Here is a 461,373-nt window from a genome sequence, read left to right as displayed (position 1 = left end):
GCCTGGTCCCGGTAGCGGCCGGGGTCGTCGGAGGTGGAGTGGGGTTCGACGCGGTAGGTGAGCGCCTCGATGACCGTGGGGCCGCCGCCCGTGCGGGCGCGCTCGACCGCTTCGGCGGTGGCGGAGTACACGGCGCCGACGTCGTTGCCGTCGACGAGGACACCGGCCATGCCGTAGCCCTCGGCGCGCGCCGCGACGGAGCCGCCCGCGACCTGGCGTTCGTTGGGCACCGACAGGGCCCACTGGTTGTTCTGGCAGAGGAAGACGACGGGGGCGGTGAACACGCCCGCGAAGTTCATGGACTCGTGCACGTCGCCCTCGGAGCTGGCGCCGTCGCCGAAGTAGGCCATGGCGACGCCGTCGCCGCCCCGGAGCCGTTCACCGACCGCCCAACCCACGGCGTGCGGGACGGGACCGCCGACCACCGCGTTGACGGCGCCGAAGCGGGACTCCATGACGTCGTAGAGGCCGCCGTGCCACAGGGCGCGGTGGGTGGCCATGTAGCCGACCATCTCGACCCCGTAGGCGAGGGCGGAGGCCATCTCGCGGTAGGTGGGGAAGACGAAGTCGCGGGTGGGGTCCAGCGCGCTGGCGCTGCCCACCTGCGCGGCCTCCTGTCCCCGGACGGAGACGTAGGCGGGGAAGACGCCCTGGCGCTGGAGCGCGATCGCCTCGGTGTCCAGGTCGCGCGCCGTACGCATGGCGCGGTACAGCTCGCGGGTGAGTTCGGGTCGCAGGTGCTCCACGGTGATGGCGCCCTGGCCCGTGGGCTCTGGGGTTGGCATGTCGAGCGGCTCCCAACGTGGCCCCGCTCGCGTGGTGGCGCGACCCGGGCTCGGGGTGGTCACGGTCTGCCTTTGATTCTCCGGACAACTGGACAGTTTCGCTAGATACGACCGTACAGTCGATACGATCGCGAACGTGGGACCATGTTTCGTTCGTAGATGTCCAAGATTCACCCCCTCGAACAGGGGAAAACGACACGCAGTGCCAAACATCACGAATCACCATCAACACCACCATCCTCCCGGCCCAGCCGAGGGACTCCCGGAAGCCGCGCACAGGAGTCGTCGTATGCCCGGACAGTCACGACAAATATGCGGAGAATGGGTGCCAAGACAAGATTTTCTGGCGGATTATGGCGGTTCGGGTGTAGTTACTGCTCAGTCAGGGAAACCCCCGACCTACTCCGTGCGTCAACCATGAGTACAGTCGGAACTTCTCCGCCACTCCCCCGTTTGGCGGATCCCACCAGAGGTCCGTGCGCACGAATCCCCCGAAACCCCCCACCCCGACCCGAGCACCACGGAACGCGCGTCCGTCATCTCTCCGACCGGCTTTTCCCAGCTTCCTGTCAATGACGACAGCACGGAGCAGAGCCCTGCGACAAGAGCACACGAGGAGCACGCACATGGCCATGGGCGAACAGCACAGGAACGGCCGGCGGCCGGACACGACCGACCAGACCATTCTGAGCGCGCTCGCCAAGGACGCCCGGACCGGCATCACCGAGATCGCCGCGCTGGCCAACGTCTCCCGAGCCACGGCATACAACCGGATCAAGCGCCTCACCGACGAAGGGGTCATCCGCGGCTACTCCGTGGTGACCGACCACTCCAAGATGGGGCTCGGTGTCACCGCGCTGGTGCTCATCTCCGGCAGCCAGCCCGACTGGCGGGCCAACCGGGAGATCCTCTCGTCCTACCCAGAGATCGAGTACTGCTGGTACGTGGTGGGGTCGGCGGACATCGTGCTGCTGGTCCGCGTCGCCAACACCAACCAGCTGCGCGACCTGATCCTGAGCCGCCTCCAGTCCCTCCCCGGTGTGACGTCCACCCAGACGCTCACCGTCATCGACGAGGTCGTACACCGACCGGTCGTGGAGCCTTCCGAGGGGGGCGAGTGACCCCGCCCCTCCCCCGGATCATCCCCTGACCACCACGGCGACCGCGGCCATCAGCTCGGACAGCAGTTCCGAGCCGCGCGCGCGGCTGGCAGCGACGTCGCCGTCGACCCCCGACACCACCTCGGCGTAGGCCTTCAGTTTGGGTTCGGTGCCCGAGGGACGCAGCGTCACCCGCCCCCGCGTCCCGCCGAGCTCGAAGCGCACGGCGTCCGTCGGCGGCAGACCCTCGTGCCCGTCGGCGAAGTCCACGACCCCCGACACCCTCAGGGGGCCGAACGCGGCGGGCGGTTCGGCGCGCAACCGCCGCATCGCCGCGGTGATCTCCGAGAGGTCCCGTACCCGGACCGACAGCTGGTCGCTCAGGTGCAGGCCGTACCTCCGGGCCTGGTCGTCGAGGAGGTCCACCAGCGTGCGGCCCCGGCTCTTCGCCTCGGCCGCCAGCGCCAGCGCCACGAGCGCCGCGCTCACCCCGTCCTTGTCGGCCACCGGTCGGCCGTCGTCCCCGCCCACGCAGTAGCCCAGCGCCTCCTCGTAGGAGAACACCCTGCGCTGGCCGGGCGCGCCCGCGCGCGCCAGCCACTTGAACCCGGTCAGCGTCTCCTCGTAGTGCACGCCCCGGTCCCGGGCGATCGCGCCGAGCAGGCTGGAGGAGACGATCGAGGTGGCCACCACCCGGTCGGCCCCGACGGTGTGGTCGAGCACGTACTCGGAGAGCAGTCCGCCCACCTCGTTCCCCGTGAGGAGGCCGTAGCCGGGGACCGCCAGGGCCAGCCGGTCGGCGTCGGGGTCGTTGGCCACCACCAGGTCCGCCCCGTGGGCCTCCCCCGCCGCCAGGGCCAGGTCCATCGCGCCCGGTTCCTCCGGGTTGGGGAAGGCGACCGTCGGGAAGTCGGGATCCGGCTCGAACTGCTCGGAGACCACCACGGGCGGGGCGAACCCGGCCCTGCCCACCGCCTCCACCAGTACCCGGCCGCCCACACCGTGCAGGGGCGTGTAGACCACCGAGAGCTCCCGGGGGCCGTCCGGGACCAGCGCGGTCACCGCGTCCAGGTACTCCGACACGGCGTCGTCGCCCAGCACCTCCCAGTCCTCGCCCAACGGCAGCGCGCCGACCGGCCCGACCGCGTCGATGGCGGCGGAGATCTCGGTGTCCACCGGGGAGACGATCTGGCTGCCCGCGTCGTCACCGGACCCGCCCACGTACACCTTGTACCCGTTGTCCCGCGGCGGGTTGTGGCTGGCGGTCACCACGATCCCGGCGTCCGCGCCCAGCCGCCGCAGCGTGTACGCCAGCACGGGCGTGGGCAGCGGGCCGGGCAGCAGGGTCACCCTGTGCCCGGCCCCGGTGAGGACCGCGGCGCTGTCCCGCGCGAAGTCGGCCGACCGGTGCCGTGCGTCGTGACCGATCACCACGTGTCCGGGCGCCGCCCCGAGCCAGGCCGCGATCCCCGCGGCCGCGCGCATGACCACCACGCGGTTCATCCGGTTGGGCCCGGCCCCCAGCGCACCGCGCAGCCCGGCCGTGCCGAACTCCAGCCGCGCCGCGAACCGGTCGGAGAGGTCGGCCAGGGCCTCCCCGTCACCGACCTCGACCCGGGCCAGCAGCGCGCCCAGTTCCCCCCGTGTCTCGGGGTCGGGGTCCTGGTCGAGCCAGTCCCTGGCCTGGACGAGGAGGGCGGAGTCGGTCATGGGGATCTCCTGTCTGGGTGGTGGGGCACCCGGGTGGGGCACGGGCCGAGAGGCGTTCTAGAACCTCTTGACGATGTCCGCGAGCAGGCGGCCCACGGTGGCGGCGGAGTCGCGTCCGGTGGCGAGGACGTCCTCGTGGTCGAGGTTGGCCCCCTCCAGCCCGGCCGCGATGTTGGTGACCAGGGACATCCCCAGTACGCGGGCCCCGGCCTCGCGGGCGGCGATGGCCTCCAGGACCGTGGACATGCCGACCAGGTCGGCTCCCATGGCGCGGAGCATGCGGATCTCGGCGGGGGTCTCGAAGTGCGGGCCGGGCATGGCCGCGTACACGCCCTCGGGCAGGTCGGGGTCGACCTCGCGGGCGACGGCGCGCAGCTCGGCGGTGTAGGTCTCCGTGAGGTCCACGAAGGTCGCGCCGGTCAGCGGGGAGCGCGCGGTCATGTTCAGGTGGTCCGCGATGAGCACCGGCGAACCCACGGCGTAGTCGGGGTTGATGCCGCCCGCCGCGTTGGTGAGCACGATGGTCGTGGCACCCGCCGCGACGGCGGTGCGGACGTTGTGCACGACCGCGTCCGTGCCGTGGCCCTCGTACAGGTGGGTGCGGCCGAGGAAGGCGAGGGTGTTGCGGTCGCCGTCCACGATGCTGCGGAGCGTCCCGCTGTGGCCCTCCACCGCCGGGGGAAGGAAGCCGGGCAGTTCGGAGGTGGCGAACTCGTGCTTGGAGTCACCGAGCAGGTCGGCGGCGGGCGCCCACCCGGACCCCATCACCAGGGCCACGTCGTAGCTGTCCACACCGGTGCGCGAACGCAGCTCGGTTGCGGCCTCCTCGGCGGCGGCCTGGGGTGTGCGAGTCACTGGGGTTTCTCCGTTCGTCGGTACCGCTGGTGCGGTTCGGGGTGGGTTCCGGTCTCCAGGGGGCGCGACATCACTTCCTGGGGGCCCGCGCCTCCGGGGACGACCGTGCCGGTGAAGTCGAAGCCCGAGGCCTTGTAGACGCGCTGCGCCGTCTGGTTGGCCTGGTTCACGCAGAGCACGATCTCCTCCGCGTGCGGCGCGACCTCGCGGGCGAGCGCGTCGAGCAGGGGCGCGGAGCACGAGGCCCGGCCGACGCCCCGGCCCTGCCATTGTGGCGTGACGTAGTAGGCGCGCAGCAGCACCGCGCGTTCCGGCGCGTCGACCAGCGCCGACTGCAGGATCCGATCCAGGACCCCGAACCCGGCGCAGGCGTCCCGGGCCCGGTCGGGGCCGGTGATCGGCCCCTCCAGGGCGACGATCGCGTACGGGAAGCGTTCGGGGTCGCCGTCCGCGTCCGGCAGGGTCCGCGCGGGCAGCCCGGTGAAGCGCAGCTGCTCGGGTGGCAGGTCGTGCCCGAGCGCGGCCTCCCTGAGCAGGGCGGCCTCGGCCGTTCCCGTGTCCAGCCGCACCAGGCGGATCTGGGAGGCGTCCCAGCGCCCCGCCGCCCTCCTGCGCGAACCCCGCCAGCGCGTCATCGGTGTTCCGGCAGCTGCGGCACGGGGTGGGAGCCGGTCTCCACCGGTCGGGTGAACACGCTCTGCATGCCGTGCTCCCCGGCGTCGTGGCGGCGGCCGTTGGGGACGAACCCGGCCGAGCGGTAGGTGCGCTCGCCCATGTCGTTGCCGTCGTTGACGCACAGCGCGATCCGGGTGGCCCCGGGCGCGATCGCCGCCACCAGGAGGTCGAGCAGCGGCGCGGAGCAGGCGGCGCGGCCGATCCCCTTGCCCTGGTGTTCGAGGGGGACGTAGAAGGCGCGCAGCTGCACGGCGTGCTCCGGGTCGTCGACGAGGTCGCGGAGCTGGCCGACCCGGTCGATGACACCGAAGCCGACGCAGGCGTCCAGGACGGCGCTCCGGTCGGTCAGGGGTCCGTCGTTGAGGACGATCGCGAACGGGTGCCGCGCGGGGTCGTCGTCGGCGCGGGGCAGGGTGTGCACCGCCTCGTCGATGAACCGGCGCTGTTCGGGGGCGACCCGTTGGCGGGGCAGGACCTCGCGCAGCAGGGCCACCTCGGGGGTGGTGCGGTCCAGGCGCACCAGGCGCAGCCCGGGGACGCGCACCGGTTCGGGCGTGTGCGACTCGCTGGTTCGGGGTTCGGCCTGCTCGGGGGTGTTCGCTGACACCGTTCCTCCACTCGGCTGTCGGACCGTGCCCGCCCCCGGAAGGTGGGGGCGGGCCGGACCGTCAGTCTTACACCCCGACCGGATGCCAGACCGTCTTGGTCTCCAGGAAAGGGGTCAGCCGGGAGGTCCCGGGGTCGGCGCCGAGCCAGGCGTCCTCCCCGCCGTCGGCCTCCGGGCCGGGGCGCAGCACCCGGGTGAGGGTGGTCGCCGCCGACCTCTCGAACTCCACGGCGTGTTCCCCCGCCCCGGCGAGGTCCAGGGCGTTGACGTCGGCGTGCGCGGCCAGGTGCGGGCCGATCTCGCCCGCGGCGCCGGTGATCAGGTTGACCACTCCGCCGGGCAGGTCGGAGGTGGCCAGCACCTCGGCCAGCTCGACGGCGGCCAGCGGCGCGGCCTCGGAAGTGACCACCACGGCCGTGTTGCCGGTGGCGATCACCGGGGCGACCACCGAGGTCAGGCCGAGCAGCGGGGCGTCCTGGGGCGCGAACACCGCGACCACGCCGGTGGGTTCGGGCGCGGAGTGGTTGTAGAAGGGACCGGAGACGGGGTTGGCCCCGCCGAGCACCTGGGCGAACTTGTCGGTCCAGCCCGCGTAGTAGACCCAGCGGTCCACGGCGGCGGACACGGTGCGGTCCGCCTGGTCCGGGGTCACTCCCCCGGCCTCCACGAGGCGTGCCGCGAACTGTTCACGGCGCCCCTCCAGGACCTCCGCGACCCGGTACAGGATCTGGCCCCGGTTGTAGGCGGTGCGCCCGGACCAGCCGCCGAAGGCCTTGCGGGCCGCGACGACGGCGTCGCGCGCGTCCTTGCGGGAGGCCTTGGCGGCGTTGGCGAGGTGGGTGCCGTCGGCTGAGGTCACGGGGTAACTCCTGCCGGACTCCGAGCGGGGGAAGGCCCCGCCCACGTAGAGCTTGTAGGTCTTGCGGACCGCGAGCCGCGCCGGGACGGGGGTCTCCGCCTCGGTGCCCCTGCTCTTCTTCTTGCTGCCGCGCCGCTCAGCCAAGGTAGGCCTCCAAACCGTGGCGGCCGCCCTCGCGGCCGTATCCCGACTCCTTGTAGCCGCCGAAGGGGCTGGTCGGGTCGAACTTGTTGAACGTGTTGGACCAGATCACACCGGCGCGCAGGCGCTCGGCGGTCCAGAGCATGCGCGAGCCCTTCTCGGTCCACACTCCGGCGGACAGGCCGTAGGGGGTGTTGTTGGCCTTGGCCACGGCCTCCTCCGGGGTGCGGAAGGTCAGGACCGACAGCACCGGGCCGAAGATCTCCTCGCGGGCCACCCGGTGCGCCTGGGTGACGCCGGTGAGCACCGTGGGAGCGAACCAGTAACCGCGCTCGGGCAGGTCGCAGGCGGGGGACCAGCGCTCGACGTTCTCCTCGTCGGCGGTGGCGGTGAGCTCGCGGACCCGCTCCAGCTGGGCGGCGGAGTTGACGGCCCCGATGTCGGTGTTCTTGTCCAGGGGGTCGCCCAGCCGCAGCTTGGCGATCCGCTCCTTGAGCCGGGGCAGGAACTCCTCGGCGACGGACTCCTGGAGGAGCAGGCGCGAACCCGCGCAGCACACGTGGCCCTGGTTGAAGAAGATGCCGGTGACCACGCCCTCGACGGCCTGGTCGATGGCCGCGTCGTCGTAGACGATGTTGGCGCCCTTGCCGCCCAGTTCCAGGGTGACGCGCTTGTCGGTCCCGGCCACGGCGCGGGCGATCTGGCGGCCGACCTCGGTGGACCCGGTGAAGGCGACCTTGTCGGTACCCGGGTGCTCGACCAGGGCCCGGCCGGTGTCACCGGCGCCGGTCAGGATGTTGACCACGCCGGGCGGCAGGTCCGCCTCCTGGCAGATCTCCGCGAAGACCAGCGCGCTGAGCGGCGTGGTCTCGGCGGGCTTGAGCACCACGGTGTTACCGGTGGCCAGGGCCGGGGCGACCTTCCACGCGAGCATGAGCAGCGGGAAGTTCCACGGGATGACCTGGGCGGCCACGCCGAGGGGCCGGGGGTCGGGGCCCAGACCGGCGTGGGCGAGCTTGTCAGCCCAGCCCGCGTAGTAGAAGAAGTGCGCGGCGACCAGCGGCAGGTCGACGTCGCGGGTCTCCTTGACGGGCTTGCCGTTGTCCATCGTCTCCAGGACGGCCAGTTCGCGCGAGCGCTCCTGGATGATCCGGGCGATGCGGAACAGGTACTTGCCGCGTTCGGCGCCGCTCATGCGGCCCCACACGGTGTCGTGGGCGCGGCGGGCGGCGGCGACGGCGCGGTCGACGTCGGCCTCCCCGGCCACGGCCACCCGGGCGAGCTCCTCCTCGTCGGCCGGGTTGAGCGTGGTGAGGTACTCACCGCTCAGGGCCGGGGTGAACTCGCCGTCGACGAACAGGTCGTAGGTCTCGCGCAGGCTGACGACGGAGCGGGACTCCGGTGCGGGCGCGTACTCGAAGATCACGGCTCAGTCCTGCGTGTAGTAGTCGGGGCCCGGGTAGGTGCCGGTGGCCAGCCTGGTGCGCTGCATGAGCAGGTCGTTCAGGAGGCTGGAGGCGCCGATGCGGAACAGGTCGGGGGTCAGCCACTCCGGCCCGGCGGTCTCGTTGACCAGGACCAGGTTGCGGAGGGCGTCCTTGGTGGTGCGGATGCCGCCCGCGGGCTTGACGCCGACACGGCGGCCGGTGGCGGCGTGGTGGTCGCGCACGGCCTCCAGCATGACCAGGGTGACCGGGAGGGTGGCCGCCGGTGACACCTTGCCGGTGGAGGTCTTGACGAAGTCCCCTCCCGCGCGCATGGCCAGGTGGGAGGCCCGGCGGACGTTGTCGTAGGTGACCAGCTCGCCGGTCTCCAGGATGACCTTCAGGTGGGCGTCGCCGCAGGCCTCCTTGACCGCGACGATCTCCTCGTGCACCTTCAGGTAGTCGCCGGAGAGGAAGGCCCCGCGGTCGATGACCATGTCGATCTCGCTGGCGCCGTCCGCGACCGCGCGCCGGGTGTCGGCCAGTTTGACGTCCATGGGGGCGCGTCCGGCGGGGAAGGCGGTGGCGACGGAGGCCACGCCGATCCCGGTGCCGCGCAGCGCCTCCACGGCGACGGCGACCATGTCGGGGTAGACGCAGACCGCGCCCACGTGCGGCACGGTGCGGTCGGTCGGGTCGGGGAGGGCGGCCTTGGCGCACAGGGCCCGGACCTTGCCGGGTGTGTCGGCGCCCTCCAGGGTGGTCAGGTCGACCATGGAGACGGCCAGGTCGATGGCCTGGGCCTTGGCGGTGGTCTTGATCGACCGGGTGGACAGGTCCTGGGCGCGGGCTCGGGCGCCGACCTCGTCGACCCCCGGGAGGCCGTGCAGGTAGGCCCGGAGCGCTCGGTTGGTCGTCGCCTCGGGCACGGATGCGGTGTGGGGCACGGGCACCTACAGCTCGTCGGTTCAGGTGGGGCCGTCCGCTGCTGCCTGCGCGAACGGCGTGTCCTCTCGACGCGGGGTGGGTGTCCCCCGCCGTCAGGCAGTCACCATAACCCTGGGCCGGTCCGGCGTCAGTCCCCGGCGGGTGCGCGCCCCGAAGGTTGGAGAAGACTCCAAGGGAACACGGTCTTCGAGCTCGTCCATTCCTCCAATCCTGGGCGGGGAAAGCCCGAAAAACGAGGTTTCGGCCGGGCGGGACGGAGCACCCGGACCAGCTGCGGTCTAGACCGGACCACTCCCCTGGGTGGGGCGCGAACGACCCGATCCGGGGCGCGCTCGGAGGGCCCGGCCCGGGTCCTCGCCTAGTCTGGAGGCATGGCGGAGTTCCGGATCAGCAGTGACGACAGGCAGGTCGACCTGCGCAGAATGGCCACGGCGCTGGCCGAGTCGCAGGGGTGGGCGCGCGAGGACGTGAGCATCTGGGACAACCGCCGGGGCGAGGTGATCGTGACCATCGACGACTCCCTGCTGCGCAAGCCCGAGGCCGACCCCCTGCACCGGCCCCGGCACACCCCGCACGCGGTGCACGACGCCTGTGAGCTGCTGCGCCGTGAGGACGCCTCCCTGCGCGGCGTGGGCTTCGCCGCCCTCAGGAACGAGAGCGCCCGGTTCTTCTCGGCCGGGTGGACCCTGGCCGACCTCCAGCACGCCCTGGCCCACCGTCCCGACGGGGTCGAGTGGGAGAGCGGCCCGGACTTCCGGGGCGCCCCCTGGTTCGCGCACCGGCTGTCGGCGTGGAAGACCCCGGACGGTGACATCCGGCCCTCGCAGTCGCAGGAGTCGGCGCAGCTGCGGGTGATCGGCCGAGCCGGGCTGCCCATGGACATCGGCCTGCCCGAGGACACCGAGCTGTCGGCGCGCCCCGTGGCGAGCCCGGCGGTGGCGCGTTCGGCCGCCGACGACGCCCGCCGCCTGATCCGGCAGAACACGCGCACCACCACCGACACCCTGGCGCACCAGGACCGCACCTCCGCGCACATCACCAGGCCCGAGGACCGGACCTGAGCGGGGGCGCCGCTCCGCGCCCCACGTCTCAGCCCCCGCCGGGCCCCCGCCCCCCGAGGTCGCCCCGGTCGGACCGGCCGCCCTCCACGAAGCCGACCGCGGCGTCCGCGAAGGAGCCGAGACCGGTCTCCAGCGGCCCGCGGCCCACGGCCCAGCGCCACAGGCTCGCGAAGACCAGCGAGCCGAGGACGAACAGTTCCAGGTACCAGGGGCCGCCGGCGGAGTCCTCCGGGTGCAGGGCCACGATGACCGCGAGGACCAGGATGTGCCCCGAGTAGACGGTCAGGGGCATCCGGCCCACCGAGGTCAGCGGGTACAGCAGGCGGGGCAGGAGCTCCGCGAGCACCATGCACACGACCAGCACGACCAGGGCCTGACCCACCGCTTCGAGGATCTCGAAGGTGGTCCCGGTGTGCGGGGTGTTCACCGCCAGCCACCACCAGGAGTCGGTGGGCACCTGGCCGCTGATGCTGTGGGCGTGGTCGGTCGTGGCGTACCGCAGGTCCTCCGCGTACGCGGGGTCCAGTGAGCCCAGCGGCCGACCTTCGAGGAAGGGGTTCTCCGCCACCGTCAGCCGGTCCAGGCCACCCAACGGGTACAGCAGGAACCAGGAGCCCAGGTAGCCCGAGGCCGCCGCGACGGCGCCGCCGACCGCCATCCGGACCCGCACCACGGAGGAGGTGAGGTCGGTGCGGCCCACCGCCATGCCCGCGATCACGAACACCATGAAGGTGATCGCCGGGTAGTAGCCGGTCAGGAGGAACTCGGTGAACGAGCTGACCGCACTGGTACGGATCCCTCCCGGGAAGTACTCCTGGCGGAGCAGGAAGGACACGACCGGCCCCAGCAGCGCCAGGGTGCCCGCCGCCGCCCACAGCAGGGTCGCGCGCGCCCGCAGCAGCGGCAGGGCCAGCACGAAGAACCCGGCGTAGTAGGTGAGGATGATCGCCACCGGCACGGCGAAGGCGTCCAGGACGAACCCGAGCAGCCCGATCAGCAGGGCGCGGGCCAGGATGCGGACGACCGCCCGGCGCAGGGAGTCGCCCTCGACGGGTCTGGTGCGCCCGGTCATGAGGGCCAGCGAGACCCCGGCGAGGAAGGCGAAGAGCGCGGAGGAGTTGCCGCGCACGAGGCTGTGCAGCTCCCACCCCTGTTCCTCCGGCAGCAGGCCGAAGGAGACGACCCCGAGGTGGACGGCGAACATCCCGAAGACCGCGAGCGCCCGCGCGGCGTCGATGCCGTCGATGCGGCGCCGGTCCGGGGAGGGCGTGCTGGCGGACGGGAAGCGGTCGGATCGGTTCTGTGGCACGTTGTCAGGCTACGCCCGGCTCTGTCCGGCGGCGAGCGAGGGCCACTCCTGGCCACGGGCCCGGTCCGGGCCCGGGGACGTGTTCCTCCGGGCCCGGACCTGGGCGGCGCCGACTGCGCCCACGGGGTTCAGTCGCCGACCAGCTCACTGAAGTGGTCCAGCGCCTCCGGGTTGGCCAACGAGTCGCGGCTGGCCACCTTCGCGGGGTCCTCGCCCATGAGGATGCGCTTGACCGGGACCTCCAGCACCTTGCCGGACAGGGTGCGCGGCACCGACGCGATCACGCGGACCCGGTCGGGCACGTGCCGGGGCGAGCAGTCCGTGCGGATGCGGCGGGCGATCTCCTTGGGCAGGTCGCCCTCCAGGTCCGCGCCCTCGCGCAGCACCGTGAACAGTTCGATGCGGGAGGATCCGTCCTGGTGGGGGACGTCCACGACCAGGGCGTCCACCACGTCGTCCAGGGCCAGGACGGCGCGGTAGATCTCGCTGGTGCCCATCCGGACGCCGCCCCGGTTGATGGTCGAGTCCGAGCGGCCGTAGATGACCGCGGTGCCCCGGTCGGTGATCTCGATCCAGTCCCCGTGCCGCCAGATGCCCGGGTAGACGGAGAAGTAGCTGTCCCTGAGCCGTTCGCCGTCGGTGTCGCCCCACAGGAACACGGGCATGGACGGGGCGGGCTCGGTGACCACGAGTTCACCGACCTCACCGATCAGTTCGTTGCCGTCCGGGTCCCAGGAGGCCACGGCCATGCCCAGCCCGCGCGACTGGATCTCGCCCTCGTACACGGGCAGGGTGGGGGTCCCGCCCACCAGGCAGCTGCAGACGTCGGTGCCGCCACTGGTGGAGAAGAGCCACAGGTCGTCACCGAACTCGTCGTACACCCAGGTGAACGCCTCGGGGCTGAGCGGGGAGCCGGTGGAGCCGATCGCCTTGAGGGCGGACAGGTCGCGGCCCCGCGTGGGGTGCACGCCCTCCTTCATGCAGGAGGAGAGGTAGCCCGCGCTGGTGCCGAAGACCGTGACCCCGGCCTCGGCGGCCAGGTCCCACAGGGAGCCCAGGTCGGGAGGGGGCGGCGTGCCGGTCCCGGCCCGGCCGCCCCCGGGATCCGCCGGAGGCCGACCGTGGGCCGGACTGCCGTCGTACAGGACGATGGAGGCCCTGGTCAGCAGCACGCTGACCAGGAAGTTCCACATCATCCAGCCGGTGGTGGTGAACCAGAGGACGCGGTCGTGCTCCTGGGCGTCCAGGTGCAGGTTCAGGTTCTTGAGCTGTTCGAGGAGGATGCCGCCGTGCCCCTGGACGATCGCCTTGGGCAGACCGGTGGTCCCCGAGGAGTACAGCACCCACAGGGGGTGGTCGAACGGGACCGGGGTGAAGGTGAGTTCGGCGCCCGCGCCGCTCTCGGTGAGCCGGTCCCACGGCAGCGTGCCGTCGAGGGTGGCCCCGGGGCTCAGGTAGTCGAGGAGGACGGTGTGCTCGACGGTGGGAAGCGCGGCGCGCAGCTCCTCCACGACCGGGCGCCGGTCGAAGTCCTTGCCCGCGTACCGGTAGCCGTCGACGGCGAGCAGGACCTTGGGTTCGATCTGGGCGAAGCGGTCGATCACGCTGCGCACGCCGAAGTCGGGCGAGCAGGAGGACCAGATCGCGCCGAGGGAGGCCACGGCGTAGAACGCGGCGGCGGTCTCGGGCAGGTTGGGCAGGTAGGCGGCGACCCGGTCGCCCTCCCCCACCCCGAGCTCACGGAGTCCGGCGGCGATCGCGGCGGTGCGTTCGCGCAGCTCGCCCCAGGTCCAGGAGTCCAGCGCGCGGAGCTCGGTGGCGTGCCGGACGGCGGTCTCGCCGGGGTCGCGGCCCTCGAAGACGTGCTCGGCGTAGTTGAGCGTGGCGCCGGGGAACCACCGGGCGCCCGGCATGGTGCGCTCGGCCAGGACCCGCTCGTACGGGGTGGCGGAGTGGACCCCGAAGTACTCCCAGACCGACGCCCAGAACCCGTCGACGTCGGTGACCGACCACCGCCACAGGGCGTCGTAGTCGAAGTCCGAGGCGGCGGTGGAGCCGCCGTCACCGAAGGCCTTGACCCCCTGCTCGCGCTCGGCCCACCGGGCGAACGCGACGATGTTGGAGGACTCGATCCGGTCCTCACCGGGCTCCCAGAGCACACGGGGCACGCTGCTCTCCGTCATTGCAGGCCTTCCCAATCGCGTCGCTGTGTGTTGCTGTGAGACACATCTAACAGCACACCATCATCGGCGTCACGGGGCGGCCCGGCCTAACGGGGGGCCGGGGCGGCGGGGAAGTCCGCAGGTCACCGACGGGTCGTCCGAATGTGGTCCGCCCACCCCCGGAGCGGGTTCACCGGGTGGGCGGGCCACATCGACCGTGTCCGGGGGCGGGGGTCAGCCGAGCTGGCGGACGGCGGCGACCGCGTCCGTCGGGGTGTCCACGACGAGCGCCCCGGTGGCTTCCAGGCGCTCACGCGCCATCAGTCCGCTGGCGACCAGGACGGGCTGGGCCCCGGCCTCACGGGCGGCACGGGCGTCGTCGTCGATGTCCCCGATGAGCACGACGCGCGCCGGGTCCAGGCCCTGCTGCTCCAGGTGGTGGACGAGGTGTTCGGCCTTGGAGTCGTGCTCGGTGTCGAACCTGCGTCCGTCGACCCGCGTGAAGTGGGCGTTCAGACCGCGTTCGGTGATGAGCGGCACCAGGTGCTCGTGGGTGGCCATGGACAGCAGGGACTGGGTCCGGCCGGTCCCGGCCCACTGGTGGAGGACGTCGGGGACGCCCGCGGCCAGCTCACAGGTGTGCAGGTACTCCAGGTAGCTGCTGTCGTAGGTCTTCTCGACGCGCTCCCACTCGCTCGCGGAGAGGCTCCGGCCGAGGAGTTCCTCGTAGCAGGGGATGAGGGGGCGGCGGAAGACGGTACGCCAGTGGTCCAGCTCGACCGGCTCACGGCCGAACTGGGCGCACACCGCGTTCACGGCGGCGAGGTTGGCGTGGTTGTCGTCCAGGAGGGTGCCGTTCCAGTCCCAGACGATGTGGTGGGTGTTCGGTTTCGCGGTAGTCATCTCAGCCATTGGGAGCACTGTACGACGCCGCGCCCCGTTCCCGGTATGCGTTCTCCGCCACCTCGCCGCCGTCCGCCCTGGCCGGGGCGGGTGTCAGCGCTGTGGCGGGCCGCCGTATCCGGTCCACTGCTGGGGGCCGGGGCGGGGGCCCGGCGGGAGCCCCGGGGGAGGGCCGGGCCGGGGGCCGGGATAGGGACCGTAGGGGCCGGGCTGGGCCCCCGGATGCGGTCCCGGGTAGGGGCCGGGGGGCGGTCCGGGATAGGGGCCGGGGTGGGAGCCGGGAGGGGGACCCGCCCCCGGGCCACCGCGTCGGGCCTCGCGCTCGGCCCTGCGGTCCGCCCGCACACGGCGCCCCTTGCGTACGGCCCAGACCCCGAGCAGGAGCATCAGGGGGAACACGACGATGATGAGCACGGGCAGCAGGATCGCCAGCACCGCGGCGAGGAAGCTGGTGACGTCCTCCAGCACGGAGACGACCGGGGCGCCGATGCCGAACGTGAGGGTGTTGACCACCAGACGGGACAGCGCCTTGGCCACGTGGAAGAACAGCGCGACGAGGACGCCGACGATCACCGCCCCCCAGCCGACGCCGCCCGCGACCGTCGACATGCCCGAGGCCTCACCGGAGATCTCGGTGATCTCGGAGAGCTGTACCGCCGAGGCCCCGGCACCGAAGGTGATCCCGCCCGAGGTGGGGCGGACCGCCGTCTGGAGCATGTCGTTGACGCTGTCGAGGGCGGGCACCTTGTCGGCCACGAACTCGACGACGAGCAGCACTCCGAGGATGACCAGGGTGACGGGGTGCGCCAGCCAGGCCCAGGCGGGGGTGAGCGGGATGAAATCGGTGTAGCGGGCCAGTAAGCCGAGGACCAGGAGGGGGACGTAGGCGTTCAGACCCGCCGCGGAGGCGAGGCCGAGGCCGGTCAGTGAAGCGAACATGGGGGCGTTCCTTCGAGCGTGCCGGGCAGGGAGGAGGCCGGGCCGGCACGGGGTCCGGCTCCGATCACTTGTACAGACGCGCTCGGGGGGTGGTTGGTTTTCGTTCAGGCCCGACTACTGTCGGTAGTTCTCGACCTCGGAGACCGGGCGGACACGGGCCTCGTCCGGGTCCTGGCCGTGCTCGCTGCGGGCCCGGCGCTGGCGGAGGAGGTCCCAGCACTGGTCGAGTGCCTCCTCGACCTCCTTCATCCGGCGGCGCTCCTGCGGTTCGAGCCCTCCCTGCGCGGACCGGAGCGTGTGCTCCTCGTCCATCAGGCCCCGGATGGTGGTCATGATGTCCTGCTCGGCGCTCTCGCTCATACCGTCATGGTCAGCGCGGCCCGGGACCGGGGCAAGGGCCCCGGTCCCGGATTGCCCAGGTCAGACCGAACGTTTACGCGAGGCCACGAAGGCGGCGACCGCGGCGCCGATCGCGGCCAGGCCACCGATGGGGAGCGCCGCGACGCTGGCACCGGTCACCGGCAGCGTGGGCCGGTCGTAGGAGGGCGGCTCCGGGTCGTAGCCGGGGTAGCCGGGATGGGTGGGCGACTCGCTCGGGCTCGGCGTCTCCGTCGGAGACGGGGTCGGGGACCCGGTCGGGCTGGGTGTGGGTGTGGGCGACGGAGACGGTGTCGGGCTGGGCGACTCGGTCGGACCCGGCGTGGGCGACGGCGTGGGGCCCGGGCTGGGCGACCCGGTCGGACTCGGCGTGGGGCTCGGGCTGGGCGACTCCGTGGGGCTCGGTGTGGGAGACGGCGTCGGGCTGGGAGTCGGCGTGGGCGACGGCGTCGGTGAGGGGCTCGGGCTCGGGGACCCGGTGGGTGACGGCGTGGGACTGGGCGTGGGGCTGGGGCTCGGGCTGGGCGACCCGGTGGGCGACGGTGTGGGGCTCGGCGACTCCGTCGGACTCGGCGTCGGGCTGGGCGTCGGGCTGGGCGACTCGGTCGGACTGGGACTGGGACTGGGACTGGGACTGGGACTGGGGCTCGGGGACTCGGTGGGAGTGGGGGTCGGAGTCGGCGTGGGCGTCGGGGACGGGGGCGCGGTCTCGTTGCAGTCGGTCCGGACGTCACCCAGAGTCATGTCGAAGAGCGTCACCGGGTCGCCCACCGGGTTGCCGTCGGCGTCCTGCCCCTGGACGACCGCCGTGTAGTCGGTGCGGGCGTGTCCGACGTAGGGGTCCTCGATCTCGTACACGTGCGTGATGGTGACGGTGACGTGTGCGTTGGTGATCCCGTCCCCGTAGGAGCCGGGGAAGTCGAGTTCGGTCACTGCGGTGCCGGAGGCGTTGGGCGCGGGGGCGTTGACGAGCCGTCCCAGGAACATGGGCGCGGTGGTCGAGTCCTGGATGATGATCCCGGCGGGCGGCGCGCACTGCACTCGGTTGTTCCAGGTGGAGACGGTGAAGATGCGGTGGTTGCCGTTGGGCTGGAGCGGACCCTGGTTGACCAGCGAGGCCGCTCCGCCCGCGGTCGGCGGGGGGACGTCCAGGTTGGTGAAGGCCCCGTTGGTGTTCGCCAGGGCCGACTCGGGGTCGCTCTGCACGTTCACCGACGCCGTGCCGGTGGCGGAGGTCAGGTTGTCGGAGATGTTGGAGCCGGGACCGGTGCTGATGTCCCACTGCTGGTTGCCGTTGCCGCTCACCTCCAGCTCGTTGAGGGTCCCGGAGACCGCTCCGCCGCCGTAGACACCGGGGTCCAGGGTGAGCCGCCCCCAGACGGAGGACGCGTAGGGTGTGGCTGGCTGGGCGGCCGCGTCACGGGCGCTGAAGGTCGCTCCGGCGGCGACGACCCCTGAGGCGAGCAGGACCGAGGCGACCATGGCCACACCGGTCCGCCGTAGGGATGAGGCACGTACCGCCGCAATCTGTGCAACCACCGATGACTCCGAAACTCTTTGAGGTCAATTAATTACTCAACGTGATGATAGAGCGCGGCGCCAGGCCACCCCGGCAGGCGGGTTTCCCACTCGCGGCAAGGTCCCGTCAACCAGGGCAAAACCGTGCCGGGCCCGCCAACGGCGGGGCGACCGACCCCGGCCGTCTGGGAAACTTCTCGTACGGCCTGGTTGGTGACAAATGGTTCGCCGGTCGACGGCCGGACGGGCGGAATAGACCGCGAAGCTCCCCGCTTGAATACCTTGAGGGGGTATTGTTATGGCAGCTGAGCAGGAACAACACGGAGACGGTGGCATGGCGGCGAACCACGGTTACAGCAACGACAAGCAGAGCCACATCAACCGGCTCCGCCGTATCGAGGGTCAGATCCGGGGTCTCCAGCGGATGGTCGAGGACGACCAGTACTGCATCGACATCCTCACCCAGACCTCCGCCGTCAACAAGGCGCTGCGCTCCTTCGCCCTGTCCATGCTGGACGAGCACCTGAAGCACTGCGTGGCGCACGCCGTGGCCAACGGCGGCGACGAGGCCGAGGAGAAGGTCCGCGAGGCCTCCGACGCGATCGCCCGCCTGGTCCGTTCCTGACCGGCGGCCCCACCGCGACCGGACCCGGCCCACCGGCCGCCCGCGCGCCGCACCAGGGCTAACGTACCGGTATGTCCCCCGAACATCCCCCTGAACACCCTCCCGGTCGAACCCTCGGGGGAGGTTCCGCCGACCCCCGGGCCACTGAGGAGAACGGGCACGCCCGCGCGCTGGAACGCCGTCTGGCGCTGCCGGTCCTGTTCTGCGCGGTGGTCTCCGTCCCGGCGGTCTTCCTCGGCATGTGGGGCGAGGGCCGGTGGGCCGAGTTCGGGAACCGGCTCAACTGGCTGGCCGGGCTGGTCCTGTGGGCGGAGTGGATCCTGCTCATCGCGCTGGCCGAGGACCGACTCGGCTGGTTGCGCACCCACAGGTGGAGCACGTTCGTGGCGGCGGTGACGCTGCCCGCCGTGGTCTTCGCGCTCGGGCCGGTCCAGGTCCTGCGCCTGGTGCGCACCGCCGGAACCCTGCGCCTGCTCCGTGTCACCCGGATCATCGAGGCCGGCGGCGTCCTGCGCCGCCGGATGGGACTGACCGGGACGCGCGGAACGGTGGTGGCCGCGGCCACCACCGCCCTGTCCGCCGTGTTCGTCGCCGCGGTCCTGGCCGATCCGACCTCGACCAGCCGCCGGTACGCGGAGTCACTGCTGTCCGACGCGGGCCCCTGGCCGGTCGCCCTGGCGGTCGTTGTCCTCGCGGGCGCCACCGCGCTCGTGGTCGTCCGCCGCCGACGCGGGACCCGCCTCCCCTCCCCCGCCGACGGCGGCGGGCGGAGCGGCGCCGATCAGTCCTCGCCGTAGCGCTCCCGCTCGTTGTCGAGCAGGCGGGCGCCCTCGGAACGCGAGGAGCCCTCGTCCAGGTAGTCGACGGCCTCGTTGGCCACGAACGACGACGGGCGTCCGTCGTCCGCGAACCCCATCCGGGACACCTCGCTGCCGAGGAAGGCACGGATGCCCCAGTTGGCGACGATCCGGGCCCGCGCGGTCCCGGACGGGACCGAGGCCACGTGGTAGCCGCGCGTGGCTGCCAGGGCGGGCAGACCGCTCAGGTCGAACTGCATGATCCTGGCCAGCGCGTCGCGTCCGCTCAGGTCCACGACCAGCCCCATGTCCCGGTGGCGGAACTCCTTCAGCGGCCTGCCGAGCACCGAGTTGACCACGTTCTCGGCGACCGTGGTGGCCTGCCTGCTGGCGTACTGGGCGGTGGGCGGGCAGTAGGCGCTGTCGGTGTGCGAGAGGTTGGGCACCGCGGCGGCGTCACCGATCGCGAACACGTCGGGCAGCCCGGGCACCGCCAGGTCGGTTCCGACCTCCAGCCGCCCGGCCTGGGTCGGTTTGCCGAGGGTCTCCATCAGCGGGCTGGGCGTGATCCCCGCCGTCCAGATGAGGGTGCGGCACGGCAGGGCGCGGCCGTCGGTGAGCACCACCTTGTCGGCGGTCACCTCCCGGACGCTGACCTTCATCTTGACCTCGATGCCGAGGCCTCGGAGCAGGTCGACGGCCTTGCGGCCGAGCCGGTCCCCCAGCTGGGGCAGGACCTTCGGCGCGATGTCGACGAGGTGCCAGCGGATGACCGAGCGGAGCTCGGGGTAGCGCTGGGCCGCCTCCTGGCAGAGCCGCATGAGCGACGCCGCGGTCTCCACACCGGTGTAGCCTCCGCCGACCACGACGAACCGGCAGCGCTCCTCCCGTTCGACCGGGTCGCGTGAGTCGTTGGCCAGTTCCAGCTGGGAGAGGACGTGGTCGCGCAGCAGCACCGCCTCGGCCAGGGTCTTCGCGCCGTAGGCGTGCTCGGTCAGGCCGGGGATGTCGAACTCCCTGGTCATGGAGCCCGGGGCGAGGACGAGCCGGTCGTAGCGGCAGGGCGCGAGTTCGCCGGTGGGCCGCCGCACGACCACCGTGCGGTCACGGGTGTCCACCCCGACGGCGTGGCCGGGGACGAGCCGGGTCTGCTTGGTGAGCCGGTGTACCGACATGACGACCGACTGCGGGGTGAGCAGCCCCGAGGCCACCTGTGGCAGCAGCGGACTGTAGAGCATGTAGTCGTGCGGAGCCACGAGGGCGATGTCCGCCGCTCCCGTGGGGATGCGTCGTTCCAGGTGACGGATGGTGTGGAAACCACCGAAACCCGATCCGACCACCACGATTCGAGGCCGAGACATAGGTACACCGCTCCTTCTTCGGGTCGGGGGCGGGACGCCTGCGCGTCTGTGGGCCGTCGATCGCGGGCGTACCCACTTCACCGCTGCCGAATGTACGGGGACGGTGATCGATTGCCCTCGCTCCCACACGAGTCGTTCCGGGGTCTTTGTCCGCCATTGGCACTTCCCCGGAAAGGCATACGCGGACTTCACGGGGGCAAGACCCACCTTTGGCGTTCTGACCCTGAGACTAGGTGACTATGTGTGGTCGTGCACTTACGGAACGTGCTGACCCGTGTCGCAGAGAGGGGCAAGGAACGCGTATGCGTGCCTTCACCAGGATCACCACCGCAGCGGTACTGGCCGGGGGACTGACCGTCGTCGGCGTCGGAGCGGCCCAGGCCGACCCGAAGGACGAGGTCGCCCAGCCCGCGGGGGAGGTCGCCCAGCCCGTGGAGGAGGTCGCTCAGCCGGCCGAGGAGGCCGCCCAGCCCGCTGGCGAGGCCGCCCAGCCCGTGGAGGAGGCCGCCGGTTCCGCCGACAGCCTCTCCCCTGCGGCGGAGGCGCTGCTCGCGGACCCCGCGGTCCAGGAGCTCCTGGCCGACGAGGAGGCCGTCGCGCTGCTCAGCGACGCCGACTCCCTGAAGACGATCCAGGCGCTCATGGAGCTGGAGGACCCGGCGGCCGCCCTGCAGGCGCTGGAGCTCCCGGCCGCGACCGACAACCTTCCCGTCAGCGCGGAGGAGGCCCCGGTCGCCACCGACGAGATCACCGGCCAGCTCCCGGCGGAGGCCCCGGGCACCGCTGACGTCACCCAGCCGGTGGAGGACGCCGTGGGCGGCGTCTCCCTCCCGTAGGGACGGACGCGGCGTGAAGGGGGCGGGTGGTCGTGGCCATCCGCCCCCTTCGCCGTACGCCCCGGCGGTCAGCCGCCGTTGACCCCCTCGGCCACACGGGCACCGATCCCGGGGTCGATGTCCCTCCAGTACTTCAGGGCGCGCTGGAGGACGGCCTCGTCGTTGACCGCGCTCACGTGGCCGACGATGTTGGAGACCAGCCGGTCCCGGGCGGCGTCGTCCATGACGTCGCGGATCAGTGCGCGCGGCTGGGAGACGTCGTCGTCGTCCTCACGCAGCCGGTAGGCCTCCCGGACCATCTCGGAGGCCTCCACCTTCCACCCGGCCTCCTCCACTCCCTGCTGGCGCTCCGCGTCGGGCCCGCCGTAGGAGTTCGGGTGGTAGACCTGCCCGGTGTCGGGGGCGTAGTGGCGCATCGCCCCGTCCTTGCCGTAGGAGCGCACCGGCGCGTGCGGCCGGTTGGGCGGGAGCTCGTCGTAGTTGACCCCGATCCGGTAGCGGTGGGTGTCGGGGTAGGAGAACATGCGGCCCAGCAGCATCTTGTCCGGGGAGGCGCCGGTGCCGGGCACCATGTTGGACGGCTCGAAGGCGGCCTGCTCGATGTGGATGAAGTGGTTGTCCGGGTTGCGGTCCAGGGTCATCCGCCCGACCTCGATCAGCGGGTAGTCGCCCTTGGGCCACACCTTGGTGAGGTCGAAGGGGTTGTACCGGTAGTCCGCCGCCTCGTCGATCGGCATGATCTGCATGCTCAGCGTCCACGAGGGGTGGTCACCGCGCTCGATCGCCTCGAACAGGTCGCGGCGGTGGTGGTCGGCGTCCTCACCCGCCATGCGGTCCGACTCCTCCTGCGTGAGGAAGTCGTTGCCCTGGTCGGTGCGGAAGTGGTACTTGACCCAGAAGCGCTGCCCCTTGGCGTTGATCCACTGGTAGGTGTGCGAGCTGAACCCGTCCATGTTGCGCCAGGTCCGCGGGACGCCCCGGTCGCCCATGAGCCAGGTGACCTGGTGCGAGGTCTCCGGGGACAGCGACCAGAAGTCCCACTGCATCGTGTTGTCGCGCAGGCCGGTGCGCGGGTCGCGCTTCTGGGACCGGATGAAGTCCTGGAACTTCTGGGGGTCGCGGACGAAGAAGACCGGCGTGTTGTTGCCGACCATGTCGAAGTTGCCCTCGCGGGTGTAGAACTTCAACGCGAACCCGCGCGGGTCGCGCCAGGTGTCCGGGCTGCCCATCTCCCCGGCCACCGTGGAGAAGCGGGCGAGCATCGGGGTCCGGCGTCCGGGCTGGAAGAGGTCGGCGCAGGTGTACTGGCTGACGTCGTTGGTCACCTGGAAGGTGCCGTAGGCGCCGCTGCCCTTGGCGTGCACGACCCGCTCCGGCACCCGCTCGCGGTTGAAGTGCGCCATCTTCTCGACGAGGTAGGCGTCGTGGAGGACGATGGGGCCGTCACTGCCCACACTCAGTGAGTGCTCGTCGCTGGGCGCGGGGATTCCCGCGTTGGTTGTGGTGCGCTCGGACTCCGGTCGCTTGTCGACCATGAACGATCTCCCCTTGTGGAAGTAGACGCGCGCGTCCCGGATGTCGGGTCCGGGAGACTCGTGCGCGGGTCTACCCGAGGGCAGGTCAAGACATGTGCCGCGGAGACTCAACTCACCCTTGGGGCGGGGTCCTCGGCGAGCAGCGCGGCGGAGCCCATCCGCAGGAGCAGGGCGGACATCGCGCCCCGGGAGAGCGGGCCCCGGCTGTGCGGGGTCGAGTTGAGCAGCCCGAACGCGGCGTGCACCGAGGCCCGCAGGTCGGCGCGCGGGGACGCGGGGCGCAGCTCGGAGAGGACGGCCACCCACTCCTCCACGTAGCCCCTCTGGAGACGGCGGACCCGGCGGCGGTCGTCGTCGGTGAGGTTGACCAGCTCGCGGTCGTGCACGGTGATGAGGTCCGGCTCCCCCAGGGAGAACTCGATGTGGCCGCGCAGCAGGGCCTCCAGGGCCTCCTCGGGGCCGTCCGCCCCGGTGACGAGTTCGCGCCCGCGCCGGGCGAGGCGCTCGCTGATGTCCACGAGGACCTCCCCGAGCAGCGCCTCCTTGCCCGGGAAGTGCCGGTAGAGCGCGGGCCCGGTGGTGCCGACGGCGCGCCCGAGGTCGTCGATGGTCACGCCCCGGTAGCCGTGCGCGGCGAAGAGCCGGGCCGCCGCGCCCAGAATCGCCGTTCTCCGCTCGCCCGTGGGCCGCTGCCCCTGGGTTCCCGTCGCCATCCGACCACCTCTCGCCGCCCGTCCGCGTGGCCCGTTCCACCCGGACCCTGGACACCCATGTTAGTAGTTACTAACATCACTCCTGTTAGTGAGCATTAACATCCCTCCACGAGAGGACACCATGAGCAGGGCACCTGTGCTCGGTTCGGCGGTCGACACCGCCGGTCCCGCGTTCGCCGCCAACGACGCCGCGAACCGCGCGCTCGCGCTGGAGCTGCGGGGGCGGATCGCGACCGCGGCCCTCGGCGGCCCCGAGAAGACCAGGGCGCGCCACGTCGAGCGCGGCAAACTCCTCCCCCGCGACCGCGTCGACCTCCTCCTGGACCCCGGCTCCCCGTTCCTGGAGATCGCCCCGCTGGCCGCCTACGGCCTCTACGGCAGGGACGGCCAGGACGCCCCCGGGGCCGGGATGATCGCCGGGATCGGCCGCGTGGCCGGGCGCGCCACCGTGGTGGTGGCCAACGACGCCACCGTCAAGGGCGGCAGCTACTACCCGATGACGGTCAAGAAGCACCTGCGCGCCCAGGAGGTGGCGCTGCACAACCGCCTCCCCTGCGTGTACCTGGCCGACTCCGGCGGGGCCTTCCTGCCCATGCAGGACGACGTCTTCCCCGACCGCGAGCACTTCGGCCGCATCTTCTACAACCAGGCCACCATGTCCCGGGCGGGCATCCCGCAGATCGCGGCGGTGCTGGGCTCGTGCACGGCGGGCGGCGCCTACGTCCCGGCGATGAGCGACGAGGCGGTGATCGTCCGCGAGCAGGGCACGATCTTCCTCGGCGGCCCGCCCCTGGTGAAGGCGGCCACGGGCGAGGTCGTCACCGCCGAGGAGCTGGGCGGCGGCGACCTGCACTCGCGGGTCTCCGGGGTCACCGACCACCTCGCGGACGACGACGCCGACGCCCTCACCAAGGTGCGGCGGATCGTCGACACCCTCGGCCCGCTGGACCCCCCGGCCTGGGAGACGCGCGCCCCGCGCCCGCCCGCGCTCGACCCCGGCGAGCTCTACGGGGTGGTCCCCGCCGACACCCGCACCCCCTACGACGTGCGCGAGGTCATCGGCCGCGTCGTGGACGGCAGCGAGTTCACCGAGTTCAAGTCCGAGTACGGCACCACCCTGGTCACCGGGTTCGCGCACGTCAACGGCCACCCCGTGGGGATCGTCGCCAACAACGGCATCCTGTTCGCGGAGTCCGCCCTCAAGGGCGCGCACTTCATCGAGCTGTGCGACCGCCGCTCCATCCCGCTGGTCTTCCTCCAGAACATCTCCGGGTTCATGGTCGGCCGCGACTACGAGGCGGGGGGCATCGCCAAGCACGGCGCGAAGATGGTCACCGCCGTGGCCTGCGCCCGCGTCCCCAAGTTCACCGTGGTCATCGGCGGGTCCTTCGGCGCGGGCAACTACTCGATGTGCGGCCGCGCCTACTCGCCCCGCTTCCTGTGGATGTGGCCCAACGCCCGCATCTCGGTGATGGGCGGGGAACAGGCCGCCTCGGTGCTGTCCACCGTGCGCCGCGACCAGATGGCGGCGCGCGGCGAGGAGTGGTCGGCCGAGGACGAGGAGGCCTTCAAGGCGCCCGTCCGCGACCAGTACGAGGAGCAGGGCAGCCCGTACTACTCCACCGCCCGCCTGTGGGACGACGGGGTCATCGACCCCGCCGACACCCGCGACGTGCTCGCCATGGCCCTGTCCGCCGCCCGCCACGCGCCCCTGGAGCCGGTCGGCTACGGCGTCTTCCGGATGTGAGGAACCCTTGACCACCACACCACACACCACCGCGCCGGGCGGGGGCGCCGCGCGCGTCCTGGTCGCCAACCGGGGCGAGATCGCGCTGCGCGTCATCCGCACCCTGCGCCGCATGGGCGTCAGCCCGGCCGCCGTGTACACCGACGCCGACACCGGGGCGCCGCACACCCTCGCCGCCGACGTGGCGCTGCGGGTGGACCACTACCTCGACGCCGACGGGATCGTCGCCCTGGCCCTGGAGTGCGGGGCCACCGGGGTGCACCCCGGCTACGGGTTCCTGTCCGAGAACGCCGGGTTCGCCCGCGCCTGCGTGGACGCCGGGCTGGTCTTCGTGGGCCCGCCCGCCTCCGCGATCGAGGCCATGGGAGACAAGATCCGCGCCAAGGACACCGTGGCCGCCGCGGGTGTGCCGGTACTCGGCGGGTTCACCGAGAAGCCCGGCCAGCCCATGGACGACGGCGACCTGCTGCGCGCCGCCGAGGAGACCGGCTACCCGCTGCTGATCAAGCCCTCCGCCGGGGGCGGCGGCAAGGGCATGCGGGAGGTGCGCTCCGCCGACACCCTGGTCGCGGACGCCGCGGCCGCCCGCCGTGAGGCAACGGCCTCCTTCGGAGACGCGACCCTGCTCGTGGAGAAGCTGGTCCAGCGGCCGCGCCACATCGAGGTGCAGGTCCTGGCCGACGCCCACGGCAACGTCCTGCACCTGGGTGAGCGCGAGTGCAGCCTCCAGCGCCGCCACCAGAAGGTGGTGGAGGAGGCCCCCTCCCCCCTGCTCACCGACGAGCAGCGCTCCGCCATGGGCGAGGCCGCCGTGGCGGCCGCCCGATCCTGCGGGTACGTGGGCGCGGGCACGGTGGAGTTCATCGCGGAGACCGGCCCCGACGGGGAGCTGTCCTACTCCTTCCTGGAGATGAACACGCGCCTCCAGGTGGAGCACCCGGTCACCGAGGAGGTCGTGGCCGTGCGCGGCGAACGCGGCGTCGACCTGGTGGAGCTCCAGATGCGCGTGGCCTACGGGGAGGCGCTGCCCTTCACCCAGGAGGACGTCTCCTGGGTCGGGCACGCCGTCGAGTCCCGCGTCTACGCCGAGGACGCGGACCGGGGCTTCCTGCCCTCGGGCGGGCCGATCCTCCTCCTGGAGGAGCCCTCCGGCCCCCACGTGCGCGTGGACTCGGGGATCGCCCAGGGCGGGGCGGTGACCTCGGACTTCGACCCCATGCTGGCCAAGGTCATCACCTGGGGCGCGGACCGGGGCGAGGCGCTGCGGCGGATGGACGCGGCCCTGGCCGCCCACACGCTCCTCGGTTGCGTGACCAACACCGCCTACCTGCGGCGGCTGTTGCGCCACCCCCGCGTCGCCGCCGGTGACCTGAGCACCGACCTCATCGCCACCGACCCCCCGGAGAGCGCCCCCGACCGGCTCCCCGCCGTGTACACGGCGGCCGCCCTGGACCACCAGCTGGACCTGGAGGGCCCGCCGGGCCCCGACCGGTTCGCCGTGCCGGACGGCTGGCGGATGGGCGGCCCGGCCTGGACGCCGTGGCGTCTGCGCGCGCCCGGGCACGACGCCACCGTGGTGCGGGTCCGGCGCGACGGCGCCGCCGGGCACTACCTGGTCCAGCTCGGGGACGGGTCCCCCGTCGCGCTGCGCGCCCACCGCTCGGCAGACGGGACCCGGCTCACCGTCACCGACTCCACCGGGACCGTCACCTACGCCCGCGCCGACGACCCGGGCACCGACCACCGCTGGCTGGGGGTCGGCGGCGCCGCGTGGAGCCTGCACGAGGAGCCCGTGGCCGCCGCCCTGCGCGAGGACGACGCCGCCGCCGACGGGACGGTGCGCAGCCCCATGCCGGGCACGGTGCTCGACGTCCCGGTCGCGGTGGGCCAGGAGGTCACCGCCGGGACCACCCTCGCCGTGGTCGAGGCGATGAAGATGGAGCACTCCGTGCCCTCACCCGTCGACGGGACCGTCGCCTCCGTGGCGGTCCGTCCCGGGGTGTCGGTGCCCATGGACGCCGTCCTGGTCACCGTCGAACCCCTCTCCGCGTCGGCCGAGGACCCGGCCGACGCTCCGACCACCCCCGAGGAGCAGCGATGAACCGCCACGAACTCTCGACCGAGCACGCCGACCTCCGGGCCGCCGTGGAGACCTTCGCCCAGACCGAGGTCGCACCGGTGATCGGTGACTTCTACGAGCGGGGCGCCTTCCCGTACGACATCGTCGCCAAGATGGGCCAGATGGGCCTGTTCGGGCTGCCGTTCCCCGAGGAGCACGGCGGCATGGGCGGTGACTACTTCGCCCTGTGCCTGGCTCTGGAGGAGCTGGCCCGGGTGGACTCCTCCGTGGCCATCACCCTGGAGGCGGGGGTGTCGCTGGGCGCGATGCCGATCCACCGCTTCGGCACCGAGGAGCAGAAGAAGACCTACCTGCCCAGGCTCACCTCGGGCGAGGCCCTGGGCGCCTTCGGACTGACCGAACCGGACGGCGGCTCCGACGCCGGGGCGACCAGGACCACGGCCCGTCTGGAGGACGGCGAGTGGGTGATCAACGGGACCAAGTCGTTCATCACCAACTCGGGTACGGACATCACGGCCCTGGTCACGGTGACCGCCGTGACCGGCAGGCGCGAGGACGGGCGGCCGGAGATCTCGTCGATCCTCGTGCCCAGCGGCACCCCCGGTTTCTCCGTGGGCCAGAAGTACTCGAAGGTCGGCTGGAACGCCTCGGACACCAACGAGCTGGTCTTCGAGGACTGCCGGGTGCCCGAGGCCAACCTGGTCGGTGAGCGCGGCCGGGGCTACGCCCAGTTCCTGCGCATCCTGGACGAGGGCCGTATCGCCATCGCGGCGCTCTCGGTGGGCCTGGCGCAGGGCTGTGTGGACGAGAGCGTGCGCTACGCCCACCAGCGGCAGGCCTTCGGCAACAGCATCGGCCGGTACCAGGCGATCCAGTTCAAGATCGCGGAGATGGAGGCCCGCGCGTACGGCGCCCGCCTGGCCTACTACGACGCGGCCTCACGGATGCTCGCCGGTGAGCCCTTCAAGAAGGAGGCGGCCATCGCGAAGCTGATCGCCTCGAACGCGGCGATGGACAACGCCCGCGACGCCACGCAGGTCTTCGGCGGCTACGGCTTCATGAACGACTACCCCGTGGGCCGTTTCTACCGGGACGCCAAGATCCTGGAGATCGGTGAGGGCACCAGCGAGGTGCAGAAGATGCTCATCGCCCGCGAACTCGGCCTGCCCGCGTAGCCGCCCCGATCCGCGGCCCCGGGGACAACGGCGTCCCCGGGGCCGTGTTCCCGTGTCCCGGGGCCGAACCTTTCGGGGTTCCGGCGCGTCAACCGTGCTGGAGCCCCTTCGTGTGTGACCACCCCGTCACTGGGAGAATGGGGCCCGCCATCGGACCCCCTACCCCCGAGGTTTCGACACCGTGCCACCCCCTCCCTCCGTCGGCTCCCTGTCCTCCGGGCCGCCCCAGCTGACCCCGACCGACGGTCCCGGGCGAACCGGCGCTCCCGGGCGGGAGGAGCGGGATGGGTAGGCCCGGGGACGCGGCCGTGCGGCCCCTGAGCGCCCACGACCCCGGGCGGCTGGGCCCGCACCGCCTGGTGGGACGGTTGGGCTCCGGGGGGATGGGCACCGTCTACCTGGCACGTCCCCTCTTCGGCTCCCCCGTCGCGGTCAAGGCCGTGCACCCCGAACTGGCGGACGAACCCGAGTTCCGGTCCCGGTTCGCCAGGGAGGTCGACACCCTGAGCCGGGTCCGCAGCCCGTTCGTCCCCGCCTTCGCGGGCGCCGATCCACGGGCCGAGGTCCCCTGGCTGGCCACCGCGTACGTGGACGGGCCCACACTCAGGGAGCAGGTGGAGCGGCGCGGCCCCCTGCGCGGAGGCACCCTGACCGGGCTCGCCGCCGGGATGGCCTCCGCCCTGGCCGACATCCACGCCGCCGGGGTCGTCCACCGCGACCTCAAACCGAGCAACGTCATCCTCTCCCCCGACGGTCCGAGGGTCCTGGACTTCGGTATCGCCCGCACCCTGGACGGCACCGCCCACCCCGGGTTCGCCGGCGTGATGGGCACCCCGGGCTGGATCGCCCCCGAACGCCTCCGGGGCGCGCCCGCCACGACCGCCTCGGACGTGTTCGCCTGGGGACAGCTGACCGCCTACGCGGCCACCGGACGCAACCCCTTCGGGCCCGGGAGCCCCGAGGCCGTCGTGCGGCGGGTGATGCGCGGTGAGGCCGACCTGGACGGCGTGCCCCCGGAACTGCTGCCGCTGGTGCACGCGTCCGTGAGCCCCCTGCCGGGGTACCGGCCGACACCGCACGAGATCCTGGGTGTCCTGGGCGACGGCCGCGGGGTACCGGACGCCGGGGGCGTGGCCACCCGCATCATGCGCGACGAGTGGTCCTCCCCCGGCCCCGTGGTCGCCGGGGCGCCGCGACACCGCCGAGTCCTGCGTCGGGGGGCGGCCGTCCTGGCGGTGGCCGCGCTCGTCACCGCGGGGGCGGTCGTGGGCGCGCGGCACGGCGGAGCGCAGCCCGACCGGATCGGGATGGCCGGGGCGGGCGGCGCCGGGGACGCGACGCCCGGGGTCGGTGGCTGGCCCCCTCCCGAGGCGACCGACGCGGCGACCAACGCCGGAAGCCGCAGCGCGGTGGAGCCCCGGAGCGGAGCCTCGGGCGAGGACGACGACCGGGCCGGGTTCACCCTGGGCGCTCCCGGCGACGGTGGTACCACGGTCCTGGTCTCGCCTCCCGAGCGTTCCCCGTCCGGCACCCTGGTCTTCCAGGGCGCGTTCGTCGTCGGCCCGGAGGGCGGGGAGGCGTACGGGTTCTCCGAGGAGCAGTTCAGCGTCCTCACCGAGGACGGGGAGTACTCCCCCGGCCGCTTCTTCACCGAGGGGGCCGACGACACCGGTGTCCGCTTCTCCGTGGCGTTCGAGGACGCCCCGGACACCGGTCTCCTCGTCGTCCGCGGGCACGGTTACGTCAGGGACGTGGCCGGAGCTCCGCCGGTCGGGGTCTGCTACAGCGTGACGGACGCGGAGTTCTCCGTCGACTACTCACGGTGCACGTGAGTTCCACGGCGGGCCGTCCCCCGAACGCGGTTGTCCCGGGGGCCCGCTGGCCGGTTCCGGACAGGCCCCCGACCGCGCCGCCGCGCGGGGTCGCGGGTCCGTCCGAGGTCGAGTCGCACCCTCGAGGCCTGCGGAGCCGCACCCCGACACCCGCCCCGGCAGCGGTTCCGCGCGTTCGGGAACAGTTCACCGCCCCGGCCCCGGGGTCCCGCCGTCGACGGCGCCGGGAGGGCGGGGAAGCGATGGTCACGGAGCGTGCGCGGACCCGAGCAGACGGGAGTACCGGCCCAAGGGGTGACAAGGGCCCTCCATCGGCACAGAATGGAGCCACACGGCCGGTGCGGGCCCCTTGAACCTCGGGCTCGCGGAGACCCGGCCCGCCACGGCGGGCCCGCCACGGGTCCCCCGGCCCCTCATCTTTTCCCCACCGGAGGAGACACCGGATGGAAGGCGCACTGTCCCTGATCGCCCTGGTCGCCGTCGTGGTGTCGGCCGGGGCCATCACGGTGGCCGCGCACTTTCGCAAGGAACGGGTCACCGAGCTCCAGGGGTGGGCCCGCGAGCACGGCTGGCACTACACCGAGCACCACCCGCGTCCCCTGGAGGAGGCGACCCTCCCGGCCGCCCTGCACGGCCGCGACCCGCGCGTGCGGCACGTGCTCACCGGACGGCGCGGCACCCACCTGGTCACCATGTTCGAGCTCACCCACGCCGAGCCGAACACGCGGCGAGGCGCGGGGAGCCCCCGGCGCACCCACCGTGTCGTGGCCGTGCACACCCCGGGCCCGGGTGCGGACCTGGAGATCCGGCGGCGCGACCTGGCCCGCACCGTGTCCCTCGACGCCAGCGGCGGGCCGGAGGAGGTCCGCCGGGCGTTCGCGGAGGCCTTCCACACCGTCGGCTCCGACGACCGCTTCAGGGAGGCGGTCCTGGACCACGACACCGTCTCCTGGCTGCTCTCGGACTGCCGGTCCCGCTCCTTCCCGGTGCGCTTCACCGGCGGCCACGCCCTCACCTGGGCGACCCTGCGCCTGGACCCCGACCGCGCCCTCGCCGCGGCGGACTACCTGATCGAACTGGTCAGCGGAGTCCCCGCCCGGGCCTGGGCACACGACACCGCCGGTTCCTGATCGGCGCCGCCGGTCACCGCCGTGACCGTGTGCGCCGTCCCGGGAGTGCGTCGCTGTCGGAAGGGGCCGATAAAATCCGGCGTACCCCAACGCACAAGGAGCAGTACCCCATGAGCGACCCCAACGCCACGCACCGCATCTCGCGCGCGGACCTGTTCCGTGACGACGAGGAGGAGGCCACTCCGGACCCCAACGCCACCGCGAAGATCTCCCGTGAGGACCTCTTCAAGGACGAGCAGAAGGACTCGAAGAGCCCGCGTGAGCGCGGCTGACCGGTCCCGCCCCGCCACGACGGAGCGCCCGCCCCCACACGGGGGACGGGCGCTCCTCTCGTCCTCGGGGGCGCGCACGCCCCGCGAAACGGCCCCTACGGGCGGCGCTCGCGGACGGCGGCGACGATCTCGGCCACCGCCTCGTCCACGGGCACACCGTTGTTCTGGGAACCGTCGCGGTAGCGGAAGGAGACCGCTTCCTTGCTGATGTCCTCGTCACCGGCCAGCAGCATGAAGGGGACCTTCTGCTTCTGGGCGTTGCGGATCTTCTTCTGCATCCGGTCGTCGCTGGCGTCGACCTCGACCCGGATCCCCTCCGCGCGCAGCTTGGCGGCGACCTCCTGGAGGTAGGGGACGTGCTCGTCCGCGATGGGGATGCCCACCGCCTGCACCGGGGCCAGCCAGGCCGGAAACGCTCCGGCGTAGTGCTCCAGCAGGACGGCGAAGAACCGCTCGATGGAGCCGAACAGGGCGCGGTGGATCATCACCGGGCGCTGACGGGAGCCGTCGGCGGCGGTGTACTCCAGGTCGAAGCGCTCGGGCAGGTTGAAGTCCAGCTGGATGGTGGACATCTGCCAGGTGCGGCCGATGGCGTCCCTGGCCTGCACGGAGATCTTCGGGCCGTAGAAGGCGGCGCCGCCCGGGTCCAGGACCAGTTCGAGCCCCTGCTTCTCGGCGGCCTGGCGCAGGGTGTCGGTGGCCTCCTCCCAGCTGGCGTCGTCACCGACGTACTTCTCCGGGTCCTTGGTGGACAGCTCCAGGTAGAAGTCCTCCAGGCCGTAGTCGCGCAGGAGCTCCAGCACGAAGGTGAGCAGCGAGTCGAGCTCGTCGGCCATCTGCTCGCGGGTGCAGTAGATGTGCGCGTCGTCCTGGGTGAAGCCCCGGGCGCGGGTCAGGCCGTGCACCACGCCGGACTTCTCGTACCGGTACACGGTGCCGAACTCGAACATGCGCAGCGGCAGCTCACGGTAGGAGCGCCCGCGCGCGTCGAAGATCAGGTTGTGCATCGGGCAGTTCATCGGCTTCAGGTAGTAGTCCTGACCGCCGTCGAGCTGCATGGGGGGGTACATGCCCTCCGCGTACCAGTCCAGGTGCCCCGACTTCTCGAACAGGGCGCTCTTGGTGGCGTGCGGCGAGTAGACGAACTCGTACCCGCTCTCCTCGTGGCGCTTGCGGGAGTAGTCCTCCATCACCCGGCGGATGATGCCGCCCCGGGGGTGGAAGACGGCCAGGCCGGAGCCGATCTCGTCCGGGATGGAGAAGAGGTCGAGCTCGGAGCCGAGCTTGCGGTGGTCGCGCTTCTCGGCCTCCTCCAGGAAGGCCAGGTACTCCTTGAGCCGGTCCTTGGTCTCCCAGGCGGTGCCGTAGACGCGCTGGAGCTGCGGGTTGGTCTCCTTGCCGCGCCAGTAGGCGGCGGCGGTGCGCATGAGCTTGAAGGCCGGGATCACCTTGGTGGTGGGGATGTGCGGCCCGCGGCACAGGTCCTTCCAGCACAGCTCGCCGGTGCGCGGGTGGACGTTGTCGTAGATGGTGAGCTCACCGGCGCCGACCTCGGCGGAGGCGCCCTCGGCGGCCTCGGCGGCGCCGCCCTTGAGGCCGATCAGCTCCAGCTTGTAGGGCTCGGTGGCCAGCTCGGCGCGGGCGTCGTCGTCGGAGACGGCGCGGCGGTCGAAGCGCTGCCCCTGCTTGATGATCTGCTGCATCTTCTTCTCGATGCTCTTGAGATCGGCGGGGGTGAAGGGCTCGGCGACGTCGAAGTCGTAGTAGAAGCCGTTCTCGACGGGCGGGCCGATGCCCAGCTTGGCCTCGGGGAAGAGCTCCTGGACGGCCTGGGCGAGGACGTGCGCGGTGGAGTGGCGCAGGATCGCCCGCCCCTCCTCGGAGTCGATGGCGATCGGCTCGACGGCGTCGCCGTCGGAGAGCTCCCAGGCCAGGTCGCGGGGCTCCCCGTTGACCAGGGCGGCGATCACGGCCCTGCCGTCCGCCTCCAGCGCCTGGCCCGCGGTGGTCGTGGCCGCCACCGCACGCGGGGTTCCGGCGAGGGTGATGTGCAGCTCAGACGCGGCGGACACGGTGACTCCTAGGGATTTACGTCGATGTCGTGGACGCGAACCGGCCCGCGTGGGTACGGGGCCAGGTGTTTCGCACCCCCGATGCTATCGGCTCCGGGATGGGGGTGCTTCTGGTTGTCCACAGGCGGGCCGGGCCGATCCGTCGGGGCCGCCGGAACGAACACCACAGGGCGGAACAGTCGCGATTCGGTCGTGGAATTCGGCCGCCCCAACGGTCGCGGGCGAAGAGGTGACACGACCGCCGACCCGCGCTCTGACGAGGACGAACCCACGCACATCGGAAGGTTCTGTCATGGATCATCACGTTTTCAGGGGTTTCCCCACAGGCGTCGGAGGAACCATTGATCCGACCCGCGAGATCGGTGACAATCAGCAGACATCCGATCACGACGACCCAGTCCGACCCGAAAGCATCAGTCGCATCGACCGAATACTGTGAGCGCATGTCACCGAGCCCACCGAGCGGGCCACCGGCCCCGGAGACATCCCCCACTCGCCATGCCCGAGTACGACGGTGGAGGCGCCTGCGCGCACGGCTCCGCCTGTTCCGCAGACGCATGCACACCCACCCGGCCCTGCACCTGCCGTGGCGCCTCCTGGTCGGGACCGTGGGCACCGTCGTCATCCTGGCCGGGGTCGCCATGCTGGTCGTCCCCGGGCCCGGGATCGCCTCGATCCTCCTCGGACTCCTGATCCTCAGCACCGAGTTCCGCTGGGCGCACCGGCTGCTGAGGCCCGCGCGCGTGTGGGCCCGCCGGGGTGAGAAGTGGGCGCTGAGGACCAAGGAGCAGCTCCTCGAGCGCCACCGCGAGCGCAGGGCGGCCAGGGCCGCGCGCCGTGGGCGCGCCGCTCCCCCGGACTGACCCGAATGGGTGCGGACCTTTCCGGGACCGCACCACCTCCGAAACCCGCACGGGGACGCATACGCGCACGTTGCCCGAGCTTGACCCGACCAAAACAAAAAAAGAGGGGCCCGGTTCGTGCGATACGAACCGGGCCCCTCTGCACTGTGGGCGATACTGGACTCGAACCAGTGACCTCATCGGTGTGAACGATGCGCTCTAGCCAACTGAGCTAATCGCCCCTGTGTGCTGCCCTGTCGGGCCTCGTCGGCCTGACAAGAAAAACTCTAGCGCATCTCCGGGAGTGTTCGACGCACGCAAACCCGCCCAGCGGGCACAAAGTCGCGTGATCGAGGTCACATATGCTGGTCAACGGGTTCCCACGAGGCTCCCCCATCAGCCATGATCCCCGCAACGAGTAGGAGTTCCCGCCCCCGTGGCCCCTCCCGTCACGACCGCGGATCGACCTCCGCGTGACACGGGCCACTCATCATGGGGAAATCTTTGGTTTCCCCTGGTCATTACAGTGACGAAGGATCGTGGTGCCGCCAGGCGGCGCGCTGGCCCCGCTGGGCGGGCAGCGAGATCTCCGGTCCCACCGACCAAGAAAGTTTCCGTACTCACGTCATAGTCCGCGGACAGCCGCGTAGGAGCGAGTGAGGCGGCAACCGGCCCGCGCCCCAGGACTCTGGGCCGGACGAGAAAAGGTTTGGCGAACATGAACAGTAGCGACACCACTGCCACCGCCGAGCTGGGCCTGCGACTCGTGGTCCCGGAGCGCACCGCGGTTCCCCTGGTCGCGCGACTCGACTACAGCGCTGACGACCCGTACGCGATCCGCGTCGCGTTCCACACCGGCGAGGACAACCCCGTCGAGTGGATCTTCGCGCGCGAGCTCCTCACCGTGGGCATCGTCCGCCCCGTGGGTGAGGGCGACGTCCGCGTGTGGCCCTCCAAGGACGAGAGCGGCGACCGCTCGGTCAGCATCGCGCTGTCCTCGCCCTTCGGCCAGGCCGAGTTCGACACCCAGGTCTCACCGCTGGCGGAGTTCCTCCACCGCACCTACGAGATCGTCCCGGCGGGCCAGGAGGGCCAGTTCGTGGACCTCGACGAGGAGATCCAGCAGCACCTCCACTCCTAGGGCACGCCCGGGAGGATTCGGAACGAAGGGAGGACGGCGCCGGGGCGCCGTCCTCCTTCTCATGCCGTCACGGGTCGATGTCGGCCGCGGAGCGCTCCGCGAACACGGCCATCGCCTTCCTGGTGACCGGGCCCGGCTCCGCCGACACCCGCCGCCCGTCGATGTCGAGGATCGCCTGGACGTCACGTCCGGTGGAGGTCAGGAAGGCCTCGGTGATCTCGGGGAGCCGCTCCATGGGGACGTCCTCCTCGTCACCGCCGAACCACTCCAGGACCAGTTCGCGGGTGATGCCCGCCAGCGGACCGGCCGACAGCGGCGGGGTGACCAGCCTGTCGTCGAGCACCACGAAGACGTTGCTGCCGGTGCCCTCGCAGAGGTTGCCCGCGATGTTGCGGAAGACCGCCTCGCTCGCACCCCGTTCCCGCGCGTACGCGAGCGCGCGCACGTTGTCCGCGTAGGACGTGGTCTTCAGCCCGGCGAGAGCACCGAACTCGTTGCGCGGCCAGGGGGCCAGGGCCACCTTCGTCGAGGGGGAGATCCCGGGGAAGGGACCCAGCGCCACGATGGCGGTCTGTTCGCCCTCGCCCCGGTCCGACCCCAGCGGCCCGGCCCCGTCCGTGACGGTGATGCGCACCCGTGCGTCGGTCATCTCGGGGTTGGCGGCCACCGCCTGGGCGACGCCGTCGGCGATCAGCTCCAGGTCCGGCTCGTCCATGCCCAGCCCCTGAGCGGAGCGGGCGAGCCGCTTCAGGTGGCGGGTGAGCGCGAACGGCCTTCCGTTCTGCGCGCGCACCGTCTCGAAGACGCCGTCCCCGACGGTGATCCCGTGGTCGGCCACGGGGATCCGCGCGTCCTTCTCCTCCAGCACGGCGCCACGACCGTGACCGGCGCCCGCGATCCACACCCTCATACCAACCCCCACGTTCTCTGGGCCCCTGGTCGGGCCGGTGACACCCCGAATCCTGCCACTTCCGGGCCCCGTCCCGCCGGGGTGACGCCCTACCCGCCAGGGGGAGGCCTGGCAAGGCCTCTGTCCGGCACCGGCCGCCGGTCCGGTGGTTCAACGGGTTTTCACACGGTGTCCACGCAGGTCAGAGCCTCCGATCGTGGGCGGTGGACCACCCGGAAACGATGGCTTGTGCCGGACAGATAAGTTACGAATGACTATCATCTGGGCAACGCTTATGCGGGACCAGTGGCAGCGTCCTCCCCTGCCGGTACACGCGTGCCCCTCGCCCACGACCGCACCAGACACAGCGAAGAGAGACATGACCCCACCGAGCACCGCCCGCGGCGAACTCAGCTGGCTGCTGGACGACCTCCTCACCCGCGCCTCGGGCACCCAACACGCCATCGTCCTGTCCACGGACGGGCTCCTCATGGCCACCTCCAGCGGGCTCGACCGGCCCGCCGCCGAGCACCTCTCGGCGATCGCGTCCGGGCTGCACAGCCTCGCGGGGGGAGCCAGCAAGCAGTTCTCCGCCGGGAACATCCGTCAGAGCATCATCGAGATGGACCGGGCCTTCCTCTTCGTGGCCGCCGCGGGCGAGGGCGCCTGCATGGCCCTGATGTCGGACGCCGACAGCGACGTGGGCCTCATCGCCTACGAGATGAACAAGGTGATCGAGCGGGTCGGCCAGTACCTGTCCGCCCCTCCGCGACCCGACATGCCGTCCTCCCCCGCACACGTGGAGAAGTAGCTCCTGCCGCCGAGGCGGGCCGGTCCGGCCTGCCACGGCAGGGCGCGGAAGCCCCTGGGGGAACCGATTTCGCACTTCCCCGAATCTTCCGCTAGAGTTCTTAACGCAGCGAGGGACGCGGCACCGGGAAGCCCCGGAGGCCCGCCGACACACTCGCCGCGCGGACGTGGCTCAGCTGGTAGAGCATCACCTTGCCAAGGTGAGGGTCGCGGGTTCGAATCCCGTCGTCCGCTCGAGACGATTCGCCTTGCGCCTCCCCAGGTGGCACAATCGGATCGGGTTCGGGGCAACACCCCGGGCACACGCGGACGTGGCTCAGCTGGTAGAGCATCACCTTGCCAAGGTGAGGGTCGCGGGTTCGAATCCCGTCGTCCGCTCGGAGTAAGGCACGCATGGGTGCCACGCGGCTCCCCCGTGCTTGCATGCCGGAGTGGCCGAGTGGTTGAGGCAAGGGACTGCAAATCCCTGCACACGGGTTCGATTCCCGTCTCCGGCTCCACGCGCACCACATTTCCATAAGGGCGATTAGCTCAGTTGGCTAGAGCACTACCTCGACACGGTAGGGGTCACAGGTTCGAGTCCTGTATCGCCCACGAGTCGGCCCGCATGGTCGGTTGCTTCGCAACCTCCGTGCGGGCCGCACTGCTTTCTGGGGGCACCCCAGACCACCAGGTTGTCGGACCAGTTCAGGGCATGTACCGGAGAGATCCGGCGCATGTCCTTCGCTGTGTCCGACCGTCACTCGCGCGCCACACGGGCGGAGGTCCCGGACGTGTTCGGAGGCGACCGAAGCGCCCCCCGTCGGCTGGAGGGGTTCGGTGCGCGCCTCCCACTCCGGGAAGCGCTCACCAAGAGCGGCCGAGGGCGTGACCGCCCGCGACGTCCGGTTCCGAGGCATGACCGCGGCCGCGTGACCGCTGTACCGTTGGCGGGTGGCGACGCGATCCTCGCGGGACCGCCAACCGGAGCCGGATTCGCCGTTGAGGGCTTCCTCGGGCCGAGAGGCACGACCAGGGCGGCCATCAAGGGCATCGGCCGCCCGCACGGTACGTGGCGGGCGATGAGGTACCGGCGTGAGAAGAGGCGGATTTTCCATGAGTTCCAGAGGACGGACCCCACCACCCCGAGGACACAGCCGGGAGGCGCTGGTCGCCAGCGCGTCTGAGCTCTTCGCCCGCAAGCCCTACAACGACGTCTACATCAGCGACATCGCCAAGGAGGCGGGCGTCGCGCACGGACTCCTCTCGTACCACTTCAAGGGAAAACGCGGCCTGTATCTCGCGGTGCTGGAGACGGTGCTGGACGACATCGTGGAACTGCACCAACCACGCGCTGACGAGAAGACACGGGAACAGCGCGTTCGAGGACTGTACCGGCGGCAGATCGAGTACCGGCGCGACCACTTCCACACCGTGCTCGCCATGATGCGGGCGGGCGCCAATGATCCTGAGGTAGAAGCGTTGTACGAGCGCGGCCGCCGTGCCGCGTCCGATTTCACCCGTGACGTCCTGAGCCTGGAAGGCGAACCGCCGCCCCTGCTGCGCGTCGCGGTTCAGGGACTGGCCGGGCTGCTGGACGAGGCGACGCTCAACTGGCTCACCCATGGCTGCGACCTCGAGGTCGCGGAACTCGAACAGCTCGTCTACACCGCCACGGTGGCCGTACTGAGGTCCGTGCAGACGGTCTCCCCGGGCATCGCTCCCATCGTCGAGGAACTCAGCGTCACCGCCTGAGAACGTGCCGTTCGCGCGACGAGGCGCGAGAGACAGGCGTCGGGACGTGATCCAGCGCACAGGATCCTCCCGGCGCCGATATTGACTTGAATTCAAGTCAAGCTCAGTATGGGGGTGGCACCACCACTCGTCCCCGAGAGCGCCCCCTTCTCTCCCCCCACCACCGACCTCGCCGCACCGACGCCGCGCGGCATCCCCCGAGTCGGATTCGTTCCGCGACAACTCCAAGGTGCGGCCCGCGACGACCCACCCCCGCAGGACCATGGCGACCGCTGGTGGTCTGGAGGGTTCCGAAGCGCGGCGCCTCAGAGCCGACGACGACTGACTATGGAGTGGACTCATGACGCACCCCCCTCAGGACTCCGCCATCCCCGGCCGCGTGGTCAACCTGGACCAGGCACGTGAGAGGCACGGCGACCGGGCCGACCACATGCTGCGGCTCCTCGCGATGGGCGACCCGCTGGCGGACGCCGTCATCCTCGAACTCGACGCGCTCGGCAAAGAGGGGCGCGAGACGCTCAACGCCGGTCTCGCCGACGGTCTGGCGAGCCTGACCGAGTGCCCGCCCGCCATCACCGCGCTGCTGCGGCAACTGGAAACCCTGCCTGCCTGGTTGGACCCCGACATACTCCCGCGCGGCGACGTCTCCGCGCTGTCGATCCCGGGGCTGTGGTTCAAACTGTCGGCGATCACCTCCGCTCTGGTGCACACCTACTCCTCCCCCGCGATCGCCAAGCTGCTGACCCAGACCGGGAGACTGACTTCGATGGCTCCCCGGCGGCTGGTCGAGACCAGCATGTGGGCGGGACAGGCCACCATGCCCGGCGGGCTCCTGCGCGGCGCGCCCGGATACCAGGCCACCGCGCAGGTCCGGCTGCTGCACGCGCGGATGCGGTCCGGCGCCCTCAAGCGCGGGTGGGACACGGCCGAGTGGGCCCTTCCGATCAACCAGGTGGACGTCGCCCGCACGTGGCTGGACTTCACCCTGTCGAGCTTCGGCGCCATGGCCGCGCTCGGCATCGAGCTGACCGTGACCGAGCAGAACACCCTCTACCAGTACTGGCACTACATCGGGTACCTGTTGGGACTCGATGACGAGAGCTTCTACCTGGACGTCACCGACCACGACAGCGCCCGGGAACTGGCGCACCTTCTCGACCTGACCATCGGCGCGCCGGACGAGAACTCGCGTGCCCTGACCGCCGCCATGATCGAGGCCCAGGTAGGAGCCCTGGCCGCCGCACCCAGGCCCCTCATGTCGCGCGCCGAGCTGACCGACCTCGTCCACGGGATCCTCCGGCGCACCTTCGGCGACGAACTCGCCGAACAGCTCGGCATCCCCGAGTCGGCGGCGTCCCCGTTCCTCTCGTTGACCGTGCTGGCCAACGAGAACGCACGGCGCTGGCAGACCTTCAGCGCCGAGGCCAACGCGCGGGCCATCGACGAGAACATCGCGGCCCAGGTGGCGGCCGTCGAGTCGGCGGGCGGGTCCGACGGGCCCACCTACCAGCGGCACGCACGGACCGGTACGGCCTAGTCCCACCGCGTTCGGTGCGTCCTACGCATGGCGGGGCACCGCGTCGAGGTGGGCACCGCGTGTCCTCCATCCGTTGTGAACCGTCCCCACGAAGGAGGGATCGACATGAACCACACCGCCGCCCGAATCGGAGCGGTCCTCTATGTGATCTGGGGGGTCGTGCACATCGCCGCGGCCTACGAGATACTCCGGCTCGGCCAGTCCCTGGACCCGGGCATGGTGCAGGCGCGCGTCTACCAGGACTCCTGGAACATCCTGATGGGCGCTCTCGCCTCCGTCGCCGTCGGGGCCCATGAACTGGCGCAACTCCTGGACCGGTTACTGGATCAACCTCGTTCTGGTGTCCCTGCTCGATGTCGCCTACATCGCCTTCGTCGTCGTACCCGGTCACACCCCGCCGTGGCCCGGCCTGGTTGGCCCCGTCCTCTGGGTGCTCGCAGTGATCGCGTCCACCGTGGGTATCGTCAGCGCCCGTCGCGGGGCCTCGGCAGCTTCGACAGGCCCAGCGGATCACTAGACGGTGCGCGGAGGACCCGCTCGGGGCCGGACCCTACCCGCGCGAGTCCCGGTCCCGCGGCGGCCGTTTTCCGCGTCGGATTGTTCGACCAGGGCGCTCCTTCTTTCGCGCACGACCGGCGTGACGGTCGGCGGGGTTCTCCGCCTGGCTGCTCCCCATTGCCAGCCCCGCCCACACAACCCGCCGTTTATTCGAGAACCACCTCTTCTGTCCCCGTGTCGAGAGAACCCGAATCCGGGGACGTGGAGTCCGCCCTGCACAGCCCGGTCCCGGACTCCCGTGCCCCGACCCGCTGTTTCGGTCCGCACACGTCGACCTCCGAGGCACACGGTCGGACGCCGGACTTTATTCGGATTGTCCACTTCCTGCATATTCCGCACTTCTACCGAAAGCACCAAACCCGACCAGATCGCCGTATCGCATTGACAAAGGAGGCAATGACTCATGATGCTTGACAAGAAAGGACTCTGAACGGATATACCAACGCCCGGCCGGACGGCGCCGGGCACCCTCGTCCGATTCCTCCGCGGTCCTTCCCAGTCAACCGAAAGCAGGAATGCCGTGGCAGACACCGGTGACGGTGCGAGGTCCGACCATGTGGGCGAACCGGTGCTGATCGCGGCCGCGGTGGCCGACCTGGCGTTCACCGGTGTCGGCGCGGCTCTGGGGAGAGCGAGGGCGTTTCTGGGCCGGTCGGACCTGCTGGAGCTGGCACAGGACGGCCGGGAGGAACTGAGGGAGCGGGGCCGGCTGGCGTTGCGACGGTACGCCCCCGCGTCCGAGTCCCACCTGGAGCTGCTTGCCCGGCGGGCCGCGTCCCGGCCCGGGCAGGGCGATGTCTGAGGCCGAGGAGCAGTCCCTGCTCCGCGACCGGGTGGACGCCGCGTTGCGGGAGTTCACCCGGCAGGAGACGGAACGGCTCCTCGCCATCGACGCCGACCTGTCGCCGGTGGCCGAGCAGTTGGCCGTGGCGGTCGGCGGCGGCAAGCGTCTGCGCGCCGCGTTCTGTTACTGGGGTTGGCGCGCGGCCGGGCAGCCGGACAGCGATGCCCTGGTCAGGGCCGCCACGGCGATGGAGCTGGTGCACGCCGCGGCCGTCGTCCACGACGACCTCATCGACGAGAGCCGGATGCGGCACGGCGTGCCGAGCGCCCATGTGGCGCTGCGCGCCGCGTTCGCCGGTCGGGCGCGGCCCCATGCCGGGGGACGCGCCCTGGCCCTGCTGACCGGGGACCTGCTCATGTCGTGGGCCGCCCAACTGTTCCTCGACTGCGGCCTGCCCGCGGCCTATCTGTCCCGCGCACGCGTCCTGTGGGCGGTCATGGCCAGGGAGCTGATCGCCGGGGAGTGCCTGGAGGTCCTCCGCACCGGCTCCCCGCCCGACACCGGCAGATCGCTCCAGGTGATCCGTTACAAGACCGCCAAGTACACGGTCGAGCACCCCCTGCGCATCGGCGGCGCGCTGGCAGGAGCACCGGGCACCCTGATGGAGGCCTTCACCTCCTACGGGCTCCCCCTGGGTGAGGCGTTCCAGCTGCGCGACGACCTGCTGGGACTCTTCGGAGACCCGGAGATCACGGGCAAGTCGAACCTGGACGACGTCCGTGGCAACCGGCCGACCGTCCTGCTCGCCGAGACCTGGTCGGCGGCCACCGGGGCCGAACGCCGGGAGCTGCGCGGCCTGCTCGGCCGACGGGGCCTGGACGGCGAGGGCCTGTCGAGGGTGCGGGCGATCACGCGACGTACCGGGGCCCTCGACCGCGTCGAGGAGATGATCGTCCAGCGCGTCCGGACCGCGACCGCCGTGCTCACCCGAGCGGACCTGCCGGACGAGGCCGCCGCAGCCCTGTCCCACATGGTGGCCTCGGTCGCGTCCCGCCGTTTCTGACCCGAAGGAATGCCATGACCCACACACCACGGAACACGGACGCGCTACGGCTCCTGGGGGACGAACTCGCGGACGCGACGGTGAGGGAACTGTTCGAACGCGGGGAGGTCGGAAAGTTCAACACCCTGATGCGCCACTTCTCCACCGTCGGGCAGGACCTGCCCGACGGACTCCCGGACGTCGCCCGTGAGTACCTGCGCGCCACCTCCGCGCCGCCGACCTGGGTCGACTGGGGTGAGATGGAGAAGGCACGGTCGTTCTTCCTGGACAACAACGTGCACATCTCCACCGCACTGGCCTTCTCCGCGATGCCCGCCTGCTACGTCATCCCACACGTGGCCAGGCTGCTCAGTGCCACCCACGCCCTGGAGTACCCCTCGCGGCGCATGGCCGAGACCGGACAGTTCGCCGTCTACCTGATGCGGCCCGACGCCTTCGAGGCGGGGAGCCGATTCGTCCCCGCGGTCCAGAAGGTGCGGCTGCTGCACGCCTCCATCCGCTACCACATGAGCCGTGAGGGCCGTTGGGACGTGGCCGCGCTCGGCACCCCGATCTGTCAGGAGGACATGATCGGCGGCCAGATGATGTTCTCCCTCCAGGTGCTGGACGCGCTACACCGCCTCGGCATCCACATGTCGGTCGACGGTGCGGAGTCCTACTTCTACGTCTGGCGCGTCGTCGGTGAGATGCTCGGCATCAGTCCCGACCACGCCCCGGCGGACCTGGAGGAGGCCCGGAGGTTCTCCGACCTGTACATGGCCAGGTACATGGGCCCCTCCGAGGAGGGGGCACGGCTGACCCGCCAACTCATCGACCTCTATGAGGAGGTCGTCCCGGGGACCCTCCTCGACCCGGTGGTCGCCGCCCTCATCCGCTACCTCATCGGTGACACCTGCGCCGACTGGCTCCAGGTTCCGCGCACCGGTTGGGACACCGCCGTCAGGCTCTCTCCCGCGCTGCTCGGCGTCCTCGAGCGCATCGAGGACCGCTCTCCGCTGGGCGAGTGGGCCCTGGACCGGCTCGGCCACCTCACCACCCGGTTCGAACTGAGCTCCCTCACCCGTGGCCGGGTCATGCAGTACGCCATCCCCGAGCAGCTGAGGGACGAGTACGGTGTCGCCTCCCGGACCAGGCGGGCGGACCGCTGGGTCCCGCCGTCCCCGACACCGTGGACGGGTTCGGCCCGGCGCTGAACGCGGCGTGGAGGCTCAGGGGGCGGTCGGACCGTCGGCGTGGTCTGTGACGACGCCCGTCGGTGCGGGCTCGGGCGGAGGCGGGTTCCCTTGGGAGCCCGCCTCCGTCGTTTCCGGGGTGGCCTTCGGGTCCTCCAGATGACCGAGGGGTGGCCCCGCCTGGCCCACGTGGTCCCGCCGCCCACGTCCGGTCCGATCCTGGCCCGCGTCTTCCCTCCGGAGCAGCCGGGCGGGTGGAGCGGACCGAGCGTGACAGGCGGCCCGGCTCTCCGGTCCACCCCGTGTTCCGCTGAACGACCTCCGAGCGGGTCGCGCCGGTCCCGACGCGGGTCAGGGCCAGGGCTCGTCTCACGCGCGGGTCAGCCTCAGGGCGACCCGTCCACGACCTCCTCTCCGGCGTCCTCGACGGGTCGCCCTCCGGAGGAGGGTTCGGCGGGTTGGGGGGCGGGGCGCGGGGTCACCAGCAGGGAGCCGAGCACCGCGACCGCGGTGTTCACGGCCAGACCGACGACCCCCGCGTGCACGCCGTACAGCGTGGGGACGCCCGCCAGCGCCATGCCGCCGGAGATCAGCGCACCGACGACCATGCCGTGCAGGACGGGACCGGCCGCCATCCGCTTCCAGTACAGGCCGACGATGAACGCCGGGGCGATCTGGATCAGCAGCTCGAACTTGAGCACGAAGATGTTGACCAGGAGCGTGGGCGGGTTCCAGGCCAGCACCAGCAGACCGCTGAGCGCGACGACACCCCCGAGCTTGCCCGCCAGCAGGACGGTCTTCTCGGCCGCGCCCGGAGCGAGGTGCTCCCGCACGATGTCCTTGGAGATGATGGAGGAGAAGGAGAGCAGGACCGAGTCGGCCGTGGACACGATCGCCGCGACCACGCCCCCGAACAACAGGATCATCAGTACGTAGAAGAATGGGTTGATCCCGGCGACGTCGTTGGCGATCATGCCGACGATCTGCTCGGACTCGGCGTCCGAGAGCCCCGGGTAGAGCCGGATGGCGATGATGCCGACCACGAAGACGAGCGCCGTGGTGATGAGGGGCATCCAGGCCATCCGGGCCAGCGAGCCCCGCAGGGTCGCCGCGCTCTCCGCCGCGTAGACGCGCTGGATCGCGTGCGGGTAGACGGCGGCCCCGATACCGACGAGCAGGAGCATCGACAGCCAGCTCACCGATCCCTCTCGCGTCGGGGTCGCCGCCTTGTCGGGTTCGGCCGTCACGACGTGGGCGAACGCCTCACCCAGCCCACCACCGACCAGGTAGAGCCCTCCCGCGACCAGAACCAGCACCCCCAGCAGCAGGGCGCCTCCCTGCATCACGTCGGTGAAGGCCACCGCGCGCATCCCGCCGAGCCAGGAGTAGGCCAGCATGACGATCACGAAGGCGAGCATGGCCACCTGGTAGGGCACCGTGCCGCCGGTGAGACCGGCGATGCCGTGCCCCATGGCCACGAGCTGTTCCAGCAGGAAGTTGCCCAGGGCCCACAGCATGAGCAGGGCGGCGACGAGGCTCACCGCGGGTGAGCCGAACCGGTGGCGCAGCCAGTCGGTGGGGGTGATGAACCCGTGCTCGCGCGCGACGCGGTGCAGGCGCGGGGCGAAGAGCAGGTAGCCCGCGATGACGACGGTCATGAACATGACCGACTGCCACCACGCGAACCCCGTCCGGTAGGCGGACGGCGCGTAGCCGATGATGTTGTTTCCGCTGTACTGCGTGGCGTACAGGGTGAAGAAGAGCACGAGGACGCCGAGGTTGCGTCCCGCGAGGTAGTAACTCTGCATGTCGTCGCGAACGCCCCTGCGGCCGCGACTGACCCAGAACCCGATGGCGAGCATCATGGCCGCGTAGGCACTCAGGACGATGATGCCGGGAGCCCCGGCGAAGGTCAGCTGGTCCATGTCGTCCCCCTCACTCCTCGTCCCGGCTTCCCCACTGGGTCCTACACACCCAGCTGAGGTAGCCGCACAGGACGACCGAGCCGACCACTGAGACGAGCATCCACAGGGGCACGCCCAGGACGAGCGGATGGACCGTTCCGGGCGGCCAGTACCAGGGGACCGACACGAGGACGATGGCGCCGAGAACGATCCAGATCCACGGCTTGCGGACCGGTTCCCGATCGTGGGGGGACGAGGGGTTCACTCTGCTCCTTCGGTGGTCGTTGACCTGTGCGGTTCCCCCGTACGCGGATCTGATGCACGATCGGCCCCGTGTTGCCCCGTGTTCGGCGTGCCGCGCCAGCGTTCGTCTTCGCCTACGGGCGTCCCCCGTCTCCCGTTCCGTGACGGACGTTGCGTCCGTGTGTCGGAAAGCGGAGACGTTTCCGCAACGCGCTCTCCCCTTGACTCCGACAGGTGCGGCCGACCGGCCCCACACCGTCTGGAGTCAGGGAGTCACCCCTTGCGCAAGTCCATGGGCCGTCAGGCGGCCATCTGCCTCGCGGGCGTCGCGGCGATCGGCGCCGTCCTCACCGCGGCGTCACCGGCGGCGGCGATCGTCGGCGGAACCCCCGTCGCGGACGGGCAGCTGCCCTTCGTCGCGAAGATCGAACTGCGGGAGCCGGACGGGACCTGGTCACACGTGTGCGGCGGTTCGTTGGTCGACAGCCGGGTCGTCGCCACGGCCTCGCACTGCCTGCCCGTCGACCCCCAGGACGAGATCCGGCTCGTCCTGGGCCGGACCGACGCGAACACCACCACGGGGACGGTGGTGAACGACGACCGCTTCTCCGCCTACCTCCACCCCTCCTTCACCGGACAGACCAACACCGACCTCGGCCTCGTCGTGCTCGACGAGGAGCTCCGGTACGACACCGCGGCCCTCCCCCGTCCGAACACACGACCGCTGCCCGGGGAACACCTCCAGGCCGCGGGCTGGGGAAGCACCGACGCCCAGTCCCCGGTCAAGTCGAGCCGGCTGCTCGGCGTGACGCTCCCGGTCACCGAATTCGACACGGAGGGAGGCATCGGGGACGAGGAGTTCCTCTGCGCGGGCACTCGGGAGAAGCGGGTCACGCACGGGGACAGCGGGGGGCCGCTGTACTCCGTGAGCGGCTCAGGCGAGGCCGTGGTGCACGGACTCGTGACCGGGGAGACGAGCACCTGTTACGGGCTCTTCACCAACCTGGCCGATCCGACCGTCTGGGGGCCGTTCCGGGAGCCGCTCGCCTCCCACGGCCTCTCCCACGTCCTGCCGTCGGCCGAGCCCGCTGGCGGCGAGGGCTGACGGAACTCTAATGCCCCGGAGGCCCGTACCAGGACGGTGCGGGCCTCCCCGTGTCCGCAGCCGGACCCGGAGCCCGTCACCATCGCCTCCGTGCGAAACCACGTGACCGCGGCCTGGTCGAGGATGGGAGGTGCTGTGGGGGTGTGGACGTGGGCTCGTGTCGCTTCACCCGACCTCCCGCTCCAGGATTCGGGTCGCCGTGACCGTCCCGTCCTCGGCCGACACCAGCCGCCCCAGGTCCTCGGCGCGTGCGGCGATTCCCGGTTCGGTGAGCGCGCCGGACAGCGCCGCGGCCAGGGCCTCCTCGGTCAGCCGTCCGCCGTTCACCGGGGCGGGGGCCGCCCCGGATTCGTGGACGCGGTCGGCCCAGAACGGCTGGTCACCCCAGAAGGGGCACACGACCTGGGGGCGCCCCGCGGCGGCCGCGGCCCCCGTCGTCCCGGCCCCCGCGTGGTGGACGACCACCGAACAGCGCGGGAACAGGCGTTCGTGCGGTGCGCGGTCGATGACCAGGAGATCGTCTCCGCTCGGGACCGCGTCGATACCGCCTCCCCCGACGGCCACGACCGCCCTCGTTCCCACGCGTCGCACGGCCGCCGCGATCAGGCGTCCCGTCGCGGCGGGATCGGCGGTGGGCAGGCTGCTGAACCCGACGAACACCGGAGGGTCACCGGCGGTCAGGAACGCCTCCAGCTCCGCCGACGCCTCCCACTCCCGGTCCGACGGAAGGGTCCAGAAGCCGGTGGTCCGCACCGACGCGGGGTAGCGGGCCCGCGCGGGCAGCAGGTTCCGGCTGAAAGCGTGGAGGACGGTGGCGTGGGTGCCGTCGGGCCGCCGTAGCGGGTCGTGGCGGCCGGGCCTGGCCGGGAGCCCCAGGCTCGCGCGGAGCCGGTCCGCGAGTCGGCGCTGGCCGCGCAGCGCCAGGGCGGTCATCCGGTAGCTCACCGGGATCAGGGCGTCGGGCACCCACCGGGGCCAGGGAACCCCGGGTGCGGGGAAGGCCCGGGTGGGCACCCAGGAGGGTTGCAGGGCCACGGGGACCGAGGGCACCCCCAGGTGTTCGGCGATGTGGGCTCCCGGCATGCCGGGGACGTGCACGACGACGTCGGCGCCCAGGTCGGCGGTCGCGGCCATGTCGGCGTACACCTGTCGCATGCGCGGCGTGATCTCGCGCAGCAGCGCCACCGTCTGGGCCGCGCCACGCGGGCCGCGCAGCCCCGTCTCCATCACCCCCTTCATCTCCGGATCGTCCATGAGGGCGTTGGGCCCGTCGTCCACCGGGTGGTAGGGCACGCCGTGCTCGGCGGCGAGCCAGGCGTAGGACCTCGGGCCCGCGACGGTGGCGGAGTGCCCGGCGGCGTTCAGGCCGAGGGCCAGGGCGAGGAAGGGTTGGACGTCCCCACGGGTGCCGTGGGTGAGCAGGAGGGCACGCACGTCTACCCCTTCCGGGCGGCCAGGCCGCGCGCGACGATGTCCACGAGCAGGTCCAGGGTCTGCGCGTAGGAGTCCGGGGCCGCCAGCCGTCGGGCGTTCACGGGCAGCAGCATGACGACCTGGAGTACGCCGATGACGGCGGGTGCGGGGGCCGCGATCAGGTCACCGCTGTCCAGGCGGTCGGTGACGAAGGCGTTGAGGGCGTTCACCGGGTTGTCGGGGGACCCCGTCAGGCGTTCGGGGTCGGCCCTGCGGGAGACCGCGTCCATCTCCTCGGGGTGCGTGACGAGCCGCCGGTACAGGGGGTCGGTGTCCAGAACCTCCAGGGTGGCGCGCAGGAAGCGGCGCAGCGCCTCCTCCGTGTCGGCGGTCGACTCCAGGGCGTCGTCAATGACCCTGCGCCTGACCTCGGCCGTCCGGAGCAGCATCAACTCCAGGTAGAGGGACTCCTTGGAGTCGAAGAACACGTAGAAGCTGCTCTTGGCGATGCCGACGGGGGCGACGAGTTCCTCCAGCGAGGTCTTGCGCAGCCCCCGTGTGGTGAAGAGCTCGCGGCCCGAGTCCAGCAGCGACCGGGTGATGCGGTCCTTCTCGTGTGGTGGAAACGCGGGTGGCACGTCGGTCCCCTCGGGTCGTCCTCCTGGTCATGAACATAAAAACATTCTGTACTTTTGTTTTCAAGAGGCCCTGGAGGCGGAGCGGGAATCGGAACTGAACCGAGATCCCTTCGATCCCGGCCAGCGGGTCGGGACGCGGACGTCCCCTACCGCCGTGAAGGCCCGCATCGCCCAGGAACGACCAACTCGCGGTCGGTTCAGATGCGCGCGCCGATGGCGGCGGCCCCCCGTGACAGCTCGGGCAACCAGGTGAGCAGCTTCTCCGCGCTGGTGACGTCGGTCGTCGTCACCAGGTTGATCGCCCCGGCGAGTGCCTTGTCGGCGTCGTACACCGGCACGCTCAGACTCAGCGCGCCCAGTTCCCGCTCGGACTCCGCGAGGTAGTAGCCGTCCTCACGCACTCCCCGGACGTCCGCCATCAGGTCCCGCTCCCCCTGGACCCGCCCTGAGGCCAGGGAGATCTCCGGGAAGCGGCGCACGTAGTCCTCGATCTCCTCGTCCGGCCAGGCGGCGAGCAGCACCTTCCCGCCGCCGACGTCGAGCGGCACCCGACGCCCGATCGGGAACTGGTAGCGGAGGGGGTCCGCTCCGCTGACGCGTGCGATGAGGATGCGCTCGTCCCCGGAGCGGACGTACACGGAGGAGGTCAGCCGCGTGGTCGCGGAGAGCTCGGTGAGCACCGGCGTCGCGATCGTGCTCACGCGGTCGTTGACCACGAAGCCGTGCGCCAGCCCCAACACCACCGGCCCGAGCGAGTACCCCAGGCGGCCCTGCTGGACGTAGCCGCGCCGCACGAGCTGGTTCACCGTCCGCTGGGTGGTGGCCAGGTGCAGGTCGGCCTCCCGGGCGATGTCGCTCAGCCTCAGCGGACCGCGCGCGCGTTCCAGGCATTCGAGCACGTCCAGCGCACGGTCGAGCGTGCGCCCCTGGTTCCCGCCTCCGGCGCCCATGCTCGCCTCGCCACTCCCTCGCTCGCGTTCCCTCGGAAAACTTTCCTCGCCCCCGGCCGGTGACCTCGGGGCCCGCCGGACACGGCGATCCAGCTCGCCGTCGCCCCCTCCAAGGTAGCGGAGAGGTTTCCGGCAGGTTGACACCGGAGAGAGCCGCAGGTCACACTCGCTATCAATCAACAAGAGAAACTATCACTCAATGATAGCTGGTGGAATGATGAAGGTAGCCGTCCTGGGACTGGGCGAAGCCGGCGCGATCTTCGCGGAGGCCTTCGCCGCCGCCGGTTGGCAGGCCGTCGGCTTCGATCCCGCGAGCACGGTACGGACGCCCGAGGGCGTCGACCGCGCCTCCTCGACCGCGGAGGCGGTGGCCGGAGCGGACGTCGTCCTGAGCCTGGCGACGGCCGCCCACGCGGTCTCCGTCGCCCGCGAAGCCGTGTCCGCGCTGCGAAACGACGCCGTCTACATCGACCTCAACGCGGCCTCGCCGCAGGTCAAGACGGATGTGGCTCGTACCATCGATGGCGCGGCCCGCGTGGTCGACGGGGCCCTCATCGGTTCCGTCGTCAAGTTCGGGCCGAAGGTCAACATCCTCCTCGCCGGACCCGCCGCCGAGGAGGCCGCCCGGGCGCTGGGAGCCGTGGGTTCGGACGCCGAGCCGATCGGCGGGACCGTGGGCGCCGCGTCGGGGCGCAAGCTGCTGCGCAGCGTGTTCATGAAGGGGCTGGGGGCACTGATCACCGAGGCCCTGGACGCCGGAACCGCGGCGGGCGAGGAGGAGTGGATGCGTGAGCAGGTGGCCGCCGCCCTCAGCGACGGACCCGCCGCGGTTCAGCGGCTGGACCACGGGACACGGCTGCACGCCGTGCGGCGCTCCCAGGAACTGGACGCCAGCATCGCCCTGTTGAACGAACTCCGGGTGGAGGCCCCCGTGAGCACGGGCGCGGCCGACCGTCACCGGTACCTGGCGCGCGTGACAGAACAGCCCGACGAAGGGCTGATCGACGCCTACGCGACGATCCCCACCGCCGCCATCGGGGACGCGCGGGACCGGCTCGGCTTCCTGTCCTCCAGGATCAGGCCCGTCTGGGCCGGGGCGCGGCTGTCGGGGCGCGCTCTGACGGTGCAGACGCGGCCCGGTGACAACCGCGCGCTGCACCAGGCGCTGACCGTCGCGCGCCCCGGCGACGTGCTGGTCGTGGACGGAGGGGGCGACGACTCCCGAGCGCTGTTGGGAGAGCTCATCGCCGAACGCGCCATCAACAGGGGAGTGCGCGGGATGGTGATCGACGGCGCGGTCCGGGACGCCGACGAACTGCGCGAACTCGGCTTCCCCGTCTGGTCCGCCGGGATCTCCCCGGCGGGCCCCTACAAGGACGGACCCGGCCACGTCGGTCGCACCATCGCGGTGGGCGGCGCGGTCTGTTCCCCAGGAGACATCGTGGTGGCCGACGGGGACGGCGTGTTCGTCGTGCCCCGCCTGGAGGCCGAGCGGACGCTCGGCGCCGCCCGGCTCGTCCTCTCCGACGAGGCCGAGCGCCGTGAGGCCATCCGGAGGGAACGCGCGTGAGGTCCCCCTCCCCCACCCGGTCGCTCCCCCGGAGTGACACCCCGCCCGTCCGCGGGCACCAGAGCTCCCCTCCACCGAAAGTCGACCCATGCCGATCGCGCTACTAGCCCTCGCGGCGTTCATCGCCGTGATCATCGTGTGGAACGTCGTGTTCAAGCGGAACATGGGCGAGGCCATGCTGCTCGGACTCGTCGTCACCGCCCTGTTCGCCGGAACGCGGGCACCGGCGTACCTCCTGGGCGGGCTGGCCGACGCCCTCACCCACGATGTGCTCTACGCGGCCCTGGCCTTCGTGTTCATGGCCTACCTCATCGACACCACGGGGCTGATCCAGAAGATCCTGGCCATCCTCAACTCCGCGTTCGGGCGCGTTCGCGGCGGTCCCGCGTTCATCGACACGGCCGGTTCGGCGGTCTTCGGGGCGCTGTCCGGGTCCAACTCCGCGAACACCGCCTCCAGCGGATCCTTCACCGGGCCCTGGATGGTGCGCACCGGCTGGACCCCCACCCGGGCGGCCACCGTGCTCGCCGGAAACGGCGGAATGGGCGCGGCCCTGCCGCCCAGTGCCTCGATGGTCATCATGATCGGCTTCGCCGGGGGGATGGTCACCACCGGCCAGGTGTACCTGGGTCTCCTGATCGCCGGGCTGTACCAGATCCTGTTGCGCATCGGTCTGATCACGTACTTCGTCCGCCGTGACGGGGTCCCCAAGGTGGACGAGCACGACCTGGTGCCGATGCGCACGTCGCTGCGTCAGGGTGCCGGTGCGCTGACGATCTTCCTCGGCGCGCTCATCCCGATCGCCGTCACCGTGGGTCCCCTGGCCACCTACCTGACCGAGTCCACGCCGCTGGGCGACGCGGTCGGCGACATCTCACTGCTGACCTGGATCCCCATCCTCATCATTGGCTTCTCGCTCCTCGCCGGACGGGACCGTCTCCCACGGACGGTGCGCGACTGGTCCCGTCTGCTGGACGGCGCCCTGCCGAAGTTCGCGACCATCGGGGCCCTGCTGTTCTTCGCGATCGCCGCGAGCGAGATCCTGGGGCGGCTGGGTCTCGCGGAGGACGTCAACGTCATCCTGGAGTCCCTGCCCGTCGGTTCCACGGTGATGGTGGTGGTCGTCGGCCTGGTGGTCACCCTGGTCGCCGGTCCGCTCTCGTCCACGGCCACCCTGACGGCGGTCGGTCAGATCTCCTTGCTCGCGCTGGTCGGGGTGGGGGTCGACCCGCTCCTCGCGATCATCGCGATCCTGGTGTTCGCCTCCACCGAGGGGGCCTCCCCTCCCGCCTCCGGCTCGATCTTCGTCGCCGCGGGCCTGACCGGGGCGCGGCCGGAGAGCACCTTCCTGCCGCTCATCGTCTACTACATGATCCCGATCTTCCTGATCGGCTGTCTGATCGGTTGGGGCGTCCTTCCGATCCCGGGGGTATGACCGTGCTCGCTCTCAAGTCCCGAACCTTCGGCGTGGTCCGCGCGCTGTTCAAGATCGGTCTCGTCTGCTGCCTGGCGCTCGGAGCGCTCCTGGTCCTGGGACAGATGGCCGGAGTCCTGCTCCAGCGTCCGGACTGGGTGACCGGCGCCTCCGACCTGCTGTTCGTCCCGAGCGTCGGCGCGGCGGCGGCCTTCGGTGTCCTCGGCTTCATCGGCAACTACCTCACGCCGGAGGGGCCGGAGCCCGAGGAAGACTGAGGTCGCGGAACGGCGGGGTGGGGGCGCACCGTCCCCCACCCCGCCGTCGCGACGTCCCGCTCACGCGCCGGGTACTCCGCCGACCCGCTTCCGGAACTCCCCTCAGCCCGTGAGCGCGGTGTCCGGATCGGTGATACCGAGCCGTTCCGCCAGCTCGTCGGCGCCGACACCGAACGTCTCCCGGATCCGTACTCCCTGGGCACCGACCTCGAAGACGCCGTGGTCCGTGTAGACGCGACCGACACAGCCGACCCCGGTGAGCGGATACGTGCAGAGCGGTACGAGTTTCGGCTGGGCGGAGCGGGTGAACAGGGGCATCATCACGTGGACCTCCCTGGCGCCGATGGCGAGGTCCATGGCACCGCCGACCGCCGGAACGGCGTCGGGTTCACCCGTGTGCCAGTTGGCGAGGTCGCCCTGGAACCCCACCTGGTAGGCGCCGAGGACACAGACGTCCAGGTGTCCGCCGCGCATCATGGCGAAGGAGTCGGCCTGGTGGAAGTACGCCGATCCGGGAAGCTCGGTCACCGGGACCTTGCCGGCGTTGGTCAGGTCGGGGTCGACGGCGTCGCCCTCGGCCCTCGGCCCCATGTTGAGCATGCCGTTCTCGGTGTGCAGCACCACCCCCGAGCCGGTCGGCAGGTGGTCGGCGATCCGGGTGGGCTGCCCGATCCCGAGGTTGACGAAGGCTCCGGACGGGATGTCGGCGGCGATGACGGCGGCCAGCTCGTCCATCGACAGGCGGTGGTCGGACCTCATCGGCGCTCCGGTGGAGGGATCGTTCGCGTGGGTCATCGTGCCCCCTGGACGGTGTGGCGACGGGACTCCACCTGGACGATCCGGTCGACGTAGATGGACGGGGTGACCACGGTCTCGGGGTCGAGTGCTCCCGCCTCGACGATCTGGTCGACCTGGACGACGGTCGTCGTCGCCGCCGTGGCCATGACCGGCCCGAAGTTGCGTGCGGTCCGGCGATAGGTGAGGTTGCCCAGCGTGTCCGCCCTGTGCGCGCCGATCAGGGCGTAGTCGCCCTTGATCGGGTACTCCAACAGGTATCTGCGACCGTCGATCTCACGTTCCTCCCTGCCCTCGGCCAGAGGCGTACCGATCGCCGTCGGGCAGTAGAAGGCGCCGATGCCCGCCCCGGCCGCGCGCATCCGCTCGGCGAGGTTGCCCTGCGGCACCAGTTCGAGTTCGATCCTTCCCGACCGGTAGAGACGGTCGAAGACCCAGGAGTCGGCCTGCCGGGGGAAGGAACAGACGACCCTGCGCACCCGCCCGGCCGCGAGCAGCGCGGCGAGCCCGACCTCGCCGTTACCGGCGTTGTTGGAGACGATCGTGAGGTCCTTGGCTCCCTGGCGGATGAGCGCCTCGATCAGGTCGAACGGCATACCCGCCAGTCCGAAGCCGCCGACGAGGACGGTGGCCCCGTCCTCGACCCCGGCCACGGCGGCGTCGGCGCTCTCGGCGACCTCCGCGCGGCTCATCGGACCCGCTCCGTGTCGGCGCAGTTCTCCAGGACGACGGCCAGCCCCTGGCCGACCCCGACGCACAACGCGGCGACGCCGTAGCGCTCTCCCGAGTCCCGCAGCACCTTGGCCAGGGTGGCGAGGAGGCGGCCGCCGGAGGCGCCCAACGGATGTCCGATCGCGATGGCCCCGCCCTTCTGGTTGACGATGGCGGGATCGATCCCCCAGGCGTCGAGGCAGGCGAGCGCCTGCACGGCGAAGGCCTCGTTGAGCTCGACCGCGCCCACCTGGTCCCAGCCGATCCCGGCTCGGGCCAGGGCACGGTTGGCGGCCTCGACCGGTGCGAAGCCGAAGGCCTGCGGCTCCAGCGCCATCACCCCCCGGCCAGCGACGCGGGCGATCGGGGCGGCCCCGATCGTGTCGGCGGCCCTCTCACTGCCCAGGAGCACCGCGGACGCGCCGTCGTTGAGGGGACTGGCGTTCCCCGCGGTGATGGTGCCGCCCTGCTCGGGTGAACGGAACACGGTCCTGAGCGTGGCCAGCACGTCGGGTGTGGACGCGGCTCGGATGCCTTCGTCGCGAACCAGGTCGGTCTCTCCCACCGGTGTCACCAGGTCGTCGTAGAAGCCTGACTCCCAGGCCCGGTGGGCGAGTTCGTGGGAGCGTGCGGCGAACCGGTCCTGACGCTCTCGGGAGATCCCGTAGCGCTCCTGGAGTTGTTCGTTGGCCTCACCGAGGCCCACCGTCCACTCCTTCGGCATGCGCGGGTTGACCAGACGCCAACCGAGCGTGGTCGACACGGCGGTGATGTCACCGACCGGGAACGGTCTCGCTGATTTGGGCAGCACCCACGGCGCCCGCGTCATCGACTCCACTCCACCGGTCAGTACGACCTCGGCATCGCCGGACTCGATCGTCCGGCTGGCCGCCATCGCCGCGTCCAGGCCGGACCCGCAGAGTCTGTTGACGGTGGTGCCCGGGACGCTGACCGGCAGTCCGGCGAGCAGCGCCGCCATGCGGCCGACGTTGCGGTTCTCCTCTCCGGCTCCGTTGGCGTTGCCCCACACCACGTCGTCGATCGCGGACCGGTCGAGCTCGGGCACCTTGGCGAGCGTCGAGGTGATCGCGGCCGCGGCCAGGTCGTCGGGGCGGACCCCGGCCAGCGCGCCGTTGAAGCGACCGAACGGCGTCCGTGTCGCGGCGTACAGGAATGAACTCATGGCACTGACGCTAGGTCCTGAGCGCGATATCCTGAAGTACTCATATCCCAGGCTATTAATATGGATCAGATATGGATCTGCGTCATCTCAGGTACTTCGTCGCGGTGGCGGAGGAACTCCACTTCGGTCGGGCCGCCGATCGGCTGCACATGGCCCAGCCGCCGCTCTCCCAACAGATCCGCCAGCTCGAAGCGGAACTCGGTGTCGAACTGCTGCACCGCACGACGCGTCGCGTCGAGCTCACCGAGGCCGGTCGCGTCTACCTGGATCTGGCGCGCGGGATCCTCGCCGACGTCGACCAGGCCACCCACCACGCCCGCCTCGTCGCCTCCGGCTCTGTGGGCCGCCTCGCGCTCGGATGTGTGGGATCAGCGACGTACAGCCTCCTGCCGACTCTCTCCCGCCGGCTTTCGGTCGAACTCCCGGGGGTCGAGTTCTCCTTCCGCGGTGACATGCTGGGCCCCGACCAGGTCGAGGCTCTGCGCAAGGGCACGATCGACGTCGCGTTGTTGCGCCCCCCGGTGGCCGACCGCTCCATCGTCGTGCACACACTGCGTCGGGACCGGCTGGTCGTCGCCCTGCCGGTGAACCACCGCCTGGCCCGGCGCGGGCGGCTGCGTTCCGAGGACCTCGCCGGTGAGGATCTGATCGTGCACTCCGCCGACCGCCGGTCGGTGATGTACGACATCGTCCTGGGCCTTCTGCGCGACGTGGGCGTCGAGCCGCGCATCCGCCACGAGGTCGGCGAGACCTCGACTCTGGTCACCCTGGTGGCCGGGGGTCTGGGTGTGGCGGTCGTGCCCGAACCCGTCACGGCGCTGGAACTCCACGGCGTCGCCTACCGGCCACTCACCGGGGCCGACGCGCACGTGGAACTCGCCGTCGCACACCGCGCCGACCGTTCCGAGCCCCACCTGGCACGCACCGTGGAGATCATCCGGGCGACGGTCTGAGGGGTCCGCGGACCGCTCCCACCGGAGGGACGCCGCCCACGCGGGCACGGAGACACACGGGCCCACCGGCGCGTGGACACGGGGCCTCGCGGCCCCGGGGGAAGGCCGCCGGACGACCGCGACACGGTGCCCGGACGCCGCGAACCACGACTCTCCTGGTCAGGCCCTCCCCGACGCGCACGGTCGGCTCCCCGCTGGCTCCACGGGGCCCTCAGGGCCTGTTCCGCAAGGGCTGCGTGGTGCCAGCGGTTCCTCGGGGTGCCCGTAAGCACGGTACGATGTGGTCGCCATGTGAACAACCGGAACACATCACGTCAAGGGGCGCCGGAGTGGACATCCAAGCAGTAGACCGGGTGGGAATGATCCTCGCACTGTTCGGTCCGCATCGTGAATCGGTGACTTCCACCGAAGCCGCCGACCTCATCGGACTCAATCGCACGACGACCTACCGCTATCTGACGTCCCTGGTCAACGCCAACGTGCTCGCCCTCCGCGACGACCGCACCTATGTTCCGGGGCCAGCGCTCGTGCAACTCGGCGCCTTCGCTCTCGGCCGACGCGACATCCTGCGCCTCGCCGTGGACCCGATGCAGACCCTGGCCCGCGACACCGAGATCACGGCGGTCCTGTCCCTCTGGGGCTCCTCGTCACCGGTCGTGGCGCACGTCGAGGAACCCCCGCGCCGCGAGATCGTCGTCTCCGTCCGGGTGGGCATGCAGCTGTCGACCGCCGCCGCGCAGACCGGCATCTTCCACACCTTCATGGCCGACTCCCCGAGCGTGGTGCGGGCCTCGCGGCAGCTCCCGAACGGGGAACGTGAACGGATCGAGCTTCTGGTGCGCGAGACGTCCGAGCGCGGGTACGCCGCTCAGGTCAGCACCCGGGGCATCGCCGTGCTCGCCACTCCCGTGTGGGACGAGCACGGCCTCGCGGCGTCACTCGCGCTCCTGAGCACCCGCGACGTGCTCGACGTCCACGCCGAGAGTGACGAACTCGCGGCACTCCGGAGTGCCGCGACCACGATCTCCCGGTCGCTCGGCGCGGACGACTGAACCGGTCAGCCGCGCTCCGCCAACGGTTCCCCCTGCCCCGGGCCCCTCGACGGCGTGCCACCGAGTCGTTCGACGTTCCCGAGCCGGCCGTAGGTCGGACCGGCCAGGCGTGAGGCCGGATCAATCATCGTGGTGTCGATCTTGAGGCCGTCCAACGCCGACGAGAGCACATGGAACCGCACGACCTCCCCCACCGTGAACTGCGCACCGGCCCGACCGAACTCCACCACACGCGCGAGCCGACACTCCAGACTCACCCGAGCGGTGGCCAGCCGGGGCACGCTCACCACGTCGCTCGGCTCGGTCCCGAGACCGAGGATCTCGGCTTCGTCGACGCCGGGGGGATGTACCTCCCCCGACTCGTGGACCTCCCTCCAGTGCTCCCATCCGGGGATGTTCACGACGTACTCTCCCCGCTCGGCGATGTTGCGAGCCGTGTCCTTGAACCCGCCCTCACGGCGACCGATGTTGATCCCGACCATGGGCGGATCGTTGGACACCATCGTGAAGGCGCTGAACGGCGCCAGGTTCGCCCTTCCGTCGCGACTCACGGAGGTCACCCACGCGATGGGGCGGGGAACGACGCAGCCCGTGAGCAGCCGGTAGTTCTCCTGGGCGCTCAACCCCGAGGGGTCGATCACGGTCATGTCATCAGGCATGGTCGGCGGCTTCCTGACGTACGGCGGCGCGGTCGAAGTCGTTGATGTCCTGGATCAACGAGTCGTCGTACAGGTCGGCGGGGTCCACCGGCTGGGTGAGCTCGCCCGCGTCGAGCAGGAAGTCCACGTTGGCCTGGAGCGCCTCCGGGTCGATCGCCCCGTACGGGTCGTCCTCGGCGCCGAGGTTGGCCAGTCGCGCTTCGAGGACGGAGACCGACGCGGCCAGGGCGACGTCGTCGTCGAGGCCCGAGGGGCGCGCCTCGGGGTGTGCGTCGAAGAGCAGTTCGACGGCGGCTTCGGGGTTCGCCTCGCTGAAGACCACGCCCTTGGCGATCGCGCGTCCGAGCTTGACGTACAGCTCGCGGTCCTCCTCCAGGTCACCGGTCCGGGCCGCGAGTCCGCCGCTCGTGAGCATGTCGGTCCCCGGGACCTCGATCTCGCGCAGCTCGATCCCCTGGTTCTCCAGCACCTGGAACGACGTGTCCAGCAGGGCCAGCGCGTCGACCTGGCCGTTCTCCACGGCGGTGGCCTGCTGGCCTCCCGTCCCGATCGCGACGAACGTCACGGAGTCCTCCGGTACACCCGCCTCACGCAGACCGACCTGGGCCTGCGTGACCGAGGCGCTCGCGAGGCTGATCGCGCCCACCGTCTTGCCCTCCAGGTCCTCGATCGACGTGATGTCGCTGTCCGCGGGGACTCTCAGGCCGTAGATGTTGTCCTTGTAGTAGGACATGAAGTAGGTCAGGTCGAGGTTCTTGCCGGGCTCACGGCCCAGGATCACCGGTTCGGGGCTGACGGCCCCGGTCGCCACCTGTCCGGTCGCGATCTGCTGGACCTGGGTCGTCGCGGAGTCGGCCAGGATGATCTCGACGTCCAGGCCCTCGTCCTCGAAGTAGCCCATCTCCTGGGACACCGCGATCGAGGCGATCCCCGCGTTCCAGGTCGGGGTCGCGAGCGTCATGGAGACCTGCTGGTCGCCGCCGTCGCCGCCCGACCCGCCACAGGCCGCGAGCAGGGAGGTGAACATCAGTACGGCGCCGCCTTGCAGCACCTTGCGGGACACACGTGTCATGGGCATGAGTCGTCCTTCGGTTCGAGGGGGTCAGTTTCCAACGGAGCGGGCGCGGTTCTCTTCGGACCAGAAGGCGAGTCGCCGCCCGCCGAGGACGACCGCGTAGTGCAGTACGAGACCGATGGTCGAGAGCACGACCAGAGCCGCGAACATGGTGGCCACGTCCAGCGAGGTGTTGCTGGCGATGATCAGGTAGCCGAGTCCGGCCTGTGAACCCACGAACTCCGCGACGATGGCGCCGATGACCGAGAGCACGACCGCCACGTCCAGGCCGGCGATGATGCTGGGGATGGCCGTCGGCAGGCGCAGCCGCGTGAGGACCTGCAGACGCGTCGCTCCGAAGGAACGCATCATGTTCACCTGGTCGCTGCTGGTGGAGTTGAAGCCGAGCGTGGCGTTGACGAGGATCGGGAAGAACGCGATGAGCGCCGTCGTGAGGATCTTCGACTCCATGCCGAAGCCGAACCAGACGAGGAACAACGGCGCGAGGGCCACCTTCGGCACGGTCTGCAGCACGACGACGATCGGCAGGACGATCTTCTCGGCCAGTCGCGAGGAGCTCACCCACACCGCGACGAGCAGTCCGGAGACGACGGCGATACCGAAGCCGTAGATGATCTCCTGCAACGTGACCCAGGTGTGGCGCAGGAACGGCCCGTCGGTGAAGCCCTCGACGAGCGCCTCCACGATCCGGGTGGGCGCGGGGAAGAGGATCACCGAGATGTCGAAGGTGCGGACCACCACTTCCCACACGGTGAGCAGGATGAGCACCGTGGCGCTCGACAGCAACCAGCCCGGAAGGTCGGAGAGCCTGCGACGTGTCTCGGTGTCCCCCGCCTCGCGACGCACTGTCAGGGTCTGCCCGGCCGAGGACGAGTCGGATGCGGTCATGGGGTGGTCACCACTTCGGCTGTGTCAAGAACGGTTCTGATGCGACGCGTGTAGTCGCCGAACTCGGCGGTGCTCACGACGTCGAGGGTGCGCGGACGCGGCAGGTCGATGTCGATGACCGCGCCGACGCGACCGGGGCGCGGGGTCATCACGACGACGCGGTCGGAGAGGAGCACCGCCTCGGAGATGCTGTGGGTGATGAAGACGACCGTCTTGCGGTCCCGCTCCCAGATCTCCAGCAGGTCCATGGTCAGCTGGTCGCGGGTCATCGCGTCCAGCGCTCCGAACGGTTCGTCCATCAGCAGGATCCGCGGGTCGTGCAGGAGGGCCCGGGCGATCCCGACACGCTGTTGCATCCCACCCGACAGCTGGTAGGGGTGGCTGGTGGCGAAGTCGGACAGTCCGAGCATCTCCAGGAGCTCGTGCGCCCGGCCTTCGTCGTGCCTCCGCCGGGAACGCCCCTGGAGGGTCGAGGGGACGAGCACGTTGTCCAGGACCGTGTTCCAGGGCAGCAGCAGCGGCTGCTGGAACACCATCCCGGTCATCGCTGACTCGTTGCGCGCTTCGGCCCGGTACCTGATGCTGCCCTCGGTCAGCGGCTCCAGGCCCATGATGAGTTTGAGCAGAGTGCTCTTGCCGCATCCGCTCGGTCCGACGATGGAGACGAACTCTCCGTCGGCGATGTCGAGGTGGAAGTCCTCGACCGCGACCGTTCCACCGCGATAGTGCTTGCTGATGTGGACGAAGTTCATGACTGGCTCACGCATGGAGCGACGCCTTTCCCGTGTGGTCCTCGGTTGCCCGCATGCGCCTGACGGCGTTCACGGCGGCTTCCGCGAGCAGTGTCGTGTCGGCTGCGCCGACGAAGAAGTCCAACGCCAGTTCACGGGCGCGTGCGGCGCCGTCCGGTCCTCCCGCCGCGCCTGCGGCGATCCCGTGTCTGCGAGCCGCGGTGACGACGGTGAGATCGGCGTCAGCGACGGTGCGTCCGGCGTCGAGCGCGAGGTCCGCGGCCCCGAGGAGGAGTCCGGTGATCCCGTCGACCGCGGCGATGTCCTCGACGGAATCCAGCGCGGCGAGCGACTCGATCTGCGCGATGACCTCGACCGGCCGGGACAGGTAGTCGGCTCGCGGGCCCTGCCCCCACACTCCGGCACGCGACGTCGCACCGGAGCCGCGCCGCCCCTCAGGAGCGAACCGCGTCGCGGACACGACCTCGGCGGCGGCCTCGGGACCGTCGACGTGGGGAACGACGATCCCGTCGGCGCCAGCGTCGAGCACCCGTTGCACGAAGGACGGCCCCTGGTCGGGAACCCGCACGAGCGCCCGCATGCCGTGCGCCTGGCCGACGGCGATGTGCCGGGCGATCGCCGACGTGTCCAGCATCGTGTGTTCGGCGTCGACGACGATCACCTCGACACCGGCGCGGGCGAGGATGGCCGTGGACTCCCAGGTGTCGAGCTTGACCCAGGCGGCCCACCGCGTGCCCTCGGACCTGTTCTCGCTGCTCATCGGAGTGCCTCCGGCCACGGGTAGTCATCGGCGTTGAGAACCCAGCCCGGACGGCGCGAGAAGTCCTCGCGCGGCCCGGCGAAGATGTCGACCATGCGGTTCTCGCCGGATCCGACCGCTTCGCTGGTGTGAACCAGCGGGGGCGGGATGATGGTCAACGACGGCCCACCGATCTCACGGTGGTGGTCGGGGCGCCACGCCGTGCGGTCGTTTCCCCACGCACGCCGGATGTGATGGACGTACTCGCCGGCGTCGACGAAGCTCAACTGCTCGAAGTCGTCGTGGGTGTGGGGGGACAGGGCGCGTGGGTCCCGCGGCCCGACACGCGGGTACAGCAGGTTCACCATGGCGTGACGGCCACGGAGGATGCGACCCAGGCGTCCCTCCTGCGGGGCGATGTCCTCGATGGCGTCGTAGACGCGGATCTCGGCGTCGCCCGACGGTGCGGGCCAGGGATCGGCGCGGACGCTGAGTCCGAGGCCGTCGGCGTAGGACTCGCCGTTGAGCGCCTGATCCAGCACGTCCGATGTGGCCACCGTGTGCAGACGCAGCAGCCGCAGCGCCCCCTCGACCTCGTATCGCCAGGGGCCCGGCTGGACCGTGATGACGCTCGTCGGTTCGACGGTGACCGCCTCCCGCGCGGTGCGCACCGTGAGGCGGCCCGGGGAGGGCAGGACCACCAGCATCGTCTCGTCGGCGTCCGCACGATCGACGGTGTCTCCGTCGGCGTGTTCGGCGTAGACGACGGCGGCGTTGGCGGCTCGTACCGTCCACAGGCGCCCGCCCCGTCCCGTGGTCCCGGTGGGGGCGAGCTCGCCGAAGTCGAAGTACTGCGGTTCGTGCGCGGCGTCGGCGTCGGGCCCGCTCGAAGCGGCCAGTTGGCTGCGTGGGTCACTCGCGAGGTATGCCATCTGTCAGCGCCTCTCGACCGGAGCGGGCCGTTCGTCTTCCAGACCGAGCAGGAAGGCGGCGTTGTGCGAGGTGACCTGGCGGAGCTCCTCGACGGACAGGCCGCGTTCGAGCAGGGCCTCACCGACGCGCATGAAGGCGTCGACGGGCATGGGGCGCCCTCGTTGTCCGAGGTCCGAGGAGAGCACCGTGTGGTCGGGGCCGATGGCCCGGATCCACTCGACCAGCAGTCCCGGGTCCCACTTGCGGTAGCCCTGGGGGTCGTACATGCCCACCTCGTGCTCGATGTAGCCGCCGAGGTCGGCCAGCTGGCGGCATCGCTCGACGTCGGCGTCGACGATGAAGTTCGGGTGGCTGAGGATCATGCGTCGTACCCCGCGCTCAGCCGCGGCGGCGAAGAGCTGGGCCGACTGGGCCGGTTCCAGATGGCCCGCCGAGAGGAGCACGTCCGCCTCCGCCACCAGGTCGAGGACCTCGTGGGCCGCGTCGAGGAGACGTCCCTCGGCGTCGACCACGTCGACGACCCGGTTGGGGATGTCGTAGTCGGACTCGGGGAAGCCGTGGTGCTCGTTCTCGCAGTGGCAACGGCTGGAGAAGGTGGGGAACCAGACCGCGCGGCCCCCCATCTGGAGCGACATCGCGACCGCGTACGGGTTGAGCCCACCCACCTGGGCGTTGAGGGCGATGCCGCCGAAGATCGGCGTCGCGACGTCGTCCAGTTCGCGGTGCATCGCGAGCAGGTCCATGACGGTGTTGTGGTGGTGCGACTTCACCAGGATGCCGCGCATGTTGAGGCGCTCTCCGTCGCGGGCCGCCTCCACGTGATCGAACTCCCGCGAGAAGGGGTTCGGTCCCGAGTGGCAATGCAGATCGACGGCTCCGTCGAGTGCCTCCGCGAGGGGCGGGAGGGACGTGAGAGTCATAGAGCACACCTCTGAGATCAGGGTCACATGTTCGTATTGAATCATCTATGTTCATATTGCGACTGTCAAGTGTGGGTGTGAGTTCGCCCCGAGACGGCGCGCGCGGCCCGCGCCCTCGCCGGGCTCGGACACGTTCTCGCAGCGTGCGGCCACTGCCTTGGCCGGACGACACCTCGTGTGGCGATGTCGACGCCGCGTAACCGAACCTCCCGGCTGCCCCCGTACCTCGTGGATGTGCGTGCGGGTTCCGCTCCCGCCCGCCAAGGCGTGTGGGGACGGCGGAACGGCGGGACACGGCGCGCTCCGGCCTCCGAACCGCCTCGACACGGTGGGGTCACGGGGAACAGCGAGGGACGTGTGAGGACGTCCGTGGGGCCCGGGCCGCGACCAGGTGGACCAACGCGTCCAACGGCGGTGTGGCACGATCGTTCGGGCCGGTCAGGCCCGCGAGGCCGCCGCCGGTGTCGAACACGGACCAGCCCCCGGAGCGAGGGAGTCGGCGGACCACGGCGGCCACCGCCGGGACGGACGTGCCGTGGCGGTCGCTGACGCCCGGACCGGGTGTCCGTGGTGGCCGACCACCCCTACCGTCCTCCCGAGGAAGCGGATCCGCTGGCCGACCGGCACCGACCCGGTGGTCGCCCCCCACCGCTCCCGGCGGCGGAGGAGTCCGCCCCGAACCGCTCGACGACCGGGCCGGGTCCCGGGGCACGCCCGGATCACGGCGGCCCACACGATCGTGCGGTGCGGCGCCCGCCCCGCCGTCCTACTGCGGCCGTCCGGTCGTCCTCAGGCGGGCTGCCCGACGACCGCCTGGCGGTAGCGGTCCACCACGGCGTGGGCGATGGCCGGGGCGGGGCACAGGGGGTCCGCCACCGCGTCGGCACCCGCGTGTGCCAGCCGGTCGTGGAACAGGCCCGGGGCCAGGAGCCAGCTGGCCACGACCACCCGACCGTGCCCGCGTTCGCGCAGTCGGGCGACCCGTTCGGCGACGGTGGGGCGGCCGGTGGCGATGAAGGCGACCTCCACCGGGGTACCCAGACGCCGGGAGAGGTCGGCGGCGGCCCGTCGAAGTTCGGCACCGGCGTGGGGGTCGGAGGTCCCGGCGCAGGCCAGCACCACGGCGTCGCCGGTCCGGTACCCGGCGTCGGCCAGACGGCGCACCGCGGTGTCCAGGACCGCCGGATGGCCGCCCAGCGCTGGGGCGACGACGGCGTCCGCGCGACCGCCCTCGGCCAGCTGGTGCGGGATGTCGGTGCGCACGTGGTAGCCCGACGCGAGGAAGGCGGGCACGACCACCAGCGGGCCGGGGGTTCGGGCCGCGACCTGGCCGACGGTGGGTGTGCGCACGTCGGCGAAGGCCAACCGGGCGGGCTGGCGTACCAGTTCGGCCACGCTCAGGGCCAGGGACCGGGCGACGGCGGTGCCGTGCGGGTCGCGGGTGCCGTGGACGGCCAGGATCAGGCTTCTGGGGCTCATCGCGTGGCGGGCGTGCCCGCCCGTCCTTCCTGTCGGGCGGATCAGGCGGTGCACTCCGGGGTGTCCAGGGCCAGGCGGTAGCCGCGCTTGACCACGGTCTGGATGATCCGGGGGTCGCCCAGGGCCGTGCGCAGCCGGGCGACGGCCGTCTCCACCGCGTGGGCGTCGGCGTCCTCGCCCAGGCAGGTGAGCAGGTGGGACCGGTCCAGGACCCGGCCGGGGTGGCGGGCCAGGGCACGCAGCAGCCGCATCAGGGTGGGCGAGAGTGTGTGGACGGCGCCGTCGACGAGGACGGCGTGGCCGCGCAGACGCAGGCGGTGTCCGGCCACCTCCAGCGTGGGGAAGCGGGCGGGCAGTTCCTCCGCGAGTCTGCGGACCTGGGAGCCGATCCGGGCCCGGTCCGGCCAGACCGTGGGGATGTCGTGGGCCATGAGCGGGCGGGCGGTGACCGGCCCCACGCACATGGCCAGGACGTCGCCGCGCAGCGCGCGCACGAGCCCGCCCCGCTGCCCGGTGGTGTGGGCACGGGCCAGCAGTCCGGCGGCGGCGGGCGCACTGGTGAAGGTGACCGCGTCCACTCCCCCGCCGGAGACGGCCTCGATGAGCCGGTCCAGCGCGTCGGTGTCCTCGGGTTGGGTCCAGCGGTAGACGGGCACCTCGACCACGTCGGCTCCGGCCATGCGCAGCGCGGCGGTGAAGTCCGGCAGGGGCTCGCCGTGCAGCTGGACGGCCACGCGCAGGCCCTGGACGCCCTGGCCGAGCAGGTGGTCCAGGACCTCGGCGGACGACTCCGAGGGCGGTGACCACTCCTCGGTGAGTCCGGCCGCGCGGATGGCGCCCCGGGCCTTGGGGCCCCGGGCCAACAGGCGGGAGGCCCGCATACCGTCCAGGAGTCCTTCGGCGGTCCCCCACGTCTCGCACGCCTCCACCCAGCCGCGGAAGCCGATGCCGGTGGTGGCCACCACGACGTCGGCGGGACGGCGGGCCAGTTCGTCGGAGACCGAGGCCAGGCGCTGGTCGTCGCTGAGCGGCACGATGCGCAGGGCGGGCGCGGCCACGACCCGGGCCCCCTTGCGGCGCAGCAGGGCGCTCATCTCGTCGGCGCGGCGCGCGGCGGTCACCGCCACGGTGAACCCGGCCAGCGGCGCGGTGGTGGCGGGTTCCCGTCCCGGAGGCGTGGTGGCGGGGGCGGTGTTCACGGTGTCTCCCCCTGGGTGGCGATCTGCACGGTGCCGCCCCGCTGGCGCACGGGCCAGGTGGTCAGGCGCGTGTCGCCGTCCAGCCCGGTCCCGGTGCGCAGGGAGTACACCTCCTTGAGCATGGGCGAGGTGACGGTGGGTTCCCCGCTCCGGTCGCCGACGATGCCCCGTGCGATGACGGCGGCGCCGGTGCGGGGATCGACGTTGTCCACCGCGTACAGGTGGTGGTCCCGGGTGCGAAAGAGTGCGGCCTGCCGTCCGTCGGGGAGCAGCACGGCAACGCCGTCCTCGACGCGCAGCAGGTGCGCCGGGCAGACGTCGGTCCAGGTCGTGGCCGGGGCGGTGGTGACGGTCATCGGGTGGCCTCCTGGGGTCGGCGGGCGGGCATGCCCAGGTTCACGGACGCGGAGTCGGGTACCCGCTGGTCGCGGGCGGTGGTGAAGCTGATGGTGGGGTCGGGCGTGTGGGGGGCGTTGGCGAAGGAGACGAACCGGGAGAGCTTGTCCGGATCGGCCAGGACGGCGGCCCACTCGTCGGTGTAGGTGGCCACGTGACGGTCCATGGCCTCCTCCAGTTCGGCGGCGACGCCCAGGGAGTCGTGGACCACGACGTCGCGCAGGTGGTCCAGGCCGCCTTCGAGGGACTCGATCCAGGGCGCGGTGCGCTGGAGGCGGTCGGCGGTGCGCACGTAGAACATCAGGAACCGGTCGATGTAGCGGATGAGGGTGGGCTCGTCCAGGTCACCGGCCAGGAGTTCGGCGTGGCGGGGCGTGAACCCGCCGTTGCCGCCCACGTACAGGTTCCAGCCCTGGTCGGTGGCGATCACCCCGAAGTCCTTGCTCCGGGCCTCGGCGCACTCCCGGGCGCATCCGGAGACGGCGGACTTGAGCTTGTGGGGCGAGCGCAGGCCCCGGTAGCGCTCCTCCAGGCGGATGGCCAGGCCCACCGAGTCCTGGACCCCGTACCGGCACCAGGTGGTGCCCACACACGACTTGACCGTGCGCAGGGCCTTGCCGTAGGCGTGTCCGGACTCGAACCCCGCTTCCACCAGGCGCGCCCAGATGGCGGGCAGCTGTTCCAGCCGGGCGCCGAACAGGTCGATGCGCTGGCCGCCGGTGATCTTGGTGTAGAGGTCGAAGTCGCGTGCCACCTCACCGATGACGATCAGTTTGGCGGGGGTGATCTCGCCGCCGGGGACGCGGGGCACGACCGAGTAGGTGCCGTTGCGCTGGATGTTGGCCAGGTGGCGGTCGTTGGTGTCCTGGAGGGTGGCCTGTTCGCCCTCCAGGATGTGCCCGTTGCCCAGCGAGGCGAGGATGGAGGCGACGGCGGGCTTGCAGATGTCGCAGCCGTGCCCGGTGCCGTGGGCGGCGATCAGGGCGGAGAAGGTGGTGACTCCGGTGGCGCGGACGATCTCGACGAGTTCGGCGCGCGACTGGGAGAAGTGTTCGCACAGGGCCTTGGACTGCTCGATGCCGGACTGGGCGAGGATCCGCTTGAGCATGGGCACGCACGAGCCGCAGCTGGTGCCCGCCCTGGTGCAGGCCTTCAGGGCGGGGACGTCGTGGTGGCCGCTGCCGATGGCCTCGGTGAGGTCGCCCTTGGTGACGGCGTTGCACGAGCAGATCTGCGCGCCGTCGGGCAGCGACTCGGCGCCCAGGCTGGCGGTGCCCTCGGGGGTGATCAGGGTGAGCGGGTCACCGGGCAGCGGGGAACCGACGAGGGGGCGCAGGGTGGCGTAGGCCGAGGCGTCACCGACCAGGGCGCCGCCGAGCAGGGTGGTGGCGTCGTCGGAGACCACGAGCCTGGCGTAACGGCCGCCCGCGGCGTCGTTGACCACGACGTCCAGGGCTCCGGGTGTGCGGCCGTGCGCGTCGCCGAAGCTGGCCACGTCCACCCCGAGGAGTTTGAGCTTGGTGGAGGTGTCGGCGCCGGTGAAGGTGGCCGAGCCGCCCAGGAGGCGGTCCGCGACGACCTCGGCCATCGCGTTGCCGGGGGCGATGAGTCCGTAGACGGTGCCGTCGTGGTTGGCGGCCTCACCGACGGCGTGGACCCGGGGGTCGCTGGTGGTGCAGGTGTCGTCGATGACGATGCCGCCGCGTTCGCCCACCCGGAGTCCGGCGGCGCGGGCGAGGTCGTCCCGGGGCCGGATGCCGACGGAGAACACGACCAGGTCGGCGTCCAGGTGGGTGCCGCCGTCCAGGGTCAGACGGGCGGCGCGGCCGTCCGGCGAGGGTTCGACACCGGTCGAGGCGGTGCCGGTGTGAACGCGCACGCCCAGGTCGGCCACAAGCGTGCGCAGCAGGGAGGCGGCCCCCTGGTCGAGCTGGGCGGGCATCAGGTGGGGGGCGAGTTCGACCACGTGGGCCTCCAACCCCAGCAGGCGCAGGGCGTTGGCGGCCTCCAACCCCAGCAGGCCGCCGCCGACCACCACGCCGGTGCGGGCGCCCCGCGCGGAGGCGGTGATGGCGTCCAGGTCCTCGATGGTGCGGTAGACGTGGCAGCCCGGGAGGTCGTGGCCGGGGATGGGCGGCACGAACGGGGTGGAGCCGGTGGCCAGGACCAGGCGGTCGTAGCGCAGTTCGCGTCCGCTGGCGGTGGTCACGGTGCGGCGGACCCGGTCGACGGCGGTGGCGCGTTCGTCGACGTGCACGTCGACGGCGGGGCCGGACAGGTCGCCCAGGGACAGGTCCCGGGCGCTGGCTCCGTCGAAGTAGGAGGACAGGGCGACCCGGTCGTAGGCCGTGCGGGGTTCCTCGCCCACGACGGTGACGTGCCAGCGGTGGTCGGTGTCGCGGTCCCGGAGGGCCTCGACGAGCCGGTGACCGACCATGCCGTTGCCGATGACGACGAGCTCTTCCATGGTGTGCGCGACTCCTCCTGCTGCGGGGGCGGACTGCCCTCAGGCAACCCTCTGGGTGTTTCCCTCGCGTCAGCCGACCGTGTCGCGGTTGTTTCGTTGTGCTGCCACCGCAGGTGGGGGATGTGTGATGCGCGGGCCCCGGGGCCCGACGCCGCGGACGGGTCCCGGGTCACCCCACCGGGGCGGCCCGCATCCCCGAGAGCAGGGCTCCCACGTCGCGCACGCACCCGCCGCAGCCGGTGGTGGCACGGGTGCGTTCGGCGACGGCCTCACGGGTGCGGGCCCCGTCCAGCCACGCCTTCTCGATGTCGGCGCGGCTGACCGCGTTGCACCGGCACACGGGCGCCTCCGCCGCGTCCGGGGCTTCGGGTACCGCGGTGGGCAGCCCTTGGAGGAGGGCGAGGCGGTCAGAGGGCACCGGGGCGCCGGTGTCGTAGAGCTGGGACAGGGTGGCGGCCGCCTCGGGGAAGCCCAGCAGCACCGCGCCCACCACCCGCTCTTGACGCACCGAGAGCTTGGCGTAACGGCCGCCGTAGGGGTCGCTGATGGTCACCGTCTCCAGGCCCGGGGCGTCCTCGTCCTCGTGGACCCGCCCGAACGCGGTCAGTTCGATGCCCTCGGCCTTGAGGCGGGTCAACGGCCGGGCCCCGACGTAGGTGGCGTGCGGCGCGGTCCCGGTCAGGCGCGCGGCCAGGACGGCGGCCTGTTCCCAGCCGGGCTGGACGAGTCCGGCACCGCCGCCGGGGTGCTGGGCGCAGTCGCCGACGGCGTGCACGCGGGGGTCGGAGGTGGCCAGCCGGTCGTCGACGACGACACCGTGGTCGACCGCGATCCCGGCCCGGGTGGCCAGTTCGGTGTTGGCGCGCACCCCGGCGGCGACCACCAGGGCGTCGCCGGGCAGGACGGTGCCGTCGTCCAGTTCCAGACCGGTACCGGGGATCCAGCGGGCGGCCGACCGTCGCGCGTGCACCGCCACGCCCAGGGCGGCGTAGCTGTCGGCCAGGACGCGCGCGGCCCCCTGGTCGATCTGACGGCACATGATCCAGGGGGCGGACTCCACGACCGACACCCGTGTCCCCCGGCCGACCAGGCCGCGCGCGGCCTCCAGGCCCAGGACACCGCCGCCCAGGACCACCACGGGTGCGCCGGGCCGGGTCAGGGCGAGGAGGCGCTGGCAGTCCTCCAGGTCGCGCAGGGTGTGCACCCCCTCCCCCGGGCCCTCGTCCGGGGCGCGTACGCCGGGGACCGGTGGGAGCGCGGCGCGCGCACCGGTGGCCAGGACGAGTTCGTCGTAGGGCAGGTGGGAGCCGTCGTCCAGGTCGAGGATCCGCCGCCGGGTGTCCAGGGCGGTGGCGGCCACGCCCGTGCGCACGGTGACCCCGGGGCCGCCGGGGGCGGGCAGCCGGATCTGTTCGGGGCCGTAGTCCCCGGCGAGCACTCCCGAGAGGAGGACGCGGTTGTAGGCGGGGTGCCGTTCGGCGCCGACCACGGTCACGCGCACGTGTTCCCCGGCCGGGTCCAGCCGGGCCGTCTCCTCCGCGAAGCGGGCGCCGACCATGCCGTTACCGACGACCACGATCCGGCGCGGGGTGAGCCCCTGAACGGTGTTCAACTGGTGCCTCCTGGCGTGGGTGCGCTGACCGGGCCGGGGGTCTCCCGGTTTCCCCGGCCGGGCGGGTCGGGTTCCAGGCGTACGGCGCTGACCTTGAACTCGGGCATCCGGCTGACGGGGTCCAGCGCCGGGTGGGTGAGGTTGTTGGCGGACTGCTCACCGGCGAAGTGGAAGGGCAGGAACACCGTGTCCAGACGGGCGGTGGGTTCCAGGCGCACCCGGGCGCGGGTGCGGCCCCGGCGGGAGGTGACGCGGGCCCAGTCCCCGGCGGCGAGCCCGGCGCGCGCGGCCGTGTCGGGGTGCACCTCCACGTACGCCTCGGGTTCGGCGCCGTCGAGTTCGGCCACACGGCGGGTCTGGGCTCCGGACTGGTAGTGGCCCATCAGCCTGCCGGTGGTGGCCACCAGGGGGTACTCGGGGTCGGTGGTCTCGGCGGGGGGCCGGTGGGCGACCGGGACGAGGCGGGCGCGCCCGTCGGGGTGGGCGAAGGAGTCCAGGAACGGGCGGGGCGTGGACCCGGTGGGGGTCCGGACCGGCCAGTACAGCGCCTGACCGTCGGCCAGGCGTTGGGGGGTGACTCCGGAGTAGTCGGCCGGGCCTCCGGCGGAGGCGCGGCCCAGCTCGGCCAGGACGGTGTCGGGGTCGGTGGGGAAACGTTCGGCGGGTTGCCCGAGCCGCACGGCCAGGGCGGAGAGGACCTCCAGGTCGGTCCACACCCCCTCGGGCGGGGCGGTGGCCCGGGCGCGGCGCAGCACGCGGCCCTCCAGGTTGGTCATGGTGCCGCCCTCCTCGGCCCACTGGGCCACGGGCAGGACCACGTCGGCCGCGGCGGCGGTCTCCGAGAGCACGAAGTCGGCCGCCACCAGCAGGTCCAGGGAGTTCAGGCGGTCGCGTACGCGGGCGGTGTGGGGGGCCGAGACCACGGGGTTGGAGCCGAACAGCAGGAGGGCGCGCGGCCCGTCGGGGGTGCCCAGGGCGTCGAGGAGTTCGAAGGCCGAGCGGCCCGGACCGGGCAGGGTACCGGGGTCCACGCCCCACACCCGGGCCACGTGTTCGCGTGCGTCCGGGTCGTCGATGCGCCGGTATCCGGGCAGCTGGTCGGCCTTCTGGCCGTGCTCGCGTCCGCCCTGGCCGTTGCCCTGGCCGGTGATGCACCCGTACCCCGAGCCGTGGCGGCCGGGCAGGCCCAGGGCCAGGGCCAGGTTGATCCAGGCCGAGACCGTGTCGGTGCCCTTGGCGTGCTGTTCGGTGCCGCGTCCGGTGAGGACGTAGGCCGAGCGGTTCCGGGCGGCCCGGCCCAGCAGGTCGGCGGCGGCGCGGATGCTCGCGGCGGGGACTCCGGTGACCTGCTCGGTGCGTTCGGGCCACCAGGCGGCGGCGTGCTCCCAGGCGGCGTCGAAGCCGGTGGTGCGCTCGGCGACGAACGGCTCGTCGCACCAGCCCCGCACGCGTGCCGCGTGCAGCAGTCCGAGGGCCAGGGCGAGGTCGGTGCCGGGTCGGGGAGCCAGGTGCAGGCCGCCCCGGTCGAGTGCGACCCGTGCGGTGGCCGTCCGGCGCGGGTCGACGACGATGAGGGCGGGCGCGGACAGGTGCCCCATCATCGGCGGCATGGTCTCGGCCGGGTTGGCCCCGGCGAGCAGGACCGCCTCCGCCTCGGCCACGTCCGTCAGGGGGAAGGGCATGCCCCGGTCCAGACCGAAGGCACGCGTGCCTGCGGCGGCGGCCGAGGACATGCAGAAGCGGCCGTTGTAGTCGATCTGGGAGCTGGCCAGGGCCAGGCGGGCGAACTTGCCCAGGGCGTAGGACTTCTCGTTGGTCAGGCCGCCACCGCCGAAGACCGCGACGGCGTCGGGGCCGGATTCGGCGCGCAGGGACAGCAGGCGTTCCGCCACGTGGTCCAGGGCGGTGTCCCAGTCCGTCTCGACCAGGTCGGAGCCGCGGTTCGCACGTATCAGGGGACGGGTGATCCGGTCGGGCACGGTGAGGAGCTCGGCGGAGGTCCACCCCTTGCGGCACAGTCCGCCCCGGTTGGTGGGGAAGGGAGCGGGCCGGACGGACAGGCGCCCGTCCGGCCCGGGCTCCAGGTTCATGGCGCACTGGAGTGCGCAGTAGGGGCAGTGGGTGGTGGTCATCGGGCCGCGACCGCGACGGGCTCGTCGGCGGGGGCGGTGCGTACGGGACGCCGCAGGTACACGGCCCAGGTGACCACGGCGCAGAGCAGGTAGAAGGCGCCGAAGGCGACGAAGGCGGGCGCGGTGGAGCCGGTCGCGGCGAACGACTCGCGGAATCCGACGTTGATGCCCACGCCGCCCAGCGCGCCGACCGCGCCGATCAGTCCGAGCATGGAGGAGGCCACGCGCTTGGTGCGGGCCAGGGCCTGCTCGCGGGGTTCCCCGGCGGCGATGGCGTCCTCGGCCCGGGCCGCGTAGATGGAGGGGATCATCTTGTAGGTGGAGCCGTTGCCCAGGCCGGTGAGGACGAACATCACCGCGAACGCGCCGATGAAGAGGGCCAGCTGGCTGGCCTGGACGGCGAGGACGAGCACGGCGGCGCAGGCGGCCATGGCGGTGAACACCCACAGGGTGACGCGGGCCCCGCCCAGGGAGTCGGCCAGCCTGCCGCCGACGGGCCGGATGAGCGAGCCCAGGACCGGGCCCAGGACGGCGATCCCGGCGGCCTGCACGGGCTCCAGGCCGAACTGGGCCTGGAGCAGCAGGCCGAAGGCGAAGCCGGTGCCGATGAAGGAGCCGAAGGTGCCCACGTACAGCAGCGACATGATCCAGAAGTGGTGGTCGCGGACGGCCGAGAGCTGCGCGGCCGCGTCGGCGCGCACGTGGACGAGGTTGTTCATCGACCGGTACGCCCACCAGGCCGACAGCAGGATCAGCGGCGCGTAGAAGAGCGGGACCAGGTACCCGGCGGAGGTGGTGAACAGGGCGATGACGGCCAGCCCGACCAGCTGGACGGTGGCGACGCCGATGTTGCCGCCGCCCGCGTTCAGGCCCAGGGCCCACCCCTTCTCCCGTTCGGGGAAGTAGGAGTTGATGTTGGCCATGGAGGAGGAGAAGTTGCCGCCGCCCAGGCCCGCGGTGGCGGCCAGGACCAGCAGTAGCCAGAAGGGGGTGTCGGGGTCGCGGACCAGGAAGAACGCGGCGACGGTCGGCACGATGAGCGCCAGGGTGGCGACGACGGTCCAGTTGCGTCCGCCGAAGACGGGCACGGCCAGGGTGTAGGGCACGCGCAGGACGGCTCCGACCAGGGTGACCACGGACAGCAGCAGGAACTTCTGCTCGGGGGTGGTGGAGAAGCCGTGCTCGGGGATCATGAACAGCACGAGCACGGACCAGATGCTCCAGACCGAGAAGCCGATGTGTTCGGAGGCGATGGAGGCCCACAGGTTGCGGCGGGCCACCCGGCGTCCCCCGTCGTTCCAGAACGCCTCGTCCTCGGGATCCCAGCGGGAGATCCAGCTCCTGCCTGTGCGTGGCGCGCGTGGGCCTGTTCCGGTCACGGCTGGTGCCTTCCTGCTTGACGGCGGTCGACGGAACCGAAGGTAGGAAGGCCGCGTTGCGGGGAGGTGTCCAGCCGTAAACCACGCGAAACAGTCGGCTCACCCGAAGGGCGCGGCCGTGGTGAGAACACCTGTCGGCGCTGGTGGAAGGTAGTGGTCCGAACACGCGACAGCAAGGGACATCGCACCCTTTGTGGGCGAAATCACCCCGGGGGGCAGGGTGAACGGCGGGCGGCGCGCTCGCGAACGCCCCTCCTTCGCTCCCACGCCCCGCCCCTCGGTCCCCCTCAGGACCGGCATCGCCGCCCCGGCCCCGCTCAGGCCTGCTCCGGAACCAGCCTCATCGTGGTCGAGCGGGCGTCCGCGCCCGTGATCTGGTTGACCGGTGCCGAGTCCGCCCCGTACTTGGCCCGGTAGGCGGCGTCGATCCGGTCGTCCAGGGAGTCGTCGGCGTCCTCGAAGCCGACGTCGGCCTCGACCCCGCCGGCGCTGACGTGCCCGGCAAGGTGGTCGCGGGTGCCCCGGTACCAGGAGGACCCGGGCCCGTTGACGGACCGGACGTAGAGCTCGTCGCCCTCACGCACCACCCAGATGATCCGGGAGCGCCGCAGCTCCCCGGCGTCGCCCCGGGAGGTGATCCGCAGTTCCCCGGCGCGGCCGATCCTGTCGAGCTGGTCCTCGGTCCACCCGCTCATGCGTGTCCTCCCCCGCTCGCGTCACACCACGTCCACCCCACCCTTTCCAGGGGCTCCCCGCCGGACACGGACCTTGACCCAACCTGTGCGGAGCGACGGCCGATTCTTGGGATCCGGGACGGGACGGGGTGTGGCGCCCGTGCGGGTGCTGGTGCCGGTACGCGAAAGGCGCCGCCGGGAGTCCCGGCGGCGCCTTTCCTTCGGCGTCAGTCCACGCCCGCGGCCTCCAGCGTGCGGGCGTCGGGGGCCTTGGTGAGCAGGCTCGCGACCACCAGGGCCAGCACGGCGGCGGGCAGCGCCACGATCACGCCGTTGAACCCGCCCGGGGCCCCGGCCAGCTCCCAGCCGATGGTGACGACGGTGCCCGTGATCAGGGCGGCCACGGCACCGGCCGTGGTGGCGCGCCTCCAGAACAGGACCGCCAGCACGGCGGGGGTGATCGCCGCACCGTAGATCGTGTACGAGTACATCTGGAGGTCGAGGACGGTCGGGAAGTACAGGCCCAGGGCGACCGCGATCAGGGCGATGCCGACGACGGAGAGGCGCTGCACGACCAGGGTGCCCCGCTCGCCGACCTTGCTCCCGCCGAACCTGGCGAACAGGTCGAAGGCGATGTTGGAGGCGCCGGAGAGCATGAACGACGAGCCCGTGGTCACGACGAACGCGACGGCGCCGGCCAGCAGCAGCCCGCCGATGAGCGTGGGCAGGTGGCCGTCGGTGGCCAGGCGCAGAACGGACTCGTCGCCGTTGATCCCGGGCATGAGCACGGACGCCGAGGTGGCCAGGATGATCACGGGGACGAACACGAAGAAGCTGGCGATGAGCATGCCCAGCGTGGAGTTGCGGGCGGAGCGCTCGTCCTGGGCGGCGGCCAGCCGCTGGTAGAGGTTCTGGTCGGCCAGCAGGAGCAGGAACAGCGGCAGGAAGTAGCCGAGCAGCTGGAGCGGGCTGAGGCCGCCGTTCGGGGTGCGGGAGGCCTCGGGCAGCCCCTCCCAGTACACCGGCAGGCCGCCGACCGCGACCAGGATCAGCGGTACCGCCACGATCAGCGCGCCGAAGACGAGGATCGCGGAGACGAAGTCCGTGTAGGCGACGGAGAAGAGGCCACCGGTGACGGTCAGGATCGTCACGACGGCGGCGACGACCAGCGCGCCCTGGGTCGTGGTGAGCGGGGTGATCAGGGAGAGGACGTAGCCGCCGCCGACGAACTGCGAGGCGACCAGGCCGACGTAGGCGATGGTGGTGACCACCGCCGCGACCGTGCGCACCCCGCTGCCGAAGCGGGCCTCCAGCAGTTCGGGCACGGTGTGCCGGGCCGCCCTGCGGATGCGGCGCGCGGCCAGCAGCAGGACCAGGATGCCCAGGGGCGTACCGGCGAAGAAGATCATGCCGGCCATGGGGCCGTAGTTGTAGGCGAAGTTCGCGCCACCGATGATCGTGCCCGATCCGACCCAGGTCACGACGAGGGTCGCGACCATGACGGGTGTGGACAGGCTCCGTCCGGCGAAGAGGAAGTCCTCTCCGGTGCGGAGCTTGGAGGACCGGGAGAAGTACAGGCCGATCCCGACCATCACCAGCAGATAGGCGGTGATGAGGACCAGGTGGGTCGTTTGCATGAGCTGCCTCAGGAGGGGACACGATGGGGTGAACAGCGGGTGAAGCCCGATGTAACCAGCAACGATGTCAACTATGCAATGCTTGTTGCATGTGGTGTGACTCAGATCACCTAGAACAGCTCGGCTCGCCGCCAGAGCTCCTCGGCCCGCCTGACCGACTCCAGCGCCGCGTCACCCCCGACCCTGGCCAGTTCCGCCAGCACCGCGTGCACGACCGCCATCGCCGCCGTCAGGGACGGGAACATGCCCACCCCCTCGCTCGGCACGGCGACGACGTGGTCGGCCAGCGCGCCCAGGGGCGAGTCCCGCCGGTCGGTGATCAGGGCGATCGCCACGGACTCCTCGGCCGCGATCTCCACCGCCCGGCGCAGCCCGACCGGGAGCATCCACAGGTCGCAGACCACCAGCAGGTCGCCCTCCCCCATCCGGGCCAGCGAGTTGGCCAGGGCGGTCCCCCCGGAGTCGTGGAGGCGCACGTCGTAGCCCATGATCCCGGCGGCGTGCGAGAGCTGCACGCCGGGAGCGGCGAAGGTGCCCGAGCCCAGGACCAGGGTCCTTCGCGCCCCGTGGATGGCGGCGGCCACGGCCCGCACCCGGTCGGGTTCGAGGGTCTGCTCCAGCAGCCCCAGGCTCTCCCGGTCCGAGCGCACCGCCGCACGCACCGGGTCGGTGTCGGAGCCCGCGTGCTCGGCCAGCACCTCACCCGCGCTGAGCGAGGCCAGGTAGCGCGAGCGCAGCTCGACGCGGAGGGCGGGCCAGCCGGTGAAGCCCAGCTGCTGCGCCGCCCGGACCACGGTGGCGACGTTGACCTCGGCCCTGGCGGCCACCTCGGCCGTGGTCGCGTAGGAGGCGAAGCGGGGCTCGTCCCGCAGGACGTGCAGCACCCTCTCGCTGGCCCTGCCCAGGCGCCCCCGCGCGAGCGTCTCCTCGATCCAGTCCGCCATCGGTCCTCCTCCGTTCGAGCGGTCCGGACCACCCGGGTCGCGCCAACCCCAGCGATACCACCCCCGCTCGACGACCGAGGCCCGATGCAACGTATATTGCATTTCGTCGCTGCGGATCGCCCCGCAACAGAGACCGTGCACCCGACCCCTGGAGGTTCCCCGTGTCCGACGGCCCCCGGCCCACCGCCTACACGAACACAGCCCTGCTCGACCCGGAGACCGGCACCCGCACCCCCGGGTCCTGGCTGCTCGTCGAGGACGGCCTCATCGCGGCGCGCGGCACGGGCGAGGTACCGGTCTCCGTGACCGACCGCGCGGAGACGGTCGACCTCGGCGGGGCCACCCTCATGCCCGGCCTCATCGACGCCCACGTGCACGTCACCGCCCTCAGCGCGGACCTCGGAGCGGTCGGTGACCACTCCCCCTCCTACGTCGCGGCCTTCGCCGCCAGGTCCCTGTCCGACATGCTCGGCCGCGGCTTCACCACGGTGCGCGACGTGGGCGGCGCCGACTGGGGTCTGGCCGAGGCCGTGGAGGACGGGCTCGTGGACGGCCCCCGCCTGGTGTTCGGCGGCAAGGCGCTCTCCCAGACCGGAGGGCACGGCGACTTCCGGCCGCGCGGTCGACACGGCACGGACCAGCACGGATGCTGCCCCGGCGCGGGCCTGGTCTGCGACGGCCCCGTCGAGTTCCGCAAGGCCGCGCGCGAACAGCTCCGCACCGGCGCGCACCACGTCAAGGTGATGCTCTCGGGCGGGGTCGCCTCCCCCACCGACCGGATCGACTCCACCCAGTCCTCGGAGGACGAGCTGCGGGCGGTCGTCGAGGAGGCCGAGGCCGCCAACCGGTACGTCACCGGGCACGCCTACACCGCGAGGGCGGTCAACCGCGGCCTGCGCCTGGGTGTGCGCTGCATCGAGCACGGCAACCTCATCGACCAGAGCAGTGTCGAACTGTTCGTGGAGCACGGGGCGTTCCTGGTTCCGACCCTGGTCACCTACCGCGAGCTCTCGCGCCAGGGCGCGCGCAACGGGCTGCCCGCCGAGAGCCAGGCCAAGGTGGACACGGTGCTGCACAAGGGGCTGGAGGCCCTGCGGATGGCGCACGAGGGCGGTGTCCGCCTGGTGTTCGGCACCGACCTGCTCGGCGGCATGCAGTCGCACCAGAGCGCCGAGTTCGCCATCCGCGGCGAGGTCCAGCCCGCCGCCGACGTGGTGCGTTCGGCCACCAGCGAGGCGGCGGCGCTGCTCGGTCTGGAGGGCGAGGTCGGCACGCTGCGCACGGGGGCCCGGGCCGACCTGATCGTCGTCGACGGCGACCCGCTCTCCGACCTCTCCCTGCTGGCCGAGCCCGAGCGGGGCGTGCGCACGGTGCTGCGCGGCGGTGTGACGCGACGCACCCGCGCCTAGCGGAGCGGGCCACGCACCCCGGTTCCACCACCGGCACGGCCCCGGAGGCGGGCACCCCCGTTCGCCTCCGGGGCCTTGGCGTGCACAGCCTCGGCCCCGGGCACGGTCCCTCCGCCGACGCCGTACGGCACCCCGGCCACGCGGCGTGCCGCCGGTCCCCCTCCCTCCCCGAACGCCCGACGCACAGGGCCTGGCGCCGTCCGACCGCTCCGACGACCGGCCCGCCCCGACCCCTCCCGGTGCGTCCGACACGCCCGCCCGCGAGGTCGGTACGTGGGGCGGCACCGGGGTGCGCGCTCCACTCGGGCGTGGACGCGTACGGGCCGCCCGCCCCGCTCCCCGCCCGCGCGTCGGCCCGACCCCGGCGCCCCACCGGGGTGGCGCCCCCGCTCCCACATGCGAGTACGCTCTTCCGGAGGCCCTTTCCAGCTCTTCGGCCCCGTGGGGCTCGACCGCTCTCACACCGACCCCCGAAGGTCGGTGGGCGAAGGTCGGACCACGAGCGGTGCCCGGTCCGTACTCCGGTCCGGAGCTGAGCGAGGGCCTCCTGAGTCAGTGCGCAGCCGTGCTGTCGACCTCGCCGGGCGCCGACTCGGTCAGGGGCCGTCCCAGCGGTGGCCGCCACCGACACCCGCGTCGCGGACTCCTTCCGCGGCGCTGTTCTCGTTCTCCCGGATTCCGTCCCGCTCGCCTCGACACCGACCGTCCCGCTGTTCCGTTCGGTGCGAGGGGCGCCTGTCGCCATGCGCGCTCCGGGACGGAGCTCCGGGTCCCGATCTTCCACCGACGAACAGGCGGTTCAGTCCCGTGCCACGCTCAACCGACCCCAGAACGGTCGTGCTCCACTGCCCACCGCCGTGCGACGCCCCACCCCGCGTGTCCCCCGTGACCGCGGCGCGGATCGATCGAAAGGTGTCGACACATGAATGACGCTCCGGCCGGGCGAAGAACCGTCGGGGTGGTCTTCTGGGCCTCCCTCGCGATCTCCGCCCTGTTCGTGGTCTGGGGCGTGGCCGCCCCGGAACACCAGATGTCCACGATGAACACCGCCCTCAACGGGATCACCTCCAGCTTCGGCTGGGTGTACCTGCTGCTCCCCCTCCTCCTGATCGCACTGCTGGTCTGGCTGGCCTTCAGCCGTTACGGACGCGTCCGCCTGGGCGCCGACGACGACCGCCCCGAGTTCGCCACGCACACCTGGATCGCCATGATCCTCTGCGCGGTGATGGGCATCGGTCTGGTCTCCTACGGCATCGCCGAGCCGATCTCGCACTTCGCGACTCCCCCGCACGACCTGGCCGAGCCGGGAACCCCCGGGGCCGCCGTCCTCGCGCTCCAGTACTCCTTCTACGACTGGGGCCTGCACGCCTGGGCGATCTTCGCGGTCTTCGGCCTCGCGCTCGGGTACTCGATGTACCGCAAGCAGCGTCCCGGCCTGGTCAGCGCGCTGTTCCGGCCGCTGCTGGGGCGGCACGCCGACGGCCCCGCGGGCAAGGCCATCGACGTCTTCACGGTGTTCGCGACCCTGTTCGGCACCACCACCTCGCTCGGTCTGGGCGCGCTCCAGATCGACAACGGCCTGAACCGCATCCTGGGCACGCCCACCGGTGCCACCACCCAGGTCGTCATCGTGGTCGTGGTCACGGTGCTGTTCAGCCTCTCGGCGGCCTCCGGGGTCAAGCGGGGCATCCGCTACACCAGCGAGGTCAACCTGTCGGTGGCCTCGGTGCTCTTCGTCTTCGTGCTGTTCCTGGGCCCGACGGCCTTCCTGGTCTCCCTCTTCCTGGAGTCCCTGGGCCAGTACGGCGGCGAGTTCCTGCTGATGAGCCTGCGCGGCCCGGCCTTCGGTGACACCGAGTGGCTCCAGATGTGGACCTACTTCATGATGGCCTGGTGGGTGTCCTGGGGCGCCTTCGTCGGTGTGTTCCTGGCCCGCATCTCGCGCGGCCGCACCATCCGCCAGTTCATCCTGGTCGTCCTCGGGATGCCCAGCCTGGCCTTCTTCGCCTGGTTCTCCGTGTTCGGCGGCTCGGCCATCGACCTGGACCTGAACCACGGCACGGACATCGCCGGGGCCACCGCGGCGGACCTGAACAGCGCCTTCTTCGTCACCCTGGCGGAGTTCCCGCTGCCCATGGTGACGTCGACGCTGGTGGTGATCCTGGCGGTGCTCTTCTTCGTCTCCGGGGCCGACGCCAACACGTACGTGCTGGGCATGCTCACCACACACGGGTCCATCCAGCCCCGCACGCCGATCCTGCTGCTGTGGGGCGCGGTGACCGGCGCCCTGGCGATCATCCTGCTGCTCTCGGGGGGCCTCAACGCCCTCCAACAGACGGTGATCGTGGCCTCGGCGCCCTTCCTCGTGGTCATCGTGGGCGTGGTGGTCAGCTTCCTGCGTGACCTGCGCACCGAACCCGACACCGCCGCCTGTGGGCACCACGAGCACACCGTGGCCCGGGCGGAGGAGCCGTCCCTGACGGAGTGACGGCGCGGCACGTCCGACCCCTCCTCGCCCCCGGGCGGCTCACCGCGAGCCCCGCCCGGGGGCGAGGGCGTCCCGGGCCGGGGACCCTCCGCCCTCAGACCTCCCCGGCGCCGTTCTCCTCAGCGCCCTGGAAGCGGTAGCCGAGGCCGGGTTCGGTGAGGAAGTAACGGGGGCGGGGCGGTTCGGGTTCGAGCTTCTGACGGATCTTGGTCATGAAGACCCGCAGGTAGTTGGTCTCTCGACCGTAGTTGGGCCCCCACACCTGCTTGAGGAGTTCCTGATGGGTGACCAGGCGCCCCCGGTTGCGCACCAGCACCTCGACGATGTGCCACTGTCGGGGGGTGAGCTGGACCTGTGAGCCGCCCTTGGTGACCCGTTGCGCCGCGAGGTCCACGGTGAAGTCCGCCGTCGTGACCACCGCCTGTTCGGGCGGTTCCACGTCACGGCGCATCGCCGCCCGTACCCGCGCGAACAACTCGTCCATGCCGAAGGGCTTGACGACGTAGTCGTCGGCCCCCAGGTCGAGCGCCTCGACCTTCATGGGCTCGGTGTCCCGGCCCGACAGCACGAGGATGGGGACGCCCGACCACCCGCGCAGGCCCTGGATCACCTCCAGGCCGCTCATCCCGGGCAGGCCGAGGTCGAGCAGGACGAGGTCGGGGCGGTGCTGGGCGACCAGGTTCAGGGCCTGCTCACCCGTGCGGGCGAAGTGTGCCGCGTACCCGCGGGCCCGCAGGTTGAGCTCCAGGGTCTTCAGCAGCATCGGATCGTCGTCGACCACCAGGACCGACGGCGAGGTGTGACGGGACTCTTTCATGCCGGACCGTTCTGTGCCGTTGGAGCTTGCCGCCGCGGGTCCACGATTCCGAGGACGGCGGGGAGGGTGCGGCCAGAGCAGAATCCCACAGCCGCACCCCGTACGAAGGACCGCGGTCAGGAGGAGGCCTCCTCCAGCGCGATGTTCAGGGTGAGGACGTTGACCCCCGGTTCACCCAGGACCCCGAGAGCGCGCGGGGTCGTGTGCCGGGCGACCAGTGCCTCCAGGTCCGCGCCGTCCAGTCCCCTGGCCTCGGCCACCCGCGCCGACTGGAGCGTGGCGTTGGCGACGGAGATGTGCGGGTCCAACCCCGACGCCGAGGCCGTCACGGCGTCGACCGGGACGGAGGCTCCGTCGTCCAACCCGTTGAGGGCGCGGTAGGCGTTCGCACGGTCCTCGACGCCGTCCAGCAGCCCCTCGTCGAGGGGGCCGAGGTTGGCGCCGCCGCTGTCGGAGCCGTCGTACGCGACGTCCGAGGGACGGGGGTGGAAGAACCGGTCGTCCTCGAACCCCTGGGCGAGCTGACTCGATCCCACGGTCCGGCCGTCGGCCTCGACCAGTGAACCGTTCGCCTGGTGGGGGAAGACCGCCTGCGCGACCCCCGTGACGACGAGCGGATAGACACCGCCCAGGGCGAGGGTGAACAGCGCGATCATCACCGTGGCGGTGAGGAGCTGGCGGATCATTTCAGAGCACTCCCAGAGCCGAGACGGCCATGTCGATGGCCTTGATGACGACGAACGGTGTGATGAGCCCGCCGAGCCCGTAGACGAGGATGTTGTGCCGCAGCGTGGCCGAGGCCGAGCGCGCGCGGAACCGGACCCCCCTCAGGGCCAGCGGGACGAGGGCGATGATGATCAGGGCGTTGAAGATCACCGCCGAGAGGATGGCCGACCGCGCCGACTCCAGGCCCATGACGTTGAGGGCGGCCAGTCCTGGCACCGAAGCCGCGAACATCGCCGGCAGGATCGCGAAGTACTTGGCGACGTCGTTGGCGATGGAGAAGGTGGTCAGGGCGCCTCTCGTGATGAGGAGCTGCTTCCCGACGCGCACGATGTCGATGAGCTTGGTGGGGTCGGAGTCGAGGTCGACCATGTTCCCCGCCTCCCGCGCGGCCTGGGTACCGGTGTTCATCGCCACGCCCACGTCGGCCTGGGCCAGCGCGGGAGCGTCGTTGGTGCCGTCTCCGGTCATCGCCACCAGGGCCCCGGCCAGCTGCTCCTCGCGAATCAGTTCGAGCTTGCGTTCGGGGGTGGCCTCGGCGAGGTGGTCGTCCACCCCGGCCTCGGCGGCGATGACCGCGGCCGTGCGACGGTTGTCTCCGGTGACCATGACCGTCCGGATGCCCATCGCGCGCAGCTCGGCGAAGCGCTCCCGCATGCCGGGCTTCACCGTGTCCTTGAGGTGGACCAGCCCGAGGGCACGCGCCGGTCGCCCTCGTTCGGAGACCTCCGCCACCGCCAGGGGGGTACCTCCGTGGTCCGCGATCCGCGCGGCCAGGTCCTGGTACTCCTGGGTGACCTCCCCACCGTGCTCCCGGACCCACCGGGCCACGGCGTCGGTCGCCCCCTTCCGCACCTGGCGTCCGTCCTCGTCGACACCGCTCATCCGGCTCTGCGCGGTGAACGGCACCGCCGTTCCCCGAGGCGTGCCGCGTCCGCGCAGGGACCGTTCCGAGGCCACCGCGAAGTCGACGATCGAACGGCCTTCGGGGGTTCCGTCCGCCAGGCTCGACCGGTGCGCCGCCTCGGCCAGGTCGGCCGGGGACACACCCGGCAGCGGGAGGAACTCGGCTGCCTGCCGGTTTCCCAGGGTGATGGTGCCGGTCTTGTCGAGCAGCAGTGTCGTGACGTCCCCCGACGCCTCCACGGCCCTGCCCGACGTGGCCAGCACGTTGCGGCGGACCAGCCGGTCCATGCCCGCGATGCCGATCGCCGAGAGGAGAGCTCCGATGGTGGTGGGGATCAGGCAGACGAGCAGCGCGATCAGGATGATCGTGTCCTGCCGGGCCCCTGAGAGGATCGCCATCGGCTGGAGGGTGACCACGACGATGAGGAAGACGAGGGTGAGTCCGGAGAGCAGGATGTTGAGCGCGATCTCGTTGGGGGTCCTGCGACGCTCGGCGCCCTCCACGAGAGCGATCATCCGATCCATGAAGGTCTCGCCCGGACGACTGGTCACGCGGACGACGATCCGGTCGGAGAGGACGGTCGTCCCGCCGGTGACGGCGGACCGGTCGCCGCCCGACTCCCGGATCACCGGTGCCGACTCGCCGGTGATGGCCGACTCGTCGACACTCGCGATGCCCTCCACCACCTCGCCGTCACCGGGGATGACCTCACCGGCCCCGACGACGCATTCGTCACCGATGTCGAGGTCGGTGCCCGCGACCGTGACCGTGGTCCCGTCGGGGCGCCGGACCCTCGCGGTCGTCCCGCTCCGGGTGGAGCGCAGGGCCTCGGCCTGCGCCTTGCCGCGCCCTTCGGCCAGGGCCTCGGCGAAGTTGGCGAACAGGACGGTCGCCCACAGGAACAGGGTGACCAGGGTCGCGAAGACGGCCTCCCCTCCGCCCTGCCCGCCCAGCGAGGTGAACAGGACCACCGTGGACAGGACGCTGCCCACGGAGACGACGAGGATGACCGGGTTGCGGACCAGCTGACGCGGGTCGAGTTTGCGTAGGGAGTCGATGAGGGCCCGGCGAAGGATCGGGCCGCTGATGAGGGCGCCGCGCCGTTCGGCGGGGGTGCGCGGCTTCGCCCCGCTGGCCGTGACCGGTGGGGTCTCGGTGCCGCCGGTTCCCGTTGTCTCTGGGTTCATGGGTGCGCTCACAGGGTGAATTGTTCGGCGATCGGGCCGAGGGAGAGTGCGGGCAGGAAGGTCAGGCCGGCCACGATGAGCACCACGGCGACGGTCAGGCCGGCGAAGAGCGGCGTGTGCGTGGGCAGGGTGCCGACCGTGGCGGGGACCGCTCGTTTACGCGCCATGGAGCCGGCGAGGGCCAGGACCGGGAGGATGAGCAGGAAGCGGCCGACCAGCATGGCGAGGCCCATCGTGATCGTGAACCACCAGGTCGAGGAGTCCAGCCCGGCGAAGGCCGACCCGTTGTTGTTGGCGGTCGAGGCGTAGCCGTAGAGGATCTCCGAGAGCCCGTGGGGGCCGCCGTTGTTGAGCGAGGCCAGGGCCGTGTCGTTGACAGAGGTGGCCGCGGCGAATCCGAGCAGGACCACGGGCATGGCCAGGACGTGGAGCATGACCAGGGTGATCTCCTTCGAGGAGATCTTCTTCCCCAGGTACTCGGGGGTGCGTCCGATCATCAGTCCGGAGATGAAGACGGTGAGGATCACCATGACGAGCAGGCCGTTGAGTCCGACTCCCACGCCTCCGGGACTGAGTTCGCCGAACATCATGTGCAGCATGGCGGCACCGCCGCCCGTCGGGGTGAAGCTGTCGTGCATGGCGTTGACGGAGCCGTTGGAGGTGCCCGTCGTGGAGGCCGCCCACAGGCCGGAGGCGGCGGGGCCGAAACGGCTCTCCTTGCCCTCCATGTACCCGCCGGGTTGGTCCGAGCTGATGGCCTGGTCCACGCCCAGGGAGTCCAGCCGGGGGTTGCCCGCTCCCTCGGCCCCCATGATCACGAGGCTCATCGTCGCCCAGACGGTGAACATGACTCCGAACACCGCCAGGCCCTGGCGCCGGTCGCGGACCATGTGCCCGAACGCGAAGGCCATGGAGAAGGGGATGACGAGGATCGCCCAGGTCTGGACGAAGTTGCTGAGCGCGGTGGTGTTCTCGAACGGGTGGGCGGAGTTCGCGTCGAAGAAGCCGCCGCCGTTGGTGCCCAGCTGCTTGACGGCGACCTGGCTCGCGGCGGGACCGCCGGGAACCGACTGCGTCGTCCCCTCCAGCGTGCTGACGACCGTCAGTCCGTTGAGGTTCTGGATCACGCCCTGGCTGACCAGGACGAGGGCCAGTACGAAGGACAGGGGGAGGAGGACGCGGGTCACCCCTCGGACCAGGTCGACCCAGAAGTTGCCGACGGTGCGGGAGCCACGTCGCGCGAGGCCCCGGATCAGGGCGGCCATCACCGCCATCCCGGCGGAGGCGGAGACGAAGTTCTGGACCGTGAGCCCCACCATCTGGGACAGGTGGCTCATCGTGGCCTCGCCCGCGTAGGCCTGCCAGTTCGTGTTGGTCACGAAGCTGACGGCGGCGTTGAAGGCCATGTTGGGTTCCAGGCCGGGCAGCCCCACGGGGTTGAGGGGGAGCATCCCCTGTGCTCGCAGCAGTGCGTACAGCACGAGGAACCCGACCGCGCTGAACGCCAGCAGCGAGTAGGCGTACCGGGTCCAGTGCTGCTCCTTCTCCGGATCGACCCGGCAGACCCGGTAGAGGGCGCGTTCGATCGGGAGGAGGAACCGGTCCCCGGGTGCGGGGACTCCCTCGCCGTATCCGTAGACCCTGGCCACGTAGCGGCCGAGCAGCGGGGCCGTGACGGCCAGTACCGCGATCAGCAGGGCGAACTGTGCCCACGCGGTCACGCTCATCAGAACCTCTCAGGGAACAGCAGAGTGGCCAGCAGGTAGAGGGCCAGGGGAAGGGACACCGCCAGGGCGACGGCTTCGTGCCAGAGCATCGGTTCACCGACCTCCGGTCTCGGGGCGGTGACCGGCGGTCTCGCCCGAATCGTGGAACCCCGACGGGGAGAGGGGATCCGCGCCGTCGGGATCGGGACCCAGCAGGCGTTCGCACCCGCGTGCGTAGACGGCGCAGAGTCCGATGGACCCCGCCCCCAGCAGGACCAACAGCAGGTCGGACATGACTCCACTTCCTCGTAGTCGCTCAAGGTGCACCGCGAAGCGGCACAGACGACTGTGCGTCCGCGCCGAGGCGAAGTACGTCCCGGTAACACCCTGTTAGCGCCGAGAGGAGGTGAATTAGCGGTCGCTTAGCGCGGATCGTCGGAACGGCCGCGCGCGACCGGCGAAGATGGAGGCGAGGGGGTGCGATGGTCGCGCGTGGGGGTCTGAGGGTCTATCTGGGAGCCGCGCCCGGGGTCGGGAAGACGTACCGGATGCTCGACGAGGCGCACCGTCGACGCGACAGGGGCGCGGACGTCGTCATCGGCCTCGTCGAGTGCCACGGGCGGGTGATGACGGAGGCCATGGTCGACGACCTGGAGGTGGTTCCTCGGCGACGGATCGTCCACCGGGGACGCGAGTTCGAGGAGATGGACCTCGAAGCGGTGCTCGAACGGGCACCGGAGGTGGTGCTGGTCGACGAGCTCGCCCACACGAACGTGACCGGCAGCCGCAACGACAGGCGTTGGCAGGACATCGAGGAGTTGCTGGACGCGGGGATCACCGTGCTGTCCACACTCAACATCCAGCACCTGGAGTCGTTGAACGACGTCGTCCAGCGGATCACCGGGGTGCGTCAGGGGGAGACCGTCCCGGACGCCTGGGTCCGCGCGGCCGAACAGATCGAGCTCGTCGACATGACGCCCGAGGCGCTGCGGCAGCGACTTTCCCACGGCGACGTGTACCGACCCGAGAGGATCGACAGGTCGCTGAGCAACTACTTCCGCAGCGGGAACCTGTCCGCGCTCCGGGAACTGGCGCTGTTGTGGCTCGCCGGGCGCGTCGACGCGGATCTCGAACGCTACCGGAGCGTCCACGGCGTCACCGAGCCCTGGGAGACCCGGGAGCGGGTCGTGGTCGCCCTGACCGGCGGGGCCGAGGGGGAGACCCTGATCCGACGCGCCTCCCGGATCGCGGAGCGCGGTCGCGGTGCCGATCTGTTGGCCGTGCACGTGGCCCGCAGCGATGGGCTCACCGGCGCGGACCCGGCGCTCCTCGCTCGCCAGAGGGTGCTCGTGGAGGATCTGGGCGGTACGTTCCACCATGTGCTCGGGGAGGACGTGCCCGAGGCGCTGATCGCCTTCGCCCGCGGGGTCAACGCGACCCAGCTGGTCCTGGGCACCAGTCGACGCGGCAGGGTCGCGCGCATGTTCAGCCCCGGGATCGGTGCCACGACCACGGAGCTCTCCGGGGCGATCGACGTCCACCTGGTCACCCACGAACAGGCCGGGATGCGGGTCCGCCCCCACCGGGAGGGCAACGTCCCGCTCCGACGCAGGATCGCCGCCTACGCGGCCACCCTGATCTCCCTCGCCCTGATCAGCGTCGCCAGCACCTGGCTGGGGAGTGAGGAGTACCTGGCCAGCGGCATCGTGCTGGTGTTCGCCGCGGTGACCGTGACGGCGCTGATCGGCGGCCTGTGGCCGGCTCTGCTGGCTTCCGTCGGCGGCTTCGCCGCGCTCAACTTCTTCTACACCGAGCCGTATCTCAACCTCTCCGTCACCCATCCGCTGAGTCTCCTGGCGCTGACCGGGTTCGTGGTCGTCGCCGTGTCGGTCAGCATGGTGGTCGACCAGGCGGCGCGTCGTACCAGGGAGGCGGCCCAGGCCAACGCTGAGGCCCATACCCTGGCCGTCGTCGCGGGCAACGTGCTCCGGGGCTCCCACCCGCTCAACGCGCTGATGGAACGTCTCGTCGAGACCTTCTCGCTGACCTCCGTCGCCCTGCTGCGCAGGAGGGCGGGGGCGTCGACCCGCCCCGACCAGCGGCACGACCCAGGTGGTTGGGAGGTGGTCACGTACCAGGGGGACGACCACCCGCTCGCGCCGCTTCCCGACGACACGGAGGTACGGGTGGACTCCGATCAGGTGCTCGTTCTCCGCGGACGCGAGCCCCGTGCCGCCGACCGCAGGATCATCGAGGCCTTCGCCGCGCAGACGGCCGCCGTCCTCCAGTACGAACTGCTCGAACGGGAGGCCGCCACCGCCCGGCCCCTGGCCGAGGCCGACCGGATGCGGACCGCCCTCCTGTCCGCCGTGAGCCATGACCTGAGGGCGCCGCTGGCCACCGCGAAGGCCTCGGTGACCAGCCTGCGGAGCCGGGAGGTCCACTTCGACGAGGAGGACCGGGACGGGCTGCTCGCCATGGCCGACGAGTCCCTGGACCAGCTGACCGGCCTGGTCACGGACCTGTTGGACATGAGTCGCCTCCAGGCGGGGGTGCTGGGTGTGACGATCCGGCCGTCGCACCTGCGCGAGCTGGTGTTCTCCGCCCTCGCCCAGGTCGGTGACGAGGGGCGAGGGGTCACGGTCACGGTCCCGGACGACCTCCCGGAGGCGGCGGCGGACCACGGGCTCGTGACCCGGGTCCTGGTCAACGTCATCGACAACGCGCTGCGGTTCAGCCCGCCGGACCGGGCCCCCTCGGTGGTCGGGGAGCACACGGGTGACCACCTGGAGATCCGGGTCATCGACCACGGTCCGGGAGTTCCGGAGCAGGAGCGGGAGCGGATGTTCGCCCCCTTCCAGCGTCTCGGTGACACGGACAACGAGAGCGGGCTCGGTCTGGGTCTGGCCCTCTCCCAGGGGCTGGCCGAGTCCATGGGAGGTTCCCTGGTCGCGGACTCCACCCCCGGCGGCGGGCTGACGATGCGTCTGTCGCTGCCGGTCTGGCGTCCCTGACCCGGGCGGCTGGACGCCGGGGGACGGCTCCTGTTCACTGTGATCGCCGTGGGGAAACCTCCTCGCACGCCGCGGCGACGTCCCGTCCCCTCCCCACCCCACTGGGAGACCCCCACATGACCCCCTCCCCCTCACCCGAACGCTCCGCCAGGTCCGTCGGAAGGCCCCGGCTCGACCGCCGCACCCTCAGAACCGACCTGCGCCACCTGCTCTTCGACGCGACCGCCGCCCTGGCCGTGACCTTCGTGATGTTCGTGGTCCTCTACCTGCGCGTCGAGGGCGGCACCTCGATGACCCTGGAGGTGATGCCCTTCCTCGCGGACGCCCAGCGGTACTGGCTGTACTGGGCCTGCCAGGCCTTCGGCTGGTCCGCCCTGCTGTGGGCCTGGATCACCGTGATGCTCGGCCTGCTGCGCGCCACCAGCCCGCTGCCCTCGTCCCCCGTGAACCACTCCCGGCTGGAGCGCTGGCACCGGGTCACCAGCGTCACCACCATCGGGCTGATGTTCGGCCACGCCCTGGCGTTCTTCCTCGAACTCCTCCGGGAGAACGCCGACGGCCTCGGTGCGTTCCCGCTGCTGTTCTCGGCCTTCGTCGACGTGTTCGTGCCGGGCGGGTACTCCTCGGGGACCGGCCAGGTCGCCATCCTGCTGGGGCTGATCGCCCTCTACCTGGCGATCCCGCTCAGCCTGTCCTTCTACGTGCGGGCCTGGACCGGGTCCCGGCTGTGGCGGGTCCTGCACCGGTTCGTCATCGTGGTCTACGTCCTGAGCGTGTGGCACACCCTGCTGTACGGCACGAACGTGTGGTTCGACGGCGCGTTCCGCACCTTCGTGTGGGCGCTCCAGCTCCCCGTGGCCCTGCTGTTCCTGGCCCGGCTGCTCACCCCGCTGCGCCCGGAGGAGCGCCTCACCCGGTCCGACCTCGCCCGGGGGCCGGTGCTCGCCGGTCTGGCCCGGCTCTGCGGCCGTCTCCTGGCCGCCGTCGGCGTGGTCGCCCTCCTGCTCGTCACGGTGACCGGCCGCGACGGCGGCCGGACCCCGGGGCAGGCGTCCGGGGACATGCTGGTCACCCAGCCGATGGTGTGGGGCGGTCTGGCCGTCCTGCTGACCGTGATGGGCGCGGTCGGGCTGGCGGTCCGTGCCTCCGGCCAGGAGAGCGCCCGACCCCGTAGTTCCTAGTGGGCGTGACGGCGGGGCGGAGGTGCCCTTCTCCGCTCCGCCGTCGTCACCGGCCGCCCCTCCTCACCCCTTCACGGCGCCCCGGGTGATGCCGTTGACGAAGCTGCGCTGGAAGGCCAGGTAGACGACCACGATGGGCGCGATCACGATCAGGCTGGCCGCCGAGAGCAGGGGGATGTCGGTCCCGTACTGGCCGACGAACAGCCCCAGACCGGTGGGCGCGGTGCGCAGGGCCGGGGTCTGCATCATCACGAGGATGAGCAGGAACTGGTTCCACGACCACATGAACACCAGCACCGACAGGGTGGTGATGGCCGGCCAGGAGATCGGGAGCAGCACCCGGGCGAGCACGACGCTGTCACGGGCGCCGTCCACCCGTGCGGCCTCCACCAGCTCCTTGGGGACCCCCGCGAAGTGCGACTGCATCCAGTACACGCCGAACGGCAGGAACAGGGCGACCTCGGCGAGGACCACCCCCGTGTAGGTGTTGGTCAGGCCCACCTCGCGCAGGTTGAGGTACAGGGCGATGACCAGCAGCTCCACCGGAAGCGTGAGGCCCAGGACGAAGCCGAGGGAGAGCACCCGGCCGCCCCACACCCCGAGGATCGAGAGCGCGTACCCGGCCAGGGTCGCGAAGCAGACCGTCAGCGGCACGACGCACGCGGCGATGACGAAGCCAGACCTGGTCAGCTGGTCGAAGCGTCCGGCCTCCCAGGCCAGCCGGAAGTTCTCCCACGACCACTGCTCCGGAACGCCCAGCCCGCCGACCGCGCTCCCGGTGGGGTGGAGGGCGGCCAGGACGATCCCGAGGAAGGGGAACAGCACCAGCACGGCGATCAGCGCCAGTACGCCGTGGCGCAGGACCGAGACGGAGACGTGTCGACGCATCACTTCTCCCTCGCGAGCAGTCGGATGACGCTGACCAGGGCGATGACCAGCAGGGTCAGGACCACGGCGAGCGCGCTGGCGGCGCCGATGTCGCCCTCGTTGAAGGCGAGGCGGTAGACCAGCAGCGCCGGGACGTTGGTCTGTCCGGCGGGGCCGCCGTTGGTGGTGACGTACACCAGGTCGAAGCTGGCCAGCGCGGCGATGGTGGTGATGACGCCCGCGATGCTGATCTCCTTGCGGAGCCCGGGCAGCGTGACGTGGAGGAACCGGCGCAGCCGTCCGGCCCCGTCGAGGGCGGCGGCCTCGTGCAGCGCCGGGTCGATCTTCTGGGCGCCGCTCATGAACAGGACCATGCACAGGCCGCTCATGCACCAGGTGCCGATCAGGCCGAGCGCGATCAGCGCGAAGTGGTAGTCGGCCAGCCAGGAGCGGGTCAGCCCGCCCAGGCCCACCGCGCCCAGGAACTCGTTGACGGCGCCGTCGCCGCTGTAGAGCCAGCGCCAGGTGGTGCCCACCGCCACGAGCGGCAGCACCTGGGGCAGGAAGTAGACCGTCCGGTAGAAGGTGGTGCCCCGGCCGCCCCGGGCGGTCAGCAGCCCCGTCATCAACAGGCCGACCGCGATGGGGACGAAGGAGAAGAAGACGATGAGCACGAGCCCGTTGCCGATCGCCCCGGCCAGGAGCGGGTCCGCGACGACCCGCGTGTAGTTCTCCAGCCCGGCCCAGGTCGGCGGCTGGACACCGTCCCACTCCAGGAAGGAGAAGGAGAAGGTGCTCAGCGCCGGGTAGATCGCGAAGCCGCCGTAGACGGCCAGGGCGGGCAGCAGGTAGAGCCAGCCCTTGAGCCCGGCCCGGACCCGCCTCCACCGACGCGGGCGCCCGCCCCCGGCGCCGTGGGTCGGCGCGGGGGCGGGCGTGGTGTGCGGGTGCGCTGGAGCGCTGTCACTCATGGTGGTTTTCCCATTCGGCCTGCAAGGAGGCGAGGAACTCCTCCGGGGTGGCGCTCCCCGAGATGAGCCCCTGGATCCCGGGGGTGAGCTGGTCGATCATGCCGGGTGTGGCGTAGTCGGGGAAGGGGACGATCCCCTCGTTGTCCGCGACCGTGGAGAAGCCGAAGTTGACCTCGTTCAGCAGCCCGTAGCTCTCGCTCGGCGCCTGGGTGTCCACGGGCATGAAGCCGGTGGCCAGCTGGATCTCGGCCGCCTCCACGCTGCTGAGGTAGTTGAGGAAGGCGGCGGCCACGTCCGGGTGCTCGGTGTGGGAGGACACGGCGTAGGCGACGCTGGCGCCGGAGGCGACCGGCGCCTGGTCCACGGCGGTACCGGGCATGAGCAGGAAGCCGACGTCGTCGCCCATCTCCGCCTCCAGCTCGAAGGCGGCCCAGTTGCCGGTCACGAGGAACATGCTGTCGCCGTCGACGAACTCGGCGCGCGCGTCGTTGTCCGAGGTGGCGTTGGCGCTCTCGGTGATGTACCCGGCCTCGACCCAGCGGTGGAAGGTCTCCGTGGCCTCGGCCGCCGCCTCGGTCTCGATCGTGGAGCCCTCGGCCCCGTACACCCAGTCCTTGTACTCGTTGTGGTCTCCGAGCCCGTTGAGCAGGGCGTTCCAGATCTGGAAGCCGCCCACTTCGAGGCCGCCCACGCTCATGGGGGCGACGTCGGCCTGGTCAGCGAGTTCGAGGGCCGCCTCGAAGTCCTCCAGGGTGGCGGGCGGTTCGGGGACCCCGGCCTCCTCCATGACCTCGGTGTTGTAGAAGACGCCCAGGACGGAGAGGGCTCCGGGGGCGGCGTAGAGGCTGCCGGTGGCGAACTCGGAGGCCTCGTCGTTGGACTGGAGGGGTTCCAGGCTCGCCTCGGGGAAGGACTCGTCCCAGCCGTAGGCCTCGGCGTAGGGGTCGAGGTTGAGGATGTGGCCGCCCGGGATGAGCGACCGCATGGCCCCGGGGTTGTACTGGGCGATGTCGGGGGCGTCGTCCGACGTCATCGACAGGCTGATGGTCTTCACGTAGTCCGTGAACTGGGTCTGCTGGAGCTCGATGTTCACGTTGGGGTACATGGCCGTGAAGCCCTCGACCAGTTCGTGGGTGGGAGGGTCGTCCGCGAAGGCCAGGGTCAGGGTGGCCTCCGCGTCGCTGATGTCGGTGGAGACGTCGTCGGGCGTGTTGTCCTGGGCGGAACCGCCGGAGAGGGCGGCGCAGGCCGTGAGCGTGAGTACGGCCGCCGCGCCCGCCAGCGAGAACGCGGCGGGACGCAGAACCTTTTCCTTGGGGGGCATCCTGAATCTCCGTTGATCCTTTTTGGTGGGGGGGTGCCGAACCTCCTGGGGAAACCGGCTCCCCAGGCCCCGGAACGGCGGGCGATAACAGGGAACTCCGGCGGGGAATTCGCAGGTCGGACGGGACTGACCGCCCTCACCCACCCCGACGCCGGAACGTGAAGCCTTGTACCCCAAGGCTTGTCCGGCCTCAGATCAGTTATGTACTGTACGTAACTGAATTCTCACGACGCAACTTGGATAACCTATATGTCCGCTATAGCAACAAATCCTCCAATTTGGGATTCAGTGGTGACCGGGTTGGTCACCAGGATTCTCGGCCCCGTTCATCCGAATGTCCACTTTCGGTCGCTCGACGCGCGGGAGAGGTCCTTCGAGTTCAGCGCCGACGCGGGCGCCCTCACCATCGCCGCCACCGACGCGCTGGCCGCCTCCGTCGGGCTGCACACCTACCTGCGGACCGTCTGCGCGGTGGCGGTCGGCTGGGACACCCCCCGGCCCCTGCCCGTCGCGGAGTTCCCGGACGCCCCGCCCACCCGGGGCGCCGCCGAGACCGAGCACCTCTACTACCTGAACTTCTGCACGCAGGGGTACACCTCCGCCTACTGGGGCTGGGAGGACTGGGAGCGGGAGACCGACTGGATGGCGCTGCACGGCGTCACCATGCCGCTCACCCTCCTCGGCCACGAGGCCGTGCTGCGCGACGCCTACACCGGGCTCGGGCTGGACGAGCCCACGGTCCTGCGGTTCCTCGGCGGCCCCGGCTACCTGCCCTGGCAGTACATGGGCAACCTGGACGGCTTCCCGGACCCGATGCCCTCCTCGTGGGTCGACGCCCACCTGGACCTGGCCCGGAGGGTCCTCGAACGCCAGCGTTCCTTCGGCATGGCCCCGGCGCTCCCCGGCTTCACCGGCCACGTGCCCCCCGAGCTCGCCCCGGGCCGGACCCGCACCCGCGACTGGCAGGGCTTCCGGACCCACGTCCTGGACCCCGCCGACCCCCTGTACGCCCGGGTGGCGGAGGAGGTCGCGCGTACCCAGGCCCGCCTGCTGGGCACCGACCACCTGTACGCCCTCGACCCCTTCATCGAGATGGTCCCCGTGGACGCCGACCCCGCCTTCCCCGGCGCGGTGGCCCGGGCCACCCTGGACGGCCTGACCGCGGCCGATCCTGAGGCTGTGTGGGTGCTCCAGGCCTGGCCGTTCTCCTACCAGCGGGACTTCTGGTCCGACGCCCGGGTGAACGCCTTCCTGGACGCGATCCCCGACGAGCGGGTACTGGTCCTGGACCTCTGGGCGGAGGAGGACCCGCAGTGGTCCCGGCTGGACTCGTTCGGCTCCAAGGCCTGGGTCTGGTGCGCGCTGCTCAACTTCGGCGGCCGGACCGACCCCATCGGAGACCTCCGGGGCGCCGTGGACGGGATCAACGCGGCCAAGGCCGCCGGGAACCGTCCCGTCGGCATCGGGCTGGCCATGGAGGCCACCCGGAACAACCCCGCCTTCTTCCAACTCGTGGCCGACCAGGCGTGGACCCGGACGGAGGACGTGGACCGGGACTGGCTGCCCGGGTTCGTCCGGGGACGCTACGGCGCGGACGCCGACCCGTCCCTCCTCACCGCCTGGCGGGCGCTGAACACCACCGTCTACGGGGCCGCGGACCTGCGGATCTTCCCCGAACAGTTCAACGGGGTGCTGACCGCGCGGCCCGGCTACGCGGACCTCGGCTCCCCCGACCGCGTCCGCGCGGAGGCCGCCGGTCTGGTCTGGTACGACTGGGCGGACCTCGTCGGGGCCTGGGAAGCTCTGGTGGGGGCGGCCGAGCGGAACCCCGGGCTCGCGGACGGCCCCCTCGGCGGCGACCTGGCCGACGTGGCCATGGCCGTCCTGTCCAGGGTCTGCGACCACCGGTACGCGGAGCTGGTGGAGGCGGCCGCCGGGCGCGGTGAGGTCCCCGAGGAGGGGGTGGAGCGGTTCCTGCGCGTGTTCGACGACCTCGACGCGCTCCTGGCCACCCGTCCCGAGTACCGGTACGCGACCTGGGAGGCCCGGGCGGAGGCCTGGGCCACCGACGACACCGAGCTGCGGGTCCTGCGGGACAACGCCCGGCGCATCCTCACCGTGTGGACCACGACCGGGGACACCGTGCTCGACGACTACGCAGCCCGGCTGTGGTCCGGGCTGGTCGGCGGCTACCACCGGCCCCGCTGGGAGGCCTGGGCCCGGGGTCTGCCCCGCGCCCTCTCCGACCGGTCGGCGGCGTCGGCGGAGCTCGACCGCCAGCTGACCGCGATCGCGGAGCGCTTCCTGGCCGAGGGGGCTCCGCGGACGCGGGTCCCGTCGGAGGGGATCGTGGGCCGCTCCCGTCTGCTCCTGGACCGTTACGGTTCCTCCACGAGTGGAGGACACTGACTGACCTCCACCTCTGCGAGGGTTCCCCTGCCACGAGAGGAAGCAGGGGAACGGACCATGCCCACCAACAACGCGACCGTGCTGGACGACCGGGCGCTCAACCGCGCCGCCCTGGCCCGGCAGGCGCTGCTCGAACCGACCGGGAGGTCGGCGCTGGAGACCGTCTCTCACCTGGGCGGACTCCAGGCGCAGGAACCGCAGGAGCCGTTCGTCGGGCTCTGGACCCGGATGCGGTCGTTCGAGGCCGCGACGCTGTCCGACCTGTTGGCCGACCGACACGTGGTGCGGGTCCACCTCATGCGGCGCACCGTGCACCTGGTCACCGCCGAGGACGCCCTCGCCTGGCGGTCCCGGTTCGGCGCCATGCTGCGCCAGAAGGTCATGGGGGTCTACCGGGACGACCTGCGCGGGGTGGACCTCGACGAACTGGCGGAGGCGGGCCTGGCGGTGATGTCCGACGGTCAGCCCCGCACGCTGACCGAACTGGTCGCGGCGCTCTCCCACCGCTGGCCGGAGCCGGGGCGGCGGCCACTGGGCGAGATGCTGGTCTCGGCCCTGCTGCCGGTGGTGCAGGCCCCGCCGCGCGGCCTGTGGCGGACCCGGGGCGGGGTGCGCAACGTCCTGCTGTCCTCCTGGCTCGGCCGGGAGGTCGACCCGCTCCCCTCGGACGGCTCCGACCCGCCCGGTCGTGCCCTGGTCCGCCGCTACCTCGCCGCCTACGGCCCGGCGACCTCCACCGACCTGCGCTCCTGGTGCGGGCTGTCCGGGCTGCCCGCGGCGGTGGCCGCCGTGCGCGGCGAACTGGTGTCCTTCCGCGACGAACGCGGCCGGGAGCTGCTGGACCTGCCCGACGCGCCGCGACCGGACCCGGGCACCGCGGCCCCGGTGCGGTTCCTGCCCGCCTTCGACAACGCCGTCCTCGGCTACCACTACCGGAACCGGATCATCGACGACGAGCACCGCGGCCTGTCGGTCGCCGGTGAACGCGTGGTGCTGGTGGACGGCCGCGTCTCCGCGACCTGGCGCACCGGGGACGGCACCGTGACGGTCACCCCGCTCCGCTCCCTGTCCCGGGACGACCGGGAGGAGGTCGCGGAGCAGGGGCGGCGGCTGGCCCTGTTCCTGTCCGACCGGGACAGCGACCGCGTCCGCGTCGAGGGTCCGTGAGCCCGCGCCCACGGGCTGGCGCCGCCGCCCGCGACCGATCCGGGGCGTCCGGCGGCCCCTCCTACCTCACTCTCAGCCGCCCTCGGTGAACCTCAGCCGGTACAGCGCGGAGACGGAGGTCGCGATGTCCCGGCACTGGGTGAAGTGCGGCTGGGAGTCCGGGTGCTGGATCGCCTTGTTGAAGTCCTCCTCGCTGGCCCACTGCGCGTAGTTGCACACCTTGGTGCCGTCGAGGCTGGCGTGCACGTTGGCCGAGACGAACCCGGGGAAGTGGCGCATGACGTCCTCCGTCGCCTCGTGCAGGAGTTCCACCAGCCTCTCCTGGTCGCGGGGGTCGACTGTGAAGGTGTTGACGAGCGCGACGAGGTCGCGGTCGGTACCGATGACGGCCATGGTGAGCTCCTTGTGTCGTCTTCGCCGTGGCCCGCGCTCTCCACCCCTTTCCGGATCACGTCCGGGCACGGCCCGTGACGACGGGGGAACCGTCCGGGGTCGTCCAGGGGCGCACCGGGCTCCGTCCGGGAATCGCGGCGCCGGTCGTCGGGGGCTGAGGGCGGGCCCGGACAGAATACGACGCCGCTGGTCAGGCGGCACGCAACGTCGCTGGGCGCGTCGGCACGACCGCGTACCCGGTGCCGGTGGACATCGGGGGACTTGCTCCGTCCTGTCCTCCTGTGTGCGCCCGCCGACGCGTCTCGCCCGCGCGTCACCCGCCCCGGCCGGACCCGCTCGCGGGCGATCCCGGCCGGGGCGGCGGGCCCTGCGTCAGCCCTGCTCGCCGTTGACGGCGAGCCTGCGCAGGGTCTGCTCCGAGGCGGTCGTCATCTCGTTCGGGACACCGAGGGAGTCGAGGAAGTCGGCGGTGGCCCGCACCTCCTCGCTGCGCCGGGAGGCGTGCTTGACGGTCCCGCTGAGAAAGCGGTCGACCAGCTCCGCACCCCCCGTGAGCTGGGCGGCCACCTGCTCGCGCACCCACTCCTCCGCCCCGGCGGCCCTGCCCGCCACAACGGCCTCGCACACCACCGAGGCGAGGGGCTTCATCAGGGAGCTGCGCAGGAGCTTGCGCGCCGTGGCCTCGCCCGGCTCCCCGGGCAGGGCCTCCACGTCGGCGCCCAGGGGCTCGCACACCCGCGCGACCTCGGGGGCGCCCGGGCCGCTGGCGATGAGGTCGGTGGCGGCTCCCCCGATGGTCATCGGGCCGAGGATGGCCACGTCCGCGAACCGGGCCCCGGTGCTGTGGACCCTCGCGCTGAGCGACCTCATGACGTCGGGGGTGGCGGAGGTGAAGTCGGCGTAGACGGTGTCCGGGGTGAGCGCCCCGAGGACGCTGTCCGCGACGGCCGGGGCGACGGAGGCGGAGGTGAGCACCAGCACCATGTCCGCTCCGGCCACGGCCTCGTGGGCGGACTCCGCGCGCCGGACCCCCTCGGGGGTGTCCGTGGGGCCGGGGTCGAAGCCGGTGACCTCGTGGCCCGCCCCGGTGAGCGCGGTGGCGTAGATGTTTCCGGCCTCACCCAGACCGATGACTGTGACGCGCATGGTGACCTTTCGTCGTGTGGGAGCCGACGACGGTCCGGTGCGGCGCACGGGTGCGCCCGCTCCGTCCGGTCGCCGCTCCGCCGTGGTCCGGCGGGCGGCGTTCCCGGTACGGGTCAGGCGCTGGGCCGGATCACGAGAGGGAGTGCCGCCCGCTGAGGGCGGAGGCTGCTCTGCGGAGTTCGGGGACGGCCTGACGCAGGCGGTCCTGGGAGGTGTGTTCGGAGGGTCCGGAGACGGAGAGGGCGGCGAGCGCCTCCCCGGTCGGGCCGGTGACGGCGACGGCCGCCGCGGCGACGGCGACGTCGCGCTCACCGATGGTCAGGCTGTGGCCGTCCCTGTCGATGTCCTCCAGTTCACGGCGCACGCGCTCGGGGTCGAGCAGTTCCCCTGAGGCGTTCGTGCACCCTTCCGACATCGCCACCACGGCGTCCCGCTCGTCCTTGGGCAGGTGGGCCGCGATGACCTTGCCGGACCCCACGAAGAGGGGGAACCAGCGGCCGATCGGAACCTGGTAGTGCAGTTGGGGGCTGCCGTCGACCCGCGCCGCGAGCACGCGCTCGAAACCGCTGCGCACGTACAGGGAGGAGGTCAGCCCGGTGACCGAGGTCAGGCTCTGCATGACGGGACGGGCCTGCTGGGTGAGCTGGTCGTTGACCAGGAACCCGTGGGCCATGCGCAGCACGGCCACACCCAGGCGGTAGGTCTGGTTCTCCGCGACCACGAGGCCCCTGCGCTGGAGTACCGCCAGCGACCGGAGCACGGTCGCCGGGTGCAGGTCCACCAGGCGGCACAGGTCCACCAGCCGCAACGGGGTGTCGCTGCGCTCCAGGGCCTCCAGGACGTCAAGGGCACGCTCCACACTGCGCACCGTGGGCTGGCCCGACGACTCTGCGGCCACTGCGGAACCCCTCAGACTATGGAGCTGGATGTCCCGCAAATGCTACAGGGAGGCGATCCGCGCCCGCGCCTCCTCCTCGCTGGCGCGCTTGCCCTCGGCTGCGGCGACGATCTCCTCCAGGCGGTGCCTGGGGATGACGGTGACTCCGTCGTCGTCGCCCACGATCACGTCACCGGGGTTGACCACCACGCGACCCACGGAGACCGGGACCTGGAGCAGGCCGGGGCCGTTGCGGTAGGGACCGGCCGGGGTGACGGCGCGCGCCCAGGTGGGGAAGCCGATGGCGCCGAGGTCGTCGGCGTCGCGGATGGCGCCGTCCACGACGAACCCGGCGAGGCCCCGGGCCTTGGCGCGCCTGCCCATGAGGTCACCGAGCAGGGCCCGGTGCGTGGCCGCCTGGCCGTCGATCACGAGGACGTCGCCGGGCGCCGCGGTGTCGATCGCCTCGTGGATGAGCTTGTTGTCGCCTCCGGCGGTCATCACGGTGAAGGCCGGTCCCACGACCTTCGCGCCCTTCCAGACGGACGAGATGGCAGCCTCGGCCACGTACAGGCGGTCGAGCACGTCACCGACGTTGGCCGCGGGCAGCGAGCCCAGGCGCCGGTACAGGTCTTCGGGAAGGGGCGTGGTCTGTCCCGTCATGGGATTCCTTTCGAGGGCACGAGCCGCCGAGTTCGCTCAGCGACACGACCAACATTTCACCTAGCGAAGTGACTTGTCAATGCATGAAATCCTGATCGCCTTTCGCGCTCAACCGGCGACCCTCGGTCACCTTCGGGGGCGGGGTGCGACCCGACCGAGCCGGGCCGCACCCCGCCTCGGAAGGAGGGACCGGGAGGGTCAGGCCGGGGTCTCCTGCTCGTCGTTCTGGAGGTAGGAGGCCAGGAACGCGATGACACCGAAGGTGGAGGCGAGGGTCACCGCGGGGACCAGCAGGTACTCCGAGGCCGCACTGACGAGCGCGGGCTGGGACAGGACGGTGCCCAGCAGCTGCCCCAGGACCAGGAGGATCGCGACGAGGAAGAACCCGGCGAAGGTCACCACGAAAAGGATCCGCAGGATGCTCAGTACGACGTGGCGCGCGGACTGCTTGCGTTCGGACATCAGGTGCCCCTTTCTGTTCGGGCGGACGGCGCCGTGCCGCCCGCCCCGGGCCGCGGTGGATCAGACGACGAAGACGGGCAGGATCCCCCAGCCCACGAAGCAGGCCAGGAGGATGATGGGCACGAGGTAGAACAGGATCAGCGGCACGAAGGTCCTCTCCGCCTTGACCTGCACGATTCCCGAGGCGATGAAGATCGGCGCGGAGGGCGGGGAGGAACCCTCGGTGGAGGCGGCCACCAGCGGCACGACCAGCGCGATCACCGGGTCCACACCCACGGCGACGAGGCTGAGGAAGGACACCTGGCCCACGGCGGTGAGAGCGGCGGTCGAGGTCAGGGGGATGGAAACGATCGCGACCAGGAAGACGGTCAGCGCCACCATGAGGACGGGCCCGGCGTTGAAGTAGCCCAGCACCTGCTCGACGTCCTCGGCCAGGCCGAGGTCCGCGAGCACACCGCTGGCGGCCATGGCGAAGATCAGCAGCGCGCCGATGGTGCCCAGGCGCGGCATTGCGGCGAGCACGAAGTCGTACCACTGGCGGGCGCTCCCGGGCAGTTCGCGGCGGCCGACGATGGCGGCGATGAGGATGATCAGGATCGGGATCCAGGTGATCAGCGAGATGTCACCCAGTGAGTCCCCGAGCCGGTCCGGCGCTCCGAGGTAGTCCGAGAGCGGACCGGTGGTCACCGCGATCGGGATGAGGGCCCCGAGGTAGATGAGGGTGGCGGGCCATCCGGTGCGCCACACCCGGCCGAGCGGCAGGCGGGCCTCGTCCTCGGCGGCCCGCACGCCGTCCACCCGGACGAAGACGAAGGCCACCACGAGGCGGTGCAGGACCTGGTAGAGGCCCGTGACCAGCAGGGCGAGGTAGATGTCCCCGGTCGAGACGGCGGCGCCCGCGAAGCCGAGCATGATCACCATGGAGGAGCTGGGAGGCAGGGCGGCGCCCATGCCGCCGTTGCCCGCGAGGACCGTGGCCGCGCGTGCCCGACTGAAGCCGTTGCGGACCATCCAGGGGCCGGTGACCGAGCCGGTGGAGGCGACGTTGCCCGAGTTGGAACCCGAGAGCGCCCCCATCACACCGGAGGCGACGACGTCCACGTAGGCGGGGCCGCCGCGCAGGCGCCCCAGGACCGCGTTGAGGATGTCGAGGATCTTGTTGATGAGGCCGGTGCGCTCGATCATGTACGCCATGAACACGAAGGCCAGCGCGGCGTAGATGACCTCGTTCGAGGTGGTGTTCACCAGGCCGGAGACCATCGCCCCGAAGAAGTCCCTGCCCGCGAACAGGCAGGTGGCGATGAAGCCGAGGAACATGGCCTCGCCCATGTTCCTCTTGAAGACGGCGCTCCAGACGATGATGACCGCGATGAAGGCGGCCAGGGCCAAGAGTGCAGAGGGCATGGGAGGCTCCCGGGCTCGGTGATGTGGGGACGGCGTCGCGGAGTACGCCGGCGGTGGCGCGGGCCGTTCGGTGGAGTCGAACGGCCGGCCCGGTGGGGAGGTCGTCCTCGCCCACGTGGTCGACACTTTTCACCTGGACGAAACAACGTTTCAAACAGTGAAGTGTAAGTTCGCTCTGTGAAGTGTGTCCCAGGTTACGTCGGACGTCAACCGTTCGCCTGGAATGTTCTGACCTGCGACGCAGCCGTCACACCGCGCGCACGGCCACGGGCGCGCCCAGGGCACACGTGGCGAGCGTCCCGCGGCGGTCCGACCGTCGACGCGGGGCGTTCGGGGGCCGGAGGCGGGGCGGGGAACCGTGCTCCCGCCTCCGGAGGAGGGGGCCGGGGGTCAGTCCGACCCGCGTCCGGCGATGCTCTCGGCCAGGGCCAGGGTGCGCAGCGCCGAGGCCACCACCGGGGCGTCGATGAAGCGACCGTCGGCCAGGGCGATCGCGCCGCCGCCGCGGACCGACTCGGCGGACGCGCCCTCGGCCGCCTCCGCGATCTGGCGGGCGCGGGACACCTCCTCCTCGGAGGGGGTGAAGGCGCGTCGGATCACCGGGACCTGACGGGGGTGGATCGCGGACCGGCCGAAGAGTCCGGTGTCCCGCCCGCGCAGGCAGGAGCGGTACAGGCCCTCGGTGTCCCGCACGTCGATGTAGGCCGCCATGCCCGGTGCCGCCAGCCCGGCGGCGGCCGAGGCGACGACGATGCGGGTCCGCAGCCAGGAGAAGGCCTCGTCCCCTCGGAGACCGAGCTCGGCGGTCAGGTCCGCCTCGCCCAGGGCCAACGAGCGCACGGCGGGGTGCGCCGCGATCTCCGAGGCGTTCTCCACACCTCGCGCGGACTCCAGGAGGCAGTCCACGGGGACGCCCTCACCGACGGCGTCGACGACGAGGTCGACGTCCCGCGCCGACTCGATCTTGGGCACCCGCACCCCGTCCGCTCCCCCGGCCGCCACGGCGGCGGCGTCGAGCGCGGCCCAGTCGCTGTGCGGCGCGTTGATCCGGACGTGCACACGCACCCCGTCGTCGACGGCTGCCGCCGAGCGCTCCTCCAGGAAGGCCCGCACGTTGTGCCGGGCCGCCTCCTTCGCCCGGGGCAGGACCGCGTCCTCCAGGTCCAGGATGACCGCGTCCGCCCCGGAGGCGACCGCCTTGGCGAAGCGCTCGGGCCGGTCGCCGGGCACGTAGAGCCATGTGACCAGGGGTGCCTGGACGGCGCTCATCAGATGACCCCCGCTTCACGCAGCCCGGACCGGGCCTCCTCCGAGTAGCCGAGCTCCGCCAGCACCTCGTCGGTGTGCCGGCCCTTGGGCGGGCCCACCCACCGGATCTCGCCGGGGCTCTCGGACATACGGAAGGGCACGTTCTGGATCGCCACGCTCCCGAGCTCGTCGTCCGGGACGTGCACGATCGTCTCCAGGGCCCGGTACTGCGGGTCGGTGGCGATGTCGGACGCGTCGTAGATGGGCGCGATGGCGGCCTGGGCGCGGTCGAACTCCTCGATCACCTCGTCCGCGTCGCGCGCGGCGATCCAGGAGCCCACGGCCTCGTCGAGTTCGTCGGCGTGCTCGTAGCGGGTGCGGCCGGACGCGAACCAGGGCTCGTCCACCAGGTCCTCCCGGCCGACCAGGCGCATCACGCGTTCCGCGATGGACTGGGCGCTGGTCGAGATCGCCAGCCAGCGGCCGTCCCGGGTGCGGTAGGTGTTGCGGGGGGCGTTGCTGGTGGACCGGTTGCCGGTGCGCTCCGGGATCGCCCCGGTCGCGTGGTAGGCCGTGAGCTGGGGGCCGAGGACCGTGAGGATCGGCTCGATGATGGCGAGGTCGATCACCTGGCCCCTGCCGGTCTCCTCCCGGTTGTGCACGGCGACCATGACGGCGTAGGCCACGGCCAGCGCCGCGATCCCGTCGGCCAGGGCCAGGGGCGGGAGCGTGGGCGGACCGTCCGGCTGCCCGGTCATCGAAGCGAAGCCGCTCATGGCCTCCGCGAGGGTCCCGAAGCCGGGGCGGTGGGCCATCGGCCCCTTCTGCCCGAACCCGGTGACGCGGGCGATGATGAGCCGGGGGTTGCGTTCGAGGAGCTTCTCGGGGGAGAGGTTCCAGCGTTCGAGGGTGCCGGGTCGGAAGTTCTCGATGAGGACGTCGGCCTCGTCCAGCAGACGGAGCGCGACCTCCTGCCCCTCGGGCTGGGAGAGGTCGAGCGTGGTCGTGCGCTTGTTGCGGGCCAGCATCTTCCACCAGAGCCCGACCCCGTCCTTGGTGGGCCCGTGGCCCCGGGCGGGGTCGCCGCGACGGGGGTGCTCGACCTTCACGACGTCGGCCCCGAAGTCGCCCAGGTAGGTGGCGGCCATCGGACCGGCGAAGAGCGTGGCCGCGTCGACGACCTTCAGGTTGCTCAGTGATCTCATAGCAAACAACTTATAAGATATATGAACAGGCGCAAGGAGGTCCCTGTGAAGCACCACACCCCCGAGGCACCGTCAGCCCCTGCGGGACACCGGCACCGGACCTCTCGGACGCGGCTTCACAACGGTGGGAATGCCTGGACCGGGAACCGCGGCGCGGCGTGGACCGGCGTCAGCGCCAGGAGTGCGCTCAGCGTCGTGGTGGTGACGCGCTAGCCGTCGTTCCGTGACCGGGAGACCTCAGGAACCTCGGCCGCCCCGTCGGTGGCTTCTCCGGAACGCGGATACGCGTCGCGCAGACGCTGCATCGTCCCCGTCACGACGGCGCGGACGTCCGTCTCGCGCAACGGGGCGGAGAACAGCGCCGAACCGAACGAGAGGCCCTCGATCAGGGCGAACAGCAGGAGCGCCTCGCGTCGCAGCGCCTCCTCGTCGACAACACGGTCGGCAAGCGCTTCGCGCAGCAGCGAGCGGATCAGCTCCTCGGCCGCGAGGGACGTCGCGGCGATGTCGGCCGCGAGCTCCGGGTCCGTGCGCGCCATGACACGGTATTCGACCAGGGCGATGTTCTCCTTGCACTCCTGGTCATTGGTCGGTGCGGCGAACGTGATCACATCCGTCATCCGCGTCACCGGGTCGTCGGACATCCTCGCGTCGCGGCGCGCGGCGCGCTGCATGAGGACGCCCAGCGTGAAGCGCATGACCTCGCGGATGGTGTCGCCGAAGTAGTGCCGGATACTCCCGATGGCCAGGCCGGTGCGTGCGGAGATCCGGGTGAGGGTCACCGAGCGGATCCCGTGCTCGGCGATCTCGTCGATCACGGCGTCAGCGACCTGCTCTCGGCGGACATCCGGGTTGGCTCTCTTCGGCATGACACCATCCTAGCCATTCTCTGGCATGCCCGTGCTACTTTGTTTAGCATGAGCATGCTAGAAAATTCTCGTGACGGCATGCGGCGGAATCATTTGGTCAGCACGGTCGGCGGTCAGAGACGACTCTCGACTCCCCTGACCAGGAACGATCCATCAACCGCCGCGGCACCCCACCTCTACGGCCGCGGCCTGGCACAGGAGAGACCCGTGCGATCACCTCGCCTCCCCCATCGACCCCGACACCTCGGCACCGTGTTCGCCGGGGCCGCCACAGCCGCACTGTTCGTGCTCACCGGTTGCACGCCCGACCCTCCTCCATCGGACTCCGGAGCGGACACGGACCTCGGCTCCTACCTGGAACAAGAGCTCGACTGGGGCGGATGCGAGGACACCGCGACGAGCGCGGCCGACGCCGAGCTGTTCGCGAACCCGGAGCTCGAATGCGCCTCGGTCGAGGTTCCACTCGACCACGACGAGCCGGACGGGGAGAGGGCGCGGGTCGCGCTCCTGCGCCTGCCCGCCACGGGCGAGGCCGAGGGCTCGTTGCTGATCAACCCGGGAGGCCCCGGAGGTTCCGGCACCACCCTCGTCGCGTCCACCCTGCCGCTGTGGCAGGCCAGCCCCGTCGCCGAGCGTTTCGACATCGTCGGCTTCGACCCGCGCGGGGTCGGGTCGTCCACCCCCGCCCTCGACTGCTACACCGACGAGGAGTACGACGCGGGCGACGCGCTGCGGTTCGGCGCGGTGTACGAGGTCACGAGCGCCGAGCAAGCGGCCGAGATCGCGCAGCGCTGCGCCGACGGCTCCGGCGGCGTCGAGAACCTCGTCAACGCCGGGTCGACGAATGTCGTGCGCGACATGGACCTCATACGCGAGGTGCTCGGCGACGAGAAGCTCACCTACCTCGGCTACAGCTACGGCTCCGAGCTCGGCGCCATGTACGCCGCGACCTACCCGGAGAAGGTCCGTGCGATCGTGCTCGACGGCGCCGTCCCGCCCGACCTGACGGCGAGCGAGTTCCGCATCTCCCAGTTCACCGGCATGCAGGCCCGGTTCGACGACCTCGCCGCGCTCTGCGCCGAATCACCCGGCTGCGTACTCGGTGCCGATCCCGCGACTGCGAACGATCGCCTGCACGAGATCGTCCAGCCGATCATCGAGACACCAGCGGCGACCGCCGATGGCCGAGCCCTCAACGTCTGGGACGTCTACCTCGCCATCTCCGGCGGCCTGTACTCGGAGGCGAGCTGGCCCGACGTCATCTCCGCCCTGACCGCGCTCGAAGCGGGGAACGCGGACGAGATGCTCGCCCTGCGCGACGCCTTCTACGCCCGCACGCCGGACGGCGCCTACGGCCTGGACACCGACACGAACCTCGCCGTGCGCTGCATGGACTGGCCCCGCCTGACGCCGGAGGAACAGACCGCGCTCGCACGCGAGCTCGGAGAGGCCGCGCCGATGTTCGACCTCGACGTGTTCACAGCGGGGAACTACCACAGCGAATGCGAGGCGTGGCCCGCACCGCCCACGAGCGACGAGCCCTGGCTCGCCGATGTCGAAGGCCTCCCTGAGACGCTCGTCGTGTCGGTCACCGGCGACCCCGCGACGCCGCACCAGGGTGGCGTCGCGATGGCGCGAGCCCTCGACGGAAGCCTGCTCACCGTCGATGGCAAGCAGCACGGCGCCTACCTCCTCGGCGGCAGCGAGTGCGTCGACGACGTGGTCAACACCTATCTCCTCGACCTCGAATCCCCACCCGCCGACGCCCGCTGCGCCCTCTGACGCGCTCGTCCCCCGGACTGTCCCCGCCGCGGTGGCGACGCGGTTCCCGATCCGGGCACGCCAACCCACCTCTAAGCTTGGTTCCATGAACATCGTGTCGACGGGGAGGTCCGCTCTTGTCCGCCTCTGGTAGCGGGGAGACAGCGGGGCTCCCGCGTACCAGGCGTCCCCCGACGAGCAAGGCCGAGTACGTACACGAGACGCTGCGGCACGAGATCGTGAACGGGGTCCATCCCCCCGGAGCCTCCGTCAACCAGGACGAGGTCGCCACCCGCCTCGGGGTCTCCATCACCCCCGTGCGCGAGGCGCTGCGCCGTCTGGAGAGCGACGGTCTGGTGACCTACCGCGCGCACCACGGAGCGACCGTCTCCGGGCTCGGCGTGGAGGCGGCCGAGGAACTCCGGCTCCTGCGCGCGTCGGTGGAGGGGCTGAGCGCGCGACTGGCGGCCCAGCGCGTCACCGCCGCCCAGCTGGCCGAGCTGACCGAGGTCCACGACCGCATGGTCGCCGGACGTGACTCGGCCGACTCCCAGGACCTGGCCCGGGACAGCCGCCTGTTCCACCAGATGGTCGCTGACGTGGGAGGCCCCGCCTTCCTGGGCGGACACGTCCGTTCCCTCCGGCGCAACAACCCCATCCTGGAGACCGTCTCGCGATGGAAGGACCCGGCCAAGGTCACCCTGTACCTGGACGCGCACGGGCGGATGCTGGAGGCCTTCGCGCAGGGGGACGGGGCCGAGGCCGAGCGTCTCATGGCCGAACACATCCTGGCCTCCCCCGGGGAGGACGGGACCCACTAGGACGTGTCCTCCGGGTGCTCGGGCCGTGGCGGGACCGCCACCGCCCCGAGCACCCGCCGACCGTCACCCTCCGCCGTGGACGAGATCCGCGCGAACCAGGACCGGGTCGCCGTCCGACCGGTTCAGCGACCTCGCGCGGCCGAGAGGTCCCTCACGTGAGACCCGTGCACACGGGTCGACACCGCCCCGCCCACGGGCGTTCCGAGCTGGTACACACCGGTACCCGCCGACCCTGACTTGTGAATTCCTGTGCTGATGACGCATCATGTCTTCGTGATCGCACATGTAAACGTTTCCATGCGGGTCGTCGGCCCCGGTGGCCACACCCTGGAACACGGCAGGGGCGGTGGTCCGGGGTGGTGAGCATCAAGGACGTCGCCGCCACGTCGGGGCTGTCCGTGGCCACCGTCTCCCGTGCGCTGAACGGGCACCCGTCCGTCAGCGACGGCGCCCGTCAGAAGGTCCTCGCCGCGGTCGACGCCCTGGGCTACCGGCCCAACGTCGTGGCGCGCTCCCTGCGCACCGACCGGACCGGCACCATCGGCCTGGTCATCAGCGACGTCCTCAACCCCTACTTCACCGAGCTCGCCCGAGCCGTGGAGGAGGAGGCCCGCGCCCTGGGGTTCAGCGTCATCATCGGCAACGCCGACGAACGCGCGGACCTGGAGGACCACCACGTCCGCAACCTGCTGGAACGCCGCATCGACGGCCTGTTGGTCTCCCCCGCCGACGGCCACTCCCCCAGCACCCTCGAAGCCGCCGCCGGGCCCACCCCCGTGGTCTTCGTGGACCGCTGGATCGCCGGGGCCGACGCCCCCGTGGTGCGCGCGGACGGCCGGGACGCCATCCGTGACCTGGTCGACCACCTGCACGCCCTGGGCCGCCGCAGGATCGCCGTCATCACCGGCCCCGCCGCCACGACCACCGGCCGCGAACGGCTCGACGCCTTCCGCGCGGCCCTGGCCGGTCACGGCCTCCCCCTCCCGGAGGCCTACGTGGGCCGGGGCGACTTCCAGGCCGAGAGCGGCCGCGTGGCCACCGAACGCTTCCTGGACCTGCCCGAACCGCCGGACGTCGTCTTCGCCACCGACAACCTCATGGCGCTGGGCGCCCTCGACGCGATCTCCGCGCGGGGCCTGCGCGTACCCGACGACATCGGGCTGGCCGCCTTCGACGACATCCCGTGGTTCTCCCACACCGACCCGCCGATCACCACGATCGCCCAGCCCACCGCCGAACTCGGGCGGGTCGCGGTCCGGGCCCTGGCCGCGCTCATCGCGGGCGAACCGGCCACCTCGACCGTCCTCCCCGCCCACCTGGTCGTCCGCCGCTCCTGCGGCGAGCCCGCCACGCCACTCCAGACAGGAGGAGCCGCACGTGAGTAGCCCGCACGAACTGCTGCGCATCGAGGGCGTACGCAAGGCCTTTCCGGGGGTGGTGGCCCTCGACGACGTCGGCTTCGACCTCCGCCGAGGCGAGGTCCACGCCCTCCTCGGTGAGAACGGGGCCGGGAAGAGCACCCTCATCAAGGTGCTTTCCGGAGCCCACCGGCCCGACCGGGGGCGCGTCCTCGTGGACGGCGCGGAGGTCGTCATCCGCGACGCCCAGGACGCCGCTCGCCTGGGTATCGCCACCATCTACCAGGAGTTCAACCTGGTCCCCGACGTGACGGTGGCCGAGAACATCTTCCTGGGCCGCCAGCCCCGCAGGTTCGGGCTCATCGACCACGGGCGGATGGAGGCCGAGGCGGCGCTCCTGCTGGACCGGGTCGGCGTGAACGTGTCCCCCCGCGCCAAGGTGCGCGGCCTGGGCATCGCGCAGCTCCAGATGGTGGAGATCGCCAAGGCGCTGAGCCTGGACGCCCGCGTGCTGATCATGGACGAGCCCACGGCCGTGCTCACCACCGGGGAGATCGAGCGGCTCTTCGAGATCGCCGGGCGCCTGCGCGACGAGGGCGTGGGGATCGTCTTCATCACCCACCACCTGGAGGAGATCGGCGCGCTCGCTGACCGCGTGACGGTTCTGCGCGACGGCCGTTCGGTGGCGCACGTGGGCGCCGACACCCCCGAGGACGAGCTCGTCCGCCTGATGGTGGGGCGCAGCATCGACGAACAGTACCCGCGCGAGCGCCCCGAACCCGGTGAGCCGCTGCTGAGGGTGCGCGGTCTGACGCGGAACGGCCACTTCCAGGACGTGGACCTCGACGTGCACGCGGGCGAGGTGGTCGGCCTCGCCGGGCTGGTCGGTGCGGGCCGCACCGAGGTCGCGCGCTCGGTGTTCGGCGCCGACCCCTACGACGGCGGCGAGGTCGAGGTGCTCGGCCGGGCCCTGCCCGGCGGGGACGTCAACGCCGCCATGCGGGCCGGGCTCGGTCTGGTCCCCGAGGACCGCAAGGGCCAGGGCCTGGTCCTGGACGCCTCCGTGGAGGAGAACCTCGGCCTGGTCACCCTCGGCCCGACCAGCCGGGTCGGGTTCGTGGACCGCTCCGGCCAGCGGGCGTCCGCCCGGCGGATCGCCGGTGAGCTCGGGGTCCGCATGTCCGGCATCGACCAGCACGTACGCACCCTCTCCGGCGGCAACCAGCAGAAGGTCGTCATCGGCAAGTGGCTGCTGGCCGACTCCAAGGTGCTCATCCTCGACGAGCCCACGCGCGGTGTGGACGCGGGCGCCAAGGTCGAGATCTACCGCCTGGTCAACGAGCTCACCGCCTCCGGGCACGCGGTGCTGATGATCTCCAGCGACCTCCCCGAGGTCCTGGGGATGAGTGACCGCGTCCTCGTCATGGCCCAGGGCCGCATCACCGGGGAGCTGGCCGCCGAGGACGCCACGCAGGACGCCGTGATGTCCCTGGCGCTGGCCGCCACCCCCCGAACCGACACGGAAGAGAACGGAGTGGAGGGCCCCCATGGCCACTGACACAGACAAGAGCGGCGGCGTCTGGCCCGCCGTGCGGCGTTTCCTGCTGGAGAACGGCGCGCTGACCGCCCTGGCCCTCCTGGTCGTGGTCATGTCGCTGCTGTCCGGCGACTTCCTCACCGCGCAGAACCTGCTCAACGTGGGTGTGCAGGCGGCCGTGATCGCGGTCCTGGCCTTCGGCGTGACCTTCGTGATCATCGCGGGCGGGATCGACCTGTCCGTGGGTTCGGTCGCGGCGCTGTCCGCGACGGTGCTGGCGTTCCTGGCCACGGTCGAGGGGGTGCCGGTCTGGTTGGCGCTGCCGCTGGCCGCCGCCACGGGTACCGCCTGCGGCCTGGTCAACGGCGCGTTGATCGCCTACGGCAAGCTTCCGCCGTTCATCGCCACGCTGGCGATGCTCTCCGTGGGACGCGGTCTGTCCCTGGTGATCTCCGAGGGCAGCCCCATCGCCCTGCCGGACTCCGTGGCCGCCCTGGGCGGTTCGATCGGCGGCTGGTTCCCCGTTCCGGTACTGATCATGGTCGTGATGGGCCTGGTCACCGCCGTCATCCTGCGCCGTACCTTCACCGGGCGCGCGATGTACGCGATCGGCGGCAACGAGGAGGCGGCGCGCCTGTCCGGTATCCGGGTCAAGCGCCAGAAGCTGGGCATCTACGCGCTGTCCGGCCTGTTCGCCGCGGTGGCCGGTGTCATCCTGGCCTCCCGTCTGGCCTCCGCGCAGCCCCAGGCCGCGCAGGGGTACGAGCTGGACGCCATCGCCGCAGTGGTCATCGGCGGCGCGAGCCTGGCCGGTGGCGTGGGTACGGCCTTCGGCACGCTGATCGGTGCGCTCATCCTCGCGGTGCTGCGCAACGGCCTGAACCTCCTGTCGGTCTCCGCGTTCTGGCAGCAGGTCGTCATCGGTGTGGTCATCGCCCTGGCGGTCCTGTTCGACACGCTGCGCCGCCGTTCCGGTGGTGGGGGCGGCGGCACCGGGGGCGGGGCTTCGGTGAGCAGGGGCCGACGCGGGTTCCAGCTGGCGATCGCGGCCGCGGTCACCGCCGTGGTGGTGGGCGCGCTGTCCTTCCTCGTCCCCAACTCCTCCTCCGACGGCCCTCGCGTGGGCATGTCGGTGTCCACGCTCAACAACCCGTTCTTCATCCAGATGCGGGACGGTGCCCAGGCCGAGGCCGACGAGGCCGGAGTGAACCTGGTGGTCACCGACGCCCAGGACGACGCCTCCCAGCAGGCGGACCAGATCCAGAACTTCGTCAGCACCGGTGTGGACGCGATGGTCGTCAACCCGGTGGACTCCGACGCCGCCGGTCCCCCGGTGGGCGGCGCCAACAACGCCGACATCCCCGTGATCGCCGCCGACCGTGGTGTCACGGACGCCGAGGTGGCCACCCTGGTGGCCTCCGACAACGTCGAGGGAGGGCGTTTGGCGGCCCGGACCATGGCCGAGGCGCTCGGTGAGGAGGGCCGGATCGTGGTCCTCCAGGGAACCCCGGGCACGTCCGCCAGCCGCGAGCGCGGCGCCGGTTTCGAGGAGGGCATCGCGGAGTTCCCGGACATCGAGGTGGTGGCCCAGCAGCCCGCCGACTTCGACCGCTCCAAGGGACTCGACGTGATGACCAACATGCTGCAGGGCAACGGGGACATCGACGGTGTGTTCGCGGAGAACGACGAGATGGCCCTGGGTGCCGCGGCCGCGCTGTCCTCGCGCGGCGAGGAGGCCGTGGTCATCGGCTTCGACGGCACCCCCGAGGGTCTCGAGGCCGTGGCCGACGGTGTTCTGCACGCGTCGGTGGCGCAGCAGCCCGCCGAGCTCGGCCGGACGGCGGTGCGCAACGCCATCGCCGCCGCCAACGGTGAGGCCCTGGAGGAGACCGTGATGGTCCCCGTCGAGGTCGTCACCGAGGAGAACGTCGAGGACTTCTCCTGACCGAGTAACGGCGTGACGGCATGAGGGAGGGCCCGGGGTGTGTGCCCCGAGCCCTCCGGCTTGTCCGTGTGCGCGTTACGGCCCCACTTCGGGGTCAGCGGCGAGCGGAGCGGAGAAAGGCGGACCACTCGTCGGAGGGGAAGGGGAAGTGACCCTTGGCCGGGTTCTTCGAATCCCGAACAGCAGCACCGCACGGCAGGTCAGCCACCTCAACACAGTTCTGACCCTGGCCGCTGTGACTGCTCTTCCGGAAGTCCGTAGGGACGTGCGCGACCTCGACACAGTTGGGTTCTTGCCCGCTGTAGCTGCTTTTGCGGAAAACCAGCTCGTTGCTCATCGGTCACTCTCTAGGGACGTGAGCACGTCGGTAATGAACCGGGCGCTCTGGGTGGTACTCAGTGCAGTGCCCTGGATATCGCCAAACGTGGCACTGTAGCGCGCAACATCCTTGGGCTGCTCGAAGAATACTGAATCCGTCACGGTACCGACATGGACGATCGGCAGCGCCAGGTGTTCGGGGAACTCCAGGATGCTGAACGGGGCAACCAAAGCAGCGTGAGAGCCTGCGGTGAACGGCAGTACCTGAACGTCCACGTTGGGCATCTTCGCCATGTCGAGAAGGTGCCCCAGCTGCTGGGACATGATCGACGCGTCACCCACCATCCGCCGCAGAGCTGCCTCATCCATGACGACTCGAAAGTGGACCGGGTTGATACGAGACAGGATCTCACGCCGAGTCATCCGAGCGTCTACACGGTGGGCAATGTCCTTCGCATCGGTGTAGCGCCCACCCTGGAACAGGGCTTCGGCGTACTCCGGTGTCTGAAGCAGCCCAGGGATGACCAACCCCTCGAAGCTACGGATGACCGAAGCCTCCGCCTCGAAATCCGGTAGAGCCTGCTCCCCAAAGACCTCCCGATACTTTGACCACCAGCCCCTCTCCTTGGCATCGCGCGCCAGAGCGTGCATAGCTAGGCGCTTTGAGGGGTCGCTGATCTCGTAAAGATCCATGAGCTTGTCCAGATCACCAGTGGTGATGCGACGAGTCTCAGTGGTCTCGATCTTGCTGATCTTGGACGCGGTCCACCCCAAGGCCTTGCCCGCCTGGGCAACCGTCAGCTTGGAGCGTTCGCGACCCTGCTTGAGCTCGGATACGAGCAGACGGAGCCTGAGGGTGGGGCTGTAAGGGATGCGCATGGGGCGAGCCTAGCCGAAAAACTCGACATTTTCCCGAATCGCTTGACTCTCGACAATGTCGAGTTGCAAGATGAGTGTGTAGCCAGTGACCGGCGTCTCACACACAGTGGCCAGGATCTCCGGTGCTCAGGCTACGTGGTGCCCCTTTCCCTCCGTAGGGAAAACGTGAAGGTCATCGGCCTTGCGGGCACTCCCTCGACCCACGTGCCGCCTCTTCCTGCGTCAGGAGTCTGTTCGTCATGCCCTTGCTCGCCCCCGTACCCCCGATGGCCCAGGTGACCATCGCCCTCCACGAACTGGTGCCCCACGCCTACCGGCACTACTTCAACGGCCGACCTGACCGCCCCCACTACCGGACCCGCCGCTACGACTTCGGTGCCTCCCCGCTCTTCCTCCCGCTGGTGAGGGCCTTCCTGAACACCTGCGCCGCCGAGCAGAGCCCCGACTACCGCTACCTGTTCACCCTCATCGGCTCCGAACTCGCCAGCAACGCCCTCAAACACTCCCGCTCCGGCCTGCCCGGACGCTCCTACCGGCTCCTGTGCGAACGCCACCGCGACGGACTCCGCGTCATCTGCCGCGACGACGGGGTCACCACCGACCGCAGGATCGACTACAGGGAACGCCACCACCTCACCGCGAACCCCGGCGGACTGGACCCCACCAGCGACTCCGGACGCGGACTGGCCATGATCGACGCCCTGGCCACCGACTGGGGCGACAACGGCCGCCCCGGCCACCGCGAAGTCTGGGGCTTCCTCGCCTACGACTTCGAGGACAGCGCCTGGCCCCACCTGACCCACTAACCCCACGCACGCACGAAAAAGGGCCCAGGAAAGCGCGCCAACGCTTCCCGGGCCCCCAACACAACCCCGAATTCCAGACCTAGCGAAGTCAGAAAGCAGGATCAGTGACGCATCCTATCCCCGCACCCCGACCCTCCAGCGACGCTCTCCGCCCAATCCCGCTCACCGGCCCGGCCTGCGCCTCCTGTGCCCACCGCTCCTGCCGCGACCGCCGTGCCGAGCACCTGCCCCGCCTCGGCGGGCACCTGGCCGAGTACCGCACCGAACACGACCTCGCCGCCACTCTCCAGGCCCGCAACCCGCACCTGATCATCTGGTACGGAGAGCGCACCGGCTCCTACTGGATCGCCAGCCCCACCGGCCTCACCGAGGTCCCCGACGCCCACAGCCTCACCCGTCTCCTGCCCCCACTCATCGAACTCTGGTAGCCGCGTCGCCTCCGCGCCCGGTTCAGGGCGCGGAGGCGACCAGGTGGGATTCCTCGTCCAGCCAGACCCGTTGGTACTCGGACGACACCGTGAGACCGAACCGGTGGTGCTCGGGGCGGCCCTCCCGCAGCCACCACCGGTAGGCGGACTCCAGCTCGGTGAACAGCTCGCGCGAACCGTGCTGGCGGACCTCGTAGCCGGTCCCCCGCTGGTCCGGGTCAATGAGCCAGGACGCCCAAGAGGCGGTGTCGGGGTCGACCAGATGAACTGTGAACCGGTGGCCGTCGGACTCACCGAACTCGACCCGGTTCAGCACGGAGGGCATACGCAGCCCGATGGCGAAGCTCGCGCCGAAGTCGTTGAGCGGCTCGTAGGGGTACAGCTCCGTCCGGGTGGTCGTGAACTCCTGCGCCTCGGGCCGGACGTAGGTCTCGACCACTCTCCTCGGCACGCGCTGGTCACGCACCCACATGAACGCCACGTCACCCCCGAACCGCCCCCGCGCCGTACCGTCCGGGCCGACCCGGAGTTCGGCCAGCACCCCGTTGTGGAAGGCGTTGCCCCAAGGGGTGAGGATTCGCCCGTCCGGCTGAGTCTGGGCAACCCAGTGGTAGGGCACCCGCTGGACGGCGGCGGTGCTGATCACCCGGTCGTAGGGGGCGCGCGCGGGCCAGCCCTGCATGCCGTCGCCGGTGACCACCAGGGGTGTGAACCCGGCTGACATCAGCCGAACCCGGGCGGTCTCGGCCAGCTCGGCGTCCACCTCGATACTCGTCACCTCGTCGTCACCGAGCAGGTGCGAGAGGAGGGCCGCGTTGTACCCGGTGCCGGTCCCGACCTCCAGCACCCGCATCCCGGGGAAGACGTCCAGGCGCCGCAGCATCTCCGCGACGATCGTGGGCTGGGAGGCGGAGCTGGTCGGATACCCGGGGCCACCCTCGGCGCCGTCGTCCCTCTGGGTGACGATCGGGATGTCGGCATAGGCCAGCTCGAACCACCGGGCCTCGTCCCGGGCGCGGTCCACGATCCCCCCGTCCGGGCCCGTGATCCGGTCCGGGAGGAACCGGTGCCGCTCGACCCCCTCGAACGCAGGACGCAAGTGCGCGGGCAGGTCGCCCACCCGCACGAGGCGGGCGACCAACTTTTCCTGTTCGGGAAGCACTACTCCACCGCCAGTTCCATCGGGGCTCGGAGGCTGCCGGTCACGGTTCTCCTCGTGGTTGTCGTTGCAAGGGTGACAAGAAGGCAGGGGCCGGGGATGTCAGAGGTGAACTCGCCGGGGGTCCAGCCCGAAGAGACCGCTCTCCCCGTTCCGGGAGCAATGTCGAGCAACCTCGTTGGAGTTCGGGTCGCGAGCGGCTTTCATGGATTGCGAAGCCAGGTGATCCCGAGATCGATCCTGGCCTTCACACACACGACCCCCTACCGCAGAGGAGGCCGCGATGAACGACGACGGCAACAACTAACGTGTTCGAGAACGGGGAAGGACAGTGATCCTTCCCCGTTTTCGTGTGCGTGATGCCAATGAGCGTCAGGGGTTGGCGTCCCTGACCCGCTTGGCGACGTCGGCGAGCCAGGTGTCATCGGCGCGGTGGTGGTCATGAGACGACAGGTACCCCTGGTACCTGTCGAAGTAGCCGTTGATTCGGGAAGCCACCTCGCGCCAGTCCTCCCCCGCGTTGCCCACGGTCCCGTGCATCGGGAAGAGCTTCGCGTGCGCGTGGTCGACCCCGTAGCCCTCGTACATGATTCCGGTGCGCGCCACGTCGGGGAAGGCCGCGTCCAGGCAGCGAGCGACCTCGCGTGCGGCCAGGTGCAGGGCCGTGTACTCCTGTGGGTCCAGGTCCACCACGTAGCTGGTGCGGTGGGCCTTGGGGATCACCACGGAGAACCCTTCGGTGTTGGGGAAGATGGACAGGAACGCCAGGTGCGTCTCGTCCTCCCAGATCCGGTGTGCTGGCGCCTCACCGGCCACGATCTTGCAGAAGACGCATTCAGGGGCGGATGGCGTGGGGTTCAACGTGCTCCTTGGGGTTGAGGCGCGGAAGGTCGGACATCCGCGCAGGTGGGGCAGGCGGGATTGCGCTCTGCGGTCTGCGTGTCGAGAGTCAGGTCGTGTGTCCACACGCCCATGCGCCGGTTCCGTGAAGCCGGTACTCCGAACCCGCCCAGGTGACGTAGGACGTCCAAGGCAGCAAGAGAAGACGCGAGCATGTTGACCGGGCCGTTGGACGGGGCCTGGTAGCGACGGTTGACGCTGCTGATCAGTTCAGAGAGTCCGGGATCGTCCACACGTGGGCGCGCGGTGAGCGGTTGGCAGTCCCAGCAGCCGGTCTCTCCGGGAAGCACGAGTGGCCCCCAGACCGCGATGTCGTTGACGTAGCAGGCGTTCAGCCAGGCCTGCCCTGACACCACACAGTGTTCGTTGACCAGACCGGTGATACCTGGTGAGTCGGCCGAGACCAGGATCAGATCGGCCTCAGGTAGGGCACGGAGCTTCTCCACATCAGGGATGCTCTCGACGATCGGGCGAACGTGGCAGCCGGAGTCGCGTCGCCGGAGTTCGCGTGCCAGCACCTCAGCCTTGGCCAGACCGACGTCGGCCTCAGTGAACAGGAACTGTCGAGTGAGGTTGCTCAGCTCCACGTGGTCGGCGTCCACCAGGGTCAGTTCACCCACCCCGGCGGTGGCCAGGGTCGCGGCCACGAGATTGCCGATTCCGCCGCAGCCGAGCAGGAGCACGTGGGACCCAGCGAGCCGACGCTGTGTCTGTTCGGCTTCGCCTCCAGACAGCTCGTAGAACAGGGCATGCCTGCTGTACCGGTCCGCCGGGTCGTAGGTGTGCTCGGAGACCAGACAGTTTCCGCCTTCCAAGGTGAGGAGCAGCGCTTGCGCGACGGACTCCCGCACGCGGCAGACACCGCGAAGGAAACCCAGAGCCTCGGCTCGTGTGCGGGGTTCGCGATGGTACTCAGCGAGCCGGACCAGAGGCTCCCACAGCGTCCGATCATTGACGGCCTGCTGGAGGGAACCGAAGCCCAGGTAGAGCGTTTCGCCCTGGACACCGATACGAACGTAGGGGGCGAGGATGCGTGGGACGTCGATCGTCCTGTTCGAGGAGTTCATGCAGCGGGCGCCTTTCCCGTCTCGGCAACGAGTTCGCCGGAGTGTTCAGCGCGAGCGTAGGCAGGACACGGGGAACACATGAGCAGATTGCTCGAAATTGCTCGCGCTGTCGGGGTCCAAGGCTGGCGCGGGTTCTATGTGATCGAAAGACTGGGATCCCCTCCTGCTACAGGAAAGGACCACCCATGAAGTTGCGAATGCTCGGCACGACGTCACAGGATGGCGGCTGCCCAACGCTCTACGAAACCGAGGCCGGTGACATCGTGGTGCAGGGAGACCGGTTGACTGACCCCGAGGCTCTGGAACAGTTGAGCGACGTGCTCGAAGGTGAGGAGTTCGTTGTTGTACCCCGCACGCTGCTGACCCGCTTCGCCCCCAAGGAGTGAGATGACCGAGATCATCAGCGGAGCGGACTTCACCGCGCTCTTCCGCAAATACCGTTACACCGCCTGGCGACTTGAGACACGCACGCACTACGGCAAGCTCAACGAGGACGAGCACTTCCAGCGATGGCTGGTCGGAGACGACACGGACATCAGCTGGTTCCGGCCGTGGTTGAGCATGATGCGCGAGGAACTGGCCACCGGAAAGCGCATGGAACGGGTCCGGCTGATCGACAACCCGCCCTCGGACTACCTGCGCTGGGAGCTGTGGGGAACCCCCTACAACCTCGGCGTGGGCGAGGACATCCGATACCTGTCGCGCGAACACCCCATCGTGGCCGAGCTACCCGACTTCGACTTCTGGGTCTTCGACAGCACCACCGTCGCGCGCCTCGAGTTCGACGGAGACCGGTTTCTCGGGGCGACCCTCAGCGAGGATCCCGAACTGCTGCTCACCGCCTTGCAGGCACGCGACGCGGCCTGGCACCACGCGCTGACCTTCACGAAGTACATGGCGTCCAGAGCCATATGACCGATTACCAGACCGCCCGCGTCTCCCTCGGAATTCGTCTGCGCGAACTCCGGGGTGAGGCGGGGCTGTCCGGGCGGGAACTGGCTGTGCGCTTGGGGTGGCACCCCTCCAAGGTATCGAAACTGGAACACGGCAAACAGACCTCCAACACGGAGGAGCTGCGGTCGTGGGCGCGAGTGTGCGGACGGGAAGAGGCCGCCGAGGGTCTGGTGGCGCAGCTGCGTTCCCTGGAGACGCACTACTCGAGCTGGCGGCGGCAACTGGCTGGCGGACACGAACCGAAGCAGCGGGCCTACAGCAAGCTCGACGAGCGCACTCGCCATTTTGGGATCTTCGAGTCCGTTTGTGTACCTGGGCTCCTCCAGACGGCCGAGTATACCCGGTTCATGTTTCGTAGAGGGGTACGCCTTCACCGGTCACCCGACGACGGCGCGAAGGCCGTGCGAGCGAGGATGGAGCGCCAAGCCATCCTCGACCTACCCGGTAAGACCTTCCAGTTTCTGTTGTGGGAGCCCGCGCTGCGACTGCGGTTGTGCCCAGCTGAAGTGATGATCAAGCAGCTGAACCGCATTGTCGCCGAGATCTCCCGAGAGCACGTGGAGATCGGTGTGATCCCGCAGCGTGCGGTGATGGACGTCGTCCCCTCACACGGCTTCTGGATCTTCGCTGACGACCGAGTCCTGGTGGAAACGATCGGCGCGGAGTTGTGCCTGACTGATGCCCAAACGGTCGCGCACTACCAGAAGGTGTTCAGGGAACTCGCCCGTTCAGCGATCTGGGGCGTTGAGGCGCTTCGGCTAGTGAAGGCTATCCGGCAGGATTTTGTCTCTGAAGCTGGTCGCAGAGGGCGAAGCAGCTGACTCACGGTCAAGCACCGGCAGTCACCTCGCGCTGGGCCCGGGGTTCTACCCCAGGCCCTTCTTCGAGTTCTTGGGGCGGGTCAGACGGTGGGGTGGGGGACGGCCGGAACCCGCAGGGGGCCGTTGATCAGCAGGGACGGGATCGGGGTCCGGACCCGTCCCTCCTCGGTGAGCACGAGCCCCGGCAGGGCCCCGAACAGCTCCTCCAACGCCACCCTGGCCTCCATGCGGCCCAGGTGGGCGCCCACGCAGTAGTGCGCCCCGTGGCCGAAGGACAGGTGTTCCTTCGCCTCGCGATCCGGGTCGAAGGCCTCCGGGCGGTCCGGGTTCAGGGCCGGGTCCCGTCCGGGGGCGCCGAAGGCCACCAGGATCGGCTCCCCCTTGCGGATGAGCACCCCTTCGACGTCGATGTCCTCGACCGCGTAGCGCAGCGGCACGTACTTGGCGGGCGGGTCGAGGCGCAACGACTCCTCCACCACCTCCTCGGCCGCCAGTGAACCCGCGACCAGGCGGTCGCGGTACTCGGGGTGCGCGAGCAGCGAGTGCACCGAGTTGGCGATGAGGTTGACCGTCGTCTCGTACCCGGCGCCGATCATGAGGAGGAGCGTGCCGACGAGGTCGGCGTGCGGCAGCGGCTCACCGTCGCTCGGAAAGATCAGGTCACCTGTGAGGTCCTCGGCGGGGTGGGCGCGCTTGTGCTCCGCGAGCAACTCCAGGCAGGTCAGCAGCTCCATCTGCTGGGCCACGACCACCTCCGGCTCGACGGTGGTGTCGACCACCGCGTCCATCACCGTGCCGAGCCGTTCCCGCAGGTCCTCGGGGACCCCGAAGAGCTCGCAGATCACCCACATGGTGAGCGGGCGGGCCAGGGTCGCCCGCAGGTCCACCTCCTGGCCGGGTTCGACCGAGGCGATGTCCGCGACCAGGACGCGGGCCCGTTCGCGGACGGTGTCCTCCATCCGGCGGATGCGCCCGGGAGTGAAGGCGGGGGTGACCTTGCGGCGCAGCCTCCGGTGTTCCTCCCCGTAGCGGTTGATGAAGCTCTCCAGGAACACCAGGGCCGCCAGTGGCCAGTCGTGTCCGACCTGGTCGTGGTCGGGCCAGTGCGCGCGGAAGTCCCGGGAGACCCTCGGGTCGCCCAGCAGTTCCCGGAGGAGGTCGTATCGGGTGATCGCCCAGGCGACCAGGTTCCCGGGGAGCTCCACACGGACGGCGGGCTCACGTTGGCGCAGTTCGGCGACCTCCTCGTGGAAGGCGGTGCCATCGGGGCGCAGACGGTACGGACAGCCGGAGTCGGGGGGTGCGATGACGGCCTCCTGCGGGCAAGGGGCGGCCCGGCCGCCGGGTGCGGCCGGTCTCACCCCTTGGTTCTACGTCGCCGGGGGCGTTCTGACAACGGTCGCCGGCTCCCAGGCCCGGTCCACCACGCGCACCAGCCCCCGGTCGGTGATCTTCACGCTCGGGGAGACCGCGAGAGTGAGGGTCGACAGGCTCATGAAGGCGTTGCGGTTCTCCCACCCCCAGGCGGCCAGCTCGGCGCGGAGCAGGCGGGAGGCCTCGGCCACCTCGTCGGCGGGCCGCTCCGACATGACCCCGCCGATGGGCAGGGGCAGGCCGGCGCCCGGCCCGTCCTCGCGGACCAGCCGCATGCCGCCGCCCCAGGTCACCACGTCGGCGGCGGCGGTGAGCAGGGCGTCCTCGGTGGTGGCCACGACGGTGAGGTTGTGGCTGTCGTGGGCGTAGGTGGTGGCGAACGCGCCCGCCCCGAGGTTCTGACCGACGACCGGGGCGAAGGCCACCCCGCCGTTCCCGGTGTGGCGCTCGAAGACCGCCACCACGGCGGTACGGCCCTGCCAGTCCACCACCCCGTCGCGGACCGGGAGCACCACCTCGTCCGGTTCGGTGTAGGTGTCCACGCCGTTCACCCGCATGGCGCGGAAGGCGTGGTCGCCGTCGGGCAGGTCCACCCGCCAGCGCGCGGTCCCGGTGTCGGGGGCGGCGATCCGGACGGTGGCACCGAACCGGTGGTCGGGCGCCGGACCGGGGCCCTCGACCGGGGCGCCGTCGCGGCCCACCACCCGACCGCCCGCGACGGTCACGACGGGGGTGAGTTCGGTGAGCGAACGCAGCAGCACCAGGTCGGCGCGCTTGCCGGGGGTGACGGTCCCCCGGTCGTCCAGACCCAGCCTGCGGGCGGGCTGGAGGGTGAGCGCCCGCAGCACCGCGATCGGGGGCAGTCCGCGTTCCAGAGCCACCGAACCCACCCGGTCCAGGTGGCCGGTGGTCACGATCGCGTCCACCACGATGTCGTCGGTGACCAGGCAGAAGTCGGGCAGGTGCGGCAGGTCGAGGAGCGCCCGCACCACCTCCGGAGTCAGGCACTTCTCCTGGAGCATGAGGAGCATGCCCAGGCGGGCCTTCTCCACGGCGACCTCGGCGGTGTTCTTGCAGTGGTCGGAGTCGATCCCGGCCCACAGGTACTCGCCCAGTTCCGCGCCGGAGAGGTTGGGGCAGTGCCCGTCCAGGCGCACGCCCCGGCGCCGGGCCGCGTCGATGATGGCGTGCATGCGGGGGTCGCCGTTGACCACCGCCCGGTAGTCCATGACCTCACCGAGGGTGGTGACGCCCTCCCACTCCAGCATCTCCGCGATGTCGGTGTCGTCGAGCCGCGCTCCGGCCGTCTCGAACCCGTCGAGCGCGGGCACGCACGAGGGCACCGCCCAGCGCATGGACTGCGCGGTGTCCCGGCCCTGCTCGATCATCCAGGCCTGCCCGTCGCGTCCGGCGACGTTGACGATCTCGTGGGCGTCCGCGAGCACGGTCGTGGTGCCGCGCGCCAGCGTGACCCGGGCGAACTCGGCCGGTGCCAGCAGCGAGCTCTCGATGTGCATGTGCGCGTCCACGTAGCCGGGCGCGACGACGAGCCCCGTGGCGTCGAGGGTCCGGTCGGCCTCCACCGGGGTCCCCGGGGGCAGCACCGCGCGGACGCGGTCACCGGTCACGGCGACGTCGGCCCGCCACACCTGGCCGGTGTGCACGGAGACGACCTCCCCGCCTCGGATGAGCAGGTCGGCGCTGAGCTGGGCGTGGGACATCGGTGTCGGGTTCCCTTCGGGTGGGCGTGTGCCTGGTTCAGGAGGCGGAGTGCGTGCCTGGTTCGGGCGAGTGCGGGTGCCGGGTCAGGCGGGGTGCCCGTGGCGGGCGATGCCCTCGGTGAGGAGGGCGGAGAACGCGTCGGCGTCGACGGTACGTCCCACGCGCACGTGGCGTGTCCGGTCGGGTGTGCGCACGTCCGCGACGAGGGCTCCCCGGGTGAGTTCGCCGGAGCACTCCACGGACGCGCTGCCCTCCTCCCAGCCGATCAGGTCGGGGTGGCTGACGGCGGCGACGGCCAGGGCGTCGTGCACGGGGACCGCGGGGACGCCGAACCGTTCCAGGTAGCGCACGGCGTAGGCGCGCAGGAGGTCCCCGGCGATCCCGGCGGTGCCGGGCAGGGTCGCCAGGTACTCGGCCTCGGTGAGCGGGTACAGCGCGGTGCGGGTGACGTCCAGGCCCACGATCCTCACCGGCAGGCCGGACTCCAGCACGTAGCGGGCGGCCTCGGGGTCGGCGTGGAAGTTGAACTCCGCCGCCGGGGTGACGTTGCCCTGGGCGAAGGCGGCCCCGCCCATGACGACGATCTCCCGGAACGCCGGTCCGGCCTCGGGGTGGCGGGCGAGCATCGCGGCGACGTTGGACAGCGGTCCGATCGCCACGAGGGTCAGTTCGCCCGGGGACTCCAGGGCGCGTTCGGCCAGCCAGTCCACGGCGTGACCCGGGGTCAGGGGCCGGGGCGGGGAGTCGGGCACCAGCCCGCCCAGTCCCCCGGCGCCGTGCATGGGTTCGTCCCGGATCCGGGAGGTGCGGGCGATCGGCCCGGCCAGCCCGGAGACCAGCGGGAGTTCGACGGGCGCCCCGGCCAGGTCCAGCACGTGGGCGGCGTTGCGGTTCACGTCGGTGAGCGAGACGTTGCCCGCGACCGTGGTCACCCCGCGCACGTCCAGGAGCGGTGAGGCCAGGGCGAGCAGCAGGGCGACGGCGTCGTCGACGCCGGGGTCGCAGTCGATCACGACGGGTGTGGGCACGGGTCCTCCTCCGTTGACGAGGTTCACCTGGCCACCTCCTCGGTGAAGCGGTCGAGCCAGGCCGACCGCTCGTTCGCCAGCAGTGCGAGGTCGCCCTGGTGGTAGCCGCTGGCGACGGGGTCCGTGGCCGCCTCCTGGGAGACCTCCTCCATGAGCGGGGTGGGTTCGGCCCCCAGCGCGACGGGTTTGTCGTAGAGGGCCTCGGCCATCCCCTCCTGGATCTCGGGCCGCAGCAGGAAGTCGGTGAAGGCCCGCGCCCCGGCCGGGTTGGGGGCTCCCTCCACCACCTGCACGGTGTTGGCGGTCATCACCCTTCCCTCGTCGGGGACAGCGAAGCCCACGGGCTGGCCGGCCTCCACCGACCCCATGGCGAAGTTGTCCAGTCCGGGCGCCATGGCGATCTCGCCGCGTTCCAGCAGGCTGGTGAGCTCGGTGGAGCCGGTGTAGAACTGGAGCGCGTCGGGGCCGATCCCGGCCAGCGCCTCGAACCCGGCGTCGGCGTCGGAGTGGCCGGAGCCGAAGTGCTCCCCCGCGGCGAGGACGAACATCGGGCCCGCCGACACGGAGATGTCGGGCAGCGCGTAGCCTCCCGCGGGCTTCTCCCAGAGGTCGTCCCAGGACTCGGGCGCCTCGTCCACCATGTCGGTCCGGTACATCAGGCCCAGGAGCTGGAAGGTGTAGGCGGGGCCGTACCCGTCGGGGTCCACGGCCCAGGGCTGGATGGCGTCGAGGTTGGGCACGTCCTCGTTGCTGACCGGGGCGAACAGCCCCATGTCCTTGCCGATCTGGGCGTAGTAGTCGGAGATCAGCACGACGTCGGTGTCGGGCCGCTCGGAGTTGATCCGCAGCTTGGTGAGGCGCCCGGCGTTGTTCCCGGTGTCCAGGACCACCCGGATGCCGGTCTCGGCCTCGAAGGGTTCGGCGACGACCTGCGTGAACTCCTCGGTGGCAAACGCGAAGGTGCTGACCACGAGGGTGTCGGGGTCGTCCTCGCGGACGGGTGCGCAGGAGGCGGCCACGGTGGCCAGGGCCAGCGCCCCGGCGAGGGTCGCGGTGAGGCGCGCGGGACGGTTCATCCGGTCACCTCGCTGGCGGGCAGCGCCACCAGGTGGCGGTGGGGCAGGACGATACGGACGGGGTCGCCGGGGCGCAGGTCGTCGCCGGGGTGCAGGACCCGCAGGGCCGCCCCCGGGCCCTCGGCCCCGTTGATGACCGCCTCGACCAGGCAGTTGCTGCCCTGGAAGGTGACCTCACCGACGGTGCCGTCCAGTCCGGTCTCCCCGGAGTCCTCGCGGGCGTCGCCGGAGAGCAGCCGCACGTGTTCGGGGCGGACGGTGACCGGTCCGTGCCCGGGCACCTCCGGGAAGTTGTCGTAGCCCAGGAACTCGGCCACGAAGCGGTTGGCGGGACGGGGGAAGACGTCCCGGGGCGACCCCTGCTGCTCCAGGCGCCCGTTGTTGAGGATGACCATCGTGTCGGAGAGCTCCAGCGCCTCGTCCTGGTCGTGGGTGACCAGGACGGCGGTCAGACCGGTCTCGCGCTGGACCCGCAGGAGCTCGCGCCGCATCTGCACGCGGAGCTGGGCGTCGAGGTTGGAGAGCGGTTCGTCCAGCAGCAGCACCGAGGGACGGATGGCCACGGCGCGCGCCAGGGCCACGCGCTGCTGCTGGCCGCCGGAGAGCTCGGCGGGCTTGCGGTCGGCCAGGTGGGCGAGGCCGACCAGGTCGAGCGCCTCCTCCGCGCGCCGCTTCGCCTCGGCGGAGGCGACCTTGCGGGTGCGCAGCCCGTAGCCGACGTTGTCGCGGAGCGTCATGTGCGGGAACAGCGCGTACGACTGGAAGACCATGCCGATGTTGCGCTTCTCCGGCGGGGTGCGGGTGGCGTCCACGCCCTCCAGCAGGACCCGCCCGGAGGTGGGCTGGAGGAACCCGGCGATCATCCGCAGGGTGGTGGTCTTGCCGCAGCCGCTGGGGCCCAGCAGGGTGGTGAACTCCCCCGGGCGCACGGTCAGGTCCAGGTCGGCGACGGCGGTGGTGCCGCCCTTTCCGCCCCGCGCCCCGAAGAGGTGGCTGACGCGGTCGAGTTCGACGACGGGTGTCATCTGTGTGTCTCCTTCTTCCCGGAGGGCGGGCTTCCCGGTCATCGACCGAAGACCTTCGTGAAACCGACCAGGCGTTCGGTGGTGAGGGCGACGGCGACGCTGAGCGCCAGGAGCAGCACGCTGACCGCCGCGACCACCGGGTCGAACGAGGACTGGACGTAGTTGAGCATCTCCACCGGCAGGGTGGCCACGCCCGGGCCGGTGAGCAGGAGGGACAGCGGAACGTTGTTGAGGGAGGTGATGAAGGCGAGGATGGTGGCCGAGAGGATGCCCGGCGCCATCACCGGCAGGGTCACCGTGAGGAAGGTGCGGACCGGGCCCGCGCCCAGCCCGCGCGCGGCCTCCTCCAGGCGTGCGTCGGCCAGCGCCAGCGAGGCCCCGACCACCCGCACGGTGTACGGGAGCAGCAGGACCGTGTGGCCGATGATCAGCGCGCCGAGCGCGGTCACCCGCATGCCCACCATGAGCTGCTGGAACAGGGCCAGGCCCAGGACCAGCTCGGGGACCACGATGGGGGCGAAGAACAGGTTCTCCATGATCCGGCGGCCGCGCGGGTTGCCCCGGTGCAGCGCCAGGGTCGCGGGGACGCCCAGGGCCAGCGCGATCACGGTCGAGACCGCGGCGACGACCATGCTGGTGCCGAAGGAGTCGATGAAGGGGCCGTAGTCCAGCGCGGCGGAGAACCAGCGCAGGGACAGGCCCTCCGGCGGGAACGCGAGGGTGCTTCCGGCGGTGAAGGCGACCCCGACCAGGATCACCACGGGGCCGAGCATCAGCACGAAGGCGGCCGCCGCGAGCAGGGAGAGGAACGGACGTCGCAGGATCATGAGGTGGTGCTCCCGATCTTGCCGAGCCGACCGGACAGCGCGCCGACCACCAGCACCAGGGCGGTCATCACCAGGGCGATGGCGCTGGCGGAGGGCCAGTCGAGGCTGACGTTGACCCGGCTGTAGAGCAGGGTGGACAGGAGCCGCTCGCGTGGGCCGCCGAGCAGCTGGGGCGTGGTGAAGGCGGTGACCGCGCCCGCGAAGACCAGGGTGCACCCGACCAGCGCGCCGGGCAGGGCGAGGGGGAAGACGACGTCGCGGAAGGCGCGGCCGGGTGAGGCGCCCAGGCCGCGGGCGGCCTCCTCCAAGCGGTGGTCCTGCTGGGAGAGGCTGGAGTAGGCGGACAGGATCATCAGGGGCAGGAACAGCTGGACCAGGCCGAGCACGATCGCGGTCTCGGTGTAGAGCAGCTGGACCCGGCCCAGGCCCAGGGCCTCGCTGATCTTGCTGATCAGGCCGTTGCCGCCGAGGACCACGATCCAGCCGTAGGTCCGCACGACGGTGTTGAGCAGGAGCGGGAAGATCGCCAGGGCCAGGAGTCGGCCGGGCCAGGGGCCGGGTGCCCGCGAGATGAGGTAGGCCACCGGGAAGCCCATGAGCAGGCAGAGGGCGGTGGTCAGAACCGCGACGCGGACGGTGCGCGCGATCACCGGGAGAAGGTAGGGGTCGCTGAGGAGGCTCCCGGTCTCCCGCGCGACCGTGGCGGGGTCACCGTCCGGCGGCCAGGCGAGGGTGGCCACGACGGGATAGCAGAAGGCGAAGAGCATCACGGCCAGCCCGGGGACGAGCAGGACCGTGACGGGCGGGCGTGGGAGGAGACGGCGGCGCGAAGCGACTCGGGCGGCCTCTGCGGTGGGTGACGGGCGGGACAATTCCACTCTCCCGGTCGCTGGCGGCGGTTGTTCGGTATTTGTTGCGTGTCTCATCTGCGATGACACCTGCAAGCGCTTCTGCAAGCGCTTGCAACACCGTAACCTTCAGGTGGGCACCCAGCCAACCCCACGGTCGCGATTGTGACCGGGGGCACTGTGACCTGCGAGGAGTGGGAATGGCGAGCTTGGACGACGTGGCCAGGGAGGCTGGCGTCTCGGCGTCCACCGTGTCGCGGGCGATGTCGCGGCCGTCGATGGTCGCCGCGTCCACCCTGGTACGGGTGCGCGACGCGGCCGAGCGCCTGGGGTTCCGCGCCAACCCGGCCGCCCGGGCGCTGACCACCGGGCGCAGCGGGTTCTTCGCCATGCTCGTCCCCGACCTCGACAACCCCTTCTACTCCACCACCGCCACGGCCGCCCAGGACCTGGCGGCCGAGAGCGGTCGGCGCGTGATCATCGCCGTCACCGGCGGCGACCCCGCCCGCGAGGCGGAGGCGCTCCACGAACTGGAGGATCGGGTGGACGGGTTCGCCGTGCAGTCCCCGGTGAGTTCGGCCGCCGATCTGAAGGAGGCACACGCGCGCAAGCCGGTGGTGGCGATCAACCGTCGCGTGCCGGGGCTGGCCTCGTTCACCGTCGACACCCCCGGCGGCCTAGGCGAGGTCTACGACCGCCTGGTGGAACTGGGACACCGCGAGGTCGCCTACCTCGCGGGACCGCCGAGTTCGTGGATGGACCGGCACCGGCGCGCGGAGCTGGTCGAGCACGCGGCCCGCTCCGGCCTGCGGGTACGGGTCCACGGCCCGGTGCGCCCGGCGTTCGCCGAGGGGGTGGCCGCCGCGCGCGGGATCGTCGACTCCGGCTGCACGGCCGTGCTGGTCTACAACAGCCTGCTCCTGCTGGGAGTGATGTTCGAGTTCGGCCGCCTCGGCGTGCGGGTTCCGGAGGACATCAGCGTCGCAGCGGCCGACGACATCGCCCTGGCCGACCTGCCGGGGCCGCCGATCACCGCCGTGCGCACCCCCGCCGACGAGCTGGGCCGCGCGGCGGTGACCGCGCTGACCGCGATGGTGGACGGGGACCGCGACGACCGGCCGAGGGGACGGCGGTTGCCGACCACCGTCCTGATCACCGACTCTCTGGCGCCGCCCCGTACGGCGTGACCGTTCCGACCCCACCGACCAGGCCGAAACCCGGGGCCGCACCGATCCCTCCCCCGCCCCTTTGCGGAGGATTACCGACATTCCTCCCCCGGAATGGCCTCTTGCCCGAATGAGTTGGGGGGATTCGCTTGCCCTTTCGATTTCCCGTGCCGCACTCTGTTGGATACCCCGAACCGGGGTGGCGGCCTCGAAGGCACCGCTTCCACCAGCAATGATGCCCTGACGGCCGAAAACGGGAAAGGGTCGGGAACTCCTCCCCCGACCGGCGCCGCCTCGATGCTCCGACGCGAAAGGCATTCCATGGGAACCAGCAGATCCCTCTCCAGACCCGCCGACCGCACCGCCCCCTCCTGAGAACGCCCCGGCTCCCGCGACCTCGCGCCAGGCCGGGAGCCGGGGTCGGGCGGCGGCGATAGGGTTGCGTTGCCGCGCACCCCCTGGGGTGCCAGGGGTCGGTGGGCACCGCCGGGCTACGCGACCCCGCCGTCTCCCCCGCCCGAGAGGAAGTGTCGTGCCGAGGCCGTTGCTCGCGGACGAGATCGCCCAGTCGCTCCTGGACCGCATCGTCGACGGTGACCTGCCCTCCGGTGGCAGGCTGCCCTCGGAGAACGAGCTGGGCCAGGAGTTCGACGTCAGCCGCCTGACCGTGCGCGAGGCGATCCGGACCCTCCAGGCCCAGAACGTGGTCGAGGTGGCGCGGGGGCGCGGCACGCTGGTACGCCCCGTGGACGAGTGGACCGGGCTGGAGGCGGTACTGCGCGCCACGGTGCGCGGGGGCGACGACCTCACCGCCTCGCTCCAGCTCATCCAGGTGCGTCGGATGATCGAGACCGGCGCCGCCGCGCTGGCCGCCGAGCACCGGGACGAGGCCGACCTCGCCGCACTGGAGGAGGCCCTCCAGGGGATGCGCGACGCCCACGCGCGGGGTGACCTCGCGGGGTTCGTGGAGCACGACATCCGCTTCCACGACGTGATCCTGTCCGCGACCGGGAACGTGTTCGTGGCCGTGCTGTTCGAGCCGCTGTCGCGGGTGATGCGCGAGAAACGCCGACAGACCTCGTCCATTCCGGCCATCCAGACCCACGCGATCGACGAGCACGGCAGGGTGCTGGAGGCGATCCGTTCCGGGGACCCCGAGACCGCCCGGCTGGCGATGGAGGACCACATGGCGCAGACCTCCCGCGATCTGCGCGAGCACGTCTTCGGCCTGACCGACTGACCAGCACTGGCGCACACACCGGCCACTCCACCCCCGAACGGCCTCGCCCACCGGCCCTCACTGACGATCAGCCCGAGCCCGGACCGTCCGCGCTCGGGTTTCTTGCCGCCCTCACCTGGTAATTCCTGTGACATCACGCTTGACGACCACGCCGTTTAACATAAGATGTCTGATGTCTTACAAGGGAGTTTCCATGGTCGATCCCCACGAAGTCCTCACCTCCGCCGGGGCACCGAGCCCCGTCTCCGCGTCCGCCGTGGCGCGGGAGGCCACCGCCGCCGGTTCCGTCATCGTCGTCCTCGACGACGACCCGACCGGCACGCAGTCGGTGCACGGTCTGCCCGTGCTCACCCGCTGGTCCGTCGACGACCTGCGGTGGGCGTTCGCGCAGGACACGCTCGCCGTCTACGTCCTCACCAACACCCGCAGCCTGGACCCGGCCGAGGCCGGGGCCCGCAACGCCGAGGTGGTGCGCAACGCCCGCGCCGCCGCCGGGGACCGACCGCTGGTCTTCGCCAGCCGGGGAGACTCCACCCTGCGCGGCCACTACCCGCTCGAACCCCGGGTCATCGACACCACCCTCCAGGAGCTGGGCGACCCCGGCGTCGACGGCGTCGTCATCGTCCCGGCCTTCCCCGACGCCGGACGCGTCACCGTCGGCGGCGTCCACTACACGCGCTCGGGCACGGAGTTCACCCCCGTCGCGGAGACCGAGTTCGCCCGCGACGCCACCTTCGGCTACCGCAGCTCCGACCTCCGGGCCTGGGTCGAGGAGAAGACCGGGGGCGCCGTACCCGCCGGCGAGGTCACCGTCATCGACCTCGCCCTGCTGCGCGGAGGGGACACCGACGCCGTCACCGCCCGTCTCCTGGACCAGCGCGACGCCGCTCCCGTGGTGGTGGACGCCGAGTCGGAGGAGGACCTGCGCGTCCTCTCCCTGGCCCTCATCGCCGCCGAACGCCGGGGCCGCAGGTTCGTCTACCGGGTCGGCCCGCCGTTCGTGCGCGCCCGCATCGGCCTGGAGGCCCGGGCACCCCTGGGCGAGGACGAGATCCGGACCGGCGCGGACGCCCCCGGCGGACTCGTGGTGGTCGGCTCCCATGTCGCTCTCACCACCCGCCAGCTCGCCGTCCTGGTGGACCGGCACCCCGGTGCCCGCGTGATCGAACTCGACGTGGACGACGTCCTCGACCCGTCCGCCCGCGAGGCCGCCGTGGCCCGCACCGTCGACGCGATCGTCGGGGGCCTGGCCGACCACGACGTCATCCTGCACACCTCGCGGCTGCTGCGCCAGAGCGACGACCCCGCCGCCAGCCTGGCCATCGCCCGGGAGGTCTCGGCCGCCCTCGTTCGCTGCGTGTCCGACACCCTCGCCCGCCGCGCGCCTCGCTTCGTGGTCGCCAAGGGCGGGATCACCTCCAGCGACGTCGCCTCGCTCGGGCTGGGCATCCACCGCGCCCTGGTGCGCGGCCCGATGCTGCCCGGCCTGGTCTCCCTGTGGGAGCCGGTCGGCGGTCCGGCCACCGGCATCCCCTACGTCGTCTTCGCCGGGAACGTCGGCGCCGACGACTCGCTCTCCGAGGTCGTCGACCGCCTCAGCGCCCTGTCCACCCGCACCGGAGACGGCACCCCCGTCACCGAAGCCACGAACACCGGAGTCCGACCATGACCACCAGCCCCGTTTCGAGCGTCGCCGTCATCGGCCTCGGCGCCATGGGCCTGCCGATGGCCGCCCGCCTGGCCGGGACGATGACCGTCCACGGCTGTGACATCGCCGCCGCCCGCCGCGACCTGGCCGCCGAGGCCGGAGTGGTGCCCTTCGAGCGCGCCGCCGACGCCGTCGCCGGGGTCGGCTCCGTGGTGCTGGTGGTGCGCGACGGCGCCCAGCTGCGCGACGTGCTCTTCGGTGAACACGGCATCGTCGAGGCCCTGACCCCCGGCACCGTCCTGGTCCTGACCAGTACCGTCGGGGTGGACACGGTCACCGCGACCGCCGAGGAACTGGCCCCGCGCGGCCTGCTCCTGGTGGACGCCCCGCTCAGCGGGGGTCCGGTCCGCGCCGGGGAGGGCGACCTCCTGATCGTGGTCGGTGCCACCCCCGAGGCGCGGGAGGCCGCCGACCCGGTGCTGCGGCGCCTGGCCTCGACCCTGAGCGTGATCGGTGACCGTCCCGGCGACGGCCAGGCGTTCAAGACCGTCAACCAGCTGCTGTGCGGCGTGCACATCGCGGCGGCCGCCGAGGCACTGGCCCTGGCCCGATCGCTGGGCCTCGACCCCGGGACCACCCTGGAGACGCTGGGCGCCGGCGCGGCCGGTTCGTTCATGCTGGGCAACCGCGGGCCCCGCATGCTCCAGGCCTACGAGGAGGAGGGCGCCGAGGTGCTCAGCCGACTCGACATCTTCGTCAAGGACATGGGCATCGTGACCTCCGCGAGCCGCTCCGTCGGACTGGCGACACCGTTGGCGGCCACCGCCGAGCAGCTGTACCTGCTGGGGCAGGGCCAGGGGCTGGGCTCCGCCGACGACTCCGCCGTGATCCGTGTCGTCGCACCCGAACCCACCGACAAGGAGTAGCGACCCATGGGCGCCCTCACCCTTCTGGGCATCGCGGCGGGCGGCATCGCGCTGCTGCTGGTGCTGATCATCCGTTTCAAGGTCCACGCGTTCGTGGCCCTGCTCCTGGTGAGCATCCTCGTCGGTCTGGTTTCGGGCATGCCCCTGGTCACCGTCCCGGCCACCGCCGACGCACCCGAACAGCTCGGCGTCATCGCCACGATCACCGCCGGTATGGGCGGGACCCTGGGTTCGGTGGCGCTGTTGGTGGCCCTGGGCGCGATGCTCGGCCGCATGATCGAGGTGTCCGGCGGCGCCGAGAGCCTGGCCGGGCGCTTCACCGGCTGGCTGGGGCCCAAGCGGGTCGCCGCCGCCCTCACCGGGGCCGCGCTGGTCCTCGCCGTCCCCGTCTTCTTCGACGTCGGCTTCATCATCCTCGTGCCGATCATCTACGGGTTCGCGAAGGCGGCCGGGGTCGACCCGGTCAGGTTCGGTCTGCCGGTGGCCGGGATCATGCTGGCGGTGCACGTCTCCGTGCCGCCCCACCCGGGCATCGTCGGCGGGGCCGCGCTGCTCGAGGGCGACATCGGTTGGATCCTGATCCTCGGCCTGATCGTCTGCACGCCGCTGGCCGTGATCGCGCACCACGTGTCCAAGCGGCTCACCCGCCGTGGGATTCCCATGCTGGCGGCGACCCGTGCTCAGTTCGAGGCGTTCGGCGGCGGAGCCGACGGCGACGCGGGGCGGGCCGGTTCCGGCGACTCCGGTGCCAACGGATCCACCGGGACCCTCAGCCGGACCGAGACCCCGCCCAGCGTGTGGACCGTCCTCGGTCTGATCCTCACGCCGCTGGCCCTGATCATGGTCGGCACGACCTCGGCGGCGGTCCTTCCCGAGGACCACCCGCTGCTGCCCGTGCTGTCGTTCGTGGGCGCCCCGGTCTTCGCGCTGCTGGTGGCCCTGGTGCTCGCGTACTTCCTGCTGGGGGTGCGGCGCGGGTGGTCGACCTCCCACATCGGTGAGGTCATGGAGGCCGCGCTGCCGCCGGTGGCCGTGGTCGTCCTGGTCACCGGGGCGGGCGGGGCGTTCGCCCGCGTGCTCACCGAGAGCGGGGTGGGCGAGGCCCTTGCCGACACCCTCGCCGGGACCGGCCTGCCGATCCTGCTGCTCGGGTTCGTCCTCTCGCTGGCGCTGCGCGTCTCGCAGGGGTCCGCGACGGTCGCGATCCTCACCTCCTCGGGGCTGCTCGCGGACATGACGCTGACCGGCGACTACTCCTCGATCCAGGTGGCGCTGATCGCGCTGGCCATCGCCTTCGGGGCGCTCGGGCTGTCGCACGTCAACGACTCCGGGTTCTGGGTGGTGACCCGCTACCTCGGGCTGTCGGTCTCCGACGGCCTGCGGACGTGGACCGTCCTGACCACGGTGCTGGGCGTGTCGGGCTTCCTGCTCGTCAGCCTGCTGTGGCTGGTCCTCAGCTGACCCTGGCGACACACCCCGGACGGGGCGGACCCGGTCCGCCCCGTCCTTCTACTGTGTTCCCATGCGCATCGATCTTTCCGGCACCACCGCACTGGTCACCGGTTCGACCCAGGGGATCGGGATGGCCGTCGCGGCCGTGCTCGCGGACGCGGGCGCCCGGGTCGCGGTGAACGGACGCCGCCCGGAGCGGGTGGCGGAGGCGATCGACACCCTGACCGGTCGGGCCCCGGACCGGGACCTGGTCCCCGCCCCCGGCGACGTCACCACCGAGCAGGGCGCGGACGCGGTGCTCTCCGCCGTTCCCGAGGTGGACATCCTGGTCAACAGCCTGGGGGTGTTCGGAAGTGCCCCGGCGCTGGAGATCAGCGACGAGGAGTGGCGGCGCTACTTCGAGACCAACGTGCTCTCCGCCGTACGGCTGATCCGCGCCACCCTGCCGGGGATGACGGAGCGCGGCTGGGGACGTGTGCTCAGCATCGCCAGCGACTCGGCGCTCGCGATCCCCGCGGAGATGATCCACTACGGGGCCTCGAAGACCGCGCTGCTCGCCGTCACCCGGGGCTTCGCCAAGCAGGCGGCGGGCACCGGGGTGACCGTCAACTCGGTGATCGCCGGGCCCACCCACACCCGCGGGGTGGAGGACTTCGTGTACGAGCTGGTCGACCGTGACCTGCCCTGGGATGAGGCCCAGCGCGAGTTCATGGTCCGTCACCGTCCGATGTCGCTGCTCCAGCGGTTGATCGAGCCCGAGGAGATCGCCAACATGGTGGCCTACCTGAGCTCCCCGCTGGCCTCCGCGACGACCGGCGCCGCCGTCCGGGTGGACGGCGGCTACGTCGACTCGATCGTTCCCTGAGCAGGCCCGGAACCCCGCCCGGCTCACTCCCTCCGGTTCACTCCCCCGTGAAGACGGGCCCGGTGCGGTTGAGGGAGGCGGTGACCCCGATCTCGTTGTCCTTGGTGTCGAACAGCCTGGTCTGTTCGATGATCTCCCGCTCCAGGGCGGAGGGCAGTGCGGCGAGCAGGTCCGCGCGGAGGGTGGCCTTCATCGAGCGCACCGCGAGCGGAGCGGACCGGGCGATGCGGCGGGCCTGGCTCACCGACTCCTCGCGCAGGTGCTCCTCGTCCACGAGGACGTCGGCCAGACCGATGGCGTGCGCCTCGGTACCGGTGATCCGGCGGGCGGTGTAGAACATGTCGGCGGCCTTCTGCTGGCCCACGATCCGTGGCAGGGAGACGCTCAGGCCGAACCCCTGGTGCAGCCCCAGCAGGCCGAAGTTGGCGTGGAACCGGGAGGAGGCGGCGGCCACCCGGAAGTCGGCGGCGCAGGCCAGACCGAGCCCGCCGCCCACCGCCGCTCCCTGAACGGCGGCGATCACGGGGATCGGCAGCGAGTACAGGCGCAGCCCCTGGCCGTAGATGGCGCTGAGCGTCCGCACCGGGGAGTCCCCGACCCCGCCGGAGGCGAAGTCCACCCCGGCGCAGAAGTTCCGGCCCTCCGAGCAGAGCACGAGGGCCCGGCAGTCACCGGCCGCCAGCTCCTCGGCGGCGTCCGCGAGCGCCGTGAGGACGTCGAGGTCGAAGTGGTTGTTCGGCGGGCGGTGGATCTCCAGGACACCGACGTGACCGTCGACGCGTACGGACAGCTCCTCGCTCATGGAGTGCCTTCCAGGTAGTGCGGGTCCCGGGCTGCGGGCCCGTTGTTCGGGGCGACCGGCGACGAGGGTATCGGGCGCGGCCGGGACCGGCGGTCACCGGGCGCGCGTTGTTCACCGTCCGCGCGGTCTCCAGTGACTAGCGTGACGACATGAGCAACGAGATCGACCCGACCACGCCGCCCAGCGGCACCGGCTGCCAGGAGTGCCTCACCGGGAACGGCTGGTGGGTGCACCTGCGCCGGTGCGCGGCCTGCGGGCACGTGGGCTGCTGCGACAGTTCCCCGGCCCAGCACGGCAGCCGCCACTTCGAGGCCACCGGCCACCCGATCGTCCAGAGCTTCGAGCCCGGCGAGGAGTGGTTCTACGACTTCCGCACCCAGCAGACGGGCGAGGGGCCGGAGCTGGCCGCGCCGACCTCGCACCCCCTGAACCAGCCGGTTCCCGCCCCGGCCGAGCGGGTGCCGTCCAACTGGCAGCGGCTCCTCAACTAGCCGACCACCACCGGCGCCCCGTCCACGACGGGGACGCCGGACCGACCCCTGGCGTTGATCTCGTGTCCGCACAAGATCATCCGGTCATGAACGTGGTCAAGGGGGCGCCGACTGGATCGACCGGCGGGTCGAGGGCGTGCGGCATGGGCGTGGACGCGCTCCTGGCCGACGGGACGACGAGCGCGAGGCCGCGCTGGCCCGGTTCGCCGCGCGGCGCCCCGGGACCTGCCCGCCCCGCGCCGCCGGGTGGTGCGGGTCGACGGCGGCGCGGGGACCGTGGAGGTGCTGGCGCGGTCCTGACCGGACGCGGTCGTCCGGGTCCGATCACCCGGTCCCGGACGGCCCGTCCCCGGCGTCCCGGCCCGGGGCCCGGTCGGCCCGGCGCCGTTCGAGGATGGCCAGGGTGCTCGCTCCCCAGCGCAGGTTCTCCTGCTCATGGGAGCGGCCCCGCTGGAGGGTGAGGTAGGGACCGACCCGCTCGGCCTCGCGCAGGTACCGTTCCTCGTCGAGGCCGTCGAGCATGCGGGCCGCGATGCGGTCGTAGCGTTCGAGCTTGGCGCGGCTGAGCTCCATACGGTCCTCGACGGCACTGATCACCGCGTCCACGTCGGTCTCGTCCACGGCCTGGAGCCGGACGAGCAGGTCGTCGCGGATGGCGGTGGGCCGGGCGGGCCGCCGACTGAAGGAGCGCAGCGTCTCGCGCCCGGCCTCGGTCACGGTGAACAGGCGTTTGTCGGGTCTGCGGTCCTGCCGGACGACGCGGGCGCTGAGCAGGCCCTCGCCCTCCAGGCGTTCGAGTTCGCGGTAGAGCTGCTGCGGGGTCGTCGACCAGAAGTTCGCGACCCCGGCGTCGAACCGTTTGGCCAGGTCGTAGCCGGAGGCCTCACCCTCCAGCAGCGCCGCCAGAACCGCCTCTCCCAGTGCCATCCAGACAAATTAGCACCCTGACCCCCAAAACGACGTGGAGGCGGCGGCGCGGTCGGGCCGTCCGCCGCCGCGCGCCCCCGCGCGCCCACGGCCACCCCCTTCCCGGACAGCCGAATCGCCCCTCTTCGGATGTGTTTCGGACACCCGAGAAGCGGACCTCTCTCCCTTTTCGCCCGGAAATCGCATCACGACGAGGACAGGGGTGGATCGTGCCGGAACCCGTACCTACTGTGAGGGTTCCTCCGGACCTCCGCACCACCGTAGGGAGACCGATCACGTGACCAGCGCACCCAGCATCCCCGACCTCCTCTCGCCCGAGTTCTCCGACGACCCCTACGCCGCCTACTCCCTGCTGCGTGAACACGAGCCCCTGCTGTGGCACGCACCCACCTCCAGCTACGTCCTCTCCCGGTACGCGGACGTACGGCGGGTCTTCCAGGACCGTGAGGGGGCCTTCTCCACGGACAACTACGGCTGGCAGCTGGAACCGGTGCACGGAAGGACCATCCTCCAACTGGACGGGCGCGACCACGCGACCAGACGGGCACTGGTCGCCCCCGCCTTCCGGGGCCGCGAACTCCGGGAGCGCTTCCTCCCGGTGATCGAGCGCAACAGCCGCGCCCTCGTCGACGCCTTCCGCGACGAGGGCCGGGTCGACCTCGTCTCCCAGTACGCCACCCGGTTCCCGATCAACGTCATCGTGGACATGCTCGGCCTGGACCAGAGCCACCACGACCGCTTCCACGACTGGTACACCGCGATCATCGCCTTCCTCGGCAACCTCACCCAGGACCCCGGGGTCACCGAGAACGGGCTCCGCACGAGGGACGAGTTCGCGGAGTACCTGCTCCCGATCATCGCCGAACGCCGGGAACGGCCCGGTGAGGACCTGCTCTCCCGGCTCTGCCAGGCCGAGGTCGACGGCACCCGGATGACCGACGAGGAGGTCAAGGCCTTCTGCAGTCTCCTGCTCGCGGCGGGCGGGGAGACCACGGACAAGGCGCTGTCCGGCCTGTTCGCCAACCTGGTCACCCACCCGGACCAGCTGGCGGCGGTCCGCGAGGACCGGTCGCTCGTCCCCCGCGCCTTCGTGGAGTCGCTGCGCCTCACCCCGCCGGTGCAGATGATCATGCGCCAGGCCAGCCGTGACGTGGAGGTCGGCGGCGGGACGGTGCCCGCCGGGGCCACCGTCACCTGCCTGATCGGCGCGGCCAACCGGGACCCCGACCAGTTCGCGGACCCGGACCGCTTCGACGTCTCCCGGCCGGAGCTCTCCGAGGCCACGTCCTTCTCCGCCGCCGCCGAACACCTGGCCTTCGCGCTCGGCCGCCACTTCTGCGTGGGCGCGCTGCTGGCCGAGGCGGAGGTGCGGGTGGCCGTCAACGACCTGCTCGACGCCATGCCGGACGCGCGCCTGGCCGGGGGCGCCACCCTGGTGGAGGAGGGCCTGTTCACCCGGGGCCTGCGCGAACTGCCCCTGGAGTTCTCCCCCGTTCCCAGGCCCACCGGCGCCCGCTGACCCCCGGCGCGTGCCCGGTGGGCGGACGGTCGTCCGGGGCGCATGGCTAGCCCGCGCGGCGTCGGCCCCGACCGGCGATGGGACTGTACCGGGCGGGGAGTTCGTAGAGTCCGCGCATCCACACGGACGGCCGCCACCGCAACTGGTCCGGCGGCACCCCCATCCGCACGTCCGGCAACCGGTCCAGGAGGGTCTCCACGGCGGTGCGGGCGATCACCTCCGCCACCTCGGGCGCGGGGAACGGGCAACCGTGCTCCCCGTGCCCGAACGACATCTGCGCCCGGTTGCTGCCGAAGATCCCCAGGTCACCGGTGTTGAGCCGGGGGTCCGCGTTGGCGGCGGCCATGCCGAGCACCAGCAGGTCGCCGCGCTTGATCCGGCGACCACCCAGTTCACAGGCCTGCACCGCCCACCGGCCGATGAAGTTCTGCGTGGGGGTGTTCTTCCACAGCACCTCGTTGAGCGCCTCACCGGAACTGCTGCGCCCGCCCTGGAGGGTGAGGGAGAAGTGGTCGTCCAGCAGCATCAGCCGCAGGGTGTTGCCGATCCAGTTGCCGGTGGGCGCCTGCGCCGCCGACATGATCACCAGGAGGTCGATCACCACCTCGTCGTCGGTCAGCCCCGCCGGGTGGAGCAGCAGCCGCGAGGGGATGTCGTCGCGCGGATGGGACCTGCGCTCGCCGACGATCCGCCGCATCCGCTCCTGTACCCGCTGGTGGGCCTGACCCGCGTCGGCGGTGACGTCGAGGGAGACGAGGATGTCCCGCACCAGCTCAGGGACCTCCTGCTGCGGCAGCCCGTACAGCCGGGCGATCACCCCCGCCGGAATGTGGTGCGCGTATTGGCTGACGAGGTCGGCCTCACCGTCCCCGGCGAAGTGGTCGATCAGGCCGTCCGAGACCTGCTCGCACAGGGTGCGCAGGTCGGCGCGGTCCGTGGCGTCCAGGGCGTCACCGATCGCCCCCGCGCGCCGCTGGTGTTCGGCCCCCTCCGCGAACATCACCGAGGGGGTCCACATCACGTACGGCATCAGTGGCCAGGCGTCGTCGATGTGGTCCCACATGTTCCAGCGGCGGCAGTCGCGGGCGAACCACTCGGGCCGGTCGGAGACGTGGTGCAGTTCCCGGTAGCCGAGGACGAACCACGCGGGGATGTCGCCGTCGAGGAGGATGGGTGCGACCGGGCCGTAGTGGCGGCGCATCTCCTCGTAGAGCGCCACCGGGTCGCAGGCGATGTCGGGCCCGTAGAAGCGCATGGCGTACTCGTGCTCGGGCGACAGGGGCGCGGGCCCTCGGGCGGCCGGGGGCACGACCGCCCCCGGGGCTCCCACGTTGTTGTTCACGATGACCTCTCCGGTGCGGACATGGGCGGGCGGTGCCGGGACAGATGGCGGACGAGGGTGACCAGGACGTCGCGGCTGGACTCGCGGCGGCGGGCGTCACACTCCAGCAGGGGGACGTCGTTGGACAGGTCCAGGGCGTTGCGCACGTCGTGCAGGTTCGGTCCCGGCCCGAACCGGTTGACCGCCACGACGAACGGGGTGTGGTGGTGTTCGAGCCGGTCGATGGCGTACCAGGAGTCCTCCACCCGGGCGGTGTCGACGAGGACGACCGCGCCGAGGCTGCCGGTGAAGATCTGTTCCCAGAGGAACCAGAAGCGCTTCTGCCCGGGGGCGCCGAAGAGGTAGAGGACCCGGGTGGCGTCGATGGTGATCCGGCCGAAGTCGAAGGCGGCCGTGGTGGTGCGCTTGTCGCGGACCGCGCTGAGGTCGTCGACCCCGTCGCTGGCCTGCGTCATGACCTCCTCGGTGCTCAGCGGGCGCATCTCGCTGACCGAGCCGACCAGGGTCGTCTTCCCCACGCCGAACCCGCCGACGATGACGATCTTCAGCGCCTGGCTCGCGGTGCTGGCCAGCGGGGGGCGTTCCGGGGCGGTCGCGGGGGTCGCGGGGGTCGCGCCCACCGACGTCAGCGGCGTGGTGGCCGTCCGTCCGTGGGCGTCAGAGTCGTTGAAGGGCAAGGAGCACCTGCTTCAGGGTCTCGGGGTCGTGCCGGGGTCCTCCGCGCGAGGGGAGGGACCGTACGGGTACGGGGTGCCGAGCGGCCACCGCGCCGGTGTCCAGCAGGTCGGTGAGCAGCACCTTCACGACGCTCACCGGAGCCCTGAGCTCCGCCGAGAGCTCCACCACGGCGGTGGGCCGGGCGCACAGCCGGAGGATGCTGGCGTGCTCGGACTGCATGTCGGGCGCGGGGCCGGACTCGGCCACCACGAGGGTGACGGCGTCCATGGCCGGGTCGTCGGCGTCACCGCGCCCCGAGGTGACCGTGTAGAAGCGGTCCGGTGACTCGGCACCGGAGGGGGCGCCCTGGGCGGGGGCACTGCGGCGGGGGGCGGTGTTCATCGGGACGGGTCCACCTCGTGGGGCCTGCGCCGGGGACCGGCCGTGAGGTGCCCGCCGATCCGGTCGACGAGCTGGTTCATGTGGCGGGCGACCACCCCCACCTTCGCCTCGAACCCGGCGATGACGGCCAGGTGGGCGCCCTCGCCCGCGCCGATGATGAGCAGGAGCCCGCCGCCGTACTCCAGCATGGCCTGGCCCGATCCGGTGCCGTCCCCGAACTCTGCGGAGGCGCTCAGGGACAGGCTCTGGACACCGGCCGAGATGGCGGCGAGCTGGTCGGCGCGGTCCACGTCCAGTTCCCGGGTGTGGCACATCCGGAGCCCGTCCCTGGAGAGCACCAGGACGTGGCGGATGCCCGGTGTCCGGTGCCGCAGGTCCTCCAACAGCCAGTCGAGGCTGGCGTCCGTCGTCGTCATGGGGGTCGCGGGGCGGTCGTCCCTGTGCCGCGGCGCCGGGCGCCCCTCCCTCCGTTCCTCTTCGTTCGGTGTGTCGTGGTGTGGGGCGGGGGCCGTGCTCATCGGCCGTCCTCCCAGAGGGTGCCCGGGCCGTTCTCCTGATCGTCGTCCTCGTCGTCACGGAAGGCGGCCAGCCGGGTGGGCAGCTCCCTGCGTGTCTCGGGGTCGAAGTCCCGGCGCCTGGAGGGGAAGAGCTGTTCGGGGTTCTCGCGGACCGCCTGGGCCAGGGTCAGGCCCCGGAACCGCTGCGGCATGTCGAAGACCGGCTCGGGACCGGTGTCCCCGCCGGATCCGGAGGCGGGCCCGGTTCCCCGGTCGGTCCCGGTGAAGGGCTCGTCGACGGCGTCGGAGAGGGGGTCGACCCGGGGCGCCGCGCGGCGGGCGGTGATCCGTCGGGCCAGCGGCGGACGGGCCGGGGTCGGCTCGGTCGCGGTCCGGGGCTCGGAGGCCGCCACCGGAATTCCGGACGCCGGGGTACCGTCCGCCGGGGTACCGGGCACCCGGGTTCCGGCCCCGGGGGCGCCGGGTGTCGGGATCCCGGTCACCGGGGTGTCCCCGGCCAGGACGTCGGCCCCCGGGCCACCCGAAGCGGGGACACCGACGGCGGGAGCGTCACCGGCCGCGGGCCGGTGCGCCGGGGGCTCGGGCGTCCGGTCGAGCGGAGTCGAGTGGGCGTCGCGGACGACCGAACCGGGCGTTCCGTTCACCGGGGCCGGGGCCGCGAGGTCGGGCCGCCGCGCGAGGTCGGCCTCCCTGGCCAGTTCCGCCTCCCGCGCGAGCTCCTCCTCCCTCTCCTTCTGGAGTCGGGGCGGCAGCGGCATCTCGTACGCGGTGACGAGGTTGGGCGGGATGAGCACGACCACTCCGGTGCCGCCGCGCGCGGAGGGCCGGAAGCTCACCTGGAGGTCGTACTTGTCCGCCAGGGCGCCCACCACGGCCAGCCCCATGCGCAGGCCCGGGAGGGTGGCCAGGGTGCGGGGTTCGTCGATGTAGTTCTCGGCCGCCCGGCGCTCCCGCTGGCGCAGGCCCCGGCCGCTGTCTTCGACGGTGATGGTGACCCCGCTGTCCTCCTCCTGCGCGTAGACGTTGACGTCGGTGCCGTTCGCGGAGAAGTTGGCGGCGTTGTCCATGAGCTCCGCGAGCACCTGGATGACCCCCTCCGCCGCGTAGCCGACCACCGCCGACCGGTGCGTGTAGTGCAGGCGGACCCGGCGGTAGGCCGTGATGCGGCCCTGGGCCCCGCGCAGGATGCTCTCCATGCCGATGGGACGGTTCCAGCGGCGCCCGGAGCGGCCCCGGGCGAGGGTCACGAACGCGTCCGCGAGGCGGCCGGTGCGGGAGACGTTGTGGTCGACCAGCAGGAGGTCGTTGAACACGTCCGAGCGGTCTCCGTAGCGGAACTCCAGGTCTCGGAGCTGGGCGAGCAGGGTGGTGAGGTGGGCCTGGACGCGCCCGCCGATGTTGGCCGCCGAGATCAGCGCGGTGGCGCTGCGGCGTTCGGAGACCACGAACTCCTCGATCAGGCGGGTGCGCAGGTGGGCCACGGCCGGGTGAACCTCACGGAGCTCCTGGGCGAGGACCTCCTCCGCGATGGTGCGGTCCTCGCGGACGCGGTGCACGATGAACGGCAGGGTGGCGTCCGCGAGGTCGGTGACCTCGTTCTCGATCGCCGTGCGCGCGGTACGGGCCTCGGTGGCGCGGCGCTCGGCGTCGGTGAGCTGGGTGGTGAGGGCGTGGGCGAGGCGGTCGACCGTGGGGTGCGTGGGCCGGGGTTGGTCGGCGAGCACCCGTTGCAGGGGCCTGCCCTCACGGGCGGCGTGGGTGAGGGCGGGCAGGAGGGCGTCGACGACCCATCCCGCCTCCTCCTCCAGGGTGCGCGCGCCCGAACTGACCCTGGTGCCGTGCGCGCGGGCGACGCGCGCCACGGCGGCGTGGTAGACGGCGGTGGCCACGGCGGCGCACAGCAGCAGCGCGGCCAGGCCGCCGACGAGGGCGATCACCGGTCGGGCCGGTTCGGGACTCTCGATCACCGTCCAGGACCATGCCGGGGCGGTCAGGGCGGAGGCGGCCAGGAGAGCGACGAGTGCCTGTTGGCCGGGGCGCGGGAGAGGGCGTTTCCGGTCGGACAGGTGTACTGCCATGAATGGGTTCCTCGCGGCTTTCCGTGCGGGTGGCGGATTCGTTGCCGTCGCACCCGCCCGTGTCACGTGCAGTGGATTTCACCCCGGATGACCCGGAGCGGCGGATGGATTTCACGTTAGTCCACCCCCGCTGGGCGCGGGGAGTTTTCCACAAGCGGGGCCCTCTGACAGCCCGAAGGCCCAGAAAGGACCTGTTGGACAATTCCTCCTTGATGGACATTTCCGCATTACCGCGTTCGCACGGAAAGCGAGACTCGTACCCTTTGTTCTTTCCCGTCTCGGAAAGGGTGGAGAGGGGCGAAGGATCCCGTGCGCCACCGTTCGTCCCGTGGGGAACGCGCCGCCGACAGGCCTCGGCCGGGGCCGGGGACCGGATCCCTCAGAAGGCCAGGAGGAGGACCAGGGCGACGGTCAGGCCCACGGTGAACGCGGCGCCGGTCCAGCGCCCGCGCCCACCGCCCTCCGCCGCGCTCCACGGCAGGGCGTGCCAGCGCGCCGCGCCCGCTCCCAGGGCGGTCGCGGCCAGGGCCGCGTTGACCCACCACAGGACCGCCGGGAGGTGCAGCCACCCCACCGCGAGCAGGATGTACGCGGTCAACAGGACCACGCCCGCGGACCGCCGGACCACGCCTCCGCGGTCGGGAAAGGCGTGCTCACCCTCCGCGCCGCGCGCGGACCGCACCATCTCCCAGGTGAGCGAGGCGGCGAACAGGGTCAGCACCACCCACACGACGAGGGCGACCAGGGTGTCGTTCACTCCTCCTCCAACAACAGGTCGAGGGCGACCGAGTCCACGCCCGCGGGGCCGTCCGCCAGCACGACCACGGCGCGCCCGCCCTCGCGGTCCAGGGCGACCATGGCCGCGAACCCACCGGTCATGCCGTTGTGCCAGGTCACCTCGGTGCCGTCGTGGTCGGTGACGAACCAGCCCAGGCCGACCCCGTCTCCCTGACCGTCGTCCCAGCGGGGTTCCAGGGCACCGGCACCCGGCGCCTCCCCCTCCAACAGGGCGCGGGCCAGGAGTCCCATGTCTCCGCCGGTGGAGTGCACGCCGCCCATGGGGGCCCAGGCGGCGTTGGCCGAGGGGGCGAAGGGTCGCCCGTTGGTGCCGTGCCCGACGGCCGCCTCGGCGGGCACGTCGTCGGGAGAGGCGGGGACGACCGTGCGCCCCATCCCGAGCGGGTCGAGGAGGCGTTGTCGGAGAAGGGTCTCGTAGTCGGTTCCGGAGGACGCCGCGAGGGCCTGGCCGAGCAGCGCGGCGCCGAGGTTGGAGTAGGCGAACCGGCCCGGGTCCGTGAGGTCGGCCCTGGCGGCGCTCCCGACCAGGGCGTCGACGTCACCGGTGTAGGGATCGCGGTTGCGGAGGTTGTCCAGGAACATGGTGGCCGAGGTCAGCACTCCCGGAGGGTTCCTGGGGAGTCCCGAGCGGTGCGAGGAGAGCTCGCTGAGGGTGACCGACGCGGCGGGCGCCCCGCCCAGGTCCAGCAGTGTGCCGAGTTCGGTGTCCGGGTCCACCTCACCGCGCTCGATCGCGTCGGCCAGCAGCAGCCCGGTCAGGGATTTGGAGACGGAGCCGATCTCGTAGAGGGTCGTCCCGTCCGCGCCGAAGTAGGCCTCCCGGACCCGGCCGTCGTCGACCTCCACGACGGCCGCCGTCGCTCGGGGGGCGTCCTCCAGCAGGGGGCGGGCGCGCTCGGCCAGGGCGGCGTCGCCGGCCTCCGAGGAGAGCGACGGGGGCGTGGGTCGCACGGCGAACCCGACGGCCAGGACGGCGACGGCCACGGCCGCCGCGGTCACCCTGGCCCGTGTACTGCTCCGCACCCGAGCTCCCCTCCTTCCTTCGTTCCGTTCGTCAGCCGCGCGAGGCGGTGAGGACCACCATCAGCGGGACCAGCCGCTCCGGCGGGATGGCGTAGTGGCCGCGTTTGCGGGTGACCAGCCAGCCCGCCGCGACCAGCAGGTTCACGTGGTGGTAGATCTGGCCGCTGGTCCCGAACTCCGCGCGCTCCTTCAGCCCGGCGACGGTGGAGGCGCCGGAGTGGACCGCGTGCAGGATGCTGAGCCGGACGGGGTGGCCGAGAGCGTCCAGGTTCCCGGCCAGCGCGGACCAGTCGAGGTTCTCGATGTCCTCGACGGAGCTCCCGTACTGCCACTGGACGGGTTCCGGTGCGCCCTCGACGGGGACGACGCCCGCGAAGACGATCGCTCCGTCGTCTCCGCCGCGTTCCTTGAGGGCCTCCAGGACGAAGAAGTGCTCGGCGTAGTTGGTCCCGGCGGCTGCGGTGTCCGCGCGACCGGGCCGCTCCAGCTCGGCTACCCGGGCCTCCAGGGCCGCGAGGCGCTCCTCCGTGCTGGCGTGGGGGGCGTGGTCTGGGGTGGGTTCTGGCACGCGCCCACGCTACACGATTCTACGTTGTTACGTAAAAACGAATCAGAGTGCGGCGCTCCGACGCGGGTGACGCCCCGGCTTTGCCCGATCCGGAGGAACCGGTTCCGTGCCCCTTACGCGCCGTGGTCGATGATGAAGGGGCGGAGCTGGTATCCGCCTGCTCGTGACACCAGAGAGGTCGCCCCCGTCAGACTCCTGGGCGACCGGCAGAGGAGCACCCATGCGGACACAGGCCAACGGTTGGCAGTTCTTCGTCGCCACGCTGCTCATCGTGACCGGGGTCATCAACGGGATCCAGGGCCTCGCGGCGATGTTCACCCCGGAGTTCTTCGTCGCCACCGAGACCCAGATGCTCATCATGGAGTACGGCGCCTGGGGTGTCCTGCTCGGCCTCTGGGGCGCGGTGCTCGTCGTCGCCGGTCTCGCGGTCCTGTCCGGCAGCACCTGGGCGCGGGCCTTCTCCATCGTCCTGGCCGCCCTGAACGCCGTCGCCCAGCTGGCCTTCCTGATCGCGATGCCGCTGTGGTCGGTGGTGGTCATCGCCATCGACATCCTGGTGATCTACGGTCTGACCGCCGGCTGGCCCATCGCGGTCAGCGACGAGGAGTCCGAACGTTCCCGGGACGCCAGCTACCGGGCCGGGTACCGCGCCGCCCACGAACGTCCGCACGCCGCGCCCCGACCGACCTCGTCGCCGGAACAGGGCCGTCAGCAGTCGACCGGCTGATCCGCCGCGCCTTCCGCCGCCCCCGCCCCGCAGGTTCGGGGCGGGGGCGCGTCGTGTCACCGGGCCGCGACGCGCACGGCGTCCGCGCTCCGGTCCCGGGTCGTCGTGAAGTCCGGATGCTCACCCGGTTCCTCCACCCGGGGCAGGTCCGACACCTCGTCGAGCACGATCCGCCCCGGCCGCGCGCCCAGCACGGATCCGTCGATAAGGGTGGGGAAGTACCGGCCCAGGGGTCCACGCGTAGCCCGGGAAGCCCTGTGGACAACCGGGTTCCCGCACCCCCCGGAACCTAGGATGGAAGGCATGCACACCCCCCACCCGCGTGTCCGTGTGTCCGCCTCCGTGATGTCCCATCCCTCCCGGACCGAGTCCGCGAGGGGGGTCGCCCAGCACACCGGCCTCGCGCTCACCGGGCTGGCCCCGGACCCCGAACCGGACGGCCCGCCCACCGCGCTGCGCAGCGCCCGGGTCGCCTTCGGCGCCGCCGCGCGGTACGACACCACCCACCACCTGGTCCTCCAGGACGACGTTCGGCTGGCCGAGGGCTTCGCGAGAACCGTGGAACACACCCTGGGCGCCCACCCGGGAGCCGCGGTGTCGTTCTTCGTCGAGTGGGGGTCGCGCACGGCGACCCTGGCCCGCTGGGCGGTGTTCACCGGGGCCGGGACCGTTCCGGTGGTCAACCCCTACGTGCCCACGGTGGCGTTGGCGCTGCCCTCCGCGCTCTCCGTCGAACTGGCCCGGTTCCTGGCGGACGAGGGCGTGGACGGGGAGCCCGACGACCGGGAGGTGCTCCGCTTCGTCCGGCGCACCGGGACGCGAGCGCTGGTCGCGGTGCCCACCCCGGTGGAACACGAGGAACTGCCCAGCCTGGTCGGGAACTCCGGGCACGGGGCGCGCCGTTCGGTGTGCTTCGCCGCCGAGCCGGTGGCGGCCCCCGTCGCCTCGGTCCTGGAACCGCCGCGCACGCTCCCCCACCTGAACTGGACCAACGGGGAGACCTCCCTCATCGACCTCGACCACGACGTCCCGGAGTCCCACGTGCCGCTGTCCCGTGCCCTGGCCGCCTGGGGCGCCGACGAGGGACGGACGGCGGCCGCGCTGGCCGCCAGCGCCGGAACGGGCCCGTGGACGCGGCTGGTTCCGGAGCCGCACCTGGGCTCGGTCTGGCGCACGGCGGTGGCCAACGGCGCCGTGCTGGAGGGCCGCTGGCCCGGGGTGGTCGGCGGGCTGCGCGACAGACGCGCGGAGACGGCGGTGGAGGGCTCGCTGGCCACGCTGGTCCCGGGAGCCCTTCGCGCCCTGGTCGACGTCGCCGCCCTGGCGGAACACCGGTCAGCGGTGGTCGACCTGACCCTGGACGCCCTGGAGTTCGGCGCCGAGTACTGCCCCGCGCCGAAGGAGGCCCTGTGACCGTACGCATCTCCTGCGCGGTGATGACCCACCCCCGCCGCGCCGACGCCGCCCGCGCACTCGCCCGGAGCCTGCCCGAACTCTCCCCCACCGTGGTCGTGGACCCAGTACCCGAGGGGGCGCCCTCCACCCTGCGGACCTCACTCGCGGCCTGGTCCGCCCTGCCGGACGGGGCCACCCACCACCTGGTCCTCCAGGACGACGCAGAACCCCGGCCGGGGCTGTACGAGGCCTTGTCCGCCCTGGTCAGCGCACACCCGGACCAACCGCTCAGCCTGTTCTGCGAATGGGGGTCGGCCACCGCGACCTCGGCCCGCTGGGCGGCCCTGGGCGGCTACGGGCTGGCGGAGTGCGTGGACCAGTACGTGCCCACGGTCGGGTTCCTGCTGCCCGCCCCGGTGGCCCGTGAGCTGGTGGCCACCGTCGACCCGCGGGGGCGGGAGGAGGAGCCCGACGACGAGGCGCTGGCCCGGTACCTGGAGCGCACCGGGCGCACGGCCCTGGTCACCGTGCCCAACCTGGTGGAACACGACGGCGACCTCAGTCTGGTCGGCAACGGCCACCGGATGGGCGTGCGCCGGTCGGTCCTGCTCCGGGAGGAAACGGATCCCGCGCCCGACACACGGGTGCTCCGCTCCCCCGCGCTGGTGCCCTTCGTGAGCTGGCGCAGGGCCCGGGCGTCGGCCGTCCACTGGGACACGGACCGGCGAAGACACCTGGGCCACCGGGGACACGTACGCGCGGCCCTGGCCGAACGGGGCCTGCCCCACGCCGACCTGGTCCGTGAGTTGGACACCTGGCTGACCACGGAGCCGGGGCGGCGGCTGGAGGGCGGGCTCGGGTTCGGTCTACCGCACGAACTGTGGCTGGCCGCGACCGCCACGGCCGTGTGGGCCCCGCTCACCGGGCGGGAGCTGGCCGGGCCCTCCGATCGCGCCAGGCGGGCACTGGCCACCCTGGCCCTTGGAGGTCTGCGCACAGTGGTTCCCCAGGTGCTCACGGACGAGGCGGCACGCGCGGACCTGTCCGCGCTGGTTCTGGCCGCCTTCGCCTACGGCGTCCGTTCACGGGCCACCTGAGGGAGCTCCCCGCCGGGCGTTTGGCCCGGCAGGGAACGGAGAACACTCCCTAGCGCTCCTTGGGGTGCAGCTGGCTGGTGACCGCGAGCCGGTTGTAGAGGTTGATCATGGCGATGGCGGACATCAGCGCGGCGAGCTCGGTCTCGTCGAAGAACTCGGCGGCCGACTCGTAGGCCTCGTCGGACACCCCGGTGCCGCCGAGTTCGGTCATCTCGTCGGTGAGGGCGAGGGCGGCGCGCTCGCGCTCGGTGAACCGCTCACCGGCCTCGTACCAGGTGGAGACCAGGAAGAGCCGCTGCTGGGACTCGCCCTCCTTGAGCGCCTTCTGGGTATGAAGGTCCACGCAGAAGGCGCAGCCGTTGAGGACGGAGGCCCGGAGCTTGATCAGTTCGAGCAGCTTGACGTCCAGGTGGCCCGCGATGACCAGGTCGATCTCGTCGAGCTTCTTGTAGACCTCCGGCAGCTTCTTCGCCCACACCACGCGCTTTTCGGACATGAGAACCGTCCCCTCGTCATCGGACACGCTGTCAAGCCAGATGCTACGACCCCGTCCCTCCGGACAGGGCCCAACCCCCTGAGGAGTCCTCCCCGCGCATGTCAGCACGCACCGACCGGACCCGCGTTCCCGAACCCCCCTCCACCCCGGCGGACCTGCCCCAGCGCCCGGGGCCGATCGCCCGGCGGATCGCGGGCAAGGCCCTGCCGCTCTACCTTTCCATGCTGTCCACCCTCGTCGGGAGCGCGGTCACCGCCGCGGTGCTGGGCAACACAGGCACCGTTGAGCTGGCCGCGTACGCGCTGGTGATCGCCGTGTTCAACCCGATGATCATGGTCGTGCACGGCACCCTGCGGGGCTCCATGCCCTTCTTCACGGAGAACGAGGACTCCCCCCGGGCGTTGGCTCCGGTGCTCCGTGACAGCCTGTGGCTCAGCCTGTTCCTGGGGATCGTGGGCGGACTGCTGATCCTCGCCGTTCCCATGGGCGCGCGCCTGGTCGGGGTGGCCGAGCCCACCGTGGCGGTACTCGGGTTCTACCCGCTGCTCATGGCCGGGTACGTGGTCCTGGCGGCGGTCAAGAACGCGACCACCGTGCTGCTGGTCGGGTTGGGGCACACCCGAGCGGTGCTGGCGCTGTCCCTGGTCGCCGTGGCCGTCTCGTTGGTGGCGACCCCGGCTCTGGTGCTCGGGCTGGGCCCCTTCCCGGCTCTGGGACTGTTCGGCGCGGGGGCGTCCATGCTCGTGATGAACGTGGTGACCGTGGGCCTGAACTTCGCGGTGGTCAGGCGCGGGACGATCCTGCGCGGGCACCGGATCGGGTTCGGCGCCCCCCGGTGGGCGGGGATCGGCCGGATGGCGAAGGTCGGACTGCCGACGGGTTCGACGCTGCTGATCAAGTCGGGATCGCTGAGTGTCCTGGCCGTCGTGGTCGCCCGGATCGGCCCCGAGGAGGCCGCCGTCCACCAGGTCGCCGTGGTGCTCGTGGGGATGGCCTTCATCTCCTTCGTCGGCGTGGGCCAGGCCACCGTCCCGTTCACCGTGCGGGCGGCCGGGGCCCGGGATCGGGCCCTGGTGGTGCGCACGGTCCTGTCGAGCTACCTGGTCTCGCTCCCGGTGATGCTGGTCAGCGGGGCGCTGCTGTGGTGGGCGGCGGGTCCTCTGGTGTGGCTGTTCACCGACGACCCCGGGGTGCACGCCGGGGTGGTCGCCCTCGTCCCTCTGCTGTGCCTCGTGGGCACCTTCGACGCCCTCCAGTCGGCGCCCAACTCGGGGTTGTTGGGGCTCAAGGACACCCGGCCCGCCATGTACGCGTTCGCCCTCGGCTACGGAACGCTCGTGGTGGCCTCGGTGCCCCTGGTGGAGCACGGTGGCCTGACCTCGCTGTGGGGCGCGAACGCGGGGGCCACCGCGTTCCTGGTGGTGGCACAGTGGTTCTCGTTCCTGCGGATGTCGCGCCGCGTCGTGCGGGAGCCGGAAGCCCCCGCCTGAGGCTCAGGCGGTACCGGTCCACTCGGTGAGGGCCGTACGCACCTGTTCGGCGGAGGGGCGTTCGGCGCTCCAGGCGGCGTAGCCGTCGGGGCGGACGAGGAGCGCGTCCGCCCCCTCCGGCAGGTCGCCCCCGACCCGCAGGACCAGCACGCGGTCGGCCCAGGGCTTGGCGGCCTCGGCCGAGGCCCCCACCCGGGTGGTGTCCACCAGGGTGAACCGGGTGGGATCCACCAGCTCGTACAACCGTGTGGTCTCCCCCTCGTGGACCAGTGGAAGGTCGTCAACGCGTCGGCCCACGGAGGGGGAGTCGTCCACCCGCTCCGGCCGGTCGTAGCGCACGCTCAGGCCGGAGACCAGTCGGCGCATCGCCGTGGACACCCGGCGGACCCGGACCAGACGGGGGACCAGATGGGGCCGGATCGCGCGGACCAGGCCGGGAGCCACCGCCATGCGCTGCATGAAGTCGGTGACGCGCAGGGTCTGGCGGCCCACCGGATGGCGTTCGTCCTCGTAGGTGTCGAGCAGCCAGCTGGGTGCCCACCCCCGCTCCTGGGCGACCAGCTTCCAGGCCAGGTTGGCGGCGTCCTGGATGCCGGTGTTCATCCCCATGGCGCCCATCGGGGAGTGCACGTGCGCGGCGTCCCCGGCAAGCAGGACCCGGCCCACGCGGTAGTGGTCCGCCTGACGGCGTTCGCTGAGGAAGCGGGTGGACCAGCTCACCTCGGCGACGCTGACCTCTCCGTCGGTGATCCGTCCCAGGGAGTCGTTGAGCTCCTCCTTGCTGACGGGCTGGTCGAGGGGCACGTCCTCGTGGCTCCGGTCCCAGACGATGGCCCGGTACCAGCCGTCCCCGTAGGGAGGCAGCAGCGCGAGGCCGTCGGCGGCCACGTAGGGGCTGATCGCGCGGGGCAGATCCTGGTCCGGGCGGACGTCGGCCAGCATGATGTGCGTGTCGTAGCTGCGCCCGCTGAACCCCACCCCGATCAGCGAACGGACCGCACTGTGCGCCCCGTCGGTACCCACGACGTAGGAGGCGCGTTCGGTGGACGGGCCCTCCTGGGAGCGGACGGTGAGGGTGACCCCGTCCTCGTCCTGGTCGAGCCCGACGACCTCCGCACCCCTCCTGATCCGGACCCCCAGGCGTTCGGCGCGGCGTTGGAGAAGGGTCTCGGTCCGGGCCTGGGCGACGGTGAGCACGTACTTGAACTGGCTCTCGGGGTGGTGCAGGTCCAGGACGACCTCCCGACCGCCCATGGTGACGCGGACCTGGGACACCGGGAAGCCCTGGTCGACGATCTCGTCAGCGATCCCGCGCATGTCGAAGAGTTCGAGGGTGCGCGCGTGCAGAGCGAAGGCGCGGGTCAGGTTGGACTCCTCGGCGCGCTTTTCCAGAACGGTGACGTCCGTCCCGGCCTCCGCGAGGTCCCCCGCGAGCATGAGGCCGGTGGGCCCGGCCCCGACGACGATGACGCTCATGCCGCTTCTCCTTACGGCGATTCAACGGTACTCTCAATACCGGAACTCCTAGTACCGATACTACGAGTACCTGAACCACAGTCAAGAGTCCGGGAGAGGAAATGCGCAAGGGACGAGGTGGCCGTCGCCCCGACCCGGCCGTGGACGAGGCCATCCGGCGGGCCACGGTGGAACTGCTTCCGGAGCGCGGGTTCGACCTGACCTTCGACGAGGTCGCCCAGCACGCCGGGGTGGGGCGCACCAGCGTGTTCCGCCGCTACTCCACCAAGCAGGAACTGATCCTGGCCGCCGCCGAGCAGATCACCATCGACCGGATCGAGGTCCCCGACACCGGTTCGCTCCTCGGTGACCTCACCCTCGCCGTGCGCGCCGTCCACCGGGTGTTCGAGGAGCCCGCCACCCAGGCCCTGGCCCGGCACGCCCTCGTGGCCGCGCTGCGGGAGCAGGCGGGAGCGGTCATCATCCGCACCCTGCTCGACCGGCGTCTGGATCTGGTCACCGCGCTGCTTGAGCGCGCCGTGGAACGCGGAGAACTCCCCGGAACCGGCCGGGCCCGACTGGTGGCGGACCTGCTCTCCGGGATGCTCATGACCCGCCTGGCCACCGGTCAGCCTCTCCCCGGCGAGCACGAGTGCGACGCGCTCGCCGCCGCCATGGCCACCGCCGCCACGACCTGACCCCCAACCCGTTCCGCACCATGATCTCGACCGAACCCGCAACGGTCTCCGGCCCCGGGCATCACGGGGCGGCAGGACCAGGGGCAGGGCACGACCAGTCCGGTCAGCAACGGGCTCGGCCCCCACCACCCGGCCAACCCCCGGCCCCTCAGTCCTCCCGGTCGCGGGCGTCGTGGGTGAGCAGCGCCAGCTGAATCCGGCCGGACAGGTCCAGCTTGGTCAACGCGCTCGACACGTGCGCCTTGACCGTGCCCATGGACATGTGGAGCCGGTCCGCGATCTCCGTGTTGGACAGCCCCTCGGTCACGGCCTCGGCCACGTCCCGCTCCCGTTCGGTGAGCAGGGCCAGCCTGGCCCGGGCGCGGTCGCGGTGTGTGGGCGCCTCGGAACGCTCCACCGGGTCGGCTCCGGCCACCCGGTCCATCAGCGCGCGGGCCACGCTCGGGGACAACACCGGCTCCCCCAGGGCGGCGCGGCGCACCGCCTCGACGATCCGCGCCGGATCGGTGTGCTTGAGCAGGTATCCGGCGGCTCCCGCGCGCAGGGCCCGCACCACGGTGGCGTCGGCGTCGAAGGTGGTGAGCACCAGTACCTGCGGCCCGGGAACCGGTCCCGCCCCTCCTGCCGAGCCCGATCTCAGCCGCGCGGTGGCGGCGATTCCGTCGACCTCCGGCATACGCACGTCCATGAGGACCACGTCCGGGCGGTGCTCGGCCACGGCGGCCGCCACCTGGGAGCCGTCCTCGGCCTCACCCACGACCTCGATGTCGCCGCCTCCGGAGAGCATCAGGCGCAGACCGGCGCGTACCAGGGCGTCATCGTCCACGAGCAGGACCCGGACCGGAGTGTTCACGGCCTCCACTATGGCACCTTTCGGCTGTGTTCCTCGGCGGACTCAGCGGGCTGCTCCACCTGCCAGGGCAACACGGCGGTCAGTTGGAACCGGCCCCGGGAGGGACCGTGTCTCAGGTGTCCCCCGTCCAGGTGTACGCGTTCAGCCAGGCCCACCAGCCCCGCCCCGGCTCCGGGGATCTCGCTGGCGGCCCTGCCGATCGGCAGCACGTTGCTGACCACGATCACCAGCTCGCGTCCGGGAGAGCCGGTCACCGTGACCGACACCTTCGCGCCCGGCGCGTGCTTCCGGGTGTTGGTCAGCCCCTCCTGCACCACGCGGTAGGCGGTGCGTCGCACCTGGTCACGCGGCTCGGCCCCCTCGGGCAGGTCAGAGGTGTAGGTGACCTTCTCCCCCGCGTCGACCGCCTCCGTCACCAGACGGGTCACGTCGGCGAGCCGGGGCTGGCGGGGCTCCTCTTCCTCCCCGGACAGGTCACCCGTGCGCAGCACGGTGAGGATCTCGCTGAGTTCGTCCAGCACCCGGTGCGCGTTGTCGCGGATCACCCGGACCGCCGCACCCACCTCCGAGGCCCTGAGCGGCGTGGCCTCCCCGGTCTCGGCCCGTTCGGTGCGGTAGGCCAGCGCCCCGGCGTGCACGGACAGCAGGGACATGCGGTGGGCGACCACGTCGTGCATCTCGCGGGCGATCCGGCGACGTTCGTCCACCCGGGCGGCGGCCAACCGTTCCTCCCTCAGTTCGCGTTCGCGGCGCACGTCCTCCCGCAACCGCTCGACCAGCCGCCTGCGGGAGCGGATGGCCGCACCCCACGCCACGTAGGCGCTCATCAACACCAGGATGACGATCGCGGTGACGACGGAGTCGCCGGTGGTGTCGGGCACCAGCGCGACCCAGGGCAGGCCGAGGACCACGGCCAGGAAGGCCCCCAGCACGGCCTGTGGCAGGGGGCGGTAGACGGCCAGCCCGATGATGGACACCGTCAGCGCGCCGATCACCGAGGTGGAGAACGAGGCGAGCAGGACGACGACCATCGCCACGGCCAACGGGTGGTCGCGACGCCACCAGAGGGCGGCGCAGGCCGGCGGGAGGCAGGCCAGGTCCAGCCAGAGGACCCAGGAGGGCACCCGGTCGGTCGGATGCAGGTCCGTGGCGTAGGAGGCGTAGCCCATCAACCCGAAGGCGCCCGCGGACACCACGAGGAGGATGTCCACCACGAGGTCGCGGCGGCTGCGGCGACTCGGCTCCATGTACCCCTCCCCCCTTTCGTGTCCTGACCGGCCTCCAGACTAGAACGGCGCGCCCGTCCGGCGCCTCGATCACCAGGCCAGTTACCAGCTGCTCGTGCTGGTCACCCGGCCAGCGGTTCTGTCCGGTCGGCCGATGCGTTCCGGGCGGTGTTCCCGGAGTATGGGCACCATGACTAGCCCTGACGTACCAGCACTCGAGCTGGACGGACTCACCAAGACCTTCAACGGGAACCGCGCCGCCGACCACGTGAGCCTGGCCGTGCCGCGCGGCGCCACGTTGGGTCTGGTCGGCCCCAACGGCGCGGGCAAGACCACCTCGTTGTCGATGGCGGTGGGACTGCTGCGCCCGGACTCCGGCACCGCCCGGGTCCTCGGGCTGGACGTGTGGCGGGACCCGATCGGGGCCAAGAGCCGTCTGGGCGTGCTCCCGGACGGTCTCTCCCTGCCGGAACGGCTCACCGGGGGCGAACTCCTCGACTACTGGGGGCGGCTGCGCGGTCTGGCCCGCGACGTCACCCGGACCCGTGCCGGGGAGCTGCTCCAGGTCCTCGAACTGGACGGCGCGGAACGCGACGGCGTGCTGGTCGCTGAGTTCTCCACCGGTATGCGTAAGAAGATCGGCCTGGCCACGGCGCTGCTGCACGCCCCGGACGTGCTGGTCCTGGACGAGCCGTACGAGGCGGTGGACCCGGTGTCGGCGCGGGTGCTGACGGCGATCCTGCGCCGGTTCACGGACGGTGGCGGCACCGTGGTGATCTCCAGCCACGTGATGGCCCTGGTGGAGCAGCTCACCGACCGGGTGGCGATCATCGCGGAGGGGCGGGTGCTGGCGGACGGCACGCTCGGTGAGGTCCGGGGCGTGGACGCGACCCTGGAGGACACCTTCGTCCGACTGGTCGGGGCCCGTGAGGTCGGGGAGGGGGATCTGGCGTGGTTGAACTCCTGATTCGCCTCAAGATCACCCTGGGGCGGCACAGCACCGTCGGCACGAGGTTCTTCTCCCTGGCGATGATCACCCTGGGGGTCGCGCTGACCTGGTACCTGGCGGTGGCGGCCACCTCCGACCAGGTCCGGTCGGGCCTGCTCATGCTGGCCCTCGCGGTCTGGGCCTGCGGATGGCTGCTGGGTCCCACGATCACCAACGGGGTGGGGGTGCTGCGGGCGCAGTACTTCACCCTGCTTCCGCTGGACCGGGACCGGGTGGGTGCCGGGCTGCTGGTGACGGCCTTCGTCGGCGCGGGCCCGCTGCTCACCCTGGTGGCCACGGCGACGGTCGCCTGGCACGCGTGGGCCTCGGATCCGGCCACGCTGTTCCTGGGACTGCTCGGCATGCTGGCGCTGCTGGTGCTCATGGTGTCACTGTCGCGTCTGGTGTTCCGGGCGTTGGGCGCGGCCATGCACAGCCGGATCGGGATGGAGATCGCCTCCCTGCAGTGGGGCCTGATCCTGGCCGGACTCTTCTTCGGGTGGCTGGTGGTCCAGCCGGCGTTCTCGGCCGTGTCGAGCCTGTCCCGGGAGGGGCTCCAGGGCACGGTCCTGACCGTGCTGTCCGTGGTGCCGACCTCCTGGCCGGTGCTGGCGGTGGACGCGGCCGCCACGGGTTCGTGGGGCGCGGCCTTCGGCTGGTTGGGCGGGCTCGGCGCACTGACCCTGGTGACGGTACTGGTCACCGTGCGCCTGCTGGCTCCGAGCGTGGCCCCCCGCGGAGTGCGGAGACGGTCGCGGCCGCTGGGCTCGCGGGTACTGCTCGGCGGTCGTTCGTTCCTGCCGGACACCCCTCTGGGCGCGGTGGTCGGCAAGGAGCTGCGTCAGTGGTGGCGGGACCCGTGGCGCGGCCTGGAACTGCGCGCCGCCCTGTGGACGGGCCTCATCATCGGGGTGATCGGGCTGATCGGCCACCTACCGCAGGTCGCCCCCTTCGCGGGGGTGGTGGCACTGTTGGTCATCGGTATGGGCGGCGCCAACCTGTACGGGCACGACGGCACCGCCCTGTGGCTGACCGTGGTCGGCCAGGGACGCGACACCCTCCGCGCCGACGTGCGGGGAAGACAGATCGCGTTCGCCCTGCTCGCGGGCCCGTCATCGGCGGCGCTGAGCGTGGTGGCCGTGGTCGCCTCCGGTGCGTACTGGGCCGTTCCTTACGTGGTGTCGAGCCTGCTGGTGTTCCTGGGGGTGACCGCCGGGCTGACCATCCTGTTGTCGGTGGTGGCCGTCACCCCGGGAGTGGACCCCCACCTGCGGGTGGACGCCAACGACGCCGGTGACAACCAGATCCAGGTGTGGATCACTCTGGTCGCCCTACCGTTGTTGTCGGCTCCCACGTTTGGGGCCCTCGTGTGGGCCGGTGTCCAGGGCGTGCCCTGGCTGGCCGTTCCGGTGGCCCTGGCCAACGGCGTACTGCTCGCCTGGCTGCTGGGCCGAACCGCCCACCGGCGTCTGGAGAAGCGGCTGCCGGAGACCTTCACCCGCATCCGCTACGGCAAGGCCGTGGCGGCGGAGTCCACGCCCCGTTCCGGCGGGGGGCTGCTGGACCAACTGGAGCGCGGCGCGCTGTCCACCAACGTGGACACCAAGCCCACCGGCTCCTGAGGGCCGGGGATTCACGAGACACCCACGGAAGAGCGGCGCCGGTGGTGGCCCCGGGCCACTACCGGCGCACCCCCGTCCAGGGCCCTGCCCACCGCTCGCGCCCATCCGGGTTTGCGCGCCCTCCCCCGTATCCACCGCCAGAGCTCCTCCCACGTCCACCGCACCGCCTGCCACACCCCGCACCACCTCCTGGATAGACCTTGCACCTTCGATCCTCCGGGAGCCCGCGACCCGCCACAAGCCCCGAGTCCGTGCCTGTGGACAACCGTCGTCACCGCCCTCCCTCCGGGGCGTTCCCACGCCCCAACCGGAACTCGGGGAACACCGGCCACCTTTCCCGAGCGTGCGAAACCCACGTTCTGGTCCGTGGACAACCTGTGGTCCCGGGCCACCCACCGCCCTCGGTTCACCGGAGCCCGGTCACCTCCCCTTCAGCAGGGCGCGAAGGCCGCGCCCCCCGCCCGCCTTCGGCACGCTCAGGGCACCGCGCGTGAGATTTGACCTGGTGCGCGCTCCAGGTCCTAGCGTGAGCCGCATGACCACGCAACAGAGCAGGATCGGCTCCGGATTCGGCATGCGCAGCACCGCGACCGACGTCCTCGACGGCATCGACCTCACCGGACAGGTCGCCCTGGTGACCGGCGGCTACTCGGGCATCGGCCTGGAGACCACACGGGCCCTCGCCGCGGCGGGCGCCCGTGTGGTCGTCCCGGCCCGCAGGCCCGAGTCCGCCAAGGAGGCGCTGGCCGGGATTCCCGGTGCCGAGACCGCCGCACTGGACCTGGCCGACCTGGACGGCGTGCGGAACTTCGCCGACTCCTTCCCCTACGACCGGATCGACCTGGTAATCAACAGCGCCGGGATCATGGCCAGCCCCCACGCCGTGGTCGGACCCGGCTGGGAGGCCCAGTTCGCCGTCAACCACCTGGGACACTTCGCCCTGGTCAACCGCCTGTGGCCCCGGCTCAGCGACGGTGCCCGGGTGGTTTCGGTCTCCTCCGGCGCACACCACGCCTCCGGTATCCGGTGGCAGGACCCGTGGTTCGCGGAGGGCTACGACCGCTGGCGGGCCTACGGACAGTCCAAGACCGCCAACGTCCTCTTCGCCGTGCACCTGGACCGGCTCGCTCGTGAGCACGGAGTGCGGTCCTTCTCCCTGCATCCGGGAGCGATCCTCACCCCGCTCCAGCGGCACCTCACCACCCGGGAGAAGGTCGACCAGGGGTGGATCGACGAGCAGGGCGACATCATCGACCCCACCTTCAAGACGCCCGAGCAGGGTGCCGCCACCCAGGTGTGGGCGGCCACCTCCCCGCAGCTCGCGGACCTGGGCGGGCTGTACTGCGAGAACTGCGACGTCGCCGAACTCCCGGAGTCGGCCGACCCCGCACAGGGCGAGGGCGGAGTGGCCGAGCACGCCCGCGACCCGGAGCAGGCCGAGCGGCTGTGGGCGTGGTCGGCCGAGCTCACCGGCGTCGACGCCTTCGCGCGGACCTGAGCCCGGGTGGGCGCACCCTCCCCTGGCGCCGGTGGACCTGACCAGCCCACCGGCGTCAACGCCTCCGCCAAGGCCCGAGCGCACGCGCTCCCGAGGGCCGGTGGGCGCGTCCGCCGAGCTCAGCGGGGTGAACGCCCTCGACCGCACCTGATTCCACCCGAGCCCGTTCGTTCCGGCTCCCCTGCCGGGCCCGGGCCCGTACTCTCCGAGGCCCGCACCCGTCCGAACCCATCGCGGGGCGCTCCGTCCGACGGGGCGCCCCGCGCACGGCGTCGGCCACCCCGGCGCCTGTGCCAGAGTTGATCCAGGGAGGACCAGCAGGAGGTACAGATGGCTCGGAAGGCCGACCCCGCAAGGCGACGCGAGGTCCTGGACGCCGTGATCGAACAGCTCGCGGACACCGGCATCAGCGGTTTCACGCTGCGCGGACTCGCCCAGGGGCTGGGGCAGAGCACCCGCGTGCTCACCCACCACTTCACCGACCGCGAGGACCTGCTCTCGGCGGTCCTCGCCCGGTTGGACGAGCGCCAGCACCGGTCGCTGCTGGCCACCAAGGGGTGGGAGGACGCGGCCGTCCCGGTTTCCGACATCGTCCGCGACTCCTGGCAGCGCAACCTCGGCCCGGAACTCCCCATGACCCGGCTCATCCGGGAGATCGAGGGGCTGGCCTCCGCCGGGCGCTTACCGGCGTCCAGTGCCGGGTTCCTGCGCGGGCGCGCGGAGTTCGTCGCCTCCTGCCTGACCCTGCGCGGCGCGCCGCCGGACCGAGCCCTCAGTCTCGCCACCCTGCTCAACGCGTCCTTCGGCGGGTTGGAGGCCGACTACCTGTCCACCGGCGACCTGGGGCGCGCCGAGGCGGGGCTGGACCTGCTGTGCGAGTGGATCGACTCCACCGCGCCATCCCGCTGATCGTCCTCGGCAATCACTCGCCGGACCGCACACGGACCCTCTCGTAGACCGGGGCCAGGCCGTCGAGGAAGGCGGTCAACGCCAGCTCGAAGCTGTCCTCGTCGATCTCCGCCGCGACCTCGGCCAGCCGGTGGGCCTGGGACAGATTCGGGTAGCGGTCCTGGTACACCCACACGTCGTCGTCGAATCCGCCCGCGAAGGAGTGCGTCGCCGCGCCCACCACCAGGTACTTGGTGGAGGCGCCGATCATCGTCGCGTAGCGGGGCGGCCAGCCCGCGCCCACGAGCCCGCCGTGCACGGCGTCGGCCCGGCGCAGCGCCTCCCCGCGACGGCCGGGTCCGGCGGCGATCACCGGGAGCAGATTGGGGTGCTGGGCGAGGGCCGCCCGGTAGGAACGGGCCCACACGGCCAGGCCCTCACGCCAGTCGCCGCCGCCGAAGGCCGACACGTCGATGTGCGTGGTGGCCTCCTCCGCGACCTCGCTGAGGAGCTCCTCCTTGGTCCGGTAGTGGCTGTACAGCGAGGCGGCCTGCACGGCGAGCTCCTGGGCGAGCTTGCGCATGGACAGCTGCTCCAGCCCGTCCCGGTCGATGAGCGTGAGCGCGGCCTGCCGGATGGCCGGTCTGCTCAGGATCGGTGTCTTGGGTCGGGCCACGGCGGGGCTCCCCTTCCGCGCTGCTCTCTTTCGCGCCGGGCCGTCCGGCGTCAGCGCTGATCATCGCACGGTGGCGCCCCGCCTCCCGTCGAACGCGACCGGTACCGCCACGTCTCCCGTCCTTCGTCCGACCCCTTGCGCCCGTTGACGAGCGCGGCGTACCCTCAAATAACCGAACAGCGTTAGGTTATCTGGGAGCAGCCGTGATCGATTTCTCACTGAGCGAAGAACAGCGCGCCATCCAGAGCTGGGTGCGGACCTTCGTCGAGCGGGAGCTCATGCCGCTGGAGAACGACGTGCTGCGCCGAGAACGCGAGGGCCACCCGCCCGGGCTGAACCACGAGGAGAGAACCCGGCTGCGCGCACTCGCCCGCAGGTCCGACTTCTGGGGCGTGTCCACCCCCGAGGAGTACGGCGGCATGGGTCTGGACGCCGTCACCGAGGCCCTCATCGAGACCGAACTCGGCCGGACCTTCCTCACCTTCAAGTTCGGCGGCGAGGCCGACAACATCCTCTTCCACGCCAACGAGGAGCAGAAGCGCACCTACCTGGTCCCCACGATCGAGGGTGAGCGCAGGTCCTGCTTCGCCATCACCGAACCCGGAGCGGGCTCCGACGCCAAGGCCATCCGCACACGGGCCGTCCGCGACGGCGACGAGTGGGTGATCAACGGCGAGAAGACCTTCATCACCGGCGGCGAGGAGGCCGACTTCGCCCTGGTCTTCGCGGTCACCGACCCCGAGAGGGGCGCCGACGGCGGTGTGACCTGCTTCCTCGTGGACCGCGACATGGGCTGGACCTCCGAGCCCATCGACACCATGGGCGAGCGCCGCCCCGCCTCCCTGGTCTTCCAGGACGTGCGCGTCCCCCACGAGAACGTCCTCGGTGAGGAGGGCAGGGGCTTCTCCCTCGCCATGAAGTGGATCGGCCGGGGCCGCTACCTGCTGCCCGCCCGTGCCCTGGGCGGCTGCGAACGTCTGCTCGACATGGGTATCGAGTACGCCAGAACACGGGAGACCTTCGGCGCGCCCATCGCGGACCGGCAGGCCATCCAGTGGATGATCGCCGACTCCCAGACCGAGATCGAGGCGCTGCGGCTGCTGGTGCTGCACGCCGCCTGGCAGGTCGCGCGGGGCCTGGACTCACGGCACGCGCAGTCGATCGCCAAGCTGTTCGGCGGCGTGAAGGCCAACGAGATCGTCGACCGCGTCATGCAGATCCACGGCGGCATGGGCTACACCCGGGAGCTGCCGGTCGAGCGCTTCTACCGCGACCTGCGGCTGCTGCGCATCTTCGAGGGAACCGACGAGATCCAGCGCCGCACCATCGCCCGCGACCTGCTCAAGGGCCACGTGAAGGTGGGGGCGACCCTCAGGTAGGGACGGGAACACGAAGGGGCCCGTGCCGCGCGTGGGAGCGCGGCACGGGCCCCGGTTCGCCCGCCCCCGCCCGGCTTCGGTGAACCCTGGCAGCCGGAGGAGCGGAGCGCACGGTCCTAGTTGACGTCGACCAGGTCGACGACGAACACCAGGGTCTCCCCCGGCTTGATGAGGGCACCGGCGCCGCGGTCGCCGTAGGCCAGGTTCGGCGGGATGACCAGCTGACGGCGGCCGCCGACGCGCATGCCCAGGACACCCTGGTCCCAGCCGGAGATGACCTGACGGGCGCCCAGCTTGAAGCGCAGGGGCTCGCCGCGGTTCCAGCTGGCGTCGAACTCCTCGCCGGTGGAGTGCGAGACACCGACGTACTGCACGCTGACGGTGCTGCCGTGCCCGGCCTGGTCGCCCTCGCCGACGGTGAGGTCGGTGATCTGGAGGTCCGCGGGCGGCGGGCCGTCGATGAAGTCGATCTCGGGACGCTCAAGCGCCATGGTGTGGGTCCCCTCGTTGAAGACGTGAACAGAGAGGCCCAGGCTATCGGTGGTGACCGATGGCCCGGACAGAGTGCGCAAAAGGGCCGGAAGTCGGGGTCCGCGATCCGGGAATCCGGGGACTCGGGGTACCGGCCGTCCACGACGGGACCGTCCCAGGGCGGAAGGCCCGGAGCGCCCGGCGGTCGGGCCCGGGGTCCGGGTCCCGGAGGCCCGAGGACAGAGGGGGGACTGGAGGCCCGGGGTTCAGGAACCCGTCGCGGCCCGGTCGGATGCGCTGCGGAGCACACAGAACTCGTTGCCCTCGGGGTCAGCGAGGACCACCCAGCCGGAGCCGTCCGCGTTGCGGTGGTCACCGACGAACGCGGCGCCGATCCCCAGCAGCCGATCCACCTCTTGTTCCCGGGAGGTCTCCGGGCGCAGGCACAGGTGCAGGCGGTTCTTGACCGTCTTCGCGCCGGGTACCTGGTTGAAGTGCAGCACCGGCCCCTCCGCCAACATCACCTGGGTCTCCGGCTCACCCGGCCGGTCCTCCGGATGCAGGGGGCGCCCGGTCACCCCGCTCCAGAACCGGGCCAGCTCGTAGGCGTCCGCACAGTCGATCGCGATGTTCAGCACCGAGGAAGTCATGGACGCCAGCATGGTCGGCCACCGCCCGGCGCGCCAGCGGATTTCGGCTCCGCGTCGGGAGGCCCGAGGTCACACCCGCGCGCGCCCGTGGTCCCCGACGGTGGCGGCGACGACGTGGCCGTGGCCCTCCACCTTGATCGGCCCGCTGTCGGCCTGGACGAACACGGACTCCCCCCGGCCGAGGGTGACCCCCTCACCGACCTCGGCGACCAGGTCCACGGTCCCGTGCAGGGCCAGGACCACCGTGGGCCCGTCGCCCGGCAGGTGGGCGGTGATCCGGCCCGGGCCGATCTCGTGGAGCGCGAACTCCGGGGCCGCCGGGCGGAACTCCCGACGGCCGTCCAGGAAGCCCGGCTGGGCGTACGGGATGGGCAGGACCGAGAAGTCCACCACGTCGAGCAGTTCGGGGGCGTCCACGTGCTTGGCGGTCAGACCGGCCCGGAGCACGTTGTCGGAGCTGGCCATCACCTCCACCGCGGTGCCCTGGAGGTAGGCGTGCATGTTGCCCGCCGGGAGGAAGAGGGCCTGGCCGGGCCAGAGCGTGACCCTGTTGAGCAGCAGCGCCGCGACCGCGCCCGGGTCCCCGGGGTAGCGGGTGGCCAGGTCGGTGACGATCTCCGTGTGGGGGCCGCGTCCGCCGCCACCCGACCACTCCCGGACGAACTCCTCGATCATCCGGCTCCGGTCCGGGGTGGGGAGGGTCAGCAGACGGGTGAGGGCCGCACGGAGCGCCGCGTGGGTGTCGCCGTCGGACAGGTCCTCGCGAAGGGCGGTGGCCAGGTCGTTGTCGAGCCCGATGAGGTCGGCAACGGTGGCGGCGGGTTCACGGAACCCGCACAGGGCCTCGAACGGCTCCAGAGCGAGGAGGAGCTCCGGCTTGTGGTGGGGGTCGCGGTAGTTGCGGTGGGGGGCGTCGAGCGGGATCCCCGCGCGCTCCTCGGCCTCGAACCCGGAGCGGGCTCGTGCGGCGTCGGGGTGGACCTGGAGTGAGAGCGGGGCCTCGGCCGCGAGGAACTTCAGGAGGTAGGGGAGGCGGGCGCCGAAGCGTTCGGCGGTGTGGTGGCCCAGCACGCGCCGCGGGTCCTCGGAGATGAGTTCGGGGAGGGGTCTGTCGCCGTCGTCGCAGTGCGCGGTGCTGGGGGCGCCGTGGTGGGCGCCCAGCCAGAGCTCGGCCTGGGGGGTGCCGTCGGGGTCGGTGCCCAGCAGACGAGGAATGGCAGCGCGTGCTCCCCAGGCGTACGGTCGTACCCGGTTGGTGAGCCTGTGCATCCGCTCCCCGCTTTCCCGTCGGCGTGTTCTCACCCCGTGGACGCTCCGGTGAGGTGTGAACAGTCTTGCCAAGAGAAGCCTCCCGGTCGACACGGCACGCCCCACATCTCGCGGTAGTGCACACTTCACCTCGCCAGTTGGGCAGGCACCCGTGGACCCGGCGCCCGGTGACGGCAACGAAGTTACTGGGAAGTAAACCACGTTCGAGGACACGTGAACAGCACCACACTGTCACCTTCCAGAGACAACTGACGGTGCCCTCCAGGGTGACTCATGATGCCATCCGCGTGACGAAGAGGCCCGCTCCGAAGGGGCCCGTCACCGCACGGATCCTCGGGATTCCGGTGGTCCTCACCACCCTGACTGGCCTGGACACCATGACCCCGGAAACCGACCGGGCACCCGGGAAAAACCGGATGCCCTCCAAGACCCCTGACCAGTAGGGTGCCCCGACCCGGGGACCACCAAGCACCAAGGAGCCAGCCCATGCGACTGCGTCGAGGCGGCACGGACGACACCGACGAAATCCTGCGGCTCTTCGACGAGGCCGTCGTCTGGCTCACCGAGCGCGGATCCGCCGGCCAGTGGGGCACCCGACCCTGGTCGGAGATCCCCGAGAGGGTCGAGATGGTGCGCGGGCTCGCCTCGGACGGCCTCTGGTTCGCCGAGATCGACGGGGCCACGGCGGGCGCCCTGGTCATCAGCGAGTCCGCCCTCGACTACGCGCCGCCCGCGGACGAACGGGAGGTCTACGTGCGCCTGCTCCTGACCGACCGACGGTACGCGGGCCGCGACGTCGGCGGCCGACTCCTCGACCACGCCCGGGACCAGGCCCGCGAACGCGGGATCTCCCTGGTCCGGGTGGACTGCTGGTCGGGCGGTGACGGCGCGCTCATCCGCTACTACGAACGCCAGGGGTTCACTCCGACCGTGCGCGTGCCGGTCGGGGACAGGGAGGTCCAGGTGTTCGAGGACCGCCTCCGACCCCACGACGGACGGAAGGCGGGCCTCAGCGGTCCCTGAGCACCCGGTCCGAGGCCTCGGTCAGGCGGTCGACGACCTGCTGGGTCAGCTCCGGGTCGGGGCTCCCCAGCCCGGCGATCGAGGACATGTACATGCCGTCCCCGGTGAGGCGGATGGTCTCGGCCAGCACGGGGTCCGTGAGCTCGGCGTGCAGAAGCTCACCCCAGCGGGTGAAGAGCTCCTTCACGAGGACGCCCGCCTCCGGGGGGATGTCCTCCTTGCTGCGCAGGGCCGCGATGACCGCCCAGTACAGCTCGCCCTCCACAGCGGTCTGCGGCAGCGACGTGCGCAGGAAGTAGCGGACCACGCCCTCCTCGCTCTCGACCGCCTCACGGAACTCCTCCTCCACCAGCGCGCGGACGCGCTCCATGAGGCCGACCATCATGGCCGACTTGGAGGGGAAGTGGTAGAGCAGGCCGCCCTTGGACACCTCGGCGGCGCGTGCAACCGCTTCCAGGGTCACCGAGGAATAACCTTCGGCGATCAGGATGTCTTGTAAGGCGTCGAGGATGCGATCCCGCGTGTTCGATGTACTCACGATTGACACTGTACCGGCTGGACGGTACTGTACCGGCTGGACGGTTGAAGAGTCCCGGATCGTGCCCGCACCACCGTGCCGCACCCCGGTCGACCAGACTTCCCGTCCACAGCCCGGTCAGCACCGACTCCCCACCGGGCCCGCGCCCTCACTCCGAAGGGCGCGCAACCCACAAGCGATGACGAGGGAAAGATGAGTTCCGCCGAGGCCGGAAACGGCGCCACCCACACGCACGGGGGCACCGGGTCCCCACCCGCACTCGCGGGCCCGCGCGAGTGGGCCGCACTCGCCGTCCTGGTTTTGCCCGTGGTGCTGATCTCGGTCGACATGACCGTGCTCGGCTTCGCGGTACCCGCCCTCAGCGAGGCGCTGCGCCCCAGCTCCGGACAGCTGCTGTGGATCATCGACATCTACGGCTTCATCCTGGCCGGACTGCTGATCACCATGGGTTCGCTCGGTGACCGGATCGGGCGGCGACGCCTGCTCATGATCGGTTCCGCGGCCTTCGGCGCCGCGTCCCTGCTGGCCGCCTTCGCGCCCAACGCCGAGACGCTGATCGTCGCCCGCGCCCTGCTGGGCGTCGCGGGTGCCTCACTGATGCCCTCGACGCTGTCGCTGCTGCGCAACATCTTCCTGGACCCGCGTCAGCGCCTGCTCGCCATCGCGATCTGGGCGTCGGGCTTCTCCGGCGGCGCCGCGCTCGGCCCGATCCTGGGCGGCTGGCTCCTGGAGCACTTCTTCTGGGGTTCGGTCTTCCTGATCAACCTGCCCGTGATGGCGCTGATCCTGATCCTGGTGCCCCTGCTGGTCCGTGAGTCCCGCAACCCGGACTCCGGCCGCATCGACCTGCTGAGCGTCGTGCTGTCGCTGGGCGCCATGCTGCCCATCGTGTTCGGCATCAAGAAGATGGCGACCGGCGGCCTCGACGTCCTGCCGATCCTCTCGCTGGCGTTCGGTCTGACCCTGGGCTACCTGTTCGTGCGCCGACAGCGCACGCTCAAGGACCCGCTGATCGACGTGCACCTGTTCCGTTCGCGCGTGTTCAGCGTGGCGGTGGTCACCAACCTGATGATCGTGTTCTCGCTGGTGGGGTCGTTGTTCTTCCTCACGCAGTACCTCCAGCTGGTGCTCGGGATCTCACCGATGCGCGCAGGAATCGTGCTGGTGCCGGGGCTGCTGCTGTCGATCATCGCCGGTCTGGTCGCGGCCCGGGTGGCCCGCCACCTGAGCCTGTCCACCGTGATCGGGGTGTCCCTGCTGGTGACGGCGGCCGGGTTCGGCGCGCTGGTGTTCACCCCGGCGGACGACGTGACCCGTGGTGTGACGCTCGTGGTCACGGCCTTCGTGCTGATCTCGCTGGGCACCGGCTTCGCGGAGACGCTCACCAACGGCGCGATCATGTCGGCCGCCCCGCCCAAGCGGGCGGGCGCCGCGTCCGCGATCTCCGAGACCGCCTACGAGATGGGTGGTGCGCTCGGCGTCGCGGTGCTGGGCAGTGTGCTGACCGCGTTCTACCGCGGCCACCTCACCGAGGTGGACGGGGTGCCCGAGTCCGCGACCGAGGCCGCCCGGGAGACCCTGGGCGGTGCCGCCAACACCGCCTCCGACCTGGGCGGGACCGCCGGTGACGCGCTGATGGACTCGGCCCGGCTGGCGTTCACCGACGGCATGCACCTGACCTCGGCCATCGCCGTGGTGATCGTGCTCGCCGCTGCGGCCCAGGCCTGGTTCCTGCTGCGCGGACACGGCAACCCGGCCGTGGACGCTCCGGACCACGAGACGGACCGGCGGGAGGCCTCCGAGGCCACCGCTCACGGCGAGTCCGACCGAGCTGGCGAGGTCGTCGAGGCCAACGAGGCCGCGAAGTAGCCTCCGTCACGCGAGATCCGGCCCCCGAGGGAGTTCCCTCGGGGGCCGACCCGTGTCTCGGGTCGCGGGCGGCCCGCCCGGAGGACCTCCAGCCGCCGGGGGTCAGGGCAGGCGCAGGAGCTCCACCTCACCGCCCGACCACCCCGGCGGCACCACCGCGTAGGCGTCGGCCAGGGCGGCGCCGCGCAGACTGCCCGGCCGGTCGTGGCCCACCGGTTCCGCGCGCCCCTCCCCCACACGCACCGCGACCAGGCGCGTGTCGTCGGGCCGGGAGCGCACGTCCCCGCCCAGAGCCGTCCTCGCCAGACCGCCGGTCGGCTCGGAGCGTCCGGACATCGCGCTCAGCAGCGGGACCAGCAGGGTGAGCGACGCCACGAGCGCGGCGTTCGGGTTGCCGGGCAGGCCCACGAACACGGTGCCGTCCCGGTGGGCGAGCAGTTGCGGGTGCCCGGGGCGGCAGGCCACCCCGTCCACGACCACCTCCGCGTCCAGCTCCCGGAGCACCCCGCGCAGATGGTCGGCGGGTCCCTTCGAGGAGGATCCGCAGACCACGACCACGTCGGTCCCGGCCGTGGTCAACGCCTCACCCAGGTCCCCGAAGCCGTCCCCCAGCATCCGGACCCGGTCCAGGTGCGCCCCGGCCCAGGTGAGGACTCCGGGCAGCAACGGGCCGATCGCGTCACGCACCACCCCGTCGCCCGGCAGGCCGTTCGTGGCGAGCTCGTCCCCGGTGACCAGCACGGACACCGTGGGCAGACGCACACCGAGACCGTCGTGGCCCAGGCTCGCCGCCAACCCCAGCACCGCCGGGGTCACCTCGGTGCCCGCCTCCAGCACCCGCTCCCCCGGCGCGGTCTCCTCACCCGACCACCGCACGTGCCGCCCGGGCAGGGCCTCGCCGTGCACCCGGCCGTCCACCACCTCGGCGTGCTCGTACGGCAGGACCGACTCGGTGCCCTTCGGCGCACGGGCACCGGTGGCGATCTCCACGGCCTCTCCCCGGCCCAGGGCGAGCCCCGCCACAGGGGCGCCGGCCAGCTGTGAGCCCACCAGCAGCCAGGGGCCCTCCCCCGCCACCGCGAACCCGTCCATCGCCGACGCGTCGAAGGCGGGCAGGCCCACCAGCGCCCTCAGGTCGTCAGCGAGCACACCGCCCAGCGCCCGCCCCAGGGGGAGTTCACGAGCGGGCGTGCGCGATCGCGCCCCGAGCTCGCGGGCCCGCTCACGCGCCCGCGCCCAGGGGGCGGCACCTCCGTGCCCTCCGCACGCCGCGCCGTCCGCCACGGGGATGTCCATGCCGCTCCGTTCACTCCGCTGCCCGGTGTGCCCCGGATCCGCCCGAAGCACCTGACGCGGACGCTACCCGCCCCGCGCACCCTCCCAGGGGAGCGCCGCACGACCCCGCCGAGCTCTGATTTGCCGTCTGTCGAATCTCCGGTAAAGTCTGTACCAGCAGCAAGGCGGGGCCAACGGAAACGGGGGCCGGGCCGGGCAGCACGCGGACGTGGCTCAGCTGGTAGAGCATCACCTTGCCAAGGTGAGGGTCGCGGGTTCGAATCCCGTCGTCCGCTCGGAGGAGACGCGGGGCGAGAGATCGCCTCACGTGTACTCGGTGGAGTGGCCGAGAGGCGAGGCAGCGGCCTGCAAAGCCGTCTACACGGGTTCAAATCCCGTCTCCACCTCCCAGTCTCACTGGGGCGATTAGCTCAGTTGGCTAGAGCACTACCTCGACACGGTAGGGGTCACAGGTTCGAGTCCTGTATCGCCCACATCACGCGAAAGCGGGTTCCCACGGGAGCCCGCTTTCGTCGTTTCCACGGTGGTGCGACCGCTCCCGGCGGGTGGAGCGCCCACCCTTCGCCTCCACCGGCTCCCGGTTCACCCCCAGCACACGCCGCTCCCTCTCCGGTGTGACCTTTTCCAGAACGCACTTCACCCCCGGTCCGACCTGGCCGAAAATGCCCGCTCGGGGAGCGCCCCTGTGCTCGCGCTCTTGACACATGGCTTGCTTGTAAAGCTATGGTTTACATATGCAAGAGCAATTGACTGGTGCGCTGCGGGCTCTGAAGGCGCGCATGGACGCGTTCCTCGCGTCTCGTGTCCTGACCAAGGACGACGACTGGGCCGACTCGATCGCGCGTGCCGTGGGCATGCAGGCGGCCGCCGACGACGTCGTGCGCGCCGTCGTGCAGCAGGCACGCCAGAACGGCGCCACCTGGCAGGTCATCGGTGACGCGCTCGGCGTGAGCAGGCAGGCGGCGTTCCAGCGCTACGGCAAACCGATCGATCCCAGAACCGGAGAACCCATGAACACCACGCCACTCCCCGGCGTCGCCGAACTGGCGGCCTCGGTGATCGCGAACCTCGCCGCCGGGCAATGGGCGCGCGTCACCGAGCGGTTGGATCCGACCATGCGCGACGGCCTGTCGGAGGACGCGCTCGCGGCCGCGTGGGCGCAGATCATCGGCCTCTCAGGGGCCTTCGAGGGACGCGGGGAGCCCGAGGTCAGCCGGGCCGGCGACGTGACGATCACGAACACGCCGCTCGCGTTCGAGGCGGGCGACTACACGGCGCGGATCGCCTTCCGCGACGACCGGACCATCGCCGGTCTGCACATCCTCGAAGGGCAGAAGTCGTGACCATCAGACCTGCGGACACCTCGCCCACGGAACGGGGCGGACCCCGTGTGAACAGCCGCGACCTGCGATCCATCGGCGTGTTCACCGCCCTGGCGTTCGCGCTCGCCTGGCTCCTCGCGCTCCCGCTCTGGTTCGGTGACGGACTCGCCAGCCCCTGGTTCACCCTCGTCGCCACCGCCACGATGACGACCCCCGCGATCGCCGCCCTCGTCGTCGTGTTCTTCGTGGAAAGGCCACGGCAGAAGGCCTGGACGCTCGGGCTGTGGCCGCTGAAACCGGCCCGGAGGGTGCTCGGCTACGGGGCGCTGGGGATCTTCGTGTCCATCGCGCTGGTCCTCGTGGCGCTGCCGATCGGCGCGCTGCTCGGGGTCTATCCGGCCGACTTCGCGAACTTCTCCGCGTTCCAGCAGGTCCTGGACGAGCAGGCGGAGGGGGTCGAGATCCCGATCCCGATCGGCGCCCTCATCGTCGTCCAGCTCGCGGTACTCCCCCTGGCGGCGTTCATCAACCTCATCCCGGCGCTGGGCGAGGAGCTCGGGTGGCGAGGATGGCTGCTCCCGAAGCTGATGCCGTTGGGAACGCTCCCGGCCCTGCTGGTCTCGGGCGTGATCTGGGGCCTGTGGCACGCCCCGCTCATCCTCCTCGGGTACAACTACCCCGACGCGCCGGGCTGGCTCGGCCTGACCGCGATGGTCGGCATGTGCGTTCTGGTCGGTGCGGTCTTCGGCTGGCTGCGGCTCCGGTCGGGGTCCGTGTGGCCCGCCGCCCTGGCACACGCCGCGTTCAACGGGGCGGGCGCGACCTACCTCCTCTTCGCGCGGGCGGGCGAGCACGTCGACACCACGCAGGCGACGATCCTCGGTTGGAGCGGGTGGATCGTCCCGCTCGTGCTCGTCGTGGTCCTCGTCGCCACGGGACAGTTCGCTCCCGAGAAGCGGCCCTCCCGACCGGCATGACGACCGGGCACCTCCGGGGGGCGAACCCCACCAGTGTGCGCCCAGAGTGGCGATTTTCGCAACTTGGCCGACGTTGCCAGTTCGATATACAGGCGTCGCGCTGGGCGGCCCTCGACGCGAGAAGTGCTTGGTGGCAGGCACTCTGGCAATCCCGACAACCGGTTATGACCGCATCGGAGGGCTCTGATGCGATTCCGACTGGTTGATTAGTCAGGCGCAACACAGTAGCTACTGGATGGCCCGTGTCCTCGAACCCGGAGGTGACCCGAGTCATCCGTTGGAACATCGACAACACAGTCTTCTGGCCCGCGCTGATCATGGTCGTCGGCTTCAGCGCACCGTTCGTGATCGCGCCGACGACGGGTGAACGCCTGCTCGGCGACGTCCTCTCCTGGCTCCAGTCCGACCTGGGCTGGGTGTACATGTGGTTCGTCGCCGGGCTCGCGGTACTGCTCGTCTGGCTCGTCTTCAGCCGGTACGGCCGCATCAGGATGGGCGGCCCCGACGACCGGCCCGAGTTCTCCACCCCCACCTGGCTCGCGATGATCTTCACCGCCGCGATCGGCGGCGGCCTCATGTACTGGGGCATCATCGAGTGGGCCCACTACCACTCCGCTCCCCCGTTCCAGTTGGAACCGCACGGAACCGAGGCCGCCGAGTGGTCGGCCACCTACCCCCTCTTCCACTGGGGCCCCACCGCCTGGGCGGTCTTCTGCGTTCCGACCCTCGCCCTCGCCTACGCCTATCACGTGCGCAGGATCCGTCGGCTGCGCCTCAGTGAGGCCTGCCGCGGCGTGCTCGGGGACCGCGTCGACCGCTGGCCCGGCCGCGTCATCGACGTCCTCTTCATCCTCGGGATGATCGGGGCCGCGGGGACCTCGCTGGCCCTGGCCGTGCCCACCATCGCGGAGGGCGCCTCCCGCATGTTCGGAGTCGATCCGGGCGCCACCCTCAACACCCTCGTCATCGGCATGTGGACCCTGCTGTTCGCGGGCAGCGTCGCCCTGGGGCTACACCGAGGCCTGAAGCGCCTCGCCAACCTCAACCTCTACCTGGCCGCCGCCCTGGGTGTCCTGGTCCTCGCGGTGGGGCCGACGGTCTTCGTCATCGACACCCTCACCAACAGCGTCGGGCTGCTCGCCCAGAACATCGTCCGGATGAGCACCTACACCGACCCCGTCGGCGGGTCGGGCTTCCAGGAGATCTGGACCGTCTTCTACTGGGGCTGGTGGATCTCCTACGGACCGTTCGTCGGCATGTTCTGCGCCAAGATCTCCAAGGGCCGCACCGTCAGGCAGATCATCATCGGCATGTGCGGCTTCGGAAGCCTGGGCTGCTGGCTCTCGTTCGCGCTGCTCGGCAACTCCAGCATGGCCTTCGACCTGAGGGGACAGGCGCCCATCGTCGACACGCTGGAGTCCGAGGGCGCGGTCCCGGCCATCTTCGCCACACTGGAGGCCTTCCCACTCAGCTGGATCATCACCCCGCTGTTCCTCCTGCTGTTGCTGGTCTTCCTGGCCACCACGCTGGACTCCGCCTCCTACATCATGGGCGCGGCGACCTCCCGTGACCTGCCGAACGACGTGGAGCCCTCGCGGTTCAACCGCGTGCTCTGGGCCCTCGTCCTCGCCGCCGTGTCGGTCTCGGTGATGTCCGCCGGAGGCACGGACGCGTTGCAGACCCTGTCGGTCGTGACCGCCTTCCCGCTGATCCTGGTCCTGAGCCTGGTGGCCGTGTCCCTCGTGCGCTGGCTCCGCGAGCACGACCACTGGGTCGCGCGGAGGGACTCAGACCGCCCGCCGGGCCCTCGGGAGACCGTTCCACAGCCCCAACGGGCGGGCGGCGGCCAGCATGACCGCGCACAGCGCCAGGCAGCCCAGGCCGAGCCAGAGGTTCCCGTACTCGACGGCGATCAGGGGGAACGACGCCGTGATCAGTCCGCCGCCGATGAAGGGGCTGACGAAGGGGGAGCGCAGCGCGAAGGCGCGGTAGGCGTTGGACCTCATCTGCGGATCCGCCGCCCTGAGCAGCATCAGGCCGATCGCGACGACACCCGTCTGGGCCCCGAACTGGGCGATGGAGTTCTCGGCCCAGTCATCGCGGAAGATCCGGGGACCCACGTGGAAGTAGATGAGGACGCTCGCACCGGCCATGGAGAGCATGACGACGGTCAGCGGGATCCAGTTCGCGAGCATGATCGGAACGGCCAGTGAGGCGACGGCCGCGACGACCAGGAGGTCCAGCGCGACCCCGGCGATGGCGTTGAGGGTCGGCTTGTCGACGAGTACACGGAGCCGGGTCCGGCCGACGACCAGCTGGACGAGGAGACCGCCGATCATCGCCAGGGGAAAGAGCGGCACCCCGGAGACGGCCTGGTCGACGAGGTACTTGAGCGCGTACCCGATCAGGATCGCGACGGCGATGAGTGAGCCGTGGAAGGCGAGGTTGCTCAGGGCCGAGGCGTGGAGCCGTCCGCTGGTCGTCTGGTTCGGATCGGCGTCCTCCAGGATGTCGGTCCGGTCGACCTGGCGCGCGGCCGCCTCGTAGGAGAGGTGGCCGCGCCTGGCGGCGATGTTGAGCAGCACGGTTCCCATGACGACCCCGTACACGAGCCCGACCGTGGCCGCGAAGAGGGCCAGGGAGGTGCCGTCGGGCCAGCCCAGGGCGGTCCACGTCTCGTCCATGCCCGCGGCGGTCCCGTGCCCTCCGGACCAGGACGCCTCGAAGATGGTCGAGAAGAGCTGGTTCGTCCCGAACAACGGCCCCAGGAGGGCGAAGACGAGGAGCGCGGGGACGGCGACCTGGACGAGGGTACTGAAGTACGACATCCAGATCTGGGCGCCCGCCTCCCTGGCCGCCTCCTTGAAGGGCGGGAGCCGCTGCCCCAGGAGCATCGGGGCGAACACGACCGCGATGAGCACACCGGCCATGGACGACCAGGTCGTCGACATACCGGCGGGGACGATGTCCAGGAAGTGCTGTCCGCAGACGAGGCCGAGGAAGCCGCCGATCAGGGCCGCGGGCAGGAACAGCCTCCTGGCCAGGGGGACGAACGCCCGGACGAGCAGGCCCAGGATGAGGAAGACGCCCAGGCTGGCCCCCGAGAGGAGGAGTGAGTTGAGCGCGTTGGAGTCGAACTCGATGAGCTCCGGCATGGGAACCGTCCTTTAGGGGATGCGGCTGAGGGAGAAGGGGGCCAGGGCCGGGGGCACGGTCCCGTGGAGGAGGAGGTGCGCGATGTCCCGGGAGGCGGCGGGGAGCAGGGCCCAGCCGTGCCCCGTCCACCCCGTGGCCAGGTAGAAGCCCTCGGCACCCGGGACCGCGTCGACGAAGGGGATCTGGTCGACCGTCGCGGTCTCGGGGCTCGCCACGTGCACGGAGACCCGCGTCAGCTCGCCGGCGGCGGGGAGGAGGGCCTCCAGTTGGGCGATGTTCCCCCGCACGTTCGCCTCCACCGGCTCGGCCCTGCCGGTGTCGGGATCGAACCGTCCCCGCCAGCCGCCGCTGAGCTGGATCAGACCGCCGTCCAGGGACTTGACGGAGATGAGGCGGCTGTCGTGGCCCACCAGGAGCGGCAGGGTCACGGCGTGTTCCGGCCTCAGGAGGACGACCTGCGGGTAGACGGTCCACGCGGGGACGACGTGGCCGAAGTTCTCCCGCACCAACTGTGGGACCGAGGCGTTCGCGGCCAGGAGGACGGCCCGCTCGGCCTCGAAGGTCCGGCCGTCCTCGGTGACCACGTGGGCGCGCCGACCCGGCTGCCTGGAACGCAGCGCGACCACCCTGGTGCCCTCGTGGATGACGGCGCCCGACCTCCTGGCGGCGTCGGCGTAGGCGAGGGTGGTCCGGTACTGGGCGGCGACCCCGTCCCCGGGCACGTGGAGTGCCGCGCGCACGTTCCCGGTGAGGCCGGGGATCACCTCCCGCACCCTGTCGCCGTCCCACACTTCGGTGGGGATCCCGAACCGTGTCTGCGTGTGCGCGTGGGCCTCGGCGGCGACGGCTCCGCCCTTGCCGCCCACCACCTCCTCCTCGATGAGGGAGACCGACCCGGTCCGCACGTATCCGGTCTCGGCGCCGAGTTCGTCGGCCAGCCGGGGCCAGAGCCGGTGTGCCTCGCGCAGGAGCGGTAGTTCCCTGAGGTCGCGGCGGTTGCCGCGCACCCCTCGTTTTCCGGGGCCGCCGGACGCTCCGCCGCCGACCCCGGCCGCCTCCAGCACCACGACCGAACGCCCTTGTGAGGCGAGGTGGTAGGCCACGGCACAGCCGTAGGCGCCACCTCCGACGATGACGTACTCCGCGATCATTCGTCCGCCTTTCGTCGCTGTTCACACGATGTGATGCAGCACACTGTAGGAGAACCTACATAAGGCGTCAAGATGTAGGAAAATCTTCATTGATGGTTCGCGTTGGCTCGCCGAACCGCTCACGGACATCACCTGAACTGGGATGACGTTCCCAACCGCCCCGGGCGAAGCCGCGTGCGTCCGTCGCTCGGTCCGGTGACACGAGAGCGGCGTCCCCGTGGGAGGCGCCGGGGAGGGTTCCGCCACGGGTCCGCGAGACGGCGAGGGGCCGACGGCCCGTGGTTGGCTAGCATTTCCGTGCGCCGTGCACCGTGCGCCGTGCACCGGCTCCGCCCCGCGCACGCCCCGGTTCGGTACCTCATCGAACCGTGAGACCGAGAGGACGCAGTGGCCTCAATGGAAGACCGCTCCGCTCAGGACCGGGACGACCTGACCCGCAGCGAACGCAACGTGGTCGCGTTGGCCGAACAGGACCCGCTCCGCTTCGCGACGAGTACCGCCGTCGAGATCGCGGACATGGCGGGCACGAGTGAGGCGACGGTGACGCGGGCGGCGCACAAGCTGGGCTTCGCGGGGGTCAAGGAGTTCAAGCAGGCGTGCGCCGGTCAGGTGGGTGCGGGTCAGACCCTGGGGGCCACGATCCGGGCCCGGCTGGAGTCCCTGGAGGGTCACGGCGAGGAGGTCTCCGCCCACGGCACCGCGCGCGCCGTCCTGGCCGCGTCCGCGCACGTCCTGCTGGAGTTCAGCGAGTCGTTCCCGAAGGCCGAGTTCGAGGAGACGGTCGACCTGGTCGAGTCGTCGGGGCGCACCGTCGTCTACGGGCTGGGCACCGGATCCCACGTCGCCGAGTACCTCGGTCTCGGCCTCCGGAGGATCGGTCTGAGGGCCCACGCCGTGTCCGGCAGCGGTCACACGCTCGCGGACGAGGTCCACTCCCTGGAGAGCGAGGACGTGCTGATCGTCGTCGCGCCACGGGTGCTGTTCAACGACATCGACAACCTGATCGCGGAGGCCGCGCCCAGGGTGGCGCGGATCGTGCTCGTCTCGCAGGCGCCCCCGTCGCCCCGCTCCCCCGCCGGGGTGCTGTACCTGCCCCTCCCGAGCACGGCGGGATCTCCGGCGTCGGAGATCACCGCCGCCTGCGCGGTGTCGGACTCCCTCGTCTCGGAGCTCGCCCGTCGCCACCCGTCCACGGCCATCCGGGCCCGGGACGCGTTGCAGCGACTGCGCGACAGGCTCTCCCCGGCCCGGACCACGTGAGGGAGTCCGGTGGACGCGGTCATCCCCCGTTGGACTGGCGGATCCCCTCACCGAGCGCCTCGAAGGTGTAGACGAAGCCGCCGTCCTCGCCGCTGACCGTCATGTAGCCGTCCGTCGTTCCCGGGGCGATGGCCAGGTTGGTGGCGGTGTCCAGTCCTTCCGCGTCCTCGGCGGGGACGCTCACCGTCGCCAGGTGTTCGCCCGTGGAGCTGTGGACGAAGATGCTCGGCTGCCCGTGGACGCCCTGGTAGACGTTGCCCTCCGCGTCGACGGCGTTGGAGTCGATCTGGCTCGTGCCGCCGTCGAAGTGGATACCCGTGTGCGCCGTCTCCACCTCGGTCCGGTCCTCGTTGAGCGCGAGGTGGTCGACGCGGTTCGCGGCGTACTGGCTGACCCACAGTCCGGAGAAGTCCTCGCTGAAGGAGATGCCGTTCGGCGCCGGGAGCTCGTCGGCCAGGACCGTGGCCTCGGCCGTGTCCCGGTCGATCCTGACGACCCTGCCCTGGGGGTCCCAGACGGGATCCGCGTGCCCCGTGGTGTCGCTGACGAACAGGTTCCCGTCCTCGTCGAACGCGAGGTCGTCGGGGAGCATCGGCTTCCCCTCGACCTCGCCGGAGAAGAACGTGACCGGGTCCCCGCCGTCGGGGGTGACACTGTCGATCTTCCCGCCGACGAGGTCGGTCAGGTACAACCGCTCGTCGTGGGGGCTGAACTGCGCGGAGGTGTACACGCTGGCCTCGTCGGTGAGGACGGCCGACACCTCCGACGTCTCGGTGTCCACCCTCAGGACTTTGGGTTCTCCGGCCGGAGCGGTGACGTCGACGACGAGGAGACCGCCGTCCGGGGCGAAGGTGGGCCCCTCCAGCAGGGTCATCCCGGTCTCCTCGTGGACCGAGGTCACCTGGACCAGCAGGGACGCGGTGCGCTCCTTCTCCGGGGCGGCCTCCGTTCCGCAGGCCGAGGTCGCGGCGACCAGGAGGACGGCCGTCAACGGTCCGGTCGCGACGGCGAACGGGTTCCTTCGTCGGTTCGGTTCCATGTCTTCCGTCCGCATCGTGGGTTTCGTCGCGCTGGTCGTGGTCACGGTGCCCCCGCGTCCCCGCGGTCGTGGACCAGGACCTCGTGGACACGGCTCCGCCGCCAGTCCTGGAGCAACCGGTGGAAGGCGACCGGCCCGGGACCGTAGGACTGTCCTCCGGAGTGACCGGCGCCCTCCCGGTTGTAGTAGCCGGGGGTGCACTCGCGCTGGAAGTCGACATTGTCGAGCACGTTCTCGCGGATGACGCGCCCCCAGTCGTCCACCGCGTCGGGGCGCGGCTCGACCACGCGGGCACCGGCCCGGCGGCCCTCCGCGATGACCGAGGCGATGTGTCCGGCCTGTTCCAGCAGGATGTGCGCGAAGTTCACGGACGTGGCGTTCTGCAGGGGGCCCAGGTGGAAGAGGTTGGGGAAGCCGTCGCTGTAGAAGCCGTGCAGCGTCCTCGGGCCGCGGCTCCAGGAGTCGAGCAGCGCCCGCCCGCCACGGCCCCTGACCGGGAGGGTCCCGGAGACCACCCCCGAGACGCCGACGTCGAATCCGGTCGCGAAGACGACGCAGTCGACCGGGTACTCGACGTCGCCCACGACGACGGCGTCCTCGGTCATGCGGGTGATGCCGCCGTGGTCCGCGGTGTCGACGAGCGTGACGTTGGACCGGTTGAAGGTCTGCAGGTAGTGGTCGCTGAAGCAGGGCCGTTTGCACATGTACCGGTACCAGGGTTTGAGCAGCTCCGCCGTGGCCGGGTCGTCCACGACCCGGTCCACCCGCGCCCGGATCTGGTTCATCTTGTGGGCGTCGGCCAGCTCCTCGACCCGCTCGCGCTCCTCGGGACTCACGCTGGTGTCGAGCGCCCCGGTGGTCAGCTTCCGTTGCAGGCGCGCCGTCGAGGTCCAGCCGTCCCGGGTCAGGTCCGTCTCGACCGGCTCACCGGAGACGAGGGCGAGGAAGTTCTCCATGCGCTCGCGCTGCCAGCCCGGTTCCAGGGAGGCGGCCCACTCCGGGTCGGTGGGTCGGTTGTCGCGGACGTCCACGGAGGAGGGCGTCCGCTGGAACACGTACAGGTGTTGCGCGTCGCGTCCCAGGTGCGGGATCACCTGCACTCCGGTCGCTCCCGTACCGACGACCGCGACGCGCTTGTCGGAGAGCCCGGTGAGACCGCCGTCCTGGTTGCCGCCGGTGTAGTCGTAGTCCCACCGGCTGGTGTGGAAGGTGTGGCCGCGGAAGGACTCGACGCCCGGGATGCCGGGGAGCTTCGGCTGGGTGAGGGTCCCGGAGGAGGTGATGACGAACCGGGCGCGCATCCGGTCCCCCCAGTCCGTCTCGACCACCCATTCCTCGGCCCGGTCGTCCCAGGTGAGAGCGGTGGCCCTGGTCTGGAACACGGCGTCGCGGTAGAGGTCGAAGGTCTCGGCCACGGCGACGGCGTGCCGCCGGATCTCCTCTCCCGGGGCATAGCGCCACCGGGGCACGTGGCCGACCTCCTCCAGCAGGGGCATGTAGGAGTAGGACTCGATGTCGCAGTGGATGCCCGGGTAGCGGTTCCAGTACCAGGTACCGCCGAAGTCACCGGCCTCGTCCATCATCCGGATCGACTCGAACCCCGCCTGCCGCAGTCGCGCTCCGGTCACGAGACCGCCGAAACCGCCACCGATCACCAGCACCTCGACGGCGTCGGTGAGTGGCGCGCGTTCGGTGCGGGCCGTGTAGGGGTCCTTCGCGTAGTAGCCGAAGTCCCCTGCGGCGGACCGGTACTGGGACGCGCCGTCGGGCCGGACGCGGCGTTCCCGTTCCCTGGCGTAACGGGCCCGTAGGCCCTGGATGTCGGGCTCCGCCGCGTCGATCGCCGTTCGCGTGTCTGGTGCTGTGCCCATGGGGCTTCCCAACTTCCTCGCCGGTGTACTGAAGGGGGCGCGAGCGCCGAACCGGCGGGGGCGACCGGAACGGGGGACGGGACCCGTGCCGGTCAGGGCGCGCGGGTCCGCTCGGGAGGCGGCGCGCCTCCGCGAAAAAAAGGTTAGCATCAGGCTAAGTATTCGCGTCAACCCCGTTCCCGACGGGCGAAGCTATCCTGATCGCATGGGACCAGACGCCACGGAGCAGGGAGAACGCACACGTGTCGTGCACGAGATCAGGACCCTGACCGCGACCATGGAACAGGCCTCGCTCCCCGCACAGGTCCAGCACCTGCTCGCGATGGACCTGACGATCCAGCAGCTCAAGGTCCTCATGGTCCTGGTCACGACGCGGGAAGGGGCGACCGTCCGGGGTCTGGCCGAGTCCTTCGGGGTGTCGATGGCCACCATGTCGGGCCTGGTCGACCGGCTCGCGTCCCAGGGCATGGCCACGCGCACGGAGGATCCGCACGACCACCGCGTCCGCCGCGTCCACGCCACCGGCGAGGGCTCCGCACTCGCCCGCCAGCTGGTGATGGAGCGCCCGGAGTTCCACGACAGCGTGCTCATGGGCCTGAGCATCGAGGACCTCCACGCACTCGCGCAAGGGATACGCGCCGTGAGCGACCGCTACGCCGAACTCGTCGGAGGGTCCGGCCCCACCTCGGAGGATCCGGCCCGCGGAGTCGACACCGCCCCCTGACGCCCGCAGGCCGGGCTCCCCTGCGCTCCAAGGACTGACACGGCCGGATTTTGGGCCGTGTTTCCTCTCCAGAGGCTCCGGGATCCTTGGAGGAGACCGGGTGTAGACGCGGGTCCGCTTCGCGGGCGACTCCATGTTCCGGCCGTACATCCCCCGTTGGAACCCCGTTGTCCCCGTGCTGGTCGTCCGGGTGCCGCACCGGTTCCGGCGATGATTACCCGTCCGCGCGGCAGGGCACGGCGTAGGCCAGGGGCGCATCTCCGCCCCTGGTCGCGAGACGCACCAGTACGCCTTGGACCACCGAAAGGAAGAGACGCCGGAAGGGAGAAGTCTGCCGTGACACTCGTAGACGCCCACATCCAGGATCGCTACCCCACCCGTGTGGACCCCGACCAGGGGAAGGGGTGGATCGAACGCCACGAACCGACCGTGTGGCCCGGGGTGACGGAGGGGCCCGCCACCACCGCCGAACTCGTCGCGCACGCCCGCGACGGTTTCCACATCCAGCGGGACCTGCTGTCCCCGCCGGAGGTCGCCGCAGCCCTGGACGAGCTCCGGGCGATGGTCGAGGATCCCGTGATCCGCGCCGACGAGCGCACCATCACGGAGCCCGCCTCCGACGAGGTGCGGTCCGTCTTCGACGCGCACCTGCTGAGTGACCGGATCGCCCGGCTCATCAGGGAGCCGCGCGTCCTGGACCACGCGCGCCAGATCCTCGGCTCGGACGTCTACGTCCACCAGAGCCGGGTGAACTTCATGCCGGGGTTCCGGGGCAACGGGTTCTACTGGCACTCGGACTTCGAGACCTGGCACGCCGAGGACGGTATGGAGGGCATGGCGGCGGTCAGCCTGTCCATCGGACTGACCGACAACCATCCGTTCAACGGCGGGCTGATGCTCATGCCGGGGGCACACCGCACGTTCGTGCCCTGCCTGGGACGCACTCCGGAGGACAACTACCAGTCCTCACTGAAGGCCCAGAAGGTCGGGGTCCCGCAGGAGGAGGACATCGCCGCGCTCGCCCGCGAGCACGGGATCGAGCAGTTCACCGGCCCGAGCGGGTCGGCCCTGTGGTTCGACTGCAACAGCATGCACGGCTCCGGCAACAACATCACGCCGTACCCGCGCTCGAACATCTTCGTGGTGTTCAACAGCGTGGACAACGCGCTGGTCGAGCCGTTCTCCGCGCGGGGACGCCGGCCCGGCTTCGTGGCCTCGCGCGACTTCACCACACTGCGCTCCTGATCCCCCGTGAGTGGCGCCTTGACCGGTACCGGTTCGCCGCGCATGATGCTGCGCCATGAACCATGACCCGACCGCTGCCGTCGTCGTCCGTGACCTGCGTGTCCGGCGCGGCGGCGGCGTCGTGTTCGACGGACTCGGCCTGGAGGTGGACCGGGGGGTGATCACCGGGCTGATGGGGCCCTCCGGATGCGGCAAGACCACACTAATGCGCGCGATCGTCGGAACACAGCGCGTCCAGGGGGGCAGCGTCACGGTGCTCGGCCAGGAGGCGGGGAGCGCGGGCCTGCGCCACCGCGTCGCCTACGACACCCAGGCGGCGTCGGTGTACTCCGACCTCACCGTCGAACAGAACCTGCGCTACTTCGCGAGACTGATCGGCGCCTCCCGGAGGGACGTGGGGCGCGTCCTCGACCAGGTGAACCTCCGCGACCGGGCCGGTCAGCGCGTGGACACGCTCAGCGGCGGCCAGGCCAGCCGGGTCTCGCTCGCGGTCGCGATCCTCGGCCGCCCCGAACTCGTCGTCCTCGACGAACCCACGGTCGGCCTCGACCCGCTGCTGCGCGAGGAACTGTGGGCGGTGTTCCGCTCGCTCGTCGCGGAGGGGGCGACGCTCGTGGTCTCCAGCCACGTGATGGACGAGGCCCTGCGCTGCGACCGGCTGCTGCTGATGCGCGACGGGCGCGTCATGGCCGACACCACGCCCGCCCGGCTGCTCTCCGAGACCGGGGCGGACGACCCCGACCGCGCCTTCCTGGCCCTCATCGAGAGGGAGGCCGGATGAACCCCGCGCGCACCTTCGCCACGAGCGGCCGCGTCCTGCGCCAGCTCGGCCACGACCCGAGGTCGATCGTCCTGCTGCTGGTGGCCCCGAGCCTGCTCGTCGGCCTCTTCGCCTGGCTCTTCACCGACACGTCGGTCTTCGACGACATCGGCCCGGCGATCCTGGCCCTCTTCCCGTTCGTGGTGATGTTCCTGATCACGAGTGTCACCACCCTGAGGGAACGCCGGTCCGGGACCCTGGAACGCCTCCTGTCGACCCCGATCGGCAGGTTCGACCTCATCTTCGGCTACGCGTTCGCGTTCGGGCTGACCGCGATCGTCCAGGCCTTCGTCACCGTGCTGTTCGCCGTGTACGTGTGCGGGCTCGACGTCGAGGGGCCGCTCTGGTCGCTGGGCCTGGTCGCGGTCGTCGACGCGCTGCTGGGGACCGCGCTCGGCCTCCTCGCCAGCGCGTTCGCGCGCACCGAGTTCCAGGCGGTGCAGTTCATGCCCCTGCTGGTGTTCCCACAGATCATCCTGGGCGGGCTCTTCATGCCGCGCGTCCGGATGCCCGACGTGCTCCACGCGATCTCGGACTGGCTGCCGCTGAGCCACGCGATCGACGCGGTGAACGCGGTGGCGGCCGGAGACGGGACCTGGGACGTGTACCGGCCGCTGCTGATCGTGTCCGCCTTCACCGTGGGCGCGGTCCTGCTGGCCTCGCTCACCCTCCGCCGCCGCACCCCCTAGGACCGAGCGCACCTCCCGAGGGGCGCGCCGGTGGCGAACTCAAGCGAATCACACGAAACACGAACAACAATTCACGCGAACGCGAATGAGAAAGTGCACATGCATCACCTCGCGATCATTTCCCTTTCCAACCAAGGCACCAGAGAGAAGAGGCTGGAGTCTTTCTTGACGCACACTAATATGCGATCCTCGGGAAGGGGGTTCCACGCGGTGAGGATTCAGTTGTGCGGCTACAGCTTCTGGGCAACGTTCATCTGTACTTCAACGACAGGCTGGTCGACCTTGGTTCCGGCCGTGAGCGGGAGCTCCTGACCTATCTCGCGCTCGCTGGCCGAACTCCGTTGCCAGCCTCGGAGTTGGCGGGCAGACTCTGGGTCACACCTCCTCCCACATATCGAAGCACCCTGCACACCTACATCACTCGGCTTCGGCGGCGCCTGGACACGGCAGGCATAGAACGAACCGTGTTGTCACATGGAGACAGCGGCTACCGGATCAGGTTCGAGCCAGAGAACATCGATTGGGCAAGGCAGGGAAGCCTTCGGGAACGCGCGCACGCACACCGCCGCAGCGGACAGCACGCGCAAGCCCGTGCTCTGCTACGAGAAGCGCTGGAGCTACGCAGGGACACCCCGCTCGCAGGGCTCCCGGGCCAGTGGGCGACACGGATGCGCCAGACGATGGAGCAGGCTCACCAGGAGATCCTCGCCGAGTGGGCCGAACTGGCGCTCGACTCCGGAGAAACCTCCGAGGTGCTGGACGTCCTGGACAGGGCGCTTATGCTCTACCCCACCAACGAAGCGCTGCACAGATTCGTCCTGCGTTCGCTCAGGTCCGCGGGCCGACCCGCAGACGCTTTGGTGGTATACCAACGGTTCAAGAACCGGCTCAGTGAGGAATTGGGAGTCGATCCCTCCAAAGATACACAGCGGGAGCTCGAAGAGATCCTGCACGCAACGAAAACTTTCCCCCAACCCAGGAACAGGGGTAAACAGGAAGAATTCGACACACCCCCGCCTCTGGACAACCTGGACAGGGACCAGAAACTCTTCCGTGGTCGCGAACCCGAGCTGGCTCTTCTGACCTCACGGTTACGCGACCGGGGATCGACCTCTCCGAACGTGTGGGCCATCAGCGGCATGGCCGGGGTCGGCAAGAGCTCTCTGGCGATGCGCGTCGCTCACCACGTCAAGAAGGACTTCCCCCAGGCCCGTCTGACCATGGACCTGCGTGGGAATCACGGGCACCTCGCTCCGCTGACCCCTTCGGAAGCACTCACCGAACTGCTTCGGCTGCTCCGGATCCCAGCGCAGCGTATCCCCGAATCCCTCGCCGAGCAGGTGGCGCTGTGGCGCGAACACACACGATCGATGCGTCTGCTCCTCATCCTGGATGACGCGGCCAGCGCAGAGCAGGTCGTTCCGCTACTTCCCGTGGGAGAGCAGTGCGCGGTACTGATCACCAGCCGCTTCCAACTCACTGGGATCAACGAAGCCGACCATCTGCCTTTGGGGCTTCCTTCCCTGGTCGAATCCGCCGAGATGTTTGCCGCGGCAAGCGGACGTCCGAGCCTGCTGTCAGCGGAAGACTCTCTTCTCCAGGACGTGATCACACGCTGTGGCCGACTACCACTTGCGATGCGCCTGACCGCGACCATGCTCCGTCTCCAGCCCTCCTGGACAACGAGATCGCTCCTGGAACGCCTGTCTGTGGGCGGGGGAGGCTTGGACGCGTTCCGTGTGGGCCAGCTGGATCTCGGTCGTGTGTTCGACCTCGCGCTGCAATCGGTGAGCGAAGAGGCACGACAGGCGTTCTCCCATCTCGGCCTGCACCCCACACGCATCATGAGTGGACCCATCGCGACAGCTCTCATCAGTGTCGACGAGTCAGCCGCCCGGGAGTCGCTGGCCGAGCTCGTGAGCGCGTGCCTGATCGAGGAACATCAGCCCGACCGGTTTCGACTGCACACCCTCGTGAAGGACCACGCTTCCAGCACCGTCAGGAAGGATCTGTCGCCCAGAAGGATTCAGGCCTCACTGGATCGCATGTACGGCTGCTACCTGGCTCGGTCCGAAGCCGCCGACGCGGCTCTGCACCCCTACCGCCCCGGACGCGACGAAGTCGAAACTGCTCGTGAGGCCCCACATTGGGACAGAACCCGCGCCGATTCCTGGTTCCGAAGTGAGCTCCCCAACCTGATAACTCTGGTCAGTGCATCGCGAGTGGTTGAACAGGGTCCGGTTGCAGCGGATCTAGCGCACGCGGTAGCCGAATACCTGGACGTCCATGGCCCATGGCACACCGCGCCGTCTCTGCATGAACGAGCCTGCCAAGGGTTGCAGGAAGTCGGTCCGGCCAGAAAGACAGCTCGCGGACACTTTGACCTGGCACGAGCCCTGCTTCGTACCGGCGAGGTGGAGCGATCACTTCAGCACAACCGGATCTCTCACCAACAATGGGGCCGAGCAGGAGACAGCTTGGGCCAGGCATGGGCCATCGCACACCAAGGGTTGATCCGCTACGTCCAAGGGCGTTACGGCCTGAGCCTGGAACTCCTGCAACGTGCCCTGGAGCGATTCGAGGTTCTTGGACACCGGGCCGGGATCGTCTTCGCCCTCCGCAACCGAGGGTTGTGTCACCTCGTCACCAGTGCCTTCCATGAGGCGGTAGCGGACTTCAGTGACGTCACACGGCATCTCGAGCGAGTATCCGACCCACCCGTGTTGTCAAACGTCCAGCTGAACCTCGCGGGAGCATTACAGCAGCTGGGATTTCACCATGAGGCGTGGTCCTTGTGCGAATCGGTTCGCGACTTCGCCCAAGTCAGTCTCGATGAGCGCAGAGAGGCTCTCGCATGGGCCAACATGGGTGATTTATCCCTAACTCGCCGCAACCCGGAGCAAGCCATCGCCTGCTCCAGTAGGGCTCTTTCCTGCCTGGATCGATTCCATGACCCGTGGACGAGGCTCGCCGTCCTGTCCACTCTGGGCGCCGCGTACGCCATGCAGAACAAGTGGGAAAGAGCTCGGTACCACTTCCAACAGTGCCTGGAGCTACGGAGCTTCGCTCCTCCCAACGTGATGTTCGACGTGCACATGGGGCTGGCGGAAGTCAATCAGGATCCAGACGGTCCGCGCCTTCGCATCGACCATCTCGAACAGGCTCTCCGTATCGCAGACGAACACGGTTTGCGCAAGCAACAGGCCCATGCCCTTCACATACTCGGGCAACAGCACCTGGCTCTCGGCGATACTGCCGAGAGCCAGGACAGACTCACGTCGGCCGCCGACCTCTACGAGGAGTTGGCGTCTCCTGAAGCCACCGTCGTCCGATCTCTCCTGGATGCCATTTCACCACTCTGAACCTCATAGGAACCGGAGCGCCCAGGGTGGCAGGACGCTAGCATAAGCCTCAGAGGAAACATGGCGACGAGTCGGTGAGGTACCGCTACACTCCACGTACACCAAAACGGGACGTCACAGATAACCGTGACGCCCCGTTCCTCATTGGACCCACCAATTAACCCTTGCGCATCCGACCAAAGAGAAGCAAGGGACTAGAAAGCGAACAATGAAGTTCATCATCATACCGATTCTTGCACTCAAAGCATACAGTTGGGCCTACGCATGGGCAGTTCAGCTTGCCTCTGTGGGGGTGCTTTCCTAGCTGAAGAGGGGCCCATCGGACACTCCAATAATGTTACTCCTGACACCTGCGGCCAACTGCGCCGCGGGTGTTTTTCGCGCCTCCAGTTCGAATTTAAGCTGGCCACAGTTGCATCGCCCAGGAATCGGCACATGCATCTCCCCTGACCCGCAGGGGACTATGACCTATCGGGGCTTGCTCGGGATTCCCAACATCAGGAAACTCGACTATCAGAAGAACGTGACGCTTGATCGCGGAATCATCCCTCTGTCAACGGAGCAACGTGGACCACTTCCATCAGACCAGTCATTCGTATCCTCACACGAGCAACCGGATCCACGGCGAGGTCAAAGGAATCGCCCTCCAGATCGGATCGGTCCACGGTGACATCCACCTGGAAGGCTCTCCCCATCCGACAAAAGCACGGCAACTTCCCTCCCCTCCCCCGGACTTCGTCCGCCGGACGTCCCTGGAGGCGCACATCGCGGCGGCAGTGGCGCGATCGCATACCGACAGGCGCAATGCACTCGTCGTGATCACCGGCCAGGCCGGAGTGGGAAAGTCAGCCCTGGCCACACGTTTCCTGCACGATCACCCCGAGCTGGCCGGGGACGGCCACTTCTTCGTCGACCTCCGGGGGTTCTCCCCAGGGCGGCCGACCGACCCCAACCAGGCGTTGGAGGGTCTACTCCACTCCCTGGGCATGGACCCCAAGTCGGTACCAACCGAAATCGGGGTTCGGGCCTCCTGGTGGCGGTCGGCTACGGCGGAGTCACGAGTGGTCCTCCTGCTGGACGACGCCCTCACAGCCGCTCAGGCCCGTGTTCTCCTTCCCGGTGGAACCGGAAACACGGTGGTGGTGACCTCCCGCGTGAACCTCAAGGGGCTGCACATGGATGGAGGCACGATCGTGCGGGTCCCACCCCTGCACCCCGACGAGGGGGTGGAACTCCTGAGGAGGAGGAGCGGTGAACCAGTTACCGATGACACGGACCAGGCCGCGATGCGTGACATCGCCCGAATGTGTGGTGGTCTGCCCGTGGCCCTGTGCGCCGTGGCCGTCTCCGAAGGTATCGATCGCTGGAGCTCCTGGACAGGGGTCGCGAGAGGCCTGAAGGAGTCCCAGGATCGCTTGGAAAGGTTGAACTCGTTCGGAGAACGGGTCGGTGTCGAGGTGTCGCTTCGCGGGGCTTTCGATCTCTCCTACGAATCCCTGACCACCAAACAGGCTCGCACCTACCATCGGCTCGCTTGGCACCCCGGCCCCGAGATCACCGCGCTGGTCGCCTCCTGTGTCACAGGTGACAGTCGTGCCGCCTGTGAGGAAGTGCTGCGAGATCTGGCACAACAGCACCTCCTGATCGAGCACGGCCCAGGCCGGTACCGCTTCCACGACCTCCTGCGCCTCCATGCCACGGAGAAGGCCTTCGAACACGAGAGCGCCGTGGCGAAGGGACAAGGGGTTGCAAGGCTCGTGCGAGCCTTCGCCAGGCTCTCCGTCGAGGCCGACGCGGTGCTGCGCCCCTACGCCGGTTCCCGGGCGTCGGTGGTCTCCACCGCGTTCACCGGTCCGGCTAAGGCCGCCGAGTGGCTGCGTACGGAGCAGGACAACCTGGTCGACCTGATTGAGTTGGCGCGACGCGACCAGCCCCAGGACGCCCTGCGACTGACGGAGGGACTGTGGCCGCTTTTCCTCCACCACGGCCAGGCTCTCACATGGCTGCGCGCCGGGGAGATAGCCATCCCGGCCGCGCGGGGTCTGGGTGACAACACTGCACTCGGTCGGCTGCTCAACAAGCGCGCCCTGGTCCACAGCCACTTGGGGAACGTTGGCGAGGCGATGCTCGACTTGGAGGAGGCGGAGCAGATCTGGTCGGACGAACGGGAGTGGAAGCGAGTGGCGCAGACTCGTCAAAGACGGGGCATCATGGCCTTCCAGAACCAGGACTTCCAGTCGGCCGTCGGCTACCTCCAAGACGCGCTGGAGGCGGACGAACGTGCTGGCAGCGTGCACAACATGGCCGTCACCCTGTACAGGCTCGGTCGTGCACACCTGGCCACGCGGTCTCCCGAGGAGGCGCAAGAGTACTTGGAACGAGCCCTGCCACTGCTGGGGGGCTCCCGCTACTACGAGGCCCGCGTACGGATCGCCCTCGGGTCCGTTCTCGTGGAACTGTCCCAAGTTGATCGAGCCCGCTGTGAGGCCGAGACTGCCCTGGCGGGGATGATCGCGCTCGGATCGGTGTCCGGCCAGGGAAAAGCCTGGGAGGCACTGGGTGAGATCAGCGAGAACCAAGGCGGAGTGACCGCCGCAAGAGCCGCCTACGAGAACGCCCTGGAATTGCTGACGGAGGGAGACCCAGCCCGTCGCAGGGTCCAGAGGAGGCTGGACGGGCTGGGATAGTTCACCAGCGGCCCACGGACAGGTGGACCGGGTGTGTGCGTGACAGGTCGCTCAGCTCGTCGGAGTCCAGACGTCCGGTGTTGGGGAAGAGCTCCCCGACGAACCAGCTCGCGTGGAGAACGGCGTCGTGCAGGGCCTGTGCCGGGTTGCCGGCGGCCAACCATCCGTGCAGGAAGGAGGCGAAGAGGGTGTCGCCCGCACCGACGGTGTTGGCCAGGGGCCGAGGGAGCGGAGTGCGGGCGCTGATCAGCATCCCGTCCCTGGTCCCCACCATCGCGCCTTCGGATCCGAGACCCACTCCGGCGATCGCACAGCCGGGGTAGGTCTCGAAGACCTCCCTGATCCACTCCCCGGGTGGGCAGGGCAGGCGCTCGTGTGAGCAGAAAAGGATGTCGGCGCTGTGCAGCCACGCCCGCTGTCCGGGCTGGTGGATGTCGGCGATGCGGTGCACGTCGACCGCGATCGGCACTCCCACACTGTGCGCGTGGGCGATGAGGGGACGAGAGAAGCCAACGTTGGTCAACACCGCGAGGTCCGCGTCCTGGACCACGTCACGGAACACCTGGGTCGGGTAGAGCGCGTCGTTGAGTCGGTCCAGGTAGGTGGAGGAGAGTTGGTGGCCCTCTTCGCTGACGAGACATATCGACAGGGGCGAGGAGGGGGTGTCCACACATCCGGGGCCGTAGAGACCCTCCTCTTCCAGTCCCGCCCGGATGGCCCGGCCGGGAACATCCTGGCCGACCAGGGTGCACAGGTCCACCCGATCGCCGAGACGGCGCAGGGTGACAGCGAGATTGGCGCCGACTCCACTGACTCCGGTGGTCATCTTCTGGGTCTCCACGCGCCGCCGCGGCTCAGTGAGATCGATGGTGCCCAGTGTCGCGGCCGTGCACAGGTTGGCGACTCCGGCGACGACGATACGGCGTTCGGTGCTCACAGGGACCTCCCCGGAATGTCGAGGGACAACGAGCGCAGGGGTCGTATGGCCACAGGTTCGTCGGGTTCGGGGATGTCCAACAGTTCGTAGAGCATCGCCCGGGTTCGCCGGGCGAAGCCACCAGGGTGGGAGCTGACCTCCTGGGAGAGTGACTTCAGGGCTTCCTGTTCCCCCTGCGTGAGCTCGCGCAGAAGATGGTCAAGGATCGGGAGGGTCTCCCTGGCGCGGGGCAGGGAGCGAAATGCTCGGCCCATGGGTGAGCCCGGGTCGACGTCCCCCGCCCCGCGCGAGTCCAGGAGAACGGGTCGCGAGAGGAGCGTCGCGTACAGGGATGTCGAACCGTGATCGCCGAGCACCGCGTCAGCGGCGGCCAGGACACTGGTCCACTCGGCGGTTGCTGGGACGACGATCAGTCCTGCATCGACCCAGGCCCGCAACCAGGAGTGCACCTGCCAGGTGCCGTGAGCCGCCCAGACGTTGGGATGAATCAGTAGTGCCACGCGGCACTGGTTCCCACGGGACTGGTCCATGATCCGCCGCAGGGCCTCGCGTCCGGATCCCAACAGGGAGGAAGGGCCCCAGGTGGAGGTGGCCACCACTAGCTTTTCCGTGGGGCCTACCCCGAGTTCGCTTCGGCAACGATCGCGCTGGCGCAACGACTCCAGGAGCCGGTCGACGGCGGCGTCGCCAACCACGCGTGCGCTGCCCACCGCTTCCGGACACACCCGGCTGAGACGTGTCCCCTCATGGGTGTGGGCCAGAGCCAGGCGAGCCGCGACCAGCTGTCCGTCTCGGACCAAACCCTCACGGGCCAGCCCGTAGGGCTGTCGGCTCAGCACCTGGCGCCCGTAGACGGGGACGGGGGTGAGCTTGTTGAACCCCACCCCGTGCGCGAAAAGCACGATCGGGGCGAGCACACGGTCCAACTCACGGCTGACACTGGTGGCCAACGCCAGGTCGAAGCGAGTGCGGATCGCCTGTTGCCAAGGCACCACCACCGCCTCAATGGCGCCCAGCCATTCCTGGACACCCGCGCCGAACACGGCGTGCGGGGCGATGGTGAACACCACCTGCACACGGTGGTCGGCGGCCAATACAGCGATGGGGTCCATGAGCCGCTGCGCGTCAGCGACCGTGTGTGCGATGGCCAGGACCCTCTGGCAGTCCGGCCAGGTCGTCCAGCGTTCCGGTTCCACCCCGACCGGCGTGTGTATCCACTCCTGCACTCTGTGCCTCCCTGAGTCCCGCCCACCGGATGTGGGCGGCTACTGGGAGAGTGCGTGACCTGCTTGGACAGAGGGCTGGACACCCGGCTGGACACGGACTGGACAAGCACCTGAACGCGCTGGTGAAGGTCGCGTCCGGGTGGGATCGGCCGTGAACCACGGCCGATCCCGTTCAGTGCGAGCCCCGGGCTAGAGGGCCGGGGTGGTCTCCACGACCGCGTCGGGGCACGTGTCCGCGACGGACGTCAGCGCGGCGAGCTCCGCCTCGTCGACCGACAGGCTCCAGCGGGTCTTCACGGTGGTCCACTCGGTGACGTACCGGCAGTGCGCCTCCTCCGCCGGGGGCATCCACTCGGCGGGGTCCCGGTCGGCCTTGGACCGGTTGGAGGCCGCGCTCACGGCCACGAGCGCCACCGGCTCGTCCAGGTCGTTGGCGAAGTCCCGGCGCTGGTTCGTGCTCCACTCAGACGCCCCGGAGTCCCACGCCTCGGCCAGCGGGACCATGTGGTCGATGTCCAGGGAGCGGGCCTCGGTGATGGTGCGGCCGTCGTAATAGGAGTGCCACTCGCCCCCGGTCAGTCTGCAGCGGTCCCCGACCTCCGGCGCGGTCTCGGCCTCCTCGATGAGGACCTCCGCGCGGGTGTGGCATCCGTTGCCGTCGGCGTCGACCCAGTGCGGGAAGAGGCTTCGGTCGTAGCCGGAACGGGACTCGTCCGCGACGGTGAGGGCGGAGATCGCGTCGGCCAGGGGCGTGGGCGCGGCGTACGCGGGGCTGGGGGCCAGGAGAGCGGCGGTGAGTGGGATGGCGGCGAGGGCTGCCAGGTGCGGGCGCATACGAAGGCCTTCCAGGTTGTTCACAGAACGTGTAGGTCCTGTGCCTGGGGGTCACGCGTCAAACCCGCGACCGCTCGATACACCCGAGACCGGCGGGACGGGTCGTGACCAGTACGGACAAGCCCGGCCTTGCGGGTGTGGTTCCGGTCGGCCCTCCCGACCCTGGGACTCCGGACCGTATCGGGCTCCCCGAGGGCGGTCCGGTACGGGGCCGAACGGTAGGGTCCGGCACAGGCACGGGGTGCCCCGGACACCGGGGCTGAGATCACACCCGTCGAACCTGCTCTGGATCGTGCTAGCGAAGGGATCGCCTCATGACTGGTTTCTGTGCTCTCGTGTGGGAGGAGACGGCGTCGACACGGGACGCCATCGACGCCCTCCCGTTCGTCCAGGGGATCGGGGACGGCACCCTGAGCCGGGAACGGTTCGACTACTACATGGTCCAGGACGCCCTGTACCTGCGCGGATACGCGCGTGCCCTGGCCACGGCGGCCGCCAGGGCGGACACCAGCGAGGAGATCGCGTTCTTCGCCAAGGCGGCGCACGGCGCGATCGCGGTGGAGAGCTCCCTGCACGAGGGCACCGTGGGCAGTGTCGCGGAGGACGTCCAGCCGTCCCCGACCTGTACCGCCTACACCTCGTACGTGCTTTCGCTGGCGCACACCCAGGGCTATCCCGAACTCGTGGCCGGGGTCCTGCCGTGCTTCTGGGTCTACACCGACGTCGGTGAACGGCTCATGGCCAAGGCCGGGGACCTCAGTGACCACCCCTACGGCGACTGGATCGCCACCTACGGGGACGAGGAGTTCGCCCGGTCCACCGAGCAGGTGAAGGCGATCGCGGACCGGCTCGCCGCCGGTGCGGGCGAGGCGACGGTCTCCCGGATGCGTGAGGCGTTCCGGAGGGCCACCACCTACGAGTGGATGTTCTGGGACGCGGCCTGGCGCCAGGAGACCTGGCGGCGCTGAGGCTCAGCGCTCCGGGACCGGGGTGAGGCGGAAGACGGGGATGACCCGGTCGGTCCGCCGCTGGTAGAGGGCGAAGTTGGGCCAGACCCCGCACAGACGTGCCCAGGCCCGGTCCCGGGGCGCCCCGGTGAGTTCCTCGGCCCGGACGGTCACCCCCCGCCCCGCCCCGCCGATCTCGGCCGTGCGCGCGGCCCTCAGGTTGAGCGCCCACGCGGGGGTGGAGTCGGCACCGAAGGCCGATCCGGCCACCAGGTGGTCCGTGCCGTCGGGGACGCACAGCAGGGGTGTGCGACGCGGTTGGCCGCTCTTACGGCCCCTGACGGTGAGCACGGTGTTGGGCAGCCCGGCGAGGTCGAGCAGACCGAGGCGCCCTCGGCTGAGGCGGTACAGGTTCCGGTCCAGCCAGGTGATCTGGGGCAGGAGTCGCGGTGTCCACGCGAGGGCCCCGATCCGTACGGCCAGGGGTGTGAGCAGGCCCATGTGCGCATCGTAGCCGTGCTGGGGGCAGCCCGCACTCCACGGTGACCCGCGGCGACACGCCTCACGGACTGGGATCCGCGCTGGGCGGGTGGAAGACTCCAGGCAGAGCCGTGACGTGCGCGGACGCTGCCGGAGGGGGCTGTCGATGGTGGAGGACGGGCTGGTCGCGCCGAAGGTGGTGGTGGGGATCGACGGGTCGCCCACCGCCTCGTGGGCCCTGCTCTGGGCGGCCGCGGAGGCCGACCGGCGCGGGTGGCCGCTGCACGTGGTGTACGCCCTGGCGATGCCGTTGGTGACGTCCCTCTACGCGGGGACCACCCGCTTCCCGCCCCCCGAGGAGGTCTCCGACCACGGCCGCCGGATCCTGGCCGAGGCCGGAGCCCACGTGCGCGGGCGCCACCCAGGGGTTCCCGTGGAGGAGGTCCTGGCGTTGGAGGAGCCGGGCGCCGCTCTGGCGCGGCGGACGGGCCCGGACGACCTCGCGGTGGTGGGTTCGCGCGGGCTGGGCGCGGCGCGGTCGGTGCTGGACGCCTCGGTGAGCGTCCGGCTGGCGTCCCGGGCGGAGTGCCCCGTGGTCGTGGTGCCCGGGACCGGGGCGGAGAATCCCGCGGTCCCGCCGCGCCGGATCGTGGTGGGGGTGGACGGGTCCGACGACTCCCGGCGCGCGCTGGCCTTCGCTCTGCGGGAGGCCTCGCTGGTGGAGGGCGGTTCGGTGGTGGCGGTGCACAGCTGGCAGGTCCCGTTGCCGCTCGACTCCCGTTTCCTGGACGAGGGCGAGTGGTACCCGCCGGACGAACTGTTGGACCGGAGGGCGCAGGAGTTGGTGTCGGAGATGCTGGCCCGGGTCGTGGACGACGGGACCGAGGGGGTGGCCGTCTCCGTGGTGCGTGGCGGGCGGGAGGCCTCCGAGGCCATCGTGGAGGCGGGTACGGCGGCGGACCTGATCGTCGTGGGCTCCCGTGGACGGGGCAGCGTGCGCGGCCTGCTCCTGGGCTCCGTGAGCCAGGGCGTGCTGCACGCGGCGACCGTCCCGGTCGCGGTCCTGCCGAGGCGCCCCCGTCCCCGCTGACCCGGTACGGAGCACTCGCCGGTCAGTGTGAACCCGCTCCCAACTGGTGTGACGTCCTCCGGGCCCGGGAACTACTCCGGGCCCGGAGTAGTTCCCTCCAGTGAAGGAACGCACCGACACCCGGACCACACCCCCTGGGGTGACCACCATGGGACCTCGGCACGAACGCCCCGGCTCGGCCGGGCACGGTCGGCGGCGCACCGCCGTTCCCTCGCCCCTCCCCCGTCACCCGAGGAACCCGATGCCCCAGCTCCACCCCGACCTGGCCCCTGCCCGCTTCCTGCCCACACCGACGTTCGGCCCCCGCACGGCGCGTCTGGCGCAGCGGCTCACCGAACGCATGCGGCCGGTCCGGACTCCGTCCGATCTCCTCGTCGAGGAGCACACGGTGCCGGGGCCCGAGGGCGCGCCGCCGCTCAACCTCCGGGTCTACCGGCCCCGGTCCCTGGAGGGCCCCTCCCCCGCGCTGCTGTGGAGCCATGGCGGCGGGTACCTGTTCGGCAGCCCGGTCCAGGACGAGAGGGGCAGCGTCGAGTTCGCCCGCGAACTGGGCGCCACCGTGGTGGCGCTCCGCTACCGCAAGGCCCCCCAGCACACCGCCCCGGCGCCGGTCGAGGACGCCCACGCGGCGCTCTCCTGGATGGCGGATCGGGCCGGACCTCTGGGGATCGACCCCGACCGCGTGGCGATCGGCGGCGCCAGCGCGGGTGGTGGCATCACGGCGGCCCTGGCCCAGATGTGCCTGGACCGGGGCGGACCCCGACCGCTGTTCCAGCTGCTCGTCTACCCGATGCTCGACGACCGCACCGCGCTCCGCACCGACCTGGACGAACGCGGCGTGCGCATGTGGTCCGCGGCCAGCAACCGGTACGCCTGGCGGTCGTACCTCGGCGCCGAACCCGGAGGTGCGGAGCTCTCGCCCTACGCGTCCCCGGCGCGCCGTGAGGACCTGTCCGGTCTGCCCCCGGCCTGGATCGGGGTGGGCACCCTGGACCTGTTCCACGACGAGGACCTCGCCTACGCCGAGCGCCTGCGCGCGGCCGGAGTCCCCTGCGCGACCACCGTGGTCCCGGGGGCCTTTCACGGGTTCGACACGTACCTTCCCCACGCGGAGGTGGTCCGGGAGTTCCGCCGCGAGCAGGTCGCGGTGCTGCGGGCGGCGTTCGGGTGAACACCTCCCCGTCCCTCGCGAAATGGTCCCAATACATCATTGAATGACGGCGAGACAGGGGACGTTGAGTGAATTCTCCTGGCCGATCCCGGTCAGGAGAATTCCTCGTTTCACCCCTGTGCGCACGTGTGCCTTCCGTGTTTTTCATTAACTGGCAAGTAACCACGCCGAACACGAAGGACGGCCATGACGCCTATCCCCCACTCCGGTATGGACAGACGCGCACTCCTGAGGACGGCGGCCCTGACTTCGGGGGCCGCGGTCCTCGGCGGTTCCCTCGGCGCCCTGGGCGCTGGCGGCGCATCCGCCGAGACCACCGACCTCGCAGCCCAGGCGGCGCCCGAGCTGTACTGGCGCGGCGCCTGGAACGCTCGTCCGCCGAGCAGCCCCATCCAGGTCCTGGCCAACCCGCCGCAGTACATCGTGGTGCACCACACCGCGACGGCCAACAGCACGAACTACACGCTCGACCACGCGCTGAACCTGTCCAAGTCGATCCAGAACTACCACATGGACAGCAACGGCTGGATCGACACCGGTCAGCAGCTCACCATCAGCCGCGGCGGCCACCTCATGGAGGGCCGCGACCGCACGCCCGAGTCGATCGCCGCCCGTCAGCACGTGGTCGGCACGCACGTGGCCAACAACAACAGCACGTGCATCGGCATCGAGAACGAGGGCACCTACATGACCCAGGGCCCGACCCAGGCCCTGACGAACACGCTGGTCGACACCCTGGCCTGGCTGTGCGGGGCGTACGGCCTCAACCCGGGCAGCGCGATCCGGGGGCACCGGGACTTCAACGCCACCGCCTGCCCCGGCGACGTGCTGTACTCCATGCTTCCCGAGCTGCGCAACAGAGTCGCCCAGACCATGCTGGCCCAGGGCATCCCGATCGCGGCCGAGCCCGCGGCCACCGAGGACGGCCCGACCTTCCCGCCGGTCCCCGACGACGAGCCGGACCACGAGTTCTACCACGGCCCGCTCCGGGGCCCGGACGACTTCTCACGCTGACGTCCACGTAGAGGACATCTCCCCGTTCGGTGTCGCTCTCGCCCTCCCACGGCGCCCGTCCGCCCCGGTCACCCGGGGTTGGCGGGCGCCGCCCCGTGTCCGGCTCCAGGCATGTCGATGAACACGGAGGGTAGTCAACTCAATACACTTTGCCGTGATCCCCGCGTGGCCGACCGTCCCCGACGGGGCCGCGCTGGCACCCACGACCTGAGGAGCACGGCATGCGGGCCACGAAGGTAGCCGACTGGGACGACCTTGAACCGCTCCGGCCCGCCCACGCACGGGTCTCCAACGTGGACCTGGCCGTGCTCCGCCTGCCCGGGTCCTCCGTGTCCGCCGACACCCCCACCCCCGGGTCCACCGCCTCCGGGGACGAGGTCCGGGTCCTGTTCGGCCGCTGCCAGCACCGGGGCGCGCTCATGTCCGACGCGACCGTGGAGGACGGGACCCGGCTCGTCTGCGGGGTCCACGGCTCCGCCTACGACGCGCGCAGCGGCGTCAACCTCTACTACGAGGGCGAGGACCTGGAGAGGTTCGAGGCCTGGGTGGAGGACGGCGGGGTCTGGGTCGACGAGGACGAGATCCGCGCCTGGGAACGGGACCACCCGCAGAACTTCGACCGCTCCGCCTACCAGGGCTCCTACGCCGACTTCGCGGGAACCCCGGACGAACCCTTCAACGACCGCATCCACCAGCTGGCCGAGGACGGGCTCACCCGGGTGGGCCACCACGGCGAGGTGGCGGCGATGGGCGTGCCCCGGGGCGAGCTGCCCTCCTGGGACGACCTCCAGATCGTCACCGCCGAACTCCACACGCCTCCCCTGCTCGACGACCACCCGGTGGCCACCAGCGTGGTGATCGGCCCGAACGCCCGCCGCCCGCTGGTCCTGGACATCCCGCTCCTGGTCTCGGACATGAGCTTCGGCGCGCTCTCCGCCGAGGCCAAGACCGCGCTGTCCCGGGGCGCCGAACTGGCGGGCACCGGCATCTGTTCGGGCGAGGGCGGGATGCTCCCCGAGGAGCAGGAGGCCAACGGCCGCTACTTCTACGAGCTCGCGTCGGCTCGGTTCGGCTACTCGATGGACAAGGTGGCCCGCTGCCAGGCCTTCCACTTCAAGGGCGGTCAGGCGGCCAAGACCGGGACCGGCGGTCACCTGCCGGGCAGCAAGGTGAGCGGGCGGATCGCCGAGGTGCGCGACCTCCCCGAGGGCGTTCCGGCGATCTCCCCGGCCCGCTTCCCCGACCTCGTCTCCGTCGCGGACTTCCGCAGGGTGGCCGCCGAGGTGCGGGAGGCCACCGGGGGCATCCCGGTCGGCTTCAAGCTGTCCGCCCAGCACATCGAACGCGACCTGGACGCGGCGCTCCAGATCGGGGTGGACTACGTGATCCTGGACGGTCGGGGCGGCGGCACCGGCGCCGCTCCCCTGCTGTTCCGGAACAACATCTCCGTGCCGACCATCCCAGCGCTGGCCCGCGCCCGGCGCCACCTGGACCGACTGGGCCGCCGCGACGTCACCCTGATCATCACCGGGGGCCTGCGGGTACCCGCCGACTTCGTCAAGGCGCTGGCCCTGGGCGCGGACGCCGTCGCGGTCGCCAACTCCGCCATGCAGGCCATCGGTTGCCTGGGCATGCGCGCCTGTCACACCAACAACTGCCCCGTGGGCATCGCCACCCAGCGGCCGCACCTGCGCGCACGTCTGCCCGTGGCGGAGGCCGCCGAGCGGCTCAACCGGTTCCTGCGCTCCTCGGTGGAGCTCATGCAGGTGATGGCCCGGGCCTGCGGTCACGACCACCTGGGCGGGTTCGAGCCCGACGACCTGGTGGCGTGGAAGCGCGATCTGGCCGACCTGTCCGGGGTGACCTACGGCGGTGTCTCCGTCTGAGCACGGCCCCCCGGACAGGAATCCGGCGGCGCCGAGTTTCCGACCCGGCACAAAAGGAACAGTTCCGCGCCCTCACGGATTTCGTCGAGGGTGAGACCCGGTCCTACAAATGCGCACCCAGGAAGTCGTCGATACTCTGCCGCGCGACCTGACTGGAGAATCCACCCCAGTTCAGGTCGAACATGTGCTCGGTCCACGGCAGTTCCACATGATGGTGGGGAACGCCCACCGAAGTGAGGCGCTCGGCCATTCGACTGTTGTCCTCGGTGCCGATGAAGAAGTCGTGGCCCGCGGTGATCAGCAGGGTGGGGGGACCGTCCGCGTCCACCTGACGAACGGGGGACATCGCCTCGTACTCCCGCGCGTGTTCCTCCGGAGGGCCGCCGACCATGCGCTCACTCGACTCCAGGAGCTCGTCCCCCACCGGTGACCGCCGCTGGCGCCAGGGCACCGGCGGAGCGTCAGCGGTGCCGTCCGTCACTGAGTACCAGGCGACGACCGCGGCCACCTCCGGAACCTCGGTGTCACAACTGGGCTCGGGACCATCCGCGTGCGCGGCCAGGAGGACCAGGAGTCCGCCTGCCGACTGGCCGTTGAGCGCGATGCGGTCGGGGTCGCCGCCGTACCGGGCGGCGTTCTCGTACACCCACCCCAGGGCGCAGCGTACGTCGGCCAGCGAGGCCGACCAGTCGCCGTCCGGGAAGAACCGGTAGTCCACGTCGAACACCACCCGCTGCCCTCCGCCGTCCGCGAGCCAGGTGTCCCAGCGGGGCAGCAGACTCTGCGGCAGGTCCGCCGCGCCTCCGTGCACGTTGACCACCACCGGCAGGCGGGTGTCCTCGGGGACCCCGCCCTCCGGCTGCCAGACGTCGAGCTCCAGCGGTTCTCCCGCCGGGGTGGCGTACTCGACCGTGACCGGTTCGCGGTCGGCCGTCGTGGCGAACCCGGCGGCGTACTGGAGCGGGTCCAGCCGCACGCCCTCGGCACGGGCCGTCCGCCAGACGGAAACCGAGGGGACCAGTGCCAGGACCAGAAGGAGCACGTTCGCCAGCGCGAGCACGAGCGCCCCCCGGGCACCACCTGAACGCATGGCCGCCAGGGCGAGTGCCGTTCCGCACAGGGACACCAGCGCGAACACCGCCGAGAACTCCAGCACGACCAGAGCGGTCTGCCACATCGCCAGGGTCGGGGGTGGCAGGAGGACCACCCCCGTCCCCGCAAGGGTCGTCAGGCACAGCGCGGTCGAGCCGGCGAGGAGGATCCGCGAGCGAGCGGAGGCGTTCTTGAGCATGTTCACACAACCTTAATACGTCCGTATCGATACGAACGTATCACTTCAGCGCAGCCAGCTCCAGACCCCCGACAGCCCTTGAACCCTGACACCGAAGGTCCCGAAGTACGCAGACCATGCGAAACGCCCCAGCGAAGAAGGAACCTACCCACGGGTAACCCCCACCGGCACCGAACTCGGCGCCGCTCGTTAGGGTTCCCGTGGCCCTGCCTGGGCACCGCTTCCCTGGAGTGGCGCCCCTGCGCGGCCACCGGCAGCACCCGGAGTACCGGCAACACCGGCGACGGCGCCGGCCCGTGCCGGTACCGCGTCACGGAGTCCAGGAGGCATCCGGCATGTTCGAGAAGATACTGGTGGCCAACCGAGGTGAGATCGCCATCCGCGCCCTGCGCGCGGGGCACGAACTGGGAGCCCGCACCGTCGCGGTCTTCCCCCACGAGGACCGCCACTCGCTGCACCGGCTCAAGGCCGACGAGGCCTACCAGATCGGTGAGCCCGGGCACCCCGTCCGCGCCTACCTGTCCGTGGACGAGATCGTCCGCGCGGCACTCGAGGCGGGCGCCGACGCCGTCTACCCCGGCTACGGGTTCCTGTCCGAGAACCCCGCCCTGGCCCGAGCCTGCGCCGAGGCGGGCATCACCTTCGTCGGCCCGCCCGCCGAGGTCCTGGAACTGACCGGGAACAAGGCGACCGCCATCGCGGCCGCCAAGCGGGCGGGCATCCCCGTCCTGGACTCCACCGCGCCCTCCACCGACGTGGAGGGCCTGGTCGCCGCCGCCGAGGAGATCGGGTTCCCGGTCTTCGTCAAGGCCGTGGCCGGGGGCGGCGGCCGGGGCATGCGCCGGGTGGACGCGCCCGGCGCCCTGCGGGAGTCCATCGAGGCGGCCATGCGCGAGGCGGAGACCGCCTTCGGTGACCCCACGGTGTTCCTGGAGCGCGCCGTGGTGGACCCGCGCCACATCGAGGTGCAGATCCTCTCCGACGGCGAGGAGGTGATCCACCTCTACGAACGCGACTGCTCCGTGCAGCGCCGCCACCAGAAGGTCGTGGAGCTGGCCCCCGCCCCCAACCTGGACCCGGACCTGCGCGAGCGCATGTGCCGGGACGCGGTACTGCTCGCCCGGGAGCTGGGCTACCGCAACGCGGGCACCGTCGAGTTCCTGGTGGGCAGGGACGGCCGCCACGTGTTCATCGAGCTCAACCCGCGCATCCAGGTCGAGCACACGGTGACCGAGGAGGTCACCGACGTGGACCTCGTGCAGTCGCAGATCCGGATCGCCTCCGGTGAGACCCTCGCCGACCTGGGCCTGTCCCAGGACGCGATCGTCCTGCACGGCGCCGCGCTCCAGTGCCGCATCACCACCGAGGACCCGGCCAACGGGTTCCGGCCGGACACCGGGACGATCAGCGCCTACCGCTCCCCCGGCGGCTCGGGCATCCGCCTGGACGGCGGCACCGCCGCGGCGGGTTCGGAGGTCAGCGCGTACTTCGACTCGCTGCTGGTCAAGCTCACCTGCCGGGGCCGCGACTTCGCCACCGCCGTGAGCCGCGCCCAGCGCGCGGTGGCCGAGTTCCGGATCCGCGGCATCTCCACCAACATCCCCTTCCTCCAGGCGGTCCTGGAGGACGAGGACTTCCGGCAGGGCCGGGTGACCACCTCGTTCATCGAGGAGCGCCCCCAGCTGTTGACCGCGCGTCCCTCCGCCGACCGGGGCACCCGCCTGCTCACCTACCTGGCCGACGTGACGGTGAACAAGCCGCACGGCGAACGCCCCCACCTGATCGACCCGGCCGCCAAGCTCCCCGCCGTCCCCGAGGGCGCCCCGCCCGCCGGGTCCCGGCAGCGCCTGCTCGACCTCGGACCCGAGGGTTTCGCCCGCTGGCTGCGCGAGTCCGAGACCCTGGGGGTCACCGACACGACCTTCCGCGACGCCCACCAGTCGCTGCTCGCCACCCGGGTGCGCACCCAGGACCTCCTGGCGGCCGCGCCCGCCGTGGCGCACACCCTGCCCGAGCTGCTGTCCCTGGAGTGCTGGGGAGGCGCCACCTACGACGTGGCGCTGCGCTTCCTGGCCGAGGACCCGTGGGAACGGCTGGCGGCACTGCGCGAGGCCGTGCCCAACGTGGCCCTCCAGATGCTGCTGCGCGGACGCAACACCGTCGGGTACACCCCGTACTCCACCGAGGTCACGAACGCGTTCGTGCGGGAGGCCGCCGCGACCGGCGTGGACGTCTTCCGGATCTTCGACGCCCTGAACGACGTCGAGCAGATGCGCCCGGCCATCGACGCGGTCCGCGAGACCGGCACCGGGGTCGCGGAGGTCGCGCTCTGCTACACCGCCGACCTCTCCGACCCGGCCGAGAAGCTGTACACGCTGGACTACTACCTGAGGCTGGCCGAGCGGATCGTGGAGTCCGGCGCCCACGTGCTCGCCGTCAAGGACATGGCCGGGCTGCTGCGCGCCCCGGCCGCCTCCCGGCTGGTGAGCGCGTTGCGCAGCGAGTTCGACCTGCCGGTCCACGTGCACACGCACGACACGGCCGGGGGCCAGCTCGCCACGTACCTGGCGGCGGTGAACGCGGGCGCGGACGCGGTGGACGGCGCGGTGGCGTCCATGTCGGGCACGACCTCGCAGCCCTCCCTGTCCGCGATCGTGGCCGCCTTCGACCACTCGGACACCCCCACCGGGCTCTCCCTGGACGCGGTGAACGAACTGGAGCCGTACTGGGAGTCGGTACGCAGGGTGTACGCGCCGTTCGAGGCCGCCCTGACCTCACCGACCGGCCGCGTGTACCACCACGAGATCCCCGGCGGCCAGCTGTCCAACCTGCGCACCCAGGCGGTCGCTCTGGGACTGGGCGACCGGTTCGAGGACATCGAGGCCGTGTACGCCGCCGCCGACCGCATGCTGGGCCGTCTGGTGAAGGTGACCCCCTCCTCCAAGGTGGTGGGGGACCTGGCCCTGCACCTGGTGGGCGCGGGCGTGTCACCCGAGGAGTTCGAGCAGGACCCGGACCGGTTCGACGTGCCCGACTCAGTGGTGGGCTTCCTCCGGGGTGAGCTGGGGGTTCCCCCGGGCGAGTGGCCCGAGCCGTTCCGCACCAAGGCGCTGCGCGGCCGTGGTGAGGCCCGCCCCACCACGCCGCTCAGCGAGGTGGACCGCGCCGGACTGGCGGAGGAGCCCCGCGCCACCCTGAACCGGCTGCTGTTCGCCGGGCCCACGAAGGAGTTCGAGGCGCACCGCGCCGCCTACGGCGACACCAGTGTGCTCGACAGCCGGGACTTCTTCTACGGTCTGCGCGAGGGCGAGGAGCACGTGGTGGACCTGGAGCCGGGCGTGCGTCTGCTCATCGGGCTCCAGGCGGTGAGCGAGGCCGACGAGCGCGGCATGCGCACCGTCATGACCACCCTCAACGACCAGCTGCGACCGCTGCACGTGCGGGACCGGTCGCTGGCCTCGGACGCGCCCGAGGCGGAGAAGGCCGACCGCGACGACCCCGCGCAGGTCGCGGCGCCCTTCGCCGGGGTCGTCACCCCGACCGTCGCGGTGGGCGACGAGGTCGCGGCCGGGGACACGGTCGCGACCATCGAGGCCATGAAGATGGAGGCCTCCATCACCACCCCGTGTGCCGGGGTGGTCGCGCGGGTGGCCGTCGAGGGCGTCCAGCGTGTGGAGGGCGGCGACCTGATCGTCCACCTCCGGTGAGACTCCGGGTGGCCGTCCCGACGGCGGCCACCCGCCGTCCCGCACGCGGAAACGCCCGCGCGGCGGGGGTTTCCGGGGGTCGGGGTGCACCGGACCGGAGGGACCGGCCAGACTGGGCCGTTCCACTCCCCACCGGATCGGAACCCCATGAACACCCCCTCGGCCCCCGACGGCATCGACGTCTCCGCCCCGCACTCCGCGCGGGTGTGGAACTACTGGCTCGGCGGGAAGGACAACTACCCCGTCGACCGCGAGCTCGGTGACCAGATCCTCGGCATCCACCCCGGGATCGCCGTCGACGCCCGCGCGGGCCGGGCCTTCCTGGTCCGCACCGTCACCCATCTGGCCCGTGAGGAGGGCGTCCGCCAGTTCCTGGACGTCGGCACCGGGCTGCCCACCCACCAGAACACCCACGAGATCGCGCAGGCCGCCGCCCCGGACGCGCGGATCGTCTACGTGGACAACGACCCCATGGTGCTCACCCACGCCCGGGCGCTGTTGCAGGGCACCGAGGAGGGCGCCACCGCGTTCGTCGACCACGACCTGCGCGACACCGAGCGGGTCCTGGAACGCGCCGGTGCGCTGCTCGACCTGGACCAGCCGGTCGGGCTGTCGGTCATCGGCACGCTCGGACACCTCCCCACCATGGAGGAGGCGGCGAGGGTCGTCCGCTCGTACCTGGACGCGCTGCCCTCAGGAAGCTTCCTGGTGGTGGCGGACGCGGTCCTGCCCGACCAGGGCAGCGCCGCCGACGCCCTGGACGAGTGGAACAAGGAAGCCGCGCTGGCCTACCGGGGCCACACCGTGGCGGAGTTCACGTCCTACTTCGACGGTCTGGAGCTGCTCACCCCCGGGGTCGGCCCAGCCCCGCTGTGGCGCCCGGAGCCGGTGGAGGTGGGCCGCGCCCCCGACACCGACATGTACGGCGCCGTCGCGCGCAAACCCTGACCGCCCGCGATCCGGGGCGGTCTTCTGTGGGGGTTTCATACGATGTAGACCGAATCGATCACGCGGGGCGGCCCGCGACGAAAGGAACCCCGGTGGTTGACGTACCCGAACGCGCCCTGGTCGTGATGGCCCACCCCGACGACGCCGACTTCTCCTGTGCGGGGACCGTGGCGGTGTGGACCCGGGCCGGAGCCGAGGTGGTCTACCTGATGGTCACCGACGGCGAGGCCGGTGGCGACGAGCTCACCCTGGAGAGCGCGGAGATCGCCGCCATGCGCCGCGAGGAGCAGCGCAGGGCGGCGGCCGAGGTCGGGGTCAAGGACGTGCGCTTCCTCGGCTACCCCGACGGGAGGGTGCAGGCCACCCTGGACCTGCGCCGGGACATCGCGCGGGTGATCCGTCAGGTCCGCCCCGACCGCATGGTCATCCCCAACCCCGAACGCGACTGGGACAGCGTCGCCGCCAGCCACCCGGACCACATGGCCACCGGCGTGGCCGCGTTCGACGCCGTCTTCCCCGACTCCCGCAACCCGCACGCGCACCGCGAGCTCCTCCACGAGGAGGCCCTGGCCCCGTGGACCGTCCCGGAGGTGTGGGTGACCGGCGGCCCCGCGCCGCACACCTACTCGGACATCACCGACGTCTTCGAGCGCAAGGTGGCCGCGCTGGCCGCGCACGAGAGCCAGATCGGCGACATCGACGAGCTGGAGCCCATGCTGCGCCAGTGGATGGGGGCCAACGCCACGGAGGGCGGGCTGCCCGAGGGGCGCCTGGCCGAGGTCTTCCGGACCGTCCGGACCGTCTGAGGCGTCTGCCGGGGGCCGAGGCCACCGGCCCCGCCCCCCGGCGGCCGAGGCGCCGGGGAACCACGACCTATCCTCGAAGGGTGACGAACACGTTCCACCCCAGCGGGGCGGCCGAGGCCGCCCGCCGTGTACGCGACGTCCTCGGCGCGGGGCCGGTGGTCGTACTGACCGGCGCGGGGATCTCGACCGACTCGGGCATCCCCGACTACCGGGGCCCGGACTCACCGCCGCGCAGACCCATGACCTACCAGGAGTTCGTCGGGGACGCGGCCTTCCGGCGCCACTACTGGGCCCGCAACCACGTCGGCTGGCGCCACGTGGCGGGGACCTCCCCCAACGACGGACACCGCGCCCTGGCCGAGCTCGAACGCGCCGGAATCGTGTCCGGGGTGATCACGCAGAACGTGGACACCCTGCACGACGCGGCGGGCAGCCGGAACGTCATCGACCTGCACGGCCGCTACGACCGCGTGGTCTGCCTGGGCTGTCGGACCGTGACGGGCCGCGCGGAGCTGGCCGTACGCCTCACCGCACTCAACCCGGGCTTCGCGGAGGAGGTGGCCGACGTCGAGGTGGCCCCGGACGCCGACGCCGTGCTGGCCTCCACCGCCCACTTCCGGGTGGCCGACTGCTCCGACTGCGGCGGGGTCCTCAAGCCGGACATCGTGTACTTCGGTGAGAACGTGCCCCGGCCACGGGTGGAGGAGGCCTACGCGATGGTCGACCGGGCCGCAGGACTGCTGGTCGTGGGCTCGTCGCTCACGGTCTTCTCCGGCCGCCGGTTCGTGAAGCGCGCCGTGGGGCAGGACCAACCAGTGGTCATCCTCAACCGGGGTGCCACGCGCGGTGACGACGCCGCGACCCTGACCGTGGGGTTGGGCTGCTCGGAGGTCCTGCGCGCGCTGGCGGACGACCACGCCGCACGTGAGGGTTCTCCGTGACGCCGCCCCCACCCGACGTCCCGTCAATGTGTACCAACCGGACGGTACAGTAACCCCGAGGGGCGACCCGAGCGCCCTCCACCGGCTCCTCCGGGCGGGGAGAACCACCATCCGAGCGCACACGGAGGTCCACGTGCCGATCAGCAACAGGAACATCCTCGTCTCCGGGGGCGGCGTGGCCGGAAGCGCGCTGGCCACCTGGTTGGCCCGGCGGGGTTTCCGACCCACGGTCGTCGACGTCGCCCCGGGGCCGCGCGCGGAGGCCTGCGCCGCCGAGGTCTCACGCCAGGGGATGGCCCTCCTGGACCGGATGGGCGCGGGCGAGCGGGTCCGCGCGCTCGGCTCCCCGGTCACCGAGGTCCGCACCCATGTCAGCGGACGCCGGGAACCCACCTGCGTTCCCGGGGACCCCGGGAACCTCGTCGTCCGACACGAGGACCTGGTCGGCGCCCTGCGGGAGGACGAGGGCCGCGTCGAGTACCTGCCCGGCGACGGCGTCACCGCGCTGAAGCAGGACGCGGACGGCGTCGACGTCACCTTCGCGCACGCCCCCGCCCGCAGGTTCGACCTGGTCGTGGGCGCGGACGGCCCGTACTCGCCCGTGCGGGGGCTCGCCTTCCCCGGCCCGGACGAGAAGCGCCTGCGCTACCTCGGCGCCAACACGGCGACCTTCGAGACCGACAACGTCCTCGGCACCGGCAACGCCACGGCCTGGCACGTGTGGCCGCACCGGGGCTGTCTGGTCACGGCCCTGCCCGGCGGCGACCGGGCCTCGGTGGCGCTGGTGGTGCGCGAACGCTTCCCGATCGACCCGGACTCCCTGGACCAGGAGGCCAGGCGACGGTGGGTGGAGGAGGCCTTCGGTCGGGACGGCTGGGAGATGCCCCGGCTGCTGCGGGCCGCGCGCGAGACCGACCTGCGCGTGGCGCCGTCCACCCAGGTGCGCATGGACGTGTGGGAGCACGGCCGCGTGGTGCTGGTGGGTGACGCCGCGTGCTCCCCCGACCAGCTGAGCGGGCAGGGGCCGACCATCGCGCTGATGGGCGCCCTGGCCCTGGCGGGCGAACTGGTGTTCACGGAGGGCGACCACGGTCGGGCCTTCTTCTCCTACGAGGCGGCACTGCGCCACTCCGTCCGGGAGGCCCAGACCGTGGCCCCGTACGTGGTGGACAGCGTGGCCCCGGAGGCGGGGCGCTACGAGACGTGGATCCGGGAGCGGGCCGAACTGGCCCTGGCCCGGGGCACCAGACTGATGGGGCGCCTCGGCATCCGACCGCCCGTGGACGCCGTGGGCGGGGAGTTCGCCCTGGAGCGGTACGCCGCGATACTCGAAGGCTGAGGTTCCGGGGCCCGCCCCACAGCGGGCCCCCGTTCCGGGGTGACGCACGGGTGCGCTACGATAATGATTATCGTTTCCATTCCAGGGAGGCCCCCATGACCGTGGCGACACCCCTGCGCGTGGTCGTGGTCTCCGGGTTGCACCGGCTGGCCCGCCGCGGCACCGTGGACGACCTCATCACCGCCGTCCCCGGCGCCGTGGCCCTCCACCACGACCTGGACGGGATCTCCGAGGGCGTCGTCCTCCGGCGCACCCGCAGCAGGTGGGGCGTCCTGGACCGCGCACGGGTCGACCTCGACCACCCGTGCGCCACCTGCGCCCTGCGCGAGGACCTCCTCCCCGTCCTCCTGGAGCTGGCCGAGCGCGGCGAGCACAGCCTCTGCGTCGTGGAGACCTGGGACGCGGTCGAACCCCGCTCCGTGGCCGAGGCCATCGCCGCCCGCGAGGAACTGCGTCTGGCCGCCGTGGTCACCGCCGTCGACGCCGAGCGCCTGCTCCCGGACCTGTCCTGTGTCGACGACCTCTCCGACCGCTCCCTGACCGTCGTCCCCGAGGACCGGCGGACCGTCGCCGAGGTCCTCTCCCGCCAGGTCGAGTACCCCACGGTGGTCGCCCTCCACGGGGACCGCCACCGGCACGAGGCCCGCGCGCTCGTCGAGCACCTGAACCCGGCGACCCTCGTGGTCCCGCCCGGAGGCGGCCTGATCGCCCTCACCGAGGGGCGCTTCCGCCCCGAGGTCGCCGCCAACCGGCTCAACCCGGCGTGGGCCCAGTACCGGGACCTCACCGACGCGAGGGTCAGCACCGTGGTGTGGACCCGCAGACGCCCCCTGCACCCGGTCCGCCTGCACGAGGCCCTGGAGCGGATCGTCTCCGCCGGGCTCCGTGGACGCGGCCGGATCTGGCTGGCCAGCAGGCCCGACACCCTGCTGTCCTGGGAGACCTACAACGACACCCTGGTGCTGGAGAGCGCGGGTCCCTGGCTGGCCGCCCTGCCCGGCGCCGCCCTCGACCTGGTCTCCGACACCCGTCGCGCCTCGGCCTCCCTGGACTGGGACCCGGTGGTGGGCGACCGCCGCCAGCACCTGGCCGTCACCGGCGTGGACCTCGACGCCGGGCGGCTCACGGAACTCCTCGACTCCTGCCTGCTCACCGACGAGGAGGCGGGCGGCCCCCTCACCGTGGACCCCTTCGCCGACGCGCTCTGACCGGCCGGGGCCCTCCGACGCCCCCGACGGACCCCATGGGAGGCGGACCCGTGCCGGTCGCGTCCGCCGCCTGACACCCACCGGCACCGAGAACGGGGCCGACCGTTCGTGATCCGGTCGGCCCGAAGGGTTCCCGGGGTTCTCCCTTCCCCGGGAGCCCCCACCCCCGCCCCGGGAACCCGCCCCCGCGCGTGGCCCGGCCAGGAGCCGCACCGGCTCCCCGCTCACTCCCTGGGCGGCGCCGTGCTGTCGCGCTGGACCAGGCGAGTGGCCAGTTCCATCCGCGTGGTCTCGGGCTCACCCCCGTTGACCAGGTCGAACAGCATGCGCGTGGCCATCTGCGCCATGTCGCGCAACGGCTGCCGGACGGTGGTCAGCGGCGGGGTCGCCCACCTGGCTTCGGGGAGATCGTCGAACCCCACCACCGAGACGTCGTCCGGCACCCTCAGGCCGCGTTTGTACAGGACCTCGTAGGCACCCCGGGCCATCTGGTCCGAACCCGCGAAGATCGCCGTCGGCGGCTCGGGCAGGTCGAGCAGGACCTCCGTGAGGTCCTTGCCGGTCCCGGCGAGGAAGTCGCCGTGGGTGACGTAGCCGTCGGGCACGGGGAGACCCGCGTCGCGCATGGCGCTGCGGTACCCGTCCACGCGGGCCCTGCTGCACATCACGTCCGGTGGGCCGGCGAGCATGGCGACGCGCCGGTGACCGAGACCGATGAGGTGCTCGGTCGCGGTCAGACCGCCGTCCCAGTTGGCGGCGCCCACCGCCGGGGTCTCCCGCGCGGGGTCTCCGACGGGGTCGACGAGGACCACGGGGATCCCCAGCGCGTCCAGCTGGTCCTGCTGCTGGGGGGAGAGCTCGGACAGCACCAGTACCACTCCGTCGGAGCGCCGGTCCTGGATGTTGTCGAGCCACCTGCGGCCGGGCCTGCTGCGCTTGCGGTCGTGCACGGCGGAGACCACGACCCCGAACCCCGCGTCGTGCGCGACCTCCTCGACCCCGGTGAGGATCTCCATGGCCCAGGGGCTGCCCAGGTCCAGGAAGACGAGGTCGATCAGACCGACCGGTCGGCGCTTGCGGTGACGCCGTTGCTGGTAGCGGTGCTGCTCCAGCAACCGCTCCACCTGGCGGCGGGTCTCGGCCGCCACGTCGAGATGGCCGTTGATCACCTTGGAGACCGTCGAGACGGAGACCCCCGCCTCACCAGCGATCTCGGCCAGCGTGGGGCGACTCTTCGCCATGTGCCTCCTCGTCGTCGAAGACCGGGTTCCGGTGGTTCGCTGCGCTGGATTCTATCCCGAAAGTTTTCGGAGTCGAACACCGCAACCTCCTCGCAATCCGAACTCCCCTTGACGGAGACACAGGGACAACTTAGCGTCAGCCTTCCCGAAAGCTATCGGAAACCTTTCGCAGACTTTCGGACCCCCCGGAACAACGGAAGAACGGTGTACACGCCATGAGTCGCACCCACCGGACACGTGTGATCGGCAGTACCTCGCTGGCCCTCTCCCTCCTCCTCGCCACCGGCTGCGGCACCTCGGGCCCGGGCGGCGCCGACACCGTGCAGGTCTGGGCCCTGGAGGACGCGGCGGTCAACGAGATCGTCGAACAGGGCATCGAGGCGCACAACGCGTCCCATGACGTGCCCGCCGAACTCGTCACCTTCGTCAACGACGCCTACAAGCAGCGCCTCCAGGTGGCGCTCGGCTCCCCCAACGCGCCCGACGTGTTCTTCAACTGGGGCGGCGGCAACCTCGCCCAGTACGCCGACCAGGGCCAGGTCCTCGACCTCACCCCGACCCTGGACGACAACCCCGAGTTCCGCGACGCCTTCCTTCCCAGCGTCCTGGACGTGGCCGCCATCGACGGCTCCTACTACGGCGTGCCCCTCCTCGGCGTGCAACCCGTCGTCATGTACTACAACAAGCCCGTCCTGGCTGCGGCCGGGCTCCAGCCCCCGCGGACCCTCGCCGAACTCCACGAGGCGATCGACGTCCTCCAGGCCGACGGCGTCACCCCGATCGTCCTCCCCGGGGCCCAGGGCTGGACCCAGCTGATGTGGTTCTCCTACCTCGTGGACCGGATCGGCGGCCCCGACGTGTTCCAGGCCGTCGCGGACCAGGAGGAGGGCGCCTGGCGGCACCCCGCCGTCCTGGAGGCCATGGAGACCTGCCAGGACCTGGTCGACCGGGGGGCCTTCGGCAACAACTTCACCTCCATCGACTACGACAACGGCAGCGCCTCCACCCTCCTGGCCACCGGTGAGTCCGCGATGTTCCTGATGGGCAGCTGGGACCTCGCCCAGCAGATGGATAACAACCCCGAGTTCGTCGAGAACGACGACCTCGGCTTCACCTCCTTCCCCACCGTGGAGGGCGGAGCGGGAGACCCCGACGCGATCGTCGGCAACCCCAGCAACTACTTCTCCGTCAACAGCGACAGCCAGCACGCGGAAGCGGCGACCGACTTCCTCGTCGAGACCCTGGCCTCCGAGGAGTACGTGGCCGAACTCATCAAGGAGGGCCAGGTCCCCGCCGTCGAGGGCATCGAGGACCAGCTCCAGGAAAGCGACCACGCCGAGTTCGCCACCTTCACCCACGAACTGGTCTCGGGGGCACCCACCTTCACCCAGTCGTGGGACCAGGCCCTGGCCCCCGCGGCGGCCGAGGCCATGCTGACCAACCTCCAACTGCTCTTCATCGGCGACATCACCCCTGAGGAGTTCGCCGAGGACATGGAGCAGCGGTGAGGAACTCCGCCACGGAGCGGCCCGGGTTCCTCTGGGTCACACCGGCACTGCTGTTCTTCGGCCTGTTCGGCCTGGCCCCCGTGGCCGTCGTGGGCTACCTCAGCCTCACCTCGTGGGACGGAATCGGCACCCCGCAGTGGGTGGGCCTGGCCAACTGGTCGGCGCTCCCGAGCGACGGCCAGGTCCGCGGCGGACTCACGATCACCCTGACCCTGACCGTCCTGTGCTGGGCGACCCAGACCCCGCTGGCCCTCGCCTTCGGCGTGTGGGCGGCCGGTCCCCAACGCGTCCGGGCGGTGGTGAGCGCGGTCTTCTTCCTGCCGCTGCTGTTGTCCACCGCGGCCATCGCCCTGGTCTGGAAGGCCCTGCTCGACCCGAGCTTCGGCATCCCCTCCCAGGTCAGGGAGTGGTTCGCGCTGAGCCACAGCAACGTGCTCGGAGATCCCGCACTGGCGCTGTACGCGATCGTGCTCATCCTGCTGTGGCAGTTCCTGCCGTTCCACATGCTCCTGTACCAGGCGGCCGCACGACAGGTGCCGCGATCACTCCACGAGGCGGCCGAACTGGACGGGGCCTCCGGCCTCCAGCGCTTCTGGCGCATCACCGTGCCGCAGCTACGGCACACGATCATCGCGTCGTCGGTGCTGATGCTCGTCGGCTCCATGACCTACTTCGAGACGGTCCTGCTACTGACCGCCGGAGGGCCGGGCAACGCCACCCGCATCCTGCCGCTGCACATGTACAACCAGGGCTTCGTCTCCTTCCAGATGGGCTACGCCAGCGCCATCGCCGTGCTGCTGGTGGTCCTGGGGACCGGACTCTCCCTGGCGGTGGTGCGGGTGACCGGCTACTCCCGGATGACCAGCCAGAGGGAGGGGATGTGACATGGCGTCCCGAACCGGCGCCCGACCGGCGTACGCCTCAGGGATCGGCGCCGCCCTGTGGCTGCTCGTCGTGTGCGTGCCCCTGTACTACCTCGTCGCCACGAGTCTGCGCGGACCGGGCGACTACCTGTCGCGGGGCCCGCTGTCCCTGCCCGAGTCACTCACCCTGGACAACTACCGCAACGCCTTCGAGGTCGGGTTCCTCGGCTTCCTGGCCAACAGCCTGATCGTGGCGTCCGGGGCGATCCTCCTGGTCCTGGTGGTGGCGGTACCCGCCGCGTTCGCGATCGTACGCGGACGCAGCCGCGCCGTCCGGATCAGTTTCACCCTGTTCCTCCTGGGGCTGGCGGTCCCGGCCCAGGCGGTGATCATCCCGATCTACCTGATCATCACCCGGCTGCACCTGTACGACAGCCTGCCCGCGATCATCCTGCCGACCGCCGCGTTCACCCTGCCGATCTCCATCGTCGTGCTCACCAGCTCGCTGCGGGACGTGCCCGGCGAACTGTACGAGGCGATGGCGCTGGACGGCGCCGCGACCTGGCAGGTGTTCCTCCGCCTGGTCCTGCCGCTGTCACGGCCGGGCGTGGTGACGGTGGCGATCTTCGTCGGCCTCAACGCCTGGAACAACTTCATCTTCCCGCTGGTGCTCACCCAGAGCGAGTCCAACCGGGTCCTTCCCCTGGGGCTCTGGGCGTTCCAGACCCAGTACGGCACCGACGTTCCCGGCCTGATGGCCGCCGTGGTGCTCTCCACCATCCCGATCCTGGCCCTGTACCTGTTCGGCCGGAGACACCTGCTGGGCGGGCTCGCCGCCGGATTCGGCAAGTAGAGGACCACCCCCACCCCGAAAGGCCGTGATGACGACCGCGACCATCACCAACCCGGTCCTGCCCGGGTTCCACCCCGACCCGTCGATCCTGCGGGTCGGCGAGGACTACTACCTGGCGACCTCGACCTTCGAGTGGAGCCCGGGGGTGCTGCTGCACCACTCCCGGGACCTGGTCCACTGGCGCCCCCTCGGCGGCATCCTCGACCACGACCGCCTCCTCGACCTCACCGGCCACCGTGACGGAGCGGGCGTGTGGGCGCCCTGCCTGTCCCACAAGGACGGGGTGTTCCACCTGATCTTCACTGACGTGGAGAACTACGCCGAGGGCTTCTGGGACACGCCCAACTACGTGACCACCTCTCCCACGCCCGACGGCCCGTGGAGCGACCCCGCGCCGATCCACTCGATGGGTTTCGACCCGTCCCTGTTCCACGACGAGGACGGCCGGAGCTGGGTGGTCACCAGCCTCATGGACTGGAGGCCCGGACACCACGCCTTCGCGGGGATCGTGCTCCAGGAACTGGACACCGAGTGGATGCGGCTCCTGGGCGAACCGCAGGTGGTCTTCGAGGGCACCTCGGCCAGGGTGACCGAGGCCCCGCACCTGTACCGGGAGAACGGGTGGTACTACCTGGTGACCGCCGAGGGAGGGACGCAGTGGGACCACCAGGTGACGGTCGCGCGGTCCAGGGAGATCACCGGCCCCTACGAGGCGGACCCGGCCGGGCCCATGCTCTCCTCCCGGGAGCACCCGTCACTGACCCTGCAGAAGGCCGGGCACGGAAGCCTGGTCAGCACCCCGTCCGGCGAGTGGTTCCTGGCGCACCTGGCGTCCCGCCCGCTCACCGAACGCGGCCGTTGCGTGCGCGGGCGTGAGACGGCCCTGCAACGCGTGGACTGGGTGGACGGCTGGCCCCGGGTCCGGGACGGGGTGCCCCACGAGGAGGTCGAGGGGCCCGACCTGGAACCGCACCCGTGGCCGGAGGCGCCCGCGAAGGACGACTTCGACGCCCCGGTGCTGCGCCCGGAGTGGAGCACGCTGCGGCGCCACGTGGACGAGGAGTGGGTCTCGCTGACCGAGCGCCCCGGCCACCTGCGCGTACAGGGCGGGCAGTCCCCCTCCGGCACCCGCAGCCCGAGCCTGGTGGCACGACGGGTGCAGCACGAGCGGTGCGTGATGGAGACGGTGATGGAGTTCTCCACCGACACCTTCCAGCGGATGGCCGGGCTGACCGCGTACTACAACATGCGGCAGTGGCACTATCTGCGCGTCGGCTTCGACGAGCAGGAGGGGCTGTTCGCCGGTGTGCTCAGCTCGGACCGGGGCCGGGTACGCGAGTCCGGTGACCGGGTCGACGTGCGGGGCTGGGAGCGCTTTCACCTGCGCGCCGTGATCGACGGAGCCGAACTGCGGTTCGCCCTCTCCCCCGACGGCCGGAGCTGGACGCCCGTCGGCGGGGTACTGGACGCCAGCATCCTGTCCGACGACTACGCCGCCGAGCGTGCGGCCGACGGTGAGACCGCCACCATCTGGGGCTTCACGGGCGCCTTCCTCGGTCTGTGGGTCCACGACCTGACCGGCACGGGCTGCCACGCCGACTTCGACCACGCCACCTACCAGGGATCCTGAGCATCGGGCGGGGAGTGCCGACGGGCACTCCCCGCACCTGCTCAGAGCCGGTCGAGCGCGTCGAGCTGCGCGGGGTTCAGGCGCAGACTCCGCAGCTCGTCGAGCAGACGCGCGAGTCTGCCCTGTGGAACCCGTACACCCGCGAGTGACGACAGATGTGGGCGCAGCGCGTCGGCGACGTGCCTCCGTGCCGTTGCGTCGGCGTCGGGAGCGAGTTCGACGAGAGCGTTGATCGCGGCGAAGAACGAGGGGGCGTCCTTCAGTCCGCCGATCGCGGCGAGGCCCTCCTCCACCACCGAGGTGTCCCCACCGGACAGGTGCACGACGAGGGTGGCGATGTCGGAATCGAGCCTGGCGGCCTCCGTTGACAGGCCCGACGCCCGGTGCACGGCGGCCAGGGCGCCGACCACCCCGTCAGCGGTCTCGGGCTCCCGCCACTGCTCGCGCAGGGATCGCACGAGATCCCGTTGGGTCCGCAGGCGTGCGATCCGGGCCTCGATGTCCGCCTCCACCCGGTCGAGGACGCCGTCAGCCGACGACTCCTCGTCCAGCGCCTCCCCGACGTCGGTGAGGCCGACGCCCGCCTCGACCAGGTGCCGGATCCGCAGCAACCGGACCAGGTCGTCGGCGGTGTACCGCCGGTACCCGTTCACCGTCCTCGGCGGCTCGGGCAACAGGCCGATCTGGTGGTAGTGGCGCACCGTCCGCACGGTCACCCCGGCCAGGTCCGCCAGTTCACGTGAGCGCATCTTCTCGGCCTCCTTGACTACGACGCTACGTCATAGTTTGGAATGGGCCGCATGAACAACCGAAGCGCACCCTCGTACGTCCAGTCCCTGCGGTCCAGGCCGCAGGTCTGGCGCACCCTCCTGGCCGTCACCACCGGCCTGGGAGCCCTGCTCGCCGTGCTCTTCGTCGCGGCCGTCCCGGCCGGGATCGCCCTGGACCGCCTCCTCGGGGTGGAGCCCTTCGACCCCGAGGACCCCACCGTCACCGTCGGGTTCTGGCTGGCGGGCAACCTGCTGCTCGCGGCGTTGATCCCCGTCTGCGGTCTGGCCCAGTGGGCGATCTACCGGGAACGCCCCGGGTGGCTGTCGTCGGTCGCGGGCCGCTTCCGGTGGCGGGTGATGGCCCGCGCCGCAGCGGTGGTGGTCCCGATCTGGATCGTCTACACCGTCGTGCTGCACCTGATCATGCCGTTCGGATCCCTCCAGCTGACGGCGGCGACCATCACGCTCGCTCTCGTGGCGATCGTGGTCGTCCCCCTCCAGTCGGCCGGTGAGGAGTACCTGTTCCGGGGGCTGCTCTTCCGCGCGGTCGGCGCGCGCTTCCGACGTCCGGGCGTCTCCCTCGCGGTCGCCACACTGGTCACCGCACTGGCGTTCGGCGCGATCCACGGTTCCCTGGACGCCTGGGCGCTGAGCTACTACGTCGTCGCCGGGGTGTGTCTGGCCCTGATGACCCAGCGCACCGGGGGTCTCGAAGCAGCGGTGCTGGTCCATGCCGTCAGCAACACCGTGCTGATGGTGTCTGTGATTCTGGCTGACCGCCTCGACGACGTGTCAGTGGTGACCGGCCCGGTCCTCGTGGTGCCGATGATCGTGATGGGCCTGGCCACGCTCGGCCTCTGGAAGCTGTCCCCGGGAAGAGAGCCCGCCACAGCTCTCCTGCCGTAGACCAGCCCTGAACAGCGGAGAGCAGTGCCGCTGTTGCTCCTACCAGGCACGCACGCAGGGCCACGAGCAGACTTGAGCACCCGATTAGCACAGACCGGCGCCAGGCCCATCCCCGCCTGCGCGGGGAGCATTCCAAAGGGCACCTGGCCGCCATCCTGGAACAGGGACCATCCCCGCGTGCGCGGGGAGCAGGACCGGGTCGCGGCGGCGTCGGCGTACTCGGTGGGTCCATCCCCGCGTGCGCGGGGAGCAGACTCACACCAAGAGAACCCGAAGCATGAGGCAGGGTCCATCCCCGCGTGCGCGGGGAGCAGGGGGGCGCGAGGCGTCCCGACCGGACGGGGTCGGGTCCATCCCCGCGTGCGCGGGGAGCAGGTACGTGGTCATGGGTGCTCCGTTCAGCTGTTGGGTCCATCCCCGCGTGCGCGGGGAGCAGATCTCCCTCCGCTTGAGCCGGGCGAGCTTCTTGGGTCCATCCCCGCGTGCGCGGGGAGCAGGGGGGCGCGAGGCGTCCCGACCGGACGGGGTCGGGTCCATCCCCGCGTGCGCGGGGAGCAGGTACGTGGTCATGGGTGCTCCGTTCAGCTGTTGGGTCCATCCCCGCGTGCGCGGGGAGCAGGGGGGCGCGAGGCGTCCCGACCGGACGGGGTCGGGTCCATCCCCGCGTGCGCGGGGAGCAGGTACGTGGTCATGGGTGCTCCGTTCAGCTGTTGGGTCCATCCCCGCGTGCGCGGGGAGCAGATCTCCCTCCGCTTGAGCCGGGCGAGCTTCTTGGGTCCATCCCCGCGTGCGCGGGGAGCAGTCATTCGCGCCCACATCTGGGAGAAGGACGCCGGGTCCATCCCCGCGTGCGCGGGGAGCAGGGGGCGCACGCCGCCAACATGGGCAGCATCCTGGGTCCATCCCCGCGTGCGCGGGGAGCAGCAGGAACCCGGACCCGGTCGCGGTGGTGGTGTGGGTCCATCCCCGCGTGCGCGGGGAGCAGATCGGTTTCCTGCCACGGTCGGCGCGCTGTTCGGGACCATCCCCGCGTGCGCGGGGAGCAGTACGACTCCCTCGAATGTCAGCGTCGTTCGTTTGGACCATCCCCGCGTGCGCGGGGAGCAGCGCGCCCATGTCGTCGGGGTCGGTGCCCTGGAGGGACCATCCCCGCGTGCGCGGGGAGCAGCTGTTCTGAGCGGCTCACGGATCCGACGCCTGAGGACCATCCCCGCGTGCGCGGGGAGCAGGCGCTGGTCTCGTCCTGGCAGTCTTCGCACAGGGGACCATCCCCGCGTGCGCGGGGAGCAGTCTCGTTGACCTGCGGCTCTGTGGCGCGAACCCATCGGAATCTGCAAGTTGTCGAGAAACGGACTCCGGCGACAAACACCCCAGAGGATCCCTGAGTTCACTCTCGGCGTTGGCATCGCCACCACTCTCCCGCATGGCACCGACCTTCAGACTAACCACCGAGCGCCAGGCTGACGCCCAGGGTGAGCATCACGACCGCGATGATCCCGTCCAGCACCCGCCAGGCGCCGGGGCGGGCGAAGACCGGGCGGAGCAGCCGCGCGCCGAAGCCCAGGGCGAAGAACCAGATGAAGCTTCCGGCCACCGCACCGGCCGCCCACCACCAGCGGGCCTCTCCGGTCTGCTGGTTGGCGACCGACCCGAGGAAGACCACCGTGTCCAGGTACACGTGCGGGTTGAGCCAGGTGAGTGCCAAGGCGGTGAGCACCGCTGCCCTGAGCCCGGTGGACCGGGTGGCCAGGGTCGTCGTGCCCCGTCCTGATTCGGGGGCGGGGGCGCTCGCCGCCGGGACCAGGACCTCGGCCCGCCCCGGCCGCAGCGCCCGGTGGGCCGCGAACAGGCCGTACACCACGAGGAAGCCCGCGCCGAGGAGGCGGACGACCACCATCGCGGTGGGCAGCGCCTCGACCAGGCCGCCGATGCCCGCGACACCGGCGAGGATGAGCACCGCGTCGGAGACCGCGCAGACCAGCACCACCGCCAGCACGGCGGAGGGCCTGCCGTCGATGCCGAGGCGGAGCAGGTACGCGTTCTGGGCGCCGATGGCCACGATGAGCGCCAGACCGGTGCCCATGCCCATCAGTGCGGGAAGAAGAGTCTCGTTCACCTGGAAAGCGTCCACCAGAAGACCCCGTGTAGTAAAGCTAAACTTTCTCAGATCTCCTTAGACTTCCTTATGACCGCACGTCAGGAGCGTACGATGCCCTTCCAGTTCGACCATCTGCGCACACTCACCGCCCTGGTGGAGGAGGGCACCTTCGAGGCCGCCGCCCGACGTCTGCACGTCACCTCCTCGGCGGTGTCGCAGCGGGTCCGGGCCATGGAACAGGCCGCGGGCCAGGTTCTGGTCCGGCGCACCAACCCGGTCCTGCCGACCGAGGCGGGCGACGCGGTGCTGCGCCACGCCCGTCAGGTGCTCCTCCTGGAACAGGAGGTGCGCTCGGAGCTCCGGGCCGTCGGCCACGAGCGGGGCCACGCGCGGGTGCCGCTGGCCGTGAACGCCGACAGCCTGTCCACCTGGTTCCTGGAGGCGCTCCCGCCAGGGCTGGCCGTCTTCGAGCTTCACCGGGAGGACGAGGAGCACACCACCGGCCTGCTGAGGTCGGGGGCGGTCATGGCGGCGGTGACCTCCACTCCGGAGGCGGTCCAGGGCTGCTCCGTGGAACCGCTCGGCAGCCTGCGGTACCAGGCCGTGTGCGCCCCGGAGTTCGCGGAGCGGTTCGGCGCCACCGACCCCGGGCGCCTCCCGGACGCGCCGATGGTGAACTTCGACCGCAAGGACGACCTCCAGGACCGCTTCCTGCGCGACCTCACCGGTGGGGGTTCACGGGGGCCGACCCACTACGTCCCGGCCTCGGAGGACTTCGCCCGCGCCGTGCTGCTGGGCTGGGGCTGGGGCGTGATCCCCGAGCAGCAGTGCGCCGAGGGCCTGGAGTCCGGGACTCTGGTGCCGTTGGCACCGGACCACCCGGTGGAGGTCCGCCTGTACTGGCAGCGCTGGAACCTGCGGTCACCGCTTCTTGACGAGGTCACCCGGCACGTGCGGGCCGGGGCCGCCGCACGCCTGCGTCCGGTCTGAACCTCAGGGCTTTCCCACGGTGCTCTCCCGGGGGACGAGGGCGAAGCCCGGCTGCACGCGCCTGGGCGGGATCGCCCCCTCCGTTTCGGAGAGGCGTTCCAGGAGCGCGTCCGTGGCGGCCCGGGCGATCGCCCTCTTGTGCGGGGCGACGGTGGTCAGGGTGGTGGTGCAGAACCGACCGTCCTCGATGTCGTCGAAGCCCACCACCGCCACGTCCTCGGGGATGCGCAGGCCGCGTTCGGTGAGGGTGCGCATGGCACCTATGGCCACGAGGTCGTTGTAGCAGAACACCGCGTCCGGGCGGACCCCCGAGTCCAGGAGGCGGGCCATCGCCTGGGCGCCGTCCTCGCGGGCGTAGCCGTCGGTGACCGCGACGAACTCGTCGCCGGTGGGCCGCCCGTGCTCCGTCATCACCTCGCGCCACCCCTGGAGCCGCAGGTGCGCGGTCTGGCGGGCGCGTCCGTGCCGGGCCCCGAGGAAGGCGATCCGCTGTCGGCCGATCTCCACCAGGTGGGAGGCCGCGGTGCGGGCGGCGGCGACGTTGTCGATGGCGACGTGGTCGTGGGGGGCGTCGTACTCGCGCTCCCCGAGCAGCACCAGGGGCGCGTCGCTCTCGCGGGCGAGCAGGTCCTCGTTCTCCAGCTCGATGGGGCTGAGGATGAGCCCGTCGATCACCCGGGCCCGCAGACCCTGGGCGAAGAGCACCTCCTGGTCGCGGCGCCCCCCGGTGTGGTCGAGCAGCACGATGTAGTCGAGCCCGCCCGCGTACTCGATGACGGCGTCCGCGAGTTCGGCGAAGTAGGGGTTGCCGAGCTCGGGCAGGGCGAGGGCGATCATCCCGGTCCTGCCCTTGCGCAGGTGGCGGGCGGTGAGGTTGGGGCGGTATCCGAGCTCGTCGATGACCCGCTGGACGCGCTGGCGGGTCTCGGGGGTGACGTGCCGGTAGCCGTTGACGACGTTCGACACGGTCTTGACCGACACCCCCGCCCGTAGCGCGACGTCCTTCAGGCTGATGCCCACTCGCTTCCCCTTCCGGGCCGCTGTACCCAGGGCCGTTGAGTTTTACATCGTTATACAACACGGGTGCGGTCTCTGCCCAGCGATGCTGACGGGCCCGTTTCCCCTACGTGGCGGAGCCTGCGTGTTCCCCGGATGTCCAGCGGGTTTCCCTTCAGGGTCTGGACAGGACTCGTTGATCGTGCTGTCATCTTGGCTAAGTCAGGTTTCCCACGTTGTAAAAGCGGGGGTGGCGCTGCCTCGTGCAGGTCCTCCCGCACCACTCGACACGGAGAACCCCCATGAGACGTCAACCCCCCGCGTCCCCGACTCCCGCACCGCCCCGCCGGACCGTCCGCGCGGCCGCCCCCGTTCTGGCCGCGTTCCTGGCCGCGTTCCTGACCGCCTCGGCGCTGACCGCGCTCCCGGCCGCCGCCTCGGCCGAACCCCGCCTGGAGACCCCCTGGACCTCGGAGGTCTCCCCGGACAACGCCCTGCCCGAGTACCCGCGCCCGCAGATGGTGCGCGAGGACTGGGAGAACCTCAACGGCCTCTGGCAGTGGGCCCCCGCCGAAGAGGGCGAGGACCCGCCGTTCGGAACCGACCTGGACGGGGAGATCCTGGTCCCCTACCCGGTGGAGTCCGCCCTGTCCGGCGTCGAGGAGCACCACGACCGCCTCTGGTACCGCCGCACCGTGGAGGTGCCGGACTCCTGGGACGGCGACCGCGTCCTGCTCAACTTCGGCGCCGTGGACTGGGACTCCGAGGTGTGGGTGAACGGCACCTCCGTCGGCTCCCACAAGGGCGGCTTCGACAAGTTCTCCTTCGACGTCACCGACGCCCTCCAGGACGGGGAGAACGAGATCGTCGTGGGGGTCCACGACCCCAGCGACGAGGGTGAGCAGCCCGTCGGCAAGCAACGGCTGGAGCCCGGCGGCATCTGGTACACCACCTTCACCGGGATCTGGCAGACCGTGTGGATGGAACCGGTCTCCGAGGCCCACGTCACCCGCCTGGACATCACCCCGGACGTACCCGGTGAACAGGTGGAGGTGGTGGTGAACGCCACCGGCGCCGAGGGCGCCAAGGCCACCGTCACCGTCCTGGACGACGAGGGCACCGAGGTGGGCTCGGCGAGCGGCGACCCGAACTCCGCGATCACCGTGCCGGTCCCGGACGCACGCCTGTGGAGCCCGGACGACCCCTACCTGTACGACGTGGACGTCACCCTCACCTCCGACGACGGCGACGAGGTCCACGACGAGGTCGCGGGCTACACCGGGATGCGCTCCATCGAGACCGGGGAGGTGGACGGGGTCCTGCGCCCGCTCCTGAACGGCGAGTACGTGTTCCAGGTGGGCACGCTCGACCAGGGCTACTGGCCGGACGGCGTCTCCACCGCGCCCACCGACGAGGCCCTGCGCTTCGACATCGAGTCGCACAAGGAACTGGGCTTCAACACCATCCGCAAGCACGTGAAGGTGGAGCCGGACCGCTGGTACTACTGGGCCGACCGGCTCGGCGTGATGGTCATGCAGGACATGCCCTCGATGTCGGGCGACCCGAGCCAGGCGGGGCGCGACCAGTTCGAGACCGAGCTGCACGCCCTGGTGGACGAGCACCGCAGCTTCCCGTCCATCGTCAACTGGATCGTGTTCAACGAGGGCTGGGGCCAGTACGACGGCGACGCCCGCCTCACCGACGAGGTCAGGGCGTCCGACCCCTCGCGCCTGGTCACCGGGGCCTCCGGCTGGCACGACACCGGCAACGGCGACATCGTCGACTCCCACATCTACGTCGGTCCGGGGGATCCCGCACCGGCGGAGGACGAGCGGATCTCGGTGCTGGGCGAGTTCGGCGGCTACAACCTGCCGGTGGAGGGCCACGAGTGGAGCCCGGGCGACGGCTTCGGCTACGAGGACATCAGCGACGGCCACTCCCTGGCCACCCGGTACGTCGGCCTGATGGCGGGCGTGCAGCGGCTGGAGCGCACCCACGGCCTGTCGGCGGCGATCTACACCGAGATCACCGACGTGGAGACCGAGCTCAACGGCTTCTGGACGTACGACCGCCGGGTGCTCAAGGTCGACCCGGAGATCGTCGCCGGGGCGCACGAGCAGCTGCTGGCCGGGGAGCCGGTCGGCGGCGTCGCGGACGTGCCCGTTGAGGAGAACCTGTCCCTGCGGGTCACCACACCCGGCCACGAGGACCGCTACCTGGCCCACGAGGGCGGGCTCGGCGTCACCGCCCCGGTGGGCGACGACAGCTCCGAGGCCGACAGGACCGCCGCCACCTGGCGGTTCGTGCCCGGCCTGGCCGACGACCAGTGCCTGTCACTGGAGTCGGCGGACCACCCGGGCGAGTACCTGCGGCACGCGGAGTCGCGGGTGAGCCGGGAGCCCGCCGACGGTTCCGGGCTCTTCGACCAGGACGCCACCTGGTGCGCGGTGCCCGGGCTGAGCGGCGAGGGGATCTCGCTGCGCTCCTACAACTTCCCGGACCGGTACCTGCGCCACTACGACTCCGAACTCTGGCTGTCCGGGGCGGGCACCGTCGGCGAGGACCGCGACACCGCCGAGCACTACGACCACGACACCTCGTGGTCGGTGGAGTCTCCCTGGGCTCCCTGACCGGACCCGCGTGACCCGACCCCCACCTCCCCGGGGCGCCCCTGACCCGGCGCCCCGCTCCCGCACCCCCTCCGCCGACTCCCCCAGTCGGCTTCCCCTCTATCCGGGCGGAGACCCGACATGAACGAACACCACACCCACCACACCGGCGCGGGAGCGCTCCCCCGACCCCGTCGGGTCCTGCTGGCCACCGCCGCCGTGGGCGCGGCGCTGGCCCTGGCGGCCACCGGCTGTGCCCGGGGCGAGGACGACGCCACCGCCGGGAACGCCGCCGCCGGGGACACCGAGGGCCAGGCCCAGGTCCTGGACGAGGCGGCCAGCGGGGGCGAGACCTGTGGCGCCGAGGACCACGGGATCGAGCCCTTCGACCTCACCGACAAGAAGGTCGGCTTCTCCCAGTCCGAGGCCGAGTCCAACCCCTTCCGCATCACCGAGACGCAGTCCATCAAGGACGAGGCCGCCGCCCGGGGGATCGACCTGATCACCTCCAACGCGCAGTCCGACTTCTCCCAGCAGATCAGCGACGTCCAGGACCTCATGTCCCAGGGCGCGGAGGTGCTGATCATCGCCCCGCTCAACTCCGACGGCTGGAAGCCCGTCCTGGACCAGGCGCGCGCCGACGCCGTCCCGATCATCACCGTCGACCGGCCCATCAACGGCACCGCCTGCGAGGACTACGTGACCTTCATCGGGTCCGACTTCGTGGAGCAGGGCCGCCGCGCCGCCGACCAGATGATCGACGCGCTGGGCGGCGAGGGCGAGGTGGCCATCCTGTTGGGCGCGCCCGGCAACAACGTGACCACCGACCGCACGAGCGGCTTCCTGGAGCGGATCGAGGCCGAGGCCCCCGGGATCGAGATCGTCTTCCAGCAGTCCGGCGACTTCACCCGCGAGGGCGGCCAGTCGGTGACCGAGCAGCTCGTCCAGTCGCAGCCGGACATCTCCGGGATCTACGCGCAGAACGACGAGATGGGCATCGGCGCGGTCACCGCGCTCAACGGCGCGGGAAAGGCGCCGGGGGACGTCCGGATCGTGACGGTGGACGGCACCCAGGCGGCGGTGGAGTACATCGTCGACGGGTGGATCTCGGCGGTCGTGGAGTCGAACCCGCGCTTCGGCCCGCTGGCCTTCGAGGCGGCCTCGGCCTTCGGCGCCGGTGAGGACGTCGGCACGCAGCTGATCATCACCGACCGCGAGTACGACGCGGAGAACGCCGAGGAGGAGCTTCCCCATGCCTACTAGGTCCGGCGGGGCGACCGGGCGCGCGGAGGGGGTGGGACGGTGACCGTTCCGGTCCTGGAGACCCGCGGGCTGACCAAGCGGTTCCCGGGCGTCCTGGCGTTGGACGGGGTGGACTTCGAGCTGCTTCCGGGCGAGGCGCACGCGCTGGTCGGAGAGAACGGCGCGGGCAAGTCCACCCTGATCAAGGTGCTGACGGGGGTGTACCGGCCCGACCAGGGCGAGCTGCGCCACCACGGGGAGCCCGCGCGGTTCGCCACGCCCCTGCACGCGCAGCGGGAGGGGATCGCCACCATCTACCAGGAGGTCGACCTCCTGCCGCTGCTGAGCGTGGCGCGCAACCTGTACCTGGGGCGTGAGCCGAAGCGGTTCGGGCTGATCGACTTCGCCCGGATGCACCGCGACGCCGCCCGGACGCTCGGGGACTACGGCGTGGACGTGGACGTGCGCCGTCCGCTGGGGACCCTGTCCATGGGCGCCCGGCAGATGGTGGCGCTGGCGCGGGCGGTGTCGGCGCGGGCCCGCGTGGTGGTTATGGACGAGCCGACGTCGTCGCTGGAGCCGCGCGAGGTCGAGACGCTCTTCGGGGTGATCGAACGGCTGCGTGAGGAGGGCGTGGCGGTGGTCTACGTGAGCCACCGCCTCGACGAGCTGTACCGGGTGTGCGACCGGGTGACCGTGCTGCGGGACGGGCGTCTGGTGCACCGGGGCGCGATGGCCGGCCTGGAACGGCTGCGGCTGGTGTCGCTGATGTTGGGCCGGGACATGGAGCGGGTGGAGCGCGAGGGCGCCACCACGTTCTCCGGGGGCCGCGAGGCGTGGTCGGGGACGCCCGCGCTGGAGGCCGAGGGGTTGGGCGCCCGGCACCGGCTGCACGACGTGTCGCTGACCGTGCGCCCGGGCGAGGTCGTGGGGCTCGGCGGCCTGCTGGGCTCGGGCCGCACCGAGACCGTGAAGGCGATCGCGGGCGCGCTTCCTCTGGACGAGGGCCGTGTCTCGGTGGTGGGCGTCCCGCTGCGGACGGGGTCCACGGCGGCCGCGATCCGGGCCGGGGTGAGTCTGCTGCCGGAGGACCGCAAGCACGAGGGCGTCGTTCCCGGCCTGTCCATCCGGGAGAACATCGCACTCGCCGCCATGCCGGGGCTGAGCCGGTTCGGGCTGGTGTCCGAGCGGGCGATCGACCGGGTGGTGGAGCGGTTCATGCGGCTCCTGCGGATCAAGGCGGTGGGGCCGCACCAGAAGGTGGAGGAGCTGTCCGGCGGTAACCAGCAGAAGGTGCTGCTGGCCCGGTGGCTGGCGCTCGAACCGAGGGTGCTGCTGCTCGACGAGCCCACGCGCGGGATCGACGTGGGCGCCAAGGCGGAGGTGCAGCGGTTGGTGGACGAACTGGCCGAGGAGGGCCTGGGGGTGCTGCTCGTGTCCTCGGACCTGGAGGAGCTGGTGGAGGGCGCCGACCGGGTGGTGGTGCTCAGGGACGGCGCCGTGGTGGGCGAGCTGGTCGGTGACGAGGTCACCGAGGACGCCCTGCTGTCCGCGATCGCCCGGGGCGGTGGGGAGCGGTGAACGACTCCCTGCTCGGGCGCCCCCGCGTGGACCGTGAACGGGTCCTGCTGTGGATGCGGGACTACGGCGTGTACGTGGGCGTGGCGCTGGTCGTGCTGTTCAACGTGGCGTTCACGCCGCACTTCCTGTCCTTCGAGAACTTCCGCACGCAGGCCGTGCAGGTCGCCCCGGTGCTGATCGTGGCCCTGGGCATGGCGCTGGTGATCGCGACCGGCGGCATCGACCTCAGTGTGGGTTCGGTGATGGCGCTGTCCGCCGCGATGATCTCGCTGTACCTGGGGTACGGGCCGCTGGTGGCCGTACTGGTGGCGGTGGGCGTGGGCGCGCTCGCCGGGGCGGCCAACGGTGTGCTGGTGGCCTTCGCCGGTGTCCAGGCGATCATCGTGACCCTGGCGATGATGATCGGCGGGCGGGGGCTGGCCCTCGTGCTGCTGCCGCAGTTGGACGGTGTCCGCAACCCGGACCTGCGGGAACTGGGTTCGGGGTCGTTCCTCGCCGTCCCCTACGTGGTGTGGATCGCCGCACTGCTGGTGGCGGCGGTGGCGTTCCTGGTGCGCCGGAGCGTGTTCGGCCGACGGCTGGTGGCGGTGGGCGGCAACCGGCGGGCGGCGGAGCTGTCCGGGCTGCCGGTGCGGCGGGTGCTGCTCGGCGTGTACGCGCTGAGCGGCGCCCTGGCGGCGGTGGCCGGGGTCCTGGTGACCGCCCGGTTGCAGGCCGCCGACCCGAACTCGGTGGGCGTGCTGATCGAACTGTCGGCGATCACCGCCGTGGTGGTCGGCGGCACCCCGTTGACCGGCGGGCGGGTGCGGATCGCCGGGACGGTGGCGGGGGCGGTGCTGATGCAGCTGCTGGTGGCCACGCTCATCAAGCACGACCTGCCGCCGTCGTGGACGCAGATGGCGCAGACGGCCGTGATCATCGGGGCCGTCTACCTGGCAAGGGATCGGGGGAGGACATGAGGACCACCGTGGACGGGGCGGGGCCGCGCGTGGGCGTCCGGGAGGCGGCCCGGGGCGGTGTCCCCTGGCGTGAGCTGGCCGCGCGGCACGGCGCCCTGGTGGTGCTGTTGCTGGTGGTGGCGGTGGCCGGGGCGAGCCTGGACGGTTTCCTGGCCCTGGGCAACCTGAACCGGATCGCCGTGAGCGCGTCGTTCCTGGCGGTCATCGCACTGGGCATGACGTTCGTGATCATCACCGGCGGGATCGACCTGTCGGTGGGCACGGTGTTCGCGCTCGGCGGGGTGCTGGCCGCGTGGGCCTCACAGTACGGGGAGCTGGCGCTGATGGCGGTGCCGCTGGCGGTGTGCGGTCTGATCGGGCTGCTCAACGGGGTGCTGATCGCGCGGGCGCGGCTGGCCCCGTTCATCACCACCCTCGCGACCATGCTGGGCGCGTGGGGGCTGATGCTGTCGGTGTCCGACGAGGGCAACACCACCTACCTGGTGCCGGACGGGCTGGCCCTGTCGGCGCTGGTGCACGGGAAGCTGTTCGGGGTGCTCGGGTACCCGTTCCTGCTGGTGGTGGCGGTGTTCGTGGTGGGCGGCCTGGTGCTGCGCCGCACCACGGTCGGCCAGCACGTGTACGCGGTGGGCGGTAACGAGCGGACCGCCGCGCTGATGGGCGTGCCGGTGGCGCGGACCCGGATCGCGGTGTACACGTTCTCGGGTCTGTGCGCGGGCACGGCGGGGGCGCTGAACGCGGTGTGGCTGGGCTCGGGCGTGACGATCTTCGGGATCGGCACGGAGCTCCAGGCGATCTCGGCGGTGGTGATCGGCGGGACCCTGCTGACCGGCGGTTACGGGTTCGTCGGCAGCACCCTGGTGGGGGTCCTGCTGCTGGGCGTCATCCAGAACGTCATCAACGCCGTCGGTTCCCTGACCTCGGCGTTCCAGGAGGTGGTCAGCGGCCTGTTCCTGATCACCGTGGTGCTGGTGCAGCGGCGCCTCAGCCGGGGCCGCGATCCCGGCTGAGCGGTCGGCGCGCGCGTGGCGTCCGCCGTTCCGCGCCCTGGGACGGCGGACACTACGCGGGGGTCCTGGGGCCGCTCTGGTCGTCGAGCAGACGCAGGTCCCGCACGGTGACCACGCCGAAGTGGAGCGCCTTGTCGATGAGGACCTGGGACCGCCATCCCTGACCCTGGCCGCCGCCCTCCAGCTCGACCTTGAACTTGTCCTTGAGGAGGTAGTTCACCTGGGCGTTCACGGCCGCGGTGCCGATCCCCAGGCGCTGCGCCACCTGGTTCTGGGTCGGGACCGGCGGGGAGAGGCCGCGCAGCCGGGGTTCGCAGAAGGCGACCAGGACGCGGTAGTAGGTGTGCCACCGGTCCATCCGGAAGCTGTTGGCCTCGGTGCGTTCGCTGGTGGTGTCCGCCCACCCGTCCTCGTCGGAGGCGCCCCTGGGGGAGAGGACGGCGCTGCACGCCGCCGGGGCCATCACCAGGAAGCTGTGCTCACCCGTCGCTCCCGGGATGCGCACCCGGGAGGTCTCGAAGGGCACCACCATGCCGTGGGTGTTCGGCTGGACCTGGACGTACCCGGCCGACCGCTCGGTGTTCTCCACGATGTAGGACTTGTTGGGGCTGAGGTTGCTGATCCTCCAGTGGTCCCCGTGTGAGGTGATGTCCCCGGCGTGCCGGTGCACCGCCCGGTCCCCGGCTCCGAGCCTCATGTCCACGTCGCGGTCGCGGCCGCCGCGCCCGAAGGTCCGGGTCTCCCCCGGGCTCAGGTGGTGGGTGTCCATGGGGGTGTCGCTCTCGTAGTCCTGTTGGACCGTGACGACCAGGTCGAAGTCGTCGACCGGGAACAGGTGCACGCTCATCTCGCCGTCTCCAGGGGGTCAGAGGAGAAGCCCCCGGGGGTCGGGGCCCGCCCCCGCAGGATACTGCGCGGGCCCCGACGGGCGCGGAGGGCGCGGGTCCGCGACCTCCGCCCCGCGCCGCCGTAGGTTGGTGGCGGCACCGCCGGGATCACCGAGCTCACCGAGGAGTATCCATGGGTCTGAACGCGACACCGGTCGACCTGGGCAGGTACGGCGTCTGGCTGCGCCACCAGGACCTCGACGAGGACGTCGCCGCCGAGATCGAGCGCCTGGGGTTCGGCGCCGTGTGGCTCGGCGGTTCCACCCCGGCCGATCTGGAACCGGCGGCCACGGCTCTGGCCGCGACGTCGCGGCTGGCGGTGGCCACGGGGATCGTGAACATCTGGGCGGCCCCGGCGGAGGAGGTCGCGGACGCCTTCGCGCGCCTGGAGTCCGCCTACCCGGGACGGTTCCTGTTGGGGATCGGGGCCGGCCACCGGGAGCTCAACGGGCCCGAGGCGGTCCGGCCGCTCCAGGGGATGGAGGACTACCTGGACGTGCTCGACCGCGAGGGCGTCCCCGCCGACCGGAGGGTGCTGGCGGCGCTGGGCCCGCGGATGCTCGCGCTGAGCGCCGAGCGGGCGGCGGGCGCCCACCCCTACCTGGTCACCCCGGCCTACACCCGGTTCGCCCGGGGCGTGCTCGGGGACGGGCCCCTCCTCGCCACCGAGCACAAGCTGGTGCTGGGCGCCGACCGCGCGCGGACGCGGGAGGAGGCCCGCCGGGGGATGTCGTTCTACCTCGGCATGCGCAACTACGCGGCCAACCTGGAGCGGCTGGGGTACACCGTGCTGGACCTCGCCGACGAGGGCAGTGACCTCCTGATCGACGACCTGGTCGCGCAGGGCGACGCGGACCGGGTGGCGGCGGCGCTGCGGGCGCACCTGGACGCCGGGGCCGACCACGTGGTGGCGCAGGCGATCCCCGGCGAGTCCGGCCTGCTCGGCTCCCTCTCCCGGCTGGCCCCCGCGCTGGCCTCCTGACCCGTTCCGGGCCGGGTCGCGCGGCGGTACCCGGCCCGGTCGGGGCGCCCTCGGCTCAGTCCCGGTAGAGGGCGGCCACCTCCTCCGCGTAGCGCTCCTCGACCACACGGCGGCGGAGCTTGAGCGAGGGGGTGAGCTCACCGGTGCCCGGCCCCCACTCCCCCGCCAGCAGCCGGTACCGCTTGACCTGCTCGGGACGGCTGAGCCGGGCGTTGGCGGCCGCCACCGCGCGCTTGATCTCCGCCAGTACCTCGGGGTGCTCGACCAGCCCCGCGCCCTCGGCGTCCAGCCCGCGTTCGCCCGCCCACAGCGGCGTCATCTCCGCGTCGAGGACGAGCAGCGCCACCAGGTAGGGGCGGGCGTCGCCGTGCACGAGGGCCTGGCCGACCAGCGGGTGCTCCTTGAGGGTGTTCTCCACCAGGACGGGCGGGATGTTCTTGCCGCCCGAGGTCACGATGATCTCCTTCTTGCGGTCGGTGATCCACAGGAAGCCGTCCTCGTCGACCCGGCCCACGTCGCCGGTGGCGAACCAGCCCTCCTCGTCCGTGGCGGGGCTGACCGTCCCGTCCGGTTGGAGGTAGCCCTCGAAGACCGAGGGCCCGCGCAGGTGCACCTCTCCGTCGTCGGCCAGCCGTACCTCGATGCCCCCGATCGGGCGGCCCACGGAGCCGAGCCGGTTGCGCCCGTCCTCCGGGGTGTTGAGCGTGGCCACGCCCACGGACTCGGTGAGCCCCCACACGTCCATGACGGCCACTCCCAGGGACGCCCAGAAGCGCAGCACGTCCACCGGCATGGGCGCTGAGGCGCTGGAGGCCAGGAGCACCCGGTCCAGGCCCAGCCGTGCGAGCAACGGGGTGAGCACGGCGGCGTGGACCTCCCGGTAGCGCTCCTCCAGTTCGGCGGGGACCTCCTCGCCGCGTTCCCTGTGGCCGTGGTAGTCGCCGGCCACCTCCCGGGCCGTCCCGACGACGGCGGCGATCTCCTCGGGCAGGGCGGCGAGGGAGGCGCGGACGCCGGTGGCCAGCTTCTCCCACACGCGCGGCACCCCCACGAAGTGCGGGGGCCGGATCTCGGGCAGGGCACCGGCGAGAGCGGCGGGGTCGGCGCACATCCAGACGTGTGAGACGCGGAAGAGCGGCAGGTAGAGGCTGAGCAGCCGTTCCGCGATGTGGGCGAGCGGGAGGTAGCAGACGTGGCTGGGGTGCTCTGGCAGGTCCACCGCGGCGTCGAGGGCGGTCGCCTGTGCGATGACCTGCCGGTGGGTGATGGCGGCCCCCTTGGGGTCGCCGGTGGTGCCGGAGGTGTAGACGACGGTGACCAGGTGGTCGGGGGTGAGGTCCCGCCAGCGGTCGGAGGCGCCGGAGGGCACGGTGTCGGTCAGTCCGTCGTAGGGGGTGTGGCCGCGTCCGGGATCGGGCCGGTCCAGCACCACGAGGGTTTCGAGCGCGGTGCCGGGGTCGTCGAGGAGCTTCTCCCAGTGGGCTGCGACGTCGGGGTCCTCCACCACGGCGAGGCGGGCACGGCTGTGGCGGCAGACGTAGCCGATCTGTTCGGGGGCGGCGGTGGAGTAGACGGTGGTGGGGACCGCCCCGGCGTGGACCAGGGCGAGGTCGGAGAGCCAGTGCTCGGGCCGGTTGCCCATCATGAGCAGGACGTGGTCGCCGGGCCGGACGCCGAGGGCGGCGTACCCCTCGGCCAGGGCGGCGACGGCCTCGCGCGCCTGTTCCCAGGTGAGGGTGGTCCAGGCGGTGGCGCCGGGTTCGCGCCAGGACAGGGCGGGGCGTTCGGGGTGCTCGCGTGCGTTGCGCAGGAGGAGTTCGGGGAGGGTGCGGTTCGTGGGATCGTCCGCGGTGCCGGGGGCGGAGGTCATGTGTGCTCCTGGGGCAGCTTCCTCGTATATGTGATCCAGAACACACGAGAGCCTAGCAGTCCGCCTATCCCCGGAAAGGGCGGCGAAGAGGCGCTTTCCCCTGATAGGACCGGCCCGAAACGGGTGCGGCGGGCCATCCCGGACCACCCCCCGCTCGGCCTCTCCGGGGAGCCGAATGCTACTGATAAGTAATATTCATCAGGGTAACCACTGGTAACACCCAGAGCCCCGCCCCCGTGTCCCCGCGTGACCCCCAAGGAGCCACTCCGTGCCCGACTTCTCCCTCCAGCTTCCCGAAGAGATCAGCGACGTCCGGGACTGGGCCCACGGGTTCGCCGCCGACGTCATCCGCCCCGCCGCCGCCGAGTGGGACGAGCGGGAGGAGACCCCCTGGCCGATCATCCAGGAGGCCGCCAAGATCGGCCTGTACTCGCTGGACTTCTTCGCCACCCAGGCCTTCGAGGAGAGCGGCCTCGGCATGGCCGTCACCATCGAGGAGCTGTTCTGGGGCGACTCCGGGATCGGCCTGGCCATCATGGGCACCGGCCTGGCCGCCGCCTCCCTGAGCAAGACCGGCACGCCCGAGCAGATCGGTGAGTGGGCGCCGCAGATGTTCGGCACCCCCGACGACGTCAGGGTCGCCGCGTTCTGTGCTTCCGAACCCGACGCCGGTTCCGATGTCTCCGCCATCCGCACCCGCGCGGTCTACGACCAGGCCAAGGACGAGTGGGTGATCAACGGCGTCAAGACCTGGGCCACCAACGGCGGCATCGCCCACGTCCACGTGGTGATCGCCTCGGTCGAGCCCGAGCTGGGCTCGCGCGGGCAGGCCTCGTTCGTCATCCCGCCGAACACCCCCGGCCTGTCCCAGGGCCAGAAGTTCGCCAAGCACGGCATCCGCGCCTCACACACCGCCGAGGTCGTCCTGGACGACGTGCGCGTCCCCGGCTCCTGCCTGATCGGCGGCAAGGAGAAACTGGACGAGCGGATCGCCCGCGCCAAGGAGGGCAGGCGCTCCAAGGGCCAGGCCGCCATGAAGACCTTCGAGGCGACCCGTCCGACCGTGGGCGCGATGGCGGTGGGCTGCGCCCGCGCCGCCTACGAGTACGCCCGGGACTACTCCGTCCAGCGCGAGCAGTTCGGCAGGCCGATCGGGGACAACCAGGGCGTGGCCTTCCTCCTGGCCGACATGGCCACCCGGATCGACGCCGCCCGCCTCCTCGTGTGGCGAGCCGCCTGGATGGCCCGCAACGGCAAGGACTTCACCAACGCCGAGGGCTCCATGAGCAAGCTCTACGCCTCCGAGACCGCCACCTACGTCACCCAGAACTCCCTGCGCATCCTCGGCGGCAACGGCTACACCCGGGACTACCCCGTGGAACGCTGGCACCGCGACGCCTCCATCTTCACCATCTTCGAGGGCGCCAGCGAGATCCAGAAACTCATCATCGGCCGCACCGTCACGGGTCTGCCGATCCGCTGACGCGAGGGTGAACCCGCTGGTGAGCGGGGAGGATGGGGACGAGGAGGTGAGGCCGGTGTTCGCATGGCCCGCACTCGGAGTCCTGGTCGGCATCGCCGTACCCGTCGCCGTCATCTTCCTGGTGCTGGGGATCTTCAGGATCGTCCAGCGCCAGGCGGAGAAGGCCGTCCGCTCTCCCGACTACTGGAAGCAGGTCCCCGACGGGACCGATCCGGCCGATGGGGACCGGTCCGAGGAGGTCGGGGAACAGGACGGATCCCGGGACCGGCCCGGCGACGACCGGTAGGCCCGGGGTCCGCCCCGGCCGCGGCCTACTCCTTGGAGGCGGTGGCGCCCCACCAGATGTTGACGTCGGAGTCGACCGCCCAGCGGTCGATGTCGCGCAGCTCCTCCTGGGAGAACTCCGTGTTCTCCACCGCCCGGAGGTTCTGCTCCAACTGCTCCACGCTGGAGGCGCCGACCAGCGCGGTGGTGACCGTGCGCGGCCCCTGGTCCCGCAGGACCCAGGAGATGGCCATCTGGGCGAGGGTCTGACCGCGCTCGGCGGCGATCTGGTTGAGCGCCCGGGCCCGGCCGAGCACCTCCTCGGTCAGCATGTTCTCCCGCCAGCTGGGCCGCCCCACCCCCGCCCGGGAGTCCGAGGGCACCTCACCGCCGAGGTAGCGGGACGTGAGCAGCCCCTGTGCCAGCGGCGAGAAGGCGACCACACCCATGCCCTCGTCCGACGCGGCCTCCAACAGACCGTCCTCGACCCAGCGGTTGAGCATCGAGTACGAGGGCTGGTGCACGATCAGCGGCGTGCCGAGGTCGCGCATGATCGCCGCGGCCCGACGGGTGAGCGACGGACCGTAGGAGGAGATCCCCGCGTACAGGGCCCGCCCGGACACCACCGCGTGGTGGAGGGCCAGCATGGTCTCCTCCAGCGGGGTGTCCGGGTCCGGCCGGTGGCTGTAGAAGACGTCGACGTAGTCGAGGCCCATCCGGGCGAGGGAGCGGTCCAGCGACGACAGGAGGTACTTGCGTGAACCGCCCCGCTGGTGCGGACCCGGCCCCATCACCCACCCGGCCTTCGTGGTGATCACCAGTTCGTCGCGGTAGGGGCCGAGGTCCTTCGCCAGGGCGCGGCCGAGGTTGGCCTCCGCGCTGCCCGGCGGCGGGCCGTAGTTGTTGGCCAGGTCGAAGTGGATGACGCCGAGGTCGAAGGCGCGGCGCAGGATGCGGCGCTGCCCCTCCAGGTCCCGGTCGTCACCGAAGTTCTGCCACAGTCCCAGCGACAGCCTGGGCAGGTTCAGCCCGCTCCTGCCGCAGGTCCGGTACTCCAGAGAGTCGTACCGGTCGTCGTCCGCCACGTACGTGCCCAAACTTCCGCTCCCCTTCCACCTGGTTCCAGCCACCGTCGAACAGCGTCGACGCTACTCGTCGATCGTCAGCTCGCCCATCCGGTCCCAGCCCTCGCCGTCGACCACGCGGCTGACGATCAGCGGGGTCTCCTTCAGCAGCGGCTTCATCGAGGCCAGCCCGGCGCGGAAGTGGTCACTGTTGACGTGGGCCTCGGCGGCACCGTCCTTGAACGCCTCGACGAGCACGAACTCGTCGTCGCGCTCGACGCTGCGGGACCACTCGAACCACAGGTTGCCCGGCTCGGCGCGGGTGGCCGCGGTGAAGTCGGCGACCGCGTCGAGGAAGCCGTCGACGGCCTCCGGTTTGGTCCGGAACTTGACGACGATCAGGATCATCCCGCATCTCCTTCGATGTGTGCCACGGGGCGCGCGGTCGTACCGCGCCCCTTGGTCGACCACTCTCCCAGAGCGCGGAGGGTCGGGGCCGCGACGGCCCGGGCACCGGAGGTGTTCGTCCCCTCACCCGGGTCCGTGGCCGACACCGCACGCGGGGAGCGGCCGTCGGTGCTCAGGCGCCGCCGAGGGTGGTGCCGGGCAGGCGGGTGGCGCGCCACTCGTCGTTGGAGACCTCGCGCACCTCCAGGGAGCCGAGGGTCTCCTCGGGGTGGACCATCTCGACGTTGGCGACCAGGGTCTCCCCGTTCAGGTCGGTGCTCACGGTGATCTCACCGACCTCGATCTCCTCGGCTCCGGGCAACCCGGCGACGTAGTCGGGGAAGGCCGCCACGCAGTCCTGGCCGTCGTCACCCTGGCCGACGATCGCCGCCTGGGCGCTCTCGTCCGCGAAGGTGCAGGCCAGCTCGCCGTCCCCGGCGACCAACGCGGCCACGAACCCCTCGGCCACGGTGCGGGCGGCGTCGGTGGCCTCGGCGGTGTCCTCCTCGCTGGGTTCGGTGGTGCCCTGGCCGTCCTCCTGGGCCGCCTCCTCGGCGGTCTCCTCGGCGGGGGCCTCGTCCCCTCCCGAGCAGGCGGTGAGCGCGAGGAACAGGGGCACGGCAGCACACAGCAGGGTGCGTCGCATGGGGGGGTCGCCTTCCGTGGACGGGCGGGGAGGACCGACGGCGGACTTCGGGGGAAGGTCGGCGCCGTCGACGCTTCCGGGACGCACCATTGTTACCGCATTCACCTGTTTGATGACCACGTGTGCGCGCACCCGGTTCACGCGCGCTCCCCTGACCAGGCGAAGCACGGACGTGGGTGCGGGTTCGGCTTGACCCCGCGCCGGGCAGCCCGTTCCGGCACGGCGAACGAGCGCGCTCACTCCGGGGAGCCGACCGGAAGGGGTCCCATGACCAACCCCGACGACGACCGCGCGATCCAGCGCGGGCTGGAGGGGCTGAGCCCCTTCGAGCTCAGGGACCACCTGATGGACCTGGCCGGGGAGTCCTCGCACAAGAGCGCCCACGCCATGCTCAACGCCGGGCGCGGGAACCCGAACTGGACCGCGGCCCCACCCCGTGAGGCGTTCTTCCTGCTGGGCCGGTTCGCGGTGCTGGAGTGCCGCCGCACCTGGAACGAGTGGCCCGCCGTCGCCGGGATGCCCGCGGTCGAGGGAGTCGGGGAACGCCTCCTGCTGTTCCTCGACCAGAACGCGGGCGAGCCCGGCGCGGACCTGCTCCGCCGCGTCCTCGACCGGGTGGAGGACCACCGCCGCGACGAGGTCCTGCACGAACTGGTCGACGGCGTCATCGGTGACGACTACCCGGTGCCCGGCCGCGTGCTGCCGTTCGTGGCGGAGTCGGTGCACGAGTACCTGGTCCGGGCGATGGGCGACCGCGCCCCGGAGACCCCCTACGACCTGTTCGCGGTCGAGGGCGGCACCGCCGCCATGTGCTACGTCTTCGACTCCCTCCAGGCCAACCGGGTCCTGCGGCGGGGCGACCGGATCGCGCTGATGACGCCGATCTTCGCGCCCTACCTGGAGATCCCCCGCCTGGACCGCTACGGCTTCGACGTGGTGGAGGTCGCCGCCTCACGCGGCACCGAGGGCGACTTCCACACCTGGGACTACGACGACGCCGAGCTGGACAGGCTGGCCGACCCGTCGGTGCGGCTGCTGTGCGTGGTCAACCCGAGCAACCCGCCCTCGGTGGCACTGTCCGAGCGCTCGCTGGAGCGTGTCCGCGACATCGTGGAGCGCCGCAACCGCGACCTGGTGATCGTCACGGACGACGTGTACGGCACGTTCGTGCGCGGCTTCACCTCGTTGTTGGAGGTGTGCCCGCGCAACACCCTCGGCGTGTACTCGTTCTCGAAGTACTTCGGGGCGACCGGGTGGCGGCTGGGGGTGATCGCCCTCCAACCGGACAACGTCGTGGACGACCTGATCGCCCGCCTGGACGGCGAGGACGCCGAGGCCGTGCGGCGGCGCTACTCCCCGCTGTCGCTGGACGTGCCGGGGATGCGGTTCGTCGACCGCATGGTGGCCGACAGCCGGTCGGTGGCGCTGAACCACACCGCCGGGCTGTCCACTCCCCAGCAGGTGCAGATGGCGCTGTTCGCCCTCTTCGCGCTCACCCACGCCGACGAGGAGTACCGCGCACCGGTCATGAGCGTCCTGGAGCGGCGGCTCGCGGCGCTGGCCGAGGGGTTGGGGGCACCCCTGCCCGAGGACCCCCGGCGCGCGGGCTACTACGTCGAACTCGACCTGCTGGCCTGGGCCGAGCGCCACTGGGGAGGCGAGTTCGCCGCGTGGATCCGCGCGAACCACGAACCGGTGGACCCGGTCCTGCGTCTGGCCCGGGAGGACGGCGTGGTGCTCCTCAACGGCGGCGGGTTCGACGGGCCGGAGTGGTCGGTGCGGATCAGCCTGGCCAACCTCGACCACGAGGCCTACGAACGGATCGGCCGCGTGCTCAGGGAGATCGGTGAGGAGTACCACCGGAGCTACACGGAGGCCACCGGTCGTACGTGAGGCTCCGGGCGGCGGCACGTTCCCCCGGAACCGGGGCTTGTCCCCGGGGGCGACCTCTGGTGATATGGGGGAGGGTGACCGGCATCACGGTATCCACTGGCGCACAGAGCACGCGCGGGCGTGCCACCGGCGGTTCGGCGCACGCTCCGGCGAGCGCGGTGCCGGTCCGGCGCGTGCGCCCGTGCCGGAGGTGACATGACGTACCGACTACGGGACGGCGCCCGCGGCGCCCTCGTCGCGGACCTTCCCCCCGCCCTGGGAAGCAGGCTCCGCCCCCTGGTGCCGCACCTGACGGAGGAGGCCGTGGAGGCCGTCCGGCGCCGGGCCGAGGCCCATTCCCAGACGTTGGAACCCGCGCACGTGGAGTCGGTCCGGACGGTGATCGCCGCCGCCGCGCACGCCTTCCTGGACCGGATCGAGGACGGATCGGGGTCCGTGCGCCACGCGGGCACGGAGGACGGCCCCGACTCCGAGGGCCCCGGGGCGATCGGGCGGACGTTCCGCGCGTTCGGTGCCGGGGAGGCCCGGCAGGGGCGCACCCTGGAGTGCCTGCACACCGGGATGCGCACGTCTGCTGCGGTGGCGTGGCGCCGCCTGGCGGGGGCCGACTCGATCGACCGGGACCAGATGGCCGCCTTGGGCGAGGCGCTCTTCGCGTTCCAGGAGGAGATCTCCACGGCCGCCGCCGAGGGCCACGCCCAGGTGCGGGGCGCGGGTGTGGAGGCGCTGCGGCGGCGCCGGTCCCGGCTGCTGGACGTGCTGCTGGCCGAGTCCGGGACGGAGCCGGAGGCGAGGGCGGTGGCGACCCTGGCGCGGGCGGCGCGGTGGCGGGTGCCCGAGCGGGTGGCCGTGGCACTGCTGCACCAGGAGGGATCGACCGGCACGCCGACACCGCCGTCGGACGTGCTGGTGGACCTGGACCGGCTGGAGCCGTGCGCGCTGGTGCCCGACCCCGAGGGCCCGGGCAGGCTGAGGTCGTTGGAGCGTTCCCTACGCGGGTACCGCGCGGTGCTGGGTCCGACCGTGCCCCTGGACGAGGCCCCGGCGTCGCTGGCACGCGCGCGTGAGCTGGCCGAGCTGGCACGGGCCGGGGTGGTGTCCGGGCGAGGGGTGCTGCGGTGGAGCGACCACCTGCCGGAGCTGCTGCTCTCACGGGACACGGCGCTGGTGGCGGAGCTGGCCCGGACGCGGTTGGCGCCGCTCGCCGGGATGCGGGAGCCGCAGCGGGAGCGTATGGCCGACACCCTGCTGGCGTGGTTGGAGTCGGGGTTCAACGCCAACGAGGCGGCGGAGCGGCTGCGTATCCACCCGCAGACCGTGCGGTACCGGATGCGGCAGCTGGAGGAGCTGTTCGGCGCCCGGCTCCGCGAGCCCGGCGCGCGCTTCGAGTTGGAACTGGTGCTGCGGGCCCGCAGGCTGCTGGGGCCCCTGGAGTGAGGGCATACCGAACAGTCGGGATGTTCCCCGCGCGGTGGGGTGCGGGGAACATCCCGGAGCTCAGCCCCGGGGAGCCAGGGCCCGTACCACCTCGGCCGGGTCCGTGCCGGGCGGGCCGATCGGGGCGATCACCGGGGTGTCCACCCCCGCCTCGGCGTAGGCGCCGATCCGCTCACGGCAGTACGCGGCCGGTCCGTGCACGACGAGGTCGTCCACCACCGAGTCCGGGATCGCCGCGAGCGCCCGCTTGCGGTCCCCCTCCTCCCACGCCCGCCACATGGGACCGAGCTCGTCGCGGCCCAGCCACTCGTGGAAGGCCCGGTAGACGGGCACGTTCAGGTACGCCGAGATCGCCCAGCGGCCGATCCCCCGCGCGGTCTCGGGGTCCGTGTCGGGCACGGCGAAGATCCGCGCCACGATTTCCTTGTCGTCGCCGAACTCGCGCACGATCGGGGCGACGGTGCGCACGTCCTCGGCGGACAGCCAGTTGAGGATGGCGCCGTCGGCCTCGCGGCCCGCCAGGCGCAGCATGCCCGGGCGCAGGGCGGCGACCAGGACGGGCGGGGCCTGCTCGGGGACGGCGCCGAGCGTGAACCCCTGGACGGAGAAGGTGTCGTAGTCCGCCCTGACCTTCCGGCCGGTCATCGCCTCGCGCAGGAAGCGCACGGTGTCGCGGACCCTCTTGTAGGGCTCCTCGAAGGGCAGGGAGTTCCAACGCTCCACGATCACGTTCGAGGAGGTGCCCACCCCCAGGACGAACCGGCCGGGTGCGGCGGCGGCCATCGTGGCGGCGCTCATCGCGAGGGTGGCGGGGCCCCGTGTGTAGGCGGGCACGATCGCGGTGCCCAGCCGCAGCCTCGGCGCCCACACGCTGGCCAGCGCCAGCGGGGTGAACGCGTCGGTGCCGTTGGCCTCGGACGACCACGCGTCGGTGTAGCCGAGGTCGGGGAGGGCCTCGAAGAGCGGGCGCTGGTCGGCCAGGGGGACGCCCTCGAAGGGAACGGTGATGCCCCAGCGGTCGGTCATGTCGGCTCCATGGGTCGGTGTGCGAACCGAACCGGATTCGGCCCGGTGTGGCACGACCGTACCCCCACGGACCGCCGCGCAGAAGACCGCGCCCGTGCCCGTCGACGCGTATGTTCGGAACAGGGCCCGCCAGCGGCGGGCCGGAACGGACGACACCGAGAACGAAGGAGGCCATCCCCGTGGCCAAGCCACCCTCTCCCTACGACTTCCTGCCCGTCGTCGACGCGTTCACCGTCACCAGCGACGACGTCAAGGACGGCCAGGGCCTGCCCCGGGCGCAGGTCAGCGGGATCATGGGTGCCGGGGGCGTGGACGTCTCCCCGCACCTGTCCTGGAGCGGGTTCCCCGAGGGGACCCGGAGCTTCGCCGTCACCTGCTTCGACCCGGACGCGCCCACCGCGAGCGGGTTCTGGCACTGGGCGGTCTGCGACATCCCCGCCGACGTGACCGAGTTGGCGACGGACGCGGGCAACGGTTCCGGTCTGCCGGAACAGGCCGTGACCCTGCGCAACGACGCCGGGAGCCACCGCTACATCGGTGCCGCCCCGCCCGCCGGGCACGGTCCCCACCGGTACATGTTCGCGGTGCACGCCGTGGACGTCCCGACCCTGGGCATCGACGCCGCCGCGAGCCCGGCGTTCCTCGGGTTCAACCTGTTCTCGCACGCGATCGGCCGCGCGGTCATCACGCCCACGTACGAGCAGGACTAGGTCGTGTTTTTTGGATCATTCCGCGCTCGCGACCACCAGGCTGCCTCTCGCTGCGCCGATGAAGCTCGGACAGCCAAACCCGGGCGGGCCCCCGCTGTGCGACACTGCGGAGCTTGCGTAGCAGCGCACAGTAGGGGCAGCTTCACTCCACGGCTTGCGAGAGATTGCCGGGCCCCCGCTGTGCGAGGCTGCGGAGCTTGCGTAGCAGCGCACAGTAGGGGCGACGGCCGCTCGCATCGATGGCGGCTCCGCCGCCACCGGCGAAAGCATCCAAAAAACACTCCCTAGGGAACCCCCGTCGCCGGAGGGCGGGTGACGCACCGAGCGCGTCACCCGCCCTCTGCCCTTCCTCCCGGGGCCAGTGAGTACACGCGCGAGCGACCCGTTCGGTTGTCCTGGCAACCGCATCCGGCCAATCCCGGGCCCCGGGGGCACTCCCGCGTCTAGGCTCGATCCATCCCCCGGCCCACTCGAATCTCGCTCGGAAGGGTTCAGCCGGTGCCACAGCAGACTTCGAGGAAACCGACCGTCGTGGTGACGACGGCGGGCTCCGCCCCCACACCCGGTACCATCCTTCACCTGCGTGAGAACGGTTTCCGGGTGGTGGCCACCGACGTGGACCCGGCCGCGCCCGGCCTGTACCTGGCCGACCGGGGCCGCCTGGTCCCGCCGGGGGACAGCGAGGCCTTCCTCCCCCGGATGAGGGCCCTGTGCGCCGAGGAGGCGGCCGCCGCCGTGGTTCCGCTGGTGGACGAGGAGCTGGTCCGGGCGGCCGACCTCGCCGAGGACGGCGTCGCCGTCCTGCTGCCCCGCCCGGGGTTCGTCACCACCTGCCTGGACAAGTACGCCCTCATGCGCCGACTGGAGGACGCCGGGATCGGGGTCCCCCGCACCTGGCTCGCCTCGGAGTGGCCGACCGGCGCCGCCGACCGCTCCCCGGGCGGGCTGATCGTCAAGCCCCGCCGCGGTCGCGGCAGTCGGGGCGTGCGGGTGGTCGCGTCGGCCCGCGACCTGGGCCGCGTGGTCGCGGAGAGCGAATACGCGGCCGACGAGCTGATCGTGCAGGAACGCGTCACCGGCCCCGAGTACACCGTGTCCGTCGTGGTGTGGCGGGACGGCGACGTCCAGGCGGTGGTGCCCAAGGAGGTCCTGCTCAAGCAGGGCGTCACCAGGTACGCGGTCACCCGGCGGCACCCGGAGGTCGTCCGTGCCTGCCACGCCGTCCAGAGCGCCCTGCGCGCGGACGGGCCCTTCAACGTGCAGCTGTGCCTGGACGAGCGGGGACGGCCCCGGATCTTCGAGATCAACCCCCGCTTCTCCTCCACCGCGGCTCTCACCGTGGCCGCCGGGGTCGACGAGATCACCGGCCTGCTCCGACAGGCCGTGTGCGGCGGCCCCCGGCTCACCGACGAGTGGCGGGAGGGGGTCACGATGGTGCGGCGCTGGACCGACGAGTTCATGTCCGAGGAGCGGTTCGCCTCCCACGGGATCTCCCCGGTCGAGGGGTTCGCCCCGCCCGGAGCGGCGCCCTCGGGTGAGCGGCCCGCCACGGTCCCGGTGCGGGTCCGATGAGCGGACGGCGGGAGCTGTCGGAGGCGCTGGCGACCGCGGTCACGGAGGTCGGCGGGCTGCTGCGCGCCTGGCGTTCGGACCCGGCCGCGCGGGACGGCGTGTGGGAGGGGAGCCAGTTCAAGGCCCAGGCGGACGCCAGGGCGCACCGGGCGCTCTCCCTGTGGCTCAACGTGATCGACGCCGGTATCCCTGTGGTGAGTGAGGAGGACCCGGGGTCGCTCACCCGGGACCGCCCGCCCCGGTACTGGCTGATCGACCCCATCGACGGGACCGCCAGCTACGTCCACGGGTTCGACGGCTACGTGACCCAGGCGGCGCTGGTCGTCGAGGGGCGCCCCGAGGTGGCGGCGGTCTTCGCCCCCGAGCGGGGGACCCTCTACACGGCCGTGCGCGGGCGGGGCGCCCGGCGCGACGGGAGACCGCTGCCCCCGCAGCCGCCCGCTCCTCCCGGCCGGGGCGTGCTCACCGACAACACCCCGGAGCCCTCCGGGGTGGCCCGGCGCGTGTACGACCGTTTCGGCTACGGCGGGTACCTGGAGAGCGGAAGCATCGCGCTGAAGCTCTGTCGGATCGCCGAGGGCGACGCCCAGCTGTTCGTCAAGGACGTCCCGGTGCGCGACTGGGACGTGGCCGCGCCGGGTCTGGTGCTGGCCGAGACGGGGGGTCTGCTGACCCGTCTGGACGGCTCCGGGTTCACCTATCGGGGGTCCTTCGAGCACACCGGCCTGGTGGGCGCGGCGGATCCGTCCACGTGCCGCGAAGTGTCCCGTTGGCTAGCGCTCTGACCTGCGATGAAACCACCCCGCCGGAGGTGGTTCGCAAACTGCTGGAACTGGGGTCCATGATCCCTTTCGCCCGCCGGACACGGCGCGTATCGTGTGGAAACCAACGCGCCTTTGGGGGTGGGAAGTGGAGGCCCAACGTCTGCCGCTGAACCAGATGCGCGCCTCGGACACCGAGCGGGACCTGACGGTCGACCGCCTCGCGGTGGCGTTCTCCGAGGGCCGTCTGGACCACGAGGAGTACGAGCGCCGCGTGGGTGCCGCCCTGAGCTCGGTCCTGGTCGGTGAGCTGCGCTCCCTGACCGCCGACCTCCCCGAACCCGAGATCCCGGTGCCGCCGCCGAGGGTCCACCGCGAGCGTCGCCCCGACCCCGAACCGGCCGGTGGGCTGGTGCCCTGGGAGGAGTGGGGCGAGGAGTGGCGCTGGTGGCTGGGCGTGGCCGGAGCACTGACCGGGGTCTGGGGCGTGGCCAGCCTGCTCGGCGGCGAGCTGGTTCCGTACTGGCCCCTGGTACCCCTGGGCATCTGGGCCGCGGTCCTGCTGGCCTCCGCCATATGGCCCAGCGAGGAGACCCCTCCCTGACCCGGCGGTCGCCAACGTCGTCTCCGGAGCTGCGGCCGGGTCTCTACCTCGCCCGGATGCAGCCGCGGCGCGGTCTCGGCCCCACCGTGTCCAGGCTGCGCGCGGTCACGGCCTCACCCGGATCCACCGGCCAGGCACTGTCACCGCCACGTTCGTGACCGAGTCCAGGCTGCGTGCGGTGACGACCTCGGCACGGCACGGCCACCGTCTGGTTCGTGACCGGAACCGGGATACCCGGTGGCGAGCTCGCCCGTGTCCAGGCTGTGCGCGGTCATGGCCCCACCCGGATCCACCGGCCAGGCACTGTCACCGCCACCTTCGTGACCGGAACCGGGATACCCGGTGGCGAGCTCGCCCGTGTCCAGGCTGCACACGCTGGCGACCTCGGCCCGGCACTGCCACCGCCTGGTTCGTGACCGGAACCACGGCGCGGGCGTCCGCCCGAACACGCGGGGGCAGTCCCACCGGCGTCGGGTTGTCCACAGGCACGAGTGGCGCGACTGGTGCTGGCTCGGGCCGTGGGGCGATACTCGACATATCGGGGGAGCATCGCCTCCGCCCGCACGGTGCTGCCCGGGGCGGGATCAGCCCACGGCGTGCAGCCAGCGCACCGGGGCGCCGTCACCCGCGTAGCGGAAGGGTTCGAGCTCCTCGTCCCAGGAGCGCCCGGTGAGTCGGTCGAGTTCGGCGGCGAGGTCGGTGCCCTCTCTCGCCGCGGTGGCCATGGCGGCGCGCAGCCTGCCCTCGGGAACGAGGACCTCACCCGCGGCGCTGGTGACGGCGGTGAACACGCCGAGGCTGGGCGTGTAGCTGTAGCGCATGCCGTCGCAGCCGGGCGACCCCTCTTCGGTCACCTCGAAACGCAGGCGCTGCCATTCGTTGAGCGCGGAGGCCACGGCGGCAGAGGTCCCCGGCTTCCCCTGCCAGTTGAGCTCGGCGCGGTGATGGCCGGGGGCCGCCGGTTGCGCGACCCAGTCGAGTTTGACGGGTACTCCAACGACACCCGCGACCGCCCACTCGACATGTGGGCACAGCGCCGCGGGTGCGGAGTGGACGTACAAGACGCCACGTGCGGACACCGAACCTCCTGATACGAACGAGTGCGCTTCCCCGACGCCCTCGTACTACGAGAAGGTTGCATACCCGCCTGAATGCCTTTTGCCCCATTGTGCCCCAATGGCACCCTGAGAACCATCTCGCACGCTGGTATTTTCCAGCGTTCCCACCGCACCCGGGACACCCAGTGATTAGCGTGTGGCCCAGGCGGCGACAGGGAGTCCGATCATAGTGGGGGCGGATGTGCCAGACCAGACTCAAGAGGGCATCCAGTCTCCGGAAACCCTCGACAGAAACGCCCATCAGCACTGTTCAGGGTATGTTTCTACCACTTCTTTGCCGGTTCCGGCCACAACCGGCCCCGTCCCGGCGCCGTCTCCCGATCCGGTCGAGCCCAGCGACGCCGAACTCGTGCTGGGCGCCTGCCACGGGAGGGCGGACGCGTGGGAGGCGATCGTGGACCGCCACCTCGCCATGGTGAACGCCATCGCGCGCTCGTACCGGCTCCCGCAGCAGGACCGCGAGGACGCCGTCCAGACGGTGTGGCTCCGCCTCAACCAGCACCTGACCCGCCTCCACTCCCCGCACCGACTCGCCGCCTGGCTGCGACGGGCCACGCACACGGCCTGCGACCGCCAGCGGCGGCACCGGCAGCGCTTCGTTCCCACCGATCCCGTCGACATGGACGGGTACGCCCACGACCAGGACGACCCCGAACGCCGGTACCTGCACGAGGAACGGCACGCCGCGCTCCACCGGGCCGTCGACGGCCTCACCGACCCGGTGGACCGCCGGGTCGCACGCCTCTACCTCGACGACTCCCCCGACGCCGGACCGATCTCCCACCGGACCACCCCGAACCAGCGGCGGCATCTGATCCGTCAGCTCCGCCGCACCCTTCGAGCGAACGCAGATCCGAGCGAAAGGCGTGCGTGAACCGTGCGGAACGACCCAGACCCACGTCAGGACCGAGCCGGTCGGGCCGCCGCGCTCGCCGCCTTCGACCGCTCCTTCGACGGGGCCAGGATGGCCAGAACCGTCAGTGACACGGTCCCCTCCCCGGAGCAACCGCTCCAGCGCGACGAGGAGGGAACCGCCCCGAGCGTGTTGACCTTCGACCTGGACGGCGTCCACCTGGACCTCCAGGTACGCGAACGCGGTGGGCAACGTGTCCTGTCCGGCCTGGTCAGGGGCGAGTTCGACCACGTGGACGTGCACCTCCGGCGCCCCGGCTCCACACTCCTCCTGTTCGTCCGGATGGACGGCCGCTTCGACACCGCCGTGCCCCCGGGGCCGTTGTGTCTGGTCGTGGACCGCCCCGGCCGCCCCCTGACGGTCACGGACTGGTTCACCGTCTGAGCCGGGGGCGCCGGGCGCGAGGGGAAAGGGAATCGGCCACGGTCCGAACCCCGTTTGGTCCGTGTGCCAACTCGCCGCCACGTGTCCGTCTTCGCCCGGGTTCGTCATACTCCGTGATCGCCAGGTTATCCACAGGTTGACGCGGGCCACTCCCGCCCGGCCGGGCGCGCTGCTATCACTGGAGTTGACCGGCCCCCTGGTGAAAGAAGGCTGTCGGACGTGCTCCCCCGCGCAACGCCCGCCCGCTCGACCACAAGCCCTCCCCCGGACGACGACCCACCGTTCCTGGCCACCGGACGCGCACTGCTGGCGCAGGTCACGCAGGGCGTGAGGTTGGCTCAGGCCGGACGCTGCGACCAGACCCTGGTCCTCCTCAACGACTCCCGAAGGCGCCTGCGCGGCCACCCCGTCTCGGAACTCGACCCGGTGCTCCCCGGGCTCCTCACCGATCTCGGCCTGGCCCAGACCCTCTGCGGACACTTCGGTCCGGCCGAGGACCACCTCAACGAGGCGCTCTCCCTGGCCGAAGCGCGCCGCCTCCCCCTGCTCGGGCTGGTGGCCCGGCACAACCTCGGCTGCCTCGACCTCTACCGGGGCGACACCGACACCGCCATCACCACCTTCCACGACCTCGCGCACCAGATGCCCGACGACCGCCAGGGCCCGCTGCGGGTGGACCTGGCCGAGGCGCTGCTCTCGGTCGGCCTGGTGGAGGAGGCCGGGCGCACCCTGGCCGAGGCCACCTGGCACGCGGACGAGGACAGCACCGCGCGCGTGCTGGTGGAGGCCAAGCTCCGCCTCATGGAGGGCGACCACCCCGGCGCGCTCCACCTCACCCGGCGGATCCGCGCGGGCCTGGGCCCGGGTTCGCTCTGGACCGGCCTGGCCCGTCGGCTGGAGCGCGTGGCCGACGGTGCCGCGCGGTGCCGTGTGCCGGCCCGCCGGGCCAGGGACCTCCTGGAACTCCGTGTGCCCGCCGTGGCGCCACCCCTCGACCGGAAGCCCGCGGAGTGCGGAGGCGGCCGTGGGACCGGCCACCGGAACGCGTGGGACGTCGCCGGAAGGCGTGGTCTGCTCACGGACGCGCGTCGGGCGCTGGACCGTCTCTCCGAGCGCGGCGCCACCGCGCCCGGGTCCTGGCTCGGAACCGCTGACCGCGACCCCCACGTGCTCCGGGCCGGACTGGAGACCTCCCTGCTCGCCGGGGATCCCGCGACCGCCCTGGAGTGGGCCGAGCTGGGCCGCACCTGGGCCGAGGGCCTGACACCGACCCCGGAGACCGCCTCCGCGCCCAGGATGGCGGACCCGACCGGCCACTACCGCCTGGCCCTGGGACGCGGCGCCGGTCCCGAGGCCCACCACCACGCGCGGCGCTGGGAGTCCGCGCACTGGCGGGCGCCTCGCACTCGGCAGGCCTCAAGCGAACACCGGCTCCCGGTACTGGAGTCGCTGTTGGAGCGCCTGGAGGGCCGGGCGTTCGTCCACTTCACGGTGGCCGGATCCGAGGCCGTCGCCCTGGTCGCGGTGGCCGGACGCGTCCACGCGCGCGGTCTCGGGCCGCTGGTGCGGATCCGTCGGGCGCTCGGCAGGTTCGTCCACGAGCGGACGCATCCACCCGGTCGCTCCGATCCCGACCGTCCGGTGCCGGGCACGGCGGCGCTGGTCTCGTCGACTCTGCTCGGCCCGCTCCTGCCCCTGGTCGGGGACCGTTCCCTGGTGGTGACGGCCGCACCGTACGCGGGCGACCTGCCCTGGGGACAGCTCCCGGGCCTGCGCGGGCGGCCGGTGCGCCTGGTGCCCACGGCGAGGTCCTGGGCGGAACGACCGACCGTCCGGCCCCGCCGGGACAGGGTCCTGCTGGTGTGCGGACCGGAGCCGCGCAGAGCACGGCTGGAGGTGGCCGCCCTCGCCAGGGCCCATCCGGGCGCGCGGGTCCTGGTCCACGCGGGCCGGGACCGGATCCTCGACGCACTGGCCCGATGCGACCTCGCCCACCTGGCCGGGCACGGGAGCGTCGGCGACCGCACGCCCATGCTCGACCGGTTCGACCTGCGTGACGGGCCACTGCTGGCCTGCGACCTGACGGCGCTCCCCTCCGCTCCGGCGCTGGCGGTCCTGTCCAGCTGCTGGGGCGGGCACGGCTTCGGCGGCGCGCCGGGGCGGCCGGGCGGGTTCGTGGGTGCCCTGCTGGCCCGGGGCACCCGCACGGTGGTGGCCAGTCCGGTGCCGGTGGACGACGCGCGGACCGAGGCGGCCATGCGTTCGTTCCACCGGGCGCTCGCGGACGGCGCCGAGGCGGCCGAGGCCGTGGCGGAGCACCTCGGCCACCTCGGCTTCTGCTGTTACGGGACCTGAGTGTCCGGGGCGCGGCGGTCCGTGTCACCGCCGCGCCCGGTCAGGTTCCTACCAACCGCGCTCGCGCCACTCCGCGAGGTGCGGACGCTCGGCGCCCAGGGTGGTGTCGCCACCGTGCCCGGGGTACACCCAGGTGTCGTCGGCCAGCGCTCCGAAGAGCCGCTCCGACACGTCACCGAACAGCGTCTGGAAGTCCTTGTCGGACCAGGTCTTGCCGACCCCGCCCGGGAAGAGGCTGTCACCGGTGAACAGGTGGGTGTGGCCTTCGGGGTCGTCGTAGCGCAGGGCGATCGACCCGGGCGTGTGGCCGCGCAGGTGGATGACCGTGAGTGCGCTGTCCCCGACCGGGACCGTGCCGCCGTGGGCGACCGGCTCGTCCACCGACACCGGCAGTTCGTCGGCGTCGTCGGGGTGGGCGACCGTACGGGCGCCGGTCTGGCCGACGACCTCGGCCAGGGCCTGCCAGTGGTCCTGGTGGCGGTGGGTGGTGACCACGCGGGTCAGCCCGTCCTCACCGATCAGCTCCAGGATTCGGTCGGGTTCGGCCGCCGCGTCGATGAGGACCGCCTCGCCCGTGCTCCGGCAGCGGAGGAGGTAGGCGTTGTTGTCCATCGGGCCCACGGCCAGCTTGGTGATCGTCAGATGCGGTAGTTGGCGCAGGTCGGCGGGGCCGCCGACCTTGGTATCTCCGGAGTAGCTCACCCGACCATTGTGGCCTGTCGCGGAGAGCGTAGGAACCCGGGTGGGACACCCGGTGATTCGGGTGTCCCACCTCCGGGGCCGAGCGGCGGCGGGACGGCGTCAGCGGGCCCAGCGTGGCGGGCGCTTCTCGAAGAAGGAGGCGCGGCCCTCCGCCGCGTCCTCCCCGGCGAAGAACTCGGCGGAGAGCTCGCCCATGCGGGTGAACACCTCGGTGCGGCGGTCCGGGGCGGCCTGGGCCCCGCCGCCGAGTTCGCCCAGGAGTTCCTTGGTGCGGGACAGCGCGCTCGGGGCCGAGCCGCGCAGCCCCTGGAGGACGGCGTCCAACGCCTGGTCCATGTCGCGGTCGGGAACGGCCTGGGTGATGAGCCCGGCCCTGGCCGCGTCGGAGGCGTCGAAGAGCTCCCCGGTGAGGAAGTAGCGGCTGAGCTGGCGCGAGTGCATGCGCGCCGAGACCGGGACGGAGATGATCGCCGGGACCACACCGATCCGCACCTCGGTGAAGGCGAAGGTGGCGCTCTTGGGGGCGAGGGCGATGTCGGCGGCGGCGACCAGGCCGATACCGCCCGCGCGGGCGGCGCCGTTGAGGGCGGCGATCACCGGCTTGGGACCGCCCATGATCTGCTCGAAGATCTCGGGGAGCTCCGGTGCGGGTTCGACCGGGGTCCCCTGGAGGGCCGCGCCGACCTCCTTGAGGTCCGCGCCCGCGCAGAAGACCGGGCCGCTGCCGGTGAGGACGACGCCCCGGACGTCGTCGTCGGCCATGGCGGCGGAGAGCGCCGCGGAGAGCTGGGAGCGCAGCCGCGCGGAGAGGGCGTTGCGGTTGCGCGGGGAGTCGAGGGTGATGGTGGCGATGGCCCGGTCGACGTCCGACCGTACGAGGGGGGCGTCGTCCGAGGGGTTCGGGGGCGTCGGGTGCTGCGTCATCGCGGGCTGACCTCTCTCCGTTGAACGCGCGCGGAGGCCACGGCGTCACTGGCGGCGGTACGCGCGGCGGTCCCGGGCCACGCCCACCAACGACGAGTCTGCCGGGTCCGTGTTACGGGCGAGCGCGCTGGTGTTACGTGCACCACACGCTAGCGCTCACGCCCGCCGGGGCTCCCACCCGCCCCACGGAACCACCGACGAGGCACCCCTCCCACAGGAGGCGGACAGCGGACCCGGCTGGGAGAGCGGAGGACCCGCCGTGCGGAACCCGGTTCATGGGAGCACCGGCTGGCTGGTTCGTGGATGGGGACGGGGTTCGCCCACCGGGTCCCGGCCGCACCGGACCGACCGACACCGGATCCCGGAGGGATGTCGGCGGCGGGCTTGGGCTGGCCGTTGACGACCATGCGCCCGACCGGAAAACGTCCACGCCCACGGCGTGGATGGTGGTGGCCAGGTCGCCTGTAGCCAGCGGCTGCGCCCCCTTCAACGGACACGGCGTGGGGAACCCGTGTTCCGGCGCCTCGACGCGGACGGGGCCGGGGCGCCCCTCCGAGGAGGTCGCCCCGGCCCCGCCGGGTGTGCTTCTGGCGTGTTCGCCGTGTCAGCGCCGCGTGGTCGCGGCGGACAGCGCGTCCGCGAAGTGCAGCATGGTGGTGACCGCCTCCGCACCGTCGGCCGCCTCGCTCACCCTGAGGGTGAGCGGCTCCGCGGTGAGGGCACCCGTGTATCCGTGGTCGAGCTCGCAGCTCTCGTCCGCGCAGGAGGCCGGTTCGAGGTCGATGTGCGCGACCGCGCCCCAGTTCACCGAGAGGTTCACGCTGAGCACCAGCTCGCTGGGCAGGCTGCCCGGCGTGTACTGGGCGGGGTTGGGAACCACCCGGGTCAGCGCCACCGACTGGATGTTGCCCAGCTGGATGCTGTCGGTCGTGGTGGAGGCGTGCGAGGTGCCGCCGGGTTCGGTGGGCGGGTGCTCGTCGGTGTGACAGACGACGAGGCGGGTGGCGGTCAGCAGCATGACGGTGATGTGCCGACGCATCTCCATGGCCGGGTCGAAGGTCGCCTCATGGTGCACGATGAACGCCTCGGCGTCCTCCTCGCCCAGGGTGGTCGCGACGGCGTCGATCACCAGAGCGGGGTAGTAGCCGCTCCGCTCGATCTCCAGGCGCCAATCCGTGGACACGGCACGTGTTTTCCTCATACCTCTATCCTGCCCCCTTCCGGCGACACTTCGCGACCGTCCGCCGAAACGTGAGACCCATTCCCTGATCAGAACGTCACCCCGCGCAGACGGCGCGGTCCCACGTCGGGGCGCACCTCGGGGGCCTCGCGCAGCCACATGCGGGCGCCCAGGACGTGCGCTCCGGTGGCGTTGACCAGAACCGGGTCCAGGTCCACGTAGCCGATCTCGGGGAAGGCCTCCACGAGGCGGGACACCCGGATCAGCAGTTCCTCCAGGGCCTCCACGTTGGGCTGTTCGGCCAGCGAGGTGGCCCCTGCGGGCAGCCCGAACAGCAGCGGGGCGGCCCGGACCGCGTGGATGAGGTCGGCCGCGTCCATGTCGGTCAGCGGCGCCAGCCGGAAGGCGCGGTCGTCGAGCAGCTCGGCGGTGACGTCCGCCAGCCCGAAGGAGACCACCGAGCCGAAGGACTGGTTGTCGCCCGCGCGCACCACCGTGGGCACGCCGGGCGCCGCCATGCGCTGGACCACCAGCTCCGCCTCGCCGCCGAAGCGGTCCTCCAGGGACAGGTAGGCACTCCGAACGTCCTCGGGGGTGCGCAGGTCGGCGCGGACGAACGTGCCTCCCGCGCGTACCCGCAGGTCGGGGGCGTCGGCCTTGACCACCGCGGGGTAGCCGAGCTCACCGGCGGCGACCACGGCCTCCTCGGCGGAGGTCACCTTGATGTCCGGGTAGGCGGCGATGCCGTAGCAGGCCAGGAGGTCGCGGGCGTCCTCGGAGGAGATCGCCGTCTCCTCGTCGTAACGGCGCTCGCCACCGAACCAGGCGACGTCCTCGTCGGTCGGCCCGGCCTTCTTGAGCGCGCGGCCGATGGTCGCGCGGGCCCGGGCACGGTCGATGTCGGGCAGCTCGGGGTGGCGTCCGGGCTTGCGGTTGCGCCACTGGGCGTACCGGGTGGCGTGGGCGACGGCGCGGACGGCGTCCTCGGGAGAGGGGTAGGAGGGCACCGATCCGTGCAGGGTCTGCCCCTGGTCACCGACGTGCCGCAGCTCCTCGGGGAGGCCCTGGCGCGCGAGGTAGGTGGTGACGATGGGCTTGTCCGAGTCCAGCGAGCGGGCCCGCAGCACGCGGGCGACGTCGTCACCGATGGGGTGCAGGGCCGGGACGAAGACCACCACGATCGAGTGCACGTCCTCGGCGGCCTGCGCGGCCCGGATCGCGGTGTCGAAGTCGTCGGCGGTGGCCTGCGGGCCCAGGTTGACCGGGTCGTGCGGCTTGAGCCCCTGACGGACCGCGGCGTCCTTGACCAGCAGCTCCAGGGAGTCGGAGTTGCCGATGATGCCCACGCGCGGCCCCTCGGGCAACGGCTGGTAGGCGAACACCTGGGCGGCGTCGAACATCTGCGTGATGTCGTCCACGCGCACGACGCCCGCCTGCTGGAACAGGGAGGTGACGGCGTAGTCGGGCAGGGCCAGGCCACCGGCGGCGTGCCCGGTGGGGGTGGTCCGCGCGGAACCACCGCTGCGTACGGCGACGACCGGCTTCTGCTTGGCCAGGCGCCGGGCCAGGCGGGTGAACTTGCGCGGGTTGCCCAGGGACTCCAGGTACTGGAGGACCACCTTGGTGGCGGGGTCCTCCTGCCAGTACTGCATGAGGTCGTTGCCGGACACGTCCGCGCGGTTGCCCGCCGAGACGAAGGTGGACAGGCCCATGCCGCGTTCGGCCACCCGCTGGAGGATGGCGCGGCCCAGGGCACCGGACTGGGAGAAGAAGCCGATGGGTCCCTGCGGCGGCAGGTCCGGGGAGAGGGTGGCGTTGAGCGAGACCGTGGGGTCGCTGTTGGCGATGCCCAGGCAGTTCGGACCGACCACGCGCATTCCTGCGGCGCGGGCGGTGCGCACCAGTTCGTCCTGGCGGGCACGCCCCTCGGGGCCGACCTCACCGAACCCGGAGCTCACCACGATCAGCCCGTGCACGCCCTTCTCGGCGCACTGTTCGACCACGTCGACGACGGTGTCGGCGCGCACGGCCACCACGGCGAGGTCGATCTGGTCGGGGATGTCCAGGACGGACGGGTAGGCGCGCACGCCCACGACGGCCTTGGCCTCGGGGTGGACGGGGTAGACGGGGCCCTGGAACTCGCCGCCGAGCAGGTTGCGCAGTGCGGTCTGGCCGATGGTGTGCGCCGTGCGGCTCGCGCCGATGACGGCGACGGACTCGGGGAAGAGCAGGCGGGCGATGGAGCGCGACTCGGCGCGCTGTTCGCGGGCCCGCATGACCTCCGTGGAGTCGTCCGTGGGCTGAAGGTCGAGGGTGAGGCGGATGACGCCCTCGTCGAAGGTCTGCTGCGCGGTGTACCCGGCCTCGCGGAAGACGTTGATCATGCGTCGGTTCTCGGGCAGGACGTCCGCGATGAAGCGGCGCACCCCGCGTTCGCGGGCGGCGGCCCCGATGTGCTCCAGGAGCACCGAGGCCAGGCCCCGTCCCTGGTGCCCGTCCTCCACGACGAAGGCCACCTCGGCCTCCTCGGGGGCGACCTTGTCGTACCGCACCACGGAGACCATGGAGTCGGAGATGGTGGCGACCAGGGCCACACGGTCCTCGTAGTCGACCGTCGTGAAGCGTTTCACGTCCCGGTCGGAGAGCTTGGGGTAGGGCGCGAAGAACCGGTAGTAGATCGTCTCCGGTGAGAGCCGGGAGTGGAACTCGCGCAGCAGGTCGGCGTCGTCAGGGGTGATGGGGCGCAGGTGCGCGGTGCCTCCGTCGGTCAGAACGACGTCGGCTTCCCAGTGGTTCGGGTAGGACTGCACGACAGCGAGACTAGACGACAATCGGTCGAATTCGGGGAAAGTCCATGCGGGGTCACCGAAATCGACCCCTCAGACAGGCCCCCGACGGGCCTCCGACGGGAGCCGGGTACCCTCCCGTACTCGCGGTGACGGGTGCGTGTGTCGTGGACGTTCCCGGGTTCCGGTTCCTCGACGCGGCCGGGGTCCCCGCCCTCGGAGTGTGCCCGACCCCCTTCCGGAGACGGACGGGCGTCCGAGATCACGCCGAGTGCGGATAGTCTTCCTGGGTGGGTCGAAAACCCCTGTGCGCAGGGCCTCACGACCCGCGGCGGCCCCTGCGTGACCGCGTGTCCCGGGCGCTGTCAGTTCGTTACCCGACACTGATCGTTAAGCTGTTAACGTCGTGCGGGCACAGATTCTCAAACCCTCGGTGGTGGCTGGCGAAATGACTCGAGTGGTCGTGATCGGTGATCTGATGACCGATGCCGTCGCGCGCGCGTTCCACCCGTTGGCCCGCGGCAGCGACACTCCGGCGTCGGTGATCATGTACGGCGGCGGTTCCGGGGCGAACATCGCCTCGTGGCTCGCGGTCGAGGGCACCGATACCACGTTCGTCGGTCGTCGCGGCTCGGACATCACCGGGCGCACCCGCGAGATGGAGCTCATGGGCTACGGCCTGGACTCCCGCATGGTGATGGACCCCGAGCGCTCCACCGGCACCTGCGTGGTGATGATCACCCACCGGGGCGACCGGACGATGCTGAGCGACCCCGGCGCCAACGCCCGTCTCCAGCCCGAGGACCTGCCCCGCGACGTGTTCGGCCCCGACGGCCACCTGCACGTGTCCGGGTACACGCTGATCAACTCCGACTCCCGCCGCGCGGCCCGGGTGGCCCTGCGCATGGCCCGGGAGAGCGGGATGTCCATCTCCGTGGACGGCGGCTCGCACGCTCCGCTGGAGCGCGCGGGGGCGGAGAACTTCCTCGACTGGACGCAGGGCGCGCGCCTGTTGTTCGTCAACGTCGACCAGGCCCGGGTGCTCACCGGCCGGGACGACGCCGAGGCCGCCGCGAAGGTGCTCACCGCCTGGTTCCCCAACGTCGTGATCAAGCTCGGCGAGGAGGGTGGGCTGTGGGCCTCCAAGACCCGCGAGGACTGTGTGAGGGCCCCGGCCGAGCCGGTGGACCCCTCCCCCGGTTCCGTCGGCGCCGGTGACGCGTTCATCGCCGGTTTCCTCCCCGCGTGGCTGACCGGGCGGCACCCCAAAGAGGCGCTGGGCCGGGCCAGCAGGCTGGCCGCCCGCGCGCTGCACCAGCCGGGCGCCCGCCCGGACCTGGGTGAGGGCGAGCCGGTGCGCCGTGGCGCGCCCCGAGGCCAGCGCCTCCGCTAGACCGTCGGTTTTCCGAGACCCCGCACCCCAGGGTGACGGGGTCTCGTCATGTCCGCCCCGGCGGCCCGGCGGCCCGCCAGGAAGACCGGTGGGCGCCCCCGAGGGCCTGCCTCGGCCGCACCGTGTACCCCGCTCTGGCGGACCGTCCAGCACCCGGGCGGGCGGACCGCCGGACTCTGCTGCCCCGTGAGCGTGGATCCCCGAGGGCGGGGCGGGTGCCCGGCTGGGACACCCGCACCCAGGCCTCCGGGTCACCCGCCCGTGGTGGACAGGGTCAGCGGCAGCACCTCCGGGGCGCCCGCCTTGCGCAGCAGGGCGGCGCCCACGGTCAGGCTCCACCCCGTGTCGGCCTGGTCGTCCACCAGCAGGATCGGGCCCGGGGTGTCTCTCTGAAGGTCCTCCACCCGCTCGGCCAGCGCGGGATCCACCACCAGCGCGTTGTACACCTGCTCCAGGCGCATCGCGCTGTTGTGGCGGCGGGGCCCCGGGCCCGTGGGGGTCCGGTAGGACAGGGAGCCGAGCGGCGTGAGACGGCCGAGTTCGGAGATCCGGGCGGCGAGGTCCCCCACCAGGGTCGGGCGGGAGAGCGAGGGCATCGCGACCACCCCGACCGGTCGGTTCTCCCATCCCCAGGCGGCGAGCACACGCACCACTCCCTGGAGGACGCGCTCGTCCACGGGGGTGTCCGGGGCGTCCTCGGCGAAGATACGGCGCAGCTCGGTACCCCAGCCGATGTCGGTGAGACGGCCCAGGGCACGCCCCTCCCCCGCCCGCAGGTTCTCCGGGATCTTGCCGGACAGGCCCACCCCGAGCGTGTTCATGCCGGAGGGCCACTGGCGACGCGGCGCGAGGGGCGTGCCGGGCCGGTCCAGGTGGTCGGCGGCGGCCTGACGGCGGCCGGTGTCGACGTCGGTGGTCCAGTACTGGCCGGTGCACACGTCGCAGCGGCCACAGGGTTCGGCGGCGGGGTCGTCGAGCTGTCGGCGGAGGAACTCCATCCGGCAGGTGTCGGTGGAGACGTAGTCGAGCATGGCGCGCTGTTCGCGTTCCCTGGCCGCGCTGACGGCGGCGTAGCGCTCGGCGTCGTAGGTCCAGGGCTCACCGGTGGCGGTCCAGCCGCCGCGCACCCGGCGCACCGCCCCGTCCACGTCCAGCACCTTGAGCATCTGCTCCAGGCGGGTGCGACGCAGGTCCACCCGGGTCTCCAGGTTGGCGGTGGACAGGGGCTTGTCGGACTCCGCCAGGGCCTGGAGGGTCTGGCGAACGGTGTCCTCCGGGGGGAAGGACAGCCCCGCGAAGTACTCCCAGATCCGGACGTCCTCGCGGCCGGGCAGGAGCACCACCTCGGCCCGTTCCACACCGCGTCCCGCACGGCCGACCTGCTGGTAGTAGGAGATCGGTGACTGCGGGGCGCCCAGGTGCACGACGAAACCCAGGTCGGGCTTGTCGAAGCCCATCCCCAGCGCGCTGGTGGCCACGAGCGCCTTCACCCGGTTCCCGAGGAGGGCGTCCTCGGCCAGCCTGCGCTCGTCGGGGTCGGTCTGCCCGGTGTAGGGCAGCACCTCCAGGCCCTGTTCGGTGAGGAAGCGGGCGGTCTCGGCGGCGGCGCTGACGGTGAGCGTGTAGACGATGCCCGATCCGGGGATCTTGGGCAGGTGTTCGGCCAGCCAGCTGAGCCGCGCGGTGGGGTCGGGCAGTTCGGCCACGCCCAGGCTCAGGCTCTCGCGCTCCAGGCTGCCGCGCAGGACCAGGGTGTCGGCCCGGTCGGCCCCGGCCTGGAGCTGTTCGGCCACGTCATGGGTGACGCGTTCGTTGGCGGTGGCGGTGGTGGCCAGGACCGGGACCCCGTCGGGCAGGTCGTGCAGGAGGGACCGGATGCGCCGGTAGTCGGGCCGGAAGTCGTGGCCCCAGTCGGAGACGCAGTGCGCCTCGTCGATGACGACCAGGCCCGCCCCTGCGGCGAGTTCGGGCAGGACGCGGTCCCGGAACTCGGGGTTGTTGAGCCGTTCGGGGCTGACCAGCAGCACGTCCACCAGGCCCTGGGAGACCTCGGCGTAGGTGGACTCCCAGGCGGTGGTGTTGGAGCTGTTGATGGTGCGGGCGCGGATGCCCGCGCGCTCGGCGGCGGCGATCTGGTTGCGCATCAGCGCGAGCAGCGGGGAGACGATGACCGTGGGGCCCGCGCCCTCGGCCCGGCGCAGGGCGGTGGCCACGAAGTACACCGCCGACTTGCCCCAGCCGGTGCGCTGGACGACCAGTGCCCTGCGGTGCTCGGCGACCAGGGCGTGGATGGCGGTCCACTGGTCCTCGCGCAGGCGGGCGGACTCGCCGGCGAGGGCGCGCAGGTGCCCCTCGGCGCGTTCGCGCAGGGCGCCGTCGGCGGCGGAGAGGGCTGGCTCGGTGGTGGTCGGCGCGTCGGGGACCGGGACGTCAGGCTGGGTGGGAGTGGCCATGACTCCTTGGTACCAGAGGCCGTGGGGGTGGACGCGGTTATCCACAGGTGACGCTGTCCCGGGGCGCCCCCCGAGCACGGATCTGCGCGTCGGCCCCGTGTGCAAGCTCTCAGCGGATCCGCCCCACCGGGCTCGTCGACGCCGTGCGTACGGCCCGCGGCCGCCCGGGCGTACCGAGCCTCGCGCCAGGTGCGCGGTGCCTTGGCCGTGCGGCCCGCGGCCCGCGGCGACCCGCGCGTACCGCCGCCCCTCCGCCGAAACCCGGGAGGGCGGTGGTAACAGAATGGGAACTTTCCCGTTATGTGGCATTGCGCTCACCGAGTGTCACCTGAACACTCGACGCCAGGGCTCAGGCCCTCACGATTGGGAGCGCTCCCGAATCCGGCGGCCCCCTTGAGAGAAGCACGAAAGGCAGACGATGGCGCAACCACGAAGCCGCCCCACCAGCGGCTTCCTCCCCCGTTTCCCCCGACACGCGCACCCGCGGCCCCGGACCTCCCTCGGTCTGCTCGCCGCCGCCTCCGCCCTCGTGGTCGGCGGCGCGACCCTCGCGGTCACCGGCGCCACCTCCGCCACCCCGGTCTCCGCCGAGGGCGCGGCCGAGGTCCCGGTCGGCTCCGGCAGCTACACCAGCACCCGCCCCGAGGGCGCCTCGGGCCCCTCCGACCTCAACGGCAATCCCGTCTCGCCCAAGGTCACCGACGACCACACCGGCCCGGCCCCCACCAACGAGTGGTGGTCCTCGCTGATCTTCCAGCGCTACCCCGACAACCCCCACGGCGAGAACCTCTTCGCCCACCCCCTGAGCTACAACCCCCACGAGGGCGGCCTCGACATGGGCTACCCCGACTCCCACCAGATGGTCGGTGACGACCTCAAGTACGAGTACACGGCCGTCTCCGACCTCACCCTGGGTGCCGCCGGACTCGACTCCCCCGACACCCGCACCGCCGACAGCGGAGACTGGACGGTCACCGCCCACTGGGAGGGCGGCGGGGCCCAGCTCCGGGTCACCATCGGTCAGGGCCTCCCCTTCGCCTACGCCGAGACCGAGGGCGCCGGGGCCGAGGTGACCTTCTCCGGCACCCCCGAGATCTGGCACGAGGACGGCTCCACCGTCGGCGCCACCGTGAACGGCAGGCACTACGCCCTGTTCGCGCCCTCCGACGCGCCCTGGTCCGTCTCCGGTGACACCCTCACCGCCGACACCGGCGACGACGGGTACTACTCGGTGGCCGTCCTGCCCTCACCCGAGGACCTGGACGCCTTCGCCCCCTACGCCCACTCCTTCGTCACCGGCTCGGTCGTGGAGTACGACTACGACGAGGCGGCGTCCTCCCTCACCAGCACCTACCGGCTGGAGACCGAAGCCAGGGAGGGCGAGGAGACCGGAACCCTCACCGCCCTGTACCCCCACCAGTGGGCCAACGTCACGGGCGACCTCACCGACCTCGCCTACGCCTCCCCCCGAGGCGAGATGAAGGTCTCCGAGGGCGCCTCCTTCACCACCGAACTCACCACGCAGGGCATCATGCCCAGCCTGCCCACCGTCGACGGTGCCGACCACGACCGGCTGGCCGCCCTGATCGACGACGTCCTCGCGGAGGAGGAGCTCTTCCCCGAGCCCGGCGACACCTACTGGGACGGCAAGGCCATGGGCCGCCTCGCGCAGCTCATCCCCATCGCGGACTCCATCGGCCACACCGAGGCCCGGGACGAACTCCTCTCCCTGGTCCAGGGGCGCCTGGAGGACTGGCTCACCGCCGGGGGCACCCGTCAGTTCCACTACGACGAGGAGTGGGGCACGATGCTCGGCTACCCCGACAGCTTCGGGGCCGCCACCGAACTCAACGACCACGACTTCCACTACGGCTACTTCGTCTCGGCCGCCGCCGTTGTCGCCCGCTACGACCGCGACTGGGCCAGTGAGGACGCCTGGGGAGGCATGATCCGCCTGCTCATCCAGGACGTGGCCGGAACCGACGGGGACATGTTCCCCCGCCTGCGCTCCTTCTCCCCCTACGCCGGGCACGGCTGGGCCTCCGGCCACGCCGGGTTCGCCGCCGGCAACAACCAGGAGTCCTCCTCCGAAGGCATGCACTTCGCCGCCGCCACCGCCCACTTCGGCGCGCTGACCGGCGACGAGGAACTGCGCGACCTCGGTGTCTACCTCCACACCACCCAGGCCTCCACCATCGCCCGCTACTGGCAGAACGCCGGCGGGGACACCTTCCCCGAGGACTACCCCGAGGACGTCGTGGGCATGGTCTGGGGCGACGGCGGCGACTACCGCATCTGGTGGGACGGCGGCCACGAGGAGCACTACGGCATCAACTACCTGCCCATCACCGCTGGCTCCCTCTACCTCGGGTACGACCCCGAGCACGCCGGGGTGATCTACGAGTCACTCGTGGACAAGCTCGGCGGGGAGCCGGAGATCTGGCGGGACATCCACTGGGCGCACCGCGCGCTCTCCGACGGTGACGACGCCCTGCGGATGTTCGAGGAGCAGTGGCAGACCTACGAACCCGAGGCGGGCGGCTCCAAGCCGCACACCTACCAGTGGGTCTCCACCCTCGCGGAGTTCGGCACCGTGGACGTGTCCGTGACCGCCGACACCGCCCACTACGCCGTGTTCGACAAGGGCGGGACCAGCACGTACACCGCCTTCAACCCGGGTACGGACCCGCTCACCGTCACCTTCTCCGACGGCACCTCGCTGGAGGTCCCCGCCGGGGAGACCGCCGTGACCACCGGCTGACGGCCCCTCCCGCCCCTCCTCCGCACGCCCTCCCGTGACCGGGTGTGCGGAGGAGGGCGCACCCGCGACACGCGAGTCGTGTTCTCCGTCCCCGGGTCCTCCCGGGGACGGAAAACCGTGTCGAAGACGGTGCGAAACCCCCCAGTCGCGCGACTCACACACGCCCAACCACGCGCCCCCGTACGTTTCAGTCCCTGGCACAGGCCAGAATTACGGACATGGCCCGTACTACTTCCCGTCCCCCCGAGGATCTCGCCGAGAAGATCATCGACATCGACGTCTCCGAGGAGATGCGCGGCAGCTTCCTGGAGTACGCGTACTCGGTGATCTACCAACGTGCTCTGCCCGACGCGCGTGACGGCATGAAACCGGTCCAACGGCGCATCCTGTACCAGATGAACGAGATGGGCCTCCGGCCCGACCGCGGCCACGTCAAGTGCGCCCGCGTGGTCGGGGAGGTGATGGGTCGGCTGCACCCCCACGGCGACTCCGCCATCTACGACGCCCTGGTCCGACTGAGCCAGTCCTTCGCCATGCGCGTGCCGCTGGTCGACGGCCACGGCAACTTCGGCTCCCTGGGCGGCGACGACGCCCCGGCCGCCATGCGGTACACGGAGGCCCGGCTGGACAGCGCCGCCGAGCTCCTGGTGTCCTCCATCGAGGAGGACGTCGTCGACTTCAAGCCCAACTACGACGGTCAGGAGACCGAACCCGAGGTCCTTCCGGCGGCCTTCCCCAACCTCCTGGTCAACGGCGCGTCCGGCATCGCGGTGGGCATGGCCACCAACATGGCCCCGCACAACCTGGGCGAGGTCATCGCGGCCGCCCGCCACCTGATCGCCAACCCCGAGGCCACCCTGGACGAGCTCACCGAGTTCGTCCCCGGCCCCGACCTGCCCACCGGCGGCACCATCGTCGGCCTGGACGGCGTCCGCGACGCCTACCGCAAGGGCCGCGGCACCTTCAAGACCCGCGCCACCGTCGCGATCGAGAAGGTGTCCGCGCGCCGTACCGGCCTGGTCGTCACCGAGCTGCCCTACAGCGTCGGCCCCGAGAAGGTCATCAGCCGGATCAAGGAGCTGGTGCAGTCCAAGAAGCTCCAGGGCATCTCGGACCTGAAGGACCTCACCGACCGCAACCAGGGCCTGCGCCTGGTCATCGAGCTCAAGAACGGGTTCAACCCCGAAGCGGTCCTGGAGGAGCTCTACCGGCTCACGCCGATGGAGGAGACCTTCGGCATCAACAACGTGGCCCTGGTCGACGGCCAGCCCCAGACCCTGGGCCTGCGTGAGCTGCTCGAGGTCTACGTCAACCACCGCCTCGACGTGGTGCGCCGCCGCAGCGAGCACCGCCGCAAGAAGCGCCAGGAGCGGCTGCACCTGGTCGCCGGCCTGCTCGTCGCCCTGCTCGACATCGACCGGGTCATCGCCCTCATCCGTGAGGCCGACGACACCGCCGCCGCGCGCGAGTCCCTGATGGGCGCCTACGACCTCTCCGAGATCCAGGCGCGCTACATCCTCGACACCCCGCTGCGCCGCCTGACCCGCTTCGACCGGCTGGAGCTGGAGACCGAGCGGGACAAGCTCGACCTGGAGATCGAGGAGCTCACCTCCATCCTGGAGTCGGACAAGAAGCTGCGCCGGGTGGTCTCCAAGGAGCTCAACGACGTCTCCAAGAAGTTCGCGACCCCCCGCCGCACGCAGCTGCGCGAGAGCGACGGGGTGGCCCGCGCCGCCGTCATCCCGCTGGAGATGGCCGACCAGCCCTGCCACGTGCTCCTCGGCGTCGACGGCCACATCGGCCGCACCAAGGGCGCGACCACGCCGCGCGTGTACACGGGCCTGCGCGCCAAGCACGACGCGGTCGAGGTCTCGGTCCCGACCACCTCGCGCTCGGACATCGGGTTCGTCACCGACCTGGGCCGGATGATCAGGGTCCCGGTGGTGGAGCTGCCCGAGCTGCCCGCTGACGGCGACGGAGAACCCGAGCGCCCGCCGCTGGCCGCCGGTCTGGGCGTCGTCGAGTTCGTGCAGCTCGACGAGGGCGAGCGGGTCGTGTCGATCGTGTCCATGAACACCTCCGGGCCCGGCTTCGTCGTGGGTACCGTCGGCGGTGTGGTCAAGCGGGTCGCCCCCGACTTCCCGCCGAACAAGGACGACTTCGAGATCATCTCGCTCAAGGACGACGACCGCGTGATCGGCGTCACCCAGCTGTCCACCGGCGAGGAGGACCTGGTCTTCATCACCTCCGAGGCCCAGCTGCTGCGCTTCTCGGCCTCCACGGCCCGCCCGCAGGGCCGTCAGGCGGGCGGCGTGGCCGGTGTACGGCTGTCCGAGGAGGCCCGCGTGCTGTGGTTCGGCGCGGTGCCGAGCCCCGAGGACTCGGTCGTGGTGACCGTCTCCGGCGGCGGCGACGCGCTGGAGAGCACCCTGCCCGGGTCCGCCAAGGTCACCCCCTTCGCGGCCTACCCCTCGAAGGGTCGGGCCACCGGCGGGGTGCGCTGCCACCGCTACCTGAAGGGTGAGGACACCCTGACGTTCGCGTGGGTGGGACGCGCCCCGGCCCGGGCGTCACGAGCCGACGGAAAGCCGGTTCGCCTGCCGGACCTGACCGAGCGTCGGGACGGCTCCGGAGAGGCCCTGACCAGTGCCGTCGTCACGGTCGGCAGTGGTCGGACCGACTCCGGAATCGCCCCTCCCGGATCCGGGGCCTGAGTTTCACGTGAGCCGTGCGCACGGGTGTGCTTATCTGTGTGCACGGCAGTCCATGCACCCATACGACACAGGGAGTCACTACAAGTGAGCGACAGCACCAACGTCACCCCTCCCCCCGGGGCCTTCGACGACGTGTTCGGCGCCAACGCCGACTACGCCGCCGACTTCTCTCTCACCGGTCTCAAACCGCTGGCCGCCCGGGGGCTGGCCCTCGTCACGTGCATGGACTCCAGGATCGAGCCGCTGACCATGCTCGGCCTCAAGCCCGGCGACGCGAAGATCCTGCGTAACGCGGGCGCCCGGGTCACCGACGACACCCTGCGTACGCTGGTGCTGGCCGTGTACCTGCTGGGTGTGGACCGCGTGCTGATCCTGCCGCACACCAAGTGCAAGATGGCGTCCGTGGAGAACGACGACGTCGTCCACGACCTCATCCTGAACGACTACGGGGTGGACACGCGCAGCCTGGAGTTCAAGACCGACAACGACCAGCTCGGCGCGCTCCAGCACGACCTTGAGCGCATCCGGCACCACCCGCTGCTGCCCAAGGGCCTGCCGGTGGCCGGTGCGATCTACGACGTGGACAACGGCAGGGTGACCCCGGTCGACCTCTAGTCCCGTGAGCACGCGACCGCCCCCGGCCGTACGGCCGGGGGCGGTCGCGTGTCGTTCCCCGGAAGGTGTCACCGGGGTCCGGCACGGGGATCACTCTGGTGGGTGGTGCGCACCACCGCCCCGGGCCCCGCACCCGCCTCGCCCATCCCCGGGAATGCCGCCCACCCCACGGCGGTTGTGACCCGCGTCGGTGGACACCCTCGAGAGGAGCACCGTGGAAGAGAGCACCTACGACACCTACAACCGAGCCCGCATGTTCATGGAGCTGGGCGACCCCATCTACGCCGCCCAGATCCTCGAACCCGTGGTGGAGAACGAGCCGGGCAGCCGCTCGATGTTGGAGCTGCTGGGTCGCGCCTACTTCCACTCCGCTCAGCTCAACAGGGCCGAGGCGGCCTTCCGCAGCCTGATCGAGCTGGACCCGGTGGACAACTGGGCGCACATCGCCCTGGCGCGCACGCTGGAGAGGCAGAGCCGCCACGAGGAGGCGGCCACCTACCGCCGGATGTACGCGGTGATGTCGGGCGGTTCCCTGGACTGACGGCTGGACCTTTTCGGGCCTCCGCTTCAGTGTTTTCCTTGCATCTCCGCTTCGCTTCGGCCCGGGGTTCGGCGCCTTTGCAGAGGGATTCTTCATCCTCGTCTACGCCTGGCTCGTTCCTCGCTGGCGGCTTGACTCCTCTTGCACCGTGCTGGCTGAAACCCAGACTCTCCGGCGCCGAACCCGAAGCGAAGCGGAGGCCCAAAGGGGTACAGGTACCCTCCTCACCATGGCTCCCATTCCAGACCCTGAACTGCCCTGGGTCGACCGGTGTTCCGACAGCGCCCGCTCGTGGGCGGACGAGGCGGTCCGCAGGGTGATCGCCGACGACACGCGTTCGGCCGACACCCATCTGCACGTGTTCCCCCTGCCCCCGGAGTGGGGCATCGACCTGTACCTGAAGGACGAGTCGGTGCACCCCACCGGCAGCCTCAAGCACAGGTTGGCGCGGTCGCTGTTCCTGTACGGGCTGGCCAACGGGTGGATCACCGAGGGCACCACGATCGTGGAGGCCAGTTCGGGTTCGACGGCGGTGTCGGAGGCCTACTTCGCGCAGTTGGTCGGCCTGGACTTCATCACGGTGGTCCCGAGGAGGACCAGTCCGGAGAAGATCGCGCTCATCGAGCGGTACGGCGGCCGGTGCCACTTCGTGGACAACCCGCCGGACATGTACGGCGAGGCCGAGCGCCTGGCCGCCGAGTCGGGCGGCCACTACATGGACCAGTTCACGTACGCGGAGCGGGCCACGGACTGGCGGGGCAACAACAACATCGCGGAGTCGATCTTCGAGCAGCTCGCCATGGAGCGCCACCCCGATCCGGACTGGATCGTGGTGGGCGCGGGCACGGGCGGCACCTCCGCGACCATCGGCCGCTACCTGCGCTACCGACGCCTGCACACCCGCCTGGCCGTGGTGGACCCGGAGAACTCGGCGTTCTTCCCCGGCTGGGTGACCGGCGCCGCCGACTACTCGACCGGCATGCCCTCCCGGATCGAGGGCATCGGCCGCCCCCGGATGGAGCCGAGCTTCGTTCCGTCGGTGATCGACCTGATGATGCCGGTGCCCGACGCCGCGAGCATCGCCGCGATGCGCCACCTGAACGACGTCACCGGCCGGTGCGCGGGCGGATCGACCGGCACCAACCTGTGGGGCGTGTGGCACCTGGTCGCCAGGATGCTCCGTGAGGGCCGCAAGGGCAGTGTGGTCACCCTGATCTGCGACGGCGGCGAACGGTACCAGCACAGCTACTACAACGACGCCTGGGTGTCGGAACGGGGCCTGGACCCCGGTCCGTACCGGGCGGCGATCGACCGTTTCCTCTCCGACGGCGTCTGGGAGCCTCCGAAGGCCCCCTGAGCGCGCACGCGAAGGGGCCCGCACCAGCCGGTGCGGGCCCCTTCGCGTGCGCGGGACGTCAGGCGTCGATGCGCTCCAGGTCCAGCTCCTGGGCGCCCTCCTGGATGAACTTGCGGCGCGGCGCCACCTCGTTGCCCATGAGCAGGTTGAACACGGACGCGGCCTCCTCCGCCTGCTCCACCCGGATGCGGCGCAGGGTCCGGTAGCGGGGGTCCATGGTGGTCTCGGCCAGCTGGTCGGCGTCCATCTCACCCAGGCCCTTGTACCGCTGCACCGGCTCCTTCCAGGAGATCTTGCGCTTCTCCAGGTCCAGCAGGGTGCGCCGGAGCTCGGCGTCGGAGTAGGTGTAGACGTACCGGTCCTCGGGCTTGGCCCCGCGCTTGCGCCGCACGTTGGTCAGCTCGATGCGGTGCAGCGGCGGCACGGCCGCGAACACGCGCCCGGCCTCCAGCATCGGCCGCATGTACCGGTAGATGAGGGTGAGCAGCAGGCACCGGATGTGCGCGCCGTCCACGTCCGCGTCGGCCATGAGGATGACCCGGCCGTAGCGGGCCGCGTCGAGGTCGAAGGTACGACCCGACCCGGCCCCGATGACCTGGAGGATCGCCGCGCACTCGGCGTTCTTGAGCATGTCCGCGACCGAGGACTTCTGCACGTTGAGGATCTTGCCCCGGATGGGCAGCAGCGCCTGGAACTCGGAGTCGCGGGCGAGCTTGGCGGTACCCAGCGCGGAGTCACCCTCGACGATGAACAGCTCGCTGTGCTCCAACCCCTCGCTGCGGCAGTCCACCAGCTTCGCGGGGAGCGCGGAGCTCTCCAGGGCGTTCTTGCGGCGCTGGGTCTCGCGCTGCTGACGGGCGGCCAGCCGGGCCTTGGCGGCGCCGACGACCTTCTCCATGACCGTGCGGGCCCTGGCCTTCTCCGCCTTCTTGGTGGAGGTGAGGAACTCGCGCAGCTCCTTGCCGACCACCTGGGAGACGATCCGGGAGGCCGCCGAGGTACCGAGGATCTCCTTGGTCTGCCCCTCGAACTGCGGCTCGGGCAGGCGCACCGTGACGACGGCGGTCAGGCCCTCCTGGGTGTCGTCCTTGGTGACCGGGTCGTCGCTGTTCCTGAGGAGCTTGGTGGCGCGCAGCTGGTCGTTGATCACCCGGACCAGGGCGCGCTCGAAGCCGTTGATGTGGGTCCCGCCCTTGGGCGTGGAGATCACGTTGACGAAGGAACGCACGGTGGTGTCGTAGCCGGTGCCCCAGCGCAGGGCGACGTCCACGTCCAGGCGGCGCTCGACGTCGGCGGGCACCATGTGGCCGGACTCGTCCAGGACCGGGACTGTCTCGGTGAAGTTGCCGGAGCCCTGGATGCGCAGGACGTCGCTGACCGGGTCGTCGGGGGCCAGGAAGGTGCAGAACTCGCTGATCCCGCCGTCGAAGCGGAACTCCTCGGTGTAGGGGGCCTCCCCCTCGGCGCGTTCGTCGCGCACCGCGATGGTCAGTCCAGGGACGAGGAAGGCGGTCTGGCGGGCCCGGTCGAGCAGGTTCTCCCGGGTGATCTCGGCGTCCTTGAGGAAGATCTGCATGTCCGGCCAGAACCGGATGCGGGTGCCGGTGATCTTCTTGGCGACCTTGCGGACCTGCTCCAGGCCGGACACCGGGGTGAACTCGGCGTCGGGGCCGGCACCGGCGAACCGTCCGGCGATGCCCCGGCGGAAGCTCAGGGCGTGGGTGTGGCCCTGGCGGTCGATCTCCACGTCCACACGGGCCGAGAGGGCGTTGACGACGGAGGCGCCGACACCGTGCAGGCCGCCGGAGGCGGTGTAGGAGCCCGAGCCGAACTTGCCGCCGGCGTGGAGCTTGGTCATGACCAGTTCCACACCGGAGAGCCCGGACTTGGGCTCGTCGTCCACGGGGATTCCGCGCCCGTCGTCGCTGACCGCGACGGATCCGTCGCTGTGCAGCGTCACGTCGATGCGCCCGCAGAAGCCGCCCAGCGCCTCGTCGACGGAGTTGTCGATGATCTCCCACATGCAGTGGGTCAGGCCCCGGCTGTCGGTGGACCCGATGTACATGCCCGGACGCTTGCGCACCGCTTCGAGGCCCTCCAGGACCGACAGGTGCCGAGCGGAGTAATCCTCGGGATCGTGGACGGCTGCGGTCAAGGCGGTCACTCGGACATCTCCTGCGTCTTGAGGGCCATCGTGGCTGTGCGGTGCGTGCCCTTTGTACCGCGCCGCACCGACTGTTGAGGGGGCCAGGCTACGGCGAGCCGGGGACTTTGCCGTGGCACGGCCGTGTGTGGGCGGGGTCGTGTCCCCCGGGTGCGGGTCTCCGGCGTCGACGCCGGGTCCGCCGTGACGGGCTCCACGCACCCGTGTGCGGGTCGGAGCGGACCGACATGGGGGTCGGACGGGCCTGCCCGCGCGAGACTACCACCTCTGGTGGATGCGACCTGGATACTCCCGTTTTCCGGGGATAGCCGGGCCTTCCCCAGGGGTACAACAACTACGAGGATGCGTGTCCGACGAATTTGCCCCATTGGGCACCAGACGGACACGAACCGGGCGGATTCCGCTGTCGGCGTACACGGGACCCGGTTGGGAACGTCTGGGTCGGGTTAGATGTTGTCAGAGGTGACTAACGCCGAGTATTGAGGATGGCGAAGTGACTGGAACCCTTGCCCCCACTCAGCCGCTGACGGCTGCTGACCGCTGCGACCGCTGTGGTGCACAGGCGTACGTCCGGGTGCTGCTGAACTCCGGCGGCGAACTCCTGTTCTGCGCGCACCACATGCGCAAGCACGACGACTCGCTCCGCAAGATCGCCTCGGACATCCAGGACGAGACGGACAAGCTCACCAAGAGCGAAAAGAACGCGGAAGAGCGTTAGCCACGACGACCACGAAACGTCGACGGCGGTCCCCGGATTCCGGGGGCCGCCGTCCTCGTTCCGGGGGTGCCCGGGACGGTGCTCGGCGGGGCCGGAGCGGTGCCTCAGTCGCTCAGGACCCGGTTGTGGTAACCGGAGACCTCCTCGAACCCCGCACCCCGGTACAGGCGCAGCGCGGCCTCGTTCCCGGCCACCACGCACAGGTAGGCCCGGCGGGCGCCCCCGTCGTGGGCCCAGGCGAGGAGGTCGCCGAGGATCGCCCCCGCCACACCGCGCCCGCGGGCGGCGCGGGCGGTGACCATCGAGCAGATCGCCACCGACTCCCCGTCCAGCACCGCGCAGCCCCGGCCGTCCCCGTCCTCGTGGACCCCGTAGCCCGTGGTCACCTGCCCGAGGATGCGCACCACACCCTCGGCCCACTCCGGTGACACACCCGTCTCCGCGAAGAGCTCCGTCCAGCGCGGCGTCGGGGCGTCCGAGACCCGGGTCCGCCCGGGGGCATCGGGACGCCCGGAGAGCTCCCTGGCCAGTACCAGCGTGGGCTCCACCCGCTCGTAGCCGTGCTCCGCCAGACGGGCGTCCACCGCCTCCTCCCCCGGCCACACCTGCACGCAGGGGCGCAGCCCGTGCTCGCGGTAGAACCGGGTGACCTCCGCGACATCGGCCCCGGGGTCCTCCACCAGGGCGCAGTTGGCCCGCTTGGTGAACCCCTCCGCGAGGCCGAACCGCCAGCCCGCGCGCGACTCGGTCCGGAAGGCGGGCCAGTCCCTGGACACCCGTTCCGCCCACGTGTGCATGTTCGCCCCTCACTGTCCCCGGTGTCGGAAGCGGCACATCCTATCCGGCCGTACACGCCCTACCATGGGCACGGTCCCACCTCACCCCTGACCTGGAGAGTCCATGTTCATCCTGCTCCCGCCCTCCGAGGGCAAGGCCACCTCCGGCGAGGGCCCCGCGCTGGACCCGGGTGCGCTCACCCTGCCGGAGCTGACCGAGAGCCGGGAGCGGGTCGTGACCGCGCTGACCGAACTCTGCTCGGGCCCCGAGGACGCCGCGCGCGAGGTCCTGGGCCTGTCGGTCTCCCAGACCGACGCCCTCAAGCGCAACCTGGACCTGACCACGGCGCCCACCCTGCGCGCCGCCGACCTGTACACGGGCGTGCTCTACGACCGCCTCGGGCTTCCCGGCCTGCTCACCGAGCACGGGGACCGGGTCCGGGACCGGGTCCTGGTGTTCTCCGGGCTGTGGGGCGTGGTGGGCCCCGCCGACCGGCTGCCGCCCTACCGCCTGTCCATGGGGGTCAGGCTGCCGCCGCTGGGTGCCCTCGGGACGTACTGGCGCGGGGCCATGACCGGCCCGCTCGGCGAGCTCACGCGGGACCGTCTGCTGGTGGACTGCCGGTCGTCGGCCTACGCGACGGCGTTCCGGCCGACCGGCGCCGCCGCCGAGCGGACCGTCGCGGTGCGGGTGCTGCGCGAGCGCGAGGTCGGGGGCGTGACCAAGCGGTCCGTGGTCAGCCACATGGCCAAGGCCACCCGGGGTGACATCGCCCGGGCACTGGTCAGTGAGGACGTCCGGGCGGAGAGCCCGGAGGAGCTGGTCGCGGCGCTGCGCGACCTCGGGCACACCGTGGAACTGCCGCCCGCCGCGAAGCCGGGCACGGCGCGCACGATGGACGTCGTCGTCCGCGACTGAACCGCACCCCCGGATCCACCGCAGGTCAAACAGGACGAACCGCGCGGATAACTGGACCAGACCACCTTTATGCCGCACCTACAGCACGTGGGGCAGCATGGTGCGCATCGGATGGAGATCGGACTCCGTGCGGGGACAGTGAGTGCCTGATGGCATGCGAGGGACACGCGGGCGTCGCCACACCCGTGAGCATGACAGGGGGCACGAACACCAGGCGCGCCCTCCCGATTCATCTCGGGAGGGCGCGCCTGTTCTGCTTCTCAGCCTGAAGCGTGGGTCTGCTCCTGGACCGGCTGACTAGTCCAGGTAGTCGCGGAGCACCTGGGAGCGCGACGGGTGACGGAGCTTCGACATCGTCTTGCTCTCGATCTGCCGGATGCGCTCACGGGTGACCCCGTAGACCTTGCCGATCTCGTCTAAAGTCTTCGGCTGACCGTCGGTGAGCCCGAAGCGCATGGAGACCACGCCGGCCTCGCGCTCGGACAGGGTGTCGAGCACCGAGTGCAGCTGCTCCTGGAGCAGGGTGAAGCTGACCGCCTCGCCCGGCTGGATCGCCTCGGAGTCCTCGATGAGGTCACCGAACTCGCTGTCGCCGTCCTCGCCCAGCGGGGTGTGCAGGGAGATCGGCTCGCGGCCGTACTTCTGCACCTCGACGACCTTCTCCGGGGTCATGTCGAGTTCCTTGGCCAGCTCCTCCGGGGTGGGCTCGCGGCCCAGGTCCTGGAGCATCTGGCGCTGGACGCGGGCCAGCTTGTTGATGACCTCGACCATGTGCACCGGGATACGGATGGTGCGGGCCTGGTCGGCCATCGCGCGGGTGATCGCCTGGCGGATCCACCACGTGGCGTACGTGGAGAACTTGAAGCCCTTGGTGTAGTCGAACTTCTCGACGGCGCGGATCAGGCCGAGGTTGCCCTCCTGGATCAGGTCCAGGAACAGCATGCCGCGACCGGTGTAGCGCTTGGCCAGGGAGACGACCAGACGGAGGTTGGCCTCCAGCAGGTGCTTCTTGGCGCGGCCGCCGTCCTCGGAGATCCACTCCAGCTCGTCGCGGAGCTCGAAGGTGAGGACGTCGTTCTCCTCGGAGAGCTTCTCCTCCGCGAACAGCCCGGCCTCGATGCGCTTGGCGAGCTCGACCTCCTGCTCCGCGTTGAGGAGCGGGACCTTGCCGATCTGCTTCAGGTAGTCCTTGACCGGGTCCGCGGTGGCACCGGCCGCGACCACCTGGGCGGCGGGGGCGTCGTCGTCATCGTCGTACAGGACGAAGGAGTCGTCGTCCTTGCTCGGCTTGACGGGAGCGCCGACGGTCTCGGGCTTGGCCGGCTTGGTCTCCTTCTCGGGCTCGGCCGTGTCCTCGACCAGCTCCAGCTCGGCGCCGGTGTGCTCGAGGTCGTCGTCCAGGCCCTCCTCGGCGAAGTCACCGGAGTCGGAGGCCAGTTCGAGGTCCTTCTTCGTGGACTTCTTGGTCGCCGTCGCCTTCTTGGCCGGGGCCTTGGCGGCGGGCTTCTTCGCGGCCGTGGTCTTCTTGGGGGTGGCCGCCTTCTTCGCGGTCGCCGCCTTCTTGGCCGGGGCCTTCTTCGCGGAGGAGCCCTCGGAGGAGTCGACGACGGCGGTGACCGTCTCCGGCTGGTCCTGGGCGGCCGCCGCACGGGCGGGCTTGGCGGCCCGGCTCGTGGTGGTGGTCGAGCGGGTTGTGGTGGTGCTGGACCGAGGAGCCGCCGGCTTGCGCCGTGTGGTCTTGCGCCGCGAGGAGGCCGACTCGGGGACGAGTACGGTCACGCCCTCCTTGGCGAGGCTGCGGAGCACGGACTGCGCCTGCGACATCGGGATTTCGGCCTCTTCGAAGGCACGGCGCACGTCCTCGGGCTCAAGAAAGCCCTGGGACCGCCCACGCTCGATCAGCTGCTGAATGACGGGCTCTTGCAGTGACTCGGACTGCTTCGAGCGAGTCGAACTGGCAGATGACACAAACACCTCTCGAACGGACGTGTGGCGAGAATTGATCGGACCCGGTGGTCCGGATTGGCCGGGACCGGGCACTGCACCCTCTCCCACCTGCGGCCTGGGATCGTCCCCACTGGGCGGGGAAGCCGTGGTCACCTCCGCTTCGCGGGGCGCGGCGGCTTCTTCACTGTAGGCAAAGCAATGGACTTGTTCGTACGGTCTACCGCTCCGACACGGAATCGATCACCGGAAGCTGAACGGCGAGCAGAGTGACATCATCGTCCTGCTCATACCCATCGAGCATGCTCTCAACAAGGTACTCCAGCATCTGCTGTGGATCGCCCACCACCTCGGGACGGGCCCTCGACGCGACCCTGACGAGCTCGTCCAGACCGGCGTCGACGGAACGTCTGCGGTTCTCAACCAGTCCATCGGAGTAGAGGGCGACAGTGTTACCGGGTTGCACGAAGAATTTGTGATGCCCCCTCGGAGAGCTGACGCCGAGCGGTGTGTCGGGCTCGGTGTCGAGCAGTGAGGGCCCGGCGTTCCCGGCGACCACGAGCGGCGGGAGGTGTCCCGCGTTGCTGAGGTCGAGCTGTCCGGTGACCGGGTCCAGGACGAAGTAGACCAGGGTTGTCACCTGATCCATTCCCTCTGTGGCCGTGAACATGCGGTCGAGACCGGTCAACACGTCGGCCGGTTCGGGCATGGAGAAGGCCAGGGCACGCAAAGCGTTACGAATCCGGCTCATTCCCGCGGCGGCCTGGATCCCCTTGCCCATGACGTCACCGAGGACCCCGGCGACGCGTCCGTCGGAGAGCGGGAAGGCGTCGTACCAGTCGCCGCCCACCTGCACGTGCTGCGAGCCCGACCGGTAGTAGGCGGCCAGGCGCACACCGGGCACCTCGGGGAGCTCCTCGGGCAGGAGGCTGCGCTGGAGCTCCTCGGCGGTGCCGTGCTCACGTTCGTAGACGATGGCCCGGCCGATGGCCAGGGCGCACTGCCCCGCGAGCGCCTCCAGGAAGACGCGTTCCTCGTCGGTGACGTCCCTCTGGGCCCTGAACGAGAAGCGCAGGGCGCCGATGGGGCGTCCGGCGGCCATCATGGGCAGCGCCACCCAGGCGCGCTCCCTGGTGCGTTCCAGCAGGTCCTCGACCTCGGGGGCGTGCTCCATCATCTCGCGCAGGTCGGCGGGGCCGGCGGCCAGGCGGGGAGCCCGCGCGGCCACGGCTCGGGCCGCGACGTCCGGGTAGTCCAGGGCGAAGCCGCGTTCGGGCAGGCCCACGCAGCCGTCGGCGGAGAGTATCCGCAGGCGCAGCCGGTCGCGGTCGAACAGGGCGACGGAGGTGTGGTCGGCGCCCACTCCGGAGCGGCCGATCTCGGACATGGCCTGGACGACCTCGTCGGCGGTGAGCGCCTCGGCCAGGTCGGAGGTGGCCTTCTGGAGGCGGGCGGTACGCATGGCCGCCTCGCTGAGCTGCTGGTTGAGGCGCTGACGGAGTTCGTCGGCCTCGCGCTCGTTGGTGATGTCCACCAGGGTGCCGACCCACTCGGCGGTCTCGGCACCGTCCATGACCGGGTTGGCCCTCGCCCGGTAGTGGACGTGGCCTCCCGCGCGGGTGCGCACGCGGAACATGGTGTCGAAGGGGGTGACGTCGAGGACGGCGTCGTCCCAGGCGCGTTCGACGCCGGGGCGGTCGTCGGGGTGCACGGCGTCCAGCCAGCCCCGGCCGAGGTAGGCGTCCAGGTCCTGGCCGGTGATGGCCCGCCACTGGGGGCAGTCCTCACGGACGTCGCCGCCGGACCCGGCCGACCAGACGATCTGGTTGCCCGCCTGGAGCAGGGCGCGCAGGCGCTGTTCCTCGCGGTGGGCGGCCCCGTCCTCGTGGTCGTGGGCGGCGATGAGGGCGATGTGCCGGGCGCCGTCGGCCGGGTCGTTGACCGGGAACCAGGTGAGGTCCCAGGTCTGGCCGGAGGCGGTCCGGTGGCGTCCGCGCACGGAGCGCCCGGTGTCGCGGACCTTGGCCAGGGAGGCACGGTGGGCGGTGGCCCCGGCGGGGTCACCGGCCTGTTCCACGGCCTCGTCGGGGGTGCGTCCCAGACAGCGGTCGGGGGTGCTGCCGAGGACGGAGGCCATGCGGGTGTTGATCGAGACGAAGACGTCGTCGGGACCCAGGAGCGCGAAGCCGATGGGGGCGTCGGTGAGGAGGGACTTCACCGCGTCCGGTAGTTCCGCCGCGCTGATTCTGGGAGGGGGAATGGACGTCTCGGCGCTCAACTGCTCGACACCTCCGGAACCGTCGGATTCCCCAGCCGGGTTTCGATGGGGGGTTTAGCTGGACCGCGTGGTCCCCTGTGCACCGTGCCCGCCACCCGCTCGCGGTGGCACTCTGGCGCGGGGTGCGCGGCGCCGATTCCGGTCGGGGGGCTCCGCGGCTCCCAGGAGTCACGCTCCATGACTCCTCTCGGCCGCTGTCACGGCTCAAGCATAAGACACACCCGCTGACGCGCAACGGCCGCCGGTGAGGGGGAGCCGCCGTGGACACGGAAGGTAAATGTTAGGCCACGGTGTCACCCCGGCACAGCCGACCGGGGGTCCTGCGGGCGTGTTTTCCCATAATTCACGATGGATGGTGAGGAGTCGCGGTTTGCGGAGAACCCAGCGAAACGGGAACGTTATATGTCCGAATAGTCCATTTATCCGCTATGACCTGCGGCGACGGAGGCCGCAGGGTAAACGGCAGCTCCCCCAGGTTTTATCAACAGCGTGCCGCGACGGGGGTTGACTGTCCGCTCAGAACAAGTGGAATAGGTGGAGGTCACCGTCCAGGCCACCATCAGCTAGGGGTTGAGCGAGAATGCTCCAGACCTTCCCGGTCCAGGATCTCAGACAGATCTCGGCACGGCTTCACGACGAGTTCAGCGGGCTGTCGCCCCGCTGCGTGGAGCGCTGTGTCAGCGACACCTGGCACTGCGCCGAACACCTGGGCATCACGGTCACACCGCACCTCGTCGAGCGGGTCGCCCGTGAGCACCTGGAGGCCATGGTGAACTCGGTGCCGCCCTCCACGGTCCGCAAGACCGTCCGCCGCCCGGGAACCACCCTGCTCACCGGCCACCGCGCGGTACCCGAACCGCGCTGACGCCGGTGGCACGACAGCCGGGCACGAACCCCATGGGAACCGCGCCCGGCTGTCGCGCCGCCCGCACACGGGAGCCCGCCGCGGGCCGTACGGTGCCGCGGCCCGCCACGTCCCCGCGACCGGCCCCTCCCGGACCGGTTGTCCACAAGCGGGAGCGGACCCGCTTCCCGCTGGCATACGCTTCAGTTCGTGCCATCCCCTTCACCCTCACCCACAGGCCCCGACGTCCCCGCCGCCGCCTTCGAGGAGATGCTGCGCGCGGCCAGAGCCCTGCTCGCCATGCGGCACCCGCTCGACGCGGAGCTCGCCTTCAGCGCGCTCCTGGGCTCCTGGTGGGGTGAACGGCTGCCCGGGGTGGACGTGGAGCGGCTGCTCGGCGAGGGGCTGATCACGCACGCCACCGCCTCCGGCAAACCGGCCGGGCTGGGCGTGCTGGCCGCGATCACCGCGCTGGGCACCTCGCCCTCCCAGCGGGAACTGGCCGAGCAGGGGATGATCGCCCTGCGCGAGCGCGGGCTCCAGGCACCGGCCTGGGCCGCCCAGCTGGGCGCGGTCTCCCCCGTGGCCGCCTACGTCAACGGCGACCGGTTCGGTGACACCGACGACGTCGTGTGCGTGTTCAGCCGGGACGCGCCCGACAGTGACGGCGCGATGCCGCCCGAGCACGCGCTCATCCTGGTCCTGGACCACAACAGCGGCGGGCTGCTCCGGGACGCCTGGGTCACCACCAAGGTGGAGCTGCTGCTGGAGCAGTGCCGCGAGCGGGCCGAGAACGACGACCTGGCCCGGTTCGAGCGGTTGGAGCTGAGCGAGGCGCGGTCCCTGCTCTCCCGAGCGCTGGAGCGCACGGAACGGGTGGTCACGGGTGCGGTGGCGGACCCCTCGACCGGACCGACCGTGGAACCGGTCGGGATCTCCGCCGCCGACCTCACCGGTGGGTCGTTGGCCTCGCACTTCGCGTTGGCCGTGTCCCGGGTGCAGCGGCTCCCCCTGCCTCCCGAGGGGGTCGCGGCCTCGCCGGTCCCCGTCTGGCGGCGCGACCGGCGCGCGGTGCTGGCCGCGCGCTTCCTCGCCTCGGACCAGGCGGCGGAGCTGTCGGACTCCTACGCGGCGAGCCGGTGCGCGGACCACATCATCGCGCACGGCTGTGACGTGGACTCGGGCCGACCGCTGCGCGTGAGCCCCCGCAAGGTGGAGTCGTTCCTGCTCCACTGGCTGCCCGGCCGGGTGGTGCTGCTGCCCGAGGAGCAGGAGGCCATGCCGCACGTCCTCGCCGCCTGGGTGCGCTGGGCCGGTGCCCGCTCCCAGCTCCCGGAGGTCGCCGTGGGCGCCACGCTGGACGCGGTGTGGGAGACCATCTCGGCCTTCGCCGCGACCTACCGGGACCCGGCCCGGCCCCTGGGACTGCGCCAGGAGGCGGTCCGGCGGCTGCTCCCCGACGGCGACTTCGCGTCCCTGGCCCGACGGATGTTCGCGTTCCCCCTGTTGGCCAGCGAGATCGTCACCGGCGCCCCGGAGGAGTTCGCCCCGGACACCTCCAGGGGCCGCAGGGCCCTGCTGAGACTGGACCACTACGGCGAGTACGAGGCCGCCACCCCGCACAGCGGCCGCCACCACTCCACCGGGCAGGACCGCTGGTACCGCCCGGTCACCGGCCTGGACCCCAAGCGGGAACGCGAGCTGGACCGGCACGAACGCCTGGCCAAGAGACTCTGGGACGGCCGTCCCGCCAACCTGTGGGCGGCGGCCCGCCGCATGCTCGACCGGGGCCAGGACCGCGCGACGGTGCTGGCCACCCTCACGGAGGAGCTGTTCAGCGCCACCAGTGAGAGCGACCTCCGCCGGAGACTCGACGCGCTGTAGGCGGCCCCGGGTTCCGGAAGGACGGGGTGCAGGGTACCGGGACCCCGTCCCACCCGCTCCCTTCCGGCGTCAGACGAGCATCCGGGACCTGAGGGCCTCCAGGGTCCCCTCGGAGAGCTTCAGGCCGTCGGCCACGTAGGCGTCGAAGGAGCCGTACACCTCGTCGACGTGGGCGAAGGCGGTGTCCAGGTAGGAGGCGCGGACACGGGTCATGGGCTCCACGTCCTCCCACGGGAGCTGGCTGTCCTTGGACAGCTGGCGCATCCAGTGGTCGGTGTTGGCCTGGCGTTCGTTGCTGATCAGGAAGTCCTCGGTGACCGCCGTGCGGTCGACCCCCAGGAGGGTGAGCAGCAGCGCCGCGCCCCAGCCGGTGCGGTCCTTGCCCGCGCTGCAGTGGAAGACGAGGGCCGTCGGCCCCTTGGCGGCGCGTTCGACCAGGTCGCGGTAGCCGTCCAGGGCTTCGGTGTCGAAGACGAGGGCGCGGTAGACCTCCAGCATGAACCGCTCCGCCGCTCCGTCACCGAACATGGCCCTGGCCCGGTCGGGGTCCGCGAGGAGGTCGACGAAGTTGGCGCCCGCGGCCTCCGCGTTCTGGACGCCCACGGCGGCGTACTCGGCGCCCTCCGGGACGACGTCGGGCAGGCGGTCGCGCTCGTGGTGGGTGCGCAGGTCGATCAGCTGGCGGATGCCGAACCCCTGGTACACGGGGAGGTCGTGGTCCGCGATGGTGTGCAGGGCGTCGGAACGGTAGAGGAGACCGCCGCGCACGGTACGGCCTTCCCTCGTGCGGTGGCCGCCGAGGTCACGGAAGTTGGGGGCACTGGAGAGGAGGAAACCGTCATTCGTCACGACGCAGACGATACCCACCGCCCCGGTGCCCCGTCACCCCGCGATTCCGGTCGGGCGGGCGCTCAGCCCTCGGTCCCGCGCATGGCCTCGATCTCCGTGCCCGCCTCCTTGACGTCCTTCGCGGTGTCCACACCGCGCCAGAAACCGTCGATCCGGTAGGCCGTCAGCTTCCCCTCCTTGGCCAGGTCGGGGAAGGTCGAGGACTCGTGGTCACCCTTGGTCGGCAGCAGCGGCGTCAGGCCCGGCTCGAACAGGTAGACGCCCGCGTTGATCCACACCGGCAGCAGCGGGCTCTGGGTGAAGCCCTCGATCCGGTCGTCGCCGTCGACGTCGACGATGCCCCACGTGGTGCGGAACTGGGCCAGGGCCAGGGTCCCGAGGCCGCCCCTGGCACGGTGGCGCCGGGTGAGTTCGTCCAGCGGGAACCAGGTGAGCACGTCGCCGTTGAGGGCGAAGTACGGGGCCCCGGGGTCGCGGAGCCCGGTCGCGGCGTAGCGCAGGGCGCCGCCCCGGCCCAGCGGCTCGTCCTCGACCAGCAGGGTGATCTCGGGGCCGTCCGGCCGGTTCTCCAGGTGCTCGCGCAGGACCTCGGCCTTGTAGCCGCACGAGACGACGACCTGCTCGACTCCGTGCGAGGCCAGCCACTCCAGCTGGTAGTCGATGATGGGCCGTCCGGCCACCTCCACCATCGCCTTGGGGCGGGTGTCGGTGTAGGGCCGCAGCCGGGTGGCCTGTCCTCCAGCGAGGATCAGCGCCTGCCTGACGGGGGACTCGGAGGATGTGGGTGCAGCGGTCATGTACTGGACAGTAGCAGGGCGGGGTCCGGGATTCCCTAGCTCTGCTGGGTCGCGTCGGAGTAGGCCCTGCGTACGTCCTCGCTGGTGACCACGGTCAGCTCGGCGGCGGTGGCCGACTCCCCCACCTCCTGGGAGACCCGCAGGTCACGGTGGGAGCAGGCCCGTTCGTAGAGGGACCGCGCGAAGCGTCCGTTGCCCAGTTCGTCGATCCACCCGGTCTCGCAGACGTGGGTGAAGATACTGTGCAGGTCCTCGCGGGCCGTGTCGTCGAAGGCGTCCCCGGTGCGCGCGGCCACCGTGTCCGCGATCTCGGACAGCTCGTCCGGGCTGTAGGACGGGAACCGGACCCGCACGTTGAACCGGGAGGACAGCCCGGCGTTGGAGGCCAGGAACCGGTCCATCTCGTCCGTGTAGCCCGCCAACACCACCGCCAGCCGGTCGCGGTCGTCCTCGGCCCGCTTGAGCAGGGTCTGGATGGCCTCGGCACCGAAGGCGTCGCCGCCGCTGTACCCCGGGTTGACCAGGGAGTAGGCCTCGTCGATGAACAGCACCCCGCCCAGGGCGCGGTCCACCAGGCGGTTGGTCTTGACCGCGGTCGCGCCCAGGTGCTCACCGACGAGGTCGGCGCGCTGGGCCTCCACCACCTCGGAGCGGCCCAACATGCCCAGGGCGGAGAAGACCCGGCCGAGCACGCGCGCGACCGTGGTCTTGCCGGTGCCGGGCGGGCCGGTGAAGACGAAGTGCCGCATGGGCGGCTGGTGGGGCAGTCCCTGCTCCTCGCGCAGGCGGGCCACGCGCAGCTGGGCGACCAGAGAGCGCACCTGCTCCTTGACCGGTTCCAGGCCGATCATCCCGTCGAGTTCGGCCATCGCCTCCTCCAGGCCGGGGGACTCCCCGAACCCCGGAAGACGCGAGGTCAGCTCGGAGTAGGCGGACTCGACGTCCGCCGCGTGCACGGTGACCAGGGCGTCGGCGGTGGGGCGGGGGGCGGGTTCGTCGCCGCTGGCCCCGGAGGTGACGACACGGACGTCCCGGGCCTGGGAGGCCTTCTCCACCATGGAGCGGGCGAAGCGGCCGTTGCCGAGCTCGTCGACGGCCTCGCGCTGCACGGTCTGGTCGAACCGCCGCCGGAGCGTGCGGGCGGCGTCGGGGTCGAGGAGGTCGCCGCGCTGGGCCACGAGGGTCTCCGCGATGCGGAACAGTTCGGCGGAGGAGTAGCTGGGGAAGCTGATGCGGGTGGAGAACCTGGAGGCCAGGCCGGGGTTGGTGGCCAGGAAGGCGTCCATCTCCTTCTCGTACCCGGCCAGGATGACGACCAGCTGGTCGCGGTCGTCCTCGGCCCGCTTGAGCAGCGTCTGGACGGCCTCGTTGCCGAACCGGTCGGCCTGGCCGTCGCCCTCGTTGACCAGGGAGTAGGCCTCGTCGACGAACAGCACCCCGCCCAGGGCGCTGTCGATGAGCTCGTTGGTCTTGATGGCGGTGGCGCCGAGGTACTCGCCCACGAGGTCGGCGCGCTGGGCCTCGACCACCCGGGAGGTGGGCAGGAGGCCGAAGGAGTGGAAGATCGTGGCGAGGGTGCGGGCGACGCTGGTCTTGCCGGTGCCGGGCGGCCCGGAGAAGACCAGGTGGCGCAGGGGGCGTTCCACGGACAGTCCGGCGTCGGCGCGCAGCCGGGCGGCCTCGATGGAGGCGGCGATCCCCCGGACCTGCTGTTTCACGGGGTCGAGGCCGATCATGCCCTCCAGCTCGGCCAGCGCCACGTCCACGGGGACGGGCTCCTCCTCCCCGTCGGCACCGTCGGCGGCGGCCGCGCCACGGCGCGGGGAGTCGGAGCCCCGGCCGCGCAGGCCCTGGGCGCCCGCCTGGCCGTCGGGACCGCCGGGGGTGCCGTTCCGGCCCGGCTTCCCGGAGGTGTTCCCCCGGGGTGCCTGGGTGTCCCGTGGCCCCGGCCCGGATCTGGAGGTGCTGTTCCTCCGCTTCTCGTCGTTCTCCCGGCTCTCCTTGGCCACCTGTCCGGAGGCGACCAGCCGCCAGAGCAGGCAGGCTCCCGCGGCGACGTAGAGGGCGGCGATCCCCGCTCCGGCGGGGAAGGGTTCGACGATCATGCCGAACAGTGCCACGGAGAACCCGGCGACCAGCCCGGCGGTGAGCGAGAGCAGGGCGGTGTGCCAGGCGGGGAACTCCCGGGCGCGACCCGCCGCGAGGACCACCAGGAGGGGCAGTGGCAGGACCAGCAGGGTGACGGGCTCGCCGGTGAGGGGGATCTGGAACAGCGGCACGGCGATGGCCAGCCAGACCACCGAGACCACGACGGTGAGGAGGGCGTCGAGGGAGCGCATCAGGGCCGAGAACGCCACCAGCGCCAGCAGCGTGCCGAGCAGGACGTTGAGCACGGGCAGGCTCAGGACGAAGGCCACGACGGCGGCCACCGTGAGCACGACCAGGGCCGCCACCAGGCGGCGCCCGAGCGGAACCCGGTGGTAGGCGGCGCGTAGGCGGTCCAGTCCCGAGGCGCGGTCCGGCTGCGCGGCGGCGGTGGAGAGCGTCTCGCGCGTCATCCGTAGCCCCTTCCTGCGTGGGGGTCGCGTGGTCGGCCCGGGGTGGGCCGGGGTCGGAGGGGGCCGACACCCGCGATCCGGCCGTGGGCCAGGTCGTCTTCCTCTGGGCCCGTGCTCGGCGGGCACGGTCCAGGAACAGCCTTGCCCCAAGTGGGGCCGGATGTCCAGTGCGGGGCGGCGTGTCGCGGGCCGCCCCGGCACGGATCAGAGCAGCGGGATCTGGCCGCCGAGAGCGGGGCGCACCCGGCGCAGGTGGCTCCATCGGGGCAGGTCGTCGAGGTAGGACCAGCTCATGCGGTGCTGGGGGGTGGGGCCGTGCTCGGCCAGGGTCGTGCGGTGCGTGGGCGAGGGGTACCCCGCCGCCCTCTCGAATCCGTAGCCGGGGTGCTCCTCGGCCAGCTCGGCCATGAAGGCGTCGCGGCGCACCTTGGCCAGGATCGCGGCGGCGGCCACGCTCACGCAGGTGAGGTCGCCCTTGACCTGGGTGCGCACGCGCCAGGGCCGACCGATGAAGTCGTGGCGCCCGTCCAGGATCACGGCGTCGGGGCGGGGCTCCAGCGCGTCGAGGGCCCGGCGGGCGGCCCGGTGCAGGGCCTCGGTCATGCCGACCTCGTCGATCTCGGTCGCCTCGGACCAGCCGAAGGCGTGGTCGGCCACCCAGGGTTCGATCTGCGCGGCGAGCTCGCGGCGCCGTTTGGGGGTCAGGCGTTTGGAGTCGGTGAGACCGGCGGGGGGCTCGCCCTCTCCGGGGATCGCGGCGCAGACCAGGAGGGGCCCGGCCCAGGCGCCTCGGCCCACCTCGTCCACACCGGCCACCACCCGTGCGCCGGAGGCGCGGAGTTCGTCCTCGACCTCGGAGGTCGGAGCGGGCGGCGGATCGCTCTTCGGGGAGGGGCTGTTCTTCGGGGGAGTCGTCGTCGGCACGCCACAACCCTAGGGCGGTCCGGTGACCTTCCGGGCCGGTTCGACGACGACCGGGGTGATCGGCCGGGACCCGGGCGGCGCCCTCCAGCCGGTCCGCCCGGTCTCGCGGCGGCCGATCCGGCGGGTTTTGCGCGACTCACCGAGCGTCACACCCAGTCATGGGGTGTGACGTTCGGTAGTTTCCGCTTGTTGGAACCGCCGTGCCGGGCCGCCGGGAGGAATGGACATGCAGCACACCAGGCCGAGAACACGGCCCGTACCCCCACCGCGCCTCCCGGCCCGCGCCGCCCCGAAGCGCCGGTCCGCGCCGCCGTTCCTGCACGGCCGCCTCTACGACGTCATCGCCGCGGCCACCCGGGTGGGGGTGGGCTGGGTGTTCGCGGAGTACGGGCTGGCCCTGCGCGGCCGGGTGGACCTGGTCGCGGACCGGCTGTCCGACTCCGGGATGCCCGCGGCCGGGCTCGTCGCCCCGGTCGTCCCGGCGCTGCTGGTCGCGCTCGCCGTGTCCTTCGCCGTGGGTCTGCTCACATGGCTGACCGGCCCGCTCCTGGCCCTGTCGGCCGTGGTCGGAACACTGACCACGACGGCCGCCGACCCGTCCCCGTTCGGCTCCTGGGGGGCGACCGCGCTGGTCACGGCCGTGTGCGTCCTGATGGCTGTCGGCGGGGGACGGTGGTCGTGGGACTACCTGGTCCTCTCACCCCGCCTTCGTGGGTCCCGGCCCGTCCGGCTCCGGGCCCGCTCCATGGCCCGGGGGAAAGCTCCCGCCATTTCGCCCCGTCGCCCCGAACACGCCCCGCCTCTGCTCTATCCTGTGGAGCAGGCCGCACCGCGTCGGCCGAATCGACTGTGACGCGGCCCGTTCGCGCCCCTCGGCCGCCCATCGGGCCCGCGTCGCCGTGACCCGGATTCGATGGAAGGAACGCCATGTCCGCCTCAGCTTCCGGCCCGAACCCTGACGGGTCCGTGGCCAAGCTGATCGAGATCGCCGAGAAGCCGACGCCGGGCCAGCGACTGATCAGCTGGGCCTCCCGTCCGCCCGGCCGCCTCTACATCCCCGCGTGCGCGGTGATCGGACTCGTCCTGCTCTTCGAGGACAGCATGCCCGCCGGGCACCTGCCCACGTTCGTGGTCGGCCTCGGCGGCGGCCTGCTCCTGGCCGGGATGGGCGCGCTCCGCCTGGGGATCGCGCTGGCGGTGGCCCGTCCGATGATCCGGCACTACTGGCTGCGGTGGATCTCCGCCCCGCTCATCGCGTTCGTGGCCCTGGGCCTGGCCGTCGCGGACGTGCCCCTCCAGACCCGCGTGCAGGCCTCCTCCGAACAGCTCCTCGAACTGCGCGACGCGGTGGCCGACCCCACGACCATCCCCCGCAACGGGGAGTGGACCGGCCTGTACGCCCTGCGCAGCGTGTCGGTGACCGGCGACGTCACCCACTACGAGGTGGAGAAGGCCGGGCTCCTCCAGCCCGCCGGGCTGGCGTACAGCACCGAGGAGATCCCGGTGGGGGTCTTCGTGCCAGGCCAGGGATCGCGGATCTACGAGCACGTCTCCGGCGACTGGTACGTCTGGGTGGACCACTAGAGCGGAGCGGACCCCCTCTTTACTCGGCGCTGTCCCGCTCCAACCTGGCTCTCACCCTCGACGTGTAGACATGGGTGCGTCCCCCGGGAGACACCCTCACGGTTCTCCCCCACGGCAGTCTCGCTACCCGAGAAGAGGAACCATGCGCGAGTTCGCGCTCACCCTTCACCTGCGTCTGCACGACTCCCTCACCGCGCTGCGCCGCGCCCACGCCGTCGGCGACGACGACCTGGCCGTCGCCCAGGCCGGTGAGGTCGAGGACCTGGTGGAGATCGCCGCACGGCACGGGATCGACATCGCCGGGTACTCGGCCCTGACCACGGCGAGCTGAGCCCGCACTCCCCCGGTACACACGCGAGGGCCCCGCCACCCCCTGGACTCCAGGTGGGTGACGGGGCCCCTCACGTTCCGCCGTCGCGTACGGTCGGCCAGCGGGGATCAGCGCTTCCCGCGACCGCCTCCGTACCCCTCACCGCGCTCGAACTGCTGACGCATCGCGGTGTCCTGCTGGCTCTGGTACTCCTCGGCCATCTGCTGCTGGCGTCCGGCGGCGGCCGCCACCGAACCCTGCACGCCGTCGAAGACGTCCTGCGCGGACGGGGCGCCCAGAGAACGGGAGGAACCGCCCCCGTTGTTGAGCACCTGGGGCAGCAGCTGGGCGGTGAGCAGCGTGGACAGCGCCGAGCCGTCACCGGAGCCGCCCTCCGTCTGGACCACGACCGGGCGCGGTGCCCGCTCGGCCAGCGCGGCGCCCACGTCCAGGCGGCGGCGGGCCAGCTCGTACTCCAGCACCGCCCGGTTGTCGCGGTAGGCGGTGGCCAGCCGGTGCTGCGCCTTGGCCTCGTTCTCGGCGGCGACCAGGTCGGCCCGGCCGCGCGTCTCGATCTCGTACCGCACCCGCTGGGCCTCGGTCTCCTGCTCCTCCAGCATCTGCGCCACGTCCTTGCGCGCCTTGTTGAGGGAGGCGTTGACCTCGACGATCTTGGCGTCGCGGGTCTTCTTGGAGCGCTCGATGTCCATGAGCAGGGTGTCGATGCGGCGCTTGCGCGTGAGCTCCCACTCCTGCTCGTAGGCGACCAGTTCCTTGGCGACCCGCTCCCGGGTGGCCAGGTGCTGCTGGTACTGGCTGGGCAGCTGCACGTCCGGGATGTTGCAGCCGGTGATGGTCACGCCGTACTTGTGTAGCTGGGCGTTGAGCAGGCTGCGCATGTCCTCGACGTTGGAGCCGCGCAGGTCGTAGGCGGACTCGGTGTTGACCATGCGGCTGCGCTGGCGGATGGCGTCCTGTACCGCGCTCGACAGCACCAGGTCGAAGTTGCTCGCGCCGATCGAGGTGACGAACCGGTACGGCTCCTCGATCCGGAACTTCAGGAAGAACTCGATCGACTTCAGCGGCACGTTCTCCCGGGTGGGGCAGGCCAGCACCGGGGCCGTGTAGGGGATCTCCGTGCGGGTGTCCACCACGAAGTCCACGCGCGACCACGGGTGCCACAGGTAGTGGCGGCCCGGTCCGATGCTCTTGGCGAACGCGCCGTACTTGGTGAGGATGCCGGTGGTGCCCTCCTCGATCTCCACGATCGCGCCGCGCCACCACCACAGACCGGCGGCGAGCACGCTGAGGATGCCGACGAACAGGGTGGGCACGGCCAGGGTGCCGTAGGCGAGGCCGGCCACGGCGCCGCCGAAGGCGACGTGCAGCGACATCATCAGGGCGGAGCAGATCGCGAACAGGCCGAACCAGACCAGGATGGTCCAGCGCAGGCCGCGGTTGTCGCGCGGTATGACCACGGGGACGATGGCGCCCTGGTCACCGCCGCGCAGCAGACCCGCGAGGTCGCTCCACGAGGCCAGGGACTCCTTGATGTTGGAGCCGCCGCCCGGGTTGAAGGGCTCACTCATCTACTGACCTCCCGGGTGCTGACCCTCGGAACCGCCCTGCGACCACGGGGGCAGCGGCGGGTCCTGCGGGTTCTGGAACGGTGCCGCGGAGGGCTCGGGCCCGTCGGCGGCGGACTCGGAGATGCGCTCGTCGATGGCGCCGTCGCTCACCGACTGGCGGATCTCCTCCACCAGGTCCTCTCCGGGGTCCTCGGCCGAGGGGCGGCGGCGCTCGTCCGCCTCGTCCTCGACGATGGCGCTGATCTCCTGCTGGCGCTCGGTGATGCGGGCGTTGATGGCGCCCAGACGCTCACGGATCGCGGCCATGTCCTCGTCGGAGAACAGGGCGGCGTCGGTCTGCCCGATGATCTCCTGGGCGATCCGCAGGTAGTCGACGCTGGCGCCGTCACCGGAACCGATCCGCAGCACCTGCGGGAGGCTGTCCGCGACCGACTCCAGCTTGTCCAGGAGGTTCTCCCGGAAGCGGTAGTTGAGGATCTCGGGGGCCTCGGCGGCGCTGACCGCGCGGATGTCCAGTGCCTGGGCCTGAAGGAGCGCGGCGTTGGCGTTGGCCTCGGACTCGGCCTCCACGAAGCGCTGCCGGGCCGTGGCGCGGGCCCGGTTGGTCTCGCGCTCCAGGGCGGTGTCCATCTGCGCCTGGTACTGGGCGATGTCGGCCTGGATCGCGGAGAGCGTCTCGTTGAGGGTGGCGAGCTCCTTGTTCAGGTCACCCTCGTTCTGCTCCTTGCGCAGCTGGAGCTCGTACTCGAAGGTGTAGGCGTCCTTGGCCACCCGGACCATCTCGGGCGCCGCCAGGTCCATCCGGTACTCCTGGCTGGAGGGCTCGGCATGGGTGATGTTGGCGCTCGTCAGAACCACGATTCCGCCGAACTGGCGGTTGAGGGCGTCCAGCAGGGCCTGGGTGCTCTCCCCGACCATGTCGTAGATCGCCGAGGCCTCCTGCTCGTAGATGAGGCTGCGGGTGGTCTCACTGATGGCGTTGTTGAGCTTCTCCTGGAAGCCGGGGACGCCACCCAGGGTGTAGACGAAGTCGGTGGCGTTCTCGATCTTGAACTGCACGAACAGGTCGACCGAGGCCTGGACGCCGCTCTTGGTGGGTGCCGAGCGGATCGGGGCGTTGAACGGGTACTCGCGTGTGGTGTTGACGATGTAGGAGACGCGCTTCCAGGGGTTGAACAGGGTGACCCTGCCCGGCTGGTAGAGGTTCTCCATCTTGCCGAAGCGGGTCACGATGGCCTGGCAGCCCTCGGGAACCATGACCATGCCCTGGCGCCACCACATGAAGCCGGTGACGGCCGCGGTGATGATCCAGTAGTGGACGCCGAAGAAGGGGTTGAGCAGGGGGTTGGCACCGGTGACCGCGGCCGTGGCGGCGGCGGTCGAGAACCCGATGACACCGATGACGACCAGGGCGATCGCGGGGAGCATCGTGACGAAGGTGCGTCCCCGGGGGATCACCATCGGGCAGATGACGTGGACGGGACCGCCCTGGCCGCGCTCGTAGTAACTGCGGTTGAGGGCCTCGCCCGCGTTGCTGAGCGAGGTGGTCTTCTGCTCGATCCGGGTGTCGACGGAGGCGCCCTGCTCACGTGCCGCGACGAAGTCCCGGGGATCGAGGCCGCCCTCCGAACTCTGACCGGACCGCTGACCGGTCACCTGGCCCGCGGCCTGTTGGACTGCGTCGGTCACGGCCTGACGCGGGTCGCCCCCCTGGGCGACCGCGCCAGCCGCGCCGCGCACCGTTTGCGCGAACGACATAGGCATGCACTTCCTTGTGGCGGAACGTCGGGAACTATCGGCTTCGACGTCGCGTACCGCGATCTGGTTCCAGGTCGGAGCGGGTTCATCGCGGGACAAACCGGTAGTGGTCAGCCCCTAGCTTGGCACGACGGCCAGCCGAAACCCATGGGTCGTGTCCCGAGCGTGACGCGGTGTCAGCCGCACGGTGACCCTCGCGCGCCGCATGGCGCACCTCCGTGGGCTGGGACTAGCCTCGTCATGACCGAAACACCCGGAACGGGGAGCCCTCCATGCCCGCAGTACCCAGTGCCGTCCTGACCACCGCCGGGCTGATCGGCGGCTACTCCGTGGCGCGCGCCACCGGAAACCGGCCCCTCGGCGGCGCGGTCCTGGCCGGGTTCGGCGCCGCGGCCTTCGAGACCACGCGCCGCAGCTCCGGCCTGGGCACCGCCATCGCGCTGACCGGCGTGTACGTGGCCGCCTTCGGCCTCTCGCACCCGCTGGCCAGGAAGGTCGGTTCGTGGCCCGCCGTCCTGGGGGTGACCGCGGCGACCGCCGCTGTCGCCGTGGCCTCCGGCGACCGTTCGGAGGCCTAGCGGCCGTGGATGTAGGCCTCCAGCTGGGCGCGGTCGTCCTCCAGCACCCGGAGGCGGCTCTTGACCAGGTCACCGATACTGACGATCCCGGCCAGCCGTCCCTGCGAGGTCACCGGGACGTGCCGGAACCGGCGCACGGTCATGCGTTCGCTGACCTCCTCGACGGTGTCCTCGGGGGTGCAGGTGACCACGTCGGCGGTCATGATGTCGGAGACGGGGGCGGACAGGACCTCGGGGCCCCGGCGCTCCAGGTGACGGACGACGTCGCGCTCGGAGACGATCCCGACGAAGGTTTCGCCCTCCGCGACGACGACGGCACCGATGTTGTGCCGGGCGAGTTCGGTGAGCAGCCGGGCGACGGTCTCCTCGGGGGCGACGCTCACCACCTCCGGGCCCTTCGCCCGCAGGATCGCGGCTATCAGCATGGGAACCACCTTCCGCCGGGGTTCCAAGGGTTACCCGCTCGCCTCCCCCGCCAACCACAGGTGTGGACCACGCCCCGGGACCGGCGTCCCGGGGCGGTGCGCCCGGTTCAGCTGCAGCCGCTTGTGGCGCCGCAGCCCTCGCAGGCGTAGCAGCTGCCGGACGGGCGCATCCTGGTCCCGCAGGTGGTGCACAGGGGCGCGTCGGCCATGAACCCCTCCGAGAAGTTCTCGCTGGGGTGGCCCTCCCGCGCGGCCGGTGCCTCGGTCGGGGCCGCCGACTGCGCGTACGACTCCACCTGGACGGCCGCCTGGACCGGGTCCTCGCCGTGGACCCGGGCCTCACGCTCCGAGGCGGAGAGCACTCCCAGGGCGGCCCGCTCCTCGTAGGGCAGGTGGTCCAGGGCGAGGCGGCGGAAGATGTAGTCCACCACCGACTGCGCCATACGGATGTCCGGATCGTCCGTCATGCCCGCCGGGTCGAACCGCATGTTGGTGAACTTCTCGACGTAGGTCTCCAGCGGAACCCCGTACTGGAGGGCGATGGAGACCGCGATGGAGAAGGCGTCCATCACCCCGGCCAGGGTGGAGCCCTGCTTGCCGAGCTTGAGGAACACCTCCCCGAGCCCGCTGTCGGGGTAGGAGCCCGCGGTGATGTAGCCCTCGGCCCCGCCCACCGAGAACGAGGTGGTCTCGCTCGGCCGCTTCTTGGGCAGGCGCCGCCGCACGGGCTTCGGCGCCTCCACGGTCTCCCCGGCCGCCCCCGAGGTGGACAGGGGCTGGCCCACCTTGCAGTTGTCCCGGTAGACGGCCAGGGCCTTGAGCCCGAGGCGCCAGCCCTCGTAGTAGATCTCCTCGAAGTCGGTGACCGTCGCCGCCTCCGGCACGTTCACCGTCTTGGAGATCGCCCCCGACAGGAACGGCTGGGTGGCCGCCATCATGCGCACGTGCCCCATGGGCTGGATGTACCGGCGCCCCATGGCGCAGTCGAACACCTCGTAGTGCTCCCGGCGCAGCCCGGGGGCGTCCACCACGTGCCCGTGCTCGGCCACGTGGTCGACGATCGGCTCGATCTGCTCGTCCTGGTACCCCAGGTTTCGCAGCGCCCGGGGGATGGCCTGGTTGACGATCCGCATGGACCCGCCGCCGACCAGTTTCTTGTACTTGACCAGCGAGAAGTCCGGCTCGATCCCGGTCGTGTCACAGTCCATCATGAACCCGATGGTCCCGGTGGGGGCCAGGAGGCTGGCCTGGGCGTTGCGCCAGCCGTGGCGTCCACCGGTCTCCAGGCAGCGGGCCCACTCCTGGGTGGCGGCCGCGTGGACGGGCTCCTCCAGGGTCCCGACGGTGCGCAGGTCGTCGTTGGCGGCCGAGTGCTTGCGCATCACGCGTTCGTGCGCCTTCTCGTTGCGCGCGTATCCCTCGTAGGGTCCGACCACACCGGCCAGTTCGGCGCTGCGGCGGTAGGCGGCGGCGGTCATCAACGAGGTGATCGAGGCGGCCACGGCCCGCCCGCCCTCGGAGTCGTAGGCGTGGCCGGTGGCCATGAGCAGGGCGCCCAGGTTGGCGTAGCCGATCCCCAGCTGCCGGTAGGCGCGGGTGGTCTCACCGATCCACTCCGTGGGGAAGTCCGCGAAGGTGATGGAGACGTCCATCGCCGTGATCACCAGTTCGACGAGGCTGGTGAACCCCTCGACGTCGAACGTGTCGTCCTCGCGCAGGAACTTGAGCAGGTTGACCGAGGCCAGGTTGCAGGACGAGTCGTCCAGACTGAGGTACTCACTGCACGGGTTGCTCGCGCTGATGCGGCCGCTCTCGGGGTTGGTGTGCCAGTCCTGGATGGTGCCGTCGTACTGGATGCCCGGGTCGGCGCACTCCCACGCGGCGCGGGCCATCCGGTGGAAGAGCTCCTTCGCGTCGACCGTGGCGACGACGTCACCCGTGGTGCGGGAGGTCAGGCCGAACTCGGAGCCGGTCTCCACGGCGCGCATGAACGCGTCGGACACGCGGACGGAGTTGTTGGCGTTCTGGTACTGGACGCTGAACATGTCGTCGCCGCCCAGGTCCACGTCGAAGCCCGCGTCGCGCAGGGCGCGGATCTTGTGCTCCTCACGGGACTTGGTCTCGACGAACTCCTCGATGTCGGGGTGGTCCACGTCGAGCACCACCATCTTGGCGGCCCGGCGGGTGGCACCGCCGGACTTGATGGTCCCGGCGGAGGCGTCCGCCCCCCGCATGAAGGAGACCGGGCCCGAGGCCGAGCCCCCGGAGGACAGCAGCTCCTTGCTGGAGCGGATGCGCGACAGGTTCACCCCCGCGCCGGAGCCGCCCTTGAAGATCAGCCCCTCCTCCTTGTACCAGTCCAGGATCGACTCCATCGTGTCGTCCACGGACAGGATGAAGCACGCGGAGACCTGGGCCTTCGAGGAGGTGCCGACGTTGAACCAGACCGGCGAGTTGAAGCTGAACAGCTGGTGGGCCAGGGCGTACTTGAGTTCGTGGTCGAAGACCTCGGCGTCCTGGTCGGAGGCGAAGTAGCCGTGCTCGCGGCCGGTGCTCGCGTAGACGCCGACGACGCGGTCGATGAGCTGCTTGAGGCTCCACTCGCGCTCCGGCGTGCCCACGGCACCGCGGAAGTACCTGCTCGCCACGATCTGGGTGGCGTTCACCGACCAGGAGGAGGGGAACTCGACGCCGCGCTGCTCGAAGTTGACGGTGCCGTCGCGCCAGTTGGTCATGACGACGTCGCGGAGTTCCCATTCGAGGGTGTCGTAGGGATGGACGCCCTCGGTGGTGTTGACCCGGGCGAAGCTCAGGCCCTTGCCCCCGCGCTGGGCCGTACCGCTCGTCTTTCGCGCCATGGCAGTGTCTCCCCCGAAGGTCATGCGCGGACCCGGCGGTGACCGCGCGGACGTTCATGTGTGTTCGGGGTGGTGCGGAGTACGGTGTCCGCCGTGCTTCCGCCCACCTCGCGGTGGCGTACCGGGTCCTACCCGGTGGTGTCGACCGCGGGCTCCGTCTGGCCCTCGCGGTCCTCCCGCAGGCTGGCGATCTCGGCCTCGAAGTCGGCGAGGCTCTCGAACCCGCGGTAGACGCTGGCGAAGTGCAGGTAGGCGACCTCGTCCAGGTCGCGCATGGGGCCCAGGATGGCCAGGCCGATCTCGTGGGCGGGCACCTCGGCCACGCCGCGGCCCCGGATCTCCTCCTCGACCTGCTGGCCGAGCTTGGCGAGGGCGTCCTCGGAGACGGGACGGCCCTGGCAGGCGCGGCGCACCCCGGCGATGATCTTGGTGCGGCTGAAGGGTTCGGTGACCCCGGACCGCTTGGCGACCATCAGCAGGACGGTCTCCTGCGTGGTGAAGCGGCGTTCACAGACGGGGCAGGTCCGGCGGCGCCGGATGGCCGCGCCGTCGTCGGTGGACCTGCTGTCGATCACCCTGGTGTCCGGATGACGGCAGAACGGACAGTGCATCCCGGTTCACCTGGCTTTCCTGTACCCGACCAACAACCCTAGGAGTCTACTTAACCACAACTTATTGACTACGGCCCCCGTGTCAACACCAGATGTTGTGGTCGAACCTAGGCGCTGGGGCGGACGCCCGCAACCCTGCCCACGGCGTGTCCCCAATCCGGGAACCGGGGCGGCCGAGGAACGGGGTTCGAGGAGGTGGAAACGGGGGGTGCGGCCGAGGAAGCCGAATCCCAGGATAAGGGGGCGCGGACGCGCGGCCCGACGCCCGCCACACCGAACCGCCGACCGAATTCCGCTCCCTCCCGAGGCCACGGAGTGGCGGCGGGGCACGGCGAGACGAACCCCATACCGGATCGCGCATTCCACGGACAACGGCCGCGGCGCGCGTGTACACACATAAGTGCGACCACCGGAAATCGGCTCCCGAAAACACAAAGGGAAATCCCTCCGCGATCCCGCCCACAGGCTCTCGAACGCTTGTTTGATATCACCGTGTGCAACGACTAAAGTTGACCTTGATTTCACACCGGCTTCGCCGTCCGGTCCGCGTGGCCGGTGACCGGCCACACACGCAGGCCCTGACCGAACCGAACACCGAGGAGGCCCGGCCGTGCCGGAGGAGAACCCCGGAGCCGTCGGCTCCGGACCCACCACCGTTCTTTCGCCCGTCGGCGATCCGGGCGCGTCCGTGCCCGACACCCCCAAACTCACCGCACGCCAGCAGAGTGTCCTCAACTGCATCCAGAGGTACGTCCGGGAACGGGGTTACCCGCCGTCCATCCGGGAGATCGGTGACACGGTCGGCCTGTCCAGCCCCTCCAGCGTGGCGCACCAGCTGAAGGTGCTCCAGCGCAAGGGGTACCTGCACCGGGACCAGAACCGGCCGCGCGCCGTGGAGCTGCGCACCCCCGGCCGGGAGGCCTCCCAGACCCTCACCCAGGAGGAGCTCACCGCCGACTCCACCCGGGCCGCCTCGGTCCCGCTGGTCGGCCGGATCGCGGCCGGTGGCCCGATCCTCGCCGAGGAGGCCGTGGAGGACGTCCTGGCACTGCCGCGCCAGCTGGTCGGTGAGGGCCGTCTGTTCATGCTCACCGTGGTGGGCGACTCCATGATCGACGCCGCGATCACCGACGGCGACCTGGTGGTGGTCCGTCAGCAGCAGACCGCCGAGAACGGTGACATCGTCGCGGCGATGCTGGACGACGAGGCGACCGTCAAGGTGCTGCGCCGCGAGCCGGACGGCCACGTGTGGCTGATGCCGCGCAACGACGCCTACGAGCCGATCCAGGGCGACGAGGCCACCATCCTCGGCAAGGTCGTCACGGTCATGCGCAGGGTCTGAGCGCGGATCCCCGAGCCGGGGGCGGTGGGCGGGCCGATACGCTGAGGGCGTGTCGACACCTGTCTCCGCCCCCGTGTCCCCTGCCCCGACCCGCACCCTCCTGGCCGCGATCCTGGCCGCCGGGACCCTGCTGGTCTCCGCCTGCGCGCCCAGCGACGGCGACGGGCCCGCCCTGCCCGGCTCCCCCGGGCAGGAGCGCGAGGTCTCCTTCGAGGGCGGCGGCTTCACGGTGCCCGGCACCTTCACCGCCCCCGCGAACGACGGGGGCACCGTCCCCGGGGTGCTCATCATCTCCGGTAGCGGCCCCACCGACCGGGACGGCAACGGCTACGGACGCCCCGAGGCCAACACCAACCTGAACCTCGCCCGCGTGCTGACCGGAGCCGGTGCGGCGTCCCTGCGCTACGACAAGTTCGGCAGCGCCGACCCTGCCGACCTGACCGAGGCCGAGGAGGAGGCCTTCGACCGACCGGTCGACCCCCTGGTCTTCGAGCAGCAGATGGCCGCCGCCTACGCGGAGCTGGTCGCCCAGCCCGAGGTGGACCCCGAACGCACCGTCATCCTCGGTCACAGCGAGGGCGCCCTGTACGCTCTGCGCGCCCATGAGGTCCTCGACGCCGAACCGGCGCTGGTGCTGGCCGCTCCTCCCGGCACCCGGATGCTCGACCTCATCGACCGCCAGGTGTCCGAGCAGGTCCGCACCGCCGAGGCCCAGGGCGGTGTCGGTGAGGTGACCGCCGCGAAGATGCTCTCCGACCTGCGGGCGGGGCGGGCCGCGGTGCGCTCGGGATCGGAGATGCCCGAGACCGACGCCACCGGGCTGTTCGACGCGAACGGCGCCGACTACCTCGCCTGGATCGACTCCTTCGACCCGGTCGAGCTGGCCGAGGAGCTGCCCGGGGACACACCGGTGCTGGTCCTGTGGGGCGACCGGGACGCCCAGGTCAACGAGGAGGAGATCGACCGGCTCATGACCGGTCTGGACGGCGCCCAGCGGGTCGACCTGGCCGGGGTCGACCACATCCTGCGCGAGTACGACGACACCCCGGGGGCCGCGGCCCTCGACGCGGACCGCGCGTTCTCCCCCGACGTCACCCCTGCGCTGGAGCGGTTCCTCGACGGCCTCTGGTAGCGGAGCCCGGCTACGGCCCCCCGGGGAACGGCCACCGCCCGCCCCGGCGAGTCACCGGGACGGGCCCCGGCCAGCGACCCGACCGACTCAGTCGATCGTCCTGACCACCCGTGCGGGGACCCCCGCGACCAGGGTGCGGGCGGGTACGTCACGGGTGACCACGGCGCCGGCGGCGACCACCGAGCCGTGACCGACGGTCACTCCCTCCATGATCTGGGCGGACGCCCCGATCCAGACGTCGTCCTCGATGACGATCGGGGCGTTGGAGATGTACTCGCGGCGCTCCGCGAGGGACAGCGGGTGCCCTCCGGTGATGAGGCTGACCTTCGGGGCGATCATGACGCGGTCCCCGATGCGGATCCCGCCCCTGTCCATGAACGTGCACCCCTGGTTGACGAAGACGTTCTCCCCGAACGTCGTGTTCAGCCCGTACTCGGTGAAGAAGGGCGGATAGACGGTCACCGAGTCCGGCAGCGGGCCACCGAACACAACCGAGAGTAGTTCCGCACGGCCTTCGCCGTCGCTGAAGGGCAGCACGTTGAGACGGGAGGTCGCGTCGGTCACCTCCGCGACGCGCTCCGCGAAGCGCGCGAACTCGGGTGTCCGGACATACAGGACCTGGTCTGATGGAGTGGGCATACGGCGATCCCAGCACCCGGAGCGGGCACGGTCAAACAACTCACGACCGGCCTGACACAACCGATGGTTGTGAACGTAGGCTGAAGCCGTGGATGTCGAAGCGCTGCGCACGTTCGTGTCCGTCGCGGAGGTCGGCCAGTTCCAGGCGGCGGCGGGCGAGCTCGGGATCAGCCAGCAGGCGGTCTCCAAACGGATCGCGTCCCTGGAGGGGCGCCTCGGGGTCTCGCTGCTGGTCCGAACTCCCCGGGGGTCCCGGCTGAGCCTGGACGGGCAGGTCCTCCTGCCGCACGCCAGGAAGGTCCTGGCCGCCGTCGCGCAGGCCGAGCGGGCCGTCCGCCCCGGTGTCCGGCCCCTGCGCGTCGACGTCCTCAACCGGCGCATCGCTCCGGCCCAGGCCGTCTACCGGTTCTACCGGTCCCGCCCCGGGATGAGCCTGGACACGGTCACCCTGGGCGACGAGAACGCGGCCCAGGCCACGCGGGCCGTGCTCGATGGCACCGTCGACGCGTCCTTCCGTGCCCTGTCGACGGACCGGGTTCCGGCCGGGATCAGCGCCGAACGCCTCCTGGACGCGCCTCTGGAGCTTCTGGTCGGGCCCGGCCACCCGTTGGCGAACGCGGCCCGGGCCCGGCCCTCGGACCTGGTCGGCCACCGTGTCTGGATCCCCGGGATCAGCCCGGGTACGGAGTGGGCGGAGTTCTACCGGTCCCTGTCCGAGGCCTTCGGTCTGAGCATCGACGCGCTCGGCCCCCACTTCGGTGACGAGGCCCTGATGGACGCGCTGGCCGAATCGGACTCGCTGGCCACCCTCGTGGGCGGCGGGGACCGGTACCTGTGGCCCCGGGGCCACGACCTGCGACGCGTCCCGCTGCACGGGCCGACCCCGGTCTACCCGCACATGCTGCTCTTCCGGACCGGGGACCGGCACCCGGTGCTGACCGCGTTACGCGACCACCTGCGCATCTCCGGGCCACGGACCCCTGACGACGCGTGGTTGCCGGACTGGGTGGACCGCTGACCACGCGCCGCGACGGCGCGCACAGCCGGGCGGCCGTGTTCCCGGAGCATTCAGCGTTCGCGTCGCCAGGCTGCCTCGCGCATCGCTGGCGGCTCCGCCGTCACCGGCGAGAGCGCCCGCGGAACACGTCCTAGTCGGCCTCGGGGTCGGGCAGCTGCTCGACGACGGCGCGGGCGAGGAGTTCGGCGTCCTCGGCCGCGTCCGCGCCCTCCACGGACCCGACCGCGTCGTAGTCGGTGGCGGCGGTGTAGCAGGACTCCACGTACAGGTTGGAGACCCGCACGCCCACGCAGCCCACCTGGAACGCGCCCTCCTCGACCCAGGTGAGGGCCTCGTCCCCCAGGCCGTCCACCGGCTGGGCGTCGTTCGCGCCCGCCGTGGAGCGCAGGGTGTCGGCGGCGGTCTCCGGACCGCCCTCGACCGGGGCGGCGACCAGGACGAGGGTGGCGGCGGAGGGCACGGACTCGCCCGCCCCCTCGGGGGTGGCCCAGCGGCACTGCCACCCCGTCCCGAAGGCGTCCTGCACGGTACCGACGGTCTCCTCGATCTCGCTCTCGTACCCGGGAACGAGCTCTTCGAGGGCCTCGGTCTCACCGATCCCGCACTCGGGCGCGGCCTCGAACGCGCCCTGTTCCACGCCGTTGCCCAGCAGGTACCAGGCGAGCCAGCCGGCGAGGGCGAGCACGGCCACGATCAGGACGACGAGCAGGGTCACGGCCAGGCCCCGGCTCTGCGGCGGTGCGGCACCGGGGTCCTCGGGCTGGCCGAAGGGCTGGGGTCCGGGATACGGGCCGGTCACAGGGCCTCCCCCAGCTGACCGGCGAAGGCCACGACGGTCTCCTCCGCGCGGTCGAAGGACACGGGGTCGTCGGCGTCCACCGCGCTGTAGGAGACGCGGACCAGCAGGTTGTCACTGTGGAAGGCGAGTTCGGCGGTGCCGGGGACCTGGCCGCGCCAGACCTCGGCCTCGGTTCCGGACCCCAGGACCACGGTGTCGCCGCGTGGCGGGACCAGGGCGGCCTGGGCCAGGGCGGCGGACTCGTCTCCGGTCACGGTCGGCTCGGCGGAGGCGTCGGTGAAGCGCGCGGACAGGTCCACCCGCAGGACCCCCTGCTCGTCGCCGCCGAGCCCGGCCGTGGTCCACACGCACGCGGTGCCGTCCCCGCCCGCCAGGGGCCCGCCGCCGTCCGACTCCAGGACCGCCCCGGGCAGCGCCTGGGCGATCGCGTCCTCGGGAACCACGCCGCACGGGGGCGCCGCGGCGTACGCGTCACCGCCCCTGGGTTGGTCGGGGTCGCCCCCGGCCAGCCAGAGACCGCCACCGACGGCGGCGGCGGAGACCACCACCGTGCCCGCCACCACGATCGCCGCCCGCACCCACGGTCGGGGTCCAGCACCCGTCACAGAGCCCACCCGGACACCGCCTCCCCATCAGTCGTCACGCCCAAGGTAGGGGGCGGTGGTCGCCACCGCGACCACCGCGCCGCGCGACGGATCACCCGACGACGATGTTCACCAGCTTGGGCGCGCGGACGATCACCTTGCGCACGGTCTTGTCACCGATGAAGCTCTGGGCCTTCTCCGAGGCCAGGGCCAGGCGCTCCAGCTCGGCGGGGTCGATGTCCGGGGACACCGAGAGCTTGTCGCGGACCTTGCTCTGTACCTGCACCACGCAGACGACGGACTCCTGGACCAGCAGAGCGGGGTCGGCCTCGGGCCAGTTGCCGACGGCCACCGAGCCGCTGCGGCCCAGCTTCTCCCAGCCCTCCTCCGCGATGTAGGGCGCGAACAGGGACAGGGCGACGGCCACGAACTCGGCGGCCTCGCGCACGGCCGGGTCAGCGGCGCCGGGGCCGGAGTCGATCGCCTTGCGGGCGGCCGACACCAGCTCCATGCAACGGGCGATGGCGACGTTGAAGCGCTTGTCCTCGACCAGCGCGGTGATCTGCTCGATGGAACGGTGCGTGAAGCGGCGCAGCTCGGTGTCGCCTGCGGCCGGGTCGACCCCGGGGGCACTGGCCGCACCGGCCTCGCTCATCACGCGGTAGGCGCGGTTGAGGAACTTCTGCGCGGCGACCACGGACACGTCCGCCCAGTCCACGTCCTCCTCGGGCGGGGAGGCGAAGAGCATGGTCAGCCGGACCGCGTCCACACCGTAGGCGTCGATCTCCTTGCCCAGGTCCACCCCGTTGCCCAGCGACTTCGACATCGCCCGGCCCTCGTTGATGACCTGGCCCTGGTTGGTGAGGCGGCGGAAGGGCTCGGTGAAGCCGAGCATGCCCATGTCGTACAGGACCTTGGTGAAGAAGCGCGCGTACATCAGGTGCAGCGTCGCGTGCTCCTTACCGCCGATGTAGTGGTCGACGGGACCCCACTTGTTCACCTCGTCGGTGTCGAAGGGGGCCGTGTCCAGGTGCGAGGAGACGTAGCGCAGGAAGTACCAGGACGAGTCCACGAAGGTGTCCATGGTGTCGGTGTCGCGCTCGGCCGGACCACCGCAGGACGGGCAGTCCACGTGCAGCCACTCCTTGGCGGCGGCCAGCGGGGAGATGCCCTTGGGGGCCAGCTCGGCGCCCTGGAGGTCGGGGAGCGTGACCGGCAGCTGCTCGTCGGGGACGGCGACCTCACCGCACGAGGGGCAGTGGACGATCGGGATCGGGGTGCCCCAGTAGCGCTGGCGGGACAGCAGCCAGTCGCGCAGGCGGTAGTTGACCGTGGCGTCGCCGGTGCCGCGCTCGCGCAGGATGCCGATGATGCGCTCGATGGCCTCGGTCTTGGCCAGGCCGTCCAGCGGGCCGGAGTCGCGCAGGACGCCCTCGCCCGCGGTGGCCACGCCGGTCTCGGCGGGGTCGGCCTCGCCGGTCTCGACCACGACCCGCACGGGCAGGTCGAACGCGAGGGCGAAGTCGAGGTCCCGCTGGTCGTGCGCGGGCACCGCCATGATGGCGCCGTGGCCGTACCCGGCCAGCACGTAGTCGGCGGCCCAGACGGGCATGCGCTCGCCGTTGACCGGGTTGACCGCGTAGCGGCCCAGGAACACGCCGGTCTTGGGGCGCTCGGTGGTCTGGCGCTCGATGTCGGAGAGCTTGGAGACGTCCGCGCGGTAGGCCTCGAAGGCCTCGCGCCGCTCGGGCGCGCACAGGTCCTCGGCCAGGTCGGCGTCGGCCGCCACCACGAAGAAGGTGGCGCCGTACAGGGTGTCCGGGCGGGTCGTGTAGACGGTGACCGGCTCGTCGCGGCCCTCGATCTCGAAGTGCACGTCGGCGCCGGTGGAGCGGCCGATCCAGTTGCGCTGCATGGCCAGGATCTCGTCCGGCCAGCGGCCGTTGTCCAGCTGGTCCATGTCGTCCAGCAGGCGCTGGGCGTAGTCCGTGATCTTGAAGTACCACTGGTTGAGGGCGCGGCGCTCGACGTCGGCGCCGCAGCGCTCGCACCTGCCCTGCACGACCTGCTCGTTGGCGAGCACGGTCTGGTCCTGCGGGCACCAGTTGACCAGGCCGTCCTTGCGGTAGGCCAGTCCCCGCTCGAAGAAGCGGGTGAACAGCCACTGGTTCCACTTGTAGTACTCGGGGTCGCTGGTGTGCAGGCGGTGCGACCAGTCCAGGGCCAGGCCGTAGCGGCGCATCGAGGAGGCCTGCGTCTCGATGTTGGCGTACGTCCACTTGTAGGGGTGGTCGTTGTTCTTGATGGCCGCGTTCTCGGCGGGCAGGCCGAAGGAGTCCCAGCCGACCGGGTGCAGGACGTTGTCGCCGCGCTGGAAGCGGTAGCGGCCGATCACGTCACCGATGGCGTACGCCTCCGCGTGGCCCATGTGCAGGTCACCGGAGGGGTAGGAGAACATGTCGACGATGTAGGACCGGGGACGGGTGTCGCCCGGGTCCGTGTTGGCCTCGAACGGAAGCTCGGCGGCCCAGCGCGCCTGCCACTTGTCCTGGAGGGCGCGGGCGTCGTAGGTGTCGCCCGTCGTCTGGTCGCCGTCTACCGCTGTCATCGCTGAGTGTTCCTTAGCCGGTTCTGGGTGTGTTGCCTTCAGGTTAGCGGCTGCGGTACCCGGCCGAAGACCGGATTTCCACCGTCCGGGACGCCCCCCGAGCCAGGGCCTCCTCACAGAGGGTGACCAGCACACCGGTGGTCTTTCGGACCCTCTGCCCCTCCACACCGACCGTCCGGTTTGTTACTCTGCCGTCAAAGTGGCGCAGAACACGCGATTCAGGTCACACCTGTCTCTCGTCTCACCGGTCCGGATTCACTTGTCTGCGGAGGCCCCCATGTTCAACCTGTCTGTTCTCCTCGAGGACGGCGCCCGTTCCGCGCCCGAGAAGGAGTGCCTGGTCTTCGGCGACACCCGGCTCAACTACGCGGTCACCGACATGATCGCCAACCAGGTGGCGAACCTGCTGGTCTCCAGGGGCATCCGTCCGGGCGACCGGGTGGCGCTGGCCAGCCCCAACCTTCCGTACTTCCCGTTCGTGTACTTCGGCGCGCTCAAGGCGGGGGCCGTGGTCGTCCCGCTGAACGTCCTCCTCACCCCGCGTGAGATCGCCTACCACCTGGAGGACTCGGGGGCCAGAGCGCTCCTCGCCTTCACCGGGACCCCCGACCTCCCGCTGGGACAGCGCTCCTTCGAGGCGTTCAACCAGGTGGACGGCTGCGAGATCTTCGTGGACATGCCCGCGGTCGCCGGGGCCACCGAGTCCACCATCGAGGGCGCGGAGACGATCTGGGCGGCGCTGGCCGGGCAGCCGGGCACCTTCGAGACCGTGCAGTCCGGGGCCGACGACACCGCCGTCATCATCTACACGAGCGGCACCACCGGAAAGCCCAAGGGCGCCGAGCTGAGCCACCAGAACCTGATGATGAACGCGGTGGTCGCCTCGGGCCTGGTCAACGCGCACCCCGACGGCCGCGACGTGTCCCTGACCGTCCTCCCCCTGTTCCACATCTTCGGCCAGACCGTGATGCTGAACGCGTCGCTGTACCGCCACGGCACCATGGTCCTCATGCCGCGCTTCGACGGGGACCAGGCGCTGGAGCTCATGCAGAAGGAGGGCGTCACCGGGTTCGCCGGAGTGCCCACCATGTACTGGGGACTGCTCAACGCCGCGCGGAACGCCGAGCCCGGCAGGTACGACCTGGAGGGCATCGCCGCCAACATGGTCGACGCCGTCTCCGGTGGTTCGGCCCTGCCCGGCCAACTGGCCGAGGACTTCACCAAACTCTTCGGCGTGGGCATCAAGGAGGGCTACGGCCTGTCCGAGACCTCCCCCGTGGCCTCGTTCAACAACCCCGCCACCGGAGCCAAGACCGGGTCCATCGGCCGCCCGGTCTGGGGTGTGGAGATGAAGCTGATCGACCCCGAGTGGAACGAGGTCGTCCGGGAGGGCGACCGGGAGCCGGTCGGGGAGATCGCGGTCCGGGGGCACCTGGTGATGAAGGGGTACCACGAGCGTCCCGAGGTGAACGCCGAGGTGATCAGGGACGGGTGGTTCCGCACCGGCGACATCGCCCGCCGCGACGAGGACGGCTTCTACTTCATCATCGACCGCTCCAAGGACATGATCATCCGCGGCGGCTTCAACGTGTACCCGCGCGAGGTCGAGGAGGTGCTGATGACCCACCCGGCGATCAGCCTGGCCGCCGTGGTGGGCGTGCCGCACGAGAGCCACGGCGAGGAGGTCAAGGCGTTCGTGATCCTCCAGGAAGGGGCCGAGGCCTCCGTCGACGACGTGATCGCCTTCTCCCGCGAGCGACTGGCCGCGTACAAGTACCCGCGCCAGGTCGAGTTCCGCGCTGAGCTGCCGATGACCTCCACCGGCAAGATCCTCAAGCGCGAACTGCGCGACGCCGGGTGAGCGTCGGGGTGGGGGCGCGGGTGTCCGCGCCCCCACCCCCCGCGCGTCCGGGCAGTACGGGGTGGTTCCGCCGCCTTCCAGTGGCGGCTACCCCTTGACGGCCCCCTGGACCAGGCCGGAGACCATCCAGCGCTGGACGAGGATGAAGAACACCATCACCGGGATGGTGATGATCGTCGAGGCCGCCATCACGTGCCCCCAGTCGTTGGCGTACTGGCCGAAGAACTGGCGCAGGCCCACGGCGACCGTGTAGTTCGTGCTCTGCGTCATGAAGGTGAACGCCAGCACGAACTCGTTCCAGGCGACGATGAACGAGAAGATCGCCGTGGCCACCAGGCCCGGGGCCACCAGCGGGAACAGCACCTTCCAGAACATCTGCGGCCAGGTCGCGCCGTCGATGTAGGCGGCCTCCTCCACCTCCTTGGGGACGGCCGCCACGAAGCCGCGCATCATCCAGACCGCCAGGGGCAGCGACAGCGCCACGTAGACGATGCTCAGCCCGATCACCGTGTTGAGCATCTGGAGGTCGCGCACCTGGATGAACAGCGGGATGACCAGCGCCTCCAGGGGCACCATCTGCACGATCAGGATCATCACCAGCACGGCGGTGCGGAACCGGAAGCGGAAGCGCGCCACCGCCACGGCCGCCAGCATCGACAGCACGCACGCGAAGGCCACGGTGATCCCCGCGACGGTCAGCGAGTTGCGCAGGTACCGGCCGAAGTTGGCCTCGGTCATGACGTACACGAAGTTGTCGAGCGTGAACGAGGTGGGCAGCAGTGCCCCGGTCCCGGAGGTCGTGCTGTCCGAGAACGCGCTCATCAGCATGAAGTACACCGGGAACAGCGTGAAGAACAGGAGCACGCTCACCCCGGCGGCCTTGCCGACCGAGCGCCAGACCCGCAGCGCGCCGCCCCGGCGCCGGGAGGCCCGGACCCGTTCCTCCCACGCTCCGGAGGACGTGTCGGCGGTGTGCGTGTCCAAGGGGCCTCCTCGTCCGGGCGGGGTTGGCGTCATCTCAGCTCCTCTTCCCGGAACAGCGCGCGCAGGTAGACGACCGTGATCCCCAGCAGGAGCAGCGTGAGCAGGGCCGCGATGGCCGAGCCCATGCCGAAGTCGTTCTGCCCGAAGGACCGGACGTAGGCCCACACGCCCAGGTTGAGCATCTGGGAGCCGCCGACGTCACCGCCGGGCATCAGGTAGATCTGCGCGAACACCTTGAAGTCCCAGATGGTCGAGAGCACCGTGACCACGGCGAACACCGGACGCAGCGTCGGGAACGTGACGTGCCAGAAGCGCTTCCACGCCCCGGCTCCGTCGATCCGGGCCGCCTCGTGCAGTTCCTTCGGCACAGTGAGCAGTCCGGCCAGGACCGTGACGGCCACGAACGGGAACCCGCTGTGCACGATGTTGAGCGTCACGATCGCGTAGAACCAGAAGCGGTCGGCGAACCAGTTGTAGCCGGACGGTTCGATCAGGCCCAGGGACTTCAGGGCCTGCGCCACGACCCCCTGGTCCACGTCGAAGATCCAGATCCACACGTAGGTGCCGCTGACGGCGGGCATCGCCCAGGCCACCATCACGCAGGAGACCACGATGACCCGCGTGACGGGTTTCAGGTTGGCCAGCAGCAGGGCGACGAGCGTGCCCAGCACGACGGTAGCGACCACCGCGACGACGGCGAACACGACCGTGTTGACCAGGACGACACGCCACAGGTACGGGTCGGTGAGCAGGCTGACGTAGTTTCCCAGCCCGACGAAGTCCGACTCCCCCGAGACCAGGTTGCGCAGCTTGAAGTCCCGGAAGGACAGCCACACGATCCGGCCGATGGGGAACAGCAGCAGTACGCCGATGACCCCGAGCGGGGGCACCAGCAGGGCCCAGGGCAGGAGGGCGCGCCGCCCCCTCATACCCAGGAGCGGCGCGCGTCGGCCGCCCTTGGGCGGCCGGACCGGTGTGGCGGGTGGCAACTAGTTTCCCTCGTTGAGGATGGTCTCGATGGACTCGGCGGCGCGGTCGGTGGCCTCCTCGACGGTCGCTTCACCGTTGAGGATGTCCTGCTGCATGCCGACGATGATCCCCTCGGCCTCCACCTGGGACCAGGCGGGGACGGCCGGGGTGCTCTTGCCCGCTTCCAGGAGCTGGACGGCGAACGGTTCGACCAGCGGGTCACCGGACTCGGCGTAGGCCTCGATCTCCGCGACACCGGCCGGGAAGAAGCCGCTCTCCTCGCCCCAGCGGTCGAAGTACTCGCCCTGGGTGAGGAGGTCGACGTACTCCCAGCCGGCCTCCTCGTTGCCGGTGCCCTCGAACACCGACAGCAGCGAGCCGCCGGCGAAGGAGTCCATGTACCCCTCGTCCTGGCCGGGCAGCACGAACGCGCCGAGCTTGCCCTCCAGGTCGGGGTTGGACTCGATGATGGCCTTGGGGTTGGAGCTGTTGGAGATGGCCATGATGGCCTCCTCGTCGGCGAGGGACTCCATGACGTTGATCTCGTTCCAGTTGACCGCGCCCGTGGTGGACAGGTCGTCCTCCAGGGAGAGGTTGGTGAAGAACTCGACCCCCGCGCGACCCTCCGGGGAGTTGATCGTGGAGGTCCACGTGCCGTCGGACTCCTGGACCGCGACCTCGCCGCCGCCGCCCCACACCCACGGCATGACCGAGTACTGGGCCTGGCCGGGCACCGGGAAGCCGATCATGCCGTCCTCGGCCTCAGCGAGCTCCGTGGCGGTCTCGCGCAGCTCCTCCCAGTTGGTCGGCTCCTCGTGGCCGTGCTCCTCGAAGATGTCCTTGCGGTAGATGACCGAGCGGATCGACGCGTACCAGGGCACCCCGTACGCGGCGTCGTCGATGACGCCCATGGAGTACATCTCCTGCTGGAACCTGGAGGGGTCGTCGACGTACCCGGAGAGGTCGTGCAGGGCCCCGGCGTCCGCGAACTCCGGGGTGAAGGTGGTGCCCAGCTCGACGACGTCGGGAACGGTACCGCCCGCGATGGCCGTGGAGATCTTGTTCTGGGCGTCGGCCCAGGGCACGAACTCGACCTCGACGTCGATGCCCGTCTGCTCGGTGTAGGTCTCGTTGACCGCGTCGAAGAAGGCGCTGGCGTCCGGGTTGGTCCCCTCCATGATCCAGACCTGGAGGGAGTCGGTGTTCCCGCCGCCGTCACCGCCTCCGCAGGCCGTCGCCGCAAGCACCAGGCTCAGTGCGGCTGCGGGAAGGGTGACGTACTCGTGTACTCGTCTGCGGGCCATCGGCTCGCCTCCCGTTCCTTTTCGAGGGTCCCCTGAGGGTTGGTAGGAAACCTACGTAAAGAAGGACGACTTGTGAAGTAAACCACTGCGACTTGTGTCTGACCTGTTAGGCAGGCGGTTCCAGTCGGCGTTTCCGATCGGCCGGGTGGTCACCGTCAGTCGCTCAGACCGGTCACCTGGCGCAGGGTCGAGACGAGTTCGGCGCGCTTGTAGACGGCGAGCCCGACGGCCGCGCAGAAGGCGGCGAGCATGTGCGCGAACACCATGCGGTCGCCCTGGGCGAGGCGCTCGGCCGTCTCCTCCTCACCGATCGAGTGGGCCTCCCACGCGGTGGACACGGCGAACTCCAGCTCCGGCGGGAGCATCTCCGCCACGGTGCGCGCCACGGCCTCGCGTGAGTCGGCGGGCTTCCACACCACACCGGTCTCCTGGACGCGGCGGCCGAGGAAGGCCGCGATCACCCGGAGCTCGGACATGACGTCCTCGACGTCGTCCGCCGCCCGGGGGATGACCCGGTCCAGTTCCTCGCGGTTGTGGTCCGCGTAGGCGCTGATCAGCGCGATCGCGGTCTCCCTGACGTGCTCCGGCAGGTCGTGTTCGGGTGTCGGGTCGCCCTGGGGCGCGTTGTCGTCGGAGGACACGGGGTGGGTCCCTTCACGGCTGCTGGATCTGACGGCTCCATGATGCCGCGTCGGCGCCGTTCCGTGGCGCAGGCGGGGGCCGGGGACGGGGGTGTCCGCGCAACGCGAACACCCCTGTCCGGGACGGCCCATGGACCGGCGGTCCCTCCGGGCGGTCGTGGCGGGCCGCCGTGGCGCGGTCAGAAGTCCGGCCGCAGGGGCATGTGCGCGTCGGTGCCGTCCAGCTTGACCCCCAGCATCTGGTGGAGCTGTACGACGTCCCGCTCGAAGCCCAGGACGCACCCGGCCATGTAGAGGCGCCACACGCGGGCGGTGCCCTCCCCCACCTCGGCGACGGCCCGGTCCCAGTCGCGCTCCAGGTTGGCGCCCCAGTGGCGCAGCGTCAGCGCGTAGTGCTCGCGCAGGTTCTCCTGGTGGCGGATCTCGAAACCGGCGTCGTTCATGGCGGTCTGGATCTGCGCGGGGCCCTCCAGCTCGCCGTCGGGAAAGACGTACCTGTTGATGACGCCCTTGGTGTTCATGGGCTTGAGGTTGTTGCTGGGACGGGTGATGCAGTGGTTGAGCAGCCGACCGCCGGGCACCAGTTTGGCGTTGAGCGAGGCGAAGTAGGGGTCCAGGTTCCGGGCCCCGATGTGCTCGGTCAGCCCGATCGAGCTGATCCGGTCGAAGCTGCCGTCCGGGACGTCCCGGTAGTCCATGTGCCGGATCTCGGCCAGCCCGGTCAGGCCCTCCTGCGCGATCCTCTTCGCGCCCCACTCGGCCTGTTCCTTGGACAGGGTCACGCCGACCGCCCTGACCCCGTGCTCGCGCGCGGCGTGGCGCACCATGCCGCCCCAGCCGCAGCCGACGTCCAGCAGGCGCATCCCCTTCTCCAGACCCAGCTTGCGCGAGATCAGGTCGTACTTGCGGAACTGCGCGCTCTCCAGGGCCCCGTCGAACTCGCCCACCCGGTCCAGGGCGCCGTCCTCCTCGTCGAAGACCGCGCAGGTGTAGGTCATCGACGGCCCGAGGACCATCTCGTAGAAATCGTTGGAGACGTCGTAGTGGTGGTGGATGACCTCGGCGTCGCGCTGCTTGGAGTGCCGCATCCCCCGCCCGAGCAGGGTGCCCTTCCGCATCTCCTGGGGCGGCGGCGCCACCCTGTTCACGAACTTCACCCAGCCCACCGAGCCCACGATGGCGAGGAGGTCCCGGGCGGTCACGTTGACGCCCTCCGCGAAGGTGAAGTCCGCCATGTGTCTCAGCGCGGTGTACATGTCGCCCTCCAGCTCCAGGTGGCCGGAGACGTAGGCGCGCGTCAGCCCCACCGCGTTGGGCGACTGGGCCAGGTAGTTGACGGCCACCGGGGTCCGCACGTTCACCGTGACCTCGCTGTCGGGGTCCCCCGCCGAGCTGCCGTCGTAGGCGGTGAACCGGATGGGCGCGTCGGGTCCGACGACACGCTCGAAGATCTCTGCAAGCCGCATGCTCATGTCCTTCTTCCCTCCCGTACGCGGCCCCTGCCCACAGGTCGCCGCCCGGTGGTCCTGTCAACTGCTCGGCGGTGGGTTCAGCGGTTGCGTACGCACTTGGCGTACAGGTCCAGGAGCCGACCCCGGGGGTCGTAGGTCTCCTTGAGGTCCCCGTAGTCGGTGCCGTTGTAGAGGGCCCAGAAGTCGTCCTCCGAGTAGAAGGAGTCCGAGTACAGGGACTTGTGGCCGCCCAGCCGGGTGACCTCCTCCTCGACCCTGCGGTTGTGGTGGGCGCGGCGCTGGCCGGGCCGGGTGTCGACCAGCCCCCAGAACCCGAAGTTCACGTACAGGCGGTCGTTCTCCAGGGGGTAGAGCGGCCAGACGTGCTCGCCCTCCGAGAGCCCGGCGCGGCGGGGTTCACGCAGCCGGAGCGGGCACATCCACATGGGGGTCATGCCGATCTCCGCGTGGTAGAAGTCCAGGAACTCCGCGCCGCGCTCCACCCCCACCTCGATGTCCTGGATGAGGGGCTCCTGCTGCGGGCGGCCCCGGTAGTGGTTCAGGAGCCGGGAGAAGTCGGTGCGCCGGTCCCAGGCCACGAGCCTGCGGTAGACGTCGGAGCGCTTGAGGGAGCGCGGCCAGAGCGGGCGCACGAACCGGTTCTGGGTGCCGAAGGCGCGGGAGCACCAGAACCAGTCGGTGTCCCAGCGCCAGAGGTAGTCGTGCACGGTGAGGTAGTCGCCGGGGCCGGTGGATCCGCTCTCCGGGTCGGCGTAGCGCGCGATGGAGCGGTAGTAGACGTCGTTGCCGGTGTAGTCGCTGGTCCAGGGCGCGTGGTCGGTGAACCGGGCCAGCGTCAGGTACAGCTCGTCGGGGCCGAACACCACCCCGTCCACGAAGTCCACGGGCCGCCCCTCGTGGGAGGCGTCGGCGCAGATCTCGGCGAGGGCGTCCATCGCCGTCGAGGAGTCGTGGAACCTCAGGTGGCGCAGGTGCACGTAGGGGGAGACGGGGTCGAGCTCCACGCGCAGGCGCAGGGCGTACCCGAGCGTGCCGTAGGAGTTGGGGAAGCCGTGGAACAGGTCGCTGTGCTCGTTGTCCCGGGTCGCGGTGACGACGTCGCCGGAGCCGGTGAGGATCTCCATCTCCTGGACCGCCTCGTGCGGGAGGCCGTTGCGGAAGGAGGAGGACTCTATGCCCAGCCCGGTGACCGCCCCGCCCAGCGTGATGGTGCGCAGCTGCGGCACGACCGTGGGCATGAGCCCGTGCGGGAGGGTGGCCGCCACCAGTTCCTCGTAGGTGGTCATGCCGCCGACGTCGGCGAGGCGCTCGACGGGGTCGATGGCGATGACACCGGAGAAGGCCGACACGTCCAGGGCCGGGGCGGAGGACCGCTCGCGGAACCGGAACAGGTTGGAGGTCGGTTTGGCCAGCCGCACGGGGGCTCCCTCGGGGAGGGACCGGTAGTCGTGCCGAAGCCGTTCGACCGCCGCGACGTGATCCGCGAGCCCCGTGACCGCCGACGGCCCCCGTGGGGACCGGGGGCCGGAACTGGATGTCGTACCGGGCTGTTTCGGAGTCATACCGGGGTTCCCCTGACTGTTGACGACGCACAGCTTGGGTCGGCCAGGACCGGTGGTGGCGTGCCGCGGCAGGCCGATCCCCTCAGTTCTACCTATCGGTATCGGTCCACGGCCACCCCATTTCGGTACGTGTCTTACCCACTCTCGGGCGGCGAAGGGTACTGGCCGCGGCGCGGAGGCCGGGGGGCGCGGGAGGAACCGGAGGCGACGACGCCGCTGTCACCTGGGGTGATGTGAGTGTTACCGGACGGTCCGCATAGGATGCGGTTCCGTGCGCATCGCTCTCGTTGACTCCGGTATCGGCATGCTGTCCACGGCCTCGGCCCTGCACGCGGCACGGCCCGACGCCGACCTGTACCTGTCCATGGACCCGGACCACATGCCGTGGGGTCCCCGTACCCCGGAACAGGTGATCGACCGGGCCCTGGCCGGGGCCCGCGCCGCCCTGGACGCGGCGGGTTCCCTGGACGCCGTGGTGGTGCCGTGCAACACGGCGTCGGTGCACGGCCTGAACCGGTTGCGCACCGAACTGGAACCGGACGTCCCGGTGATCGGGACCGTCCCGGCCATCAAGCCCGCGGCCGCCGCGGGAACCCCGATCGCGGTGTGGTCCACCGAGGCCACCACCCGCAGCGAGTACCAGCAGCGGCTCGTGGTGACCTTCGCCCGGGACGTGGCGGTGACCCCGGTCGCCTGCCTGGGCCTGGCCGAGGCGGTGGAGTCCGCCGACCCCGCGCGGATCGGCGCGGCCGTGGCGTACGCCGCCTCCCTCACCCCGCCGGAGGTCCGTGGCGTGGTGCTGGGCTGCACGCACTACGACCTGGTGGACGAGGAGATCTCCCGGGCCCTCTCCGGCAGGGCGCAGCTGTTCACCGCGGCCCGGGCGGTGGCCGCCCAGACCCTGCGCAGGGTGGGAGCGGCCGAGGGGAGCGGTCAGGAGACCGCGACCGCTCCGACCACCGACCGGCCGGGCCGGGTCACCGTCCTGGCCAGCGGCCGCCCGGCCGAACTCCCCCCGGCGGCCCTGACCTACCCGGCGGGCCGCTCACTCCTGCCCCGCTGACCCCCGCTCCGACGGCGGCACCAGGGGGGCCCTTCAGCCTCCGGCCCCGAACCGCACGGCCCCGGCGGCCTCCCGCGGCTCCCGCACGGGCGGGTGGTCCGGAACCGGCGGGGCCTCCACCACCTGGGGGCGCGCCACGACCGGCTGGGCGTCGTCCGTCGGCGGACGGCCCTGCGCCAGCTGCGGCTCCCGCACCACCGGACCCTCCGGGACCGGCCTCGGGTCACCCGTCCGGGGGCGGTCCGGAACCGGCTGGGGCTCCACCCGCGACGCGTGTTCGCGTACGAGCGCACCGGCCGCCAGCGTGCGGACGAGGTCGCGCACCCCCGCGGTGTCGTTGTCGTGCAGCAGCGTCTCCAGCAGCGACAGGGCGGCGCGCTGGTCACCCGGCTGTTCGCGGACGTGCCGCCACTGGGGTTCGGTGGCGACGTCGGAGAGCATCAGGGTGCGTCCCACCTGCCCGAGCGCGCTCAGCAGGGCGGAGTCGTGCGGTCGCTCCATGAGCGCCACGTTCACCTGCTCGGCCTGCTGCTCGGGGTTGACCTCCTCGGCCTTCTGCGCCCGGAGGAAGTCGAGGATGCCGCCGGAGGGAGCCAGCGGCTGGACCGCCTCCAGTCCCCGCACCATGGACCGCACCTCGACCAGGTCGCCGGTGATCTCCTCGGCGGCGCCGAGTTCCCGGATGAGCCGCTCGGCCCGCTGCGCGGAGCACTCGGCCACCCACCGCGCCCCCCGGCCGCTGGCCAGCCGGGACGCGGACAGGGCGAGTTCGGCGCCCCGCCGGGGCGCCCCCACCCGCTCGAAGTAGCGGGACCACGTGGTCACCCGCACGCCCAGCCGCCAGTCGTTGCGGACACTCCCCTGGCAGACCAGGTTCTCCACCGACTCCACCCACGCCGAACGCAGCTTCGGGTAGGTCTCGGCCTCCTCCACGGTGGGCAGGAGGCCGATCGCCTGGCGGGCGTCGCAGAGTCCCAGGCGGGCCAACCAGGACAGCAGACGGGCGCGCTCGAAGCGGATCATCCGCAGCAGGGCGGCGCGGCGCGGGTTGACGGCGGAACCGTCGCCGCCCCTGCCACCCAGGTCGAGCTCGGCCTCCATCCGGTCCAGCGCGTCCAGGGCGTCGGTGTGCTTGTCCTGGTGACGCAGAGCCCTGACCAGGGCGAAGACACCCTCCGCGCCGAGCACGGCGGGGCCGGTGGCGGTGTGGTCGTAGCGACGCAGCTCCGCCTCGGCGCGGTCGGCCTGCCCCTCGTCGATGAGCAGGTGGACGCGGGCCAGGGTGAAGGCGGGCCAGGCAGGGGTGCCCTCCCAGCCGGACAGGCGCCGGGCGGAGAGGAGTTCGCGGCGCTGGTCGGTGGTGCCCCTGGCGTCGATGTTGGCGTGGCAGCGGACCAGTGTCTCCAGGGCGGAGACCGCCAGCGGACCGTACTGGGTCGGCGCGGGTTCGTCCTCGACCACGGCCCTGGCCTGTTCCAGGGCGCGGCGCCCCTCCCCGAGGGACCCCACGCGCACCGCGAGCGGCCAGTGCGCCAGGAAGAACAGGGTCGGCGGGCCGAACACCCCCGGCACCGAGGCCGGAACCGCCGTGGGCGCGGGGTTGTCGGACTTCGCGGCCTCGGCGACGAGACGGCGGGCGGTCCGCATGGCCGACCTGGCCAGCGCCTCCACCTTGACCGCGTCGCCCGCTTCGCTGAGTACGGGCAGCTCCGTGACGGCTTCCGCCAGTTCGTCCTGTCCGGCGGCGCGGAGTTGACGTCCGGTCTCCCCCACCCATGTCCACATCGTCATGGTGTCTCCCCCCAGTGGCATGTGCGAACAGAACGTAGCAGCGTGGTGACAGGGCTGTCTGGAGAACGCGTGAACCCGGTGCGGGGCGGGCACTCCGGCCCCTCCTGTGGCGGATCACGGCCGATAGACTCGGAGGTGTCCAGCGAGCGGCTGGTACTGAGCGGCACGAGGGAGACATGAGCGTCGATGGGATGGCGAGACCGGTTCGGACTCCGTAAGGCCAACCGCAAGGGCAAGGCCCGTTTCGACCGCGCCGCCGAGGATTCGGACATCAAGGCGCTGATCGACTTCGCCAAGAGCCGGGTGGGGGTCGAGTTCTTCGTCGAGCCCGAAACCTTCGCCACGCGGGCCACGGCGGTCGCCGTCGCCACGGACGGGGAGTGGATCCGCCGACGCTGCGGCTCCCCGGACGTGATCCGCAAGGTGGCGAGCGACCTGGCCAAGCCCGCGTACGACGTGCAGATCGTGGGTTATCCGCAGCGGATGCGCGACTGGACCGAGCGGAACAAGCGGGGCCTGTCCATGGACGAGTGAACCCTCCGACCGGCGCGGGCGGAGCATACCGCCCCGGGGTGAGACCGGCCACGTCCACACCCCCTCTGAGCACGTCCGAAACCCGTCACCCGGTCATTTTGGGCATTGATGACGAGTCCTTGCCTCGACTTCCTTGCCGAACGGGTTCCCTAACGGCCTCCATCCGTCGCATACTCGCCTGGGAGGGGGGACTCTGATGAAGCAGGATCTCACTGCCTTGTGTTGCGAATGCGGCATGGTTCGCGAGGTGAGCGACCACCAGAGTGTCGGTGAGGCGCAGTCCGCCTACGGACTGGCCCGCTGCGTGGTCTGGCGCAAGTGCCGCCCGTGCGGCTACCGCACCTACCACGCCTACCTGCGTGGCGACGAGGACCGTGACGAGCTGGAGGACGCCCTGCGGCTCGACGGAGCCCTGGCGGCGGAGGCCCTCGACGAGGAGGTCGAGCAGCTGCGGCTGTGCGGGGTCGAGATCGGCCACGCCCCCGTGCCGGCGATCTGGGACGGCCAGTCCGTGGGCATGGTGACCCAACGGCTCACCGACCACGCCTACTCGATCGTGCTCGACCCCGAGGCCTCGGTGGTGTCCCGGCTCAAACTCATCGACATGATGTGGAACGAGCTGCTGGTGGGCGAACACGACGACCGCTGGCAGATCCAGGAGCCGGAGGACGACTCCCCCGGGTACGCGATCCGTCTCTTCGGCTACCGCACACGGGGCTGACCCGGCGAGACGCCGGAACGACACGGCAGCGTACGGGCGCTGGGCCACAGGACACGGCTCGATCCCGATACGACGGCAACGGCCGGGCCCCCGAGGGGCGCCCGGCCGCCGTCATGTCACGGACGCGCTCAGGCAGCGGACTCGTCCCGCGCGGCCCCGGCCTTCTCGGCCAGGCGACGCAGTGCCGATCGTGCGACCTCGGGGTCGGCCGTCCCCCAGTAGGGCGGCAGGGAGGCCCGGAGGAACCCCCCGTACCCGGCGGTGGCCAGGCGCGGGTCCAGGACGGCGATCACCCCCCGGTCGTCGGTGGAGCGCAGCAGGCGCCCCGTCCCCTGGGCGAGCAGCAGCGCCGCGTGGGTGGCCGACACCGAGAGGAAGCCGTTGCCCCCGTGCGCGGAGACGGCCCTCTGGCGGGCGGAGGCCAGCGGGTCGTCGGGGCGCGGGAAGGGGATGCGGTCCACGATCACCAGCTGGAGCGAGGGGCCGGGCACGTCCACGCCCTGCCACAGGGACAGGGTCCCGAACAGGCAGGACCGCTCCTCCTCGGAGAAACGGCGGACCAGCTGCCCGGTGGAGTCCTCGCCCTGGCACAGGATGGGCTGGTCCAGGCGCTCGCGCAGCTCCTCGGCGGCCTGCTGGGCGGCGCGCATCGAGGAGAACAGGCCCAGGGCCCGGCCGTCGGAGGCCTCGATGAGCTCGGCGATCTCGTCGAGGTAGGCGTCGGAGAGCCCGTCGCGGCCGGGTTTGGGCAGGTGGCGGGCGACGTAGAGGATGCCGCTGCGGCCGTGGTCGAAGGGCGACCCGACGTCGAGGCCGCGCCAGCGCGGTTCCCCGGCCGCGCGGTGCGGACCGTCCTCGTCGGTGTCCTTCCCGGCCTCGCCCGCCGGGTCCGCGGGTTCGTCCGGGGTCTCCTCCACCGCGCCGACGCCGCGGGCGGCGCGTTCGGCGGCCTCCTGGGCGACCTCGCGACCGAGCCCCCACTGCCGGGCCAGGGCGGTGAAGTCGCCGCCCAGGGTGAGCGTGGCGGAGGTGAGCACCACGGTGCGGTCACCGAAGAGCTTCTCCCGGAGCAGGCCGCCCACCCCGAGCGGGGCGACGTTGAGTGTGGGCGGGCGCGCGGGGACCTTGGTGAGCCAGACGATCTCGGTGCGGTCGCGGAGCGGCGGCTCGAAGGACTCCAGGACCCGCTCGGCCGCCTCACGGACCTCGGCGAGTGCGGCCAGGGCCAGGCGCCGGTCGGAGGCGGTGTCCGGGTCGAGTTCGCCCGGGGAGGGCCCGATCGCGGCGATGCACGCGGCGGAGGCGTCCCGGGCCGCCGCCACGGCCCCGGCGAGGCCCTCGTCGATGTGGTCGAGACGCCCCTCGGGCACCTCGGTGAACATCAGCGCCAGTCCGTCCGCGCACTCGCTGAGGCGTTCGCTGATCCCGGGTTCGACCAGGCGGGCGGCGCGTTTGGCGGCGGTGGTGACGGTGCGCTCGGTGAGGCTTCCCGTGGCCACGGAGGTGGCCCGGTCCACCAGCTCGTGCGCCTCGTCGATCATGATCGTGTTGTGCTCGGGCAGGATGTGGTAGCCCTGCGACATGTCGATGGAGAGCATGGCGTGGTTGGTGACCACCACGTCCACCCCGGTGGTGGCCTCGCGGGCGAACTCCGCGAAGCACTCCTGGCCGAAGGAGCAGACCCGGGCGCCCATGCACTCGTTCCCGCCCACGGACACCTGGCGCCAGGCCAGGTCGCTCACGCCGGGCACGAGCTCGTCGCGGTCTCCGGTGAGGGTCTCCTCGGCCCACTCGTGCACGCGGGCGACCTGGCGGCCCAGGGAGGAGAGCTGGCGGGCGTCGAAGAGCTCGCTGCCCTCGGCCTCCTCCTCCGAGGCGGTCTGCATGCGGTTGCGGCACAGGTAGTTGCGCCGCCCCTTGAGCACGGCGAACGTGGGCTCGCGGGGGAGCAGCGGGGTCAGGGCGGCGGCCAGGCGCGGCAGGTCGCGGTCGATCAGCTGGTTCTGGAGCGCGATGGTGGCGGTGGAGACGACCACGGGGGTCCGGGTCGCCATCGCGTGTCTGATCGCGGGCACCAGGTACGCCAGAGACTTACCGGTGCCGGTACCGGCCTGGACCACCAGGTGTTCACGTTCTTCGACCGCCGAGGCGACGGCGTCGGCCATGGTCTGCTGACCCTCTCGGCTGCTGCCGCCCAGGGCCTTGACGGCCGCGCCGAGCAGGGTGGGTACGTCGGGGAGATCTGCCACGGATCGACAGTACCCGCCGGTGACGACAGGTTCGGCGCCGTCCACAGGCACGGTTCGCGGCCCGGCCCGGGGCCGGGCCGCGGGCGCCCGTGCTTCAGACCAGGGACCGGACCAGTTCCTCCAGCTGGTCCATGGACTGCCCGGCGCCGGTCTCCATTCCGGAGGCGAGCATGCCGTCCCGGTCCTCCACGCTCTGGAAGACGGCGGTGGAGGTGTACCTCGTACCTCCGTCGACCTCCTCCAGGCGGTGGGTCTCCATCAGGACGTGCCCGGGCATGCCCTCGAACTCGAAGGTCTGGGTGTAGCTCTCGGGCGCGCTCACGTCGTGGATGACGCCGTGGAAGCCGTACTCCCGCCCGTCCGTGTCGCGCTCGACGATCCGCCAGTTGCCCTGGGAGCGGAAGTCGAACCGGTCGACGACCGTCTCGGTCTCGCTGAGCCCCCACCACTTCGGCAGCAGCGCGGGGTCGGTCATGGCACGGAAGACGACGTCACGCGGGGCGTCGAAGGTGCGGGTCATCACGATGTCCTGACGGCCCGGTTCGGCGACGATGCTGAGGTCACTCATGGCTCTGCTCTCCTCCGGTGCTGCGCTGCATCCTGCGAAGTTCCTCGTCCAGGCGGGCGAAGCGCCCCTCCCAGTGGCCCCGGTAGCGGTCCACCCACTCGTTGACCTGCTCCAACGGCGCTGGCTCCAAACGACAGGGGCGCCACTGGGCGTCGCGGCCCCGGGTGATGAGCCCGGCCCGTTCCAGGGCCTTCAGGTGCCGGGAGACCGCCTGGAGGCTGATGTCGAACGGCTCCGCCAGGGTGTTGACCGTGGCCTCGCCCTCCGCGAGCCGGGCGAGGATCGCCCGACGGGTCGGGTCCGCCAGGGCGGCGAACGTCAGACTGAGCGGATCGTTCGCCATCTGCCTATTCAACCTTTCCGTTAATCAACCAACGTGTTGATTACGCGCCCGGGCGCCGCCCCTCGTCAAGGACGTGCCGCCCGGTCGCTAGCGTTCGATCCCGAGCCTCGCCGCGGTTCCGCCCGGGACCGGGTAGACCCGTTCCGGAGGCAGCAGGCGCCGGGCCCTGGCCACCTGGCCCGAACGCACCGCCTCGGAGATCCTGCGCGTCCGGTCGGTGATGTCGGTCAGCCCCACGACCCACTCCTCGGCGAAGCTGGCGATGAGCCCCCGGCCCACGCCCACCTGAATGCTGTAGTGGTTGAGCGCCGCACCGCGAAGCGAACGCTCCGGGTCCCACTGGACGTGTACGGCCGCTCCGGCGACCACGTCCGGCGCCGAGGTGGTCAGCGCGGCCGCCGCCAGCGCCTCCTCCCATCCTTCACGGGTGATCCGCACCGCCAGCACGCGCTCCTGGCCCGACTTGCGGGCCCAGTTGCTGCGGTGCATCAGCCACAGGAACGACGGTTTGATCCACGTCATCCGTTTGAGGGAGAACGGCGGAACGAACCGACCGGCCCGCAGCGCGGGGTCAGCAACCGCGGAGGAGTAGGCCTGGTAGACCACGATCGTCCGGTCGTCGAAGTCGGCGCGCACCTGGCGTTGGGACTGCATGCGGGCCAGCCTTCCAAGCGTCTCGTGCCCACCGCAATCGAATTTCCTCAGGACCGGCGGACGCCCCTGGGGTCGCTGACGGTGGCGTCGACTCCGGCGTCGGCCAGCTCGGAGAGTTCGGCGGCCAGCAGCGACCGGGCCGCGTCGCTCAGCCCCGACACCCGCTCCAGGGCCACGCTCACCGACGTCACCCGCGCGTCGTCGATGGCCTCCTCCAACCGGGACACGATCTGTTCGGCGGCGAGGAAGTCGATCTCGCCCCGCAGCCGCACGTCGAGCCGGTTCCCGTCCCTGGTCACACTGTGCATCGGAGACGGGGGTTCCGAGGGCGTCTGGAGCATGTGCAGGTCGTAGTCGTCGGAGAGCCGTTCCAGCGCCGCCACCCCGCGCACGCTGTTGCCCGCGTCGTCCAGCGGCGGACTGAACACACCCACCCCGAACGCGCCCGGAGCGGCCGCGAGGATGCCGCCGCTCACCCCGCTCTTCGCGGGGATGCCGACCCGCAGCCCCCACTCCCCCGCGCGGTCGTACATGCCGCAGCTGGACATGATCGAGAGGGTGTGCCGCGCGGTGCGCTGGGAGACCACCCGCTCCTCGGTCACCGGGTTGACCCCGCCGACCGCCAGGGTCGCGGCCATGACCGCCAGGTCGCGCACGGTCACACTGAGGGAGCACTGGCGGAAGTAGTCCTGGACCGCGTCCTCGACCCGGCCCACCAGCACACCTCCGGCCAGGCTCAGGTACCCGAGGGCGCGGTTGCGGTGTCCGGTCTCGGCCTCGGAGCGGTACACGTCCTCGTCCACGACCAGCTCCCGCCCGGCGAAGGACGACAGGACCGACCGGACGCGCTCGAAGCGCCGCTCCGGCTCCGCGCTCTCCACCAGGGAGGTGGTCACGATGGCGCCCGCGTTGATCATCGGGTTCTCGGGGCGGCCGTGCTCGTCCAGGCTGATCGCGTTGAAGGGCTCCCCGCTGGGTTCGGCGCCGACGTGTTCGTGCACCACGTCCAGTCCGAGCTGCTCCACGGCGATCGCGTACACGAAGGGCTTGGAGATCGACTGGATCGTGAAGGGGAGCTCGGACTCACCGACGTAGTAGGAGCGGCCGTGCGCGCTGATCGCGGCGATCCCGAACAGGTCCGGGTCGACGTTCGCGAGTTCGGGGATGTAGTCCGCCACCCGGCCCCCGGTGAGCCCGGCGACCTCCTCGCGGATCTGGTCCAGCACCTGGATGACGGGGCTGGTCTCATCGGCGGGGTCGTGGTCCATCCGCCCAGTCTAGGAAGGCGGGGCGCACGACGGCCCCGGCCACGCGGGCCCGGATCCGTCCGTCTCACGGGCCCCGGGAAGCGGCGCCGGAAACGGCGGGAGGAACGGCGACGGCGTGCGCACCGGGACGGGGGTGGCCGGGTTCTCGCGAGCCCCGGCGTGCGCGCACCGGAGGCTGGGGGTCACCTCGGAGTGACGACGGGACGACCCGGCGGTCGCGTGCGATCGGGGTCGTCTCGGAGGCCGGGGCTCGGGCGATCGTCCCCCGGTAAACAGGAAGGCCCGCCGGGAGGTTGCGCGGCAACCACCCAGCGGGCCCTACTCGTGGAGCTATGGGGATTCGAACCCCAGACCTCCTCCATGCCATGGAGGCGCGCTACCAACTGCGCCATAGCCCCGTGTGCCTTGCGGCGACGCTTCGATTCTAACGGATGTCGGGCGGTGCCGGGAACATCATTCGTGTCAGGCGTCCCACACCGCCCGGGGTTCGGCTCCGGTCCGAGTTCACCCGGCCTTCAGCCGGGGTCCCCCCATGTTGGACGTACGCGTTTCCGGGGTACCGGATGGTGGCTTGAGTCCGAAATCCCCCGAACGAGAGGCTTCCCCCGGATGCGTGTCCGTTTCCTGATCCCGACGGTGCTCACCGCACTCCTGTTGGCGCTGGGGGCCCACCCCGTGTCCGCCGCACCGCAGGGCACCCTGAGCCTGACCGAGGGCGGGGAGTTCACCTTCGCCTACACCACCCCCGAGCCGCACGCCGCCAACTGGATCGGGCTGTACCGCTCCTCAGGCGGCGGCCCCGTGGACGAGGAGTACGTGGCTCCCTCCCTCGTCTGGGCGTACGCACCCGAGGCCGAAGGGACCGTGCGGCTGTCCGCCGACTCCCTGGAGCCGGGTTCCTACACCGCCTTCTTCCTGGCACGCGACGGCTACCAGTGGCTGGCCGATCCGGTCGAAGTGCGACTGTCGGCCGAGGGCCCGGTCTCCTTCCCGGTCGGGGAGACCACCCTGCACAACGCCCGCCAGGGCCAGGCCTACGAGGCGGGCCTCGGCGGCCTGGTCTCGGGCGGCGGCGGGTCGATCGGGTTCACGAAGGTGAGCGGCGACGCCTGGATCGAGGTCTCCGGCGACGGAACGCTCACGGGCACCCCGCGCACCTCGGCCGACCGGGAGACCCCGGCGGGCGTCTCCCGCCCCGACCGCTCCTCGGCCCGCGTGACCGTGGAGGCCACCGGTGAGGACGGCTCCGCCGCGCGCCTGGACGTCACCATCCCCGTGCGCCGCCACGACCAGCCGCTCGTCGACGAGTTGGGCGTGATGAGCCTCAACACCTGGCACGGTGGGACGCAGGTCAACGGCTACCACGAGAAGCAGCTGCGGTTCCTGCTGGAGAGCGGCGCCGACGTCGTCGGACTCCAGGAGACGCAGGGCACGCACGCGACCCGGTTGGCCGAGGCCCTGGGCTGGTACCACTGGCAGGGTTCGGGCAGTCTCGGGGTGATCAGCCGGTACCCGATCGCGGAGGAGTACGGCGAGGTCAACGCCTCCGGCGGGGTGCGGATCGCGCTCGACGGCGAGGAGTCGCAGGTCAACCTGTGGAACGTGCACCTGGGGTACACCCCCTACGGCCCCTACGACTTCTGCTTCGACGGCATGGACGTGGACCGGGTCCTGGAGCGCGAGGCGGAGTCCGGGCGCACCCCGCAGATCACCGACACCCTCGCCGCGATGTCCGGGCAGGTGGACGCCGCCGACGAGGTCCCGGTGCTGCTGGTGGGTGACTTCAACGCGCCCTCGCACCTGGACTGGACGGGGGACCTGAGGGAGAAGAACTGCGGGTACGCGGACGTGCCCTGGCCGACCTCGGTGCTCCCGACCGAGGCCGGGTTCACCGACTCCTACCGGGTGGCCAACCCCGACCCCGTGAGCACGCCGGGCCTCACCTGGTCGCCGCTGTACCCGTTCCACGACGGGTCCACGGGCCGCGAGGAGCCGCAGGACCGGATCGACTTCGTGTACCACGCGGGCGACCTCACGGTCCGGGACTCGCGCGACCTGGTCGTCGGGGACCCGGCCCCGGTGCCGGAGCACGCCGACAACGAGTGGACCACCGACCACGCCGCGGTGCTGACCTTCTACTCGCTCCCCTCCTAGGCGCGCCCGGCTCCGACCCCGGCGCCGGGTCGCCGCCGGGATCCTGGCGGCGACCCGGCTGGGGTTCTCCCCGCCGGGCGCCCCTCCGGTCCGTCGCTCCGCTCGCGGCCGGTGCGTGTGTCCGCCGACCCACGGTCCGGCGGGTCGCCTTCGTCCGACCCAGTGCCGGAGGCACTCCGCTCGTTCCGGGGCTTGGTGCGGCCCAGGGTCATCGCACGCGTCCGAACCCCGAAGTCGTCTCCCACTCCATCGGGGTCGGGCCGAGGCGACTGCCAGCACCCGTTTCCCAGGGTGGTCCCCGGTCCCGGCGGGGCCGTGCCCCAGGCTGGATCCCCGCTCGCGCGTGCGACACCTCGACGGGATCCGGTTCGCCCGCCCGAAAGCCGCCTCTCGTACCCTGGGAGTGCCGGTTCACCACCTCCCCGGAAGGGGCCTCCGTGTCCTCCGCAGAGAACCCGCACGTCGCCGCTCTGCTCCGTTGGGAGGAGCACGGTGCGTTGTGGCGGGTGGTGGCACGCACCGGTGCCACGGTGACCGTCTCGATGCTCACCTGTGACGGCGGCACCGAGGTGGACCGCATCACCTCGGGTGATCCAGCCCTCCTCTCGTTCCTCGGTCAGCGCAGCAGCTCAGAGGAACCGGTCAGCCCCTCTCCTCAGCGATGGACCTGATCCCCTCCAGCCTGCGGTCCCAAGCGGCGGCGATGCCGCGCAGGTTCCGCCCGACCTCGTCCAGGCGGGCGCCCTCCACCTCGTGAACGATCGAGCGGCCACTGCGTCTGGTGCGCACCAGCCCCACCGTGCGCAGGACCTCCAGATGCTTCACGATCGCCTGTCGGGACACGGGCAGCTCCCGGGCCAGCTCCGACGCGGAGGCGGGCTCCCTCCCAAGCCGGACCAGGATGCTCCACCGGGTGTCGTCCCCCAGCGCGGCGAAGACGGGGGGCAGTGTGGTGTCCACGGCCTCATCTCCCCCGCGTGGCGGAGAGGTGTTCCGCGAGGGTGGTGAACCCGCCGCTCCAGCCTTCGAGTTCCACCGCCGCGTTGCCCGCCGCGTCACCGAAGCGCCCGGCCAGGGCGTCGAACCCGACCTGGGTGACGGTGAGCAGACTCCCCGCCCCCGAGGCCCTGACCTCGAAGGTCACCAGGGTGCTGTCGTCCGCGCCGGGGTCGGTCCCGGGCTCCATGGCGATCCGGTAGGCGAACCGGCGCGGCGCCTCCACCTCGACGATCCGGCCCCGGAACGTTCCGTGCTCGGCCCAACGCAGCTCCATCGGCGCGCCCTCGCGGGCCTCGAAGTCGGCTCCGTCGAAGGCGTACCAGGCCGCGAAGTGCTCCGGCGTGGTGACCGCCTCCCAGACCCGCTCCGGGGTGGCGTCCACGTGCACGGTGCGCTCGACGGTCACCGGATCGAGCAGGCCACGAGCGGCGGCGAGCTCGATCTCCCAGCCTTCGATCTGTCCGGCGACGTGGGCACGCAGCTCGGCCTCGGCCATACCCAGCGCCTCGAACCCGCTCTCCGCGACGGTGAGGGTCACCCCGCCCGGTCGTTCCCGCACCCAGATCTCCACCTGGGTGGACTGTTTCTCGTCCACCCTGCCGAGCCAGCTGAACACGACGTGGTGCGGCGGGTCGAGCTTCTCCGTGCGCACCAGGAACTCACCGTGTGTGGGGTCGTGCACCAGGTGCAGGCCGTCCTCGACCTCGTCGATCCGGTGGTCGACCACCCGACCGTCGTTGATGAACCACCCCGGCCGCGAAACGAGGTCCCAGACCCGTTCCGCACTGGCGTCGATGTCGATCCGCCGTTCGATCCTGTCCATACCAGCCTCCTTTGTGCAACTCCAGAGTTGCACACGGATCAACCGCTGCGCAACCCCCGGGTTGCACAGGATTAGTTCGTCGAACCCCCGACTAGAATCCGGCTACGGCCTACGTTCGGAGCCCTCCATGACTCCCCTCCTGTGGTCCGGAGCCGTCGGCTCCTGGCTGTTCGTCGCCGTCCTCCTGCTGGACGGTCTCACGCGCCCCGGATTCCACCCGGTCAGACACCCCGTGAGCGCGCTCGCGCTCGGTCCGCGCGGGTGGATCCAGACGACCAACTTCGTCCTCTGCGGACTGCTGGTCACGGCCGGGGCGCTCGCCCTGCCCGACACCACCGGTAGTACCGTCCTGGCCGTCGGCGTGGGAGCGCTCGGCCTGGGCCTGGTGGCCTCGGGGGTGTTCACCATGGACCCGATGCGGGGCTACCCGCCCGGCACCCCCGACACCACCCCGAAGAAGTACTCCACCCGGCACGGGCTGCACGACTGGGCGGGCACGGTCGTGTTCCTGCTGCTGCCGGGGGTCCCGTTCATCGCGGTGTTCGGGCTCGACGACCCGGTCTGGAAGGTGGCGTCGGGGATCACCGCGGCAGTGTCAGCGGTTGCCGCCGGCGCCTTCGGCCGCCTGTGGGAGGAGGACGCGCCGCGAACCGGCCTCGTCCAACGAACGGCGATCACCGTCAGCCTGGTCTGGCTCGGCTGCCTGTTCGCCCGGGCGGCTACCTGAAGTCCGCCGCGTGGTCGCGCGCCCACTGCCGGAAGGTGCGTGCGGGCCGCCCGAGGGCGTCCATCGAGGTCGGCACCGCCTCCGGTTGCGGGACCTCCAGGTCCCCGGGGTCCGACTCGCCACCGGAGTAGTCCTCGAAGCCCAACAGGAAGTCCGCGTTGTCGGCCGCGAATCCGCCCTGGGCCAGGTAGTCCTCCCTCGCCGTGTGGGCGTCGACCACCTCGAAGCGCACCGGTTCCCCGATCGCCTCCGCGATCGCGGCCACCTGTTCCCGGCGGCTCACCAGATCCGGGCCGTTCAGGGTGTACGCCCGTCCGGCGTACCCCTCCCCCGTCAGTGCGGCCACCGTGACGTCCGCGATGTCCCGTTCGTGCACCGGGTACCAGGCCTCCTCCGGCAACGGGTCCCTGACCGTCCGCCGGCGCCTGATCGAAGGCCCCCACAGCCAGAGTTTGTTCAACGCGAACTCCCCCGGGCGCACGTGGGTCCACTCCATTCCCGAGGCCTCCACCGCCCTCTCCACCGGAAGGTGGTAGTCGGTGTCGAACCCGTGGGTGACGGCACCGGAGGAAAGGGTCACCACTCTGGTGACACCCGCCGCACGCGCCATTTCCACCACACGCCCAGCCGTGTCCGGAACGGGAAAGAGATAGACCCGGTCGACCCCCTCGAAGACCCCTTCCAGGCTCTCCGGGCGGGCGAGATCACCGACCACACCCTCGACGCCGTCGGGCAGGTCGTCACGGACCCGCCGCGAGAGCGCCCGGACCTCGACTCCCCTGAGCCCCTCCACCACCAGTCGGCCGACATTACCGCTCGCACCGGTCACGAGAATTCTCATTCACACACCTCCGCTTCAACCGTATCCTTGAACCAGTTGTAGAGGGTTGAGTCGATACCCAAAAGGCCAAAGGGCGACAACCCTCAAACAGAGAAGGAACCCAGGGAGAAAGGGGGAACTGATCGGGCCACTTTCGGAACGCGACGGGAGCGAGGATCCGGGGCACGGGAGACGCCGGTACGGCGGGAGGAAAGAAGAGAGGGAATCAGTCGCGGAACGGCACCGCCGCGCGCGAGCCGAACGGAGGGCCGAACCCCCGTGTCAGCCGTGGACGGGACGTGACGGTGGGCGTGTCCACCCCGAGCGGGGTGGCGAGGTACGCGAGCCCCGGCGAGCGCGCACCGGGGGGTGGGGGTCACCCCGGTGCAACGACAGGACGACCCGGCGATCGCGTGCGATCGGGGTCGTCTCGGAGGCCGGGGCTCGGGCGACCGTCCCCCGGAAAACAGGAAGGCCCGCCGGGAGGTTGCGCGGCAACCACCCAGCGGGCCCTACTCGTGGAGCTATGGGGATTCGAACCCCAGACCTCCTCCATGCCATGGAGGCGCGCTACCAACTGCGCCATAGCCCCTGGTAGGCCGGACGGTTTCCCCGTTCGGCACGCCTCAACTCTACAGGAAGTCAAGGGTGGGTCGAACCAGGTTCAAACCCGGGGTGGACGCCGGGGGCTCCGGGGCGCGGGGCCTGGTCTCGGACGGGCCGAATACTCTGGTGAGGTGGCCGAATCAAAGCTTGAAATCCAGATGCTCCACGACCGCCTCCTGGTGAAGACGGTCCCGGACAAGAGTGAGCGGCGCAGCAGCGCGGGTCTGGTCATTCCGGACACGGTGAAGTTGGCGACCCGGCTGGCCTGGGGTGAGGTGCGCGGTGCCGGGACCGGTGCCCGTCACGTGAAGACGGGTGACCGCGTGCTCTTCGATCCCGAGGAACAGGGCGAGGTCGAGTTGAACGGTGAGCGCTACGTGATCCTGCGGGAGCGCGACGTCCACGCGATCGCGAACGAGGCACCGGATCGGGGCACCGGCCTCTACCTGTGACGCCCCCGGCGACCGGGCCCCGCAGGCCCGGTCAGTCCCTTCTCTCCCGCGAGACGGCCTTGACGAGCGACAGCACGCACATGTTGTGGGCCTCGAAGGCGGGGACCCTCGCGGAGTTCACGTAGAGCCAGCCCCCGTAGAGCGTGGACCACAGGAGCTGCTGCGCCCACAGCGGCGTGATCCGGGGGTCGATGGTGCCGTCCTCGTGCCCGCGCTCGACGACCTCGTAGAAGGCGAGGTCGCTGGGCCCGCACTCCTCCTCTTCCTGCTCCTGTGACGGGTCGTCTCCGCCGAAGGAGAGCATGGAGATCTTCTGGAGCGCGAAGTACTCGGACACGAGGCGGGAGAAGGCCTCGATGGCGGTGCCCTCCGTGGGGCGGGCGCGTTCCGTGGCCTCGTTGGCCAGTTCGCTGGCGTGGTCGCCCAGAGCGGCGACGAGGTCGGCCCGCTCGGGGAAGTAGCGCTGGAGCGTGCTCCGGGCCACCCCGGCGCGCGTGGCCACGTGGGACAGCGGCGCGGCGCGGTTCTCACCCAGTACGTCGACGGCGGCGTCGAGGATCGCGCGGCGGGTGCGGGCGCGGGTCCTGGTCTCTTCCTCGGAGGGATCGCTCTTCACCATGCCCTCATAGTAGGGGCGTCGGTAACCTGTTGACAATAATCGGTCACCTATGACCTAATTTCATCCATGACTGCTCACCCACCGGTAGAACCAGCCCCACCCGAACCCGCGGACAGACCAGCGCCGGAGCCCCGCTTCGCCCAGCTGCGGGTGCTCTGGTCCTTCGTCCGACCCCACCGGAACAAGCTCCTCCTAGGCCTGGTCCTCGCCCTGTTCGGCTCGGCGCTGGAACTGGCCAACCCGATGGTGGTCAAGCTCGTGCTGGACACCATCTCCGACTCGGGCAGTCTCGCCATGCCCATCGCGATCCTGCTGAGCCTGTTCGGCGTCGGCCTGGTGACGGGCCTGTGGCACTGGATCGTGCTCGGCACCGTCGCGGAGAAGGTCGTCCTGGAGGCGCGCACCTCCCTCGTGCGCCGCTACTTCCGGGCCGCCCTGTTCCCGATGTCCAAGCGCCCCTCCGGCGAGCTCGTCACCAGGGCCACCTCGGACACCGTCCTCCTCAAGGAGGCCGCCTCCAGCAGCATCATCAGCCTGGTCAACGGCAGCGTCCTCATGGTGGGCACCCTTATCATGATGGGCGTCCTCGACCTGGTCCTGCTGAGCGTCACCGTCGTCGCGGTGGTCGTCGTCACGGTCCTCTTCCTCACCCTCATGCCCGCCATCGCCAGGGCCCAGGAGAAGGCGCAGAACTCCCTCGGCCTCATGGGCGGGGTGCTCGACGGCTCCCTGCGCGCGATCCGCACGGTGAAGGTGAGCAGGGCCGAGGAACGCCTGGGCTCGCAGATCCTCGAACACGCGGAGGACGCGACCCGGCACGGCATCCGTTCGGTCCGGCGCGAGGCCGTGGCCTGGACCATCGCCTTCGGCGGCGTCCAGCTGGCGATCATCGCCATCCTCGGCGTGGGCGCGACGCGGGTGGCCTCCGGGGAGATCGCGGTCTCCACGCTGGTCGCGTTCCTGCTCTACGCCTTCACCCTGATGAACCCGGTCATGGAGCTCTCCCAGAGCGTGACCACCCTCCAGTCGGGCATCGCCGCCGCCAAGCGCATCCGTGAGGTGGAGGCCATCCCGCTCGAACCCACCGCCGAGGCCCCCTCCGGGACCGCTCCGGCCGCCAGCAACGGTCACGGGAGTCCGCTGCTGGAGCTGCGCGGTGTCACCGCCCGTTACGCGCCCGGAGCCGCCACCGCGCTGGAGCGGATCGACATGACCGTCCCCAGGCGCGGGCACACCGCGATCGTCGGCCCCTCCGGGGCGGGCAAGACCACGGTCCTGTCCCTGCTCCTGCGGTTCCTGGAGCCGGAGGAGGGCCTGATCACGGTTGACGGCAGGCCCTACCAGGAGCTGTCCCCGCAGCAGGTGCGCGGTCACTTCGCCTACGTCGAGCAGGACACCCCGGTGGTGCCCGGCACCATCCGCGAGAACCTGCTGTTCACCAACCCGGAGGCGTCGGAGGAGGACATCCGACGGGTCCTGGACGAGGTGCTGCTGACCGACATGGTCGCCGCCCTGGAGGAGGGGCTGGACACCTCGTTGGACGCCAGCTCGATCTCCGGTGGCCAGCGCCAGCGCATCGCCCTGGCCCGGGCCCTGCTCGGGTCCCCGGACGTGCTGCTCCTCGACGAGGCCACCTCGCAGGTGGACGCGATCACCGAGGCCGCCATCACCCGCAGCGTGCGCGGACACGCCGACCGCGCGGCCGTGGTGACCATCGCGCACCGGCTGTCCACGGTGATCCACGCCGACCGCATCCTGCTGCTGGAGGACGGGCGCATTCGTGCGCAGGGCACCCACGCGCAGCTGTTGGAGGAGGACGAGCTGTACCGGGACCTGGTCTCCGCGCTGCACATCGCCGAGGTCGAGGACCGCGACGAGGAGGTGGCCTCGGCCTGATCCCCGTGGGAGACCGGCCCCCGTTCCGTCGGGGCGGTCTCCCGGTACGGGCCCGGAGGCGTTGACTTCCCCGCCCCTCGACCTAGAATGACCAAATAGACGATTCTGGTCATTAAGGATGGAAGATGGCCCGACCCAGTGTGGACACCGGGGTCATCCTCGACGCCGCCGCCGCTGCCATGGCGGAACACGGATCGAGACGCACCACCATGGACGAGGTCTCACACCGGGCCGGAGTGGCCAAGGGCGTCCTCTACCTGCGCTTCGACAGCAAGGAGGCGCTGACCAGAGCCGTCGTCGGCCACGAGATGGGGCTGGCCCTGGCGACCACCCGGGCGGAGGTCGCCGCCGACCCGCGTGGAGGCCTCCTCTCACGCCTCTTCGTGCACTCCCTGACCGCTTTGCACACACGCCCCTTCCTACGGGCGCTGTACAAGGGGGAGATCGGCCCCGTCCGGCGTCCGAGTGACCAGGATTCCCCGTACCGTGCGCGGTTGCCGATGGGCGCGGACTTCGTCCGACGGATGCGGGAGGCCGGAATGGTCCGGTCCGACCTGGACCCCGAGTCGCTGGCCACGAACCTGGCCGTCTGGAACGTCGGCCTCGCCCGTACCGCCCCCCACGATGACCTGGACGGCCTCATCCTGGGCATGGGCGAGCTGGTCGCGCGCGCGGCGGATACGGGGACCACCGACACCACGCCCGGCAAGGAGTGCTTCGCGCGCCTCGCCGACGACCTCGAGGCCCTCTGGAGCCGCTCATGACCTTCCTCCCCCCTGACTCACGCGCCGAGTACCTCGACCTCGACGGGGGCAGAGTGCGCGTCCTCCACGGCGGATCGGCTGACGACCCACCGCTTCTGCTGGTGCACGGTGGCAGCAACGACAACGCCACCATCTCCTGGTATCGGATGTTCGAGGAGTTCGGGCCCGACCACCGTGTGATCGCACCGGATCTGCCCGGGTTCGGCGGCACCGCGGGGATCGAGCCCCTGGGCGGCCCCGCGGCGCTGGCCGACTTCCTCGCCCGGCTCCTGCACGAGCTGGGGGTGGAGGAGGCAGTGGTCGTGGGCGTGTCGATGGGTGGCGACGTGGCCCTGAACCTGGCCCGGCGCCACCCGGACCGGGTCCGGTCGCTGATCCTGATCGGCCCGGGTGGGCTGGGGGACCGTGTCGGGAACCGGTTCACGCACCGGGCCGCGTGGTGGGCCGCGCGGATTCCCGACCCGATCCTGCTCCGGCTCTCGGCCCTGGCCAACCGGTTCGTCGGGCTGGCACTGCGCGCGGTCGTCCACGACGTGTCGACGATGCCGCCCGAAGTCGTGGCCGAGTTTCGCCGCGAGGGACGCAAACCGGGCGCCGCGCTGGGATACATCCGCTACAACCAGGCCAACCTCGGACCGCACGGGATGCGCAACGATCTGCTGCCCGTGGTCAGGGAGATCAGCGCGCCCACACTCTTCGTCCACGGGGAGAAGGACCCGATCGTGCCGCTCAGGGGTTCTCGGCGAGCCGCCGAACTGATGCCGAACGCCCGACTCGTCACGGTGCCGGACTGCGGGCACTGGGCCCAGCTGGAGGCACACGACCGGTTCGTGGAGGAGGCCCGGGCCTTCCTGGAGACCGTCGACGACTGAGAGCCCCCAGGGGCTCCGGGGAGACCTGCGCGGGGGTCGGTGGGTGTCCCCGAGAAACGATCGGGGCCCCCACGGAAAACGGCGGAACGACCCCGCCGAGCGCGTTCACGCTCCGCAGGGTCGTCCCGGAGATCAGGTGGCTCGGGCGTTCGTCCCCCGGAAAACAGGAAGGCCCGGCGGGAGGTTGCGCGGCAACCACCCAGCGGGCCCTACTCGTGGAGCTATGGGGATTCGAACCCCAGACCTCCTCCATGCCATGGAGGCGCGCTACCAACTGCGCCATAGCCCCGTGCGGGAGTCGTGGGGGCGGGTGCCCCTCCGACTCCCTGAACCTTAGCGGAAGATGCCCGGTTCGTCGAAACGGATCACGCGTCGTCGCTGAGCACCACGGGCTCGGGGAGACTGGCGGCGTTGTGCTCCATGAGGCGCCAGGTGTCCCCCCGGGTCTGGAGCACGGACCAGCAGGCGTTGCTGAGCGGGCCGAGGACCTCGCGCTGTTCGTCGGGGATGCCGAGCATGCGGGTGATGCCGATCCTCAGCGCCGCCCCGTGGCTGACGATGACCAGGAGCCCACCGGGCGGGGTCCTGTCGATGCCCCGGTGGATGGCCGCGAGCATGCGGTCGCCCACGTCGGAGATGTGCTCCCCGTCGGGGATGTCCATGCGGGGGTGCTCCACCGGCCAGCGCGCGGCCAGTTCGGAGGAGGTCTGCCCCTCCCAGGAGCCGCCGAAGCGTTCGCGCAGCCCCTTGTCGTACTCCACGGGAAGCCCCGAGGAGCGGGAGAGGTACCCGGCGGTGTCCGCCGCGCGCCTGAGGTCGGAGGCGACGATGGCGTCGGGCGTCAGCGTGGCGAGCAGCCGACCGGCCCGCTCGGCCTGTGCGTGGCCGACCGGGTCGAGGTCGATGTCGGTCTGTCCCTGAAAGCGTTTCTCGACGTTCCAGGCGGTGCGTCCGTGCCGCCAGAACAGCACACGAGGGGCGTCACTCACGTGGTGTGTCTCTCTAGTTCGGCGACCGGCGGCCGCGGAGGTTACGGCTCGTCCAGAGGGGTGCGCTCGGCGCCCCGGGCGCCCTCGGGGAGTTCGATCTCCGGGCAGTCCTTCCAGAGGCGTTCGAGGCCGTAGTAGCCGCGCTCCTCCTCGTGCTGGACGTGGACGACGATGTCGGCGTAGTCCAGGAGGACCCAGCGGCCGTCGCGCTCGCCCTCACGGCGGACGGGCTTGGCGCCGGACTGGATGCGGAGCTGGTCCTCGATCTCGTCGACGATGGCGCGGACCTGGCGGTCGTTGGGCGCCGAGCACAGGACGAAGGCCTCGGTGATGACGAGCTGTTCGCTGACGTCGTAGGCGATGATCTCCTGTGCGAGCTTGTCGGAGGCGGCCTCTGCGGCGACCTTGACGAGTTCCAGGGCCCTGTCGGTGGCTGTCACGTTGTGCCTGCTGCCTTACTTGTTCGGGGTGCGGGTCCGCGTGGCGCGGTCAGGACTCCAGGTAGAGCCCGGTCTTGTTGATGTAGCGGACGATGCCGTCGGGCACGAGGTACCAGATGGGTTCGCCCTTGCGTACGCGTTCGCGGCACTCGGTGGAGGAGATGGCGAGCGCGGGGACCTCCACCAGGGAGACCTTGCCCTCGGGCAGGCCGGTGTCGCTGAGGTGGTGTCCGGGCCGGTTACAGCCTACGAAATGCGCGAGGTCGAAGAGTTCGTCGACGTTGTGCCAGCTCAGAATGGCGCCCAGCGCGTCGGCCCCGGTGATGAAGAAGAGCTCCACGTCGGGGCCGTAGACGGCGCGCATCTGGCGGAGCGTGTCGAGGGTGTAGGTGGGGCCGGAGCGGTCGATCTCGACGCGGTCGACCCTGAACTGGGGGTTCTCGGCGGTCGCGATGACCGTCATGAGGTAGCGGTCCTCGGAGGGCGTGACCTTGTCGAGGTCCTTCTGCCAGGGTTGCCCGGTCGGCACGAAGACCACCTCGTCGAGGCCGAAGAGGTGGGCGACCTCACTCGCGGCGACGAGGTGGCCGTGGTGGATGGGGTCGAAGGTGCCGCCCATGATGCCGACCCGGGTCGGCGCGGAGCCGTCCCGTCTCACGGGTGGGCTCCCTCCCTGGGAGCCGCCGGTGGCCTGGTGTGTCACTGTGCGCTCCGTTCGCTGCCGTCTTGCCGGTTTCGGCCAACCGAGATTAGCCGACCCCGACGGGTCGCGGGCGTGATGCTCCCGGCAACACCAGAAACAAGGGGCGGGTCGCCCTGCTTCCCGCGGGGTTCGTGAAACACTCGCGAATCACGTCATATCTCGATGGCTCCGAACCGTGGCCAACGGGCATCGTGCCGCATAGCATGCCGTTATGGCCAACTCACCAGACCGCGCACGCGTCCGGCTCACAGACATCTCCCCTCGTGCCTACGAGCACCCCGCCGACCGCGGCGCCCTGGTCGCGCTGCGTTCGCTGTCGGGCTTCGACACCCTCGTCAAGTCCCTGTTCGGGCGGATCAACGAGCGCTCGCTCCGCCTGATGTTCCTCTCCAGCGCGGTGCGGGTCAGCCCCACCCAGTTCCCGGAGCTGCACGACTACCTCCGCGACGCCGCCTACGTCCTCGACCTGGACGAGGTTCCCGAGCTCTACGTGAAGATGGACCCCCAGCCCAACGCGATGGCGATCGGCCGCAAGAAGCCGTTCATCGTCATGACGACCGGTCTGTTCGACCTGTTCAACGCCGAGGAGAAGCGGTTCGTCATCGGCCACGAGGTCGGTCACGTGCTGAGCGGGCACTCCGTGTACCGAACCATCCTCCTGCTGCTGGTGTGGCTGTCCACCAAGATCATGTGGATTCCGCTGGGCGCCATCGCGATCCAGGCGATCCTGGCGGGCCTGCGGGAGTGGCAGCGCAAGTCCGAGCTCTCCAGCGACCGCGCCGGGCTGCTGACCTGTCAGAACCCCGAGGCCGCCAAGAGCGCCCTGATGAAGCTGGCCGGCGGCTCGAACCTGTCCCAGATGAACCCCGACGCGTTCATGGAGCAGGCCCGCGAGTACGAGGGCGGCGGGGACGCCGTGGACAGCGTCCTCAAGCTGATGACCACCATCCCGCAGAGCCACCCGTTCGCGGTGGTCCGGGTGGCCGAGCTCCACCGGTGGACCGAGAGCGGCGAGTACCAGCGGATCCTGGACGGCCAGTACCCGCGCCGCGCCAGCGACAGGGACGCCAGCGTCTCCGAGGAGGCGAGCAGCGCGGCCAACTCCTACCGGGAGGGCTGGAGCCGTTCCTCCGACCCGCTGGTGAAGACCATCCGTGACGTGGCCGGTGGCGCCGGTCGCGCCGGGGGCCAGATCTTCGACACGGTGGCCGACCGCTGGCGGGGCGGCCAGAGCGGCGGCGCCGAGGGCGACGGCAGCAGGAACTAGCCCGCCGACTCGGGGGCGGTGCCCGGCCTGGCCGGGCACCGCCCCCGTCGTGTGTCAGCCCCAGCCGCGCGCGAGCGCGTCGCGCACCTCGCGCCAGGCGGCGCGTTCGGGGTCGATGGCGGCGAAGTGGTCGACGCCCGGGACCTCCCGGTAGTCGACGGTGTCCCCGGCGGCGCGGGCCGCGGCCACGTAGTCGCGGCTGTGCTCGACCGGCACGCGCTGGTCGGCGTCGCCGTGGACGACCAGCTGCGGCAGTCCGAACGGCAGTCGGTGCAGGGGCGAGGACTCGGCGTAGAGCGCGGGCGCGGGGTCGGGGCCGAGGAAGGGTGCGACCGCGCCCTCCCCCAGTGCGGCCTCGGCGCAGCGGCGCAGGTCGGTGACGGGCGCGATGGGGACCACCGAGGTCACCGGCGAGTCGACGGCCGTCATCAGGGCGAGGTGTCCCCCGGCGGAGTGGCCGATCGACACCACCCTGGAGGTGTCCAGCCCCGGGTCGTGTTCGGCGGTGGCGGCGAGGAGGTCGAGGGCGCGGGCGACGTCGTCGCGGGTCTGCGGCCAGCCGCCGCCGTCCGCGCCGGTGCGCCGGTACTCGACGTTCCACACCGCCCACCCGGAGGCGGCGAGGTCGCGGGCGATCGGATCCATCAGGCGGGCGTCGTGCAGGTCGCGCCACCAGCCACCGTGCAGGAGCACCGCCACGGGGGCGGGGGCCTCGGCGCCCTCGGGGTCCCAGCGGTGGACGATCTGGCTGGGGTGCTCACCGTAGGGCGTCGTCACCGTGATCCTCCTTGGTTCGTGGCCGGACCCGTTCCGGGGTGTCCGGGCGCCACCGCCGGTGCCGGGTGGCCGGTGTCTCGGAGGAACGTAGCAGGTCCAGTCGGGGGCGCGGTCCGTCGGTCCGGCCGGTGGGCGGTCTGCGGCTGCCCGCCCTGAAGGGGGTGGGCCAGGTCGCCCCCGGGCCGGTGTAGCCCTGTTCGGCGGCGGCGTGAAGGGTCCACTGGGGGTCGTACAGGTGGGGGCGGGCCAGAGCGCACAGGTCGGCCCGGCCCGCGAGGATCGTGGAGTTGACGTCGTCGTGGGAGGAGAGGGCGCCGACCGCGATGACGGGCACGCCGAGTTCGCGGCGGATGCGTTCGGCGAAGGGCACCTGGTAGCTGCGTCCGAAGGCGGGCCGTTCGTCCGGGGTGACCTGGCCCGTGGAGACGTCGATGGCGTCGGCTCCCGCCCCGGCCAGGGCCCGGGCGATGCGCACGGCGTCGTCGGCGGTGGTGCCGTCCTCGACCCAGTCGGTGGCGGAGATCCGGACGGTGAGGGCCTTGTGGTCGGGCCACTCGGCGCGGACCGCGGCCAGGACCTCCAGGGGGTAGCGGAGCCGTGCGGTGAGGTCGCCCCCGTAGTGGTCGGTGCGGTGGTTGGTGACCGGGGACAGGAAGGAGGAGAGCAGGTAGCCGTGGGCGCAGTGGAGTTCGAGGAGGTCGAACCCGGCGCGGTCGGCGGAGCGGGCGGCGGAGGCGAAGTCGTCGCGGATCGCGGCCATCGCGGCGGGGCCGAGCTCTTCGGGGACCTGGTTGACCCCGTCCCGGTAGGGCAGCGGTGAGGGGGCGACCAGGGGCCAGTTCCCGGTGGGCAGGGGCTGGTCGATGCCCTCCCACATGAGGCGGGTGGAGCCCTTGCGTCCGGCGTGGCCGAGCTGCACGCCGATCCGGGCCGTGCTGTGGGTGTGCACGAACTCGGTGACGCGGCCCCAGGCGGCCTCGTGCTCGGGTGTGTAGAGGCCCGCGCAGCCGGGGGTGATGCGGGCGTCGGCGGACACGCACACCATCTCGGTCATGACCAGCCCGGCCCCGCCCAGGGCCTTGCCGCCCAGGTGGACGAGGTGGAAGTCGCCGGGGAGGCCGTCCGTGGCGGAGTACATGTCCATGGCCGAGACCACCACCCGGTTGTCCAGTTCCACGGGTCCCAGCCGGAAGGGATGGAACATGGGCGGGCGCGGTTCGGGTTCGGGTTCGGGTTCGGGTGCGGCGGGGACGGACTCCCCTGGTTCCGCGCCGCGCTCCGGGGCGTGCCCCGACGCGACCTCGCGGGCGAACCAACCGTCCACGCGGGCGACGAACTCGGGGTCGCGCAGGCGCAGGTTGTCGTAGGTGACGCGGCGGCTGCGGGTGAGCAGGTCGAAGGCGAACTGGAGCGGTTCCGCGTCGACGTGCCGGGCGATGTCCTCGAACCACTCCAGGCTGGCCTGGGCGGCGCGCTGGGTGCTGGCCACGACGGGGCGGCGTTCGTCCTCGTAGGCGCCGAGCGCGGCGTCGACGCTGGGCTGTTCGCTCAGGCAGGCGGCGAGGGCGAGCGCGTCCTCCATGGCCAGTTTGGTGCCGGAGCCGATGGAGAAGTGCGCGCTGTGCGCTGCGTCGCCGAGGAGGACGGTGTTGCCGTGGCGCCAGGTGCGGTTGCGCACGGTGGTGAACCGCTGCCAGCGGGAGTTGTTGGGCCGGAGGCGGTGCCCCCGCAGCACTCCGGCGAAGAGGTCCTCGCAGCGGGTGATCGCCGCGAGGTCGCTCTCCCCCGGGGCTAGGTCGCGGTCGACGAACCCGGCCCGGCGCCACACGTCCTCGGCCATCTCGACGATGAAGGTGCTGGAGTCGGTGGAGTACGGGTAGCAGTGCAGCTGCACGACCCCGTGAGGGGTCTCCAGGACGTGGAAGTTGAAGGCGTCGAAGACCAGGTCGGTGCCGAGCCACATGAACCGGTTGCGGTGCGGTTGGAGTTCGGTGCCGAAGGCCGTGGCGTGGGCGGACCGGGTGTGGCTGTTGATCCCGTCGGCGGCGACGACGAGGTCGTGGGTGGCGGCCAGCTCGGCGGCGGGCGGGGCCTCGGTCCGGCCGAGGACCCGTACCCCGAGCTCGGCGCAGCGGGCGCGCAGGATCCGGAGGAGTCGGCGGCGGCCGATGGCGGCGAAGCCGTGCCCCCCGGAGGTGGTGACGGTGCCGCGGTGGTGGACGTCGATGTCGTCCCAGCGCGCGAACTCGGAGGCCATCGCCTCGTAGACGGCCGGGTCGGCGTGTTCGATGCCGCCCAGGGTCTCGTCGGAGAGCACCACCCCGAACCCGAAGGTGTCGTCGAGGGCGTTGCGTTCGTAGACGGTGATGTCGTGGGTGTGGTCCAGCTGTCGGGCCAGGGCCGCGAAGTAGAGTCCGGCCGGTCCCGCCCCGATACACGCGATGCGCATCGTGTGCCTTCCTGTTCGTCGCGGATCCGTGTGTGCCCGGCGGGGTGGGAACGCCCCCCGCGCGCGCCTGGACGACGCTCTCCCGGGCCCCGGCGCCTCACTCGTCGGCGCCCTCCCGGAGCCGGAAGCGTTGGAGCTTGCCGGTGGCGGTACAGGGCAGCGCGGCGCGGAAGACGATGGCGCGCGGGGCCTTGTAGGGGGCGATGCGCGCGCGTACGTGCTCCCTGAGCCGGTCGGCCAGGGCGGTGTCGGGGGTGATCCCCTCGCGCGGGACCACGTGGGCGTGGACCACCAGGCCCCGGTCCGGGTCCCGGGCGCCGACCACCGCCGCCTCCTCGACGTCGGGCGAGGTGAGCAGGGCCTCCTCCACCTCGGCCGGGGCGATGTTGTACCCGGCGGAGACGATCATGTCGTCGCTGCGCGCCCGGTACCAGAAGTAGCCGTCCTCGTCGCGGACGTAGGTGTCCCCCGTGTGGTTCCAGCCGTGGCGGACGTACTCGCGCTGGCGGTCGTCCGCCAGGTAGCGGCAGCCGACCGGGCCCCGGACCGCCAGGTGCCCGGGTTCCCCGTCGGGGACGGGCCGCCCCTGGTCGTCGAGGATCCGGGCCTCGAACCCGGGGACGGGGCGCCCGGTGGAGCCGGGGCGCATGTGCTCGTCCGTGGCGGAGACGAAGATGTGCAGCATCTCCGTCGCGCCGATGCCGTCGAGCATCCGGATGCCGGTGGCGTCGTACCAGGCCCGCCACGTCGCGGCGGGCAGGTGCTCTCCGGCGGAGACGCAGCGGCGCAGCGAGGACAGGTCACGGTCACCGGTCCGGGCGAGCATGGCCCGGTAGGCGGTGGGGGCGGTGAACACGATCGTGGCGCCGCGTTCGCTGACGGCGTCCAGCAGCGCCTCGGGGCGGGGGCGTTCGAGGAGGACCGTGGCGGCCCCGGCCCGCAGCGGGAAGACCAGGAGTCCGCCGAGGCCGAAGGTGAAGGCGAAGGGCGGGCTGCCGACGAAGAGGTCGTCCGGCCGGGGTCTGAGGATCCGGGCGGAGTAGGTGTCCGCGATGGCGAGGACGTCCCGGTGAAAGTGGACGCAGCCCTTGGGGTCACCGGTGGTACCGGAGGTGTAGGCGATCATGCAGGCGTCGTCGGCGGCGGTGGGCACCGGGGCGAAGTCCGCGGGCGCCCCGCTGGCCCGGTGCCCGGTGATCCGTGCGGTGAGGTCGTCGGGTCCGTCACCGCCGTAGGCCAGGACGTCCGGGGCCCGGTCCCCGAAGCCCGCCGCGGCCTCGGTGAGGTCGTCGAGGAACCGGGCGTCGCAGACCGCGTGGGAGACCTCGGCGGAGCGGAGGATGGTGGTGAGCTCCCCGGCGCGCAGGACCGGCAGGACGGTGACGACCACTCCCCCGGCCCTGAGGACCGCCAGCCAGCATGCGGCCAGCCAGGGGGAGTTGGGCCCGCGCAGCAGCACCCGCTGCCCCGGGCGCAGACCGCGTTCGTCCACCAGCACGTGGGCGATCCGGTCCACCCGTTCCCGGAGCTGCCCGTAGGTGAGGCTCTCGTGGTCACCGACCAGGCAGCGGCGGTCCGCGCCGAAGCGGGCGATGGTGCCGTCGAGCAGTTCCTCCGCGCAGTTGAGCCGGTCGGGGTGGTCCAGCGGCCGGATCAGCGGCCACTCCTCGGGCGGGGGCAGGTGGTCCCGGGTGAAGGTGTCCTCGTGTGCCGTGGGTGAGAGCGCCACGGCCGCGTGCGTCCCGGTCGGGGACGGGTCGTCGGTGCGGTCCGGCCGGTCGGCCGGGTTCTGGTTCGACATGCTGGACCTCCGAGGTGCGGGGGACTTCAGCCGGACGCTGCTACATGTGGCGGGCGATGATCTGGCGCTGGACCTCCGACGCGCCCTCGTAGATCCGTGGGGCACGCACCTCCCGGTAGAGGTGTTCGAGCAGGTGTCCCCGGCGCAGGGCGCGGGCGCCGTGCAGCTGCACGGCGGCGTCCACCACGTACTGGGCGGTCTCGGTGGCGAAGAGCTTGGCCATCGCGGCCCTGAGGGTGACGTCCGGACCGCCGGAGTCGTACTCGGCGGCGGCCGCGTAGACGAGGAGCCGGGCGGCCTCGGTCCGGGTGGCCATCTCCGCGAGGGTGTGCGCGACGGTCTGGAGGGCGTCCAGCGGTCCGCCGAAGGCGCTCCGGTGGGCCGTGTGCTCCCGTGCGGCGGCGAGGGCGGCGTCGGCCATGCCGACGGCGAAGGCCCCGACACTGGGGCGGAACAGGTCGAGGGTGCGCATGGCCACCGCGAACCCCTGGTCGGGCAGGCCCACGACGTCCTCGGGGCCCACCTCGACCCCGTCGAACACCAGGTGGCCCAGAGCGTGCGGGGAGAGCATCTCCAGCGGGGAGCCGGACAGCCCGGGGCGGTCGGCCGCTACGCAGAAGGCGGTGACCCCTCGGGAGCGGGTGCCGGGGGTGGTGCGGGCGAACACGGTGTAGAAGTCGGCGTCGGGCGCGTTGGAGATCCACGTCTTCTCGCCGTGCAGTCGCCAGCCCGTGCCCGAGGGGTCGGCCCGGAGCGCGAGCGCGGCGGCGTCGGAGCCCGCGTCGGGTTCGGAGAGGGCGAAGGCCGCGACGGCCCGCCCCGAGGCCGCCTCGGGGACCCAGCGTCGGCGTTGGTCGTCGGAACCCGACTGGAGGAGCGGATACGTGCCCAGCCCCTGGAGGGCGAGGGCGGTCTCGGCGTGGGTGTCGGCACGGGCCAGGTGCTCACGCAGCAGGCACAGGCGGGTGGCGGGCGCCTCCCTGAGGGGGCCCTCGTCCGCCGTGCCGGGGAAGAGCGCCGGGAGCAGGCCCGACTCCCCGAGGCGGAGGAGCAGGGGGCGGTCCACCCGGCCAGGGGGCCCGGAGGAGGCCGTGTCCGCCGTGTCCGCCGTGGACGGCGCGGTGGCGAAGTCGGCGGCGCGCTCCCTGACGCGGTGCGCGAACTCGTGGTCGGTGTGGTCGCGGGGGAGCTCCATGGGTGACCTCGGCTCTCGTCAGTACGTGATCCACCCCACATCGCAAATGTACAATAACCGTGACGATCGTCAAGAGACCTATATGGAGTCATTTCGACAGTGCACCGAACCACCGGCGACGACGGGGACCACCCGAACACCACGGGCGGCGGCCGCTATCGTGTCCGCGTGACGTCCAACACCGACCGGGCAGCCGGGACCGCCGATCCCCCGCCGGACACCTCCGTCGCGTCCACGACGGACACCGAGCGGCGGCGGCCGAGGTCCCTGATCGTCTCCTTCTTCGGCTCCTACGCCCGTGACGTGGGCGGGTGGATCGGGGTGTCCGACCTCATCGCCCTGATGTCCGGGCTCGACGTGGACGGCCCCGCCGTCCGCTCGGCCGTGTCCCGGCTCAAGCGGCGCGGACTCCTGACCCCGGAACGCCTCGGCGGGGTGGCCGGGTACCGCCTCTCCGACCAGGGACGACGCATCCTCGCGGAGGGCGACCAGCGAATCTTCGGCCACCGGGTCGCCCGCGTCCAGGACGGCTGGGTGCTCGTGGTGTTCTCGGTGCCCGAGTCCGAGCGGAACCGCCGCCACGCCCTGCGCGCCCAGCTCACCCGGCTCGGCTTCGGCACCACCGCCGCCGGGGTGTGGATCGCTCCCGCCCACCTGACGGAGCAGGCCCGCGCCGCGCTCCGGGACCTCGGCCTGGAGGAGCACGCGGAGCTGTTTCACGCCTCTTACCTGGACTTCCGTGATCTCACCGGGTCCGTGGCGCGCTGGTGGGACCTACCGGCGCTCCAGGCGATGTACGAGGGTTTCCTCGACGAGCACGAACCGGTCGCGGCGGCCTGGCGCCGTCGGGGTACCCGCGCCCTCCGCGCCCCCGAGGCCCACGCGGCGGCCTTCGCCGACCACCTGCGGGCGGTGGACGCCTGGCGGCGGATGCCGTACCTCGATCCGGGTCTGCCGCCGGAACTGCTCCCCGACCGCTGGGCGGGCAGCCGTGCGGCGCGGGTCTTCTTCGAACTGCACGCCCTGCTGCGCGGACCTGGGCTGGAGCACGTCCGCGCCGCCGCCACCCTCGACCCCGGCCCCTCGTAGCGGGGCCGACCGGCTCACCGCTCCGGCGTCACCGGGCGGCGGGGCCGGGGATCACGGCGACGCCGACCAGCTCGACCAGCGCTCCGGGTTCGAAGAGCTCGACCACCCCCAACAGCGCCATCGCCGGGTAGTGGCGGCCCAGGTGGGCACGGTAGGCGCGGCCGATGTCCCGGGCGGCGGCCCGGTACCCCGGGACGTCGGTGGTGTAGATGGTCAGGCTCACGAGGTGTTCCGGGGCTCCCCCGCAGGCGCGGAGGGCGGTGACCACGTTGCCGAGGGCGACCCCGAACTGGTCCGGCAGGGCCCGCGCCGCCAGCGCGCCGTCCGGCCCCGAGGCGATCTGCCCGGCCAGGTGGACGGTGCGCCCGGGGGCGGGCACCACCGCGTGCGAGAAGCCGGGGGTGGGCCCGAGTTCGGGCGGGTTGACCAGCGTGTGCGGGCTCCGGGGCGGACTCTCGGGTTCCACTCGCTCCCCCTCCACTAGCGCCCCTTCCACTCGGGTTCACGGCGGCCCGTGAAGGCCGCGTGGAACTCGGCGTAGTCGGCGCTCTTCATCAGGAGCGCCTGGGTCACGGCCTCCAGCTCGATCGCGCCGGACAGGCCCATGTCCAGCTCGCGGGAGAGCAGCGCCTTGGTCTGCGCGTAGCCGAAGGCGGGCCCCTCGGAGAGCCGGGTGGCCAGGCGGGTGACCGCCCCGTCCAGCGCGTCGTCCTCGACCAGCTCGCTGACCAGCCCGTAGCGGTCGGCCTCCGCGGAGTCGAGGGTGTCCCCGAGCATGAGGATCTTCGTGGCGTTGCCCAGGCCCACCATGCGCGGGAGCAGGTAGGCGGCGCCCATGTCGGCGCCGGACAGACCCACCTTGGTGAACAGGAAGGCGAAGCGGGCCGAGCGGGCGACCACACGGAAGTCGGCGGCCAGGGCCAGGACCGCGCCCGCGCCGGCCGCGATCCCGTGCACCCCCGCGACCACGGGGACGGGGCACTCGCGCATGGCCCGGACGACCTCGCCGGTCATCCGGGTGAAGGCGAGCAGGTCGTCGGGGTCCATCTCCAGGGTCCGGCCGATGATCTCGTCGACGTCCCCGCCCGAGCAGAACCCCCGGCCGCCGCCGCGCAGCACGAGGACGCGGGTGTCCCCCCGGTGCGGGAGCTCGGTGAGCAGGTCGCGCAGGTCGGCGTAGGCGTCGAAGGTCAGGGCGTTGAGCCGGTCCGGCCGGTCGAGGGTCACGGTGGCCACCCCGCCCTCCCGGTGGAGGTCGAAGTTCCGCCAGTGCTCGGTCAGGGGCGCGGACGCCCGGAAGGGGCTCATCGGTGGGTTCCTCCGCCGTCGATGGTCAGTGACTGGCCGTTGACCGCTCCGGCCAGGGGGCTCGCGAGGTAGGTGACGGCGGCGGCCACCTCGTCGGGTTCGATGAGTCGGCCCAGGGGGCCGGAGGTGGCCAGGGCCTGCTCGGCCTGGTCGAGTCCGCGTCCCGTGCGCTCGGCGATGCGGGCCACGGAGCGCTCGGTCATGGGGGTGCGGACGAAGGAGGGGCACACGGCGTTGCTGGTGACGCCGGTGCCGACGACCTCGGCGGCCACCGCCCGTGCCAGGCCGAGCATCGCGTGCTTGGAGGCGGTGTAGGCGGCCGTGTACCGGGAGCCGGTGTGCGCGGCGGTGGAGGCGATGAAGACGATCCGCCCCTGGTCGCGCGCGAGCATGCCCGGCAGGAGCGCCCGGGTGAGCAGGAAGGCGGAGGTGGTGTTGGTGCGCAGGTGGGTGTCCCAGAGGTCGAGGTTGGTGCCTCGCAGGGGCGCGCTCCGCGCCGTGCCCGCGTTGTTGACCAGGACGGACACCTCTCCGAGGTCGTCCGCCAGGGACTCCACCGCCTGTTCGTCGGTGATGTCGCAGATCCGGGTGGTGACGTTGAGGCCGTGTGCGCGGGCCCGGCGCTCCAGGGCGGCGAGCCGTCCGGAGTCCCGCCCGAGGGCGACCACCTCGTCCCCCTCACTCGCCAGGGCGAACACGATGGCCCGCCCGATCCCGCCGGAGCCACCGGAGACCACGACACGCCGTTCGGAGTCAGCCATGCCCGGAATGTATCACCGGGCCATGACCATCGTCACTGCTACGACATAACAGGGGTGATTGTGGGACAGATGGGGTTGAAGGGGAGGCATGGGCGCGTTGGCCCCGCACGAGAACAGCGCCGACGGCACGGGGCCGTCGGCGCTGCGGGAGGCGAGGGGCGGGGGTGCCGCCCCACTGCCGGGGCGTGTCCCCGCCCCGCCGCGGAGAGCGGCGGGGCGGGGCGATGCGGACCAGCCCGTGGGACCGGCCCGGACCGGGGAGCGGAACCGGGCCAAAGCGGCCGGACCGGACTAGAAGGCGGGACCGGCCTCCAGGGCGTCCGCGATGGTCTGGGCGCGCAGCTCCTCGACCGTCTCCTCCAGGTCGGCCTCGTGCGCCTCGAACTCGGCGGTCACCTCAGCGGCCAGCGCACGCAGAGCGACCTCCTGGGTGACGATGCCGCCGCGCACGCGGTTGTTGTCACCGACCTGCGCGGTCGGGCTGTTGTCGGAGGTGGTCAGGTCGCCGCCCACGATGTTGTTGTCGACGTACACGCCACCGGAGACGCCGGTGACCGACAGGTCGCCGTCGATGTAGTTGAGCGAGCTGGCGAAGCCCTCGTCCGCTCCGGCACCGACGGACACCGGGCCGTTGCCGCCGCTGTACGTGGCGTCACCGATGACCTCGCTGTCAGCGAGGATGCCACCGGAGGCGGCGTCGGTGACGGAGAGGTCCCCGCGCACCACGCTGTCGAAGATGTCCACGTACTCCACGCCCTCGGCGGTCACGCCGCCCAGACGGGAGTCGGTGACGTAGACCTCTCCGACGCTGGCGTCGACGGAGGAGGCGGAGGAACCGACCACGAAGACGAAGCCGTCGTTGTCGGCGCCCTCGGCGGGCGCGGCGCTCAGACCGGCGACCGAGGTGCCCTCCTCCAGGTAGGTCCCGTAGGAGCCCGTGTTGACGACGTCTCCGGCGACCTCGGTGCCGGAGGCGTCGAAGTAGCCACCCTTGGAGACGGTCACGCCGCCGTCGATCTGACCACCGATGACGTGCAGGTTGGCGTCGCCCTCGACGGTGACCTTGCCCTGGATGACGGTGCCGTCAAGGAAGCAGCTCGCACCGGCCGGGACCTTGAGATCAGTGGGCAGGGTGACCGCGCCACCGTGACCCGAGCAGAGAGTGATCAGGTCCGCCTGGGCGGGGGCTGCCATGAGGGTGACGCCGCCGATGGCCAGGGCCGCGGTGGCGGTGGACGCAGCGATCTTGCTCCCGAACTTCATGCGGGGGAATTCCTTTCGTCGTGACCGGTGGGGTCCGACGCTCCTGATGAGGGTGCGGGAAGAGCGCCTGGGGACACCACAGTGAAAGTACCGACCCCACAGCGCTTTGGGAATACTTGCAGGAGAAGATTCGCTTCTGTCCAGGTTTCGGGAAGAAGAACATACCTGGTGACGTGTGTTACTCCAGGGGCGGCGGATAGCGCCTGGTATGCCCGCTTGTGGCCGGAGTCAAGGGACGGGAATGGCCGCCCGGACGTCCGGGCGGCCATTCCTGGTCGCGTCGACGGGCCCCCAGCTACCTCAGGTGACCGTCCCCGGTGACCACGTACTTGGTCGAGGTCATTTCGGTGAGCCCCATCGGGCCCCTGGCATGCAGTTTCTGGGTGGAAATGCCGATCTCCGCGCCGAAGCCGAACTCGCCGCCGTCCGTGAAGCGCGTGGACGCGTTCACCATCACCGCCGCCGAGTCCACCCGGGCCACGAAGTACCGGGAGGTGCTGAGCGAGTCGGTGACGATCGCCTCGGTGTGCCGGGTGGAGTACCGCCTGATGTGCGCGATCGCGGCGTCCACGTCCGGGACCACCCGGACGGAAAGGTCCATGGACAGGTACTCGGTCGCCCAGTCCTCCTCGGTGGCCTCGACCACCGTGGCTCCGGTCGGACGCGCGGCCGCGACGGCGAGGACGCGTTCGTCGCCGTGCACGGTCACCCCGGCCTCGGCCAGGGACGAGAGCACGCGGGGCAGGAACTCCGCCGCCACCGCCTCGTGCACCAGCAGTGTCTCGGCGGAGTTGCACACCGAGCAGCGCTGGGCCTTGGCGTTGGTGGCGATGGCCACCGCCTTGTCGAGGTCGGCGTCGGCGTCCACGTACACGTGGCACAGGCCCTCACCGGTCTCGATGACGGGGACGGTGGAGTCGCGGACCACGGCCTGGATGAGCGAGCCGCCGCCGCGCGGGATGAGCACGTCCACGAGCCCCCGGGCCCGCATGAGCGCGGTGGAGGACTCCCGGGTGCGGCCGGGCACCATCTGGACGGCGTCGACCGGGACCCCGGTGCCCTCCAGGGCGTCGCGCAGCACCGCCACGATGGCGGTGTTGGAGTCGTAGGCGGAGGAGGAGCCGCGCAGCAGGGCCGCGTTGCCGCTCTTGAGGCACAGGGCGGCGGCGTCCGCGGTGACGTTGGGGCGCCCCTCGTAGATGATGCCGACCACCCCGAGCGGGACCCGGATCTGCCGCATGTCGAGACCGTTGGGCAGCACACCGCCGCGCACGGACTCACCGACCGGGTCCGGCAGCTCGACGATCTCGCGCACCGCGTCCGCGATGGCCTCGATCCGCGCCGGGGTCAGGGTGAGCCGGTCGATCATGGCCGGGCCGGTGCCGTCCCGGCGCGCCCGCTCGACGTCCGCCGCGTTGGCGGCGGTGATCTCGTCCGCCCGCTTGACCAGGGCGTCGGCGATGGCCAGCAGGGCACGGTCCTTCACCGACCGGCTGAGCGGGGCGAGCTCGGCCGCCGCGTCCTGGGCACGTTCGGCTACCGCGTGGACCACGCGCTCGATGTCACTCATGGCAGTCATCCTTGTCGGGGCTTCCTTGCTCGGGAGGCCGCCCGGGCCGGTGGACCCACCCCTTCGTAGGGCACCGGACCAGGGGGATCTCCCTCAGCGTATAGCGCCGCGCCCCCGGGCACACGGAGTTATCCACAGGGTGAGACGGCGGCGCGGCCCGCGACCGCTCAGGTCCAGCCGTAGCGCTCCCGCAGGACCGCCGCGACCTTCCAGAACAGACTCTCGTCCATGACGGCGGCCTCACGGCGGATGGCCGCCTCGTCGAACTCGAAGAGGCGGTCCACACGCACGAAGGAGTCGCGGCCCTCCCTGTCCCAGGCGCCCGCGCCGATGGGCAGCCAGTCCTGGCGCTCGTGCTCGTCGGGGACCTGGGTGGAGAGCATGAGTCCGTGCAGACGCCGTCCCCGGCGCCCCACCACGAGCAGGGGGCGGTCCTTGCCCTGGGTGGCGTCCTCCTCGTAGGGGACCCAGGTCCAGACGATCTCGCCCGCGTCGGCGAGGCCGTCCCTCTCCGGTGAGTAAACCAGTCTGGTCGCGTTGCGCCCGGTGGGGACCTCGCGGACCGCGCCCTCCTGGGGGTGGGTCTCCGTGCCCTGTTGGAGGCCGCCCCGCTGCGGGGCGCCGTCGTTCCGTCGGGGGCCGTCGCCGTGCGACGGGTTTCCGTGCTGTGTCGTGTGTTGGCTCACGCACCGCATCCTAGGACGCGTGCCGCCTCGGCGCACAGCGTGCCGGGGGCGGCCGTCCGGTGGATCAGTCCAGGTCCAGCAGGGCCCGCAGGGCCCGGACGCAGTGGTCGGCCTCTGCGGTCGGGCCGGTGGAGCGTTCGTCGGCGGGGGCAGCGGACCAGCGCAGGGCGCGGGCCTCCAGGTAGGCGATCCACGCGTCGGTGACCGGGGCCGCCGTCTCGGGGGCGTCCAGCAGGGCGCGCACGCGGGCGCCCATGGCCTCGCGCAGACCCTCCACGCGGTCACCCTCCAGGGTCACCGCTCCCCCGCCGAACACCAGCGCCGCGTACGACGCCCGGCGCCGGTCCACCTGCTCGAAGTAGCGCTCCGCGAACTGCGCCACGGCGTCCCAGCCCTCGCGGTCCTCGTCGGGAGCGGTGTTGCGGACCACCCGCCGTCCGGCGGCGGCCACCACGGCGTCGTGGAAGGCGGTCTTTTTCGGGAAGTAGTGGAAGAGCAGCCCCCGGGAGATGCCCGCCTCCCGGGCGACCTCGTCCACCGCCAGCTCCTGGATCGGGCGTTCCACCAACATCCGCAGGCCGATCCCGACCAGCTGGCGCCGACGCTCGTCCTGGGTCATCCGCGTCCGTCGCGGGGCTGCCTCGTTCACCTGTTGAGCATTGCTCAACAAGGTCGTAGTGTCAACGACATGGACTTCGCACCCTCCCCCCGCGTCGGCGCGCCCGAACCCACGAAGCACGGAGCCCGTCGATGACCGCCCCCGGACGAGACACCCCGCCCACCGGCTCGGGCCGACGGGTTCTGGTCACCGGCGGCGCCTCCGGCCTCGGCGCCGCCCTGGTCGCCGCGTTCGCGGCGCGCGGGGACCGGGTGATCGCCACCGACCTCGCCGGGCACGCGCCCGACTCCCTTCCGGACGGGGTCGGCTACCTGCGCCTGGACGTGACCTCCGACGAGGACTGGGCGGCCGCCCTCGCCCACGTCGAGGGCGGGTGGAACGGGCTGGACGTGCTGGTCAACAACGCCGGGATCGCCGCGGGCGGGCGGATCGACGTCCTCACCGTCGAGGACTGGCGCCGGATCACCGAGATCAACCTGTTCGGCGTGGTCCGGGGCTGCCGCGTGTTCACCCCGCTGTTCAAGCGACAGGGCTCGGGACACCTCGTCAACATCGCTTCCATGGCCGGACTCGTGCACCCGCCGGTGATGAGCTCCTACAACGCGGTCAAGGCGGCGGTCGTCGCGCTCAGCGAGACCCTCCAGCACGAGCTCGCCCCCTACGGCGTCGCCACCTCGGTGGCGTGCCCGTCGTTCTTCCGCACCAACCTGGCCTCCTCCCTCAGCGGCAGCGATCCCGAGGTGGAGGCCTCCGCCACCAGGCTGATCAACGGGTCGCGCCTGTCCGCCGACGAGGTCGCCGCCCGGGTGCTCCGCGGAGTGGAACGGCGGAGGCCGGTCATCCTCACCGACCGGGACGGACGGACGGCGGTCCTCGCCAAACGCTGGCTGCGCCCCCTCTACGACCGCGCGATGCGCCGGGTGGCGGAGGGCGTTCACCGCCGCGTCGAACCCGCCGCCCCCGCGGCCGACCACCCCACGGAGAACGCGTGAGCAAGGGAACCGTCCTCATCACCGGGGCCTCGGCCGGGCTGGGAGCCGAGATGGCCCGCCAGTTCGCCGCCCTCGGCTACGACCTCGGACTGTGCGCCCGCCGTACCGAGCCGATGGCCGCCCTCCGGGACGAGATCGCGCGGGCCCACCCCGGCCGCCGCGTGGTGCTCCGGGCCCTGGACGTCACCGACGACGACGCGGTCCACCGGGTCTTCGGGGAGGTCGCCACCGAGTTCGGCACGCTGGACCGGGTCATCGTCAACGCCGGGCTGGGCAAGGGCGCGGCACTCGGCACCGGCCGCCACGACGCCAACCGCCAGACCGCCATGACCAACTTCGTGGGCGCCCTCGCCCAGGCGGACGCCGCCATGGAGATCTTCCGGGCCCAGGAGGGCGGCCACCTCGTGATGGTCTCCTCCATGTCGGCCCTGCGCGGCATGCGCCGGGCCATGACCGTCTACGCCGCCACCAAGGCCGGGGTGGCCGCCATCGCGGAGGGACTGCGCTCGGAGGGCGTCCCCGGTCTGGACGTGTCGGTGGTCTACCCCGGCTACATCCGCTCGGAGATGAACGAGCACGTCACCCAGCGGACCCGGTTCATGGTCGACACCGAGGTGGGCGTGCGTGCCATGGTCGCGGCCATCGAGAGGCGCAGGGTGCGGGCGTACGTCCCCGCCTGGCCCTGGGCGCCCCTCGGCTTCCTGATGAGGCGGCTGCCGCTGTCCGTGGTCAGGAGGCTGACGTGAGTGGGGGCGCCGCCCCGGAGGCGCCGCCGGGCCGGGGCCGCCTCACAGCTCCCGGACCGTCCTCATGATCCGCTCGCGCGCGTCACCGCCCTCGGGGACCGGGACCAGGGGGTGGATGTGGAAGGCACCCTCCTCCACGAAGAGCTCGGCCACTCCCCCGGCCTCGGTCACCCTCGCGTGCAGGCGCCGCGTGTCCGGCAGGAGCAGGTCGCGGGTGCCGATGTACAGGTCCATCGGCGGCAGCCCCGCCACCGGCCCGTACAGCGGGCTGAGCCGGGGTTCGGCCAGGTCGTCGCCGCCCGCCCACTCGGCGGCGGCCTCCAGCAGGCCCACCGGGGCCAGCCAGGGGTCCGACCCCTCCACCTCCGCGATCTCCGGGTTGGACATCGTCAGGTCCGTCCACGGTGAGATCAGCACGAGCCGCGCGGGCGACGGCAGCTCCTCCTCGGCCAGGGTCTGGGTGAGGGCCAGCGCGAGCCCGCCCCCGGCGGAGTCACCCGCGATCAGCGTGCGCTCGGGCGCGGTGTCCTCCACCAGTTCCCGGTACACGGCCGTGACGAACGGGAAGGCCTCGCGGTACGTGTGGTCGGGGGCCAGGCCGTAGATCGGCACCTCCACCCGGCAGCCCGCGTCGGCCATCCGCGAGACCAGCACCCAGTGCCAGGCGGCGATCTCGCTGACGTAGGTGCCCCCGTGCAGGTACAGCACGGCCTTCTCGGGCCCGGTGACCGTGCGGGGGCGCACCGTGTGGACGCCGAAGCCGCCGACCTCCCGGCGGGTGATCCAGTGCCGGGCCGCCAGCCAGTGCGGCGGGTCCGCGTGCTCCTTGGGCTCCCGCAGCCACTCCCGGGTGTCCTCCACCGACTCCAGGGTCGGTTTGCGCAGGACACGGAGGGCCAGCGCGGCCAGGTGCGTCGTCAGGCTGGACACGGGTACCGACCTCCTCGGGTCGTCCTGTCATGGAGCCCTCCACGCGCGGACGACGGCGCCGGACGGCTCTGGTGTCAGAGCACCACGAGGTCGTCGCGGTGCACGAGCTCGCGCTCGTAGGAGGGACCCATCTCCCGGGCCAGCCACCGGGTGGAGCGGCCCATCAGGTCGGGGACCTCGGTGGCGTCGTAGTTGACCAGCCCCCGCGCGACCACGGTGCCCTGCTCGTCGCGCAGGTCCACGGGGTCACCGGCGCTGAAGTCCCCCTGGACCCGGATCACCCCGGCGGGCAGCAGCGACGCCTTCTCCCGCACCACCGCGTTGACCGCTCCGGGGTCCAGGACCAGGCTGCCCCGGCCCGCCGTGGCGTGCGCCAGCCACAGCTGGCGCGCGGAGGGGCGGCGCCCGTCGGCCGCCGCGAAGAAGGTGCCCACCCGCTCGCCGGACAGGGCGGCGCGGGCGTTGGCGGCCGAGGTCAGCAGCGTGGGAACCCCCGCCTCGGTGGCGATGCGCGCGGAGTCCACCTTGGTGACCATCCCGCCGGTACCCACGCCCCGTCGGCCCGAGCTCCCGATGTCGATCCCGTCCAGGTCGGCCCGGCCGCGCACCAGGTGCACGACCGAGGTCCCCGCGTCGGCCGGGTTGCCGTCGTAGAGCGCGTCCACGTCGGAGAGCAGCACGAGGGCGTCGGCCCGCATCAGGTGTGCCACCAGCGCGGCGAGGCGGTCGTTGTCACCGAACCGGATCTCGTGCGTGGCCACGGTGTCGTTCTCGTTGACGATGGGCAGGGCCCCGATGTCCAGGAGGCGGCGCAGGGTGCGCTGGGCGTTGCGGTGCTGCACCCGCCGCATCATGTCCTCCACCGTGAGCAGGACCTGGGCGGCGGTCAGCCCGTGCCCGGCCAGTTCGGCGGCGTAGGAGGCCACGAGGAGCCCCTGGCCCACGCTGGCCGCGGCCTGCTGCGAGGCCAGGTCGTGCGGGCGGCGGGCCATGCCCAGCGGCGTCATCCCGGCCGCCACCGCGCCGGACGAGACCAGGATCACCTCCTGGCCGCGGGCCCTGCGGTCCGCCAGGACCTCGACCAGGTCCCGGATCCGGCCGGAGTCGATCAGCCCGTCCGGGGTGGTCAGTGAGGAGGACCCCACCTTGACCACGACCCGGCGGGCCCCGGCGACCGCCGTCCGCCCGGCCGACTCCAGGGTGTCGGCGTCACTCCGACCGGTCCGCTGACCGGTGTCCTGCTGGGTGTCTGCGCTGTGCACCACGAGGGGCTTTCCGTCCGTGGCACGGCGCCCTGCCCGAGCGCCGTGCTCGTACCTTGTCTGGGTCAGGCTGGTGTGGAGCGGCGGTCCCCGCGCGGGTCAGCCCAGCCGGGCGTCAGATCCGCGCGGGCCGGACGGGACGGCCTCGGCGTCCATGGAGTTGTCCCAGTCGAAGACCACGGCGTCCTCGTCCGTGCCGATCTGCACCTCGGCGCCCTGGGTGGCCCCGGCCTTGGCCAGCGCCTCCTCGATGCCGAGGCGGTTGAGGCGCTCGGCCAGGTAGCCGACGGCCTCGTCGTTGGAGAAGTCGGTCTGGCGCACCCACCGGGCGGGCTTGTCGCCGCGCACCTGGAAGGAGTTGTTCCCGAGCGGCACGACGTCGAAGGGGACGTCCCCGATCATCTTCGGGCGCAGCACGATGCGGGTGGGCTCCTCCACCGGCGCGGCCTGGCGGGCCGCAGTGACCTGCTCGGCCAGGGCGAAGGAGAGCTCGCGCAGGCCCTCACGGGAGGCCGCGGAGACCTCCATCACCTTGTAGCCGCGCTCCTCCAGCATGGGGGTGACCATGTCGGCGAGGTCGCGGGCCTCGGGCACGTCCACCTTGTTCAGGGCGACGATGCGCGGACGGTCGGACAGGTCCACCCCGGCCTGCTCGCCGTAGGCGGAGAGCTCCGCCTCCAGGGCGTCGAGGTCGCTGACCGGGTCGCGGCCCGGCTCGTAGGTGGCGCAGTCCAGGACGTGCAGCAGCGTGGAGCAGCGCTCGATGTGGCGCAGGAACTCCAGGCCCAGGCCCTTGCCCGCGCTCGCGCCGGGGATCAGGCCGGGCACGTCCGCGATGACGTACTGGGTGGTGCCCGCCTCCACCACTCCCAGGTTCGGGATGAGGGTGGTGAACGGGTAGTCCGCGATCTTGGGCCGGGCCGCCGACATCGCGGCGATCAGCGAGGACTTGCCGGCGCTGGGGAAGCCCACCAGGCCGACGTCCGCGATGGTCTTCATCTCCAGGCGCACGTCGAAGGCCTCGCCCTCCTCGCCCTTGAGGGCGAAGCCGGGGGCCTTGCGCTTCTTGGAGGCCAGCGCGGCGTTGCCCAGGCCGCCGTTGCCGCCCTGGGCCAGGACCAGGCGGGTGCCGTGGCCGACCAGGTCGGCGATGACCTCGCCGTCGGCCTTGGTGACCACGGTGCCGTCGGGGACGGTCAGGACCAGGTCCTGCCCCTTGGCCCCGGCGCGGTGGCCGCCCTGGCCGGGGGTGCCGTTCTGGGCGTTGCGGTGCGGGCGGCGCTGGTAGTCCAGCAGCGTCGCGGTCTGGGCGTCGACCTCCAGGACGATGTCGCCGCCCTGGCCGCCGTTGCCGCCGTCCGGGCCGCCCAGCGGCTTGAACTTCTCACGGTGCACGGAGGCACAGCCATGCCCGCCGTTCCCGGCCTTGACGTGCAAGACCGCCTCGTCGACGAAGTCAGGCATAGCTCTCCCCGTTACTCATGCGGCCCCCACCACCTGGCGGGGACCGGTACTCCTCACGCGTCACCAGTGACAACGCGAGAGGCGGGCCAGTGTTCCCTGGCCCGCCCCCGAAGAACCGCTGTTGCCGGCGCAGCCTACTCGGCGGCGACCGGAACGATGTTGACGGCCTTGCGACCGCGGAAGTTGGCGAACTTGACCTCGCCATCGACCAGCGCGAACAGCGTGTCGTCGCCGCCACGGCCAACGTTGGCACCGGGGTGGAACTTGGTGCCGCGCTGACGGATCAGGATCTCACCGGCCGAGACGGACTGACCGCCGAAGCGCTTCACGCCGAGGCGCTTGGCGTTCGAGTCACGACCGTTACGGCTGGACGAAGCGCCCTTCTTATGTGCCATTTCTCCAGGCCTCCTACTTCGCCGCGATGCCGGTGACGCGCACCTGGGTGTGCTTCTGGCGGTGACCCTGGCGCTTCTTGTAACCGGTCTTGTTCTTGTACTTCAGGATGTTGATCTTGGGGCCCTTGGTCTCGCCGAGGACCTCGGCGGTGACCGTGTAGCCGCTCAGCTTGTCGGCCTCGCTGATGACGTTGTCACCGTCGACCACAAGGATGGGCTGCCACGTGAGGGTGGCGCCGGTCTCGTCGGAGACCCTGTCGATGTTCAGGACGTCATCGACAGACACCTTCTCCTGTCGGCCGCCCGCTCGCACGATCGCGTACACCGGGTAACTCTCTTCCTGCTCGCTCAACGAATAATGCGCTCACTCATGACCGTGATGCCACGATCCACGAATCGCCTGTAGCGGGGCGCGGGGATCTGAGGGAAACAAACCCCTTGGTGGAGAGCACTGCGGTCTCGGGGCGCGCGAACATTTGGGGCGCGCCGACGCACCGTCCATCAGATTACCACCGACCCGACACAGGCCCGCACACGTACCCCTGGTCCGGACCCGTTCGAAACCGGGTCCGGACCAGGCTGCTGTCCCGCCTCGACCGCTGGTCAGCCGGCGTCGACCGCGGTGGACTCACTGGTCTGTGAGGTCACCGCCGCCTTGGTCCGCCGGGTACGGCGGCGCTTGGGCCGCTCGGTGGCGCCGTCGGCGTCACCGTCAGAGGTGGCGGGTGTCTCGGTGGCGTCGGTGTCCGAGACCTGCTCGGCACCGCTCGCCCGCGTCTGCTCACCCTCGCCGCTGTCGGCCTGGGCCGCCTTGCGGGTGCTGGTGCGCCGACGGGTCTTCTTGGCGGGGGCCTCCTCGGCCACGGGGGCCTCCGAGGGCTCCTCAGCCGGCTTGTCCTCCGGAGCGGACCCCTCGGCCGCCTCCACGGGCTCGGCGGCCTTCTTCGCGCGGGAGGAGCGCTTACGCGTCTTCTTCGCGGGAGCGGCCTCCTCGGCGGCGGGGGCCTCGGCCTCCGCCGGAGCGGACTCGGCCTCGCCGGACGGGGCGGCCTCGGCCTGGTCGGCGTCGGCGGCCACCGGCTCCGCGGCCTTGCGGCCGCGCTTCCTGGTGGTCTTCTCCGCCTTCGCGGCCCTGGCGGGCTTCTCCTCCTGCTCGACGGCCTGGTCGGCGTTCTCCTCGCCGCCAGCCGGACGGTCGTCGCCGTCCTGCTGGTCCGCCTTGCCGGAGGTGTCCCTGTCACCCGAGGACGCCTTGTCCCCGGACGACTCGGCGTCGCCCTTGCCCTTCTTCTTCTTGCGTCCGCCGGTGCCGCCACCGCCGCCGCCCTTGTTCTCCACCGGGTCGCTGGAGAGCAGGAGGCCGCGGCCGTTGCAGTGGTCGCAGGTGTGCGAGAAGGCTTCGAGCAGGCCCTGGCCGACCCTCTTACGGGTCATCTGGACCAGCCCGAGCGAGGTGACCTCGGCCACCTGGTGCTTGGTCCGGTCCCGGGACAGGCACTCCAGCATCCGACGCAGCACCAGGTCGCGGTTGGACTCCAGCACCATGTCGATGAAGTCGATGACGATGATGCCGCCGATGTCACGAAGGCGGAGCTGGCGGACGATCTCCTCGGCCGCCTCCAGGTTGTTCTTGGTGACCGTCTCCTCGAGGTTGCCGCCCTGACCGGTGAACTTGCCGGTGTTGACGTCGACCACGGTCATGGCCTCGGTGCGGTCGATGATGAGCGAACCGCCGCTGGGCAGCCAGACCTTGCGCTCCAGGGCCTTGTTGATCTGCTCGTCGATCCGGTACGCGGAGAAGACGTCGCGGTCCTCGCCCCAGTGCGACAGCCGCTCGGAGAGGTTGGGCGCCACGTAGTCCACGTACTCGTGGACGGTGGTCCAGGCCTCGTCGCCGGAGACGACCAGGCTGGAGAAGTCCTCGTTGAAGACGTCGCGCACCACGCGCACCGTCAGGTCCGGCTCGCTGTTGAGCAGGGACGGCGCGTTGGCCGACTTGGACTTGCGCTTGATCGAGTCCCACTGCTTGGCCAGACGCGTGATGTCGCGCTCCAGCTCCTCCTCGCTGGCGCCCTCGGCGGCCGTGCGCACGATCACGCCGGCGCCGGAGGGCATCACCTTCTTGAGGATGGTCTTGAGGCGCGCGCGCTCCTTGTCGGGGAGCTTGCGGCTGATGCCGGTCATCGAACCGCCGGGCACGTACACGAGGTAGCGGCCGGGCAGACTGATCTGGCTGGTCAGGCGGGCGCCCTTGTGGCCGACCGGGTCCTTGGTGACCTGCACCAGGACCGACTGGCCGGACTTGAGCACCGACTCGATGCGCTTGGGCTGGCCGTCCAGGCCGAACGAGTCCCAGTTGACCTCGCCCGCGTACAGCACGGCGTTGCGGCCCTTGCCGATGTCGACGAAGGCGGCCTCCATCGACGGCAGGACGTTCTGCACCCGGCCCAGGTACACGTTGCCCACGTAGGAGCGGTGGGTGGCGCGGTCCACGTAGTGCTCGACCAGGATGTCGTCCTCGAGGACGGCGATCTGGGTGCGGTCACCGGTCCGGCGCACGACCAGGTCGCGCTTGACCGCCTCGCGGCGGGCCAGGAACTCGGACTCGGTCACGATGGGCGCGCGGCGGCGGCCCTGCTCGCGCCCCTCGCGGCGGCGCTGCTTCTTGGCCTCCAGCCGGGTGGAGCCCCGGACCGCCTGGACCTCGTTCTCGATGGGCCGTTCCTGGCGCGGCTCGCGCACCTTGACCACGGTGTTCGGCGGGTCGTCGTTGGTGGAGTCGCCACCGGAGCCCGAACGCCGACGACGGCGGCGACGGCGACGGCTGCTGCCGCGCTCGCCGTCGGCGGAGTCGTCACCGGACTCGTCCTCGGAGTCGTCCTCCTCGGCGGCGGCACGGTCGTCCCCGCGCTGGTCCCTGCCGTCGTCCTCGGACGGGCCGGAGTCGCCCTGGGCGTCGTCGTTGTCCGCGTCCTCGCCACCGCGCGAGCGGCCGCGGCCACGGCCACCACGACGGCGACGGCGACGGCTGGGGCGCTCGTCCGAGCCCGTCTCCTCGGCGGGTGCCTCGGTGGACTCGTCCTCGGTGTCGTCCTCGTCCACGTCGGCGTCGTCCTCGACGACCGGCGCGGCCTTGGGCTTGGTCTGTACGGGCGCGCTGGCGACCGGGGGCTGGAAGAGCATGCCGCCGGGCGGCTGGAAGACGGCGCCGCCGGTCTCGGCGGGTGCCTCCTCGGTCTCCTCGGGCTCCTCGACGGCCTCCGGGGCGGGGGCCTCGACGGTCCTGGTGGAACGGGTGCGGGTCCGACCGCGCGTACGGCCGCGACCCGTCTCCTTCTCCTTGGTCTCCTTGGCGTCGCCCTCGGGCTCGGCGGGGCGTTCGGCCTCGGCCGTCTCGACGACCTCCGGTGCGGGCGCGCTCGCCTTCGCGGCGGTGGCGCGGCCCCGGCTCCGTCGCTGCGGGGCGGCGGGGGCGTCGTCGGGGCGGCCCGCGGCGCGCACGGTGCGCTTACGGGAGCTCGCGGTGGACACGGAGGTGTTGACCGTGCCGACCTCACCGGTACCGGCCAGCTTGGTGACCGGCGCGGTGGGCGCGGAGAAGACGTCGTCCGGCTCGGGGGGTGGTCCTGCCGCGCGGCGAGCGCCCTTGGCGGGCGCGGGTGTGGTCACCCGCACCGCGCCGTCCCCCGCAGGGGGCGCCGCCGCCGTGTTCTCGGTTGTTTCAGTTGTACCCGCGGCGCCTTCGGCACCGTTGTTGGGCTCGTTCTCGAGCATCCGGGCGGTCTCCCGTCAAAGCGCTCGGGCGCACCGCGACCTCATCGGTCGGTGGCGCGGCTCACGAGAGCTGTCGTCGCTGTGTCAGCGCCGACGACACTGGTGTGCCGTCGGGGCAAAGTCCTGTGGTTTCGCCCATGTTTCCCCGCCTTGGGGCCCTTCATGACGAAGGTCCCGTCATGGGCGATGACGTCCGTGGTGAGCGGGTGCGTCGATCGTTCTTCTGGTCGTGCGCGGCCCCGGTGCGCCCAGTCACGGGAACTACGGGTCGGTCCGCGTCGAACGGATCAGCGATCACACCTGTCGCCTCGTCCAGTGGCCCCTGCGCCAGCCTGGTCATCGTCGGTGATGACGGCGGCGCGAGGTCGGCCAGTTGGCGGAGGCCGGTCAGCACGTCGTCTGGTCGTACAGCAGGTGTCGTGTGCCGTATGACCATTCGAAGTATGGCATATGTCGCGTGTCGGTCCCGTGGGACGCGCCCGAGGGATCGGTGACACACGTCGATATCGAGGACGGCCGGGCGGGTGTCGAAGCGGCGTCGGCCCTTCTTCGTCATCCGTTCCACCTCCACGCTCTCGGCGGCCAGGTAGGTGGCCACCGCCCTGGCGGCGTCGTCGGGGTCGACGTCCGCCATCTCCACGCGCCACTGGGAGGCCTCAAGCCGGTCGGCCAGGCCCGGAGTGCGGGCCTCGACGACCTCGAGCACGTCGATCCCGTCGGGCATCGCCGCGTCGATCGCGGTCCTGACCTGTTCGGGTCGGCGTGCCTCGGCCAGGGTCAGCTCAAGATACTCCGCCTCGCTGGCGACCCCGGTGGGGGCCGCGCCGGTGTAGGAGACCTTGGGGTGTGGTGAGAAGCCAGCGGAGAAGGCCACGGGAACCGAGGCCCTGCGCAGGGCTCTCTCCAGTGCCCGGGCGATGTCGCGGTGGCTCGCGAAGCGCATGCGTCCGCGTTTCGCGTAGCGGACGCGCAGCCTTTGGCCGGGGTTGGCGGTGGAGGGTGAGGTGGTGCCCTCGTGTGCGGGGGGCAGCTCAACTCCTTTCCTCAGTGCCCCCTGGGTTCCGGGCCGCCTGTGGCGGCCCTCAGGGGCTGTTCCTCGTCCTGTTCAGCGTACGGTGCGCCGAAGTGCACACGCGCCAAGCGGGACACGCATACCGGTACCTCCCCCGACGGCCCCCGATCGAAAAGTCCCGACCGGGTCCGAGCGGTGTTGAACCGGCGTTCACCACGAGAACACAGGGGTCCGGAAAAAAAATCCAAAGAAATCCCGCAACCATGGCAACCCCCGGTATCCCCCGCGAGTCTTACTTCACGTACGGCCCGGCGCGAGCGGGGCGCCGGGCCGTACACCTTCCTCCCCGGACACTCCCCCGGTGCCAGTGGCACACGACGGGGTCGAGGACACGGCAGAGAGCGCCCGGCGCGCGAATCCTACTCCCTTTCCCCCCATCGCACACGGATTGCCCCGGTTCCCGGGAGCCGTCCCGGTGCACACCCGACCTCTCCCGCCCCTCTGGGGGCCGGTCCCACCCCCGGCCGGACCGGCCCCCCTCCGCACTCAGACCACGGTCAGCGGCAGCATGGGGCGGCCCCCGGCGTCGTCGTTGATCTGGATCTCGGTGCCCATGGTGGGGCACACCCCGCAGTCGTAGCAGGGGTTCCAGCGGCAGTCGTCGATCTCCAGGGACTCCTCGCCGTGCAGCGAGTCCTGCCAGTCCTGCCAGAGCCACGAGCGGTCCAGCCCGGCGTCCAGGTGGTCCCAGGGCAGGACCTCGTCCTCGTCGCGCTCGCGGGTGGTGAACCAGTCCACGTCCACCCCGGTCCCGGCCAGCCCGGACTCGGCCGCCCTCATCCAGCGGTCGTAGGAGAAGTGCTCGCTCCAGCCGTCGAACCTGCCGCCCGCGAGCCAGGCCTCCTCGACGATCCGGCCGACCCGGCGGTCGCCCCTGGACAGCAGTCCCTCCATGATCGACGGGCGCCCCTCGTGGTAGCGCAGCCCGATGGACTTCCCGTATTTACGGTCCCCTCGCAGGCGGTCCCGCAGCTTGCGCAGCCGGGCGTCCACCTCCTCGTGGGAGGTCTGGGCCGCCCACTGGAACGGGGTCTGCGGCTTGGGGACGAACCCGCCGATGGAGACCGTGCAGCGGATGTCCCTGCGCCCGGTCACCTCGCGGCCGGTCCGGATGACCTCGGTGGCGAGGTCCGCGATGGCCAGGACGTCCTCGTCCTCCTCGGTGGGCAGCCCGCACATGAAGTACAGCTTCACCTGGCGCCACCCGGCCGCGTAGGCGGCGGTGACGGTGCGGATGAGGTCCTCCTCCGTGACCATCTTGTTGATCACCCGGCGCATGCGTTCGCTGCCGCCCTCGGGGGCGAAGGTCAGCCCCGAGCGTCGGCCGTTGCGGGTGAGCTCGTTGGCGAGGTCGATGTTGAAGGCGTCCACGCGGGTGGAGGGCAGCGACAGACCGGTGTTGGTGCCCTCGTAGTGGTCCGCCAGGTTCTTCGCGATGTCACCGATCTCACTGTGGTCCGCGCTGGAGAGCGAGAGCAGGCCGACCTCCTGGAAACCGGAGGCCCGCACACCCTCCTCCACCATCTTCTGGACGGTCTCCTTGTTGCGCTCGCGCACCGGCCGGGTGATCATCCCGGCCTGGCAGAACCGGCAGCCGCGCGTGCAGCCCCGGAAGATCTCCACGCTGTACCGCTCGTGCACGGACTCCGCGGTGGGGACGATGGGCCGCTTCGGGTACGGCCACCGGTCCAGGTCCATCACGGTGTGCTTCTGCACGGTGTCCGGGACGCCGGGGCGGTTGGCCGCGTACCCGGCGATCCGTCCGTCGTCGTGGTAGGCCACGTCGTAGAAGCGCGGCACGTACACCCCGCCGGTGGCGGCCAGCCTCAGCAGGAGGCCGTCGCGCCCGCCGGGCGCGCCCTCCTCCTTGAACTCGCGGATGATCTCGGTGATGGCGAGGGTGATCTCCTCGCCGTCCCCGAGCACCACGGCGTCCAGGAAGTCGGCGATGGGCTCGGGGTTGAACGCGGAGTGGCCCCCGGCCAGGACGACCGGGTCCTCCTCCGTGCGGTCGGCGGAACGGCGCGGGATCCCGGCCAGATCCAGCGCCGTGAGCATGTTGGTGTAGCCCATCTCGCTGGCGAAGCTCAGGCCGAGCACGTCGAAGGCGCGGATCGGCCGGTGCGAGTCCACGGTGAAGTGGGGAACGCCGTGCTCACGCATCAGCCGTTCCATGTCCGGCCAGACCGCGTAGGCGCGCTCGGCCAGCACGCCCTCGCGTTCGTTGAGGACCTCGTAGAGGATCTGCACGCCCTGGTTGGGCACGCCCACCTCGTAGGCGTCCGGGTACATCAGCGCCCAGCGCACCCGCGCGGAGTCCCAGGGCTTGACCACGGAGTTGAGCTCACCGCCCACGTACTGGATCGGCTTGCCCACCTGAGGGAGCAGGGCTTCGAGGCGCGGGAAGAGGCTTTCGACGGACATGGTGTGGGCCTTCGATCGGCGGACATCGTGTCTGGCTGGATCACACCAGGTTAGCCGTCCGAAGGCCCCCGGACCGGTCGTCCACAGGCCCGGTCCGGGGCGCGTCGCGGATCAGAACTCGAAGCCGCGGTCCCGGGAGTTGACACCGAGTACCAGGCCCAGGGCGAGCATGTTGGCGAGGATCGCCGTACCGCCGTAGGACACGAACGGCAGCGGCAGCCCGGTCACCGGCAGGATGCCCAGGCCCATCCCGATGTTGATGAAGGCCTGGAAGCCGAACCAGGAGGCCACCCCCACGCACAGCAGGCGCGGATAGGGCTGGTCGCAGCCCCGCGCGATGCGCAGGATCCGCCAGATCACCACGGCGAACAGCACGATGATCGCCCCGGAGCCGAGGAACCCCAGCTCCTCCCCCGCCACCGTGAAGATGAAGTCGGTGTGCTGCTCGGGGACGAACCGGCCGTGGGTCTGCTCCCCCTGGAACAGCCCTGTACCGTCGAAGCCCCCCGACCCCACGGCGATCAGCGCCTGCGCGGAGTTGTAGCCCGCGCCCTGCGGGTCGGCCGCCGGGTCCATCAGGGTCGCGATCCGGTCCACCTGGTAGGGCTCCAACAGCTCGAACCACCACACGGCCAGCACCGCCAGCGCGCCGCAGGAGAGCATGCCCGCCACCCAGGTGACCGGAGCCCCGGACAGGGTGAGCATCCCGAGGAAGATCGCGCACAGGACCAGGCTGGTCCCCAGGTCGGGCTGGAGCATGACGAGACCGAGCGGGACCGCCATCACCAGCAGGCAGAACAGCACGTCCCTGGTCATCGGCCGGGTCTCGCCGTCCCGGGGCTCACCGAGCAGGGTGGCCAGGACCAGGATCAGACCGACCTTGGCCAGCTCACTGGGCTGGAACTGGAAGCCGCCGATCACGATCCAGCCGCGCGAACCGTTGATCACCGCGCCCAGCGGTGTGAGCACCAGGACGAGGGAGACCACGGTGAACCCGTAGACGATCGGCGCGTAGGCGCGGACCGTCCGGTAGTCCACCGCCGCGACGACCAGGCACACCGCCACGGCCACCGCGAGGTGGAGCAGGTGGCGGACGAGGTGGTCCACGGACTCCAGGGGGTCGCCCCCGTCGCCCGGCAGCGTGGCCGACCACACCAGCAGGGATCCGAGTCCGGCGAGCACCAGTACGGCGCCGATCAGCATCCAGTCGAGGCGCCGCGCCCCGCCCGCCGCCGAGCTGAGGGTCCGCCCCAGGTCGCCCTGGCGCCGGGGCGGACCGCCCATGTTCGTGATCATCAGGGCTCCAGCGTCTCGATGGAACCGTCCGGGCGGACGACCGGCAGTTCGGTGTGCGGCTTGCCGCCCGGCAGCAGCGGCTTGCCCTCCTTCACGTCCTCGGTGTCACCGGCGGACGAGAAGCCGTACAGACCCTCGTAGATCTCGCGGGCGATGGGCGCGGCGGTCTCGCCACCGGTACCGCCCTGGGAGACCAGGACGACGATCGCGTACTGCGGATCGTCCACCGGCGCGTAGGAGGCGAACCAGGACGACACCTGGCGGCCCTGCGCGTCGGCGCTGCCGGTCTTGCCCGCGACGGCGACCTTGTCCTGCGGGAAGTCGGAGAAGGCGCCGCCACCCGTACCGGACGTGGTCACCTCGGCCAGGGCCTCCTGGAGGTACTTGATGGTCTCGTCGCTGACCGGCACCTCGTTCTTGACCGTCGGTTCGATCTCCTCGATCTTCGACCCGTCGGCGGCGACCATGGCCTTGGCCACGCGCGGCTCGTACAGGGTTCCGCCGTTGGCGATGGACGCGTAGGCGCTGGCCAGCTGGAGCGGGCTGACGAGGACGTCGCCCTGGCCGATCGAGAAGTTGATCGCCTCGCTGGCCCGCCACTCGAAGCCCTCCACGCAGTGTTCGTGGGCGAGCTGCTTGAGGTAGGCGGCCTGCGACGGGTCGTTCTCCGCGATGTCCGGGTAGCCGGACTCGGCCCGCTCGCAGTTGACCTCCCGGGTCTCCTCCCAGAAGGTGCGCTTCCACTCGCGGTCCGGGACGCGGCCACCGGTCTCGTACGGCAGGTCCACACCGGTGGGCGAGCCGAACCCGTAGCCGCGCGCCATGTCGGCCATGGCCTCCTCGGGGTCGCCGTCCGGATGGAGCCCGCCGTCCTTCGACCACATCTGGTATCCGAAGTTGTAGAACACGGTGTTGCAGGAGGCGATGATCGCCTGCTTCAGGGTGATGCTGCCCTGACCCGCGCCCGCGTAGTTCTCGTAGTTCTGACCGGCGAGGTTGACCGAGCCGGGGCAGGCGTAGGTGCTGCGCAGCGAGTACCCGTTCTCGACGGCGGCCGACAGCGACGACACCTTGAAGGTGGAGCCGGGCGGGTACGTGCCCTGGACGGCGCGGGAGAGCAGGGGCTCCCCGGCCTCCTCGCTGAGCATGGCGTCGAAGGTCTCCTGGTCGATGCCGCCGTCCCAGATGGCGGGGTCGTAGGTGGGCAGGCTGGCCATGGCCACGACCCCGCCGTTGGTGACGTCGAGGACGACGGCGGCGCCGGAGTCGGCCTTGTACTTGGGCCGGGCGCCCTCCATCCCCCGGGCCAGGGCCTCCTCGGCGACCTTCTGGACGTTCATGTCCATGTGGGTGACCAGGTGCATGCCCGCCTCGGGGAGGCGCTCGGAGATCACGTCCATGATCTCGCCGTGGTTGTTCACGCCCAGGGTGCGCAGTCCCGCGCTGCCGCGCAGCTCCTTGTCGTAGACGGCCTCCAGGCCGTCACGGCCCACCATGTCGATTCCGGTGAACTGGGTGCGCAGCTCCTCGCGGGCCTCCAGCTCCTCCTGGGTGACGGGCTGGAGGTAGCCGAGCATCTGTCCCGCGTGGTCGCCGTAGGGGTACTCGCGCACGGCCTGGGCCTGCGCGGTGATCCCGGGGAAGTCGTCGGCGCGCTCCATGATCTGGAGCGCGATCGGCCCCTCCACGTCCTCGGCGAGGGTGACGGGCTGGTAGGGCGACCCGGGCCAGCAGGGACGCTGGACCTCGGGGCCGCACAGACGCATGCGCTGCTGGAGCTCCTCCAGGGGGACGTCCAGGACGCCGGAGAGGTCGCTGAGGACCTTCTCCCCGCCGTCCTTCATCCCCTGGAGCTCGTGGTAGTCGGCCGACACCAGGAGTTCGGTCTTGTTGTTGACCACGACACGGCCGCTGGAGTCGAGGATCTGCCCCCGGGTGGCGGGGACGACCAGCTCCTGGTGGTGGTTGGAGACGGCCAGCTCACGGTAGTGGTCGGCCATGGGCACCTGGAGGTACCAGAGCCGGGCGACCAGGACCGCGAACAGGGCCAGGACCAGGAACTGTGCCAGGAAGAGTCCGAGCCAGCCGAGTCTGCGGCCGGGCACTGACGGGTTGGTGGGCGGCTTGCGCACCGGGTCACCACCCTCCCAGAGAGGTCGGCCCCTGGATGGTGGCGAAGTCGCTCTCCGCGAGCGAGGTGCGTATCCACAGGATCGGCAGGGTGACCACGGCCGCGAACAGGGTGGTCAGCAGGGCGCCGACACCGACCTGGACGCCGACCGCCCCGAGGGTGACGTTGGCGTCACCCATCAGGAAGCCGATCGCCGCGTAGCTCAGGCCCACCCCCACCGCCGTGACGGCGGTGATGCCCAGCGCGGTCCACGCGGAGACCGTGTTGCCCACCGCGCCGCCCAGGCCGGTGTTGGCGCGCAGCAGCGAGACGAGGTAGGCGGCCAGGCACAGCACCAGGGCGTAGCGGCCCATCGGGTGTTCGGCCGGGGGCAGGACGTCCATGGCCAGCCCGGCCGCGAACCCGCATCCGGCGGCGGCCGCCGGGTTGGTGGTCAGCGCCACGGCGACCACGGCGGCGAGGACGAGGTCCGGGCCCCACTCGAAGGGCAGCCGGTTGACGATGGCGGCCTGGGCGAGCACCGCGACGGTCACCATGAGCAGGGTCGCTGCGGCCCTCATTGGTCCCCCTTGGGATCGGGTTTGGGCGGGAGCACGGAGTCACGCGGGTCCTCGGCGGGACCGGAGACGACCACGCCCACCATGTCCAGGGACGCGAAGTCCACGGCCGGGGTGATGCGGGCGATCCGGCTCAGCGCCCCCGGCGCCACGTGGACCTCGTCGACGGTGCCGATGGGCACCCCCGGGACGAACGGCGCGCCGTCGTGCGAACCGAGCGTGACCACGCGGTCCCCCTCGTCGATGGGGGCCTCCATGTCGAACAGCTCCAGGGTGAGATCGGCCTCGGGGCCGCCCGGGACGCTGCCGCCGCTGATCGCGCCGATCTTGCGGGTCTGTTCGAGCCGCGCGCCGACCGTGGAGTTGACGTCGGTGGCGAGCTTGACGGTGGCGAGCCGGGGCCCGGCCTCGATCACACGCCCGACCAGTCCGGCGCCGCTGACCACCGTCATGTCGGGTCGGATCCCGGAGTCGGTGCCCGCGTCGATGGTGACGGTGTGCGCGTAGCCCTGCGCGGTGGTGCGGGTGACCGCCTGGGCCGGGACGATCTCGTAGCCGCCCAGACCGGACAGGTGCAGGAGCTCGTCGAGCTGGTCCGAACGGCCGTCGTCGAGCCGGGCCGCCTGGAGGTCCGACTCCAGTTCGGCGTTGGCGGCCTCCAGCTCGGTGATCCGGGCGGCCGCCTTCGGTCCCTGGCTGACGCCCTCGTAGAGCGTGGCGGCGGGGCCGGCGATGAGGCCCACCCCGGCGGCGGCCGGTGCGAAGACCAGTTCGCCGCCGCCCCGGGCGACCGAGGTGACGGGGTTGCTCCCGGACCGCGCGTCCAGCACCATCAGGGCCACGGCCGCCACGACGAGCACGGCGAGGAACAGCCGGGACCGCGTGGAGTCGCGGAGCATGTCAGCGCCGCCGTTCCGGTACGAGGACCTGGTGGAGGCGTTCGTAGTTCTCCACGCAGGTGCCCGAGCCCACCGCGACGGAGTCGAGCGCGTTGTCGGCCACGTGGATGGGCATGCCGGTCTCGTGCAGGAGGCGGTCGTCGAGGCCGCGCAGCAGGGCGCCGCCGCCGGTGACCGCCACGCCCCGGTCCATGATGTCGCCCGACAGCTCGGGCGGGCACTTGTCGAGGCTGGTGCGGACCGCGTCGATGATCGCGGTGACCGGTTCCTCGATGGCCTGGCGCACGTCGGACTCGGACAGGACGATGGTCTTGGGCAGGCCGCTGATGAGGTCGCGTCCCCGGACCTCGGCGTGCAGCTCCTCCGCGCCCGTGGGGTAGGCGGAGCCGATGGCCAGCTTGAGCTCCTCGGCGGTGCGCTCCCCGATCATCAGGGAGTACTCCTTCTTGATGAAGGTCATGATCGCCTGGTCGAGTTCGTCGCCGCCCACCCGGATGGACTGGGAGGTGACGATGCCGCCCATGGAGATGACGGCGACCTCGGTGGTGCCGCCGCCGATGTCGACGACCATGTTGCCGGTGGGCTCGTGGACCGGGAGCCCGGCGCCGATCGCCGCCGCCATGGGCTCCTCGATGATGTACACGCGGCGCGCCCCGGCCTGGTAGCCCGCCTCCTTGACCGCGCGGTGCTCGACCGAGGTGATGCCGCTCGGGACCGCGACGATGATGCGGGGCTTGGCGAAGTGGCGGCGGCGGTGGATCTTCTGGATGAAGTACCGCAGCATGCGCTCGGTGACCTCGAAGTCGGCGATGACGCCGTCCTTGAGCGGGCGGATGGCGGTGATGTTGGTCGGCGTGCGGCCGATCATCTGCTTGGCCTCGATACCGACCGCCACGATCTTGCCGGTCGAGGTGTTGAGCGCGACCACCGACGGCTCGTTCAGGACGATGCCGCGTCCGCGTACGTACACGAGTGTGTTGGCGGTACCAAGGTCTACGGCCATGTCCCGGCCGAGAAATGCAAGGTTGTTGGGCATGTAACGTCCTCAGAGGCGCCGTGTCGGGCGGGGACGTGCGTCACGACCATACGTGGTCGTTCCGGCACGTTAGGTATCCAGTCCCCCGCATCGTAACGGTCAGCACTTAGTCCGTTACGCAAACACACCGAATTGTTGCCTCGTCACCGGACAAGGGTGAGAAAAGAGAGGTGCCCCGGGGCGCGTACGCACCCCAGGGCACCAAGACTAGGCCTCGCGGGCCGGATTCCCCTACAGGTCGGGGAAGAACAGCTTGATCTCGCGCTCCGCCGAGTAGGTGGAGTCCGAGCCGTGGACGATGTTCTTCTGCACCTCGAGGGCGAAGTCACCGCGGATGGTCCCGGGCGTGGCGGTCACCGGGTCGGTGGCGCCGGCGAGGGCACGGAAGGCCTCGATGGCGCGCTCGCCCTCGACCACCATGGCGACCAGCGGACCACCGGTGATGAACTCGACCAGCGAGTCGAAGAACGGACGCGAGGCGTGCTCCTCGTAGTGCGTCTTGGCGGTGTCCGCGTCGAGCGTGCGCAGCTCCATCGCGACCAGGTTCAGGCCCTTGCGCTCGATGCGCGAGATGACCTCACCGACGATGTTGCGGCGGACACCGTCGGGCTTGATGAGAACGAGAGTGCGCTCCACGTGCGTTTCAACTCCTCACTGGGGACCCCCGCGCGGCACGCGGGGGCCTGGGCCCGCGGTGGCGAGCGCACGCGGTGGGGTGAACGGGTGTGTGACCGGGGCTCGGGGACGAGACAGGGGGACGGCGGGGCCGTTCGTCTGCCCGGACGTGCGTCACACTATCGCGTTTGCCCATGGAGCGCGGTGGGAGAGCCCGAACGGAACCTAGGTTGTGTTTTTTGGTTCGTGGTTGAGCCAGAACAGGGCGCTGATCAGTACGGCTCCGGCGCGGTAGTGCGTGGCGAGTTTGTCGAAGCGCGTAGCGACCGCCCGGTAGTGCTTGAGCCATCCGATGCAGCGTTCGACCAGGTTGCGGCGCTTGTAGGCGCCGCGGTCGAAAGCGGGCGGGCGCCCGCCATAGGAGCCGCGCCGCTGTCTCCAGGCCTTCTGATCGCTGCGCTCGGGGATGGTGCACCCGATCCGGCGGCTGCGCAGCAGCCGCCGGATCGCCTTGGAGGAGTAGGCCTTGTCCGCGATGACGCGTTCGGGTCGGCTACGGGGACGTCCGCGGCCCGGCCGGGGAACCCGGATGGTGTTCATGAGCTGGGCGAAGACCGTGGAGTCGTTGGTGTTTCCCGTGGTGATGACCAGGGCCAGCGGTAGTCCGCGCCCGTCGGTGGCCAGGTGAACCTTGGTGCTCAGCCCACCTCGGGAGCGTCCGAGTGCTTGGTCCTGCTTTGTTCTGTGCTCGGTCCCTTTTTTGGTGCGCCGGCGGCGTGCTGGTGGGCGCGCACCACGGTCGAATCGATACTGACCTCCCATTCGATACGGCCGACGGCGTCATGACGGACCTGGACGTGTTCGAGGATTCGGTCGATGGTGCCGTCGTGGGCCCAGCGCCGGTAGCGGCCGTAGACGCTTTGCCAGGGTCCGTAGCGTTCGGGCAGGTCACGCCAGGGGCATCCGGTGGCGAGTTTGTAGATCATGCCGTTGAGCATGGTTCTGTGGTCGTGCCAGCGGCCGCCTCGGCCCTGGTTGGTGGGCAGGAGCGGGGCAATCGTTTCCCAGGCCTGATCGGTGATCTCGTGTCGTCGAACCACGCTTCCATCACTAACAGCGCGGCATCCGCCCCCGCAGCCGAACCACAAAACACAACCTAGGCCGTGTTTTTTGGATCATTCCGCGCTCGCGACCACCAGGCTGCCTCTCACTGCGCCGATGAAGCTCGGACAGCCAAACCCGGGCGGGCCCCCGCTGTGCGACACTGCGGAGCTTGCGTAGCAGCGCACAGTAGGGGCAGCTTCACTCATCGTCTTGCGAGAGATTGCCTGGAGGCCGCTCGCATCGATGGCGGCTCCGCCGCCACCAGCGAAAGCATCCAAAAAACACGGCCTAGGCCCCGCCGACCCCCGCGCCCTCCTCCTGCTCGGCCCGCTCCTCGTGGGCGGCGCGGATCGCGTCGACCCTGCGGCCCATGATCACGCCGACGACCCACAGGGACACGAAGACGATCGCGACCAGGGGCGCACCGGTGACCATGAAGGAGCTGAACAGGAAACCGGCCTGGAGCACCCACGACGCGTAGTGCGCCCAGGTGTGCTTCTGGAGCCCGGACAGCAGCAACGCGGCCAGGGCCATGCCGCCCCAGAGACCGCCCGCCACGGCGGGGTCGGCGCCCTCCAGGTTGATGGCGATGGGGATCGCCAGGCCGATCACGATGGCCTCGAACACGAGGACTACGGCGCAGAGTGTGCGCACGGCGTTCTCCCTTCGTCTGGTTACTGGTCGCCGGAACCGCGCAGCAGGTGGACGGCGTCACCCGAGGTGACCACCGATCCGGTGACCAGCACACCGGTTCCGCCGAACTCGCCGCCCGACTCGGCCAGGCCCACGGCCTGGTCGATGGCGTCGTCGAGCCGTGCGGCCAGGTGCACGCGGTCCTCACCGAAGACCTGCCGGGCGATGTCGGCCAGCTGTGCGGGGTCGAGGGACCGGGGCGAGGAGTTGCGGGTGACCACGATCTCGTCGAGCAGCGGTTCCAAGGGCTCCAGGACGCCCTCGACGTCCTTGTCGGCCATGATGGCGACCACGCCGACCAGCCTGGAGAAGGAGAACGCCTCCTCCACGGCCGCCGCCGTGGCGATCATCCCGGCCGGGTTGTGCGCGGCGTCCGCGATGACGGTCGGGCTGGTGCGCACGACCTCCATACGGCCCGGGGAGTCGATCCCGGCCAGGGCCTCCCCGACGATCACGGGGTCGAGTCCGGCCGCGTCCTCGGAGGCGGAGAAGGCCTCGACGGCCGCGATGGCGACCGCCGCGTTGCTGGCCTGGTGTTCCCCGAAGAGCGGCACGAAGAGGTTGTCGTAGGTGCCCGTGAGGCCCTTGACGGCGACCTGCTGGCCGCCGACGGCCACCTCGCGGGAGGTCACCCCGAACTCCAGTCCCTCCCTGGCCACCGTGGACCCGACCTCGGCGGCGTGCCGGAGCAGGACCTCGGCGGCGGGCAGCGGCTGCTGCGCCATGACGGTGACCGACCCCGGCTTGATGATCCCGGCCTTCTCCTCGGCGATGCCGTCGAGGGTGTCGGGCAGGTAGTCCGTGTGGTCGATGCCGATCGGCGTGACCACGGCCACGTCCCCGTCGACGACGTTGGTCGCGTCCCAGCTGCCGCCCATCCCGACCTCCACCACGGCGACGTCCACGGGGGCGTCGGCGAACACGGCGTAGGCCATCACGGTGAGGATCTCGAAGAACGACAGCCGGACGTCGTGCATCGAGTCGGCCATCTCCAGGAACGGCCGGATGTCGTCGTAGGCCTCGACGAACTGCTCCTGGGAGATCGGCTCCCCGTCCACGACGATGCGCTCGCGCACAGTCCGCAGGTGGGGGCTGGTGTAGCGGCCCACCCGCAGGCCCCGGCCGCGCACCAGCGCGTCGATCATCCGGGCGGTGGACGTCTTGCCGTTGGTCCCGGTGACGTGGACGACCCGGAAGTTGCGGTGCGGGTCACCCAACAGGTCCAGGACGGCGCGGACACGGTCCAGGGTGGGGTCGATGTCGGATTCGGGCGCGCGGGAGAGAATCTCCGCGGTGACCTCGGCGTAGCGCTCATGGGCGCCCGCGCCACTCACGGCGTCTCGGTGGTCGGGGTGTACACCCGCGCCAGTGTACGCGGCCCCACCTGGGCTCGGATGCGGGGTCGGGCGTTCGGGGACCATACTTGGGGGCATGCCCAGCCCTGACCCGATCGTCGAACCGTTCTTCTCCGAGTGGGCGGGACGCCGCCCAGGACAGGCGCGCGGCCTGGACCGCGCGTCCGCGCTCCTCTCCACGCTGGACCTGCCTCCGGTTCCCGTGCTCGGGGTGGTGGGGTCCAAGGGCAAGGGCAGCACGGCCACCTACGCGGCGGCGACGCTGTCCGCCGCCGGGCTGCGGACCGTCCTGGTGACGGGCCCGAGCTTCCGGGGCTACCGCGAACGGGTCCGGGTGGACGGCGTGTCCGTGACCGACGACCAACTCCGTGACCTCGGCCGCACCGTGGAGGACGCCCGGCGGACCCTGCCTGACCACGAGGGGTATCTGGCGCCGAGCGGACTGTTCCTGGTGGCCGGGCTGCTGCGCGCCCAGGCGGTCGGCGCCGACGTCTGCGTCCTGGAGGCGGGGATGGGAGGGCACCGCGACGAACTCCGCCTGCTGGGCCCGGAGGTGGTGGCGCTGGGCATGGTCTTCGCGGAGCACGTGGGGGTCCTCGGTGACACCGTGGCGGAGATCGCGCGTGAGAAGACCCTCGTGGTCCACCCGGAACGCACCAGGGCCCTGGTGACGCTGCCCCAGGGCCCCGACGCGGCCCCCGCCGTGACCCGGACCCTCACCGAGGTGACCCGGGGACGGCTCTCCCCCGAGGTCGTGGACCCGACCACCGCGACCGAACCGCCCGCGCACCTACGCCCCCGGGGCCTGTCCGCGGCCAACGGCGTGCTGGGCACCGCCGCCGCCACCCGCATGCTGGACCTGCTGGACACGCCGCCCGCTCCCCCCGCCCGTCTCCACGAGGTGCTGGGGACCGTGAACCTGCCCGCGCGGCTTTCGAGGCACACCGTGCCCGGCTCGACCACCGAGGTCGTGGTGGACTCCGCCATCGACCGCGTCGGCGTGACCGCCGCGCTGTCGCACGCCCGCGACCTGTGGGGCGGCGTGGACCACGTCCTGCTGTGCCTGCCCGACCACAAGGACGTGTCCGGAGCGGTCGACGCCCTCCGGGGCGTCCGGGTGACCGCCGTGCGCCTGCCCGAGGAGCACCTGCGCTTCGAGCACGCCCTCCCCGCCCACTGGAACCGCGTCCGCGCCGAGGACCTCTCCCCCACCTCGGTCACCGCCCTGGGCCGACGCGTCCTGGCCCTGGGCACGGTCTACTTCACCGGCCGCGTGCTGGAGGTCCTGGACGCCCCCACCGACCGCCTCTTCGACCCGCGTCCCGCATAACCCCACATCACGGCAGCATCGTCCTTGGTCACCCTTGGTCGTCCCATGCCGTGATTCGTCACGCGCTTCGGACCCTCAACTCCGAGGAGCCGTATGCCCACACGAGAGCACGAGATCCCCCTGCGGCTCGTGCAGAACCAACCCGCGCTGGCGCCTGTACTGGTGCGGGCCCTGGGTTTCGAGATCCCCCGCCACACCGAGGTGGTCAACACCAACACGGCCCTGACCAACTGCGATCCCAGGGAGCTCAACGCCGACGGCGCGGTCCTCCTTCGTGACGGGCCTCGGAACGTCATGGCGGTGGTGGTCGAGCGCCAGAACGGCCGTGACAAGGAGAAACGCCTGACCTGGCCCGCCTATCTGGTCAACCTCCACACACGACTGGAGTGCCCGACGCTGCTGGTGGTGCTGTGTCCCACGGACTCCCTGGCGAGCTGGTGCGCCGCCCCGATCCGCACCGGGCACCCCGGATTCGACCTCGCCCCGCTGACCATCGGTCCGAGCAGGATGCCGGTGATCGCGCGTGACGAACAGGCTCGTGAGCTTCCGGAGCTGGCCGTCCTGTCCGCCCACGCGCACGGGAACTCGGATCCGCGCACCCTGCGTGCCGTGGTGGAGGCCCTGGATTCCACACCCGAGCGAAATCGGGCGTTCTACTATGACTATGTGCTGTCCGGCCTCAACGAGGCCGCTCGGGAGGAGCTGGAGGGCTTGATGGCTGTGGAGACCTACGAGTGGCAGAGCGACTTCGCCCGCAAGTACGTCGGCATCGGCCGCGAGGAAGGACGCGAAGAGGGACGCCAGGAAGGACGCGAGGAGGGGCGGGAAGAGGGGCGCGAGGAAGGCCGGGCCGCCCAGGCGGCACGCAGCGTCGTCTCCGTCTTGGAGGCACGCGGATTCACCGTCTCCGACGACGTACGGAAACGAGTCAATGACTGCACCGACCTGACGTCCCTGCGGAAGTGGGTCCCCGCAGCCGTCACAGTGGACCGGCCGGAGGACCTCTTCGACTGAGGCGGGGCCGGGGAACCTGCCCCCGGCCCCGCACACGATCACCGCCCATCTACCTCCCGGGGCGGAAGACCGGCTGGGTCTGCGGGTTGAACTCCTCATAGGTGACGCGCTCCGCCGCGCGCAGGCGCGGGTCGGTGAGCTTGAGGACGTCCAGGCCACGGTCGATGTCGGACGAGTACACGTAGCCGTTGTAGTAGTACGTCGACCACGTGTCGTTGTTCTGGACGTCGGGGTCGATCCGGTCGTCGGCGTCGAAGTAGCCGATCTCGCGCGGGTTGGTCGGGTCGTTGAAGTCGATCACCGAGATGCCGCCCTGGTACCAGGACTGCACGAAGTAGTCCTGTCCGGGGACCGGGATGAGCGAGCCGTTGTGCGCCACGCACACCTGGTCGCCCTGGTGGCGGTCGATCTTGAAGTAGCTCGCGAACTCCAGCGAGGAGTCGGCGCCCTCACCGCCGAGCGTGTAGATGGCGTTCGCGCCGCGCTCGGGACCGATCTCCTCGGTGCACGTGGGCGCTCCCCCGCCGCCGAGCTCGTCCGTGAACAGCACCGTCCGGGCGTCGTTGGTGAAGGTCGCGGAGTGCCAGAAGGCGAAGTTCTCGTCCTGGACCACCTCGGTGACCACCGGGGCGGCCGGGTCCGAGATGTCCATCAGGATGCCGTCACCCATGCAGGCGCCAGCGGCGATGTCCTTGGACGGGAAGACCGTGATGTCGTGGCAGCCGGTGGTCGTGCGGTGGCCGCCGTCCGGGAACAGCACCGGCTCGTTGACCAGGGACGCCTCCGCAGGAGCGTCGAGCGGCACCTCGATGACGCCGATCTTGTCGTGCGGCGGCTGGCAGTTCGGGAAGCTGGCCGAGGGCGAGTACGAGGACACGTACACGAACTCGCGCTCCTCGTCCCCGGGCACGAGGGTGAGGGTGTGCGACCCGCAGTCGGTGCGGACCGCGGAGACGTACTGCGGGTTGGCCTTGTCCGAGATGTCGAAGATCCGGACGCCCTCGAACCCGTCGGGGTCGGTGACCGGCACGGAGGGGGCGCCGCACTCGTCGTTGGCCCGGGGGTAGTCCACGGCGAAGTACAGGAGGTCGCCGCTGACCGCCACGTCGCCCTGGCCGCCGGGGCACAGGACCTCGGAGACGATCGTCGGGTCCTCGGGCTCGGAGATGTCGTAGATGACGAAGCCGTCGTAGTTGCCGCCGATGGCGTAGTCGCCGGTGAAGGCCAGGTCCGAGTTGGTGTTGCTGATCGCGTCGGGCTTGGGGACGTTCGCGACGTGCTCGACGTTGTCGCTGGAGATCTGGTCCGAGGGCGGGGTGTCGGCGTACGCGGACGCCGGGCCGAGGAGCCCGGCGAACAGCGTCGCGGCCGCTGCCGTCGCTAGTGCGGCGACACGGCGCGTGGAGGAGCGCATGGGTCGGCCTTTCCTGGTGGGGGTTCGGGGATGGGTGACAGCACGCGGGGGTGCCGCGCGTGGCTCGCGCGGCACCCCGGTGCGTCGTGGCCGGTTACCGCCCGGGGCGGTAGACCGGCTGGGTCTGCGGGTTGAACTCCTCGTAGGTCACCCGCTCGGCCGCGCGCAGACGCGGGTCGGTGAGCTTGAGGACGTCCAGGCCGCGGCGCATGTCCGAGGAGTAGACGTGGCCGTTGTAGTAGTACGCGGACCAGGTGCTGCCGTTCTCGATGTCGGGGTCGATCCGGTCGTCGGGGTCGAAGTAGCCGATCTCGCGGGGGTTGCTGAGGTCGTTGAAGTCGATGATCGAGATGCCGCCCTGGTACCAGGACTGCACGAAGTAGTTCTTCCCCGGAACGGGGATGAGCGACCCGTTGTGCGCGACACAGGACTGCTGGTCGCCCTGGTGGCGGTCGATCTTGAAGTAGCTCGCGAACTCCAGGCTGTGCCCGCCGTCAGCGGTCTCGTCCAGGGCGTAGATCGCGTTGGCGCCCCGCTCGGGACCGATCTCCTCGGTGCAGGTGGCCGCGCCGCCGCCGCCGAGCTCGTCGGTGAACAGGACGGCCTCGGCGTTGTTGGTGAAGGTCGCGGAGTGCCAGAACGCGAAGTTCTCGTCCTGGACCACCTCGGTCACGACCGGGTCGGCCGGGTCGGAGATGTCCATGATGATGCCGTCGCCCATGCAGGCACCGGCGGCGAGGTCCTTGGACGGGTAGACCGTGATGTCGTGGCAGCCCTCGGTGGGTCGGAGCAGACCGGGCTGGTCGTGGTTGCCGCCGTCCGGGAACAGCACCGGCTCGTTGACGATCGCGGCCGACCCCGGGTCGTCCAGCGGGACCTCGATGACGGCGATCTTGTCGTGCGGCGGCTGGCAGTTCGGGAACGTGGACGAGGGCGCGTAGGACGAGACGTAGACCAGCTCGGTCGAGGGGTCCGCGCCGGGTACGAGGGTCAGGGTGTGCGAACCGCAGTCGGTGCGCACGGCCGAGACGTACTGCGGGTTGGTCTTGTCCGAGATGTCGAAGATCCGGACGCCCTCGAACCCGTTCGGGTCCGTGACCGGCACCGAGGGGGCGCCGCACTCGTCGTTCGCTCGGGGGTAGTCCACCGCGAAGTACAGGAGGTCACCGCTGACGGAGACGTCGCCCTGGCCGCCGGGGCACAGCACCTCGGAGACGATCTTCGGGTCGGCGGGGTCCGCGACGTCGTAGATCACGAAGCCGTCGTAGTTGCCACCGATGACGTAGTCGCCGGTGAAGGCCAGGTCCGAGTTGGTGTTGCTGACCGCCTCCGGCTTGGGGACGTTGGCCAGGTGCTCGACGTTGTCACTGGTGACGCTGTCGGAGGGCGGGGTGTCGGCGTACGCCGCCGCCGGGCCGAGGAGCCCGGCGAACAGGGTCGCCGCCGCGGTCAGCGCGACGGCCGTCGCGCCGCGCAGGCCGCGACCGGCCCGTGACGGGGGAGCTGCGGGCATGGTTTCTCCAGATCGGTTGGGGGACGGGGGGCTGAGGGGGCGGGACGCGGCGGGGCCGTGGCCGTCGGGCCACGGCCCCGTTCTCTCCCGTTTGCCCTGACTCCCCAGGAGGAGCCACCGGGAGAGGTCGTGGCGCGCGTCAGCGGCCCGGTCGGTAGCTCGGCTGCGACTGCGGGTTGAACTCGTCGTAGGTGACGCGCGCGGCGGAGCGCAGGCGCGGGTCGTCGAGTCGGATCACGTCGAGGCCTCGGGTGATGTCGGAGGAGTAGACGTAGCCGTTGTAGTAGTACGCGGACCACGAGCCGCCCAGGACGAGGTTGTCCTCGTCGATCGGGGCCCGGTCAAAGTAGCCGATCTCGCGGGGGGCGGTCGGGTCGTTGAAGTCGATCACCGAGACGCCGCCCTGGTACCACGACTGCACGAAGAAGTCCTGGCCCGGGACCGGGATCAGCGATCCGTTGTGCGCCACGCAGTTCTCGGTGTCGCTCTGGGTGCGCGGGATCTTGTAGTAGCTCTCAAAGTCGAGCTCCGGAGCCCCGTCCTCGCCGCCGACGGTGTAGATGGCGTTGGCGCCGCGTTCCACCCCGTAGTCCTCGGTGCAGATGGCTCCGCCACCGCCGCCGAGCTCGTCGGTGAAGATCACGGTGCCCGCGTCGTTGGTGAAGGTCGCGGAGTGCCAGAAGGCGAAGTTGTCATCCTGGACGACGTCGGTGACCACCGGGTGAGCGGGGTCGGAGATGTCCATCAGGATGCCGTCGCCCATGCAGGCCCCGGCGGCGAGGTCGAGCTCCGGGTACGCGGTGATGTCGTGGCAGCCGGTGGTGCTGCGGTTGCCGCCGTCCGGGAACAGCACCGGCTCGTTGACCAGCGCGGCCTCGGAGGGGTTGTCCACGGGGATCTCGATCACCGAGATCTTGTCGTGCGGCGGCTGGCAGTTGGGGAAGTTGGCCGAGGGCGAGTACGAGGACACGTACACGTAGTCGTGCTCGCCGTCCTTGCCGGGCACCAGGGTGTTGGTGTGCGAGCCGCAGTCGGTGGCCACGGCGGCGACGTAGGCGGGGTTGGCCTTGTCCGAGATGTCGAAGACGCGGATGCCCTCGAAGCCGTTCGGGTCCGTGGTGGGGACGGAGGGGGCGCCGCACTCGTCGTTGGCGCGGGGGTAGTCCACGGAGAAGTACAGGAGGTCGCCGCTGACGGAGACGTCGCCCTGACCGCCGGGGCACAGCACCTCGGAGACGACCGTCGGGGACTCCGGTTCGGAGATGTCGTAGACGACGAAACCGTTGTAGTTGCCGCCGATCGCGTAGTCACCGGTGAAGGCCAGGTCGGTGTTGTAGTCACCCATGGCCTCGGACTTCGGGACGTTGGTCACGTGAGTGACGTTCGCGCTGGTCTCGGCGTCGCTCTCGAAGGGGATCTGGTCCGCCGAGGCGGCGGCGGGGCCGAGGAGGCCCAAGGTCAGGGCGGTGGCACCGGCCAGAGCGAGACCCGTGGAGCCGCGACGGAACCGCGGGCGTCCTGGGCGTGGGGGGACGGGGGACGACGCCATGCGTACTCCTGATTCCTAATGGAGCGAAACAGGAAGAACGTACACAGTTCAACATCAATATGTATAGAGGGAAACAAAAGAAACATGGTTGTTTACACCGTGTCGAGCCGACCCGATCCCCCTACGCACCGTGTCCAGACCGGGCCGGTTCCGGGCGCGGCGGCCACCGCCGCCGCACCCGGTCCGTCATCCGTTCGGGAGCTCCGGCTGCGACTGCGGGTTGAACTCGTCCAGCACCGCGGACTCCGCCCCAGCGAACCGGGGGTCGGTGAGCCTGAGGACGTCCAGACCCCGCTCCATGTCGGACGAGTAGACGTGCCCGTTGTAGTAGTACGCGGACCAGGACCCGGCCGTACGCAGCTGCCCGGGGTCGAGCGGGCCCCGGTCGAAGTGGCCCACCTCGACGGGCTGGTCGGGGTCGGTGAGGTCGATGACCGACACTCCGCCCTGGTACCAGGACTGCACGAAGTAGTCCTCACCCGGGACCGGGATCAGCGAACCGTTGTGCGCCACACAGTTCTCGGTATCGGTCTGATGGCGGGGCAATTTGTAGTAACTCCGAAATTCCAGTTCAGGGCTCTCCCCCGACGTGTCCAACGAGTGCACGGCGTTGGCCCCGCGCTCCGGACCGGTCCTCTCGTTGCAGGTCGCGGCGGAACCCGAGCCGAGTTCGTCGGTGAAGACCACGTTCCGCGCGTCGTTGGTGAAGGTCGCGGAGTGCCAGAAGGCGAAGTTCTCGTCCTGGACGCGCTCCACCACCTCCGGCCGGAGCGGGTCCGTGATGTCCAGCAGCAGGCCGTCGCCCAGGCAGGCCGCGGCCGCCAGGCCCCGTGCCGGGTAGGCGGTGATGTCGTGGCAGCCCGTGGTGGTGCTGTGGCCCCCGTCCGGGAACAACACCGGCTCGTTGACCAGCGCGGCCTTCTCCGGGGCCTCGTGCGGCACCTCGATGACGCCGATCTTGTCGTGCGGCGGCTGGCAGTTCGGGAAGGCCTCCGAGGGCGAGTACGAGGACACGTACACCACGTCGCTGCGCCCGTCCGCGCCCGGCACCAGGGTGTTGGTGTGCGAACCGCAGTCGGTGGCCACGGCCGCCACGTACTGCGGGTTCGACTTGTCCGAGATGTCGAAGATCCGCAGCCCCTCGAAGCCGTCCGCGTCGGTGGCCGGGACGGACGGGGCCCCGCACTCGTCGTTGGCCCGGGGGTAGTCCACCGAGAAGTACAGCAGGTCGCCGCTGACGGAGACGTCGCCCTGGCCGCCGGGGCACACCACCTCGGAGACGATGGCGGGCGACTCCGGTTCGGAGATGTCGTAGACGACGAAACCGTTGTAGTTGCCGCCGATCGCGTAGTCACCGGTGAAGGCGAGGTCCGAGTTGGGCGTCCCGTTCAGCGCCTCGGGTTTGGGCACGTTGGCCAGGTGCTCCACTCCCCCGCCGGTGGTCACGCCGTCGTCCGCGCTGGCGCCCGGAACCGTGAGACCGGCCGCCGCGACCACGGCGAGCGCGACCGCCCCGTGACGCCGTCCCGTTGCCGAAGCCATACGACCCACCCCCGAAACCACCCAAAGAAGTCATTCGACTACAATGGGTTGTACTCCCCTCTGCGTGTACAAGCCAGACGAAACGCCGCGAACGGGCACCTCGGGGAGCCTCGCGAAAGGGACACGGCCCCGACGACACAGCCCCGACACTGGACAAAACACCCTTCGAGTGAGTAGAAAACCCGCAGGACGTCGGGTCAGCCGACACCGATGGGCAACCGGCCCACCGACCCCCACCCCTGGAGGAGACCTCGTGCGTCGCCTGGCACTCGCAGCCGGAACCGCCCTCGTGCTGCTCGGAGTCTCGGCCTGTTCCGGTGACGAGGCGCAGCAGTCCGCCAACGTCATCGCCCCCGGCGCACCCGGCGAGGCCTCGACGCCCGCCACCGCCGACCAGATCGCCGCCCTGGCCGAGGAACAGGGACACAACGAAGCCGACGTCACCTACCTGGTGAAGATGATCGAGCACCACCGGCAGGCCCTGGAGATGACCGACCTGGTCGCGGACCGCTACGAGCGCGACGGCATCGAGCGCATCGCGGACCGCATCGCCGCCGCCCAGGGCCCCGAGATCACCGCCATGGAGAGCTGGCTGGAGGTGAACGTCTTCGGCCCCGCCCGGGAGAACCCGGCCCACCAGAACTTCTGCGGCCTGGAGGGCGACGGCACCCACCACTCCAGCGACGACGACGTGGTCGCCTGCGATCTCCAGGTCGACCACGACGACATGGAGGGCATGGTCTCCGACGAGGACATGGGCCGCCTGGCCGACGCCGACGGCGACGCGTTCGACCAGCTCTTCGTGGAACTCATGACCGCCCACCACGAGGGCGCGGTCACCATGGCGGAGGAGGCCATGGCCGAGGGCAGGGACCAGGAGGTCCTGCGGATGGCCAACGACCTCATCGCCGAGCAGAACACCGAGATCGCCCGCATGGAGGGGGTCCTCGAAGGCGGGGAGTGACCGTGCGGCGCCGGACGGCGTCCGGTGCCGCCGGGACACGAGAAGGGGCGCCCTCCCCGTGGGGAAGGCGCCCCTGAGCTCTCAGCGGCCCTGTCGCGCGGCCTCAGCCGCTCAAACGAGCGGCCGGGCCGCCGGTCAGGCCGACTTCTCCTGGCGGCCGTCCTCGTCCGCCTCCAGCTGGGCGCGCGGCACGATCGTCGGGTTCACGTGCTGCTCCACCGACTCGCGGGTGATGATCACTTGGCCGACGTCCTCCCGGCTGGGCACCTCGTACATCACCGAGAGCAGGACCTCCTCGATGATGGCGCGCAGCCCACGGGCACCGGTCCCCCGGATGATGCCCTGCTCCGCGATGGCCTCCAGGGCGTCCTGGGTGAACTCCAGCTCGACGTTGTCCAGCTCGAACAGCCGCTGGTACTGCTTCACCAGGGCGTTGCGGGGCTCGGTGAGGATCTGGATCAGCGCGACCTTGTCCAGGTTGTGCACGCTGGTGATCACCGGCAGACGGCCGATGAACTCCGGGATCATCCCGAACTTGAGCAGGTCCTCCGGCATGACCTCACCGAACAGCGCGGTCCCGGCCATCTCGCTCTTGGGCCGCAGCACGGCGTTGAAGCCCATGCCCTGCTGCCCGGTGCGGGACTCGATGATCTTCTCCAGCCCCGCGAAGGCGCCACCGCAGATGAACAGCACGTTGGTGGTGTCGATCTGGATGAACTCCTGGTGCGGGTGCTTGCGGCCGCCCTGCGGGGGCACGCTCGCGGTGGTCCCCTCCAGGATCTTCAGCAGCGCCTGCTGGACGCCCTCACCGGAGACGTCGCGCGTGATCGACGGGTTCTCGCTCTTGCGGGCGACCTTGTCGACCTCGTCGATGTAGATGATGCCGGTCTCGGCCTTCTTGACGTCGTAGTCAGCGGCCTGGATCAGCTTCAGCAGGATGTTCTCGACGTCCTCGCCCACGTAGCCCGCCTCGGTGAGGGCGGTCGCGTCCGCGATGGCGAAGGGGACGTTGAGGATCTTGGCCAGGGTCTGCGCCAGCAGGGTCTTGCCCGAACCGGTCGGCCCCAGCAGGAGGATGTTCGACTTGGCGATCTCGACGTCCTCGTCACCGGGACGGTCGGTCTCCGAGCGCACTCTCTTGTAGTGGTTGTACACCGCCACGGAGAGGGCCTTCTTCGCCTGCTCCTGACCGATCACGTACGAGTCCAGGAAGTCGAAGATCTCCCGGGGCTTGGGAAGCGAGTCCCACGTGAGCTCGGTGGCGTCGGCGAGTTCCTCTTCGATGATCTCGTTGCACAGATCGATGCACTCATCGCAGATGTAGACGCCGGGGCCAGCGATGAGCTTCTTCACCTGCTTCTGGCTCTTACCGCAGAATGAGCACTTCAGCAGGTCCCCGCCGTCGCCGATGCGTGCCACCCAGCCACTCCTCAAAACTAAGGCCGCCCCGTTCCGGGCGTACTCGGCGCCGAACGGACGGAAGGACTCGACTCCCGTGTTCGTTCGCGACCGGCCAGCCACGAACGGGGCGATCTGTGCGTCGCTCTCCGCCAGACTAAGCGAAAAACCGGACCGGCTTCACCACCGGGCTGTCCCAGGCGGGTCAGAAACCGGACCGGTGAGTACTTCGTGGCGCCGGATTCCCCCCGCCGGGGCGGAGCTCGCTCTCGCGAGACGCCCCGGCCGGGGAGGAACGGCCGCCGTTGTCCCCGTTACTTCAGGGAGGCCTTGCGGTAGGGCAGGACGAAGTCGATGAGACCGTACTCCACGGCCTCCTCGGCGGTGAGGATCTTGTCCCGCTCGATGTCCTTCGAGACCTGCTCGTGGGAGCGACCCGTGTGCTTGGCCAGAGTGGTCTCCAGCTGCGTACGGATACGGGTGATCTCGTTGGCCTGGATCTCGATGTCGCTGGCCTGACCGTGCATACCCTCGGTCGCGGGCTGGTGGATCATCATCCGGGCGTTGGGCAGGGCACCACGCTTGCCCTTGGTGCCGCCCGCCAGCAGGATCGCGGCGGCCGACGCGGCCTGTCCGATGCACACCGTCTGGATGTCGGGGCGCACGAACTGCATGGTGTCGTAGATCGCCATGAGGGAGGTGAAGGAACCGCCCGGCGAGTTGATGTACATCTGGATGTCCCGCTCGGAGTCGAGCTGCTCAAGGGTGATGAGCTGGGCCATCAGATCGTTGGCCGAAGTGTCGTCGATCTGGACGCCGACGAAGATGATCCGCTCTTCGAAGAGCTTGTTGTACGGATTCATCTCCTTGACGCCGTACGACGTACGCTCCACGTAGGACGGCAGGACGTAGCGGCTCTGGGGAGCCATCGAGGCCGCGCCGCCGATGAGACTGGGGTTGAACTCGGTCATTTCACGCCTTCCACGCACTGCGCCGATTCATGGACTGAGCCAGGTCAGCTCAGGACTGTCAGCTGGTCACGTCGAGCGTGCCCTCGAGCACCTCGTCGATGAAGCCGTACTCCTTGGCCTCCTGAGCCGTGAACCAGCGGTCCCGGTCGGCGTCCTTCTCGATCTGTTCGACCGACTGCCCGGTGTGCTCGGAGATCTTCTGGATGAACATCTTCTTCACGTAGAGCAGCTGGTCAGCCAGGATCCGGATGTCGGAGGCGGTGCCCCCGATGCCACCGGACGGCTGGTGCATCATGACGCGGGTGTGCGGCAGCGCGTAACGCTTGCCGGGCGCACCGGCGCACAGGAGCATCTGGCCCATCGACGCGGCCATACCGATACCCACGGTGCGCACGTCGTTGGGGATGTACTGCATGACGTCGTAGATCGCCATACCCGCCGTCACGGAACCACCCGGCGAGTTGATGTACATCGTGATGTCCCGCTGGCGGTCCTCCGCGGACAGCAGCAGGAGCTCACCGACGAGGCGGTTGGCGATGTCATCGTCGACCTGCTGGCCGAGGAACACGATTCGCTGGCGCAACAGGCGCTGAGGCGTCTGCTCAATAAAAGGGGAAAGCTGCTGATCCGACGTACGAGCGTCGAATCGCTGGGACTCATCAAAGGTCGGCGGCACTCTCGTCACCTGCTCCGGAATCGAAACGGTTGCGATACAGCGACACTAACGCCGACAGACGCCAGGCTCGTCCGGATACCGTCCCTGTTCGCTTTGAGCGCAGGGTGGGGCCGGTCGGGAACACACCCTTTCTCCTGACAGCGAACAACGTGCCGGGAGCGGAAGGGAAAGGGCCCCGGCCGTCCCGAAACGGGTCGGCCAGGGCCCCATGAGAGCCATGGTGCCTCGCGGCGCCGTGAAGCCTCGGACTACTTGGAGTCGGCCTTGTCGGCGTCCTCGTCGGCCTCGGCCTTCTCCTCGGCCTGGTCGGCCTCGGAGACCTCGGCGGAGGCAGCGGCGGCGGCCTTGACGGCCTCGGCCAGGGCCTGGTCGTCGGTGGCCTCGACGATCTCCTGCTCGACGACGTTGCCGTCCTCGTCGGTCACCTTGGCACCGGCCAGGACGACGTCCATGGCCTTGCCGCGGACGACCTCGGTGAAGGCGACGCGGATCTGGTTCGACTCGACCAGGTGCTGGGCCAGCTGGTCCGGGCTGACGCCCATGCGCTGGGCCTGCTCGAACACGTACTGGCTGAGCTCACCCTGGTCGGCGCTGAGGTCCTCCTGGAGGGCCAGCTGGTCGAGGATGAAACCGGCCTTGACCGCCGAGTTGGCGCCGGTCTTCAGCTCCTCCTCGAACTCCTCCTCGGTCTTCTCCTGCGACTCGAGGTAGGCCTCCTTGGTCAGACCGCTCTGGGCGAGCTGCTGCTCAAGGCTCTGGCGACGGCGGGTGATCTCCTCGTCGACGACCGCGTCGGGCAGCGGGATCTCGACGGACTCGATCAGCTTCTCCAGCGCCTTGTCACGGGCGGCGGACAGCTGCTGCATGCGACGGACGTCGGCCATGCGCTTGCGCACGTCGTCACGCAGCTCGTCGATGGTGTCGAACTCGGAGGCCAGCTGGGCGAACTCGTCGTCCAGCTCGGGCAGCTCCTTCACCTTCACCGAGTGCACGGTGACGGTGACGTCCGCCTCCTTGCCCTCGTGCTCACCACCGACGAGGGTGGTCTTGAAGGTGGCCTCGCCACCGGACTCCATGCCGCGCAGGGTCTCGTCGAGGCCCTCCAGCATGGTGTTGGTGCCGACCTCGTAGGAGTAGCCGCTGACGGCGACGTCCTCGAGCTTCTCACCGTCGATGGCGGCGACCAGGTCGATGGAGAGGTGGTCACCGTCCTCGACGGGACGGTCGGCGCCAACGAGGGTGGAGAAGCGCTCGCGCAGGGTGCCGATCTGCTCGTCGACCTGCTCGTCGGTGACGGTCGCGTTGTCGACGGTCACCTCGATGCCCTTGTAGTCCTTCACCTCGAACTTGGGTCGGATGTCGACCTCGGCGGTGAAGGCGAGCTCGTCGTTGTCCTCCAGCTTGGTGACCTCCACGTCGGGCTGGCCGAGCGCGAAGATCTCCTCCTTCTGGATGGCTTCGTTGTAGAGCTCCGGAACGGCGTGGTTGACCGCTTCGCTGATCACCGCGCCACGGCCGACGTAGCGGTCGATCAGACGCGCCGGTGCCTTGCCCGGGCGGAAGCCCTTGATCCGAACCTGCTTGGCGAGCGACTTGTAGGTCACGTCGAAAGCGTGCTCGAGCTCCTCGAAGGGCACCTCGATGGTCAGCTTGACCCGGGTCGGGCTGAGCTCCTCGACATCGGTCTTCACGGGGCGGTACTCCTAGGTTTGCCGGCTGGTGTCCGCGTCGGCCCGCAGGCGCACCACACGAACGGCGAATGCACGCGCGCACCCCCGGTCGGTGATGACCACGTTCCTCGGGGTGCCCTGCGACGGGCTGGGACTTACAGTTTCCTGCTGATCGCACCAAGTCTAGGGCAGACAGACAGGGGGCCACGGCGCACGGCCCGTAGGCCGAACCGCCGTGGACGGTTTCGTCGGGGTGGCGGGATTCGAACCCGCGGCCTCATGCTCCCAAAGCATGCGCGCTAACCAAGCTGCGCTACACCCCGTCACCCGGCGCGGACACACCTCACCGAAAACGGGTGTGCGACCAACGCCCCAGAGACTGTACTCTTGTCTCCGTCGGCTCCACGAGTCTAGAGGAAACTCAGGGGCTCCGATGCCACGCGGGCGTAGTTCAATGGTAGAACCCCAGCCTTCCAAGCTGGTCATGCGAGTTCGATTCTCGTCGCCCGCTCCACTCGAAGCGAGCTGCGTGCCTGTCGGCACCAGCTCGTTTCGCCGTCTCACCCGGGGGACGACCCCCGCAGCACCCCGCAGACGACCCGACAGCTCACAGGTCAATGCCCGGAAACGGCCTCTCGGCCCGCTCGGCTTGGGCCCCCGCCTCTACGTAGGGATCACCGCTGCCGGGCACGATCCGTTCGGCGACGGTGACGCGAAAGTGCCACTTGCTGAGGACTCCCACCGTCTCCACGAGGTACTCATCGGCAGATATCCGGTAGGCGCGACGTTCCTGCTCACGCGAGCGGCGCTCGGGCTCGAACTCCGCGGTGAGGCGCAGGGCCTTCTCCCGAGCCTCCGAACGATCAGTGAACTCCTCCGTGCTCAGCTCGCGCGTCCCGGTGAACCTTCCCCGGACGACCGCGTCCAGCCGTTCGACCACGACCACCCACGTCATCGACACCTCTCCTCTCGCCTTCTCGTTCACGTGATGGGACTCACTCCCCGCCGTCGTGGTTCTCGGTGATTAGCGCACACTGGCAGAACTCTGTTCGGTTTCACCGGTCCACGAGGCGGAATACCTGGCTCGAACGGGTACGTTGACCTTTCGGGCGGACCCGTCGGCGCGACCTGGAACGGGCGCCACTCGGGTTCGGTGGAACGGGGGCCAGATGACGGACACGGACGGCACGGGCGAGCAGGCGACGCCGCTCCGCCTGCTGTGGTTCCAACGACCGGAGCCGCTGGAGCGACCGGTCGTGGTGACCGGGGTCTTCGACGTCCTCCACGTCGGGCACGTGCGCTTCCTCCAGTCCATCGCGGCACGCGGCCTGCCCCTCGTGGTGGGGATCGAGTCCGACGAGCGCGTGCGCGCCTGGAAGGGTCCGGGACGACCGGTCAACCCCGACGCGGAACGGTCCGAGACCATCGCCGCCCTGGGATGTGTGGCCGGGTCCTTCGTGATCGAGGGCCCGCCCTCCGTGGCGGACTGGGCGGCCTACGCCGAACTGCTCCGCCCCCTCTCCCCCGCCGCCCTGGCCTTCACCGCCGGGGACCGCTACACCCAGGCCAAGATCCGGGGCGCCGACGCCCTGGGGGCACAGACCTGGGAACTGCCGTTCACCCCCGGTCGTTCGACGACCGCCGCGCTCGGCCGCCTCGCCTCGTCCCTCTGACGGCCCCGCATTCCCGCGAAATCCCTCGGCGATCCCACACCGGACCTGGGAAGCAGCGCCCTCCCTCGGGCGTTGAGGCTTGGGTGGCGAGTGGTGAACGGAAACGAGGCTGCGGATGATGTCAGGGAGGCCCTCCTACAGGGCACTGGTCAACGACGGAAGCGCGCGGGGGCAGGAACTGCCCCCGGGGCTCACCAGGCGCGTGATGTCCTACGCGACACCGCACTGGCGGCAGATCCTGCTCTTCCTCGCGGTGACCGCGGTGGGCGCGGCCGTGGTCGTGGCCAACCCGCTGCTGCTGCGGGCCATCATCGACCAGGGCATCCTCCCGGGGAACACGTCCGTGGTCGTCTGGCTGGCGGTCGCGGCGGCGGTGCTGGCGCTCGTGGAGGGCGTCATCACCCTGACCGGCCGGTGGCTGTCCTCCAGGATCGGTGAGGGCGTCATCTACCTGCTGCGCACCCAGGTGTTCTCCCACGTGCAGCGGATGCCGATCTCCTTCTTCACACGGACCCAGACCGGGTCGCTGATCAGTCGGTTGAACACGGACGTGGTCGGCGCGCAGCGCGCCATCACCTCGGTGCTCCAGTCGGTGGTCTCCAACCTGATCAGCGTCGTGGCGGTGCTCATCACGATGCTGGCGCTCTCCTGGCAGGTGACCCTGCTGGCGCTGGTCCTGGTACCGCTGTTCATCGTCCCCGCGAAGCTCCTTGGCCGCAGGCTCGCGAACATCTCCCGTGACGCGATGGACAACAACGCCTCGATGAGCTCGCTGATGACCGAGCGCTTCAACGTGGGCGGGGCCATGCTGGTCAAGCTCTACGGCCGCCCCGACGAGGAGTCCCGCGCCTTCTCCGACCGGGCGGCGCGCGTCCGGGACCTCGGGGTGCGCCAGTCGGTGATCGGCGGTCTGCTGTTCACCATGCTGGCCACCATCACGGCGCTGGCCATGGCGATGGTCTACGGCGTGGGCGGCGTGCTCGCGGTGGACGGCTCGTTCGAGGTGGGCACCCTGGTGGCGCTGACCACCCTGCTGGCCAGGCTCTACGGGCCGATCACCACGCTGTCCAACGTGCACGTGGAGATCATGACGGCCCTGGTCTCCTTCGACCGGGTCTTCGAGGTGCTGGACCTGGAGCCGCAGATCAAGGAGAGCCCGGACGCGGAGCCGCTGCCCGCGGGACCGCTGAGCGTGGAGTTCGACCGGGTGTCCTTCCGCTACCCGGGCGCCTCGGAGACCTCGGTGGCGTCCCTGGAGCTGACCCCGCAGGCCGAGGCGGCCGACGACACCCAGGTGCTGAGCGAGATCTCCTTCCGCGCCGAGCCCGGACAGATGGTGGCCCTGGTGGGACCGTCAGGGGCGGGCAAGTCCACCCTGACGCACCTGGTCTCGCGGCTGTACGACCCGAGGGAGGGAGCGGTGCGGATCGGGGGCCTCGACCTCCGGGAGACCACCGGTGACTCCCTCAGGGAGGCCGTGGGGGTGGTGACGCAGGACGCGCAGCTCTTCCACGACACGGTGGGCGCCAACCTGCGCTACGCACGGCCGGAGGCGACCGACGCGGAGCTGGAGGAGGCGCTGCGGATGGCGCGGCTGGGCGCGCTCCTGGACCAGCTGCCCAACGGGCTCGACACGATGGTCGGGGACCGGGGGTACCGCCTCTCCGGCGGGGAGAAGCAGCGCCTGGCGATCGCGCGGCTGCTGTTGAAGGCGCCGTCCGTGGTGGTCCTGGACGAGGCCACCGCCCACCTGGACTCCGAGTCGGAGGCGGCGGTGCAGGAGGCGCTGGCGGTGGCCCTGGAGGGCCGCACCTCGCTGGTGATCGCGCACCGGCTGGCCACGGTCCGGGAGGCGGACCAGATCCTGGTGCTGGAGGACGGCCGCGTCCTGGAGCGCGGGACGCACGAGGAGCTGCTGGAGGCGGGAGGGCTGTACACGGCGCTGTACCGCACCCAGTTCGCGTCCCAGTCGGGCTAGGGGTACGGGGTGCGGCTCCGCCGGGAGGACGGCGGAGCCGCACCCTCACGCCTTCCCGGCCTTCTTCCCGGCCTTCTTCCCGGCCTTCTCCTTCTTCTTCTTTTCGGCCTTCTTCGCCCGCTTCTTGTCCTTCTTGTCCTTCTTGCTTTTCTTGTCCTTCTTGGCGGACCCGGGCCCGGACTCCCTGGACTTCTTCCGCTTCTTCGACTTCTTCGGCTTCTTGGCGTCCTTGGAGGTCACGTGCTCCTCCAGCGCGGCGGGAAGCGGAGCGATGCCGGGGCCGCCGTCGAAGATCCAGTCGTCGAGCTCCTCCAGGAGGCGGTCCTCGGTCATCCGCCCCAGCCAGACGGGGCGCCCGCCGGCGGCGCGGCCCTCACGCGAGGGCTGGACCACGACGACGTTGGCCTGGAAACAGATGCCGAGGCACTTGCTGGTGCGAACCGGGACACGGCGGGCCGCGTGGTCGTCAATGGCGCTGAGGCGGGCGAGCTGCGCCTTGTGGTCGACCCCGGGCACCTTCTTGCGCGTGCCGCAGCAGCAGCCCCGGCAGACCGTGAGCTTGCAGGGCGCACCGTCGATCGCGCTCACCGCACCCCCTCGTTAGGCTTGCCTTACCTCAGTTCAGGATATTCCGCCGCGACACCGACCTGACCGGCGCAGACGTGGTCGGGTCCGGTCACCTCCACCGGCCGCCAGGTCTCCGGGAGCCCCTCGAACCCCGGGTCGCCCACCTTCCAGCCGCGTCCCCAGACCATGGGCAGCCCGGCGGCGAAGAGCGGGTGCGCCAGGTCCATCAGCTGTATCCGCACCTGCGGTTCGGTGCAGGCCCCCGAACTCCCGCACGCGGCGATCGGCTGGCCGGGCACCACCCTCTCCCCCGGCGCCACCGTGACGGAACCCCTCCGCAGGTGGCCGAGGAGCACGTGGGCGCCGCCGATGTCGATGACCACGTGGTTGCCGATCAGGCCCGAGGGTCCGCGCAGCTCGCGCAGGGTGTTCTCGACGACGGTGCCCAGCAGCCACGGCCAGGAGTTGCGGCTGCGGTGGTCCCGCTGGCGATCGTGCACCCGGACCACGGTGCCCTCCGCCGGCGCGTACACGGCGGCCCCGAAGGCCGGGAAGTCCTCCGGAGGGCGGCTGAGCGGGCGCCAGCCGATGTCGGGGCGGGTGCCGTCCTCGACGACCAGCCCGAGCGCGTGGGTCTGCCCGTAGGCGTGCGTGCCCTGGCTCGGGACGGCGTCCACGGGGCTGGTCAGCGGCATCCAACGGCCGCGCACCGGCGGGGCCAGCACACGCGGCGCGCACTTGGGGGTGCCCAGCCGCAGGTGCACGGCGAGGGCCACCACCAGCAGCGTCCCGCCGACCCACCAGGACAGGCCGAGGTAACCGGCCAGGAGCGCGGCCATCGCCGCCCACATCAGGGGCATGCGGAGCCGGGCGAGCACGACGGGAAGGGGGCGCGGAGCGGAGGAGGCCATGCCCCATTGTGGGCCTGCCGCGTCCGCCCCGCGCCCCGGGTCGGAGCCCCCGCGCCTACTCCTGACCCTTGTCCTTCTTGTTCTCCTGCGCGCGCTTGCGCAGGTAGTCGGTGGCGGCCCCGGCTCCCTTGTCGATCTTGTCGTCGTGGCTGCCGCCGGTCGCCTTCTTCGCGGCGTCGGCCACCTTCCCGACGACACCCTCGGCCTTGTCGGCGTGGTCGTTGACCGCCTTCTTGAGCCGGTCGAACGTACCTCCGGTATCGGACATGGAATCCCCCTAGAAGCGTCCTGCCTGGTGGTGCGATACCCGATTCACGCGGACTTCAAGCGGAACGCCCGCACCGTGTCACAGTCCCAGCACCATACGCGCCACCGAGAAGTAGATGAGCAGCCCGGTGGCGTCCACGAGGGTGGCGACCATCGGGGAGGAGACCACGGCGGGGTCCACCCCGACCTTGCGGGCGAGCAGGGGCATCGCGGAACCGATGATCGCCGCCCAGGTGCAGATGGCGATCACCGAGAGGGCGACCACCACCGCGACGTCGAACCCGACCAGGAGCGACCCGATGGCCAGGGCTATCCCCGCGAGCATGACACCCAGGAGCAGTCCGACCCGGCTCTCCTTCCAGATCACCGCCGGGAGGTCGCGCACCCGCACCTCACCGACCGCGAGGGCGCGCACGATCGCCGTCGCCGACTGGGCGCCCACGTTCCCGCCCGTGCCGATGAGCATCGGCACGAACATCGCCAGGGCCGTGACCTCCTCCAGGGTGGCCTCGTAGACCTGCATGACGTTGACGGTCAGGGTCGCGGCGACGATGAGCAGCATCAGCCACACCGAGCGGGCGCCGACCAGGCGCAGCACCCCGACGGACACGTAGTGGTCGTCGATGGGGCTGGCGCCGGACTGGCGGGCCATGTCCTCGGAGTCGGCCGCCTCGATGACCTCCAGGGCGTCGTCGAAGGTGAACAGGCCGACGAAGCGGTCCTCGGAGTCCACCACCGGGAGGGAGACCAGGTTGGCCTCCTGGATGAGTCGGGCGGCGTCCTCGACCGGTTCGCTGACGCCCACCCGGGGCGCCAGGACGTCCACCAGGTCCTTGAGGAGGCGGTCGTCGTCGCTGACGACGAGGTCGCTCAGGGTGATGGTGCCGACCAGTCGGCGGCCGTCGCTGACCACCGGCAGGGTGTAGATGGTCTCGGCGTCGGCTCCTTTGGCGCGCACCACCTCCAGGGCGCGGCCCACGGTGAGGTCCCGGTGCAGGATGACCGTCTCCGGTGTCATGTACCGGCCGACGGAGTCCTCGGGGTAGCCCAGGAGCGCGGCGGTCATCTTGCGTTCGGCGGGGCTCAGCCCGGCCAGGGCCCGGGTGGCGATCTTGGCCGGGGCCTCCCCGATGAGGCGGGCCCGGTCGTCCGGGTCCATCTCCTCCAGGATGTCGTGGAAGTCCGTGCCGCGCAGGCCGAGGAGGATGGCCTGCTGTTGGCCCGGGTCCAGCTCCTCGAAGACCTCCAGCTCGCGGTCCTTGTCCAGGAGGCGGAAGGGGATGATCGCCTCGCCGCTGGACATGCGGGCGAGTTCGTCCGCGATCTCGTGGGGCCTGTGTTCGGCCAACCAGAGCCTGATCCCGGTCAGGTCGTTGTTCTCGACCAGATCTGTGAGTTCTTCAGCGCGCTCGCCGTCCATGCGAAGCACCCCCTTGCGTCTCCATCGCCCGGCGGGCACGCCCGCGGGGCCGCGAAAATCCGGTGAGTCCGGGTCCTGGGGACCCGGTCCGGCCCCTCGTCACTGGTGTGGTGGTCCGTGCGGGCGTCGGCGCCCAGGGGGCGGAGAGGGCGGGCACGGTGGTCCGTGAACGGGTACGAAGACCTCGTACCGGGGTCGGGGAACATGTCGACCCTACCGTCAGGAACGGCTCGTGCGACTCATCCCCTGCCGGTGGCGGAGCGGGTCCGGGTCAGGTGCGCCAGAGGACCACGAGGGCGCAGTCGTCGTTCTTGTCCTTGCTGAGGGTGTCCACGACCTCGCCCGCGCCGGTGGCGAACCCCTGGGTGACCAGCGTGTCGGCGGCTCCGAGGAGGCGGTCGATGCCCGCGTCGAGGTCCTCGCCGGGGGTCTCGATGAGGCCGTCGGTGCACAGCATGATGGCGTCGCCGGGACGGAGCTTGCCCGGGACTGAGGTGTAGGTCATCTCGGGGATGACGCCCAGGACCACGCCCTTGGCCTCCGTCGTGCTCCACACGCCGCCGCCGCTGTCGAAGTGCAGGGCGGGCGGGTGCCCGGCGGAGGTGACCTGGTACTCGCCGGTCTCGGTGTCCACGCTGAGGTGGACGGCGGTCACGAACCCCTCGCCACCGCTGTTGCGCATGAGGTAGTCGTTGCAGTGCGCGAGGAAGTCGCCCGCGGGGACGGCGCCGATGAGTCCGCTGAACGCGCCCGAGAGCATGAGGGCGCGGGTCCCGGCGTCCACGCCCTTGCCGGAGACGTCGACGACGGCGATGTCGAGCCGGTGCTCGCGGCGGATGGAGACGACGAAGTCACCGCCGAACGAGGAGCCGCCCGCCTGGCGCAGGACGGCGGTGCGCCCCCAGCCGGAGGGGACCTGCGGGAGCTTGCCCTGGTCACGCAGGCGGTCGCGCAGGTCCAGCAGCATCATCTCGCCGCTGAGACCCTGGACGCCCAGGCGTTCGCGCACGCCGGAGAGCAGGTAGGACAGGACCGCGGTGACGCCGATGGTGACCACCAGGCCGGGTCCGACCTGGCCGAAGTCGAGCATGAAGGCCACGAACAGCAGGACGGCGACGACGACCCCGAGCAGGAAGGCGAGGCTCTTGCGCTTGAGCAGCAGCCCGCCGGCCAGGACGGTGAGGATGGTGGAGCTGGGCGGGAACCAGCCGGTGGGGCCCCACACGGCGCCCACGCCGATGCCCACGGCGATGGCGACCAGGGTGATGAGGACGAGGCGATAGCGGAAGAGCACCTTGCGCCGGAGCACCGCGACGATGCGCTGCACGGTGGATCGCAGCAGTCGGGTGGTCCTGGCGGTCGGTGTGGGGTTCATTGATCCTCTAGGCTCGGCACGCCCGCTCACCGCGGGGGTCACTCCTGGTCGTGGTACGGCACACCGGTGCGTTCACGGTCGCGTCGGAGGCCGGGTCTGGGGTCGGCGGAGGGGGCGCTGTGTGGGGGCACGGCCCGGTTCGCGGAGGCTGGTTCCGCCGAGGGGCGGGCACCGATGGACGCGGACAACACGGTGTCTCGGACTACGATGGCCCGCCGCTGTGCACGAACTGTAGCGCTTGGGGTGCTGGCCTGGCACGTACTACCAGCGGCGATCCGCCCCATAACCCCGGGTTTGGGTTCCGCCTAAACCCGTGTACGCGGGGTCGGACTCACGCACCCGTAGGGGAACTTCCCGGTGATTTCGGGAACTCACCCCTCTCCTGGACACGACACGCGGCCGGGTGTGTCCGAGCGCGGTCGCGCGCCTCACGAAGAACCCGCACCGGACGGCGCGGGGCACTCCTGGGCAAGGATCCCACAACGACCCCGGAGAGGACAGGCCACCGGTCCCGAACCGGACACGGACCCCGCAACCCCCGACACGCGTCCGCCCCCGCGTGCCGGGCACGCGGGGGCGGACGATCGGTCCCCGAGGGGGGCGGGACCACGGACGGGTTACGGAAGCGGGGGCAGCCCGCCGGTGTGCTCGTAGTCGCTCAGCATGGCGATGCGGCGGGTGTGCCGCTCCTCGTCGCTGTACGGCGTGGCGAGGAAGAGCTCCACGAACCGGGTCGCCTCCTCCAGGGAGTGCATCCGGCCGCCGATACCGAGCACGTTGGCGTCGTTGTGCTCCCGCGCCAGCTTGGCGGTGTCCTCACTCCAGGCCAGGGCGGCGCGGACGCCGGTGACCTTGTTGGCCGCGATCTGCTCCCCGTTGCCGGAGCCGCCGATCACGATGCCCAGGGACCCCGGGTCCTTGGCGACGCCCTCGGCGGCGCGCAGGACGAAGGGGGGGTAGTCGTCCACGGCGTCGTAGACGGCCGGACCGGCGTCGACGACCTCGTGGCCGTTCTCCTTCAACCAGGAGACGAGGTGTTCTTTGAGCTCGAAGCCCGCATGATCTGATCCAAGGTAAACACGCACGTCACCAGTGTGACACCTCCCGGGAACGAACGACGCCGCGCCCCCTCCCGGTCGGTGGGACCGGCGGGGCGCGGCGCGCGTCGTGTGGGTCGCGGGGGATCAGGCCCCGGCGGCGGCCGCCGCCACGCTCAGACCGAGGGCGGCGAAGCCGGCCATCGACAGGATCGCGATCAGGTTGTACACGAGGATCGACTTGAGGTCCTTACCGAGAGGACCTGCCTTGGAGACCGCGGGCTTGTTGCTCAACTCACACCTCGATTGGGTTCGACCAGGGGATGACCAGTCGGAATCTTTCCACACCGCACAACGCGCGCGTCACCGGGTCCGATTCCGCCGGGGTGGGTCCGGGAGCGGTGAGTCCGACCACAGGGGCTATCTCTGCACGGCCTTGACCTCGCAGAACTCCACCAGGCCGGGCAGGCCCCACTCGCGTCCGTTGCCGGAGCGCTTGTACCCGCCGAAGGGGGCCCGCGGGTTCAGGGCCCCGCCGTTGAGCTCCACCTGGCCCGCCCGCAGGCGGCGGGCGACGGCCAGCCCCTCGTCGGGGTCGTCGGCCCACACGGCGGCGTTGAGGCCGTAGACGGTGTCGTTGGCGATCTCCACCGCCTCCTCCACCGTGTCGTAGGGGATGAGGGCGAGCACCGGGCCGAAGATCTCCTCCTGGGCGATGCGCATGTCGTTGCGCACGTCCGCGAAGACGGTCGGGCGGACGTAGTAGCCGGTGCCGTGCTCCTCGACGGGTTCGGAGCCCCCGACGACCAGGCGGGCGCCCTCCCGCACACCGAGGTCCACGTAGGAGCGGACCCTGTCCCTCTGCGCGGCGGAGACCAGCGGCCCCAGGCGGGTGTCCTCGTCGGTGGGGTCGCCCGGCACGTACTTGGCGGTGGAGGCGGCGGCCAGCTCCACGGCCTCCTCGTAGGAGTCGCGGTGCACGAGCATGCGGGTGAGGGCGTTGCAGCTCTGCCCGGTGTTGCGCATGACGTCGGCGACGCCGCGCTTGACCGCCTTGGCCAGGTCGGCCCCGGGCAGGATGACGTTGGGCGACTTGCCGCCCAGTTCCAGGGCGACCCGCTTGACCGTCTCGGCCGCGACCTGGGACACCCGGGTCCCGGCCCGGGTGGAGCCGGTGAAGGAGACCATGTCCACCCGGGGGTGGGCGGCGATCGCCTCGCCCACCACCGGCCCGGTGCCGGAGACGAGGTTGAACACGCCCGCGGGCAGCCCGGCCTCGTGCAGGACCTCCGTGAGCCAGTAGGCGCTGAGCGGCGCGACCTCACTGGGCTTGAGGACCACGGTGTTGCCCGCGAGGAGCGCGGGGACCACCTTCAGGACGACCTGGTGCAGCGGGTAGTTCCACGGGGTGATGGCGCCGACCACGCCGACCGGCTCGTGCACCACCAGGGAGTTGCCGACCTCCTCGCCGCCGAAGTAGCGCTCGCCGTGCTCCTCGACCAGGTCGATGTAGGTGCGGAACATGCGCGCGGGCAGCCCGGCCTGCACCTTGGTGGCGAAGGTCGCGGGCGCGCCCATGTCGGTGGTCAGCAGCCGGGCGGCGTCGTCGAGCCGGGCATCGAACAGCTCCAGCGCGCGGGCCAGGTGGGTGACGCGCTGGCCCGGGGTGAGCGCGGACCACGCGGGGAGGGCGGACGCGGCGGCCTCGACCGCGGCGTCGACGTCGGCGGCGGCACCCGCCGGAACGGTGTCGATGACCTGCTCGGTCGCCGGGTTGACCACGTCAAGGGCCTCGTTGGAGGCGGAATCGCGCCAGGCGCCGTCGATGTAGAGGGATCGCATGGCCCCACTGTCCCAGAACGGGATTCGGGTTGGCCAGAGCGGAGGGGCCCCTGGGACGACGTCGGGGCGGGCACCCGTGGTTCCACGGATACCCGCCCCGGCGGCGGCACCGGAGGGACGTGCCGGTTCGGCGCCGAAGACCAGCCCCAGTCCGGAGGTCAGCCCCAGTGCGGGGGACGGTCGGCGATCAGCCGCGCCGTGGAGTCCTCGTCGCTGTCGCCCCACCCCTCCGAGCGTTCGTCGCTCGTGGTGTCGGGCAGAAGGTCGAGGTCGTCGAGGAAGGTGGCGCGGCGGTCGTCGTCAGGCCCTGGCATGGGTGCTCCCGGAGAGGTGTCAGTCGAAGATGGGCGAGCGCGTGCGGGTGCGCTTGAGCTCGAAGAACCCGTCGGTCCCGGCGACCAGGCGCACACCGTCCCACAGCTTCCCGGCGGCCTCGCCGCGCGGGATCGGGGAGACGACCGGGCCGAAGAAGGCCACGTCCTCCACCTGGATGACGGGCGTGCCGACGTCCTCTCCCACCAGCTTCATCGCCTCGCCGTGCGAGGCGCGCAGGGCCTCATCGTACGCGGTGGAGTCGGCGGCGTCGGCCAGGTCTTCGGGCAGCCCGGCGTCGGCCAGGGCCGCCCGGACGGTGTCCGTGTCCTTCGCCTCGTCGCGGTCGTGGTACCGGGTGCCGAGCGCGGTGTAGAGGGCGCCCAGCACCTCGGGGCCGAAGCGCTGTTCGGCGGCGACGCACACGCGCACCGCGCCCCAGGCGTGGTCGAGGAAGTACCGGTAGTCCTCGGGAAGGTCACGGCCCTCGTTGAGCACGCTCAGGCTCATCACGTGCCAGCGCACAGTCACGGGGCGGACCTTCTCCACCTCCAGCAGCCAGCGGGAGGTGATCCAGGCCCACGGGCAGGCCGGGTCGAACCACATATCCGCGTACACGTTCTCCCGCTCGCCTGCCTGTGTGGGGGTCTCGGTCATCGCTGCTCCTCGACTGGGGCCTCTGGGCGCCTGTGGGCCGGGCCAGGGGGAAGGTCGGTCTCGGTCGGCGGGCCCGAGAGATCGGGTCCGCCATGGAGCGTCAACCACGGTGATCGGTTGCGCATTCCACCCCCGTGCGTGGCAGGATCGATCCGACTACAACGACCTCAGGCCCGACGGCGCCCACCCCAGTCGGCGGGCTCGACGCGGTCGACAACCGATTCCGGCCGACGACGATGACGGCCGTGAAGGGAGCGTGGCGTGGCAGGGAACCTGACACGGGACGAGGCCAAGGAGCGGGCCCGCATTCTCGGCGTGGACTCCTACGCCGTGGAGCTGGACCTGACCACCGGTGCGGAGACCTTCCGGTCCACCACCGTGGTGCGCTTCTCCAGTACGGAGCCGGGTGCCCGGACCTTCGTCGACCTCGCCGCGCCGAGAGTCCACAGCGCCGTGCTGAACGGGCGCGAACTGGACGTGGCCGAGCTGTTCGACGGCGAACGGCTCACCCTGCCGGACCTGGCCGCCGCGAACGAACTCACGGTGGTCGCGGACGCCGCCTACATGCGCACCGGTGAGGGCCTGCACCGGTTCGTGGACCCGGTGGACGACTCCGTCTACCTGTACAGCCAGTTCGAGACGGCCGACGCGCACCGCATGTTCACGTGCTTCGACCAGCCCGACCTCAAGTCCACGTTCGAGCTGACCGTGTTCGCGCCGCCGTCGTGGGAGGTCGTCTCCAACAGCGCCCCCGACGTGGAGCGCGAGGCGGCGGGCGAGGAGCGGGTGCGCTGGCACTTCCCCGCCACCGAGGTGATGTCCACCTACATCACCGCGCTGATCGCCGGTCCGTACCACGTGGTCCGCGACGAGCACGACGGCATCCCGCTGGGCCTGTACTGCCGCGCCTCGCTCGCGGAGCACCTGGACTCCGACGCGCTGTTCGAGGTCACCAAGCAGGGCTTCGACTTCTTCCACGGCCTGTTCGACCTGCGCTACCCGTTCGGCAAGTACGACCAGCTGTTCGTGCCCGAGTTCAACGCGGGCGCCATGGAGAACGCGGGCGCGGTGACGTTCCTGGAGGACTACGTCTTCCGCTCGCGCGTGACCGACGCCCGCTACGAGCGCCGCGCCGAGACGATCCTGCACGAGATGGCGCACATGTGGTTCGGTGACCTCGTCACCATGCGCTGGTGGGACGACCTGTGGCTGAACGAGTCGTTCGCCACCTACGCGAGCGTGTACTGCCAGGTCAACGCCACCCAGTGGTCCGACGCCTGGACGACCTTCGCCAACGTGGAGAAGGCCTGGGCGCTGCGCCAGGACCAGCTGCCGTCCACGCACCCCATCGCCGCCGACATGGTCGACATCCAGGCGGTCGAGGTCAACTTCGACGGCATCACCTACGCCAAGGGCGCCTCGGTCCTCAAGCAGCTGGCCGCCTACGTGGGCGTGGACGCGTTCTTCGCGGGCGTGCGCGCCTACTTCAAGGAGAACGCGTTCGGCAACACCGAGCTGAGCGACCTCCTCAAGCACCTGGAGGCCGCCTCCGGCCGCGACCTGTCCGCCTGGTCGAAGGAGTGGCTGGAGACCACGGGCGTCAACACCATGCGTCCGGAGTTCGAGGTGGACGCGAACGGCGACTTCACGTCGTTCGCGATCCTCCAGGAGGCCGCCTCCGAGCACCCCACGCTGCGCTCGCACCGCCTGGCCGTGGGCCTGTACGACCGCACCGACGAGGGCATCGTGCGCCGCGAGCGCGTGGAGCTGGACGTCAGCGGTGCCCGTACCGAGGTCCCCGAGCTGGTCGGCAAGGCCCAGCCGGACCTGGTGCTCATCAACGACGACGACCTCACCTTCACCAAGATCCGCCTGGACGAGCGCTCCCTGCGCACACTGGTGGAGGGCGCCGGTGAGATCCGCGAGTCGCTGCCCCGCGCGCTGGCCTTCAGCGCCGCCTGGGACATGACCCGCGACGGCGAGATGGCCGCGCGGGACTACGTGGCCCTGGTGGCCTCCGGGATCAGCGGCGTCAACGACGTCACGGTCGCCCAGACCCTGCTTCGCCAGGCCTCGGGCGCGCTCTTCAACTACGCCGACCCGGCCTGGCGCCCGTTCGGGTTCGAGCTGCTGGCCGACCGGCTGAGCGAGCTGCTGTCGTCCGCCGCGCCCGGCGGCGACCTCCAGCTGGCCTACGTCAACGCCCTGGCCGACGCCGCCGTGACCGACGCCCACCTCTCCCTGTTGCGGGGGCTGCTGGACGGCGCGATCACCGTGGACGGCCTGGAGGTCGACACCGACCTGCGCTGGACCCTGCTGCGCCGCCTGGTCGCCGCGGGCAAGGCTGGTGAGGCGGAGATCGCCGCCGAGCTGGAGGCCGACCCGACCGCCACCGGTCAGCGCAACGCCGCCGGTGCCCGGGCCGCGATCCCCACGGCCGAGGCCAAGGAGACCGCCTGGGAGCGGATCGTGGGCGGGGACCTGGCCAACGCCGAGTTCCGCGCCACCCTGCTGGGCTTCACCGAGCCGCGCCAGGCGGAGCTGTTCCGCCCCTACCTGGAGCGGTACTTCGCGCAGCTCGCCCCGGCCTGGGAGAAGTGGACCGGTGAGTTCGCGCAGACCTTCGCCGAGGTGGTCTACCCGAGCCAGCTGGTGGAGGAGGCGACCCTGGAGCGCACCGACGCCTACATCGCGGAGCACTCCCCGGCCCCGGCGCTGTACCGTCTGCTGATCGAGGGGCGGGCCGGGGTGGAGCGTGCCCTGCGCGCCCGCGCCAAGGACATCGCCGCCGGTCAGAACGGCTGACGAGCACGGCGTACGCGACCGTGTGACGGCCCCCCGGGGAACTCCTTCCCCGGGGGGCCGTTCCGCGTCCCGCGGCGGACAGTTCCCGGTGACCGCCCCCGGTCTACAGGCCCCGGTCTACAGGCCCCGGCCCTGGTGGCCGAGGGGGCCCAGCGTGCGGCGGACGCGGGCGACCATCCTGGGGTCGGCCAGCAGCTCGTCGACCAGGACCGGCTCACCCTCGCCGCTGGTGAGGGGGATCCGCCAGTTCGGGTACTCCGTGCTCGTGCCGGGCTGGTTCTGCATGCGCCGCTCCCCCACCACGTCGGTGAGGGCCACCCCCAGCATCCGGGCCGGGGTCGCCGCCAGGTAGGCGTGCATCGCGGCGACCACGGAGGCCGGGTCGCCCACCGGGTCGGCGTCCTCCTCCAACAGCCCCAGGTACACCAGCAGCGCGCACCACTGGGCCACGCGGGCCTCGGAGGCGGCGCGTTCCTCGGCCACGGGCCGGTCGAGCAGGCCGAGCCGGTCGCGCAGTTCCACGTGCTCGGCGGACAGGTACGAGGAGACCGGCGGCAGGTCGTGCGTGGCCACGGTGGCCAGGCAGTCCCGGCGCCACTGGTCGGGGGTGAGCGGTTCGCCGTCCCGGTCGTTCTCGAACCACAGAACGGAGGTGCCGAGGACCCCCCGGTCGGAGAGGTGGTCGCGGACCCAGGGCTCGACCGTGCCCAGGTCCTCGCCGACGATCACCGCGTCGGCGCGCCTGGCCTCCAGTACCAGCGTGCCCACCATGCCCTCGTGGTCGAAGCGCAGATAGGTGCCCTGGTCGGCGGAGGCGCCCTCGGGCACGCACCACAGCCGGAACAGGCCCATGACGTGGTCCATCCGCAGGCCGCCCGCGTGCCGCAGCCCCTGGGAGAGGATCTGCCGGAAGGGCCCGTAGCCCAGCTGGGCCAGGCGGGTCGGGTTCCAGGGCGGCTGTCCCCAGTCCTGCCCGCGCCGGTTGAACTCGTCCGGCGGGGCGCCCACGTGCAGGCCGTGGACGAGGGCGTCGCCGTACATCCACGCGTCCGCCCCGCCGCCCTGCACGCCGATGGCGAGGTCGTGCACGATCCCCACGTCCATGCCGCTGTCGAGGGCGCTGCCCTGCGCCTGGGCGAGCTGTTCGTCCAGTATCCACTGGAGCCAGCGGTGGAACTCCACGCGCGGCCACAGTTCCAGGGCCTTCCGACCCACCGCGAGCGAGCCGACGTCGCGCAGGTCCGAGGGCCAGGTCCGGAAGTCGGAGCCGTACTCCTCGGCCAGCGCCGACCACGTCGCGAACTCGACCAGGGGCTGGCCCTCGCGCTCCAGGTAGTGGCGGAGCGACTCCTCCCGCCCCGGTGCGCGCGCCACCTGGAAGAGGATCTCCAACGCGGTGCGCTTGGCCTCCCAGACGCCGTCGCGGTCGAGGAGGTCGGCGGTGCGGCCGCGTTCGCGCAGCGGCCGCGCCAGGCGCTGGATCCCCTCGCGTTGCGCGGGGTCCAGGCGCGCGTACTCGGGCACGTCCTCCACGCGCACGTACAGGGGGCTGGCGTAGCGGCGGCTGACCGGCAGGTAGGGCGAGGGTTCGAGCGGTGTACGGGGTTCGGTGGCGTGCACCGGGTTGATCAGGGTGAAGTCGGCGCCGAGGTCCCGGGCGCTCCACTCGGCGAGTTCGGAGAGGTCGCGCAGGTCGCCCGTGCCCCAGGAGGCCCGGGAGCGCACGCTGTAGATCTGCGCCATCAGCCCCCACAGGCGGGGGTTGTCGCGCAGCGCGGTCGACTCGATCCGGTCGGGGACCACCAGAAGGGGGGCGTCGTGCTCGGTCCCGTGGTCGGTCACCCTCAGGGTGTGCACGCCCAAGGGCAGACCGGGATCGAACGGCAGCAGGGCGCCGTCCGAGGTCTCCACGGAGCTGCGGGCGCCCTCGGGCAGCACCAGGTCCGGCGCCTTGCCCTCGCGCACCACCACGGCGGGTGGCAGCAACCCGCGCCCCGGCCCCGCGTCGGGGTCGTTCGGGTCCACCCCCAGGGCGGTCAGGACATGGCGGATCGTGTCCGGACTGACGGGCACCTTCCTGCCCCGCCAGTCCTCGTATGCGGTCGCGACCCCGTGGCGCTCGGCCACCCGGCTCAGCTGAACGTCCCTCACAGACACCGATCATGCCCCACGGCGGCGCGCGTACACCGGAGGACGGCCCGGCGTGGGAGCAGAACATGCCTCGCTTCGCCGTTCCCGGGCCCCGGCTCGACCTCCCCTTTCCCCCGGCTTTCCCCTGGTCCCCGTCCGCACCGCCGTCCGGGCGGTCAAATCCCTTGGCGGAGTGCCCGGTGGGAGCTGCATAATCGAACACGTGCTCGCCAACTACCGACGGCTCTTCGCCGTGCCCCACGTCCTGTCCCTGTTGACCTGGTCCCTCGCGGCCCGGTTCTACACACCGGGGCTGATGATCGCGGTGACCTTCCTGGTCCAGGGCTGGACCGGTTCCTACACCCTCGCCGGCCTGGTGGCGGGCGCGTTCACCCTGGGCATGGCGATGGTGGGGCCGTTGCGCGGGCGGATGGCCGACCGGGGCAACAGTGACCGTCTGGTGCTGGTGTGCGGTGTGGTGTTCACCGTCGGTCTGGTCACCCTGGCGCTGCTGCCCGCCTCGCTGTGGTGGGTCTCCATCCCCCTGGCCCTGGGCACCGGCGTGTTCGGCACCCCGGCCAACCAGATCGTGCGGGCGCTGTGGCCCCGGCTGACCACGGGTTCGGAGCGGCAGGCGATCTACGCGGCCGAGGCCACCACCCAGGAACTGGTCTTCGTCTTCTCCCCCATCCTCACCGCCGGTGTGGTGGCGCTGGCCGGGCCTCGCTGGGCGCTGTTGCTCCTGGGAGTTCTGGGGCTGATGGGCGCGGTGGGGTTCGCCCTGGCCCTGCGCCGCGCGGGGGTGACCGGTCCAGCCGAACCGGACCCCGCCGACGCCGTCCCGCAGGAAGCGGACGGCGGGGCCGACCGCCGCCCCTCCGCGCTCGCGGGCCGCAGCCTGCTCTTCTACCCCGCCCTCTGCCTGCTGTTCGTGATGTGCGGGATGATCGTCTCCGGCGTGGTCGGCATGGACCTGGTGATCGTGGCCTGGGCCAACGAGCTGGAGGCGCCCCACTACGTGATGGTGCTGGCCTCGGTCTGGGCGCTGGGCTCCCTGGTGGGCGGCGCCGTGGCGGGCGCGCTCAGGGGAACGCCGAGGCTGCCGCTGCGGGCCTTCGGGGCGGCGCTGGGGATCGCGGTGCTCATCCCCTTCCTGCCGCCGGTGAGCCACCTCCCGACCCCGCTGCTGATCACCCCGCTGCTCTTCGTCTCGGGTCTGGCCCTGGCGCCGACCCTGGCCGCCGTGATGGGCCGTCTGGGCGACGCCGCCCCCGCCCACCGCAGGGCGGAGGCGTTCGGCTGGATGGCCACGGCCATGAGCGTCGGCGCGGCGGTGGCGGGGCCGCTGACCGGTGCGCTGGTGGACACCAACGGGATCGCCGGGGGCGCGCTCGGCGCGGCCGTGCTGGTGCTGGTGGCCGCGGTCCTCAGCCTGTTCCTGGGTCGGCTGTCGGGGTCCACCGGTCCCGGGGCGGACCGACGGGACGCCGCCGAACGCGCACCGGTCAGTCCGTCCGGCCCCCGGGAACCCGGTGCGCCCACGGACGGGCCCGCTCCAGTTGGGCCGACAGGGACAGCAGGGTCCCCTCCCCGCCGATCCGCCCCGTGAGCATGGAGCCGATCGGCAGACCGCTCGACGACCAGTGCAGCGGGACGCTCACCGAGGGCTGCCCGGTCACGTTGTAGAGCGAGGTGAAGGGCGTGAACTCGGTCATGAGCCGGAACTCCTCCTCGGGCCCGCCCGAGGTGAAGTGCCCGATCGGCACCGGGGGGCGGGCCAGGGTGGGGCTGAGGACGGCGTCGAAGCGGGCCGTGGCCGTGAGCATCGCGCGGGTGCCGCGCTGGAGGCGTGCGACGGCCCCCACGTGCTCGGGGACGGTGGTCCGGCGGGCGCGTTCACGGAGCCACCGGTAGATCGGGGTGAGCTCGTCCTCGCGGGCCGGGTCGACGGGCGTGGCCGAGGCGATGGCCGCCCACAGGTACGTGAAGTCGTCCGCGAAGGCTCCCCCGAAGGCGGTCTCCCCGGGGTTGTCGATCTCCTCGACCTCGTGTCCCAGGTCCAGGAGCAGCCGCGTGGTCTCCTCGTGGGCGGCGAGCACGTCGGGGTGCACGGGGATGCCCGTGGACCCGGTGTCGGCGTAGCGGGCGATGCGCAGCCGCCCGGGTTCACGCCGGGCGTGGGCCGCGAAGGTCTCGCCGGGTTCCGGGGGCGGTGCGGTGAACTGGTCACCGGGGAGGTTGACCGCCATGACGTCCAACATCAGGGCCGCGTCCAGGACCGAGCGGGTGATCGGCCCAGCCGTGGACAGCCCGTTGAGGTCGGCGCGGTCCGGCCCGGGTGAGATCCGGCCCCGGGTGGGCTTGAGCCCGAACAGGCCGCAGACGCTGGCGGGGATGCGGATGGACCCGCCGCCGTCGCTGGCGTGGGCCACGGGTGCGAGCCCGGCGGCCACCGCCGCGGCGGCGCCCCCGCTGGAGCCGCCCGGAGAGAGGACGGTGTCCCAGGGGTTGCGGGTGGGCGGGGCGACGGCGTTCTCGGTGTGGCAGGTCGCGCCGAACTCGGGGGTGTTGGTCTTGCCGAGGAAGACCGCTCCCGCGTCGCGCAGCTGGGCGACCACCGCGGAGTCGGTGGGGGCCACGAGGCCGGGGAGCACGCGTGAGCCGAAGGTGACGCGGACACCGGCGAGGGTGTCGAGGTCCTTGACGGGCAGCGGGACGCCGAGGAGCGGAGGCAGGTCGTCCGGCGTGTCGTCCATCGCGCGCTTCTGCGCGTTCCGGGCCTGTTCCAGGGCCAATTCTTCAGTGACCGTAATATAGGCGCCGTATCGGTCGTCCAACCTCCGAATTCGCTGGAGGTAGTGCTCAGCGATCTCAACAGGCGACAGTTCACGACTGCGGACCAACGCGGCGAGTCGGTGCGCGGGAAGTTCATGAATTCTGGTCATGCCACCCGAGGTTAACCGGGTAGGGCAACGGGCACCACGCCGAAGGACGGTACTTCTCCAGAGAGGTGGCGAAACGTCAATCCTTCCCCGTTCCGACGCCCCGGACACGCTTGGGCGCCAGAACACCGGGGAAGAAAAGTGTGAGAAGTCATGCGCTAGGACTCGGATATGGATGGAACTAACCTGTCCGTCGTGGAATCGGCAACCAGAGTGAACGGTCGTAGCTCGTCCTCCGAAGGGTCGGAGCCCGAACGACCCGAGACCCTCTTCTTCCCCAACCAACGCAAGGAAGGCGGCGCGGCCAGCACCAAGGCCCTCTACGGGGCCCTGAGGTCGAACGACGCCGTCCGCCGCTGGATCCTCCGGAGCGTTCCGGCCGGGGCCGTGGCGGGTGCCTTCGGCATGCTCACCGGGGACTGGAGGGTCGGCGTCACCTTCGGCCTCCTCGTCCTGGTGTCGGTGATGGTCTGGAGCGCCCGGCGCGAGTCGGAGATCCCCCGCTGGCGCAAGCCCTCGGCCGCCCAGCGCCGCACCGAGGCACAGCTCAAACTCATGAAGCAGCTCGGCTACCGCGTCCTGCACGCGCGCGCCGTCCCCGGCGGCAACGGCCAGATCGACCACTTCATCGTGGGTCGGCGCGGCGCGTTCGCCATCGACTCGGAGGCCTGGGACAAGCGCCTCCCGCTGCGCAACAAGCTGGAGAAGCTCTACCACGGGCGGTTCAGCAAGAACGAACGGATCGACGAGGCCCTGGAGGAGGCCAAGCGCGCGGAGGAGCTCATCAGCAAGGAGCTCGGCCGCGACATCTCGGTGCGCGCCTCCCTGGCCATCTACGGTCCGGGCATGCCCTGGGACAGCCACCGACTGCGGGGCGTGGACATCATCACCGGAACCAAGGTCCGCAAGTGGCTGCGCAGCGGACGCGACCGTCTGAGCGAGACCGAGATCGAGGAGATCTATCAGGCCGCGAAAAAGGCCCTGCCGCCCCGTTACTGACCCCGTCCCCCCTCGTCCGCCCCGGGCCCGGAACCAGCCACACCGTCGTGGCCTCCGGGCCTCTCGTCCGTCCGGGCCCCGCCGACCGCCCGGCGCGAACGCGCCGAACCGGGGCCTCGACCTCGGCCCATCTCACCATCCGGAACGCGTGTCTCTTCCGGCGAGACCGAAGCTGTCCCCGAGGGGGACTACCATCGTGGGGAAACACCCGTAACGATGGGAGTCCACCCCATGCCAGCCCTACGCTCACGCACGGTCACCCACGGCAGGAACATGGCAGGTGCCCGCGCCCTCATGCGCGCCACCGGCGTGGAGCGCGAGGACTTCGGCAAGCCCATCGTGGCCGTGGCCAACAGCTTCACCGAGTTCGTGCCCGGCCACGTGCACCTGCGCGAGGTCGCCGAGGTCGTCGCGAACGCCATCCGCCAGGCGGGCGGCGTGCCCCGCGAGTTCAACTCCATCGCCGTCGACGACGGCATCGCGATGGGCCACGGCGGCATGCTCTACTCGCTGCCCAGCCGCGAGCTGATCGCCGACTCCCTCGAGTACATGGTCAACGCGCACTGCGCCGACGCCCTCGTCTGCGTCTCCAACTGCGACAAGATCACCCCGGGCATGCTGCTCGCCGCGATGCGGCTGAACATCCCCACCGTGTTCGTCTCCGGTGGCCCCATGGAGGCCGGGAAGGTCACGGTGGTCGACGGCACCGCCACCACGGTCCGCAAGCTCGACCTGATCAACCCCATGATCGCGGCGGCGGACGAGAGCGTCTCCCAGGCCGAGCTGGACGAGATGGAGGAGAACGCCTGCCCCACCTGCGGTTCCTGCTCGGGCATGTTCACCGCCAACTCGATGAACTGCCTCACCGAGGCCATGGGGCTGGCCCTGCCCGGCAACGGCACGGTCCTGGCCACACACACCGCGCGCAGGGCCCTCTACGAGGACGCCGGGCGCCTGGTCGTGGAGGCCGCCCACCGCTACTACCGCGACGACGACTCCTCGGTGCTGCCGCTCTCCATCGCCACCCCCGCCGCCTTCGCCAACGCCATGGCGCTGGACGTGGCCATGGGCGGCTCCACCAACACGATCCTGCACCTGCTGGCCACCGCCACCGAGGCCGGTGTGGACTTCGGGCTGCCCGAGATCGACGCGATCTCCCGCCGCGTCCCCTGCCTGTGCAAGGTCGCGCCGAACACCGAGAAGTACCACATCGAGGACGTCCACCGGGCGGGCGGCATCCCCGGCATCCTGGGCGAGCTGGCCCGGGGCGGCCTGCTCGACACGTCGCTGCCCACCGTGCACGGCAAGACCGTGGGCGAGTTCCTCGCCGAGTGGGACATCGCCTCGGAGACGGTGCTGCCCGAGGCCGTGGAGCTCTTCCACGCGGCCCCCGGCGGCGTGCGCACGACGAAGGCCTACTCGCAGAGCGTCCGCTGGGACACCCTGGACGCCGACCGCGAGAAGGGCTGCATCCGCGCGGTGGAGCACGCCTACACCAAGGACGGCGGACTGGCCGTGCTGTTCGGCAACCTCGCCCCCGACGGCGCGATCGTCAAGACCGCCGGTGTGGAGGAGGAGCTGTGGACCTTCTCCGGGCCCGCGAAGGTGTTCGAGTCGCAGGACGACGCCGTGGACGGCATCCTCAACAAGCAGATCGAGCCCGGTGACGTGGTCGTCATCCGCTACGAGGGCCCCAAGGGCGGCCCCGGGATGCAGGAGATGCTGTACCCGACCAGCTTCCTCAAGGGCCGCGGCCTGGGCAAGGCCTGCGCGCTCATCACCGACGGCCGCTTCTCCGGCGGCACCTCGGGGCTGTCCATCGGCCACGCCTCCCCCGAGGCGGCGGCGGGCGGCGACATCGCCCTGGTCGAGGACGGCGACACCATCAGCATCGACATCCCGAACCGCGGCCTCGTGCTGGAGGTCCCCGAGGACGAGCTGAACGCCCGACGGGAGCGCCTGCTCAAGGAGCTGGGCAGGTTCCAGCCGCGCGACCGCCAGCGTCCGGTGACCGCCGCGCTGCGCGCCTACGCGGCGATGGCCACCTCGGCCTCCACCGGCGCGGCGCGCGACGTCACCCAGATCGAGAGGTAGGGCCCCGGCCTCAGCCGCAGCAGCCGCCCCCGCAGCACCCTCCGCCACCGGAGGGCGCGGGGGCGGCGGCGCGTCCGCCCACCGCGACGGTGGACAGCAGGCGCACGGTGTCGTCGTGACCCTGGGGGCAGTCGGCCGGAGCGTCGGAGTCGGCCATGGGGCGGGAGAGCTCGAAGGTGTCGCCGCACTCGCGGCAGCGGAAGTCGTATCGGGGCATGCCCCAAGGATAGGCGGGGGCGGGGGTCCGTCTCCAGCCCCCGGCCGCCACCGTGCACGGGGGCGCCCCCGGTGGGCCGACGAGGGGTCGGCCTCCCGGGGGCGTCGTCCGGGCCGGGTGGGACGCCCGGTTCCGACCCTTGCTGCCGCCTAGGCGGCCAGGTGTGCCATGTACGGTTCCCACTGGGGGTCGCCGTGCAGGTCACCGTTGATCAACCGCCAGTGGGGGCCCTTGGGCACCTTGGGGGTGATGTGCAGTTCCCAGCCGATCTCGTCCAGGAACTTGTCCGCCTTCCGGTGGTTGCACGGCTTGCACGCCGCCACCACGTTCTCCCACACGTGCGCGCCACCGCGGCTGCGCGGGATGACGTGGTCGATCGTCTCCGCCTTCTTCCCGCAGTAACCGCAGGTGTGCCGGTCCCGCCGCATGAGCGCCACCCGGGTGAGGGGCACCCTCCGGCTGTAGGGGACGCTGATGTAGCGCCGAAGCCTGATCACCGACGGTACGTCGTAGGAGCGCGTCGCCGAGTGCAGCACCGCCCCCGCACCGTCGTCGTGGACGACCTCCGCCTTCTCGCGCAGGACGAGCAGGATCGCTCTGCGCAACGGAAGCGTCGTCAGTGGTTCAAAACTGGCGTTGAGCAGCAGCACGTGGCGGCGGGCGGTGCCTGGACCACCCTCCCGGCTGCGTCGGGCGCTCATCGCGTCGCCCCGGCGGCCGCGTGCGACCGCCATGTCTCTTCCCCGGCCAGCCGATCAGCCAGCCAGGTGACCTCCCTGTGCACCGACCCGAGGATCGGTGTCTCCGTACGCCTTGCCACACGGACCTCCCGGTGGTTCCCGCCGAGTTGCGTCCCGCATTCAGTTTGCTTGGTCGGACCGCTCCGGCGCCACCCCAATTTACGGCGGGCCGCCCGGAAAAGGCCCGTTGTCGCTTTCTGGAACCCATTGTGCGTCCGAGGAACCCGGATTCATCCTCCCGCCGCGCCGAACACACACAGTGAGATAACGGTGGATAGGGTGCGAAGTATGCGCGAACTCCGCTATCCCCCGGCCGCACGGCTGGACATCAACGAGACCCTCCACGGACACTCCGTCCGCGACCCCTACCGGTGGCTGGAGGAGGCCGACTCCACGGACACCAAGGCGTGGTCCGACGCCCAGGACGACCTGTACGAGAAGCTGTCGAGCGACTACGTGACCCGCGACTGGTTCGCCGGGCAGGTGCGCTCGCTCATGGGCGCCGGACACGTGGGCACCCCGCTCTGGCGCGGTGAGCGGCGCTTCGTCACCCGGCGTGCGCCCGGGCAGGAGCACGCGGTCCTCCACGTGTGTGACGGCAACGGGCCCGAACGCGTCCTGATCGATCCCGGCGCCCTGGATCCCTCCGGTCTGACCACCCTCGACGCCTGGCGCCCCTCCCCCGACGGCCGCCTGCTCGCCTATCAGCTCTCCGAGGGCGGCAACGAGGAGTCGTCGCTGCGCGTCATCGACGTGGACTCCGGCGAGCTGGTCGACGGCCCCCTCGACCGCACGCGCTACAGCCCGGTGGCCTGGCTGCCGGACGCCTCGGCCTTCTACTACGTGCGCCGCCTCCCCCCGGAGGAGGTGCCCGAGGACGAGACCTCCTACCACCGCCGCGTGTACCTGCACCGGCTGGGTACCTCCGGCGACCAGGACGCCCTGGTCTTCGGCCAGGACCGGGACAAGACCGAGTACTTCGGCGTGGACGTGAGCCACGACGGCCGCTGGCTGGTCCTCACCTCCGTCCGGGGCACCTCGTCCGCGACCAACGCCTGGATCGCGGACCTGGAGGAGGGCCCGCTGGAGAGCCCCCGCCTGGTCACCGTCCAGGAGGGCGTCGACTCCGACCTGCACCCCAGGATGGGCCGGGACGGCCGCCTGTACCTGTTCACCGACCGTGAGGCCCCGCGCGGGCGCCTGTGCGTCGCTGACCCGGCCGCCCCCGGGTACGAGAACTGGACCACGCTGATCCCCGAGGACCCGGAGGCGGTCCTGGAGGGCCACTCCCTCCTGGGCTGGGACGGGAACGGCACCTCCGAGCTCCTGGCCGTGTGGAGCCGCCACGCGATCAGCGAGGTCACCCGGCACGACCCGGAGACCGGTGAACGGCTCGGCGCCCTGCCCATGCCCGGCCTGGGCAGCCTCGCCGGGCTCACCACCAGGCCCGAGGGCGGGCACGAGGCGTGGTTCGGCTACACGGACAACACCCACCCCTCGTCCGTGTACCACTACGACGCGCGGACCGGGCGGGTGGAGCTGTGGGCCGACTTCCCGGGTGAGATCGACCTGCCCGAGGTCCGGACCGAACAGGTCGCGTTCACGTCCAGGGACGGCACCACCGTCCGCATGCTGGTGGTCTCCCCCGCCGCGCCCGCGGACGGCCCCCGGCCGACCATCCTCTACGGGTACGGCGGCTTCCAGATCTCCCTCACCCCGGGCTACTCCGCCGCGATCCTGGCGTGGGTGCGCGCCGGGGGCGTGTACGCCGTCGCCAACCTGCGCGGCGGTCTGGAGGAGGGCGAGGAGTGGCACCGGGGCGGCATGCTCGCCAACAAGCAGAACGTGTTCGACGACTGCGCCGCCGCCGCCGAGCACCTGATCAGCAGCGGGACCACCACCCCGGAACGTCTGGCGGTGATGGGCGGCAGCAACGGCGGCCTGCTGGTGGGCTCGATGGTCACCCAGCGCCCGGACCTGTTCGCGGCCGCCGTGTGCTCGGCTCCGCTGCTCGACATGGTGCGCTACGAGAAATTCGGGCTGGGCCAGCTGTGGAACGTGGAGTTCGGCAGCGCGGAGGACCCCGAGCAGCTCGGTTGGCTGCTCGGCTACTCCCCGTACCACAACGTGCGTGAGGGGACCCGGTACCCGGCCACCCTGTTCACGGTGTTCGACAACGACACCCGCGTGGACCCGATGCACGCCCGCAAGCTGTGCGCGGAGATGCAGCGGGCCACCTCGGCACCGGTGGAGGAGAGGCCCGTCCTCGTGCGCCGTGAGGCGGAGGTCGGGCACAGCTCCCGGTCGGTGAGCCGGAGCACGGCGCTCACCGCCGACCAGCTCGCCTTCCTCGCGCACCACCTGGGCCTCTCGACGCCCTGATCCCGCGGCTCTCCTCCGGGTCGCACGCCCGGAGGAGAGCAAGGACACAGGACGGGAGCCCTCCCGCGCCTGGGCCCGCCCCGGTGGTCTTTGGGACAATCCTCGGAGGCCGGGGCGGGTCCCGCACCACGTGGTGCGGGGCGCGCCCACCCCGCGGAGAGGATGCAGCGTGACACAGACCGAGGTCGAGAACACCGCGACCACCGGGCCCCAGCGGTACGTTCACCTGGCCCAGGTGCGCTACGCCGACCTCGACCCGCAACAGCACGTCAACAACGTGCGGATGCTGACCTACCTGGAGGACGCCCGCGTCGGCTTCCTCCACTTCGGGGTCGGGAACGACCCCGAGGCGTTCGGCGCGACGGTCGTGGCCCGGCAGGAGGCCGACTACGTCGCCCCGCTGCTGCCCCGCGTCGAACCGGTGCGCGTGGAGCTCTGGGTGACCGAGGTACGCAACGCCAGCTTCACCATGGACTACGAGATCCTCGACGACGACCGCGTCTACCTGCGCGCCAGGACGGTCCTGGTCGGCTTCGACGTGGCGACGCAGAGCGCCCGGCGCCTCAACGACGCCGAGCGCTCGCTCCTGCACAGGTTCTCCTGAGGGGGCGGGTCACCGCTTCAGGGAGATGGTGACGGCCTCGCCGTCGTCATCGTCGCCCGCGCCCCCCGAGTCGCGCCGCACCTTCCCGTCGCCGCCCACCCGCAGTGAGGTCGGCTTGGTCACCGCCGGGGGCGTGGCGTCCTCGGCGACGTTGACCATGCTGTGCGCCGCCATCACCATGTACTCCCAGAGCTGGCGCTCCAGGGCCTCGGGCAGGTCGAGGGAGTCCACGGCGTCACGCATGTGCCTGAGCCACAGGTCGCGCTCGGCCGCTCCGATCCGGAACGGCACGTGGCGCATGCGCAGGCGCGGGTGGCCGCGCTGCTCGTTGTAGGTGCGGGGGCCGCCCCAGTACTGGATGAGGAACAGGCGCAGCCGCTCCTCGGCGGGGCCGAGGTCCTCCTCGGGGTACATGGGCCGCAGCACGGGGTCGTCGGCGACGCCCTCGTAGAAACGGCGGACCAGGCGGGTGAAGGTCTCCTCACCGCCCACGGCCTCGTAGAACGTCATTCGCACGGGCTCTTCGCCCGCGCCCTGGTGGTCATCACGCGCGGAAGTCATCGACCCCAGGGTATGCCACGCCCGAGCCCCCTCCCGGGGGCCGTCCCCGAGGGGAACAATCGGAAGGCCCCGCCGCCCGGAGGTCTCCGGTCGGCGGGGCCTGTCGACGGGCTCGCGACTAGTCGCGGGTGAGCTTGCGGTGCGTGACCGCGTGCGGGCGCGCGGCCTCCGGGCCGAGGCGCTCGACCTTGTTCTTCTCGTAGGACTCGAAGTTGCCCTCGAACCAGAACCAGGAGGAGCCGCCCTCCCAGGCCAGGATGTGGGTGGCGACGCGGTCCAGGAACCAGCGGTCGTGGGAGGTGATCACGGCGCAGCCCGGGAAGTCCAGGATGGCGTTCTCCAGCGAGCCGAGGGTCTCGACGTCCAGGTCGTTGGTGGGCTCGTCCAGGAGCAGCAGGTTGCCGCCCTGCTTGAGGGTGAGCGCCAGGTTCACCCGGTTGCGCTCACCACCGGAGAGCACACCGGCGGACTTCTGCTGGTCCGAGCCCTTGAAGCCGAAGGCGGCGACGTAGGCGCGGCTGGGGATCTCGACCTTGCCGACCTCGATGAAGGTCTCGCCGTCGGAGATGGTCTCCCAGACGTTCTTGCTGTCGTCGATCCGGCCCCGGTACTGGTCGACGTAGGAGATCTCGACCGTCTCACCGACGGTGATCTTGCCCTCGTCGGGAGTCTCCTCACCGACGATCATCTTGAAGAGGGTCGTCTTGCCGACACCGTTCGGACCGATGATGCCGACGATGCCGTTGGGCGGCAGCGAGAAGCTGAGGTCCTCGATGAGCACCCGGTCCTCGAAGCCCTTGGTGAGGTTCTTGACCTCGACCACGGTGTTGCCCAGACGCGGACCCGGCGGGATCTGGATCTCCTCGAAGTCCAGCTTCCGGGTCTTGTCGGCCTCGGCGGCCATCTCCTCGTAGCGGGCCAGACGGGACTTGCTCTTGGTCTGGCGGGCCTTGGCGTTGGAGCGGACCCACTCCAGCTCGTCCTTGAGGCGCTTGGCCTTCTTGACGTCCTTCTGCCCCTCGACCTTCAGGCGGGCCTGCTTGGTCTCCAGGTAGGTGCTGTAGTTGCCCTCGTAGGGGTAGAACTGGCCGCGGTCCAGCTCCAGGATCCAGGTGGCGACGTGGTCCAGGAAGTACCTGTCGTGTGTGATCGCGATGACGGTGCCCGCGTACTTGGACAGGTGCTGCTCCAACCAGTTCACGCTCTCGGCGTCCAGGTGGTTGGTGGGCTCGTCCAGCAGCAGGAGGTCGGGGGCCTCCAGCAGCAGCTTGCACAGCGCCACGCGGCGCTTCTCGCCACCGGACAACTGGGTGACGGAGGCGTCCCCGGGCGGGCAGCGCAGCGCGTCCATGGCCTGCGCCAGCTGGCTGTCCAGGTCCCAGGCGTTGCGGTGGTCGAGCTGCTCCTGGAGCTTGCCCATCTCCTCGAGCAGGTCGTCGGAGTAGTCCGTCGCCATCTGCTCGGCGATCTCGTTGAAGCGGTTCAGCATCGCCTTGGTCTCGGCGACACCGTCCTCGACGTTCTCCAGGACCGTCTTGCTCTCGTCGAGCCGCGGTTCCTGGGCGAGCAGACCCACGGTGAACCCGGGCATGAGCCGCGCCTCACCGTTGGACGGTTGCTCGATGCCGGCCAGGATGTTCAGCAGCGTCGACTTACCCGCACCGTTCGGGCCAACGACACCGATCTTGGCTCCGGGCAGGAACGACCCCGAAACGTTGTCAAGGACGACCTTGTCGCCGTGCGCCTTGCGCACGTTTTGCATGGTGTAGATGTACTCCGGCATGCCTCCAAGCCTAGGGCGTCCCGGCCGGTGCCCCCGCCATCAAGGGGGATCGGGACGGGCCTCCTTGACCCCGGACCGCGCCCGAGGACCACCGCTCCGGAGACCATCGCCCACGTCAGCGGCGCGGCCCGCCAGCACCACCGCGCGTGATGGACCGGCCACAAGGAGAAGCGTGAGAGCCCGACATCCGCGCAGCCCTCACCGGAGCTGCCCGCCCCGCACCCGTGCAGGGGCCGCTCTCCCCAGGGAACGAACCGGACGGCCCTCATGCACCGCCCGCGTCTGCCTCGTCGTCACCACCTCCGGCGGTGACCTCACCGAGGGCACCTGACTACTCCGGCGGGTTCTACCCCTTCGACACGAAGGATCGGAACCGGGCCCGCGAACCCCTCTCCCCGCGACCTCGTGCGACCGGCTCACCACCCGGGAGCACCTGCCCACGTGCTCGACGCGGGAACTGCCCCTTCGACACGAAGAATCGGGACCGAGCCTGTCCCCCGCGAGCCCCTCTCCCCGCGACCTCGTGCGACCCGCTCACCACCCGGGAGCGCCTGCCCAGGTGCTCGGCGCCGGATCTCTCCGGCTCCTCGGCAGCGTCCCCGTCCTGGGTACGGGAGGCCAGGAACCCCCGCCACCGCTCGGCGGGCAGGCCCGTCTCCAGGGCGCGGGCCATGAGCACCGCCATCGCGTACCCGGGCTCCGCCTCCAGGGCCGCGTCCACGGCCGCGCGGGCCAGGTCGAGGTCGTCGTGCTGCCAGGCGGCCACGGCCAGCAGGGCGGCCGGGGCCGCCCGGTGGCGCTCCGGGACGTGGCGGACCACCCGGGACCAGAGCCGCACGTGGACCGCCGCGGTTTCCGGTGTGATGCGGGTCCACACCGCGTCCCGCACCGGGACGCGGGTGAGGTGGACGCCCAGCCGGGCGAGGGCCTCCGGGGCGGTGACGCGGTTCCGTGCCTCCTCGCGCAGGGCCTCCAGCACCGCGGCGGTGTGCCGTTCCACCTGGTCGGCGCCGCTCAGGCGCGCCTCCTCCGAGGCGGCCGCCTCGGCCACCTCGGACCTCACCGATTCCTGCACGGGCTCCAGCAGGAACCCGACCCGCGCGGAGGGGTCCCGGCCGACCGGCACCAGCCCGCGCACCACCGCCCCGGCCGGAACCGGGGACGCGTTCGGGTCGAAGCGCCTCCCCTCGGCGGGGCAGCAGTCGGGGTCACGGCAGAGGTAGGACCAGTAGCGGTCACCGGTCACGCGCAGCGCCTCCAGGACGGGGAGTCCCCGGGCACGGGCCTCGCGCAGGAGCGCGCGCACGTGGGGGGTGATCCGCGCCGAGTGACCGAAACCGGCCACCAGCAGGGCGCCGCCGCCCTCGCCCAGGGAGGCGTCCACCGCCGCCCGGCCGCTGCGGTCCGGGGTGAGTACGTGGTCCAGGTGGTCGAGTCCGCCGTACAGGACCCCGAGGACGCTCTCCTCCCTGAGCACCAGGGCGACCACCGCGTCGTCCAGGGGTTGGTGCACCAGGTAGGGCAGGGCGGCGAGCAGGTCCGTGGGGGTACGCAGGCGCAGGGGCGCGGAGGTGGGGTCGTGGGGGCCGGAGGTGGGATCGTGCTGTTCACCGGGCATGGTTCCACGTTCGGTCACCGGGGGTGACGGCGCAACCGGTCGGCGCGGACCTGTGGACAACCGGTCAGGAGGGCTCGCCCGGGCTGTTGGCGGAGTCCGTGACCTGCCCCTCCCGGGGGCCGGGGATCTGCCCGGTCACCTCGGGGCGTCCGGCGGGCAGGCACACGCGGTCGCGACCGGTCTCCTTCGCCCGGTAGAGCGCGAGGTCGGCCGCGGTCAGCAGTTCGACGAGGTCGTTGCCGTGGTCACCGGAGACGGCCACCCCGATGGAGATGGTGATGGAGACCTGGACGTCGTCCACGGCGATCTCCATCCGCCCGACCTGCGAGCGGAGCCGTTCGGCCGCCTGCCAGGCCTCGGTGGTGTCGGCTCCGGGCAGGAGGACCACGAACTCCTCGCCGCCGAACCGGCCGAGCAGGTCCGACTGGCGCAGCTGTTGGGCGATGGTGGTCGCCACACCCAGCAGGACCTGGTCACCGAAGAGGTGGCCGTAGCTGTCGTTCACCCGCTTGAAGTGGTCGATGTCCACGATGAGCACCGCCGCCCGGCCGCGCGTGGAGCGGGCCCGGATGATCTCGGCCGCCGCCTCCTGCTCCCAGGTCGGGGCGTTGAGCAGACCGGTCTTCGGGTCGGTCCGCGCGGCGGTCTGGAGCTGCTGGTAGACCAGGCTGCGCTGGAGCAACAGGACCGGCGGAACCGCGATGACCAGGAGGAACATCGACAGCTGCGCGAGGATGGCGACGGTGACGCCGACACATAACTCGGCGGAGTCCACCAGGAAGGCCTCCCGGTCCCACATGGTCCGCACGCTGTCCGACCCACCGCTGAGCCTGGTGCCCAGGAACACCAGGAACGTGTTCATGACGGTGAACCCCGCGCAGCAGGCCAGGGCCAGGCTCACGCCGCTGAGGGAGAGCAGGGACTCGTGGGCGTTCGGGAGTCCGCTGATCCCGGCGAGCAGTCCGCCCTGCGAGCCGTGCCAGACCACCGAGGCGAAGAACCCGGAGACGCCGATGGAGGCGGCGTTGAACACGCGCCGGTGCGGCAGGGTGCGCCTGCTCCGGCGCTGGAGCAGCAGGTAGGCGGGGACCGGGATGAGGAGCGAGTACACCGGGGGCAGCAGGAGCATCGCGGGGAACCACCAGGCCCCCAGCAGGTCACGGGTGATTCCGGCGGGGAGGTCGATCCGGCGGATCGCCTCGACGCACACCACCGCGGAGATCACCAGGGCGAGGAACAGGGAGAGGTCGGAGACGGTGGGAACCGTCTGCGCGGCGGCCACCCCGAAGAGGAACAACGCGACGAAGACCAGCAGGAACAGGAAGAGGACCATGCCCAAGGGCTGCTGGAAGACCGGCCAGGAGCGACGCTCCCCGAAGGGGACGCCCTCGGCCGCCATCGGCTTCTCCGAGATGCTCACCGTTCCCTCCTCCCTCCCTGTGTCACCCGCGGTCTTCGGACCCCCGCACCCGACTCTGATGCGCTCACCGCCTCTCACGGTTCTCCCTTCGACGAACCGGACTCGCCCCGCGTTCCCTCGCGGTGCCACTCGGTGACCAGGGACCCCGCATCATCCCTGGTAGGCGACTGGGAAGTACACCCCCTCACTTTACATTACTTTGGGTAATAACTTAATCGCCTATTGTATGTGACCCGCAGGCTGAGGCTACCTTAGTGGTCACCCTGTGTTCCAGGGGGGTTGGTTAGCGTCACGTTGTAGGGCATCCTGCCAGAGGGCATCGCCGGTCTCGGCAAGACGCCGGCCGGTCCGTCTGTCGCTGTCTGTCCGCCGTGCCGACCGCCCGATGATCCAGTAGTTCTCAGCACTCAACCGAAGGAGCGCCACATGGCCAAGAAGGTCGTCAACTGGACGTAGGTCCCCCTCATTGACACACGACGGGGACCGGCGGTCCATGCCACCAGTCCCCGTTCACCGGGTCGGCCGGGGTTGGTCCCCGACCGGCCCTCCTGTTGTCCGGTTCCGGCCCCGTCGCTCCACCCGGTCCGGGTGGAGCGACGGGGCCGGGGCTCAGTCCTGGGTCCGCGCCACCTCGTAGGCGGCCCGGAAGGCCCGGTACCGGGCCAGTTCCTCCTCCATCGGCGCCACGACCCGCAGCCCGGCGATCTCCCGCACGCGCGTCTGGGCCGTGCGCTCCACCTCCTCGCGGCGCTGGACGGCGGCGACCTCCACGAGGTTCCCGCAGCCCACCCCGGTCAGCCAGCCCACCAGGAGCCCGGCCACGACCACGGCGCCCGCGTAGGCGGCGAAGATCGGATCGTCGAACACCCGCAGCCCGGTGATACCGCCGCCGAGCCAGCTCAGCAGGGACACCACGGCCCAGGCGAACCCGGCTCCGGCCACCGCGAGCAGCGCGTACTGCACGGTCCGGGCCATCCGCCACCAGGAGGGGCTGCGGTCGGGGTCCCCGACCGCGCCGGAGACCGCCTCTCCGAGTTCGCCCGGCAGTTCGGCCATGCCGCTGCGGGCCGCCGCGCGCATCCTGCGGCGCCACGGACCGGGCATGCCCTCGGACACCTCGTCCGCCGCCTCACCCAGCGCGGTCTCCAGTTCGGCCTCGTGCGCGTCCACCGGTCCGCCCACACCCGATTCGTCCCGGCGCAGGAAGTCCAGCTGGACGGCGGCGAGCGGGTCCTTGCGCAGCTTGGCGGCCCGGCGGGCCACCGGCCAGCCGACCCTGCGCCTGCCCCGGCGCACGTCGTTGGTCTCCACGACGTCGGCGACGGCCGTGACACCGGCGGCGTTGGCCAGGCCCTCCTGCACCTGGGACCGCACCTGGGCGGAGACCGTCGCGGGGACCTCCCCCTCGCCGTAGAACTCCTCGAAGGGCGCGATCACCTGGTCCAGGTCCGCGACCAGGCGGTCGACCAGGGCCCGGCGCTCGACGACCGTCTCCCCCAGGAACTCCTTCACGTCGCGGATGCCCTGCCCGGTGACGGTGGAGGTGGTGATCACCCTGGGGTGCACCCCGGACTCCGTCTCCAGGAGGCGGCGCAGGTCGGTGAGGAGCTCCTCCAGCTCGTCCGGGGCCACCCGGTCCACCTGGTTGAGCACGGCGACGGTGACCGCTCCGTGCCCGGCCATCTTGGCCAGGTAGCGGTGGTGGACGGCGGCGTCGGCGTACTTCTGCGGGTCGAGCACCCACACGAGCAGGTCCACCGAGCCGATGAGCCGGTCGGCCTCGGCGGTGTGCAGGCTGCGGACCGAGTCGTGGTCGGGCAGGTCGAGCAGGACCAGCCCGGTCAGCTCCGAGTTGCTGGTGTCCAGGACCCCCGTGCGCGAGTGGCGGTACCGGGTGGGCACGCCCAGCCAGCTGAGAAGCGCGTCGGCGCCCTCGTGCCCCCACACGCAGGCGTGCGCCTTGGAGGTCGTGGGGCGGGTGACGCCGGTCTGGGAGAGTTCGAGCCCGCAGAGGGCGTTGAACAGCGAGGACTTGCCGCTTCCAGTGCCCCCGGCCAGCGCCACCACCGTGTGGTCGCCGGACAGGCGCAGGCGGGCCCCCGCGTGGTCGAGCAGCTGTCCGGCCTGGCCGAGGACCTTCTCCGGGAGGTCGCCCTGGCCGAGCTCGGTCAGGGTGCTCAGGGCGTCGAGCCGCTCGATGAGCTCGGCGCGGCTGGTGGTGCTGGTGGGTTGCCAGTGGTCGCCGCTGGTGGGGCGGTACTCCTCGTCGTCCTCCTCGGAGGCGGAGCCCTCGGGGTCGGACGCGGAACCGGGGTCCGGTTCGGGGGCGACGGTGTCGGCACCGATCGCCCGGAAGGCGCCCGAGACCGCTGAGGGCCCGGGAACCCGGCGGGGCAGGGGTTCGGGGCCGTCGTCGGCCTCCTCCGCCCGTTCCGAGGCCTCCGCGGACGGCTCGGACTCCCCGGACTCCTCGGTGGGGGCCTCGGGGCCCTTCGGGACCGTGGTCGTGGGCACGGCACCGGTGCCGTCGCCGTCGAGCAGGTCGAACCCGGTGTCGGCGGCCCCCTGGGGAGCGGCCGCGGCCGGTTCCCCGCCGTCCGCCTCCACGGTGGCGTCGAGGGCGCCCTCGTCCTCCGGTTCGGGCACCCAGGTGGCGGTGGAGGGTCGAGCCGGACCGGGCGCCGGACGGGAGGTGTGCCGACGCGGCGCCCCCTCCTCGCCCTCGGGGTCCCGTTCGTCCTGCTCGTGTCTGTCCGCTTCGGCACCGTCACGACCGGTGTCGATCCGGTCCCGCCTGCTGCGCGCGCGATCGCCGCGTTCGCCCTCGACCCGGTCGCGTCTGCCGCGCGTGCGCCCCTCCCGGGCGCCCTCGCTCCGGGTGTGTTCTCCCTCGTCCTCGGGGCGTTCGGTCTCCGGAGTGACCACCGGGAAGCTGCCCGTGTGGCGTCCGGCGATCCGGGTGTCGTCGGCCGCCTCGGTGAGACTGCCGACCCAGCCCGCGAGGCCGTCCGGGTCGTCGTGGTCGTCGTCGCCCTGACGGCGTCGCTGCGCGGCCCCGTTCGCCTCCGTGTCCTGGACCGCCGGGGAGGAGGAACGCGCGTGGCGTCCGAACCTCCGCTGGCGGGCCCCGGCCGACTCGGCGGACTCGGAGCGGGAGTCGGTCGGGGCGGCGCCGTCGTCGGTCCCCGCCCCCTCCTCGTCCGTGCCCCCCGAGGGGGCCGTCCTCTGGGAGGCGGCCTGCACGGCCCCGGCTCCGGACGGGTCCGGGTAGCCGGTGATCCCGTCGTAGGCGGGCGGGTCGTAGGCGGAGTTCTCCTCGGCCGCCCGCTCACGCTCCTCGGCGTGCTCGGGATGCTCGGGTACCGGCATCGTGTAACCGCGCCAGGGGCCGCTCTGGTACGGGGTGGGCTCCTCGTCACCGGCGGGCCGGTCGGGGCCCTCCGACGACGAGGGACCGTCGTTCCAGGGGCCGCCCGCGGCGGAACCCCGTGCGGCGGAGCCGCGCTCGCCCGCACCCCGCCCGGCGGGCGCGCTCTCGCGCTCCTCGCCCTCGGCTCGGTTCCGGTCCGGGCCGGTGCCACCCGCGTGCGCGGGGTTCCACTGAGTTGTCATCGTGCGATCTCAAGGTTGTACGTGGCCTGATAGAGCTGGACGGCGCTGTCGTCGGACGGGATACCCGCCTTGGACAGGGCGTGGTCGAAGGGCACGCGCTCCTGGGAGAGCAGCCCGAGGACCCGCTGGCGCAGGTTCTCCCGCGCCGACCCGCCGATGCTGCGCAACGACTGGGCACCGAACAGCCCCTTGAGCAGGCGCTGCGGGGATGGGCCGGAGGTGGCGGCCGCGTGGGCGCCTCCTCCGGAGTGGGAACTCTCGAAGCCGAGCAGGTCGATGATCAGGACCAGGGCGACGACGTCGTGGTCGAAGGTGACGAACCGGGCCACCGACCGCTTGGTGGCGCCGTTGGCCGCGGTCATCTCCGCGATCTCGCGCTGCCACTCGGTGATCTCCTGGCGCACCTGTTTGGCGAGCAGGCCCCTGCCGGGCTGGTCGAGGGCGCGGTCCGCGAGGTCACCGCCACCGGGGACCTCCCGCCACTGCTCCTCGATCCGGTCCCAGGCGCGGTCGTTGGCGGAGACCACCAGGGCCTCCAGGGAGTCGCGGACGGCACGCTCCAGGGCGCTGACCCGCTGGCCGCGCTCGGCCTGTTCGGCGCGGCCCTTACGGGCCTTCTTGCCACGCAGGCGCAGGCTCTTGGCGAGCTCTCCGCTGGCCGAGACCTCCTGCCACCGGGCGAGGAGGGAGCCGCGCAGAAGGGAGCCGTCTCCCAGGGCGGTGTCGATCCGGTCGGTCGCGCCCGCGTAGGCGTCGTCGACGGAGGCGCCCAGCGAACGCCCGGTCTCGATCTGTACCTCGACCTGGCGGGCGAGCTCGGGGACACGGGAGCGGAAGCTGTCGATGACCCCGATGAAGGTGCGGCGGGAGACCCGGTCGCGCTGCTCGGCCTCGCCAGCCACGTCCGCCAGGTACTCGCGGATGTGGTCGGCCACGTTGGAGGTGAAGCGCTCACCCTCGATCTGGTCGGTCTCCGGGATCGCGAAGCGCGCGGCGGTGCCCAGACCGTTGGCCTCCAGCATGGCGCCGAAGTGGTCCAGGAGCTGGCGGCGTCCCTTGCGGGGCACGCGGGAGAGCACGACCGCCAACGAGGTGTCGCGGTCCCGGGCCACCTGGAGGAACTCCCACACGCGGGCGTCCGCGTACCGGCCGGAGGTGGTGACGAAGACCCACAGGTCGGCCGCGTCCAGGAACTTGGCGGCGAACTCGTGGTGCGCCGCGACGGCGGAGTCGACGTCGGGCGTGTCGAGCAGGGCCACGCCCGGGGGCATGGCCTCGGTCGCGGCGAGCACCAGCATGCCGTCCTTGCCGGGCATGGCCAGACCCTGCTGGCGCACGCGGGGCAGGGACGGGATGAACGACGCCTCGCTGAACCAGTCCACGTCCACCGGGTTGCAGGCCAGCACCGGGCTGTTGGTGGTGGGCCTGCGCACGCCGGTGGTGGTGACCTGCTCACCGACCAGGCTGTTGACCAGGGTCGACTTGCCCGCGCCGGTCGAACCGGCGACGGCGATGAGCAGCGGGATGTCGGGGCGGCGCACGCGGGGCAGCACGTAGTCGGAGAGCTGGGCCAGGACGTCGGCCTGGAGGACCCGCCCCTCCTCGGCTCCGGCCAGCCCCTCGGCGAACTCCAGGTCCCGGATCTGCTTGCGCAGCGACTCCAGGACCTGCTCGAAGCGGTCGTCCTCGTTGGTGGGGGCGCGGTGCTTGGCGGGCCTGACGGGCACGGGGACGGTGGGTCCCCGGCGCTCGCTGTCAGGGACTCCGGCCAGCGGCGCGGATGCGGGGCCCGGTGCGGCGGGCGGGGCGGAGGCGGCGTCCGGTCCGGTTCCGAACCGGTCCGAGGCACCGTCGCCCGAGGCGTTCGGTGCGGCCGACGGCCGGGTCATGATCGGTATGCCCTCCTCATCGGTACTGGGAATCCCCCGGCGGCGCGGCTCGCGCGCACCGCCACGGGGGTCTCACTGAAGATCGCGCCCGGTGGCCAGTCGATCGGTCTCGAACTGGACTCCCGTGTGCAGTATGTCAAGATCCCGCGCAGTTTTGACCACTTCTCCGATGATCACCACGGCGGGCGGCCGCACTTGGGCCGATCGGACCGAGGCGGCGATGTCCGCCAGCGTACCCGTCACCGTTCGCTGACCCGGCAGCGTGGCCTCCTGGACCACGGCCACGGGCGTCTCCGGGGAGCGCCCGTGCCCGACGAGGGCGGCGGCGATGGCCTCGATGCGCTGGACGCCCATGAGGACGACCACGGTCCCGCCCGCCCGGGCCAGCCCGGCCCAGTCGACGGTGGAGCGTTCGTCACCGGGGGCGACGTGCGCGGAGACGACGTGCACGTCCTGCGCCACCCCCCGGTGGGTGGCGGGGATCCCGGCGCTCGCGGGCCCGGCCAGGGCGCTGGTCACACCGGGGACGACGATCACCGGGATCCCGGCGGCGGCGCACGCGGCTGCCTCCTCACCCCCGCGCCCGAAGAGGAAGGGGTCTCCGCCCTTGAGACGGACCACGAACCGGCCCTCACGGGCCCGTTCCACGAGGACGGCGTTGATGTCCTCCTGAGTCATGGAACGGCCGTAGGGGATCTTGGACGCGTCCACGATCTCGACCTCGGAGGGGAGGCGGTCCAGGAGCGGGGTGGGGGCGAGGCGGTCCACCACCACGACGTCGGCCTGGGAGAGGAGCTGCTGGCCCCGGACCGTGATGAGCCCGGGGTCGCCGGGGCCGCCGCCGACGAGGGCGACGCCCCGCAGGCGTTCGCGACCGCGCCGGGCGTCCAGCGTGCCGTCGGCGAGGCCGTCGACCACGGCGTCCCGCAGCCCGGCGGAGCGGCGGGGGTCGCCCGAGGCGACGACGCCCACGGTGACGCCGTTGGCGGAGCCGCTGGCCGGGGTCCAGGCGGAGGAGGCGTGGCGGTCGTCGGCGCGCACGCACCAGATCCGGGACGCCTCGGCCTCCTCGGTGACGGCCGCGTTGGTCTCCGGGGAGTCAGTGGCGGCGTGCACGAGCCAGAAGGCGGGGGCGTCGGGTCCGCTGACGTCCCCGGGCCGCCAGGCGCGGCGGAGCCAGGTCAGGCGCCCGGCGTCGGCGAGGTCCTCCAGCGCGGCGGACACCTCGGGGGAGACCAGGGTGACGCGGGCACCGGCCTCCAGCAGGACGGGGACCCGGCGTTGGGCCACCCTCCCGCCTCCGACGACGAGGACGTCGCGGTCCCGCATGCGCAGGCCCAGGAGATAGGTCACGGATCGCACCCCTTCGGTCGTCCGCACCGGCCCCCGGCTCCGTCGGCGGGGTGCGCGCGCGGACGGGCCCGGCGCGCCGCCAGCGATGTTCGGTGATGGCTCCAAAGTAGCTTGTCAACGCGGCATCACGTGGAGGTAAAGGGGTGGCTGCGGACCGGAGTGACGCGTGCCGCATCAGCGGCCCCGGGACGCGCCTGGAAGCGGGCCCGGCGTGCGCTCCTCCGTAGCGGGCCCGGCGTGCGCACCTCCGTAGCGGGCCCGGCGTGCGCACCTCCGTCACCACCCCCGACCGAGGGGACCCCGCCACCTCGTCGGTGGCGGGGTCCCGTCGTCTCACCGGGCGCCCGGTCCTCCGGTCACCGGCGGGTGGTCACACCGGCGGTGTCGAAGGTGGCGACGTTGCGCAGCGCACGCACCGAACCCTGGAGCAGCGGCAGCGCGAGCAGGGCGCCGGAGCCCTCGCCCAGACGCATCTCCAGATCCACCAGGGGTGTGAGGCCGAGGTGTTCCAGGGCGATGGCGTGGCCGGGTTCGGTCGACCGGTGGCCGGCGAAGCAGGCGCTCAGGGAGTCCGGCGAGATGGCGGCGGCGGCGAGCGCGGCCGATCCGGCGATCACACCGTCCAGGAGGACCGGGACCCGCAGCGCCGCTCCGCCCAGGACGAACCCGGCCAGCGCGGCGTGCTCCAGACCGCCGAGCGCGGCGAGGGTCCCGATCGGGTCCGCCTCGTCCACCGGGTTGGCCTTGAGGGCCTGGCGGACCGCCTCCACCTTGCGTTCGTAGGTCGGGTCGTCCACACCGGTCCCCCGACCGGTCGCCGCAGCGGGGTCGGCTCCGGTGAACGCGCAGATCAGGGCGGCGGCCGGGGTCGTGTTCCCGATCCCCATGTCACCGGTGACCAGGCAGCGGTTGCCCGCCGAGACGAGGTCCCGGGCGATCTCGATACCGCCCTCCAACGCCTGGAGGGCCTGGTCACGGGTCATCGCCGGACCCTGGGTGAAGTCGGCCGTCCCGCGCGCGACCTTGCGCGGCAGCAGGCCCGTGCCGCGCGGCAGGTCCCCGACCACGCCGACGTCGACGACGGTCACCTCGGCGCCGACCTGCTCGGCGAAGGCGTTGACCACGGCCCCGCCGTCGAGGAAGTTGCGCACCATCTGCGCGGTGACCTCCTGCGGCCATGCGGTCACCCCCTGGGCGTACACCCCGTGGTCACCGGCGAACACCGCCACGGCGGCGGGTTCGGGCACCGGCGGCGGGCACTCCCCCGCCAGTCCGGCGAGCCGTACCGAGACCTCCTCCAGCACGCCGAGGGAGCCCTGCGGCTTGGTCATCCGGTCCTGTCGGTCCCTGGCCTCCTCCACGGCTCGGGCGTTCAGCGCTCCGATGGCGGTGATGGTCTCCTCCAGCAGGGTGGTCGGCTCCTGGCCGGGCAGACCTCGGCGCCCGTAGCGGTCGCGGTGCACGGCCCAGGACAGGGGGCGGCCCCTGGCCCAGCCGGAGAGGCCGAGTTCGGGTTCGGTGGGGAAGTCCTCGACGTAGCCGACGCACAGGTACGCGACGAGTTCGAGGTGGGAGGGGAGTTCGAGGACGCTGGCCGCGTCACGTTCGTCGGTGAAGGCGACCCAGCCGACGCCGAGCCCCTCCGCCCGGGCGGCGAGCCAGAGGTTCTCCACGGCGAGGGCCGCGGAGTAGGAGGCGGGTTTGGAGTGCCGTCCGGGGCTGTGCGGGCCGCGGCTGGGGTCGACGGTGACCGCGACGTTGATCGGGCTCTCCAGCACCGCCTCGACCTTGAGCCCGGAGAACGCCTGGGCGCGCGTGCCGGGCCGGGTGTGGCCCTGGGCCTCGCGCTGGACCCGGGCGAGCTCGCGCACCCGCGCCCGGATCTCGGGGTCGTCGATGACCAGGAAGTCCCACGGCTGCGTGTGTCCGACGCTCGGGGCCTGGTGCGCGGCCTCCAGGACGCGGGTGAGGACGTCGTCGGGGACCGGCTCGGGCAGGAAGCCCGTCCGGACGTCCCGTCGGTCGCGGATGGCGCGGTAGACGGCGGCGCGCTCGGCGTCGTCGAAGGCGTGGCCCGCGTCGCTCCAGACGTCGTCGCCGGGGGTGCCCGGCGCTTCGGAGGGCTGCTCGGCTCCCCGCGTCTCGGCGTTCAGCGCCTCACGGGCGGCCTGGATGGCGGGGACCAGGGCCGGGGCGGACGCTGTCTGGGGATCCTCCGGTTCGGTCCGCGGGTGCGGACCCGAGTGCTGCGGTACCTCCAGGGGCGCCGCTGCTTCGTGTGCGTGCACGGTGTCGCTCTGCTTCGGTTCGGTGGCCGCGCGGTTCTCGTCCGCGGGGCCGGGGTGCGTGATGGGCTCGGGCCGCTCGGTCCCGGTCCGCGAGGCCTCTGGGGTCGCGGATCCGGGCTGGGGGGCTTCGGCCGGGGTGGGGGGTTCGGGTTGCGCGGGGCCGGAGTGGCGGCTGCCCGAGCGGAAGGGGATGACGTTGAACCGGGGGTCGCGCTGAGGGGCGACGGGGGGCTCGTGGGTCTCGGGCCGCGTCGGCCGTGGTTCGGGCTGGACCGGTCCGCTCTGGGGCGACCCGGTCTCCGGGTGGGCCTGGTGCCTGGCCTGCTGCGGCCGTGTGGTGAAGGCCGTGGGTGCCGGAGCCGGGGGCGAGGGCTCGACGGCGGAGTGGTGGCCGGGCGGGGGCGGCGGAAGCTCCGACCCCGGGAACGAGCTCCGGAAGGGGTTGTGCTGCGGCGCGACGGCTCTGGGGTCGCGCGCCTGGGCGCCCTTGCCGCTCTCGGGCAGTCCGTCCAGGAGGCCGCCGAGGCCGGGCAGGGGGCCGCTGCCCCGTTGCCACGCGCCCTCCTGCTCACCGCGACGGAGGTCCTCGCGGTCGTCGTTGGTCATGGTCGCTCCCCGAAGAAGAGAAGAGAAGAAGAGGTCAGTGAGCTGCCCGGTTCCACCTGGTCCGTTACGGATTCGGACCAGCGTAGTCCGCGGCGGTCATGCCGCTCGCACGGGTCCCCCCGACCCGGCGCGGCTCGCCCCGGCCGAACTGCCGGGGTCCTCAAGTCACCATCAACTGTGCCAGAGTCCGTGTCGGCGCGGGCTGTGTACGGGAGTCGCGGTCCGCGACCGGAGGGGTTTCGGGCCCCGTTCGGGCCCGGGATCGGCCCTTCCGGAGTGGGGCGCGGGTGTCGCGACGCGCCCCTGACTACGCTCGCGAACCCATTCTGACCTGGAGAAACAACGGAACCGGGCATCGGCCACCCCCCTCGCCACCCCGCTGCGCGACGACTCGAACACCCTCCGTGCATTTTCTGGTTCTCAGATCCAGGTATCGGCCCAGGAGAGGGCTTTCGGTTCGTGGAGGAGCACCGTTGCGGCCAGGACCGGACCCGGCGACACGGCTCATGGCGGGGCCCGGCGCCCGCGCGGCGGGTGTCGGGCGTCGAAGGGCTGTGGCACGCTCTTCCGTACCCGAACGCCCCTGACCCCGGTATCCGCCCCCAGTAGAACGGAACGGACCCTCCATGCGACGGCGTCACTTCCTCGCCGGTGCCACCACCGTCACCGGCCTGTCCGCGCTCGCCCCCGCGCTGCCCGCCTCCGCCAGCGCCTCCGCGCGGACCGCCGCCGAGCCGACCACGGACGCCCTGACGGCACCCAGGATCCTCGCCGAAGAGGCCCGCGCCACCGGCGCCCTCGTACGCCCCGAGCGCCGCTTCGACGTCGTCTCCGTCTCCCAGGCGCCCGAGGCCGTCTCCGAGAACGCCGCCGTGCGCTTCGAGACCGCCGACGGAGCCCTGGGCGACTGGCAGGACCTGCACTTCCACACGGCCGGACCCGAGCACCTGGCGCCCACGGCCTCCGCCACGGCGCGGGCGCCCGAGGGCGCGACCGGCTACGAGGTGCGCGGCACGGACGGCGCCGACCTGACCGCCGTGAACCTGCACGACGGCGAGGAGCTGCGGTTCGGCGGCCGGGAGCGGGTGTCCCTCTCGGCCGAGGACGAGGGGGTCACCACCCTCACCGGCGGCACCACGCTGCGGGTCCGCACCCGGGCGGGGTGGGGCGCCGACGAGTCGCTGCGCTTCGACGGGGACGGCAACGACCTGTGGCCGGCCCGGTTCCACCGTGTGCAGGCGCTGACCGTGCACCACACGGCGATGGCGACCACCGGGGACCACGCGGCGGACATGCGGGCCGTCTACCACCTGCACGCCGTCCAGCAGGGGTGGGGCGACGTCGGCTACCACCTGCTGGTGGACCCCGAGGGCACGGTCTACGAGGGACGCCACTCGGGCGGCGGCCTCCCGATCTTCCGAGGGGTCCCCCTGCCGGGCCTGGCCGAGTCGGTGACGGCCGGCCACGCGTTCGGGGTCAACCACGGCAACATCGGCGTGTGCCTGCTCGGGGACTTCACCGACGGGCTGCCGACCCAGGCCGCCCAGGACTCCCTCGTGGACGTCCTGCGGGTCCTGTGCGCGCTCACCGGCGTGGACCCGTCCGAGCGGATCGAGTACGTGCACCCGGACACCGGGGCGGCGACCGGGCAGGAGGCCGTGGCCCGGCACCGGGACTGGCTCCAGACCGAGTGCCCCGGTAACGCCTTCTCCGAGGCGTTCGACACGGTCATCCGCCAGCGGGTCGCCAGCGGCCTGCTCTGAACCCGCGCGGTGGCGGGGCGTTCCGGCGTCCCGCCACCGGATCGGGCGGGTGCGGGGGACGGCGGCCCGCCGCTCCACGCACCCGTGGGACGCGTATCTTGATCGGTGCCCGGAACGGCCGTTCGTACGCAACAGGGGGATCACTCGCATGGCCACCGTCCAGAGCGCTCCGATCATGCCCGCGGTGATCCTGGAGACCGAGCGCCTGCGCCTGCGGTCCGTGCTCGAACGGGACATCGACGACGTGTACGCCTCGTGCGTGGACCCGGAGCTCCAACGATGGATTCCGCTGCCCGCGCCCGGACTGCCCTACACGCGGGAGTCGGCCGAGCACTTCTGCCTGAGCCTCGCCCCGGCCATCCGTACCGGCGGCGACGGCCAGCACTGGGCGGTGGTGGACCGGGAGACGGGTCGGCTCACGGGATCGGTGGCGCTGCTGCGCACGCAGTGGGCGGCCATGGTGACCGAGATCGGCTACTGGATCTCCCCGTGGGGCCGGGGCCGTGGGCTGGCCACCGAGGCCGTCGTGGCGGTCTCCCGCTGGGCCCTCGGCCAGGGGTTCCAGCGCGTGGAGCTCAAGGCCGCCACCGGGAACACCGGCTCCTGCCGGGTGGCCGAGGCCGCCGGGTTCCGGCGGGAGGGCACCGACCGGAACGCGATGCCCCTGCACGAGGGCCGTTCCGACCTGGCCTCGTACGGTCTGGTCCCCGGCGACGTCAGCCTCGGCGAGGGGCTGCCTCCCCTACCCGACCGGGTCGGGCCGTGACGGCCGCCGGTACGGATGGCCGACCCGGCCGCCTCCCACGGTTCCCCGGCCCGACCGCACCGGAACCGGTGGCGTCCGCTCAGCCCCAGACGCGGCTGAGCGACCACTCCCCGGTGGTCGTGTCGTGCCGGAGTTCGTACACGCCCTGTGCGTAGGCGGAGCCCGCCTCGACCCGCCAGTGTCGGCGTTCGGGCACCTGGGACCCGTTGCCGGGTGTCCAGTCACGGCGCAGGGTGACCCAGTGGTCGATGATCCTCCGCACCCCGTACACGCGGCCGTCCCAGGTGAACCGGGTGGGTCGGCCCCCGTCCTCGACGACCGTGACCTTCGCCCCGAAGTACCGTCCCACGACAGTTCCCCCCAGCATCGACCGACTCCTTCTGGCTGGTGTCCGGCGGCGCGGGATGGCACACCGCCGGAGCGCCCGTCCGTGGGGAAGTACGGCCAGGCGTTCGAACAAGTATTCGAATCCTAGCGAAAGCGGGGGTTCCGTGGAACTGTTTCCGCGTTCCCGACATCACTTCCGGTAGCACCCCGAGTGCCCGAACCCCCGTTGTTCCGGTCGCATCCGGGACCGTGCCACCCTCCATCTCCTTGATCGGACGTCCGTCAAAGACCTCGACCGGCCCCCGGGCCCGCACACCCCCGACCACCGCTCCCACCCCCCGCGCGCCCTGACCCGACCGCGCGGAGCCACCCGCCCAGCTCCGTATCGGCCCAGTTCCGGCCGGGTTCCGCGCCCGGAACGGCCGAGAAGAACCGGAACGCGTCGGCGTGTCGAGATCGGTACGCTGTTAGACGCGAATCACACGATCCATACGAGGGACCCCCAACTGTGACGTCCAATGGACACGAAAGCGGCAAACCCCTGCGCGCCGGTGACCCGCGCGAACTCGACGGCTACCGCATCGTCGGCCGTCTGGGACACGGCGGCATGGGCACCGTGTACCTGGCCAGGGACGCCGCCGACCGTGCCGTGGCCGTCAAGCTGATCCGCCCCGACCTGGCCGACGACGAGTCCTTCCGGCTGCGCTTCGCCCGTGAGGTCGCCTCCGCCCGCCGGGTCGCCCGCTTCTCCACCGCCGGGGTCATCGACGCCCGGCTGGAGGGTGAACCCCTCTTCATCGTCTCCGAGTACGTGCCGGGCCCCAACCTGGACGAGGCGGTCCGGGGCGGCGAGCCGATGCACGGAGGGACGCTGGACGGACTGGCCATGGGTGTCGCGGCGGCGCTGACCGCCATCCACGGTTCGGGGATCGTGCACCGGGACCTCAAACCCGCGAACGTGCTGCTGTCCCCGGTCGGCCCGAAGGTGATCGACTTCGGGATCGCCCGCGCCCTGGACGACGCCAGCGGTGCGGTCACCCGCTCCAGCCAGCTCATGGGCACCCCCTCCTACATGGCGCCGGAGCTGATCCTGGGCGAACAGGCCACGGCCGCGGCCGACGTCTTCGCGTGGGGATGCCTGGTGGCCTTCGCGGGCATCGGCCGGGCGCCCTTCGACGCGGGTACCGTTCCCGCGGTCCTGCACAACATCTCCACCGCGTCGCCCAGGCTGGACGGGCTGGACGCCAGCCTGGTGGACCTGGTCACCGCGGCGCTGGACAAGAAGCCCGAGAACCGTCCCACCTCCCAGCAGCTGCTGGCCCACCTCACCGGCCAGCAGGACCCCGAGGAGGCGGAGGTGCGGCGGACGATCACCACCTCGTGGGCGCCGCCGAGCAGCACCCCGGTGCCCGGGCGACCGCCGGAGCCCACCGAGCCGGTTCTCCGGGAGCAGGTCCCTGTCGAGGGCGCCACCACGCCGCCGGACGGCCAGCCGTCGGCCTCCGACCCGAGCGCCGCCCCGCCGCACACGCGGGCGTACCCGCCGCCCACGGCGCAGCAGGCTCCCCCGGCCCACCAGGCGCCTGAGTCCCAGCAGACGCAGCTCCACCAGGCCCCGTTCCCACCGCCCGTGCCACCCGGGGAACACCCGCAGCAGTACCCCCAGGGGCACCTCCCCCCACAGACACCGCCGTCCGGTCCTCAGCAGGGCGGATACGGCCACTACGGACCGAGCGGCGGCCACCCGCCGCCGCACCACGGCGCCGGTCACGGCTCCGCGCCGCAGGGCGGGTACGGTCCGGGCCAGTACCAGCAGCCCGTGTCGGGGAACTCGCCCTCCCACGGGGTGCCCGCCCACACCGGCCACGCCGGGTACGGTCCCCCCAACGGACCCAACGGACCGGGTCAGCCCCCGGCCCCTCCCCGGGGCGGGGACCCGGGCCGCCGCCGCAAGGTGATGCTCATCGGCGGTGCCGCCCTCGCGGTGGTCCTCGTCGCGGGGGTGGGCGCGACCGTCCTGCTCTCCCGTTCGGACGACCCGCCGACGGACACCACCAGCATCTACGTCACGGACTTCGCCACGGACCCCGCGTGGTCGGACACCCGGACCTTCGACCCCCAGGACCCGGACTACTCGGACGGCTACTGGGCCGAGGAGAAGGCCGTGGTGTTCCAGCTCGACCCCACGATCTACACCTCCCGGGGCACGATCGTCCCCTACGACAGGGAGACCCCGGACCGCGTCCTCATCAGCACCAACCTGGTGCCGATCCAGGGCCCCGCCGAGTCCAACCTCGGCGTGCGCTGCTGGGACCAGGAGGGCGAGGACGAACGCACCATGTACGAGGCCCTGCTGCGCTTCGACGGCGCCCAGGCGCAGATCCGCCGGGTGACGGAGGAGAGCGGGGACACCGCGATCGCCGAGACCACCGAGGTGGCCGGGTTCGAGCCCTTCGACCTCCACAACGAGGAGTCCGCGGTCGAGGGCCTGCCCTATGACGTCCGGGTCGAGGACCTCGTCACCAACAACCTCAAGTTCGCCTGCGAGTACGTGGCCGAGGAGGGCGAGGACCCGTACATGGACCTGCGCATGTGGGTCAACGACGAGCTCGTGCTCTCCGCCACCGACCAGCAGCCGCTGCCCGACGACGGCGACCTCGACGACGAGGAGCGGCGCAGGGTCGGCGTCGTCATGCGCCCCGGCGCGGGCACCGAGCCGATCGCCGCGCTCTACACGGACTACGCTCTCCACAGGATCAACGTCGACGGCTGAGCCGGGTCTCCGAGGCGGGCGCTCCGAAGGCCGCGCCCCGGCCCCGGCGGTGTCCCGCCCCCTGAGGAGAACCATGCGCGTGATCGTGATCGAGGAGTACGGCGGACCCGAGGTCCTTCGGGTGACCGAGGCCGAGAGCCCCGCTCCGGGGCCCGGTGAGGCACGCGTGGACGTTGAGGCGCGAGGCGTCAACTTCATCGACGTCTACCAGCGCTCGGGCGCCTACCAGGTCCCGCTCCCCTACGTCCCCGGGATGGAGGCCGCCGGAACGGTCTCCGCTCTGGGCGAGGGCGTCACCGACCTCCGGGTCGGTCAGAGGGTCGCCTGGGCGATGGCCCCGGGCGGGTACGCCGACCAGGCCGTGGTCAGGGCGTCCCTGCTCGTCCCGGTCCCCGACTCCGTCAGCACCGAACAGGCCGCCGCGCTCATGCTCCAGGGCATGACCGCCCACTACCTGACCCACGCGGTCCACCCCGTGGCCGAGGGCGAGACCGTGCTGGTGCACGCCGCCGCGGGCGGCACCGGGCTGCTCGTCACCCAGCTGGCCAAGGCGCGCGGCGCCCGGGTGATCGGCACCGTGTCCACCGACGAGAAGGAGCGGATCGCCCGGGAGGCGGGCGCGGACGAGGTCATCCGGTACACGCGGACCCCGGTGGCCCCGGCCGTCCGGGAGCTCACCGGCGGCGAGGGCGTGGCGGCGGTCTACGACGGCGTCGGCCGCGACACCTTCGACGCCAGCCTGGAGTCCCTGCGCCCACGCGGAGTCCTGGCCCTGTTCGGGCAGTCCAGCGGCGCGGTGGAGCCCGTGGACCCGCAGCGGCTCAACAGCGCGGGCTCGGTGTACCTGACCCGGCCCTCCCTCGCCTACTTCGTGGCCGACCGGCAGGAGCTCCTGGGTCGCGCGGGCGACCTGTTCTCCCTGGTGGAGAAGGGTGGCCTGGACGTGCGGATCGGCGGCCGCTACACCCTGGAGGAGGCGGGCGCGGCGCAGTCCGCCCTCGCCTCGCGGGGCACCACCGGCAAGCTGCTGCTGGTCTGATCCCGCCTGGCGGGCAGGGCGACGGCGGGCCCCCGGCACGGAGGCCCGCCGTCGTCCGGCCACTCACTCCTGTTCGCGCGGCTCCGGAGGCGTTCCCATCCGCGCACCGGCCTTGCGCACGTCGTCGCGCGCGTCGGCCACGGCCTGCTCAGCGGCCTCCGCGGCCTCCTGCGCCGCCTGCGCGGAGGCGGAGGCCTGGGCCGGGTCCGGGCCGGTGATCTGCGCCGGTCCGCCCGACTCTCCCTCCTGGGCCTGTTCCTTCGTGGTGGAGGGCGCGGTCATGGCGGCGTCCCCGGCGAAGGCGTGGCTCACGTTCTTCACCGCTTCGGTCAGCTCGCCCGGGATCACCCAGAAGGTGTTGCCCTCGCCCTCGGCCAGGCTCGGCAGGGTCTCCAGGTACTTGTAGGCGAGCACCTTGGCGTCGGCGTTGTTGGTGTGCACGGCCTGGAAGACGCGTTCGATCGCCTTGGCCTCGCCGTCGGCCCGCAGGATGGCCGCCTGCTGGTCACCCTGGGCCTCCAGGATGGCCTGCTGACGCGCTCCCTCCGCCTTGAGGATGCGGGCCTGCCGCTCACCCTCGGCGTGCAGGATCGCCGCCCGCTTGTCGCGGTCGGCCCGCATCTGCTTCTCCATCGCCTCCTTGATGGTGGGCGGCGGGTCGATTGCCTTGATCTCGACCCGGTTGATGCGGATGCCCCACTTGCCGGTGGTCTCGTCCAGGACCCCGCGCAGCCGGGTGTTGATCTCCTCGCGCGAGGTGAGCGTCTTCTCCAGGTCCATGGAGCCGATGACGTTGCGCAGCGTGGTGACGGTGAGCTGGTCTATGGCCTGGATGTAGTTGGCCACCTCGTAGGCGGCGGCCTTGGGCTGGGTCACCTGGTAGTAGAGGACGGTGTCTATGTTGACGACGAGGTTGTCCTCGGTGATGACCGGCTGGGGACGCGAGGTGAAGACCTGTTCACGCAGGTCGAACTTGGTGTTCACCCGGTCCACTCCCGGGATGATGAAGTTCAGTCCCGGGTCGAGGGTGCGGATGAAGCGCCCGAAGCGCTCGATGTTGTAGGCGCGTGCCTGCGGGACGATCCGGATCGCCGACAGGGCGACGGCTACCAGCAGGACGGCGAGGATGATGAGCGGTATCGCAGATTCCATGTTCCGCACCTCGTCCGGGGATGTGGCTGTGGTCTTGGTTCCGTGTTCGGTTCGGGAGCTCGCGCGGCTCGGCGGGGTCAACCGCGCCCACTCCGGTCAGTCCTGGTCGGGACGGTTCCGTTCGGGCAGTTCGGGGAGGCCCGGCAGGGCCTCACGCGGGTAGACGACGGCGGTCGCGCCGTCGATCTCCATGACGTCGACGTGCGCCCCCACCGGGATCACCAGGTCCTCGTCCAGACTGCGTGCCGACCACTCCTCTCCTTGGAGCTTGACCCTCCCGCTGTCGGCGTCCACCTCCTGGAGCACGACGCCGGAGCGGCCCACCAGCGCGGCCGTGCCCGAGCGGACGTCCGGGCCGCGCCTGAGCTGGCGGTCCATGATCGGTTTGACCAGGATCAGCCCGGCGGCGGACGCGGCGGCGAAACCGATGATCTGCACGACCACCGGAAGGCCGATGGCGCCGAGGATCCCGGCGACGAGCGCGGCGGCCGCCAGGAGTCCCAGCACGAAGGTCAGGGTGAGGAACTCGGCGACCCCGAGTCCGGCCGCGAGAATGATCCAGATCAGCCATGCAGGCATGTTCCCGTGGCCCTCCCGCTGTGGTTTCGGGTAGTCCTTAAGCTACCCACACAAACCCGTCACACCACAAGATCCCCTTGACGGATGCACGATCGCGGCCCGCGACTCCCCCGTCGCCGGGGGTCGCGGGCCGCGTCCGTCACCGCCGGGGGCGGTACCCGGTCACCTGCCGCCGGAGAACTGGTAGACGAGCTGGTAGGTGGGCCTGTTCTGCCAGGCGATCGGCCACATGTTGATGCCGCCCACCGCCTGGTGGATCACGGTGTCCGCGCAGAGCTGGTCACCGGCCGAGCAGTGGCCGTCCCCGGGGTAGACGTCGCCCGCCGGGGTGGCGGCGGCCTCCGCGAGGCTGTCCAGCAGTACCGTGCGACAGGAGTCGACGTCGCCCTCACCGCAGTAGACCTGGTCTCCGAGGGTGCCGTCCACCTCCTGGCCCAGGACCGAGCGCAGGTCCTTGTGCACGTAGGACCACCAGCCGTACTGGAACGCCGAGCCCCGGTGGGCCTGGCTCTGGTTGACGCTGCCGGGAGTCCCGCCGCCAATCGCCCCGGAGGGAGACTCGTCGGGTTGGGCGGCCCGGGTCAGCTGCGTGTACAGGTCCTCGCCCAGACCGGGCTCGAACTGCGCCCGGACCAGCAGCGGCCACCAGGCGTCCAGCACGCGGATGGCGTCCGCGTGGTCGTAGTACCCGGCGTCGCGCTGGGGTTCGCGCCGCAGGGAACCGGACTCGGTCCAGGCCCGCAGCGACGCGACCGTCTCCGCCAGCTCCGGGTCGTCCACGGCCTCGGTGTCGATGACCTCCAGGAGCAGCGGGAGGACCTGTTCGGCGCGCAGGTCCGCGACCCCGGCCTCCATCATCGTCGCGGTGAGCGAGGCGGGCGTGAACCGGTGCCCGTCCCCGATCAGCCCGGACACCCTGGCGTCCAGCAGGTCGTTGCGGTGCACCGACCCCGTGGACCAGCCCGAGGTGTACCCCTGCGCGGGCTTGTTGTTCCAGTTGACGATGTAGTCCGGGTTGATCTCCTGCGGGTGGTCGGACTGCGGGTGGTACTCGGCCTCGTTCGTGGCCGGGTCCCAGCCGGACCAGCCGGAGCCGGAGTAGGCGTCGATCGGCAGGGTCGGGTTGGTGCCCGCGAGCCGGACCGGGTTGGAACCGGAGTTGATGAAGGCGATGTCCGTGTCGTCCACGTAGTGCCAGTTGAACGCGTACCCGATGTCCTCGGCCGCCCGGGTGAAGGTCTCGGCGGAGGTGACCTGTTCGGGGTCGTTGAACCGCTGGAAGCCGAGGATGGAGTCCACCTCGCGCATGTAGGTGGACCGCAGCTCGGTGAAGGCCACCGGCGCCCCGTCCACGGTGGCGAACGACCTCACCAGGCCGAACTCGGACCGCAGGGAGGTCAGGGTGTAGCCCCCGGCCGGGGTCCCGTCCGCGATGGTGGGCGTCCAGTCGTTGCTGACGCTCAGCTCCTCGAACTCCGTGCACCCGCCCGAGGAGTCCACGTAGGCGCGCGAGGAGGTCGACGGGTCGGAACCGTCGGTCTCGCACAGCTCCACCGCGAAGGTGTCGGTGATGTCCTGGCCCGCCGAGGTGGCGCTCCAGGCGTAGTCGGCGCCGCGGCCCATCTGGACGTAGAAGCTCACGCCCGCGAAGGAGGCGCCCCGGGCGCTGATGCCGGGCCCCTGGAGTTCCTGGAGCATCAGCAGCTGCGGTGAGAAGTAGCCGGTCTGCGGGCCCATCACCGCGACGGGGTTGCCGCTGTCGGTGTGCTGACCGGAGACCAGCAGGGCGTTGGACATGCCGCGCGGGTCGAGGAAGCCCTCGGGCAGGACGCCGTCGTCGAAGATGCCCTCGGCGGCGGACAGGTCGCCCTCCTCGACCATCTGCTCCAGCTCGGCCTGCTGCTCGTCGGAGAGCTCCTCCACGGTCGGGGCGTCCGCTCCGGGCGCCTCGTCCTGTTCGGCCTCGGCCCGCTGCGCCGTGGCGGCCGCGGACCCGTACTCGTCGTGGACGATGCTGTAGGGCTCGACGGAGCCGTCGTCCGGAACGACCTCGCCCACCGGGTCGTCCGGGGTCTGGGCGTAGGGGAACTCGCCGTCGACGCTGACCACGGCCTCGGGGTCGTTCTCCATGCGCCAGGCGTGCCAGAGTTCCAGGCCCTCCTCGGCACCGTAGCGGTCCTGGAAGTTGGCCAGCACGACCGCGGCCTGGACCTCGCCGCCACCGCCCCCGCCGAAGATCCCGCCGACCATCGCGGCGATGCCCACGACGTCCGTGGGGGTGAAGGGCTCGATCTCCCCGCCGTTGGTGATGGCGTCCTTGTGGCCCGTGAGGACGTACTCGCCGGGGAAGAACCGGCCGCTGTCCGCCTCGTCGATGTAGGCGTTGACGCCCTCCAGATAGGCGTCGACGTCCGCCAGTGCCTGGGCGCCGCGTTCACCGCTGTCCGCGACCCGGTCGATCTGGGCCTGCTTGTCCTCCTCCGTGTAGGGCGCGGTGCCCCAGAGGTCCTGTTCGAGGCCCCGGTTGCCCTCGGCGCCGCCGGCGAAGGAGGTGAGTTCACCCCGGCCGACCCGGCGCAGGACGTCCATGAGGAACAGTCGGTCCTCACCGGCCGCGTATCCGGCACCGAACATGGTGCCCTCGCGGGTGGTGCCCTGGACGTGCGGGATGCCGTGCTGGCGGTCCCGGGTGATGGTGACGTCGTCGCGCGGCTGGTAACGGCGGTCGACGTCGCCCTCGTCGACACCGAAGCTGGCGTCGATGAAGAAGTCGTCGAGGCTCTCGTCCGTGAGCCCGTCGTAGTGGTGGACGAGGTTGTCGTACATGTCGAGCTGGCTCGACGAGTGCTTGGGCCGGGTGCCGAAGACCTGGTGGCCGAGGATCTCCACCAGTGTGGCGCTGCCGTTCTGGCCCGGCGGGAGGATGTCGAGGCAGGCCCCGGGGGCGCAGTAGTCCTCCGGTGCTGCCAGGGCGGGGGTGGCGGGAAGGGCGGCGACCAACGAGGCGGAGATCGCGAGGGCCGCTCCCGCGGCTCCCATGCGGAGCCGTCGGGGCGGTGCGGGTCGGAGGTACGGGGGCATGTGGGGTCACCACCTGGGGGTGCGGGCGATGGATCAGCCGCATGGTACGTAGAGGTACGCAAAGTGCGAAAGACTTTCACGTTCTTCCACAGAAGCTGGGCCTCGGTACCCGAAAACCCTGGTTTGCAGTGACCCAGGCCACACCTGCGGAAACCCGTATGAGCAGCCTGCACCGCCACCGACACGCACCGTGGACACTGGCCACATCCGGCCACAACCCGCCGGTCACTCGGGCAGGCACCGGGCACGGCCACGTCCTTTGACACAATCGCCCCATGAACCAGTACCCCGACCCCCATCAGGGTGAGCCCTGGCAACAGCCCAGCGGCGGCACCCCAGGGTGGGGCCTGCCCCCCGAACCGCACACCGGTGGCCAACTGGAGCCCTACGGCGCCCCCACGGGCGGATACCAGCCCTTCGACGGCGGCATGCCGCACGAACCCACCCTCGACACCATCGGGGACATCGCGATCACGCAGAACACCGTGATCACCCCGTCCGGCCGGTTCCCCATCAGGGGGACGGTGTGGACCGTCAGCGACATGAGCCGCACCGAGCGCAGCACCCCCGTGTGGGCGATCATCGTCGCGATCCTCATCTTCTGGTGGACCTGCCTCCTCGGCCTGCTGATCCTCCTCGTCAAGGAGGACAGGACGACCGGACACGTCCAGGTCACCGTGCAGGGCGCCGGCCAGTACCACTCCACGCAGATCATGGTGAGCAACCGGTCCTACGTGCAGCACGTCAACCAGCAGGTCAACTACGCGCGCGGCCTCGCGGCCTGACCCACCAGGATCGGCCACCACGCTGGCCGATCCTGGATTCCAAGCCGACCGGCGTTCGAGCACCCTCCGCCGGCCAACACGTCGCCAAACCCCGGCAAACCCATGTTTGCCACGCATTGTATTCGCTCATACACGTAGAGCAGCCTAGAGTCTTTCCTGGAAGGGAGCGCATGCTGTTCACGGTGGCGTCGCTCGCGATCCTGCTCGGCCAGTGGTGGATCTTCTGAACGGGGTCTCCCCACGGGGGCTGACAACCCTGGAGTTCACGAAACGCCCGCCGCACAGCAGCGCACCAGGGGTTAATCACCGGTAACGTGGTGCGCGAGGCCCATAGCGACCGGTTTGGTGGAACACACGTGGTAACGAGACGCAACTACGAATCACCGTAGTTGGTCAGACTTTGCCCTCCCTTGGGCGACATCCGACGAATGCCCTAGGATGTCTCCCCGAGGGCACCCACCAGATCCACCAGGTCACAGCCCGGCCACACAGCGCGACCAAGCGCCACAATTTAACCGAGCACCCATAGCTCAGTGGATAGAGCATCGGACTTCTAATCCGACGGTCGCAGGTTCGAATCCTGCTGGGTGCACCACAAACCCCCAGGTCAGACGGGGTACACGAGGACCTCCGAGGAGGTCCTCGTCGCGTTTCCGGGGCTTGTGTGCTCCTGGTGTGCTCCCCAGTACAAGGTGAGTGCAGGTGGGGGTCCACCTCCCGGAGCACTTTGCCCAACCTCTGGTCTTGGCGGCCCATGACCGTCCACTCAATGTCCCTCTTGGGACCTGCCTGCCCCGATCGCCCGGCGCCCTGTCTCAGAGCCCGCCCGCCGACCGCACGTCCGCCCACCATCGCCCCAAGACCCGGACCCAGTAGCGGGGCACGACGTCCATCGGTCCGGCAGCCCACCACTGCATGTTTCGTGCCGAGTGCGCTGTAGGCCCTGACAACCGTTTCGAGGGGATCGGTGTTCCGTCATCCCACCGAAGGTGGTGATTCGGGATGCCCTCCCAATAAAGTCAGGTAATGGACTTCGAGCAGAAATCCCCGCCCCCCGGCCCAAACGAACCCTCTTTTTCGCTCACCGCGACGGTCATGGCGCACCCGTCCAGGAGCTCTGAGGCCGAACGCGTGCTGACCGAACTTTCCCTACCCGGCGCCGAGGCCGTCTTCGATCCCCGCCCCGACGCACCGCCGAGTTCGCTCAGGACAGCGGCCGCCGCGCTCTCCCGCGCCACCCCAGACCGCAGCACCCACCACCTCCTCCTCCAGGACGACACCCTCCTGGCCAAAGACCTTTCGGCCTCCGTCCTGAAGTGCTGCCGACTCCACCCGGACGCAGCCCTGTCCTTTTTCGTCGAATGGGGTTCGCGCACCGCCGTTCTCGCACGTATGGCGGTCTTCTCCGGCATCAGCGCGGTACCGGTGATCAACCCCTACATGCCCTCGCTGGCCCTGGCGATGCCCAGCGCCCTGACCGCCGAAATCGCCGAGCGGATGGGCCGAGGCAGCGATGCCGGAGCCGACGACGGGGAGCCCGACGACCGGGCCGTCCTGCATCTGCTGCGCGAACGCGGTGTCCGCACCCTGGCGATGGTCCCTAACCTGGCCGAACACGGCGACCTGCCGAGCCTGACCGGCAACACCGACCAGGGAGTGCGGCGCTCGGTCTGCTTCACCGCCGACTCCGAAGTCCCCTTCGACGCCTCCGTGCTCGACCTGCCCCGGCTCCTGCCCTTCTACGCCTGGAACACCGGGAACGCGGTCGTCATCGACACCGCCGACGACACGCCCTCCTCCCACCGGCCCACCGAGCGGGTCCTGGCCGACTGGGGCCTGGGCGAGGACAGTGCGCGCCGGGCTTTGGAGGCCACTTCCGGCCTTGCCGCCCTGGCCGATTCCGTCGACCCCGACCTGCTCCTGGGGGCATGGAACACGGCGGTCGTCCTGGGCGCGGTGCAGGAACACGCCCACCCGGGCAGCGTCGGCTCCCTCCGGAAACGCATCGGTAAGTCCCTCGTGCGGCGCGCCCTGTACACCCACGTCCCCGGGGCGCTGCGCACCTTCGTGGACATCCCCTCCCTGGAGCCCTTCGAGGAGGAACTGGTCGAGATGACCCTGGCCGCACTCGAACTGGGCGCCGGTCTTAACGTGCCCGAGGGAGGGCTCTGATGTCCGACATCCGACTGTCCTGTGTGGTGATGGCCCACCCAAGTCGTGAGAAGGCCGCGCAGGCGCTGGCTGCCTCGCTCACGGAGCTGGCGCCCCGGGTCGTCTTCGACCCCGAACCGGACGGTCCTCCCGCGACCCTGCGCGCCGCGCGTGCGGCATGGTCCGCTGTGCCCCCCGGCAGCACCCACCACCTGGTGCTCCAAGACGATGCGACTCCGGTTCCGGGGATGGCCACCACCCTGGAGAAGGTCCTGACCGCCCACCCCGAACTGCCGGTGTCCCTATTCTGTGAATGGGGATCGGCCACAGCCTCCATGGCGCGGTGGGCCGCACTGGGCGGGTTCGGTCTGGCCGAGTGCGTCGACTCATACGTCCCGACCGTCGGCCTGTCGCTTCCCACAGCGACGGCGATCACGCTCGTCGAGGCCCTCGACCGGCACGATCCCGGGGAACCCGACGACGAGGTGATCGCCCGGTTCCTGGAGGAAGACGGGCGGAGCGCCTTCGTCACAGTGCCCAACCTGGTGCAACACGACGGGAACGGCAGCCTCGTGGGCAACGACCACGCCATGGGTGCCCGGCGCTCGGCCCTGTTCGCGCGTCCCGGGGAGGAGGTCGGCGGAGAGATACTGGCGGCCCCAGCCCTGGTGCCGTGTGTGAGTTGGCGCCGTGCCCGCGCGGCGATGGTCCGCTGGGACACTGGGGCCCGACGCCACGACGGCCACGTGTCCCTGGTCCGCGCTGAGTTGGAGCAGGCGGGAATTGCCCACTCCGAGCTGGTCAGCGGGCTGGATTACTGGTTGGAAGGTGAGGAGGGGCATGTCCTAGAGGGGGCCCTGGGCTACGGCCTGGTACACGAGCTGTGGACCGTGGCGGTGGCCCTAGCTGTGTTCTCCCCCCTGACCGGCCGTGAGGAGGCCCCGCCCCTGGCCGTGGCCCGGGCTCTGACCACCCTGGGCCCTGGCGGCCTGCGCACCGTCGCCCCGGCCGTGGCCCAGGACCCGCTCCTGTTGGACGCACTGGTCTCCCTGGCCGTCGCCGGTCTAGCCTTCGGGTCCGAGGCGGCGGTCACACCGAGTGGTCCTCCCACAGGCGTTGGTACACCCCTCCTCCCCTGACCAGTTCACGGTGGTGCCCCGTCTCGGTGACCAAGCCGTCACGGAGCACCACCACCTTGTCCGCTCGGTGGGCAGTGTGCAGCTGGTGGGCGACGGCGATGACGGTCCGGCCGGGCAGAGCGCGCAAGACCGCGTCCTCCAGCCGCCGCGCGGCCGCCGGGTCCAGGAACGAGGTCGCTTCGTCCAGAACGAGCACCTCCGGTGCGGCCAGTAGAGCACGGGCCAGCGCCAACCGCTGCGCCACCGCTGGGGTGACCGATCGGTCGCGACCCCCGACCACGGTGTCGACTCCCTGTTCCAGGGAGAGCACCCAGTCCAGGGCCCCGGTTCGGTCCAGGACCTCCAGCAAACGCTCGTCGATGGCCTCGGGGCGGGCCATCCGGAGGTTGTCGGCGACTGTGGCGTGGAAGACGTGCTGCTCTTGGGAGACCATGAGCACCCGACGGCGGCGTTCGGCCAGGGGCAGGTCCGTGACGGGCGTGCCGTGCACGAGGACCTCACCGTCCTGGACCTGCTCGCTTCCGCACAGCAGGCGGCCCAGCGTGGTTTTACCCGAACCGGAGGGTCCCACCACTGCCAGGAACTCTCCACGAGCCACCACGAGGTCCACCCCGCGCAGTACCGGGGCCCCGCCGTAGGAGTGCTTGACCGCGCGCAGCTCCACGGCGCGGTCCCCCGGAGAGGCCTCCGGGGCGGATTCGACACCGGGCTCGACAGCGCTTCCAACGCCGACCACCCGGGACAGCGAGGCCCCGCCCACCATGAACCGCTGCAACCAGATCACCAGGGTCGCGACGGGCTCGGAGAGTTGGCGACTGAGCAGCAGACAGGTGGTCGCCTCACCCAGGCTCACCAACCCGGCCGCGTGCAGAAAACCACCCACGGCGAGCACGCAAGCCAGCACCGCTGCCATGCCCCCGTCGATGGCGGGGAACAGTACCTGCCGCAGGCGCAGCGACCGCATGGCCGCAGTATGGGTGTCCGCCAAGGTCTTCTCGGCCTGGCCCACCCGAACCTCCTCCAGCCCGTACGCCTCCACGGTGCGCGCACCGTGCACGGTCGAGGCCAGGCTCTCCGCGATCGCCCCGTAGGCGGCCCGTTCGGCGAGCTGACGGGAACGTACCCGGCGCAGGGCCCACCGCGCAGGCAGACCGACCAACGGCACGGCCACCAGGCATGCCAGGGACACCAACGGACTGGTCAGCACCAGACCGGCGCCGACCACGACCACCGTGACCGAGGCGAGGAGGACCTCCGGGGCCGCGTTGCGCAGTGCGTTGTTGAGCACTGCCACGTCGTCGGTGCTGCGCGTCATCAGCTCCCCAGTGTCGCCGCCTGAGAGCCGCGAGGGTGGAAGCCGCAGCGTGTCGCGCACGAACCCATCTCGCAGACGGCACATGGCCCTCTCACTGAGCCGGATCACGATGATCCGGCACAGCACGACCAGTCCCGTCTGGGCGGCCAGCAGCACGAGCAGGATGGCCACCACCGCTATGACGGTCTCCCTGCCCGCTCCGGGCAAGGAGTCGACGAGCCTCCCGACCATCCACGCGGGAGCCAGGGACGCGGCCGTCGCCAGCGCGTAGAGCAGTACCGAGGTGCCCACCGCGCGTCTCTCCAGGCGGACCAGGTCGAGCGCCGCCCTCCAGGTGGCCCGGGCGTCAGCTACGGGCAGCGTCGTCTTCGACAAGTCCGTCCCTCTCCTGCGTCGGGATGTCGGTCGCGGCGGCGGACCCGCCGAGGGCGCGGGTCCGGTCGACCAGGGCCCGGTACCCGGGCTCCTCGGTCAGGAGTGCACGGTGCGTGCCGCTCGCCCGGACCCGCCCGCCCAACAGGAACACGACGCGGTCGGCGCGGTCGAGCAACGGCGGGGCCAGGGACAGGACGACCGTGGTCCTCCCGTGCCGGTGTTTCCGGAGCCGCTCGGCCACGAAGTGTTCGGTGGTGGCATCGAGGGCCGAGGTGGGGTCGCTCAGGACAAGAACAGGTGGGTCGTGCACCAGCGCCCGGGCCAGGCGCAGCCGCTGGCGTTGTCCTCCCGAGATGTTGTCTCCCCGGGCCTCGATCAGCCCATGGAGCCCTCCGACCGCTTCCACCACGTCCCGTGCGCAAGCGGTCTCCAGCGCGGCGGAGACCGTGTGCGCGTCGCCTCGACCCAGGGGGTCTACAACCTCGGCCAGGGTGCCTTCGAACAGTTCGTCCTGCGGTGTGGCAACCAGCAGGCGACTGCGTAGTTCGGGGCCGGGTATCCGGTGGAGTTCGGTGCCGCCCCACGCTGTGCGGGTGACCACCTTGCCGCCGAGTCTGCTGACCAGTGCGGCCCCGGTCGCGGCGTCGGCGCAGACGACCGCGGTCAGGGCCCCGGCAGGAACCGACAAACCGGTTTCGGGATCCAAGAGATCCATCCGGGTGTCGGGCACAGGCAGAACTCGTTCGGCGTGGTCAGCCCGTACGGCGAGCAAGGCGTGGATGCGGCGGGCGGCGGCGTAGGCGCCGGCGACCTTGCCCGCGACCATGCTGAAAGCGCTCATCGGCAGCCACAGGAAGGCTCCGTAGCCGAAGGCCGTGGTGAACTCCCCGACGGTGAGATCCCCCTGGACCACAGCGTTGCCCGCCACCCCGACCACCGCTACCAGCAGCAGCCCGGGCACGAGGGTTTCCAGACCGCTGACTAAGCTCAACGGAGGGGCAGTGCGGAAGCCGAGCGCCCGCAGTAGGCGTGATCGGGTTCGATAGCGCTCCGCGAAGGCGTCTTCGCCGCCGACCGCCTTCATCACCCGCAGGCCGGACACAATGTCGGCAGCCGAGGTACGCAGCGCCCCCTCCTGGATCCGGTAGGCGTGGATGCGTGCCTGGAGGGAGGTCACCAGCGGCCCCAGCAACAGGAGTTGGGCCAATAGACCGGCCAGCACCAGGCCGCCGAGCAGGGGGGAGAGCAAGTACATCAGTACCGCGACAGCGGCGAACACGAGCAGACCGCCGGTTGCTCGGGTAAAGATTTCGTTGGAGTCACCGATGACCCGGGCGTCGGTACTGGTGTTGGCGACGACCTCGCCGGTGTCCAGGCTGCGAGTGATCAGTGCCCCCTCCCTGGTCACGTGGTCAGTGACGACGCGCACCACGCGGAAGGCCAGGCCCAGCTCGTTCTTGGTGACCAAAGTCGTCGAAAGGTAAGTGAGCGGCCAGGTCAACAGGGCCACGCACGCGAGTACTGAAACCCAGCCCCACAGCGAGGCCGGCCCGCCCTCGGCCGCCAGGCCTTCGTCGATGCCGCGCCCTACGATGTACGGAAGCAGCGCGAAGAGCCCCATCCAGGCCGTGCCCACCAGGGCGCCCAGGAACAGGGGACGCCACTGGCGGGCGTAGAACCACAGCAGGATCCGGGCCGGAGGCAGGGGGCCGGGGCGGGCCCCGTCGTCAGGGGGCAAGAGGGCGACGCGGTCCCAACGGGAGCCCGGGGAAGCCGGTGCCACGCGCTACCCTCGGGCCAGTCGAAAGGCGATGAAGCCCGGTTCCCGGCTGAGCAGGTCGTACTCGTCGGGGTGGCGTTCGCGCATGGACTCCTGGGGACGGGTCTCCACCAGCCGGTCCACTAGAAACCCGGCGGCGCGGAACTCGTCGAACCACCGCTCCAGCGGTTGCCGCCAGAACCGGCTGAGCAGACCGCAGTCCCACTGGTCGTCGACGTGACGCTCCTCGAAGTAGCTCCCTCCGTCGCGTATCCAGTCCGCCGTGGGGTGGCTGGTCGACAACACCAGGAAACCGTCGGGCCGGAGCACCCGGCGTAGTTCCCGCAGGGCTGCCACCCGGTCAGGCAGGTAGTGGACAACCAGGGCTATCAGAGCGGCGTCGAAGGAGGAATCGGGGAGGTCCAGCGACAGTGCAAGGTCCATCTGCCGGACCTGTGCGTCCTCCCCCAGGTGCGAGCGGGCCACCCTCACCATGTCGCCGCTGTGGTCCAGGCCCATCACCCGGGCCCCGCGCGTCACCAGCTCCCGGGCATAGAGACCGGGGCCGCAACCCGCGTCGAGGATGTCCAGACCCCGCACGTCGCCCAGGAGCGACAGGACCGTGGGGCGGTCGTAGTAGGCGTTGTAGGCGTTATCCTCAGCGGCTGAGGCGAACGCTTCGGCGTACCCGTCGTAGGGTGCGGTACTCATGCTCTTGTGCCTCACGGGAGAAGGGGCGGAGAGGATTGGGCGGTGTCGAACAGCTCGTCGAGCCAGTCCTCACAGGGGGGAAGGCCTCGCGCGAAGCCCGGGGCCATCAGCCCGAGGGCCCCGTCGAAAATGTGCCGGGGCGGCTTCACCCCGGCGCCGATGAGGGCGTCCAGGCGCTGGTCGAAGTGGGTGAGCCACTCCCGGTAGGCCAGGACGCGCTGGTCGGAGGTTGGTCGTTTCCGGTAGACGTGCCTGCGGGCCAGGGTGAACTTGGTGGGCGTGCTCTGGTAGGCGCTGGCCACCGCGCCTTCGAACGCGGTCACCTGGTGGTAGATCGACGTGACCTCTCCCAGATTCAGGAACCCGCCGTGGAACGCCTCGCTGAGGGAGAGCCACAGGTCCCAGTCCTCGCAGTGGTCCAGTTCCTCGTCGAATCGGACGGGCAGGTCGGAGAAGTTGGTGGCGACGACGGAACCGGTGTGCAGGTGGTTGGCAACCATCAAGAAACCGGGATCGAAGGCCCCTCCCTTCCGGGGCATCCTCCGGGTGTTCCGGGGCACCGCTTCCAACCAGATGTCGCTGACCAGGGCGTCCCCGTAAGCCAGGGCGGGCCCGTCGGTCTCTGACAGGGCGCTCAGGGCGAGGCTCAGGTGGCGGGGCAGGAAGACATCGTCGTCGTCCAGGAAGGCGACGTACTCGCCCTGGGCGGCTTCGAGGGCGGTGTTGCGTGCGGCCGACACCCCCCGCCGCTCCCCTGGTTCGATCAGGTTGATGGTGAGCTCGCCCTTCCACCCGTCCACAACCTGGCGAAGGGAGTCACCCCCGTCGTTCACAACGACCACCTCGATCCCGTCGCCGGGCAGCTCCTGGAGCCGCAGGCTGCGCAGACAGCGTTGCAGCGGCCCCGGGCGGTTCCGTGTGGGGATGATGACGCTGATCACAGCTGTGTCCTCTCTGCCTCTGTCGTGCTCGAAGGTGTGCGGACGTGGGCGACTCCGAGCCTTGGGGCGATCCGCGCCTGGGACCCGATCCCTTCGAGCAGAGCCCGGACCCCCTCCTCCGGGGGAAGGGAGATCCGGTAGACCGAGGCGCGTGAGCGTCGAGCGGTGGTGGTCTGTGAGGACACGCGCATCTCCCAAAGCACGTGTCCGCCACGGTCGACCTCGAAGGCGCGTCCGGCCTGGGCATCGGTGACCAGTACCCGATCGGTGCCCGAGGCCTCGCATCCGCCGGCGACCTCGGTAAAGAACTCCTCGGGAGGGTCCGCGGTGTACCCCCACACGATCTCTCCTGTGGCTGGGTCGCACTCCAGCACTCGTGAGTAGCCCTGTGACCTGCCGTTGTCGAGCAGAAGCACGGTGCCACCGCTGAGAACGGAGGGCTGGTGCTGCCCGGAGAGGGTCCCCGGGCCCCACCACCAGCGGACACGCAGGGCGGTCAGGTCCGCGACCACGACCAGGTTGAGGTCTCGGAAGGACAGCAGGACGTCGCCCTCGCTCCACAGCCCCGAGGGGTGGTCCCCGAGCAGTTCGACGGTATTGGCGTGCAGGACGTCGGCGGGCGACCCGGGCAGATCTCGCAGGAAGCGCAGCGCGTCCCGAACCGTTCCCAGGAACTCAGCCTGTTCGGCGAGGGCGGCCTCCCGCTCGCAGGAGGGGGCCCACCCGCTGTCGGTGAAGATCCGCCACCGTCGTTCGTGCAGGTCCTGGACCAAGGGGCACAGCTCCGGGTCGGAGGTGAGCAGGTCGTAGAGGGAGTGCTCCTCGATGACCCGCCCCTCCGGGGTCAGGACGGCGACGGTGTTGTCCAGGACGACACGGGGGCCGTCCCCGCTGCCGTCCCCGACCCTGCGGGGCCGTTCAGTGAGGACGTGCACCCGGCCCCCGGCGTCGATGTCGAGGTCGTGGTGGACCGGGAGTTCCCGGCTCCAGACCAGGTCGCCGTCGGAGTTCAGGCACAGGAGGGCGTGCAGAGGCACCAGTGCGTACAAGCTACCGTCGGGTCCCATCTCGACGTGGTTCCACCCGCGCAGGTAGCTGGGCGGGTCGTCGGCGGCGTCGGGTTGTCCCTCGCCGCTGCTCCAGGAGTGGACCGCTTGTCCTTTGTGGTCCACCAGGTAGGCGACCGGCGTCGGGTAGGTCGCGGAGGGGGAGAAGAGCAGGTGTCGGTTCACCGCTCACCATCCCCCGTGCCGAACTCCTCGCGCACGGCTAGGACGAGGTTCCGGGTGACCTGGTCGGCCACGCGGGCACCGATCTCCGCGCTCGCCAGGTCCGCCCTGTAGACAACGCCGTTCTCGGTGCCGCACCCCTGCGGCAGGGGCAGCATGTGGTAGGCGATCCGCCGGATCCCGTGCTCGGGAGTCCCCTCAGCCAGTTCGAGACGGACCAGGTCCGGGACCATGTGCGCGACCAGGCTGGATTCGACCATCGCCGCGTGGTGATCGTCGTGACGGCCCACTCCCGACTCCTCGGCGAGGGAGTCGCGGAACTCCTCGCCGACCACGTCCCACCAGCTCACGATCATGATCCGGGAGTCCCGGTGGCGTTCGTGGTGCCGTCGCGCCGCCTCGTACAGGAAGGAGGTGTTGTCGATCGCGGAGTTGACCACGACGACGTCCCGGGTGCCGTGTTCGTGAACACCGCTGAGGAGATCCTCCACCAGGGCGGTGAAGGTGGACCCCGACAGGGCGAAGACTCCGGGGAAGTGGCCGCCGAGGCGGAAGGGCGGTGTGGACACCCCGTACCCGAGGGAGGGAAGGACGTAGGCCCGGACCCGCTCAGCGAGTTCTCTGGCGAAGTACTCGCTGATGAGGGTGTCAGAGGTCAGGGGCAGGTGCAGCCCGTGCGGCTCCACCGCGCCTACGGGCAGGACGGCGAGGGAGGCACCCGCCCGGTCCCGCAGGTCCTGCCAGGTCATGGCCTCCAGGTGGAGGGGGTGGCTACCGGTGCTCATGCGTCCGTCCACCCCAGGCTCGGCACGTTCTCGGGGCGCAGCCTTCTTGCTGGCTCGAGGTTCAGGAAGTCCTCCTTATTGCAGCAGCTGTGCTCCGCGGCGCACGGGGCCCAGCGCTTCTCGCGCCGTTCCAGACGGAAGTCGGGATCCAGGATGTTGCCGATGCGCTGGTGTTCCAGGACGTGGTAGCGGGAGCAGGGGTATACCTGACCGTCGATCCCGATGAAGACGTGGTCGTGTCCGGCACTGCACGGGAGCCCTCGGGGTGCGCGAAGGGCCTTGAGGGCGACCTTGGTCAGGTCGGTGTCGCCGCCCAGGCACTCGACCCGGTGAAGGATGTCAGTCGTGCCCAGGACCGGGACCGCCTGCTCGGGATCGGGGTTCTCGGGTGACTCCGAGGGGAGTTCGGGGTCGTAGCCCAGATCGACGTTGTAGCGCATCCCGTAGTCGCGGGCCCGCTCGACGAAACGCTCCACCAGGGCCCCGTTGTCGGGGAAGAGCAGGACGTTGACCACGGTGAAGCAGCCGAAGTCCTCCTGCGCCACTCGTGCGTTATGGAAGAAGCGGTCCAGGTCGATCTCACCGTCGTGGTAGGTGAGCCAGAGGGAGAGCTTGCCCAGGTTGGCGCTGTCCGCCATCCGGGGCAGCCGTCGGGCCAGCAGGGAGGCGTTGGACAGCAGTTCCACGAACCTGACGTTGGGCCTGAGGGTGAGCCATCCCGCCTCTTCCAGGAAGTCAGGGGATGCGAAGGGTTCACCCAGGCTGCCGAGCCGGACGGAGACCTCGTGGGGTCTGGTGCCGATCCAGCGCACGATGGTCCTGAAGTCTTCGAGGTCCTGGGGGGTCTTCCAGTTGGTCCGGCGGCTCTTGGACCAGTCCCCGACGGAGACGCAGTAGGGGCAGTCAAAGTTGCACAGGCGCTGACCCGCGACGTACCAGACGCGGAGCGGCAGTTCTGGTGTTTCGGGCACACGTCCTCCTGAGAGTGGTGGGGTATCCAGGACCCGCCCGAGGCCGGGGCGGTGGGTGGGGTCGAGGCGTGCGGAACGCCCCGGAAGGTGACCGTCAGGGCTCGGGCCCTAGCCGAAGGTCGCGATGGGCCGGAACTCGCGGCCGGTGAAATCCAAGGTCTGGTTGTGGCACCTGCGGCAGATGAAGTCGGCGGCGGCCTCGGCCACTCCGAACACCTTCCGACGCAGTGCGGTCGCGGTGTCACCGCGCATGACCTCGTCCAGGGAGCCGTCCCGGATGTTCCCGAACACCTCGCGCTGGTAGTAGTCGTTGCAGCACAGGAAGAGATCGCCTCGAACACTGAAGTTGCCGTGTGCCAGGGGCCAACCGCAGCCGGTGAGCCGACCCCGGACCTGGATGTCCTGCCGGTACTCGCCTCCGACATCCCCCGCCCGGTCACAGGTCATGGTGGGCACTACTTCGGCTCCGAGAGGTTGGTAGCGCTCCCGGAGGTCGAGGAGGTCTCGGTCGCGCTCCTCTCCAATGCCGTTCACCACGATCTGAACGGGAAAGCCAGCGTCGATAGCCCTCTCCACATTGGCCATGGTGCGGGAGTGGGTTCGTGAACGGGTCAGCTCAGCGAACCGGGTCTCGTCTGCCGTGGGCAGGTTCACGATCAGGTGCCGGAGCACGCCGTGGCGTCGCAGCGCCTCGATCTTGTTCTCGTTGAGCCCGCTCGCATTGGTGTAGAGGGCAAGCGGCAGGCCGTGTCCGGCCAGGACCTCCAGGCGTTCGTTGAAGTGTTTGTCCAGGGTGGGTTCGTTGAAGAAGTGGAAGGTGACGTACTCAACGGTGCCCAGGTCGATCAACTTCTGGGTGATCTCCTCGAAGAGGTCCATGGGCATGGTCTGCCGTGGTTTGGGGTCGGTGGAGACCGGACAGAAGTCGCAGCCCCAGTTGCAGTGCGCGGTGACCTCGATTTCTCCGCTGCGCAGGTGGTAGTCGCGGCAGACGGCTTCTGGAGTCTGGAGCCAGTCCCGACGCACCGCTTCCTCCACCAGACCAACCTCGAAAAGGGAGGACGCTGCCGACGAGGGAACCGCTGCGGCGGCGCAGTGCAAGAGCAGGTCCCGCATCAGGGTTCTCGGATGCCAGACCACGTTCCGGTCAAGTCCTATGACCCCGAAGGCGGTGCCGGGCGGGGGCGGTTCCTGGGTCGGGCGGGTGGGCCCGAAGGTGTCGGTCAAATAGCGCACCGGCGATGGGGAATCCGGTTCCACGGTAGTGAGGTAGGGAGATGTCTGGAGAAGTGGAGGTAGCGGAAGGATGGGTGTTCTCCTAGCAGCGGTTTCAACGAACGCCACAACATGTCTTGGCCGGTATAGACCAGATGGGCACAACGGATCCTAGGGAACACACCCCGGTATGTCACCACACTTCCCACTCCCGCAAAGATCCTGCGATCACGCCCCAGTGACGATAACCGCAGATCAATAAAACCTTTTTGATCGTTGACCAGGTGTAATCACTGGCCACATGTGGTCAGTCGAACCAGACCATGGTGTGCGGGGAACCGCCTCAGGTCACGGAGGCTTTTCTCAGCTGCGGAAAGTCCGAATAGGTCGTGGAGGGCCGGGATCCGTTGGAGTAGCTTCCCCATGGCGCCTGGCCGAAGCCATTCCCGCCCGAATCCGTCCCGTGCGAGCATGCTCCATCCGCTGACAAGACCTGGAAGCTTCGCACCGGCGGTGGAAGCGCCTCAGTCGGCAGCGGTTCCCACGCTTTCAGCCACGCAGACGCCCCAAGGGCCGCAGAGAGCCGGGACCCAGAGCGAAACAGTGCCGCCCCGTCATCCTTGCCAAGGGGACCTTTGATCCGATGGTCAACCGACCCCGACCACGAGGGAACCCCAGGCCAGAGCGGGTGAACCCGTATCCCAACCTGGGGTCGAAGCGCCTCGTGGGGCTCCTGGTGTGCTCCCCTGAACCGGCTACCGCACCGGCACCAGACCACCCGCCCCAACAGGTGCCGACGCTCCGCGCAGGAGGGCGGCGGTGGCCTCGGCCGCTGCTTTGGCCACGTCCGGGAACACGCTCTGGTAGGTGTCCTGGGTAAAGTGGGTGGTGGAGTGGCCCAGCTCGGCCGAGACCACCTTCACGTCCGTTCCCGCGGCTAGCGCCATCGAGGCCGCCCCGTGCCGCAGCCCGTGCAACGTGATCGGTGGGAGTCCGGCTGCTCGGGCGATGCGGGTGAACCAGTCGCTCACGTGCGAGGGCAACCACCCCTCCCCGTTCTGGCGGGTGAACACCAACCCCGAATCCACCCACTCCTCCCCCGCCTTGAGCCGAGCCTGGTTCTGGAACTTCTTCCAGGCCCGCAACACCTTCACCGTGTCCGCGTCCAGGGTGATGCTGCGCTGGCCCGCCTCACTCTTCGGGGTGGTGGTGAGCGTGGTCCAGGACAGCTGCACCACCTGGGTGCGGATATCGGCCTCCCCATCGGTGAGCCGGGTGTGGGCCCAGGGCAGGCCGACCGCCTCCCCTCGGCGTAGACCTTTGACGGCGATCAAGTGAAACAACGGGTGCAGCCACACATACTTCTTCGAGTGTTCCAGGAAGGTGCGCGTCTGCTCCGGGGTCCACACCATCACCTCCCCTGGCACCGTCCCGTCCTTCTCCCAGCGCTCGACTCGCCCCGGGGTCCACACCAGCGGGCGTTTCCTCGGGCATGAGGGCAGTCGTGCGTGGGAGGCGACGTTGACGTTCACCGGCTCCTCCGGGCTGCGCACCGCATCCGAGAGCGCACTGCGCAAGGTCGCGCGGATGCGGTGCTTGGTCGACAAGCTCACCACCCGCTGGCCCCGCACCGAGGCCCGCACCTTCGCATCGTCGGATTCGCGTGCCTCCAGGATCCGCTCGTTGTTGGCCTCGATCCACTCGAACATCGCCTCGACCCGGCTGGACTTGAGCCGGTCCAGCCGGATCTGGCCCAGATGCGGGACGAGGTATTTGCGGATATGCCCTGCGTAGGAGTTCCGGTCAGCTCGGTCAGGTCCAGGGGCAGGACGCGGGCCAGGCGGGTGAGGATCTCGTGGGAGTCCACCGACAAGATGCCGCGTTCGACCCGGGAGAGCCAGGACTCGGAGCGTCCCACGAGTCCGGCGAGCACGCTCTGGGAGTAGCCGTGCCGTCGTCGGGCACGTTTGATCATCTGGCCTCGAGTGGCAGGGTCCACGCTGTGCCTTTCGGTCAGAGGCGGTTGACGGTGTCGATGACCTGCTGCCAGGAGGGCAGACGGTCCTCATAGGGGGCATCAGGGTCGTGCAGGACGGTGACCGCCTCCATCCATCGCGCGCAGGGTCTCCAGGGAGCGGACGAAGGCCGGGTGGGAGGCGAGCTGGGGTTTGCAGTGCGGCACCACCACGGTGGGTACCCCGTAGCCGACCATCTCGCACAACAGAGCAATCGCGAAGTTGTCCGCCAGCCCTTGGGCGAACTTGTTCGTGGAGTTGAAGGTCAGCGGACAGGCCAACACGACATCGGCGGGCGGCAAGGGCTTGCCCTGCTCAGGCATCCGAAACGCCACACGGACCGGTTCACCTGTCAGCTCCGCCAACTGGTCCTGATCGTGGAAGTCCGTGCCTGTGGGGGTGGAAAGCACCGTCACGTGCCAGCCGTGGCTGTGCAGGGCCTGGATGAGCTCGATCGCCCCTTCCGGTGCGGGGGCTCCGGACAACACCAGGTGCAGGGTTTTCGACATGCGCCCAAGTCTAGAGGCGCACCACGCAGACGAGTCGACACTTCTCGATCCTCAAGTGAGGGGCGGTGGCGATTGACGGGGAGACGATCTCGACAGACAACACAGCCTCCAGCACACTCGGCACAAAACCCGGACCTTCGAGTGTCCCCAGCCCCGAGCCTGACCTCCCGGGGAATTGAACGAGCCCTGGCCGATCGGTGCTCGTTCCTCAGCTTCATGAATCAGATGAAAAGAGTTCACTCCATTCCCATGGACGAGCCGGAGAACCATCAAGCTCCCGCCCATAGATATCAATCAATGAGCGCGACCTTGAAGGATAAGCCCAAGGAGATATTTCTTCCACCCCTTCACGCTCCCTGAACTCTGAATCACTTGTTTTCTTCGGAAGATCAGCAGGGTCAAATTTGACAATCTTCGAAACACCCGCCGGACAGCGTGCCACTAGAATCCGAGCCTCATCCGACCACCCCTTCCGCACCAAGAAATCCATCAGAAGCGCAACAGAGAAAGGATTTCCGAGGTCGGCGTGCGCCACAGGACCCCTAGCCATCAAATTGCGCATATCGTGCTCGAAACCAAAACCAGCAAACACATCCAGCAAAATTGTGAGCATGCCAGGATTCGTGAGATCCACTCGGGCCGCAGGGTCTCGGTCCATGAATAACACTAGCTCTTCTTCATAACCACACTCTCGAAGCGAATACAGCAAAGTAGCAACAGTATACGGACAAGTAATATCGGAATTCTCAACAGCATAGAGGGCCAAAGCGTCAGCAGCATCTTCCTGCGCAGACTCAAAGAGCTCCTGCAGCAGGCGAGGAATTACAGACGAGTCAGGGAAGTCCGCGTGCGAGACTATCCGACCCGCCAGATGAATTAAAGATTCCTCTTGTTGAGCTTCACGTAGTTCCCTTAAGAGATCACCAACATGGGATAGGTCGGCAAGACTGACATGAGCAGCGGGATCACGCTCCAACAGCCTATAAGCCGCTTCCTTAAAACCAGCCTCGCGGAGTTCCTTCAGCACGCTGGCGACCTCGCAAGGATCAGTTATGCTAACGCGTGAAGCAGCCCAGAAGGAACCCTGCTGATGAGGATCTGTCTCTGGAGAGAGCAGAGAGACCAATCCAGAAAGTGCGATGGGAGCTTCTGCCTCAACTGCCTTATAATACAGGCGGATCGCGTGCTTAACCAGGCCGTCGTAGCTCGCTGCTTCAGCCAGTTCCCTTAGGTCATCAGGATTGGCCGCGTTATCAAGCAAGGCTTGCCATAGAAAAGGGCTGGCAAGTTGATCTGCGAAATGGTCGCGCAGATGCTGTTCGAGGTAGTCGTCCAGTTGGTAGAGGGGTTCCGTTTCCCCACAGGGAACAAAGGTGTGCAACGCGGTCAGAGTTGAGCGAATATCGACACGTTGACCGTTGGGACGCTGGCCGGTACTCAAAGAAGTCAGTGCAGTTCGAGCCCAATCAGCCTCGATAGGTCGTTCACGCGGATCCAGAATTCCATCTGTGGCCTGCGTGAGCAAGGCAGCGGTAAAAGGTGCTTGATACCCCAGGCAGCGGGCGAATATTGCGGCGCTCAGCAGAGCGTGCTCGACTCTCGTAAAAAAACCTGGTCCGTCAAGATATGCCTTGAGTAGTTCGGGACCACCACTCAGATGCTGAACCACTCTACCCAGATCTGAGGCTCCTGCCTTGAGAGCCTCAGACATGCGTCGGTCATCGTTTTCAATAGCCAGGCTCCGCCATTCATCTTGTTCGCTTATCGAGAGATGGCCAGGTACGGATATTCGAACAGCCGGCGGGCACATAAGAAGTTCGCGCACTTGGCCATGTGGATCCCCTATGGTGCCAGTACGAGTCAATTTTTCCCAATAGGGCGTGGTCCACAATGTTCCAACTGCCACAACTCCTGCCCTGTGCATCAACAAGTAATGTAGTGCGGCAGCAACTTCAGGTGAACCGGCTCCCTGGAAGAAGTGTTGCGCTTCATTAAGCCACAGCACCGCTTGGTCATCCACGAGCCCACGGTCAAGGAGAGCGAGCAAGTCGGTGATCGTTCTTGGCAGTAGAATCGCACGCTTCGGCGCCAAATCATACAAGGCCTCGTACAAGGCTCGAGTCTTACCTACTGAAGAGTCACCCGTCATCATTGCCAACACTGAAGTGCGCCTGTCCAGTGCGGGCTTTAGGTACTTTCTCAGTTCATCGTCATGGGACCGCCGTAGATAGGGAGTTAGGAAAGAATGGCTACCAGGATCCTGATCGGGAAGTACCGCCTGGTGCACTTGCAGGAGCGCAGGATTAACCTGACCAATGGATACTTTCTCATTAACAAAAGGAGTCGGCCCAGGTTGAGATTTCTCGTTCGTGGATTGTTGCGCCTGGCCCACCTTGGCATTGCCACCGACACTGCCAATGATGTTGTAGGTGGCTCCGACTGAGGGCGTAGCACTGCCCCCACCCGGGGGAGCTAAACTGCGGCGCTGAACTGGTGCGGCATCGGCTTCGTCACCAGGCAAACGTTCAGAGGTCATGGCACTGATTGTGCCTCACCCACCCCGCTGAAGGGAAAGTTGACAGCCACAGGTGGCACTTCCGAGGGAAGCAAGCAACCTGAGGTTGCGGAACCAAGCAAAACTGCGCTCCGGCGAGAACTTCGCGAGGTTCCATCGGACGCCACCAACGGCCCGCGTGTGCTCCGTTTGTGCTCCGCAGTTGCGGACCGGGACGACATCGGGCGGCACGACGCGGAACAGGACGGCAAACGGATTCGGATGGTGCGGGACGCAACGGCACGAAGTGACACAGAACGACACCCGGGCGCCGGACTTCTAATCCGACGGTCGCAGGTTCGAATCCTGCTGGGTGCACCACAAACCCCCAGTTCAGATGGGGTACACGAGGACCTCCAAGGAGGTCCTCGCGGCGTTTCCGGGGCTGTGTGTGCCACCCAGTCCGGAGTAGAACTCGCGAAAATCCTCCCTGCTTCGGCCCCCGCTGGCAGAGACAATCCGGCCACCGCGACGTCCCGGTGGGCGTGGGCACAGATCCACAGAGAGGATGCCGCGTTCGACCTGGGAGAGCCAGGACTCTGAGGTTCACGAGTCAGGCGAGCACGCGGTGGAGGTAGCAGTGCCGCCTTCAGGTGCGCTGGTGGCCCGGAGCCTCGGCAGCATGATGGAAGTGCCACCGACCCGAATCAGCACTCACCTCCGGGCCGTATAGATACAAACGACGAAAGATGTCCTTCCTGGCCGACCTCCAACGACTGGTCCTCGGACTCTCATTCGAGAGTCAGCGAGCGGCTGACGCCGCCCCAGGGAGACCGTGTTCCCGGACTCGTCTTGGACGTAGGTGGAAACACCGTTACCGCCTGTGGATTCGGCCCGGCGAGTGTCTGGGACCGTGCCTCGCCGCTCTCGCGACCGTGGACGTCTCACGATGCCTCCGCCCATGATGCCGTGCCGACTCTCTCCGACTCGGCGGCCGAGGCAATTCGAACAGGGCGACGGCGGTGATCCGATGGTGCTGCTGGTCAGTGGTGCCCCATGGCGGCCAGATGAGATCGTTTACTCAGGCTTGAGGGACACTGAGGCTAACACAGGCGCGAACCGAACAAATATCTCAGACAACCTGATTATCCACAACCTTAGAGCCCCACAAAAACCGCCAAATTACCATTCCAAAAAAGGAAAAACACCAACCCGAAAGCAATCAACGGATACAACCAGATCATCTTACGATAGAGGTCAATGAAGGCGACATTACCCCCCGTTCTTGAAAATGTCGATTGCATATAAATTATCATCAGATCAACACCGGCAGCCGTCGCCAATTGACCTCGGAGCACGGCAACGAAGAATGCCAATCCCATGAGAGAAATTGATACAATCTCACTGGAATCTCTAACCAGAGAGCCAAGAAGCCCGACCACAATAAAAACGACAAAAGCCAAGAGTATCGAAACCGCTAACCTAATATAGGAAAGCCATACCGCGTCGCGAACCGTGGGGACTTCTCCGTAAGCGGACTCTTCTGCAACATTCAATAGCCTAGAGAGATTCCTACTGCTTTTCGCAACGACACCACAGACGTACTCATCCAAGCGATAAAATCCAACTTCACTCAATCTCCATTCAGAAACCTTCGACAAATTCCCACTCCTCACCTTGACTACACTCCCAGAATTCCACGCGACTCACCCTGAGGGTTATTGTAAGCGCTCGCCGCAGACCTGGCAGAAAAGACTCCACCTGCAACAGAGTCTCCCCAGCGCGAGACATTCGCAGCGACCCCGTCTCCGAATTTGCTCATCTGCTCAAGGACCGGCCCGTTCTTCTGCCTATTTCTTTTCCCTTGAGATCCACTCGCCGCAGGGCGCAGCTTATCCCCGAACCTAGCCCTCGAAACACTTGTCCCAATAAATCTTGCACCTCTCCCAATGCCAAATGGGATCGCACTAGCCATATCCCACCATCCGTAGTTGTCGCCGCGCCCAAAGACCTTGTACGCACCCATTCCCAAGCCATAGAGGGCAGCACCTCCGGCAATAACGGCAGCGCAAACTGGGCACACTAGCGCGGCACCCAGCCCAACCATGGAGAGCGCGAAGACGGAATCATCTGCGATATTCATCCAATTGGCTCCACCCCCTTCACCTGAATAGCGCTGCCGAAACCAACTTGAATTGTTTAGAGCCTGGTCTTCATTGGACACAGTCTCATTGACAAGCTGGGGCCTACTGACGGCCCTGGATACGCGAACGGTGGGCCTTGATCCTGGGATGTAACGAACAGAATAGCTTCTTTTACCCACTTGCCAGCGGGCAGTCGCAGAGATCATTCTCCATCCGGAACCCTTCTTGTAGTTCCAGGTTTGAACGCCCCCTTGCGTACCTCCATTTTTCGTATAGGGGACCGTGGTATTACCCCCGATCTCCATACAGAAGCCGTCAGCCGGAATGCACGCTGACAACCCGGATCCATCCCAGTACGTGGCGGGGCTGTTGTTGGCGTAGGCGTATCCGTTCATCGACTGCGCATCCACCAGGTCCATCAACGGATCGACGGAGATGAACCGCCCCAGGTCCGCCTCGTAGGCACGGGCTCCGAGCTGGGTCAGCCCGGTGGAGGCATCGATCATCCCATCGACGAAACCACGCTCGCCAGGCCAGGTACCGGTCGTTCCACGGTCCTGTCCGAACACGGTCATCCGGCGTTGGGCGACCTCGTTGGAGTGGGCATCAATGCTGATCTGGCCGGTGTCGTGGTGGTCCGACACGATCCAGTGCAGGTTGCCACTGTTCTCCCGGACCGCCACGGTCTCACCAGCATGAGTGAAGTACCGGGTCGCCTCCTCCTTCCCTTCGGCCGGGTCCCAGGTGACCTCCATGCCCGGCAGGTACAGGGTGGTGACCCCGTTAGCCCGACGCAGGAGACGCTCACCGTCAGCGTCGTACACGTACTCGGTCTCGGAAAGCTCTCCCGTGACCTTGGTCAGTTCTCCCTCGGGCCCCCATTCGAGGGTCTGGTCGTGCTCGCCGCTCTTACGGGAGACCATGTTCCCGGACTCGTCGTAGTCGTAAGAGTGAGCGGTACTTCCCCTGCTGCCGCTCTCGTCGACCTGGGTGACGGCGTGAGCGGGCCCCTGGCCCTCCTCGGGCGAGGTGTAGTCGCGGGTGACTCCGCCACCCGGGCCGTGCTGGACCTCCTGGACCCGGTTGCCGATGGCGTCGTAGGTGAACTCGTGCCAGTAGGGGGCAGTACCGCTCAGCTCCGTCACGTCTGGTTCGGCATGACAGGCTTCCTTGCCGGTGGCGTCCGGAGTCCAGACCTGGTTCAGGCGACGCAGGTGGTCGTAGTCGAAGCACTGCACGTCACTGGCCCGATCAGGGTCAGTCGGCTCGTCGTTGATCGAGAGCAGGTTTCCTCGGGCGTCGTAGCCATAGGTCTGGGTCGACAGTGAACCCTGCCCCTGTTGGGGGACGACGCTGGCCAGAGCCAACCTGTTGGTCTTCTCGTCGAAGTCGAAGCTCTGCCAGGTGCGGCTGGCCCCCAGGACTCCGCGGTGGAGCTCTCGCTGGACGAGATTGCCGACCTTGGAGTAGACGGTCTCGGTGACGATGCGGTCGCCACCCGAGAGGGTGGTGGGGTTACCCAGGTTGTCGTAGCCGTAGGTCACCGGTTCGGCGCGCAAGGCTCCGGCGGCCGGCATGTCCGTGGATCGAACACTGCCATCGGGGTTGTAGAAGGTGCGGAACAGGTAGTTGCCTGCGAGCTCTCCCTCGCTGGCGGGGATGTTGATCTGGTGGGCTCGTGGCCGGTTGACCCGGTCGTAGCCCATCACCCTGGTGGTGAAGGCCTGTCCGTCCTCGTAGCGCGTCGAAGTGGCGGGAAGACCGACTGCCACTGAGTCGAAGGTCCACTCAGCCCGTAGGTCGCCGCCGCCGTCGCGCAGTTCGATCTGGCGGCCCAGCTCGTCGTAG

The 461,373-nt window shown here is 71.1% G+C and carries 383 protein-coding genes, 14 tRNA genes, 4 pseudogenes, 1 CRISPR repeat array and 1 riboswitch (2 of these 403 only partly in view); of the genes and pseudogenes, 164 read left to right on the top strand and 237 right to left on the bottom strand.

What is annotated here, in order from left to right; translation table 11 throughout:
• Positions 1–785 carry the 5' portion of a thiamine pyrophosphate-dependent dehydrogenase E1 component subunit alpha gene (locus AC0VYM_RS09060; protein ID WP_475460971.1) on the bottom strand. It extends 253 nt beyond the left edge of the window, so 785 of the gene's 1,038 nt are visible here — the first part of the coding sequence; it begins with the start codon at positions 783–785; its stop codon lies beyond the left edge, outside the window.
• A 626-nt stretch (positions 786–1,411) separates the two neighbouring features.
• Between AC0VYM_RS09060 and AC0VYM_RS09055 the strand changes: the two genes are divergently transcribed.
• Positions 1,412–1,906 (top strand): Lrp/AsnC family transcriptional regulator, encoded by a 495-nt coding sequence (locus AC0VYM_RS09055; protein WP_475460969.1) that lies wholly within the window; start codon positions 1,412–1,414, stop codon positions 1,904–1,906.
• Positions 1,907–1,924: 18 nt separating this feature from the next.
• Here AC0VYM_RS09055 and AC0VYM_RS09050 read toward each other — a convergent pair whose 3' ends face one another.
• From AC0VYM_RS09050 to deoC, 7 genes are all read right to left on the bottom strand, one after another.
• Positions 1,925–3,595 carry a phospho-sugar mutase gene (locus tag AC0VYM_RS09050; RefSeq protein WP_475460967.1) on the bottom strand — a complete coding sequence of 557 codons (1,671 nt, stop codon included), beginning with the start codon at positions 3,593–3,595 and terminating at the stop codon, positions 1,925–1,927.
• Positions 3,596–3,652: 57 nt separating this feature from the next.
• Positions 3,653–4,450, bottom strand: a complete 798-nt coding sequence (locus tag AC0VYM_RS09045) for a purine-nucleoside phosphorylase (protein WP_475460965.1) — start codon at positions 4,448–4,450, stop codon at positions 3,653–3,655.
• A complete protein-coding gene (locus AC0VYM_RS09040) occupies positions 4,447–5,085 on the bottom strand; it encodes a GNAT family N-acetyltransferase (protein ID WP_475460963.1) in 639 nt (212 codons plus the stop codon). Before AC0VYM_RS09040 ends, AC0VYM_RS09045 begins: the two co-directional genes overlap by 4 nt.
• On the bottom strand, positions 5,082–5,732 hold the full coding sequence (locus tag AC0VYM_RS09035; protein WP_475460960.1) for a GNAT family N-acetyltransferase: 651 nt from the start codon (positions 5,730–5,732) through the stop codon (positions 5,082–5,084). Before AC0VYM_RS09035 ends, AC0VYM_RS09040 begins: the two co-directional genes overlap by 4 nt.
• 67 nt (positions 5,733–5,799) lie before the next feature.
• Positions 5,800–6,735, bottom strand: coding sequence for an aldehyde dehydrogenase family protein (locus AC0VYM_RS09030; RefSeq protein WP_475460958.1), 936 nt, complete (start codon positions 6,733–6,735; stop codon positions 5,800–5,802).
• The gene (locus AC0VYM_RS09025) at positions 6,728–8,158 is read right to left on the bottom strand and encodes an aldehyde dehydrogenase family protein (protein WP_475460956.1); all 1,431 of its coding nucleotides are present in this window, start codon (positions 8,156–8,158) and stop codon (positions 6,728–6,730) included. The genes AC0VYM_RS09030 and AC0VYM_RS09025 overlap by 8 nt, the downstream gene beginning before the upstream one ends.
• A 3-nt stretch (positions 8,159–8,161) precedes the next feature.
• On the bottom strand, positions 8,162–9,109 hold the full coding sequence (deoC, locus tag AC0VYM_RS09020) for a deoxyribose-phosphate aldolase (RefSeq protein ID WP_475460954.1): 948 nt from the start codon (positions 9,107–9,109) through the stop codon (positions 8,162–8,164).
• A gap of 366 nt (positions 9,110–9,475) precedes the next feature.
• On the opposite strand from deoC, the gene AC0VYM_RS09015 reads away from it, so the two are divergent.
• Positions 9,476–10,165, top strand: a complete 690-nt coding sequence (locus AC0VYM_RS09015; protein ID WP_475460952.1) for a hypothetical protein — start codon at positions 9,476–9,478, stop codon at positions 10,163–10,165.
• A 28-nt stretch (positions 10,166–10,193) separates the two neighbouring features.
• Here AC0VYM_RS09015 and AC0VYM_RS09010 read toward each other — a convergent pair whose 3' ends face one another.
• The 6 genes and pseudogenes from AC0VYM_RS09010 to AC0VYM_RS08985 all read right to left on the bottom strand — a co-directional run bounded on the left by AC0VYM_RS09010 (position 10,194) and on the right by AC0VYM_RS08985 (position 17,395).
• Positions 10,194–11,474, bottom strand: a complete 1,281-nt coding sequence (locus AC0VYM_RS09010) for a heparan-alpha-glucosaminide N-acetyltransferase domain-containing protein (protein ID WP_475460949.1) — start codon at positions 11,472–11,474, stop codon at positions 10,194–10,196.
• A gap of 128 nt (positions 11,475–11,602) precedes the next feature.
• Entirely contained in the window at positions 11,603–13,657 is a 2,055-nt protein-coding gene (locus tag AC0VYM_RS09005; protein ID WP_475460947.1) for an acetoacetate--CoA ligase, read from the bottom strand.
• Positions 13,658–13,870: 213 nt separating this feature from the next.
• Positions 13,871–14,548: an HAD family hydrolase gene (locus AC0VYM_RS09000; protein WP_475460945.1), complete on the bottom strand. Its 678-nt coding sequence runs from the start codon at positions 14,546–14,548 to the stop codon at positions 13,871–13,873.
• 255 nt (positions 14,549–14,803) lie between these two features.
• Positions 14,804–15,478: pseudogene (locus AC0VYM_RS08995) on the bottom strand (DUF4126 domain-containing protein); the annotation flags it as partial.
• 114 nt (positions 15,479–15,592) lie between these two features.
• Positions 15,593–15,838: a DUF2630 family protein gene (locus tag AC0VYM_RS08990; RefSeq protein WP_475460943.1), complete on the bottom strand. Its 246-nt coding sequence runs from the start codon at positions 15,836–15,838 to the stop codon at positions 15,593–15,595.
• A 60-nt stretch (positions 15,839–15,898) separates the two neighbouring features.
• Positions 15,899–17,395 carry a hypothetical protein gene (locus AC0VYM_RS08985; RefSeq protein ID WP_475460941.1) on the bottom strand — a complete coding sequence of 499 codons (1,497 nt, stop codon included), beginning with the start codon at positions 17,393–17,395 and terminating at the stop codon, positions 15,899–15,901.
• A 313-nt stretch (positions 17,396–17,708) separates the two neighbouring features.
• Here AC0VYM_RS08985 and AC0VYM_RS08980 point away from each other — a divergent pair, with 313 nt between their 5' ends.
• Complete coding sequence (locus tag AC0VYM_RS08980) at positions 17,709–17,999, top strand: metal-sensitive transcriptional regulator (protein WP_475460939.1); 291 nt, start codon at positions 17,709–17,711, stop codon at positions 17,997–17,999.
• Positions 18,000–18,070: 71 nt separating this feature from the next.
• Positions 18,071–18,796, top strand: coding sequence for a metal-sensitive transcriptional repressor family protein (locus AC0VYM_RS08975; RefSeq protein WP_475460938.1), 726 nt, complete (start codon positions 18,071–18,073; stop codon positions 18,794–18,796).
• Here the strand turns inward: AC0VYM_RS08975 and AC0VYM_RS08970 are convergent.
• Positions 18,781–20,157, bottom strand: a complete 1,377-nt coding sequence (locus AC0VYM_RS08970) for an NAD(P)/FAD-dependent oxidoreductase (RefSeq protein WP_475460936.1) — start codon at positions 20,155–20,157, stop codon at positions 18,781–18,783. The genes AC0VYM_RS08975 and AC0VYM_RS08970 overlap by 16 nt on opposite strands.
• 302 nt (positions 20,158–20,459) lie before the next feature.
• Here AC0VYM_RS08970 and AC0VYM_RS08965 point away from each other — a divergent pair, with 302 nt between their 5' ends.
• Complete coding sequence (locus tag AC0VYM_RS08965) at positions 20,460–20,993, top strand: hypothetical protein (protein ID WP_475460934.1); 534 nt, start codon at positions 20,460–20,462, stop codon at positions 20,991–20,993.
• A gap of 68 nt (positions 20,994–21,061) precedes the next feature.
• Here AC0VYM_RS08965 and AC0VYM_RS08960 read toward each other — a convergent pair whose 3' ends face one another.
• Both AC0VYM_RS08960 and AC0VYM_RS08955 read right to left on the bottom strand, forming a co-directional pair.
• Positions 21,062–22,528, bottom strand: a complete 1,467-nt coding sequence (locus AC0VYM_RS08960) for a catalase (protein WP_475460932.1) — start codon at positions 22,526–22,528, stop codon at positions 21,062–21,064.
• Between the two features lie 107 nt (positions 22,529–22,635).
• Positions 22,636–23,241: an SACE_7040 family transcriptional regulator gene (locus tag AC0VYM_RS08955; RefSeq protein ID WP_475460930.1), complete on the bottom strand. Its 606-nt coding sequence runs from the start codon at positions 23,239–23,241 to the stop codon at positions 22,636–22,638.
• Positions 23,242–23,377: 136 nt separating this feature from the next.
• On the opposite strand from AC0VYM_RS08955, the gene AC0VYM_RS08950 reads away from it, so the two are divergent.
• The 6 genes from AC0VYM_RS08950 to AC0VYM_RS08925 all read left to right on the top strand — a co-directional run bounded on the left by AC0VYM_RS08950 (position 23,378) and on the right by AC0VYM_RS08925 (position 31,477).
• Positions 23,378–24,988 (top strand): carboxyl transferase domain-containing protein, encoded by a 1,611-nt coding sequence (locus AC0VYM_RS08950; protein WP_475462979.1) that lies wholly within the window; start codon positions 23,378–23,380, stop codon positions 24,986–24,988.
• A gap of 7 nt (positions 24,989–24,995) precedes the next feature.
• Positions 24,996–27,089 (top strand): acetyl/propionyl/methylcrotonyl-CoA carboxylase subunit alpha, encoded by a 2,094-nt coding sequence (locus AC0VYM_RS08945; RefSeq protein ID WP_475460928.1) that lies wholly within the window; start codon positions 24,996–24,998, stop codon positions 27,087–27,089.
• On the top strand, positions 27,086–28,243 hold the full coding sequence (locus AC0VYM_RS08940; protein ID WP_475460926.1) for an acyl-CoA dehydrogenase family protein: 1,158 nt from the start codon (positions 27,086–27,088) through the stop codon (positions 28,241–28,243). The genes AC0VYM_RS08945 and AC0VYM_RS08940 overlap by 4 nt, the downstream gene beginning before the upstream one ends.
• A 284-nt stretch (positions 28,244–28,527) precedes the next feature.
• Positions 28,528–30,075: a serine/threonine-protein kinase gene (locus AC0VYM_RS08935; RefSeq protein WP_475460924.1), complete on the top strand. Its 1,548-nt coding sequence runs from the start codon at positions 28,528–28,530 to the stop codon at positions 30,073–30,075.
• Between the two features lie 443 nt (positions 30,076–30,518).
• Positions 30,519–31,205 carry a hypothetical protein gene (locus tag AC0VYM_RS08930; RefSeq protein WP_475460922.1) on the top strand — a complete coding sequence of 229 codons (687 nt, stop codon included), beginning with the start codon at positions 30,519–30,521 and terminating at the stop codon, positions 31,203–31,205.
• Positions 31,206–31,315: 110 nt separating this feature from the next.
• Complete coding sequence (locus tag AC0VYM_RS08925) at positions 31,316–31,477, top strand: hypothetical protein (RefSeq protein WP_475460920.1); 162 nt, start codon at positions 31,316–31,318, stop codon at positions 31,475–31,477.
• Between the two features lie 95 nt (positions 31,478–31,572).
• Here AC0VYM_RS08925 and thrS read toward each other — a convergent pair whose 3' ends face one another.
• Positions 31,573–33,549: a threonine--tRNA ligase gene (gene thrS / locus AC0VYM_RS08920; RefSeq protein WP_475460918.1), complete on the bottom strand. Its 1,977-nt coding sequence runs from the start codon at positions 33,547–33,549 to the stop codon at positions 31,573–31,575.
• Between the two features lie 557 nt (positions 33,550–34,106).
• Here thrS and AC0VYM_RS08915 point away from each other — a divergent pair.
• Complete coding sequence (locus tag AC0VYM_RS08915; RefSeq protein ID WP_475460916.1) at positions 34,107–34,412, top strand: PGPGW domain-containing protein; 306 nt, start codon at positions 34,107–34,109, stop codon at positions 34,410–34,412.
• Positions 34,413–34,559: 147 nt separating this feature from the next.
• Here AC0VYM_RS08915 and AC0VYM_RS08910 read toward each other — a convergent pair.
• Positions 34,560–34,633 (bottom strand) — tRNA-Val (locus tag AC0VYM_RS08910).
• 476 nt (positions 34,634–35,109) lie between these two features.
• Between AC0VYM_RS08910 and AC0VYM_RS08905 the strand changes: the two genes are divergently transcribed.
• The gene (locus tag AC0VYM_RS08905) at positions 35,110–35,532 is read left to right on the top strand and encodes an SsgA family sporulation/cell division regulator (protein ID WP_017546787.1); all 423 of its coding nucleotides are present in this window, start codon (positions 35,110–35,112) and stop codon (positions 35,530–35,532) included.
• A 67-nt stretch (positions 35,533–35,599) separates the two neighbouring features.
• Here the strand turns inward: AC0VYM_RS08905 and AC0VYM_RS08900 are convergent, their stop codons facing one another.
• Entirely contained in the window at positions 35,600–36,442 is an 843-nt protein-coding gene (locus AC0VYM_RS08900; protein WP_475460914.1) for an aminotransferase class IV, read from the bottom strand.
• Positions 36,443–36,800: 358 nt separating this feature from the next.
• Between AC0VYM_RS08900 and AC0VYM_RS08895 the strand changes: the two genes are divergently transcribed.
• The 10 genes from AC0VYM_RS08895 to AC0VYM_RS08850 all read left to right on the top strand — a co-directional run bounded on the left by AC0VYM_RS08895 (position 36,801) and on the right by AC0VYM_RS08850 (position 44,100).
• Positions 36,801–37,232 (top strand): roadblock/LC7 domain-containing protein, encoded by a 432-nt coding sequence (locus tag AC0VYM_RS08895; protein ID WP_049567257.1) that lies wholly within the window; start codon positions 36,801–36,803, stop codon positions 37,230–37,232.
• 160 nt (positions 37,233–37,392) lie between these two features.
• Positions 37,393–37,465, top strand: a tRNA-Gly gene (locus AC0VYM_RS08890).
• Positions 37,466–37,536: 71 nt separating this feature from the next.
• Positions 37,537–37,609: transfer RNA gene (locus AC0VYM_RS08885), tRNA-Gly, on the top strand.
• 47 nt (positions 37,610–37,656) lie between these two features.
• Positions 37,657–37,731, top strand: a tRNA-Cys gene (locus AC0VYM_RS08880).
• 20 nt (positions 37,732–37,751) lie between these two features.
• A tRNA-Val gene (locus tag AC0VYM_RS08875) sits at positions 37,752–37,825 on the top strand.
• 501 nt (positions 37,826–38,326) lie between these two features.
• Positions 38,327–38,965, top strand: a complete 639-nt coding sequence (locus AC0VYM_RS08870) for a TetR/AcrR family transcriptional regulator (RefSeq protein WP_475460911.1) — start codon at positions 38,327–38,329, stop codon at positions 38,963–38,965.
• A gap of 340 nt (positions 38,966–39,305) precedes the next feature.
• A complete protein-coding gene (locus tag AC0VYM_RS08865) occupies positions 39,306–40,502 on the top strand; it encodes an oxygenase MpaB family protein (RefSeq protein WP_475460909.1) in 1,197 nt (398 codons plus the stop codon).
• Between the two features lie 1,078 nt (positions 40,503–41,580).
• Entirely contained in the window at positions 41,581–41,862 is a 282-nt protein-coding gene (locus tag AC0VYM_RS08860) for a hypothetical protein (RefSeq protein ID WP_475460907.1), read from the top strand.
• Positions 41,855–42,907, top strand: coding sequence for a polyprenyl synthetase family protein (locus tag AC0VYM_RS08855; RefSeq protein ID WP_475460905.1), 1,053 nt, complete (start codon positions 41,855–41,857; stop codon positions 42,905–42,907). The genes AC0VYM_RS08860 and AC0VYM_RS08855 overlap by 8 nt, the downstream gene beginning before the upstream one ends.
• A gap of 14 nt (positions 42,908–42,921) precedes the next feature.
• Positions 42,922–44,100, top strand: a complete 1,179-nt coding sequence (locus tag AC0VYM_RS08850) for an oxygenase MpaB family protein (protein WP_475460903.1) — start codon at positions 42,922–42,924, stop codon at positions 44,098–44,100.
• A 365-nt stretch (positions 44,101–44,465) separates the two neighbouring features.
• On the opposite strand, the gene AC0VYM_RS08845 is transcribed toward AC0VYM_RS08850, so the two are convergent.
• Positions 44,466–46,004: a sodium:solute symporter family protein gene (locus tag AC0VYM_RS08845; RefSeq protein WP_475460901.1), complete on the bottom strand. Its 1,539-nt coding sequence runs from the start codon at positions 46,002–46,004 to the stop codon at positions 44,466–44,468.
• A gap of 10 nt (positions 46,005–46,014) precedes the next feature.
• Positions 46,015–46,248, bottom strand: coding sequence for a hypothetical protein (locus AC0VYM_RS08840; RefSeq protein WP_475460899.1), 234 nt, complete (start codon positions 46,246–46,248; stop codon positions 46,015–46,017).
• 258 nt (positions 46,249–46,506) lie between these two features.
• Between AC0VYM_RS08840 and AC0VYM_RS08835 the strand changes: the two genes are divergently transcribed.
• Positions 46,507–47,331 carry a S1 family peptidase gene (locus AC0VYM_RS08835; protein WP_475460897.1) on the top strand — a complete coding sequence of 275 codons (825 nt, stop codon included), beginning with the start codon at positions 46,507–46,509 and terminating at the stop codon, positions 47,329–47,331.
• A 165-nt stretch (positions 47,332–47,496) separates the two neighbouring features.
• On the opposite strand, the gene AC0VYM_RS08830 is transcribed toward AC0VYM_RS08835, so the two are convergent.
• The 3 genes from AC0VYM_RS08830 to AC0VYM_RS08820 form a co-directional block, all read right to left on the bottom strand.
• Positions 47,497–48,765: a glycosyltransferase gene (locus AC0VYM_RS08830; protein ID WP_475460895.1), complete on the bottom strand. Its 1,269-nt coding sequence runs from the start codon at positions 48,763–48,765 to the stop codon at positions 47,497–47,499.
• 2 nt (positions 48,766–48,767) lie between these two features.
• Positions 48,768–49,382 (bottom strand): TetR/AcrR family transcriptional regulator, encoded by a 615-nt coding sequence (locus AC0VYM_RS08825; protein WP_475460893.1) that lies wholly within the window; start codon positions 49,380–49,382, stop codon positions 48,768–48,770.
• Positions 49,383–49,579: 197 nt separating this feature from the next.
• Positions 49,580–50,332 (bottom strand): IclR family transcriptional regulator, encoded by a 753-nt coding sequence (locus tag AC0VYM_RS08820; RefSeq protein WP_475460892.1) that lies wholly within the window; start codon positions 50,330–50,332, stop codon positions 49,580–49,582.
• A gap of 214 nt (positions 50,333–50,546) precedes the next feature.
• On the opposite strand from AC0VYM_RS08820, the gene AC0VYM_RS08815 reads away from it, so the two are divergent.
• The 3 genes from AC0VYM_RS08815 to AC0VYM_RS08805 all read left to right on the top strand — a co-directional run bounded on the left by AC0VYM_RS08815 (position 50,547) and on the right by AC0VYM_RS08805 (position 53,594).
• Positions 50,547–51,902, top strand: coding sequence for an RraA family protein (locus AC0VYM_RS08815; RefSeq protein ID WP_475460890.1), 1,356 nt, complete (start codon positions 50,547–50,549; stop codon positions 51,900–51,902).
• Positions 51,903–51,990: 88 nt separating this feature from the next.
• On the top strand, positions 51,991–53,337 hold the full coding sequence (locus tag AC0VYM_RS08810; protein WP_475460888.1) for a TRAP transporter large permease subunit: 1,347 nt from the start codon (positions 51,991–51,993) through the stop codon (positions 53,335–53,337).
• Complete coding sequence (locus tag AC0VYM_RS08805; RefSeq protein WP_475460886.1) at positions 53,334–53,594, top strand: hypothetical protein; 261 nt, start codon at positions 53,334–53,336, stop codon at positions 53,592–53,594. The genes AC0VYM_RS08810 and AC0VYM_RS08805 overlap by 4 nt, the downstream gene beginning before the upstream one ends.
• A gap of 102 nt (positions 53,595–53,696) precedes the next feature.
• Here the strand turns inward: AC0VYM_RS08805 and AC0VYM_RS08800 are convergent, their stop codons facing one another.
• From AC0VYM_RS08800 to AC0VYM_RS08790, 3 genes are read right to left on the bottom strand one after another with little or no spacing between them, the layout of a single operon-like run.
• Positions 53,697–54,389: a CoA-transferase gene (locus AC0VYM_RS08800; RefSeq protein ID WP_475460884.1), complete on the bottom strand. Its 693-nt coding sequence runs from the start codon at positions 54,387–54,389 to the stop codon at positions 53,697–53,699.
• Positions 54,386–55,081, bottom strand: coding sequence for a 3-oxoacid CoA-transferase subunit A (locus AC0VYM_RS08795; RefSeq protein ID WP_475460882.1), 696 nt, complete (start codon positions 55,079–55,081; stop codon positions 54,386–54,388). The genes AC0VYM_RS08800 and AC0VYM_RS08795 overlap by 4 nt, the downstream gene beginning before the upstream one ends.
• On the bottom strand, positions 55,078–56,283 hold the full coding sequence (locus AC0VYM_RS08790; protein WP_475460880.1) for a thiolase family protein: 1,206 nt from the start codon (positions 56,281–56,283) through the stop codon (positions 55,078–55,080). The genes AC0VYM_RS08795 and AC0VYM_RS08790 overlap by 4 nt, the downstream gene beginning before the upstream one ends.
• A 71-nt stretch (positions 56,284–56,354) precedes the next feature.
• Between AC0VYM_RS08790 and AC0VYM_RS08785 the strand changes: the two genes are divergently transcribed.
• A complete protein-coding gene (locus AC0VYM_RS08785) occupies positions 56,355–57,236 on the top strand; it encodes a LysR substrate-binding domain-containing protein (RefSeq protein WP_475460878.1) in 882 nt (293 codons plus the stop codon).
• A gap of 278 nt (positions 57,237–57,514) precedes the next feature.
• Complete coding sequence (locus AC0VYM_RS08780) at positions 57,515–58,288, top strand: IclR family transcriptional regulator (RefSeq protein WP_475460877.1); 774 nt, start codon at positions 57,515–57,517, stop codon at positions 58,286–58,288.
• 5 nt (positions 58,289–58,293) lie between these two features.
• Here AC0VYM_RS08780 and AC0VYM_RS08775 read toward each other — a convergent pair whose 3' ends face one another.
• The 17 genes from AC0VYM_RS08775 to AC0VYM_RS08695 form a co-directional block, all read right to left on the bottom strand.
• Entirely contained in the window at positions 58,294–58,947 is a 654-nt protein-coding gene (locus AC0VYM_RS08775) for a flavin reductase family protein (RefSeq protein WP_475460875.1), read from the bottom strand.
• A complete protein-coding gene (locus AC0VYM_RS08770; protein ID WP_475460873.1) occupies positions 58,940–60,025 on the bottom strand; it encodes an ABC transporter substrate-binding protein in 1,086 nt (361 codons plus the stop codon). Before AC0VYM_RS08770 ends, AC0VYM_RS08775 begins: the two co-directional genes overlap by 8 nt.
• Before the next feature lie 24 nt (positions 60,026–60,049).
• A complete protein-coding gene (locus AC0VYM_RS08765; RefSeq protein ID WP_475460871.1) occupies positions 60,050–60,910 on the bottom strand; it encodes an ABC transporter permease in 861 nt (286 codons plus the stop codon).
• Entirely contained in the window at positions 60,907–61,677 is a 771-nt protein-coding gene (locus AC0VYM_RS08760; protein WP_475460869.1) for an ABC transporter ATP-binding protein, read from the bottom strand. The genes AC0VYM_RS08765 and AC0VYM_RS08760 overlap by 4 nt, the downstream gene beginning before the upstream one ends.
• Positions 61,670–62,422 carry an HpcH/HpaI aldolase family protein gene (locus AC0VYM_RS08755; protein ID WP_475460868.1) on the bottom strand — a complete coding sequence of 251 codons (753 nt, stop codon included), beginning with the start codon at positions 62,420–62,422 and terminating at the stop codon, positions 61,670–61,672. Before AC0VYM_RS08755 ends, AC0VYM_RS08760 begins: the two co-directional genes overlap by 8 nt.
• Entirely contained in the window at positions 62,419–63,333 is a 915-nt protein-coding gene (locus AC0VYM_RS08750) for a cupin domain-containing protein (RefSeq protein WP_475460866.1), read from the bottom strand. The genes AC0VYM_RS08755 and AC0VYM_RS08750 overlap by 4 nt, the downstream gene beginning before the upstream one ends.
• A gap of 3 nt (positions 63,334–63,336) precedes the next feature.
• A complete protein-coding gene (locus tag AC0VYM_RS08745; RefSeq protein ID WP_475460864.1) occupies positions 63,337–64,254 on the bottom strand; it encodes a DUF6282 family protein in 918 nt (305 codons plus the stop codon).
• Positions 64,255–65,043: 789 nt separating this feature from the next.
• On the bottom strand, positions 65,044–65,733 hold the full coding sequence (locus AC0VYM_RS08740) for a sirohydrochlorin chelatase (protein WP_475460862.1): 690 nt from the start codon (positions 65,731–65,733) through the stop codon (positions 65,044–65,046).
• A 41-nt stretch (positions 65,734–65,774) separates the two neighbouring features.
• The gene (locus tag AC0VYM_RS08735) at positions 65,775–66,932 is read right to left on the bottom strand and encodes a uroporphyrinogen-III synthase (RefSeq protein WP_475460859.1); all 1,158 of its coding nucleotides are present in this window, start codon (positions 66,930–66,932) and stop codon (positions 65,775–65,777) included.
• Positions 66,929–67,288, bottom strand: a complete 360-nt coding sequence (gene nirD, locus AC0VYM_RS08730; RefSeq protein WP_475460857.1) for a nitrite reductase small subunit NirD — start codon at positions 67,286–67,288, stop codon at positions 66,929–66,931. The genes AC0VYM_RS08735 and nirD overlap by 4 nt, the downstream gene beginning before the upstream one ends.
• Positions 67,285–69,795, bottom strand: a complete 2,511-nt coding sequence (gene nirB, locus AC0VYM_RS08725) for a nitrite reductase large subunit NirB (protein ID WP_475460855.1) — start codon at positions 69,793–69,795, stop codon at positions 67,285–67,287. The genes nirD and nirB overlap by 4 nt, the downstream gene beginning before the upstream one ends.
• 169 nt (positions 69,796–69,964) lie before the next feature.
• Positions 69,965–71,407, bottom strand: coding sequence for an FAD-dependent oxidoreductase (locus AC0VYM_RS08720; RefSeq protein WP_475460853.1), 1,443 nt, complete (start codon positions 71,405–71,407; stop codon positions 69,965–69,967).
• Entirely contained in the window at positions 71,404–73,539 is a 2,136-nt protein-coding gene (locus AC0VYM_RS08715) for a molybdopterin oxidoreductase family protein (protein ID WP_475460851.1), read from the bottom strand. Before AC0VYM_RS08715 ends, AC0VYM_RS08720 begins: the two co-directional genes overlap by 4 nt.
• Complete coding sequence (locus AC0VYM_RS08710; protein WP_475460849.1) at positions 73,536–74,918, bottom strand: MFS transporter; 1,383 nt, start codon at positions 74,916–74,918, stop codon at positions 73,536–73,538. The genes AC0VYM_RS08715 and AC0VYM_RS08710 overlap by 4 nt, the downstream gene beginning before the upstream one ends.
• Positions 74,919–75,235: 317 nt before the next feature.
• Positions 75,236–75,613 (bottom strand): DUF2255 family protein, encoded by a 378-nt coding sequence (locus tag AC0VYM_RS08705; protein ID WP_475460847.1) that lies wholly within the window; start codon positions 75,611–75,613, stop codon positions 75,236–75,238.
• A 206-nt stretch (positions 75,614–75,819) separates the two neighbouring features.
• Positions 75,820–77,229 carry a sodium:solute symporter family protein gene (locus AC0VYM_RS08700; RefSeq protein WP_475460845.1) on the bottom strand — a complete coding sequence of 470 codons (1,410 nt, stop codon included), beginning with the start codon at positions 77,227–77,229 and terminating at the stop codon, positions 75,820–75,822.
• Positions 77,230–77,339: 110 nt separating this feature from the next.
• Entirely contained in the window at positions 77,340–78,173 is an 834-nt protein-coding gene (locus AC0VYM_RS08695; protein ID WP_475460843.1) for a MurR/RpiR family transcriptional regulator, read from the bottom strand.
• A gap of 161 nt (positions 78,174–78,334) precedes the next feature.
• On the opposite strand from AC0VYM_RS08695, the gene AC0VYM_RS08690 reads away from it, so the two are divergent.
• A complete protein-coding gene (locus AC0VYM_RS08690; RefSeq protein WP_475460841.1) occupies positions 78,335–79,582 on the top strand; it encodes a metal-dependent hydrolase family protein in 1,248 nt (415 codons plus the stop codon).
• Between the two features lie 922 nt (positions 79,583–80,504).
• Positions 80,505–82,070: a BCCT family transporter gene (locus tag AC0VYM_RS08685; protein WP_475460839.1), complete on the top strand. Its 1,566-nt coding sequence runs from the start codon at positions 80,505–80,507 to the stop codon at positions 82,068–82,070.
• Between the two features lie 94 nt (positions 82,071–82,164).
• Here AC0VYM_RS08685 and AC0VYM_RS08680 read toward each other — a convergent pair whose 3' ends face one another.
• The 6 genes from AC0VYM_RS08680 to AC0VYM_RS08655 all read right to left on the bottom strand — a co-directional run bounded on the left by AC0VYM_RS08680 (position 82,165) and on the right by AC0VYM_RS08655 (position 87,704).
• Complete coding sequence (locus AC0VYM_RS08680) at positions 82,165–82,887, bottom strand: response regulator (protein ID WP_475460837.1); 723 nt, start codon at positions 82,885–82,887, stop codon at positions 82,165–82,167.
• A 116-nt stretch (positions 82,888–83,003) separates the two neighbouring features.
• Positions 83,004–83,573 carry a K(+)-transporting ATPase subunit C gene (gene kdpC / locus AC0VYM_RS08675; RefSeq protein ID WP_475460835.1) on the bottom strand — a complete coding sequence of 190 codons (570 nt, stop codon included), beginning with the start codon at positions 83,571–83,573 and terminating at the stop codon, positions 83,004–83,006.
• A gap of 1 nt (position 83,574) precedes the next feature.
• Positions 83,575–85,704 carry a potassium-transporting ATPase subunit KdpB gene (kdpB, locus tag AC0VYM_RS08670; protein ID WP_475460833.1) on the bottom strand — a complete coding sequence of 710 codons (2,130 nt, stop codon included), beginning with the start codon at positions 85,702–85,704 and terminating at the stop codon, positions 83,575–83,577.
• 8 nt (positions 85,705–85,712) lie between these two features.
• Positions 85,713–87,431 (bottom strand): potassium-transporting ATPase subunit KdpA, encoded by a 1,719-nt coding sequence (kdpA, locus tag AC0VYM_RS08665; protein WP_475460831.1) that lies wholly within the window; start codon positions 87,429–87,431, stop codon positions 85,713–85,715.
• A complete protein-coding gene (locus tag AC0VYM_RS08660; protein ID WP_475460829.1) occupies positions 87,431–87,520 on the bottom strand; it encodes a potassium-transporting ATPase subunit F in 90 nt (29 codons plus the stop codon). The genes kdpA and AC0VYM_RS08660 overlap by 1 nt, the downstream gene beginning before the upstream one ends.
• Before the next feature lie 4 nt (positions 87,521–87,524).
• Positions 87,525–87,704: a potassium transporter Trk gene (locus tag AC0VYM_RS08655; RefSeq protein WP_475460827.1), complete on the bottom strand. Its 180-nt coding sequence runs from the start codon at positions 87,702–87,704 to the stop codon at positions 87,525–87,527.
• Positions 87,705–87,892: 188 nt separating this feature from the next.
• Between AC0VYM_RS08655 and AC0VYM_RS08650 the strand changes: the two genes are divergently transcribed.
• Positions 87,893–90,424 (top strand): ATP-binding protein, encoded by a 2,532-nt coding sequence (locus AC0VYM_RS08650; RefSeq protein WP_475460825.1) that lies wholly within the window; start codon positions 87,893–87,895, stop codon positions 90,422–90,424.
• Between the two features lie 116 nt (positions 90,425–90,540).
• Positions 90,541–91,605: a ferric reductase-like transmembrane domain-containing protein gene (locus AC0VYM_RS08645; RefSeq protein WP_475460823.1), complete on the top strand. Its 1,065-nt coding sequence runs from the start codon at positions 90,541–90,543 to the stop codon at positions 91,603–91,605.
• 63 nt (positions 91,606–91,668) lie between these two features.
• Here the strand turns inward: AC0VYM_RS08645 and AC0VYM_RS08640 are convergent, their stop codons facing one another.
• Genes AC0VYM_RS08640 through AC0VYM_RS08630 form a run of 3 tightly spaced genes read right to left on the bottom strand, consistent with a single transcriptional unit; the run spans position 91,669 to position 94,767 of the window.
• Entirely contained in the window at positions 91,669–92,493 is an 825-nt protein-coding gene (locus AC0VYM_RS08640; protein ID WP_475460821.1) for a carbohydrate ABC transporter permease, read from the bottom strand.
• Positions 92,493–93,443 carry a carbohydrate ABC transporter permease gene (locus AC0VYM_RS08635; RefSeq protein WP_475460819.1) on the bottom strand — a complete coding sequence of 317 codons (951 nt, stop codon included), beginning with the start codon at positions 93,441–93,443 and terminating at the stop codon, positions 92,493–92,495. The genes AC0VYM_RS08640 and AC0VYM_RS08635 overlap by 1 nt, the downstream gene beginning before the upstream one ends.
• Complete coding sequence (locus tag AC0VYM_RS08630) at positions 93,436–94,767, bottom strand: ABC transporter substrate-binding protein (RefSeq protein WP_475460816.1); 1,332 nt, start codon at positions 94,765–94,767, stop codon at positions 93,436–93,438. Before AC0VYM_RS08630 ends, AC0VYM_RS08635 begins: the two co-directional genes overlap by 8 nt.
• A 249-nt stretch (positions 94,768–95,016) precedes the next feature.
• Between AC0VYM_RS08630 and AC0VYM_RS08625 the strand changes: the two genes are divergently transcribed.
• Together AC0VYM_RS08625 and AC0VYM_RS08620 are read left to right on the top strand one after the other, a co-directional pair.
• Positions 95,017–97,176: an alpha-N-acetylglucosaminidase gene (locus tag AC0VYM_RS08625; protein WP_475460815.1), complete on the top strand. Its 2,160-nt coding sequence runs from the start codon at positions 95,017–95,019 to the stop codon at positions 97,174–97,176.
• 57 nt (positions 97,177–97,233) lie between these two features.
• Positions 97,234–98,343 carry a winged helix DNA-binding domain-containing protein gene (locus AC0VYM_RS08620; protein ID WP_475460813.1) on the top strand — a complete coding sequence of 370 codons (1,110 nt, stop codon included), beginning with the start codon at positions 97,234–97,236 and terminating at the stop codon, positions 98,341–98,343.
• A gap of 72 nt (positions 98,344–98,415) precedes the next feature.
• Here the strand turns inward: AC0VYM_RS08620 and AC0VYM_RS08615 are convergent, their stop codons facing one another.
• From AC0VYM_RS08615 to AC0VYM_RS08575, 9 genes are all read right to left on the bottom strand, one after another.
• The gene (locus tag AC0VYM_RS08615; protein ID WP_475460811.1) at positions 98,416–98,736 is read right to left on the bottom strand and encodes an antibiotic biosynthesis monooxygenase family protein; all 321 of its coding nucleotides are present in this window, start codon (positions 98,734–98,736) and stop codon (positions 98,416–98,418) included.
• 372 nt (positions 98,737–99,108) lie between these two features.
• Positions 99,109–99,882 (bottom strand): NAD(P)-dependent oxidoreductase, encoded by a 774-nt coding sequence (locus AC0VYM_RS08610; RefSeq protein ID WP_475460809.1) that lies wholly within the window; start codon positions 99,880–99,882, stop codon positions 99,109–99,111.
• A gap of 130 nt (positions 99,883–100,012) precedes the next feature.
• Positions 100,013–100,780: an IclR family transcriptional regulator gene (locus tag AC0VYM_RS08605; RefSeq protein WP_475460807.1), complete on the bottom strand. Its 768-nt coding sequence runs from the start codon at positions 100,778–100,780 to the stop codon at positions 100,013–100,015.
• A 42-nt stretch (positions 100,781–100,822) separates the two neighbouring features.
• Positions 100,823–101,422 (bottom strand): RraA family protein, encoded by a 600-nt coding sequence (locus AC0VYM_RS08600; protein WP_475460805.1) that lies wholly within the window; start codon positions 101,420–101,422, stop codon positions 100,823–100,825.
• A gap of 198 nt (positions 101,423–101,620) precedes the next feature.
• The gene (locus AC0VYM_RS08595) at positions 101,621–101,884 is read right to left on the bottom strand and encodes a hypothetical protein (protein WP_475460803.1); all 264 of its coding nucleotides are present in this window, start codon (positions 101,882–101,884) and stop codon (positions 101,621–101,623) included.
• A gap of 60 nt (positions 101,885–101,944) precedes the next feature.
• Positions 101,945–103,288, bottom strand: coding sequence for a TRAP transporter large permease subunit (locus tag AC0VYM_RS08590; RefSeq protein ID WP_475460801.1), 1,344 nt, complete (start codon positions 103,286–103,288; stop codon positions 101,945–101,947).
• Positions 103,289–103,678: 390 nt separating this feature from the next.
• Positions 103,679–104,557, bottom strand: coding sequence for an HpcH/HpaI aldolase/citrate lyase family protein (locus tag AC0VYM_RS08585; protein ID WP_475460799.1), 879 nt, complete (start codon positions 104,555–104,557; stop codon positions 103,679–103,681).
• Positions 104,557–105,741 (bottom strand): CaiB/BaiF CoA transferase family protein, encoded by a 1,185-nt coding sequence (locus AC0VYM_RS08580; RefSeq protein WP_475460796.1) that lies wholly within the window; start codon positions 105,739–105,741, stop codon positions 104,557–104,559. The genes AC0VYM_RS08585 and AC0VYM_RS08580 overlap by 1 nt, the downstream gene beginning before the upstream one ends.
• A gap of 209 nt (positions 105,742–105,950) precedes the next feature.
• On the bottom strand, positions 105,951–106,610 hold the full coding sequence (locus tag AC0VYM_RS08575; RefSeq protein ID WP_475460794.1) for a TetR/AcrR family transcriptional regulator: 660 nt from the start codon (positions 106,608–106,610) through the stop codon (positions 105,951–105,953).
• A 207-nt stretch (positions 106,611–106,817) separates the two neighbouring features.
• Here AC0VYM_RS08575 and AC0VYM_RS08570 point away from each other — a divergent pair, with 207 nt between their 5' ends.
• The 5 genes from AC0VYM_RS08570 to AC0VYM_RS08550 all read left to right on the top strand — a co-directional run bounded on the left by AC0VYM_RS08570 (position 106,818) and on the right by AC0VYM_RS08550 (position 114,032).
• A complete protein-coding gene (locus tag AC0VYM_RS08570) occupies positions 106,818–108,392 on the top strand; it encodes an alpha/beta hydrolase (protein WP_475460792.1) in 1,575 nt (524 codons plus the stop codon).
• 116 nt (positions 108,393–108,508) lie between these two features.
• The gene (locus AC0VYM_RS08565) at positions 108,509–109,192 is read left to right on the top strand and encodes a GntR family transcriptional regulator (protein ID WP_475460790.1); all 684 of its coding nucleotides are present in this window, start codon (positions 108,509–108,511) and stop codon (positions 109,190–109,192) included.
• Positions 109,193–109,548: 356 nt separating this feature from the next.
• The gene (locus AC0VYM_RS08560) at positions 109,549–110,577 is read left to right on the top strand and encodes a LacI family DNA-binding transcriptional regulator (protein ID WP_475460788.1); all 1,029 of its coding nucleotides are present in this window, start codon (positions 109,549–109,551) and stop codon (positions 110,575–110,577) included.
• The gene (locus tag AC0VYM_RS08555; protein WP_475460786.1) at positions 110,570–112,108 is read left to right on the top strand and encodes a sugar ABC transporter ATP-binding protein; all 1,539 of its coding nucleotides are present in this window, start codon (positions 110,570–110,572) and stop codon (positions 112,106–112,108) included. Before AC0VYM_RS08560 ends, AC0VYM_RS08555 begins: the two co-directional genes overlap by 8 nt.
• Positions 112,098–114,032, top strand: a complete 1,935-nt coding sequence (locus AC0VYM_RS08550) for an ABC transporter permease/substrate-binding protein (RefSeq protein ID WP_475460784.1) — start codon at positions 112,098–112,100, stop codon at positions 114,030–114,032. The genes AC0VYM_RS08555 and AC0VYM_RS08550 overlap by 11 nt, the downstream gene beginning before the upstream one ends.
• A gap of 94 nt (positions 114,033–114,126) precedes the next feature.
• Here the strand turns inward: AC0VYM_RS08550 and AC0VYM_RS08545 are convergent, their stop codons facing one another.
• Positions 114,127–114,369, bottom strand: a complete 243-nt coding sequence (locus AC0VYM_RS08545) for a DUF397 domain-containing protein (protein WP_475460782.1) — start codon at positions 114,367–114,369, stop codon at positions 114,127–114,129.
• Positions 114,366–115,229, bottom strand: a complete 864-nt coding sequence (locus AC0VYM_RS08540; protein WP_475460780.1) for a helix-turn-helix domain-containing protein — start codon at positions 115,227–115,229, stop codon at positions 114,366–114,368. The genes AC0VYM_RS08545 and AC0VYM_RS08540 overlap by 4 nt, the downstream gene beginning before the upstream one ends.
• 239 nt (positions 115,230–115,468) lie before the next feature.
• On the opposite strand from AC0VYM_RS08540, the gene AC0VYM_RS08535 reads away from it, so the two are divergent.
• Both AC0VYM_RS08535 and AC0VYM_RS08530 read left to right on the top strand, forming a co-directional pair.
• Entirely contained in the window at positions 115,469–116,035 is a 567-nt protein-coding gene (locus tag AC0VYM_RS08535; protein WP_475460778.1) for an ATP-binding protein, read from the top strand.
• A 104-nt stretch (positions 116,036–116,139) separates the two neighbouring features.
• Positions 116,140–116,463: a hypothetical protein gene (locus AC0VYM_RS08530; RefSeq protein ID WP_475460776.1), complete on the top strand. Its 324-nt coding sequence runs from the start codon at positions 116,140–116,142 to the stop codon at positions 116,461–116,463.
• A 22-nt stretch (positions 116,464–116,485) separates the two neighbouring features.
• Here AC0VYM_RS08530 and AC0VYM_RS08525 read toward each other — a convergent pair whose 3' ends face one another.
• The 3 genes from AC0VYM_RS08525 to AC0VYM_RS08515 form a co-directional block, all read right to left on the bottom strand.
• On the bottom strand, positions 116,486–117,625 hold the full coding sequence (locus tag AC0VYM_RS08525; RefSeq protein WP_475460774.1) for a methyltransferase domain-containing protein: 1,140 nt from the start codon (positions 117,623–117,625) through the stop codon (positions 116,486–116,488).
• 369 nt (positions 117,626–117,994) lie between these two features.
• On the bottom strand, positions 117,995–118,483 hold the full coding sequence (locus AC0VYM_RS08520; RefSeq protein ID WP_475460772.1) for an HIT family protein: 489 nt from the start codon (positions 118,481–118,483) through the stop codon (positions 117,995–117,997).
• Positions 118,480–119,589: a TOMM precursor leader peptide-binding protein gene (locus AC0VYM_RS08515; RefSeq protein ID WP_475460770.1), complete on the bottom strand. Its 1,110-nt coding sequence runs from the start codon at positions 119,587–119,589 to the stop codon at positions 118,480–118,482. The genes AC0VYM_RS08520 and AC0VYM_RS08515 overlap by 4 nt, the downstream gene beginning before the upstream one ends.
• A 185-nt stretch (positions 119,590–119,774) precedes the next feature.
• Here AC0VYM_RS08515 and AC0VYM_RS08510 point away from each other — a divergent pair, with 185 nt between their 5' ends.
• From AC0VYM_RS08510 to AC0VYM_RS08500, 3 genes are read left to right on the top strand one after another with little or no spacing between them, the layout of a single operon-like run.
• The gene (locus tag AC0VYM_RS08510) at positions 119,775–119,975 is read left to right on the top strand and encodes a hypothetical protein (RefSeq protein ID WP_475460768.1); all 201 of its coding nucleotides are present in this window, start codon (positions 119,775–119,777) and stop codon (positions 119,973–119,975) included.
• 1 nt (position 119,976) lies between these two features.
• The gene (locus AC0VYM_RS08505) at positions 119,977–120,504 is read left to right on the top strand and encodes a DUF6879 family protein (RefSeq protein ID WP_475460766.1); all 528 of its coding nucleotides are present in this window, start codon (positions 119,977–119,979) and stop codon (positions 120,502–120,504) included.
• The gene (locus tag AC0VYM_RS08500) at positions 120,501–121,364 is read left to right on the top strand and encodes a helix-turn-helix domain-containing protein (protein WP_475460764.1); all 864 of its coding nucleotides are present in this window, start codon (positions 120,501–120,503) and stop codon (positions 121,362–121,364) included. Before AC0VYM_RS08505 ends, AC0VYM_RS08500 begins: the two co-directional genes overlap by 4 nt.
• Before the next feature lie 80 nt (positions 121,365–121,444).
• On the opposite strand, the gene AC0VYM_RS08495 is transcribed toward AC0VYM_RS08500, so the two are convergent.
• From AC0VYM_RS08495 to AC0VYM_RS08465, 7 genes are all read right to left on the bottom strand, one after another.
• Entirely contained in the window at positions 121,445–122,725 is a 1,281-nt protein-coding gene (locus AC0VYM_RS08495) for a cytochrome P450 family protein (RefSeq protein WP_475460762.1), read from the bottom strand.
• Between the two features lie 9 nt (positions 122,726–122,734).
• Positions 122,735–124,459, bottom strand: coding sequence for an adenine deaminase C-terminal domain-containing protein (locus AC0VYM_RS08490; protein ID WP_475460760.1), 1,725 nt, complete (start codon positions 124,457–124,459; stop codon positions 122,735–122,737).
• Between the two features lie 84 nt (positions 124,460–124,543).
• Entirely contained in the window at positions 124,544–125,488 is a 945-nt protein-coding gene (locus AC0VYM_RS08485) for a nucleoside hydrolase (RefSeq protein ID WP_475460758.1), read from the bottom strand.
• A gap of 23 nt (positions 125,489–125,511) precedes the next feature.
• On the bottom strand, positions 125,512–126,564 hold the full coding sequence (locus tag AC0VYM_RS08480; protein ID WP_475460756.1) for an ABC transporter substrate-binding protein: 1,053 nt from the start codon (positions 126,562–126,564) through the stop codon (positions 125,512–125,514).
• Positions 126,561–127,589 (bottom strand): ABC transporter ATP-binding protein, encoded by a 1,029-nt coding sequence (locus AC0VYM_RS08475; protein ID WP_475460755.1) that lies wholly within the window; start codon positions 127,587–127,589, stop codon positions 126,561–126,563. The genes AC0VYM_RS08480 and AC0VYM_RS08475 overlap by 4 nt, the downstream gene beginning before the upstream one ends.
• A gap of 38 nt (positions 127,590–127,627) precedes the next feature.
• The gene (locus AC0VYM_RS08470) at positions 127,628–128,416 is read right to left on the bottom strand and encodes an ABC transporter permease (protein WP_475460753.1); all 789 of its coding nucleotides are present in this window, start codon (positions 128,414–128,416) and stop codon (positions 127,628–127,630) included.
• A complete protein-coding gene (locus tag AC0VYM_RS08465; protein WP_475460751.1) occupies positions 128,413–129,294 on the bottom strand; it encodes an ABC transporter permease in 882 nt (293 codons plus the stop codon). The genes AC0VYM_RS08470 and AC0VYM_RS08465 overlap by 4 nt, the downstream gene beginning before the upstream one ends.
• 170 nt (positions 129,295–129,464) lie before the next feature.
• Here AC0VYM_RS08465 and AC0VYM_RS08460 point away from each other — a divergent pair, with 170 nt between their 5' ends.
• The 6 genes from AC0VYM_RS08460 (at position 129,465) to AC0VYM_RS08435 (ending at position 136,561) form a co-directional block, all read left to right on the top strand.
• Positions 129,465–130,451, top strand: coding sequence for a LacI family DNA-binding transcriptional regulator (locus tag AC0VYM_RS08460; RefSeq protein WP_475460749.1), 987 nt, complete (start codon positions 129,465–129,467; stop codon positions 130,449–130,451).
• A gap of 511 nt (positions 130,452–130,962) precedes the next feature.
• A complete protein-coding gene (locus AC0VYM_RS08455) occupies positions 130,963–131,670 on the top strand; it encodes a FadR/GntR family transcriptional regulator (protein WP_475460747.1) in 708 nt (235 codons plus the stop codon).
• Positions 131,671–131,863: 193 nt separating this feature from the next.
• Positions 131,864–133,339 (top strand): four-carbon acid sugar kinase family protein, encoded by a 1,476-nt coding sequence (locus AC0VYM_RS08450; RefSeq protein ID WP_475460745.1) that lies wholly within the window; start codon positions 131,864–131,866, stop codon positions 133,337–133,339.
• A complete protein-coding gene (locus AC0VYM_RS08445) occupies positions 133,336–134,244 on the top strand; it encodes an NAD(P)-dependent oxidoreductase (RefSeq protein WP_475460743.1) in 909 nt (302 codons plus the stop codon). Before AC0VYM_RS08450 ends, AC0VYM_RS08445 begins: the two co-directional genes overlap by 4 nt.
• A gap of 6 nt (positions 134,245–134,250) precedes the next feature.
• Positions 134,251–135,705 (top strand): GntP family transporter, encoded by a 1,455-nt coding sequence (locus tag AC0VYM_RS08440; protein WP_475460742.1) that lies wholly within the window; start codon positions 134,251–134,253, stop codon positions 135,703–135,705.
• 61 nt (positions 135,706–135,766) lie between these two features.
• Complete coding sequence (locus tag AC0VYM_RS08435) at positions 135,767–136,561, top strand: SDR family NAD(P)-dependent oxidoreductase (RefSeq protein ID WP_475460741.1); 795 nt, start codon at positions 135,767–135,769, stop codon at positions 136,559–136,561.
• A 37-nt stretch (positions 136,562–136,598) separates the two neighbouring features.
• On the opposite strand, the gene AC0VYM_RS08430 is transcribed toward AC0VYM_RS08435, so the two are convergent.
• Positions 136,599–137,363, bottom strand: coding sequence for an enoyl-CoA hydratase/isomerase family protein (locus AC0VYM_RS08430; protein ID WP_475460740.1), 765 nt, complete (start codon positions 137,361–137,363; stop codon positions 136,599–136,601).
• A gap of 149 nt (positions 137,364–137,512) precedes the next feature.
• Between AC0VYM_RS08430 and AC0VYM_RS08425 the strand changes: the two genes are divergently transcribed.
• Positions 137,513–137,854 (top strand): UBP-type zinc finger domain-containing protein, encoded by a 342-nt coding sequence (locus AC0VYM_RS08425; protein WP_475460739.1) that lies wholly within the window; start codon positions 137,513–137,515, stop codon positions 137,852–137,854.
• Positions 137,855–138,178: 324 nt separating this feature from the next.
• On the opposite strand, the gene AC0VYM_RS08420 is transcribed toward AC0VYM_RS08425, so the two are convergent.
• Positions 138,179–138,781, bottom strand: coding sequence for a PadR family transcriptional regulator (locus AC0VYM_RS08420; protein WP_475460738.1), 603 nt, complete (start codon positions 138,779–138,781; stop codon positions 138,179–138,181).
• A 277-nt stretch (positions 138,782–139,058) separates the two neighbouring features.
• Between AC0VYM_RS08420 and AC0VYM_RS08415 the strand changes: the two genes are divergently transcribed.
• The gene (locus AC0VYM_RS08415) at positions 139,059–140,300 is read left to right on the top strand and encodes a cytochrome P450 (protein ID WP_475460737.1); all 1,242 of its coding nucleotides are present in this window, start codon (positions 139,059–139,061) and stop codon (positions 140,298–140,300) included.
• Positions 140,301–140,346: 46 nt separating this feature from the next.
• On the opposite strand, the gene AC0VYM_RS08410 is transcribed toward AC0VYM_RS08415, so the two are convergent.
• The 8 genes from AC0VYM_RS08410 to AC0VYM_RS08375 form a co-directional block, all read right to left on the bottom strand.
• The gene (locus AC0VYM_RS08410) at positions 140,347–141,642 is read right to left on the bottom strand and encodes a cytochrome P450 (RefSeq protein WP_475460736.1); all 1,296 of its coding nucleotides are present in this window, start codon (positions 141,640–141,642) and stop codon (positions 140,347–140,349) included.
• Positions 141,639–142,262: a GTP-binding protein gene (locus tag AC0VYM_RS08405; protein WP_475462978.1), complete on the bottom strand. Its 624-nt coding sequence runs from the start codon at positions 142,260–142,262 to the stop codon at positions 141,639–141,641. Before AC0VYM_RS08405 ends, AC0VYM_RS08410 begins: the two co-directional genes overlap by 4 nt.
• A gap of 37 nt (positions 142,263–142,299) precedes the next feature.
• The gene (locus AC0VYM_RS08400) at positions 142,300–142,701 is read right to left on the bottom strand and encodes a DUF742 domain-containing protein (protein WP_475460735.1); all 402 of its coding nucleotides are present in this window, start codon (positions 142,699–142,701) and stop codon (positions 142,300–142,302) included.
• Positions 142,698–143,117: a roadblock/LC7 domain-containing protein gene (locus AC0VYM_RS08395; RefSeq protein WP_475460734.1), complete on the bottom strand. Its 420-nt coding sequence runs from the start codon at positions 143,115–143,117 to the stop codon at positions 142,698–142,700. Before AC0VYM_RS08395 ends, AC0VYM_RS08400 begins: the two co-directional genes overlap by 4 nt.
• Before the next feature lie 98 nt (positions 143,118–143,215).
• On the bottom strand, positions 143,216–145,297 hold the full coding sequence (locus AC0VYM_RS08390; protein WP_475460733.1) for an ATP-binding protein: 2,082 nt from the start codon (positions 145,295–145,297) through the stop codon (positions 143,216–143,218).
• A gap of 379 nt (positions 145,298–145,676) precedes the next feature.
• Positions 145,677–146,054, bottom strand: a complete 378-nt coding sequence (locus AC0VYM_RS08385; RefSeq protein WP_475460732.1) for a hypothetical protein — start codon at positions 146,052–146,054, stop codon at positions 145,677–145,679.
• Entirely contained in the window at positions 146,051–147,118 is a 1,068-nt protein-coding gene (locus AC0VYM_RS08380; protein ID WP_475460731.1) for a serine hydrolase domain-containing protein, read from the bottom strand. Before AC0VYM_RS08380 ends, AC0VYM_RS08385 begins: the two co-directional genes overlap by 4 nt.
• Before the next feature lie 31 nt (positions 147,119–147,149).
• Positions 147,150–147,686 carry an ArsR/SmtB family transcription factor gene (locus AC0VYM_RS08375; protein WP_475460730.1) on the bottom strand — a complete coding sequence of 179 codons (537 nt, stop codon included), beginning with the start codon at positions 147,684–147,686 and terminating at the stop codon, positions 147,150–147,152.
• A gap of 220 nt (positions 147,687–147,906) precedes the next feature.
• On the opposite strand from AC0VYM_RS08375, the gene AC0VYM_RS08370 reads away from it, so the two are divergent.
• Positions 147,907–148,413 (top strand): DUF7144 family membrane protein, encoded by a 507-nt coding sequence (locus AC0VYM_RS08370; protein WP_475460729.1) that lies wholly within the window; start codon positions 147,907–147,909, stop codon positions 148,411–148,413.
• 56 nt (positions 148,414–148,469) lie between these two features.
• Here AC0VYM_RS08370 and AC0VYM_RS08365 read toward each other — a convergent pair whose 3' ends face one another.
• Positions 148,470–148,607, bottom strand: coding sequence for a hypothetical protein (locus AC0VYM_RS08365; protein ID WP_475460728.1), 138 nt, complete (start codon positions 148,605–148,607; stop codon positions 148,470–148,472).
• A 109-nt stretch (positions 148,608–148,716) separates the two neighbouring features.
• Between AC0VYM_RS08365 and AC0VYM_RS08360 the strand changes: the two genes are divergently transcribed.
• Both AC0VYM_RS08360 and AC0VYM_RS08355 read left to right on the top strand, forming a co-directional pair.
• Positions 148,717–149,826: a hypothetical protein gene (locus tag AC0VYM_RS08360; protein ID WP_475460727.1), complete on the top strand. Its 1,110-nt coding sequence runs from the start codon at positions 148,717–148,719 to the stop codon at positions 149,824–149,826.
• Entirely contained in the window at positions 149,823–150,905 is a 1,083-nt protein-coding gene (locus AC0VYM_RS08355; protein ID WP_475460726.1) for a hypothetical protein, read from the top strand. The genes AC0VYM_RS08360 and AC0VYM_RS08355 overlap by 4 nt, the downstream gene beginning before the upstream one ends.
• A gap of 49 nt (positions 150,906–150,954) precedes the next feature.
• Here AC0VYM_RS08355 and AC0VYM_RS08350 read toward each other — a convergent pair whose 3' ends face one another.
• Positions 150,955–151,401, bottom strand: a complete 447-nt coding sequence (locus AC0VYM_RS08350; RefSeq protein ID WP_475460725.1) for a carboxymuconolactone decarboxylase family protein — start codon at positions 151,399–151,401, stop codon at positions 150,955–150,957.
• A 98-nt stretch (positions 151,402–151,499) separates the two neighbouring features.
• On the opposite strand from AC0VYM_RS08350, the gene AC0VYM_RS08345 reads away from it, so the two are divergent.
• Entirely contained in the window at positions 151,500–152,891 is a 1,392-nt protein-coding gene (locus AC0VYM_RS08345) for an MATE family efflux transporter (RefSeq protein ID WP_475460724.1), read from the top strand.
• A gap of 3 nt (positions 152,892–152,894) precedes the next feature.
• Here AC0VYM_RS08345 and AC0VYM_RS08340 read toward each other — a convergent pair whose 3' ends face one another.
• Positions 152,895–154,367 (bottom strand): FAD-dependent monooxygenase, encoded by a 1,473-nt coding sequence (locus tag AC0VYM_RS08340; protein ID WP_475460723.1) that lies wholly within the window; start codon positions 154,365–154,367, stop codon positions 152,895–152,897.
• A gap of 101 nt (positions 154,368–154,468) precedes the next feature.
• Here AC0VYM_RS08340 and AC0VYM_RS08335 point away from each other — a divergent pair, with 101 nt between their 5' ends.
• Entirely contained in the window at positions 154,469–155,044 is a 576-nt protein-coding gene (locus AC0VYM_RS08335) for a TetR/AcrR family transcriptional regulator (RefSeq protein WP_475460722.1), read from the top strand.
• Positions 155,045–155,192: 148 nt separating this feature from the next.
• On the opposite strand, the gene AC0VYM_RS08330 is transcribed toward AC0VYM_RS08335, so the two are convergent.
• Both AC0VYM_RS08330 and AC0VYM_RS08325 read right to left on the bottom strand, forming a co-directional pair.
• On the bottom strand, positions 155,193–155,906 hold the full coding sequence (locus tag AC0VYM_RS08330) for a response regulator (protein WP_475460721.1): 714 nt from the start codon (positions 155,904–155,906) through the stop codon (positions 155,193–155,195).
• Entirely contained in the window at positions 155,906–157,144 is a 1,239-nt protein-coding gene (locus AC0VYM_RS08325) for a sensor histidine kinase (RefSeq protein ID WP_475460720.1), read from the bottom strand. The genes AC0VYM_RS08330 and AC0VYM_RS08325 overlap by 1 nt, the downstream gene beginning before the upstream one ends.
• 169 nt (positions 157,145–157,313) lie before the next feature.
• Between AC0VYM_RS08325 and AC0VYM_RS08320 the strand changes: the two genes are divergently transcribed.
• The 4 genes from AC0VYM_RS08320 to AC0VYM_RS08305 all read left to right on the top strand — a co-directional run bounded on the left by AC0VYM_RS08320 (position 157,314) and on the right by AC0VYM_RS08305 (position 162,140).
• Complete coding sequence (locus AC0VYM_RS08320) at positions 157,314–158,090, top strand: ABC transporter ATP-binding protein (protein ID WP_475460719.1); 777 nt, start codon at positions 157,314–157,316, stop codon at positions 158,088–158,090.
• Positions 158,075–159,733 (top strand): hypothetical protein, encoded by a 1,659-nt coding sequence (locus AC0VYM_RS08315; protein ID WP_475460718.1) that lies wholly within the window; start codon positions 158,075–158,077, stop codon positions 159,731–159,733. The genes AC0VYM_RS08320 and AC0VYM_RS08315 overlap by 16 nt, the downstream gene beginning before the upstream one ends.
• A gap of 535 nt (positions 159,734–160,268) precedes the next feature.
• On the top strand, positions 160,269–161,231 hold the full coding sequence (locus AC0VYM_RS08310) for an SDR family NAD(P)-dependent oxidoreductase (protein WP_475460717.1): 963 nt from the start codon (positions 160,269–160,271) through the stop codon (positions 161,229–161,231).
• A 330-nt stretch (positions 161,232–161,561) separates the two neighbouring features.
• A complete protein-coding gene (locus AC0VYM_RS08305) occupies positions 161,562–162,140 on the top strand; it encodes a TetR/AcrR family transcriptional regulator (RefSeq protein WP_475460716.1) in 579 nt (192 codons plus the stop codon).
• A 13-nt stretch (positions 162,141–162,153) separates the two neighbouring features.
• Here AC0VYM_RS08305 and AC0VYM_RS08300 read toward each other — a convergent pair whose 3' ends face one another.
• Positions 162,154–162,795 carry a TetR/AcrR family transcriptional regulator gene (locus tag AC0VYM_RS08300; protein ID WP_475460715.1) on the bottom strand — a complete coding sequence of 214 codons (642 nt, stop codon included), beginning with the start codon at positions 162,793–162,795 and terminating at the stop codon, positions 162,154–162,156.
• 203 nt (positions 162,796–162,998) lie between these two features.
• Between AC0VYM_RS08300 and AC0VYM_RS08295 the strand changes: the two genes are divergently transcribed.
• A complete protein-coding gene (locus tag AC0VYM_RS08295) occupies positions 162,999–164,174 on the top strand; it encodes an acyl-CoA dehydrogenase family protein (RefSeq protein WP_475460714.1) in 1,176 nt (391 codons plus the stop codon).
• Between the two features lie 116 nt (positions 164,175–164,290).
• Here AC0VYM_RS08295 and AC0VYM_RS08290 read toward each other — a convergent pair whose 3' ends face one another.
• The 3 genes from AC0VYM_RS08290 to manA all read right to left on the bottom strand — a co-directional run bounded on the left by AC0VYM_RS08290 (position 164,291) and on the right by manA (position 166,564).
• Entirely contained in the window at positions 164,291–164,665 is a 375-nt protein-coding gene (locus AC0VYM_RS08290) for an FKBP-type peptidyl-prolyl cis-trans isomerase (RefSeq protein WP_475460713.1), read from the bottom strand.
• Between the two features lie 246 nt (positions 164,666–164,911).
• Positions 164,912–165,295 carry a VOC family protein gene (locus AC0VYM_RS08285; RefSeq protein WP_475460712.1) on the bottom strand — a complete coding sequence of 128 codons (384 nt, stop codon included), beginning with the start codon at positions 165,293–165,295 and terminating at the stop codon, positions 164,912–164,914.
• Between the two features lie 69 nt (positions 165,296–165,364).
• Positions 165,365–166,564, bottom strand: a complete 1,200-nt coding sequence (gene manA, locus AC0VYM_RS08280; protein WP_475460711.1) for a mannose-6-phosphate isomerase, class I — start codon at positions 166,562–166,564, stop codon at positions 165,365–165,367.
• A gap of 486 nt (positions 166,565–167,050) precedes the next feature.
• Here manA and AC0VYM_RS08275 point away from each other — a divergent pair, with 486 nt between their 5' ends.
• Complete coding sequence (locus tag AC0VYM_RS08275; RefSeq protein ID WP_475460710.1) at positions 167,051–167,587, top strand: GNAT family N-acetyltransferase; 537 nt, start codon at positions 167,051–167,053, stop codon at positions 167,585–167,587.
• Here the strand turns inward: AC0VYM_RS08275 and AC0VYM_RS08270 are convergent.
• Entirely contained in the window at positions 167,574–168,125 is a 552-nt protein-coding gene (locus tag AC0VYM_RS08270; protein WP_475460709.1) for a TetR/AcrR family transcriptional regulator, read from the bottom strand. The genes AC0VYM_RS08275 and AC0VYM_RS08270 overlap by 14 nt on opposite strands.
• Before the next feature lie 192 nt (positions 168,126–168,317).
• Between AC0VYM_RS08270 and AC0VYM_RS08265 the strand changes: the two genes are divergently transcribed.
• Complete coding sequence (locus AC0VYM_RS08265) at positions 168,318–169,994, top strand: MFS transporter (protein WP_475460708.1); 1,677 nt, start codon at positions 168,318–168,320, stop codon at positions 169,992–169,994.
• Between the two features lie 102 nt (positions 169,995–170,096).
• Here the strand turns inward: AC0VYM_RS08265 and AC0VYM_RS08260 are convergent, their stop codons facing one another.
• Positions 170,097–171,290, bottom strand: a complete 1,194-nt coding sequence (locus AC0VYM_RS08260) for a molybdopterin molybdotransferase MoeA (protein WP_475460707.1) — start codon at positions 171,288–171,290, stop codon at positions 170,097–170,099.
• 202 nt (positions 171,291–171,492) lie between these two features.
• Between AC0VYM_RS08260 and AC0VYM_RS08255 the strand changes: the two genes are divergently transcribed.
• The 6 genes from AC0VYM_RS08255 (at position 171,493) to AC0VYM_RS08230 (ending at position 175,802) form a co-directional block, all read left to right on the top strand.
• Positions 171,493–171,565, top strand: a tRNA-Gly gene (locus AC0VYM_RS08255).
• Positions 171,566–171,605: 40 nt separating this feature from the next.
• A tRNA-Cys gene (locus AC0VYM_RS08250) sits at positions 171,606–171,676 on the top strand.
• A 13-nt stretch (positions 171,677–171,689) separates the two neighbouring features.
• Positions 171,690–171,763: transfer RNA gene (locus tag AC0VYM_RS08245), tRNA-Val, on the top strand.
• A gap of 306 nt (positions 171,764–172,069) precedes the next feature.
• On the top strand, positions 172,070–172,633 hold the full coding sequence (locus tag AC0VYM_RS08240; RefSeq protein ID WP_475462977.1) for a DUF3887 domain-containing protein: 564 nt from the start codon (positions 172,070–172,072) through the stop codon (positions 172,631–172,633).
• A gap of 47 nt (positions 172,634–172,680) precedes the next feature.
• Complete coding sequence (locus AC0VYM_RS08235) at positions 172,681–173,589, top strand: lysostaphin resistance A-like protein (RefSeq protein WP_475462976.1); 909 nt, start codon at positions 172,681–172,683, stop codon at positions 173,587–173,589.
• 242 nt (positions 173,590–173,831) lie between these two features.
• Complete coding sequence (locus AC0VYM_RS08230; protein WP_475460706.1) at positions 173,832–175,802, top strand: BCCT family transporter; 1,971 nt, start codon at positions 173,832–173,834, stop codon at positions 175,800–175,802.
• A 954-nt stretch (positions 175,803–176,756) separates the two neighbouring features.
• On the opposite strand, the gene AC0VYM_RS08225 is transcribed toward AC0VYM_RS08230, so the two are convergent.
• Positions 176,757–177,896, bottom strand: coding sequence for an NAD(P)/FAD-dependent oxidoreductase (locus AC0VYM_RS08225; protein WP_475460705.1), 1,140 nt, complete (start codon positions 177,894–177,896; stop codon positions 176,757–176,759).
• Between the two features lie 396 nt (positions 177,897–178,292).
• Between AC0VYM_RS08225 and AC0VYM_RS08220 the strand changes: the two genes are divergently transcribed.
• Positions 178,293–179,156 carry a MurR/RpiR family transcriptional regulator gene (locus AC0VYM_RS08220; protein WP_475462975.1) on the top strand — a complete coding sequence of 288 codons (864 nt, stop codon included), beginning with the start codon at positions 178,293–178,295 and terminating at the stop codon, positions 179,154–179,156.
• 19 nt (positions 179,157–179,175) lie between these two features.
• Here AC0VYM_RS08220 and AC0VYM_RS08215 read toward each other — a convergent pair whose 3' ends face one another.
• On the bottom strand, positions 179,176–180,195 hold the full coding sequence (locus tag AC0VYM_RS08215; RefSeq protein ID WP_475460704.1) for an SMP-30/gluconolactonase/LRE family protein: 1,020 nt from the start codon (positions 180,193–180,195) through the stop codon (positions 179,176–179,178).
• 41 nt (positions 180,196–180,236) lie between these two features.
• The gene (locus AC0VYM_RS08210; protein WP_475460703.1) at positions 180,237–182,066 is read right to left on the bottom strand and encodes a flavin-containing monooxygenase; all 1,830 of its coding nucleotides are present in this window, start codon (positions 182,064–182,066) and stop codon (positions 180,237–180,239) included.
• A gap of 205 nt (positions 182,067–182,271) precedes the next feature.
• On the opposite strand from AC0VYM_RS08210, the gene AC0VYM_RS08205 reads away from it, so the two are divergent.
• The 6 genes from AC0VYM_RS08205 to AC0VYM_RS08180 all read left to right on the top strand — a co-directional run bounded on the left by AC0VYM_RS08205 (position 182,272) and on the right by AC0VYM_RS08180 (position 191,593).
• Entirely contained in the window at positions 182,272–182,790 is a 519-nt protein-coding gene (locus AC0VYM_RS08205) for a MarR family winged helix-turn-helix transcriptional regulator (RefSeq protein WP_475460702.1), read from the top strand.
• Between the two features lie 336 nt (positions 182,791–183,126).
• Positions 183,127–184,035, top strand: coding sequence for an ectoine hydroxylase (gene thpD, locus AC0VYM_RS08200; RefSeq protein WP_475460701.1), 909 nt, complete (start codon positions 183,127–183,129; stop codon positions 184,033–184,035).
• A 55-nt stretch (positions 184,036–184,090) separates the two neighbouring features.
• Entirely contained in the window at positions 184,091–184,816 is a 726-nt protein-coding gene (locus AC0VYM_RS08195; RefSeq protein WP_475460700.1) for an ABC transporter ATP-binding protein, read from the top strand.
• Entirely contained in the window at positions 184,813–185,544 is a 732-nt protein-coding gene (locus AC0VYM_RS08190) for an ABC transporter permease (protein WP_475460698.1), read from the top strand. Before AC0VYM_RS08195 ends, AC0VYM_RS08190 begins: the two co-directional genes overlap by 4 nt.
• Positions 185,545–185,768: 224 nt before the next feature.
• Complete coding sequence (locus AC0VYM_RS08185; protein WP_475460696.1) at positions 185,769–188,906, top strand: AfsR/SARP family transcriptional regulator; 3,138 nt, start codon at positions 185,769–185,771, stop codon at positions 188,904–188,906.
• 530 nt (positions 188,907–189,436) lie between these two features.
• Positions 189,437–191,593: an ATP-binding protein gene (locus AC0VYM_RS08180; protein WP_475460694.1), complete on the top strand. Its 2,157-nt coding sequence runs from the start codon at positions 189,437–189,439 to the stop codon at positions 191,591–191,593.
• 1 nt (position 191,594) lies between these two features.
• On the opposite strand, the gene AC0VYM_RS08175 is transcribed toward AC0VYM_RS08180, so the two are convergent.
• The 3 genes from AC0VYM_RS08175 to AC0VYM_RS08165 form a co-directional block, all read right to left on the bottom strand.
• Positions 191,595–192,530: a carbohydrate kinase family protein gene (locus AC0VYM_RS08175; RefSeq protein ID WP_475460692.1), complete on the bottom strand. Its 936-nt coding sequence runs from the start codon at positions 192,528–192,530 to the stop codon at positions 191,595–191,597.
• Positions 192,527–193,756, bottom strand: coding sequence for a hypothetical protein (locus AC0VYM_RS08170; protein ID WP_475460690.1), 1,230 nt, complete (start codon positions 193,754–193,756; stop codon positions 192,527–192,529). The genes AC0VYM_RS08175 and AC0VYM_RS08170 overlap by 4 nt, the downstream gene beginning before the upstream one ends.
• A 189-nt stretch (positions 193,757–193,945) precedes the next feature.
• On the bottom strand, positions 193,946–194,590 hold the full coding sequence (locus tag AC0VYM_RS08165; RefSeq protein WP_475460688.1) for an HNH endonuclease family protein: 645 nt from the start codon (positions 194,588–194,590) through the stop codon (positions 193,946–193,948).
• A 227-nt stretch (positions 194,591–194,817) separates the two neighbouring features.
• Positions 194,818–194,915: riboswitch (TPP riboswitch) on the top strand.
• Between AC0VYM_RS08165 and tenA the strand changes: the two genes are divergently transcribed.
• The gene (gene tenA / locus AC0VYM_RS08160; RefSeq protein ID WP_475460686.1) at positions 194,905–195,558 is read left to right on the top strand and encodes a thiaminase II; all 654 of its coding nucleotides are present in this window, start codon (positions 194,905–194,907) and stop codon (positions 195,556–195,558) included. Its footprint overlaps the riboswitch before it by 11 nt.
• Before the next feature lie 3 nt (positions 195,559–195,561).
• On the opposite strand, the gene AC0VYM_RS08155 is transcribed toward tenA, so the two are convergent.
• Positions 195,562–196,038 (bottom strand): nitroreductase/quinone reductase family protein, encoded by a 477-nt coding sequence (locus AC0VYM_RS08155; protein ID WP_475460684.1) that lies wholly within the window; start codon positions 196,036–196,038, stop codon positions 195,562–195,564.
• 145 nt (positions 196,039–196,183) lie between these two features.
• Between AC0VYM_RS08155 and AC0VYM_RS08150 the strand changes: the two genes are divergently transcribed.
• The 4 genes from AC0VYM_RS08150 to AC0VYM_RS08135 all read left to right on the top strand — a co-directional run bounded on the left by AC0VYM_RS08150 (position 196,184) and on the right by AC0VYM_RS08135 (position 201,178).
• Positions 196,184–197,107, top strand: coding sequence for a universal stress protein (locus tag AC0VYM_RS08150; protein WP_475462974.1), 924 nt, complete (start codon positions 196,184–196,186; stop codon positions 197,105–197,107).
• A gap of 241 nt (positions 197,108–197,348) precedes the next feature.
• On the top strand, positions 197,349–198,278 hold the full coding sequence (locus AC0VYM_RS08145; protein ID WP_475460682.1) for an alpha/beta hydrolase: 930 nt from the start codon (positions 197,349–197,351) through the stop codon (positions 198,276–198,278).
• Positions 198,279–198,464: 186 nt separating this feature from the next.
• Positions 198,465–199,292, top strand: coding sequence for a peptidoglycan recognition protein family protein (locus AC0VYM_RS08140; RefSeq protein ID WP_475460680.1), 828 nt, complete (start codon positions 198,465–198,467; stop codon positions 199,290–199,292).
• A 221-nt stretch (positions 199,293–199,513) separates the two neighbouring features.
• The gene (locus tag AC0VYM_RS08135) at positions 199,514–201,178 is read left to right on the top strand and encodes a glutamate synthase-related protein (protein ID WP_475460678.1); all 1,665 of its coding nucleotides are present in this window, start codon (positions 199,514–199,516) and stop codon (positions 201,176–201,178) included.
• Positions 201,179–201,281: 103 nt separating this feature from the next.
• Here AC0VYM_RS08135 and AC0VYM_RS08130 read toward each other — a convergent pair whose 3' ends face one another.
• Complete coding sequence (locus AC0VYM_RS08130) at positions 201,282–202,469, bottom strand: alpha/beta hydrolase (protein WP_475462973.1); 1,188 nt, start codon at positions 202,467–202,469, stop codon at positions 201,282–201,284.
• Between the two features lie 335 nt (positions 202,470–202,804).
• On the opposite strand from AC0VYM_RS08130, the gene AC0VYM_RS08125 reads away from it, so the two are divergent.
• From AC0VYM_RS08125 to AC0VYM_RS08100, 6 genes are all read left to right on the top strand, one after another.
• Complete coding sequence (locus tag AC0VYM_RS08125) at positions 202,805–206,176, top strand: pyruvate carboxylase (protein ID WP_475460676.1); 3,372 nt, start codon at positions 202,805–202,807, stop codon at positions 206,174–206,176.
• Between the two features lie 147 nt (positions 206,177–206,323).
• Complete coding sequence (locus tag AC0VYM_RS08120; RefSeq protein WP_475460674.1) at positions 206,324–207,124, top strand: SAM-dependent methyltransferase; 801 nt, start codon at positions 206,324–206,326, stop codon at positions 207,122–207,124.
• Between the two features lie 92 nt (positions 207,125–207,216).
• On the top strand, positions 207,217–207,930 hold the full coding sequence (locus AC0VYM_RS08115) for a PIG-L deacetylase family protein (protein WP_475460672.1): 714 nt from the start codon (positions 207,217–207,219) through the stop codon (positions 207,928–207,930).
• Positions 207,931–208,010: 80 nt separating this feature from the next.
• Complete coding sequence (locus AC0VYM_RS08110) at positions 208,011–208,871, top strand: NAD-dependent protein deacetylase (protein ID WP_475460670.1); 861 nt, start codon at positions 208,011–208,013, stop codon at positions 208,869–208,871.
• Between the two features lie 133 nt (positions 208,872–209,004).
• Positions 209,005–210,210, top strand: a complete 1,206-nt coding sequence (locus AC0VYM_RS08105; RefSeq protein WP_475460669.1) for an FAD-dependent monooxygenase — start codon at positions 209,005–209,007, stop codon at positions 210,208–210,210.
• A 95-nt stretch (positions 210,211–210,305) separates the two neighbouring features.
• On the top strand, positions 210,306–211,418 hold the full coding sequence (locus AC0VYM_RS08100; protein WP_475460667.1) for a CobW family GTP-binding protein: 1,113 nt from the start codon (positions 210,306–210,308) through the stop codon (positions 211,416–211,418).
• A 224-nt stretch (positions 211,419–211,642) separates the two neighbouring features.
• Here the strand turns inward: AC0VYM_RS08100 and AC0VYM_RS08095 are convergent, their stop codons facing one another.
• Entirely contained in the window at positions 211,643–212,659 is a 1,017-nt protein-coding gene (locus tag AC0VYM_RS08095) for a LacI family DNA-binding transcriptional regulator (RefSeq protein ID WP_475460665.1), read from the bottom strand.
• A 215-nt stretch (positions 212,660–212,874) separates the two neighbouring features.
• Between AC0VYM_RS08095 and AC0VYM_RS08090 the strand changes: the two genes are divergently transcribed.
• From AC0VYM_RS08090 to AC0VYM_RS08075, 4 genes are read left to right on the top strand one after another with little or no spacing between them, the layout of a single operon-like run.
• The gene (locus AC0VYM_RS08090; RefSeq protein ID WP_475460663.1) at positions 212,875–214,167 is read left to right on the top strand and encodes an ABC transporter substrate-binding protein; all 1,293 of its coding nucleotides are present in this window, start codon (positions 212,875–212,877) and stop codon (positions 214,165–214,167) included.
• On the top strand, positions 214,164–215,051 hold the full coding sequence (locus AC0VYM_RS08085) for a carbohydrate ABC transporter permease (RefSeq protein ID WP_475460661.1): 888 nt from the start codon (positions 214,164–214,166) through the stop codon (positions 215,049–215,051). Before AC0VYM_RS08090 ends, AC0VYM_RS08085 begins: the two co-directional genes overlap by 4 nt.
• A 1-nt stretch (position 215,052) precedes the next feature.
• Positions 215,053–215,883, top strand: a complete 831-nt coding sequence (locus AC0VYM_RS08080; RefSeq protein WP_475460659.1) for a carbohydrate ABC transporter permease — start codon at positions 215,053–215,055, stop codon at positions 215,881–215,883.
• A gap of 28 nt (positions 215,884–215,911) precedes the next feature.
• Positions 215,912–217,513: a glycoside hydrolase family 43 protein gene (locus AC0VYM_RS08075; RefSeq protein WP_475460657.1), complete on the top strand. Its 1,602-nt coding sequence runs from the start codon at positions 215,912–215,914 to the stop codon at positions 217,511–217,513.
• 41 nt (positions 217,514–217,554) lie between these two features.
• Here the strand turns inward: AC0VYM_RS08075 and AC0VYM_RS08070 are convergent, their stop codons facing one another.
• Positions 217,555–218,262, bottom strand: coding sequence for a MerR family transcriptional regulator (locus AC0VYM_RS08070; protein WP_475460655.1), 708 nt, complete (start codon positions 218,260–218,262; stop codon positions 217,555–217,557).
• Positions 218,263–218,313: 51 nt separating this feature from the next.
• Here AC0VYM_RS08070 and AC0VYM_RS08065 point away from each other — a divergent pair, with 51 nt between their 5' ends.
• Positions 218,314–219,189 (top strand): lysostaphin resistance A-like protein, encoded by an 876-nt coding sequence (locus AC0VYM_RS08065; protein WP_475460653.1) that lies wholly within the window; start codon positions 218,314–218,316, stop codon positions 219,187–219,189.
• Positions 219,190–219,291: 102 nt separating this feature from the next.
• Positions 219,292–220,479: a CRISPR direct-repeat array (repeat unit 29 nt; unit sequence GGGTCCATCCCCGCGTGCGCGGGGAGCAG).
• A 151-nt stretch (positions 220,480–220,630) separates the two neighbouring features.
• Here the strand turns inward: AC0VYM_RS08065 and AC0VYM_RS08060 are convergent.
• Positions 220,631–221,305, bottom strand: a complete 675-nt coding sequence (locus AC0VYM_RS08060) for a LysE/ArgO family amino acid transporter (protein WP_475460651.1) — start codon at positions 221,303–221,305, stop codon at positions 220,631–220,633.
• A 93-nt stretch (positions 221,306–221,398) separates the two neighbouring features.
• On the opposite strand from AC0VYM_RS08060, the gene AC0VYM_RS08055 reads away from it, so the two are divergent.
• Complete coding sequence (locus tag AC0VYM_RS08055; protein WP_475462972.1) at positions 221,399–222,277, top strand: LysR family transcriptional regulator ArgP; 879 nt, start codon at positions 221,399–221,401, stop codon at positions 222,275–222,277.
• A gap of 3 nt (positions 222,278–222,280) precedes the next feature.
• On the opposite strand, the gene AC0VYM_RS08050 is transcribed toward AC0VYM_RS08055, so the two are convergent.
• Positions 222,281–223,327, bottom strand: coding sequence for a LacI family DNA-binding transcriptional regulator (locus AC0VYM_RS08050; RefSeq protein ID WP_475462971.1), 1,047 nt, complete (start codon positions 223,325–223,327; stop codon positions 222,281–222,283).
• Positions 223,328–223,575: 248 nt separating this feature from the next.
• Here AC0VYM_RS08050 and AC0VYM_RS08045 point away from each other — a divergent pair, with 248 nt between their 5' ends.
• The 5 genes from AC0VYM_RS08045 (at position 223,576) to AC0VYM_RS08025 (ending at position 230,674) form a co-directional block, all read left to right on the top strand.
• Entirely contained in the window at positions 223,576–225,903 is a 2,328-nt protein-coding gene (locus AC0VYM_RS08045; RefSeq protein ID WP_475460649.1) for an AbfB domain-containing protein, read from the top strand.
• Between the two features lie 120 nt (positions 225,904–226,023).
• Positions 226,024–227,145 carry an ABC transporter substrate-binding protein gene (locus AC0VYM_RS08040; RefSeq protein ID WP_475460647.1) on the top strand — a complete coding sequence of 374 codons (1,122 nt, stop codon included), beginning with the start codon at positions 226,024–226,026 and terminating at the stop codon, positions 227,143–227,145.
• A gap of 39 nt (positions 227,146–227,184) precedes the next feature.
• Complete coding sequence (locus AC0VYM_RS08035; protein WP_475460645.1) at positions 227,185–228,705, top strand: sugar ABC transporter ATP-binding protein; 1,521 nt, start codon at positions 227,185–227,187, stop codon at positions 228,703–228,705.
• Complete coding sequence (locus tag AC0VYM_RS08030; protein WP_475460643.1) at positions 228,702–229,664, top strand: ABC transporter permease; 963 nt, start codon at positions 228,702–228,704, stop codon at positions 229,662–229,664. The genes AC0VYM_RS08035 and AC0VYM_RS08030 overlap by 4 nt, the downstream gene beginning before the upstream one ends.
• A complete protein-coding gene (locus AC0VYM_RS08025; RefSeq protein WP_475460641.1) occupies positions 229,661–230,674 on the top strand; it encodes an ABC transporter permease in 1,014 nt (337 codons plus the stop codon). Before AC0VYM_RS08030 ends, AC0VYM_RS08025 begins: the two co-directional genes overlap by 4 nt.
• Positions 230,675–230,726: 52 nt before the next feature.
• On the opposite strand, the gene AC0VYM_RS08020 is transcribed toward AC0VYM_RS08025, so the two are convergent.
• Positions 230,727–231,521, bottom strand: a complete 795-nt coding sequence (locus tag AC0VYM_RS08020; protein ID WP_475460639.1) for a winged helix-turn-helix domain-containing protein — start codon at positions 231,519–231,521, stop codon at positions 230,727–230,729.
• A 173-nt stretch (positions 231,522–231,694) separates the two neighbouring features.
• On the opposite strand from AC0VYM_RS08020, the gene AC0VYM_RS08015 reads away from it, so the two are divergent.
• The gene (locus tag AC0VYM_RS08015; RefSeq protein ID WP_475460637.1) at positions 231,695–232,543 is read left to right on the top strand and encodes a TIGR03620 family F420-dependent LLM class oxidoreductase; all 849 of its coding nucleotides are present in this window, start codon (positions 231,695–231,697) and stop codon (positions 232,541–232,543) included.
• Positions 232,544–232,598: 55 nt separating this feature from the next.
• Here the strand turns inward: AC0VYM_RS08015 and AC0VYM_RS08010 are convergent, their stop codons facing one another.
• Entirely contained in the window at positions 232,599–234,413 is a 1,815-nt protein-coding gene (locus tag AC0VYM_RS08010; protein WP_475460635.1) for an AMP-dependent synthetase/ligase, read from the bottom strand.
• Between the two features lie 268 nt (positions 234,414–234,681).
• Between AC0VYM_RS08010 and AC0VYM_RS08005 the strand changes: the two genes are divergently transcribed.
• Positions 234,682–235,896 carry an acyl-CoA dehydrogenase family protein gene (locus AC0VYM_RS08005; RefSeq protein ID WP_475460633.1) on the top strand — a complete coding sequence of 405 codons (1,215 nt, stop codon included), beginning with the start codon at positions 234,682–234,684 and terminating at the stop codon, positions 235,894–235,896.
• 55 nt (positions 235,897–235,951) lie between these two features.
• Positions 235,952–236,182, top strand: coding sequence for a hypothetical protein (locus AC0VYM_RS08000; RefSeq protein WP_475460631.1), 231 nt, complete (start codon positions 235,952–235,954; stop codon positions 236,180–236,182).
• Positions 236,183–236,207: 25 nt separating this feature from the next.
• Here the strand turns inward: AC0VYM_RS08000 and AC0VYM_RS07995 are convergent, their stop codons facing one another.
• The 3 genes from AC0VYM_RS07995 to AC0VYM_RS07985 form a co-directional block, all read right to left on the bottom strand.
• Positions 236,208–237,257 (bottom strand): aldo/keto reductase, encoded by a 1,050-nt coding sequence (locus AC0VYM_RS07995; RefSeq protein ID WP_475460629.1) that lies wholly within the window; start codon positions 237,255–237,257, stop codon positions 236,208–236,210.
• A 51-nt stretch (positions 237,258–237,308) separates the two neighbouring features.
• Positions 237,309–237,632, bottom strand: coding sequence for a putative quinol monooxygenase (locus AC0VYM_RS07990; RefSeq protein WP_017545306.1), 324 nt, complete (start codon positions 237,630–237,632; stop codon positions 237,309–237,311).
• 172 nt (positions 237,633–237,804) lie between these two features.
• Positions 237,805–238,317, bottom strand: coding sequence for a lumazine-binding domain protein (locus AC0VYM_RS07985; protein ID WP_475460627.1), 513 nt, complete (start codon positions 238,315–238,317; stop codon positions 237,805–237,807).
• Between the two features lie 267 nt (positions 238,318–238,584).
• On the opposite strand from AC0VYM_RS07985, the gene AC0VYM_RS07980 reads away from it, so the two are divergent.
• The gene (locus tag AC0VYM_RS07980) at positions 238,585–240,210 is read left to right on the top strand and encodes a bifunctional aspartate transaminase/aspartate 4-decarboxylase (RefSeq protein WP_475460625.1); all 1,626 of its coding nucleotides are present in this window, start codon (positions 238,585–238,587) and stop codon (positions 240,208–240,210) included.
• A gap of 195 nt (positions 240,211–240,405) precedes the next feature.
• Positions 240,406–241,647 (top strand): PucR family transcriptional regulator, encoded by a 1,242-nt coding sequence (locus tag AC0VYM_RS07975; RefSeq protein ID WP_475460623.1) that lies wholly within the window; start codon positions 240,406–240,408, stop codon positions 241,645–241,647.
• 60 nt (positions 241,648–241,707) lie between these two features.
• On the opposite strand, the gene AC0VYM_RS07970 is transcribed toward AC0VYM_RS07975, so the two are convergent.
• A complete protein-coding gene (locus AC0VYM_RS07970) occupies positions 241,708–242,673 on the bottom strand; it encodes an LLM class F420-dependent oxidoreductase (protein ID WP_475460621.1) in 966 nt (321 codons plus the stop codon).
• A gap of 179 nt (positions 242,674–242,852) precedes the next feature.
• Here AC0VYM_RS07970 and AC0VYM_RS07965 point away from each other — a divergent pair, with 179 nt between their 5' ends.
• The 4 genes from AC0VYM_RS07965 (at position 242,853) to AC0VYM_RS07950 (ending at position 246,320) form a co-directional block, all read left to right on the top strand.
• Complete coding sequence (locus AC0VYM_RS07965; RefSeq protein ID WP_475460619.1) at positions 242,853–243,383, top strand: YbhB/YbcL family Raf kinase inhibitor-like protein; 531 nt, start codon at positions 242,853–242,855, stop codon at positions 243,381–243,383.
• Between the two features lie 531 nt (positions 243,384–243,914).
• Entirely contained in the window at positions 243,915–244,955 is a 1,041-nt protein-coding gene (locus tag AC0VYM_RS07960) for an ATP-grasp domain-containing protein (protein ID WP_475462970.1), read from the top strand.
• The gene (locus tag AC0VYM_RS07955) at positions 244,952–245,740 is read left to right on the top strand and encodes an inositol monophosphatase family protein (RefSeq protein WP_475460617.1); all 789 of its coding nucleotides are present in this window, start codon (positions 244,952–244,954) and stop codon (positions 245,738–245,740) included. Before AC0VYM_RS07960 ends, AC0VYM_RS07955 begins: the two co-directional genes overlap by 4 nt.
• Before the next feature lie 124 nt (positions 245,741–245,864).
• The gene (locus AC0VYM_RS07950; RefSeq protein ID WP_475460615.1) at positions 245,865–246,320 is read left to right on the top strand and encodes a DUF1707 SHOCT-like domain-containing protein; all 456 of its coding nucleotides are present in this window, start codon (positions 245,865–245,867) and stop codon (positions 246,318–246,320) included.
• Between the two features lie 584 nt (positions 246,321–246,904).
• Here AC0VYM_RS07950 and AC0VYM_RS07945 read toward each other — a convergent pair.
• The gene (locus tag AC0VYM_RS07945; protein WP_475460613.1) at positions 246,905–247,399 is read right to left on the bottom strand and encodes a DUF3145 domain-containing protein; all 495 of its coding nucleotides are present in this window, start codon (positions 247,397–247,399) and stop codon (positions 246,905–246,907) included.
• 313 nt (positions 247,400–247,712) lie between these two features.
• Here AC0VYM_RS07945 and AC0VYM_RS07940 point away from each other — a divergent pair, with 313 nt between their 5' ends.
• From AC0VYM_RS07940 to AC0VYM_RS07930, 3 genes are all read left to right on the top strand, one after another.
• A complete protein-coding gene (locus tag AC0VYM_RS07940; RefSeq protein WP_475460611.1) occupies positions 247,713–248,312 on the top strand; it encodes an RNA polymerase sigma factor in 600 nt (199 codons plus the stop codon).
• A gap of 3 nt (positions 248,313–248,315) precedes the next feature.
• Positions 248,316–248,735 (top strand): carboxypeptidase regulatory-like domain-containing protein, encoded by a 420-nt coding sequence (locus AC0VYM_RS07935; RefSeq protein WP_475460609.1) that lies wholly within the window; start codon positions 248,316–248,318, stop codon positions 248,733–248,735.
• Positions 248,736–248,954: 219 nt separating this feature from the next.
• Positions 248,955–251,090, top strand: a complete 2,136-nt coding sequence (locus AC0VYM_RS07930) for a CHAT domain-containing protein (protein ID WP_475460607.1) — start codon at positions 248,955–248,957, stop codon at positions 251,088–251,090.
• 48 nt (positions 251,091–251,138) lie between these two features.
• Here the strand turns inward: AC0VYM_RS07930 and AC0VYM_RS07925 are convergent, their stop codons facing one another.
• From AC0VYM_RS07925 to AC0VYM_RS07910, 4 genes are all read right to left on the bottom strand, one after another.
• A complete protein-coding gene (locus AC0VYM_RS07925; RefSeq protein WP_475460605.1) occupies positions 251,139–251,792 on the bottom strand; it encodes an MBL fold metallo-hydrolase in 654 nt (217 codons plus the stop codon).
• Positions 251,793–251,891: 99 nt separating this feature from the next.
• Positions 251,892–252,716, bottom strand: a complete 825-nt coding sequence (locus AC0VYM_RS07920) for an enoyl-CoA hydratase-related protein (RefSeq protein WP_475460603.1) — start codon at positions 252,714–252,716, stop codon at positions 251,892–251,894.
• 604 nt (positions 252,717–253,320) lie between these two features.
• Complete coding sequence (locus AC0VYM_RS07915) at positions 253,321–253,899, bottom strand: DUF5998 family protein (protein WP_378735365.1); 579 nt, start codon at positions 253,897–253,899, stop codon at positions 253,321–253,323.
• 86 nt (positions 253,900–253,985) lie between these two features.
• Positions 253,986–256,706 (bottom strand): bifunctional acetate--CoA ligase family protein/GNAT family N-acetyltransferase, encoded by a 2,721-nt coding sequence (locus AC0VYM_RS07910; RefSeq protein WP_475460602.1) that lies wholly within the window; start codon positions 256,704–256,706, stop codon positions 253,986–253,988.
• Positions 256,707–257,139: 433 nt separating this feature from the next.
• Here AC0VYM_RS07910 and AC0VYM_RS07905 point away from each other — a divergent pair, with 433 nt between their 5' ends.
• Positions 257,140–258,075, top strand: a complete 936-nt coding sequence (locus AC0VYM_RS07905; protein WP_475462969.1) for a carbohydrate kinase family protein — start codon at positions 257,140–257,142, stop codon at positions 258,073–258,075.
• Between the two features lie 251 nt (positions 258,076–258,326).
• Here the strand turns inward: AC0VYM_RS07905 and AC0VYM_RS07900 are convergent, their stop codons facing one another.
• The gene (locus AC0VYM_RS07900; RefSeq protein WP_475460600.1) at positions 258,327–260,528 is read right to left on the bottom strand and encodes a RecQ family ATP-dependent DNA helicase; all 2,202 of its coding nucleotides are present in this window, start codon (positions 260,526–260,528) and stop codon (positions 258,327–258,329) included.
• A gap of 418 nt (positions 260,529–260,946) precedes the next feature.
• Between AC0VYM_RS07900 and AC0VYM_RS07895 the strand changes: the two genes are divergently transcribed.
• From AC0VYM_RS07895 to cds1, 5 genes are all read left to right on the top strand, one after another.
• Positions 260,947–263,289 (top strand): glycosyl hydrolase, encoded by a 2,343-nt coding sequence (locus AC0VYM_RS07895; RefSeq protein ID WP_475460598.1) that lies wholly within the window; start codon positions 260,947–260,949, stop codon positions 263,287–263,289.
• Between the two features lie 218 nt (positions 263,290–263,507).
• Complete coding sequence (locus AC0VYM_RS07890) at positions 263,508–266,003, top strand: DNA gyrase/topoisomerase IV subunit A (RefSeq protein ID WP_475460596.1); 2,496 nt, start codon at positions 263,508–263,510, stop codon at positions 266,001–266,003.
• Positions 266,004–266,087: 84 nt separating this feature from the next.
• On the top strand, positions 266,088–266,618 hold the full coding sequence (locus AC0VYM_RS07885) for a beta-class carbonic anhydrase (RefSeq protein WP_475460594.1): 531 nt from the start codon (positions 266,088–266,090) through the stop codon (positions 266,616–266,618).
• 214 nt (positions 266,619–266,832) lie between these two features.
• Positions 266,833–267,159: a tetratricopeptide repeat protein gene (locus tag AC0VYM_RS07880; protein ID WP_475460592.1), complete on the top strand. Its 327-nt coding sequence runs from the start codon at positions 266,833–266,835 to the stop codon at positions 267,157–267,159.
• Positions 267,160–267,388: 229 nt separating this feature from the next.
• Positions 267,389–268,516, top strand: coding sequence for an L-cysteine desulfhydrase Cds1 (gene cds1, locus AC0VYM_RS07875; RefSeq protein ID WP_475460590.1), 1,128 nt, complete (start codon positions 267,389–267,391; stop codon positions 268,514–268,516).
• A gap of 58 nt (positions 268,517–268,574) precedes the next feature.
• On the opposite strand, the gene AC0VYM_RS07870 is transcribed toward cds1, so the two are convergent.
• Positions 268,575–270,680: a DNA gyrase/topoisomerase IV subunit B gene (locus AC0VYM_RS07870; RefSeq protein WP_475460588.1), complete on the bottom strand. Its 2,106-nt coding sequence runs from the start codon at positions 270,678–270,680 to the stop codon at positions 268,575–268,577.
• Positions 270,681–271,173: 493 nt separating this feature from the next.
• On the opposite strand from AC0VYM_RS07870, the gene AC0VYM_RS07865 reads away from it, so the two are divergent.
• Entirely contained in the window at positions 271,174–271,398 is a 225-nt protein-coding gene (locus AC0VYM_RS07865) for a DUF7455 domain-containing protein (RefSeq protein ID WP_475460586.1), read from the top strand.
• Positions 271,399–271,502: 104 nt separating this feature from the next.
• Here the strand turns inward: AC0VYM_RS07865 and AC0VYM_RS07860 are convergent, their stop codons facing one another.
• The gene (locus AC0VYM_RS07860; RefSeq protein WP_475460584.1) at positions 271,503–272,195 is read right to left on the bottom strand and encodes a GNAT family N-acetyltransferase; all 693 of its coding nucleotides are present in this window, start codon (positions 272,193–272,195) and stop codon (positions 271,503–271,505) included.
• 103 nt (positions 272,196–272,298) lie between these two features.
• Between AC0VYM_RS07860 and yaaA the strand changes: the two genes are divergently transcribed.
• Positions 272,299–273,093 carry a peroxide stress protein YaaA gene (yaaA, locus tag AC0VYM_RS07855; protein ID WP_475460582.1) on the top strand — a complete coding sequence of 265 codons (795 nt, stop codon included), beginning with the start codon at positions 272,299–272,301 and terminating at the stop codon, positions 273,091–273,093.
• 297 nt (positions 273,094–273,390) lie between these two features.
• On the opposite strand, the gene AC0VYM_RS07850 is transcribed toward yaaA, so the two are convergent.
• Both AC0VYM_RS07850 and AC0VYM_RS07845 read right to left on the bottom strand, forming a co-directional pair.
• Positions 273,391–275,061 (bottom strand): RNA polymerase sigma factor, encoded by a 1,671-nt coding sequence (locus tag AC0VYM_RS07850; protein WP_475460580.1) that lies wholly within the window; start codon positions 275,059–275,061, stop codon positions 273,391–273,393.
• A gap of 196 nt (positions 275,062–275,257) precedes the next feature.
• Positions 275,258–277,315, bottom strand: coding sequence for a SpoIIE family protein phosphatase (locus AC0VYM_RS07845; protein ID WP_475460578.1), 2,058 nt, complete (start codon positions 277,313–277,315; stop codon positions 275,258–275,260).
• Positions 277,316–277,895: 580 nt separating this feature from the next.
• Here AC0VYM_RS07845 and AC0VYM_RS07840 point away from each other — a divergent pair.
• Complete coding sequence (locus AC0VYM_RS07840; RefSeq protein WP_475460576.1) at positions 277,896–278,180, top strand: three-helix bundle dimerization domain-containing protein; 285 nt, start codon at positions 277,896–277,898, stop codon at positions 278,178–278,180.
• 249 nt (positions 278,181–278,429) lie between these two features.
• The gene (locus tag AC0VYM_RS07835) at positions 278,430–280,043 is read left to right on the top strand and encodes a hypothetical protein (RefSeq protein WP_475462968.1); all 1,614 of its coding nucleotides are present in this window, start codon (positions 278,430–278,432) and stop codon (positions 280,041–280,043) included.
• Between the two features lie 69 nt (positions 280,044–280,112).
• Here the strand turns inward: AC0VYM_RS07835 and AC0VYM_RS07830 are convergent, their stop codons facing one another.
• The 4 genes from AC0VYM_RS07830 to AC0VYM_RS07815 form a co-directional block, all read right to left on the bottom strand.
• Entirely contained in the window at positions 280,113–280,910 is a 798-nt protein-coding gene (locus AC0VYM_RS07830; protein ID WP_475460574.1) for a tyrosine-protein phosphatase, read from the bottom strand.
• A 44-nt stretch (positions 280,911–280,954) separates the two neighbouring features.
• Entirely contained in the window at positions 280,955–281,689 is a 735-nt protein-coding gene (locus tag AC0VYM_RS07825) for a nucleotidyltransferase family protein (protein ID WP_475460572.1), read from the bottom strand.
• A 35-nt stretch (positions 281,690–281,724) separates the two neighbouring features.
• Positions 281,725–284,247 carry an AAA family ATPase gene (locus AC0VYM_RS07820; RefSeq protein ID WP_475460570.1) on the bottom strand — a complete coding sequence of 841 codons (2,523 nt, stop codon included), beginning with the start codon at positions 284,245–284,247 and terminating at the stop codon, positions 281,725–281,727.
• 204 nt (positions 284,248–284,451) lie between these two features.
• The gene (locus tag AC0VYM_RS07815) at positions 284,452–285,171 is read right to left on the bottom strand and encodes a ribonuclease HII (RefSeq protein WP_475460568.1); all 720 of its coding nucleotides are present in this window, start codon (positions 285,169–285,171) and stop codon (positions 284,452–284,454) included.
• A gap of 226 nt (positions 285,172–285,397) precedes the next feature.
• On the opposite strand from AC0VYM_RS07815, the gene AC0VYM_RS07810 reads away from it, so the two are divergent.
• From AC0VYM_RS07810 to AC0VYM_RS07800, 3 genes are all read left to right on the top strand, one after another.
• Positions 285,398–286,024: a DoxX family protein gene (locus AC0VYM_RS07810; protein ID WP_475460566.1), complete on the top strand. Its 627-nt coding sequence runs from the start codon at positions 285,398–285,400 to the stop codon at positions 286,022–286,024.
• Positions 286,025–286,098: 74 nt separating this feature from the next.
• A complete protein-coding gene (locus AC0VYM_RS07805) occupies positions 286,099–286,755 on the top strand; it encodes a hypothetical protein (RefSeq protein WP_475460564.1) in 657 nt (218 codons plus the stop codon).
• A gap of 142 nt (positions 286,756–286,897) precedes the next feature.
• A complete protein-coding gene (locus AC0VYM_RS07800; RefSeq protein WP_475460562.1) occupies positions 286,898–287,086 on the top strand; it encodes a hypothetical protein in 189 nt (62 codons plus the stop codon).
• Between the two features lie 107 nt (positions 287,087–287,193).
• Here the strand turns inward: AC0VYM_RS07800 and AC0VYM_RS07795 are convergent, their stop codons facing one another.
• The gene (locus AC0VYM_RS07795) at positions 287,194–288,654 is read right to left on the bottom strand and encodes an SPFH domain-containing protein (RefSeq protein ID WP_475460560.1); all 1,461 of its coding nucleotides are present in this window, start codon (positions 288,652–288,654) and stop codon (positions 287,194–287,196) included.
• Positions 288,655–290,412: an SPFH domain-containing protein gene (locus AC0VYM_RS07790; protein ID WP_475460558.1), complete on the bottom strand. Its 1,758-nt coding sequence runs from the start codon at positions 290,410–290,412 to the stop codon at positions 288,655–288,657. It lies immediately after the preceding gene.
• Positions 290,413–290,684: 272 nt separating this feature from the next.
• Here AC0VYM_RS07790 and AC0VYM_RS07785 point away from each other — a divergent pair, with 272 nt between their 5' ends.
• Complete coding sequence (locus tag AC0VYM_RS07785) at positions 290,685–290,990, top strand: hypothetical protein (protein WP_475460556.1); 306 nt, start codon at positions 290,685–290,687, stop codon at positions 290,988–290,990.
• Here the strand turns inward: AC0VYM_RS07785 and AC0VYM_RS07780 are convergent.
• From AC0VYM_RS07780 to nrdR, 3 genes are all read right to left on the bottom strand, one after another.
• Positions 290,987–291,415 (bottom strand): CBS domain-containing protein, encoded by a 429-nt coding sequence (locus AC0VYM_RS07780; protein ID WP_475460554.1) that lies wholly within the window; start codon positions 291,413–291,415, stop codon positions 290,987–290,989. The genes AC0VYM_RS07785 and AC0VYM_RS07780 overlap by 4 nt on opposite strands.
• Before the next feature lie 107 nt (positions 291,416–291,522).
• Positions 291,523–294,273: a vitamin B12-dependent ribonucleotide reductase gene (locus AC0VYM_RS07775; RefSeq protein WP_475460552.1), complete on the bottom strand. Its 2,751-nt coding sequence runs from the start codon at positions 294,271–294,273 to the stop codon at positions 291,523–291,525.
• Between the two features lie 128 nt (positions 294,274–294,401).
• Positions 294,402–294,884, bottom strand: coding sequence for a transcriptional regulator NrdR (gene nrdR, locus AC0VYM_RS07770; protein WP_475460550.1), 483 nt, complete (start codon positions 294,882–294,884; stop codon positions 294,402–294,404).
• A gap of 688 nt (positions 294,885–295,572) precedes the next feature.
• Between nrdR and lexA the strand changes: the two genes are divergently transcribed.
• Complete coding sequence (lexA, locus tag AC0VYM_RS07765) at positions 295,573–296,226, top strand: transcriptional repressor LexA (RefSeq protein WP_475462967.1); 654 nt, start codon at positions 295,573–295,575, stop codon at positions 296,224–296,226.
• A gap of 49 nt (positions 296,227–296,275) precedes the next feature.
• On the top strand, positions 296,276–297,358 hold the full coding sequence (locus AC0VYM_RS07760; RefSeq protein ID WP_475460549.1) for an alpha/beta hydrolase family protein: 1,083 nt from the start codon (positions 296,276–296,278) through the stop codon (positions 297,356–297,358).
• Positions 297,359–297,445: 87 nt separating this feature from the next.
• On the opposite strand, the gene AC0VYM_RS07755 is transcribed toward AC0VYM_RS07760, so the two are convergent.
• Positions 297,446–297,997: a sugar O-acetyltransferase gene (locus tag AC0VYM_RS07755; protein WP_475460547.1), complete on the bottom strand. Its 552-nt coding sequence runs from the start codon at positions 297,995–297,997 to the stop codon at positions 297,446–297,448.
• An 88-nt stretch (positions 297,998–298,085) separates the two neighbouring features.
• Here AC0VYM_RS07755 and AC0VYM_RS07750 point away from each other — a divergent pair, with 88 nt between their 5' ends.
• Entirely contained in the window at positions 298,086–299,015 is a 930-nt protein-coding gene (locus AC0VYM_RS07750) for a LysR family transcriptional regulator (protein ID WP_475460545.1), read from the top strand.
• Between the two features lie 130 nt (positions 299,016–299,145).
• Here AC0VYM_RS07750 and AC0VYM_RS07745 read toward each other — a convergent pair whose 3' ends face one another.
• From AC0VYM_RS07745 to leuS, 3 genes are all read right to left on the bottom strand, one after another.
• The gene (locus tag AC0VYM_RS07745) at positions 299,146–299,814 is read right to left on the bottom strand and encodes a hypothetical protein (protein WP_475460543.1); all 669 of its coding nucleotides are present in this window, start codon (positions 299,812–299,814) and stop codon (positions 299,146–299,148) included.
• Entirely contained in the window at positions 299,811–300,419 is a 609-nt protein-coding gene (locus AC0VYM_RS07740; RefSeq protein WP_475460541.1) for a hypothetical protein, read from the bottom strand. Before AC0VYM_RS07740 ends, AC0VYM_RS07745 begins: the two co-directional genes overlap by 4 nt.
• A gap of 91 nt (positions 300,420–300,510) precedes the next feature.
• Positions 300,511–303,006 (bottom strand): leucine--tRNA ligase, encoded by a 2,496-nt coding sequence (gene leuS / locus AC0VYM_RS07735; RefSeq protein WP_475460539.1) that lies wholly within the window; start codon positions 303,004–303,006, stop codon positions 300,511–300,513.
• Between the two features lie 277 nt (positions 303,007–303,283).
• Between leuS and AC0VYM_RS07730 the strand changes: the two genes are divergently transcribed.
• On the top strand, positions 303,284–304,867 hold the full coding sequence (locus tag AC0VYM_RS07730; RefSeq protein WP_475460537.1) for a long-chain-fatty-acid--CoA ligase: 1,584 nt from the start codon (positions 303,284–303,286) through the stop codon (positions 304,865–304,867).
• An 87-nt stretch (positions 304,868–304,954) separates the two neighbouring features.
• On the opposite strand, the gene AC0VYM_RS07725 is transcribed toward AC0VYM_RS07730, so the two are convergent.
• The 6 genes from AC0VYM_RS07725 to AC0VYM_RS07700 form a co-directional block, all read right to left on the bottom strand.
• Positions 304,955–305,851 (bottom strand): carbohydrate ABC transporter permease, encoded by an 897-nt coding sequence (locus tag AC0VYM_RS07725; RefSeq protein WP_475460535.1) that lies wholly within the window; start codon positions 305,849–305,851, stop codon positions 304,955–304,957.
• A 29-nt stretch (positions 305,852–305,880) separates the two neighbouring features.
• Positions 305,881–306,780 (bottom strand): carbohydrate ABC transporter permease, encoded by a 900-nt coding sequence (locus AC0VYM_RS07720; protein WP_475462966.1) that lies wholly within the window; start codon positions 306,778–306,780, stop codon positions 305,881–305,883.
• Positions 306,781–306,840: 60 nt separating this feature from the next.
• Positions 306,841–308,124, bottom strand: a complete 1,284-nt coding sequence (locus tag AC0VYM_RS07715) for a sugar ABC transporter substrate-binding protein (RefSeq protein ID WP_475460534.1) — start codon at positions 308,122–308,124, stop codon at positions 306,841–306,843.
• Between the two features lie 155 nt (positions 308,125–308,279).
• Positions 308,280–308,765: a hypothetical protein gene (locus tag AC0VYM_RS07710; protein WP_475460532.1), complete on the bottom strand. Its 486-nt coding sequence runs from the start codon at positions 308,763–308,765 to the stop codon at positions 308,280–308,282.
• Between the two features lie 179 nt (positions 308,766–308,944).
• On the bottom strand, positions 308,945–310,231 hold the full coding sequence (locus AC0VYM_RS07705; RefSeq protein ID WP_475460530.1) for a class I SAM-dependent methyltransferase: 1,287 nt from the start codon (positions 310,229–310,231) through the stop codon (positions 308,945–308,947).
• Positions 310,232–310,314: 83 nt separating this feature from the next.
• Entirely contained in the window at positions 310,315–311,799 is a 1,485-nt protein-coding gene (locus AC0VYM_RS07700; protein ID WP_475460528.1) for an FAD-binding oxidoreductase, read from the bottom strand.
• 271 nt (positions 311,800–312,070) lie between these two features.
• Between AC0VYM_RS07700 and AC0VYM_RS07695 the strand changes: the two genes are divergently transcribed.
• Positions 312,071–312,862: a glutamate racemase gene (locus tag AC0VYM_RS07695; RefSeq protein ID WP_475460526.1), complete on the top strand. Its 792-nt coding sequence runs from the start codon at positions 312,071–312,073 to the stop codon at positions 312,860–312,862.
• A gap of 33 nt (positions 312,863–312,895) precedes the next feature.
• Here the strand turns inward: AC0VYM_RS07695 and AC0VYM_RS07690 are convergent, their stop codons facing one another.
• Positions 312,896–314,653 (bottom strand): hypothetical protein, encoded by a 1,758-nt coding sequence (locus AC0VYM_RS07690; protein ID WP_475460524.1) that lies wholly within the window; start codon positions 314,651–314,653, stop codon positions 312,896–312,898.
• 186 nt (positions 314,654–314,839) lie between these two features.
• On the opposite strand from AC0VYM_RS07690, the gene AC0VYM_RS07685 reads away from it, so the two are divergent.
• Together AC0VYM_RS07685 and AC0VYM_RS07680 are read left to right on the top strand one after the other, a co-directional pair.
• Positions 314,840–315,187 (top strand): hypothetical protein, encoded by a 348-nt coding sequence (locus AC0VYM_RS07685; protein WP_475460522.1) that lies wholly within the window; start codon positions 314,840–314,842, stop codon positions 315,185–315,187.
• A gap of 196 nt (positions 315,188–315,383) precedes the next feature.
• Positions 315,384–315,908: a DUF6315 family protein gene (locus AC0VYM_RS07680; RefSeq protein WP_475460520.1), complete on the top strand. Its 525-nt coding sequence runs from the start codon at positions 315,384–315,386 to the stop codon at positions 315,906–315,908.
• A gap of 128 nt (positions 315,909–316,036) precedes the next feature.
• Here AC0VYM_RS07680 and AC0VYM_RS07675 read toward each other — a convergent pair whose 3' ends face one another.
• The 6 genes from AC0VYM_RS07675 to AC0VYM_RS07650 form a co-directional block, all read right to left on the bottom strand.
• Positions 316,037–318,157, bottom strand: a complete 2,121-nt coding sequence (locus AC0VYM_RS07675) for an ATP-dependent DNA helicase (RefSeq protein WP_475460518.1) — start codon at positions 318,155–318,157, stop codon at positions 316,037–316,039.
• Between the two features lie 94 nt (positions 318,158–318,251).
• Entirely contained in the window at positions 318,252–318,725 is a 474-nt protein-coding gene (locus AC0VYM_RS07670; RefSeq protein WP_475460516.1) for an SRPBCC family protein, read from the bottom strand.
• Positions 318,718–319,068, bottom strand: coding sequence for an ArsR/SmtB family transcription factor (locus tag AC0VYM_RS07665; protein ID WP_475460514.1), 351 nt, complete (start codon positions 319,066–319,068; stop codon positions 318,718–318,720). Before AC0VYM_RS07665 ends, AC0VYM_RS07670 begins: the two co-directional genes overlap by 8 nt.
• Before the next feature lie 87 nt (positions 319,069–319,155).
• Entirely contained in the window at positions 319,156–319,722 is a 567-nt protein-coding gene (locus AC0VYM_RS07660) for a DUF4291 domain-containing protein (RefSeq protein WP_475460512.1), read from the bottom strand.
• 47 nt (positions 319,723–319,769) lie between these two features.
• Positions 319,770–320,990: a glutaminase A gene (gene glsA, locus AC0VYM_RS07655; protein WP_475460510.1), complete on the bottom strand. Its 1,221-nt coding sequence runs from the start codon at positions 320,988–320,990 to the stop codon at positions 319,770–319,772.
• 325 nt (positions 320,991–321,315) lie between these two features.
• Positions 321,316–321,388 (bottom strand) — tRNA-Ala (locus AC0VYM_RS07650).
• A gap of 211 nt (positions 321,389–321,599) precedes the next feature.
• Here AC0VYM_RS07650 and AC0VYM_RS07645 point away from each other — a divergent pair.
• Both AC0VYM_RS07645 and AC0VYM_RS07640 read left to right on the top strand, forming a co-directional pair.
• Positions 321,600–323,144 (top strand): endonuclease/exonuclease/phosphatase family protein, encoded by a 1,545-nt coding sequence (locus AC0VYM_RS07645; protein ID WP_475460508.1) that lies wholly within the window; start codon positions 321,600–321,602, stop codon positions 323,142–323,144.
• A 437-nt stretch (positions 323,145–323,581) separates the two neighbouring features.
• Complete coding sequence (locus AC0VYM_RS07640) at positions 323,582–323,815, top strand: hypothetical protein (RefSeq protein ID WP_475460506.1); 234 nt, start codon at positions 323,582–323,584, stop codon at positions 323,813–323,815.
• Here AC0VYM_RS07640 and AC0VYM_RS07635 read toward each other — a convergent pair.
• Together AC0VYM_RS07635 and AC0VYM_RS07630 are read right to left on the bottom strand one after the other, a co-directional pair.
• Positions 323,787–324,104, bottom strand: coding sequence for an ArsR/SmtB family transcription factor (locus AC0VYM_RS07635; protein WP_378735075.1), 318 nt, complete (start codon positions 324,102–324,104; stop codon positions 323,787–323,789). The two genes, AC0VYM_RS07640 and AC0VYM_RS07635, sit on opposite strands and share 29 nt — an antisense overlap.
• Positions 324,105–324,108: 4 nt before the next feature.
• Positions 324,109–324,966 (bottom strand): SRPBCC domain-containing protein, encoded by an 858-nt coding sequence (locus AC0VYM_RS07630; RefSeq protein WP_475460504.1) that lies wholly within the window; start codon positions 324,964–324,966, stop codon positions 324,109–324,111.
• Positions 324,967–325,093: 127 nt separating this feature from the next.
• Between AC0VYM_RS07630 and AC0VYM_RS07625 the strand changes: the two genes are divergently transcribed.
• Positions 325,094–325,693 carry a DUF998 domain-containing protein gene (locus tag AC0VYM_RS07625; RefSeq protein ID WP_475460502.1) on the top strand — a complete coding sequence of 200 codons (600 nt, stop codon included), beginning with the start codon at positions 325,094–325,096 and terminating at the stop codon, positions 325,691–325,693.
• On the opposite strand, the gene AC0VYM_RS07620 is transcribed toward AC0VYM_RS07625, so the two are convergent.
• Both AC0VYM_RS07620 and AC0VYM_RS07615 read right to left on the bottom strand, forming a co-directional pair.
• Positions 325,686–326,534 (bottom strand): NAD(P)H-binding protein, encoded by an 849-nt coding sequence (locus tag AC0VYM_RS07620; RefSeq protein ID WP_475460500.1) that lies wholly within the window; start codon positions 326,532–326,534, stop codon positions 325,686–325,688. The genes AC0VYM_RS07625 and AC0VYM_RS07620 overlap by 8 nt on opposite strands.
• Before the next feature lie 498 nt (positions 326,535–327,032).
• Positions 327,033–327,105 (bottom strand) — tRNA-Ala (locus AC0VYM_RS07615).
• Between the two features lie 172 nt (positions 327,106–327,277).
• On the opposite strand from AC0VYM_RS07615, the gene AC0VYM_RS07610 reads away from it, so the two are divergent.
• Positions 327,278–327,571, top strand: a complete 294-nt coding sequence (locus tag AC0VYM_RS07610; protein ID WP_017545236.1) for a GroES family chaperonin — start codon at positions 327,278–327,280, stop codon at positions 327,569–327,571.
• Between the two features lie 31 nt (positions 327,572–327,602).
• Here the strand turns inward: AC0VYM_RS07610 and AC0VYM_RS07605 are convergent, their stop codons facing one another.
• On the bottom strand, positions 327,603–328,190 hold the full coding sequence (locus AC0VYM_RS07605; protein ID WP_475460498.1) for a TetR/AcrR family transcriptional regulator: 588 nt from the start codon (positions 328,188–328,190) through the stop codon (positions 327,603–327,605).
• 150 nt (positions 328,191–328,340) lie between these two features.
• Here AC0VYM_RS07605 and AC0VYM_RS07600 point away from each other — a divergent pair, with 150 nt between their 5' ends.
• The 3 genes from AC0VYM_RS07600 to AC0VYM_RS07590 all read left to right on the top strand — a co-directional run bounded on the left by AC0VYM_RS07600 (position 328,341) and on the right by AC0VYM_RS07590 (position 331,722).
• The gene (locus AC0VYM_RS07600; RefSeq protein WP_475462965.1) at positions 328,341–330,086 is read left to right on the top strand and encodes an ABC transporter ATP-binding protein; all 1,746 of its coding nucleotides are present in this window, start codon (positions 328,341–328,343) and stop codon (positions 330,084–330,086) included.
• Between the two features lie 125 nt (positions 330,087–330,211).
• Positions 330,212–330,850, top strand: coding sequence for a TetR family transcriptional regulator (locus tag AC0VYM_RS07595; RefSeq protein WP_475460496.1), 639 nt, complete (start codon positions 330,212–330,214; stop codon positions 330,848–330,850).
• On the top strand, positions 330,847–331,722 hold the full coding sequence (locus AC0VYM_RS07590) for an alpha/beta fold hydrolase (protein ID WP_475460494.1): 876 nt from the start codon (positions 330,847–330,849) through the stop codon (positions 331,720–331,722). Before AC0VYM_RS07595 ends, AC0VYM_RS07590 begins: the two co-directional genes overlap by 4 nt.
• Before the next feature lie 216 nt (positions 331,723–331,938).
• On the opposite strand, the gene AC0VYM_RS07585 is transcribed toward AC0VYM_RS07590, so the two are convergent.
• The 4 genes from AC0VYM_RS07585 to nadD form a co-directional block, all read right to left on the bottom strand.
• Positions 331,939–332,011, bottom strand: a tRNA-Ala gene (locus AC0VYM_RS07585).
• Between the two features lie 76 nt (positions 332,012–332,087).
• Positions 332,088–332,711 carry a histidine phosphatase family protein gene (locus AC0VYM_RS07580; protein ID WP_475460492.1) on the bottom strand — a complete coding sequence of 208 codons (624 nt, stop codon included), beginning with the start codon at positions 332,709–332,711 and terminating at the stop codon, positions 332,088–332,090.
• Positions 332,712–332,752: 41 nt separating this feature from the next.
• Positions 332,753–333,151 (bottom strand): ribosome silencing factor, encoded by a 399-nt coding sequence (gene rsfS, locus AC0VYM_RS07575; protein ID WP_475460490.1) that lies wholly within the window; start codon positions 333,149–333,151, stop codon positions 332,753–332,755.
• A gap of 49 nt (positions 333,152–333,200) precedes the next feature.
• Positions 333,201–333,809: a nicotinate-nucleotide adenylyltransferase gene (nadD, locus tag AC0VYM_RS07570; RefSeq protein WP_475460488.1), complete on the bottom strand. Its 609-nt coding sequence runs from the start codon at positions 333,807–333,809 to the stop codon at positions 333,201–333,203.
• 256 nt (positions 333,810–334,065) lie between these two features.
• On the opposite strand from nadD, the gene AC0VYM_RS07565 reads away from it, so the two are divergent.
• Positions 334,066–335,121, top strand: a complete 1,056-nt coding sequence (locus tag AC0VYM_RS07565; protein ID WP_475460486.1) for a M48 family metallopeptidase — start codon at positions 334,066–334,068, stop codon at positions 335,119–335,121.
• A 54-nt stretch (positions 335,122–335,175) separates the two neighbouring features.
• On the opposite strand, the gene AC0VYM_RS07560 is transcribed toward AC0VYM_RS07565, so the two are convergent.
• The 4 genes from AC0VYM_RS07560 to AC0VYM_RS07545 form a co-directional block, all read right to left on the bottom strand.
• A complete protein-coding gene (locus AC0VYM_RS07560; protein WP_475460484.1) occupies positions 335,176–335,898 on the bottom strand; it encodes an alpha/beta hydrolase family protein in 723 nt (240 codons plus the stop codon).
• Entirely contained in the window at positions 335,879–338,347 is a 2,469-nt protein-coding gene (locus AC0VYM_RS07555) for a bifunctional salicylyl-CoA 5-hydroxylase/oxidoreductase (protein ID WP_475460482.1), read from the bottom strand. Before AC0VYM_RS07555 ends, AC0VYM_RS07560 begins: the two co-directional genes overlap by 20 nt.
• Positions 338,348–338,444: 97 nt before the next feature.
• Positions 338,445–340,148 (bottom strand): AMP-binding protein, encoded by a 1,704-nt coding sequence (locus tag AC0VYM_RS07550; RefSeq protein ID WP_475460480.1) that lies wholly within the window; start codon positions 340,146–340,148, stop codon positions 338,445–338,447.
• Positions 340,149–340,188: 40 nt separating this feature from the next.
• Complete coding sequence (locus AC0VYM_RS07545) at positions 340,189–341,343, bottom strand: acyl-CoA dehydrogenase family protein (RefSeq protein WP_475460478.1); 1,155 nt, start codon at positions 341,341–341,343, stop codon at positions 340,189–340,191.
• 168 nt (positions 341,344–341,511) lie between these two features.
• On the opposite strand from AC0VYM_RS07545, the gene AC0VYM_RS07540 reads away from it, so the two are divergent.
• Positions 341,512–342,432 carry a PaaX family transcriptional regulator gene (locus AC0VYM_RS07540; protein ID WP_475460476.1) on the top strand — a complete coding sequence of 307 codons (921 nt, stop codon included), beginning with the start codon at positions 341,512–341,514 and terminating at the stop codon, positions 342,430–342,432.
• A 28-nt stretch (positions 342,433–342,460) separates the two neighbouring features.
• Here AC0VYM_RS07540 and AC0VYM_RS07535 read toward each other — a convergent pair whose 3' ends face one another.
• The 7 genes from AC0VYM_RS07535 to AC0VYM_RS07505 form a co-directional block, all read right to left on the bottom strand.
• On the bottom strand, positions 342,461–342,898 hold the full coding sequence (locus tag AC0VYM_RS07535) for a RidA family protein (RefSeq protein ID WP_475460474.1): 438 nt from the start codon (positions 342,896–342,898) through the stop codon (positions 342,461–342,463).
• Positions 342,899–342,912: 14 nt separating this feature from the next.
• On the bottom strand, positions 342,913–343,740 hold the full coding sequence (locus AC0VYM_RS07530; protein WP_475460472.1) for an enoyl-CoA hydratase family protein: 828 nt from the start codon (positions 343,738–343,740) through the stop codon (positions 342,913–342,915).
• On the bottom strand, positions 343,737–344,501 hold the full coding sequence (locus tag AC0VYM_RS07525; protein WP_475460470.1) for an SDR family NAD(P)-dependent oxidoreductase: 765 nt from the start codon (positions 344,499–344,501) through the stop codon (positions 343,737–343,739). Before AC0VYM_RS07525 ends, AC0VYM_RS07530 begins: the two co-directional genes overlap by 4 nt.
• A gap of 291 nt (positions 344,502–344,792) precedes the next feature.
• The gene (locus tag AC0VYM_RS07520) at positions 344,793–345,764 is read right to left on the bottom strand and encodes a hypothetical protein (protein WP_475460468.1); all 972 of its coding nucleotides are present in this window, start codon (positions 345,762–345,764) and stop codon (positions 344,793–344,795) included.
• Between the two features lie 295 nt (positions 345,765–346,059).
• Positions 346,060–347,334 (bottom strand): glutamate-5-semialdehyde dehydrogenase, encoded by a 1,275-nt coding sequence (locus AC0VYM_RS07515; RefSeq protein ID WP_475460466.1) that lies wholly within the window; start codon positions 347,332–347,334, stop codon positions 346,060–346,062.
• A gap of 167 nt (positions 347,335–347,501) precedes the next feature.
• Entirely contained in the window at positions 347,502–348,029 is a 528-nt protein-coding gene (locus tag AC0VYM_RS07510) for a type II toxin-antitoxin system PemK/MazF family toxin (protein ID WP_475460464.1), read from the bottom strand.
• Positions 348,030–348,084: 55 nt separating this feature from the next.
• Complete coding sequence (locus tag AC0VYM_RS07505; RefSeq protein ID WP_475460462.1) at positions 348,085–348,669, bottom strand: TetR/AcrR family transcriptional regulator; 585 nt, start codon at positions 348,667–348,669, stop codon at positions 348,085–348,087.
• Between the two features lie 101 nt (positions 348,670–348,770).
• Here AC0VYM_RS07505 and AC0VYM_RS07500 point away from each other — a divergent pair, with 101 nt between their 5' ends.
• Positions 348,771–349,631 (top strand): SDR family NAD(P)-dependent oxidoreductase, encoded by an 861-nt coding sequence (locus AC0VYM_RS07500; RefSeq protein ID WP_475460460.1) that lies wholly within the window; start codon positions 348,771–348,773, stop codon positions 349,629–349,631.
• Positions 349,628–350,377 carry an SDR family oxidoreductase gene (locus tag AC0VYM_RS07495; protein ID WP_475460459.1) on the top strand — a complete coding sequence of 250 codons (750 nt, stop codon included), beginning with the start codon at positions 349,628–349,630 and terminating at the stop codon, positions 350,375–350,377. Before AC0VYM_RS07500 ends, AC0VYM_RS07495 begins: the two co-directional genes overlap by 4 nt.
• Positions 350,378–350,419: 42 nt before the next feature.
• On the opposite strand, the gene AC0VYM_RS07490 is transcribed toward AC0VYM_RS07495, so the two are convergent.
• The 17 genes from AC0VYM_RS07490 to AC0VYM_RS07410 form a co-directional block, all read right to left on the bottom strand.
• The gene (locus AC0VYM_RS07490) at positions 350,420–351,307 is read right to left on the bottom strand and encodes an alpha/beta hydrolase fold domain-containing protein (RefSeq protein ID WP_475460457.1); all 888 of its coding nucleotides are present in this window, start codon (positions 351,305–351,307) and stop codon (positions 350,420–350,422) included.
• Positions 351,308–351,381: 74 nt separating this feature from the next.
• On the bottom strand, positions 351,382–352,569 hold the full coding sequence (gene proB / locus AC0VYM_RS07485; protein ID WP_475462964.1) for a glutamate 5-kinase: 1,188 nt from the start codon (positions 352,567–352,569) through the stop codon (positions 351,382–351,384).
• Positions 352,570–352,668: 99 nt separating this feature from the next.
• Positions 352,669–354,033: a GTPase ObgE gene (gene obgE, locus AC0VYM_RS07480; RefSeq protein WP_475460455.1), complete on the bottom strand. Its 1,365-nt coding sequence runs from the start codon at positions 354,031–354,033 to the stop codon at positions 352,669–352,671.
• A 134-nt stretch (positions 354,034–354,167) separates the two neighbouring features.
• A complete protein-coding gene (rpmA, locus tag AC0VYM_RS07475) occupies positions 354,168–354,428 on the bottom strand; it encodes a 50S ribosomal protein L27 (protein ID WP_475460453.1) in 261 nt (86 codons plus the stop codon).
• Between the two features lie 13 nt (positions 354,429–354,441).
• Complete coding sequence (rplU, locus tag AC0VYM_RS07470) at positions 354,442–354,753, bottom strand: 50S ribosomal protein L21 (protein ID WP_017545212.1); 312 nt, start codon at positions 354,751–354,753, stop codon at positions 354,442–354,444.
• A 278-nt stretch (positions 354,754–355,031) separates the two neighbouring features.
• Positions 355,032–358,202: an Rne/Rng family ribonuclease gene (locus AC0VYM_RS07465; RefSeq protein WP_475460451.1), complete on the bottom strand. Its 3,171-nt coding sequence runs from the start codon at positions 358,200–358,202 to the stop codon at positions 355,032–355,034.
• Positions 358,203–358,362: 160 nt separating this feature from the next.
• The gene (locus AC0VYM_RS07460; RefSeq protein ID WP_475460449.1) at positions 358,363–359,145 is read right to left on the bottom strand and encodes a TIGR03936 family radical SAM-associated protein; all 783 of its coding nucleotides are present in this window, start codon (positions 359,143–359,145) and stop codon (positions 358,363–358,365) included.
• Between the two features lie 615 nt (positions 359,146–359,760).
• Positions 359,761–361,698 carry a TIGR03960 family B12-binding radical SAM protein gene (locus AC0VYM_RS07455; RefSeq protein WP_475460447.1) on the bottom strand — a complete coding sequence of 646 codons (1,938 nt, stop codon included), beginning with the start codon at positions 361,696–361,698 and terminating at the stop codon, positions 359,761–359,763.
• A gap of 111 nt (positions 361,699–361,809) precedes the next feature.
• Positions 361,810–362,994, bottom strand: a complete 1,185-nt coding sequence (rodA, locus tag AC0VYM_RS07450) for a rod shape-determining protein RodA (protein WP_475460446.1) — start codon at positions 362,992–362,994, stop codon at positions 361,810–361,812.
• Positions 362,994–365,126, bottom strand: coding sequence for a penicillin-binding protein 2 (gene mrdA / locus AC0VYM_RS07445; RefSeq protein ID WP_475460444.1), 2,133 nt, complete (start codon positions 365,124–365,126; stop codon positions 362,994–362,996). Before mrdA ends, rodA begins: the two co-directional genes overlap by 1 nt.
• A gap of 4 nt (positions 365,127–365,130) precedes the next feature.
• On the bottom strand, positions 365,131–365,685 hold the full coding sequence (gene mreD, locus AC0VYM_RS07440; protein WP_475460442.1) for a rod shape-determining protein MreD: 555 nt from the start codon (positions 365,683–365,685) through the stop codon (positions 365,131–365,133).
• The gene (mreC, locus tag AC0VYM_RS07435; protein WP_475460440.1) at positions 365,682–366,581 is read right to left on the bottom strand and encodes a rod shape-determining protein MreC; all 900 of its coding nucleotides are present in this window, start codon (positions 366,579–366,581) and stop codon (positions 365,682–365,684) included. The genes mreD and mreC overlap by 4 nt, the downstream gene beginning before the upstream one ends.
• A 1-nt stretch (position 366,582) precedes the next feature.
• Positions 366,583–367,617: a rod shape-determining protein gene (locus AC0VYM_RS07430; protein ID WP_026129377.1), complete on the bottom strand. Its 1,035-nt coding sequence runs from the start codon at positions 367,615–367,617 to the stop codon at positions 366,583–366,585.
• 231 nt (positions 367,618–367,848) lie between these two features.
• A complete protein-coding gene (ndk, locus tag AC0VYM_RS07425) occupies positions 367,849–368,253 on the bottom strand; it encodes a nucleoside-diphosphate kinase (RefSeq protein ID WP_049565932.1) in 405 nt (134 codons plus the stop codon).
• A 204-nt stretch (positions 368,254–368,457) separates the two neighbouring features.
• A protein-coding gene (locus AC0VYM_RS07420; RefSeq protein WP_475455515.1) for an IS5 family transposase occupies positions 368,458–369,332 on the bottom strand; the annotation gives its coding sequence in 2 pieces (ribosomal slippage) (positions 368,458–368,966 and positions 368,966–369,332; 876 coding nt in all).
• Positions 369,333–369,624: 292 nt separating this feature from the next.
• Positions 369,625–369,990 (bottom strand): DUF4233 domain-containing protein, encoded by a 366-nt coding sequence (locus AC0VYM_RS07415; protein WP_475460437.1) that lies wholly within the window; start codon positions 369,988–369,990, stop codon positions 369,625–369,627.
• Positions 369,991–370,010: 20 nt separating this feature from the next.
• A complete protein-coding gene (locus AC0VYM_RS07410; RefSeq protein WP_475460435.1) occupies positions 370,011–371,363 on the bottom strand; it encodes a bifunctional folylpolyglutamate synthase/dihydrofolate synthase in 1,353 nt (450 codons plus the stop codon).
• A 97-nt stretch (positions 371,364–371,460) separates the two neighbouring features.
• Here AC0VYM_RS07410 and AC0VYM_RS07405 point away from each other — a divergent pair, with 97 nt between their 5' ends.
• Together AC0VYM_RS07405 and AC0VYM_RS07400 are read left to right on the top strand one after the other, a co-directional pair.
• Complete coding sequence (locus AC0VYM_RS07405; protein WP_475460433.1) at positions 371,461–372,714, top strand: folylpolyglutamate synthase/dihydrofolate synthase family protein; 1,254 nt, start codon at positions 371,461–371,463, stop codon at positions 372,712–372,714.
• A 93-nt stretch (positions 372,715–372,807) separates the two neighbouring features.
• Positions 372,808–373,728 (top strand): hypothetical protein, encoded by a 921-nt coding sequence (locus AC0VYM_RS07400; RefSeq protein WP_475460431.1) that lies wholly within the window; start codon positions 372,808–372,810, stop codon positions 373,726–373,728.
• A gap of 49 nt (positions 373,729–373,777) precedes the next feature.
• Here AC0VYM_RS07400 and AC0VYM_RS07395 read toward each other — a convergent pair whose 3' ends face one another.
• From AC0VYM_RS07395 to AC0VYM_RS07380, 4 genes are all read right to left on the bottom strand, one after another.
• Positions 373,778–375,142 carry an LVIVD repeat-containing protein gene (locus AC0VYM_RS07395; protein ID WP_475460429.1) on the bottom strand — a complete coding sequence of 455 codons (1,365 nt, stop codon included), beginning with the start codon at positions 375,140–375,142 and terminating at the stop codon, positions 373,778–373,780.
• Positions 375,143–375,236: 94 nt separating this feature from the next.
• On the bottom strand, positions 375,237–376,655 hold the full coding sequence (locus AC0VYM_RS07390) for an LVIVD repeat-containing protein (protein WP_475460427.1): 1,419 nt from the start codon (positions 376,653–376,655) through the stop codon (positions 375,237–375,239).
• A 139-nt stretch (positions 376,656–376,794) separates the two neighbouring features.
• Positions 376,795–378,204: an LVIVD repeat-containing protein gene (locus tag AC0VYM_RS07385; RefSeq protein ID WP_475460425.1), complete on the bottom strand. Its 1,410-nt coding sequence runs from the start codon at positions 378,202–378,204 to the stop codon at positions 376,795–376,797.
• A gap of 186 nt (positions 378,205–378,390) precedes the next feature.
• Positions 378,391–379,746 (bottom strand): LVIVD repeat-containing protein, encoded by a 1,356-nt coding sequence (locus AC0VYM_RS07380; protein WP_475460424.1) that lies wholly within the window; start codon positions 379,744–379,746, stop codon positions 378,391–378,393.
• 253 nt (positions 379,747–379,999) lie between these two features.
• On the opposite strand from AC0VYM_RS07380, the gene AC0VYM_RS07375 reads away from it, so the two are divergent.
• Complete coding sequence (locus AC0VYM_RS07375; protein ID WP_475460422.1) at positions 380,000–380,710, top strand: DUF305 domain-containing protein; 711 nt, start codon at positions 380,000–380,002, stop codon at positions 380,708–380,710.
• Positions 380,711–380,845: 135 nt separating this feature from the next.
• Here AC0VYM_RS07375 and clpX read toward each other — a convergent pair whose 3' ends face one another.
• The 5 genes from clpX to AC0VYM_RS07350 form a co-directional block, all read right to left on the bottom strand.
• Entirely contained in the window at positions 380,846–382,129 is a 1,284-nt protein-coding gene (clpX, locus tag AC0VYM_RS07370; RefSeq protein WP_475460420.1) for an ATP-dependent Clp protease ATP-binding subunit ClpX, read from the bottom strand.
• A 293-nt stretch (positions 382,130–382,422) separates the two neighbouring features.
• Positions 382,423–383,079, bottom strand: a complete 657-nt coding sequence (locus tag AC0VYM_RS07365) for an ATP-dependent Clp protease proteolytic subunit (RefSeq protein ID WP_017545193.1) — start codon at positions 383,077–383,079, stop codon at positions 382,423–382,425.
• A 58-nt stretch (positions 383,080–383,137) separates the two neighbouring features.
• A complete protein-coding gene (locus tag AC0VYM_RS07360) occupies positions 383,138–383,686 on the bottom strand; it encodes a ClpP family protease (protein WP_082206236.1) in 549 nt (182 codons plus the stop codon).
• A gap of 317 nt (positions 383,687–384,003) precedes the next feature.
• Positions 384,004–385,446 (bottom strand): trigger factor, encoded by a 1,443-nt coding sequence (gene tig, locus AC0VYM_RS07355; RefSeq protein WP_475460418.1) that lies wholly within the window; start codon positions 385,444–385,446, stop codon positions 384,004–384,006.
• 227 nt (positions 385,447–385,673) lie between these two features.
• Positions 385,674–385,748, bottom strand: a tRNA-Pro gene (locus AC0VYM_RS07350).
• 117 nt (positions 385,749–385,865) lie between these two features.
• Here AC0VYM_RS07350 and AC0VYM_RS07345 point away from each other — a divergent pair.
• Positions 385,866–385,939 (top strand) — tRNA-Gly (locus AC0VYM_RS07345).
• A 93-nt stretch (positions 385,940–386,032) separates the two neighbouring features.
• On the opposite strand, the gene AC0VYM_RS07340 is transcribed toward AC0VYM_RS07345, so the two are convergent.
• The gene (locus tag AC0VYM_RS07340) at positions 386,033–386,410 is read right to left on the bottom strand and encodes a hypothetical protein (protein ID WP_475460416.1); all 378 of its coding nucleotides are present in this window, start codon (positions 386,408–386,410) and stop codon (positions 386,033–386,035) included.
• Between the two features lie 184 nt (positions 386,411–386,594).
• On the opposite strand from AC0VYM_RS07340, the gene AC0VYM_RS07335 reads away from it, so the two are divergent.
• Together AC0VYM_RS07335 and AC0VYM_RS07330 are read left to right on the top strand one after the other, a co-directional pair.
• On the top strand, positions 386,595–387,098 hold the full coding sequence (locus AC0VYM_RS07335; RefSeq protein ID WP_017545189.1) for an adenylyltransferase/cytidyltransferase family protein: 504 nt from the start codon (positions 386,595–386,597) through the stop codon (positions 387,096–387,098).
• Between the two features lie 115 nt (positions 387,099–387,213).
• Entirely contained in the window at positions 387,214–389,076 is a 1,863-nt protein-coding gene (locus tag AC0VYM_RS07330) for an ABC transporter ATP-binding protein (protein ID WP_475460414.1), read from the top strand.
• 45 nt (positions 389,077–389,121) lie between these two features.
• Here AC0VYM_RS07330 and AC0VYM_RS07325 read toward each other — a convergent pair whose 3' ends face one another.
• The 10 genes from AC0VYM_RS07325 to AC0VYM_RS07280 form a co-directional block, all read right to left on the bottom strand.
• A complete protein-coding gene (locus AC0VYM_RS07325; RefSeq protein ID WP_475460412.1) occupies positions 389,122–389,664 on the bottom strand; it encodes a (2Fe-2S) ferredoxin domain-containing protein in 543 nt (180 codons plus the stop codon).
• 23 nt (positions 389,665–389,687) lie between these two features.
• Entirely contained in the window at positions 389,688–390,554 is an 867-nt protein-coding gene (locus tag AC0VYM_RS07320) for a M23 family metallopeptidase (protein WP_475460410.1), read from the bottom strand.
• A 55-nt stretch (positions 390,555–390,609) separates the two neighbouring features.
• A complete protein-coding gene (locus AC0VYM_RS07315) occupies positions 390,610–390,822 on the bottom strand; it encodes an antitoxin (protein ID WP_475460408.1) in 213 nt (70 codons plus the stop codon).
• Between the two features lie 78 nt (positions 390,823–390,900).
• Positions 390,901–392,241 carry a magnesium transporter gene (gene mgtE, locus AC0VYM_RS07310; protein ID WP_475460406.1) on the bottom strand — a complete coding sequence of 447 codons (1,341 nt, stop codon included), beginning with the start codon at positions 392,239–392,241 and terminating at the stop codon, positions 390,901–390,903.
• Positions 392,242–392,512: 271 nt separating this feature from the next.
• Complete coding sequence (locus AC0VYM_RS07305) at positions 392,513–393,616, bottom strand: PP2C family protein-serine/threonine phosphatase (RefSeq protein WP_475460404.1); 1,104 nt, start codon at positions 393,614–393,616, stop codon at positions 392,513–392,515.
• Between the two features lie 617 nt (positions 393,617–394,233).
• Positions 394,234–394,701, bottom strand: a complete 468-nt coding sequence (locus tag AC0VYM_RS07300) for a ribose-5-phosphate isomerase (protein WP_475460402.1) — start codon at positions 394,699–394,701, stop codon at positions 394,234–394,236.
• A 99-nt stretch (positions 394,702–394,800) separates the two neighbouring features.
• Entirely contained in the window at positions 394,801–394,947 is a 147-nt protein-coding gene (locus AC0VYM_RS07295) for a hypothetical protein (RefSeq protein ID WP_378735183.1), read from the bottom strand.
• Positions 394,948–395,073: 126 nt separating this feature from the next.
• Positions 395,074–396,495 (bottom strand): aldehyde dehydrogenase family protein, encoded by a 1,422-nt coding sequence (locus AC0VYM_RS07290; RefSeq protein WP_475460400.1) that lies wholly within the window; start codon positions 396,493–396,495, stop codon positions 395,074–395,076.
• Positions 396,496–396,653: 158 nt separating this feature from the next.
• Positions 396,654–396,809, bottom strand: a complete 156-nt coding sequence (locus AC0VYM_RS07285; protein ID WP_017545179.1) for a hypothetical protein — start codon at positions 396,807–396,809, stop codon at positions 396,654–396,656.
• A 19-nt stretch (positions 396,810–396,828) separates the two neighbouring features.
• Positions 396,829–397,464 (bottom strand): mycothiol-dependent nitroreductase Rv2466c family protein, encoded by a 636-nt coding sequence (locus AC0VYM_RS07280; RefSeq protein WP_475460398.1) that lies wholly within the window; start codon positions 397,462–397,464, stop codon positions 396,829–396,831.
• A gap of 261 nt (positions 397,465–397,725) precedes the next feature.
• On the opposite strand from AC0VYM_RS07280, the gene pepN reads away from it, so the two are divergent.
• Positions 397,726–400,269, top strand: a complete 2,544-nt coding sequence (gene pepN, locus AC0VYM_RS07275; RefSeq protein ID WP_475460396.1) for an aminopeptidase N — start codon at positions 397,726–397,728, stop codon at positions 400,267–400,269.
• Positions 400,270–400,386: 117 nt separating this feature from the next.
• On the opposite strand, the gene malQ is transcribed toward pepN, so the two are convergent.
• On the bottom strand, positions 400,387–402,420 hold the full coding sequence (malQ, locus tag AC0VYM_RS07270; RefSeq protein ID WP_475460394.1) for a 4-alpha-glucanotransferase: 2,034 nt from the start codon (positions 402,418–402,420) through the stop codon (positions 400,387–400,389).
• 202 nt (positions 402,421–402,622) lie between these two features.
• Here malQ and AC0VYM_RS07265 point away from each other — a divergent pair, with 202 nt between their 5' ends.
• A complete protein-coding gene (locus tag AC0VYM_RS07265; protein WP_475460392.1) occupies positions 402,623–404,008 on the top strand; it encodes an MFS transporter in 1,386 nt (461 codons plus the stop codon).
• Here AC0VYM_RS07265 and AC0VYM_RS07260 read toward each other — a convergent pair.
• Positions 403,905–405,344, bottom strand: a complete 1,440-nt coding sequence (locus tag AC0VYM_RS07260; protein ID WP_475460391.1) for an amidase — start codon at positions 405,342–405,344, stop codon at positions 403,905–403,907. The genes AC0VYM_RS07265 and AC0VYM_RS07260 overlap by 104 nt on opposite strands.
• Positions 405,345–405,554: 210 nt before the next feature.
• Between AC0VYM_RS07260 and AC0VYM_RS07255 the strand changes: the two genes are divergently transcribed.
• Entirely contained in the window at positions 405,555–406,340 is a 786-nt protein-coding gene (locus AC0VYM_RS07255) for a nuclease-related domain-containing protein (protein ID WP_475460389.1), read from the top strand.
• 231 nt (positions 406,341–406,571) lie between these two features.
• Positions 406,572–408,434 carry a dihydroxy-acid dehydratase gene (gene ilvD, locus AC0VYM_RS07250; RefSeq protein ID WP_475460387.1) on the top strand — a complete coding sequence of 621 codons (1,863 nt, stop codon included), beginning with the start codon at positions 406,572–406,574 and terminating at the stop codon, positions 408,432–408,434.
• 10 nt (positions 408,435–408,444) lie between these two features.
• Here ilvD and AC0VYM_RS07245 read toward each other — a convergent pair whose 3' ends face one another.
• Both AC0VYM_RS07245 and AC0VYM_RS07240 read right to left on the bottom strand, forming a co-directional pair.
• Positions 408,445–408,651 carry an FmdB family zinc ribbon protein gene (locus AC0VYM_RS07245; RefSeq protein ID WP_475460385.1) on the bottom strand — a complete coding sequence of 69 codons (207 nt, stop codon included), beginning with the start codon at positions 408,649–408,651 and terminating at the stop codon, positions 408,445–408,447.
• Between the two features lie 149 nt (positions 408,652–408,800).
• Positions 408,801–409,301 (bottom strand): HNH endonuclease, encoded by a 501-nt coding sequence (locus AC0VYM_RS07240; protein ID WP_378735391.1) that lies wholly within the window; start codon positions 409,299–409,301, stop codon positions 408,801–408,803.
• 378 nt (positions 409,302–409,679) lie between these two features.
• On the opposite strand from AC0VYM_RS07240, the gene AC0VYM_RS07235 reads away from it, so the two are divergent.
• On the top strand, positions 409,680–411,773 hold the full coding sequence (locus tag AC0VYM_RS07235) for a prolyl oligopeptidase family serine peptidase (RefSeq protein WP_475460383.1): 2,094 nt from the start codon (positions 409,680–409,682) through the stop codon (positions 411,771–411,773).
• A gap of 169 nt (positions 411,774–411,942) precedes the next feature.
• On the top strand, positions 411,943–412,377 hold the full coding sequence (locus tag AC0VYM_RS07230; RefSeq protein WP_475460381.1) for an acyl-CoA thioesterase: 435 nt from the start codon (positions 411,943–411,945) through the stop codon (positions 412,375–412,377).
• Positions 412,378–412,386: 9 nt separating this feature from the next.
• Here the strand turns inward: AC0VYM_RS07230 and AC0VYM_RS07225 are convergent, their stop codons facing one another.
• From AC0VYM_RS07225 to cobT, 8 genes are all read right to left on the bottom strand, one after another.
• Positions 412,387–412,887 carry a globin gene (locus tag AC0VYM_RS07225; protein ID WP_475460379.1) on the bottom strand — a complete coding sequence of 167 codons (501 nt, stop codon included), beginning with the start codon at positions 412,885–412,887 and terminating at the stop codon, positions 412,387–412,389.
• Positions 412,888–413,056: 169 nt separating this feature from the next.
• Positions 413,057–414,721, bottom strand: a complete 1,665-nt coding sequence (ettA, locus tag AC0VYM_RS07220; protein ID WP_475460377.1) for an energy-dependent translational throttle protein EttA — start codon at positions 414,719–414,721, stop codon at positions 413,057–413,059.
• A 346-nt stretch (positions 414,722–415,067) separates the two neighbouring features.
• Entirely contained in the window at positions 415,068–416,339 is a 1,272-nt protein-coding gene (locus AC0VYM_RS07215; RefSeq protein WP_475460375.1) for a DUF4192 domain-containing protein, read from the bottom strand.
• A 64-nt stretch (positions 416,340–416,403) separates the two neighbouring features.
• Complete coding sequence (locus AC0VYM_RS07210; RefSeq protein WP_475460373.1) at positions 416,404–417,759, bottom strand: sensor domain-containing diguanylate cyclase; 1,356 nt, start codon at positions 417,757–417,759, stop codon at positions 416,404–416,406.
• A 609-nt stretch (positions 417,760–418,368) separates the two neighbouring features.
• Positions 418,369–421,371 carry a YfjP family GTPase gene (locus AC0VYM_RS07205; RefSeq protein ID WP_475460371.1) on the bottom strand — a complete coding sequence of 1,001 codons (3,003 nt, stop codon included), beginning with the start codon at positions 421,369–421,371 and terminating at the stop codon, positions 418,369–418,371.
• A complete protein-coding gene (locus AC0VYM_RS07200) occupies positions 421,368–423,260 on the bottom strand; it encodes a GTPase (protein WP_475460369.1) in 1,893 nt (630 codons plus the stop codon). Before AC0VYM_RS07200 ends, AC0VYM_RS07205 begins: the two co-directional genes overlap by 4 nt.
• A 72-nt stretch (positions 423,261–423,332) precedes the next feature.
• Positions 423,333–424,613, bottom strand: coding sequence for a uroporphyrinogen-III C-methyltransferase (cobA, locus tag AC0VYM_RS07195; protein WP_475460367.1), 1,281 nt, complete (start codon positions 424,611–424,613; stop codon positions 423,333–423,335).
• A gap of 356 nt (positions 424,614–424,969) precedes the next feature.
• Positions 424,970–427,507, bottom strand: coding sequence for a nicotinate-nucleotide--dimethylbenzimidazole phosphoribosyltransferase (gene cobT, locus AC0VYM_RS07190; RefSeq protein ID WP_475460365.1), 2,538 nt, complete (start codon positions 427,505–427,507; stop codon positions 424,970–424,972).
• Between the two features lie 626 nt (positions 427,508–428,133).
• On the opposite strand from cobT, the gene AC0VYM_RS07185 reads away from it, so the two are divergent.
• Positions 428,134–429,270, top strand: coding sequence for a peptidoglycan recognition protein family protein (locus AC0VYM_RS07185; protein ID WP_475460363.1), 1,137 nt, complete (start codon positions 428,134–428,136; stop codon positions 429,268–429,270).
• A gap of 148 nt (positions 429,271–429,418) precedes the next feature.
• Positions 429,419–430,036, top strand: coding sequence for a GNAT family N-acetyltransferase (locus tag AC0VYM_RS07180; RefSeq protein WP_475460361.1), 618 nt, complete (start codon positions 429,419–429,421; stop codon positions 430,034–430,036).
• Positions 430,037–430,115: 79 nt separating this feature from the next.
• Here the strand turns inward: AC0VYM_RS07180 and AC0VYM_RS07175 are convergent, their stop codons facing one another.
• Positions 430,116–430,403 (bottom strand): DUF6504 family protein, encoded by a 288-nt coding sequence (locus tag AC0VYM_RS07175; RefSeq protein ID WP_475460359.1) that lies wholly within the window; start codon positions 430,401–430,403, stop codon positions 430,116–430,118.
• A 468-nt stretch (positions 430,404–430,871) separates the two neighbouring features.
• On the opposite strand from AC0VYM_RS07175, the gene AC0VYM_RS07170 reads away from it, so the two are divergent.
• Complete coding sequence (locus AC0VYM_RS07170) at positions 430,872–433,136, top strand: serine/threonine-protein kinase (RefSeq protein WP_475460357.1); 2,265 nt, start codon at positions 430,872–430,874, stop codon at positions 433,134–433,136.
• Between the two features lie 73 nt (positions 433,137–433,209).
• Positions 433,210–434,175 carry a quinone oxidoreductase family protein gene (locus AC0VYM_RS07165; protein WP_475460355.1) on the top strand — a complete coding sequence of 322 codons (966 nt, stop codon included), beginning with the start codon at positions 433,210–433,212 and terminating at the stop codon, positions 434,173–434,175.
• Positions 434,176–434,238: 63 nt separating this feature from the next.
• Here the strand turns inward: AC0VYM_RS07165 and AC0VYM_RS07160 are convergent, their stop codons facing one another.
• From AC0VYM_RS07160 to AC0VYM_RS07150, 3 genes are all read right to left on the bottom strand, one after another.
• On the bottom strand, positions 434,239–435,327 hold the full coding sequence (locus AC0VYM_RS07160; protein WP_475460353.1) for an SPFH domain-containing protein: 1,089 nt from the start codon (positions 435,325–435,327) through the stop codon (positions 434,239–434,241).
• Positions 435,328–435,423: 96 nt separating this feature from the next.
• A complete protein-coding gene (locus AC0VYM_RS07155; RefSeq protein ID WP_475460352.1) occupies positions 435,424–435,906 on the bottom strand; it encodes an NfeD family protein in 483 nt (160 codons plus the stop codon).
• Positions 435,907–436,068: 162 nt separating this feature from the next.
• Positions 436,069–438,945: a penicillin acylase family protein gene (locus AC0VYM_RS07150; protein WP_475462963.1), complete on the bottom strand. Its 2,877-nt coding sequence runs from the start codon at positions 438,943–438,945 to the stop codon at positions 436,069–436,071.
• Between the two features lie 317 nt (positions 438,946–439,262).
• Here AC0VYM_RS07150 and AC0VYM_RS07145 point away from each other — a divergent pair, with 317 nt between their 5' ends.
• From AC0VYM_RS07145 to AC0VYM_RS07130, 4 genes are all read left to right on the top strand, one after another.
• The gene (locus AC0VYM_RS07145) at positions 439,263–439,772 is read left to right on the top strand and encodes a hypothetical protein (RefSeq protein WP_475460350.1); all 510 of its coding nucleotides are present in this window, start codon (positions 439,263–439,265) and stop codon (positions 439,770–439,772) included.
• A 519-nt stretch (positions 439,773–440,291) separates the two neighbouring features.
• A tRNA-Arg gene (locus AC0VYM_RS07140) sits at positions 440,292–440,367 on the top strand.
• Between the two features lie 500 nt (positions 440,368–440,867).
• Positions 440,868–441,944, top strand: coding sequence for a hypothetical protein (locus tag AC0VYM_RS07135; protein ID WP_475460348.1), 1,077 nt, complete (start codon positions 440,868–440,870; stop codon positions 441,942–441,944).
• On the top strand, positions 441,944–443,062 hold the full coding sequence (locus tag AC0VYM_RS07130; RefSeq protein WP_475460346.1) for a hypothetical protein: 1,119 nt from the start codon (positions 441,944–441,946) through the stop codon (positions 443,060–443,062). Before AC0VYM_RS07135 ends, AC0VYM_RS07130 begins: the two co-directional genes overlap by 1 nt.
• On the opposite strand, the gene AC0VYM_RS07125 is transcribed toward AC0VYM_RS07130, so the two are convergent.
• The 14 genes and pseudogenes from AC0VYM_RS07125 to AC0VYM_RS07060 all read right to left on the bottom strand — a co-directional run.
• Positions 443,013–444,752 carry an ABC transporter ATP-binding protein gene (locus AC0VYM_RS07125; protein WP_475460344.1) on the bottom strand — a complete coding sequence of 580 codons (1,740 nt, stop codon included), beginning with the start codon at positions 444,750–444,752 and terminating at the stop codon, positions 443,013–443,015. The two genes, AC0VYM_RS07130 and AC0VYM_RS07125, sit on opposite strands and share 50 nt — an antisense overlap.
• Positions 444,724–446,490 (bottom strand): ABC transporter transmembrane domain-containing protein, encoded by a 1,767-nt coding sequence (locus AC0VYM_RS07120; protein ID WP_475460342.1) that lies wholly within the window; start codon positions 446,488–446,490, stop codon positions 444,724–444,726. The genes AC0VYM_RS07125 and AC0VYM_RS07120 overlap by 29 nt, the downstream gene beginning before the upstream one ends.
• Before the next feature lie 48 nt (positions 446,491–446,538).
• Positions 446,539–447,222: a class I SAM-dependent methyltransferase gene (locus AC0VYM_RS07115; RefSeq protein ID WP_475460340.1), complete on the bottom strand. Its 684-nt coding sequence runs from the start codon at positions 447,220–447,222 to the stop codon at positions 446,539–446,541.
• Between the two features lie 11 nt (positions 447,223–447,233).
• The gene (locus AC0VYM_RS07110) at positions 447,234–448,163 is read right to left on the bottom strand and encodes a glycosyltransferase family 2 protein (RefSeq protein WP_475460338.1); all 930 of its coding nucleotides are present in this window, start codon (positions 448,161–448,163) and stop codon (positions 447,234–447,236) included.
• A complete protein-coding gene (locus tag AC0VYM_RS07105; protein ID WP_475460336.1) occupies positions 448,160–449,395 on the bottom strand; it encodes an arylsulfotransferase family protein in 1,236 nt (411 codons plus the stop codon). The genes AC0VYM_RS07110 and AC0VYM_RS07105 overlap by 4 nt, the downstream gene beginning before the upstream one ends.
• Complete coding sequence (locus tag AC0VYM_RS07100; protein ID WP_475460334.1) at positions 449,392–450,177, bottom strand: creatininase family protein; 786 nt, start codon at positions 450,175–450,177, stop codon at positions 449,392–449,394. The genes AC0VYM_RS07105 and AC0VYM_RS07100 overlap by 4 nt, the downstream gene beginning before the upstream one ends.
• Positions 450,174–451,148 (bottom strand): radical SAM protein, encoded by a 975-nt coding sequence (locus AC0VYM_RS07095; RefSeq protein ID WP_475460332.1) that lies wholly within the window; start codon positions 451,146–451,148, stop codon positions 450,174–450,176. Before AC0VYM_RS07095 ends, AC0VYM_RS07100 begins: the two co-directional genes overlap by 4 nt.
• 108 nt (positions 451,149–451,256) lie before the next feature.
• Positions 451,257–452,174, bottom strand: a complete 918-nt coding sequence (locus tag AC0VYM_RS07090) for a radical SAM/SPASM domain-containing protein (protein WP_475460330.1) — start codon at positions 452,172–452,174, stop codon at positions 451,257–451,259.
• A 944-nt stretch (positions 452,175–453,118) separates the two neighbouring features.
• Positions 453,119–454,165: pseudogene (locus tag AC0VYM_RS07085) on the bottom strand (tyrosine-type recombinase/integrase); the annotation flags it as partial.
• A gap of 65 nt (positions 454,166–454,230) precedes the next feature.
• Positions 454,231–454,338, bottom strand: a pseudogene (locus AC0VYM_RS07080) (helix-turn-helix domain-containing protein); the annotation flags it as partial.
• A gap of 38 nt (positions 454,339–454,376) precedes the next feature.
• Positions 454,377–454,887: pseudogene (locus AC0VYM_RS07075) on the bottom strand (flavoprotein).
• 214 nt (positions 454,888–455,101) lie between these two features.
• Complete coding sequence (locus tag AC0VYM_RS07070; RefSeq protein WP_475460328.1) at positions 455,102–457,423, bottom strand: hypothetical protein; 2,322 nt, start codon at positions 457,421–457,423, stop codon at positions 455,102–455,104.
• Between the two features lie 1,115 nt (positions 457,424–458,538).
• Positions 458,539–459,042, bottom strand: coding sequence for a hypothetical protein (locus AC0VYM_RS07065; protein WP_475460326.1), 504 nt, complete (start codon positions 459,040–459,042; stop codon positions 458,539–458,541).
• Positions 459,043–459,062: 20 nt separating this feature from the next.
• Positions 459,063–461,373, bottom strand: the final stretch of a protein-coding gene (locus AC0VYM_RS07060; RefSeq protein WP_475460324.1) for an RHS repeat domain-containing protein. Its footprint extends 4,154 nt past the window's final position; the window shows 2,311 of its 6,465 coding nt (coding positions 4,155–6,465); its start codon lies off the right edge, out of view; it ends in the stop codon at positions 459,063–459,065.

The organism is Nocardiopsis sp. iso_237, assembly GCF_056173345.1.
This window is presented reverse-complemented; position numbering and strand designations above follow the sequence as displayed.

What these genes read in the sequence shown, in the direction of transcription:
- kdpC (WP_475460835.1), bottom strand. Translation starts at nt 83,573, where the DNA reads ATGATCCGCCAGCTCCTCACCGCCACGGTGATGATCGCGCTGTTCACC.
- AC0VYM_RS08095 (WP_475460665.1), bottom strand. Translation starts at nt 212,659, where the DNA reads ATGGCGAAGAGTCGCCCCACGCTGGCCGAGATCGCTGGTGAGGCGGGG.
- AC0VYM_RS08070 (WP_475460655.1), bottom strand. Translation starts at nt 218,262, where the DNA reads ATGCGCTCACGTGAACTGGCGGACCTGGCCGGGGTGACCGTGCGGACG.
- AC0VYM_RS07990 (WP_017545306.1), bottom strand. Translation starts at nt 237,632, where the DNA reads ATGATCCTGATCGTCGTCAAGTTCCGGACCAAACCGGAGGCCGTCGAC.
- AC0VYM_RS08895 (WP_049567257.1), top strand. Translation starts at nt 36,801, where the DNA reads ATGACCCCACCGAGCACCGCCCGCGGCGAACTCAGCTGGCTGCTGGAC.
- AC0VYM_RS07145 (WP_475460350.1), top strand. Translation starts at nt 439,263, where the DNA reads ATGAACCAGTACCCCGACCCCCATCAGGGTGAGCCCTGGCAACAGCCC.
- AC0VYM_RS08470 (WP_475460753.1), bottom strand. Translation starts at nt 128,416, where the DNA reads ATGATCCTGCGACGTCCGTTCCTCTCCCTGCTCGCGGCGGCCGCCTTC.
- AC0VYM_RS07730 (WP_475460537.1), top strand. Translation starts at nt 303,284, where the DNA reads ATGTTCAACCTGTCTGTTCTCCTCGAGGACGGCGCCCGTTCCGCGCCC.
- yaaA (WP_475460582.1), top strand. Translation starts at nt 272,299, where the DNA reads ATGTTCATCCTGCTCCCGCCCTCCGAGGGCAAGGCCACCTCCGGCGAG.
- AC0VYM_RS07970 (WP_475460621.1), bottom strand. Translation starts at nt 242,673, where the DNA reads ATGACCGACCGCTGGGGCATCACCGTTCCCTTCGAGGGCGTCCCCCTG.
- AC0VYM_RS08370 (WP_475460729.1), top strand. Translation starts at nt 147,907, where the DNA reads ATGCGGACACAGGCCAACGGTTGGCAGTTCTTCGTCGCCACGCTGCTC.
- AC0VYM_RS08025 (WP_475460641.1), top strand. Translation starts at nt 229,661, where the DNA reads ATGAGGACCACCGTGGACGGGGCGGGGCCGCGCGTGGGCGTCCGGGAG.
- AC0VYM_RS08305 (WP_475460716.1), top strand. Translation starts at nt 161,562, where the DNA reads ATGGCTCGGAAGGCCGACCCCGCAAGGCGACGCGAGGTCCTGGACGCC.
- AC0VYM_RS08090 (WP_475460663.1), top strand. Translation starts at nt 212,875, where the DNA reads ATGAGTCGCACCCACCGGACACGTGTGATCGGCAGTACCTCGCTGGCC.
- AC0VYM_RS08020 (WP_475460639.1), bottom strand. Translation starts at nt 231,521, where the DNA reads ATGAGCGTGCACCTGTTCCCGGTCGACGACTTCGACCTGGTCGTCACG.
- AC0VYM_RS07380 (WP_475460424.1), bottom strand. Translation starts at nt 379,746, where the DNA reads ATGGCTTCGGCAACGGGACGGCGTCACGGGGCGGTCGCGCTCGCCGTG.
- AC0VYM_RS08750 (WP_475460866.1), bottom strand. Translation starts at nt 63,333, where the DNA reads ATGGCATACCTCGCGAGTGACCCACGCAGCCAACTGGCCGCTTCGAGC.
- AC0VYM_RS08815 (WP_475460890.1), top strand. Translation starts at nt 50,547, where the DNA reads ATGATGAAGGTAGCCGTCCTGGGACTGGGCGAAGCCGGCGCGATCTTC.
- AC0VYM_RS07280 (WP_475460398.1), bottom strand. Translation starts at nt 397,464, where the DNA reads ATGACCGAGACCCCCACACAGGCAGGCGAGCGGGAGAACGTGTACGCG.
- AC0VYM_RS07235 (WP_475460383.1), top strand. Translation starts at nt 409,680, where the DNA reads ATGCGCGAACTCCGCTATCCCCCGGCCGCACGGCTGGACATCAACGAG.
- AC0VYM_RS08540 (WP_475460780.1), bottom strand. Translation starts at nt 115,229, where the DNA reads ATGCGCATCCCTTACAGCCCCACCCTCAGGCTCCGTCTGCTCGTATCC.
- AC0VYM_RS08915 (WP_475460916.1), top strand. Translation starts at nt 34,107, where the DNA reads ATGCACACCCACCCGGCCCTGCACCTGCCGTGGCGCCTCCTGGTCGGG.
- AC0VYM_RS08980 (WP_475460939.1), top strand. Translation starts at nt 17,709, where the DNA reads ATGGCGGCGAACCACGGTTACAGCAACGACAAGCAGAGCCACATCAAC.
- AC0VYM_RS08350 (WP_475460725.1), bottom strand. Translation starts at nt 151,401, where the DNA reads ATGTCCGAAAAGCGCGTGGTGTGGGCGAAGAAGCTGCCGGAGGTCTAC.
- AC0VYM_RS08340 (WP_475460723.1), bottom strand. Translation starts at nt 154,367, where the DNA reads ATGAGCGTCATCGTCGTCGGGGCCGGGCCCACCGGCCTCATGCTCGCG.
- AC0VYM_RS07465 (WP_475460451.1), bottom strand. Translation starts at nt 358,202, where the DNA reads ATGCTCGAGAACGAGCCCAACAACGGTGCCGAAGGCGCCGCGGGTACA.
- AC0VYM_RS08135 (WP_475460678.1), top strand. Translation starts at nt 199,514, where the DNA reads ATGCGGGCCACGAAGGTAGCCGACTGGGACGACCTTGAACCGCTCCGG.
- AC0VYM_RS08425 (WP_475460739.1), top strand. Translation starts at nt 137,513, where the DNA reads ATGAGCAACGAGATCGACCCGACCACGCCGCCCAGCGGCACCGGCTGC.
- AC0VYM_RS08440 (WP_475460742.1), top strand. Translation starts at nt 134,251, where the DNA reads ATGGGCGCCCTCACCCTTCTGGGCATCGCGGCGGGCGGCATCGCGCTG.
- AC0VYM_RS08680 (WP_475460837.1), bottom strand. Translation starts at nt 82,887, where the DNA reads ATGAAAGAGTCCCGTCACACCTCGCCGTCGGTCCTGGTGGTCGACGAC.
- AC0VYM_RS08535 (WP_475460778.1), top strand. Translation starts at nt 115,469, where the DNA reads ATGCCCTTGCTCGCCCCCGTACCCCCGATGGCCCAGGTGACCATCGCC.
- AC0VYM_RS08975 (WP_475460938.1), top strand. Translation starts at nt 18,071, where the DNA reads ATGTCCCCCGAACATCCCCCTGAACACCCTCCCGGTCGAACCCTCGGG.
- AC0VYM_RS08260 (WP_475460707.1), bottom strand. Translation starts at nt 171,290, where the DNA reads ATGGACATCCCCGTGGCGGACGGCGCGGCGTGCGGAGGGCACGGAGGT.
- AC0VYM_RS07385 (WP_475460425.1), bottom strand. Translation starts at nt 378,204, where the DNA reads ATGGCGTCGTCCCCCGTCCCCCCACGCCCAGGACGCCCGCGGTTCCGT.
- AC0VYM_RS07545 (WP_475460478.1), bottom strand. Translation starts at nt 341,343, where the DNA reads ATGGAGCTCCCCCGCGACCACACCGACCACGAGTTCGCGCACCGCGTC.
- AC0VYM_RS08475 (WP_475460755.1), bottom strand. Translation starts at nt 127,589, where the DNA reads ATGACACCCGTCGTCGAACTCGACCGCGTCAGCCACCTCTTCGGGGCG.
- mgtE (WP_475460406.1), bottom strand. Translation starts at nt 392,241, where the DNA reads ATGGACGGCGAGCGCGCTGAAGAACTCACAGATCTGGTCGAGAACAAC.
- AC0VYM_RS08390 (WP_475460733.1), bottom strand. Translation starts at nt 145,297, where the DNA reads ATGGCAGTACACCTGTCCGACCGGAAACGCCCTCTCCCGCGCCCCGGC.
- mreD (WP_475460442.1), bottom strand. Translation starts at nt 365,685, where the DNA reads ATGAGGGCCGCAGCGACCCTGCTCATGGTGACCGTCGCGGTGCTCGCC.
- AC0VYM_RS08780 (WP_475460877.1), top strand. Translation starts at nt 57,515, where the DNA reads ATGTGGTCGCCATGTGAACAACCGGAACACATCACGTCAAGGGGCGCC.
- ilvD (WP_475460387.1), top strand. Translation starts at nt 406,572, where the DNA reads ATGCCAGCCCTACGCTCACGCACGGTCACCCACGGCAGGAACATGGCA.
- AC0VYM_RS07365 (WP_017545193.1), bottom strand. Translation starts at nt 383,079, where the DNA reads ATGACCGAGTTCAACCCCAGTCTCATCGGCGGCGCGGCCTCGATGGCT.
- nirB (WP_475460855.1), bottom strand. Translation starts at nt 69,795, where the DNA reads ATGGAAGAGCTCGTCGTCATCGGCAACGGCATGGTCGGTCACCGGCTC.
- AC0VYM_RS08625 (WP_475460815.1), top strand. Translation starts at nt 95,017, where the DNA reads ATGTCCGCTATAGCAACAAATCCTCCAATTTGGGATTCAGTGGTGACC.
- AC0VYM_RS08505 (WP_475460766.1), top strand. Translation starts at nt 119,977, where the DNA reads ATGACCGAGATCATCAGCGGAGCGGACTTCACCGCGCTCTTCCGCAAA.
- AC0VYM_RS07985 (WP_475460627.1), bottom strand. Translation starts at nt 238,317, where the DNA reads ATGCGACGCACCCTGCTGTGTGCTGCCGTGCCCCTGTTCCTCGCGCTC.
- AC0VYM_RS07785 (WP_475460556.1), top strand. Translation starts at nt 290,685, where the DNA reads ATGCCCGCAGTACCCAGTGCCGTCCTGACCACCGCCGGGCTGATCGGC.
- AC0VYM_RS08490 (WP_475460760.1), bottom strand. Translation starts at nt 124,459, where the DNA reads ATGTCCCACGCCCAGCTCAGCGCCGACCTGCTCATCCGAGGCGGGGAG.
- AC0VYM_RS08080 (WP_475460659.1), top strand. Translation starts at nt 215,053, where the DNA reads ATGGCGTCCCGAACCGGCGCCCGACCGGCGTACGCCTCAGGGATCGGC.
- AC0VYM_RS08955 (WP_475460930.1), bottom strand. Translation starts at nt 23,241, where the DNA reads ATGGCGACGGGAACCCAGGGGCAGCGGCCCACGGGCGAGCGGAGAACG.
- AC0VYM_RS08785 (WP_475460878.1), top strand. Translation starts at nt 56,355, where the DNA reads ATGGATCTGCGTCATCTCAGGTACTTCGTCGCGGTGGCGGAGGAACTC.
- AC0VYM_RS08740 (WP_475460862.1), bottom strand. Translation starts at nt 65,733, where the DNA reads ATGAGCCCCAGAAGCCTGATCCTGGCCGTCCACGGCACCCGCGACCCG.
- AC0VYM_RS08325 (WP_475460720.1), bottom strand. Translation starts at nt 157,144, where the DNA reads ATGGAGCCGAGTCGCCGCAGCCGCCGCGACCTCGTGGTGGACATCCTC.
- AC0VYM_RS08145 (WP_475460682.1), top strand. Translation starts at nt 197,349, where the DNA reads ATGCCCCAGCTCCACCCCGACCTGGCCCCTGCCCGCTTCCTGCCCACA.
- AC0VYM_RS08225 (WP_475460705.1), bottom strand. Translation starts at nt 177,896, where the DNA reads ATGATCGCGGAGTACGTCATCGTCGGAGGTGGCGCCTACGGCTGTGCC.
- AC0VYM_RS07890 (WP_475460596.1), top strand. Translation starts at nt 263,508, where the DNA reads ATGGCCCGTACTACTTCCCGTCCCCCCGAGGATCTCGCCGAGAAGATC.
- AC0VYM_RS07620 (WP_475460500.1), bottom strand. Translation starts at nt 326,534, where the DNA reads ATGAGAATTCTCGTGACCGGTGCGAGCGGTAATGTCGGCCGACTGGTG.
- AC0VYM_RS07320 (WP_475460410.1), bottom strand. Translation starts at nt 390,554, where the DNA reads ATGGCCTCCTCCGCTCCGCGCCCCCTTCCCGTCGTGCTCGCCCGGCTC.
- AC0VYM_RS08805 (WP_475460886.1), top strand. Translation starts at nt 53,334, where the DNA reads ATGACCGTGCTCGCTCTCAAGTCCCGAACCTTCGGCGTGGTCCGCGCG.
- AC0VYM_RS07260 (WP_475460391.1), bottom strand. Translation starts at nt 405,344, where the DNA reads ATGACCAGAATTCATGAACTTCCCGCGCACCGACTCGCCGCGTTGGTC.
- AC0VYM_RS08715 (WP_475460851.1), bottom strand. Translation starts at nt 73,539, where the DNA reads ATGACCACCACCCACTGCCCCTACTGCGCACTCCAGTGCGCCATGAAC.
- AC0VYM_RS08645 (WP_475460823.1), top strand. Translation starts at nt 90,541, where the DNA reads ATGACCCCCTCCCCCTCACCCGAACGCTCCGCCAGGTCCGTCGGAAGG.
- AC0VYM_RS07460 (WP_475460449.1), bottom strand. Translation starts at nt 359,145, where the DNA reads ATGCGCTTCGCGAGCCACCGCGACATCGCCCGGGCACTGGAGAGAGCC.
- AC0VYM_RS07070 (WP_475460328.1), bottom strand. Translation starts at nt 457,423, where the DNA reads ATGACCTCTGAACGTTTGCCTGGTGACGAAGCCGATGCCGCACCAGTT.
- AC0VYM_RS07175 (WP_475460359.1), bottom strand. Translation starts at nt 430,403, where the DNA reads ATGCTGGGGGGAACTGTCGTGGGACGGTACTTCGGGGCGAAGGTCACG.
- AC0VYM_RS07565 (WP_475460486.1), top strand. Translation starts at nt 334,066, where the DNA reads ATGGCCAACTCACCAGACCGCGCACGCGTCCGGCTCACAGACATCTCC.
- AC0VYM_RS08220 (WP_475462975.1), top strand. Translation starts at nt 178,293, where the DNA reads ATGGAAGACCGCTCCGCTCAGGACCGGGACGACCTGACCCGCAGCGAA.
- AC0VYM_RS08290 (WP_475460713.1), bottom strand. Translation starts at nt 164,665, where the DNA reads ATGGCGCTTGAGCGTCCCGAGATCGACTTCATCGACGGCCCGCCGCCC.
- AC0VYM_RS08155 (WP_475460684.1), bottom strand. Translation starts at nt 196,038, where the DNA reads ATGGGCCTGCTCACACCCCTGGCCGTACGGATCGGGGCCCTCGCGTGG.
- AC0VYM_RS07285 (WP_017545179.1), bottom strand. Translation starts at nt 396,809, where the DNA reads ATGCCAGGGCCTGACGACGACCGCCGCGCCACCTTCCTCGACGACCTC.
- AC0VYM_RS08640 (WP_475460821.1), bottom strand. Translation starts at nt 92,493, where the DNA reads ATGCGTCGACACGTCTCCGTCTCGGTCCTGCGCCACGGCGTACTGGCG.
- AC0VYM_RS08635 (WP_475460819.1), bottom strand. Translation starts at nt 93,443, where the DNA reads ATGAGTGACAGCGCTCCAGCGCACCCGCACACCACGCCCGCCCCCGCG.
- AC0VYM_RS08360 (WP_475460727.1), top strand. Translation starts at nt 148,717, where the DNA reads ATGCACACCCCCCACCCGCGTGTCCGTGTGTCCGCCTCCGTGATGTCC.
- AC0VYM_RS08240 (WP_475462977.1), top strand. Translation starts at nt 172,070, where the DNA reads ATGGACGCGTTCCTCGCGTCTCGTGTCCTGACCAAGGACGACGACTGG.
- manA (WP_475460711.1), bottom strand. Translation starts at nt 166,564, where the DNA reads ATGCACAGGCTCACCAACCGGGTACGACCGTACGCCTGGGGAGCACGC.
- AC0VYM_RS08900 (WP_475460914.1), bottom strand. Translation starts at nt 36,442, where the DNA reads ATGAGGGTGTGGATCGCGGGCGCCGGTCACGGTCGTGGCGCCGTGCTG.
- AC0VYM_RS08165 (WP_475460688.1), bottom strand. Translation starts at nt 194,590, where the DNA reads ATGCGCCCGCACCTGGCAGCCCTCGCCGCCATCCCACTCACCGCCGCT.
- AC0VYM_RS08320 (WP_475460719.1), top strand. Translation starts at nt 157,314, where the DNA reads ATGACTAGCCCTGACGTACCAGCACTCGAGCTGGACGGACTCACCAAG.
- AC0VYM_RS08655 (WP_475460827.1), bottom strand. Translation starts at nt 87,704, where the DNA reads ATGTCCGACCTGCTGTTGGTCCTGCTGGGGGCGGGGTCCATCGGACTC.
- AC0VYM_RS09005 (WP_475460947.1), bottom strand. Translation starts at nt 13,657, where the DNA reads ATGACGGAGAGCAGCGTGCCCCGTGTGCTCTGGGAGCCCGGTGAGGAC.
- nrdR (WP_475460550.1), bottom strand. Translation starts at nt 294,884, where the DNA reads ATGCACTGTCCGTTCTGCCGTCATCCGGACACCAGGGTGATCGACAGC.
- AC0VYM_RS08820 (WP_475460892.1), bottom strand. Translation starts at nt 50,332, where the DNA reads ATGGGCGCCGGAGGCGGGAACCAGGGGCGCACGCTCGACCGTGCGCTG.
- AC0VYM_RS08940 (WP_475460926.1), top strand. Translation starts at nt 27,086, where the DNA reads ATGAACCGCCACGAACTCTCGACCGAGCACGCCGACCTCCGGGCCGCC.
- AC0VYM_RS07315 (WP_475460408.1), bottom strand. Translation starts at nt 390,822, where the DNA reads ATGTCCGATACCGGAGGTACGTTCGACCGGCTCAAGAAGGCGGTCAAC.
- AC0VYM_RS07455 (WP_475460447.1), bottom strand. Translation starts at nt 361,698, where the DNA reads ATGTCCGTCGAAAGCCTCTTCCCGCGCCTCGAAGCCCTGCTCCCTCAG.
- AC0VYM_RS07645 (WP_475460508.1), top strand. Translation starts at nt 321,600, where the DNA reads ATGCGTGTCCGTTTCCTGATCCCGACGGTGCTCACCGCACTCCTGTTG.
- AC0VYM_RS08125 (WP_475460676.1), top strand. Translation starts at nt 202,805, where the DNA reads ATGTTCGAGAAGATACTGGTGGCCAACCGAGGTGAGATCGCCATCCGC.
- AC0VYM_RS07980 (WP_475460625.1), top strand. Translation starts at nt 238,585, where the DNA reads ATGACCAACCCCGACGACGACCGCGCGATCCAGCGCGGGCTGGAGGGG.
- AC0VYM_RS07330 (WP_475460414.1), top strand. Translation starts at nt 387,214, where the DNA reads ATGATGTCAGGGAGGCCCTCCTACAGGGCACTGGTCAACGACGGAAGC.
- AC0VYM_RS07200 (WP_475460369.1), bottom strand. Translation starts at nt 423,260, where the DNA reads ATGACCCGGCCGTCGGCCGCACCGAACGCCTCGGGCGACGGTGCCTCG.
- AC0VYM_RS07860 (WP_475460584.1), bottom strand. Translation starts at nt 272,195, where the DNA reads ATGCACACGTGGGCGGAACGGGTGTCCAGGGACTGGCCCGCCTTCCGG.
- AC0VYM_RS08285 (WP_475460712.1), bottom strand. Translation starts at nt 165,295, where the DNA reads ATGACTTCCTCGGTGCTGAACATCGCGATCGACTGTGCGGACGCCTAC.
- AC0VYM_RS09050 (WP_475460967.1), bottom strand. Translation starts at nt 3,595, where the DNA reads ATGACCGACTCCGCCCTCCTCGTCCAGGCCAGGGACTGGCTCGACCAG.
- nirD (WP_475460857.1), bottom strand. Translation starts at nt 67,288, where the DNA reads ATGACCGTCACCACCGCCCCGGCCACGACCTGGACCGACGTCTGCCCG.
- AC0VYM_RS08630 (WP_475460816.1), bottom strand. Translation starts at nt 94,767, where the DNA reads ATGCCCCCCAAGGAAAAGGTTCTGCGTCCCGCCGCGTTCTCGCTGGCG.
- AC0VYM_RS08905 (WP_017546787.1), top strand. Translation starts at nt 35,110, where the DNA reads ATGAACAGTAGCGACACCACTGCCACCGCCGAGCTGGGCCTGCGACTC.
- AC0VYM_RS07700 (WP_475460528.1), bottom strand. Translation starts at nt 311,799, where the DNA reads ATGACTCCGAAACAGCCCGGTACGACATCCAGTTCCGGCCCCCGGTCC.
- AC0VYM_RS08040 (WP_475460647.1), top strand. Translation starts at nt 226,024, where the DNA reads ATGAACGAACACCACACCCACCACACCGGCGCGGGAGCGCTCCCCCGA.
- AC0VYM_RS08140 (WP_475460680.1), top strand. Translation starts at nt 198,465, where the DNA reads ATGACGCCTATCCCCCACTCCGGTATGGACAGACGCGCACTCCTGAGG.
- AC0VYM_RS07180 (WP_475460361.1), top strand. Translation starts at nt 429,419, where the DNA reads ATGGCCACCGTCCAGAGCGCTCCGATCATGCCCGCGGTGATCCTGGAG.
- AC0VYM_RS08550 (WP_475460784.1), top strand. Translation starts at nt 112,098, where the DNA reads ATGGCCACTGACACAGACAAGAGCGGCGGCGTCTGGCCCGCCGTGCGG.
- AC0VYM_RS07975 (WP_475460623.1), top strand. Translation starts at nt 240,406, where the DNA reads ATGACGTACCGACTACGGGACGGCGCCCGCGGCGCCCTCGTCGCGGAC.
- AC0VYM_RS07720 (WP_475462966.1), bottom strand. Translation starts at nt 306,780, where the DNA reads ATGAGGGGGCGGCGCGCCCTCCTGCCCTGGGCCCTGCTGGTGCCCCCG.
- ettA (WP_475460377.1), bottom strand. Translation starts at nt 414,721, where the DNA reads ATGCCGGAGTACATCTACACCATGCAAAACGTGCGCAAGGCGCACGGC.
- AC0VYM_RS08650 (WP_475460825.1), top strand. Translation starts at nt 87,893, where the DNA reads ATGGTCGCGCGTGGGGGTCTGAGGGTCTATCTGGGAGCCGCGCCCGGG.
- AC0VYM_RS08925 (WP_475460920.1), top strand. Translation starts at nt 31,316, where the DNA reads ATGAGCGACCCCAACGCCACGCACCGCATCTCGCGCGCGGACCTGTTC.
- AC0VYM_RS08700 (WP_475460845.1), bottom strand. Translation starts at nt 77,229, where the DNA reads ATGCAAACGACCCACCTGGTCCTCATCACCGCCTATCTGCTGGTGATG.
- AC0VYM_RS07590 (WP_475460494.1), top strand. Translation starts at nt 330,847, where the DNA reads ATGACCTTCCTCCCCCCTGACTCACGCGCCGAGTACCTCGACCTCGAC.
- AC0VYM_RS07625 (WP_475460502.1), top strand. Translation starts at nt 325,094, where the DNA reads ATGACTCCCCTCCTGTGGTCCGGAGCCGTCGGCTCCTGGCTGTTCGTC.
- rodA (WP_475460446.1), bottom strand. Translation starts at nt 362,994, where the DNA reads ATGATCACGAACATGGGCGGTCCGCCCCGGCGCCAGGGCGACCTGGGG.
- AC0VYM_RS07500 (WP_475460460.1), top strand. Translation starts at nt 348,771, where the DNA reads ATGACCGCCCCCGGACGAGACACCCCGCCCACCGGCTCGGGCCGACGG.
- AC0VYM_RS08335 (WP_475460722.1), top strand. Translation starts at nt 154,469, where the DNA reads ATGCGCAAGGGACGAGGTGGCCGTCGCCCCGACCCGGCCGTGGACGAG.
- AC0VYM_RS08345 (WP_475460724.1), top strand. Translation starts at nt 151,500, where the DNA reads ATGTCAGCACGCACCGACCGGACCCGCGTTCCCGAACCCCCCTCCACC.
- cobT (WP_475460365.1), bottom strand. Translation starts at nt 427,507, where the DNA reads ATGACCAACGACGACCGCGAGGACCTCCGTCGCGGTGAGCAGGAGGGC.
- AC0VYM_RS07225 (WP_475460379.1), bottom strand. Translation starts at nt 412,887, where the DNA reads ATGACGTTCTACGAGGCCGTGGGCGGTGAGGAGACCTTCACCCGCCTG.
- AC0VYM_RS07955 (WP_475460617.1), top strand. Translation starts at nt 244,952, where the DNA reads ATGAGCGGACGGCGGGAGCTGTCGGAGGCGCTGGCGACCGCGGTCACG.
- AC0VYM_RS07335 (WP_017545189.1), top strand. Translation starts at nt 386,595, where the DNA reads ATGACGGACACGGACGGCACGGGCGAGCAGGCGACGCCGCTCCGCCTG.
- AC0VYM_RS08310 (WP_475460717.1), top strand. Translation starts at nt 160,269, where the DNA reads ATGACCACGCAACAGAGCAGGATCGGCTCCGGATTCGGCATGCGCAGC.
- AC0VYM_RS07800 (WP_475460562.1), top strand. Translation starts at nt 286,898, where the DNA reads ATGCGCGAGTTCGCGCTCACCCTTCACCTGCGTCTGCACGACTCCCTC.
- AC0VYM_RS08515 (WP_475460770.1), bottom strand. Translation starts at nt 119,589, where the DNA reads ATGAACTCCTCGAACAGGACGATCGACGTCCCACGCATCCTCGCCCCC.
- AC0VYM_RS07530 (WP_475460472.1), bottom strand. Translation starts at nt 343,740, where the DNA reads ATGAGCCCCTTCCGGGCGTCCGCGCCCCTGACCGAGCACTGGCGGAAC.
- AC0VYM_RS07135 (WP_475460348.1), top strand. Translation starts at nt 440,868, where the DNA reads ATGGCGCACCCGTCCAGGAGCTCTGAGGCCGAACGCGTGCTGACCGAA.
- AC0VYM_RS07290 (WP_475460400.1), bottom strand. Translation starts at nt 396,495, where the DNA reads ATGCGATCCCTCTACATCGACGGCGCCTGGCGCGATTCCGCCTCCAAC.
- AC0VYM_RS07520 (WP_475460468.1), bottom strand. Translation starts at nt 345,764, where the DNA reads ATGAAGTTCGGGAGCAAGATCGCTGCGTCCACCGCCACCGCGGCCCTG.
- AC0VYM_RS09040 (WP_475460963.1), bottom strand. Translation starts at nt 5,085, where the DNA reads ATGACGCGCTGGCGGGGTTCGCGCAGGAGGGCGGCGGGGCGCTGGGAC.
- AC0VYM_RS08430 (WP_475460740.1), bottom strand. Translation starts at nt 137,363, where the DNA reads ATGAGCGAGGAGCTGTCCGTACGCGTCGACGGTCACGTCGGTGTCCTG.
- AC0VYM_RS08130 (WP_475462973.1), bottom strand. Translation starts at nt 202,469, where the DNA reads ATGCTCAAGAACGCCTCCGCTCGCTCGCGGATCCTCCTCGCCGGCTCG.
- AC0VYM_RS07660 (WP_475460512.1), bottom strand. Translation starts at nt 319,722, where the DNA reads ATGCAGTCCCAACGCCAGGTGCGCGCCGACTTCGACGACCGGACGATC.
- AC0VYM_RS08150 (WP_475462974.1), top strand. Translation starts at nt 196,184, where the DNA reads ATGGTGGAGGACGGGCTGGTCGCGCCGAAGGTGGTGGTGGGGATCGAC.
- AC0VYM_RS07595 (WP_475460496.1), top strand. Translation starts at nt 330,212, where the DNA reads ATGGCCCGACCCAGTGTGGACACCGGGGTCATCCTCGACGCCGCCGCC.
- AC0VYM_RS07130 (WP_475460346.1), top strand. Translation starts at nt 441,944, where the DNA reads ATGTCCGACATCCGACTGTCCTGTGTGGTGATGGCCCACCCAAGTCGT.
- AC0VYM_RS08865 (WP_475460909.1), top strand. Translation starts at nt 39,306, where the DNA reads ATGACGCACCCCCCTCAGGACTCCGCCATCCCCGGCCGCGTGGTCAAC.
- AC0VYM_RS08120 (WP_475460674.1), top strand. Translation starts at nt 206,324, where the DNA reads ATGAACACCCCCTCGGCCCCCGACGGCATCGACGTCTCCGCCCCGCAC.
- AC0VYM_RS08190 (WP_475460698.1), top strand. Translation starts at nt 184,813, where the DNA reads ATGAACCCCGCGCGCACCTTCGCCACGAGCGGCCGCGTCCTGCGCCAG.
- AC0VYM_RS08265 (WP_475460708.1), top strand. Translation starts at nt 168,318, where the DNA reads ATGAGTTCCGCCGAGGCCGGAAACGGCGCCACCCACACGCACGGGGGC.
- AC0VYM_RS07820 (WP_475460570.1), bottom strand. Translation starts at nt 284,247, where the DNA reads ATGACGCGCGAGACGCTCTCCACCGCCGCCGCGCAGCCGGACCGCGCC.
- AC0VYM_RS09015 (WP_475460952.1), top strand. Translation starts at nt 9,476, where the DNA reads ATGGCGGAGTTCCGGATCAGCAGTGACGACAGGCAGGTCGACCTGCGC.
- AC0VYM_RS08765 (WP_475460871.1), bottom strand. Translation starts at nt 60,910, where the DNA reads ATGACCGCATCCGACTCGTCCTCGGCCGGGCAGACCCTGACAGTGCGT.
- AC0VYM_RS07810 (WP_475460566.1), top strand. Translation starts at nt 285,398, where the DNA reads ATGCAGCACACCAGGCCGAGAACACGGCCCGTACCCCCACCGCGCCTC.
- AC0VYM_RS07510 (WP_475460464.1), bottom strand. Translation starts at nt 348,029, where the DNA reads ATGCGGTGCGTGAGCCAACACACGACACAGCACGGAAACCCGTCGCAC.
- AC0VYM_RS08795 (WP_475460882.1), bottom strand. Translation starts at nt 55,081, where the DNA reads ATGAGCCGCGCGGAGGTCGCCGAGAGCGCCGACGCCGCCGTGGCCGGG.
- kdpB (WP_475460833.1), bottom strand. Translation starts at nt 85,704, where the DNA reads ATGAACCCAGAGACAACGGGAACCGGCGGCACCGAGACCCCACCGGTC.
- AC0VYM_RS08205 (WP_475460702.1), top strand. Translation starts at nt 182,272, where the DNA reads ATGGGACCAGACGCCACGGAGCAGGGAGAACGCACACGTGTCGTGCAC.
- AC0VYM_RS07895 (WP_475460598.1), top strand. Translation starts at nt 260,947, where the DNA reads ATGGCGCAACCACGAAGCCGCCCCACCAGCGGCTTCCTCCCCCGTTTC.
- AC0VYM_RS08400 (WP_475460735.1), bottom strand. Translation starts at nt 142,701, where the DNA reads ATGAACACCGCCCCCCGCCGCAGTGCCCCCGCCCAGGGCGCCCCCTCC.
- AC0VYM_RS08460 (WP_475460749.1), top strand. Translation starts at nt 129,465, where the DNA reads ATGGCGAGCTTGGACGACGTGGCCAGGGAGGCTGGCGTCTCGGCGTCC.
- AC0VYM_RS07605 (WP_475460498.1), bottom strand. Translation starts at nt 328,190, where the DNA reads ATGGTGAAGAGCGATCCCTCCGAGGAAGAGACCAGGACCCGCGCCCGC.
- AC0VYM_RS08480 (WP_475460756.1), bottom strand. Translation starts at nt 126,564, where the DNA reads ATGAACCGTCCCGCGCGCCTCACCGCGACCCTCGCCGGGGCGCTGGCC.
- obgE (WP_475460455.1), bottom strand. Translation starts at nt 354,033, where the DNA reads ATGCCTGACTTCGTCGACGAGGCGGTCTTGCACGTCAAGGCCGGGAAC.
- AC0VYM_RS08685 (WP_475460839.1), top strand. Translation starts at nt 80,505, where the DNA reads ATGAATGACGCTCCGGCCGGGCGAAGAACCGTCGGGGTGGTCTTCTGG.
- AC0VYM_RS07525 (WP_475460470.1), bottom strand. Translation starts at nt 344,501, where the DNA reads ATGGCTGACTCCGAACGGCGTGTCGTGGTCTCCGGTGGCTCCGGCGGG.
- AC0VYM_RS07795 (WP_475460560.1), bottom strand. Translation starts at nt 288,654, where the DNA reads ATGAGTGAGCCCTTCAACCCGGGCGGCGGCTCCAACATCAAGGAGTCC.
- AC0VYM_RS08660 (WP_475460829.1), bottom strand. Translation starts at nt 87,520, where the DNA reads ATGCTCTGGCACGAAGCCGTCGCCCTGGCGGTGTCCCTTCCCCTGGCC.
- AC0VYM_RS07305 (WP_475460404.1), bottom strand. Translation starts at nt 393,616, where the DNA reads ATGAACCCCACACCGACCGCCAGGACCACCCGACTGCTGCGATCCACC.
- AC0VYM_RS08800 (WP_475460884.1), bottom strand. Translation starts at nt 54,389, where the DNA reads ATGACCCACGCGAACGATCCCTCCACCGGAGCGCCGATGAGGTCCGAC.
- AC0VYM_RS08745 (WP_475460864.1), bottom strand. Translation starts at nt 64,254, where the DNA reads ATGACTCTCACGTCCCTCCCGCCCCTCGCGGAGGCACTCGACGGAGCC.
- leuS (WP_475460539.1), bottom strand. Translation starts at nt 303,006, where the DNA reads ATGACAGCGGTAGACGGCGACCAGACGACGGGCGACACCTACGACGCC.
- AC0VYM_RS08600 (WP_475460805.1), bottom strand. Translation starts at nt 101,422, where the DNA reads ATGACGGGACAGACCACGCCCCTTCCCGAAGACCTGTACCGGCGCCTG.
- AC0VYM_RS08585 (WP_475460799.1), bottom strand. Translation starts at nt 104,557, where the DNA reads ATGAGCGCCGTCCAGGCACCCCTGGTCACATGGCTCTACGTGCCCGGC.
- AC0VYM_RS08615 (WP_475460811.1), bottom strand. Translation starts at nt 98,736, where the DNA reads ATGGCCGTCATCGGTACCGACCGCGACCTCGTCGCGCTCGTCAACACC.
- AC0VYM_RS08445 (WP_475460743.1), top strand. Translation starts at nt 133,336, where the DNA reads ATGACCACCAGCCCCGTTTCGAGCGTCGCCGTCATCGGCCTCGGCGCC.
- AC0VYM_RS07155 (WP_475460352.1), bottom strand. Translation starts at nt 435,906, where the DNA reads ATGCCTGCATGGCTGATCTGGATCATTCTCGCGGCCGGACTCGGGGTC.
- AC0VYM_RS07630 (WP_475460504.1), bottom strand. Translation starts at nt 324,966, where the DNA reads ATGGACAGGATCGAACGGCGGATCGACATCGACGCCAGTGCGGAACGG.
- AC0VYM_RS07840 (WP_475460576.1), top strand. Translation starts at nt 277,896, where the DNA reads ATGCTCCAGACCTTCCCGGTCCAGGATCTCAGACAGATCTCGGCACGG.
- AC0VYM_RS07680 (WP_475460520.1), top strand. Translation starts at nt 315,384, where the DNA reads ATGAAGCAGGATCTCACTGCCTTGTGTTGCGAATGCGGCATGGTTCGC.
- AC0VYM_RS08210 (WP_475460703.1), bottom strand. Translation starts at nt 182,066, where the DNA reads ATGGGCACAGCACCAGACACGCGAACGGCGATCGACGCGGCGGAGCCC.
- mreC (WP_475460440.1), bottom strand. Translation starts at nt 366,581, where the DNA reads ATGCTCCGCGACTCCACGCGGTCCCGGCTGTTCCTCGCCGTGCTCGTC.
- AC0VYM_RS08970 (WP_475460936.1), bottom strand. Translation starts at nt 20,157, where the DNA reads ATGTCTCGGCCTCGAATCGTGGTGGTCGGATCGGGTTTCGGTGGTTTC.
- AC0VYM_RS08590 (WP_475460801.1), bottom strand. Translation starts at nt 103,288, where the DNA reads ATGCCCTCTGCACTCTTGGCCCTGGCCGCCTTCATCGCGGTCATCATC.
- AC0VYM_RS07165 (WP_475460355.1), top strand. Translation starts at nt 433,210, where the DNA reads ATGCGCGTGATCGTGATCGAGGAGTACGGCGGACCCGAGGTCCTTCGG.
- AC0VYM_RS07430 (WP_026129377.1), bottom strand. Translation starts at nt 367,617, where the DNA reads ATGCCCAACAACCTTGCATTTCTCGGCCGGGACATGGCCGTAGACCTT.
- AC0VYM_RS08055 (WP_475462972.1), top strand. Translation starts at nt 221,399, where the DNA reads ATGCCCTTCCAGTTCGACCATCTGCGCACACTCACCGCCCTGGTGGAG.
- AC0VYM_RS07400 (WP_475460431.1), top strand. Translation starts at nt 372,808, where the DNA reads ATGCCCACACGAGAGCACGAGATCCCCCTGCGGCTCGTGCAGAACCAA.
- AC0VYM_RS08215 (WP_475460704.1), bottom strand. Translation starts at nt 180,195, where the DNA reads ATGGAACCGAACCGACGAAGGAACCCGTTCGCCGTCGCGACCGGACCG.
- AC0VYM_RS08100 (WP_475460667.1), top strand. Translation starts at nt 210,306, where the DNA reads ATGACCGTGGCGACACCCCTGCGCGTGGTCGTGGTCTCCGGGTTGCAC.
- AC0VYM_RS08545 (WP_475460782.1), bottom strand. Translation starts at nt 114,369, where the DNA reads ATGAGCAACGAGCTGGTTTTCCGCAAAAGCAGCTACAGCGGGCAAGAA.
- kdpA (WP_475460831.1), bottom strand. Translation starts at nt 87,431, where the DNA reads ATGAGCGTGACCGCGTGGGCACAGTTCGCCCTGCTGATCGCGGTACTG.
- AC0VYM_RS08195 (WP_475460700.1), top strand. Translation starts at nt 184,091, where the DNA reads ATGAACCATGACCCGACCGCTGCCGTCGTCGTCCGTGACCTGCGTGTC.
- AC0VYM_RS07780 (WP_475460554.1), bottom strand. Translation starts at nt 291,415, where the DNA reads ATGCTGATAGCCGCGATCCTGCGGGCGAAGGGCCCGGAGGTGGTGAGC.
- AC0VYM_RS07805 (WP_475460564.1), top strand. Translation starts at nt 286,099, where the DNA reads ATGTCCGCCTCAGCTTCCGGCCCGAACCCTGACGGGTCCGTGGCCAAG.
- AC0VYM_RS08935 (WP_475460924.1), top strand. Translation starts at nt 28,528, where the DNA reads ATGGGTAGGCCCGGGGACGCGGCCGTGCGGCCCCTGAGCGCCCACGAC.
- AC0VYM_RS08065 (WP_475460653.1), top strand. Translation starts at nt 218,314, where the DNA reads ATGAACAACCGAAGCGCACCCTCGTACGTCCAGTCCCTGCGGTCCAGG.
- AC0VYM_RS08695 (WP_475460843.1), bottom strand. Translation starts at nt 78,173, where the DNA reads ATGGCGGACTGGATCGAGGAGACGCTCGCGCGGGGGCGCCTGGGCAGG.
- AC0VYM_RS08870 (WP_475460911.1), top strand. Translation starts at nt 38,327, where the DNA reads ATGAGTTCCAGAGGACGGACCCCACCACCCCGAGGACACAGCCGGGAG.
- AC0VYM_RS08580 (WP_475460796.1), bottom strand. Translation starts at nt 105,741, where the DNA reads ATGAGATCACTGAGCAACCTGAAGGTCGTCGACGCGGCCACGCTCTTC.
- tenA (WP_475460686.1), top strand. Translation starts at nt 194,905, where the DNA reads ATGACTGGTTTCTGTGCTCTCGTGTGGGAGGAGACGGCGTCGACACGG.
- AC0VYM_RS08075 (WP_475460657.1), top strand. Translation starts at nt 215,912, where the DNA reads ATGACGACCGCGACCATCACCAACCCGGTCCTGCCCGGGTTCCACCCC.
- AC0VYM_RS07150 (WP_475462963.1), bottom strand. Translation starts at nt 438,945, where the DNA reads ATGGGAGCCGCGGGAGCGGCCCTCGCGATCTCCGCCTCGTTGGTCGCC.
- AC0VYM_RS07185 (WP_475460363.1), top strand. Translation starts at nt 428,134, where the DNA reads ATGCGACGGCGTCACTTCCTCGCCGGTGCCACCACCGTCACCGGCCTG.
- AC0VYM_RS08965 (WP_475460934.1), top strand. Translation starts at nt 20,460, where the DNA reads ATGCGTGCCTTCACCAGGATCACCACCGCAGCGGTACTGGCCGGGGGA.
- AC0VYM_RS07825 (WP_475460572.1), bottom strand. Translation starts at nt 281,689, where the DNA reads ATGACCGCTGCACCCACATCCTCCGAGTCCCCCGTCAGGCAGGCGCTG.
- glsA (WP_475460510.1), bottom strand. Translation starts at nt 320,990, where the DNA reads ATGGACCACGACCCCGCCGATGAGACCAGCCCCGTCATCCAGGTGCTG.
- cds1 (WP_475460590.1), top strand. Translation starts at nt 267,389, where the DNA reads ATGGCTCCCATTCCAGACCCTGAACTGCCCTGGGTCGACCGGTGTTCC.
- AC0VYM_RS07160 (WP_475460353.1), bottom strand. Translation starts at nt 435,327, where the DNA reads ATGGAATCTGCGATACCGCTCATCATCCTCGCCGTCCTGCTGGTAGCC.
- AC0VYM_RS07215 (WP_475460375.1), bottom strand. Translation starts at nt 416,339, where the DNA reads ATGCCCGGTGAACAGCACGATCCCACCTCCGGCCCCCACGACCCCACC.
- AC0VYM_RS08760 (WP_475460869.1), bottom strand. Translation starts at nt 61,677, where the DNA reads ATGCGTGAGCCAGTCATGAACTTCGTCCACATCAGCAAGCACTATCGC.
- AC0VYM_RS08450 (WP_475460745.1), top strand. Translation starts at nt 131,864, where the DNA reads ATGGTCGATCCCCACGAAGTCCTCACCTCCGCCGGGGCACCGAGCCCC.
- AC0VYM_RS07685 (WP_475460522.1), top strand. Translation starts at nt 314,840, where the DNA reads ATGGGATGGCGAGACCGGTTCGGACTCCGTAAGGCCAACCGCAAGGGC.
- AC0VYM_RS08595 (WP_475460803.1), bottom strand. Translation starts at nt 101,884, where the DNA reads ATGTCCGAACGCAAGCAGTCCGCGCGCCACGTCGTACTGAGCATCCTG.
- AC0VYM_RS07670 (WP_475460516.1), bottom strand. Translation starts at nt 318,725, where the DNA reads ATGAGTGACCTCAGCATCGTCGCCGAACCGGGCCGTCAGGACATCGTG.
- AC0VYM_RS08575 (WP_475460794.1), bottom strand. Translation starts at nt 106,610, where the DNA reads ATGCCGAAGAGAGCCAACCCGGATGTCCGCCGAGAGCAGGTCGCTGAC.
- AC0VYM_RS08850 (WP_475460903.1), top strand. Translation starts at nt 42,922, where the DNA reads ATGACCCACACACCACGGAACACGGACGCGCTACGGCTCCTGGGGGAC.
- AC0VYM_RS08395 (WP_475460734.1), bottom strand. Translation starts at nt 143,117, where the DNA reads ATGACGACGACGGACGCCAGCCTCGACTGGCTGTTGGAGGACCTGCGG.
- AC0VYM_RS07665 (WP_475460514.1), bottom strand. Translation starts at nt 319,068, where the DNA reads ATGGCGAACGATCCGCTCAGTCTGACGTTCGCCGCCCTGGCGGACCCG.
- AC0VYM_RS07755 (WP_475460547.1), bottom strand. Translation starts at nt 297,997, where the DNA reads ATGCCCACTCCATCAGACCAGGTCCTGTATGTCCGGACACCCGAGTTC.
- AC0VYM_RS08770 (WP_475460873.1), bottom strand. Translation starts at nt 60,025, where the DNA reads ATGCCCATGACACGTGTGTCCCGCAAGGTGCTGCAAGGCGGCGCCGTA.
- AC0VYM_RS08610 (WP_475460809.1), bottom strand. Translation starts at nt 99,882, where the DNA reads ATGCGCGTCACAGTCATCGGTCTGGGTGAGGCCGGAAACATCTACGCC.
- AC0VYM_RS08990 (WP_475460943.1), bottom strand. Translation starts at nt 15,838, where the DNA reads ATGAGCGAGAGCGCCGAGCAGGACATCATGACCACCATCCGGGGCCTG.
- AC0VYM_RS07550 (WP_475460480.1), bottom strand. Translation starts at nt 340,148, where the DNA reads ATGTCGAACCAGAACCCGGCCGACCGGCCGGACCGCACCGACGACCCG.
- AC0VYM_RS07715 (WP_475460534.1), bottom strand. Translation starts at nt 308,124, where the DNA reads ATGGCCCGCAGACGAGTACACGAGTACGTCACCCTTCCCGCAGCCGCA.
- AC0VYM_RS07835 (WP_475462968.1), top strand. Translation starts at nt 278,430, where the DNA reads ATGCTGCGCGCGGCCAGAGCCCTGCTCGCCATGCGGCACCCGCTCGAC.
- AC0VYM_RS08510 (WP_475460768.1), top strand. Translation starts at nt 119,775, where the DNA reads ATGAAGTTGCGAATGCTCGGCACGACGTCACAGGATGGCGGCTGCCCA.
- AC0VYM_RS08930 (WP_475460922.1), top strand. Translation starts at nt 30,519, where the DNA reads ATGGAAGGCGCACTGTCCCTGATCGCCCTGGTCGCCGTCGTGGTGTCG.
- AC0VYM_RS07900 (WP_475460600.1), bottom strand. Translation starts at nt 260,528, where the DNA reads ATGGCCACTCCCACCCAGCCTGACGTCCCGGTCCCCGACGCGCCGACC.
- AC0VYM_RS08435 (WP_475460741.1), top strand. Translation starts at nt 135,767, where the DNA reads ATGCGCATCGATCTTTCCGGCACCACCGCACTGGTCACCGGTTCGACC.
- AC0VYM_RS08010 (WP_475460635.1), bottom strand. Translation starts at nt 234,413, where the DNA reads ATGACCTCCGCCCCCGGCACCGCGGACGATCCCACGAACCGCACCCTC.
- AC0VYM_RS07100 (WP_475460334.1), bottom strand. Translation starts at nt 450,177, where the DNA reads ATGAGCACCGGTAGCCACCCCCTCCACCTGGAGGCCATGACCTGGCAG.
- AC0VYM_RS07610 (WP_017545236.1), top strand. Translation starts at nt 327,278, where the DNA reads ATGCTCCACGACCGCCTCCTGGTGAAGACGGTCCCGGACAAGAGTGAG.
- AC0VYM_RS09000 (WP_475460945.1), bottom strand. Translation starts at nt 14,548, where the DNA reads ATGGCTGAGATGACTACCGCGAAACCGAACACCCACCACATCGTCTGG.
- AC0VYM_RS08855 (WP_475460905.1), top strand. Translation starts at nt 41,855, where the DNA reads ATGTCTGAGGCCGAGGAGCAGTCCCTGCTCCGCGACCGGGTGGACGCC.
- AC0VYM_RS07775 (WP_475460552.1), bottom strand. Translation starts at nt 294,273, where the DNA reads ATGGCGCGAAAGACGAGCGGTACGGCCCAGCGCGGGGGCAAGGGCCTG.
- AC0VYM_RS08810 (WP_475460888.1), top strand. Translation starts at nt 51,991, where the DNA reads ATGCCGATCGCGCTACTAGCCCTCGCGGCGTTCATCGCCGTGATCATC.
- AC0VYM_RS08755 (WP_475460868.1), bottom strand. Translation starts at nt 62,422, where the DNA reads ATGAGCAGCGAGAACAGGTCCGAGGGCACGCGGTGGGCCGCCTGGGTC.
- AC0VYM_RS07515 (WP_475460466.1), bottom strand. Translation starts at nt 347,334, where the DNA reads ATGAGTGACATCGAGCGCGTGGTCCACGCGGTAGCCGAACGTGCCCAG.
- AC0VYM_RS08775 (WP_475460875.1), bottom strand. Translation starts at nt 58,947, where the DNA reads ATGCCTGATGACATGACCGTGATCGACCCCTCGGGGTTGAGCGCCCAG.
- AC0VYM_RS08790 (WP_475460880.1), bottom strand. Translation starts at nt 56,283, where the DNA reads ATGAGTTCATTCCTGTACGCCGCGACACGGACGCCGTTCGGTCGCTTC.
- rpmA (WP_475460453.1), bottom strand. Translation starts at nt 354,428, where the DNA reads ATGGCACATAAGAAGGGCGCTTCGTCCAGCCGTAACGGTCGTGACTCG.
- AC0VYM_RS08705 (WP_475460847.1), bottom strand. Translation starts at nt 75,613, where the DNA reads ATGAGCGGGTGGACCGAGGACCAGCTCGACAGGATCGGCCGCGCCGGG.
- AC0VYM_RS07115 (WP_475460340.1), bottom strand. Translation starts at nt 447,222, where the DNA reads ATGAGTACCGCACCCTACGACGGGTACGCCGAAGCGTTCGCCTCAGCC.
- AC0VYM_RS08960 (WP_475460932.1), bottom strand. Translation starts at nt 22,528, where the DNA reads ATGGTCGACAAGCGACCGGAGTCCGAGCGCACCACAACCAACGCGGGA.
- AC0VYM_RS07555 (WP_475460482.1), bottom strand. Translation starts at nt 338,347, where the DNA reads ATGCGCATCGCGTGTATCGGGGCGGGACCGGCCGGACTCTACTTCGCG.
- AC0VYM_RS07920 (WP_475460603.1), bottom strand. Translation starts at nt 252,716, where the DNA reads ATGACGCAGCACCCGACGCCCCCGAACCCCTCGGACGACGCCCCCCTC.
- AC0VYM_RS08500 (WP_475460764.1), top strand. Translation starts at nt 120,501, where the DNA reads ATGACCGATTACCAGACCGCCCGCGTCTCCCTCGGAATTCGTCTGCGC.
- AC0VYM_RS08845 (WP_475460901.1), bottom strand. Translation starts at nt 46,004, where the DNA reads ATGGACCAGCTGACCTTCGCCGGGGCTCCCGGCATCATCGTCCTGAGT.
- AC0VYM_RS07390 (WP_475460427.1), bottom strand. Translation starts at nt 376,655, where the DNA reads ATGCCCGCAGCTCCCCCGTCACGGGCCGGTCGCGGCCTGCGCGGCGCG.
- AC0VYM_RS07790 (WP_475460558.1), bottom strand. Translation starts at nt 290,412, where the DNA reads ATGTCGTTCGCGCAAACGGTGCGCGGCGCGGCTGGCGCGGTCGCCCAG.
- AC0VYM_RS09055 (WP_475460969.1), top strand. Translation starts at nt 1,412, where the DNA reads ATGGCCATGGGCGAACAGCACAGGAACGGCCGGCGGCCGGACACGACC.
- AC0VYM_RS07690 (WP_475460524.1), bottom strand. Translation starts at nt 314,653, where the DNA reads ATGACGATGTGGACATGGGTGGGGGAGACCGGACGTCAACTCCGCGCC.
- AC0VYM_RS08620 (WP_475460813.1), top strand. Translation starts at nt 97,234, where the DNA reads ATGCCCACCAACAACGCGACCGTGCTGGACGACCGGGCGCTCAACCGC.
- AC0VYM_RS07205 (WP_475460371.1), bottom strand. Translation starts at nt 421,371, where the DNA reads ATGACAACTCAGTGGAACCCCGCGCACGCGGGTGGCACCGGCCCGGAC.
- AC0VYM_RS07405 (WP_475460433.1), top strand. Translation starts at nt 371,461, where the DNA reads ATGCCCAGCCCTGACCCGATCGTCGAACCGTTCTTCTCCGAGTGGGCG.
- AC0VYM_RS08275 (WP_475460710.1), top strand. Translation starts at nt 167,051, where the DNA reads ATGCGACTGCGTCGAGGCGGCACGGACGACACCGACGAAATCCTGCGG.
- AC0VYM_RS07705 (WP_475460530.1), bottom strand. Translation starts at nt 310,231, where the DNA reads ATGCGGCTTGCAGAGATCTTCGAGCGTGTCGTCGGACCCGACGCGCCC.
- AC0VYM_RS08045 (WP_475460649.1), top strand. Translation starts at nt 223,576, where the DNA reads ATGAGACGTCAACCCCCCGCGTCCCCGACTCCCGCACCGCCCCGCCGG.
- AC0VYM_RS08015 (WP_475460637.1), top strand. Translation starts at nt 231,695, where the DNA reads ATGGGTCTGAACGCGACACCGGTCGACCTGGGCAGGTACGGCGTCTGG.
- AC0VYM_RS07395 (WP_475460429.1), bottom strand. Translation starts at nt 375,142, where the DNA reads ATGCGCTCCTCCACGCGCCGTGTCGCCGCACTAGCGACGGCAGCGGCC.
- AC0VYM_RS08420 (WP_475460738.1), bottom strand. Translation starts at nt 138,781, where the DNA reads ATGGCACTGGGAGAGGCGGTTCTGGCGGCGCTGCTGGAGGGTGAGGCC.
- AC0VYM_RS07245 (WP_475460385.1), bottom strand. Translation starts at nt 408,651, where the DNA reads ATGCCCCGATACGACTTCCGCTGCCGCGAGTGCGGCGACACCTTCGAG.